Origin of the sequence: Paenarthrobacter sp. OM7, assembly GCF_029873575.1 — a bacterium.
Classification (GTDB): Bacteria; Actinomycetota; Actinomycetes; order Actinomycetales; family Micrococcaceae; genus Arthrobacter.
Window position 1 is genome coordinate 1,479,610 of sequence record NZ_CP123579.1, and the last position, 461,373, is coordinate 1,940,982.

Genomic DNA, 461,373 nt, shown 5'->3' on the forward strand with positions numbered 1-461,373 from the left:
TTTGTGCTCAAACTGCGGGAGAAGATCGGCAACGACCCCCTCTGGCTACCGGCCGTCCGCGGGGTGGTCTTCGATAACGATGGCCGTGTGCTGCTGTGCCAGCGGGCAGACAACGGTCACTGGACCCTGATCACGGGAATGTTGGAGCCGGGGGAGCACCCTGCTCCGGGCCTTGTACGGGAAATCTTCGAAGAAACAGCGGTGGTGGCTGAGACTGAACGGATCCTCGGCGTTGGGGTTGTAGGTCCGGTGACCTTCCCCAACGGGGACGTCTGCGACTTCCTGGACATTACATTCCGGTGCAAGTACATTTCCGGGGAAGCCCGGGTAAACGACGACGAATCCATCGACGTCGGCTGGTTTGAACTGGACGACCTCCCGGATATGAGCTCCGGCAACCTCGAGGCCATCAGGCTCGCCACGGAGCCCGAGGGCCCCGTGGCGTACCAAACGGAGGACTGACGCTACTTGCGTCCTGCTTCGGCCGCGGGTCGGTCCTTGTCGAGGTCATCCGACGCAGCAACGTCGGCTTCGAGCTGACCAATCAAGCGCTCAGCCGCCAGCTTCTCGGCCTCCTCGCCGCCCACAGCCTCACCGCGTGCCACCATTCCGGCCGTGTCGGAGAGAGGGATCTGCTTGAGCGTGATGGCCAGGATCAGTGCGATGGCAATGAAGGGTACCAAGTACCAGAACACGGGTGCGAGCGAGTTGGCGTAAGCGTTGACGATCGCGTCCCGCAATTGGTCAGGGAGCTGTGCCAGTGCCTGGGGATCCAACGTGCTGGTGGACTGCGAAGCTTGTTCGGCAGAAGCGCCGGCGCCGGTGAATGCCTCGGTCAACGATTCGGACAAGCGGTTGGTGAAGATCGCACCGAAGACGGCGACACCCAGCGATGCACCTACTTCACGGAAGTAGTTGTTGGTGCTGGTGGCCGTGCCGATCTGGTCAGCCGGAACAGAGTTCTGCACCACCAGGACGATGACCTGCATGATCAGGCCCAGGCCTGCGCCGAAGATCAGGAGCTGGACACAGATCACCCAGATTGGCGTGGACGCTGCCAGAGTGGTCAGCCACAACATCGCAGCGATGGTCAGGGCCGCACCGAGGATGGGGTACATCTTGTACTTGCCGGTTTTGGAAATCCGGATACCGGAGTAGATGGACGTACCCATCAGGCCAACCATCATGGGGAGCATCAGCAGGCCCGACTCTGCCGCCGAGGTGCCCGAGGACATTTGCAGGAACGTCGGGACAAAGGCGATGGCAGCGAACATGCCAAGGCCCAAGGTGAAGCCGATGGCCGTTGCGTTGATGAAGATGGGGTTCTTGAACAGGCTCAGGGGAATGATGGGATCCTCGGCCCGGCGTTCAACCATCACAAAGGCGAAGGCAGCCAGGACCATGCCCGCGCCAAACGCCCAGGTAAGCGGCGAGTCCCAGCCCTCGTCCTTCTTGCCACCGAAGTCGGTGAAGAAGATGAGGCACGTGGTGGCTGCGGAGAGGAAGACGACACCCAGGATGTCGATCTTCTTTTCGGCCTTCTTGTTGGGCAGGGTCAAGGTGAACCAGGCGGTGATGAACGCCGCGATACCAATGGGGATGTTGATGTAGAAGGCCCACTCCCACGTGAGGTGGTCCACGAAGAATCCGCCCAGCAGCGGTCCGGCCACAGCGGAGAGACCGAAGATGGCGCCCAAAGGGCCCATGTACTTGCCGCGTTCCTTGGCAGGAACGATGTCAGCGATGATGGCCTGCGACAGGATCATGAGGCCGCCACCGCCCAGGCCCTGGAGGGCGCGGAAGATGACGAAGCCCCAGAAATCGGTGGCGAAGGCGCAGCCCACGGACGCCAGTGTGAACAGGGCAATGGCAATGAGGAACAGGTTGCGGCGCCCCAGGATGTCACCAAACTTGCCGTAGATGGGCATCACGATGGTGGTGGCCAGAAGGTAGGCCGTGGTGATCCAGGCTTGGTGCTCCACCCCGCCGAGCTTGCCCACAATGGTGGGCATGGCGGTGGAGACGATGGTCTGGTCGAGGCTGGACAGGAGCATGCCTGCGATCAGAGCCGAGAAGATGATCCAGATGCGTTTCTGGGTCAGCAACAGCGGTTCTGCTGCCTTCGGGAGTGTACTCATGCGGGGTCCTTCGAGGTATCAAGGGGGTTGGGGCCCAGTTGCTGGTTCGTGGCCAGCGGCTGGGCAAAGAGTTTCCGCGCGGCGTTGAGGTTCTGTTCGAGGATGCCGCGGTACGGGCGGGTGTTCTCCTCCGAGAAGAACTGCTGGGCTGTCTTCTTGGAGACCGCCCCGAACAACGCCGTCGCTGTCATGACTTCGGGATGCTCAGGATCCAGCCCTTCGCGGGCGGCCACCAGGGCAGCGAATTGCCGTTCACGGGCCTCCCCTTCCAGGGTCAGGCGCGCCAGAAGTTGTGGTTCGGCCGTGATGGCAGCGATGAACTGTTGGACCTCGCTACGGCTGATGGACGAACGCTCCATCAGAGTCACGGTGAGCACATGCAGAGCTGCCAGAAGAGTTCCGGAGATGCTGTCCGGCGTGCGCGAAGGGTTCTGGTTGAACGCTTCCAAGGCGTCTGCGGGCAACTCATCCGAGAAAGAGCCGATCACGGCATCTTCTTTGGAATGGAAGTAGTTGAAGAAGGTTCGGCGCGAAATTCCCGCCCCTTCGCAGACTTCCTCAACAGTGAAACCGCTGAGGCCATGCTCCGCGGTCAGGGAACGCGCGACGGCGGTGATCGCCGTCCGCGTGGCAGCCCGCTTACGCTCGCGGAGGCCGCCGTCGATATTTGCACTATTGCTCACAAAGTAAAGTTTTGCACTCCAAGCCGGAAAGTGCAAAAAAGTAGGAGTTCTTGGACAGCAGTTGACCCTGAAGGGTGGGTGCTCAGGGCGCGCCGTACAAAAACTCCGGAGTACGACGACGACCGGCACCTTTCGTGCGAAAGGTACCGGCCGCCGTCGTGCTGTTGGGTTTTAGACCAAGAGTCAGGCCTTGTGGGCCGGCGCCGTCATGGTGGTGACGTCCAGGGCCTTGTCGAGCTCGGCCTCAGTGACCTTGCCTTCGCCCTCGCCAACGAAGCCGAGCTTTTCGGTCGCCTGGCGGATGGTCAGGCCCTCCTTGACGGCAATTTTGGCGATCTTGGCAGCGTTTTCGTACCCGATGAACTTATTCAGCGGGGTGACGATGGACGGGGAAGCCTCGGCCAGGAAGCGTGCACGCTCCACGTTGGCGGTGATGCCGTCGATCATCTTGTCAGCCATGACGCGGCTGGTGTTGGCCAGCAGGCGGATGGACTCCAGGAGGTTGGCGGCCATGACAGGGATGCCGACGTTGAGCTCGAAGGCGCCGTTGGTGCCGGACCAGGCGATGGCGGTGTCGTTGCCGATGACCTGGGCGCAGACCATGATGGACGCTTCGCAGATCACCGGGTTGACCTTGCCGGGCATGATGGAGGAGCCCGGCTGAAGGTCCGGAATGGCGATTTCGCCGAGACCCGTGTTGGGGCCCGAGCCCATCCAGCGAAGGTCGTTGTTGATCTTCATGAAGGAGATCGCGATGTTGCGGAGCTGGCTGGAGCCCTCGATGAGGCCGTCGCGGTTTGCCTGTGCTTCGAAGTGGTCGCGGGCCTCGGTCAGCGGCAGGCCGGTGTCGGCTGCGAGCAGTTCAATCACGCGCTCCGGGAAGCCGGCAGGGGTGTTGATGCCGGTGCCCACTGCGGTGCCGCCCAGGGGAACTTCGGCAACACGGGGGAGTGCAGCGTTGATGCGCTCGATGCCGTAGCGGACCTGAGCGGCGTAGCCACCGAACTCCTGGCCGAGCATGACGGGCGTTGCATCCATGAGGTGGGTACGGCCCGACTTGACGACGTCCTTGAACTCCACGGCCTTGCGGTCGAGGGAAGCGGCCAAGTACTCGAGGGCCGGGATCAGGTCGTTGATCAAGGCAGACGTGGCGGCGACGTGGACCGACGTCGGGAAGACGTCATTGGAGGACTGCGAAGCGTTCACGTGATCGTTCGGGTGGACAACTTTGTCACTCCCGGCGGCTGCGAGGGCGCGCGATGCGAGCTCGGCGATGACCTCGTTGGTGTTCATGTTGGAGGAAGTGCCCGAACCGGTCTGGAAGACGTCGATGGGGAAATCGCCGTCGTACTTGCCGGTGGCAACCTCATCGGCGGCAGCGGCGATGGCCTCGGCGAGCTCACCATCGAGCACCCCCAGTTCGGCGTTCGCCAGTGCAGCTGCCTTCTTGACGCGGGCCAGGGCTTCGATGTGTGTGCGCTCAAGCGTCTTGCCGGAGATCGGGAAGTTCTCCACAGCACGCTGCGTCTGGGCGCGGTACAGGGCGTTCACGGGGACGCGAACTTCGCCCATCGTGTCATGTTCAATACGGAACTCAGTGGTGGAAGTCATGGGGCTAGCTTAGGGCGATTGGACGCCGCACAGAAAACCCGGAGGGGAGTGCTACGTGCTCCGGCGCCAGGGCCGGAGCACGTGCTCCTAGAGCTTGCCGATCCCGGAAACGAGGGCCGCGCGGCCTTCATCGAGCTTGTAGGACAGGCCAATGACAGCCACCCGACCGTCGTCGATGGCGTCGGAAATCACACGCGAGCTGTCGGCCAGGCGGGCGGCGGTCTGCTTGACGTGCTCCACCACCATGTCGTTGACGTCTTCCTGGCTGTTGCGCTTGGCCGTCAGGACCGACGGCGTGATGCGTTCCACGAGGTCACGGATGAAGCCTGGAGGCATCTCACCGGTTTCCACGGCGGCCTTGGTGGCCTTCACTGCGCCACAGCTGTCATGGCCAAGAATCACAATCAACGGAACCCGGAGTTCGCTGATGCTGTACTCGAGGGAGCCAAGCACGGCGTCGTCAATGACCTGGCCGGCGGTGCGGACCACGAAGGCGTCACCGAGGCCCAGGTCAAAGATGATCTCGGCGGCGAGCCGTGAATCCGAGCAGCCGAAAATGACAGCAAAAGGATTCTGGTTCTCAATGAGTGAGGATCTACGCGAAGCATCCTGGTTGGGGTGCAGGGATTCGCCGGAAACAAAACGTTCGTTGCCCTCGCGGAGACGGCGCCACGCCAGGGCTGGAGTCAGGTAAGTAGGCACGAGCCTTACTTTACGACGCTGACAGGGCAGTCCGTGAAACTGTTGCGCGGGTTAAGCGGACGGTTGCGTCGATGCAGGGGCTGAGGGGGGCGCGCTTGCCGACGGCGCCTGCTCTGCGGACTTCACGACGGCGGCAGCGAGCGTTGCGAACTCATCCAGGCTCGCGGTGCCGCTCAAGATGATGGTGGTACCCCGGTACTCCAGGACCATGCTGCGCTTCTCCTTGCCGGAGTCCCGCAGTTCCCAATCCTGGCCACCGGCGTTGCGCGTGCCGGTGACGGGCAGGTTTTCCGTCTGCTGCAAGATCCAGGTGGGGTTGGCCTGGGTGGTCTGGGTGAGGCCGATGAAGGCCTCCTTGGGGGTCAGGAAACCAATCTCCCACGTCGGGACGCCGCTTCCCGTGCCTGATTCCCACCGGGCGTAGTTGGGTTTGAATGTGTCGCCCGTATCCGGGGTCACCGGTGTGAATCCCGCCACACCTGCGGCGTTGCGGGCAATGGCTGCCACGTCAACATCGGGCCGGAAGCCCTCGCCCTTCGGAGCCGGGTTCATCAAAACGATGGGGAGGAAAGCCAGCACGCAGACAAGCAGGGCAATGACCATGCCAATGACCGACGCGTTGGCCCGCTTGGCAGCTTTCGCCGCAATGACGGGTTTGTAGGGGGCATCCGGGATGGCCTGGGCATCGTTATGGCTGGCCGCTGCAGCGTCCGATTGGTTCTCGGCTGCGGGCTTGTCCTGCGTTTCACTCACCTGTCCATGATCCCTTATCCCGGCAGGGAACACACATCCGGGAACCTCACCACCGGCATCGGGGGCTGTGGTCATCCAACGACTCCTGGACCACGTGGCGACTATGATCGTTGATAGAGGAACCCCGGGTTGCCCCGCGCAACCATGTCCGGTCCCGTGAATCGTCACTCGAAGAAGAGGTTCAAGTGTCTCCTGCACCAATGACCCAGCAGTATTCCACGATTTCGCCGTCGCTCGCCGTCGGCCTCGACGAACCCGACCGCAACCTTGCGCTTGAACTCGTCCGAGTCACCGAGGCCGCGGCAATTGCCGGTGGCCACTGGGTGGGATTCGGTGACAAGAATAAGGCAGACGGCGCCGCCGTCGATGCCATGCGTTCGTTCCTTCACACTGTCCACTTCAACGGCGTTGTGGTCATCGGTGAAGGCGAAAAAGATGAAGCCCCCATGCTGTTCAACGGCGAGCAGGTTGGTGACGGCACCGGCCCCGAGTGCGACGTCGCCGTCGACCCCATCGACGGAACCCGTCTGACCGCCCTCGGCATCAATAACGCCCTCGCAGTGCTGGCAGTTGCTGAGCGCGGATCCATGTTCGACCCCTCCGCCGTGTTCTACATGGAGAAGCTCGTTACCGGCCCAGAAGCCGCCGACATGGTGGACCTTCGCCTGCCCGTCAAGCAGAACCTGCACCTCATCGCCAAGGCCAAGGGCGTCAAGGTCAACCAGCTCAACGTCATGATCCTGGACCGCGACCGCCACCGCCCCCTTGTGGAAGAAATCCGCGAAGCCGGTGCACGCACCAAGTTCATCATGGACGGCGACGTCGCCGGCGCCATCGCCGCAGCCCGCTCCGGCACCGGTGTTGACGCCCTCATGGGTATCGGCGGAACCCCGGAAGGCATCGTCGCAGCCTGTGCCATCAAGTCGCTTGGTGGCGTCATCCAGGGCCGCTTGTGGCCAACGTCGGATGAAGAGAAGCAGAAAGCCATCGACGCCGGACACGACCTCGACCGCGTCCTGTCCACCAACGACCTCGTTACTTCGGACAACTGCTACTTCGCAGCCACCGGCATCACCGACGGCGACCTCCTCCACGGTGTGCGCTACCAGAAGGACCGCGTGATGACGCAGTCCATCGTGATGCGCTCCAAGTCCGGGACGGTCCGCTTTGTTGAGGCCGAGCACCACGCATCCAAGTGGGAGACGTACGCGCGCAAGCCGTAACTCCGCTTCTAACAGAAGGACGGCGAGCATCGCTCGGCGGCTATCTCCTCGTACCTCGTCGATTTGATGCCGCTTTCGCGATACTCGCTGTCCTTCTCTGTGTCCGGTGGCGGTACGGGTGGGTCGCGGGAAAAGGCCTAGCGGAGTTTGTCGCGGAGCTTTCTGGCCAGTTGGTAGGCACCGTAGCGGACTTTGTTGACCGGGAGGTCCCAGGTGCCGGGGTAGGAGACTTCGCGGCCGCCGAAGGATTTCTTGAACGCAGTGAACCCGGCCCACTTGTGGTCCGGCTGGTCCTCGGGCGCCACGCCCCAGAGATCCACGTGCTTCAAGCCCTTTTCCTTGGCGTCAGCCATGAGCGTCACCAGGAGGGGGATGCCCGCGCTGAGCTTGCGGTGTGTGTCGTCCAAGGCCGCGTGGGCGTAGACGCGGGTGTCAGCGGAGTCGTAAGCGAAGGCAGCAGCGATGGGTTCGCCCTCCAGCTCCGCAATGAACAGTGTTCCGGCGCCGTGGGGCAGCAGGGAAGCGGCTACTTGGGTGAGGTACTCGTCGCTTTGTGGCTTGAAGCCGTTCCGGGCAGCTGTCAGGTGGAGGAAGTGCAGGAGAATCCTGATGTCTGCAGGATCTTGGGAAGCGCGGAAGGTCACGCCCTTTTTGTGGATGTTCCGGTACAGGTTCCGGTTGGTCGGCTTCATGCCGGCCAGCACGTCCTTGAAGTCGCCGTCGAGGTCCACGATCCAGCTCAGCTCGGGCTGCTGGTTGACCGGAGCGGGACGCAAGCCGCGCGCGCGGAGGAGGGGGCCGGCGTCGGACGCTGTAAAACCGGCTGCTGCAGGTTCCATCCGGACGAAGACCGCATGCTCCTTTTTGGCCAGGGTTACCAAGGCCTCCGTGGCGGCGTCGAACGCTTCAACGGACTCTGCCACAGGACCGTAGGGGGCATAGATGACTTTGCCGGCGGGATTCTTTTCCTCAATGGCGAGGAAACTCCAGCCCGGGCCGGACTGTTCGTGGACTCGGCGGCCCAGTGAACGCTGCACAGCAGCCCACGCGGGAGTTTGCAGGAAAAACTCCATGGATCAGTTCCCCAGCCCTGTGGTGACGGCAAAGGCGATGCTGGTTTCCGTGGCTCCCTGGACAGGATGGACGTTCACGGGTGCCTCAAGGTCCGGAATAAACGCCGCCGCGCCGCGCTCGAGGCGGAGGTCGCTCTTGGGCGAGTCAAGCAGCACCGAACCGGAAACCACCACGACGACGGCAGGTCCGGTTTGCGCCAAGGGAACCGGCTCGGCACCCGGGCCAAGTTCAATGCGCTGCAACTGGAATTCCTTGAAGGGCGGCCGGTACAGCTCCTGCCCGAATTCGGTGCCACTGACCTGGACGCGCGGCACTCCGAGGGCTTCAAACCGGACCGTCTTCAGCAATTCCGGAACGTCCACATGCTTGGGGGTGAGCCCGCCCCGAAGCACGTTGTCGGAGGAAGCCATGACTTCAACGCCCAGCCCATGAAGATACGCGTGAATGTTTCCCGCAGGCAGGTAAACCACCTCGCCGGGCTCCAGAGTGAGGTGGTTGAGGAGAAGTGAGATGAGGACGCCGGGATCGCCGGGGAAGGCCTCGTTGATATCCAGCATTGCCGTCAGGGCTTCCCGGTGCGGCTCCAGCGGAGCTCCGGCGGACAGGACCGCCACTACCTCGTTGATGGCGTCGGAGATATCTCCGCCACCCTCGATAAGGCGGCTGAAAGCTGCCTTGAGCGCAGCGCGCTCGTCGGCCTGGGCGAGATCGGAGATGACGTCCTGGATGACTGCCGGTACGTCCACCGCCGCTGCATCGAGGACCTGCGCCAGGTGCTCAAAGATGCTCCGCGAATCAGCGGGGGAACGGAAACCACACAAGGCCCTGAACGGAGTGAGGGGAAAAACCATCTCAGGCTTGTGGTTGTTGTCGCGGTAGTTGCGATCCGCTGCGTCTGCGGGGATTCCGGCGGCGTTCTCCCGGGCAAAGCCTTCCTGGGCCTGTTCCAGGCTGGGGTGCACCTGCAGGGACAACGGCTGTTCCGCTGCCAGCAACTTGGTGAGGAACGGCAGCCGCGGTCCAAATTCGGCCAGGCTCTCCGAACCCAGGAACCGCCGCGGATCGGACTCGATCAAGGCGTTCAGGGGTTGGGTCACGCCGCTGGGGTGAAGGGCTGTGGAGGGGGAGTCCGGGTGGGCGCCGATCCACAGTTCGGCTTCGGGGCCACCTGATGCCGGCCGCCCCAGCAAGTCTGCGATCGCCGTCGTCGAACCCCACGCGTAGGGTCGCAAAACATTCTCAATCTGGTACACGAAAGAAGGTCCTTATCGTTGCGCTGGACGTGGGGTGGAGGGGATCTGCACGCCTACAGCGGTGCGCACTGTCCGTTGGTGGCTACGAGATCCCGGATGCCTTGCTCATCGCCCTGGGCCTTAAGGCCGTTCAGCAGTTCGATGGTGATGGGGGTGCCGTCCGGAGTGGTGGTCACCGGGGTGAAATCGGCCGACGGCGAGGGAAGCTGGCTTGCGGGGAGGCGCCCTGCAACCGGCCCGGCAGCCACGATGGTGCCGGCAGCAGCGCCGTTGGGCGATACGACGGCGTCATCGGCTTTGGGGGCGTTGGACGACGCCAGGACTTCCTGGACCTTGGAGTGGATGAGGTCGAAGTCGGGCACGGTGGAGAAGGACGCGTCGAAGTCCGGTGGGCCGATGGTGAGCCGCTTGACGGGCTGGTTCTTGGACTTCAGGGCGAGGTCCACGAAGCTGCCCAGCTGGTTGGAAGAAATATTGGAGTCAACAACCTTGGTGCCGGCGTTGGCGATGTCCTCGAACTTGGTCAGGAGGGTGGCCGGATCCAACTGCTTGAGCATGGCCTGCTGTACGCATTGCTGGCGGGCAATGCGGGCGTAGTCATCCACGAATTCGCGGGAGCGGCCGTACCAGAGGGCATGGAAACCATCCAGGTGCTGGTCACCGGCCGGGATCCAGCCGTCCGGCATGCCATGGATCCCATTGGCCTCATCAGTGACGGGACCACTGATGGGAACCCAGCCGCCGGCCTTGATGCGGATGCCGCCCATGGCGTCGATGAGTTTGGCAAAGCCATCCATGTCCACCAGGACGTAGGCCTGGACAGTGATTCCGAGCGTGCCGGAGACCGCCTCCAAGGTGGCCTGGGCGCCGGGATCGGCAACTCCGGGGTAGAGGTTCTGGTAGTTGTTGGTGACCTCGGTATTGACGGCATTGATGAGGCATTCGTCACCGCAGTTGTAGCCCTCAGGGTAGATCTCACGCATGGGTGAGCCCTCGCTGAACTGGGCGTTCTGAAGGTTGCGGGGGACGGAGATGATGGCGCTCTCGCCGGTCTTGGCATCGACACTGATGACGGAGAGGCTGTCCGGGCGGCGGCCCGTCCTGTCATCCCCGGCGTCGCCACCCATCATGAGGAAGTTGTAACGCCCGTCCACGGGATCGATGGCCGGGCCGGCGTTGAAAATACTGCCGATGGCGTTCCGGCTGACGTTCAGGACGTAGGCGATGTAACCCAGCGAGCCGCTGGCAAGCACTGTAGAGACTGCCAGGACCACGGCAATGATGGGTCGCATCCCCGGAGCCAGCAGGGCAGGCCTGATGATCCGCAGGGTGTTGAGGAACAGATAGGCCCATCCCAGAGCCAAAGCAACAAGGACCACGATGATGAAGAGTGAACCGATCGGATGGGTAAAAATACTGAGCAACACGGTGCGGTTCACCAACGCGATGAACAGGGTAACCAGCGCCAGTGCCCACACGGTGAGCGTGACGCGCAACGCCATCCGGCCAAGTTTTCGGTCTCCGGCAACAATCTGGGCGCTGCCGGGGATAAAGAGCGTGAGGAGCACCAGCACGAAGGCGCGTTTGGTCCGCACCGGGGCGCTGGCCCCGGACGGATAGCGGACGGGATCAGTCAGGGCGGAACCGGGCTGATTCGAAGTCTTGTGCATGGTAGTCAACCGCTGCCTTCCTAGCGGGAGCCCCGGTCTGAAGCGTTGGCAGGGGAGAAGACTTCCTCTACTTTGCGGCGCAGGTTTTCGCCCTTCTTGCTGGCGACGTCATTGAGCTCCTGGGCAAAATCGAGCAGATCTGCGCGGAGCTTCGCTGCGAGTTCGTCCGTTCCCGAGGCCAGCATCCGGACAGCCAGGAGTCCGGCATTGCGGGCCCCGGCAATGGACACCGTGGCCACCGGGACACCGGCAGGCATCTGGACGATGGACAGCAGGGAGTCCATGCCATCCAGGGTCTTCAGGGGCACGGGGACGCCGATCACAGGAAGCGGTGTCACCGAGGCCAGCATGCCGGGAAGATGGGCGGCGCCGCCCGCACCGGCGATGATGACCCGCAGTCCACGCTCGTGGGCAGTCTGGCCGTAACGGATCATTTCGGTGGGCATGCGGTGCGCAGAAACGACGTCCGCCTCAAAGGGGATACCGAATTCTGCCAGGGCGTCCGCTGCGGCTTCCATGACGGGCCAGTCCGAATCCGAACCCATCACTAGCCCTACCAGCGGGGCTGTTGCTTCTGACGTCATGCGGTCTCCTCAAGGGTGGTCTGCTCGGGCTTGCGGCCGTCGCGGATGATGTTGGCCACGACCGTGGCGCGCTGGCGGACAGAGTCGACGTCGGAGACCGAACTGCCTACGAGGTTCACGTGGCCGATCTTGCGGCCGGGACGAACGGACTTGCCATAGGAGTGGACCTTGGCTGCGGGCTCGTAGGCCAACGCAAGGGGGAAGGCCTTGAACAGGTCCTGGTTCTCGCCGCCGAGGAAATTCTTCATGACCACCACGGGGGCCAGCGCGTCGGTTGCGCCGAGCGGCAGGTCCAGCACAGCCCGAAGGTGCTGTTCGAACTGGCTGGTAATGGAGCCGTCCTGGGTCCAGTGCCCCGTATTGTGCGGGCGCATGGCAAGTTCGTTGATGAGGAAGCCTGCACCGACACCCGGGGTTTCAAACAGTTCTGCAGCCATGACGCCGGTGACGCCAAGCTCGTTGGCGATCCGCAACGCAGCTTCCTCGGCGGCAGCGGCCACCTCAACGGGGATGTTCTGGGCCGGTGCGATGACTTCGTCGCAGACACCGTCCACCTGAATGGTGTGGACCACGGGCCAGGCCCGCGATTCGCCGCCGGGGGTGCGGGCGACCAGTGCCGAGAGTTCGCGGCTGAAGTCCACCTTTGCCTCCGCAAGCAAGGGGCTCATGGCCTGGAACCAATCGGCGGTCTCCGCGGCGTCCTCTGCTGAGTGGACAATCCTGACGCCTTTGCCGTCGTAACCGCCGCGTGGTGTCTTCAGGACAACGGGCCAGCCGATGCGGTCGCCAAAAGCCACCAGCTCTTCAACGCTGTTGACCGCGGACCACTCTGGATTGGGAAGACCGAGGCGGTCGATCGCAGCCCGCATCACCAGCTTGTCCTGGGCATTGACCAGTGCGTCGGGGCCGGGCTGGACGTTGACGCCGGCATCCAGAAGGGCCCGCAAGTGTTCAGTGGGGACATGTTCGTGGTCGAACGTCAGCACGTCCAGGCCCTTGGAGAACTCAAGGAGAGCGTTCAGGTCCTTGTAGTCGCCGATCGGGGCTGTGGCCACCGCGGCAACAGCCGAAACGTCCTCACCCTCAGCCAAAACACGGAGTTCGAAGCCCAAGGCGGTAGCGGGCGGAGCCATCATTCGTGCGAGCTGGCCGCCGCCAACAACGCCAATTACTGGAAAAGTCACAAGGTTCAGCCTACCGAACCGGTGGCGTGATCACTGATTCTGCCGCCCTCGCGGCTGCTTTTTCCACAGCTCCGGCGGCATGAGGGCGCCAGTATCGGCGTTCTCACAGTCACCTCAAAGGCAGTGCGGGGAAATCGGGGCTAAAATGGACTTGGCCCATCGGCCCACCTTTTCAACGGCCATGGAGGGTCATGATCACCACACTTGCAGATCGCATCCGCGGACTCGCCTCGCTTTTTTGGCGCGAAGTAGCGAAGTTCGGCGCCGTCGGCGGTGTTGCTTTTGTCATTGACTCGGCCGTTTTCATCTGGCTGTTCTCCGGACCGATGCACGGCAGCGAAGTGTGGGCCAAGGCCATAGCAACCATCGTTGCAAGTGTTTTCTCGTGGGTCGCAAACCGTTTTTGGACATTCCGCCACCGCAAGCAGGCGAATGTGGTCCGTGAGGCCGTGTTGTTCGCCATCATGAACCTGGTGGGGCTCCTGATCGCATCCGGTTGCGTGTGGTTCGCCAAGTACATCCTGGACCTGAACGACAAGCCCTCACTGTTCATCGCCGGCAGTGTGGTGGGCCTTGTCCTGGGCACCATCTTCCGCTTCTTTGCCTACCGTTTTTGGGTGTTCAACGAAGAACTGGATGCCGAGCCGGAGTTCTCGCATGACCACGAGATCATCGAACTCCACCACAAAGCCAAGAGCGAGGCCGGAGCTGCCAACCCCGGCACCGGCGAGTTGCCGTCCGTTAAGAACGGCTGACCCGCTCGTTCTCCAGCAGGTGCTCGGTCACCTCGAGGTCAGGGTGTACCAGCACTACAGAGCCGTCGCCGCGCCAGGCGCCCAGTGATGATGCCAGGCATTTCTCCAGGCCGTCTGTTGCGCGTACCAGCAGGCGGACGCCGGGTTCGTGGCCAGCGGCAAATTCCTTCATGAGGGCTTCGTGGGTGAGTTCCGAGGCACCCCGCACTGCGGGCAAATCCGGGGCGGGCTCGTTGTGCGCCATAAAGAAGTCGCCATGGGAGCGGACTTCCGCCGCGTAATCCACGACGCCGTATGGCAGCTCACCGGGCCAACGCATCGCAAGTGCTGCGAGCGGTACGGCCACCACTGCGTCGAAACCGGAACCGTCGCCGTCGTCGGGACTGTCGGTGACCAGGAGATCCGCCGAGGTGCGGTCAAAGACCACCTCCATGCCAAGCTGCCAAGCCGCCAACGCCCAGACGAAGGACTTCCAGTGCGCGGGAAGGTCCAGTCGGATGGTCATGCCGGGTTCCGCGTCCAGCTCGTCCTGCAGGAGGTTGCTGGTCTTGGCCACCCAGTTGTCCAGGACGCGGCCCGAAAGCTCCACCCGCTCGGAGTCAGGCCCGTACCACGTAAGCCGTGGTGAGGTTGAATGGCCGGATCGCAGGGCGGTCATCAGGTTCGCTGCCGGGATGCTCATGCGTCAATCTTGCCACGGTGGCCCCGCGCCGTCCCGGGGATTATCACCGGGATTGTGAATTGCGACACAGGACATTTTCTCCAGTCGGTGGGCGCCTCGCGTCGCAAGGCTTAATTTTCCGCGGAAATTCAATGAAAGTTCACGTAAATCGATCCGGGCCTCCCGTTTTCCGCAGCGACACGCAGCGGCACGGGCAAAATCTTGGGCGTGGCGCATCCCACGTTTCTGCGGATTCTTGATTATTATCCCGGCGCAGCTTGACTGACGGGTAGTTACACGCGTGTAATTAGTAATCAAACGCCGCTGCACAGATATCCGGAACGTCGCCGGGAATCGGAAACACATCCAAGCAGCAGCTGCAAAATCAGGAGGGACGCCATGGGGCAAGCGTTGCGTATCCAGGAAGATGCAGTCGTCGCAGAACATGCGTCGGTGAAATACCGTTCGCGGGAAGTACCGGGAGATTGGTACGTCGACCCAGCGGATCCGGAAGCGGCAGACCGCTACAACCAGAATGTGCAGGACTCTTTGGAGGATCAGGCAACTGCCCTCCTGGCTGCACATGAGGCGCTGATCGGCGATCTGCCTGCAGGGCCGGAAGAAGACTTGGACGACCCTCCCATGGAGGTGCGTCGTCCGCTGGAAACTCCGGGGCAGCCCGTATGGATCGGCCTGCCGGGCCAAGGCGACTTCGATGACGAAGGTGAACTTGGCTGGCAGACTGATGCACTGTGTGCTCAAACCGATCCGGAAGCTTTCTTCCCGGAAAAGGGTGGTTCCACCAGGGACGCCAAGAAAGTCTGCGGGGCGTGCAACGTCCGTTCGCAGTGCTTGGAATATGCCCTCGCCAATGATGAGCGGTTCGGTATTTGGGGCGGACTCTCCGAACGGGAGCGTCGTCGGCTAAGGAAGCGAGCGGTCTAATTCTCAAGGAAGTTCACGTTACCGCCGTTGTGGTCTCCCACAACGGCGGCAACTATCTCCCCAGGACACTGGCGGCATTGTCGGACCAAACGCGTCCGGCAGATGCCGCCATTGGCGTTGATACAGGTTCCACGGACAATTCGCTGGATATGCTTCGCGAAGCTTTCGGCCAAGGCAATGTCACCACCTTCCAGCAGGCGAAATCCGGTTTTGGCGCAGCCGTTCAGGCAGGCCTCCACGAGCTGGCGCATGACCAGGATGCCACTGGCGATGACCATGGAAACCGCGCCGGCTCTGTTGACTGGATCTGGCTCCTTCACGACGACGCCGCTCCGGCACCCGATGCCTTGGCGGAACTTCTGCACGCCGTGGAACGGGCCCCATCGGTGACAGTGGCCGGTTGCAAGCAGCTCGGTTGGGACAATGAGCGGCACCTGGTGGACGTAGGACTCTCCACGAGCCGCTGGGCCGAACGCCTGACCCTGATCGATGCGGACGAAGTAGACCAGGGGCAATACGATGCCCGCACGGACACCTTCGCCGTTAATTCTGCCGGGATGCTGATCCGCCGCGACGTCTGGGAGTTGCTGCAGGGCTTTGATCCCGCGCTGCCTGGCAGCGGCGACGACGTGGACTTCTGCTGGCGGAACTGGCTGGCCGGCAATCGCGTGGTGGTGGTTCCCAGCGCCAGGATGTTCCACGTGGAGCACCGTCCCCATGGGTTGGGCACCTCCTCAGCCGCGCGCAAAGCCCAAATTCATCTGCGGCTCAAGCACGCTCCCTGGTGGAAGGTTCCGTTCCAGGCCGCGGGAGCCCTGTTCGGTGCCATCGTTCGACTTATGCTGAGCATTCTGGTCAAGGAACCGGGATACGGCTTCTCGCAGTTCACGGCAACCGTTGCCGCCTTGGTCCGACCGGTCGCCATTGCGCGGGGCCGCCGGGTTGCCGCAAGCACACGCCGGGTGCACCGTTCGGTGGTCCGCGGCCTGCAAACATCAACCCGTGAAGTCCGATCCAACAGGCGGTCTTTGCTGGAGGCGATCCGCCCCAGTGACGACCCGTCCGCAGTTTCGGACCTTCTGGCTCCCGAACCCAGCGGAGATGCCGCTGACGACTTCGCATCCTTGGCAACGAACGAACGCGGTTGGGTGGGAACAGGCGCCGTCGCGGCGGCCCTGCTGGCCCTTGCCGCAGCGCTTGTTGGACTGCTTGGGCTGCTCCGCTCCGGCGTCGTGGCCGGTGGCGGCCTCATCCCGCTCTCTGCAACGCCTGGAGACATCTGGGCCAATGCCTCCACATGGTGGATCTCCCTCGGCGCAGGATTGCCGGGGCATGGGGATCCCTTTGGCTACGTGCTGTGGCTGCTGTCCCTCGTTGGCGGGGGAGACGGCAACTCGGCCATGGCTTGGCTGCTCATCCTGGCCATGCCGCTGTCCGCTGTCGGCGCATGGTTCGCAGCGGGCGCTTTGACCACCAAGCGTCGTTTCAGGACTGTTGCCGCCATGGCATGGTCTGCCGCCCCCGCCCTGCTTGTCGCGATCAATGAAGGCCGCGCAGGCGCCTTGGTTGCCCATGTGATGATGCCGCTGTTGCTGCTCGGGCTCCTTCGCGCCTCGGGATCTGCGATCGGCCACGTGAATTCACACCCCGTCTCTTCACTGAGCAGGCGGCCTGCTCCGATCCTCGGAAAGCCGGGCATCAACGGAACACCGTCCTGGACCGCTGCCGCGGCCGGCGGGCTGGTCATGGCCGTTGTGACTGCCTCGGCACCATCACTTTTGGGGCCGATCGTGGTTGCGGTGATCCTTGCGGCCGTCATCCTCGGGCAGCGCGGAAAGACGCTGTGGTGGTCACTCCTGCCCACAGTTGCTTTGTTCGTGCCTTACGGAATTTCCGTGTTGGACAGACCCCGTGCCCTGCTGGCTGATCCCGGACTGCCGTTGACCTTCGAAGCCGCGCCGTTTTGGCAGCAATTGCTCGGACAGCCGTTGGCATTCGACCTCGACGGCGGCCTGACCGGGCTGTCGTTCTTCGGTCCGGGCGCCGTGCCCTGGGCTTTGCTGCTGGCGCTGTTGGTCAGTGCGCCTGTCCTGGTTCTGGCAGTGACGGCGCTGTTCCTGCCCGGCAAGCGGACGGCCCTGGCGAGGGTGTTCTGGGTGGCCGCCCTGGCCACCTTGGCGAGTGGTTGGCTGGTGGGGCATGTAGCCACCGGCGTCAACAACAACGTCATCGTTGGACCTTTCACCGGCCCGGCGGTGTCAGCGGCCGGCATGTTGCTGCTCGGTGCTGCGGTCATTGGCGCAGACAAGCTCTTCTCCGCGCCCCGCCGGACGACCGATTCCAGTGGCCCCAGGCTGCCCATGCGGCGCGTGGCTTCCGGGCTGGTCCTCACGCTCCTCGTGGCCGGGCCCCTCGCGGGGATGGCCGCATGGGCAGGTCAGAACGTCCTTCAGCGTTCGCCCGCGCCCGGGTTGTCGACATCACCGAACGCGGCCGAACCGGCGTCGTCCCTGGGGGCTGAACGCCAGGTATGGCCGGTGGACTCCAGCACTTTGCCGGCCACCGCCGTCGATCGCGGACAGGGGCCGGAACGTACCCGCACGCTGGTCATTACCAGCGGTGAGCAGGGCGCGTTTACGTCCTCGTTGATGCGCGGCGCCGGCACCACCCTGGACAGCCTGTCCACCATCGCGTCGGCCCGTACCATCATCGGTGCACCGGGCCGCGAAGATATTGTGGACGACGACGCCGCCACTGCCTCGCTTCGGCGGGCAGTGGCCACCATTGTGGCCAGTAGTGGAGTGGACCCGCGCGCGGACCTGGAACAGTTGGGGGCCGGATTTGTGGTCCTGAAGGCTGCGGATAACGCAGCCCAGTTGACGGCGAGCAGGATCGACGCCGTCCCGGGCCTGGTTGCCGTTGGGCAGACCGACGCCGGATGGCTGTGGCGCGTCTCGCCCCGGAACCAGCCTGCCGCTACAGCTGCTGAAACCGCGCACCGCGTCAGGATCATTGATGCCGATGGCAAGACCATGGCCAATCTGCCCGCAGAGGAAGTGTCCGTGGACGCTGCCGTCCCTGCCGGTGGCGAGGGCCGCAAGCTTGTTCTTGCCGAACGATCCGATCCCGGCTGGACGGCCTCGATGGATGGAAAGCAGCTCAAGACTGCCACGTCCGGATGGTCGCAGGCCTTTGAGCTCCCGGCCAACGGCGGGGAGTTGGAAGTCCGTTATACCAACCCCTGGGCTTTGTGGTTCGGCATAATGCAGGCCGTGGTGATCGGGCTGACGCTCCTGTTGGCAATACCGATGCCCGCACGGCGCACCCGAACCGGCATGTCGAGGGATGAAGTCTCCCTCCGTAAGGAGTACAGCAGTGTCTGAGGACCAGAAGCAGCCTGTCGACGAAAAACCGTCGCGCAGTTCCAGCAAGGGCTCGCGAAGTTCCAACCGGGGCGTCGTCACGGGTGTCCTCTCCGCAGTGGCCATCCTGGCCGCCGGTGGTGGAGCTGTTGCGGCGACGTCGATGATGCCCGAACCATCCGGCGGGACCACCATGGACATCCGGCAAGCCGATGTTCCCGCAGGCCGCGCATTGGGTGTGTGCCCGGAACCCGCGAGGCTGGTCAATGGAACGGTGGTGGGAACTGATGCAGACTTCAGCCCTGTCTCCACTACCGCCGTCAGCGCCCTCAACGCAGTGGTGCTGAGTAATCCGGCCGGTACGGTCCCTGGAAGCAAGGTGACGTCGCTGGAAGGTGACGCAGTTGCTGAGATCGCCAAAGCGCCGGCCAGTACTCCCACGCCAACGGCCGGACCTCCAGTGTTGTCTGCCGGTGTGGCCTCGATTTCCCCGGTGACGGCTCCGGCCGTAGTGGGAGCGGATCCCTTGGGGAATGAGCAGGCCTCCCTTGCTGCCAATCTCAGCTACGCCGCCACTGATGGAGATCTTCGCGGCCTGGCGTCAGCCCAATGCCAATCACCGGGAAACGACGCCTGGCTGCTGGGGGCCAACACGGCAGTGGGCCGTACGGCAGTCCTTAACCTGAGCAACGCTTCGGAGACTCCGGCCACGGTGAACCTGGACCTGTTTGGGGAGAAGGGCCAGATCCAGGCGCCGGGGGCACGCGGACTCCTGGTAGCTCCCGGAACCACCCGCTCGGTGAACCTCGCAGGCTTGGCCCCCAGCGAAAGCGAACTCGCCGTCCACGTTCGCAGCACGGGCGGCCCGGTAGCTGCGACCGTTCAGCAAAGTGTTTTGCGCGGCCTCGCTCCCGGCGGCGTCGAGTACCTTTCGCCGGGCTCAGGGGCATCGAGCCTGCAGGTCATGTCCGGCGTCGATATCCAGGATCCGGCGGCCACAAAGGCACTCGCCACCAAGCCCGGCTTCGCCGACGCAGCACCCGCCCTGCAGATCGCCGTTCCCGGCTCCACCGATGCCGTAGTGCAGGTCAGCCTGTACGGGGCCAACGGCGAACGCAAGATTCCAAGCGGCGGAGTGGTGACGGTCAAAGGCGGAACCGTAGCCACCATGAACCTGGAAGGCATCCCTGCCGGCACCTACACCGTCAGGGCAAGCTCAGACGTTGCCTTCGTGGCCTCGGCCCGGGTTACGCGGGGAGCCAAAGCGGAGGAAGCCACTGACTTCGCGTGGTCTCCCTCGTCGGCCCGTCTCGGCAGCCAGCACCTCGTAGCTATTCCACGCAACGGGCAGCGGTACCTTAGTTTCGGTGTCCCCGAGGGGCGGGGCACGGTCACCTATGCCCCGGTCACCGCAGACGGCGCGGTGGGAAAATCCGTAGACGTTGACCTGTCCGGCGGCACCACCTCGTTGATCGAACTTCCCTCAAAGTCGGGCGATTCAGTGGTAGCGGGGTATGTAGTTTCTGCCTCCGGTGACCCCATCTATGGCGCACTGGTCCTTGGCACGCAGGGCCGGCCGGACATCTCGGTAGCAGCCATCCAGGACGCAGCCGCGGGACTCGAAAAGGTCCCAGTGTCCGTGGGTTACTAGCGGGGCGTTACTGATACCGGCGGCGGTATACGGGATCCAGCGTCTCCGGGGGCACGCCCAGCATTTCAGCGGTGTACTCCACCACGACGTCGTGCACCAGGTCCTGCAGTTCCTCGCGGGTGGTGCAACCTTGTTCAACTACCCTGCGGTACACCGTGATCATGGGGGCTTCGCCGCGACCACCGGGCGTATATGAGCCCAGGGGAGCGGGGCTACCCATGGCAACAAGCTGTTCGAGGTTGGGCGGGATCTCGTCCACGGCAAAAAGGACGCCGTCAAGCTGCTTGCCCCACATGTCCTGAAGTCGCTCTGCGGAGTCCAGCACCATGTCATCGAAGCGCTCTGCGCGGGTACGGAAGCCGGGAAGGCTGGGGAGCATCAGCTCCCCGCGCAGTCCCCGCCCATGCCGGTTGCGTCGACGCCGCCGGAAACCGCGCACACCCGAACCGGCGTGTTGCTTTGCCTGATCGCCATCGGCGTCAGTCCACCGGATGGTGAATCCGGGAACATGTGGCTGTGACTGCATATATCGACTTTAGTCCCGAGGAACCGCCAGCGCGACATCATTGCCTGCAGCGCGCCGGAGTTGCTGATGAGCCACCGGTTCCAGGGAGCCACGGGCAGACAATGCGCAACTCTGTTGCAAGTTGGCGCTAATCTGGGATGTTGTGGGTGCTATTCGTCAATGTTCAAGATCAGCCTGCCGCCAGTCGGCGGTGGCCACTTTGACGTACGTGTACGCCGAGTCGACCGCCGTCCTTGGTCCTTTGGCCACGTATGCCGAACCGCACGCCTATGATCTTTGCTCGCAGCACGCAGAGAGCCTGACGGTGCCGCGTGGCTGGGAAGTCCTGCGCCTGGCGATGCCTGCCACGCCGCCTGAGCCTGGGCCCGACGACCTCCTGGCCCTGGCCAACGCCGTCCGCGAGGCGGCGTCAGCGGCTCCCGAAACTCCTGCCCGGCACAGCCACGGGCAGATGGAGCCGCCGGCAGCGACCGAAGGAACCAGACGAGGCCACCTGCGCATCCTCCGCGAGCCGTCCTGACCCGGTTCGCTCTGGTGTCCTGTGTCTGCTTCGGACGCAATTCGTCGCCCTGCTCCAAACAGGCTGATCCCGCGCGGTAGTCTGGAATCTGCAGATAACATCCGCCACCTGCGCCATGACGGCGCCACCCAGGGAGCATCATTCATGCCAAAGGTCAGTCCTGAACTGTTGTCCATCCTGCGCTGCCCCGTGTCGGGTTCACCGCTGGTCCAGGAGGGTGAGGAACTGGTCTCCACCGCTGGAGACTCCACCGGGAAAAAGCTCCGCTACGCCATCGAGGACGGCATCCCGCTGCTCTTGCCGCCGGAGCTCCTCGCCGCGGCCCATGCAGCCACCTCCGGCCAGCACGATTCCAAGGCTTAACCCACACTTCTTCACCTATTCCGCACGGTACCCCTAAGGACTTCCATGACTTTCGACTTCAAAGTGGCTGACATCACCCTTGCGGAGGCTGGCCGCCACCAGATCCGCCTTGCCGAGCACGAGATGCCGGGCCTGATGTCCCTCCGCGCCGAATTCGGTGCTTCCCAGCCGCTCAAGGGGGCCCGGATTGCCGGCTCCCTGCACATGACCGTCCAGACGGCGGTCCTCATCGAGACCCTCACGGCCCTGGGTGCTGAGGTCCGTTGGGCTTCCTGCAACATCTTCTCCACCCAGGACGAAGCCGCTGCCGCCGTCGTGGTCGGTAAGGGAACCCCGGAAGATCCGCAGGGTGTTCCGGTCTTTGCCTGGAAGGGCGAAACGCTGGAGGAATACTGGTGGACTGCCGAGCAGATCCTCACTTGGCCCGGCGCCGACACCAACCCGGAGTTGGGCCCCAACATGATTCTCGACGACGGCGGCGACGCCACGCTGCTGCTGCACAAGGGCGTGGATTTCGAGGCCGCCGGCGCCGTTCCCACCGCCACCGAGGAGGACCCGGAAGAATACGTCCTCATCCTGGACCTCCTCCGCAGGACCCTGGCAGCTGATCCGCAGAAGTGGACCCGTCTTGCTGCACGCATCGAGGGTGTCACGGAAGAAACCACCACGGGCGTCCACCGCCTGTACCAGCTCGCCGAGCAGGGCAAGCTGCTGTTCCCGGCCATCAACGTCAACGACTCCGTTACCAAGAGCAAGTTCGACAACAAGTACGGCATCCGCCACTCCCTTCCTGACGGCATCAACCGTGCTACCGACGTCCTCATGGGCGGCAAAGTAGCTGTCGTCTGCGGCTATGGCGACGTCGGCAAGGGCGCTGCAGAGGCGCTGCGCGGCCAGGGTTCGCGCGTCATCGTGACCGAAATCGATCCCATTTGCGCCTTGCAGGCTGCCATGGATGGGTACCAGGTTGCGAAGCTGGAGACGGTCCTGGCCCAGGGTGACATCTTCATCACCACTACCGGCAACAAAGACGTCATCATGGCCGAGCACATGCTGGGCATGAAAAACAAGGCCATCGTTGGCAACATCGGCCACTTTGACAATGAGATCGACATCGCCGGGCTGGCGAAGATCCCGGGTGTCAGGAAAGTGGAGATCAAGCCCCAGGTCCACGAATGGGTGTTCGAAGAAGGTACGGATTCCGAGCGGTCCATCATCGTGCTGTCCGAGGGCCGCCTCCTCAACCTGGGCAACGCCACGGGACACCCGTCGTTCGTGATGAGCAACTCCTTCGCCAACCAGACCATCGCGCAGATTGAGCTCTGGACCAAGAAGGACCAGCCCGCCGGAGAACGCGAGTATGGGAAGCAGGTTTACGTGCTTCCGAAGATCCTGGACGAGAAGGTAGCGCGGCTCCACCTGGACGCCTTGGGTGTCGAGCTGACCGAACTCAGCAAGGACCAGGCCGAATACCTGGACCTGGACGTTGCTGGTCCTTACAAGCCGGAGCACTACCGCTACTAAAGCCGGCCAGCACTACCCAAATCGATGGCGAAAGGCCGGACACGCGAGCAGCGTGGCCGGCCTTTCGGCTAGGATTGGGTGTTCAGTATTGCTTGCCGGGGGACAGGAAGACGGAAAACATGACGGAAGTCGCCAAACGGAAGACGGGCAAGATCCTTGCCATCGCAGGGATCTGCGCCGCTATTGCCGTGGGCGGAATCGGTGTTGCTACCGTGCCCGGACTGCTGGCCGGCCCTCCGCAGGACGGCGGCCCTGCGGCGTCTCCCACGGCAACTGTGGAAGCAAAGCCCGTGGAGTTGGGAATCACCCCGCTGGACGGTGCCATCGAGTGGAACCCCGTGGTGGGCCCGCAGATCAAAGCAGTCAACGGCAAGGTCAAAGACGTCGTCCTGGCTCCGGTATCCGGCGGCGCGCCTGTCCAGGGCAAGACCAGCCCGGATGGAAGCACGTGGACTACCTCGGAAGTACTGAAGTTTAAAACCCAGTACAACTATTCCTTCACCGTGGTGGATACCGCCGGGAAGGAAACCAAGAAGACCCAAACCTTCACCACCGTTTCCGCAGCCTATGAGGCCGATGCTTCCATCTACCCCCGGAACGGAACCACGGCCGGGTCAGGCCAGCCCATCGAGATCAACTTCAGCGAGCCCGTGGTGGACAAGGCTGCCATGGAGAAGCGTGTGGCCATCACGGTGTCCTCCGGCCAGCCCGTGGCGTGGCATTGGTATTCGGACACGAAGGTGCGGATCCGTCCCGAAGCTTTCTGGGCTTCAGGGACCACCGTCACAGTGGACATGAAACTCCTGGGCGTCGACTTTGGCAACAAGATGATCGGCAACGCGGACGTGGTGTCCACGTTCACTACCGGTCCCCAGCGTGTGGCCGTAGTGGATGACAACACCAAGACCATGAACGTGTATTCGGACGGGCAGCTGGTGCACACTGCGCCCGTGTCGCTCGGCGGCGAAGACTGGCTGTCTCCTACCGGCTATGCCGTGATCATGGAGCAGGAACGCCACTCCAACTTCAACGCGGGGACCATTGGCTTAAAGCCGGGTGACAAGGGCTACTATCCACCGCTGGTAGTGGAGTACGCCAACCGGTTGACCTGGTCCGGCGTTTATGTCCATCAGGCCCTTGAAGCGGCCTGGAGCTCCATCGGGGTTGCCAACGTTTCGCATGGTTGCGTGGGACTGCTGCCCGCAGATGCTGCCTGGTTCTTCAACAACATGAAGACCGGCGACGTCGTGCAGATCCTCAACACCGGAGCCCCCGCAGTAGAGCCCCTGGAGGGCTTCGGCGACTGGAATATCCCTTGGGCGAGCTACGCCCAGCGCTAGCCCAGCGGTTACGATAGTGGCAGTGATTATTTCCTGCGCTCTTTGACCCACCTTTCCTGTGCTGACCACATGTTGGCCCTTCACTTTGTGCTGCCCTCCTCGGTGATTCCGGGTGTCCCTGAGGGGAACCCGCCAACGGGTTCCCCGGCCTTTCCCACCGGACCCTCTTTCATCACCTGGAGCACACATGACTCTTCAACCAACCCTTCGCCCGGACTGCGGCAACTGCTTTGCCCTCTGCTGTACCGCCCTGGGATTCGTCCGCTCGGCCGACTTTGCCATCGACAAACCCGCGGCGACACCCTGCCCGAACATGTCCGCCGATTTTTCCTGCACCATCCATGAACGCCTCCGGCCGCGCGGATTCCGTGGCTGCACCGTTTTCGATTGCTTCGGCGCGGGCCAAGTGGTTTCCCAGCACACCTTTGGCGGTACCAGCTGGAGGGACCAACCCTCGTCCACGTCCTCGATGTTCGCCGTGTTCAAGGTGGTGAGGCAGCTCCACGAAATGCTCTGGTACCTGGCCGAAGCCCAGCAACGGACCTTCGACCCCGACCTCGCTTCAGCGGCCGTCCACCTGTCCGGACGCATAACAACCACCGCCCAAGGCGACGCAACAGCGATCCTTGCCACCGACGTCGAAACGCTGCATGGTGAAGTGCGGGCCCTCCTGATGGAGGTCAGCGAGGAACTACGGGCCTCCTACGGAGCCGAGGACGCCCAAACGCCCGACGACGGCCCTCGCCGGGACGGTGATCACAGCGGCGCCGACCTGATGGGCGCGAACCTGGCGAACCGACGCCTCTGCGGATCCAACTTCCGCAGTGCCTACTTGATAGGAGCAAACCTCAGGAACAGCGACCTCACGGCGGCAGACCTGTTGGGAGCCGATCTCCGGGGAGCCCACCTCCACGGCACCGATCTCTCCAGTGCGCTCTACCTGACGCAACCGCAGATCACCGCCGCCGAAGGCGACCCCACCACCCTCCTGCCACGAAGACTCACAAAACCGGATCACTGGCGCTAAAGCCTGTAACCGGGACAAGCCGGGGGGCCGGCGTCCGGCAGCCTGCGTTCAAGCGAGGAACGAGCGAGCAGGCAGAGGACGGCGGCCCCCCGGCGCCAGTCGGTGGCAGGCACTAAACGTCAGTGAACGGCAGCTTTTGTAGTCGCTCACCGACGGTCGCGTTCCGCTGCTCCGCCTGGCGCAGCCGCACAAGTTCGCGGTTGCGTCGTTCCCCGAGGACGGCCCCGATGTAGTCCTCGGCGATGGTCCCGGAGGGCGGGAGAGGGGCCACGTATTTGGCCAGTTCGGAGGCGATGGCCGTGGCCATGGCGACCCGGGATTCCGGGGACATGAGGTAGGCCTGCTGCACGAAGGTACCGGCCCTTCGTGCAGTGGCGTCCGGGACCCTGCCGATGTCCGCCATGGCGGCCCAGGCCTGGAGGTAGTGCGGTGCCACCGGCATGATGCGCGGTTTTGAGGGAACCCGCTGGCGGAGTGAGTAAGTGCCGGCCACGATGTCGCCAAGGCGCTTGGATTTGTCGTTGAACAGTGCCACGCCGATCGCGAGGCCGCCGAAGGTCAGATAGATCTCAAGGACGCCAAGAAGCCCCCGGATGACGGCGTGCCGGAAGCGGATGGAACCGCCGTCGTCGCGCACTATGCGAAGTCCTGTTGCGAGCTTTCCCAGGGATCGTCCACGGGTGAGGGTTTCCACGGCGACGGGAACGATGACGATGGAGAACACAACACTGCTGAGGATCAGTGCGCGGATCGCGGCGTCGTCGAGGTCCTCTGACGCCATGCCGATGAGGATGATCAGGAGTATCGCGAGGGCTACCTGCGAGATGATGTCGAGGATGAGTCCCAGCGCGCGGGCAGCAAAGGATGCCGGTCGCAGTTCGAGGACTACTGCCTCGCCTGTGATGATTGAACTCATGCCCAGCCCCCATGCCTCGCAAACGCTGCGGACGCTTGGCGTGCCCGCATCACCGAGTCTAGCGGCGGGACCCACCCCGTGCGTGGACTGAGGCGCTAGGGTGGTGCCGTGGACATCGACGCCTTCTCGGCCGTACATGGGGACAAATGGTCCAGGCTTCATTTTCTTGCGCATAAGCGCCGTCTCACGGGAGCCGAAGCCGATGAGTTGTTGCGGCTCTATCAGACGGTATCGGGGCATTTGTCCCTGATCCGCTCGGTGGCTCCGGAGACAGCGTTGTCCGCCACGCTGTCCGCAGGGCTGGCACAGGCCCGGACCCGGTTCACGGGGGCGCGCTCGAATTTCATGGAGGACCTGGCCCGGTTCTTCGTCATCGCCTTACCCGCGGCTTTCTACCGGATCCGCTGGTTGACCCTGTGGTGCGGACTGGCTTTCGTGGTGGTGGCAGGGGCGTACGCCCTGTGGATTGGAACGTCGGCGGAGGCGCTGAGGGCGGTGGGCAGTGATGCCAGGATCCAGCAGTATGTGGACGAAGACTTCATCGACTACTACTCGGAGAACCCGGCTGCCTCGTTTGCCGGCGCCGTGTGGACCAACAACGCTTGGATTTCTGCCCAGGCCGTGGCATTCGGAGTCACCGGATTTTGGGTGCCGTACATCCTGTTCATGAATGCCCAAGGCCTGGGCATTGCCGCGGGACTCTTCCTGGCGACGGGGAAGATGGATGTCTTCTTCAGCTACATCCTTCCGCATGGACTGATGGAACTGACGGCAGTGTTCATCGCCTGCGCAGCGGGCCTTAAAATCTTCTGGGCCATGGTGCGGCCGGGGCCCCGCACACGGCTGCAGGCTGTGGCTGACGAGGGGCGTTCCCTGATCACGATTGCGCTGGGGTTGGTGTTGGTCCTGCTCGTTTCCGGAATGGTGGAGGGATTCGTGACGCCCAGTCCGCTGCCCGTGTGGGCGAAGATCAGCATCGGAGCCTTGGTTCTGGCCGGATATTGGGTCTACACGTTGGTGCTCGGTGGCAGGGCCGCCCGGACCGGTGTTACCGGGGACCTGGACGCGAACGACGCCGGATACCGCAGCATCGCTGCGTAGACCTTACAGTTACGTTTCGATCTGGGCGCACCCGGGGTGGCACAGCGTGTCGGCGTAAGGCCGGACGGTAGGCTCGAATGCAGACAAGAGAGCCGGCAGTACGCATTCGCCGGTGGATGCCTACGGAAGTGAAACCGCTGTGAGCGACAAGAGCCCAAAACCACAAGAACCGGACACGGACGTCCACGAGGACCCCAACGAACCGGCCTTCGACTGGATGAAGCCGAAGACCTCCGGTGGTGCCTCTGCAGTGGCTCCCGTGACGCCCGCAGGCGGGCAGCCTGAAAGCCGCGCCCACCGGAAAGCTGCAGAAGCGGCCGACGTCGAGCCGGAACCCCCGCTGTTCGCTGACACTCTTGCGGGCAACTCCGCTGAGAAGCAGGAGTCGCACTATTCGGAACCTTTGCCGACGTCGGCCCTTCAGGTCCGACCGCCGGAAGACGAAGTGGCCCGACGCAACGCGGAACGTGAGCAAGCCGCAAAGGTGAAGCCAATCGGACCGCGGGTTTTCCAAGTCCTGTTGGCCGTCTTCTACCCGGTGATCCTCCTGGTGCTCGCCGTTCGGGCGGTCACCAGCCCCTTGTTCCTGTGGGTGGAGTACAACCGGCCGGGTTTCCCGGGCGACGGCTATGGTTTCAGCACTGATGACCGTATGACCTACGGCTCGTACGCCGTGGACTACCTCAGCAACTGGGCAGGTCCCCGCTACCTGGGTGGCTTGGTCCACCAGGACGGTGCCAAGCTCTTCAAGGACAGCGAAGTGGCGCACATGGCTGACGTCAAGCTGGTCATCCTGTCGTCCTTCGGTGCAGGCTTGCTCCTCATCATCCTCAGCATCATCGCCGTCCTGTACCTGCGGAAGCGCAGCAACGGCGGAATCCGTCGAGGACTCTTTGCCGGATCCATCGTCACACTGGTCATCATCATTGGCCTCGCTGTCCTGGCGGCATTGAGCTGGCAGCAGTTCTTCACCGAGTTCCACCGGATCTTCTTCGCCAATGGAACCTGGACGTTCTCGCTGGAAGACACCCTCATCCGGCTCTTCCCGGGACAGTTCTGGATAGACGCGGGCATCGTCATCGGCGCGCTGGTCTTCCTCGTGGCGACGGTGACGTTCATCTTCACGTGGCCCACCAAGCGGCGTCGGGGTGCTGACACAACGGTTGACCAAGCCGAGGTCTCGGACGATGACGCTGTTAAAGATGAAGCGGACAACCTCAGCAGAGAATCAGCTGACGCCAAGCGCTAGCGGAGCCGGCTCCACGGCGTGCCCTGTGGGGGCGCCAGAACACGAATGAGCTGTTCAGGGCGGTCCGTGCTGGCGATGACGGTCTTACCGCTTTTCATCTCGATATTGATCTCGGGACCGCCGACGAGGTACCCGACCATGCCGGGCCCCATGTATCGGAATCCGTACCCACTGGGTCCGGCCGCGTTGTCCGTGGTCAACGTCGCGATTTCATCCTTGGGCAGTGTCCGTTTGAAGATGTCGCAGAAGGCGATCACGATGTTCTGCGAGTCGACCTTGACGGTGACAGTCATGAAGGCGATGAATGAACCAGCTGCGGTGGTGACCAGCGGTGCGAAGAGCACTTCCGGTGTGTTGTTCAGGACGATCAGCACGAACAGCACCGGGCCCAGCGCAACCATCGTGAAACCCGCAATTCGCGGTATCAAGGTAGCCCGGACACGCGAGTAGTAGAGCGCCGGTGTCGATATGCCTGATGGTGTTGCCATGGGTTCCCCTTTGAACGTTTGGTTCGTGAGGAAAACGCTACGTGGACAACGACGGCACCTAGGCAGGGACCGGCCTATCTAGGTGGTGATTACGGCCGAATTAGTTGCTGGATAGGTAGCACTAGGTGGTGAATAGAGGCGGCCTAGGTGGAGGGACTACTTCTCGAAAAGTTTTTCCACAACTGAAGAGAAATCGTCAACCACAGCTGCCCGCTTGAGCTTGAGCGACGGCGTCAGGTGTCCGGATTCGACGCTGAGCTCCGCCGTGATGAAGGCAAACTTCTTGATCGACTCGGCCGCGGAGACCAGTTTGTTGGCCTCATCCACGGCGGATTGAACAGCCGCCTTCACCCGGTCGTCGCTGGCCGCTTCCGCCGGTGACAAAGCACCTACCTTGTTCTCGGCGCACCAGTCGGCAAGTCCCTCGGGATCGAGGCTCACCAGTGCCGCGACGAAGGGGCGGCCATCGCCCACCACTAATGCCTGACTCACCAGAGGGTGCTCGCGGAGCTTCTCCTCCAAAGGTGCGGGGGCCACGTTCTTGCCACCGGCAGTGACCAGGAGGTCCTTCTTCCTGCCGGTGATGGTCAGGAAGCCGTCGGCGTCGAGTTCGCCGAGGTCGCCGGTACGGAAGAAGCCATCAACAAACGCAGCTTCGGTGGCCGCTTCATTGGCGTGGTAGCCCTTGAAGACGCCAATGCCCTTGACCAGCACCTCCCCGTCCTGGGCCACACGGATGGTGGTGCCGGGGAGGGGAATCCCGACAGTACCGATCCGGGACATGCTGGGCGTATTGACGGTGCACGGTGCGGTGGTCTCCGTCAGGCCGTAGCCCTCCAGTACGGGGACGCCGGAGCCATGGAAGAAATGGTTGTCCCGCAGGCTGAGGGGGCCCGCCCCGGAAACCGTGTAGCGCACATTACCGCCGAAAACCTCACGGACCTTGGGATAGAGAAGCTTGTTGAACGCGGTGTGCTTCATGCCCAAAAGCCATCCCGGACCGGGTCCCTGCCCACGCGCGGCGAGGTCCACCGCCGTCGAATACTCCACAGCGGTTGCCGAGGCAGCGGAGAAGAGCGCCGACTTTCCGCTCATGGCGGCTTTGTGCCCGGCGCCGGCGTAGACCTTTTCAAAGATGCGCGGCACAGCGAGCAGGAAAGTGGGCTTAAAAGTACTGAGGTCTGCCATCAGCCCATTGGCACCCGCGCTGTGGCCGAGCGTGATGCCCGCGGTGAGGCACACCACCTGGACTGCCCTGGCGAGTACGTGCGCCAACGGCAGGAACATCAGCGTCCGCGCTCCCTGCTGCATCAGCAGCTCGGGAAGGAACGGGATGACGTTCCGTGCCACCAGGACAAAGTTGCCGTGGGTGATTTCGCAGCCTTTGGGCTTGCCAGTGGTTCCGGAGGTGTAGACGATCGAGGCGATGTCGGCGAGATTCGCTGCGCTGCGCTGGCGCTCCAGCTCGGCGTCCATGACGCCAACCCCGACGGCGGAGACGCTGGTCAGGTTGGGGGCGTCGCCGTCGTGCTCCATCCGCATGATCGCCACGGGATCGTCCCCGAGTGCAGTGGACCGGTTCACCAGGGCGTGGACGAGATCTGCTTTGGCCGTGTCCTCCACGAAGATGCGCCGGGCGCCTGAATCGGCCAGGATCCACTCGATCTGGCTCGGGGACGACGTCTCGTAAATGGGCACCGTCACGCCGCCGGCCATCCAGATGGCGAAGTCCACCAACGTCCACTCGAAGCTGGACCGGGAGAGGACCGCTACGGGGTCGCCGGGATTGAGGCCTCCGGCGATCAGTCCTTTGGCGAGGGCGCTGACATCGGCGAGGAACCTGGCTGCGGATACATTCAGCCAACCGTTCGCCGTCTTGTGGGCGTACAGGATGCCGAACGGATCCTTGGCACAGCGTTCCAGGAGGAGGTCAGTCACATTGCTGTCAGGATGGGCCTCGACCAGAAGCTCCGTGCTGGCTTCCCTCACTGCTTGCCTCCTAAATCCACGATGGCATCCACATTCTCATCCGCCACTCCTGATAGCTGATGACCTCTGCGGTCAGGACCGGATAGAAGAACGCCGTTGCCAGGACCGCCAGTACCAGGACCAGGCCCACCACATAGAGCCCGGACCGTCGCCGCCAAGGGGGATCACTGCTTCGGCCGAGCACCAAGCCCAGGACGTAGGTCAGGCCAAGCACCAGGAACGGTTCGAAGGACACAGCGTAGAAGATGAACATGGTGCGTTCCGGATACATGAACCACGGAAGGTATCCGGCGGCAACTCCGGCGAGGATGGCACCTGCGCGCCAATCCCGCCTGCCGGCCCACCAGAACAGCAAGATGACCAGGGCGATGGTTCCGCCCCACCACACCACTGGATTACCCACCGGCAGGATGGCCGAGGAACAGGTCTCCACCACGCAGCCAGGAGTGCCCTGCTTGGGTGTTTGGTAATAGAACGAGGTAGGCCGGCCCATGAGGAGCCAGGTCCACGGGCTGGACTCATACGGGTGGTCCGAGCTGAGGCCCTGATGGAACTTGTACGCCTCAAGGTGGTAGTGCGCCAGGGACCGCACGGAATTGGGCAGCCAATCCCAACCCGCTGAGGGGTTCGTGGCGGCCCATTGACGGTAGTAGGCGTCCTTGGAGAGGAACCACCCCGTCCACGTTGCCGCATAGGTCAAGGCAGCCACTGGAATGATGGTGACGAAGGCCAACAGGCCGTCCTTGAGGATTCCTGCGCTGAACCAACTGCGGATGCCGGCAATGCGCCGGGCGCTCACGTCCCACAGGACCGTCATCAAGCCGAAGGCGGCCACGAAGAACAACGCTGACCATTTGGTTCCCACAGCCAAACCAAGGCAGATCCCGGCAACCAGGCGCCACCAACGCATTCCGAGCCAAGGGCCGGCCACCAGTTGAGTGGGGGATGGGCGGCCCAGCGGCGAAGCAGCCGCCTGTGCGGCGAGGCGGGAAGCCAGACGACGGCGGCCGTCGTCGCGGTCCAACAGGAGGGCGCCGAAGGCGGCGAGGATCCAGAACGCCAGGAAGACGTCAAGCAAAGCCGTCCGGGAGAGCACCAGGTGGTGGCCGTCAATGGCGAGCAGGAGCCCGGCAACGGCGCCAAGTGTGTGCGAACGGAAGAGCTTCAAGGCGATGAGGGAGACGAGGAAAACGGTCAGGGTCCCCGTCAGCGCTGCACCGAAACGCCAACCGAATGGATTGTCACCGCCGAACAGCCACATGCCAAAGGTGATCATCCACTTGCCCACCGGCGGATGGACAACATACTCCGGGGTGTTGAGCAGGACGTTCGGGTTGCCGGCGTTGAAGGAGTCATTGGCGTTCGCGGGCCAGCTGCGCTCATAGCCGCTCAGCAAATAGGAATAGGCGTCCTTGACGTAGTACGTCTCATCGAACACCAGGCTGTGCGGGGCATCCAGCCGGAAGAACCGGAGAATGCCGCCCAGCACGGCAGTGATGGTGGGGATCAGCCAGAACCAGAGACGCAACGACGCCGGGTAGTCACGCCAACTCTGGATCCCGCCGATCAGGCGCTCCCTGAGGGCCTGCGCTGTGTAAGCCTCGGTTGGCCGGGCGATCCACCGGTGGTGTTCCAGCCCGCGGCCTGGAAGGGGCGTTGCCAAGGTGTCGTCCAATGCCGCGGTGCGCCGCGAACGCGTCACGTCCCCGGTTGGCCTGGCAGATGCTTGCCCGTTGCTGTCTGCGGCAGCGGGGGCATCGGATCCACCGGTTGCAGGGGACGCCACAGGAGTTCCGGAAGTGGTGGCAGGAACGGGCGACTGGTTCACCCGCCCATGCTACCTTTCCATCCTTGTCACAGCGTTGAGGTGCGGTGTTGGAGGCACCGCGGCATTAGGCTTGGCAGGTGGACGAACAGCGCAGCACCCCGGACGAGGCTCCCTTCAGCGACGACCTGGACGAGGCAGTTCCTGCTGCCGGCGCCGGCGCAACTGCGGGGATTGGCAGGATTGTGCTTGCGGCTACCCCGATCGGAAACGTGGGCGACGCATCGTCCCGGCTGATTGAACTCCTTGCAACTGCGGACATTGTTGCCGCAGAAGACACCCGGCGTCTGCACCGGCTGGTGACGGCCTTGGGCGTGGAGGTCTCCGGACGGGTTATCAGCTACCACGAGCACAACGAGGTTGCCAAGACCGGCGAATTGCTTGACCACGTTCGCGCCGGAAAGACTATCCTCATGGTCAGTGACGCTGGAATGCCCGCCGTCTCGGACCCCGGGTTCCGTTTGGTGGAGGGCGCTGTTGCTGCGGGCCTGACCGTCACTGCCGTCCCGGGCCCGTCTGCCGTGCTGACAGCCTTGGCACTCTCCGGGCTTCCCACTGACCGTTTTTGCTTCGAAGGATTCCTGCCACGTAAAGCGGGGGAGCGGAACTCACGCCTCGCCGACCTGGCAGACGAGCGCCGCACCATGGTCTTCTTCGAGGCCCCGCACCGGCTCGAAGTGATGCTCCGGGCACTGCACGAACGGTTTGGAGCCGACCGCCGCGCAGCTGTATGCCGTGAGATGACCAAGACCTACGAGGAAGTCATCCGGGGAACGCTGCGCGAACTGCTGGAGTGGGCAGAGAACAACGAAGTCCGCGGCGAAATCGCGGTGGTGGTCGGTGGTGCGCCTGAACAGGAGCCCGGCAAACCCGAGGACCACGTGGCAGCCGTGAACCAACTCATGTCCCAAGGCATCCGCCTGAAGGAAGCCGTGGCAGCAGTGGCTGACGATGCCCGCGTCAGCAAGCGGGAGCTGTACTCGGCGGTACTCGCGGCCCGCTGATCCGTGCTGTGCAGCTGCACAAATTGGCGCCTGCATGGCAGTGCGTGAAGGCGTAGACACTCCTTCTCGCGGGGCAGTACCGTGGCAGTAATTCACGCCACTTCCGGCAACGAACCCCCGTGGTGCAATTCTCCAAAGCACCCAAGACGAAGGAGTCGCCATGACTGTCACGGTTGAACGCGAAAGCGAACTGCTGGCTTCCGTCCCTACCGGCCTGCTGATCAACGGTCAGTGGCGCCCGGCCGGTTCCGGAAAGACCTTTGATGTTGAGGACCCTGCCACCGGCAAGGTCCTGCTCAGCATCTCCGACGCCGGTGCTGAAGACGGCGCCGCGGCGCTCGACGCCGCTGCTGCCGCCCAGGCTGATTGGGCCCGCACCGCACCGCGCGAACGCGGCGAAATCCTGCGCCGGGCCTTTGAACTGGTCACCGAACGTGCCGAAGACTTCGCACTGCTGATGACACTGGAAATGGGCAAGCCCCTGGCCGAAGCCCGCGGCGAAGTGACATACGGTGCCGAATTCCTGCGCTGGTTCTCCGAAGAAGCGGTCCGCGTCTCGGGCCGCTACTCCGCAGCACCCGACGGCAAGAACCGCCTGCTCGTGCAGAAGAAGCCGGTAGGTCCCTGCCTGCTGATCACCCCGTGGAACTTCCCGCTGGCCATGGCCACCCGCAAGGTAGCCCCCGCCGTCGCCGCTGGCTGCACCATGGTGCTCAAGCCCGCCAACCTGACCCCGCTGACCAGCCTGCTGTTCGCCCAGGTCATGCAGGAAGCCGGCCTCCCCGCCGGTGTCCTGAACGTCATCCAGACCTCCACCGCAGGTGCTGTCACCGGCCCGCTGATCAAGGACGACCGCCTCCGCAAGATCTCCTTCACCGGCTCCACGCCGGTGGGCCAGGCCCTGATCCGCGAAGCCGCGGACAAGGTCCTGCGCACCTCCATGGAGCTCGGTGGCAACGCCCCGTTCGTCGTCTTCGAAGACGCCGACCTGGACAAGGCCGTTGAAGGTGCCATTGCCGCCAAGATGCGCAACATGGGCGAAGCCTGCACCGCAGCCAACCGCTTCATCGTCCACGAGTCCATCGCCGACTCCTTCGCCGAGAAGTTCGCCGCCAAGATCGGCTCCCTCACCACAGCACGCGGCACCGAACCTGAGTCCAAGGTTGGCCCGCTGATCGACGGCAAGGCCCGCGACGGCGTTCACGCCCTCGTCAGCGAAGCCGTAGCAGGAGGTGCCACCGCCGTCACCGGTGGTGCCGCCGTCGACGGTCCCGGCTACTTCTACCAGCCCACCGTGCTGAAGAACGTCGCCGCCGACGCCCGCATCCTCCAGGAAGAGATCTTCGGCCCGGTAGCGCCGATCATCACCTTCTCCACCGAAGACGACGCAGTCCGCTTGGCCAACAACACCGAATACGGCCTGGTTGCCTACGTCTTCACCAAGGACCTCAACCGTGGCCTGCGCATCAGCGAACGCATCGAGACCGGCATGCTCGGCCTCAACGCCGGTGTCATCTCCAACGCCGCCGCACCGTTCGGTGGCGTCAAGCAGTCCGGCCTGGGCCGCGAAGGCGGCTCCGAAGGCATCGAAGAGTACCTCTACACCCAGTACGTAGGTATCGCGGACCCGTACGCCGACTAGGCTGCTCTTTCCACCAAAGAGCCCCGTCCGCCGCTCTCGCAACAAGAACGGCTGTGACACGCAAGGGCCCGGCTCCTGGAACCACAAGTTCCAGGAGCCGGGCCCTTTGCTTTCAAGCTAGCGCCGTTGTGGAAGCACGCCGCGGAGCGTCCGCCACCACCGGGCGAACCCGCGTCCAACCACCGCAGCGAGCGACCCCACGGACCGGAACGGCGCCCCGAGCGCGTGGACCCACCGGCGCATCATCGACGGCGGCAGCCAGTCCGCGCGGAAGCGCACCAACCAGCGGGCATTGTTCCGCAACGTTTCACGCACGACGGCGATCCGCGTCGCCGCAGCTGGTGTCGCCGTTGGTCCCGTCTGGCGGCCATAACGCTGCCGTTCGAAGTCCGAGGTGAGCGAGGCAACCGCCACGTGCGCGGCGTCGTCCATTCCACCCGCGTCTCCGAGGGCGGCACTGGAGCGAAGCCTGGTGGAGAAGTGCCTCGGCGTTTCGCTGGGCGTGGAGGGTAAACCGTAGTCCGTCGCCAGGTCCTGCAGTTCCGCCCACGCCAGCTCCGGGGCCGGATCCTTGTAGCCGGGCTGCAAGGCGTCGGCCTCATCCGGGGGTTTTTGGTTCAGGCGCCGCCGCCGCAGGATGGTCCTGCTCAGCCGCGGAGACCACAGGAAGGCAAGCAACAACGCCACGGCTGCTGCGGCCCCGCCGATGACCGGCAGCGGGTTCGCACTGGGGGAACCGGTCGCCGGGGTTTCCACGCCAGGAAGCGGAACCGGGGCGGGCGTGGCCGGGGCCGGTGTTGTCAGGACTTCTTTCTCGTCCGCATTGGTGCTGAGGTTGCTGGGAACAGAGGTTTCCGTCGCGTAATCGGGAGGGACGCCACGGGACGGCGTCGGCTCAAACGGGACCCAACCGAGTCCTTCGAAGTACAACTCTGGCCACGCGTGCGCATCCCGGGCGTCTACCTCGTACTCAGGGAAGGATCCTTGGCCGACCAACGCCACGGACTCGCCCGTGAGCCGGCCTGGTGCGTAGCCCACGGCGATGCGGCTCGGAATACCTTCAGCCCGGGCCATGACGGCCATCGCCGAGGAGAAATGAACGCAGTAGCCGCTCTTGACGGCCAGGAAATCGGCCAGGACAGAAAGCCCGTTGCCGTCATAGCCGTTCTGCACCGGCGCCTGCAGGGAGTACGTAAATTCACCGGAGCGCAGGTACTTCTGGATAGCCAAGGCCTTGCCGTAGTTGCTCCCGGCGGACGCCGTAACGGAATCCGCCGTTTGCCTCACGATGTCAGGAAGGTTGCCCGGAATCCGGAGGAAATCCTCTGAGATGCCTTGGGGAGCCGCTGTGGCCTGGGACAGGGATTCTGCCGTGACCTTGGGTGCACCGGAAAATACCACGTACCGTTGCGCACGCGTGGTGGTCTCGGTGCTCATGATGCTTAGTGTGGCCGGGTCCCAGGTCCAGCGCCCGTTGAGGCCGTTCACTGAGGCAGGGGCAAACGGGGCAGGAAGGTAGGGGCTGGTGAAGAGGCCGGCATTCACGGACGTCACGGTGTTGACCACTTCTGCCTGGACGGAGTAGCCCGTTTCCAGTCTGTCGGCGCCCGCGCGCCGCTGGGCCGCACGGTCGTCCGGGGCCCAGGTTTCGCCGTCGAAGTGGTCAATGGTGACGGACCTCAGGTAGAGCGGCCCGCTGGCACTCGTGGCGTAGGTAATGCGGCCCGACCCCGTGGGGCTCCGGAGGCTGTTGCCCAGGGTGATCATGGGATTGAGCCCGTTGGAAGTTCCCCACGGACTCAGCCGGGATCCCTGGGGGAAGGTCCCCGTCTCGAACCCCGGGATGGCCAGCGGAACCACCATGGCCAGGGCCAGCGCCAGGCCGCCCGTCACCAGTGAACGCCTGAACTGGCCGGCGCCCCGCCCCGAACCGGACTGGAGCCTGGCGTCAGGGGCGAACCAGTGGCTGCACCCGAGAATCAGCAGATATCCCACAGCAGCGCCGAGGAAGCCTGCAACTCCCACGCTCTGGGGTTTGATGGTGGCTGGAACCACCATGACCGCGAGGAGCCCAATGCCGCTGGCCGCCGGCATCGCCAAGGGGACTGCCAACGCGTCGATCAAAATCACCAGGAGCCCCAGGCAGGCGCACATGACGAAGACGATCCCGGCGTTGGGCGCCACAGGAGCGCTTTCGGAGACCACCGTCTCGGCAGCACGTTTGATGAGGCGTCCGACGGCGGTGAACGTCCCGGCCGTGGGGATGAAACCCGCCAGGCTTTCCTGCCGGAAGAACGTAAAGCTGAGAATCCCCGCGAGCGAGGCAAAGGAACCAAGGGTGGCCAACAGTGGCTTGGCCCGGAGTGTCCGAAGAAGAGCCAAGGTCAGCGCGACAACCAGCACCGTGGTGATCAAGGGCATGAACCAGGCCCAGCCCCTGAGGACGCCGTTCAAGGACAAGGCAGCGCCCAGAACGGCAACAACGATCGACACCGCCATGACCCAGGGGTAAGGCCCTGGCCCCGGGGTTTGCGGCCGCGGGGACCCGGACGGCTTCGGACCGGACGTTCCGCCGGGTTGGACCGGTGCGGGAGTGCCGAGGTGGGACGTCGCTGTCATCGGGGAACCGCCGCTCCACGACGGACGTCCATGGCCGACCCTGCCGCGGCCACGATTCCCCCTTCATCAAAGGAGGACCAAGCGGCCGCCAGTTGGGTCCTGGAGGTCACCACAGCCACGCGCCAACCGGCCAGGCGCAGGATCTCCAATACGTCATCATTGTTCCGGGCGGCGTCAGTGACCATCAGCGCGAAAGCATTGGCTCCGTAGGCTGCCGCGGGTGCCAGGGACCTGGCCTCAGCGGGAGTCAGCGTGCCGAGGAGCGCTAGAAGAGGGCCGCGAAGACGGTGGGCGGCGAGCTTATCCATGAGCCGGTCATCGAAGGCAGCATCGGCGGAATCAGCGGTGGCTGGGCCCGTAGCAGCGTCTGCCCTGTGGTGCTCCGCCCGGACATGCCTGGGACCGCTGAGTTCGATGGCGGCCAATCCTTCAGCGATGGCCTGCAAGCCTCCGATGCCCGAGAACTCTTCGGTATCCGGTTCCGGTGCCGAGCGCGAACGGATGAATGCCGGGCTCCCGAAAACATCCAGCACCCGCAACGAGTAATTCCACTCCGCCAGATGGGCCGCAACGGACATCGCTGCCGTCACCACCCATTCAAAACCGGGGCTGGTGACCAGGTCCGAGTCCTCGTCATGGGCTCCAAACATGGAACCTGTTCCTGCGGCAAAAGCCGTGAAGCGCTGGTCCAGGATGAGGGTGGCTTCCGGGGTAGTGACCGATTCCTCCTGGCGGACCATCAGTTGCCCGTGGCGTGCCGTAGCCGCCCAATGCACGCGGCGCATGGGATCGCCGTGCCGGTACTCACGGGTCATGATGTCGTCGTCGCTGGGGTTGGCCCTGATGCGCGTGGCGGTCACGCCATCGTTGCCGCGCGCGCCGGCAAGTCCGGTGACGGGAAGTTCGACGGCGGCCGGCGTCACCGTGAGGATGTCGCCGTCGTCGATCGCATGCCGCCGCAGCGACAAACCGAAGGGGTCACTGAACTCTGCCGTAACCGGGCCGATGCGGAACTGTCCGCGTTTGCCGGAGCGGAGATGGTATTCGTGACGGCTGGTGCCTCCGGATGCTGAGCGGGCCGGAAAACGGAACGCCGGCGGCTCGCCGAAGCGGGGAGGCAGCTGCTCCTCCATGATCACGTGCCCTGTGGAATACGAGGACCGTGCTACCGCCAAACGAACGGTGGTGGTGCTGGCAGTTTCCACAGTGGAGGGGTTGAACTCCCGGTACACTTGGAATTTGGGCTTCAGAACCCGCACCCCAGCGAGGGCCACCAACGGCAGGAGAAGCAACAAGACCGCGAGCGTCAGGAGATCCCGCCTGCCCATGACCCAGGCACACCCCAGTGAGACGGCACCGGCCGCCAGCAATCCCCAGCCGCGGTTGGTAAATAAATGCTTGGGGAGCCGATCCACGAGCGCCATTCCTGCCTCCTAGGCGGTGTGCCTGTCCCTGCGCCACGCGTTGGGCGGTTCCTGGGCAACCGGCAGGGCGGCCAGGATGCCCCGAAGGATGCTTTGCGGCGTATCACCTGAGCTTGCCGCTTTGCGGTCCAGGATGATCCGGTGGGCGAGCACCGATTCGGTAACGTCCACTACGTCGTCCGGGAGAACAAAGTCCCGGCCGTCCAACGCGGCGGTTGCCTTGGCTGCACGCAACAGCTGCAACAAGGAGCGCGGGCTGGCACCAAGGCGCAGACGGGCACTGTCGCGGGTAGCCCGCCCGATAGCCACGGTGTACTCCTTGATGGCAGTGGACACATACACCTGCTGGACGGCAGCGATCATGGCCGCGACGTCGGCGGCAGTGACCACGGGGGTCACTTTGGCCAGGGGAGAGGAAGCCTGGTGCGTCTCCAGCATTTCGATCTCGGCTTCCTTGTCGGGATAGCCCATGGAAATCCTGGCCATGAAACGGTCCCGCTGGGCTTCGGGCAGCGGGTACGTGCCCTCCATCTCAATGGGGTTCTGGGTGGCGACCACCATGAAGGGCAGGCCCAGTTGATAGGAATGTCCGTCAACGGTGACTTGATGCTCTTCCATGCACTCAAGAAGCGCGGACTGGGTCTTGGCCGAAGCCCGGTTGATTTCGTCGCCGATCACAATGTTCGCGAACACTGCGCCGGGCCGGAACTCAAATTGCCGGGACGACTGGTTGTAAATGGAGACACCGGTGACATCTGACGGAAGGAGGTCCGGCGTGAACTGGATGCGGGAGACGGTACAGTCCACGGTCCGCGCCAGTGTCTTGGCCAGCAGGGTCTTGCCGACGCCGGGAACATCTTCCAGCAGGAGGTGGCCTTGGGCCAGCAGAACCGTCAACGCGAGTTTCGCGGCGTCGGCCTTGCCATCAATGACCTTGTTGATGGATCCCAGGATGCGTTCGCTGGCATCGTGGAAGCGTTCCGCATCCATGACCTGCGGCCTGTGTCCATTGAGTGCTGCACCTTCCCGCGGCAGGGTACTGTAAGCCTCGCCCTGGAACGGGGTAGGTTCAACGGATACTTGTCGCTTGGACTCCATGGATTGCCCTTCAGCCGTGGCCACTGCACCAGCAATCTTGATGACGTGTTGCTGTTCTTGACCGTCTGTCCGTTCCAGACTACCCAGACATTGGCCGCCGCTGACATAGTGCTCAGGAATTTATGTGCCGAGTGGAATTTACCTCTGCCCACCCGGCCGCTGCCTCAGGGGGACCATGGTCCGATTAAGGTGGGAGCATGTGTAATTCGCTCGCCCCTGTTGCGTACCGTGCGTCATCCGAGGATACAGATTCCCGCAAGGAATACCCGCCGGCACCTGAACCCCTCCCCGTTCCGGTCATGGACAACCACACGCACCTGGATTTCCGGCACGGACTGATCGAGGTCCCGGTCCGCGACGCGATGGACTCGGCTGAGGCCGTAGGTGTGCAAGGCGCTGTGCAGGTGGGTTGCGATTTGGAGTCGTCCCGCTTCACAGTGCAGGCAGTGGACGCGGATCCGCGCCTGCTCGGTGCCGTAGCAATCCACCCCAACGACGCCCCGGTGTACGCCGGGCGCGGTGAACTGGAGTCGGCGCTCGCAGAGATCGAAGAGCTGGCAGCCCACCCGCGGATCCGCGCCATCGGTGAAACGGGATTGGATTTCTTCCGGACCCACGGGGAAGGGCTGGTGGCCCAGCGGTACTCGTTCCGGCGCCACATCGACATCGCGAAACGGTTGGGGCTGACTTTGCAGATCCACGACCGCGACGCCCACGACGACGTGGTGGAGGTATTGATGGAGGAAGGTGCCCCGGAGCGGGTGGTGTTCCACTGTTTCTCCGGAGACGAAGAACTGGCCCGGATCTGCAACCAGAATGGGTGGTACATGTCGTTTGCGGGCACCATGACGTTCAAGAATGCCGGGAACCTGCGCGCAGCGCTGGCCATCGCCGAACCACAGCGGATCCTGGTGGAAACCGATTCGCCGTTCTTGACGCCCCACCCGTACCGTGGGCGGCCGAACGCGAGCTACATGGTTCCTTACACCGTCCGGTCCATGGCGGAAGTGACCGGCGATGACCTCTCCGAGCTCTGTTCGCGTTTGGCGGAAAACACGCTCCAGGCCTACGGCTCATGGGCCTGAGGCGCTCCTTCGAGGCGCCCTCCCCGTGCCCGAAATGAATACCCGGTATGCAGAAGTCTTGGTTGGTTTATAACAGATCGGTTACTGTGTTAAACAAGTAGCCGGGGTCGGGGAAGGCCTTCGGACAGCTGGGCCGGTTGAATCCGGCCTTCATCAGTTGAATGTAATTGGCGGCGCAGATGCCGGCAGCAAGTGTGGGACCAGGCTTTGTGCCTGGCCCCTCCGTTTTGCCGCTGGCATTATTTTTGTGCTTTTCCCCGTGCCCGGATGGTCTGAGAGTTATGGGCAATCGTGATCAAGTTCTTCACAACGGATGGCAAGTTCAGCTTCCTCAAAGTCGGTGCCCAGTTGCTGGTTGTTGCAGCGCTGGTGGTCGGAGTTGTCGCGTTTGTGGGCAACAACAAGACTGTCACCCTCAACGTGGACGGCAAGGTAAGTTCCATCCAGACCTTCGGCGGCACGGTTGACCAGGTGGTCAAGGCGGCCAAGGTTGAGCTGAAGGACGCTGACAGGGTCTCTCCCGCCCTCGACGCCCGTGTGGATAACGGCTCCGTGGTCAACATCAACCTCGCGAAAGCGGTGTCCATTGAATTGGACGGCGCGCGCAAGACCGTGAACACGAACGCCCCCGATGTCGCCGCACTGGTCAGCGAACTTGGAGTGGCAAGCTCCTCCGAAATCTCCCAGCCGAAGGAAGCATCGCTGGAAGTCACCGGTTCCTTCGTCTCCATCTCAACTCCCAAGACCATCAGTGTTGTTGCCGACGGCAAGGACACCACCACCACCACGACGGCGGCCGACGTCGCCACCGTGCTGAAGGACACCGGCGTCACCGTCGGCGCCAACGACCGCATCTCACAGCCTGGCAACGCGCCCATCGTTCAGGACATGGTGATCAAGGTCTCCCGCGTGGACACCAGCAAGACCGCAGAAGCCACGGAGGAAGTGCCCTTCGAAAGCGTGAAGACCGAAACTGCTGAGCTGTTCAAGGGCGAAGAGAAGGTCACCCAGGAAGGTGTGGCCGGTTCGCTGGTCAAGACGTTCAAGCTGGTCCTGGTTGACGGACGTGAAGCGTCACGAGCCCTCGTCTCAAGCAATGTCACCACCAAGCCGGTGACCGAAAAGGTCAGCGTGGGCACCAAAGCCCGCCCGGTAGCTGCTCCGGCCAAGGCAGCCGCAACCTCCAGCGGCCCCACGGGCGCACCGAACGAAGCTATGTGGGACAGGATTGCCCAGTGTGAGTCCGGTGGAAACTGGTCCATCAACACCGGCAACGGCTACTACGGCGGCCTCCAGTTCTCCAGCCCGACGTGGCTGGCCAATGGTGGCGGAGCCTACGCTCCCAACGCCAGCCTGGCCACCAAGGCACAGCAAATTGATATCGCCAACCGCCTCTACGCCAAGAACGGCCTCCGCGACTGGGGCTGCGCGCACGCAGCCTGACCCTCCACAGGCGATACGATACCTAGGTGACTGAACCGAATTCCGAACCCGCCGCCGTCGCGCCTTTGCTGGGCGCCACAGACATCCGACGGCTTGCCGAGGAAATCGGTGTACGCCCTACGAAGACCCTTGGGCAGAACTTTGTGATTGACGGCAACACCATCCGCAGGATTGTGGCGGCCGCCAACATCGACTCCGATGAAACCGTGCTGGAAGTCGGCCCTGGACTTGGCTCGCTGACCCTCGGCTTGCTGGACGCAGCCAAGACTGTTGTGGCGGTGGAGATCGACCCCGTGTTGGCGGAGAAACTGCCGGCGACTGTGCGTGCCTGGCGGCCCGGAGCAGAAGACAACTTCCACCTGGTGCTCTCCGACGCCATGAAGGTCACCGAACTGCCCGTGCCTCCCACGGCACTGGTGGCAAACCTGCCGTACAACGTTGCGGTCCCCGTGGTGCTTCACCTCCTGCAGCACTTCCCGAGCCTGCAGCACGGCCTGGTCATGGTGCAGGACGAGGTAGCTGACAGGCTTGCTGCGACTCCCGGGTCCAAGATCTACGGTGTTCCCTCCGTGAAGGCCGCGTGGTACGGGCACATGCGCAAAGCCGGTGTCATCGGCATGAACGTGTTCTGGCCAGCGCCCAAGATCCATTCGGGACTCGTGGCTTTCACACGCCACGATCCGCCCCGGACCCATGCCACCCGCGAACAGGTCTTCGCCGTTATCGATGCTGCATTTGCCCAACGCCGGAAAACCCTTCGGGCGGCGCTGGCCGGCTGGGCCGGGAGCGCCGCTGAGGCAGAACGATGCCTGGTTGCGGCCGGTGTGGACCCCACCGCGCGCGGCGAAGTCCTGGATATCTCCGCCTATGTCAAGATCGCCGAAGCCCGCCACCCCGTGGACGCATGAACCCGGGCACCCGCAAACCCAGCAGCCTCCCGTTCGCGGGGGACCGCTTCCATGCCCGGACAGTCCGCGTCAAAGCGCCCGGGAAGGTCAACGTCTCCCTGAGCGTCGGACCGCTGCGGCCTGATGGCTACCATTCGGTGGCCAGTGTCTACCTTGCCGTTTCCCTCTATGAGGAAGTGGCGGCAACGAGCACCGAGGCACAGGGAATCACTATCAGCATCAGCCCCGACAGCACGCTTGACCTCGACGGTGTGGACATTCCGCTGGATGAGCGGAACCTCGCCTACAAGGCCGCGGCCATCATGGCCGAAATGTCCGAGAAGCCCACCGGTGTGCACCTTGAAATCACCAAGCGCGTGCCGGTGGCCGGTGGCATGGGCGGCGGTTCAGCGGATGCCGCGGCGACCCTGCTGGCCTGCGATGCCCTGTGGAACAGCGGACTGTCCCGCGAGGAACTCGCGCATCTGGCGGCAGAGTTGGGTGCAGACGTGCCGTTCTCGCTCCTGGGGGGCACCGCCGTCGGGCTGGGCGTGGGCGACAAACTCTCCCCGGCCCTGGCCAAAGCCCAGATGGACTGGGTGCTGGTCTTTGCAGATTACGGGCTCTCGACACCTGACGTCTTCCGGACCCTTGACGGACTGCGGGATTCCGAGGGCGTGGACATTCCGGAACCAGTGGCCGTGGACCCCACCATCCTCCAAGCGCTCCGTCATGGAGACCCTGAGACCCTCAGCCGGGTGTTGATCAACGACCTTCAGAGGGCTTCCATCACGTTGGCGCCTCAACTTCGCGACACCATCGGACTGGGCGAAGCACGCGGTGCCCTGGCAGGAATGGTCTCTGGCTCCGGCCCCACTATCGCTCTGCTTGCCCGCGACTCCGTTTCAGCCAGTGTCCTCGCCGAAGAGTTGACCCACCGCGGCCACACTGCCTTGGCGGTCCACGGCCCGGTGCCCGGCGCCCGGATCATCTCCGATACCCTCCTTTAGTACCTCCGCATTCCAGCAGTAGAAAGTAGTACCCATTGGCCCATCTGCTTGGCGGCGAAAACCTCACCGTTTCGTTCGCGACCCGCACTGTCCTCGACGGCGTCACCCTCGGTTTGGAGGATGGCGACCGCATCGGCATGGTGGGCCGTAACGGCGACGGCAAATCGACCCTCATGCGCCTGCTCGCCCTGCGCTCGACGCCGGACTCCGGACGGGTCACCAAACGGGGCGATGTCAACGTGGGCTACCTGGACCAAGGCGACGTGCTCGACGGCGACCTGACAGTGGGCGCTGCGATCGTCGGCGACCGCGCGGACCATGAATGGGCCGCCAACGCCAAGATCCGGGAAGTCATGGGCGGACTGGTGGGCGACGTCGACTGGCACGCCAACGTCCACGCCCTTTCCGGTGGCCAAAAGCGCCGCGTTGCGCTGGCCAAGCTCCTCATCGAAGACCACGACGTCATCATGCTGGACGAACCCACCAACCACCTCGACGTCGAAGGCGTCGCCTGGCTGGCCCGGCACCTGAAGACTCGCTGGCGCGCCAACCAAGGCGCGTTCCTGGTGGTCACCCACGATCGCTGGTTCCTCGACGAGGTCTGCAATTACACCTGGGAAGTCCACGACGCCATGGTGGACATGTTCGACGGCGGATACGCCGCGTACGTTTTGGCCCGCGCCGAGCGTGACCGCATGGCGTCCGTCGTCGAAGGTAAACGCCAGCAGCTCGTCAAAAAGGAACTCGCGTGGTTGAGGCGCGGCGCCCCCGCCCGGACCGCCAAGCCGAAGTTCCGCATCGAAGCCGCCAACGACCTCATTGCCGACGTGCCCGATCCCCGCGACTCGGTGGCGCTCAGCAAGATGGCCACCGCACGTCTCGGCAAAGACGTGCTGGACCTCGAGAACATCACCCTGGACTTCTTGGGCGGCGAGAGCGGGCAGAAGCTCTTTGACAACATCACGCTGCGGCTCGCACCGGGCGAACGCCTTGGCCTGGTGGGTGTCAACGGTGCCGGAAAGTCCACCCTGCTGAAACTGCTCAACGGCGAAATCCAGCCGACCTCCGGCAAAGTCAAGCGCGGCAAGACCGTGGTCACCGCCGTGCTCACCCAGGACGTCAAAGAACTCGACGACGTCTCCGACCTGCGCGTCATTGAAGTCATCGAACGCGAAAAGCGGTCCTTCAGCGTGGGTGGCAAGGAATTCACCGCAGGCCAGCTCGTGGAACAGCTCGGGTTCACCAAGGAAAAGCAGTGGACACCCGTCAGCGATCTCTCAGGTGGTGAGCGCCGCAGGCTCCAACTCCTGCGCCTCCTGGTAGGGGAGCCCAACGTCCTCATGCTCGACGAACCCACCAACGACCTCGACACCGACACCCTGGCCGCCGTCGAAGACGTCCTGGACGGCTGGCCCGGGACCCTGGTGGTTGTCAGCCACGACCGTTACCTGCTGGAACGCGTTACCGACAACCAGATGGCGTTGCTCGGCGACGGAAAACTCCGTGGCCTGCCGGGCGGCGTCGACCAGTACCTCGAGCTGCGTGAAGCCGCCCTTGCATCCGGCGCTGTTGGTGGGGGCTCCGGCGCGCCGACCTCTGGCAGCGGGTCCTCTGCTTCCGCTGCTGCTCCGTCCGGTGCCAGCGAAGCCGAAAAGCGGGAGGCCCGCAAGGACCTCAACAGGATCGACCGCCAACTCGGCAAGATCTCGCAGCAGGAAGAGAAGCTCCACACCCAAATGGCAGCGAAGTCCGAATCCGGCGACTTCGACGCCTTGGGGGAACTCAACGCCAAGCTGCAGGAGTTGCTCGAGGAAAAGGAAGGGCTGGAGCTGGAGTGGTTGGAGGCCGCTGAAATCCTCGGCGAGTAGATGGTGAGCCGGCCTTCCGACGCTCTCTCGCATCCCTCGGGCTTGCGGCCGACCCTCCTGCACATCCCTCGGGCTTGGGGTCGAGGGATGTGCACATCCCTCGGGTTCGGGTGGATGCTATTGCGTCCCTTCGTAGCCTATGAGCCAGTGGAGGCCGTGGCGGTCCACTACTTGACCGTCTGATGCACCCCACGGCTTCGGTGCGAGTGGGTCCAAAATTCGGCCGCCGTCCGACAATTTGTCGAACCATTCATGAAGAACTTCGGGATCGGCAGCTCCCAACAGCGCGAGCATCGCGCCTTGGATTTTGACTGTCGTTTCACCGCCGGCAGCGTCGGATCCGAACAAAGAGACCGCACCGCTCAGGACCCCATGGGCGATGGCATCCGACGGGCCGTCCGTGCGGTTGAAGTCCCCAAAGCTGTGCAAGGAAAGCTCACCGCCGAAGATCTTCGCGTAAAAGCCAAGCGCCTCGCGGGCTGTTCCGGGAAAAGTGACATAGAGCTGGGGTGCCGTCATGAGCTCATCCTACAAACCAGTCACCATGGCACACACCCCTGACACGTCGCCAGCCCGCCATCCCCTTCCAGCCCAACGACGACCATGCCTCGACGGTCGAACCCGAGCCCACGTGGGAGGTGAAAGAGGGTTGGGTTTAAGGACGTGGGAGGTGAGAGAGGGTTGGGTTTAAGGGCGTGGGATGTGAGAGAGCGTGCCTTGAGGGCGACGGCGCTGTGGGGGGTGACCAAGGGAGGGACCCTAAGCCTCGGAACGCAGCCCGGGCTCCTTTTGCAATCCGGTGAGGCCGTTCCATGCCAGGTTCACCAGGTGGGCGGCGACGGCGCGCTTGTCCGGCGTGCGGCTGTCGAGCCACCACTGGCCGGTCATTGCCACCATCCCTACCAGCATCTGCGCATACATGGCACCGTCTGCGGCGCTGAACCCGCGGCGGGCGAATTCGTCGGACAGCAGGTGCTCCACCCGGGCAGTGACGTGGGAGAGCAGTGTGGAAAAGGCGCCTTCGGGCTGCGATGGCGGGGCGTCACGCATGAGGATCCGGAATCCGTCGGTGCGGTCTTCGATGTAGCCAAGGAGGGCCAGGGCTGCGCGTTCCACCAGTACCCGGGGTTTGGCTTCGGTACTGAGGGCTTCGGTAATGGAGTCCAGCAGGATCCGGAATTCGGTCTCCACAACCTGCCGGTACAGGCCTTCCTTGGAGCCGAAGTGCTCGTAGATGACGGGCTTGGAAACTCCCGCGCTGGCAGCGATTTCCTCAATGGTGGTGCCGTCCAGGCCGCGGGCAGCGAAGAGTGCGCGGCCAATGCCGATGAGCTGGGATTTGCGCTGCTGGCCGGTCATCCTGATGCGGACTGCAGGGCCGGTGGAAACCTGGTCCAAGGGTGCAACGGTGTCCTCGGGCCGGGGGAGTTCAGTGCGCTTGCTCACGTGACCATCATGCCTTACCGGCCGGTTACAGGCCCGGCATGGCGGGTCGGAAAGGGGCGCGGGAGGCGTCGCGGAGTGCGCCGGGGCAGGGGTGCCGGGCGGTCAAGTCGCGAAGCATGCAATGGTCATGGCAAACTAGATTCTTGTGTGTGCATCCCGGTAGCCCGGGAAACCGTCAAGCCCTGCTGCTTGATGGTGTGAATCATGCACGGTCCGCTCTGGTGTAATGGCAGCACCCCGGCCTTTGGAGCCGTGGAGTATAGGTTCGAATCCTATGGGCGGAACGGTCGGAAAATGCGCTCCTCTCTGTACCTGGAACGGCTCGAACGGTGCCTGGGTCCATTGGGATGGCAGCATTCCGAAGCCGGGTTACCCGGGACATACCGAGCAAGGAGAGCCAGTACGTGAGCCCCGAATCCACCGGTCCCGCAGCGGTCATAGTTTTGGCCGCAGGCGCTGGAACGCGCATGAAGTCCCGGACCCCCAAGATTCTCCACGAAATTGGCGGACGCTCCATGGTGGGCCACGCTCTCCTGGCAGCCCGTTCCATCACTCCGCTGAAGCTGGCGCTTGTTGTCCGGCACGAGCGCGACCGCGTGGCCGAGCACGTCACCGGGCTGGATCCCGAAGCATTGATTGTTGACCAGGACGATGTCCCCGGTACCGGTCGCGCAGTGGAGGTGGCCCTCAAGGCCCTCGACGCCGAAGCCGAACTTACCGGCACCGTCGTAGTGACGTACGGCGATGTTCCGCTCCTGACGGGCGAACTGCTTGGCGAACTCGTTACCACCCACGAGGCCGAGGGCAACGCTGTCACGGTACTCACCGCGGTCCTGGACGATGCCACGGGCTATGGCCGGATCCTCCGCGCCGAAGACGGAACTGTCACCGGCATCCGTGAACACAAAGATGCGAGCGAGTCCGAGCGCAGCATCCGCGAGGTCAACTCCGGTATCTACGCCTTCGATGCCGCCGTGCTGCGCACCGCGCTGGCGAAGGTGACCACGGACAACGCGCAAGGCGAGATGTACCTCACTGACGTCCTGGGATTGGCGCGCGACGCCGGTGGCCGGGTTGCCGCCGTCGTGACCGAAGACCGCTGGCAGGTTGAAGGCGCCAACGACCGCATCCAGCTTTCGGCGCTGGGCGCCGAGCACAACCGCCGCATCATCGAATCCTGGATGCGTGCCGGCGTGACCGTGGTTGACCCGGCCACCACCTGGATCGATTCGACGGTGACCCTCGACGAAGACGTCCGTCTGCTGCCCAACACCCAACTGCACGGTTCCACCACAGTGGCCCGCGACGCCGTCGTGGGTCCTGACACCACCTTGACCGATGTCAACGTGGGCAAGGGCGCGAAGGTTATCCGCACGCATGGTTCCGGTTCAACCATTGGCGCCAAGGCGAGCGTAGGACCGTTCACGTACCTCCGCCCGGGCACGGTGCTGGGGGAGACCGGCAAGATCGGCGCGTTCTACGAAACCAAGAACGTGACCATCGGCCGCGGTTCGAAGCTGTCCCACCTGGGCTACGCCGGCGACGCGGAAATCGGTGAGGACACCAACATCGGCTGCGGCAACATCACGGCCAACTACGACGGCGAGAAGAAGCACCGTACGGTCATCGGCTCGGGCGTCCGCACCGGTTCCAACACGGTCTTCGTTGCTCCCGTGACGGTAGGCGACGGTGCCTACAGTGGCGCCGGGGCCGTCATCCGCAAGGATGTTCCCGCAGGCGCCCTCGCCCTCAGCCTGGCCGCGCAGCGGAACGCCGAAGGTTGGGTCATTGCCAACCGTCCGGGGACCTCTTCCGCTGCTTTGGCTGAAGCCGCCCAGGAACCGGCGTCCGCCTCCACATCCTCACAATCCCCGGCAACCATAGAAGAAGGCAAATAGGCATGAGCGAAATTACCGCACACGGAGAGAAGAAATTAATTCTCGCCGCCGGAAGGGCACATCCGGAGCTGGCGCAGGAAATCGCGAAGGAGCTGGAGACTGAGCTCCTGCCCATCGACGCCTACGACTTCGCCAATGGGGAAATCTACGTCCGTTCGGCCGAGAGCGTGCGAGGCACCGATGCCTTCGTCATCCAGGCCCACCCGGCACCGCTGAACAACTGGCTGATGGAGCAGTTGATCATGATCGACTCCCTGAAGCGCGCCTCTGCCAAGAGGATCACGGTTGTTTCGCCGTTCTACCCCTACTCCCGCCAGGACAAGAAGGGCCGCGGCCGCGAGCCCATCTCGGCCCGCCTGGTTGCCGACCTGTACAAGACTGCCGGCGCGGACCGCATCATGTCCGTGGACCTGCACACCTCGCAGATCCAGGGCTTCTTCGACGGCCCCGTTGACCACCTCATGGCCATCCCGCTGTTGGCTGACTACATCCGCACCAAGGTTGAGGCTGACAACATCACCGTTGTTTCCCCCGACACTGGCCGCGTCCGCGTTGCCGAGCAGTGGGCCGAACGACTGGGCGGCGCCCCGCTGGCGTTCGTGCACAAGAGCCGCGACCTCACGGTTCCCAACCAGGCTGTTTCCAAGACCGTTGTTGGCCAGGTGGAAGGCCGCACCTGCGTCCTGATCGATGACATGATCGACACCGGTGGAACCATCTCCGGTGCTGTCCAGGTCCTGAAGAACGCCGGTGCCAAGGACGTCATCATCGCCTGCACCCACGCGGTCTTCTCCGACCCCGCGGCGCAGCGCCTGGCCGATTCCGGCGCCCGCGAAGTCGTGGTCACCAACACGTTGCCCATCCCTGCCGAGAAGCGCTTCCCGTCGTTGACGGTGTTGTCGATCGCACCGCTGATTGCACGCGCCATCCGTGAAGTGTTCGACGACGGTTCGGTCACCAGCCTGTTTGACGGCAAGGCATAAGACTGCCTGAATCAGAACGGGCCATCCGCTGCCTCCGGGCATGCGGGTGGCCCGTTTTGCTGCCCGTTTTCATGTTGGACGTGTTCCGCTGCTAAACTCTTGGGGATACCTTGGCGAGGGAGAGCACATCCGGTCCACGTTGCGTGGGCCTGGGTTGCGGGTCTCCGTTATCGACTGGGTCTGCATCTCCTTCGACACAGGCGGAACGGCTGCCCAGCGGCCGCCCTCAGCCGGGCGTAGAAGGTCTCCAGACCTCCGCCCTTGCTGATAGACCAGCCCGGCTTTTACCGGGCGCCACAGTAATCAAGGAGTACACATGTCTGAGCAGAAGCTCACCGCAGAACTGCGCACCGAATTCGGCAAGGGTTTCGCCCGCCGTGCACGCATGGCCGGCCAGATCCCGGCTGTCATCTACGGCCACGGCGCAGAGCCGATCCACATCAACCTGCCGGGCCGCGCCACCACGCTGGCAGTGCGCGTTTCCAACGCTCTTCTGGCGATCGACGTCGAGGGCGAGCAGCACCTGACGCTCGTCAAGGACATCCAGCGCGATCCCGTAAAGCAGATCATCGAGCACGTTGACCTGCAGACCGTGAAGGCCGGCGAGAAGGTTACCGTCGACATCGCGATCCACGTTTCCGGTGAAGTTGCTCCGGGTGCTGTTGCCAGCCTCGAAGCCACCACGGTTTCCCTCGAGGCTGAGGCAACCCACGTTCCCACCGCCGTCGAGGTCAGCATCGAAGGCCTCAAGGCCGGCGAGAGCATCCACGCTTCCGACCTCGTCCTGCCGAAGGGTTCCACCCTCCTCACCGAAGGCGACACCCTGGTGGTCCGCATCGCTGAGACCGCTTCCGAGGCTGAAGAAGAAGCACCGGCCGCTGAGTAGTCTTGTGACTGCTTGAGGCGCAAGCCGTTGAGTGGCCGGGTACCTTCGGGTCCCGGCCACTTTCCTTTGTCCTTGCCCTGTTCAAGACCAGTCCCGCCGCACATCAGTTCCCGCTGATACATCGAAACGTTCCCTAGGATGAGACCATGAGTGACACTTGGCTGATTGTCGGCCTCGGCAACCCCGGCAGTGAGTACAGCAACAACCGGCACAACGTGGGCCAGATGGTGCTGGATGAACTTGCTGCCCGCATGGGCGGAAAGTTCAAGGTCCATAAGGCCCGGGCCCAGGTAGTGGAGGGCCGGCTGGGTATCGGTGGCCCCCGCGTGGTGTTGGCCAAGCCCATGACGTACATGAACACGTCAGGGGGGCCGGTTGCGGGCTTGTGCAACTTTTTCGACATCGCCGCGGACCATGTCATAGCGGTCCACGACGAAATCGATATTCCTTTTAACACAGTCAAGCTAAAACTGGGCGGAGGCGAGGGCGGGCATAACGGCCTGCGGGACATCTCCAAAGCTCTCGCCACCAAGGACTATTTGCGCGTCCGCGTAGGAGTGGGGCGGCCTCCGGGCCGGATGGAGACCGCCGATTACGTCCTCCGGGATTTCGCCACCGCCGAAAAGAAGGAACTGCCGTTCCTGGTGGACGAGGCCGCCGACGCCGTGCAGTTGCTGATGGACCAGGGCTTGTTGTCTGCGCAGCAGAAACACCACCCCGCCAAAGCTTGAGCGAATCTTGAGGTAAGCCTGAGGAAAGCCTGACGGTCCCAAAGACCCTAAGGCCTACAAACTGTCGGCGCCCGGCGGTAGTGTGCATGGTACGCAGGTAAGCGGTGGGGGACTGTCGCGGATGTGTAGCGAAGGATGCGAATGTCGGCGGAGTTGCTAAACAAGGGCGGGGGAGGCGCAGCAAGGGCTGCGGCTCCCGATCTTGTGGGCGGACCAACGGACAGGCAAACGTGGTCGCTGCTGGCCCGCAGCCGCGATCTGTCCAAGGCGGGAAAATTCCTCGACTCACCCGATTCGTATGGGGTGGTCCTCACTGGTCAACGGGGGATCGGCAAATCCGGCCTCGCCCGCGCCGTAGTCTCCTCGCTGGGCCCCAAGGTCCACAGCCTTCAACTGCGGAACACTGTTGCCAATGGCCAAACTCCGTATGGATGCCTGGGTTTCCTGCTGGCCCGCCTGCCATCCGAAGCCGTCAGTTCTCCCACCGGCATCCTGCATGCGGTGACAAGCCTGATCAGGCAGGAAGCGGCGGGCCGGGACACCGTTCTCATTGTGGACAACGCCGGCGGCATGGACCCCATGAGCACAGGCGTGCTGCTGAACCTCATGGCCACCGGAACCGCCAAGGTAGTTGCCACAGTGCAGCGAGCCAGCGACCTGCCAGCCGACTTCCACCGCCTGGTCCTCGAAGGCGAGCTGGGGGAGGTCCATCTCAATACCCTGAGCGAAGAACAGACCAAGCAGGTGTTGGGATCGGTCCTGGGACACTACGTATCATCAACGCTGGTTGGTTCGCTGCACGCGGCAGTGGGCGGAAACCCGATGTTGCTGCATGCCCTCCTGGAAGAGCAGCGGCAAACCGGCAACTTGGTACTCAACGATTCCGTTTGGACGCTGCGCGACCGGATCAAACTGGAGGGCGCCACGGTGGTGGAGGACTTCGTCCGCTCCAAACTGGCGCGCGAAACACAGGCCAGCAGGACCGTCGTCGAAATCCTCGCCTGTGCGCAGCGCGCAACCCTGGTGGACCTGGCAGGCATCTTTGGCACCGAAGTTCTGGTAGAGATGGAAGACTCCGGGCTGCTCACCGTTGAACGGGGAGATGACCACTGGGTATCCCTGAGGGATCCCTATGTGGGCGAGGTGGTCCACAGCTGGCTGAGCACCCGCCGCAGACGCGAACTGCGGCTGATGCTTCATGGCCCCAAAGAGCCTGAACTGCAGGGCCTCGCCGCGCAGGATCTCCTGAGCTATGCCGCATGGATGCACTCCTGCGAAGACGAACCAATGCCCTCGCCTGCCCACGCCTTGGCAGCCGGACGCGCAGCACTGGACAACTACGATCCCAACTTTGCCATCCAGTGCACGCTGTCCTTGGATCCAAAAGACGAAGAGTGGGTCCCGGGGCAGCGGCTGAAAGCTGCGGCGTACCTCATGCTGGACCTGCCGTTGCACGCCGCCCAGGCTCTGGATGAGGTGTCCGAGTCCCACCTTGCCGCGCTGGACCCGGTGGAGTTCGCGGAAGTAACCGCCGCGAAATGCCAGGCAATGACGTGGATTGATGGTCGGGCGGGCATGGTGCCGGGGGTCATCTCCGACGGACTTGAGACTCTCGGGGCCATGGCCGGCAACTACCCGCCTGAGACAGTGGCCAAGGCCTATAACCGCCTTCACCTGTGCAGTTATGAGTACAACACCTACATGGGTGAGTACGCCTCCATCATCGATCAATTGGAGGAAGAACTGGCCAAGGATCCTCAAGTGGACCGGGAGCACTGGTTAAGGTCGGCGTTCTTCCTGGTTGAGGCCCGCTGCATTCTGGGCCGGGAGCTTGAGGCGCAGGAACTTGCGCGGACCGTTTCACGGCATCTGGGCGATACTGACCGGCCTGCCCAGCTTGAAGAAGCCTTTGCCAAGCACGCTTTCCTGGTCCTCTTGCTGTCCGGGCAGTGGAGGCAATGCATCGAACTCATGCGTCGCACACCGTCCCGGTCGTCGCGGCTTCAGTACAGGGGTGCCCTGACTGAACTGGGCATCGGCCTCGCCTACGCCTACGCCGGTAAACCTGCCAGTGCCATTGAGCCCCTCAGATCCGCGGTTGCCCAGCTGGAACTCCGCCCGGCCATGAACATGAACAAGGTAGCCTACGCTGCCACCGCTTTTGCCTATGCGCAGGTGGGCAATTCCGTGGAAGCGGGCCGTTATCTGGACCTGTACAGGACATGCCGTGGCGAGGGAACCTATTTCTCCGAATCCGTGGCCGATTTCTGTGCTGAGATGGCTGGGCGATGGATGGGGGATCCGGACGTCAAGCAGCGGCTCCTGGCCCGGGTCCGCGACGACGTCGAGAAACAGCGGGTGACCACTGCCGGCATCTGCCTCTTCGGCGCCACGGTTGAAGGCACCGACGAAGAGTACCGGCTGCTCGAGGATATTGCCGGGCGCCGCCAGGGGCCACTGGCCCGGATTTCCGGGAACCTCGCCCGCGGTGCACTGAACAGGAGTTCACGGTCCCTGCTGGAGGCAGCCGACGCCGCTGCGGCGCTGGACCTGTTGGTGGTCGAGGCCAGGTGCGTGGCCATGGCACTGGACTTTGCCCGGGACGCGGGTGAGACAACCGCTGCCCGCACGGCGCAGCTGAGGCTGGAACGGCTGGAGCATTCCGTGTCCGCGTTGCCGATACAACCGCGCAGCGACGCGCCGGTATTGACGGAGCGGGAACGCCAAATTGCTAAACTCGCCGGGAAGGGTGTCAGCAACCGTGAAATCGCGATGGATATTGGGGTGTCTGTGCGAACTGTCGAAGGCCATTTGTACCAGGTGTTCACAAAGTTGGGTGTTTCGTCTCGAGGCGAGCTCAATGGGCTCCTATGAGGCAGGCAACACTGTAGAAGTGCGGAGCGCCCATGCGGGCTGAGCACCTTGTAGGCCGGGACGCCGAGCTGGAACTGGCCATGAAGATCCTGCGCCAGGAAGGTGCGGGGGCTGTGCTTCTGCTAGCGGACCCCGGCATCGGAAAGACGGCCCTTGCCGCCGAAATTGCGAGCCGCCTGGCAGGAGAAATGGTGGTAATGCGGGTCCACGGAAGCCCCGCGTTGTCTGCTGTGCCCTACGGTGTCCTGGCGCCCTATTTGCTGGACTTGCCTGTGGAACAAGCTACCTCGCCGGTGGCGATCCTGCGGGAGTTCTGGGCACAGTTCGAGAAACGCCGTGGCGGCCAAGGTGCACGGCTCTTGCTTATTGTGGACGATGCCCACGACCTTGACGAAGGCAGCACCCAGATACTGGCCGAATTGGTGACGGCAGGGTGGGCCAGGCTCGTGGCCACGGGCAGGCCTCGCCCGGGTCTGCCCACCGCGCTGCTTCAGCTGTGGTACGACGGCCTCGCTGAGCGGCTGGAGCTTCATCCCCTGGACCATGAGGGCGTCACCGAGCTCGCGGAGAAGACACTGGACGGAACCGTCATGGCCAGTGCCGCGGACGTGCTGCACTCCGTGTCCGAGGGCAATCCATTACTCCTTCGCTGCCTCCTGGACGACTCAAGGGCGGACGGAAACCTGGTGCGGCGGAACGGTGTCTGGTTCCTGACACGAGCCCTTTCGGGCAGCGGCGAAGGCTTGGCCGAGGTAGTGCGGAACCGTGTACTGCGGAGCAGCGAGGCTGAGAGGGAAGCGATGTACGTCATCGCCCTCTCCGAACCCGTCCCTGCCGCCGTGCTGGACACACAAGTTGGCAGGGAAACCGTGCGGGCGCTGATGGACAGCCGGCTGGTGCTGTCCACCAACGGGCCCGGAAGCCCCCTCAAGATGTGGCACCCCATGTACAGCGAGGCGCTGCGCCAGCTTGTTTCGCCTGCCCGCAGCCTCCAGATCCGCCAGCGCATGGTCCAACACCTGATCGCGGAGCCGCCCACGGCCGAGGGACTGCTCCGGTTGGTGAGCTGGGCGCTGGACTGTGGTGCCGACGTCGATGATGAACAACTGCTGGAGGCAGCTTTCCTGGCTGCAAAACTGCTCCAGAACCCCCTGGCGCTGGCAGCAGCCGGCAAGGTCCGCTCCGAGGCGTTGCGCCCGCGCGCCCGCGCAGTCATGGCCATGGTCAGCTACAACGACGGCGACTTTGGCACTGCGGTGCGGCTGTTGGAAGAGGGCCTGGGGTACTTGGACGCCGATCCGTCGGGTCCCCTGGGGGCAGGGCTTTTGTGGGCCGCCGCGCGGGCGGCCATGGGTGACTCATCGCCGGACATTGTGGCCGATGCCCGGACCGCGGCGGCAGCCCTCGTCAACGGACTTCCGGAATCAGACCCCGTGGTGGGGCTTGTGGGGCGGCATGCCAAGGCACTGGAGTTGGCGGCGCTTGCCCACGAGGGCCACTACGCAGAAGTCCGTGAAGGCCTGGAGCGGTTTGGGGCAGCGCTCAGCCCGGAACAACCGGATTTTGTCATGAACCGGGTATTCCTCCTGGCCATCCAGTGCGAACTCCTGACGGTCGAGGGCCAGGCCGTGGAGGCCCTCGACGCCGGCCGTGAAGCGTTGGCGCTGCTGGACGAGCAGGCTGATGACCTCCTTTACTTCAGCGACTTTGTGCTGGCGCGCTACACCCTTGCCGCGCTGGGAGCGGGGGACTGGGGTGCCGCAGGGACTGCCCTTGAACGTTACTCAGCGAGATCGGCCATGGGCCTCATCGTCTTTGGTGGGGACATCCAAACCCTCAAAGGGTTGTCACTTCTGCGTCAAGGCAGGCTGGAGCAGGCCGCGGAGCTGGTGACTCCGGCCGTCGAGGCACTCAGGGTCAGGGACCCCCAACAGCTGAAGAATCTGGGCAATGCACTCGCGTTCTATGCCGCGGCGAGGTCTGGCGACACCGCGCTCGCTGACCGCCTGGCCGGCGAACAGGAAGGCCAGGCAGGCCAGCAGGCCGGTGCAGCGGCCGGAGGAGCCTACGTGGAGGCCCTTGCCGAACTTTTTACCCTGGCCGGCCAGGAGTTGGTGGCCAAAGGCTCAGGGCTGGACAAGCTCAGGAAGCTCCCGGAATCCATACGGCTGCATCAGGAGCCCGGTGTCCTGCTGCAAAACCTGGTGCTCCGTGCCGAGCTCGGCGACGTACAGGCCATGGAGTCCATCAAGGGGATCACACCATCCATGTCAGGTGCCTGGGCAGCCGGATGGCTTTCCCTGGCGGAAGCACATCTGGGCGCTGACGGCCAAGGATTCGTCAACGCCGGCAACCTTCTGGCCGCGGCCGGCATGCCCGGACCAGCCGCCGTGGCGTTCGATAAAGCGGCGTTGTCCTTCGACGCCGAAGGAAAGCGACCGGAGGCCCGGCAGGCAGCGGTGCTGCGCGATGTCAGCGAAGCCAGCCTTGGTGATGCCCTGGTCCATGACCCCAGCACCGAAGCGGACCGCTCGGTGCCGTTGACCCGCCGTGAGCAGGACATCGTGGCGTTGGCAGTCTCAGGGCTCACCGACCGCCAGATCGCGGAGAAACTCATGGTGTCCGTACGCACGGTAGAGGGCCACCTCTACCGCAGTTACGCCAAGTTGGGCATCCGCCGTCGCGAAGATCTCGGGGCTGCTGTCCGTCATTGACGGCAGTGTTCCTCGAGTACTCACTAACCACCCACCACGCCACTTGGCCCCGCCACCGCACGGGTTTTGGCCAATCACTGGAGTAACCCGTGGGAGTGTTGCGCCCAAACCAAGTAGTGCGCCTCTGAGGGACTGAGTACAACAAGGTAGAGGCCCGGAAAAAGCCCCGGACTAATCGAGTACCAACTACTGGTGTACCCCGTTCGCCACCCCGGCAGTATTGATCTTGGAAGAACGGTTCAGCCCCAAGCATCACCGGGATTCCGAAAGTCGCATCATCCGCATCGGTGGTCTCTTTGAGCCGATGCACCGGACACCGAAAGGTGTTCCGGCCCTGGACGAAGCCGGCGGCGACAGAGTCTTCTGAGACCGAGACTCTCCCCCCAGCCGCCGCCGGCTTCTAGGCCAGGTAGCCCGCACTTCGCGGAAATCACCCCTCCCGGACCATGGGACTGCTGCTATTGGAGTGCGCATGCTGCCGGATCCCTGGCTGGACGAAGACACCGTCACAGTCGGGCTGAGGCCATCACCCTTCCCGGACCGGACGAGGCTCCTGGACATCATCCTTTCCGCAGTACCGTCGCCCTCCACCAGTGGCATCGTGGTGGTAGGGGACCGAGGATCCGGAAAGACCCACCTGTTGCTCTCGGTCAAAGAGGGCCTCGCCGAAACCATGGATGTCAGAAGTTTCGCCGGGAAACCAGAGCTGAAGACCACCAGTTACGGCGCCTTGGGCGCGGCAGCTGAACCCGGCGGTGAAGACACACTGCCGCCGGGGCTTCACGTCCTCCGGGCCCTGACCAGCACCCTGGGTGCCGCTGAATATTTGTACACACCACAGATGGGCCGACGCCGGAACAAACGCCGGGCTCACACGGCAAGGCCGCCGCTGGTGCTGTTGGTGGACGACATCCACTACGTAGACCCAGCCTCCTTGGCCGTCCTGCTGCAACTGATACCCGGTTTCGGGGCAACCTTGGTTGCAACTGCCGACAGCCGCCGGCCCCTTCCTCCGGACCTCTACCAACTCTGGGAAGACGGCTTCCTGGAACAGTACGTTCTTCCGCCCTTTACCTTCAGCGAGGCTCATGCGCTGTCCGAATCCATCCTGAGTGGAAAGGTCCAACGCCGTGCCAGCAGCCTTTTAGCCGCCATGAGCGGCTTCAATGTGGGGCTGCTGGGGATCGCCATCAACGATGCACGGAATGCTGGTCTGCTGGTGCAGAAGGACGGCTTCTGGACCATTGATGTCCGGGCCCACTGCGACTGGCCAGGTGTGGTGGCACAAGTGCAGGCAGAAAACGCCGCCCGGCCTGCCGAGGAACGGCATGCACTCGAACTCATAGCGCTCGCTGAACCTGTGGCGCTGGACGTTGTGGAGCACCATTTTGGCCGGAGCGCCGTTGAACACCTTCTGGCCAACCGGCACATCCGGCTGCTGGCGGGGCGGCCGCCGCTGGTCAGGACAAGTTCCTGGCTGCGTGGCGAGGGTACCCGGCTGGCCGTGCCACGACCCAGGAGCCTGGCCCTCCGCCTTGGCGTTGAGGAGCCCGCGCTCACGCGCGAATCGGCCCCCACCCTGCTGCGGTGGATGACATGGACCCTTGACTGTGGCCTGACCCTTTCCGATGAGGTTCTTCTGGCTACCGCCCCGGCCGCTGACAGGCCGTCAACTGCCGAACTCGTCATGCGGGCCGCCGCAGCAGTGGCCGGGCCGGGCCGGAAGAACGAGGCCAGGCTCCTCAGGGCGCGGGCCTTGGTTGCAGAAGGCCTGGTGGGCGAAGCCGCCCCGGAACTGCGGGAGTTGGCAGCAGGTGGGGGATCGCCGGAGGTAAAGGCCGATGCCGGCAGCCGCCTGTTGGCATTGGAACTCCTGGGGGCTGTCCCGGGTGGAGCAATGTCCGGTCTTTCGGAGGACGCCGGTTCAGGGGAGTCTGCTTCCGGCGCCGGCCGGCCGCAGACCCTGCAGGAAATTTCCGGCCACGTGGTGTGGAACGTCCGGGAAGCCGAACGGCTCTTACTCGCTGGATCCGCCCCGGAAGCGTTGGAGCGGTCAACTGCGGCAATGGCGGCCGTTGACGCGGACCCTGCCCTGGAGATGTTCCGGCCTGGGGTGCTGCTCCGGCACGTAGTATGCCTTCGCAACAATCTGGCCTGGAGCCAAATGGATTCACTCCTGGAGTGTCCTGCGGCCTTTGTCCTCCCCCCATACCTGGCCGTGTGCTTGGACGTTGCCCGGGGGTACGCCGAACTCAGCCAGGGGCTTCCCCGCGCCGCGCGGGGAACTTTGGAGCCGGTCCTCGCGGAATTGTCCGACGCCGGCCTTCCGCCGGTACTGGCATTCGCTGCAGCACTGCTGGCCTACTCCGAGGCGCTGTGCGGAAACCCTGCGCAGGCGATGGAGCGTAGTGGGCAGAGCCTCGCTGCTTTGCGGGAAGTCGGGGATCCCGCTGGCCTCCTTCCCCAGCTCGGCTCCGTCTATTTGGCGGCGGTGCAGGACCAGATGGCCGGTAAGCCGGGCCATCTGTTGGCGCTGGCAGAACAACTCCACCACCAGGGCAGCACGTTGTTGGAAGCCGAGGCAGTGTCCCTCCTGACGCTGAACGCAAGCAGTGCCGCCGTCGACGACCTTGTGGTCCAGCGGCGGCTGTCAGGACTTGCTGCGGAAATTCACGGAGCCGGAGGAGCCGCCCTGGGAACGTTTGCAGAGGCACTGCTGGACAACGATCCCAAGACGTTGGAAGCTGCGGGAAGAAGTTTGTCTGCCGACAGGCTGTTTGCCCATGCTTCCGTGTGCTTCTCCCGTGCGGCCAGCGGGTATGAAGCCCGAACCCGGAGTGCAGCAAGCCGGCGCACATTGGTCTTGGTTGAACGGTTGCGTAACGCGTTCGACAGCGGGGCTGTTCCGCCGCTGGGGTGGGTACCCGGGAGGGCCGGGGGCTGAACGTGCTGTACGGCACACCTTCGTCACCGCACGGCAGAGGCCACCGTGGGATAATAGGGAGTCCCTGAAGGATTTCCAAGGAGCGCCCCTTGACTGCCGTATCAACCCCCGCCTCACTGCTGCGGTCCGTGCATGCCATGGACAATGCGGAGGTGCTGCGGATCCGGAATGACTTCCCGGTGCTGGACCAGATGGTCAACGGTAAACCCTTGATCTATCTGGACTCCGGCGCCACGTCGCAGAACCCGCTCAGCGTCATCGAGGCCGAGCAGGAGTACTACGAACAACGTAATGCGGCCGTCCACCGTGGAGCCCACCACCTTGCCGTGGAAGCCACGGAGGTCTTCGAGGACGCACGCCAGACCGTGGCGGACTTCATCGGCGCGCAGTACGAGGAAACCGTGTGGACCTCCAACGCCACCGAGGGACTTAACCTCATCAGCTACGCACTATCCAACGCCGGGTTGTGGGCGGCGCAGGGCCGTGGCGATTCGCGCTTGAAGGACCTGGCCGTGGGACCGGGCGACGAGATCGTGGTCACCGAAATGGAGCACCACGCCAACCTCATCCCCTGGCAGGAGCTGGCCTTCCGGACTGGGGCCACCCTGAAGTACATCCCCGTCACCGACGACGGAACGCTGATGCTCGACGCCGCAGCCGGGATCGTGGGGGAACGGACCAGGCTCCTGGCCTTCACCCACGCTTCCAACGTCCTGGGGACCATCAACCCGGTGGTGGAGCTCGTGGCACTCGCCCGCAAGGTCGGGGCCCTGGTGGTCCTGGATGCATGCCAGTCCGTGCCGCATCTGGCCGTGGACGTCAAGGAGTTGGACGTCGACTTCGCGGTGTTCTCCGGGCACAAAATGCTGGCGCCTACAGGTGTCGGCGTGCTTTACGGCAAGCAGGAACTCCTTGATGTCATGCCGCCCTTCCTCACCGGTGGTTCGATGATCACCACGGTCACCATGGAGCGGGCCGAGTACTTGCCGGCGCCCCAGCGGTTCGAGGCCGGTACCCAGCGGATCTCCCAGGCTGTGGCGCTTGCTGCCGCCGTGAACTACCTCACCGAGACTGGCATTGACCGCATCCATGCGTGGGAAACGACGCTTGGTCAGCGCCTCGTCAAAGGGCTCGAGAGCATCGACGGCATCCGCGTCGTAGGTCCCGCCTCCGGGTCCGAGCGAATCGGCCTGGCAGCGTTCGACGTCGCCGGTGTCCACGCGCACGACGTCGGGCAGTTCCTTGATGATCGCGGCATCGCCGTTCGTGTCGGTCACCACTGCGCCCAGCCGCTGCACCGCCGCCTGGGCCTGACGGCCACTACCCGGGCGAGCACCTACCTTTACAACACCACGGACGACGTCGATGCTTTCCTCGATGCTGTTTCCGGGGTCCGGGCATACTTCCAGGCCTGACCTTCGGCAGCCCTGGAAGCCAGGCAGCCTCCACCAACGATTTTTCGCAGAACAGGCAACAACCACCATGAGTCTTGACCAGCTGTACCAGCAGATCATCCTGGACCACTCCAAGCAGCGGCACGGCAGCGGCTTGGCTGAAACGCCAGCCCCCGAAGGTGCGTCCACCGGCCAATCACACCAGCTGAACCCGGTGTGCGGCGACGAAGTAACGCTGCGGTTGGCCGTTGCTGACGGAACGGTCCGGCAGATCAGCTGGGACGGCGCGGGTTGCTCGATTTCCATGGCCTCGGCCTCGGTGCTCAGTGAACTGGCCGAGGGCATGTCCGTGGAGGAATTGCACTCCGTGATCGAGAACTTCCGTGAGGTCCTGCGGTCCCGTGGCAAAGTCCAGGCGGACCCGGAGATCCTGGGCGACGCTGCCGCTTTCGAGGGCGTTGCCCGTTACGTGGCGCGCGTGAAGTGCGCCATGATCTCCTGGGTTGCTGCCGAGGACGCGCTCAACCAGGCCACCGCCTGACCTTCAGCAGCAGCCCAGCACCCGCGCGTCAGTGGCGGGCAAAGACATCCGGTACGCCGTCGCCGTCGTCGTCCCGTTCTTCATCCGCCTGCACCTGACGGTACCGCCGGTTACGGGCCCTGAGTACGACGGCGGCCAGCAGCGCCGAAATCAGGGACCCTGCCAGGATGGCCACCTTGGCGTGGTCATTGTGGGCTGAACCGGTGCCGAAGCTCAGTTCGCCAATGAGAAGCGAAACCGTGAAGCCGATGCCCGCCAGAAGAGCCAGCCCAAAAAGGTCGATCCAGGCAATGCTGGAATCGAGGCTTGCGCGGGTGGTTTTGGTGACCAGGTACGTGGTGCCGAAAACGCCCACTGCCTTGCCCACCACCAGTGCTGCCACAATGCCGACGGCCACGGGATCCGTGAGCGCTGCCCCCATGCCATCGAATCCGCCCAAGGCCACGCCTGCGGAGAAGAACGCGAAGACGGGCACGGCGAAGCCTGCCGAGAACGGGCGCAGCCGGTGCTCGAAGTGCTCAGCCAGGCCTTCGGCCGGTTCTCCCTTCTTGCCGCTGGCCAGGACCGGAACGGCGAAGCCCAACAGCACCCCCGCCACCGTGGCGTGGATCCCGGAAGCGTGGACGAAGCCCCACGTGGCCAAAGCAAGGGGTACGAGCAAGTACCAGCTGCGGATCCGCTTCTGGACCAGGAACGTGAAGAGGGCCAACGGCACCAAGGCGGCCAACAGCATGAGCGGCTGCAGTCCCGTGGAATAGAAGAAGGCGATGATGCCGATGGCGATGAGGTCGTCCACCACGGCGAGGGTCAGCAGGAACGTCCGGAGAGCGGCCGGCAGGTGGGTGTTGATGACGGCCAGTACGGCCAGGGCGAAAGCGATGTCCGTGGCGGTAGGAATGGCCCAGCCCTTGAGCGTCTCAGGGGACCCGAGGTTGAAGAGGACAAAGATGGCGGCCGGAACCACTACGCCGCCGATCGCCGCGGCGACGGGAACAACTGCTTTCGCGGGTTTGCGGAGTTCGCCGGCCACGAACTCGCGTTTGAGCTCAAGGCCTGCCAAGAAGAAGAACACCGCCAGGAGGCCGTCCGAGGCCCAATGGCCGAGGCTCAGCTCAAGATGCCAGGGCTCGAAGCCGATCTTGACGTCGCGGAATGCGAAGTAGCCGTCGGCCGCGGGAGAGTTGGCCCAAATCAGGGCGACGACGGTGGCTGCCAGGAGGAGCGCGCCGCCCACTGTTTCCGTGCGAAGGATCGAGAGGATCCTGCGGTACTCGGGGTAACTGGAGCGCGAGAAAACTGCGCTTGAGCTGCTGGGTTGCTGAGGGGCTGCAGGGGGCTTCTGGGCCACGGGGGCTCCTTACTTGCGCAAAATCAATCGGTCTCAGGGGAGCACAAAGGCTCCGCCGACCAGACTTCCCGGCACACCAATAACCATCTTACCCAACTGAGTAACAGCAGAGCGCGTTATCAGCTCCCATAACGCGCTCTGCTGCTACTTGGTTGGGTGAAACCTAGGCGACGAGGCCCGCAATCCCAATGGCTGCCGTCGCGAGTCCCAGCACCATGGAGATGGTGACCAGCACAACGTGGACCGTGAGGAACTTGGTGGCCTTGCCTGCGGCATCGCGGGCGCGGGGATCCTTCATGACGCGCTTGAGGAACTGCGGCCACACCACCAGGGACCAGGCCCCGGCAACGATCAGGACAACCGCAAGGACAGCGGGGATCTCCACGTTAGTGGCTTTCGAGCCAGGCCTGGGCCTGCTGGGACTGGATGTTCAGGGCTTTGCCCACCATCGGCTCAGCGGCGTCTGCGATCTTGCCACCGAGGAACGGCACCGAAGAAGACACGTTGCCTTCGAGCTCGATCCGGGTGTTGCTGCCATCAGCCACGAGGCGCTGGACGGCCGTGACGTCCAGGGGAGCACCCGAGATCTTGAGAGCGATGTTGCTGGCGCGCGAACCGTCGGCGGCGGGAGCTTCCCACTGCTCGGTCTGGGTGACCTTCAGGGTTTCGCCAACAAACTTGCGGGCAATATCCGGCAGGCGGGTGGTGGGCAGGGTGCGGACAGTGGTGGTGCTGAAGGCGCCGGCGGGGTCGCCGTCGATGGTGAACGATTCCAGGGAGCCGCCCACCAGTTCGCTCGTGTGACGCAGGAAATCTTCGTTGACGAATACGGCAGCAACGCGGTCAACGCTGTGCGGCAGGGTGGTGGATGCGCTCAGGGCCATGGGTCCTCCGTGAATGGTGGTGGTGAAGCTTTTTAGCTCCCAACATCCTACGGGGTCTCGCTGGCCACCCCTGAACCGGCGGTCTTGGGCGGGCTTTCCTGGAGGGCGATGGCCGCTGCCGAGATGTTGCGGGCCATGGACGGGAAGATCAAGCCGTGGAACGGGTAGACCCCCAGCCAGTAGAGCCGCCCGGCCAAGCCTCGCGGGAAGAAAATGGCGCGCTGTTTGTAAAGGCTGCCATTACCGTCGGGTTCCACCGCCAGCTCCAACCATGCCCCTCCCGGTGCCCGCATCTCGGCCCGCAGGCGCAGCAGGTGCCCCCGGTCAATGGCCTCCACCCGCCACCAATCCACTACCTCGCCGGTGTTCAGCGTCTTGGGATGCCGGCGTCCCCGCAACAATCCGGCGCCGCCTTGGAGCTTGTCAAGCCACCCGCGGATCCGCCAGGCCAAGGGCAGGGAGTACCATCCGTTCTTGCCGCCGATGCCCTCGATGATGGTCCAGACATGTTCCGGCGGCGCCTCGCTGTGGAAGGTCCGTTCGTCCAGGAACACTTTGTAACCGGCCCAGTCGGGGTCGCTGGGAAGCGGATCGGCGTCGATGCCGGCGTTGGCCCAGGTGGTCTCCACCTGCCCGTCCCGTTCCTTGCCGAGCGCCAAGGCGACGGCGCGGCGGTAGGGCGTCAGGCCGCCGTCGGGCTGCGGGAAGTAACGGTCGACGTCGTGCTCCCGCGACACCGCGTCATGCTGCAGCGACTGCACCAACGGCAGGGACATGGACAAAGGAATGGGGGTCACCAAGGCGACCCACAAACCGGCAAGCTTCGGTGCAGGCACAGGGAGCGCAATGACCAGCCGCCGGGGGAGCCCACGCTCCACGGCGTACTCGTTCATCATCTCCTTGTACTTCAGGACGTCCCGGGACCCAATGTCGAAGGAACGGTTCACCTTCTCCGGGAGCGCCGCGGCAGCTACGAGGTAATGCAGGACGTCACGGACCGCGATGGCCTCAACCCGGTTGCCAACCCAACTTGGCGCGGGCATCACGGGAAGGGTTTCGGCGAGGTTCCGGATCATCTCGAACGACGCCGACCCGGAACCAATCACCACACCGGCCTGGAACACGATCGCGTCCACCGGCGAATCGAGGAACACCTTTCCCACGGTCTCGCGGGACCGCATGTGGACGGAAAGTTCCTCGTTCTCCGGGTGCAGTCCGCCGAGGTAGACAACCCTGTCCACGCCGGCCTCGGCTGCGGCTTCTGCCACGAGCCGGGCCATTGCTTCTTCCTTGGCCTCGAATCCGCTGCCGGACGCCATGGAGTGGACCAGGTAATACAGGACGTCCACGCCAGCCAGGGCCTCGGTGAGGCCTTCGGCGTCGGACAAGCTGTTCTCGATGATCTCCACGCGGTCATGCCAGGGAACATCGGCGATCTTCTGTGGCGTGCGGACCAGGACTTTGACCCTATGGCCGGCCTCGAGGAGCCGGGGGACAAGGCGGCCGCCGATGTAGCCGGTGGCGCCGGTCACCAGAACGGTCTTGGTGTCCTGCGGTGTGTTGGAATGGGTGGCTTCCGAAGGCTGCAAAGGAACTCCTGGGGCTGGGGGTAGAGGTAGGCTGGAATGACCCGGCGTTCATCTGAATTTCCGGGCATTTGTGTTGCCTGCCCTTGGACCCACCCTAGGAGTTTCTGTCATGAGCCTCAACGGTCTGCGCCGCGCATTGGCGGAGGACAAGACTTTCGCGCGCGTCCGAACGGAAGCTCAGCGGCCCTTCAGCGACCGCAACACTGACTACCAGATCAGCGCGCCCACGGGCATGCGGGCTGTGCTGCTCGCGGAAATGGCCGACGCCCTGGCCGACGCAGCCGCCGACGGCGCTGGTACTCCCGTGGTCCTCGCCATCACAGCTACTGGCCGCGAAGCCGAAGACCTCACTGCCGCTCTGGCCTCCTATCTTCCGGCCGGGTCCGTGGCCGCCTTCCCCAGCTGGGAAACCCTCCCGCACGAGCGGCTGTCGCCCCGCTCGGACACCGTGGGCCGGCGCCTATCCGTCCTGCGCCGCCTGACCCACCCGGAGACGTCGACGGCGGCCCCCTTGCGCGTAGTGGTGGCTCCTGTCCGCGCCGTGGTCCAGCCTCTTGTGGCCGGCCTGGGAGACCTGGTTCCGGTGACGCTGCAGGTGGGACAGGAACGCTCGTTCACGGAGGTGGTCCGCGCGCTGTCCGATGCCGCGTATGCCCGTGTGGACATGGTGACCCACCGTGGCGAATTCGCCGTCCGTGGTGGCATCCTTGACGTTTTCCCGCCCACCGAGGACCATCCCATCCGCGTGGAATTCTTCGGTGATGAAGTGGACCAGATGCGCTGGTTCGCCGTAGCCGACCAGCGCTCGCTGTCCGCCCCCGGCATCCACCACCCCACGGCGCTCCATGCTCCGCCGTGCCGCGAAATCCTGATCACGCCCTCCGTGATGTCCCGCGCGTCCAAGCTGAAGGCGGACATGCCGGCAGCTGCGGACATGCTGGAAAAGATCGCCGGCGGCATCGCTGTTGAAGGCATGGAATCGCTGGCGCCCGTGCTGGTGGACGCCATGGTCCCGTTCGTGGACCAGCTCCCGGCCGGGTCCTTGTCCGTCGTCATCGAACCAGAGAAGGTACGCACCCGCGCGCACGATCTCGCGGCCACCAACGAGGAATTCCTGGAAGCCGCCTGGTCAACAGCGTCCGACGGCGGTGCGGCGCCCCTTGACCTGTCGTCCCAGGCCTCCACGGACCTGCATGCTGCCAGTTTCCGGTCCCTGACCGACACCCGCTCGGCTGCCCTTGCCCACAACGTCTCCTGGTGGTCCATCACCTCACTGGCCACTGATGAGGACCTGGTCCTGGACATCGACGTCCTGAACATGCGTGCCCGTGAACCTCGGGGCTACCAAGGTGAAGTGGCGGAGATGCTGGAATTCATCGGCTCCCGCGTCCGCGAGCAATGGCGGGTGGTGGTGGTGACCGATGGTCCCGGGCCTGCCCAACGCCTGGCGGAGCTGTTCCACGACGCCGATATTCCGTGTTCCCGCGTTGAGTCGCTGGAGAAGGATCCGCAGCCAGGCATCATCGAGGTGACCACCGCCGCCGTCGGACGTGGTTTTGTCCTGGACGGCCTCAAACTGGGCCTGTTGACCGAAGCCGACCTGCTGGGTCGCGCGACGGCCAGTTCCACCAAGGACATGCGCCGCATGCCGTCCAAGCGCCGCAACGCCGTGGATCCGTTGCAGCTGCACGCCGGCGATTTTGTGGTGCACGAGCAGCACGGCATCGGCAGGTTCGTGGAGCTCATCCAGCGCAAAGTGGCTGGCACGTCGTCGTCCGATGCCGGGCTGCGCGAGTACCTCGTGCTGGAGTATGCGCCGTCCAAACGCGGCGCCCCCGGGGACAGGCTCTTTGTGCCCACCGACCAGCTGGACCAGGTGACCCGCTACGTCGGCGGAGACACCCCCGCGTTGAGCAAAATGGGTGGTGCCGATTGGGCCAGCACCAAGTCCAAGGCCCGCAAGGCGGTCAAGGAAATCGCCGGAGAGTTGATCCGGCTGTACTCCGCCCGCATGGCATCCCGCGGACATGCCTTCGCCCCCGATACCCCGTGGCAGCGCGAACTGGAGGAAGCTTTCCCGTATGTGGAGACGCCCGACCAGTTGACCACCATCAACGAGGTCAAGGCGGACATGGAACGGGAGATTCCCATGGACCGGCTGGTGTCCGGTGACGTGGGCTACGGCAAGACGGAAATCGCCGTCCGTGCAGCGTTCAAGGCCGTTCAGGATGGCAAACAAGTAGCTGTGCTGGTGCCCACCACACTGTTGGCGCAGCAACACTATGAAACCTTCACGGAGCGCTTCTCCGGGTTCCCGTTGCGGGTGAAGCCGCTGTCCCGTTTCCAGAGCACCAAAGAAGCCAAGGAAACGGCCGAGGGCGTCAAGAGCGGGGCCGTGGACGTAGTGATCGGCACGCACCGGCTGCTGTCCAAGGACTTCGAGTTCAAGGACCTGGGCTTGGTAATCGTGGACGAAGAACAACGCTTCGGGGTGGAGCACAAGGAAGCGCTCAAGAAAATGCGCACCAACGTTGATGTACTGGCGATGAGTGCAACGCCGATTCCCCGAACCCTCGAAATGTCCCTCACTGGCATCCGGGAAACATCCACCCTGGCCACGCCGCCTGAGGAACGCCACCCCGTACTGACCTACGTGGGCCCGTACACGAACAAGCAGACCTCTGCAGCGATCCGTCGCGAACTCATGCGCGAGGGACAGGTGTTCTTTGTCCACAACCGGGTTTCCTCGATCGAGCGCATCGCCGCACAAATCCGCGAACTTGTTCCGGAAGCCCGCGTGGAAGTTGCCCACGGACAGATGTCCGAAAGCCGCCTCGAGAAGATCATCGTGGACTTCTGGGAGAAGCGGTTCGACGTCCTGGTCTGCACCACCATCATTGAGACGGGCCTGGACATCTCCAACGCCAACACCCTGATTGTGGATGGCGCGGACAAGTACGGCCTCTCGCAACTCCACCAGCTCCGTGGACGGGTTGGCCGTGGCCGTGAACGCGCCTACGCCTACTTCCTGTACCCCTCCGAGAAGCCATTGGGCGAGGTAGCGCTGGAACGCCTCAAAGCCGTGGCAGCGCACAACGAACTCGGGGCCGGGATGCAGCTGGCCATGAAGGACCTTGAAATCCGTGGCGCGGGAAACCTCCTGGGCGGTGAGCAGTCAGGTCACATCCAAGGCGTCGGCTTTGACCTTTACATCCGCCTGGTGGGCGAGGCTGTGGCCGAGTACCGCGGTGAGGCCGAGGAAAAGGCGGCGGAAATGAAGATCGAACTGCCCGTCAACGCCCACCTTCCGCACGACTACGTGCCGGGGGAAAGGTTGCGCCTGGAGGCCTACCGCAAACTGGCCGCTGCCATCACGTACGAAGCGATCGACGAAGTCCTGGCCGAACTGGTGGACCGTTACGGCGAGCCACCGCTGCCTGCGCAGAACCTCATTGCCGTGGCGCGCTTCAGGGTGGGGGCCCGCGAAGCCGCCCTGTCCGACGTCGCGCTCCAAGGCAACTTCATCCGATTCTCGCCGGCGCAACTGCCCGAATCCAAAACCATGCGCCTGAACCGCATGTACCCGGGCTCCCAAGTGAAGCCCGCACTGGATGCCGTCCTGATTCCCAAGCCCAAAACCGCCAGGATCGGCGGGCGCGACCTCCAGGATGCCGAAGTCCTGCAGTGGGCCAACACCGTCATTGAAGCGATTTTCACCGACGTACCTGTGAAGGCTGGCTAACTGAATGATGGGAGGACATCACGCCGCGTCGGGAGCCGCGGCGTGGATAGCTATTGCCTCAACCGGCCCGTACGCCCTGGGTTGGTACCCCTTGGATTCCACCGGGATCCTGATCGGTGCCATGGCGACGGCGGGAACTGCTTTGGTGGTGGACTGGGACCACCGCCACAGCACGATCGCCAACTCCCTGCCGCCGTTGTCCAACATGATTGCGGTGGGAATTGAGAAGGCCAGCGGCGGGCACCGCCAAGGGACGCATTCCCTGTTGGGGGCCTCGGCCTTTGTTGTGCTGGCAGCAATGGCCGCGCAGTTCCAGATGGTGACGCCCATGGGAAAGTTGTCTGTGGGCGCGGGGTTGCTGTGCATGTTCATGATCAACCTGGCGGCCAAGGCGTTGAACCTGTTCCCGAAGTCAGGCTGGATTACCAACTGGCTGTTCGCATTGGTCATGGCCGGCCTGGTGACGTGGTTCGCGCCGGATCAGTGGGGTTGGTTGCCGCTGTCCATGCTCACCGGCGTAGTGGTGCACATTGTGGGGGACATGATCACGGTGGGGGGAGTTCCGCTGTTATGGCCGATTGTCATCAAGCCACCTAAATTCCTGCGCAAATCGGTGACCAGCGGAATTTGGCGGTCCAACGGGGCCTTCTCCATTCCACTGCTGGGGCGGGCTGGTTCCCGACGCGAGTGGCTGGTCCTGATTCCCGTCAGTGGTTATGCCATGGTGGGCATGGGAGCCGCGGCATGGACACTGGCGCAACAGCACTGGCCCGGTGTCCTGGCGGCCTTGGGCGGCGTGGTGCAGTTACCGTGACGGCCTGGCGGGATTGCTCCTGGCGGGATTGCCCCTGACTGCATCGCGGGCGGGCGTCCAATTGGTTAAAAGAAAGCGGCCCAGGCATCAACCTGGGCCGCTTCGCTGTATCTAAAGGTTTAGCTTTCGCCGGCGGAATCAGAACGGCCAAGAATGGTCTGCGGGATCCAGAAAGCCAGCGCGAACAGGCCCAGGCAAACGGCCATCGGCCACGGGTTGTCCAAGCTCAGGAAGGACAGCGAGTAGATGGAGCCCAGGAAGAGCACGATCATGACCACGAACAGCACAATGCTTGTGCCCAGGTTGTTCTCGCGTTCAATGGGGGCGCTTGTTGCGTTCTTGGACATTCGTTCCTCCTCGGCCCCGCGGGGCTCAAAAATTCTTTGGCAGTTGCGGAAGCCTCAGTAGGCGGATGAACCTTGTTCACCCTTGACGATGGCAATTCCGGAACTTGCTCCGATACGTGTTGCACCAGCAGCAATCATAGCCTGTGCATCGGCGAGGGAGCGCACGCCACCGGAGGCTTTGACCCCGAGGTCCGGTCCAACGGTCTTGCGCATCAAGGCGACGTCCTCAACCGTTGCACCCCCGCCATTGAAGCCGGTGGAGGTCTTCACGAAGTCCGCACCTGCTTCCACGGCCGCTTCGCAGGCGATGACCTTCTGCTCGTCGGTCAACATGGACGTCTCGATGATGACCTTCAGGATGGCCTCACCGGCGTGGACCGTCTCGGCTACAGCCCTGATGTCGTCCACCAGCGCACCCTTGTCATTGGCCCGGGCAGAGGCCATGTTGATCACCATGTCGATCTCGTCCGCACCATCGAGCACGGCTCCGCGGGCCTCAAAAGACTTGACGTCACTGGGCGTAGCGCCCAGTGGGAATCCGATGACCGAACACGTCAGCACACCGGAGCCTTTGAGGGCCTTGGTGACGGTCTTGACCCAGACCGGGTTCACGCAGACGGACTTGAACCGGTATTCGATGGCCTCGGCGCAGACCTTGAGGACGTCTGCTTCACTGGCCTCCGGCTTCAGCAAGGTGTGGTCGATGTAGGAGGCGATGTTCGCCGGGGCGACGGCTTGGTTGCTCATGGGATCCTTCCGTGCAGGGCGTGGCCGGCCCGGTGGCCGCAGGGTTGTCACTGCCCGTCAAAGGACCATCTTGCCACATGGGTTGCCTGCCGCAGGGAGGGCCTGGGTGCCGTGGAAGGCGGGCCCCAGGACGGGCTAAGCCGCCATGGGGACCTGCTGGTCAGAGCTGCCCCGTGTCCCCAACAGCATGCCGGATGCGCACAACATCGCAGAAGACTCAGCGGAGAGAAGCAGGCCAAGGCGGAGGCCGTCGCACGAAGCGGCGTCGCCGATCGCCCAGATGCCCGGGACGGAGGTGGCGAGGTCGCGCCCCACGGAAATGCCGCCGTCGGACGCCACCGCCAAGCCGGCGCTCGCGGCCAGGTCGTTACGGGCCGTGCGTTCCTCGGCAATGACCACGAGGTCCCCCTTCATGCTGCTGCCGTCCTCGAACAGGATGCCAGTGGCCGGCAGGTTGGACTCCGGTGCGCCTGCGGCAGTGGACGCAACAGGAGTTGTGGAAGCAACGGGAATGGGATCGGCAATCACCGCGGCGGGGCGAAGGGTGGTGCGGACTGGCCGGACTCCACGGGAACGGAGCACGGCCTCTGCCTGGCCGGCGGCGGGCCCACTGCCCACCAGGATTCCGAGGGGACGGCGGCCCACCATCCTCGTGACCTCCTTGACGGCCTCACCGATGGTCGCGGCGTCGTCGATGGTGGAGTAGCTCAGGCCCGCTTCGGCTCCGGCTACGGGCGGGAGGGAAGGGGCAGAACCGGTGGCGATGACCAACTGGTCGTAGGAAAATTCCAGGCCGTCCACGGTGGTGACCATTTTGGCGTCGGAGTCGATGAAGCTGGCCGGCTGCCCGAAACGGATCGAAACCTGGGGGAGCTCGGCGAGTTCCAGTAGAGCGTCAGGGCACTCATCGCGGTTGCTGAGGACGGTGATGGTTCCGTCGAAAGCGCGTTGCCGGGAGTCTGACCTTCCTGCAAGCCGCCGCACCAATGCCTGGGCCGCTGGGCCTGCGCCTGCGATGACGATGTGGAGGGAGGGTGCGGACGGGGTGGCGGACATGTTTGGCCCTTTCGCTCAGATGACCTGCTGTTGATCATCAGCGTAGGCGGCCGGTTTTTCGCGGGTGTTTCCCCGCTGTTGCCATCTTTGGCGGATCTGAAGCGTGGTGTTTACCGGCCGGTAATAACGTGCGTCACATCGGGCCTGCCGCAGGCGTCAGTATCGGCGCAGGAGCTCACGGAAACCGTTCCCCGCGAAGCCTGCCACCGCGCCCGCACGGTCCACGAAACCGTGGGCGCCGACGGGTTCAACGGAAGCCAGAAAGCCGGCAGCGTCGGCCAGGCTCATGGTCAGATCGGCCACCAGTCCACCCACTTCCAGCCTGGCTCGCCGCGAATCCGCCCAGGCGTCCGGCCCCGGGTCATCGTGCAATGTGCGGGTTACCGCAAGACTCTGCCACCCGCCGTCGACCCTTATGCGGGCACGGTAGGTGACGTCGTCGCCGTGGGTCTCTACGCGCCCGCCCGCCAGGAAGACCCGCCCGAACCGGGAGTGCTCCAGATAGCCGCTGAGCTGCGGCGCTTCGTCCCCGGGATCGGAGGGAAGGACCACCGTGGCTTTGAACGTCACGGGCGATCCGTCCAAGTCGCCCCGGAGGGTGTCGTTGACGCGGACACCCGGCGCAGGCTCTGTCATCGCCGTGCAGTTGGCATCCTTGGCCAATCCGGTGTCAGTCCTCGAATCGAGGTAGGCGCGGGCGTCCCTGTAGCCCATGCCGATCAGCGTATCGGCATCGATCCTGCCCAGATAGAACTCTGGATCCAGAGGAAGGGGGTGCCGGGGACGGACTACGTGCAGCACAAATTCGCGTCCGGCAGCCTCGGCAGCATCGAAATCAGCCAGGAGGGCGCCCATGGCACTCATCTCGATCATGTGTACGTACTGTTCCAGCGGCCCGTCGCCCCAGTAAGGCGTATTTCCGATACACCAGACCAACCACACTTCGTCGGCCCCACGCCGCAGTGCTTCGGCCACATTGGCGTCCCTGATCCAGACGGCATCGGTCCAGACTTTTCCGTCCCGCCGCAGAGGCGGGAGAAAGATCGGAAGTGACATGCCGGCAGCCATGAGCCCGGCATCAATGTCCGTGGCGTCGATGGCGTGGCAGCGCTTTCCGGTGAACTCCACCACGTTGAAGGAACCCTCGACGGCGTCCGGTTCCGCTGCGTGGGCCCGGATGGTGGCGTCGTTGATGCCCAAGGCGGGGAAGACCTTGCTGAGGATACCGTCGGCGTCGCCAACGGCGGGCAACGACCACGGACCCTTGAGGTAGTCGCCCACGGGCAGTGCTGAGCCGAAGTCCTTGACGTCGACGCCCGACCACCGGGCACACATCTCATCCGGCGAGACGCCGGAGAGAATCATGCCGGCCGTGAGGATCCCGCCGGAGGTGCCGTCGACGTGCTGGAATTCCAAGCCTTCCTCGGTGAGCGCCTTTACCACTCCGGCTTGCCAAGCCACCCGCATGCCGCCGCCGGCGAGGACCAGTGAGCGTTTTGCCGGGTGCTTCATCCTGCCAACCCGGAGTTGGCAGGTGCGGCGCTGAGACGGCGCCAATACACGTAGAGGAGAATCCCGGTTGCGAGGTCAAAGAAGGCCACCATCAGGGCAATGGGCGCGAACACACCGTTGAGGACGCCGATGCCCACGGCCCCGAACGCGCCGGTTTTCTGGAGCCCGGACCACAACACCACCTCGGGGGAGGGAACAGCGTTGAGGAGGGTGTGGAGGAGCAGTCCGCCCACCACCACCATGAACATTCCCACGGTGCCGAAGAGTTGGCGGGTTTCGGGGGTGGAGTCAGCGCCGATCAGTTGCAGGACTGGCCCACCGAACGGGACCTGCACGGCTCCGGTCAGGACGGTGATGACGGCGATGACCGCGAGGACGGCGCGGAGGGGATCGGCCACGGCCCAGGCAACGGTGCCCGGCGGGTGTGTTTTCCGGGGGTGGCGCCCGGAGGGTGCCGGCTGGTGCGCGGTCACGCGTAGGACTCCAGCAGCCGGCCGCGGTCCACCAACAGCCACACCATGGCCGCCCAGGTCAGGGTGGAGACGTAGAAACGGATGTCGTTGAGCATCATCCAGCGTTTGAGCAGCGACCTGAGCTCGGCGTCGTCCGCGAAGTCGCCGCCACGGATCCGGACGTTAATGGGGATGATGATCCCTTGGCCCACCCAGGTCAGGACAATGATTCCCAGCAGGCAAATGATGGCGGGGATGACTCGGACGGTTCCCCATTCGGACCAGACGAGAATGCCGCCGGAGATGAACATGATGGGCACCACGATGGTGAAAAACTTGGTGGCCGCCCGGGTGGGGATGCCGAAGTGCATGTCCACGTTGTCCCGGGCCAACGATTCCCAGGTGGGGTAGAGGAAGAACTTGAGGACCCACATGGTGCCCACGTACATGGTGGCCCCGAAGAGGAAGTAGAGGGCGTTGAGCAGGAGGAGCCAGTTCACTGGACACCACCACGGGAGTCGGCACTTGGTGCGGCAGCGCCCGGGACCCGGCTCCGGTCCGGTGGCGCCAGCCATTCCTGCCCTTGGCCCAGGTCCACCACGCTGTCCATCATGTCCCCGCCGCGAAGGGCCACGGCCTCCAGTTGGGTGGGAGCCGTGAGGAACCACGCTTCGTAATGGTCATCCAGGACCCCGTGGGCTTGGGGCAGCCAGGCGGTGAACACCGGTTTGCTCTCTACCTGCAGGTCCCTTAAAGGCTCGACGCCGGGCGCGTCACCGAGGATGAGCCGCGCCTTGGCCTGGGCGCCGAGGGCGATGTCCCCGGTGGCTTCGAAGTAGATGTCCGATTTCCAGAGCATGTTCCGGAACACACAGTAGTTGGACGCGGCAAGTTTGAGGGGAAGCTGGGTTGCCCCTGGTCCGGCCGGCCGTTCAATTTCGATGTAGCAACCCAACTGGCCGTCCTTGTCGTATTGGGCTGACACGGTGGTGTCCGTAACTACGAAGTCCAGATTGGCCTGGTGCTTGGGCATGCCCCAGATTCCTTTGCCCCCTTTCACGGAAACTTCGGTACTGACGGGCAGGTCCACTACGAACTGGCCGAGCTTGAACGTCTTTTGGAAAAGCAGGGGAAGGATGGGCGGGGCAGGCCTGCTGCCGTGGGTGATGGCGATGGCCAGGGAGTACTCGATGTACTTGCCGATGTCCGTGGATTTGTAGTTGACCACTGTCACCACCAGGAGCCCTTTGCCGCCGAGGGTGAACGGCCGCATTTCCGAACCGGGGAGTGCAGCGGCGGCTGCCCGCTTGTTGATGGGGAAGGCCGCCATCAACACCGGTGAGTCGTCGGAATTGACTGGCATGACGTATTTGATCCCGTCCGCGAACGCATGCTGTCCGCGAAGCCGTTCTTGCCTCCGCGGAACCGGGGACGGGAGGAGCTTGAGCAAGGGTGCGGCCAGTTCGGTGAGGTTCTTCATGGCTTCGACTCCGGGTTTCGGTTCAGCTCGTCGACGATGATGGGGAAGGTGTCCTGCCAGGCGTGGTCGCCGAAAAAGACGTCCAGGTGGCCGTACCCGGGGATGAGGTGGAGTGAATCCTTCCCGGGGCGGTGCTTTTGGAAGAATTCGTAGGTGCGTTGCTGGCTTTCGGGCAGGAAACACAGGTTGTCCAGACCTGCGATGAAGGCGAACCTCGCATCGGTCTGAGGGGCTTCGGCCACCAGGTTGTCCGGCAATTCCGGATGGTCGCCGGCGGCCACCATGTGCCCGGCCTTGATGCTGCAGCCCATTTCCTCGAAGAACGTCACGGGCACCTCGGCGAACTCGCCGGTGAGCCATTGGTGGGTGGCGTCGTCGAGGTTCTCATGGGACCAGAGGGCGGGGCGGCCGCTGCCGTAGGTGAAGCTGACCATCTTGCAAACAGTGTTGTCGCACTCATGGTGGGTGGCTTTGATCAGGCCCCGGATGGCCCGGGTGAAGTAGCCCTGGGACCTGTACCCCCACGCCGGCGACAGGTACGGCGTGAAGGCTTTGACTACGGGCGTGAGGTAGTTGATTTTCAGCCGCGAGAACGCCGGCACTACGGGGTGCAGGGACACCGCGTTGGACACGATGGTGTCCACCTGCGGCAGCAGCCCCGCCACGGCCGACATCGTGAACGACGTAGAGCCCTGGCAATGGATGACGGCTTTCATGGTCTCCGCGCCGGTAGCGTTCAGGACGTGCTCGACGGCGGCAGGATGGTCGTACACGGCGGCATCGGCAAGCGTCCAGGACAGGGGATCAAGGTCGATCGATGCCCGCCAGTTCAGCATCCAAACATCCCACCCGTCTTCGAGGAGGACATCGACGATGGTGGTGCGGACCGGCGGCCTGAACAGCTCGGCCCGCACTCCGGAACCGTGAACCAGGATCACCGGCCCCTTGACCGCTTCAAGGGGTGAGGTGACGTGGACCAGGCTCAAGGGCGTGTTGTCCCGGGCACGGAGAGGAATGACCTCGGTCCTGTGCTCGGCACGGGTGATGATCATGGGGTGTTTCCCTTCCGTGCGATGGTGATGGGTTCTTCAAGCAGCCGCACGGCAGGCAGGCCGGTCACCGGAACCAGCCGCGCGCCGTCGTCGTTCGTTGCCAGTTGCCAGTCGCGGCAGACGGTGTCCACCATCAACGGGTAGACAGTGAGGTTGCCGTCGGGTGAGAGGTGGATGCGGAGGAAGCCTTTGTGGTCCTCGATCGCCTGGCCTGACATCTTCCACGAGGCCACCTCGCCACTGGGTGTCGCCAGGATGTACAGGGCGAAGGCCTCGCTGCCAAGCGCCCACCCGCCCAGATGTACCAGGCCAAGCACCAGGAGCAGGATCACGACGTCCGGCCAGATCTCCGGCCAAGGAACAAGGATCACGACGGCGGTACTCACCGCGAGCGCGGACAGCTGGTACAGGGCGCCGCGGGCGAAAACGACGATGCCCGCCTGGGCCACGCCCAGCGAACGCGCGGACAACGAGGCAATCGCCAGGAGGAGCGGCCCTGCAAGGATCAGGACAATGACAAGTACCGGGGTGTCTCCGCGGCTCAGGCTGCGCAGGCCGTCCACGAATCCTTCCCCGCGAAAGGCGCTGAAGACCGTCCACAGCGCCAGGGCGGCCACCACGTGCATGATGCCCAGCGATAGTCCGAAGCCGGGGTTGCGGATGGGGAGCCAGAACTGCGAGAAGGGGTTGGCCAGTTGCGGGCCGAGCAGGCGGGAGTTCCCTTGGCCGGGGAAGGTGGTGGTCGTGCGGGTGAAGGCGCGGCCTGGGCCCGTCTGTTGTGGGCCCGTCCGTTGTGTGTCCCGCACACTGGACGATTCACCGGGAGCAGCCGGCGCGGCAGGCAGGGTGAGATGTTCCGGCAGTCCGTGGGTATCCGAGAGGTAAGCGCCGCCCAGCCCGCAGGTGATCATCTGGGTCCTGCCCGGATCCGTGGTCTGGTGCTGGTTGGGGGAGTGATGGTGGGAAGGGGACTCCTCGTAGCGGGAGTAGTGGTGGAGGTCTCCGGTGAGCCAGAGCCTGACGCTGGCACCTGTGGCGTCGAAGAGGCCCGTTTCAGGGTTGAAGCGGCGGCGCAGATAGTCCTGCTCGAAGAAGTTCACCTGCCGGAATTCACCCCACCAGGGTTGAGTGGCGTCAACCCAGAACGGAGCAGCGACGCAGAGGATGATCGCATCGCCGGGCTGCAGTTGCAGAGTGACGTTCCGGTAGAAATAGTCCAGTTGTGGCTCGTCGATGTACTGCCCCAGTTGGCTGTCCAAGCCCAGCAACCACCAGCCGGGGGTGCCGTTCCGGCCCGGTCCGGGAGGGATTCCGGTCAGCCGGAGGGCAAAGTAGCTCCGGGTTTGGATGGTCCGCCAGTTTCCGATGCTCCGCTGCCTGGTGAACACCCGGATGAACGAGGTGAGGCCGTCGTACCAGTCGTGGTTGCCGGGAAGCGCCAGCATGACCGGAGGCGCGTTGTGGGGCCCGTTGTGCGCGGCGCCGGCGCTTCCTGGCCCGCTCACCGGGCCACTCGACACAGGTGGGAACGCCGTCCGGTACGGGCCCGCCATCCGGTTCTCGTACGCCGCAGGCGACGCCACCGGGTAGACCTCGTCCCCGCCAAGGACCAGCACCCTTCCACGGGGAAGTTCATGCCCGTCCACCGTCAGGGTGTCCTGGGCCAGCAAGGATGCCACCGTGTAGGTGGCATCGAAGCCATCGCCGAGGTCGGCCGTGAAATCGAGCCACATCTCCGTCGTTGCCGGAGCCGCGGCGGGCTCATCCTCGAGATCGGCAGGTGAGGGAAGCCCGCGGCTGCTGACAACGGGCTGCGCCGGTTGGCCCGGGACGGGAAGTTTGTCCAAACGCAAGGGGTCCGCTGGAAAGCTTCCCTCAAGCTCGCGCTTATCGCCAAAATCGGCAAAGACTGTGGCCGCCGCGACCTTCAACGCGGTTCTGGCCAAGGACAGGGGCGAGAGCCAACGAACCGCCGTCTGGGGTGTGAAGCCCAGTGCGGCGTGGTGTTTCGCGAGCTCCCGGCTTTTCATTGTTTTGACGTGAACGGGAACGGTACGCGTCTGAGACCCTGGCCGTAGACCTGCCAGAGTTCGCCGGCGAACAGTTTGCCGAAGGTCATCAAGCCTGCGGCCGGGGCCGGTCCTTCGGCCCGGAACGTGGTCAGTTGCCTGGCGAAGTCGAGAGGCCGGATGAAGAGGATCCCGGCGCCAACTACGCCTGCCTGGGCAGCGCCGCTTGCAACGGGCCGACCGGCGTCCGGCGGTGCAACGTTCGGCGTCCCTGGATCGGGTGGCACAGCATCCGGCGGCACATGGCCGCGGAGGATGGTGGCGTACAGGGTGGTGGTGTCCGCCCAGAGGTCGAAACCTGCCTCGTTATGGATCAGTTTGTGCCCGGTGAACGTGAACGGCGTGCCACCTGGGTCCCGAAGCCACAAGCGGTAGAGCATGCGCCTGGCTGGTGCGCCGTCGTCGGACGCATCCGGAATGAAGAGATTGAACCAGCCCCGCTCTACCGGCATCCGGCCACCAAAGTAGTCCGCCAGCACGTAGCCCTCGGCCTTGGCAGGGTGGTTCGGATCGGTCGCGAACGCCTCCATGTCCTCGGCGGTAATGGTCAGTTCGAACATGATCTTCCGGCTGCGGTCCCGGCCCAGGCTCCGTCCCTTTTCCGGATCGGTGGTGCCGGGACTGAACCAACCGTGCATCTGCTCGGTGAACCGCACGGAGGTGGTCTCTGGGGCGTCGGGAGCGCCAGGCCCGCCGAGTCCGCGGCTGCGCGCCTGAGGTACCTCAGGCGCTGCGCTCGCGGGCAGTTCCGCTGGTGCCGCCTTGCCTTTGGTAGCGTCCGGCGCCAACGCGCGCGGAGCGGATGCACCGACGTCGACGACGGCGCCTGCTGCCTCCCGTTCAACGGCCACCTTTTCGCGGGCCCCGCCGGAGCCTTCAGTGTCTTCCGGACGGATGCCCCGGTGTTGCGCCTTGTCTGCGTTCTCGATGATGTGGGCGCAGGTACGCTCTGCGAATGCGGCGATGGTCAGGGACGGGTTGGCGCCGACCGGACCGGGCATTGCGGCTCCGTCAACGACGAATAGTCCCGGGTATCCGAACACCTCCCCATACGAATCGCAGACGGCTTCCCCCGGATGCCGGCCGGACGGGGCGCCTCCAATGGGGTGAACCGTAATGACACGCTTGGCCCACCACAAGGGGTTGTCAATGAAGTCCCCGTCCAAGTCCTTGGAAATCGCCTCCATGGTCTCGCGGACGCGGCCGAAATACTCCTTGGACGTTGCCATGGTCCAGGCGATGGCCAGCCTCCCGTCGCGAAGGGTCATGACGCCGTCGGGAATGTCCCTTCCCATTCCCAGCAGAGGCACCGAACTGGACGACAATCGGCCGTCGCCCAGTGCTGCGGCGAGGTCTGCGGAGACGTTGGAGCGGCCGGCGTCGAACAACCTGTCCTTGAGCAGTTGCCCCGCCAGTTTCACCGTCCGTTTCATGGTGGTGCGCAGTTGGGCTGTTTCCATGAGCCAGTTCATGAAGGCCGGATACCCGGCATCCTCCACGTAGTAGCCGCGACCATCGCCGTCGTCGTCGTTCGAATCCGGGACCCTGATGGCTGTGGTGATCACCGGCCCGCGGCTTCCGGTCAATGTCCGGACACCCGGGCGTGAGCCATTGGCCGGGGGAGTCTTGGCGCCCATGATGAACGTCAAAAGGTCGCCGTTGCCGCTGAAGCGGGTGCCCAGGGCGTCGCTGAGCGCCGGAAGGGAGCCACGGTTGCGGAGCAGGAGGAAGTTGGTGCCGAACGTGCCGGCCCCCAGGATGAGCCGGCGGCAATGGATGATGCGTTCTGTGAGGAGTTCGCCGTGTAGATCCGGATGGTGCACCACATAGCGGACTTCATAGCCTCCGCCCTGCGTTCCAGAGTCCAACGGCCGAATACCGCGGACATCGTGGAACGTCCTGACATCGGCACCCCTGAAGGACGCCGCTGAAATGTAGTTGTGGTCCAGCGTATTCTTGGCGCCGGCGTTGCACCCGATGTCGCATTCACCGCTCAGCGTGCAGGTGGTCCGCACCGTGGTGGGACCATGGATGCTCCCGTAGCCGGGAAGGGGCAAGGCGTGATTGGTCCGGGGCTCCGTGCCAGGCGCCGTTGAGAACGTGACGGCAATGGGAGGCCGGGTGATGGACAGCCCCAGGTTCGCGGCGGACTTCTCCATGGCAAGGGTCTTCGCGGTGTCCTTGTAGGGATACGGGACAGGCTGCAGCATGGCTTCGGCGGCATCGTAATAGGGATCAAGGTCAGCCCGGGTGAAGGGCCAATTCTCGTAACCACCGCCGGGGATCGGGGACTCGTTGACGAACCACTTTTCGTCCTTTCGCAGGAGGACGTTGGCATAGATGAGTGAGCCGCCGCCCAACCCGCTGGACACCAGTCCCTCCGTGCCGCGGAACGTCCAGGCATCAAAGAGTCCATACAAGCCGCGGTCCGGATCCCAGAAGTTGCGGCCCATCTCCGACGGCGAGCGCGCGAAGCTGCCCGGCGGGTATGGTTTGCCGCGTTCCATGAGCACAACGGACTGTCCGGCTTCGGCCAGTCGAAGCGCCGCAACGGAACCTCCAAAGCCGGAGCCCACCACCACTGCGTCGACTTTTTCGATGCCGCTGCCGATGCCGCTGCCGCGGTGGCGTGGCGGATCAGACGCGGGCTCAGACCCCGCATCCCCACTGTTCCCGGTCCCCAGACGACCCATGGCCGTTCCTCTCAGAGGAGAGCTGACTACATAGCTGCAGCTGACGCCGCCGGGTGTGGCCGGGCGTTGCCTCCGCGGACTATGGGGCTTATGTTCCCACCGGGCAGGGGATCTGTAAATGAGGTGGCGTACTTGGGTTCAGGGTGCACTAGACGATCCGGGTGTAGATCATGTCGAAGTCGTGCTCCAGCGGCCCGCCCGGGTAGGTGCCGCGCTCCAGGCGGGCGGTGATGGTGTTGCCGTCCTCGGTGAGGCGGCCAACGAAGCGCTGGGGCCAGTCCGGGCCATCCCGGAAGAGAATCCAGACGTTGTCCTTGAGCGTCATGTCGTAGATCCGGGCGACCCCTCGGGAATCGAAATAGTGCTGCTGGAAGGCTCCGTCCGAGCCGGTGGCACCAATGACGCTGACCGCATTGGGGTACTCCGGCCGCTGGACCGTGGATCGTTGGATGAGGAAGCCGCCACCCTCCAGCCATTCGAAAGTCGTCCGGCCGGAGACCTCCTGGCCAGGTACTGACGTTTCCCACTCGCCGACGAGGATCGTCAGTTGCTCCAACGTGGGTTTTGGATCCCGTGCCATGGATGCCTCTTTTCGCGTCGTCGCGCTGGTGGACAGGTTCAGCGTAGGGCTCGTCCGTTCTGCCGTACAGATGCGCCGCCGGATGCTCCGCATGGAACGGCCGAACGCCATGCAGGTGGTGCTGTGATGGCCGGGCTGGCCCCTGGCCGCACCGGGCGTGCGGTGGCAGGATGGGCGCATGAGCCGTGTCACTTGTGATCTGACTGTTTCCCTTGACGGATTTGTTGCCGGGCCCAACCAGTCCCCGGACAAGCCGCTGGGGGAGGGCGGCGAGAGCCTGCACCGTTGGCAGTTCGAGGAGCGGGAGGCCAGCGCAGCTGAGATCGCGGGCATCCTCGAAGCTGGTGCTTACATCATGGGCCGGAACATGTTCGCCGGTCCCGGATCGGGCCCGTGGGATCAGGAATGGCGCGGCTGGTGGGGTGAGGAACCCCCGTATCATGCACCTGTTTTCGTCCTGACCCATCACCAGCGCGAGCCGCTGGCGATGGAAGGTGGCACCACTTTTCACTTCGTCACTGACGGCATCGAATCGGCCTTGGCCCAGGCCCGGGAAGCCGCCGGGGATAGGGATGTGGCGATTGCGGGGGGAGCGCAAACCGCTCGTCAGTATCTCTCCGCAGGCCTCATGGACGAGCTGCGGCTTCACATCTCGCCGGTGATCCTGGGTGGTGGCGAACGGCTGCTCGACGGCGTGGGGGACGTGACGCTTGAACCGATCGAAGCGCGCGGGACCGGACTCGTCACCCACGTGCGGTATCGGGTGCAGCGCTGATCCGGACCTGGCGCCATCGCGGTATCAGTGCTGGCGGGTGACCCTGCGTGTCTCACGGAACTCCGCGGGTACCGTGATAGCGCCCTTTGGGGCGGCGACGGTAATGCCCTTCTTCGTCACGCTGGTGACGTTCTGACCCCACTGCTTCGCGTACTCGACGATGGGTCGCGCCGCAGCCCTGTTGCGGACGATGGCGACGAGCACGATCGTGAGGAACCCGAGGGTCAGCAGCCCCGGCACCACGATGGCGACCACCGGGCTGATGAGGCCGTTCAGGAACAGAGCCGGACCGAGGAACCACAGCGCAACCGAGGAGACCATGAACGCGAGAACCAATTTCTCGGAGCGTGCGTGGACGGCCTGCGCGCGTGCCAGCTCATCCGGGTAGCGTTCCTTGACTATGCGTGTGACATCGGCGCTGAGCGCATCAGCGACGTCCTTGCTCCGGGCGGTCATGGCTCTCCAATGCGCGATATCCGGCCACCGCGGTATTGAACCCTGTAGCCGAAGACGGTGGTTTGTTCAGTTCCTGCCAAGTAGCAGTTCGCTTGACCTTCCCTAAAATACCTGTCTTTCGCCAAGACGCATGAACGGCGGCCCTCCATTCCGCCGGCTTCCTGGCGCCGCAGCAAACTTCGCGGAGTGACAACAATGTCCGTCATCCGCTGTACACTCGAGTATCGAACATATATTCGAATAAAGGTGTGTTGTGGGCGTGATAGTCGGCCCCCGCGTGATAGATGCGGGCTTTTCCCTGATGTCGGTTTTGCTGGCACCTCTCCCGGTGGCGGCCGGGTATCCGTCGCCGGCGCAGGACTATTTTGATGGCCGGATCGATCTCAACGAGCACCTTATCAAGGACGTCACCAGCACTTTTGTGGTCAGGGTGACGGGGCAGTCCATGGAAGGTGCCGGGATCAGTGATGGAGACGAGCTGATCGTCAACCGTGCGCTGGAGCCGAAGGATGGGTCCGTCGTCGTGGCTGTCCTTGATGGTGAACTGACCATCAAAAGGCTCCGCGTCACGCCTTCGGGAGTGATCCTTCAGGCCGACAATCCCAAGTATCCGGACATCCGGGTGCCGGCACTGTCCGAACTCACCATCTGGGGAGTTGCCACCACGTGCCTGCACCACATCTGAGTCCGGCCCATACGCAAGGTCCCATTCCCAGCGAGCTGTGGGAACGGATGGGCGCCGAGTTCGGCCTGCCAAGCCTGGAAAGGGTCCGGAGCCGGCTTGCGCAGATACATGAGGATCCGGAACCGGTGATGCAACAAGTGGTGCGGGTGTTTTCCGCGGATGGCACGTACTGCCCGGGCTTCCAGTTCCAGGAAGACCTGTCCTTTCACCCTGCGGTGATGGGGCTGTTTGCGCGGGCCATGGCCCTGAGGATTCCGCATAACTACTTTGCCGCGTGGATGGTCACCGGTTGCCCGGCGCTTCGCGGCGCCAGGCCGGTGGACCTGTTGGACCGGCTGTGGCCCGCAGTTCTCATCGCTGCCTTGGAGCGCTCTTTTGACCATGGCCCTGGAGTTGGTCGTGGTTCGGTGTGATGGGTGTCAGGGCACTGTGCCCTGTTCGACGGCGAGCCTTGTCGGGTTAGGTTGTCGTGAGGTCGCTGTAGAGGGTTTGGACGCGGGTTTTGATGTCGTCGCGGACCAGGCGCATGCGTTCCATGCCTTCGATGCCACGTTCTGAGGGTTCGTCGGTTTCCCAGATTTCGAAGCGCTTCCCGGTCGGTGGGTCGAGTTTGGCTTCGGTTCCCAGAACGATGACGGCGTCCACGGTGTTGAGGACTTCGTCGGTGACCGGTTTGGGATACTCGCCGGTGACGTCGATGCCCAGTTCGGCCAGGGATTCCACGGACTGGGCGTTCAACGCCGCGCCGGGTTTTGTTCCGGCTGAGTAGACGGTGACGTTGTCCCCAGCCAGTTCCCGCATGAGAGCTGCGGCGAGCTGGGATTTGCCGCCGTTCTTGCTGCAGACGAACAGGACGGCGGGATGTTCTGAGGTCATTAGAGTGCAGTCTCTTTCGTCAGGGAGGCGACCAGGTTCTTCACACGGCCGTGGATTTCATCACGGATGGTCCGGACGGTGTCGAGGGGCTGGTCGGCGGGATCGGTGAGTTCCCAGTCTTCGTAGCGTTTGCCGGGGTAGATCGGGCAGGAGTCGCCGCAGCCCATGGTGATGACCACGTCGGAGGCGCGGACGACGTCGTCGGTGAGCGGTTTGGGGTATTCCTTGCCCAGATCCAAGCCCATCTCGTTCATGACTGTCACGACGTTGGCGTCGAGTTCTGATGCGGGCAGGGACCCGGCGGAGCGGACCCGGATTTTGCCTTTGGCTTCGGCTGTGAGCAGGGCCGCGGCCATTTGGGAGCGGCCGGCGTTCTGTACGCAAACGAACAACACCTCCGGGATCTCCGAGGCGAGGGAGCTTTTTGACTTGGCCAGGGCGTGGAGCCTGTCGTTGGCGAAGTGCTCGGTGGTCGCGGGCAGATAGGCGCTGACCTTCGCGGTGCGGGCCAGCGCTGTGTAGGACTCGAAGACGTAGCGTTCGACGGTTTCTGCGGCGAAGATCCCTGCGTAACGTCCGGCGAGCCGGTCACTGATGCGGTGGAGTACTTCGGTGTTGTCCTGCAGGCCGAGCGTGGTTTCCTGGTGGTCGGTCATGACAGTGCTCCAATGGTTGTTTGGGTGACTGGCTTTCAGCTGGTGGTGCCGGATCGGCCGTGTGCGAGCCCGGTCGGGAAGCCGACAAATGCCGGTTCCGGTGTGGAGCAGCAGCCTGACCCTGGCTCCTGCGACACGGTGGCGGCAGGGGCGGGAACATCGCAGCTGGTACCGGCGTCCGCGGAGCAGACCCCCGTTTCGGGCAGTTCAAGGTGGACGGTGTCCGCCGATTCCTGGTCACCGGCGAGGGCTGCGGCGACGGAACGGACTTGCTCGTAGCCGGTAGCGAGCAGGAAGGTCGGTGCCCGGCCGTAGGATTTCATCCCGACGATATAGAAATCTTTTTCGGGGTGGGCCAGGACCTTCGCGCCGTGCGCCGGGACCGTGCCGCAGGAGTGGAATTCAGGGTCGATCAGCGGGCCGAGCCCGGTGGGAGCTTCAACGGCGGGGTCCAGGTCCAGACGCAGTTCCCGCAGGATCTCCAGGTCCGGGCGGAAGCCGGTGCAGGGGACGATGACGTCGGCGTCGATGGTGCGTCCATCGACGGCTTCGACGCTCACATGCGAGTCGAGGTTTTTCAGGGCAGCGATGCCGAACCCGGTGTGCAGTTCGATGGTGCCGGCCCCGACCAGGCGGCGGAGGCGGGAGCCGAGCTGGCCGCGTGCAGGGAGCCCGTCGGCGTCACCGCCGCCGTAGACCTTCTCGGCGGAGTTACCGCGGACGGCCCACAGGATGCGGGTATCGGGTTCGTCCTTGGCGAGGTCTGCGAGGTTGATCAGGGTGTTCGCTGCCGAGTGGCCCGCCCCGACAACGAGGGCGCGGCGGCCGGCGAAAGCGGCGCGGTCGCGGCCAACAACGTCGGGCAGCGGCGAGGAGATCCGGTCAGCTGCCAGGCCTTCGCCGATGGCGGGCAGGCCGGAGGTGCCAAGCGGGTTGCGGGTGGACCAAGTGCCGGAAGCGTCGATGACGGCAGCGACGGTGTGGTCCCGTGTTTCTCCGCCGTCGTGCTCAACCCGGACAACGAAGGGGGTGGTGTCGCGGTCCCGGACGTGGGTTTTGTCCATGCCCTGCCGGGTCACGGCGATGACGCGGGAGCCGGTCTGGAGCCGGGAAGCGATCTGGGGTGTACCCGCCAGTGGGGTGAGGTAGTTGTCGATGAGTTCGCCGCCGTAGGGCAGTGCGGTGGGACGGGGTGATTCCCAGCCGGTGGGTTCGAGCAGGCGGACGGCGGCGTCGTCGAGGTTGAAGCGCCAGGGTGAGAACAAACGGATGTGCCGCCACTGTTCGATAGCGGCGCCGGCGGAGGGGCCTGCTTCGAAGATGACCGGTTCGAGTCCGCGTTCGAGCAGGTGGGCCGCGGTGGCGAGTCCTACCGGGCCTGCGCCGATCACTGCGATGGGAAAGTTCGTCACTGAATCCATGCTGTCCTCTTGTTTCATCCGTTGGCGTGGCGTTTCGAGTGGTTAGGCGTGGGTTGGTTCTTCGACCAGGGCGGTGGCGATGCTGTGGGCGTCATCCAGGGCGGCAAGGAACCGTTCGGCATCCAGCGCGGCCGCGCAGCCGCTTCCGGCTGCGGTGATGGCTTGGCGGTAGCGGTGGTCCACAGCGTCCCCGCAGGCGAAAACGCCGGAGAGGTTGGTAACCGTGGTGGGTGAGTCGACCTTGATGTAGCCCTCGTCGTCCAAGTCGACTTGTCCGGCAACCAGCTCGGTGCGGGGCAGGTGGCCGATGGCCACGAAGATTCCGGTGGCATCCTGTTCACGGGTTTCACCGGTGCGGGTGTCCGTGAGGGTCACGCCGGTGACTTTGCTGTCGCCGTGGATGGTGGTGATGGCCGAGTTCCAGGCGAACTTGATCTTGGGGTTGTCCTTGGCGCGCTGGGCCATGATCCGGGAGGCGCGGAGTTCGTCCTTGCGCACTACCACCGTGACGGTCCTGGCGAAGCGGGTCAGGAAGGTCGCTTCCTCCATGGCGGAGTCGCCGCCACCAACCACGATGATGTCCTGTTCGCGGAAGAAGAACCCGTCGCAGGTGGCGCACCATGACACTCCGTGGCCGCTGAGTTTCTTCTCCTCCGGAAGGCCCAGTTCCTTATACGCGGAACCGGTGGCAAGGATGACGGCCGGGGCCTCGTGGGTCTCGCCGCCTCCAGTGACCACACGCTTGAGGTGACCCTTAAGATCAACTTCAGTGACGTCGTCGAACACTATCCGGGCGCCGAACTTTTCCGCCTGTTCCTGGAGCCCATCCATGAGCTCAGGGCCTTGGATCCCGCCTGGGAAGCCGGGGAAATTCTCCACTTCGGTGGTGTTCATCAGCGCACCGCCGGCGGTGACCGACCCGGCCAGGACCAGCGGGTTCAGGCCTGCGCGGGCGGCGTAGATCGCCGCGGTGTAGCCGGCTGGGCCGGAGCCGATGATGATCAGTTGCTCGGTCTGGACGTCGGTGCTCACGGGAGACTCTCCTGGTGCTCGAAAAAGTGGGTTATTTGGCAGCCGGGACGAGGGAGGCGATCAGGCCCTCGATGCGGGTCTTGATTTCATCGCGGATCGGGCGGACGGCGTCCACGCCTTGGCCGGCGGGGTCTTCCAGGACCCAGTCTTCGTAGCGCTTGCCGGGGAAGTATGGGCATTCGTCGCCGCAGCCCATGGTGATGACGACGTCGGATTCCTTGACGGCCTCGGTGGTGAGGACCTTGGGGATTTCGGCTGACATGTCGATACCCAGTTCGGCCATGGCTTCGACGGCGGCCGGGTTGACCTTGTCGGCGGGCTGGGAGCCTGCGGAGCGGACTTCGATCCCACCCTTGCCAAGAGTTGTCAGGAACGCTGCGGCCATTTGGGAACGTCCGGCGTTGTGGACGCAGACGAAGAGGACAGAGGGCTTCTTGATGGTTTCGTAGCTCACGGGTTTCTCTCCTGGAATCGTTGTGTGAACGGGTGGCTGGTTTGAAGCGGTGCGCCCGAGCACGAAGCTCTCCGTAGCGAACATTGATGATGGTCGATATAGCGAGTATCGGACGATAGATTGATGAATGTCAATATTTCAACGCTGCCAGATGGTCAGGCGGCGGTGATGCGTGGCGCGAGGTCGTTGATCCGGCGGGTGATGTCATCGAAGGCACGGTCAAAGGCGGCCGTAGTGTCCAGGCGGAGGGGATCCGGCACGGACCAATGGATTCCGCCCAGCCCGGTCAGTTCTTCGTGGGCGTTGTCGCAGACGGTCACTACCAGGTCGGCCTCCTCCGCAACCTCTTCCAGGGTGCGCGGTGCGATGTCGGGCAGGTCCAGCCCATGACGCCGGGCGGTCTCGATGGCTCCGCGGGCGATGCGGTTTGCGGGGCGCGTTCCGGCCGAGGCTGCTGGGATGTCGCTGACCTGCCGCCACAGGGCGGTGGCCAGCTGGGAGCGGGCACTGTTGCGCGTACAGACGAACAGGACACGGCTTGCTGTATGTGCCGCCCCGGGCACGAGCCCACTGAGGGCGCCGGTGGCGAGGCGGAGGTAGCTGCGGCGCTTGTCGGCTTCGGAGCGGTGGCGGGTTGCCAGGCCGGCTTCCTCCAGGGTGCGGAGGTGGTGGGAGAGCAGGTTGGCAGGCATGCCCAGTTCGGCCTGCAGTTCCGATGGCGAGAAGTCGCCCAGGGTCAGCAGGTCCATGATACGCAGGCGTGCCGGATCGGCAAGGGCTGCGTGCCTGGCTACGCGGGCCTGGAATGTGTCGACTGCTTCAATATTCATTGATTCAATTTTGACTGAGTTAATTCCATGCGTCAAGCTGTTGGCATGACTTCACTCCAGCCGCCCCTGTGGCGCCGTGCCATCGCTGAATTCCTCGGCACCGGCCTGCTCGTTGCCATCGTCGTTGGTTCCGGAATCGCCGCAGCCCAGCTCTCGCCCAATGACACAGGCCTGCAGTTGCTGCAAAACAGCACGGCCACGGTGCTTGGCCTGACGGTGTTGATCCTGGTGTTCGGGCCGGTCAGTGGCGCCCACTTCAACCCGGTTGTCTCCATGGTGGACTGGTTCCTCGGACGGCGCGGCGGATCCGGCTTGTCCTTGCCGGACCTCGGCCTCTACGTCCTGGCCCAGATTGCCGGTGCCATCGGTGGCAGTGTCTTGGCGAACGCGATGTTTGAGGTGGGTACGTCCATCTCGACCAAGGGGCGGGCAACGGCGGGTCATCTGCTGGCCGAGGTGGTCGCGACTGCCGGTCTGGTCCTGCTGATCTTCTCCCTTGCGGCCACCAAACGCGGCGCTTTGGCCGCCCCGGCTGTAGGTGCCTACATCGGCGCTGCGTACTGGTTTACGTCCTCCACGTCGTTCGCGAACCCGGCCGTGACCATCGGCCGTATCTTCAGCGACACTTTCGCTGGCATTGCGCCGGGTTCCGTCCCACCATTCCTCGCCGTCCAGGTCCTCGGTGCGGCTGTTGGCGTTGGAATCCTGCTCCTGCTTTTCCCGCATGCCGGCCGGGCCGCCGCCGACGTTGTCATCCCTCACTCCGTAGAAGCGGCCAAGCAGTAGTCCCGCCGGCCTGAACATTGATGAATGTCAATGTTGCGGCATAATAGGTAGATGACCTCGCTGCCCTTGCTCGAACCGGACACGCAGACCATCTGCTGCCCGCCAGCTACACCAGCCCTTGGCGCTGAAGAAGCGCAGCGCCGGGCCATCGTGTTCAAAGCGCTGGCGGATCCCAACCGGCTGCGCCTGCTCTCCATCGTCAAGGCCGCCGACGGCGGTGAGTCCTGCGTCTGCGACCTCACCGAACCGCTGGATCTGGGTCAACCCACAGTCTCCCACCATCTGAAGATCCTGGTCGAGGCCGGTCTGTTGCATCGCGAAAAGCGCGGCACCTGGGCATACTACTCGCTGGTCCCCGGAGCCCTGGATGACGTCGCCGGAGTCCTCACTGCCCTATGAGCCGTGATTTTGATGTCCGGCCCATGCAGGAAGCCGACTGGCCCGCTGTCCGGCGCATCTTCCAGCAAGGCATCGAGACGGGGCACGCCACCTTTGAGGAAAAGGCTCCCGATTGGGAAACCTTCGACACCTCCAGGTTGAAGGCGCACCGGATCGTCGCCGAAGCGCCCGGACGGGGCGTTCTGGGTTGGGCCGCCGTCTCCGCCGTCTCGTCCCGGCCTGCCTACGCGGGCGTGGTCGAACACTCCATTTATGTGGCGGCCGAAGCCCGCGGCCTCGGTCTGGGCAAAGCCATTTTGCAGGCACTCATCGACTCCACCGAGCGCGACGGGGTGTGGACTATCCAATCCAGCGTCTTCCCGGAGAACCAGTCCAGCCTCCGGATCCACGAATCCGCCGGTTTCCGGGTCATCGGACACAGGAGCCGCATCGCCCGCATGACCTACGGTCCCGCCGCCGGCCAGTGGCGCGACACACTCCTGCTCGAACGCCGCTCACCCGCAGTGTAACTATCTGATTGATGCCGCTCACTAAACCGGCGGCATTCTTGTCGGTGGTCCGGCCGAAGCCTTCTTGTCGGTGCGTGGCAGTACAGTAAAGGTATTCGAATATATGTTCGAATGCGCGGCGTGTCCTGCAGGGGAACAGCGGCGTGCGTGCTAAGGCCGAACGGAGGAGGAGGACGATGTCCAAGCCAGCACTCATGCATCAGATGCAGGAGATCGCCCACGTGGATATCAACTGCTTCTATGCGTCGGCCGAGCGTGCGTTCAATCCCTCGCTGGAGGGCAAGCCGCTGATCGTGCTGTCCAACAACGACGGTTGTGCAGTCACCAGGTCTCCGGAAGCCAAGAAGCTGGGGATCGGGCTGGGGGAGCCATGGTTCAAACTTGCTCCACGGGCCAAGGAATGGGGGCTCATTGCCCTCTCCAGCAACTACGAACTGTATGGGGACATCAGCTCCCGTGTCATGGAGCTCCTGGCCCGCTACTCGGCGTGGCAGGAGGTCTACTCCATTGATGAGGCGTTTCTCGGAGTGAAAGGGCAGCCCGAAGAGCTGCTGGAGTTGGGACGCACCATTAAAGCGGCGTGCCAACGGCACGTGGGGGTTCCGGTCTGCGTAGGTATTGCCAGAACCAAGACCCTCGCCAAGCTGGCCAACAAATGGGCCAAACACAATCCGGGCTTCAACGGAGTGTGCCGGTGGGACTCGATTCCAGAAGCCCACCGTGAAGCACTCATGGCACGGCTCTCCGTGATGGAGATCTGGGGTGTTGCCACCAGGCTGACCAAACGTCTGAATGCCATGGGGATCTTCTCCATCCTGGACCTGGTCCGGGCTGACCCCGTGGCTTTGCGGGACAAGTTCTCCATCGTCATGATGCGCACGGTGCTGGAATTGCAGGGTACCCCGTGCATCCCGATGGAGGAGGAAAGGATCGGGAGGGACCAGTTGATCTTCTCCCGCTCCTTTTCCACGCCGATCACGACGGCGGCGCAGCTGCGGCAGGTGCTCAGTATCTACGGACAGATGGCCAGTGCCAGGCTGGCCAAACATGACCTCCAAGCAAGGCTGTTGACGGCCTTTGCTGCCACATCGGTCTACAACCCCAACGACAAGTCGTTTCCCACCGTTAACGTCAAACTGCCCATGCCCACTTCGGATCCCGTGCTGCTGACCAAGGCAGCGCATGCGTTGGTTCCAAGGATCCAGGAAGGCGTGAGGTACGCCAAGGCCGGGATCATGGTTACTGACCTCCGTCCCAGCGGCAACCAGAAGCCCCTGGAGATCTTCGAGAACCGGCACGAAGAACGTGGCATCGGCCCCCTGCTGGAGCAAGTCAGCAAGCGGTACGGCCGCGGCTCCATAGGTCTGGGGCACGCTGGAATCAAGGGAGGACCGGACTGGTCCATGAAACGCGACATGCTCAGCCCCCGGTACACCACCAACTGGGATGAACTTCCCTTGGTAAAGGCGGCCTGACGTGGGAGCCGCCACCTCGTAGAGACCGGGAGGCTACGCGCGCAGCCGGTACCCTCGCTTCACGACGGTCTCCACGAGCTTGCCGTCCGGCAGCGAGGAACGCAGGCGGCTGACCGTCATGTCCAGGGCATGCACAGAACCGCGCAGGTCCAGCAGGTCCGAGAGCGCTTCCCGGGACAGTACCGCTCCGCCCGCGCCGAGCAGTGCCCGCAGGAGCAGCAGGGGAGCCGGTGCCAGGTCCACCACCTCACCGTTGATCCGCAGGCAGCGCCCGCGCAGTTCGATCGTGGCGCTCTTGGTCTCCAACCGGCGTACATGGTTAAGGGACAAGTGTTCGGTCACCAAACGGATCAGTGCGCCCATGCGGTAACGGTCCGGGATCAGTGGCGTCAGCCCGGCGTCGACCAGTGGTAGTGCGGTGACCGGCCCAACAGCGGCAACAGTGACGGGCCCTTTAAGGGCTTCGATGAGCTGGCGGTACAGGCCCATTTCGTGAGCTGTGCTCCACATGGCGTCTACGGCCGGAGCGCTGGTGAACGTCAGTACGTCCAGGTTGCCGCCCACCACTGCCTCGATCAGGCGCGGCAGCTTGTCTTCGCCGTCGGGCTTCACCCAACGGTACGGGGTCACGGTCAGGACCGTGGCGCCGGACATGCGCAGCCGTTCCAGCTGGCGGACATCGGTGTATCCATGCAGTTGCACGGCGACCGTTTTGCCGCGCACGCCCTCGACCAGCAGCATATCCACCAGCGTGGCGGTGGTTTCGTCACTGCTGATCCCGACGTCGGCAAGTCCTGCAGCGCGCACGGCACCGCGGGCCTTGGGGCCGCGGACGAACATGCGGCAGGCGGACAGGGTTTCCAGGAGTTGCTCGCCGATACCGAAGGAATCGGCGGCTTCGCACCAGCGGCGCATGCCGTAGGCGGTGGTGGCGATGCAGATGTCCGGCTTGGCCGCGATGATGGTGCGGGTGTCCTCGATGAGGACCATGTCTTCCTGCACAGGGGCGATCTTCAAAGCGGGGGCGTGCAACACGCTGGCACCGCGACGCTCCAGTGCCTCAATGAGGTCACGGGAGCGGCGGTGCGAGGTGACGCCGATTCGGAATCCGTCCAGCGGGGCGTCGACGGCTTCGGAAACCTCCGGAGCGGCAGTAGCGTCGTGGACTTCGATGGCGCGTGCAACAGTCATGTGTTTTTACCTTCAGGCTTCAAGGAGCGAAGCCGCCAGGCGGCTCAGTTCAGCGGATGCTTCTGCATGGTTGCGGTTGGCTTCAGCCACCCGGACCACCTCGCCGATGACCAGCACGGCCGGGTTGCTGCAGCCTGTGGCAGCTGTTTCGATCGTACCCAGATCAGCGATGGTGGTGCGCTGCCCCGGGCGGTAGCCACGTTCCACCACAGCCATGGGCATGTCCGCGTCCATGCCTGCCCGGCGCAGCCCTGCTGCAAGCTGGGGAAGGGTACCAATGCCCATGAGGACCACAATCGTGCCGCCAAGTCCGGCAAGGTGGGTGTGTTCCTTCTCGGTCAAGGGGGCATGGCCGGACACTACGGTGAACATGTGGCTGACTTCGCGGTGCGTGACCGGGATCCCGGCTGCGGCGGGAACGGAGATGGCGCTGGTGACACCGGATATCACCCGCACCGGGACGCCTGCCGCAACACAGGCGGCCACTTCCTCGCCGCCTCGGCCAAATACATACGGATCGCCGCCCTTGAGCCGGACCACGTTCTTGCCCAGCAGCGCAGCTTCCACCATGAGCTTCTCGATGTCACGCTGGGTCACCTTGTGCAGGCCCGGCTGCTTGCCAACATCCACGAGTTCGGCCGAGGTCAGGTCGGCCAGCTCCTGGTACGGGGCCAGACGGTCGTAGAACACCACATCGGCATCACGCAGGGCGTCCACGGCGCCAACCGTGAGCAGGTCCAAGGCTCCTGGACCTCCGCCCACCAAGGTCACGTGGCCGTCGGCGCCCGGTGCCGGCTCAAACGCGACAGGTATCCCCGCATCGCGGCAGCGTTCCACCAGCGGCAGCCACCCTGCGTCGCCGTCGTCCACTATCGCCACCAGGAACGGGCGCTCCGGAAGTTGACCGTCGCCCGGTTCACCTTCCGGGGTGCTCAGCCGGTACACGTTGGCACCGGCGCTCTGATAGCGGCGGATGGCCTGGCGGGCGGACTTTTCCGATCCCGTGACAAGGACGTCACGGCCGGTGAGATCAATGGTGAGCTGCATGGTGAACCCCTAGTTTCCTGCGCCGACGGTTTCGCTGCGGACCGGGATGGTGGAAGCGATGAGCACGCCGCCCTTTTCCTCGTTGGTGGCCGGGCGGATCTGGCCGCGCTCCGGAACGAAGGAGATGGACTCGTCCTTCTGGTCGGGGGCGTTGACGAACGAACGGAAACGGCGGAGGCGCTCCGGGTCCTTCAAGGTCTCGGCCCACTCGTCCTCGTAGGTGTCGATGTGCTTGGCCATGGCCGCTTCAAGCTCTTCGGCGATGCCCAGGGAGTCGTTGACCACTACCTCCTCGACGTGCTTGATGCCGCCGTCGAGTTCTTCCTGCCAGCGCGCGGTGCGCTGGAGGCGGTCAGCGGTGCGGATGTAGTACATGAGGTAGCGGTCGATGTACTTAAGCAGCGTTTCGTCGTCCAGGTCCTTGGCCAGCAGCTGGGCGTGGGCCGGAGTGGCACCACCGTTGCCACCGACGTACAGGTTCCAGCCATCGGCCGTGGCGATGACGCCCACGTCCTTGCCGCGGGCTTCGGCACATTCGCGGGCGCAACCGGACACGCCCATCTTCAGCTTGTGCGGGCTGCGGAGGCCGCGGTAACGAAGCTCCAAAGCGATGGCCATGGCTACCGAATCCTGGACACCGAAACGGCACCAGGTGGATCCAACACAGGACTTCACTGTACGGAGGCTCTTGCCGTAGGCCTGGCCGGACTCGAAACCGGCGTCCACCAGTTCCTTCCAGATGTCCGGGAGCTGCTCCAGGCGGGCACCGAACATATCAATGCGCTGGCCGCCGGTGATCTTGGTGTAGAGGTTGTACTTCTCGGCAACTGCGGCGATGACGCCGAGGCCCTTGGGCGTGATCTCACCACCGGCGATGCGGGGGACCACCGAATACGTGCCGTCCTTCTGCATGTTCGCCAAGGCGCGGTCGTTGGTGTCCTGAAGGGAGCCGCGGCCGGCATCCAGGACGTAGGCCGAGTGCTGGCTGGCCAGGATGGAGGCGATGGTCGGCTTGCAGATGTCGCAGCCGGCACCGGTGCCGTACTTGGCCATGATCTCTTCGAAGGAGGTGAGTTCCAGGACGCGGATGGCGTCGAACAGTTCCTGCCGGGAGAGACTGATGTGCTCGCACAGCGCCTTGGAGACCTCGATGCCGGACTTCGTCAGTTCGCCCTCGAGGAGCTTCTTCAGCATGGGGACACAAGAACCGCACTGCGTGCCGGCACGGGTGCAGCCCTTGAGTTCGCCGAGTTCCTGGACGGGAGCATTGCCTTCGCATGCTCCGCATCCGTTGATGGTGTCCCGGATGGTCCCGGCCGCAACGTTGTTGCAGGAGCACAGGATGGCGTCGTCCGGCAGTTCGGTCTCGGGAGCTTCGCCGCCACCGGCGGCGCTCAAGTATGCACCGGGCTCTGCCGAGAGCTCGCGTCCCAGCAGCGGGCGGAGGCTCATGTAGGGGGAAGCGTCGCCCACGAAGATGCCGCCCAGGAGGGTCTTGGCATCGTCTGTGGTGACAATCTTCTGGTAGACGCCACGTGCGGGGTCGGCGTAGACGATTTCCAGGGAGTGCTCGGTCCGGGCAAAGGCGTCGCCGAAGCTGGCAACGTCCACGCCGGACAACTTGAGCTTGGTGGCAGTGTCAAAGCCGGGGAACGTCGCTTCGCCACCATGCAGGCGGTCCGCAACGATCTCGGCCATGGTGTTGGCGGGTGCTACCAAACCAAGGCACATGCCTTCAAAGTTGGCCACTTCGCCGATGGCCCAGATGCCGTCCACTTCGGTGGCGCAGAAGTCGTTGATGACCACGCCGCCGCGTTGACCCAGGCTGAAGAGCTGTTCCTCGCCGTCTGCGGCGCGGAAGAGATCATCACGGGGCTTGACGCCAATGGCAACAATCACGAGGTCGGCATCGATAGTGCGGCCGTCAGCCATGAGGACACCGGTGACGTTGCCGTCGTCGTCCGTCACCACCTCCGAAGGGAAGACGCCACCGTGGACTTCGAAGCCCTTTGCCTCGATCAGGCGACCCAGAGACTGGCCGGCTCCCTCGTCCAACTGGGTATTCATGAGCCACGGAGCGCCGTTGATGACGATCGGAGTGGCGCCCAACTGCTCGGTACCGGCAGCGGACTCAAGTCCCAGCAGGCCACCACCAATGGTGACGGCGTTGACCTTGCGGCCCAGCTTTTCGCGAAGACCGGCAATGGCCCTGTTGATCGCCCACACGTCGTCGAGCGTGCGGTAAACGTGGGTGTGTTCAGCCCCGGGAATAGGGAGACGGGCAGCGTCCGAGCCCGAGGCCACTACCAGGTGGTCGTATTCGTACTTGTTCCCCGCGGCGGTGAGGACGCTCTTGGCCACCGGGTCAATCTTGACGGCGCGCTCGCCGGTCTTGAGGGTCAATGCCTCGTGGTCCCACATGGATGCTTCCCCCAAGGTGAGGTCAACATCTGTTTCCGTGAGGGCTTTGCTCAACGCTACGCGGTCGTAGGGGAGGTGTGCCTCTTCGGTCAGCACCGTAACCTGCCAACCTTCAAGACCGCGATTGACCATGGCATCAGCGAAACGGTGGGCAGCGGGCCCGCCGCCGACGACGACGACGCGGCGCGGGTTCTCTGTACTTGAAGTGTGTCCGGTCACTGGTGGGCCTTTCGCAGATGTTGCAGACGGATCTGTCGCAACTTGTGGTTCCAGCCTAGGGACGGGCAGTTTCGCTTCAGTTTCCCTTTTGTTTCGTGATCTTAACTTCTGCATCACAACCGCATTTCGCGGGGTGTGAGGTCTCTTTTACGCGTTGGACACAAACCCGGACACCTGACGAAACACCCGGGTCCTAGCGTGGAAGAGCGGCCGCAAGCGTGGCCCGGTCCGGGGGAGTGACGGTGGGAACAGCCACCACCCGGACACAGCGAGAGGGGCTGAAATGACCGTAATTCTGGACCGTGCCGAGGATCTGACCACCACCGGCGAGTGGCACGTCGTGTGCCCGGTGGATGAGCTCGAAGTCGCCTGGGGCGAAGCGGCACTGATCGCCGGCCGCCAGGTTGCCCTGTTCCGCACTACGCCCACCGAAGTATTCGCTGTGGCACAGCAGGACCCGGCAACACTGGCCAACGTCATGGCGCGCGGCATCATTGGATCCCGCGGAAGCCGGCCGACCATCGCATCGCCGCTCCACAAAGAGGTCTACGACCTCGAAACCGGGGAGTGCTTCACCAACCCCGAACTGAGGCTCGATGTCTTCGCCACCCGTTTGGTGGACGGCTTTATCGAGGTTGAACTCTAAGCCAAGCCGGCTAAAGGCCCATGCTTCCTAAAGGCCCAGTGCTTCGCGGACATCCCTGAGGACGTCGTCCAGCGATGTCCGCGCTGCCTGGCGGGCAGCGGGGAGTTCCGCTGCGGAGTCCACGGCCTGAATGACTTCCAGGTAGCACTTGAGTTTGGGCTCCGTGCCGCTAGGCCGGATGATGACCCGGCTTTGGTCCCGGGTGAGGTACAACAGACCGTCTGTGGGCGGTAAGGCTTCGCTTCCTTCGGCGAGGTCAGTGAACACCTCGACGGCGGAGCCACCGAACGCTTCCGGCGGGTTGACCCGCAGGCGGTTCATCATGGCATCCAGGAGTCCCAAGTCCGCTACCCGGATGCTTAACTGGTCGCTGGCGTGCAGGCCGTGCACCAGGTAGAGGTCATCGAGGGTGTCGAAGATCGTCTTGCCCTCGGCTTTGGCAGCGGCGGCCAATTCCGCGATCAGGACTGCAGCTGAAATGCCGTCCTTATCGCGCACCAGATCCGGTGCCACACAGTAGCCCAGTGCCTCCTCATATCCGTAGCTGAGGCCGGGAACCCGTGAAATCCATTTGAAGCCCGTCAGCGTTTCCTCATGCTTGTACCCTGCGGCCGCGGCGATCCGCGACAGCAGCCGCGAGGAAACGATCGAGTTCGCGAAGACGCCGTCACGGGGTTCTTCGCCATCACTGACTGCCATGCGGGCCACAATGTGGGCACCCAGCAGCGCACCCACTTCATCGCCCCGGAGCATGCGCCAGGACCCCGTCGAGGGATCCAACGCGGCGACCGCAGCCCGGTCGGCGTCGGGGTCGTTGGCCAAAACGATGTCCGCACCCGCGTCTGCGGCGGCCGCGAGGGCCAGGTCCAGTGCGCCGGGCTCCTCCGGGTTGGGGAACGCGACTGTGGGGAAGTCCGGGTCCGGCTCGGCTTGTTCGGCCACGAGGGTTACATCCGTGAAACCCGCTGTCTTCAGGACGGAGACAGCCGTTTCACCGCCCACACCGTGCATGGGCGTCAGGACGATCTTGAGGTCCCTGGCGGGGAAGTGTTCACGATCCACCAGGCCGGCCATGGCAGATTCATAGTCGGCGGCAATGGCCGTCGGCAGCACTGTCCACCCACTGTCTGCCAGTTCGATGGAGTCCAAGGCACCCACGGCTTCAATCCGGGCGGCTATCTCTGCGTCGTACGGCGCGACGATCTGCGATCCGCGCCCGCTTTCCGACACTGCATGTCGTCCCAGGTAGACCTTATAGCCGTTGTCCTGCGGCGGGTTGTGGCTGGCTGTCACCATCACGCCGCCGTCGCAATCCAGGTTCCTGACCGCGTAGGCGAGCAACGGCGTCGGAAGAGCTGCCGGCATCAGGAACGTCTCGATGCCTGCCGCAGTGAAGATCGCCGCAGTTTCTTCCGCGAAAATGTCCGAGTTGTAGCGGGCATCGAAGCCTACGACGGCGCGAGGCCGGGTTCCCGGCGCAGCGGCAGCTACCGTTTCAGTGAGGAAGGCCGCCAGTCCCGCCGCTGCCCGGCGGACGACCACGCGGTTCATGCGGTTTGGCCCCGGGCCGAGCGCTGCGCGGAGGCCGGCTGTGCCGAATTGCAGGGTGCCGTTAAAGCTGTCGCCCAGTTCCTGGGCTGCTCCCGCATCACCGCCGCTTGCGAGGTCGGCCAGCTCCTCCAGGGCAGCGGCCGTCGCCGGGTCTGGATCCTGGGAGGCCCACTCGCGGGCGTCGGTGAGCAGCTGTTCAAATGCGGCATCGCTGGATGTCATAGGGTCAAAACTATCCTCAATGAGCCGAGAACGAGCAACGAGGAGTGAGATCCCAACCTTAAATGCGGTTGTAAAGGGTGGGATCTCACTCCTCGGCGGGCCTTAGAGCGAGTGGGAAGTGATGGTGAAGTCCGTGTCGCCGCCCAGGCTGAACGCTGACGATCCGGTGTTGTCCCAGTCCGGGAAGAACGTGTCTGAAATGACCGCCGCTCCAGAGCCTGCGAAGACCTCCACCGAGGACGCATCCAGAAGAATCGTGAGCCGGACGGTGCGATCGTTCCCGGAGGGCTGCAGGCTCACCTCATGGAACGGGCTGAACTTCTCCGAGAAGTTACTGGTCCCGGCCTCTGACCGGTCCACCTTGAGGGTGCGCGATTCCTTGGCGTAGGAGATGCGGAGGCCGGCTTTGCCGTCCGAGGATTGGCGGAGGATCAGGCCGGACTCGCTCGCCGAGGCGAGGTTCATTTCCAGTTCAATCAGCTGGGTCCGGGCTGCGAAGTCCGCACCCAGGTCCTGGGGTGAGGACCCGACGGTGAGGTTTTTGCTCTTCACTTCACCGGAGCGTTCCAGCGTTTCCTTTGCGGCACCGGCGATGGCCGATCGCAACTCAAACCCCTTCGCGCCCCGAACCAGGGTGAGTTCACGGGGAATGGCCATTGAACCGCGCCATGGCGTGGTGGGCACATCCTGGGCGTAGTCCCAGTTGCCCATCCAGCCCAGGAGCACGGGCTTGTTCCCGGGCGCGCCGGAAATGGAGTTTGCTGCGTAGTAGTCCGCGCCGTGGTCCAGCCACTGCGAATCCTCGAGCGGCGCATCAGCGGCAGCCGCGTTTTCAGCGGTGAAGCGGGTCCCGTCGAACCCACCCACAAAGTACTGCATCCCTGAGCCGCCGGCGATGCCCCCGGGATTGATGCTGAGGAGCATGACCCACTTCCTGGCCGTGGAGTCCTCCACATCCATCTGCACAAGTTCAGGTACTTCCCAGAGCCCACCTTGGGCGCCGACTCCGGAGAAGTCACTGAGGAACTCCCAGCGGAGGAGGTCTGTGGACTTGAACATCTTCACTACTTGGGCGTCGGCCACTACGGTGGTCATCACCCAGTAGCGGCCGGGCTCGTACCAAGTGATTTTGGGATCGCGGAAATTGTTGTTGGTGGGGTCGAGGTTCAGCACGGGGTTGCCGTGATACTTCTGCCAGGTGGAGCCGCTGTCCAGGCTGAACGCGATCGATTGCGCCTGCGCGCCTTGGGGGAGGGCGCCGTTCTTGCCATAGGCGCTGGTGTACAGGGCCACCATGGGCGGGTTCTCTGCCGAGCCAAGGCCGGACGCATTGTTCGAATCCACCACGATGCAGCCCGAGAAGATTTCTTCGTCGGGGCTCGCCTCCATGGCTACGGGCTGCTCTTCCCAATGCACCAGGTCCTTGCTGGTGGAGTGGCCCCAGGACATGTTGCCCCACGAGTTGCCGTGCGGGTTGTACTGGTAGAAGGCATGGTAGGTGCCGTCGTGGTAGACGAGGCCGTTGGGGTCGTTGAGCCAGTTCTTCCCAGCCGTCAGGTGTGCGACGGGCCGCCATGGATCCGAAGGGGACGGACGGTGCCCGCCCGGGGTGGGGGCCGCCGTCTGGCCTTCCGTTTGCGTGCAGGAAGCGGCAGAGAAGGCGACCACGACGGCGGCACTTGCGGCCAGCAATTGGCGGCGGGACAGGTGGGGGCTGGGGTAAGTCATGGGGAGAAATCCTGAGGGTTGGGGTGGCAGGGGTGCCGGCTCTTCTGGAGCCGACACCCCTGCCGTGGCCAAGGGCCGGGGTGTTGCGGCCTACTTGTAGTGGCCTTCGCCGCCAACGCGGACGTTGGTGGGCAGGTAGCCGAATGGGCCAAGGCCGTTCTTGCCGAAGCTGCGGTCAACCTGCGTCACGCCGGCCTTGAAGTTCATCTTCACGGTGGGTGAGAGGGAACCGCCGCGGACGCCGTCCACGTTGTCGATGAAGGACTGGACGAGTCCGCCAGGCTGCACGTAGTGCGAGTACGCCTGGAACTGACGGCCGTTCTGGCGCGGGTCCGGACCTTCCGGAGCGTTGGCCTGCATGTTCAGGTCCGTGGGGGAGCCAAGGGCCAATCCGCTGTTGTTGACCGGCTGGTAGTCGGAGCGGACGCCGTTGCCGACGAATCCGTAGACGCCATCGGGGCCGCGCATGCCGTCTGCGTACGTGAACTGGTGGCTGATGGTGAACAGGTAGTACTTGTTCTTGCCGTTCTCGTTCTGGATGAAGATCTGCGGACGCTCAGTCTGGTCGTTGACACAGTTGGCGGACAGGATCGGCGGGAGGAAGCTCCACTTGGTCAGGTCCTTGTTGTCTGCGACAGCCAGGCCTACGTTCGCGGTCTGGTACCAAGCGCCGGTGCTGTTGACCTGGGCCAAAGTCTCGGCGTTGGGGTCGCCGGGGGCGTAGCCAAGGTCTTCCTGCTTGCACTTGTAGGAGCCACGGGTGCCGCCGGTGTTTCCTTCGAAGACCATGAAGGTCTTGCCGGGGTGTGCCGGGTCGGCGAACGTGTACGGGTCACGGAACGCGAAACCGGGGTTCTGCGTCTTGTTCTGGTAGAGCTTTCCGTCCGGTTCCAGGAGCTTGGTGTGCTGGAAACCGTCGAAGGTCACGCCGTTCTGGTTGGCGTGGATGTTACCCAAGGTCTTGGCGATCGCGGCATCGGGAGCGATCCCGCCACCGCCTGCGTTCCGCTCGGCCACATCGTAGAACGTGGTGGCCGTGTAGAAGACGTTGATCTTGTTGCCTTGCATGAGGCGGGTGGAACCGGACCACTCGGTGTTGCCGATGGAGGTGTTGTCGAGGAACAGGTGTCCGCCGTAGTTCCACTTGTCCTTGGCAGGATCGGCGTTGGTCTTACGGAAGAAGTAGCCGATTCTGGCATTCCAGTGGCGCTGGTCGAAGCCGTAGCCCTCATGCCGGTCAGCCACCAAGGAGAAGATGACGTCCCAGCCCTTGTAGCTGATCTGGTTGGCATTCTCGTCCGTGAGGGACCAGGTGTCCCACACCCAGACGTCGTCGTTCATGGCCGGGAAGTCCTTCGGGATTTCCGGCATCGTGACGTTCGGGCTCATCGAGTTCTGGCCGGGCGCAACATTGGGATTGCTCTGGGCCATGATCTGCTTGGCGTCCGCCCGTGTCCACTTGGACGTGAAGTCCGCCGCGGGATCGTACGCCTGTTGCGTGTGGTTGGTTGGCAACGGGAAGCCGGGTGTGGGTGCCGGCATGGTGCTCGACGGCGGATCGGCCGGCAGGTTCGCCTGCGCCGCCGGCGTCCCCAGCAGGATGCTGCCGGCCACGCTGGCTGCGGCTGCGAGGGCTGTTGCCTGTCGCAGCCGGCGGCGTGGCCGTTGAGGGGTTGAGTGCGTGTTCATGCTTGCTCTTCTCGCGGAGTGTTGGACTTCGTGGAGTGGGGCGCATGCCCTGACCCCCGGTTGGGGGTTCTCTACAACTGGGGCGTCCATCGATCCGCTGGAGGCGTCACCGAGGGACGCCATCGTTTCGAGGTGCGGGGAAGCCTCGTAGGCCTCCACCGCGGTAGTCCCGGCACGTCGACTTACCGGAACACGTTCCACGCTAGACACGTGTTAGGTCGGACATCAAACGGTGTTTAGCGGGCGGTTTGAGCTACCGGCGGGTATCTGCGCAAGCGTTTACATTGCCAACGGGCGCGCGTGCCACATCTGGGGGTGCAGGATCAAATGTTGCGCGATAAAACAGATTTATCCTGAGAATTTGCTGTGCGTTTACGTCCTCCCTGGAATTGTTAGCGCGCACCTCTTAAACAGCAAAGCGGGGCCACCGTGGATGGTGGCCCCGCTTCTCCGTGAAGTGGTTAGAGCTTGGCGATGATGTCCGCCAAGAGCTTCGAGATGCGCTTGCCGGCTGCCTGCCCGGCTTCCAGGACTTCAGCGTGGCTCAAGGGAACCGGGCTGATGCCGGCTGCGAGGTTGGTGACCAGGGAGATACCGAAAACTTCCATTCCTGCATGGCGGCCGGCGATCGCTTCCAGCGCCGTGGACATGCCCACCAGGTCTGCGCCGATCCGCTTGGCGTACTGGACCTCTGCCGGTGTTTCGTAGTGAGGTCCGGTGAATTGTGCGTACACGCCCTCCTGCAAGGAGGAATCCACTTCACGGGCGAGGTCGCGGATGCGCGAGGAGTAGAGATCGGTAAGGTCAACAAATGTGGCGCCCTCAAGCGGTGAGGTTGCGGTGAGGTTGATGTGGTCGCTGATGAGGACGGGGGTGCCCGGGGTCCAGTCCTCGTTGAGCCCGCCGCAACCGTTGGTCAGCACCAAGGTCTTGCATCCGGCGGCGGCTGCGGTGCGTACGCCGTGGACTACGGACCGCACGCCGCGGCCTTCGTAGTAATGGGTCCGCGCCCCCAGGACGAGCGCACGCTTGCCCTCCTTGGTGAGAACGGAGCGGATGGTACCTACATGGCCCACCACCGCTGGTTTGTGGAAACCGGGTACCTCCGAGGCATTCAGGGTGGCGGTAGTTTCGCCGATGAGGTCGGCGGCCTCCGCCCAGCCCGATCCGAGCACCAGGGCTACATCATGGGACTCGACGCCGGTCTCGGCGGCGATGAAGTCTGCGGCGGCCTTCGCGGCCTCAAAGGGGTCTGTGTTCATCAGCTCAGTGTTACTCACTGGTACAAGCTACCTTGCGGCCGCAGGACTTTGGTAGGGACCCGCGCGCTGGTGAGGGTGGGCTGAGTGGCAGCCCACGCGGCAATGAGCGAGAATTGAGGATTGTGACCACCCAAGTTGACTTCAGTGCCCCCCGTATCGCGATCCTGGGAGGTGGTCCCGGCGGATATGAAGCTGCCATGGTGGCCGCCTCACTCGGCGCCCACGTCACCATTGTTGAGCGGGCAGGCCTTGGCGGCTCTGCCGTGCTGACCGACGTCGTGCCTTCCAAGACCCTCATTGCCACCGCCGATCTCATGACCCGCGTCGGTGAGGCGGACGAGCTGGGAGTGAAGTTCGACGGCGACGGCACGGCCTCGAAGCCCCGCGCCGACCTCAAGCACATCAACGACCGCGTGCTCAACCTGGCCCGCGGACAGTCCGAGGACATCCGCGCCGGCCTGGAGCGCCTGGGCGTGGAGATCGTCATTGGGTCCGGCAAGCTCCTGGACAACAACACCATCGAGGTCCTGACCCTCGAAGGCACCCGCACCATTGATGCGGACGCCATCCTTCTGGCCGTCGGCGCCCACCCACGCGAACTCCCCACTGCCAAGCCCGACGGCGAACGCATCCTCAACTGGGCCCAGATCTACAACCTGGATGAGCTCCCGGAAGAACTGATCGTCGTGGGATCAGGTGTCACCGGCGCCGAATTCGCGTCCGCCTACAACGGCCTGGGCTCCAAGGTCACCCTGATTTCCAGCCGAGACCAAGTCCTCCCCGGCGAGGACACCGATGCCGCCAAGCTGCTGGAAGGCGTCTTCGAACGTCGCGGCGTCAACGTTTTGTCCAAGTCACGCGCAAATGCGGTGGAGCGAACGGACGACGGCGTCAAGGTCACCTTGGGTGACGGATCGATCGTCACGGGTACCCACTGCCTGGTGTGTGTTGGTTCCATCCCGAACACAGCCGGCGTCGGCCTTGAAGAAGCCGGTGTGACCCTCACGGAGTCCGGCCACATCAAGGTGGACGGTGTTTCCCGCACCACCGCCCCCAACATCTATGCTGCCGGTGACTGCACGGGCGTGTTCGCGCTCGCCTCCGTGGCAGCCATGCAGGGCCGCATCGCGATTGCCCACTTCATGGGCGACGGCGTGAAGCCGCTCAAGCTCAACCAGGTGGCGTCCAACATCTTCACCTCCCCGGAAATTGCTTCGGTGGGTGTGTCCGAGGCCGACCTCGCGTCCGGGAAGTACCAGGGCGATGTTGTGATGCTGTCCTTGCTCAGCAATGCCCGTGCCAAGATGCGCAACACGAAGGACGGCTTCGTCAAGATCATTGCCCGCAAGGGTTCAGGCACCGTGATCGGTGGGGTTGTGGTAGGCCCGAATGCTTCGGAATTGATCTTCCCGATCTCCGTGGCTGTGACCCAGAAGCTCCACGTGGACGACGTCGCAAGCGCGTTCACGGTGTACCCGTCCCTCACGGGATCCATCTCCGAAGCTGCTCGGCGCCTGCACGTGCACATGTAGCTCCGTAGTCAGAGCCCGAGCGCCCGTTTCGAGGCTTCGCTGCGCACCATGCCGTTCGCACGGCACCCTGCGCAGCGAGCCATCGAAACGGGCGTTTCTGCTCCTAGTGGCGGAGTGCCTGCACAGCCTGTGCCAGCGGCATGCGCAGCGCGGGGCCGTGTCCCGGCAGGATCACGTTGGCTTGTACGCTCTCCAGCTGCCGGGCAGAGGCCAACGCCCCAGACGGGTCGGAGTGGTACATCCTGTGCAGCATTTGGGGTCCGGATGCCGGGCTGATCGGGTGGCCCGTGACAAAGGTGTCACCCACGGCAATCGCCTGGGCACCCGGCAGCAGCAATGCGACGTTGCCAGGGGTGTGCCCGGGGAGCGGGATGGCCTGGGGGTGGCCCGGCAGGCTGTGTAGTCGGTCCGTGGTCCAAGCCTCCGCGCGCATGGCCGGCTCCGCTTGAAGGGCCTTGGCTTCGATGACGTGGAGCATCCACCGGAAAACGCGGGGACGCCATGCGCGGAGCAAAACCTGCCCGAACGTGACCTGATGCTTCTCCCTGCCCTGAACGTGGGGGAGCTCCTCGGGGGAGCAGAGGATGGGCGTGCCGAAGGTCCGTGAGAAGTACGCCGCAGATCCGGTGTGGTCCACGTGCCCGTGCGTGATGAGCATGGCTTTGGCGTCGGCGGGCTCCAGGCCCAGCTCCCGGATCGATTCCAGGACGAGGTCGCGGTCGGCAGGGTAGCCGCCGTCGATCATCATGAAGCCTGAGGAGTCACGGACGAGGAGCCAGTTGGACGCAGGTCCCTCAACAAAATGGACGCCGGGCGCGGGTTCGGATACCTTCACACCGGAATTCTAGGTTGTTCCTTGCTCTGGTGACGCGAGAACGCTGGAATGCTGCGGGATCGCCGATCCGGACCAGGCGATTTCGCAGCGTTCCAGCGGGATCGCAACCGGCTCCAGCTGCGGTGCTTCCGCGGTCTCAGGCGGCAGCCGCTTGGAAGTGTTTTTCGATGATCCCCTTGATGTCCCCATGGCAGCCCCCGCAGCCCGTTCCGGCGCGGGTGGCCTTGGAGACCTCGCCAACTGTGCTGCAGCCCTCCAGGACGGAGCCTGAGATGGTGGAGGCGCTCACTCCTGCGCAACGGCACACGGTCCGCTGGGGATCGTTGCTGGTGGCGCCGGTGTCCAGTTGGTCGGGACCATCGAGCCGGAGCAGGAGGGAGCGGTCGGCGGGCAGCTCCGAGGAGCGCTCGAAGAGCACCACCAGCTCAGCAGCCGTCCGGGGCATGCCCACCGCAACGAGGCCTTCCAGCACCCCGCCGCGGGTGGTCATCTTCACGTAGCGGCCGTGTTCGGGATCGGCCCACTGGGAGATCTGCCGGCGGGCACGCCCTGAAGCAGCACCGGCTTCCAGCAATTCTTCATCCCAGGGATCAGCCACGTTGTCTCCCGCCACGGCAAGGTTGATGCTCCGTGACTTCAAGACCACCACTCCGGGCTTTTCCTTGGGGAGCGGCTCGAGGGCATCCGCGGCGGCCTGGCCGTCCCGGGCAAGGACCACGAGGTATTCGGCCAACCACTCGGCCTGCCGCCACCCTGGGCCCACCAGGCCGGACGGGCCGGTGGCTGTGCGGCATTCAACGCAGGAACCGTCCGGGCAGCGCACTTCTGCACAGTCGCCGATCGCGAACATGTGGGGCTCGTGATAGGTCCGGAGGTGGTGGTCCACCAGGATGCCTGCGCCGGTAGGAAGTCCACAGCCCTCGGCAAGTTCGATCCGGGGGCGGACACCACACGACAAGACCAGCAGATCGCCGTCGATCGCTGAGCCGTCATCCAGCAGCAGCGCTGAGAAGCTGCCGTCAGTGCCGGACGTTTCGATGCCGGTGGAACGGGCATTGCCGGCCATCCGGACGCCACCCGCCCGCAGGCTGTTGGTAAGGACGGAGCCACTGCCGCGGTCAATACTACGGCCCAGGGGGAAGGGTCCGTTGTGGACCACCGTGGTTTGGGCGCCCTCTTCAGAGGCCGCCAGCGCGGTTTCCAAACCCAGAACCCCGCCGCCCAGGACCACCACGCGTTTGCCATCGGCAACCGCGGCGCGAAGCACGGCAGCATCCTGCAGATCGCGCAAAGCTGTGACTCCGGCCGGAAGGACGGGCTTGGCCGGATCGGGGTTGAGCCCGGTGAGGTTGGGAATGACCGGACGCGAGCCAGTGGCAAATACCAGGCGGTCGTAGTGTTCAGAGGTGCCATCGGAGAGGACTACCTGCTGGCGGGCGCGGTCGATCCTTTGAGCCTTGGTGCCCAGGCGGACGTCAACGCCGTCGGACTCCAACTCGGACGCACCGGCCATCGCCAACGCCTCGGCCGTGGTGCGCCCCACGCCGAGCTCAGCAACCATGACCCTGTTGTACGCAGCCTCTGTCTCTTGGCCCACCACCAGCAGTTGTACCAGCCCCGTGCGGACGGCGGGGAGCAGTTCGTCAATAAGCCGTGCTGCCACTGGTCCGAATCCAACTACAACAATGCGCTCGCTCATGATGCCTCCTTGACGTCCAGTGGCAGCCGCGTCCCGGCAGGAACTGCGTACGAGGCCAATTCCTGGGTGGAGACTGCCCGCCGGACCCATACCCGGCTGGTCTTGAATTCCGGCATGCCGGAGATGGGATCTGTGGCCGCTTCGGTGAGGCGGTTGGCGTTTTCCTGGCCGGGGAAGTGGAACGGCAGGAAGACAGTGTCGGGTCGGACGGTGGTGCTGAGTTCAGCGCGGCAAAGTACTTCGCCGCGCTCATTCGTGACGGTGGCGTAGTCGCCGTCGGCGATGCCGCGGGCAGCTGCTGTGCCTGGGTGGATGAGAAGCCGGGCCTGAGGCTGTGATGCCATCAGCTCGCTCACGCGACGGGTCTGGGCGCCGGACTGGTAATGCTCCAGGAGCCGGCCGGTAGCCAGGGCCAGCGAATCATCCGCAAACGAACGGACGGCCCGCTTGGAGGGGGTCACCGGAACCATGACGGCCCGGCCATCGGCGTGGGCAAATCCGTCGGCGAAAAGCCGCGGAGTCCCGGTGCTTCCCACAGGATAGGGCCAGTAGGCAGCTTCGCCCCGGTCCAGCATGGCGTAGTCGATGCCCGAGTAATCGGCCAAACCACCTGCGGATGCCAGTCGCAGCTCTTCAAAGACGGTCTCGGGATCGTCGCTGAACGTTGAAGGGGCCTCAAGAAGTTCAGCCAGTCGCGCCATGAGCCACAACTCGCTGCGAACACCCGGGGGAGGAGTCAGTGCCCGGCGACGTCGGATCACGCGGCCTTCGAGGTTGGTCAGCGTGCCCTCTTCCTCGGCCCACTGCGTCACAGGAAGAACCAAATCCGCTTCAGCAGCTGTCTCAGACATGAAGAAGTCGCAGACCACCAGGAAGTCCAGGCTTCGAAGTCCTCGGATCACTGCGTTCGTGTCCGGCGCCGAGACCACTACGTTGGCACCATGCACGAAAAGGCACCTGACGCCGTCGGGCTGTCCAAGAGACTTAAGAAGTTCGACGGCGGGCAAGCCGGGACCGGGGATGAGCGACTCGTCGACGCCCCACACGCCGGCCACGTGGGCGCGCGCAGCGGGATCGGTGATCTTGCGGTAGCCCGGGAGCTGGTCGGCCTTCTGTCCGTGTTCGCGGCCACCCTGGCCGTTGCCCTGGCCGGTGAGCGTGCCGTATCCGCTGCGCGCAGAGCCGGGCAGGCCAAGGAGCAGGCTGAGGTTAATGGCCGCCGTAGCGGTATCCGTGCCGTCCACGTGCTGTTCCACACCGCGTCCGCTGAGAATGTAGCTGCCGCCGTCACGGGCTCCTTGCGCCAAACGGCGGGCGGTTTCACGGATCAGGGTGGCTGGGACGCCGGTGATGGACTGGACGCGTTCCGGCCAGAACGCCGAAAGGCTCCGCACCACGGCCGCGTAGCCGCTGGTGTTGGCCTCGATGTACGCCGCGTCGGCCAGGCCTTCGTGAACCACCACGTGGCTGATGCCCAAGATGAGAGCCAAATCGGTACCTGGCGTCGGCTGCAAGTGGAGACCGCCGCCGTCGGACGTGAACGCAGCAGTAGCCGAGCGGCGGGGATCCACCACGATCAGGCCACCGGCGTGCCGTGCGCCCTGCAGGTGCTGGACGAACGGAGGCATGGTCTCGGCAACGTTGGAACCGAGCATGAGGATCACGGACGCGGTGTCGAGGTCCGTGACAGGGAAGGGCAGTCCGCGGTCCACACCGAAGGCGCGGTTGCCTGCCGCAGCAGCGGAGGACATGCAGAACCGGCCGTTGTAATCGATCCGTGAGGTACGCAGTGCCAGCCGGGCGAACTTGCCCAGCAGATAGGCCTTCTCGTTGGTGAGGCCGCCGCCGCCGAAGACTCCTACGGCGTCATTCCCGTACTGCTGCTGGGTGTCCTTCACAGCTGCGGTGATGAGCATGAGGGCCTGGTCCCAGGAGATCGGCTGGTGGATGCCGTCCGATCCTCTGAGCATGGGTTCGGTGACGCGCCCGTTGTGACGCAACAACGACGCCGATGTCCAGCCTTTGCGGCACAGCCCGCCCCGGTTGGTGGGGAAGTCGCGCCCGGATACTTCCAGGGGAGCGGCCGGGGCTGCCTCCGGTGTGGCCGCTGCCGCTGCTCCCGGCACTGCCGAAGCAGCCGGGGTCAGCGTCATGGCGCACTGGAGCGCGCAGTAGGGGCAGTGGGTATCGGCGCCGTTGGGCATCTAGATGTGTCCGATCGTGTTGCGCTTCTGGGCAGGGCGGATGTAGAAGACCCAGCAGACGGTGAGCATCAGGACGTAGGCTCCAACGAATCCGTAGAACGCCGGGGTGTAAGAGCCGCTGGCCGTGTTGGAAGCATTGAGAACCTGGGGGATCACGAAGCCACCGTAGGCGCCGATCGCGGAGATCAGGCCGAGCGAGGACGAGGCGAGCCGCGCAGTGGTGGTGCTCGGGGCTCCGGCGCGGGCGGCCCTGCTGGACGTTGCGAAGATGACAGGGATCATGCGGTACGTGGCACCGTTTCCGAACCCGCTGGCCAGGAAGAGCAGCAGGAACAAGGTGAGGAAGAGCCAGAAGTTCTTCAGCGGCAGCGTCCAGATCATGGTCAAGGTGATCACAGCCATGGAGGCGAACGAGGCAATGGTCATCCGGGCGCCACCCATGCGGTCAGCCATGCGGCCACCGTAGGGACGGGCCAGGGAGCCAACCAGCGGGCCCAGGAAGGCAAGTGAGAGTGCCACAGCACCGACATGGATGGAGGAGAAGTCCGGGAAGTAGTCTTTGATCAGCTTGGGGAAGACGCCCGCGAAGCCGATGAAGGAACCGAACGTTCCGATATACAGGAACGCCATGATCCACAGGTGCGGCTCCTTGAGGGCGGCAAGTGAACCGGCTACGTCACCCTTGGCGCTGGTGAGGTTGTTCATGTACTTGTAAGCGCCGAAGGCGGCGATGATGATCAGCGGAATCCAAATGATGCCTGCCATCGGTAGGTTGACGGTTCCGGCGGCCAGGAGAGTGATGGCGATCGGGACAACAAGCTGGGCGACGGCGGCACCCAGGTTTCCGCCGGCGGCGTTCAGTCCCAGGGCCCAACCCTTTTCACGGGCGGGGTAGAAGAAGGTGATGTTGGCCATCGAGCTGGCGAAGTTGCCGCCGCCAAAGCCGGCAAGCCCGGCCATGAGGAGCATGACGCCGAAGGGCGTTTCCGGGTTGGAGACGCAGATAGCGAGGCCTGTGGTGGGAATCAGCAGGAGCAGCGCCGAGACGATGGTCCAGTTCCGGCCACCAAACTTGGGAACCATGAAGGTGTAGGGAATACGAAGCGTGGCGCCTACCAGGCTGGGGATGGAGATGAGCCAGAAGATCTGGTTGGTGTCAAAGGCAAACCCGGCTGCGGGGAGCTGGACCACCACGATGGACCAGAGCTGCCAGACGACGAAACCGAGGAATTCGGCGAAGATGGACCAGTAGAGATTGCGCTTGGCGATGGACCGGCCTTCGGCTTCCCACTGGCCCTTGTCCTCGGCATCCCAGTTGGCAATCCAGCGGCCGGGGCGGTGTTCAAGAGCGGGGGCTGCGGTGGCAGTGGACTGGGCGGGAGCCAGTGCATCTGCGGTGCGGTCAACAGTCACGGAGTGCCTCCTTGGTGGGGGACGTTGTTATTCCAAGGTAGGTTTTGCGCATTTCGTGGACGGGCGCCGTTTGTAAACGTGCTGTGACATTTCCCTATCGGCGGGGTCACCGGCGCGTGAGGCGCTGGTGAGGTAGTGTGGCGCGGACCACAGAGTGGGATTTTCCTGTATGTCCGCATGTTGGACTTAGTTGTCCAGTCAATGGACGGCGGGAACTATTATTGAACTCTCGAATATTCCTTGCCGGGAGCCTCTCGGGGCTTCGGCCGGCGTGAAAGAAAGCTGCAAATACATGTCTTCCACCGCACCATCCAAGGAAGGCGAGTCCACTAAGCCAGTGAACTCGCGGGGCAAGGTGATCTTCGCGAGCCTGATCGGCACGACGATCGAGTTCTACGACTTCTACGCCTATGCCACCGCGTCGGTACTCGTCTTCCCGAAGCTCTTCTTCCCGGACGCCACTGACATCAACGCGTTGCTCAGTGCGTTCGCCATTTTTGGCGTTGCCTTCTTCGCGCGGCCTGTCGGTGCCGTGGTCTTCGGCCACTTTGGTGACAAGATCGGCCGCAAGGGCACCCTGGTGGCGTCGTTGCTGACCATGGGTATTGCCACGTTCCTCATTGGTCTTCTGCCCACGGCCTCCATGCCGGGTTGGGCCATCCTTGCCCCGATCATGCTGGTCATCCTGCGGTTCTTCCAAGGCCTGGCTCTGGGCGGCGAATGGTCCGGCGCGGCTTTGCTGGCCACGGAGAACGCTCCCGAGGGAAAGCGTGCCATCTACGGAACGTTCCCGCAGCTTGGTGCTCCCATCGGATTCATCATCGCCAACGTCATCTTCATCTGGATGAACGTATCCTTGAGCGCCGAAGAATTCCTGGCCTGGGGCTGGAGGGTTCCGTTCCTCCTCAGCGCCGTCCTGGTGATCGTGGGCCTCTATGTTCGTTTGAAGCTGGTGGAAAGCGCGTCCTTCACCAAGGTCATCGAACAGGACAAGGTGCAGAAGCTGCCCCTCGCAGCCACCCTCAAGAGCCACTGGCGTCCGGTGGTGGCCGGTACGTTCATCATGTTTGCCACCTACGTGCTCTTCTACATCATGACCACGTTCACGCTGTCCTACGGCACCAAGCCCACCCTGGCCGGTGCACAGGCAGCGGCTGAAAAAGCCGGCAAGCCCATGACGGCCGACCAGATTGCCGCTTTCGTTCCCGGCCTGGGAATCACCCGGTCCGACTTCCTCTGGATGCTGATCATCGGCGTCGTCTTCTTCGGCATCTTCACCGTGGTCTCCGGGCCGCTCGCTGAGAAGTGGGGCCGGCGAAAGTTCCTGCTGGGCGTCACCGCCGGTATCTTCGTGTTCGGTGCCCTCTGGTTCACCATGTTCGGTCCCGGCCAGGCAGCGGCCATGGTTGGCCTCATTGTGGGCTTCACACTCATGGGCCTGACCTTCGGGCCCATGGCGGCCATCCTTCCTGAGTTGTTCCCGGCCAACGTCCGGTACACCGGATCAGCCGTGGCCTACAACCTGTCCTCCATGATTGGTGCCGCTCCGGCCTCGTTCGTAGCCATTGCGCTCTGGTCTGCAGCGAACGGCAGCACCTGGCTGGTGGGCGTCTACATGGCCGCCGCCGCAGTGGTGACCTTCATCGCGCTCTGGCTGACGCGCGAGACCAAGGACATGGACTACGAGAACAACGTGTCCTAAGCAGCCCAATAACGACGGCGGCTCCGCACCATTGGTGCGGAGCCGCCGTCGTTAAGGGGTACTTGGCGTTAGTCCTCGATGGTGGCGATAACTGCGCCGGCGGCAACAGTCTCGCCGGCCGTGGCAGCGAGGCCACGTACGGTGCCGGCCTTGTGGGCGGTGAGGGGCTGTTCCATCTTCATGGCTTCGAGAACCACGATCAGGTCGCCTTCAGCCACCACGTCGCCTTCAGCAGCTGCCACCTTGACGATGGTGCCCTGCATCGGTGAGGTAAGGGCGTTGCCACCGGCTGCAGCAGCCGCAGCGCCAGCTGAACGGGAGCGCTTCTTGGACTTGCCGGACTTGGTGCCCGGGCCGCTGGAAACTGCTGCGACACCGCCACCCAGGCCGGAGGGAAGGACCACCTCAAGGCGCTTGCCGCCCACCTCGACGACGACGCGCTGGCGCTCACCGGCGTCGGCAGTGTCTGTGCCGGCAGTGCTGGCAGACCACGCCGGGATGCTGTTGACGAACTCGGTTTCGATCCAGCGTGTGTGGACCTTGAACGGGCCCTCCGCCGGGGCGAAAGCGGGATCGGTCACCACCGCGAGGTCGAAGGGGATGACGGTGGGAATGCCCTCAACCACCATCTCCTCCAACGCCCGGCGTGAACGCTGGAGCGCTTGTTCGCGGGTGGCGCCGGTGATGATCAACTTGGAGAGCATGGAGTCGAAGTTGCCGCTGATCACGTCGCCCTGCTCCACGCCGGAATCGATCCGGACGCCGGGGCCGGTGGGGTTCTTCAGGGTGGTGATGGTGCCGGGGGCAGGCATGAAGTTGCGGCCCGGGTCCTCGCCGGTGATGCGGAACTCGAAGGAGTGGCCGCGGACCTCAGGGTCCTCATAGCCGAGGGCTTCGCCGCGGGCAATGCGGAACTGCTCGCGGACCAGGTCGATTCCCGTGACTTCCTCGGACACGCAGTGCTCCACCTGGAGGCGGGTGTTGACTTCGAGGAAGGAAATGGTGCCGTCCTGGCCCACCAGGAATTCACACGTTCCGGCGCCAAGGTAGTTGGCTTCCTTGAGGATGGCCTTGGAGGATTCGTAGAGTCGCTTGTTCTGCTCTTCGGTCAAGTACGGAGCGGGGGCTTCCTCGACGAGCTTCTGGTTACGGCGCTGCAGTGAGCAGTCGCGGGTGGAGACCACCACGACGTTGCCGAAAGCATCGGCCAGGCATTGGGTCTCGACGTGCCGCGGAGCATCGAGGAAGCGCTCGATGAAGCACTCGCCGCGGCCGAAAGCTGCAATGGCCTCCCGGACGGCCGATTCGTAGAGCTCGGGAATCTCGTCCATGGTGCGGGCGACCTTGATGCCGCGTCCGCCGCCGCCGAAGGCAGCTTTGATGGCGACCGGGAGGCCGAACTCTTCGGCAAACTTCAGGATTTCGTCGGCCGATTCCACCGGGTCAGCCGTGCCCGGGACCAGCGGAGCGCCCACCTTTTCGGCGATGTGGCGGGCCTGGACTTTGTCGCCGAGGGCCGAAATGGCCTCGGGGGAGGGTCCGATCCAGGTGATGCCGGCGTCGATGACTTTGGCAGCGAAATCGGCGTTCTCCGCCAGGAACCCGTATCCGGGATGGATCGCGTCCGCGCCGGACTGCTTGGCGACGTCGATGATCTTGTCCATTACCAAGTACGACTCAGCAGCCGTGTTGCCGCCCAAAGCATAGGCTTCGTCGGCCAGTCGGACATGGAGTGCGTCACGGTCAGGGTCGGCGTAGACCGCTACGGAGGCAATGCCTTCGTCCCGGGCGGCTCGAATGATGCGGACCGCGATTTCGCCGCGGTTGGCAATCAAGACCTTGGTAAGAGGGCTGGAAATGGGCTGCGCCGGGTTAGCTGACAAGTTGTTGACTCCTTCTGTCCTTGAGGAGCCTAGCGCGATTGTGAGGGTTCCGCCCATATTGATGGGGGATTCCGTGTGTGAGGCGATGTTCCTTTGTAGGGTTACTACAAATGTGTTCTACTGCTCATCGTTGTCCCACAGCTCGGTGATTCCCACGTTCGCGTGGACCAGCAAGTCCCGCAGCGTGGAGATGGAAAGCCCGACGACGGCGTGCGGGTCGCCGTTGACCTTGCGGATGAAGGCCCCACCCAGGCCGTCTATGGTGAAGGACCCGGCGCAGTGAAGGGGCTCTCCGGTGGCGATGTAGGCGTCGATCTCCCGTGGGCTCATCTGGGCAAAGTGGACCTCGGCGCTGGATACTCCGCCGACGGTAGCGCCGGTGCCTTCCGGGGCCTCATCGTCCTCGGCGTCAGCGGCAGTGTCCCGGCAGTCCACCAGCCAGTGACCGGTGTGCAGCACACCTTGCGAGCCACTCATACGCAACATCCGTTCCCGCGCGACCTCCGCGGTGTACGGCTTGCCATGGGACTCGCCGTCGAATTCGAATACTGAATCGCAACCGATGACCAGCGCACCTTCGGCTTCGGGGAGGGCGGCAACTGCCTCGGCCTTGGCCCGTGCCAGCAGGAGCGCGGTGTCGTGCGCGTCAGTCACTCCGTACTTAGCCTGAACAGCGTCCTCGTCAACGTCCGACACCAGGACGTCGTGCTGGATCCCGGCTTCCGTGAGCAGCTTGGTGCGGGCGGGGGACTGGGAGGCGAGAATCAATCGGGTCACGCCACCCAGCCTAATACGAACCCTCTCTCACTTCCCGCGTGCTTCCTGCCGACCCTCTCGCACATCCCACGTGCTTAAACCGAACGCTCACTCACTTGCCTCCAGCAAGTGAGTGAGCGTTCGTGAATATCGACTGCTATGTGAGAGACCGTTTAGTGGACGAGTTCTCCGGCGTCGGCCTTCCTGCGGTCGCTGCGCTCCAGCTTGGCGCCTTCAACATCGACGTCCGGAAGAACACGTTCCAGCCACTTGGGCAGCCACCAGGCCTTCTCGCCCAGAAGATACATCACAGCGGGAACGATGGTCATGCGGACGACGAAGGCATCAATCAGCACACCGAAGGCCATGGCGAAGCCCAGCGGCCGGACCATCGTGAGGTGGCTGAAGATGAAGCCGGAGAACACACTGACCATGATGATCGCGGCGGCAGTGACCACGGCGGAGGCATGGCTGAAACCGGAGCGGACCGCGTGTTTGGCGGACTCGCCGTGCATAAACGACTCCCGCATACCCGACGTGATAAACACCTGGTAGTCCATGGCGAGTCCGAACAGCACCCCGATCAGGATGATGGGCAGGAAGCTCAGGACGGCGCCCGGGTTGGCGACGTCGAAGATCCCTCCGAGCCAGCCCCACTGGTAGACGGCAACTACGGCACCGAAGGCAGCGGCCAGCGAGAGCAGGAATCCGCCCGTGGCCAGCAACGGCACAACGATCGAGCGGAACACCAGGAGCAGCAAGAGCAAGGACAGCCCGACGACGATTGCCAAGTACGGCGGCAACGCGGCTCCGAGCTTGTTGGAAACGTCAATGTTGCCCGCGGTTTGTCCGGTCAGGCCGATTTTCACGTCAAGGTCGTCGCTGATCACTGCACCCTTGGCGCGGAGATCGGACACCACCTGCACGGTGCCCGCACTGGCCGGGCCTTCCTTGGGAATGACTTGGAAGACTGCGGTACGGCGGTCTTCGCTCAGCGCGATCGGTACAGCCGCGATGACGTTTCCTACACTGCGAAGTTCGTCCGCGACATCGAACTGCTTGTTCTTGGCGTCGTTTTCGCTGAGGCCTTCAGGGAATTCGCCGACGACGACGATCGGGCCGGTGACGCCTTCGCCGAAGCTGCTGCGGGTGAGGTCATAGGCCTTGAAGGCCTGCGAATCGACCGGCTCGGAGCCGCCGTCGGGAAGTGCCAACCGAAGCTGGGAAGCCGGCAACGCAACGGCTCCGAGAAGGACGACGCTGAGGACTAATGCAACCCACGGGTGACGCGTCACCATGCCGCCCCAGCCCCCGCTGCTTCGCTTCTCTTCGAGTTCGCGATCGGCAGCTTCGTGGCCGGGCTCGGCGTTGTGCTTGGCAGCCTTGGCCCAAGCACGCTTGGAGATGAGTCGGCGGCCGATCAGGGCCAGCACGGCGGGCGTCAGGGTCAAGGCGACGACGACGGCGACAGCAACGGTCGCTGCGGCCGCAACACCCATCACAGCGAGGAAGGGCAGCCCCGGGACCACGAGGGCTGCCAAGGCGATGATGACGGTGAGACCGGCGAACAACACAGCGTTACCTGAAGTACCCGTAGCCAAGGCAGCGGATTCCTCCGCGTCCATGCCGGCCAGAAGCTGGGTGCGGTGTCGGTTGACGATGAACAGGGAGTAGTCAATACCAACCGCGAGGCCGAGCATCAGGGCAAGCATCGGGGAGATGGAGCTCATGTCGATGACGCTGGTCAGTGCGAACGTTCCGCCGACACCTACAGCTACGCCGATCAGGGCCATCAGGAGAGGAAGCCCGGCCGCGATGAGTGTGCCGAGCATGAGGATCAGCACCAAGGCCGCGACTGCGACGCCCACGATTTCAGCAATACCGAAGATCTCCGAGACATCTTCGGTGATTTCCTTGCTGGCGTAGGCCGTGACGCCAGCGGAAGAAACTCCGTGGACGATCTCCTGAACCTCTTCGCGGACGGCGGGGTCAACGGCGTTGATGGAGGTCTTGAACTGGACCTGGGCTACCGCTGCTTTGTTGTCGCTGGACACAAAACGGAGGCCTTCGGAGGCTTCGAGCTGTCGCTTGCCCAGAGCCAATGTGGCGGCGCCGTCGGCAGCTTCCTTGGCTCCGGCGTCGAGCTTTTCCTTGTTGGCAGCAAGTTCTGCGCGCTGCGGCGCCAACTGGGCTTCAATCTGGGCGGGTGTGAGGCCAGAGGCAGCGAGTTGCTGCTCCACCCCGGCGAGTTGCGCCTCGCCGGCCTCCAGCTGCGCGCGGGAAGTATCAAGCTGTGCCTTGCCCTCGGCGGCCTTGGCTTCACCGGCCGCGATCTCGCCGGCGGACTTGTCCAACTGCTCCTGTGTGGTGAACGGGTTCACCGTTCCCTGCACGTCAGGCATGGCCTCGAGTTTGGTCAACGCAGCGGCTACTGCGTCCTTTTTGGCTTGGTCGAATCCGCCGTTCCCGGCGTCGAAGACCACGCTGGCGGAGCCTCCCGAAGAATCAGGGAGCGCTTCCTTGAGTTTGTCGGCCATCTGCTGGGTTTCGGTGCCCGGGATGGTGAAGTTGTTGGACATGGTGCCGTGGAAGGCTGCGGCCGAGCCGCCCACCGCCACCATGACGGCCAGCCAGATGGAGATGACCAGCCAGCGGCGCCGATACGAAAACTTGCCGAGACGGTAGAGGAACGAGGCCATGTCAGAACCGATCTGTGGTGGTTGGAACGGAGGGGGAGGCTGCTGAGACTTGGACGGACGCGTCCGACGGCGGCGCGAAGCCGGCGCCCAGGAGGCCCATCGCATCGATGAGGTGCTGGCGAAGTACCGCGAGGGATTCCGCCGAGAGATCAGGGCCGCGATCGGCGAACCAGACGGTCATTGCGGCCTTGCCGCAGGAGATCACTGAGCCCGCCAAGGCATGGAGGTAGAGCTCACTGATGCCGGCGCCGAGTCTGCTGCGGGCGGCTTCAATGATCTGCTCGGTGCAGTGCTCCCAGGCTTCAAGCTCGGAGCGGGCCAGTTGCCGGTTGTCGTGGGTCAGGCTGAAGAGTTCGGCCATGGGTGCCACGGACATGGGATCGGCCAGCGCCATGAGGGCTGCCTGGGCGGATTCGAGAATTGACTCGTCCGCCGGGCGTAGCCGGAACTGCTCCAAGGCGTGGTCCATGAAGCCGTCGGCAACGGATGCCAAGGCGGCTTCGAGGCTGGGGAAGTAGTTGAAGAAGGTTCGTCGTGAGACGCCGGCGCTGGCTGCGATGTCTTCCACGGTGAAATTGCCGGACCCTTTGCTACGCAAAAGGCCCAAGGCTGCGGAAGCGATGGAACTGCGGGTGGCCGCCTTGTTGAGTTCGCGCCTGGAGGGGGCGCTGGGCTCGGAAGGAGACGATTCCGCAGCGGCTTCCTGGCTACTGGTTTGAGTCACATACTTACACTAAGTGCAAGTTTGCACTCTGCGCAATGTGAGCGTGCCCGTGCCCCTGATACTCAAAGTCCCGCCCTCGTTCGCTCAGCTCGCCGCTGGGCGGCGAGGGGACGAAGGAGGGCGGGACCTTTGGGCTGATCCGACTAGAACTGGTGAGGCTGGGCCGGGGGAGTCGGCGGGGTAAATTGCTGCTGCTGGGCTGGCTGCTGCGGCTGGGTGAACTGCTGCTGGTGGGCTGGCTGCTGCGGCTGTGTCGGCTGAGCGGGCTGTTGCGTGGCCGTCTCGGTCAGATAGACCGACTGTCCCGTAGCTCCGGGTTCGCCTTCACCCAACGGCAGGACGTACACGGCGGTGCCGTACGCGCAGACTTCGGTCCAGTTGGTGCCCATTTCAGAGGTGTCGAACCGCATGGCGACGATGGCATTGGCGCCACGTTGCTGCGCTTCGTTGACCATGCGTGCCATAACTTCCTGGCGGCTTTCATAGAGTGCCTTGGTCATTTCGGGCAGTTCGCCGCCGCCGAGGGAGCGGAAGCCGGCCAGCATTTGCGAGCCGATGTCCCGTGAGCGGACGGTGAGACCCATGACTTCGCCGAAGACGGCGTCGATCCGGTGGCCTGGGATTTCATTGGAAGTGACGATCAACATGGTCCGAGCCTATCCAGAGTTGACCCCTTTAACGGGGAAATCCCCCGGGGAGAACTCCCCGGGGGATTTGCGCCGTTTCAAAGGGACTGAAATTAGGCCTTCGAGTCGGCCAATTCGCGATGGTCCGCTTCGGCTGCTGCCTTGTCGGCGGCGTACTCGTCGGCAAAGGCGGCACCGTTGCGGGGTGCGTTGTACAGCGATTCATCCAGGATGCCCTGGCGCTTGGCCACGATGGCCGGGACCAGTGCCTGGCCCGCCACGTTGACGGCGGTCCGGCCCATGTCCAGGATGGGGTCGATGGCCAGCAGGAGGCCGACGCCGGCCAGCGGCAGTCCCAGCGTGGACAGCGTCAGCGTGAGCATGACGACGGCGCCGGTGGTACCGGCGGTAGCGGCCGAACCAAGGACGGAGACCAGAACGATCAGCAGGTACTGGCTGAAGTCAAGGTTGATGCCGAAGAACTGTGCCACGAAGATGGCTGCGATCGCCGGGTAGATCGCTGCGCAACCGTCCATCTTGGTGGTGGCGCCCAGCGGCACGGCGAAGGAAGCGTAGCCGGAGGGGACGCCGAGGTTCCGTTCAGTGACGCGCTGCGTGAGCGGCAGCGTGCCAATGGACGAGCGGGAAACGAACGCCAGCTGCACGGCCGGCCACACTCCGGAGAAGTACTGCTTGATGGAGAGCCCGTGAATGCGCACCAGGATGGGGTAGAGGACGAAGAGCACCAAGGCCAGGCCGATGTAGATGGCCGCAGTGAACTTGCCCAAAGAACCGATAGTGTCCCAGCCGTAGATGGCCACAGCGTTACCGATCAGTCCTACTGTGCCCAGCGGAGCGAGGCGGATGATCCACCACAGGACCTTTTGGATGACGGCCAGCGCTGAAGCGTTGAACGTCAGGAAGGCCTCGGCCTGCTTGCCAACCTTGAGGGCAGCAACACCGATCGCGATCGCAATGACCAGGATCTGCAGCACGTTGAAGTTGACGGCAGTGCTGACGGTGGTGGCAGCGTTGGCGCTCTCGGTCACAGTGGAGCTGGCGCCGAGTCCCAGGAAGTTCTTCGGGAAGAGGCCGATCAGGAAGGCCCACCAGTCACCGGTCTTGCCAGCGTACTTGGCTTCTTCTGTAATGCCGGTAGCTGCGCCCGGCTGCAGGAGTACGCCCAGGCCGATGCCGATCAGAACCGATACCAGCGAGGTGATCGCGAACCAGAGCAGTGTGTTCCATGCCAATCGGGCGGCGTTGGACACCTGGCGCAGGTTGGCGATGGAGCTCACCACAGCGGTGAAAATCAAAGGTACGACGGCGGTCTGCAGCAAGGAGACGTAGCTGGAGCCGATCGTCTGGAGAGTAGCCCCCAGGGCATTGGGGGCGGTCTTGGTGCTGCCCGTGTACTTGGCGATGAGGCCAAGGATGAGGCCCACAATGAGGGCTGCAATGATCTGGACGCCGAAGGAACCGGCCCACTTGGGGAGCCGGAAGCCGCTCTTGCCAGCTGCTGGGGATGTGTTGGTTGAGGTGCTCACCGGAACACGTTAGGTGCAGTGCCAATAACATAGCGAACGGACGTTGAGAAATGTTACGTGCGCAAAAGTTATTCCCGCGGTTTTGTGACGTTGATCTCAGTCGAGGGCGTTCGGGCCGGATTGCAAGGCCGTGGATCCCGTCTTTGCGGTCATGGTCGCTAAAAAGGGACTCGCATGGTGACGACTGTTGCAGCGGAGCGCGGAACGTCCGCTGGCGTTACCCCGCGCGGTTTGTCTGTTTGTTGGATTTATTCGGTGGTGTTGGTAGTTTAGGCATCGTCTGGTCGCCTGGGCTGGTTTTGGTTTGGGTGTTGCGATTGTTCTTATTGGGAGGAAAGTTCTATGTCGCGTGTGTTGTCTACTGAGCAGGCCAAGGCTGCTATTGGTCAGGTGCAGTCGATTATTACTGGTGGGTTTACGGATCAGATTTCGGCGTTGGATGCGCAGGGTCGTGTGTTGTCGGATCCGAATGTGTGGGATGGGCCGTTGGCTGCTGAGTTCCGTGGTTCGACGTGGCCGGAGACGAAGGCTGCGTTGGATAAGGCCAAGGAAGAGCTGGAGCAGTTGCGCGGTCAGTTGCAGAAGATTTCGCAGGATATTTTCTCTGCTGGTGGCGGGGCCTGATTCCTTTTTAGGTGTGAGTGTGGGGGCCGGGTGATCGTGCCGCGCTGATGCGTGGTGTGGTTGCCCGGCCGTTGCGCTGTGGTGGTTGTGCGCTCTGTTGTGGTGCGGGTTTTGTGGGTTGTTGGGTTTTGTTCGCGTTCTTGTTCTGTGGGGGGCTGTGGTTGTGACCGAGTTCGTTGAGATGCCGTTGTTGCCGGATTCCGATGGTGCCCATGGTGGCCGGTTTGTGTATGGGGTTGCCGAGTCGGTGAAGGGTGCTTTTGAGTCCGCAGCGTCGCGGGTTTTGGAGCATTCGGGGTCGCGGACGCCGTTGGTGACCGGGGCGGGGGAGGATTTCCGGGGGCATTTTTCGGAGGTGTTCGCGGCGAACGCGGCTACGGCGTCCCGGGACGCGGAGTCCCTGGCCGCGGCGCTGCGGAAAGTCGCGGAGTATGTGGGCACCATGATCGAGCGTGCGCGGGAAGAGGATGACAGGCGTCGGGAGAACAACGAGTGGGTGCGGCGGCATAACAACCGCAATCTTTTCGAGCTGATCGGGGATGCGTGGGGTGGTGAGCCGGCGCGTCCGAATATGGAGCCCGGCAGTGCGCCGTCGTTCCCTTCGGAGTCTCCGGCGTCGGGGCGGCGGGAGACCCCGGGCCCGGGTGGCGGGTACGGGGGCGGGACGTCCTCGGCCCGTCCGGAGTCGTTGCGGAGTTTCGCTGCGGGTTCCCGTGGCCTGGATGACGGGATCGCGTCGGTGCCGGGGTCCTTGGAGTCGGAGTTGTCTTCGTTCGCGGACCGGTGCGGGTGGGGCCGGATCGACGCCGCTGGTGTGGTGACGGCGTTCCGGGAGTATTTGCGGTTGAACGAGGCGGACGCGGCGTGGGCGGTGGTGGTCGCGGACGCGTTCGCTGCCGCCGGCAGCGAGGGCGCGGTCTCGACCCTCTCGGACGCGGCGGTGAACGAGGCACTGGCCGCGGCCGGGGTCTCGGCGAACCGGACGGGCCTGGTCATTGACCCGCCCACCGCGGCCGGGGCGATGCCCTCGTCCGGGTATGCGAATGATCCGGTGAACACGGCCACGGGTAACTTCATTGAACCCGAAACAGATCTTGGGTTCGCCGGGGCCAGCTCGGACCTGGTTCTCACCCGGATGTATAACTCCCTCGGTTCCGGCCTGGACACTGTTGGGGTGTTTGGTCCTGGGTGGGCCTCGGTCCTGGACCAGCACCTGGTCCTGACCGATGAGGGCTGCCGCTGGGTGCTGGCTGACGGCCGGGCGGTGGACTTCCCCCGCGAGGGTGCAGGCTGGGCCCGTGCGGTCGGGGAGAATTACTGGCTCACCCGCGAAGATGCCGGCACACCGTGGTTGGCGGAGCTGTCCTCGGTCCCTACAGGTGTCTCCGAGGTGTTGGTCGTGACCGATAACCAGGGCGGTTGGTGGGCTTACACGATCGCCGGGGTGTGGCTCGGGACCGGGGCGGGGTCCGGCCGGACCATCTCCGCCCACCGCCACACACCGGCTGCGCCGGATGCGGAGAGTTCGGTCGATGGCGGCGTGCCGGGGGTGGTTGACCGGTTGGTGCATGTCCGGGGCCGGTTCGTGGAGATCGACTACGTCGGTGGTGTTGTCGCGGTGGTTCGTTCATCGGATGGGCGGCGGGTTGAGTATGGTTACGACGCCACGGGCCGGTTGGTCACGGTGGGCACGGAGGCCGGCACGAGGGTGTATCGGTGGAACGAGCAGGGTCTGATCGCCTCGGTGGTTTCTGCTGCGGGTGTGGTGGAGGCCGAGAACAGCTATGACGAGGCCGGCCGTGTGGTTTGGCAGGTCACACAGCATGGGCGGCGGACGAGGTTCGCGTATTTACCGGGCCGGGTCACGGTGGTCTCCGATGAGGACGGGTCCCGGTCCAATTCCTGGGTCGCTGATTCCAAGGGCCGGCTGGTGGGGGTGTTGGACGCGGAGGACCGGCGCCAGTCCATGTCCTATGACGGACACGGGAACTTGGTGTCTTTGACCGAGCGGGACGGCGCGGTCACGGTCCACGGTTACGACACCCGCGGCCGGAAGATCCGCACCGTCACCCCCGAAGGCGCGGACCTGACCTACGGGTGGGACGAACACGACCGTCTGAGGACCTTGGTCACCGCATCCGGTGCCGTCGTGGCCTATGAGTACGCCGATGACCTGTCCCGGGACCCGTCCGTGATCGTGGACCCGCTGGGCGGCCGGACCGAACTGGTATGGCGGGACGGGCTCCTGACCCAGGTCACAGACCCGGTCGGGGTCACTATTGGTTTTGAGTACGACGGGTTCGGGGACCTGATCGGAACCCGTAACGCAGCCGGCGACACCGCCCGGATCATCCGGGACCGGGCGGGTCGTCCGGTGACGGCGTTGAGCCCGTCGGGGGCTGAGACCCGGTTCAGTTACGACGCTGCCGGGGTGCTGACACGCCGGGTGGACCCGGACGGGGCGGTGTGGGCGTTCGAGCACGACGCCGCGGGCCGGACCACCGTAATGGTTGCCCCTGATGGGGGCCGGACGGTGTTCGAGTACGCCCCCAACGGGGAACTGTCCCGCACCACCGACCCGCTCGGGCGCAGTATCGAGCGGGTGGTTGATGAGCTCGGGAACCTCACCGCGGCGGTGTTGCCGGACGGGGGCAGGTGGGGGTTCACCCATGACAACCTCTCCCGGCTCATCGCGGTGACGGACCCGGGCGGGCATGACTGGGTGAGGGAGTACGACACGGTCGGTGCCCTCACCGCCGTCGTTGATCCGACCGGTGTCCGGACCGGAGCGGTCACGGACCGGTCCAACGGGACGGCGTCCCTGACCGATGCGTTCGCCACGAATACTTACAGTTTTGATGAGTACGGCCGCCCCACGAAAATCGAATCTGTCGACGGGTCCGCGGAGCTAGTGTCTTATGACGCGGCGGGGAACCCGGTTGAGTTGGTTGATGGTGAGGGCGGGTTGACGGTCCTGGGCCGCGACGCTGCCGGGAAGATCACCTCGATCACCTCCCCGACCGGGGCGGTGACCCGGTTCGAGTACGACCACTGCGGCCGACCCTTCCGCAGTGTTGACCCGGTCGGGGCGGTCACGGAACTGTCCTACAACCCGGACCAGCGCCTCATCGCGAGGAGACTGCCGAGCGGTGAGGTCGAAACCTTCGCCTACGACGCGTGTGGTCGGTTGACCGCGAGGCATACTCCGGGGGAGGGGACGGCCCGGTACGGGTACGACCGGTGCGGGCGGCTGAGCTTCGCCCAGGATTCCTGGTACGGGACCCGCCGCTTTGAATACAACCTTGCCGGGGAGTTGACCGGGACCATCAACGGGGTCGGGGGTAGGACCGGGTTCGAGTACGACACCCGCGGCCGCCTCACCAGGATCACCGACCCCGTGGGTGGGGTGACCACCCGGACGTATACGGCCACGGACCAGGTCGATTCGGTGACGGACCCGCTGGGGAGGGTCACCACGGCGACGTATGACCCGGCGGGGCGGCAGCTCTCCCAAACGGACCCGGACGGGCACACCACCACCTGGAGCTACGACCCCGCCGGGCGGGAAGCGTCGACCTCGGTGGACGGGGCACTGATCGCCGCCATCGAACGTGACCTGGCGGGCCGGCGGGTGGTCATCACGGACCACACCGGTGGGGCGGGGTATGCGGTGGAGCACGAACTGTGCTTTGACCGGCGCGGACTCCTCACCCGAAAGTCCAACGGGAACGGCAACGGGAACGGGACGCTGTCATGGGAGTACGACGGTGACGGGAACCGCACCGCCTTCACCGACCCCACCGGCACCACCACCCGCTACACCCGCGACCCCGCAGGCCGGGTCGTGAAGGTCTCGAACCCGTTGCTCGGGGACGCGGCCTTCACCCACGACGGCTCCGGGCGGATCACCACCGCGACCGCGGGCCAGTACACCCAGGAATGGGCGTACCGGGGAGGGAACCTCGTAGAGCACACCCGCACCCGCACCAACAACGACAGCAACACTCCGGGCGTGGCTGATGTGACCCTCATCGGTCGTGAGGACGGCGGCAGGATCACCGCCCTGTCCCGGAACGGGGTCGTGACCCGGTACGGGTACGACACCGCCGGTCAAATGGTCGCCGCCGCCACCACCACCACCACCACCGTGACTGACTCGGAGGCCTCGGCGTCGGTGGTGGGGTGGGAGTACGACGCCGGCGGGCGGCTTCTCCGCGAAACCACCCCCACCGGGGCACGCACCTTCGCCTATGACGCCGCAGGGCAGCTCCTAACTGTCACGGAACCTGATGGTTCGGTCACCGAGTACGTATATGACGGGTTGGGTAGGCGGGTCCGGGTGATCGGGGCGGACGGGTCCTGGACCGAATACGCCTGGGGACCCACCGGCTACCTCACCGGCACCATCGAAAAAGACCCGGACGGGGCCGAACGAAACCGGCGCCGGCTCCACGTTGACGCGCTCGGTGAACTCGCCACCGTGGACGGGACGCCGTTGTGGTGGGACACCGCCGCGCCCGTGCCGACCCTGGCCGGTGCCAACACCACGCAGGTGGTCTCCCTGCCCGGCGGGGTCACCGGCATCGGCGACGCGTGGACCGCGCCCGGGTGGCGTGCCGCCCGCCCGACCGACCAGTACGACCCCTGGGCCGTCCTCGGCATTCTCACCACCCCGCACCCCACCCCCGGAACCACCACAACAAACGGTGCCGGTGCCGGTGCTGGTGCGGGTTTGGGTGCCGGTGGTGTGTTGCCCGCCGGGATCGGCCTGACCGCTGGTGGCGGGATCGACATCGCCGGACTCGAATGGCTCGGCAAACGCGCCTACGACCCGGCTACCCGGGGCTTCCTTTCCACCGACCCTCTCGCCCCTGTCCTCGGCGCGGGCTGGGACGGGAACCCCTACGCCTACGCCGGGAACAACCCCCTCAACACTTCTGACCCCACCGGCCTGCGACCCCTGACCGACGCGGACCTGAAAGCCTACGACGGCTCCTCCCGCGGCGCCCTCGCCGCCACCGGAGACTGGCTCGGAGACAACTGGGAATACGTCGTCGGCGGTGCCGCTGTGGTCGGCGGGGCCGTGCTGATGTTCGTCCCCGGCGGCCAAGTCGCGGGCATGGGATTGATGAGCTTCGGCGCCGACGTAGTCATCCAAAAAGCAACCACCGGCCAAGTCAACTGGGGCCAAGCCGCGATCTCCGGCGGCCTCGGCATGATCGGCGGCGGGGTCGGGATGATGGCGGGCAAACTCGTCAACAATCCCGTGGCCCGGATGGCCGTGGAAAACGGAGTTGAAGGGGCGATCAGCGGAGCCGGGGGCTACCTCACCGGCCCAGGACCCCACACCCCAACGGGCCTCCTCGGCGCAACAGCCCTCGGCGGAGGAACAGGCGCACTCCCTATCGGAGGCACGGGTAGCAAGCTTGATATAACATCAGCACCATTTACCAAGCTTGGGGACCTCCCGACCACACCCGATGTGATTCCGCCTGCGTCCATTCGCTTCAGCCAATCCTCAGTTAACGGAACCCAAGAAATAATTGAGAATATGAGGGCCAACGGATGGAAGGGCGATCCCATCGACGTGGTGCGAATGACCGATGGAGGACTTACAACGATCGACAATACGAGGTTGTTAGCTGCTCATTACAGTAATATTGATGTACTGGCCAACATACATCCACACGATGCCGCCATCCCGGGGAGCCATGCGGTTCGATTCCCGGGGCGAAATGATGAGATGCCGGTGACATGGGGTGATGCTGTCGAGAACAGAATAAGTTCACAAAATAGTCGTTTCAGGAATACTTATCCAAATGGATCACCATTGACAGGATGGATTGGGAACTAATGAACGCTTTTCTTTCGAATCAGTATCTGCCGCCTAAGTTTGAATATCCTAGCTTCTATAGAAGGCTTGTTGAGCTAAATCTCACTAATCTTGAGCCTTGGCGAATACTTCATGATCAGTTGCTGGCACAACGAGCAGTGGGATTAAAAGGGCGGTATCCCTCACGTGTACTCGTTCCGTTCGCGCGGCGGGTGGACTCCGACGATGTTGCTTGCTGGGACATTGACGCGGGTTTTGGTGCGATCTCCGTCGTGCATGATTTTGCGGATCCTGGATGGGAGCAGAGGGAAAAATACGGCGATATCACTGATTGGTTTCGCAAAGCTATCGAAGATTTGATTGAGTTTGAGCAATAGCCGCCGAAGCCTTTGGGCTGATGTGGACATGCGAGACTCTAATTGCAGCCGTTATCCTGCGGTTCAGCCCGATCCGCGTGCCAGCTCGACAGGCAACTTGCCCCAATCTGGCACTCTTTCGTTGACCTGGAAGCCGGCTGGGGAATCGGAAGTTTAACGACTTCGGAGCGTAGATGAGCAGTCGACCAAGCCCGTCAGAAATCAGCCGCGTGTTGTCCCATGCCCTCCGGCATGCCCCGGGAGAGTATTCCTTGGTGCTGGATCCAGAGGGATGGGTGTCGGTAAAGGAGCTACTTGATGCTTTGCGTGGGCTAGGACATGGATGGGAGTCTCTCGACGAGAGGACACTCAGTGAGGTGCTGGAAGCGGCGGAGAAGAAGCGTCACCAGATGGAGGATGGTCGGATACGAGCACTGCATGGCCACTCTGTTCCCGTGGTTGCATTGAGGGAGCCGGGTCAGCCACCGCCCGTCCTTTTCCATGGGACGGCGCCCGCCAGTGTTGATCTGATCAAAGCGTCTGGAATCTTACCGATGCAACGGCAATATGTTCACCTGGCAGAAACAGTTGAACAGGCCACAGCAGTAGGCGCGAGGAAGGACAAGCATCCCGTAGTCCTCACGATTGCAACAGAGGTTGCCCAATCGTTGGGGGTCGACTTCTTTCGGACCGATTCAGCAGTTTGGCTGGCTGGCTCAATACCAGCTGCCGCGGTAGGAGTGCTAAAGGCCAATGAAAATGGCACGCACCTTGAGAAGGAAACGTGAGGACATCTTCCGGCGAGGAAGTTTCACTACACCCATCGGGAAGGTCGGGGAGACTCCGGAGGGATCGATGGGTTTTTTGGACGATCGTGTCCTCGGCCTTACTGGTGCCTGTCGCAATATTTATCGTGGCGCTGGTTTCCAGTGCGTATGACGAGACTCATAGAGTGTCGATTGAATGCACGGTTACGGGTGCGGAGGGCGGTCTCGCGTCAGGGGGAGGGACCTGGTCGCGGGTGCAGATAAGCACCTCCGATTGTGGAACCCTGACGTTGACATGGGGTATCACCAAGTCGAACCGGGATGCCGTGGCAAGCGAATAGGCGGGCGGTGGACGCTTCGCCTTCCAGATTGGCGCAACAACACAATCAACGTGGAAGTTGCACGAGATGTTACGCATCACGCCGATGGTCTATTCATTTCAACAAATCGACTGAGCTAGTGGAACAGCCCGGACATGGATGATAATGCGCTGGATTCTTGAAACACCTGGATACGAGGTAGACGACCCTCGTGAAGAGGTGCTTCAGGAGAGCCCCCCGGGCCATTCCTCAGCTGTCGATGACGGAGAAACTGATGTCCTGCGAATGGCCATATCGGTAGTGTTGCGGGACAATTGATAATGAGGAACTTGTCTCGCGCGTCGACGCTACGGAAACTCAGTTGAGAGAGCTCCTTCACCATATGAAATGAACTGTAGAGTCTGTTCGAGAATTCAGATGTGCTTGACGGCCGCTCGGAGGAAAACCATTGACGCAGAATCTTGCATTGCCAGTTCTCTATGACCGCATGATCGAGCGAGGCATGGTGGATCTGGAACCTTGGGAACTTCTACGAGGAGCACAGCAGGCGCAGCGAATGAAACACACAGACGAGGTTTTCCCTGGCTGGAACCTGATTCCTTTTGCCTGCAGGTCCGATAACGATGATGTGGCCTCCTGGACCGGAAAGAACGTCGTGGTCGTCGATGACTACGACGTGATGCGGGACGCAACTGGGGCGGTCGTACGCCACCAGGCAGCGGAATACCACTCGATGGATGAGTGGCTGATTGCGGCAGTACGGGATTTCATGGAGTTTGACTGAACCAGCGTCGCGGCACACCGAGTGCCCCCAGCCTCTGGCCGGAGGCACTCGAACCGAGTCAGCCCAGCAACGCCCGGCGCAGCACGTCCAAACCGACCGAGCCGACGTTGAGCGCCTTGCTGTGGAACGACTTCAGGTCGAAGTCTTCACGGGATTCAAGCTCGGCACGGATCTGCTCCCACAGGCGCTGCCCCACCTTGTAGGACGGAGCCTGTCCCGGCCAGCCCAGGTAGCGGGTGAATTCGAACTGGAGCTGGCCCTCACTGATGTCAAGATTGGCTTTGAGGAAGTCGAAGCCCTTCTCGGGCGTCCAGGTGCCGGCGCCCCAGCGTTCGGGGACGGGCAGCTCCAAGTGGACGCCGATGTCGAACACTACGCGGGCTGCCCGCATCCGTTGGCCATCCAGCATGCCCATGTGGTCGCCCGGGTCTTTGAGGTAGCCCAGTTCCAGCATGAGCTGCTCGGCGTAGAGTGCCCAGCCCTCGCCGTGGCCCGAGACCCAGCAGACGTTGCGCCGCCAGTTGTTCAAGAGTTCCCGGCGGTACGTTGCCGTGGCGACTTGGAGATGGTGGCCGGGCACGCCTTCGTGGAAAACGGTGGTGGTTTCGGACCACGTTGTGAAGGTGTCTTCGCCTGCCGGCACTGACCACCACATACGTCCGGGCCGGGAAAAGTCGTCAGAGGGCCCCGTGTAGTAGATGCCGCCCTCGTCGGTGGGCGCGATCATGCACTCAAGAGTTCTCATGACGTCCGGGATGTCGAAGTGCACGTCTGCAAGTTCAGACACGGCCCGGTCGGAGAGCTCCTGCATCCAGGCCTTGAGCGCGTCGGTGCCATTGATCTGGCGGGCGGGATCGTTGTTAAGGATGCTCTTGGCTTCCTCAATGGACGCTCCGGGCTTGATCTGGCCGGCAACTTTCTCCTGCTCGCTGATAAGCCGCTCGAGCTCCTGGACTCCCCAGTCGTACGTTTCTTCCAGATCGACTTCGGCACCAACAAATGAACGGGAGGCCAGCGCATAACGTTCGCGGCCCACGGCGTCCTTTTCGGGGGCAGCGGGCAACAATTCGTCCCGGAGGAAAGCACCCAAGGCGCCATACGCTGAACGCGCGGCCGCAGTCCCGGCGTCGAGCTTTGACTGAACCTCGGCGGGCAGGGGCGAGCCATCAAGCGCAGCGTTGGCGGCCATCTTGGCGAAGAAGCCGTCCTCGGCGGCGTACCTGCCGGTCTGCTCGATGACGATCCGGACTTGGCGGGCGGCGGCGACTTTTCCGTCGGCAGCAGCGGAGCGAAGCGACTCAATATAGCCCTCAACAGCCCCAGGAACATTGGCCGCGCGGCCGGCAATGTGCTCCCAGTGCTCCACCGTGTCGGTGGGCATGAGGTCGAAAATGGCGCGAATGTCCTGGGCAGGAGAGGCAATGTTGTTCAGGTCGGCGAGGTCCCAGCCCGACTCGTGGATCTCCAGTTCCAGGCCGAGCCGCTCGCGCATGGCGTCCAGGGTGACGGCATCCACATCATCGGACGGCTCAAGGCCTGCCAAGGCATCCAATGCCAACTTTGTGGCCTCCGCATGGGCCTCGGCACCGGCAGGGGAGTAGTCCTGGTATTCGGTTTCGTGTCCCGGCAAGCCCAGCGTGGTGGCGAAACTGGGATTGAGTTCGATCAACTTTTCTGTGTACGCGTCAGCGACGGCATCGATGGCGGACTTCGGGCGTACAGGCGTGTTTGCAGTAGTCACCCACAGAGCCTAGCCGCGACACCGCTTACGTGAAAGGGTTGTTGAACTTTTCTACGTGAGCGAAAACTAGCCGCGGCTGCGCTTCCACGCGCCAGGACCGGGGGTGGGGTCCAGCCGCAACTGCTGACGACGCACCCAATGCCGGACGTTCGGCTTCGATGCGGCAGCTTCCTGCGTTGTCCCGAGTGAAACCACGACGGCGGCAATCGCCGCGAGCTCTTCGGCCGTCGGTTCGCCCTTGACCACCGAAAACAGTGGCGCAGCGGCTGCTTCAGCGGGTACCTGATCAGGCGCGGAATCAGCCCGGTGCTTCGGCGTGCTCACAGCGGGATGTTTCCGTGCTTCTTGGTGGGCAGGCTCGCGCGCTTGTCGCGGAGGGCCCGGAGGCCGCGGATGATCTGGAGGCGCGTGTCGGACGGAGCGATGACTGCGTCCACGTAGCCCAGTTGGGCCGCCTGGTAGGGGTTGAGGAGTTCTTCCTCGTAGCCCTGGATGATCTCGGCCCGCTTGGCCTCGACATCACCGCCGGCTTCGGCAACAGCAGCAAGATCGCGACGGTACAGGATATTCACGGCACCCTGGGCGCCCATGACGCCGATCTGGGCGGTGGGCCAGGCGAGGTTCAGGTCTGCGCCGAGCTTCTTGGAGCCCATCACGATGTACGCGCCACCGTAGGCCTTGCGGGTGATCACGGTGAGCTTGGGGACCGTTGCTTCGGCGTAGGCGTACAGGAGCTTCGCGCCACGGCGGATGATGCCTTGGAACTCCTGGTCCTTGCCAGGCAGGAAGCCGGGGACGTCCACCAGAGTGATGATGGGGATGTTGAACGCATCGCAGTGGCGGACAAAGCGGGCAGCCTTTTCCGAGGCGGAGATGTCCAGGGTTCCGGCAAACTGCATGGGCTGGTTGGCCACGATGCCCACGGTGTGTCCCTCAACGCGGCCGTAGCCGATCATCACGTTGGGGGCGTACAAGGACTGCATTTCAAGGAAGTGCGCGTCGTCCACGATCTGCTCAATGACCTTGCGCATGTCGTACGGCTGGTTGGCGGAATCGGGAATCAGCGCGTCCAGTGCGAGGTCGTCGTCGTTGAGTTCCAGTTCCTGGTCGTGCTCCACGACGGGGGCTTCGGACAGGTTGTTGGAGGGGAGGAAGTCCAAGAGTTCGCGGACGAATTCGATCGCGTCTGCTTCGTCCGAGGCAAGGTAGGTGGAGGTTCCGGTGGTGGCATTGTGCTGGCGGGCGCCACCCAGGGTTTCCATGTCCACGTCTTCGCCGGTGACAGTTTTGATGACGTCCGGGCCGGTGATGAACATGTGCGAGGTCTTGTCCACCATGACCACATAGTCGGTCAGGGCGGGGGAGTAGGCTGCGCCGCCGGCGCACGGGCCCATGATGAGGGAGATCTGCGGGACCACGCCGGAAGCGTGGACGTTGTTGCGGAAGATGTCAGCGAACATGGCCAGGGAAGCTACGCCTTCCTGGATACGCGCGCCGCCGCCGTCGTTGATTCCGACAACCGGGCAACCATTGCGGAGGGCGAATTCCTGGACTTTGACGATCTTCTCGCCGTTGACCTGGCTCAGGGAGCCGCCGTAGACGCTGAAGTCCTGGCTGTAGATTGCGATGAGGCGGCCATCAACGGTGCCGTATCCGGAGACCACGCCGTCGCCGAGGGGCTTCTTCTTCTCCATGCCGAAGGCAGTGGAGCGGTGGACTGCCAGGGCGTCGAACTCGACGAACGAGCCCGGATCAACCAAGAGGTCAATGCGTTCGCGGGCCGTGTTCTTGCCCCGTGCGTGCTGCTTCTCAATCGCTTCCGGGCCGGAAGGTTGCTCTGCACGGGCCTGGCGGTCGCGGAAGTCGGCAATCTTTCCCGCTGTCGTTGTCAGATCGTGGCTCATCAAGTGTCTCCGGCTCTGTAGCTGATTTTCGCTGGCGCAGTTCGGTGTTGGTCCCGAAGCTTAAGTAGCTTCCGTACAAAGAACAGGCCCCGCAGGCCAGTCTAGTGACGCCTTTGCCGCGAACCGCTGTAGAAACCCTACAATTTTCCGCGTCCAAGCCAAAGCCATCGCTATGTTACCCGTCAGTAACATAGTTGCGTTAGAGTGTCCCCATGACTTCAAGCAACGACGCTTCCCGCGCACTTGCGCCGGCGCAGACTCCCTACGTGGCCACCGGTTCGCTCAAGGGCCGGACCATCCTCATGTCCGGCGGCAGCCGGGGCATCGGCTTGGCAATAGCCACCCGCGCAGCCCGCGATGGCGCCAACATTGTGCTCATGGCCAAGACCGGCGATCCCCATCCCAAGCTCGAGGGGACTGTCTTCACCGCCGCTGAACAACTGGTCGCGGCCGGTGGCCAAGCGCTGCCGCTGGTCGGGGACGTTCGCAATGACGACGACGTCGCCGCAGCGGTCGCCGCCGCCGTCGAGCGTTTCGGAGGGATCGACGTCGTGGTTAACAACGCCTCGGCGATCGACCTGTCCCGCACCGACGCCGTAGACATGAAGCGCTACGACCTCATGCAGGACATCAACGTCCGTGGAACGTTCCTGCTCTCCAAGCTGGCGCTTCCTGCGTTGAGGGAATCCAGCGACGCCCACATCCTCACACTGTCTCCGCCGCTGAACCTGGACCCCAAATGGGCCGGCATGCATCTGGCCTACACCATGGCCAAATACGGGATGAGCCTCACCACGCTGGGGCTGGCGGAAGAGTTGAAGGACGACGGCGTTTCGGTTAATTCGCTCTGGCCGTGCACCCTGATCGATACCGCCGCCATCCGGAACATGCCCGGCGGGCAGCAAATCGTCCAGGCCGCACGCGGCCCGGAAATCATGGCCGACGCCGCGCATGCCGTCCTGACGGGTGCGGGGGCAACGGGCAATTTCTTCACCGATGAAGAAGTCCTGCGCGCGGCTGGTGTGTCAGACTTTTCGCCGTACAGCCTGGGTGCGCCCGAAGACCGCCTGGTTCCGGACATTTTTCTCTAGGCGGATTCCCAGCCGCTTTCCTGCTCACGGGCCATCCCTGGACGCCGCAACTGGATAGGATTCAGCTATGGATGCCGAACAGCCAGAGAGCAGCGAACCCCACATCCCGACCAGCGGTCCGGAGCGGGCTGCCTTGGATCGTGAAGCATTGCTGCAGCCGGACTTCCTTTCAGCCACGGGCATTTCGCAACTGACCATCGTCGAATCCACAGGGTCCACCAACCAGGACTTGGTGCGGGCAGTCACTGTTGAGCCCAAAAAGTGGGCCGACCTCGCCGTTCTGACAGCTGAGCACCAGACGGCTGCGCGTGGTCGGTTGGACCGGCACTGGGAATCGCCCGAGCGATCGGCTGTCTCCGTGTCAATAGTGCTTCGTCCCGTCACGGCAGAAGGCATGCCGGTACCAACGCAGAGCTATTCCTGGCTGTCCCTGCTAGCTGCCGTTGCCCTGCGGGAGGCATTGCAGGAAACCGCCGGTGTGACAGCAGACATCAAGTGGCCCAATGACGTCTTGGTCAACGGGCGCAAAATCGCTGGGATCCTTGCCCAGATGACAGCCGTGGGCGATGGCTCGGTTCCCGCCGTCATCCTCGGCGTGGGCCTCAACGTCACGCTGGCCGAGGAAGAGCTGCCGGTTACGACAGCGACGTCACTGGCCTTGGAAGGGGCCACGACGACGGACCGCACCGCGCTGCTGAAGAGCTACCTTTCGCGCTTCGCCCGGCTCTACCGCAGCTTCTGCAATTCCGAGGGGGACCCGGCCGCAGGATTGGCGGGAGGACCTTCCCTGCACAAGCGGGTTGAGTCCGCCATGGTGACCTTGGGGCGCGAAGTGCGGGCGCACCTGCCTGGCGATCACGAACTGGTGGGACATGCCTCGCGGTTGGACGAGCACGGCTCGTTGCTGGTGGTGGACCATGGGGGCAGGGAACACGTGGTGACAGCTGGTGACGTGGTGCACTTGCGCGCCACGGAAAGTGGTTATGCGTAAAGAGTTGCTTCCGGGGGAGCAGGTCATCACCATCACACGTCAACAGGCCCGATCCCTCTTCTTCCCGGCGCTGGCATTCCTCATTGCTCCGGCCCTGACGGGATATGCCTGCGCTTGGATTGTCAAAGGCAATGCCCAGCGCCTTGCTCCGTTCATTACAGTGGAATGGACGCCGTGGCTGATGGGTGTCAGTGTGGGACTCGCAGCCTGGCTGTTGATTGGTTACAGCATTCGTCGTGTGATGCGCTGGCATTCCATCCGGTACATCCTGACCAGCAGGCGGATACTTGCCAAATACGGAATGTTTCGACGCCGCGACTGGCAGGTATCGCTCATGGCGGTCCGCAATGTGGGCGTTCATCAGAGCCTGCTCCAACGGACATTGCACTCCGGGAATATATCCTTGGATACCGGGCACTCCGGAACGGCCATCCTGGCGGATGTTCCGGACGTCGCGAAGTTCCGGGGATTCATTCTTGACGCGATGGACGAACTCCCGCAAGGTGAGGTTTTTGAGGGCCAAGTATTGACGGACTATGACCAGTTGCCATGGGAGCTGAGAGAAGGTGGAAGAGATGAGCGTTGAGGATCAGCAGTCCGGCGAGGACTTGGACCAGGAGTTCGACGCCGTCCCCGAACCTTCAGTCGACGAGGACACCGATTCGGGGCCTGCTCCGGTTGCTGTGCAGGCTGGACCACCCACCGGTGTAATGTCCGCCGAGCGCCTGGCCATCAAAGCATTGGAATCAAAGCTGCTGGGCGGCGAACGAAAGCTCCGTCGTCGTGAAGTAGCCGCAGGGGCGGGTGTTTCCATTTTGTCCGCCCGCAAAATTTGGCGTGCCCTGGGATTCCCGAACTTCGGCGACGAAGACGTTGCCTTTACGGAACGGGATCAAGCGGCACTGTCCACCATCCTGGACCTTGTCCGGGCCGGCGTCCTGACCGAGGAAGCGGCCATCTCTGTCACCCGGTCCATCGGGCAGATGACGGACCGCATGGTGGTCTGGCAGATCGAAGCCTTGGTGGAAGACATGGTGTCTGAGCAGGGGATTCCGGATGCTGTGGCCCGTAAGCAACTGGTAGGTCAGTTGCCCGGCTTGGTGGACTCGCTCGAAGAGATCCTGGTCTACTCCTATCGCCGTCAACTCAACGCAGGTGTGCAACGCCTGGCGGTTCGCGCGGAAGCCGGGCTGCAGGCCAGTGAAGAAGGCCGCGAGGGCGACGAAGACGATTCGCCGTTGCCCTTGGCACGGGCCGTGGGTTTCGCCGACCTCGTCTCCTACACCAGCCTTTCGCGTCGGATGAACGAAAAGACGCTCGCCCAGTTGGTGCAGCGCTTTGAGAACAAGTGCGCCGAAATTATTTCCGTGGGTGGCGGCCGGTTGGTCAAGACCGTGGGCGACGAAGTCCTCTACATCGCGGAGACACCCGCGGCCGGGGCCGAGATTTCCCTGGCGTTGGCGCAGGCCTTCACCGAAGACGAAATTCTGCCGCAATGCCGAGTCTCCATGGTCTGGGGCCGCATCCTGTCCAGACTGGGCGACATTTACGGACCAACCGTCAACCTGGCCGCCCGGCTGACAACCCTTGCCCAGCCCGGCACCGTCCTGGTGGATGCCATGACAGCCGCTGCTCTGGGGCAGGATGACAGGTTCGTCCTGGTTCCGCAGAAATCGGAGAACGTCCGTGGCTTCGGCGAAATCCATCCCGTGATGCTGGCCCGTGGCCGCGGCAAGGGACTGGTGCTGGACTAGGCCCCTGCTGGCAGTCCGCCTTCCAAAGCGCACGCTCTCTCACGTCCCTCGGGCTTGAGCCGAACGCTCGCTCACTTTCCTGAAGAAAGTGAGCGAGCGTTCGGCTTTAAGGGCTGTTATGTGAGAGAGCGTGCTGGATGCGATTCATGTCACGACTTAGCTAATCGATGGAGTAACCCGGTAGGCTGTGCGTTGATTGTGTCGTGTTTCGCCGTGGGGGTCGGCGACGGCTGCTTCGTGCTGCCTGAACTGTGGGGGAATGTGGGATGGCTCTGTCTGATGGGTCCGGAAAACGCCGTGCCAATAACAGCCGGCGTAAGGTCATCGCAGCCACTGCCTTCACTGCGGCAGCGGCCGTCCTAATCACAGGTGCCATCCTCTATCCAGGGTTCAAGACCACCGAGGTGGAACTGAACGACGGCGGCGTCTGGGTGGTCAGTAAGACCAAGAATGCGGCCGGTCGCCTGAACTACCCCTCCAAATCGCTGGATGGGGCAGTGACTCCGGCCAGCACCAACTTCGACATCCTTCAGCAGGCCGGCGACATCTTCATCGATGACGCAGATGGCGGGACCATCAACCCTGTCAGCGCCGCCAACATGCGCCTGGGCGGCGACCAAAAACTTCCGGGCTCCGCGGAAGTGAGCTTCGGCAACAAAGTACTGGCTGTCACCGACCCGTCCCAGGGCAAAGTCTGGGCTGTTTCGCCCACCTCCATCGGCGGTTTCAGCGACGAATCGGAACCCTTGTTCGAGCAGTCGCCCGGTGTGGTCTCAGTGGTGGGTGTGGATGACACCATCCACACACTGGACCCGAAAACCGGGACACTGACGGCAACAAAGGTGGACGCCGAGGGTAAGTCCGTAGACTCACAGGTCAGGAAGGACGAGGCCTTAAAGGCCGACGGCGAGGTCCAGTTGACAACCGTCGGCGACAAAGCAGTGGTGCTTAACGCAGCCACCGGCGACATCGTGCTGCCCGGGGGCAACAAAGTACACCTGGACGACGCCAGGGAAGCCAAATTGCAGCAGAGCGGCCCGGAGGCCGATTTTATTGCCATCGCCACCCCGAAGGCACTGCTCCTGCAACCCCTGGACGGCGGGACCGCCAAGACGGTTCAAGCGGACGGCCAGGGCATTCCGGCTGCCCCAGTCCATCTAGGGTCCTGCACGTACGCAGCGTGGTCCGGTGCCAACAAATACGTCCGTGAATGCACCAACGAGGCAGATAACAAGCGGTCCGACGTTCCCAAGGCGAGTTCGTCGCCGTCGTACGTTTTCCGTGTCAACCGCGATCTTGTGGTGCTGAACGACGTCAACTCCGGCAACGTCTGGATGGTCAACCAGAACATGCAGTTGGTCAACAACTGGGACGACGTCATCCCGCCCCAGCAGACCTCGGACGACGCCGACAAGGACTCTGCGGACGAAGTCCAGCAGACAGTCCTTCCGGACCGGAGCAAACCCAACACCGTGCCGGTGGCCAAACCCGATGCCTTCGGGATCAGGGCCGGAAAGACCACTGTCCTGCCCGTGCTGGACAACGACGCCGATGCCGACGGCGATGTCCTCACGGTCAGCACCAGTGCTCCGTTGAAGTCAGGGGCTTTGTCCGCCGTCTATGGTGGCACCGGCTTCCAGATCGCAGTCCCCGCAGGAACCACGGGCTCCGAAACCTTCAAGTATTCGGTGGACGACGGCCGTGGCGGTACAGGCGGCGCGGACGTCGACCTGCGGGTTGTGCCCGCGGCGGAAAACAACGCCCCCCAGCCCAAACCAAACCGGAACAACGCCTTGGTGGTCCAGTCCGGGAAGATCGCCAGCCAGTTTGTCCTCACCGATTGGCTCGACCCCGACGGCGACGACATCTTTGCCGTCGCCGTCTCCAGCAGCGATCCAGCGGACCAGGTCCGGATCAGGCCGGACGGCTTGCTCACCTTCCAGGACGCAGGGGCTGGCCCGGGCCGTAAAACCCTGACCGTCAGTGTCTCGGACGGGTCCCTGACCACCCAAGGACAGATCAGCGTTGACGTCCGTGCTCCCGGTGCGCTGCCGCCCATCGCGAATGCGGATCACGTGGTTGCGGTGGCGGGCCAGGATACGGTGATCGCGCCGCTCAAGAATGACACCGACCCGCAGGGCGGGACGCTAAGACTTGCGCAGGCACAGCCGGACGCGCAGTCGACCGCCGTGGTGGGTCCGGACCAGCAGACGTTTACTTTCAACTCGACCTCGGTGGGTCCCCACTATGTGACGTACATGGTGACCAACGGACCGGCGAGTGCGCAGCAACTGGTGCGGGTGGACGTCGTGTCCGGAAACAGCGACGGCGCACCGGTGGCGGTCCGCGATATTGCCCTCCTGCCCAGTGGCGGCAGCACCGTGGTTGACGTGTTGGGCAACGACTCAGACCCCAGTGGGGGCGTCCTGGTGGTCCAATCGGTCACGGCGGCCGACGGGCTCCCGGTATCGGTCGCGGTCCTTGACCACTCGGTCGTCAAAATCACCGACATCCGGGCCCAGGGACAGTTGTCGTTGAAATACACGATCTCCAACGGCAAGGCCTCGGCCACAGGGGATATTTCTGTCCAGGTTGTGCCGGCGCCCACCAAACTTCAGGCACCGCAGGCCAAGCCGGACGAGGTCTCCGTGCGTGCCGGCGACATAGTGACCATCCCGGTCCTGGAGAACGACACGGACCCCAACGGCGGAGAGCTCACACTGGACCCCGTCCTGGCACAGCAGCCCGACGAGGCCGCGGGCAGAATCTTTGTTGCGGGGAACACCCTCCGGTATATCGCTGGCGAGGAACCCACCACCGTTTATGCCATCTACAAGGTCAGCAATGCCTCGGGCCAAACTGACTCGCAGCAAGTCACCATCCGCATCCGCGCACGCGATGACGCCACCAACACCAGGCCGGAGCCCCGGAATCTGACAGCCCGCGTGGTTGCGGGGATGACGGTAAGAATCCCTGTTCCCCTGGATGGTATCGATGCCGATGGCGACTCGGTGCAGCTGATGGGCATCGATAAAGCTCCCCAACTGGGACAGCCATCCTGCGGGACGGATATTTGGAGTTCACGGCCGGGGGTACGTCCGCCGGTACTGACACTTTCAGCTACCGGGTGCGGGACCGTATTGGTGCGGAGAACACCGGCACGGTGATCGTGGGCATTGCGCCGGCCGAAGCCGACAACCAGAAGCCCATTGCGGTGGACGACGTCATTGATGTCCGGCCCGGACGACGGGTCGCGGTGAACGCACTGAAAAACGACTCAGACCCCGACGGCGACCCCATCGCTTTGGTGTCGGCGTTCGAGGCCAAACCGGAACTGCAGGTTGAAGCCGCCGCAGGAAAGGTGGTCCTCACGGCGCCGGGTGCGGCCGGTACGGACAGCATCAGCTACCGGATCCAGGACGACAAGAAGGCAGAAGCTGCCGCGGTCATCCGCGTCCAGACCAGCCCGACCGCGCCGCTCCATGCCCCCGTGGCAGTGGACGACCGGATCACGTTGGCCGAGACCCTGGGTAAAACTGCGGTTGACGTTCCGGTGGTGAAGAACGATTCCGATCCCGACGGCGTGGCGGAGGACCTCACCATTTCCCTGCCGGACGGGAACCCGAATGTGCGCGTAGGGACAGCCGGCAACGTAGTGGTGACACTCCTGCCCGAAGATCAGTTGATTCCCTATACCGTCACGGACATCGATGGGCAGTCAGCCACCGCGGTCATGTGGATTCCAGGCCAGGGCCTCCAGTACCCCACGCTTTCCACCACTGAGATCGTGGAGGTCACCGCGGGGGAGGAAGTTACTCTGGCCCTTCAGGATCACGTCAAGGTCAGGGACGGCCGTCAACCCCGCATAACGGTGGCGGACAAGATCCGTGTCCTTGGCGGTGACTCCACCAACGTTATTGCTGGTGATGGTACGGCGTTGAGGTATGCGGCCCAGCCTGAGTATGTGGGGCCCGGGTCCATCACCTTCGAAGTGACTGACGGCAGTGGTCCGGACGATGCCGAGGGCTTGAAGTCCACTCTGACCATCCAGACCAAGGTGCTCCCGAACCCCAACGCCAATCACGCCCCCACCTTCAGCGGAGCTGCGATTGAAGCGCCAAAGGGGGACACTACCGAACTGGACCTGGCCAACCTTGCCGCGGACGTTGATGAGCAGGACCAAGGCAAGCTCACGTTCAGCGTGGACGGTGACCTGCCCGGCGGTTTCGACGCGCGGGTGGAGGGTACGGTCCTAAAAATCACCCCCGGGGGTTCACTCAACCCCGGCGCCCGCGGGACCGTGCCGCTCAAGGTGACCGATGGCCGCTCGGAGCCTGCGAAGGCAGCCGTCACCGTTTCCGTAGTCTCATCGAACCGACCCAAACCGGCAGCGAACGATGATGTCCTCGACAAGGCCAACGCCGGCAAGTCCGAAACCATCAATGTGCTGGGCAACGATTTCAACCCCTTCAGCGAACCCTTGACGGTGCTTTCGGCCGTGGTGGAGACCGGATCCGCATCAGGCGAGCCTGCCATAGGAGGCGACTCCATCACGGTGACGCCCGCCGACGGCTTCAAGGGGGTCCTGGTAGTCAGGTACACCATCAAGGACAAGACCGATGATCCCAGCCGGCAAGCCGTGGGTCGTGTCCGCATCACGGTGCGGGACAAGCCCGATGCTCCTTCGGCCCCGGTTGCTACGGACGTCCGCAGTAAAACTGCCGTCCTCAAGTGGGCGCCGCCGTCGGACAATGGCGCAGCCATCACCAAGTACACGGTGAAAGCGGCCGGGTTCCAGCAGGAATGCCCCACGACGACGTGTACGTTGACTGGACTGACCAACAACGTCAAGTACGTCTTCACCGTGGTTGCCACCAATGAGGTAGGCGAATCCCAGCCCTCAGTGCCCTCCAACGAGATCACTCCGGATGAGAAGCCATCGCCCCCGGACGTCCCCACGGTCAAAGCCGGCGATAAGGACCTGGCCATCACCTGGACTCCCGCCAAGACCGAAGGTTCCCCGGTAAAGCACTACAACCTGGAGATCTCTCCGCCGCCCGCCAACGGCATTGCCGTCAAGAACGAGGTCACTGGCCTCAGCTACACCTGGCCAGGCCTGACCAACGGTGTGAAATACAAGGTCCGTGCCCAGGCTGTCAATGATCTAGGCCCGTCGGATTGGGGGCTGTACTCCGCAGAGGACCATCCTGCCGGTATCCCCGCAACACCGGCGCCGCCCAGCACCACAGTGGTGTCCGCCGTTGGTTCGCAGAACCAGCTCCGCGTCGACTGGGCCGAGCCTGGCATCAACGGCGACCCCATCAAGAATTACTACGTCACCATGAGCGGCGGCAGCGGAACCACCCAGACTCAGACCATTCCGGGGAATGTCCGAACAGCCACCTTCAAGGTTTCCACCAACGAGTCGGCGTACACGTTCACAGTTCAGGCTGAGAACAAGGCAGGAAAGAGCCTGGTCAGCGCGGCCTCACCTCCGCGCAGGGCCACGGGAAAGCTGGGCACTGTTCAAAACGTCAGTGCCACGCCGGCCAACACCGGTGCCGCCGGTGGTCAGCTCACCATCAATTTCTCTGCGCTCGGCGACACCCAGCGCAACGGCTCCAAGGCCAACGAAGTCAGCTATACCTACTCCGCAGGCGGACGCTCCGGTGCCATCCAGCCCGGGCAGACCGTAGGCGGCTTCGCCAACGGCCAAGCGACCACCGTGACAGTGACGGCACATTCGACGGTGGCGCCCAGTTCGGATGCCGCTGCCGCGCCATCCGCCACGCCATTTGGTGCGCCGGGTACGCCGTCGGCGTCGGGTTCCAACGGGGCCGTGAACCAGAAATCTGTGACCTTCAACTGGTCTTCCCCGTCAACCGCTACGAACGATGTGAAGACCACGAAGATCCGCATCGACAACGGCGGCTGGGAGACCGTGGGCGCCTCGGGCAGCCGGACCATCAACACTGCCGGGTGGGAAGAGTCCCACAGCATCACTGTGCAGACGTTCAACTCGCTCGGCACGGGCGGCGGCCTAGCGTCGGCCAGCGCCAAGTCGGGACGCCAAGGGGAGTGGACTACCACCATGAACCCGGGAGCGGTGGTGCGGTCGTGCAGCTTTACAGCAGGAGGGGCCAACTACGATCCGAACAGGAAAACGTGTGACGGGCAAAGCAACAACACCCCGCCATGGATGGCTTCCGCCGATCAAGGCCCCATTGTGGTGCGTTGTTACATCGACCAAACAGATAACTGGACCGGTATGCACCGCTGGTGGCGGATCGAATCAGGCTCCTACCGCAACGTGGGCCGGTACATCATCGCAGGTCACACCCACCTTCCAGACCCCGCAGGCATCGGAGCGCCCCCGTGCTGAACATGACAAAACCACGGGACGGGGCACTTCTCCCCATCGCGCGCCCAGTGCTTAAGGCCGTAGTCTGTCAAAGCCAATGGATAGCCCGGTCTCGGGTGTCCTCAATTGGCCGTGGGGTGCGTGGGATAGTCTTAGGGACTGAAAATTCCGCCGCCGTATGGGGGTACTGCGGAATGCACGGCTGCCGGCATGTGTCGGTTGGCCCGGAAGTCGCTGGGGGGCGGCTGAACATCAAAGGAATTTTGGGGCTGTGAGAAATTTCTTCGGCAAGCTGGGGCTGACAAGGCGTCAAAACAAGAAGTTCATAGCGGGAACTGCTGCCACCGCGGCGGGCGCGTTGTTGATCACCGGGGCTGTACTTTACCCGGGCTTCAAGACCACGGAGGTGGACTTGAACGACGGCGGCGTATGGGTTGTGAGCAAAACCAAGAACGCTGTGGGGCGGTTGAACTACCCGTCGCGCGTTCTTGATGGGGCCGTAACTCCCGCCACCACCACTTTCGATGTCCTGCAGCATGACGGCAACGTTTTTGTCGACGACGAATCCGGTTCCACCATCAACCAGGTCTCTGCCGCGAACCTGAAGCTCGGCGGCGACAAGCAACTGCCGTCGTCGTCGCAAGTCAGCTATGGTTCCACCGTCCTTTCGGTGACCGATCCCGCCCGTGGCAAGGTGTGGGCGCTGTCTCCCTCCACGGTCAACGGCTTCGATGAAGAAGGTACCGAGCCTGTCCTGACCGGGGACCAAGGCATGGTCTCCGCAGTAGGCGCCGATAACCGCATCTACACAGCGGATCCGGGCAAGGGCGAGATCACCGTTACCACGGTGGACGCCAATGGTGAACGGACAGACTCGCAGGTCACCAAAGTGGATGAGCTCAAGCGGGCCGGCGACCTTCAGATTGCAGTCGTCGGTGATAAGCCCGTAGTCCTCGACGCCGGCTCAGGAAACCTGTTCCTGCCCGGCGGACGCAAGCTCCAGCTGCAGGATGCACGGGAAGCCAAGCTGCAGCAGAGTGGCGAGGACAGCAGCTTTGTTGCCATTGCCACCCGCCAAGCCCTCTTGAAGCAGCCCTTGGACGGATCCACCGCTGCAACACTCAATGCCGACGGAGAAGGCGTCCCCGCAGCACCGGTGCAGGTGAGCAAGTGCGTTCACGCTGCCTGGTCCGGAGCCAACAAGTACGTCCGCGACTGCGAGAACGACGCCGACGACAAGAAGAACGACGTCCCCAAAGCCAGTGCCTCGCCCAGTTACGTTTTCCGCGTCAACCGCGACCTCGTAGTCCTCAATGATGTGAATTCCGGCAGCGTGTGGCTGGTCAACCAGAACATGCAGCTCGTCAACAACTGGGACGATGTTGTCCCGCCCAAGAACCAGTCCGACGACCAGGACCAGGAGTCCGCGGACAACAACACCATCAACGTCCTGCCGGACCGCACCAAGCCCAACCGTGCGCCTGAAACCAAACCGGACGAGTTCGGTGTCCGGCCGGGCCGGACCTCCATCCTCAGCATCCTGGACAATGATTCAGACCCCGACGGCGATGTCCTCACCGCTGCGGTAGGCGCCAACGGGCCAAAATCCGGGGCGCTGGAGAACATCTACGGTGGCTCAGCGTTCCAGATCAAGGTCCCCGCTGACGCCAAGCCGGGAACGGAAACCTTCGACTACAACGCCTCGGACGGACGCGGTTTGTCCGCCGGTGGACAGGTCACGCTGCGCGTCGTGGCTCCGGAGGAAAACAAGCCTCCCTTCTTCAAACGCGGCGAGCCCACCACCATGCTGGTGGAGCAGGGCAAGTCCGTCAGTCAGAACATCCTGACCGACTGGATGGATCCCGACGGCGACGACCTCGTCCTCCTGGACGCCAAGACGGACAACGACCAGGACCAGGTCAAGGTCCGTCGCGACGGCCTGCTCACGTACCAGGACTCTGGTGCAGCACCGGGCAAGAAGAACGTCACCATCACGGTGTGGGACGGCCGGGCCACCACGACGGGCCGGATCGTTGTCAACGTGCAGCCCCCGGGCGCCTTGGCGCCGGTGGTCAACGCCGACCACGTCACGGCCGTGGTTGGCCAGGACCTGGTCATTGCGCCCCTCAAGAACGACGTCGACCCCAATGGCGGTGCCCTCCGGGTAGCGCACGTCGAGGCTGCCGGACCGGCAGAGCTGGGTCCAGTGACCGACGGCGGTACGTTCACCTTCCGGAGCACCACACCGGGCCCGATCTACTTGACGTACATCGCCAGCAACGGGCCTCAAAGCAGCCAAGGCTTGATCCGTGTTGACGTCGAGTCCGGCAAGGACGCTGGAGCGCCCGTTGCGGTTCACGACGTCGCACTGCTCCCTGTGGGCGGCAGTGTGCTGGTGGATCCCTTGGCCAACGATTCCGATCCTTCCGGCGGCGTGCTGGTCCTCCAGTCCGTCACCGTCCCCGACGGCTCGTCCGCTTCGGTCAGCGTGATCGACCACAGCGTCCTGCGCGTTACCGATGTGCTAGGCGCGAAAGAGCCGTTCGTGTTCAGCTACACCATGTCCAACGGCCGCGGCTCGGCCACAGGCACCGTTGGCGTCGTCCCGGTGCCGGCCCCCGCCGTCGTCGAGGCCCCCCAGCCGAAACCCGACGAAGTCAACGTCCGCGTCAACGACGTCGTGACCATTCCGGTCCTGGACAACGACACGCACCCGCAAGGTGAAGAGCTCTCTGTCGATCCTGTCCTGGCACAGAGCGTCCCTGAAGAAGACGGTAAGGCCTTTATCTCCGAGAAGACCCTGCGCTTCATCGCCGGACCCACACCCAAGACCGTGCGTGCCATCTACAACGCGGTGGACCCCCAGGGCCAGAAGAGCGCAGCGGCCGTCACCATCCACATCCTGCCGCTGGAAGGCGCGCAGAACTCCCGTCCGCAGCCGCAGAACCTGACCGCGCGCGTGGTCGCCGGCGGCAGCGTCCGGATCCCGGTGCCGCTGGACGGCATCGACCCCGACGGCGACTCGGTCCAGCTCACCGGCATCGACAGCACGCCCACCATGGGAACCGCGACGGCGGGAAGCAGCTTCATCGATTTCGTCGCCGCCGGCGATGGCGCAGGAACCGACACGTTCCGCTACAAGGTGATTGACCGCCAAGGAGCGGTCAACACCGGAACGGTGACTGTCGGCGTCGCGCCTCGCGGTGAAGACAACCAGAAGCCTGCCCCGGTAGACGACGAAGTGCAGGTCCGTCCTGGGCGTCAGATCGCCGTGGATGCCACCGCCAACGACACCGATCCCGACGGCGACATCATCCGCATCCTGACGGACAGCATCGAAGCCGACGCTGGCCTCGAAGCCCAGGTCAGCAAGACCAGCGGCCGCGTCCTGGTCACCGCTCCGGCCGCCGAGGGTACGGTCAACGTCCGTTACTCCGTGGCTGACGACAGGGACGCCGTGGGCCAGGCCAGCATCAGGGTGAACGTCAAGAACGACATTCCGCTGCAAGCTCCCATCGCCCGCGATGACCGCGTTACATCAGCCCAGACGCTGGGCAAGACCGCCGTCGACGTTCCGGTCCTCAAGAACGACGAGGATCCGGACGGCGTGGGGGAGAACCTCAAGGTCACCACAGGCTTGGAAACGGCTCGTCCGGGTTCTGAAGGCAACGTGGTGGTGGACCTCACCGAGCAGCCGCAGCTGGTGCCTTACACCGTTGAGGATGTAGACGGCCAGAAGTCCACGGCCATCATCTGGGTGCCGGGTATCGGGCAGCAGGTTCCGACGCTCGCCAAGGATGAAGTGGTGGAGATGGTTTCTGGCCAGTCCGTCACCGTGAACCTGGCCGAATGGGTCAAGGTCCGCGAGGGTAAGTCGCCGCGGCTCACCCAGGCGGACCGCATCAAACTCATCGGTGCCGACGGCAGCGACCCCGTAGCGGGCAATGGAACGGCCCTGAAGTACACGGCCGGCGCTGAATACGTTGGTCCCGGCTCCATCAGCTTCGAAGTCACTGATGGAAGCGGACCCGACGACCCCAACGGCTTGAAGTCGACACTGAGCATCCGCACCAAGGTGCTGCCGGATCCGAACAAGAACAACCCGCCGGTGCTGCTGGGCAGCGACGTGGACGTTCCCAAGGGTGACTCGGCCAGCCTGGACCTGGAAAAGCTCGCATCCGATCCCGATTCCGACGACGTCCAGAACATGAAGTATGAGTTGGCCGGAGCAGCACCGGGTGGATTCAGGGTGAGCATCGATGGCAAGACCCTGAAGGTCTCCGCCGAAGACTCGGTGCAGATCGGCCAGGGCGGCACGGTCCAGGTGAAAGCGAAGGACCCGCGGGGTCTTGAAGCGGTCGCGACGTACAAACTGTCACTGACGGCATCCAACCGACCCAAACCGGTGGCCAACGACGACCTTGAACCGGATGCGAAATCCGGGAATTCCGTGACGGTCAATGCGTTGGCGAACGACTCCAACCCGTTCCCGGATACGCCGCTGAAGATCATCTCGGCGGTCACTGAGACGGGCGAAGGCACAGCAGAGGTCAACGGCGGTAACGTGACCGTCACGCCGTCGTCGGGTTTCACCGGGACCATGGTTGTTGCCTACGTAGTGGGCGACAAGACGGGTGAAACCTCACGTTATGCCACGGCCCGTATCCGACTCACCGTCAAGGACAAGCCGGCCGCGCCCACCACGCCTCTGGCTCAAAGCGTGGGCGACCAGACAGCGTTGCTGACATGGAACGCGCCGGCAGATCGTGGCTCACCGATCACCAAGTACACGGTGTACGGAGAGAACGGCTTTAAGCAGGACTGCCCCGCGAACACGTGCACATTGACCGGGTTGACCAACAACGTGAAGTACCACTTTGCTGTCACCGCCACCAATGCGATCAATGAATCCGAGCGTTCTCCGGTTTCCGCCGAGGTCCGTCCGGATGTCAAGCCTGATACCCCGGCTGCTCCCACACTGAAGTTTGGTGACAAGCAACTTTCGGTTGCCTGGGTTCCCCCGGCCAGCAAGGGCTCGCCCATCAAGTCCTACGACCTTGAGATCTCGCCGGCTCCGGCCGGGCAGAATCCCCAGATCCAGAACCTCACTGGCAACAGCCATGTCTGGTCCGGACTGACTAACGGCGTGGCCTACAAGGTCCGCGTCCTGGCCCGGAACGATGCCAAGGAGCCGTCCGAGTGGAGCCCCTACTCCGCTGCGGAAACTCCCGCTGGTGTGCCGGCGACGCCTGCTGCGCCTTCCGTAGCCGGCGCTGGGTCGGTGGGTGACCAGAGCCAGCTGCAGGTCAGCTGGGCCGCGCCAAACAACAACGGCGACGCCGTGTCCGCCTACACGTTGACCACGTACCGGGGCGGGGCCGTAGTGACCACGCAGTCGGTCGGGGCGACCTCGCAAAACGTCACGGTTGCCAACAGTGAAGCCGACTACACCTTTACTGTCTCGGCAACGAACAAGGCCGGCGTCAGCGGTGTCAGCCAGCAGTCAGCGGCTATCCGCGCTGCAGGAAAGCCAGGCATCGTAGCTGCGCCCACAGCAGCCCTGATGGAGACCAACGCGGCCGGTGGCAAGATCCGCGTGGCCTTCAACCCGCTGTCACAGAAGGAACGCAACGGGGCCAACGCCAACGAGATCAGCTACCGGTATGCCCTGACGTCCGGCGCCGGCAGCGGAGCGATCCCCGCCGGCGGTGGCGTTATCGCGGCACCGAACGGCCAGGACACGGCTGTGGTGGTGTGGGCAGTATCCTCACGAAACCCCACACCTGGCGACAGGAGTGCCGCATCAAACACCGTCAATCCCTACGGTGTGGCGGCTGCCCCTAGCGTTACCGGCAGCAAGAGCAGCGGCGTCGGCGACAAGACAGTGTCCTGGACGTGGAACCAGCCCAACGGCAACGGCAGGCCCGTCACCGGCTACCAGTACAGCCTCGATAACGGCGGGTGGACAGACACAACGCAGAGAAGTTTCTCTACGACCGTGGGCTTCAGCGAAACAAAAACGTTGAGAGTCCGTGCCATCAGTGGTGGCCAGGCCGGCAACATCGGCAGCGACACCTCCCGGAGCGGATCTGCGCCACCGCCGCCGGACCCGCCGGCATCAGAGATACAGGTGGACGCCAGCAGCGTGCGGACATGCCCCGGTAAGCCCGGTCAGACGGACAGCTACACACCTGGCAGTCCCGCGAAATGTGGTGTGGGCTGGGTAGAACGCTCCTGGGGCAGGATCACCATCAACTGCACCAAGGACATCTACAACAACGGCACGCCGTGGTACCGGCTCCAGGGTTCCCCGAAGGACGGCTGGTTCGTGAAGTCCACGACAGTGGACCTCTACGGGCCGCGCCCCGGCGGCTGCTAGTCCCATGGCAACAACAACGTCAAACCCCTACCGATACATAAGGAACAGGATCAACCGATGACCATGACAAACGAGCAGGCCGCGTGGTTTGCAGAAACGTTCGAGAAGCTCGTGGCCAATGTGGGCAAGGCGGTGCTCGGCAAGGAGCACGTCATCCGGCTGACCTTCACGGCGATGTTGGCCGAGGGACATATCCTGTTTGAAGATGCACCGGGCACGGGTAAGACCTCGTTGGCCCGCGCCCTGGCTGCAACAGTCCAGGGTTCGCACAACCGTATCCAGTTCACGCCTGACCTCCTGCCGTCGGACGTGACGGGTGTGACCATCTATGACCAGAAGACCCAGAAGTTTGAATTCCACAAGGGCCCGGTGTTCAACAACATCGTCCTGGCTGATGAAATCAACCGTGCGTCGCCGAAGACCCAGTCCGCGTTGCTGGAAGTCATGGAAGAATCCCGGGTGACCGTGGATGGAACCACCTATGAGGCAGGCCGGCCGTTCATGGTGTTGGCAACCCAGAACCCGATCGAGCAGGCGGGCACGTACCGCCTGCCGGAAGCACAACTGGACCGCTTCCTGATCAAGACGTCCATCGGCTACCCGGACCATGCCTCCACGGTGCGGTTGCTGGGCGGGGCCAACCTCAAGGACCGGTCCAAGGAGCTCACGGCGCTCATCACCACCCAGGCCGTGGCCGATATGGCAGACCTTGCGGCCACCACCCACGTGGATACGGCTGTGCTGGAGTACATCTCACGCTTGTGCGAGGAAACCCGCAACGCCTCCGAGACCCGCCTTGGTGTTTCCGTGCGTGGTGCACTTGCCATGGTTCGTGCCGCCAAGGTGTGGGCCGCGGGCCAAGGCCGCAACTTCGTCCTCCCGGACGACATTAAGGAACTGGCACCTGTGGTGTGGACCCACCGTCTGGTCATGGATCCTGAGGCGGAATTCTCCGGTGCAACACCGGACGTTGTCCTCACCCGCGTCCTGGCGGATGTCGCCGCCCCGCAGCAACGCGCCACCGCTTAGTCCGCGGCACCGCACGAGCCAGACCGGCTCATCGCACCCCACCTGCTCCCCAGCTCAAACAAAGGCCTCCACATGTCCTCCAGCACACCCCTGACCAGGGCTGCTGACTCGTTCAAACGCGCAACGGCCGCTGTGAGCGGCAAGATTCGCAACGCCCGTTCACCCCGCAACGAACCAGGGAACCGCCCCGGCCGCAACGGGAAACCGGGCAAGCCCAGTTCCTTGCACCCGGCCGCCGTGTGGGCCGAAGCCGCGGGAACAGCCGGCGAGTTCCTCTCACCTGCTTGGCGCAACGTCCGGGCAGTGTGGCTGAAGTTCGTGTGGCCGGTCCTCGCCGTGGTGAGCCTGCTGGGCTGGGTGGTCCTCGCTGCTGCCATCGGGCTCTGGTGGGCAGGGCAGGCCTGGGGCTGGCAGGAAGCGAAGTCCGCGGCGATGGTTGCTTTCCTGCTGTTTGTCCTGGCCATTGCGTTCATTGTGGGCCGCTCGGCGTACGGCGTGGTCCTGGACCTCGCCCGCACGCGGGTAGCTGTGGGCGACGACGCTGTAGGCAGCATTGCCGTGTCCAACGTCTCCACCAGGCCGTTGTTGCCCGCAGCACTGGAGCTTCCGGTGGGCTCCAACACCGCCGTTTTCCACCTGCCGCGCATGAAGCCGGCGCAGGTGCACGAGGACCTTTTCACCATTCCAACGGCCCGGCGCGCTGTGATCGTGGTTGGTCCGGTTCGCTCGGTCCGCGCCGACCCCCTCCACCTTCTCCGCCGCCGCGTGATGTGGACCGAACCTGTGGACCTCTTTGTCCATCCCCGCACGGTGTCCTTGGGCAGCTCGGCCGCGGGCTTCATCCGCGACCTTGAAGGCATGCCCACCACTGAGTTGTCCAGCGCCGACGTCTCTTTCCATGCCCTGCGTGACTATGTTCCGGGGGACGATCGCCGCCACATCCACTGGAAGACCACAGCCCGGACCAACAAGCTCATGGTCCGCCAGTTCGAGGAAACCCGCCGTGCACACCTGGCCATTGCGCTCTCCATCAACACTGACGAATACGACTCCGAACCGGAGTTCGAAATGGCCATCTCAGTAGCGGCATCCATTGGCCGCCAGGCCATCAGCGAACAGCGCGATTTGGACGTCCTGACTCAAAAGGGACCACTCCGCTGTGAAACCGGCCGCAACCTGCTGGACGACGCCACAAGGATTGTCGGGGCGCCGATGCGGAAGAACGCCGTCGACCTCGCCAGGAACCTGTCCGACGCTGTCCCGAACGCCTCCGTGGTGTTCTTCGTCGTGGGCAGTCACGTCACCGCAACCCAGCTCCGTACTTGTGCCGCATCCGTGCCCCCTGGCGTTCGCAGCCTGGCAGTGCGGGTCCAACCCGGCGCGGCGCCGACGAGGGCCAACATCGCTGACCTGACGGTCCTCACTGTCGGCGACCTTGATGATCTGGCCATTGTTCTTCGAAAGGCGGCAGCATGAGCACCGCACCGAATCTCCGTGTGCGTCCCCGTGCCGCGAAAGGATCCAGGTCAACAGGCCGCGCCAACCGCGCGGGCGGAGGGTCGATCTTTGCCGACGGCCGCCCGCTGTGGCACTTCGCCGTGGACTGCGGCGCCTTGGTGGTGTTGCTGTTCCTGGGAGTCCTCGGATTTAGCCTGAGTTTCGGGGGAGACCCCCACTATCTGATCGCCGGCCTGGGCGGTGTGCTCCTTGGACTGGGCATCGCGGTCCTGAACGCCCATCTTCGCCTGGGCCTGCTGATTACTGCCGCCGTGGCCTTCGGTGCCTACATGCTGTTTGGCTCCGCCCTCGCCGTACCTGATTCAGCGGTCTTCGGCGTCCTTCCCAGCCTCGATTCGTTGCGGACACTGCTGCTGGGCGTGGTGTTTGCCTGGAAGGACATGCTGACGGTCGGCGTTCCCGTGGGCACTGCCAACGGCATGCTCATCGTGCCGTTCCTCAGCTCGCTGCTGACCGCTTTGGCCGCTGGCCTGCTGACCTGGCGGCTGAAGAGCCCGTACTGGCCTTTGCTGCCTGTGTTGGTGTTGTTCGTAACGGGTATCGCCTTCAGCACCAGCGCCGGCTTCCTCAATGTGGAGCGCGGCGTCTCCCTCACCATTGTCTCGATCGTGTGGGCGACGTTCCGCCGCGATGTCCTTCGGCAGCGGAGCACCAAGACTGTCTCGGCCAACAGGCCGGATTCCGACGCCGGTGCAGCGCGCCGCGGCCAGCTCCGCCGGTTGGGGACTGCTGCAGCCGTGATCGCCGTCGCCGTCGGCGTCACCGCCATCGCGTCGCCGATTGTCACCGCCAGCGACGACCGGAAGGTGCTGCGCAACACGATCGTCCCGCCGTTCGATCCCCGCGACTACATCACTCCTTTGGCGAGCTTCCGGAACTTCGTCAAGGACGAAAAGGACAGCACGCTGTTCACGGTTAAGGGCTTGCCGAAGGACGCTCGTGTGCGCCTGGCCGCCCTGGATGCCTTCAACGGCCTGAACTACACCATGGATCCCAACAGCTCCGGGAACTTCAGCAAGGTGGGAGACGCCCGCTCCCTCAATACGCTGGCTGACACCGGGAGCCCGGTCAAGGGCACCAACTACACGCTGGACATCACCATCGAGGACTACCAGGGGTACTTCGTTCCGGGCGGCCGGCACACCACCGGCATGAGTTTCGCGGACACGTCCGGTGCGGCGTCGGGTCTATACTTCAACGCCGGCACGGACACCGCAGTCACCACCAAGGGCCTGTCCAAAGGCGAGAACTACACGGTCCAGGTCTCCGACCCCGGCACCTTGGAGCACGGCCAGCTGACGCAGTACGACTTCGCGAAGCTGACGCTGCCGGAGGCCCAGGAGGTGCCGCCGATCATTGCCTCGCAGGCCAATGAACTGTCCGCCGATGCGCCAACGGCCATTGACCGTGTGCGGCAGATCGAAGCGCATTTCCAGAAGAGCGGTGCTTTCAGCAACGGCCTGGTGACGGAAGGACAGCTTCCCAGCCTCCCCGGCCACAGCGCCGCACGTGTACGCAACATGCTCTCCGCCAAGCAGATGCTGGGCGACGACGAACAATACGCCGTCTCCATGTCCCTCATGCTCCGGCACCTCGGCATCCCGTCGCGCGTCGTGATGGGCTTCTACCCGGATCCCAAGAGCCCCGAAAACGGTGCGGGCGACATCAAGATCACGGGCAAGGACGTCCACGCCTGGGTTGAGGTGGCCTTCGACCGCGTCGGTTGGGTTGCGTTCGATCCCACCCCGCCCAAGGACAACGTCCCCATCCCGCCGGACCCGGAGAACAAGTCCAAGCCCAAGCCACAGGTGCTGCAGCCGCCGCCCCCGCCGCAGGAACCCGCGGACCTGCCGCCGGACTCCACGCCGGATGCCCTGGACGCTGACGAGAAGAAAAACAACCCCTGGCTCTTCTGGGGCCCGTTGTTGGCAGCTATCGGTGTCGCGCTGATCCCGTTGGGGATACTCGCCTTGCCGCTGCTGCTCATCCTTCTGTTGAAAGCGCGACGCCGGAAGGCACGTTTCCGTGACGGCCATCCTGCCCAGCGGGTCGGCGGTGGGTGGAACGAAGTGATCAGCCTTGCCACCGACATGGGCGCCTCGATCAACACCAAGTCAACGCGGCGTGAATCGGCCACCGTTATCGCGGAGGCGTTCCCGAACGCCGGCGGCACCACCACGATGCTTGCCCACCGCGCAGACGCCGCCGTCTTTGGCGCCGGCCAGCCAAGCGAGGACGAGGTCAAGCACTATTGGGAGATCGTCGATTCGTCCTTGACCGACATCACGGGAAGCGTCGGTTTCTGGAAGCGGCAGCAGGCCCGGTTCTCGCCGCGGTCCTTGCTGTCCGATGGGCGGGCTGCCCTCCGGCGCCGGGATCAGGCGACCACCGATCCCTCGACGCGCCGTCGCTTCACCTTGCCGTTCAAGAAGGACACCACGAATGAATAATGAGGCCGAACTTTGCCCGGCCTGCAGGCATGCGGTCCTTCCAGGGGCCACGTTCTGCACGCAATGCGGATCGCCGTTGAGCAACCGTGGAGCCCGCAAGGAAGGGAACATCAACCACGCCCAAAAGGCGGCTTTGGAGTTCGCGACCCGGCAGGGCCTGCCCGATCCCGGTAGTATCTCGGTAGTGTCGGCGCCGGCGTCGCCGACGCACCCGGCGCCTCCGGGAATCACCACGGCGCCGGACCGTATCACTGGGCCAGGGGGAGGGACCACCATGACCACCAAGCTCCACTTGGTGCCCGCGTCTGCAGGCAGGAGGCTTGGCGCGGCTGTGCTGGACTGGCTTGGCCCCATTGCAGTCCTGGCCACCACTTTCGCCATCGGCATCGCAGGCATCACGCAAACCCGCAAGAACGGCTTCATTGTCTATGACACGGGCCTGTTGGTCCTCCTGGGCAGCATCGGCCTGGGTGTGACGGTGGTCTACATTTTTGTGCTGCTTGCACTCGAAGCCAAGTCCGGCAACACCATCGGCAACCAGCTCATGGGAATCCGCAGCTCCGATGCCGAGGGCTACGCCCCCGGTGCCGGTGCCGTTTTTGTGCGGGGCATCATCACCGGCGGCGTACTGCTCCTCGGCGGAATCACCTCGGTGGTTCTTTCTGCCCTTGGCCTGATTACCCTGGTGCTGTGGATCGGGCTTCCTCTGATGCTCCTGGGTGTTGTGTGGGCCGTCCTCGTGGTGGTCTCCAATGCCTGGGACAAGGACGGCAAGCTCCGCGGCTGGCAGGACAAGGCCGCGAAGTCTTTGGTGTTCGACGTCAACGCAGGACGTAATCCCGTGGCCACGGGTGGCATCCAGGGCCCCTACAGTTTCGCGCCAATGGATCTCCCGCCCGTGCAACCGGTGGCTTCTCCAGTCCCCTCCGGCGCAACGACTGGTGCCAGGGGATCCGGTGTCGCTCAGGCTGCTGCCGCTTCCTCTGAGGCCACTCCGTCCGGTTTCGGGCAGTCCGCACCTGCGCCGGTGACTCCAGTGGTGCCGGCAGCCCAGCAGCCCTCACATGACCCCAACCAGTGGCGTCCGCCGTCGGCACCACGGCCAACGACGGCTGCACCACAGCTGGCTCCCGTGACGCCGCAGCCGCAGGTCATTCAGCAACCGTCCGCGCCGGTTACCGGCTTTGCCGGCCACCCCGACGACGACGTGGAGCGCACCCAGATGCGCCCCGGCACTGCGCGGGCACAAGCGGTCCTGCGGATCCGGATTGATGACGGCCAGGACGTCCAACTCGGCGGCTCAGTCCTGCTGGGGAGGAACCCGGCTGCGCAGCCCGGGGAAGCGGTAGAGCAACTTTTGCCGGTTGCCGATCCCGGCCGGTCCATCTCCAAAACCCACCTGCATCTGAGGGTGGATGGCGATGGCGTCTGGGTCACCGACCGAAACTCCACCAACGGCAGTGCCGTCACCACGCCCGACGGTCTCCAGACGCGGCTCCATCCGGGCCAGGCAGTCTTGGTCCGTCCCGGTTCCACCGTTCACTTCGGGGACCGTTCCTTCCACCTAGGACAAGCATGAATTCACAGCCGGCCACCCCTGCCAATGCCGAAGCCGGCGCTCCTGCAGGCGGGTCTTCCTTTGGCCTGAGTTACGGGTACGGGACGGACCGCGGACTGCGCCGTGAACTGAACGAGGATTCGTTCATCGCTGCAGACCCCGTCTTTGCGGTTGCAGACGGCATGGGCGGACATGAGGCCGGTGAAATTGCCAGCGGCATGTGTGTCCGGGCCCTGGGCAGTGCCCCCGAACTTGCAGCTGGCGTGCGGACCGCATCTGCAGCCGACTTGCAGGCCTGCCTGTTGAGGGCTGACGCAGCCATCCGCAACGCAACGGGAGCCCGCGCCGGAACCACGCTGTCCGGCGTGGTGGTGGTGGAACAGATGGGCCTGCCCTATTGGCTGGTGATGAACATCGGAGATTCCAGGACGTACCGCCTCAGCCAAGGGGAGTTCACGCAGGTCAGCGTGGACCACTCCGAGGTGCAGGAACTGGTGGATTCCGGGGACATCACCGCAGAGCAGGCAACGGTTCATCCCCGCCGCCACGTAGTGACCCGTGCCTTGGGCACCGGCGATGAGACCGAGGCCGATTTCTGGTTGCTTCCCATCCAGGAAGGTGACCGGATCATGGTCTGCTCCGACGGTCTCAATGGTGAGCTGGGCGACGACCACATGTTCCGCATCCTCAGCACCGTCGCACATCCGCAGGATGCCGTGGATGCTCTGATCCAGGCTGCCCTGCGAAGCGGCGGCCGGGACAACGTCACCGTCATCGTGGTGGACGCCAAGAACGTCATGAACGACGCCGGCATCGCCACCACTGCGCCCCGTCCCGAGGTTGATTCCGAGGTTGAAGAGGACACCCTTCCACGGGCCTGGGTTAATGGCGCGGACGAGGTATCCGCGGCTGACCAGGAGGAAGGCGTCGATGGCAAGCAGTAACCTTTCGCTGACCCGCTACCAGCAAGGCGACTGGTTTGGCGTTGTGCGGAACGGGACCGTGGTTCTCCTGGGTCCGGATACACCGCATGCGCTGATCGACGCTGTCTGGGAGTTGCTGGCATCGGCTCCCGAGGCCCACGAGGTCCTTCACGAGGTGACGGATGCCTTTGGTGTTTCGTTGAGCCGCATCCCTCCGTTCGGGATCATTGACGCCAAGGACGCGCTCCGCGTGTTCCTCCGTGGTGATCTCGAATTGCTGGTCCAGGTGGAATCGGGCGCCGAACAGCTCACAGGCCGTGACGTCACCACCTGGACAGAACGCAGGCTCGCGGGCGCATCGTCCTACAGCCTTCGGATCGGGGGCGGTTCCGCCTCCGGCATGCCGTTGAACAGCCTGCCCCTGACGGAGGGCGTGGTGCTGTTGTCAGTTCTCGAAGCTGAACCCGGCCAACCCGGCCGCGATGTGGGGCCGGCGATCCATGCAGCAGCCGTTCCTTTGGAGGAGCCGGCAAACGACGGAAAAAACCAGCACCCTGTCCCGGACAAGGTTTCCGACGAAACCATGATCGGCTACACCGAAGCGGACCTTGGCCTGACCATCGCACCCGGCCACTTGGGGCTGGGGCAGGAATCAAATCCTGGCGATGAACCTGCCAGTGAACCTGCGGCGGATGGGCGTGCCGGAGAACCTGCTTCCCGACAAGCCTCTGCCGACGGAACCTCCCATGGCGAAACCGCCACCGCCGAGCCCGTCGTCGCCGAAACCGCCACCGCCCCGCCCGCCGCCGGCCCGCCTTCGGAGGATGGAGCTGCTTCACCGGCACGTGCTTTGGCAGGGGAGACCGCTCAAGAACCAGTCGCGACGGACGGCCTCGAAGAGGCCGTTGAACCCGTCCACACCAGCACCACTGATCCTTTGGTCCCCACGCTGGAAAACACCACCAACTACGATCACCTGTGGGATAAGACGGTGATGCGCACCATCGAAGATGCCGCCGTACGGGTGGATGACGACTCCGACGACCACGATGCCCCGGTGTCCAAGACGCCGGGTGCTCCGGTGGCCCCTGCGCCCATGCCTGCAGCACCTGCTGCAGAACCGCAGGATCCGCTATCGTCAGTTCCGGCGCAAGTGACCCCAGCACCGGCAGAGCAGCCTTCGGCAGAGCAACCTTCGGCAGGGCAACCTGCGGCTGTGCAACTCCCTTCCGACCAGGGAACGGGTCTGATTGATTCCGTACCTTGGCTGCGGACCGGCCCTGCCGCGTCGGATGCAGGCAGTGCCGCCCCCGCGTCTTCAAGCCTGCCCGCTGCTCCGGCCATCGGGTCCGCGCCGTCGCCAGGCCCGGCCCAGTCACAGCCCACTGCGGGCCCTGCCCCGCAGCTTCCGGGCGGCTGGCCACCTGCACCGCCCGCAGGCGTCGTCGACGAAGATGCGGACCATGACGGCCAGACCATCATGAAAAGCAGCCTGGCTGCAGGGAATGACGACGCGGCCAAACCGGCACCGGCTGCCCTGGACGCTGCGGTTGCCAATGGGCCAAGCGTGTTGGCACGGGTGTGTTCGCAGGGGCACGCGAATCCACCTACGTATCCGCAGTGTTCTGTCTGTGGCACGGCACTGTCCGGGGATGCCGAGCAGGTCCAGCGGCCGCGACTTGGCCGCATGCGCCTTTCCACGGGCGAGTTGATCGATCTTGACCAGTCGCTGATCATTGGACGGCAACCTTCCGTTTCCCGTGTCCAAGGTGGCACCATGCCCAAGTTGGTGCAGGTGGAGAGTCCCGGAGGGGACATTTCCCGCTCCCACGTCGAGGTCAGGCTGGAGGGCTGGCACGTCATGTTGTGCGACCTGAAGGCAACCAACGGAACAGTGTTGATCAGGGAAGGCCAGGCCCCCCGCCGCCTTGCCCAAAACGAAATGGCCATTCTGCTGGACGGCGATATCGCCGAGCTGGGTGACGACATTTCATTGCGTTTCGAGGAGATTCTTTGAGTTCCAAGAGGCCCCCCGCGCCGCCTCCACCCATTCCGGGATTCCAGTATGTGAGCCTGCTGGGCTCCGGCGGATTCTCGGATGTTTACCTTTATGAGCAAGACCGGCCGCGCCGTAAAGTGGCCGTCAAAGTGCTGCTGTCAGACCTGAAGACCGAGGGCGCACGCCGACGCTTCGAGTCCGAAGCGAACCTGATGGCGCAATTGTCATCGCACCCGTACATCGTGACGATCTTCGAAGCCGAGATTACGGAGAGCGGCCACTCCTACCTCGCCATGGAGTACTGCTCCCGGCCAAGCCTTGATGTGCGGTACCGCCGTCAGCGCTTCAGCGTGGACGAGGTCCTGGCCGTCGGCATCCAGGTGGCGTCCGCCGTCGAGACCGCGCACCGGGCCGGCATCGTCCACCGGGACATCAAACCGGCCAACATCCTGGTCACCGACTACAACCGTCCCGCACTGACGGACTTTGGTATCTCCGGCACCATTGGCGCCGACACCGAGGACGACGCCGGCATGTCCATTCCGTGGTCGCCGCCCGAGCAGTTCCGGGGTGGCGCGGTGGACGGGGTTCCCGTTGACATCTGGGCGTTGGGAGCCACGCTCTACACCCTCCTGGCAGGCCGTTCGCCCTTCGTCTTGCCCGGGCAGGACAATTCCCAGCGCGAGCTGATTTCGCGCATCACCAACTCGCCCCTTCCCAGGCTTGGGCGGGCGGACGTACCGGAGTCCCTGGAACTCGTCCTGGCCACCGCCATGGCAAAGTCTCCAGGGTCCCGCTACTCGTCTGCGCATGCTTTTGCCCTGGCGCTCCAGCGGATCCAGACCGAGTTGAACCTGTCCCAGACACCGTTTGAAGTGCTTGAAGAACCCGGGCACGGCGACGACCAGCATCCGGACGACAACTTCGAGGAAACCCGGGTCCGGAGCATTGCTGCGATTGATCCCGACGCTTCCGGGACAGCCACCACGGGATCGGCGCCCACCTTCCCCGCCCGGACCTTCCCGTCCACGGTTCCCGGCGCCACGCAAGCTCCTGCACACGTTTCCCCGCCACAAACGCATAAGGGCGCCGCCCAGCAAACCCCACCGCAATTTCACGCGCCGGTCCGGGATCAAAGCGCGGTGGAGGCACCCGAGGTCGCGGAATCCACGGTTCTTCGAGGCTGGCAGGCTTCGCCGGCTGCGGTGGATGTTGATGCAACGGTCAGCCGCTCCGCTGCGTCCGCAGGGGCATCGGCAACGGAAGATAACGTCCAGGCAGCCGACCACACTAAGCGCAACCTGTGGCTCGCCGCCACCGGGGCGGCAGTGCTGGTGGTCGCCGTCGTGGTGGGCATGGTCCTGGGTTCGTCGGCACAACCCAAAGTTGCCCCGACGGAAACAGCCAGCAAGGCCCCGGCCGATGCCCTGGACAGTGGCAGCGTCCCGGACGTCGAGGCACTGGCCGCGGCGCGGGATACCAAGGATCCGAACATCATCGTTTTTTCCTGGAAGAACCCGCAGCCTAAAGAGGGCGATACCTACAAGTGGCGCACCAAATCGGCCAAGGCTGACGGCGCCTATGAGACAACGCAGACGGAGAAGGCCTTCGTTTCAGGCTTTGGCGAACCGCCCATTTGCGTGCAGGTCATCATTGTCCGGTCGGACGGCAGCGCGTCGCCTGAGGGGCCGGGCTCCATCGCTTGCCTGGACGGGTAGCCGGCATATGACACTTACTTACCGCCGACTGAGGAGGCACAGATCATGGGGGATCTAGCAATAGATTTCTGTGGGGAATGGTACGAACCATCCGACGAAGACGTCTTTGACATTGGTCGCGAAGGTGACCTGGAGGTCGACGACAACCCGTATCTGCACCGACGCTTCCTGCAGATCGCCCGTTACGACGGCATGTGGTGGCTCAGCAACGTGGGCAGCATGTTGTCTGCCACCATCGCCGATGGTTCCGGCGGCATGCAGGCCTGGCTTGCGCCGGGTGCAAGGATCCCGTTGGTCTTCAGCCACACCAACGTGATCTTCACTGCCGGGCCCACAACGTATGAATTCGCCGTCCATTTGAAGACGCCGTCGTTCCGGCATGAGGCCCGCGAAGAGGACCAGGCGGGGGACACCACCATTGGCCCCGTGGTCTTCACGGACTCACAGAAGGCCCTGATCGTGGCCTTGGCTGAGCCCATGCTGCGCCGCGAAGGCACTGGCTTCAGCGCCATTCCCTCCTCAGCAGAGGCTGCGAAGCGGCTGGGTTGGGCCCTGACACGGTTCAACCGCAAGCTGGACAACGTATGCGACAAACTGGACCGCGTTGGAGTCGTTGGTTTGCGCGGTGGCGCAGGGAAACTCGCCACCAACCGCCGCGCCCGCCTGGTGGAGCACGCGGTGACCTCGCATCTGGTGACCCCGGCTGATTTGCACCTCCTTGAAAAAATGACTGGAGTCGACGAAGGATGAAGTTTCGCCTGACCTTGCGGCGTGATCCTGCCGAAGCAAAGGACCTCGCCGTGACGGTGGATGGTCGCGCCACCGTGGCGGACATTGCCACCGAACTCTGGGTCGCCGACCCCGTACGCAAGGGGACCGAACCGCCGTCGAACCTGTCCATCAGCGTGGACGAAGCGTTCGTTGGCGGTGGCCTGTCCGGACACGTGCTCCGCCCCACCGACAACTTGCTGGAGTCCGGGTTGCGGCCCGGATCCAAGGTCTCGCTCGCGCAGGTCAGCGAACAGTTTGCCTCGAACGGCCACGCCAACGGCACCAACAGGGGACCGGCAGCGGCGACGTTGCGCGTCATGTCAGGGCCCGACGTCGGGCGCGAGTTTTCGCTGCCTTTCGGCACCAGCTACATCGGCCGGGACAGGGACGCCGACATCAGGCTTTCCGACCCGCTGACGTCCAAGCGCCATGCCCGCGTCACGGTGGGCGAGACGGTGGAGATCGTGGATACGAACTCTGCCAACGGGCTGCTCATGGACGGCTTGCCCGTCACACGGGCAACACTGCAATCCTCGGACACGGTTACGTTGGGCGATACCACTGTAGGAGTGGTGGCGTTGTCCCGGAACCACAGTGGTGGCCCGTCATCGCCCTTGGTGGACTTCAACCGGTCACCGCGGGTCCTGCCGAGGTTCGAGTCACCCAAGCGGGTGCCGCCGGCCGGTCCCAAGCGCCCCGAGCACCAGCCGTTCCCCTACATCATGCTGGTGGCGCCGCTGCTGATGGGCGGCGTGCTTTTTGCCGTCACCCAGAACCTGCTCTCTGTCCTCTTCATGGCCATGATGCCGCTGTTCATCGTGGGGCACTACGTAGACCACAAGATGCAGAGCAAGCGCCAGGCCAAGGAAGGCCACAAGCAGTTCAAGGCCGCCATGCTGGCTTTCCGCGAGGACATCGACCGGCAGCAGAACATCGAGCGCGCCGTCAGGCTCCAGGAAGCGCCTTCGGTCAGCGATACCGTGGACGCGATCTACAAACTTGGCCCCTTGTTGTGGACCAACCGTCCCGAGCACCAGCACTTCCTGGGCGTCCGTTTCGGGCTGGGCTCCGCGCCGTCGCGCATCCCCTTTGACGAGCCAAGCGCCAACGAAACCGAACCGCAGTACATGCGGGAAATCCAGGAATGCCTTCAGCAGGTCCGGGTGATCGAGGGCGTGCCCATTGTTTCCCAACTGCGGACCTCCGGATCGTTCGGCGTGGCGGGGGACCGCAGCGTGGTGGACGATGTTGCCCGCGGGATGGTGCTTCAACTGGTAGGCCTCCACTCGCCTGCAGAAGTGGTCCTGACCTCGCTGACCTCGGCGCGCTCCCGTGAACGTTGGGACTGGCTGCAATGGCTTCCGCATGTCGGTTCAGGCCACAGCCCGCTGTCCGGTGACCACCTCGCCGCAGGCCCTGGCGCCGGTGCTGCCTTGTTGTCCCGATTGGAAAGCCTCGTGGAAGAGCGCGAGTCCATGGCCAAGGAACCAGGGCCGCAGCATCGCCCCGGGCTCAAGAACGAGCACGAAGAAATCCCAGCCCCCGTTGTGCCCGCTGTCCTGGTGATCGTGGAAGACGATGCTCCCGTGGACCGTGGACGCCTCACGCGCCTGGTGGAGCGCGGCCCTGACCATGGCGTGCACGTCATGTGGGTAGCAGCCAACGTGCAGTCCCTCCCTGCAGCGTGCCGGGACTTCCTCTCCGTTGACGGCGATCACGGCACCACAACAGGCCAGGTCCGCCTGGGCAGGCACACCTATCCTGTGAGCTGCGAAAGCCTCGATGCGGACCTTGCCACGCAACTGGCCCGCATGATGTCGCCGTTGGTGGACGTCGGAAACCCGCTCGACGACGACTCCGACCTCCCGCGCGCCGTGTCCTACGCCACGTTGATCGGCAAGGAACTGATGGACAACCCGCAGGCCGTTGCTGAACGTTGGCAGGAGAACAATTCTGTCCACGCCACCGCCGTGCCCAACCGCAAGGACAACGGCAGCCTCCGCGCGCTGGTTGGTTCCAAAGGCGTGGAGCCGTTCTACCTCGATCTCAAGAACGAAGGTCCGCACGCACTGGTGGGCGGAACCACCGGCGCCGGCAAGTCAGAATTCCTCCAGTCCTGGGTGATGGGCATGGCCGCGGCCTACAGCCCGGACCGTGTCAGCTTCCTTTTCGTGGACTATAAGGGCGGCGCAGCATTCGCGGACTGCCTCCACCTGCCCCACACCGTGGGACTGGTGACGGACTTGTCCCCGCACCTCGTCCGCCGTGCACTGACCTCCCTGCGCGCTGAACTGCACTACCGGGAACGGCTCCTGAACCGCAAGAAGGCCAAGGACCTGCTGGCGTTGCAACGCGAAGCCGATCCCGAGGCACCGCCGTACCTGATCATCATCGTGGACGAATTCGCGGCACTGGCTACGGAAGTTCCGGAGTTCGTGGACGGCGTGGTGGACGTCGCTGCCCGTGGCCGTTCCCTGGGCCTGCACCTGATCCTGGCCACCCAGCGGCCTGCCGGCGTCATCAAGGACAACCTGCGTGCCAACACCAACCTCCGTGTCGCTTTGCGCATGGCTGATGAAGTGGATGCCGTGGACATTCTTGGTGTTCCCACTGCCGCCTATTTTGATCCCTCCATCCCGGGCCGTGGCGCCGCGAAGACCGGCCCCGGGCGGATCCAGGGCTTCCAGACCGGATATGCCGGTGGCTGGACCACCGAGAAACCGCAACGTCCGCGGATCGACATCGTGGAGATGGCCTTCGGCTCCGGGCCCACCTGGGAACCGCCGTTGGTGGCCCAAGTGGAGGAAGAACCCGCAGGGCCGAACGACATCGCCCGGATGACGGAAAACATCATCCGTGCCGCGGACGTCCTCTCGATCGAGCCTCCCCGGAAACCGTGGCTTAACGAACTGGCCACCACGTACGACTTCTCCAAGCTCCCGAACCCGCGCACGGATGAGCGGCTCCTGCTGGGCGTCGCAGACGATCCCGCCCACCAGGACCAGCCCACCGTGTTCTACGAACCGGACAAGGACGGCAACATGGCCGTCTACGGCACGGGCGGATCCGGAAAGTCGGCTGCGTTGCGCAGTATCGCCATCGCTGCAGCCGTCACACCCCGCGGTGGCCCGGTGCATATTTACGGCATCGACTGTGGTTCCTCCGGACTGAAGATGCTGGACGGACTCCCGCACGTTGGTGAAATCATCAATGGAGACGACGTTGAACGCGTTGGCCGCCTGCTGCGCTGGCTCAAGGAAGTAGCCGACGACCGTGCTGCCCGGTTCGCCGAGGTCAGGGCCTCCACGATCGTGGAATACCGGCAGTTGGCCAACAGGCCGGACGAGAAGCGCATCTTCATCCTGGTCGATGGCATGTCCTCTTTCCGGGAAGGATACGAGTACAGCAAGCTGTCCGCGCTCTGGGACATCTTCCTGACGCTGGCCACCGACGGACGTCCCTTGGGCATCCACCTGGTAGTCAGCGGTGACCGCACCAACTCTGTTCCGGCGTCGCTTCTTGCTTCCATCCAGAAGCGGTTGGTCCTGCGCCTCAGCTCCGAAGACGACTACATGACCTTGGACGTCCCCAAAGATGTCCTCAACGCCGCATCCCCTCCCGGGCGCGGATTGCTGGATGGTCTTGAAGTCCAGCTCGCCGTCCTGGATGGCAACTCGAACCTGGCACTGCAAGCACGCGAAGTTGCCAAGCTCAGCCAGGCCATGGTCCGTCAAGGACTGGAGCAGGCACCGCAAATCCAGCGCCTCCCGGAGTTGGTGGACCTGGACATCCTGCCCACCGGCGCTCCGGACAATCCCGTTATTGGTGTCGACGACGAGACACTGGGTTCGGCGGCCATCGCTGCCAAGGGCTCGCTCCTCCTCGCTGGCCCTCCGGGTGCCGGACGGACGGTCGCGCTGGTGACCCTGGCGTACGCCTTGCGTCGCTCCAATCCGCGGACAGACCTGATCTACATCGGCTCGCGCCGGTCCGCCGTGGCGTCGCTGAACATCTGGAGCCGCTCGTTGGTGGGTCCGGATGAAGTGTCCGACGTCGTGGATGACCTGATCGACAAGGCCTCGGACAACCCGGGCAGCATGGCCATTTTCATCGAGGGCCTGACCGAGTTCACGGACACCTTGGCTGAATCGGGGGTCGGCCGCCTGGTCACGGCGGCCATCAAGGCCGATCAATGGGTGGTGGGCGAATCTGAAACATCCACCTGGTCCCAGGCCTGGTCCTTGGCACAGCCGTTCAAGTCCGGGCGCCGTGGGCTGTTGCTCAACCCGGGAGACGTGGAAGGCGACAGCCTGCTCAACACCTCCCTCGGCAGGATCAGCACCGACTTCATTCCCGGCCGCGGATACATTGTTGGACGCGGCAAAGTACGCAAACTGCAGATCGCCATGCCGCCGGAGAACCGAAGCTAGGATTTGCCGCAGCGCGGGGGATATAGGAGGATTTCACAAAACACCCGAACTTCTTGAAAACCGGTGGCACCCCAACGCCCCGGCTGAGGTTACTTCATGCGACACTCCGTTGTCCCTGCCGTTCTTCTGACCGCTGGTCTGCTGTTGGCGCCAGCTGCCGCCGTCCACGCTGCTCCATGCGACGGGAAGTTATCCTGCGCACCCAGTGAGGGAGTCCAGGACCCCTTGCCGACGCAGCCTGCGCTGGCCCCGGAACCGGACAAGAGGCCCACGCCCAAACCGGAACCGACCCGTGTCCGCGAGACACAGAAGGCACCTGCACCTGCACCAGCCGCTCCCGAGCCGCCTGTCCAGGCACCACAGCCCGTAGTGACGCAGTTCGTTACCGTGGCACCCCGGGTGACCAGTCCGGCGTCGGGCCCGTCCGAACCCGCGCCCACGCCCGAGGCGACCGTGGCGTCTGCAACGCCGTCGGCCTCGCCTTCTGCGACACCCAGCTCAGCCAGCCCCAGCCCGTCCAAGTCGTCCAACTGGAACACCCCCGTGGACAAGGGCAAGGAGACGCAGGCCGCCGCCATGGCCAGCACGTCCATCTCCGGCCCCAACGTGCTGGGCCTCTTCGGTATCCTGGGTGCCGTTCTCCTGGTGGGCCTGGGCGGCCTGGCGTTCGCCCTGTGGAGCAAGAACCGGCTCTCTTCGCACTAGCCGCGCCGCATAAATGTCGTTGGCTTGCGGCAAGATAGACGTGTGAGCACACCAGAAATTGCGAATCCGGTAGAAACCACAGGTGAACAGGCGGCTGCAACCGTCGTGGAAGCAGAGGGGACCCCACCTTCGGAGTCCTTGCGCGATGAGTACGAGCAACTGGCCGATCTCGTCCGCAAATACCGGTATGCCTATTACCAGGAAGACTCACCTACGGTATCCGACGCCGAGTTTGATGAACTGTACCGGCGCCTGGAGGAGATGGAAGCCCTCCACCCGGAGCTTGTCTCGAACGATTCCCCCACGCAGGAAGTGGGCGGCGAGGTCTCCTCGGCATTCGCTGCCGTGGAGCACCTGCAACGCATGTACAGCCTGGATGACGTTTTCTCCCTGGACGAGCTTGAGGCCTGGGTGCGGAAGGCGGAAGCTTCGGTGGCCAAGCTCGGAGACTCCGTTCCGCCCATTGCCTGGCTGACAGAGTTGAAGATCGACGGCCTCGCTGTGAACCTCCTCTACCGCGACGGCAAGCTCGTCCGTGCGGCCACGCGCGGCGATGGCACAACTGGTGAAGACATCACCCACAACGTCCTGACCATCAAGGAAATCCCACGCGAACTCACCGGATCCGGGTATCCCTCTGAGGTCGAAATCAGGGGTGAGGTATTTATCCCCTCCAAGGCCTTCGTTGAGTTCAACGAAACCCTCGTCGCCGCCGGCAAAGCACCGCTCGCCAACCCGCGCAATGCTGCCGCTGGCTCGCTGCGACAAAAGGATCCTGCGGAAACCGCCAAGCGGCCCCTGAGCATGTACGTCCACGGCATCGGCGCCCGCGAAGGATTGGAAGCCAAGAGCCAGTCCGAAACGTACAAGCTTCTTGAAGCCTGGGGGCTGCCCACCAGTCCGTACCTCAAGGTCCTGGACTCGTTTGACGAGGTCCTTGAGTTCATTGGGCACTACGGCGAGCACCGGCACGACCTCGCACATGAGATCGACGGCATTGTGGTCAAGATCGACGACTTCGCCACCCAACGGGCCCTCGGTTACACCTCCCGGGTTCCGAGGTGGGCTGCTGCGTACAAATACCCTCCCGAGGAAGTCCACACCAAGCTCCTGGACATTGCCGTCAACGTAGGCCGTACCGGCCGGGTGACTCCGTTCGGATTGATGGAACCAGTAAAAGTGGCCGGCTCCACGGTGGGCATGGCGACGCTGCACAACCAGGACGTGGTCAAGGCCAAGGGCGTCATGATCGGTGACATCGTGATCCTTCGAAAAGCCGGCGATGTCATCCCCGAAATCGTGGGCCCTGTGCTGGCCCTGCGCGACAAGCAGGATCCACCGGTCCGGGAGTTCGTGATGCCCACCGAATGCCCGTCCTGCGGCACCCCTCTGGCTCCGGCCAAGGAAAGCGACGTTGACATTCGTTGCCCCAATGCGAAGTCGTGCCCGTCGCAGCTGCGTGAGCGCGTGTTCCACCTCGCGGGCCGTGGTGCGTTCGATATTGAGGCGTTGGGGTGGGAAGCGGCCATAGCGCTCACGCAGCCCGCGGAGCCGGAGATCCCGCCGCTGACCAGTGAGGCGGGCCTGTTCAGCCTGACCCGCGAGGACCTGGCCGATGTCCTGATCCGCAGGGAGAAGCGTTCCAAGGGTGTGGGCACGGGCGAGTATGAGCTGGTTCCGTACTTCTATACCAAGGGCACGGCCAAGTCCCCCTCCAAGCCAACGGCCACCACCGAGAAACTGTTTGTGGAGTTGGAGAAAGCCAAGAAGCAGCCGCTCTGGCGTGTTTTGGTAGCGCTCTCCATCAGGCATGTGGGCCCCACCGCTTCGCGGGCTCTGGCTACCGCCTTCGGCAGCATGGACGCCATCCGGAACGCCACGGAGGAGCAAATGGCCCATGTGGATGGTGTGGGCCCCACCATTGCAGTGGCACTCCAAGAGTGGTTCGCCGTGGACTGGCACAACGAGATCGTGGACAGCTGGGCAGCGGCCGGTGTGCGGATGGAAGACGAGCGGGACACGTCCGTGCCGCGCACCCTTGAAGGGCTCACCATCGTTGTTACCGGTACTTTGCCCAACTTCAGCCGGGACGAAGCCAAGGAAGCCATCATCATTCGTGGCGGGAAGGCATCCGGTTCCGTTTCCAAGAAGACCAGCTTCCTGGTGGCCGGCGAAAGCGCCGGCACCAAGCTGGACAAGGCAGAGCAGTTGGGAGTTCCCGTGCTGGACGAGGACGGGTTCCGGGAGTTGCTCGCCAATGGTCCCGCGACCACCGGAGCGGACACCGATGCCGTACCTGACGCTGACGCCGCCGCACCTGACGCCACGGAAGCAGTCTCCGAATGACGGAGGTGAACGGGCTCCTGGCAGTAGCCAAACGTGCCGCTGCGGCGGGTGCTGCTGTGCTCGCGCAGCGGTCCGTCAGCGGCACAGGCGGCGATGGCCTCGAAACCACCAACAAGGGTGAGGACGGCGACTGGGTCACGGCCTTTGATGTCGCGGCTGAGAATGCCGTCCGCGAAGCCATCCTTGCAGAGCGGCCCCACGACACCATCACTGGCGAGGAGCACGGCACCACCAGGCCGGACACGCCTTCCGGATACCGCTGGTCCATTGACCCCTTGGACGGGACCACCAACTTCATCCGAAACATCGCCTACTACGCCACCTCTGTGGCCGTAGCCGATTCCGACGGCGTATGGCTGGCCGGGGTGGTCCACGCACCTGCCCTGGGTCGCGTCTACTCGGCCGCCCGTGGACAAGGAGCCTGGTTGGAGGTCGGTGGAGAGACCACCCGCTTGGCAGGTCCTGTCCAGGGACGAATGGGACTCATCCTGGCTACGGGATTCAGCTACGATCCCGCTACCCGCGCAGACCAGTCGGCCGGCCTCGCTGAGCTTATGGACGGTTTTGCCGACGTCCGGCGCCTGGGTTCTGCGGCCTTGGATCTCTGTTTGGTGGCCGACGGTACTTTTGACGCTTACGGCGAGCGTGGCCTGAACGAGCACGATTTCTCTGCCGGTGCGCTGATCGCCGAAGAGGCGGGCTGCTGGGTGCGCAGACCACGGTTGGAGAGCCCTTTGAACGGTGGGCCAAGCACCGAAGACCGTTTGGCGGCCTGGATGTGCGCCGGCGCCTTGGAACTGTCCGGCAAGTTTCCTTTGTGACCACCAATCCGTGATCAAAACCCTCGCCATCGCCAACTACCGATCCATCCGGGACCTCGCCATGGAGTTGCATGGCCTGGACATCGTGACCGGTGCCAACGGCAGCGGAAAGTCCTCGCTGTACCGGGCGCTTCGGCTGTTGGCAGAGTGTGCCGGGGGCGACTCCGGCAACGTGGTGGGTTCGCTTGCCCGCGACGGCGGTTTGCCCTCCACACTGTGGGCAGGCCCGGAGTCCATCAGCAAGGCCATGCGCAGTGGTGACGTGCCTGTCCAGGGAACGGTACGGCGTGAGTCCGTAAGCCTGAAGCTGGGTTACTCCGGGGACGATTTTGGATACTTGGTGGACCTGGGGATGCCAACGCCCGGCGGTGCCGGATTCGACCAGGAAACCGGCAGGCCCCGGCCCTCCGCCTTCAGCTTGGATCCCGAAATAAAACGGGAGCAGATCTTCTCCGGCCCTGTAGCACGGCCAGGCTCACTGTTGGTCGACCGGAAGGGAAGCCTGGCCAAGCTGCGCGGACCCGGCAGCGAGTGGACAGAGTTATCCAGGCGGCTGGACACTTTCCAGAGCATGCTGACGGAGGTTTCGGACCAGGACAGGGCGCCGGAGGTTCTGCGGGTTCGTGACTCGGTCCGTTCATGGCGGTTCTACGATCACTTCCGCACGGATGCCGACGCTCCCGCCCGCCAGGCGCAGCTCGGAACCCGCACACCCGTGCTTCATCACAGCGGCAAGGATCTTGCGGCTGCTCTGCAAACACTGCGCGAGGTGGGCTTCGAGCGGCAGTTGGATGCCGCCGTCGGCCATGCCTTTCCCGGAAGCCGCCTGGAGATTGCCGTCAACGACGGCCGGTTCAGCGTGGAACTCAGTCAGCCCGGCATGTGGCGGCCCATGAAGGCCGCAGAGCTCTCGGACGGAACCCTGCGGTTCCTGTTGCTGACCGCGGCGTTGCTGACCCCGCGGCCCCCCGAGCTCATGGTCCTCAACGAACCCGAGACCAGCCTCCACGTTGACCTGATGCCGGCACTGGCCGGATTGATTGTCCAGGCCAGTGCCAACAGCCAGATGATCGTCGTGACCCACTCGGAAGCGTTGCTCAAGGCGCTGCGCGAGAGCGGTGCCGCCCATGAGCATGAGCTCTACAAGGACCTCGGCGAGACCCGGATCAAGGGTCTGGGATCGCTGGAAGGTCCCTCGTGGAGCTGGCCCAAGCGCTGAGGGCCGCCCCCGTGACGCGGTATGGGTCCTAGAACGCTGATCCGATGGACGTGAGCTGCTGAGCCGCGGAGCCTGCGAAGCGGTTCTCCGGCCGGGCCAGTCCGTAGTGTCCGCGGAGCGTGGACTCGGTGTACTCCGTACGGAACAGCCCGCGCTGCTGGAGGATCGGTACTACGTGGTCCACGAACACCTCCAGTCCTGAAGGGAGGACCGGCGGCATGATGTTGAAGCCATCCGCGGCGCCGGCAAAGAACCAGTCCTGGATGGCGTCAGCAACCTGTTCAGGTGTTCCGGAGAAAGTACGGTGCCCGCGTCCTCCACCCAGCCGGCCGATCAGCTGGCGAACGGTGAGCTGCTCCCGGCGGGCAAGCTCCACGATCAGCGTGTAGCGGCTCTTGGCACCCTCAATGTCGTCCTCGGACGGCAGGTCGGCAGGGAGTTGGCGGTCCAGGGGGAGGTCCTCAGGCTTCAGGCGCAACGTCTTGGCCAGTTGCTCCCGGGCGTATTCGGGCTTGATGAGCTCGTCCAGTTCACGCTCAAGCTTGAGGGCTTCGGCTTCAGTGGATCCGATGACCGGGACGATCCCCGGCAGGATCTTGATGCCTTCCGGGTCGCGGCCCACCGCTGCGGTGCGGGACTTCAGGTCAGAGTAGAAGGCTTGGGCGTCGGCCAGGGTCTGGTGGGCGGTGAAGACGGCTTCGGCATACTGCGCCGCCAGCTTCTTGCCGTCTTCGGAAGAGCCGGCCTGGACGATCAGCGGGTGGCCCTGGGGTGAACGGGGAACATTGAGGGGGCCACGAACGCGGAAGTGTTTCCCCTCGTGCTCGATGACCCGGATCTTGTTGTCATCGCCCCAGACGCCCTCGGCCTTGTCCGCGAGGATGGCGTCATCTTCCCAGCTGTCCCAGAGTTTCTGTGCCACCTCGATGAACTCAGCGGCCCGCTCGTACCGGACGGCATGGGCCGGCTGGTCATCCACACCGAAGTTGCGCGCGGCGTCCGGTCCCGCCGTCGTGACGACGTTCCAGCCTGCACGTCCACCACTGACCCAGTCCACCGAAGCGAAACGGCGCGCAAGGTTGAAGGGGTCGTTGTAGGTGGTGGAGGCGGTCGCGATCAGGCCGATCCTTTGTGTTGCGGCAGCGATGGCCGTCAGCAGCACGGTTGGTTCCAGTTTTCCGGCAGGACGGCGGCCCACCTCGCCAAAGAGGACGGGGGAGTCAGCGAAGAAGATGGAATCGAGCTTTCCGCGTTCGGCCGTGCGGGCCAGGTGCTGGTAGTGCTCCACTTTGGTAGAGGCAAGGGGGTCGCTTTCGGGCAGGCGCCATGATGCTTCGTGGTGCCCTGTGCTCATCAGGAACGCGTTGAGGTGCAATTTGCGGTCTGGCGGGGTCATGGTTTCTCCTCGGGTCAGGACAGTTGGGGCCGGTGTGTGGCAACTCAAGCACGGGTCCGAAGCCCTCCGCCAGCGTTTCGACATGTCCCCGAAACAGCACGAAACCGGGGTTCACGGCAGGCAACGCGGCTCCATCCGACGCCACGGGAGGCAACACAAAAGCAGCCCAGCAGTTGTCCACCCGATCAACAAAGCACGGGCCGCCGTCGTCGTGTGTTCCGTTCGTGACTGATAGTTCCATCACGGAAAGGCCCTTTTGGCGTCTTTGGTGCGACCGGCCCGACTACCATTGGTAGGTGCTTTCGCCGATTACCGTCCGTCCCGCCCTGCCCGAAGACTACGACGCCGTTGCCCGCATTACGCAGGACTCCTACGTCACTGCGGGGTACTACGGCGACGCCGACCACCCGTACCTGCAGAAGCTCCAGGATGTGGCAGGCCGTGCAGAGCACGCCGACATCCTTGTGGCAGAGCGCAACGGCGAGGTGATCGGTTCGGTCACCGCGGCTCCTGCGGGCGGCGGCTTCTCGGACATCGGCCTGGAGGATGAGCTGGAACTGCGGACCCTCGTGGTGGATCCGGCTGTGCAGCGCTCCGGCGCCGGCCGCGCCCTGGTGCAGGCCGTCGTCGATCAGGCCAAGGCCATGGACGGCATCAAGGCCGTTTCGCTGACCACCGGCGCGACGTGGGAAAGTGCCAACGCCCTGTATGCACGCACCGGCTTTGACCGCGCGCCGCACCGCGACTGGTTCGTTCCCGGCACCGACATAAAGCTGTTCGTTTACCGGCTGGACCTCCCGCAGTCATAAAGTTTCCTTCGTAAACGCCGGTCACCGGACCGTGCGAAACGACAGGAAGGCGCGGCATGCGCAAGACATTCGGCACGGGTTCGGTCTGGGAGCAGACCCTTGGATACTCCCGCGCAGTCCAGGTGGACAACACCCTCTTCATCTCTGCGACGGCAGCCAGTGGGCCCGATGGCATTGTTGGCGAAGACTTCTACTCGCAGACCAAGTACATTCTCGAAAAGCTCGGCACCGTTCTGGAAGAAGCCGGGTTCTCCTACGAGGACGTTGTGCAGTCCAAGCTGTACCTGACGGACATCAGCAAATGGGAAGATGCCGGCCGTGCGCACGGTGAGGTCTTCGGCGAGATCCGCCCCACGCTTGCCCTGGTCCACGTCCTGCCGTTCCTCGATCCCGCGATGCTGGTGGAGATCGAGCTCGTGGCGCAGAAGAGCGCGTAACGCACCCAACTGAGTCGCATTAGTGGTTCTTCTGAGCGCTCAGAACAACCACTAATGCCAGTTGGTTGGGCTAGCTCGGGATGCCGTAGCGGTGTTCCGGCCGACCCGTGGTCCCGTAGCGCAGTTGGATTTCGACGGCGCCATCGTCCGCGAGCGAGGACAGGTACCGTTGCGCCGTGGCCCGGGAAACGCCAACGCGTTCCGCCACCTCGGCAGCTGAATACTGCTCACCAGGGATCAACGATTCCAGGACCGCCGCTTCGGTCGCCGAGCGGGGTTTGGCGGCCGGCGTGACGTCACCGGGAATCAGGGAGCGCTTTGCGCGTTCAATGGTGGTCTGGTCCACGGCGCTCTGCTGGCCCAAAATCCTCCGGTACCTGGCGTAGGACCGGAGTTGCTGGGACAGGGACTCGGCCGTGAAGGGTTTGAGCATGTACCCCAGCGCGCCGCGACGCAGGGCAACCTTGATGGACTGCGCATCCGAGGCTGCGGTGAGCATCACGGCGTCGACGTCCAACTGGCCCAGCAGGTCCAAGCCGGAGCCATCCGGCAGGTACACGTCCAGCAGCACCAGGTCCGGGCGGAGGCTGTGGATCGCCTGCAGCGCTTGGGACACGGAGCCCGCCGGCGCCAAAGCCATGAAGCCGGCCACGGAATCCACATAGGCAGCGTGGAGCCTTGCCACGTGGAAGTCGTCATCCACGATCAGCACCCTCAAATCCTCAGCCACTGCTGTCCTCCCTCAAGGTAGAGTCGGCACCTGCATCCACAGTGCCGGAAAAGTCCATGACACCGGGGATGGTTGCCATGAACACCGCCCCCGGACCGCCATGGCTGCCGGGCTCCAGAACGCGGACGTCGCCGCCGCGCCTTCGCGCCAGCTGCCGCACCAACGCCAACCCCAAACCTTGTCCAGCCCCCGAGCGTACCGGTTGTTCCGACGTCGTAAATCCTTCTGCGAAGACCTCTTCGGGTTCAAGGCTCCCCAAACCATCGCCCGAGTCTCCCACCACGATATGCAAGGTGCCGCCCGTTGTGGTGGCGTCGTCCAGCAGTTCAACCTCCACCCAGCGGTCCGCGGCGGACCCGGCGACGGCGGCACTCACCGCGTTGTCGATCAGGTTGCCGAGCACCGTGGTCACGTCCTGGGGATCGGTCACGTGCCCGCGGACCAATGTTTCGGGCCCGACGCGGAGGGCCACGCCGCGCTCCGAAGCCTCCACGCCCTTGGCGCCAACGAACGCCTGCAAGTACGGGTCCTGCAGGAGTTCAGCCTGCTCCACCGGGAACTTCAACGGGCCCGTTGCGGAGATCCGGGCCAAGTATGCCTTGGCCGATTCGTACTGGCCGATGCTCATGAAACCCGCGATCGTGTGGAGCTGGTTGGCGAACTCGTGGCGCTGGGCGCGGAGGGCTGTGGACATGGTACCCACGGCGTCGAGTTGGCGGGTGAGTTGCTGCAATTCCGTACGATCACGCAGCATGACCACCCAGCCAAGGTCCTCCTTGCGATGCCAGGCCTTGCGTGCACTCACCACCAGAACGCGCCCACCTGCAACAATCTCCACGGCCTCCGCATCACGTGCCGCGGGCTGCGTGAGCTGTTTGAGTTGCTCGGGAACGGCGGCGGACGCCCAGTCCTGCCCGGTGGCATCGGGCATGTCCAGGAGCCTGGCGGCTGCTGCGTTGAACACGGAGATGCGCCCGTCCGCCGCGATACCGATCACGCCGTCATCCACGCCTTGGAGTACCGCTACCTGGTCGTGGACGAGGGTGCTGATTTCTTCGGGCTCAAGACCGAGGGTGAGCCGCCGCAGCCTGCGGCGGAGCAAGAACGATGCCAGGACGCCGGCAAGCAATGCTCCGCCAGCAGTGAGGGCAATGGGTACGATGTCGCGGGCCAGGCTGTTGCCAAGAGACTCCACGGAGTAGCCCACGCTGACTTCGCCCACGATTGCGCCGGGCGTTTCCGGCGAGTACACCGGCACCTTGGCCCCGGCCGATGGTCCCAACGTTCCGGTGTTGCGGGTAGTGATTTCCTCACCGCCCAATGCCACCGAGGGGTCCGTGCTGACGCGTTCACCCAGCCGCGCCGTCTCCGGGTGGGCCAGCCTGAGGCCGGTTTCGTCCGTGATGACCACGAACAAGGCGCCGGTGCGCGCCCGTACCGCCTCGGCAGCTTCTTGCAGGGGCCCGACGGCGAGTACTTCCGAGGGAGGCGTTCCCTCTTCCCTGCTGATGAGCTGCACGTTGGTCCTGATATCCGGATCCGCCGCGACCGTCCTGGCAAGGGTGAGGGCTTGGTTCTCGGCTTCGGTGCCGATCCGTTCGTACACCAGCCAGGCATGGACTGTTCCGCTGAGCAGGACCACCAGCAGGACAACCCCCAGTTGGAGGAGGAGGGTCTGGGTGGAAAACCGCATGATCCATTGAATCACTGAGCACAATGCGCAAAACGTTCGCAACGAGCAGTATTCCCAACAATTCCCGGAAACCCCCCGCCGTGATCGGCGCCACCATATCGTCTGTAGTGCGCATCACACCGACGTGGCGCCATTCACAGTAGTAAGGAGCCGGCCGTGCTGGTTTTGCTTGGATTCGCAATGATTGCGGTATTCATGGTCCTGATCATGACCAAAAAATTGACGCCAGTACTGGCGCTGATCATCGTCCCCACCGTCTTTGGCCTTTTCGCCGGAGCGGGCCTCGGCATTGGCGACATGGTGATGGACTCGATGAAGTCCATGACATCCACGGCCGCGCTCCTCATGTTCGCCATCATCTACTTCGGCCTGATGATCGACGTCGGACTGTTCGACCCCCTGGTGAAGTTCATCCTGCGCAAGCTGGGCAACGACCCCGCCAAGGTTGTCCTCGGCACCGCGATCCTCGCCGCAGCAGTCTCCCTGGACGGGGACGGCTCCACCACCTTCATTCTCACTACTGCCGCCATGCTCCCGGTGTACCTGCGGCTCAAGATGAGCCCCGTGGTCCTCACCTGCGTGGCGGGCCTGGCCAACGGCACCATGAACATCCTGCCGTGGGGCGGGCCCACCGCCCGCGCTGCGACCGCCCTGAACCTTGATGTCAACGACGTCTTCGTCCCCATGGTTCCGTCACTCATCGTTGGCCTCATCGTTGTCCTGGTCTTCGCCTGGCTGCTGGGCCTGCAGGAACGCAACCGCCTCCGCACCACTGCGCCCGAAATTTGGGGCGACGTCGCCGATCCTTCTGAAACGTTCGACGGCGGCGCCGGCCGCGGCGGTTCCGTCGCCGCAGGTTCGGGCCTGGGTGCAGGCTTCGGCGCCGACCGTTTCGGATTTGGCCGCAACGGTTCAACCGCAGGTAAGCCGGGAACCGGCGGAGGTTCCGGCGTCGCGGTCCTCGAAGACCCTGCCACGCTGGTGGACGATCACGACACCGCCATGGCGGACACCGCGCTGGACCCCAACCGCTCCACCCTGCGTCCCAAGCTGTTCTGGTTCAACCTGGGCTTGACCGTCGCCGTGATGGTGGTCCTGGTGGCCAACATCGTTCCGCTGCCGTTCGTGTTCATGGTGGGATCCGCGATCGCCCTGCTGGTCAACTTTCCCAAGGTCAAAGACCAAGGCGCCCAGCTGATCGCCCACGCACCGTCCATCGTCGCCGTCGTCAGCATGGTCATGGCCGCCGCCGTCCTCACAGGCGTCCTCAACGGCACCGGCATGGTCAAGGCTATGTCCGAGTGGCTGGTCCAGATCATCCCCGCGGACATGGGTCCGTTCATGGCGATCATCACCGGACTGCTCAGCATCCCCATGACCTTCTTCATGAGCAATGACGCCTTCTACTTCGGTGTCCTTCCGGTCCTCTCCGAAACGGCCGCGCACTATGGCGTCGATGCAGTGGACATGGCCCGTGCCTCCATCACCGGGCAGCCCTTCCACCTGCAGAGCCCCTTGGTACCGGCGATCCTCCTCCTGGTGTCCCTCGCCAAGGTAGACCTGGGCGACCACCACAAGAAGGTCCTCTGGCGCACGGCAGTGGTCTCAGTCGTCATGCTGGCAGTCGGAGTCCTGACCGGAGCCATCGGCATCGGCTGACCCGCTGCTCCCAGCGCAACCGTCTGCACCTGAGGTGCAAGACCGGGCCAGACATCCTCCGCGTGCTGCTCCTTCGTCGCTTTGACGCACGCATCCGGATGCCTGGCCCGGTCTGCGTAGGAGGCCCACCGGCCGAAGGCGACAACACCCACCGAGCGGGCCGCAGCCCGCGTACGGCGGCGCACCCAAGCCAAGTAGACTGGTTCCGAAAACCATTTGAACTTTGCAGGGGAGATCCATGGCTGCGATCAACCGTGACGACGTCGCGCATCTTGCGCGTCTGGCTCACATTGAAATGAGTGCCGAAGAACTGGACAGGATGGCTGTTGAGCTTGCTGTCATCGTGGATTCGGTGAAGAGCGTGAGCGAAGCTGCGGGGGAGGATGTCCCGGCGACGTCGCACCCGATTCCGTTGACCAATGTGTTCCGTGAGGACGTTGTGGGCCACACGTTCACGGCTGAGCAGGCATTGTCCGGCGCTCCGGATGCTTACGAGAACCGTTTCAAGGTCCCGGCAATCCTGGATGAGGACTAATCACTATGACTGAATCGAAGAACGAGCTCATCCGCCACTCCGCTGCCGATCTCGCTGCGAAGCTGGCTGCCCGTGAGGTGACCGCCGTCGAGGTGACGCAGGCGCACCTTGACCGCATCGCCCTTGTTGATGGCGGAGCCGACGGTATCCACGCATTTTTGCACGTTAACACCAATGAGGCTTTGGCCGTTGCAGCCGAGGTTGACGCAGCCCGTGCTGCCGGTGGTTCTGCTGCCGAGGAACTGCACGCCCTCGCTGGGGTGCCGATCGCGGTCAAGGACCTCATTGTCACGATTGGCCAGCCGACGACGGCTGGTTCGAAGATCCTCGAGGGCTGGCACAGCCCGTACGACGCCACCGTGGTGAAGAAGCTGCGCGCGGCGAAGATGCCCATCCTGGGCAAGACCAACCTGGATGAATTCGCCATGGGTTCCTCCACGGAGCACTCGGCGTACGGCCCCACCCGCAACCCGTGGGACCTGGACCGCATTCCCGGCGGTTCGGGCGGTGGCTCCGCGGCCGCCGTCGCCGCTTTCGAAGCGCCGCTGGCGCTCGGCACCGATACTGGTGGCTCGATCCGCCAGCCGGGTGCCGTCACCGGAACTGTGGGGGTGAAGCCGACGTACGGTGCTGTTTCCCGTTATGGTGCCATTGCCATGGCGTCATCCCTGGACCAGATTGGCCCGGTTTCCCGTACGGTCCTGGACTCGGCGTTGCTGCAGGAAGTCATCGGCGGCCACGACCCCTTTGACTCCACGTCGCTGACCGATCCGTTCAACGATCTTGTTGCTGCTGCCCGCGTGGGCAATGTTGCGGGCATGAAGATCGGCATCGTCAAGGAACTTCACGGCGAGGGCTACCAGGCAGGCGTCGAGAACCGGTTCAACGAGTCCCTTCAGCTGCTGAAGGATGCTGGTGCTGAAATCGTGGAGGTTTCCTGCCCCAACCTGAAGTACGCCCTGGGCGCTTACTACCTGATCATGCCGTCCGAGGTGTCCAGCAACCTGGCCAAGTTCGACGGTGTCCGCTTCGGCATGCGAGTGCTGCCCAAGGATGGTCCGATGACCATCGAGCGCGTCATGGGGGCTACCCGTGCCGCAGGCTTCGGTGACGAAGTGAAGCGCCGTATCATCCTCGGCACTTACGCTTTGAGCGCCGGTTACTACGACGCTTACTACGGCTCCGCACAGAAGGTCCGTACGCTGATCCAGCGTGACTTCGACGCAGCTTTTGCGAAGGCCGATGTCCTGATCTCGCCCACGGCGCCCACCACGGCGTTCAAGCTGGGGGAGAAGCTGGATGATCCCCTGGCGATGTACCTGAACGACGTCGCCACCATCCCCGCCAACCTCGCTGGCATCCCGGGGTTGTCCCTGCCGGGTGGCCTGGCTGACGAAGACGGCCTGCCTGTTGGCATCCAGCTGCTGGCTCCTGCCCGCCAGGATGCCCGCCTGTACCGCGTTGGTGCGGTCCTCGAATCCATGCTCGAAGAGAAGTGGGGCGGTCCGATGCTTGCCCAGGCGCCTGCTCTCGGTGCAGTATCCAACACCGCCGGAGGTTCCAACTGATGTCCGTCGACGCAACCCTGAGCTTCGAAGAGGCCATGGAGAAGTACGATCCCGTCCTGGGGTTTGAGGTCCACGTGGAACTCAACACCAAGACCAAGATGTTCTCCTCCGCACCGAATGTCTTCGGAGACGAGCCGAACACCAATGTCAACGAGGTTGACCTGGGCCTGCCCGGCGTCCTGCCGGTGGTGAACAAGACGGCTGTGGAGTCCTCCATCAAGATCGGCCTTGCTTTGAACTGCAAGATCGCCGAGTCCTGCCGCTTCGCCCGGAAGAACTACTTCTACCCGGACACCCCCAAGAACTTCCAGACTTCCCAGTACGACGAACCGATCGCCTACGACGGTTACCTCGACATCGAGCTTGAGGACGGCACGGTCTTCCGCGTGGAGATCGAACGCGCCCACATGGAAGAGGACGCCGGCAAGCTGACCCACATGGGTGGCGCTGCGGGCCGGATCCAGGGCGCCGACTACTCCTTGGTGGACTACAACCGTTCGGGCGTTCCGTTGGTTGAGATCGTCACCAAGCCGATCGAGGGTGCCGGCAGCCGTGCGCCTGAGCTGGCCAAGGCTTACGTCGCTGCTGTTCGCGAGATCGTGAAGAACCTCGGCGTGTCCGATGCCAAGATGGAGCGCGGCAACGTCCGCTGCGACGCCAACGTCTCCCTGCGCCCGCACGGCCGGGAGCGGTTCGGCATCCGTTCGGAAACCAAGAACGTGAACTCGCTGCGCGCCGTCGAGCACGCTGTCCGTTACGAGATCCAGCGGCACGCCGCCGTTCTGGATTCCGGCGAGCCGGTCATCCAGGAGACGCGCCACTGGCACGAGGACACGCGTTCGACGACGTCGGGCCGGCCCAAGTCCGACGCTGACGATTACCGCTACTTCCCGGAGCCTGACCTGGTTCCCGTCGTCGCTTCCCGCGAGTGGGTGGAGGAACTCCGTGCCACCCTTCCCGAGCCGCCGGCCGAGCGTCGCAAGCGCCTCAAGGAAGCCTGGGGCTACTCGGACCTGGAATTCCGCGATGTGGTGAACGCCGGTGTCATGGACTCCATCGAGGAAACCATCGCTGCTGGTGCATCCGCAGATGTTGCCCGTAAGTGGTGGATGGGTGAGATCGTTGGCCGCGCCAAGGTTGCCGACGTCGATCCTTCCGAGCTCGGTGTCACGCCGCAGGTCATCGTGGAGCTGAACAAGCTGGTAGAAGACGGCAAGATCAACAACAAGATGGCTACCCAGGTCCTGGACGGCGTCCTCGCCGGCGAAGGAACCCCGGCGGAGATCGTGGAGAACCGTGGCCTTGCGGTGGTGTCCGACGACGGTCCCCTTCTGGAAGCCATCGACGCAGCACTGGCAGCACAGCCGGACGTCGCGGAGAAGATCCGAGGCGGCAAGGTCCAAGCGATCGGTGCGATTGTTGGCGGCGTCATGAAGGCCACCCGCGGCCAGGCCGACGCTGGACGAGTCCGTGAACTCATCCTGGAGAAGCTCGGCGTCGAGGGCTGACACCCGTTTTTCCCATCAAAGTAGGCCGCAGTTTTTGCTGCGGCCTACTTTGCTTTTTGGGCGCACAATGGATGCATGGCCACACTCTCACCGGGCCTTCGGAAGGCCCTCCTTGCCGGCGGGATCGCCGTCACCCTGACAGGTGGCGGGGCCGCCGCTGTCTGGGCAGGCACGCAAGCCAGCCCCCCGCCGTCGAGCGCTTTTCCGTCCAACAGCCCTTCCGCGTCCGCGAACGCCGAGTCCACTGAAGGCCGCGGCCAGGCAATTCATGGCGAGCACGTGGTGAAGCAGCGGGACGGGACGTACCGCACGGTGGTCACGCAGACCGGAACCATCGAAGCGGCCAGTGATTCAGAGGTGACCGTGAAGAGCGACGACGGCTTCACACAGCGCTACGCGATCACCGCGGACACCCGGATCTCCATGGTTCCTGCCGTTCCCGGGCCCAGGAACGGCAGGGGTAAGCCATCCCTGCCCACAGCTGCAGCAGCGGACCTCAAGGCCGGCGATACGGTGCGCATCAGCGGTACTCGGGAGGGCGATACGGTGACCGCCACGAGGGTATTGGCAGGCCAACTGCCGGCCGGCCTCAAGGGTGGGCCCGGGCACAAGGGCCACGGCCCCAAATAGTTACGCGGCTACAGTCCTGAAGCCCAGATTGCCGCTGGCTGAGTCCGGGGTGTTCGAGCTCCGCGCTGCCAGGCGATACCGGTTGCAGTAGGACTCGTGGCAGAGGTATGAGCCACCGCGCATCACCCTGCCCCGGCCGATGGTGGGCCCCTGGGGGTCCTCTACCGTTCCTTGCGCCAGGCAGGTTTTGTAGTACTTGGGCAGGAACCAGTCGCTGCACCATTCCCACACATTCCCGCTGGTTTGGTAGAGCCCGTAACCGTTGGGGCTGAAGGACCTGGCGGGTGCGGTGGTGAGGTAGCCGTCGTCTTCGGTGTTGCGGGACGGGAAATCGCCTTGCCAGATGTTGCAATTGTGTGCGGCGGTGCCTGATGGGTTGTTGTGGAGCTCGTCGCCCCACGGGTATCGCCGTCCCGGCACCCCGCCGCGGGCCGCGTATTCCCATTCGGCTTCCGTCGGCAGTCGTCGGCCGGCCCATTCGCAGTACGCGAGGGCGTCGTTGTGCGACACATGGGTCACCGGGTGGTCCGGGATGTTTTCCCAGTTCGAGAAGGGCCCGGCCGGGTGCGCCCAGTCGGCGCCGCGGACGTTAAGCCACCACGGGACGTTCTTGACCCGGTTGAGAATGTCATGCGGACTGGCTTTCACGGCGAGGTGGAACACCGCTGATGTACCAAAGATCTCCGACTCGGTGCGGTGGCCGGTGGCGTCGATAAACTGTGCGAACTCCTGGTTGGTCACTGTTGTGGCGCTGATCCGGAATGGTGAGATGGCGACCTCGTGCAGCGGTGATTCGCCGTCGCCTTCATAGCCCTCGTTGAAACGATCGCCCATGGTGAACGTCCCGCCGGGGATGTCGACGTCGTTGGTCTGGTGCATATGGTTGGTCCCGGGTGTGCCGCTGGTCGGGTGTCCGCCCACCGCGCGCAGGGGGAGCGCCAGCCCCGGCGTCGAGTGTTCCCGGGCGCCGGCACCCGGGCTGCAGCAGTCTGCCATGTCCACCTTCTGTCTATAAACCAACTGCTTGTACTTTAGCGGGGTCCGGTGGCCTGCCACACGCTCCTTCCCAAACCCCACGGGTGGACCACTTTCCGCCGCGCACTCCGGCGTCACACTCCGACTCCAAGCAGACGCGCGGCCTTCCCGAAGTGACGAAATGTGATTTCTGCACTCAGTTTCGATCATGATCTTGCAAAAAGAGATGCGGGTCACTTATGGTTTGTTAAACGGTTAACGAGCGTGGCTTGGATCACATTGGTGGTTCCGGCTCGGCACTTGAGGAGACACCATGAACTCGACGACGGAACAGGCTCCGGCATTGCCCGAAGCCCGCCGGGTCGCGGCGCCGGCACGGGGGAGCGCCCCTGGGGTCGGATCAAAGAAGCGGAAACGGAGCAAGCCCCCGCAGCAGAGCTTCCGGTCCCGCCTGCGACGCGACAAGCAGATGCTGCTCATGATGGTCCCGGGTGTGGCCTTCCTGCTGCTCTTCTTCTACATCCCCATCCTGGGCAACGTCATCGCGTTCCAGGACTACCAGCCGTACTTGGGCATCGGCGACAGCTTGTGGGTTGGCTGGCAGAACTTCGTGGATCTCTTCGGGAATCCGGATTTCATCCATGCGTTCTGGAACACCCTGTATCTGGCCGCCTGGCAGTTGGTCTTCCTTTTCCCGGTGCCGCTGGTGCTGGCGCTGATTGTTGATTCACTCATCAGCACGCGGGTCCGTCGCATCTTCCAGAGCATCGCCTACCTGCCGCACTTCCTTTCCTGGGTGCTTGTCATCGCGTTCTTCCAGCAGATGTTGGGCGGCGCTGGTTTCGTCAACAACCTGCTGAGGGACTGGGGCATGGATCCCATTCCCTTCATGACCAACCCGGAAACCTTCCCCGTCATGGTGGTCGTCCAGATGATCTGGAAAGACGCCGGCTGGGCAATGATCATCTTCCTGGCCGCCCTGGCAAGCATCGACGCTTCGCTCTACGAAGCTGCGGCGGCTGATGGCGCCGGGCGCTGGCGCCGGATGTGGCACATCACCCTTCCCGGGTTGAGGCCCGTGATCGTGCTCCTGTTGATCCTGCGCATCGGCGACATCCTCTCTGTCGGATTTGAACAGTTCATCCTCCAGCGCGACGCTGTGGGCGCCGGGGCGGCAGAAGTGCTGGACACCTTCACCTACTACACAGGCGTAGTGGGAGGCGGCTGGAGCTCAGGTGCTGCAGCCGGCCTCGCCAAGGGCGTGGTCAGCGCGCTGCTGATCTATGGCGCCAACAAACTTGCCCACCGCTTCGGCGAAGACGGAATCTTCGCAAAACAAGTGCGCTGACAGCCACGCTGACCCGCGCGCCTGCCGCACAAGGAGAACCCCATGGCAACAACACTTTTCACCAGGAAACCCCGGGAGCTTAGCTACAACCCCAAGCGCCCGGTGTGGAAGGAGAAGCCTTCCGCCCTATACCAAACGATCAAAGCGATAGTCCTGGTCGTCTTCAGCTTGTCCATCCTCACGCCCATCCTGCTGGTGGTCTCAACGTCCCTGGCTGACACCGAACAACTGGTGAAGGCAGGCGGTTTCGTCCTCTGGCCCGAGCGTCCCACGCTGGAGGCCTACGCCACTATCTTCAGAGGGCCCATGGTGCTGCAATCGCTCGGCGTCAGCATGCTGGTCACCGCGGTGGGCACCATCCTGGCCCTGTTCGTGACCATCACCATGGCCTACGCCACCAGCCGCACCGTGCTCTTTGGCCGTCCCGTGATTCTCGCTGTGCTGTTTACGCTCCTGTTTGCGCCTGGCCTGATCCCGTCGTTCCTGATGATCCGTCAACTCGGGCTGCTCGATTCTTTGTGGTCGCTGATCCTCCCGGGCATCTTTGGAGCCTTCAACTTTGTGGTGATGCGATCGTTCTTCATGAACATCCCGGGCGAACTGATCGAAAGCGCCAGGATCGATGGCGCCAACGACTGGCAAATTCTGTGGCGCATCGTGATGCCTCTGTCGAAAGCAGTGATCGCCGTCGTCGGACTGTTCTACGCCGTCGGGTTCTGGAACTCCTTCTTCAACGCCCTGCTCTATATCAACGACCACAGCAAGTGGCCCATCCAATTGCTGCTCCGCAACTTCGTGGTCCAGGGCAGTGGCGCGGCGGACCAACTGGGAATCACCACCACTCCGCCGCCGCAGTCCATCCAAATGGCCGTCGTTGTCGTGGCATTGGTCCCGATCCTGATGGTCTACCCGTTCCTCCAGAAGCACTTTGCCAAGGGCGTCATCACCGGCGCAGTCAAGGGCTAGCTCCCTCCCAGGATCCAGAAAAACCCAACGCACTCAAACCTCAGAGAAAAGCAAGTAACCAGAAAGGGTTATGCCATGACAAGCACTACCTCCCAGGCTGGATTCAGCCGCCGCGGTTTCCTTGGCCTCGCTGGCTTGGCCGTGACCGCCGCAGGCTTGTCCGCATGCGGTGGTGGCGGAACCGCGAGCAACGGTGGCGCCGCTGCCTCCGCGTCGGTCAAGTTGCCCACGTACAAGGAATTCACCGGCGTCACCCCGGACATCGCGGGCAACGCCAAAGGCCTCCAAGCCGGCTACTTCAAGCTGCCCACCGCTGTGCAGTCCGTGAAGACGCCGCCGCTCAAGGGCAAGGTGACCGGCCTGACCGAAACCTTCGACACCATGAGCCCCGGCCTGAAGGACAACCCCTTCTGGCAGAGGCTCAATGCCAAGCTCGGCGGGGACCTGGAGCTCCAGATCGCCGAAGACATCGGAGACGGCTACCCGGCCAAATTCGCCACCGTTCTGGCCAGCAACGATCTCCCCGACATGATGTGGGTTCCACCGAACCAGGGCATCCCCAACGTCGGCCCCATGCTGGAGGCCAAGTTCCAGGACCTGACGCCGTACCTCTCCGGTGACGCCGTGCTGGAGTACCCCAACCTGGCTGCACTGAAGCCCGATTCCTGGAAGACCGCCGTCGTGAACGGCAAGATCTGGGGAGCTCCCATCCCCAGTACCCCGTTCGGCCAGGTGTACCTGGGCAACCACGACATGTGGTCCAAGGTTGGCGGGTTTGAAGCTTCCAGCGCCGAGGAATTCCTGGAGAAGGCCAAGGAGCTGACCCGTCCCGGCGACCAGCAATATGCGCTGGAGCCGGCCTACATCAACGCCCTTCATATGGTCACGGAGTGGTTTGGCGCCCCCAACAGCTGGGCCGTCAACAAGGACCGCACCCTGACCCACCTGTATGAAACCGATGAATACCTGGCCGGTGTGGAGTTCACTGCCAAGATGTTCGCAGCGGGCGTCTTCTACCCGGACTCCAAGGCCACGGACATCCGCTCCCGCGTGGCAAACGGCAGTGTGGCCGCGCAGGTTGTGGTGGGCCCGCACGATATCCGCAGCTACCGTGCCCTGAACAAGACTGCCCGGTTTGATGTCCTCATTCCCTTCAGTGCCGACGGCAAGGTCAAGCCGGTGTACGACATGGGCTACGGCACGGTGGGTTTCACGCCGTTCAAGAAGGCCGAAGAGGGCAAGATCCGTGAACTGCTGGCGCTCATCAACTACCTGTCGGCGCCCTTTGGAACGGTGGAGTACCTGCAGAAGAACTTTGGTGAACTCGGCGAGGACTACACCATCGACGCCTCCGGGAACCCGGCGCGCACCGAAACGGGAACCACCAACGCACCAGGCCTGGTTTCGGCGTTGAACATCATGTCCAGTCCGGAGAACGTCATCTTCAACCCGGGATTCGACGACGACACCAGGTACGTCAGCCAGCAGGAGGAGAAGCTCCTTGAATTCGCGTGGCGCAACCCCACCAACGGTTCCTATTCGGACACCAACGCCAAGGTGGGAGCGAAGATCACCAAGCAGCTTCGCGACAAGGTGGTGGACATCATCACCGGCCGCGCCAAAATCGATGAGCTCAAGGATGCCGTCAAGCGCTGGAAGAGCGAAGGCGGCGACAAGATGCGCGATGAGTACCAGGCCGCGTTGGACCCCAACGCTCCGGTGTTCAGAAGCTAGCCTCAAACCAACAACGAACCAACGCGCCAAGACAGAGAAGATCAGCAGGGGGAACCATGGCAAAAGCAAGCACCACCGGAGTCCGGCCCACCATCCGCATGGTGGCCGAGCTGGCGGGAGTGTCCACGGCCACGGTTTCCTACGTGCTGTCCGGCCGCCGCGGTGACGGCGGACCGGGAGTTTCGGATCCGACGGCGGAAAAGGTCAAGGCGGCTGCGGAGCGGTTGGGATACCGCCCCAACCAAGCGGCCCGGGCCATCCGGACGGGTCGCACCAACACCGTGATTCTGTCGCTGACCATGCTGTCCGATCCATGGTCCCTGTCCGTGATCGAGGCCGTGCAAAAGGCGGCCGGTCCTCTGGGAATCACACCGATGATCCTTGGAGACGCCGACTGGGTCAAAGTGCTCGGCACCCACAACGCCGATGCGGTGTTCGTTGACGCCGTCCGTCCTGACCAGCGGGACGCGCTGCGCAAGTTGGCCGAACATGGAACCACGCTGGTGGTCTTTGATGAAGAGGTGGAAGCGGAGGGCTTCGATGTCATCCGCTCCATCGCCGGGCCCGGCTGCCGCATGGCCGTGGAGCACCTGCTCCACGGCCACCGCCAGATCGCGTGCCTGACACCGGCAACCGCCGCAGGCACCTCCGGTGGGACCCGGTACCGGGCGTACTCCGACGCCCTGGCCAACGCCGGCATTCCGGAGCGGGACGATTACGTGGGACTGTTCGATGGCACCAGCGCTGGGGCCTACGCTGCGGCAACCCGGGTGCTCAGCATGGCGGACCGGCCCACTGCCATCTATGCCACCACGGATTACGCAGCCGTCGCCGCTATCAATGCTGCCCAGCGTTTGGGTCTTTCCGTGGGCACCGATGTGGACATCATCGGTGTGGGCAACACCGTGGAGGGTGAACGGATGTCCCCCTCTCTCAGCACCGTAGGTCCCGTGGATTTCTTCGACAAGCTGGCCCGGCTGCTCCTGCGGCGGGCAACTGGCCCTGCTGACACCACCACAGCAGAGGAACCCGACGTCCTGGACTTCCCGTGGCACTTGTTCGTGCGTGAATCGGCGCCGCACCGCAGCGCCGCAACCAGACTTTACTAAGAAACAGAAGAAGGAAATTGCACACCATGGAAAAGGATTTGAAGGTTGGCATCGTAGGTTTCGGCCTGCGTTCAGGGCTATGGAAACACGCCCACAAGCCAGGCCAGGGCTCTGAGGTCACCATTGTCTGCGACCTCAGCGAACGAGGCCGGACAGATGCTGCGGACCGGATCCCCACCGCCCGCGTCACCGGGGATCTGGAAGAACTCCTGAGCAGTGGGATTGACGCCGTCCTGGTCCTGACCCCCGATAACCAGCACGCCGCCGTCGCGGTCCGTACGCTCAAGGCGGGCATCCCCACTTTCTGTGAGAAGCCGCTGGACATCACCATTGACGCTGCGGACCGGATCCTGGCAACGGCCTACGAAACCGGCACGCGCTTGTACGTGGGCCACAACATGCGGCACATGCCGGTTGTAGTACAGATGCGCCAACTCATCGAGGACGGCAGGATCGGCGAGGTCAAGGCGGTGTGGTGCCGCCACTTCGTGGGTCACGGTGGTGACTACTACTTCAAGGATTGGCATGCACAACGGGCCAACGTCACCTCACTGCTGCTCCAAAAAGGTGCCCACGACATCGACGTGATCCACTGGCTTGCCGGGGGCTACACCAAGAGGGTTGCCGCCGTCGGCGACCTCGCGGTCTACGGCGACGTCGCGAACCGCAGCAACAACGCCGGAAAGCGCATGGGTGATTGGTTCTCCATGGACAACTGGCCGCCCACAGAGCAGAAGGACCTGGCTGAAGTGATCGACGTCGAGGACATCTCCATGATGAACATGGTGCTGGACAACGGCGTGCTCGCCTCCTACCAGCAGTGCCACTTCACCCCTGACTACTGGCGCAACTACACCGTCATCGGCACCAAAGGCCGCATCGAAAACCTTGGCGACGGACCCGGCGAGATCATCAACGTGTGGACCAGCCGGTCATCCGGCTACGCGGCACCGGACGAGGTCATAACCATCCAGGACGGCGAAGGCGGCCACGGTGGCGCGGATCCCCGCTTGATCGAGGAGTTCCTTCGGTTCGCTTCCCAAGGCGGCCAAACACAGACCAGTCCCATTGCGGCCCGGCAGGCGGTCGTGGCGGGCATCCTTGCGGCGGAATCACTCCGCGGTGATGGCTCTGCGCGCGAGGTCCCGGAGCTCCCCGCCGAACTGGTGGAGTACTTCGACGCCGGCCAGCCCGCCCTGGTCCGCGACTGACCGACCGCGGTCAGCCCGCTGGGTCAGCCCGCTTGGGTCAGCCCGGGCCGGAGAGCTCCACAAGCTCGGTCATGACGGTTTGAAGTGACTCGCAAACCGTCATGACCGATTTCCGTTTGAGTGTCTCCGGCCTGGCCAGGATGTCGATCTTGCGCACCGAATTCACGCCGGACAGCGGACGCAGCACCACTCCGGCATCCAACACGCGGCGTGCAGTGAACCTCGGCAACAGCCCGATCGCCCCGCCCGCGGAAACCAACGCCGCGACGGTCGAATAATCGTTGATCCGGTGCAGCACCTCGGCCGGTCTGCCGCTCACGGCAACGACGGCGGCCAACACGTCCGCGGGGGAGTAGCCATCGCGGCTGGTCACCCAGGATTCACCCACGACGTCGGATGGCTCCAGTTCCGGCCGGACCGCCAGGGGATGGTCCGCCGGGAGAGCGATGTCCAAGGGCTCGTCTGCGAGTGGAATCACCGCTACCTTGTCCTCCGGCCACTGCGGGCTATTGTCCATCCGGTGTGCCAACACGAGGTCGTACCGCGCGGCCAACCCCGGGAAATCCTCCTGTGCCACATCCTCATCGGACAGTCGCAGGCGCGGCGACTTCCCGCCGTCGGACGCTGTTCCGGACGCCAGCAGCGCCGCCAACGGCGCGAACAGAGCCTGCCCGGCGCTGTGGAACGCACTCACGCTGACCGGCGCGTCCGGAGCATCGTGGTAAGCGCCGATTGCTGCCCGCGCATCTGCCATGGCGTTCACGACGGCGGCACCGGCCTCGGCGAGGACGCGGCCGGCGTCCGTCAGCACCAAGGCCCTGCCTTCTTTGCGCGTCAACGGCACGTCCACCGATTTCTGCAGCAGGGCGAGCTGCTGGGAAACAGCCGATGGAGTGACCATGAGCGTCTCGGCCACCGCTTTGACACTGCCGAGGTCGCCGAGCTCACGAAGCATCTGCAACTGGTGTATTTCCATTAGCAAATCCTAAATCGTTGATTGAGAAGAATCTAGTTGTGCTAAATCGTTGACGGGGCTCTAATGGACTCAGCAGCAGCGAAGCAGCCCTGGCAGTGAGGAATCCCATGAAGGCTCTCTACAAATCAGGACCCCACGCAGGGTTCGAACTCGTCGAACGTCCTGAGCCCGAAGCGGGCCCCAGCGACGTCAAGATCCGTGTGATGACCACCGGTATCTGCGGCACCGACCTGCACATCCAGAGCTGGGACGCCTGGGCCCAGAGCATCATCGAGGCGCCGCTGATCGCCGGCCACGAGTTCTATGGCGAAGTAGTGGAAATCGGCGAAGACGTCCGCGACGTCAAAGTAGGGGACCGGGTCTCCGGCGAAGGCCATGTGGTCTGCGGAATCTGCCGCAACTGCCGCGCCGGCCGCCGCCAGATGTGCATCCACACCGTCTCCGTCGGCGTGCAGCGCGATGGTGCTTTTGCTGAATACGTCGTCATCCCTGAAACCAACGTCTGGGTTCACCATGATGAATCCGTCACCCCGGAACTCGGTGCCATCTTCGATCCCTTCGGCAACGCCGTCCACACTGCGCTGAGCTTCCCGCTGGTCGGCGAAGATGTGCTGATTACCGGTGCCGGTCCCATTGGGCTCATGGCCATCGCCGTCGCCCGCCATGCCGGCGCCCGCAAGATCGCCATCACGGACGTCTCTGCTCCGCGACTGGAACTGGCCCGCCGGATGGGCGTTGACCTGGCCGTCGACGTCTCCAAGATGCGCGTCCGCGATGCCCAGCAGGAACTGGGGATGCGCGAAGGGTTTGATATCGGCCTGGAAATGTCGGGACACCCCACCGCGCTGCCTGAGATGATCGACAACATGAACCACGGCGGCCGCATCGCCATGCTCGGTCTCCCCAGCCAATCCATCGACATCGACTGGGGCAAGGTCGTCACGCACATGCTTACGCTCAAGGGCATTTACGGCCGCGAGATGTTTGAGACCTGGTACGCCATGAGCGCCATGCTGTCCTCAAACCCCGTGCTGCACCGCAACATCTCCGCGGTAGTCACCGACAAGCTCTCTGCCAAGGACTGGGAGAAGGGCTTCGAAATCGCCCGCAACGGGACCGGCGGCAAAGTGGTCCTCGACTGGACTGAACTGTAGCTGGACCTGAACTGCACCCGGCCCCCTCACCTTTAGGAGCACCCCTTATGTACTCAGCCATCAAAGACCAGCTGCAAGGCGAATTGGACGAGATCCGCAGCGCTGGCCTCTTCAAGACCGAACGCCACATCGACTCCCCGCAGGCCAGCCACATCGCCGCAGGCCAGCTCGGCGAGCCCGCCAACAAAGTCCTGAACTTCTGCGCCAACAACTACCTGGGCCTGGCTGACCACCCGGACATCATCGCTGCAGCAAAGACCGCCATGGACGAGCGCGGCTTCGGCATGGCGTCCGTGCGGTTCATCTGCGGAACCCAGGACCTGCACCTGGAACTGGAGACCCGTGTCTCGAAGTTCCTGGGGACCGAAGACACCATCCTGTTCTCCAGCTGCTTCGACGCCAACGGCGGTGTGTTCGAGTCGCTCTTTGGCCCCGAAGACGCCATCATCTCGGACTCCCTGAACCACGCCTCCATCATTGACGGCATCCGCCTGAGCAAGGCCAAGCGCTTCCGCTATGCCAACCAGGACATGGCGGACCTCGAGGCAAAGCTGGTCGAAGCCGAAGGGTCCCGTCGGAAGATCATCGTTACCGACGGTGTGTTCTCCATGGACGGGTACCTCGCGCCGCTCGAGGCCATTTGCGACCTCGCCGACAAGCACGACGCCTTGGTCATGGTGGACGACTCCCACGCCGTCGGTTTCATGGGACCCACCGGTGCAGGCACCCCCGAGCACGCCGGCGTCTCCGAGCGTGTGGACATCTACACCGGCACCTTCGGTAAGGCCCTCGGCGGTGCTTCGGGCGGTTACGTTTCCGGCCGCGGCGAGATTGTGGCCATGCTCCGCCAGAAGGCGCGCCCGTACCTGTTCTCCAATTCGCTTGCCCCGGCCATCGTTGCGGCCACCATCAAGGCGATCGAACTGGTCCAGGAATCCGGCGAACTCCGTACCCGACTGTTCCAGAACGCTGCACTGTTCCGCCGCCGCATGAGCGAGGAAGGCTTCGATCTCCTGGACGGCGAGCACGCCATCATCCCCGTCATGTTCGGTGACGCCGTGGTTGCTGCCAAGGTAGCCGACGAGATGCTCAACAACGGCGTCTTCGTCACGGCCTTCAGTTTCCCCGTAGTGCCGAAGGGCGTGGCCCGGATCCGCGTGCAGCTGTCCGCTGCGCACAGCGCGGACGACGTCGAAGCGTGTGTTCAGGCGTTCGTCAAGAGTCGCGCCGCGGTCGCCTAAGGCGGATGCTCTCTCACGTCCCGCGGGTTTCGGGCCGACGCTCTCTCACGTCCCTCGGGTTTCGGGCCGACGCTCTCTCACGTCCCGCGGGTTTAAGACCGACGCTCTCTCACTTTCTTCACGAAAGTGCGAGAGCGTCGGCCTATAGGTGCCGAAGGTATCGTTCCGGGGCGTCCAAGAATGATCGCCAGTTGGTGACCAGGTCCAAGTCGGCCCATTGCCTGGGACGTAAGCCCCACTGCCCGACTTCAAGTATTTGGGCGCCCGGAAGGGCGGCAAGCAGGGGCGAGTGCGTAGACATGATGACTTGGGACTTGCCCCCAACCAACAACTCCTTGAGAACTGACAGCAGGCTTAGGCAACCATTGAAGGACAAAGCTGACTCCGGCTCATCCAGTACCCATAGTCCGGGCCCGCGGAACCGGTCAACAGCGAGCTCAAGGAACGATTCGCCATGTGACATGTCGTGGAAGGGCAAGTCGCCGAACGTGCTGGGGTTCTTCTCCAGATAGGTGAAAAAACCATGCATGGTCTCAGCACGGAGGAAGTAACCACGCCTGCTGCTGCCGGCGTTGCGGATGAGTTGCAGGTGGTTGCCCAGCTCGGATTCCGTAGACCTTGTGGTGTGACGGGCCCCCGTTGATCCGCCCTCCGGGGACAAACCGTAGGCCAAGGCGATGGCCTCCACACTGTTGACTTACCAGAACCGTTTTCGCCCACGAGGATGGTTGCAGGAGGCAGATCCAGACCTTGTTCCAGAAGCTGGGTTACCGGAGGCAGGCTGGCTGGCCACTTTTGGCGGTCCAGTGCGTTGGCGGGATCTTCCATCACCCGCCGAATGGGATGGTTGCGGTGCATGCCGTCATTGTTGCAGTCCTGGCAGACGTTAAGGCCACAAGTACCGGCGCGCATCACAAACGCGGGATGTGAGAGAGGGTTGCGTTGAAGGGTGCGGGATGTGAGAGAGGGTTGCGTTGAAGGGTGCGGGATGTGAGAGAGGGTTGCGTTGAAGGGCGCGGGATGTGAGAGAGGGTTGCGTTGAAGGGCGCGGGATGTGAGAGAGCATCGGTTCTGACAGGATGGAGCCATGGCTTCGAATTATGACGTGGTAATCGTAGGCGGCGGCATCGGGGGACTGTCCTTGGCTGCGGCCCTCGCGGGCAAGTGCACGGTTGCACTTGTTGAGGCCGAGCAGTCCTTGGCCTTCCACACGTCGTCACGTTCAGCCCGGCAACTTATCCCCAGTTACGGTCCGGCAGTCGTGCAGGAGCTGACCATTCGAACCCTGGAAATGTTGGCGGCGCGCGATGCCCAGGCGGACGAACCCATCCTGACGCCACGCGGTTTCATGCTGGTTGGCGACGAAGAAACAGTCCGCGCCGAGGCCAGCGGTAATATGCATGCCATCACCCACGACGAAGCGATGCGACTTTGCCCGGTGCTCGACCCCGACTCATTTACAGCCGCAGGACTGGATAACGGCTCCTTCGGCTGCAACGCTCCGCTCCTGCTTGAGGAACACCGCCGTACAGCGGAAGCTGCGGGAGTGGACATCATCACTGGAGCCAAGGTCCACTCCGCCCAACGATTGGGGAGCGGCTGGCAGGTGGGCGCGGGAACCGAAGGGTTCCAGTCCGGCGTCGTGGTTAACGCGGCAGGCGCGTGGGCGGACGAGCTGGCCGTCATCAGCGGGGTGGAGAAGCTGGGACTGCAGCCGTACCGACGGACGGCTGCCATCGTGAATGTTGACAGTCCCCTGACACCGGAAACACCCATGGTTTGTGCCGCTGACGACACGTTCTATTTCCGCGCCGAGGGCAACCAAGTGCTGATTTCGCCGTCCGAATCTGTGCCGAGCGGAGCCGAGGACGCCAAGCCCTACGCGGGTGATGTGGAGGACTTGATCAGCAAACTCAACACCGTGACCTCCTTGGGAATCCATTCAGTGGACCGGGCATGGACTGGCCTCCGGACAGAAGCTGCAGACGGGATACCAGTGGTGGGCTTCGACGCCGAAGCGCCGGGCTTCTTCTGGCTCGCAGGGCAAGGCGGCTACGGCTTCCAGACTTCGTCCGCCATCGCAGAGCTGGCAGCCGCGCTGATCCTGGGCACGGTAGTTGACGACAGTCCGGAATCCCGGACAGCGGAGCAGCTGGCGGCCGTGCGCTGGTCCATCCGGCGCTGAACAATAGGGACATGAGCGGAATCAGGAACGGGAACAGCGGCAGCACTGTCATCACCAACATCGGCGAACTGATGACCCAGGACCTTGAACACAGGGTCCTGAAGGACGCCGCGTTGGTCATTGAAGGAGAGCGGATTTCCTGGATCTGCGGTGCCAAAGACGCTCCCGCTGCTGACGAAATGATCGACGTCGAAGGCCGCGCCGTCCTGCCGGGCTGGGTGGATTCTCATTCCCATCTTGTTTTCGCAGGGGACCGCACTGCCGAGTTCGAAGCCCGCATGGCCGGGGAAAGCTACAGCGCAGGCGGGATCGCGGTCACCACGGGCGCTACGCGCAGCGTCAGCGATGACGAACTCACCCGGCTTGTCCGGGATCGCGTGGCCGAGGCAGTCTCACAAGGGACCACGTACCTGGAGAGCAAGACCGGCTACGGGTTGGACGTCGAGAACGAGGCCCGCAGTGCCCGCATCGCCGCAGCCGAAGTGGACGAGGTCACCTTCCTGGGCGCGCACTTGGTCCCGAAGGGCTCCGATCCCGAGGAGTACACGGACCTGGTGTGTGGGCCCATGCTCGACGCCGTCCTCCCGCACGTTCGCTGGGCCGACGTCTTCTGCGAGCGGGGCGCGTTCACGGAGGACCAGTCCCGTCGGGTCCTGACTGCAGCGCGCAAGGCCGGTCTGGGCTTGAGGGTCCACGGCAACCAGTTGGGCGAGGGGCCAGGTGTTGCCCTGGCCGTAGAGTTCGCCGCAGCGAGTGTTGACCATGTCAACTACTTGTCGGACAAAGACATCCGGGACCTCGCGGGAACCTGGGCGGGCTGGGACCCGGCAACCGGAACGGGCACCAGGGGCACTGTTGCAACCTGCCTTCCCGCCTGCGACCTCTCCACCCGTCAGCCCCTGGCACCAGGCCGTGAATTGATCGACGCCGGCGTGCAGATCGCGCTGGCTGCCAACTGCAATCCGGGGACCTCATACACCAGCTCCATGGCCTTCTGCGTCACCACTGCTGTGTTGCAGATGCACTTGAGCGTCCACGAAGCGGTCCGGGCTGCGACGTACGGCGGCGCGTTGGCGTTGGGCCGGGAGTCAGGGAACGACGTCGACGGCGAACGGGCGGTGGGTTCGCTCGCCGTCGGACATCGGGCAGACTTGCACCTGCTCAAGGCGCCGTCGGCCACGCACCTGGCTTACCGACCGGGGATCCCGCTGACTCATTCCGTGTGGCGGGCCGGCGTACGGGCCGTGTAAGCAACGCACAGAGGGGCGGTGTTCCGGTAGGAACACCGCCCCTCTTCGTGGGGGATGAAGGGACTACGCGCAGCTGAACTTCGCGTCGGCCCAGTCGCCCCAGTCATCGCCGGCGTCGTCGCCGTTCTTGTCAGCGATCAGCTCGACGTTGCGGACACCGGTGATGTCCACGGTGAGGGGGAGCGCGGCGGAGTCTGCGCTCAGGACAGGGGTCCGCAACAGTTCGCGCCCATCGCCCTTGACGATAAACACCACGGAACCGTGCAGGCCCTTGTTGAGCTTGGCGTCGTCCACTCCCACCACGGCGGTGAAGGCGTTGCACTTGGCCTCCGTGGCGATGCTGATCTTCGAGTCGGCATGGACGCCGATGCCCTTGGAGTACACGACGCCGTCCAGCCGCAGCGCGGGTCCATCGCCGGCGTTCTGCTCACCGTTGGCCCGGTCCCGTTCTGCAGGTCCCCAACCGTTGGTACTGCCGATCCAGGGCAGGTCGGAAGCGAAGACGGTGCCCGACAACACCGGCGCCGGGGGCTGCTGGGAGGTGGAGGAACAGGTGAACCTGGCATCTGCCCAGTCAGCGTGGTCGTTGCCGTTGGAGTCGCCGGCGTCGTTGGCCACCAGTTCCACGTACTGGGCGCCGGTGACGTCCACAGTGAGTGGCAGGGGAGCGCTCGCAGCGCCCAGAACCGGTGTGGTCACCTTGGTGGTCCCATCAGCCACCACGGAGAACTTCACGCTTCCCCGCGTCGGTTGGGCGTCGTCGATGCCCACGGTCGCGGTGAAGGCGGTGCAGTAGCCGCCCAGGTAGTAGCGGACGGTACCGTTGGCGTGGGCTCCCAAGCCTTTGGCATAGACCGTCCCGTTCAGGGTCAGCGGAGTGCCGTCACCGGCTCCGGTTCCACCATTGGACTGGTCCTTTTCCACGGGACCCCAGCCATTGGTGGCGCTGACCCAAGGGTGGTCGCTGGCGAACACGGTGGCCTGCGGAGGCTTGGGCAGCGTTCGGACGGCCGTGGTGGTGCTGATGGTGCGGCTGCCTGCGGGCTGCGAGGTCGTGCTGTAGTTGGCCGTCGCCGTGATGGGGTAGTCGCCGTCAGCCGAAGCCGGCGCGGTGACCTTCCACGTGGTGGTCAAGGTGCCCCCGGCGGGCAGCGTCGAGGCCGTTGCGGGCGTGGATGGTGTTGCCGTCCACCCCTCGGGCAGTTTCAGCGACACGGTCAGATCATTGATGGCTGCCGGTTCATCGGAAACAAACGTGGTGACGAAGTCCTGGGCCTTGCCCTGCTGGACCACATCGCCCTGGAGCGCCGCCGAGAGCTGCGCGCAGGCCGGGACGGATTCGGACGCGCCGAGATCCTCCACCAGGAAGTTGTCCTGGGTGAAGTCCGAACCATTGGCACTGCCCGTGCGCTGCAGTCCTACAAAGTAGTCTCCGCAGAATCCGGTATCCAGGGTCTGCTCGAACCGTGTGGTGGACGTCGCGGCCTCGATCGCCTGGCTGCCCGTCACTGCGGGTCCGGCTTGGGAGTCGTAGCCGGAAACCCAGGCGTATTGGCCGTCCTTGGAGTTTTGGTAGTCGAAGGAAATCTTGTACTTGTGGCCCGCCTGGAACGGAACTGTTGCCTCCGTGGTCCGGTACACTATGCCCGGTCCGCCGTCGGGTGCGCGGTTTTCGTCGTGCGCGATCAGCGACCAGGTTCCGTCCAGTACTTCGTCGATCACGTTGGTGTGCCAGCCCTTTTGGGTGAAGGGTTCGTTACGTTCGGTGATGTGCGTGCGCGGGTCAGTGGAGCCCCCGGCATCGCCCTTCACGAAGGGTCCCCAGCCTTGGTCCACGTTTTCGAAGTCCTCGCTGAGCACGCCGGTAGTGGCCACCCTGGCGGTTTTCACCGCCCGGAAGTCGTCGACGCGCACTGTTGCGTCGCCGTCGGCCGCTGTGACGGTGACCTTGGCCTTGGTGTTCTTGTGGGGAACGTCCACCACAACGCGGATGCGCTGGAAGGCTGTCCCGTGTTTCTCGTCGCCGGCCACGAAATTCTCTGCGTTGGAGGAATCAATGGTGACGCTTTCGGTCTTGCCGCTGATGTCCACGGAGAGTGTGGTGGGACGGGTCTTGCCGGGCTGGATTTCCACCCAAGCGCTCACTGATTGGGTTCCGGCGTCCAGCTTCACTTCCTGGCTGATGGACGACGGCGTTGCCCCCAATTCGGCGAAGCGGCGGCCCTTGTCATCGCGGACCTGCGTGACGGTACCGGCGGGGTTCCATGGGGAGAGGTCTGCGCTGTTGAAGCCGGGATCGTTGAAGGCCGTTCCTTCGCCGAAGTTGGCCTTCTTGGGCAGCTCAGCCTTGTTGTTCTTTGGAGCCAGGACATAGGGCTGTTTGGCATCGGCTATCAGGGCAACCTGTCCGTTGACCACGGGGACGTCGGCGACCTTCACGCGGCCGTTGTCCGTCAGTTTGAAGAGCTCCAAGGAGCCGGCCTTGGCGAACTCCTGGGTGAGCGTCCACGTGGTGGCGCCACCGGCAGGGTTGTAGTGGTAGAGCTTGTCTGCCGTGCCGTTTTCCTTGGAGGACCACGGGAGCAAGTAGGTTCCACCCTGCAGGACGGAAATGCCGCCTACGGTGATGTTGCGTACTGCAGCCGTGTTTCCGGTGACGGACACGCCATCGGCGAGTTCGATCCGGTCGGCCGTCCACTTGGTGATCTGGTGGTGCTGCAGGAATTTGGCAGGCACGTTGGCCGTCCACACGTTCTCGCTGAACGCATTGAAGTCGTTCTGCCCGGTCCAGCCTTCGAACTCCACGATATGGCTCACCCCGAGCTTGGGATCTGGGTTCCAGACGTCCGACTGGGTGTTGTTGATGAAACGCAGGATCTGCGAGTTGATGCCCTTGTTGGTGGAACCGCCGTACTTCTCATCGTTGGCCCAATGGGACCAGGTGTTGTTCCGGGAGAGGTGGTCTGCCCATTCGGAGCCCACCCGGAAGCCGTTCTTGACCAGTTCCTGCTGCAGGCGCTCGGCGAGCCAACCGAACTCGTAGTAGACGTCCACGTACACGAAGTCCAGGTTCTTGTCTGTGGCTTCGCGTAGTTCCTTGATGCGCTGGGCGAGCTTGCCGGAATTAATGTCCGCACGCTGGTTCATATAGTAGGACTGGTCCAGCCAGTTCCATCCCAGGCCCTTGTCTGCGCGCAACAGGTCCTCGCTGAAGGACTTGGCTTCCGGATAGATCTCCGTGGCATTGATGTGGACGCCGAAACTGGCGTTCCAGTCCTTGCCTTCCTTCACCAGCGTGTTGAGGTCCTCCAGTCCGCCAGCACGGGTGTTGAAGTTGTTGCCGTAGTCCGTGTTGGCGGAGTCGTGCCCCTCGCTGGTGTAGCCCTTGAGCATGGCCACCTGCCCCAGTCCGTCGGTGGCCAGGGCGATGCGCTTGACGTCATCCAGGGTCCTCAGGAACGGGTGGGTTGCCTGCGAAGCAAAGTTGAACGGGATGTGCGTGATCACGTTGTCCGGCGTTTGTTCGGCCTTATTGGGGCTGACCTGGATGGACCTCATGGCGATCGCCGCGTCCTGCCAGTCCACGCCGCCGTCGGCATTGGCATCGCTGGTGATGGCCACGCGGGTCCACGGAAGTTCCTCGGTGGTCGCGGAGCCTTCTGCGCGGTACAGCCACTGGCCGCTGGCGATACCCATGGATACGCCGCCGGCTCCGTCGCTGACGGCTTGGCGCCAGAAGCGCCCGCGGTCCTTCGCGCCCGGACCCGACGACGTGTCGTACAGGGCATTGGACTCCACAGCGGCGCCCAAGGTGGCGGTATTTGCCAGTGCGTAGGCGGAGCTCTTGGCGGTGGCGTCGAGGGGAGTCGCCGGGGTGATGGGCGTGAATTCGTCACCGGTGACGCTGCGGTCCACGGACAGGTTTGCAGTGGAGACCTGGGCCCCGGACTGGGTGGATCCGACGGTCACCAGGTTCAGCCGGGGGAGTTGCAAGGTCTTGACCTGATGATCAGCGGAGTCCTTGATCTCTGTGACATTGAAGGAGACCACGTTCTTCTTGACCGAGAGCCGGGCCTTGATGAGGGTATTGCCGAATTCCGGGACGGTCAGCACGTACTCGCGGGCGTCGTCTCCGGACCCGGTGGAGGAACCGGTCACCGTGTATTCCACGCCATTGAGCATGATGGTGCTGAGCCGGGTGACGGTGCCGTCCAAGCGTGCCCTGGTGGCGGCATCGATGTAGCCGAGGACCTGCGGGAAGGTGGTGGAGACCTCCACTCCCAGTTGGCCGGAGGTGATGACGGCAGCATCGGTAGCATCGGCGATGTCTGCTTGCGGGACGATTGGGGCGAAAGGGGAGTATGGGGCTGCGGTGGCAGGCTGAAGTGCCATGAGGCCGAGCGAGGATGAGGCGACGACGCAGGCCAAACTCAGCGATGCGAGGCGTCTGGTGGATGACAAGCGGGGCATTATGCTCCTTCTTGATTTTTCCGTGCGAATAACGATCATGTTCTTGCGGACTGTCTAAGACTGCTCCACAGGACAGAAGTTGACAAGAGTTAACAGCCAGTTAACTTAAAAGCACATCCCGGCACACGCTTTCCGCGGTCCGGCGTACATTCCGGCCGTGCGCACTTGACGAGCGGAGTTCCTCCGCGAATGATCCTTGTGAGATCGAAAATGATCGTTTAGTGTTTCTATAGATCAGAAAACGTCATTAAGCTGAGCGGGAGCGGAACACACGATGAGCGAGAACACACTGGGCGCCTTCATGGAGGAAGAGCTGGTTTCCCAGCCCGACGTATGGCAGCGGGCTGTTGAGCAAGCCCGTGCCGAGGACGTGCTTCCGGCTGACGGGAAGCGCATCGCCGTGATCGGGTGCGGGACCTCCTGGTTCATGGCGCAGAGCTACGCGGCCGCCCGCGAATCCGCCGGGAAGGGCGTCACCGATGCCTTCGCCGCGTCCGAAGCTTTCCTTAACAGCAACAGCGCCGATCGCCAGTACGACGCCGTTGTGGCCATTACGCGGTCAGGCACCACCACTGAGGTACTCGAGATCCTGGCCGAGCTTCAGGGGATCGTCCCCACCGTGGCAATCATCGGCGACACCACCTCCCCGATCATCGAACTGGCAGATGCCGTGATCGGACTGCAGTACGCCGACGAGCGTTCGGTAGTTCAGACCCGTTTTGCCACCACAGCGCTGGTGTACCTGCTGACCAGCCTTGACATCGATGTGCAGCAGGCCATCGATGATGCCCGCGACGCCGTGAGCGCGCCGGTCCCGCAGGAACTCCTGGACGCCGAGCAGTTCACCTTCCTCGGCACTGGATGGACGGTTGGACTGGCCCACGAGGCAGGCCTGAAAATGCGGGAGGCAGTACAGGGCTGGACAGAGTCCTACCCCGCCATGGAGTACCGGCACGGTCCCATCTCCATCGCAGCTCCGGGCCGCGTCACTTGGCTGTTCGGTGCCCAGCCTGAAGGGCTGGACGGCGACATGGCCGTTACCGGCGCCCTCTACATCCACACCGACAAGCACCCGTTGGCTGAGCTGGCCAGGGTTCACAAGGTCACCTTGGAGCGTGCGCGCGTCCGTGGCCTGAATCCGGATCTGCCCCGCAACCTGACGCGTTCCGTCATTCTCGACGCCTCCGCCTAGGCTTCGGTCATGGTTCTCGGAGCCGCAGAATCACCGGTCCTCTCCTTCGATGTTGGCGGGACTGACATCAAGGCCGGCTTGGTGGATGCCCGGGGGACAGTCCTGGGCATGCGCCGGGTTCCTACACCATTGGATCCTGCCCGTCCCGGCGAGGCGGTCCTGGACAGGCTGGCCCAACTCAAAACCGAGTTGGCTGCCGAGTTCCCGGACGTCCCCGCCAAAGCGGCCGGCATCATCGTCCCGGGCATCGTGGACTCCGTGGCCGGCATCGGTGTCTACTCTGCCAATCTCGGCTGGCGTAATTTCCCTTTCACGGCCGAAGCCGAAAAGCGCCTGGGGATTCCGGTGGCGTTTGATCATGATGTCCGGTCCGCTGCCGCTGTGGAACACACCTTTGGTGGTTCCAAAGAGTTCAAGGACGTTGTGGTGATGGTGGTGGGGACCGGCATCGCCGCAGCCGTTTTCTCCGGTGGCAAGGCGGTCACCGCTGGCGGCTTCGCCGGTGAGCTTGGCCATGCCCAGGTCCCGGACCCCGACGCCGGACCTGGCTCCCCGGGTTCCACCATCCTGGAAGCAGTCGGTTCGGCCGGTGCCATCGCCAAGCGCTACTACAAGGCGTCCGGGAAAAGGGTGAACGGTGCCCGCGGAGTCCTGCTCAGGGCCGGAGACGGCGATGAACTGGCCGCGCGCATCTGGGCCGATGCCGTGGATGCCCTCGCCTTCACCATCTGCCAGTGCGTCAACATCGTGGGAACCGAAGCGGTGGTAATCGGCGGTGGCCTGGCTGAAGCCGGTGACGACCTGCTGGAACCCCTCCGGGCCAAGGTGGACGGCATCCTTGACTTCCAACGACGCCCACAGCTGATCCGGGCCGAACTGGGGCAAGACGCCGGCCTGCTGGGTGCAGCCCTGAATGCGCGGGCACTCCTGGGAGCAGCACAATGAAGCGAGCCAACGTGAACCGCATCATCACCGTCACCGCCAATCCGGCCATCGACATGACCTATACCGTGCAGGGAATCACCGAGGGCGCCAGCCACCGTGTGCCCACCCCTCTGAGCCGGGCCGGCGGCAAGGGCATCAACGTTGCCCGTGTGACACACCAGCTGGGCTACCCTGTCCTGGCCATCGCACCCACCGGCGGCGCCGCCGGGCAGACACTTGCAGCTGAGCTCTGGACCAGCGGCGTTCCCCACACCCTGGTAGGAGTCGCTGCCGAGACCCGCCGCAGCATCGCCCTGGTGGACACGGTCGCCGGCGAAACGTCCATCTTCAACGAGGAAGGCCAGGCGCTCCTGCCGGACGACTGGCGCTCACTCAGGATTGCGGTGGTTGAGGCCGTCAGCGGAAACCGAAACCTGCCGGCCTCCGTCCTGGTCGGTTCGGGAAGCCTGCCGCCGGGTGCTCCAGGAGATTTCTACCCGGAACTGGTGCGCCTGGCCCACGATGCCGGCATTCCGGCCATCATCGATACCTCCGGCCCCGGAATCATCGCCGCAGCCAAAGCGGGTGCGGACATCCTCAAACCGAATCACCACGAGTTGGCCGAAGCGACCGGGGAGTCCAGCCTTGAAGCAGCCGCGCTCGCCCTGATCGACATGGGCGCCCGGACGGTACTCGTCAGTGCCGGCGCGGACGGCATGCTCGCCTTCGATCACGCCGCTCCCGGTGGCTACTGGAGCGCGCGTCTGCCTGAAGCGCTGAGCGGCAACCCCACAGGGGCGGGCGACGCCGGTGTGGCGGCTGCCGCCGTCGCACTCGCCGAAGGCATCACGGAACCGCGCGAAATACTCCGCCGGGCCACCGCGTGGTCCGCCGCTGCCGTGCTCATGCCGGCCGCCGGCGAAATTTCACCGCGGTACCAGGAACTTCAAGACCAACTGATCGTGACATGGAAGGAGACCCGGTGACCCTGGTCAACACACGGGAACTCATGGACAGGGCCGCGGCTTCCGGCACAGGCCAAGGCGCGTTCAACATCATCCACATCGAAACAGCCGAAGGCCTGGTGGCCGGCGCCGAAGCGGCAGGTGTTCCGTTGATCCTGCAGATCTCCGAAAACTGCGCCAAGTACCACGGCGGGCTCGAACCGATTGCGTCAGCCGCCCTGGCGATCGCCCGCTCCGCCGCCGTCCCGGTGGCCCTGCACCTGGACCATGCGGAGTCCGAGGACCTCGCTCTGGCTGCGGTCGACCTGGGATTCGGCTCCGTCATGTACGACGGCGCGCATTTGCCGTACGAGTGGAACGTCGAAGTCACCCAACGTGTCGCCGCCTACGCCCACCAGCGCGGTGTCTACGTGGAGGCCGAGCTCGGGAAAGTGGGAGGCAAAGACGGTGCCCATGCCCCGGGCGTCCGGACCGACCCCGCCGAGGCCCAGGATTTCGTTGAGGCCACCGGTGTGGACGCGCTCGCCGTGGCCGTTGGTTCCTCCCACGCCATGACCGAACGAAGCGCTTCACTGGACCTCCACCTGATCACCCGCCTGAAGTCCGCGGTCGGAAAACCGTTGGTCCTTCACGGCTCCTCAGGCGTCACAGATGAGATGCTCGTAGCCGCTATCGGCGCGGGTATGACTAAAATCAACGTATCCACACATTTGAACGGGTTCTTTACCCGCGCCGTCCGTGAGTACCTCGATGCCAACCCTGCCGTGGTGGATTCCCGGAAGTACCTCAAGGCCGGCCGGGATGCCCTTGTGCTGGAGTCCGCACGTATGCTGACGCTGTTCGCCAAAGCGAAATAGCTCCGAACCCGCGAAAGGCTCGTCATGACGCGCACCGATCGGCTGACTGCCATCCTCGATCTCCTGGCCGAGTCCGGCCATGTGGAAGTCGAGGACATCGTGACGCGTCTGGGCGTGTCACCGGCCACGGCCCGTCGAGACCTGGACAGCCTCGCCAAGCAGAGGTTGCTCAGCCGGACCCGGGGTGGGGCCACCACCGGATCGGTGGCTTATGACCTCCCGGGCCGCTACAACCGTGACGACCACGCCCAAGCCAAGCAGGATATTGCCCAGGCTGCGTCCGCGCTGATCCGCCCCGGTGCTGTGATAGGCCTCAGCGGTGGCACCACCAACACCGCTCTGGCCCAGTTGCTCTCCACCCGCGAGGACCTCAACGCCCCGTCCAACAGGCCCACGCTGACGGTGGTGACCAACGCCATCAACATTGCCTCGCAACTGGCGGTCCGGCCCAACATCAAGATCATGGTCACCGGTGGCATCCTGAATCCGCGCTCCTACGAGCTCGTGGGTCCCTACACGGATGTCATCATGCAGAAAGTTGCGTTGGACATTGCGTTCATCGGCGTCAATGGCGTGGACCCGGACCTCGGTCCTACCATCACCGACGAGGGCGAGGCCATGGTCAACACTGTGATGGCACGGCGCGCCACGGAGTCCTACGTGGTAGCTGACTCCTCCAAAGTGGGCCGCCGCTCCTTCGCAGCCATGGCGGGCTACGACTTCAGGCACCTCATCACCGATGCCGGAATCAGCGCAGAGGACAAGGCTGCCTTCGAAGCCAAGGGCACGGAAGTCATCGTCGCATCAGCCGGCTAGCCACCGGCAAGCCGGGTGCGTTGCCTAAAACCGCATTCTGGGTGCGTGCAGCACCGAATCGTCAACATCCCTGGGCACCCACTGGCTGAACGGTGAATCGAGGCTGTACTGGCCGTCGTCGTTCCTGACCAGTGTGCGCAACTCAGCGTTGTCCGGGTTGTTGAGGGATTCGAAGTATTCAACCGTCCAATGGAACCAGCGCATGCAGAACAGCCGCATGGTCAGTCCGTGCGTCACCAGGAGAGCGTTCGGCGCGTAGGTGGGCTTTTGCCAATGGCGGTAGAGCGTCTCCATGAAGGACGACACGCGGTCGTACACATCGGAACCCGATTCGCCCTCGCGGAACCGGTAGAAGAAGTGGCCGTAGAGATTGCGGAGCTCCTTTTGATCCTCGATCTCCCCGGCAATCTGGAAGTTGGCCCAGTCCTGCTCACGAAGCCTGGGTTCCTCAATGACGCGTTCTATCAACGAGCCCAGATTCAACGCCTCCAAGGTCTGGTAGGCCCTCAAATATGGTGAGACGTAGACGCAGACCTGTTGCCCGTCGAGCCTGCGGCGAAGGTCTTCGCCGGCAATGCGGGCTTGCTCCACACCGAGTTCCGTGAGGGGGATCCGGTAGTCCGGCACACGGTTGTAGATGGACGTGTCGGCGTTTGCGGCGGACTGGCCATGCCGGATCATGAAAATTCTTGCTGGGGCACCCATCCCACCAAGCATAGGGTGGGTACATGTTCCTTGCTTCCCGCCGACGGCTGCGCGCCGAAGTACTGATTGTGCTGGGCCTGTCCCTGGGCCAGTCGGCCGTCTATTCCGTGGTGCAACTTCTGGACAAGATGACGCGGGCTCCCTTGGCCGACGCCACCTCAACCCTGAACCGGTCCCAAAGCACCCGCGAGTACTTTGACCTTACCTACCAACTGTTGGACATCATCTTCGCCCTGGTGCCTGTGGCTCTGGTGTTCTACTTCCTCTCCGCGCATATCCAGGCAAACCGCGACGGCGACAACGGCTCGGCGTTCGCCCGGCTCGGCTTCAACTTCGCCCGGCCGGGCAAGGACCTGCTCCACGGTGTGGGCCTTGCTGCGGTGATCGGAATTCCGTCTCTAGGCCTCTACGCCGCCGGCCGGGCCCTCGGCATCACCACGGCGATTGTTCCCAGCGGTCTGGACGCCTACTGGTGGACCGTGCCAGTGCTCATCCTCTCTGCCATGCGGCATGCGGTCGTGGAAGAAGTGATCGTGGTGGGGTACCTCATGGACCGTTTCGGCAAATTCGGGTGGAGCATGCCCGTGGCCATTGTGGTCAGCGCGGTCCTGCGGGGGAGTTACCACCTGTACCAAGGTTTTGGGCCGTTCATCGGCAACGTGGTCATGGGTCTGGTGTTCGCGTGGATCTATACCAGGACCAAGCGGGTGATGCCCTTGGTGATTGCCCACGCGCTGCTGGACATTGTGGCGTTTGTGGGCTTCAGCCTGTTCGGCAAGGCGGTCGGTCTGGGGTAGGGCGCTTAAACATATCCGGCCGCCATCGGTGGGTGACGTCATTGGCACCCGCTGATGGCGGCCGAAGTTTTACCGGACAGGGATGACCGGTGCCGGGACGTGCCCGGATGGACGGGGCGGTCAGATGGTGACTGCTCCTGAGGCGGTTTCGAAAGTTACTGACATGATTCCCGGAGTGCCGTGCGGTGCCATCCACTGGACAGCAACGTCCTCAAGCGGCTTTTCCACCGGTTCTCCGAGCCATTCAGTGACGCGTTCCGCCGAGCCCGCAATGGTGAGGCTGGACATCTTGACGTCGCTTTCGTAGATCCTGGACGGGTGCAGTGACGGGTCGCCCTCCCACTTGAGCAGGTACGGGACCTGGGGATCTGCGATCAGCCCCAGGATGCCGATCTGCTGCCACACCAGTTCGCGGCCGTCAGGGAACTTGCGGTTGCCCGGAACAGCGGAGCGGCCAAGGCGGTCCTCAAACGGTGCCAGGTCATCAACAGCGACGCACCAGCCCATCCAGCCACCACCGGCGGCCGAGCGGGCACGAACTGCCTGGCCAAAGGGTGCTTTGTCGGAAGCGGGGTGGTCCAGGACCTCCACCACTTCCAGGTACTTGTTATCCGCAAGGGGAATGATCATGTTCCGGGTACCGAAGCGCGGGTGCACTCCGCCCCGGACAGCGTCCACTCCCAGTGCCGCGGAAATTCGTTCGGTAGTGGCCAGAAGGCCATCTCGTTCACAGGCGTAAGAGACGTGATCCATGCGCATGGCTTCATCTTGGCACTTTGTGATCGGGGTCTCAGCTAAGTCAACCCTAACTAAGGTGGGATGTGCATAACCGGTGCCGTACCGCGTCATGCGGCGACGCTGAAAGACCGAAAGATTCCACCGGCGTCACAAAGCTGTCCAAGGCTCCGGACACTTCCTAGACTGGCCCCAGCTCACATGCAGCACGTTTCCACAGAACCCATGCGCCACGAACAGGAGAACTCCATGTCCCAAGGATGGTCTTTCGAAACCCGCCAGATCCACGCAGGCCAGGAGCCTGACTCTGCCACGGGAGCACGGGCACTGCCGATCTACCAGACCACCTCCTTTGTGTTCCCCAGCGCCGAGAGCGCAGCCAACCGGTTTGCCCTGGCCGAGCTCGCGCCCATCTACACGCGGATCGGCAACCCGACGCAGGATGCCGTGGAGCAGCGGATCGCGAGCCTCGAAGGCGGCTTGGGCGCCCTCCTGCTGAGCTCCGGCCAGGCTGCGGAGACCTTCGCCATCCTCAACATCGCGGAGGCCGGCGACCACATCGTGGCCAGCCCCAGCCTGTATGGCGGTACGTACAACCTGCTGGCGCACACCCTGAAGAAGTTCGGCATCTCGGTGACCTTCGTGGAGGACCCGGACAACCTGGAGCAGTGGCGTGATGCCGTCCAGCCGAACACCAAACTGTTCTTCGGCGAGGTTGTTTCCAACCCGCGCCAGGACGTACTGGACATCGAGGGCGTCGCCCGCACCGCCCACGAGGCCGGTGTGCCACTCATCGTCGACAACACACTGTCCACTCCCTACCTCATCCGTCCCATCGAGTGGGGCGCCGATATCGTGGTCCACTCCGCCACCAAGTACCTCGGTGGCCACGGTTCCGCCATCGCCGGCGTGATCGTGGACTCAGGCAACTTCGACTTCGGCAAGGACCCGGAGCGCTTCCCGGGTTTCAACACCCCGGACCCCAGCTACAACGGTTTGGTCTACGCCCGGGATCTTGGCAAGGATGGGGCGCTCGGCGCCAACCTCTCCTACGTCCTGAAGGCACGCGTCCAGCTTCTCCGCGACCTCGGTTCCGCTGTGTCCCCGTTCAACGCTTTCCTGATTGCCCAGGGGCTGGAGACGCTGAGCCTGCGCGTCGAGCGTCACGTAGCCAACGCCACCAAAGTGGCCGAGTGGCTGGAAGCCCACGACGACGTCGAATCGGTTGCCTACGCGGGTCTGCCGTCCAGTCCGTGGTACGACCGTGGCCGGAAGTATGGTCCGCAAGGCACCGGCGCCATTGTTGCGTTCAACATCAAAGGTGGCGTTGAAGCGGGCAAGCGCTTCGTGGACGGACTGGAACTGCACTCGCATGTGGCCAACATCGGCGATGTCCGCTCGCTGGTCATTCACCCGGCGTCCACTACGCACAGCCAGCTGACAATTGAACAGCAGCTGGCGGCCGGTGTTAAACCCGGCCTGGTTCGCTTGTCCGTGGGAATTGAGCACGTGGATGACATCATCGCCGACCTCGAAGCCGGATTCCGGGCCGCCAAGGGAGCCTGATTCCCGACCTGGACGATACGGCGCGACCACGCCCGCCACCTTCCTGGGAGGCCGCCCGGACCGACGATTATTCGCCGGGCGGCGTTCCGGAGTGCTGCTTCGTGAACGAAAACGCCCTAAAGCGTCACACTGATGTCACATTCTTCGCCATACCCGCCCTGTATTTCCTAGACTCTTCGTATAGGTCATGAGTGCCAGCGCGTAGCCCCGGCTTGCTGGCCGGCAACCCTCCTCCGCGGTGGGGTGCCCCGGGTGAAGACCTGGCCTGTTCGCACCCAAGGCGACGGGCAAGCGCGAGTTTAAGGTGTCAAAGGAATGACCATCACTGCTACAGCCCTTCCAAAATCCGGAGAAGAAGACGGAACCGTCAAGTACGCCGCCATTGGGCCGCTGGACCTTGAAGCCGGTGGATTCCTTCCCGACGTCGTCCTCGCTTATGAGACCTGGGGGCAGCTGAACGCCGATGCCTCCAATGCCGTGCTCATCCAGCATGCCCTCACGGGCAGCACACACGTAGCCCGGGGAGCTACGGACGAAGAAGGATGGTGGGAGCAGTTGGTAGGCCCCGGTGCCACCATCGACACCACCAGGTTCTTTGTCATCTCCATCAACATCGTGGGTGGCTGCTACGGCAGCACTGGACCGTCCTCGGAGGCGCCGGACGGCCGTCCTTGGGGCTCCCGGTTCCCCTTGGTCACCCTGCGCGACAGCACCGAGGCGGAGGCGCGCCTGGCCGAAGCCCTGGGAATCGAGGCCTGGCATGCCGTGCTGGGCGGTTCCATGGGTGGCGCCCGTGCGTTGGAGTGGGCAGTGACCTTCCCGGAGCGGGTGAAACGCTGTGCCGTGATATCCGTGGGTGCCTACAGCACGGCCGAGCAGATCGCCTTTGCGCAGGCCCAAACCCTGGCCATCCGTCAGGACCCGAATTTCAACAACGGCGACTACTACGGTGGCACTGCCCCTGAACACGGGCTCGCCTTGGCCCGGCGCATCGCCCACATCACCTACCGCTCCGCACTGGAGTTGGACTTCCGCTTTGGCCGTGAAGCCCAGCACCTGGAGACACCTCTCGCCGCTGCGGTCCTGGGGGAGCGTGGCCGCTATCAGGTGGAGAGCTACCTGGACCACCAGGGAACAAAGCTCGTCCGACGATTTGACGCCAACAGCTACATCGCCCTCACCGAAGCCCTGATGTCCCACGACGTCGCACGCGGCCGTGGATCGCTGGAGGCAGCCTTGTCGCGTACCACTGCGGAGTTCTTCGTTGCGGCGGTGGACAGCGACAGGTTGTATTTCCCGGCGCAATCCCGGGAATTGGCGGCAGCCTTGCCGGGTGATGTTCCGGTTCATATCATTGAGGCGCCGATCGGCCACGACGGGTTCCTGACGGAAATCGGCCAGCTCTCAGCACAGCTCCGCGGAGCCTTCTTCGCCTAAGTTGAGTGGCCGTTGCAGGACAGTTGAGTAGCGGCTGCAGGACGCCGGGTTGGCCGCCAGGCTAGCCGTTCATGATGTCGCCGCGCTGCTTCATGTAGTCCTCCATGGCGATCTCCCCGTTGCTGAATTTTGCGTCCAGCTCTGCCAGCTTGCGAGCGCGGTAGCCTTGCGGCTCCGATCCGTTGGTGGCCGGGAAAGGCGTGGGGGAGAAAGTGTTCGACGGCGCCCCGGACTGCGGTTCGTCATCTACAGGGCGGATGACGGCCGGCCCGGACGGATAGCCCGGGTAGTCCTGGGGTGGGTAATTCTGTGCCGGGTAACCGGGGCCGGGCAGGTTCTGCTGCGGGGGATAACCGGGGCTGCGGAAGGTTCCGTTCTGGATCCGGCGCGCGCGGGATCGGTTGTACATGCGGATCCCGAGCGGAATCAGCCACGAGCAGACGATGATCCAGAAGATCAGATTGTTCACAGTGCAGGCCTCCTAGGTCGTATCCCAGCTTAGCCCGGTCGCACGGCGTGAACTCCGGCGCCTGCAGTGAGGACTTCAGAGGAGGCGGGCCTCCATGCCCAGGAACTGCCCATAGCGTTCCACTTCGGCGTCGAGGGCCATCTGTTCGGGAGGGCTTGTGGGCCGGTTCATGCGGACATCCAGGTGGCAGGCTCCGCCGGAGAATCCATGGCGCCACCATCCGGCCAACCTGCCATCCATCAGGACCACGTGCATGGGCCCGTTGTCTTCGGGGAAGTACGGTGCTGTCCCACCCAGATAGCGCCGGGACTGCGAATAGCCCATGACGTATTCGTCGTAGCACTGGATGAGGTCGATGCGGGGGAGTCTTGCGTCAGGCAGACGCGAAGGGCCCCCGGGGTTGGTGAGCTCGACGGCATCTTCCGGGGCCAGGTAAAACTCGAGGCCGTCCATGGCGAGTGATGCCAGGGCGCCCGGCGATAGCTTGCCAGCCACGTGGATGCCCAGCTTTACGTCCTTCATGGTCAGCCCGGACCACACGGCGCAGTCCTTGATGGTGGCGGGTCCGCGGCTGCCGAAGTATCGGAGAACCAACGTGCCCAGGGCCTCTTCACGGTCCTCCCCGGTCAACGGCGTGCGGACGAAACCCGGCACACGCTCCTCGAAGAGGGCATACGTCTGTTTCAGGGCGCCCCCGGACGAGCGCACGGGGGAACCGCTCACGAGGATGCGACTGACCTCGGCGTGCATGAGGTGGTAGATAAACCCCAGGCCCTTGCTGGGTAAGCCGGCCTGTCCCAGGACTTCAGCCAGCTCTTCGCGCGTCTTGTGGGCCCCGTCGGCGACTGCTGAGGCCAGGATCCGGCCACTGAGTGCGGACGTTTTTTCATCCACCCCTGTTTGGCGGTACATGCCTTTGTTTCCCTGATGCAGCCGGTCCGCGGAGAGTCCCATCAGCCAGCCGAGGTCGTCCCGGTGCACAAAATGCCACGTGGGCCGCAGGATGTGCGTCCGCAGGATGGTTCCATCGGCAACGGCTTGTTCCACATCGGAGGATGTGGAAGCGGATGTCCTTTGTGCAAGGGTCCACCGCGCATACGGAAATTCCTGGGACTGGACTGCCAACAGGTTGCGGACCACGTCTCCGGCGGTCCCGGACAAAGGAGGCCGCAGTTGCTGCCGTCGCAGTCGCAGGCGCCGGACCCTCTCCGCGAAGAGGTCCGCCTTATCCGCCACTGTGGCCACCCGAAAGTCCGGCCCCATGAAACCCTGCTGGCACCATCACCTGAATGTCGCCCTAGCTCCGCGGCAGCAAGGTGCCGCTGGGGCCGAAGACAGGACCCGGCGTCGGACGCTTTGGCGTGATGCCGTCACCGGAGGACTGGTGCCGGAGCCTTCGGATAACCCACGGGACAAAGTACTCGCGCGCCCAGACGAGATCCGAGGAGCGGGCCTCACGCCAGGTCCGCGGAGGCAGCGGCTTGGGCATCAGTGGTTCAAGGGTGTGCTGGACGTTGAGGGAGTCCAGGACCATCATGGCGATGGTGTGGTGTCCCAGGGGCGAGAAGTGCAGGCGGTCCGCATCCCACATTTGGTGATCTGCCAGCTGCCGCAAAGACCACATGTCCGCTATCACGGCGTCGTGGCGTGCAGCCACTGTCCTGAGGTTCTCGTTGTAGATGGCCACTTTTCCACGGATGCGCCCCAGCACCGATGCGGCGGTGTCCGGGCCGTTAAAGAGCACCACGGTGGCGCCGCCGGAACCCAGCTCGCCAACCGCGGCATCGAGTTTTTCGGCCAGCAGATCAGGGTCGCCGCCGGGCCGGATGAGGTCGTTGCCGCCGGCTGAAATGGACACGAGGTCGGGCTGCAGTTCGAGGCAGGGCCCCACTTGTTCATCGATGATCTGCTGGAGCAGCCGGCCCCGGATGGCGAGGTTGGCGTAGGCGAAGTCGTCCTGGCCACGGCCCAGTTCCTCGGCAACCCGGTCCGCCCAGCCGCGGTGGCCGCCGGGGTTCATCGGCTCCGGATCGCCGATCCCTTCGGTGAACGAGTCACCCAGTGCCACGTAACGGCTCCACGGGTGTCTCTGAACAGGATCGTCGGGTTTCAACAAATGGTTGTTCTCACTCACGTTCATATCCTGCCCCCTGACGGCAAACCTACGCCACCGTAGGTTGTTACTGGCGGGTAACTGCAAGAATGGATCCATGACTGAAGCCCCCGCCTTCCCCGCGCCCGTTGTCCTGTGGTCCCACGAAGAAGCTGAGCGTGCCGGCAAACCCCTCCTGGTCCTGCTGCATGGCTACGGCTCCAACGAGGACGATCTCTTCAGCCTGGCCGGACTGCTCCCTGACGGTTTTGTGGTGGCGGCCCTCCGCGCGCCGATGCCCATGGGACCTGGCTTCACGTGGTTCCCGCTCACGGCCTCCATCGACTACTCCTTGGATGCCGTGAAACTGGCGGCCGAGTACGCCCTTGAGTGGCTGGACACGGTCAAGGCCAATCACTCTTCGGTCACCCTGCTCGGCTTCTCCATGGGTATGGCCATGGCGACCACCATGGTCCGCTACCGTCCCGCGGACTTTGCCGCCGTCGTCGGGCTTTCAGGCTTTGTGATCGACGCCGATGGCGACGCCGCGTTCAAGGACGACGAGCTGGACGGATCGATGCCGATGTTCTGGGGCCGGGACCAGCAGGATCCTGTCATTACGCAGGACAAGATCGACTACACCATGGGCTGGGTCCGCAAGCACGTGGACCTGACCAAGGTCCTGTACACGGGCATGTGGCACGGCATCAACCAGCAGGAAATCGGGCACGTAGGGGAGTTCCTTACCCACAAGGTCCTCGCCCCCTAAGGGGCGTTGTTTCAGGCGGCGGCGATCCGCACGGTCTGGCCGTTGACCGTCACAGTGTCCCCAACGTGGAGTTGGCGGCCGCGGCGGTCGTCGATCTCGCCGTTGACCTTTACCAAGCCGTTCTTGATGAGCTCAGCGGCCTCAACTCCGTCCTCCACAAGGTTGGCAAGCTTCAGCAGCTGGCCCAGGCGGATCATGTCGTCGCGGATGGTGATGTCTTCGATTTCCGGAGTGCTCATACAGCAATGATGCCTGAAGTAGTGTGGTGACGGTGCCGCAGCCTTCTCCCCGTCCCGTCCTTCCGCTCGCCGTTGGCCTTCCTGTCGCAGTAGCAACAGGGCTGGTCATCCCGCTCCAGGGAAGGATCAACGGGGCCCTCGGCGCCACACTCGACGACGGCATCGCCGCAGCTGTGGTGAGCTTCACCACTGGCCTTCTGCTGATAACGGCCATTTCACTGGCAACGCCCAAGGGCAGGGCAGGCCTCCAACGCATCATCCCTGCAGTCCGGAACCGAAGTTTTCCGCGCTTCTACGTCATGGCCGGGGCCATCGGTGCGCTGTTCGTTTTTGCCCAGTCGTTCACGGTCGCGCTGTTGGGTGTAGCGCTGTTTACCGTCGCCGCCGTGACGGGACAGACCCTCAGCGGTCTGCTCGTGGACCGCATGGGCATTGGCCCGGGCGGTAAACGCTCCATCACAGGCGTCCGCGTCATCGGCAGTGTCCTGACCGTGGCCGCCGTCGCCTGGGCGGTTTCACCCCGCTTCGGCGGCGACGCCGACATTGCCTCGCTGGTGCTGCCGGTCCTCCTGCCGCTGGCGGCCGGATTCTTCATGAGCTTCCAGCAGGCCATGAACGGAACGGCCACCGTCCACTACGGAACACCCATCGCAGCCACCTTGGTCAACTTCATTGCGGGGTCGGCCATTCTCTGGATCGCCTGGCTTATCAAGCTGGCCGTTGCCGGACCCGGCAATCCGCTTCCCTCCGAGTGGTGGTACTACCTCGGCGGTCCCATGGGCTGCCTGTTCATCGGTTTGGCAGCGCTCTTGGTCCGCAGCCTGGGCGTGCTGATCACGGGCTTGGGCATGATCGCCGGCCAGTTGGTGGGGTCGTTGGTGCTCGACGTCGTGATCCCCAGTCCCGGTGCGGTAGTCGCCTTGCCCACGGTGCTGGGCACGATTCTCACGTTGGCCGCGATCATCGTGGCCACGCTGCCGTGGCCCAAAGGCTCCTTTGCACGGAGAGGCCCTGCCAAAGGCCGGTAGGGTAGAAGGCAGGTAGATTCAAGTATCTTTGAGTACTTGCCCATACCTTCCCCAGCACCCCGCCGGACAACCTCGTCCGGGATCCGGGGCCACCACCGCGGACCGCACCCAGCGGCCCTGTAGAACAAATGGAGTTACCCATGGCAGCAAAATCCGTCCTTGACCAGGTCATTTCCCTCTCCAAGCGGAGGGGCTTTGTCTTCCAGGCCGGTGAAATCTATGGTGGCTCGCGTTCCGCCTGGGATTACGGTCCCCTCGGTGCTGAACTGAAGGAAAACATCAAGCGCCAGTGGTGGCAGAGCATGGTCCGCGGCCGCGAGGACGTTGTCGGCCTGGATTCATCCGTCATCCTTCCCCGCCAGGTATGGGAAGCATCCGGCCACGTGGAGGTCTTCTCCGACCCCCTGGTGGAGTGCCTTTCCTGCCATAAGCGCTACCGCGCAGACCACCTCGAAGAAGAGTACGAGGAAAAGAAGGGCCGTCCGGCAGAAAACGGCCTGGCGGACATCGTCTGCGCCAACTGCGGTACCCGCGGCCAATGGACTGAACCCCAGGAATTCTCCGGCCTCCTGAAGACCTTCCTCGGCCCGGTGGCCAGCGAGGAAGGCATGCACTACCTGCGTCCGGAAACCGCCCAGGGCATCTTCGTGAACTTCAACAACGTGCTCACCACGTCCCGGAAGAAACCGCCGTTCGGCATTGGCCAGATCGGCAAGTCCTTCCGCAACGAAATCACGCCGGGCAACTTCATTTTCCGTACGCGCGAATTCGAACAGATGGAGATGGAATTCTTCGTCGAGCCCGGCACCGACGTTGAGTGGCACCAGTACTGGATGAAGGAACGCATGTCCTGGTACACGGACCTTGGCATCCGCGAGGACAACCTCCGCTTCTTCGAACACCCGCTGGAGAAGCTCAGCCACTACTCCAAGGGCACCACGGACATCGAATACCGTTTCGGTTTCCAGGGCTCCGAGTGGGGCGAGCTCGAAGGCATCGCCAACCGCACCGATTTTGACCTGTCAACGCACGCCAAGGCATCCGGCACGGACCTGAGCTACTTCAACCAGGCCACCAACGAGCGCTACACCCCGTACGTGATCGAGCCCGCAGCAGGCCTGACCCGCTCCTTCATGGCCTTCCTGATCGATGCCTACACCGAGGACGAGGCACCCAATGCCAAGGGCGGCGTAGACGTCCGTACCGTCCTGAAGCTGGATCCGCGCCTTGCGCCGGTCAAGGCTGCCGTGCTGCCGTTGAGCCGCAACGAGGACCTGTCCCCGAAGGCCAAGGCGCTGGGTGCCCAGCTGCGGAAGAACTGGAACATCGACTTCGACGACGCCGGTGCGATCGGCCGCCGCTACCGTCGCCAGGATGAAATCGGTACGCCGTTCTGCATCACCGTGGACTTCGACACGCTGGAAGACCAGGCCGTCACCATCCGTGAACGCGACACCATGAGCCAGGAACGTGTGTCCCTGGACAAGGTTGAGGGCTACCTTGCAGCACGCCTGATCGGCGCCTAGCCATGGCTCTGGAGTATCGCGAATGGAAGGAGGGCGACGACCTCGCCCTCCTGGAAATCTGGGGCGGCCCGGAGACCCTTCCCGCTGAGCAGTTCCGTGCGGCCCTGGCGCCGTCCAGCAACCACCCTTGGCGCCGCTGCATCGTGGCCGAAGACGTGGTGGACGGGGTACGGATCCCTGTGGCCGCCGGCGTGGTTCACGAGGCATCCCTGCACCCCGAACGACTGTGGGCGTATATCGAGGTTGCCAGGGACCACAGGCGTGAAGGCGTGGGCGCCACCCTGCTGACCATGCTTCGCCGCGAAGCCGGGAACTCGCCGTCGGGCGTTTCCAAGCTGCGCAGCAAGGTGGAGCCGGACACAGCCGGTGCGGCGTTCGCCGCGGCAGCGGGACTTGCGCCCATCCAACGGTCGCAACTGGTGGTGGTGGAGCCGGAGCCCCTGTCCTTGCCGCGGTTCGGTGACGGTTCCGAGGAAGCCGCGTCCGAGCGAGTGGAGGACCTGGCGACGGGTTCGGTTGAGTTGAGTGACGTTGTGGGCAAGTACTACTCGCACGTCCACCAATGGGACAGCCCCGGGGAGCTCAGCATCGCAACAGTGCAGCGGTTGTTCCTGCATGACCTGACCGGAGCCCATGGCGCGATCGTGCTGCGCGCGCCCAAAGCCAGTGCTTTTGGCCAAGGCGTTCCAGCAACCCGCAAGGGCAAAATCCAGGCCTTCGCCATCAGCTACGCCCAGGGCAACCCGGACGAACCGTCGGATGTCTTCCTGGGGCATGACCCCCAGCTGTCAGCCGACGACGCAGCCGCGGCGGTACGTGATCTCTTGGCGCTCATCGCTTACCAGCACCCGGTACTGCTGGAAGTGGACGAATCCATGACGGCCCTTCGGACGGTTCTGGAGCCACTGCTGGGATCGGGCAAGGCCCATGTGCGCGGCGCGGATACGTTGATCGTCAGCGACTGACCAGTGTTGATCGACTGGATCCCGTGCTGCCTGCATTCTGCGGGCGGCACGGGATCTTGTGCTTTATGGCTGAACTCTGCAGTGGGCCTGGTCCCGCGTAGGGTTAAGGGCATGAGGTTTTGCTGCTGATGGGCCACGGTCACTCCCACGGACATTCTGAAAGTTCCGAGCCAACACCGCAGGCCCTGGCCTCGCGAAAGAGGGCCAACTGGATTCTGGCGGCCATACTGGTTCCGCTGGGCGTCCTGACGCTCGTGGCCATGATGGTCATGTGGCCTTCCGGAAGCCGGGAGGGAATCACATTCTCGAGCCCCTACCAGGCTGCCCCGGGTGTTACCTTCGATACCGGGCGGATCCAGAGCGTCGTGGTGGAAAGCTGCACGCAAACCGGCCAAACTGACACGGGACAGCCCAACACCGGCCAGCCCAACACTGGCCAAACCGACCCCAACCAGGGTGGGCAGGCCGGCGGTTCCCAGTGCACCTTCGCCTTCACGGAGCCGGACAAGGGCGGGGACGTGGTCAAGGTGGTCATCAACCCTGATGTGGCAATGTCCCACGGTGTGGACGTGGGGGATTCCATCAGGTACCTGAACCTTTCAGCAGTCCAAGGCGCCAACGCGGGCAGCGGCGCTCCGGCCTTCGTCTTCGTCGACTTCGTCCGCAGCATTCCCATCGCCCTCCTGGCCGTCTTGTACGCAGCGGTGGTCATAGCTGTGGCACGCTGGCGTGGTTTCCGGGCGCTGCTTGGCCTGGTGGGCGCCTATTTCGTCCTGGTGAGCTTTATCCTGCCGGGTTTGGTGGAGGGCAAGCCGCCGCTGTTGCTGGCCTTGGTCGGGTCCACGGTGATCATGATCGGGGTCCTGTACTTCGCGCACGGATTCTCGGCGCGAACATCCACGGCATTGCTGGGCACCATTTTTGGGCTCAGCATTACCGCGCTGTTGGCGGCCTGGGCTACGGACGCCGCCAACCTGGCGGGTGTGGGAAACCACGATGCCTCCACTCTGGTGAACATGTCACCCCAGATCTCCATCTCCGGGATCATCCTCTGCGGCCTCATCATTTCCGGCCTTGGCGTGCTCAACGACGTCACCATCACCCAGTCATCTGCCGTGTGGGAATTGTATGAACTGGCGCCCAACACCACGGCCCGGAAACTGTTCACCTCGGCCATGAGGATCGGTCGGGACCATATCGCCTCCACGGTGTACACCATCGCTTTTGCCTATGCGGGCGCCGCCCTGCCGATCCTCATCATCGTGATGCTGTACGACCGCCCGCTGGCCGAAGCGCTGACCAGCGCCGAGCTGTCCGAGGAAGTCATCCGGACCCTGGTGGGATCCATCGGCCTGGTCCTCGCGATCCCCGTCACCACACTGATCGCTGTCCTGGTGGTCAAGGCCACCGGTATGAAGCGCCTCGCCACCGCTGGTGGGCCATCAGTGACTGCCGACGAGCTGAACGATACCGGTGCGCTGGCAGCAGCCGCCGCCGTCGTGGGTTCGGCCCCCCACGACAAGCAAAAGACGCAGGAAACGCACGACGCCGGTACGGGCCAAGGCGCTTCCGGGCGTCCGGCGCGTCCAGGGAGCCGCCGCGCCCAGCGGGAAGCGGAGCGGCATGGCAGGGACGAAACAAAGTAGCGCGTGATCGTGCCGGTCTTTGCTCCGCCCGCTGGACTGCGCGGAGACTGGCCAACACGGTGTATTGCCCAACTATGTGGCGGGATTCCGGCCGATTTGCCTCGCTTTGCAACAATGGATAGGTGACTGTAGTAGCAACGCCCCCCGCACCAAAGCTCGAGCTCCCGCCCTTGAAGCTCGGCGGGATCACCGTGGACACCCCGGTGATCCTTGCCCCCATGGCGGGCATCACCAACTCGGCCTTCCGCAGGCTCTGCCGTGAATACGGCGGCGGCATGTACGTGGCCGAGATGGTCACTTCCCGTGCCCTGGTGGAACGGACGCCGGAATCGTTGCGCATCATCTCCCACGATGAGGACGAGAAAGTCCGTTCCGTGCAGCTCTACGGTGTGGATCCGGTGACGGTGGGTGCCGCGGTTCGAATGCTCGTGGAAGAAGACCGTGCGGATCACATCGACCTGAACTTCGGCTGCCCCGTACCCAAGGTCACCCGGCGCGGTGGCGGCTCGGCGCTCCCGTGGAAGATCGATCTCTTTACATCCATCGTGCAGACGGCGGTCAAGGAAGCGTCCAAGGGCGGAATCCCGCTGACCATCAAGATGCGCAAGGGTATCGACGAAGACCACCTGACGTACCTCGACGCGGGCCGCATCGCCCGCGACGCAGGCGTGGCCGCCGTCGCCCTTCATGGACGCACGGCCGCCCAGTTCTACTCCGGGCAGGCCGACTGGTCCGCCATCGCACGTCTTCGCGAAGCGCTTCCGGATATCCCCGTGTTGGGCAACGGCGACATCTGGTCCGCTGAGGATGCGGTCCGCATGGTGCGGGAAACGGGTGTGGACGGCGTCGTGGTTGGCCGCGGTTGCCAGGGCCGTCCGTGGTTGTTCGGGGACCTGCAGGCAGCTTTCGAAGGCAGTGACCAGCGGCACCGCCCCGGACTCCGGGAAGTGGCTGAGGGGGTTTACCGGCACGCCGAGCTCATGGTGGAGACCTTCGGCAACGACGAATACAAGGCGCTTCGCGAAATCCGCAAGCACATGGCCTGGTACTTCAAGGGCTACGTGGTGGGCGGCGAGCTCCGCGCCAAACTGGCTACGGTCCCCACCCTCGAGGTGCTGCGCGAATACCTCGATGAACTGGACATGGACTCGCCCTACCCGGGTGTCGATTCAGAAGGTCCCCGGGGCCGCGCCGGCTCGCCCAAGAAGCCGGCCTTGCCGAAAGACTGGCTGATGAGCCGTCAGCTGAACGCTGAACAGAGCGCGGATATCTCGGCTGCGGAGCTGGACGTTTCGGGCGGCTAGCCTCACACGTGTAAGACTGACTCAAGAAGCTCCACACCCCGGCGCTTGAAGGAGGCAGATACCCATGGGAACCGAAGCGATACTTGGCCACGACGGGACGGCCCACGATTTTGTGCTGGCCATCCCCGGTTACGCCGAGGCAGATTCCGCGCGGTGGGTTGAAGAGCCGCGCAAGAGCAACTATCGCTCCGATTTTGAACGGGACCGCGCCAGGGTCCTGCACTCTTCGGCCCTGCGCAGGCTCGGTGCAAAAACACAGGTTGTTGCCCCGGACACTGATGACTTTGTCCGGACCAGGCTGACCCACAGCCTGGAAGTGGCCCAGGTGGGCCGTGAGCTGGGACGTTCCCTTGGCTGCGATCCGGACGTGGTGGACACCGCATGCCTGAGCCACGACCTCGGCCACCCGCCCTTCGGCCACAACGGCGAGTCCGCGCTGAATGAAGTGGCGCACACCATTGGTGGATTCGAAGGCAACGCCCAAACACTGCGCCTGCTGACCCGGCTCGAACCCAAAGTGCTCGCCGAGGACGGACGGCCGGCAGGGCTCAACCTGACCCGCGCCAGTCTCGATGCTGCGTCCAAATACCCGTGGTCCGCCGTCGACGCTCCCGTCATCCATGGCCACCGCACCAGCAAGTTCGGCGCCTACGAGGACGATCTTCCGGTCTTTGAATGGCTGCGCGAGGGTGCCCCCGGGAACCGCTCCTGCATCGAGGCCCAGGTGATGGACCTGGCGGACGACATTTCCTACTCGGTCCACGACGTCGAGGATGCGATCGTAGCGGGTCATTTCCAGCTCAAATGGATGGACAACCCGGACCATCGGGCGCGCGTGGTGGGTTACACCAAACAGTGGTACCTGCCGCACAACGACCCCGCCGAAATCGATGCCGCCCTGGCCCGGCTGGAAGCCACCAAGGTCTGGGTCCGCGAGGCGGATGGCAGCCGTAAATCGATGGCTGCCCTGAAGGATATGACCAGCCAGTTGATCGGCCGGTTCTGCCAAAGCGCCATGGAAACCACGCGGGCGCACTTTGGCCCGGCCAACCTGACCCGCTATGACGCAGAGCTCATGGTTCCTGAGGACACCGTTACCGAAATCGCGGTGCTCAAGGGTCTGGCCACCACGTTTGTCATCTCCACCGACCACCGCCAGCCCGTTTACGAACGCCAGCGCGAAGTGCTGCACGCGCTCGTGGGTGTTTTGAACGCCTCCGGCGACCGCCATCTGGAGCCAATGTTCGCCGCGGACTGGCGTGACGCCGCCGACGACGGTGCCCGGTTGCGCGTAGTGATCGACCAGGTCGCTTCGCTGACGGATGTCTCCGCGCTGGCCGTGTACGAACGCCTCGTGGGCAGTCTTCCGTCCCTCTGGTAACTCCGGAGCCGCTGACGTTAACGGCGGGGTCATTGGGGGCAAGCGACTAGGATGGTGACGTGGCTGGCCTGATCAAACGTGAAGATATCGACGAAGTACGCCAGCGCACGGATATCAAGGAAGTCGTTGACGGTTACGTCACCCTCAAGGGCGCCGGGCTGGGCAGCTTCAAGGGCTTGTGCCCCTTCCACGACGAACGCTCGCCCTCCTTCACTGTTCGCCCGCAAGTGGGCAGGTACCACTGCTTCGGCTGCGGGGAGGACGGGGATGCCATCTCCTTCGTCCAGAAGATGGACCACAGCTCCTTCCACGAAGCTGTTGAGAAGCTGGCCGCCAGGATCGGCTACGAGCTGCGTTACGAGGACGGCGGCACCGGGCCCAGCCGCGAGGAAGTGGGAAAGCGCCAGCGCCTGCTGGACGCCCACAAGATCGCCGACGAGTTCTTCCGCGCCCAGCTGCTGACCCCCGGCGCGGCCGAAGGGCGCAACTTCCTCGATGGACGCGGCTTCGACCGCGCCGCTGCCGAGCATTTTGGCGTGGGCTATGCCCCCCAAGGCTGGGACTCGTTGCTCAAGCACCTCCGCGGGCGCGGGTTCACGGATGCTGAATTGAAACTCACCGGGATGTTCTCCGAAGGAAACCGGGGCATCTATGACCGCTTCCGGGGGAGGCTCATCTGGCCCATCCGCGACATCGCCGGGGACACGATCGGATTCGGCGCCCGCAAGCTCTACGAGGACGATCAAGGCCCCAAGTACCTGAACACTCCGGAGACCACGCTCTACAAAAAGTCACAGGTCCTCTACGGGATCGACATCGCCAAGCGGAACATCGCCAAGGAACGGCAACTGGTGGTGGTGGAAGGGTACACGGACGTCATGGCCTGCCATCTGGCAGGAGTCACGACGGCGGTGGCCACCTGCGGTACTGCGTTCGGCACCGAACACATCAAGGTGGCCCGGCGGCTGCTTTCGGACGACGGCAGCGGCGGTGAGGTCATCTTCACCTTCGACGGCGACGCCGCAGGACAGAAAGCCGCCCTGAGGGCCTTCGAGGAGGACCAGCGCTTCACTGCCCAGACGTACGTCGCCGTGGAGCCCTCCGGCGCGGATCCTTGCGATCTTCGCCAGCTCAAGGGCGACGCCGCGGTGCGCGACCTCATCGGTACCCGAAAGCCCCTCTTTGAGTTCGCCATCCGGGCCACGCTTCGCCGGCACAACCTGGACACGGTGGAAGGCCGTGTGGCGGCACTGCGCGAGGCCGCCCCAGTGGTGGCGCAAATCAGGGACTCCGCCACGAGGCCCGGCTACACGCGCAACCTTGCCGGCTGGCTGGGTATGCCTATCGAGGAAGTCAGCAGCTACGTTGGGGCGGCCGCCAAGCGTGCCGCATCCGGTGGCAATGCGTCAGCTCCGGCCGGTCCGGGCGGGCAATCGGCCGCTGCAGCCCCGCCGTCGGGCAGTCCTGTCTTCCAACGGCCCGATCCCAGGGACCCCATTGCGGGTATGGAACGCCAGGCACTGGAAGTTGTCCTCCAGGAGCCGGGGGTGTTGGGCGGGGGAGCCTGGGAGCGTTTCGAGGCCTCGCACTTCGCCACCCCTGCGTATGCGGCGGTCCACACGGCCGTGCGGGCTGCCGGACTTGCCCACTCGGCTGATCCGGTGGCGTGGGTGGAGCAGGTCCGCCAGGAAGTTCCCGAGCCTTTGCGGCCCTTGGTGTCCGAGTTGGCAGTGACACCCTTGCCCGCCAGTACACCGGAGGCCATGCAGCGGTACTGCCGCGATATCCTGGCCCGCCTCTTCGAGCTGCAGATCACCCGTATCAAGGCAGACAAGATGGGCCAGCTGCAACGCCTGGATGCGGGAGCCAATCCGGAAGAATTCCAGCGGCTGAACCGTGAGTTGATGGTGTTGGAAATGGAGCGCCGATCCTTGCGATCGGACGGGTGAGAACCTCGATTTCGTTTTCCGGCGGGCCCCTGTTAAGCTAGTAACCGCTTCATTCCTCCGTAGCTCAATTGGCAGAGCATTCGACTGTTAATCGAAGGGTTACTGGTTCAAGTCCAGTCGGAGGAGCGCACAATACCCCCGTTCCGAGCTTTCGGAGCGGGGGTATTTTTATACCCCTCAGGGGTATCCGGAGTCGATTTCGCATTCCGGTAGAACCTTTGCTAAAGTCATAACCGCTTCATTCCTCCGTAGCTCAATTGGCAGAGCATTCGACTGTTAATCGAAGGGTTACTGGTTCAAGTCCAGTCGGAGGAGCATAAGAACCCCGCATCGGCGTCACGCCGATGCGGGGTTCGTCTTTTCCTAGACGAAATCCATCTCCACTTGCAGGAACCGGGCGGCCTCGGCAACAGCTGCAAGGAACGAATCCTGCTCAGTGGGCGGGGTCCTGGGTTCGCGCGGATGCCACTCGTGCGGGGCTGAATAAACGCGGGTGAATCCGCCACCGGGCGGGGCATAGAAGATTCCGAATCGCTGGACCGGCCACTCAGGGGAAGTCTCCGGCGCAACCAGCAGGGCGGCGTCGGCCTGGGGGTTGTACCACTGGGCGATGGGCCGGCGGCGGTCGTCCGTGAAGAGGCCTGCGGCGTAAAGGGCGGCCGACTGCGGGCTGGTCACCGAGCACAGACGGTCCCACCACAGCGGCAGGATGCGTTCATCCCGACGCTGCCACGGTGCCGGAAGCGGCTGCAGCTCTTGCCCATGTGGCACACCCCAACTTTATCGCCGGTTCGGGGCCTGCAACAGGGGGAGCCCTAGCGGGAGAGCCCCAGCCGGGGATACAGCACCTCGAAGCCTTTGGCCAGGCCCGCATTGAGGGCCAGTCCCACGTGGCCGCCGTTGGGGACCTCGTAATAGGTCACCGTCATGCCCGCCGCCTGTGCAGCGGCGGAGACAGCTTTCGCCCCGGCTACATACGTCACGTCGTCGGATCCGACAGTGAAGACGGCTGTCGTATCAGGGAACTGCTTGCCCTTCATGATGTTGATGGGCTTCTGGGCGTCGTAGTCGGCCTGGTTGCCGCCGAAGATGGTTGCGAGGTTGCCTGCGGGGTCCTCGGCTCCCGGGAACTCTTCGCCGGAGATGTCCACCACGTTGCCCCACATTTTCGGGTACTTAACGGCGAAGGAGATGGCGCACTGGCCGCCGTTGGAGTAACCGGCGATGGTCCAATGCTCCCGGTCCGGGAGGATGGTGAGGTTGGCTTTGGCCCAGTTCACTACGTCCTCATTGATGTACTTCTCTACGTTGCCGTACTTGGTGGTGTCCAAACAGAGGGTGTCGTTCTCATCCGGGCCGATCTGGTCAGCCACGATCGCAATCGGCGCCAGGCCGTTGTTCTTCGCCGCGAAGTCATCCAGTGCCGCCGAGACGTACTGGGGGTCGGGTAGGCCTGGTTGGCCCATCATGAGGACGAACAGGGGAAGCCGGGGAGGATTGTCCGTCAGGGCCGCGGGAGGCAGGTAGATGCCGGCGGGCCTGGCCTCAAATCCGGAGGCCGTCGGCGGTATCACCTGGGTGCCCACCTTGCCCTTGGATGGCATGGTGGCCGGGGGTTTCCAGCTTTGCCACAGTGGTCCTGCCGGTATGGACGCGTCCGGGTTGGGCTTGTTCAACTGGATGGCGCCTTCGGTGGAAATCCCCAGGGCCGAGCCCAAGGTCTTGTTCAGCCCGAACTCGGTGTTGATGCCCAGCCCCGCGACGAGGACAAAAACGGGGATGGAGACTGCAGCCACCACTTTCCGCCAAGCACGGCTGTGGCGGAAGCTGACCACCGACAGTCCCAGCGCGGCGAAGCAGGAGATGGCCCAGAACCATACGCGGGGAGTCAGGCCAACATGGAAGACGTCCATGACGTCCTCGATGATCCACACCGTCAGCCACCCCAGCAGGGCAGCGGAAACAATGGCAATGATCGCGGTCAGCGCCCACCGGGCTGACGGCCTGAGGAAAAGCACCAGAAAGAACACGACGCCGATCGCCCCGGCAATGGTCATGACTACAGGGCCGCTGATCTCAAGTTTCAGGAGGTCGTCCATGGCTGGGAACACCGCCTGCCCCTCATGCTGCGGGCTCCCTGGCGACCATTTGCCGCAGGAGGCCGGCGCTCTGCGCGGGGGAGAGACCCGGCAGGTAGGCGGAACCAACAGCGATACCAATGGATGGCAACGCCAAGGGGTCCTGGTAGTACATGTACAGGGTGCGGTGCTCGGGCTGGAACCGTGACTTGAAGGCTGCCAGGGACTTGAATCCGTACATCGGCTCCAGGGCATTGCCGAGCAGCGCCAGGACGCGGTCCAGGGAGCTTCGGTCCCCTTCGGCGCCGTCAGCCCCGGCGTTGGCCAAGGGCGAGCCGGACAGCGAGATTTGCGGGACTTCTTCCTTGAAATGGGTCACGGCCGAGGCGATCAGGAATTCCATGACGCCCTTGAACCCGGTGGTGCGTCTTCGCATGAAATCCAAAGTCCATCCCGAGATGACGCCGTTGCGGAACACGGGCAACCAACTCGTGACTCCATGGACCAAGCCCTCATCGTCCACGGCCACGCAGCAGAGGACTTCGGGATCTTTCAGCTCATTGAGGCCTCCCAGGGTGAATCCCATTTCCGGCAGGGCTTTGTCCGCGACCCACTCTTCGGAGATCTCTGCAAGTTGGGCCCTGACTCCCGGCGGCATACCCTGGTATGGATACCAGTGGTCCTTGATGGACAACTTCTCTGCTCGGTTCAGGGCGGTGCGCACGTTCTGCCATTCCTTGCCCTTGAAGGTCATGGCCTGGACGTTCAAAAGGGTTTCTTCCGCCACTTCCAGCTTGCGGAATCCCCGTGGTTCGAGAGGGGCGTCGAGCTCTGCGGTGGCCGAATAAAAGCATGGGATGAGTCCCAGGCCGGCGCAGTGCTTCAGGAACCCCGTGGCTGCATCCGCGTGGTGCTCTTCAGCCCCGAAGGGGCCCGCAACCGTCAACGCCACGCCGTTGTGCACCTGATAGGCGACGCCGGCCTTCCGGTCCGGCGTGAACCAGTACTGGTTGTTGTCCCACAACGCCATCCAGGACAGGGTGCCGCCACCATCATGGAGCAACTCGCGGGTGTGGCCGAGGTCTGCGGCCGGATCGGTGGCCAGCATCCTGAACCGTCGGAAGTTGTTCAGGACCAGTACCAGGATGCAAAGCCAGATGATGTCCCCGCCAAGCCCGTACACCACCGTGCTCAACAGGCCTTGGGGGAGGGCCACCACAAAGGGGACAGGGAAAGGAACCAGGATGTGGGTCAGCTGCCCCGCAAGGTCCCACAGCGTGGAACGTCCCGGGTTGCCTTCGACAAACCAGAACGCCACATAGAGAACAATCGCGGCGACGGCCAGGATCAGGGAGGTCCTGCCCAGGACCCGGTATCCGGCGTCGCTGGACTCCACCCGGAACTTGTGGCGGTTGGCCAACAGCAAGGCCACGATGATCACCGGTGCGAGGACCGCCGGGACTGCATAAAGCAGGAGGTAGCCGAAATCGTCATCGCCCAGGGCGACGTCCGGATCAGTGATGTACTGGATGATCGACAGGACCGTCACCGCTGCCAGGTACGCCTGGATCACGAGTGTCAGGCGGTAGGCGAGCCGGCGGCCACGGCGGAGACCCTCGGCGCAAACCAGCAGCAGGAGGACCGGAATCAGCGTCAGAATGGCTGCGCCGAAGCTCTGAACACCCACGATGCTTTGCAGCGTGACGCAGTTGGTGTCGTTGTTACAGGCTTCCTTGACTTCGTCGGCGTCGGGACTGGCCTGGAGCATCACCTCGGAAACGACGGAGAGTGGCCCGATTTCCCACGTGCCGGTGAGTTGTGTGAGCAAAGGTCCTACTGCGAAGACACCCACCACCGTGCCCACCAGGAAGCGCGTCTCGCGGAGAGATGAGGAATGCAATGATCCTGCCCGGCGCCGGAGGACCAGCGACTGGACGGCCCAGCCGGCCAGTATGCCGATTACCGCTCCAGCCAGTGCCTGGAGTGTTTGGGCGACGCCGACGAACAGGGCGAACATCAGCGTGGCGGCCAGCAACCACGTCCGCAGTCTCCGTCGCCACAGCGCGTCAAGTGCCGCCGTCGCGCATCCCAAAGCGGCGGCAGCGCCGCCGTAGGCTCCCACAACGTATTCGCCGCCCAGGAAACTCAGCCACTGGTCGCTGGCGTCGGTCCCGAAAGCAACCAGCGCCACCAGAACCAGGGCACTGAGGGCTGAGCCCGCAATGAAGGCAACGAGGGCGAGCCACGGGCCCATGACCCGCTCGGCGATTCCCACGCCCACCAGGATCGCGGCCGTGCAGGCAAGGTAGTCCAAGAGGGAAGAAGCAAAGAACGCCGACGTGAAAATCGACCACCATGGCCCTGGCTCCACGGCCAATCCCAGACCTACTTGGTCCAGCAACGCCTCGCTGGGCCCATTCAACAGGCTCCCTGTCGCAGCCCCCAGGATCCACAGCAGTACTGCCAGGCCCAGTGCCAGGGGCAGCCGGCGCACCGTGGCCAAGCCGCGGATACCGCCCCGCAATCCACCAGCCGCGCTCATGTGATGTCCCCTTCACCGGTCCGGCACCGGTTAGCCCGGCTGGCCACCATTCTGCCTTGCGGGACGCTGTAAGGGGAGAGGTTGGACAGTCCCGACGGCGGCGGGCCGCGTTTGGTTCGGTGGGCTTAGTCCCGTTTCCAGGGGCCGGGGTTCACCCGGTAAAGGATGGCGGCGCCAATCACGGCACCGAGAATCGCGCCGAACAGGGCACTTCCTGCGGCACGGCCGATGAGCGCGCCGGCAGTGGCGCCAAGCAGGGCGCCGAGAAAGAGGCCCCTGCCGTTGCGGTGCGGTTTCCTGGTCATGGTGTCAGCCTACGGGTGGTTTCCTAATGGATGGAGGGCACGGTGCGGGGCCGGACCACGATCCAGAGTGCGGCGATGGCCCCCGTGATGCACACCGCCATGACGGAGCCCATGGGAACAGCGGAACTGACGCCCAGCCAACCCACTACCGGCGGGACAATTCCGGCCATCATGAACTGTGATGCCCCGAGGAGGGACGCTGCGGTGCCTGCCTGGGCGCCGTGATTGGCGAGTGACAGGACCTGGACGCAGGGGAACATGAACCCGGTGGCACAGATATAGAACCACAACGGAATGAGGATGCCCCAGAGGCCGGCGTGCAAAAGGTCAAGCACCACGATGAGAAGGGCAGCGAAGAGCATGAACAATGTTGCCCCGGCAACAATCCACTGCGGGGCAACCCGCCTGATCAAGCGTGAACTGATCTGTACACCCGCAACAATGCCCAGCGAATTGATGCCGAACAGGAGCCCGTATTGCTGCGGCGAGAATCCGTAGATGTCCTGGAACAGGAAAGTGGACGCGGAAAGGTAAGCGAACAAACCACCGAAGTTCAGGCTTCCCACCAGCACCATGCCCACAAAGATCCGGTCCGTAAGGACCGATTTGTAGCGCTGTCCCACAGTGATGGTGGATTTGCCGCGCTGGGCTGCGGGCAGCGTCTCCCGGATGAAGAAGATGGAGGCAAGGATCACCAGCAGCCCGTAGGCGGCCAGGAAGTAGAAAATACCGGGCCACGGGAAGACCAGCAGCAACTGGGATCCGATAACGGGGGCAAGGATGGGAGCCAGGCCGTTGACCAGTGACATCCTCGAAAACATGCGGACCATGGAATAGCCGTGGAAGAGGTCCCTGACCATGGCCATGGCCACTACACCGCCGCCTGCGGCGCCGATGCCCATGAGGACGCGGAACAGGGACAGCATCCCGATGTCTGTTGCCAGCGCTGCACCGAACGAGGAGCCGATGTGGAGGGCGGTGGCCAGGATCAGCGGAAGCCGGCGCCCCACTTTGTCGCTGAAGGGACCCACCACCAGTTGGCCAAGCCCGAAGCCTACGGTGGTTCCCGTCAGGGTGAGCTGGATGGCCGCAGCCGAAACGTCGAAACTCTCCTCCAGCGCCGGGAACGCCGGGAGGTAAAGGTCGATCGTGAAGGGACCCAGCGCAGTCAGTGCACCCAGCAGGAGAATGTAGACAAGTTTTTCGCGTCGGCTCAGGGAGTCGCCCGGAGCAATGGGAGAGGTCACGATCATCTATCCTATGGCCCGGATCATATTTATTGGGCGTATGACGGGCGCGCCGCAGTGTGGTCCCGAAAGTTCAGCAGGAACCTGAATGATAGCTTTGAGAACAGGTGTCCGCGGTGAGAGATTTCAGTCCGCGTTCGCCTCAACACGATGCCCAGAGGAAAGCAGTTAGGCGGAACCCATGAGTGGACGTCACACCGGCCGGACCAGTCAAGGACCTGCCATTCGTACTTTGCCGAAGACCCTCAAGCTCGTTGCACGGTTGGCCCCACGGCAAATCAACGACGAAATTGCCTTGGCCAAGGTGGAACTCAAACGCAAGGCCACCCAGGTTGGAATAGCCGGCGCCTTCTTTGGCGTGGCCCTTGCCTTCCTTGCGCTGTTGGTGATCGCCCTCGTTGTTGCCGCCATTCTGGGGCTGGCAACCATCATGCCGGGATGGCTAGCGGCGCTGATCGTCGCAGCGTTCTTCTTGGTTATCGTGGCCATTGCATCCCTGATTGGAATCGCCAAGTTCAAGAAGGCCATGCCCCTGGTGCCCGAGGACACCATCCGGGGCATCAAGCACGATCTTGGAATTGCCAAAGAGGGCTCTGCCTTCGATGAGTCCATCCTCGATCCCAACTCGCCCGCTGCCAAGGCGGCCAAGGCCGAGAAGGAAGCTGCAGCGGAGAAGGCCAAGGCAGAGAAGGCTGCGAAGGAAGCCGCCAAGGAAGCGGACGCCGTCAAGGCACCCACGGAAGCGGAGCTTCGCTCGCGCCTGAAGAAGCGCCGCGAACACCTGACGGGGGTCCGCGACGAGCTCGGCGAGCAGTTGGACGTCAAGAAGCAGGGGCAGGCCCTGCTGAACAGTGCCGGCGGAAAGTTCCAGGAGGGTAGGGAGTTCGCTGCGGCGAAGTTTGCCGACCTCGGAGACGCCGTCCCCGAAAGCCTCACCGAACGGCTCGCCGCCCGGTGGAAGGACCTGGCCGCTTTTGCCACTGCTGCCGTGGTCTTCGTTGTTGCCCTGCGGAAGCTGCTGAAAAAGTAGGCAGAAATCCGCAGCGCCAAACATTGACAACGAGGAAGGGGGACACACGTGAAATTGATCGGTGCTGGTTCGAACCCTGACCGGCCGCAGGTTGACCACGACCTCATCTTCACTGTCCCCAACATCCTCACGGTCCTCCGCTTCATGGGGGTCCCGCTGTTCGTGTGGCTCGTTTTGTCGGAGCAGGAGTACGGCTTCGCGGTCCTGGTACTTGTGATCATGGGCAGCACCGACTGGGTTGATGGCTACATCGCCAGGCGGTTCGACCAGACCTCCAAGCTGGGCCGCATCCTGGATCCCATGGCCGATCGGGCCGCGCTGCTGGCCGTAGCCTTCACGTTGGCGATTGCCGGCGTCGTGCAGTGGTGGTACCTGGCCGCGCTGCTGGTTCCGGACGCCATCCTGGCCATTGCTTCATTGATCTACTTCCGCAGCCACCCGGACCTTCCAGTGAGCGTCATTGGGAAAATCCGCACGGCGCTGTTGCTGCTCGGCACTCCGTTGCTTGTCCTCTCCAAATTGCCCATCCCGTTCACTGAGGTCTACTTCGTTGCCGCCTGGACGTTTCTGGGCTTCGGGCTGCTGGGACACTGGATTGCGGCCTACAACTATTTCTGGGCCATCTTGCGTAAGGGAAAAGAACTGAAAAACGACGACGGCGGACACGGCTGATGGTCTGGTTGGCGGTCTTCCTTGCGGTCCTTGGTGCCTTCTTCCTCGCCATAGGCGCCCAACGGCAGGGCAGCGCAGTCAAAGCCGACACCGGTGGCCTGGCGCTGAGCTCCAACGGTTTCCTGAGGCTGCTGCGGAATCCCCGCTGGATGCTCGGGCTGCTGTTCCTTACCCTCGGAATGGGGATGAACGCCATCGCCCTGGTTTCTGCACCGCTCACCGTGGTGCAGCCCATTGGTGCCATTGCGCTGGTGATCACCACGGTGGTCAATGCCAAGGACCAGGGTCTGAGCATTAACCGTGCAACTGTGGTGGCCATCAGCGCATGTGTCACGGGCTCGGCATTGTTCGTGTTGCTGGCCGTCTTCGTCACGCAGGAGAACCATCACGTCACCAGCGAGGACGAGCTGACCATTGTTCTCCTTCTCGCTCTGGCCGTGGGGATCTTCGGAACTTTGGCCGTGCTGTTCAAACACCGCATGAGTGCCTTCGTCTACATCCTGGGTGCTGGTGTCCTGTTCGGCTTTGTTGCCGTCCTGACCCGCATCATCGGCAAGCACCTGCTGGATCCCAACGGGTTGTTCCTGCTAAACGTCCAGTGGTACACCCTCATAGCCATCGTGGCCGCCGGGGGATTGGGATCCTGGTTCGTGCAAAGTGCCTACTCCGGCGGCCCACCGGACCTCGTCATCGCCGGTCTGACCGTTATTGACCCGATGGTGGGCATCGCCATCGGCATCGTGATCCTCGGTGAGCTTCGTCCCGATGTCCACGCCGTGATGGCTATCGCCATGGCTGTGGCCGCAACGCTTGCTATCGTGGGAGTTATTGCCCTGAGCCGGCACCATCCGGAAGTCACCAAACGCAAGAAGGACGCAAAGGCGGCTGCCGCCAAGAAGGCCTAGGGCATAGCTGTACCTTGCGCCGCCGCTGCACGCGGACCGGCAACCCGGCGACACCGCAGTATTGCCACAAGCAGTGCTGTCCGCACCGTGAACATCAGGAGTTCTCCACGTGACCATTCCCGACACCAACAAGCCCCTCACTCTTCTGATTGCTGCGGACACTTACCCGCCGCATGTCAACGGTGCCGCGCAGTTTGGCTACCGCCTGGCCAAGGGAATGACGGCACGAGGACACAACGTCCACGTGTTGGCCTGCCGTCCGGACACGGGCAAGAGCTTTACGGAGTTCCGCGACGAAGCCACTGTTCACCGGCTCCGTTCCCATGGCGTTTTCACCCATGAGTACTTCCGCATTTGCTTCCCGTGGGAGATCAAGAAGGAAATCAGCCTGCTGTTCGACAAAGTCCAGCCGGACGTCGTCCACATCCAAAGCCATTACATGATTGGCGAGCACGTTCTGTACGAGGCCGTTAAGCGTGGCATCCGTGTTATTGCCACCAACCACTTCATGCCGGAAAACCTGAATCCCTTCCTGCCGTTCCCCCAGTGGTTCAAGGACATCGTTGGCCGCATCTCCTGGAAGGACATGGGCAAGGTGATGAGCCAGGCCGATGTGGTCACCACGCCTACGCCCCTCGCTGCCAAGGCCATGCACCAACACGCGTTCCTGCGTAAGGTCCTGCCGCTCTCCAACGGCATTGACTCCTCGGCTTACGAACTCCAGCCTGGTGAGACCATCGAGCCGCACGCCCACCCCACGGTGCTGTTTGCCGGACGTCTTGCCGAAGAAAAGCATGTGAACGTCCTGATCGATGCCGTGGCCAAGACGTCCCCGGCGTTGAATGTCCACCTGGAGATTGTGGGGGGCGGCGAAGTCCGTCCCGCCCTTGAGGCGCAGGTAGCAAAGCTGGGGCTGGGGGACAGGGTCAGGTTCCTGGGACTCGCCAGCGACGAAGATTTGCGCGAGGCCTACATCAAGGCCGACATTTTCTGCATGCCCGGAACAGCTGAGCTCCAGTCGCTGGTGACCCTGGAAGCCATGTCTGCTTCCACTCCGGTGCTGTTGGCCAATGCCATGGCCTTGCCGCATCTGGTCCGTGATGGTGAGAACGGCTATCTCTTCACGCCGAACAACAGCGATGAACTGGCAGCCAAAATCACCAAGCTGGTGGAGCTTCCCAAGCATGAGCTGGAAGCCATGGGCAAGTTGAGCCGCGAGATGGTGGAGCCCCACAGTATCAACGGCACGCTCCAGACGTTCGAGGACCTCTACCGTGGGGCTTCCTACGAGGACAAGGTGGTGTGACAAAAGCACTCCCCGGCACCTATTAGAATTGCTGGAGTGCTTTGCCCGGAACTGCCGCTTTGCGGGGGTTTTCCGGGCTTCACGGGGCTATAGCTCAGCTGGTTAGAGCGCGGGACTCATAATCCTAAGGTCCTCGGTTCAAGTCCGAGTAGCCCTACATTTGACGCAGGAGCTGTGGCCGACAATCCATGATTGTCGGCCACAGCTCTTTTGCGTTCCCCCTTGGTTGCGGTAAGTTACTCATCAGTAACTTAGTCTTGGTCGCAGGTGACCACCCTTGAAGGAGCGAACATGTCCAACGCTGCATTCGACGCCACCAACCTTCCTTATGCCGACGGCGACTTCTATGCCTTTGAGCAGATGCTGACAGGCAAAGAGCAGGACCGCCTGGCCGAGGTCCGCGAATTCCTGGCCCGTGAGGTCAAGCCTATTGCCGTGGATTGCTGGAACCGTGGGGAGTTCCCCATGGACCTCATTCCCAAGCTGGGCGAACTGGACCTTGTGAGCCCTGTCCGCCGTCAGGGGTACTCCAACCTGTTCGCCGGAATGCTCCATGCCGAGGTGACCCGGGCGGATGCTTCCATTGCTACCTTCATGGGTGTCCACGACGGCTTGTTCACCGGCTCCATCGAAGCCCTCGCTTCCCAGGAGCAGAAGGATGCCTGGCTTCCGGATATCTATTCGCTCAAGAAGATCGGAGCTTTCGGCCTCACTGAACCGTTGGGTGGCTCCGATGTTGCCGGCGGCACCAGGACCACGGCAAAGCGCGACGGCGACACCTGGATCCTCAACGGTGCCAAGCGGTGGATCGGCAACGCTACTTTCTCCGACTGGGTAGTGATCTATGCCAAGGACGTGGCCGACAACCAGGTAAAGGCGTTTTTGGTGGACACCGCGCTGCCAGGCTTCTCTGCGACCAAGATCGAGAACAAGATTTCCCTTCGTACGGTCCAGAACGCGGACATCGTTCTGGATAACGTTGTGGTGCCGGACTTCTTCAAACTTGCCAACGGCAACAGCTTCCGGGACACCAACAAGGTCCTCAAGGTCACGCGTTTGGCTGTCGCGTGGCAGGCGGTGGGGCTTCAGATGGCAGCTTTCGACGTCGCCCGGAGCTACGCCGTGGAGCGTCAGCAGTTCGGACGGCCGCTGGCCGCGTTCCAGTTGGTGCAGAACCAGTTGGTCCAGATCCTCGGGAACACCGTTGCTTCCATGGGCATGATGGTCCGTCTGGCCCAACTCGAAGACGCAGGAGTCGCCAAGGATGAGCAGTCAGCCTTGGCCAAGGCGTTCACCACCGCACGCATGCGCGAAAGTGTTGCCCTGGGCCGCAGCATCCTGGGTGGCAATGGGATCGTCACGGAGTATGGGATGGCCAAGATCTTCTCCGATGCCGAGGCCATTTACTCTTACGAGGGCACGCACGAGATCAACACGCTGGTCACCGGCCGGGCCATTACGGGCGTTTCGGCCATCGTCTAGGTGGTCCGCTGACCAGGGTGCTGTCCCGGCGGGGTGGGGGCTCAGGAAAGCGGGAGCAGGATGGACGGGCGCAGGTCCGCTACGAAGCTCAGCGGGTTGAGATAGTCCCCGCCCCGGCGAACACCCCAATGCAGGCACGGACTGAGGCCGCAATGTCCGGGTTCCACGATCCCTATGACCTGGCCCTTACGGACAACGTCGCCGGCTTTGAGTTCGCTGGTCACGGGTTCGAAGCTGCTTTTGAGGCCATCGCCGTGGTCGAGGGTCAGTACCGGTCGATCCACCACTACGCCGGCAAAGGTCACCATGCCGTCCGACGGCGCGGTGACCTTTCCGCCGTCGGACGCTGGTCCGACATCCACACCCCGATGGCCGCTCAGCCACGGTTTGTCCGGGGGATCGAAGATCCGAAGCACGTCAGGTTTGGGGGAGAGCGGCCAGCTCCACCGGGTGGAGGCAGGATCCGGTGCGGCCGGCCCGAATGCGCCAAGTCCGCCCGCGCTCATCGCCACGGCAGCCAGGAGGGTCGTCAAGGACTTCGTAAGGGTCATGGACCAAGCCTTCCGGGGAGCCCGCGGCGGGTCGATCCCCGGTCGTTCGTATGTGGACAACGGGCTGCGGCCGCGGTCAAACAGGTGGGGCCGCTGTAGTACACTTGGTGGAGCAGTTTGCTGTGCCCTCAAGCTTGTTCAGGAACATGTCTCATTCAGATATGTGGGGGCCCCAGGCTGACTACGCGTATCCAGCCCTCCACCAGCGAAGCCACGTGGCTTCAGGCTGCGGAAGATTGTGCCTCTTGCGGTCCGGACAAGCCTTTGGCTTCACTCCGGATGAGAAGTGCAATGGATGCCAGGAGCCGCGCCCATCCGGGCAAAGGCTAAACAACCGTCAACTATTGGCAGGGTAAGAGCAGTCCCATGGGCTCTCTCATGAATGACCTGCCGGAAGGAGCGTCGGCATGCCCGTCGTAACTATGCGCCAGCTGCTTGACAGCGGCGTCCACTTTGGACACCAGACCCGTCGTTGGAACCCGAAGATGAAGCGCTTCATCTTCACGGAGCGCAACGGCATCTACATCATTGACCTCCAGCAGTCGCTGTCCTACATCGACCGCGCCTACGAGTTCGTCAAGGCTACTGTCGCCCACGGCGGCACCGTCCTGTTCGTCGGCACCAAGAAGCAGGCTCAGGAAGCAATTGCCGAGCAGGCTACCCGTGTTGGCCAGCCGTACGTCAACCAGCGTTGGTTGGGTGGTATGCTCACCAACTTCCAGACCGTCGCCAAGCGCATCCAGCGCATGAAGGAACTCGAAGAGATCAACTTCGACGACGTCGCAGGCTCGGCTTACACCAAGAAGGAGCTCCTGCTCCTCAAGCGCGAACTCACCAAGCTGGAATCCAACCTCGGTGGTATCCGCAACCTGACCAAGGCTCCCTCGGTTCTGTGGGTTGTTGACACCAAGAAGGAACACCTTGCTGTTGACGAAGCCAAGAAGCTGAACATCCCGGTTGTTGCCATCCTGGACACCAACTGCGATCCCGACGAAGTTGACTTCCCGATCCCGGGTAACGACGACGCCATCCGCTCCGTCAACCTGCTGACCCGCGTTGTTGCCGACGCTGTCGCTGAGGGCCTCATCGCCCGCAACCAGCGCGCAACCGGCACCACCGAGGCTCCGGAAGAGCCGCTGGCTGAATGGGAGCGCGAGCTCCTCGAAGGCAGCAAGGCCGAAGAAGCAGCGGCAGCCGAGGCTCCGGCAGCAGAAGCTCCCGCAGCAGAAGCTCCCGAAGCAACTGAAGCTGCAGCCGGCGAAGCCGAAGCAGCCAAGTAAATCTGGACCTTCCCTGATGCCGCAAACAGCATCGGGGGCAACTGACAGGATGGCAGCTCACATGGTGGGCGGCCGTCCTGTCAGTCCGTAAACACACAAATTCTAGACAGAGGGGTTCACATGGCGAACTACACTGCTGCTGACATCAAGGCCCTGCGCGAGCGCACCGGCGCCGGCATGATGGACGTCAAGAAGGCTCTTGACGAAGCCAACGGTGACGCCGAGAAGGCCATCGAGATCATCCGCATCAAGGGCCTCAAGGGCGCTACCAAGCGTGAAGGCCGTTCGACCGCTGAGGGCCTGGTTGCTGCCAAGGTCAACGGCGGCGTTGGCGTAATGATCGAGGTCAACTGCGAGACTGACTTCGTTGCCAAGGCTGACAAGTTCATCCAGCTGGCTGACAAGGTCCTCAACGTTGCAGTCGAGTCCGGCGCAGCCGATCTCGAGACCCTGCTGGCTACCGAGGTTGACGGCAAGCCCTTGTCCGAGGTTGTTGTCGAAGAGGGCGCTGTCCTCGGCGAAAAGGTTGTCGTCCGTCGTATCTCCCGCGTTGAGGGAACCACGGTTGACGCTTACCTGCACAAGACCTCCAAGGACCTTCCGGCCCAGGTCGGCGTCCTGTTCGCTGTTGACGGTGAAGGCGAAGCCGCTGCCACCGCCGCACATGACATCGCTGTCCACGTTGCAGCCATGGCTCCGAACTACCTGACCCGCGACGACGTTCCGGCCGAACTGGTCGAGTCCGAGCGCCGTATCGCCGAAGAGACCGCCAAGGCTGAAGGTAAGCCCGAAGCTGCTCTTTCGAAGATCGTTGAAGGCCGCGTGACGGGCTTCTACAAGGGCGAAGTTCTGGTTGACCAGGCATTCGCCAAGGATTCCAAGAAGACCGTTGCACAGGTCCTCGAAGAAGCCGGCGTCAAGGCAACCGCAGTAACCCGTTTCCGCGTAGGAAACTAGTAATTCATGAAAAGGGGTGGTCACTTCGGTGGCCGCCCCTTTTTCATGCACCCGTCCGGGTAGTACCTGCGCGGACCCACAGCACGATAATCTAGCCAGAGTCCACCAACGGGAGGCACCATGGAAACCGTCAACACTGCAATCCAGCCCGAGAAGACCCGCCGACGTGTACTTCTGAAACTTTCCGGCGAGGTCATCGGCGGAGGCAAGCTCGGCGTCGATCCTGAGACCGTCCGGGCCATCGCCAAGCAGATCGCGGCAGCCGTGTCCGACGTCGAAGTTGCGATCGTCGTAGGCGGCGGCAACTTCTTCCGCGGCGCAGAGCTGTCCCAGAGCGGTATGGACCGTTCCCGCGCCGACTACATGGGCATGCTCGGCACGGTCATGAACTGTCTGGCCCTGCAGGACTTCCTGGAGCAGGCAGGCGTTGAAACCCGCGTCCAGAGCGCCATCACCATGGGCCAGGTTGCCGAGGCCTACATTCCCCGCCGTGCCATCCGCCACATGGAGAAGGGCCGCGTTGTCATCTTCGGTGCAGGCGCCGGACTGCCCTACTTCTCCACTGATACCGTAGCGGCCCAGCGTGCCCTCGAAGTCCATGCTGACGTGGTCCTCATGGCCAAGAGCGGTGTGGATGGCGTCTACACTGCCGATCCCAAGAAGGACCCCACAGCCGAGAAGCTGGATGTCCTCAGCTACGACGACGCCCTGCGCCGGGACATCCGCGTCATGGACCAGACGGCCATGACCATGTGCAAGGACAACAAACTGTCCATGGTGGTCTTCGGCATGGAAGGTGAGGGCAACGTTACCCGTGCCATCCTCGGCGAAACGCTGGGAACCCTGGTTACTCCCTAGCTGGGGCTAGGATATTTCTAGGACCTTCCGCCTCTCATGGCGGATCTTTACTGTGCACTGCGGCCTGCATGAGGGCAGCAACTTATTTCTGAGGAGAAACCCGTGATCGAAGAGACCTTGCTCGAAGCCGGCGAAAAGATGGACAAGGCGGTTGAGGTAGCCAAGGACGATTTCGCTACGATCCGTACGGGTCGGGCGAACCCCGGTCTCTACAACAAGGTAATTGTCGAGTACTACGGCACCCCCACGCCGCTCCAGCAGTTGGCTTCCTTCGGTGTTCCCGATGCCCGGACCATCCTCATCACGCCCTACGACAAAACCGCTCTGCGCGACATTGAGAAGGCGTTGAGCGATTCCGAGGTTGGTGCCAACCCATCGAACGACGGCAACGTCATCCGCGTCACCATTCCTGAGCTCACCAAGGAACGTCGCAAGGAGTACGTCAAGATTGTCAAGGGCAAGGGTGAAGACGCCAAGGTCTCCATCCGCAGCATCCGCCGCAAGGCAAAGGACACGCTGGACAAGCTCGTCAAGGACGGCGAAGCCGGTGAAGATGAGGGTGCCCGCGCTGAGAAGGAGCTCGACGCCCTGACCAAGCAGCACGTTGACAGCATCGACGAGCTGCTCAAGCGCAAGGAAGCCGAGCTGCTCGAGGTCTGATGAACCAGGCTGAGCCGGCACCCGCTGGACGGGTCCCGACACGCGATACCCCTCAGCGCGCCAGGCGCGTACGGACGAACCCCACGCCAAAGGCCGGCCGGAACCTTCCGGCGGCCATCGGCGTCGGCCTTTCCATGCTTCTGGCGGTTTTGGGCGGATTGCTTTTCCTCCCTTTGGGATTCGTCCTGCTCACCACGGCTTTTGCTGTGCTGGGTGTGTGGGAAGTTTTCCGGGCCCTCGAAGCCCAGGGCACCAGGATGCCGATCATCCCCGTGATGGTTGGCAGCCTGGTGATGCCGGTATCGGCCTATTTCGGCGGCCTGGAAGGTTTGCTGTTCACCATGACGGCGAGTTCCGTGGCCGTCTTGCTCTGGCGTTCCATCGAGAGCGCCGCTGGAGCGCCGCGGAGCGTCTTCGCCGGTGTGTTTACCCTGGCGTGGATTCCTTTCCTCATCAGCTTCGCGTCGCTGTCCTTGCACACCACCAGCGGCCCCACTCCTGTGGGCTTTTGGCCGGATGGGATCCCCGAAGGTGCATGGCAGATTGCGTCCATGCTGCTGTTGGTCGTTTCCAATGACACGTTTGGGTACATCGTTGGGGCGTCCTTCGGGAAGCATCCGATGGCTCCAAAAATCAGTCCCAAAAAGTCGTGGGAGGGTTTCGCCGGGTCGGTGGGTGGAGCCATGCTGATTGGCGTCCTGGCCTGCATCTTCCTCCTCGACAAGCCCTGGTGGGTGGGCTTGCTCCTGGCCGTTGGCATGGTGGCCGCAGCTACGGCAGGCGACCTTGCCGAGTCCATGGTCAAACGTGAATTGGGGGTCAAGGACATGAGCAGTATCCTGCCCGGCCACGGTGGCGTCATGGACCGCCTGGACTCCATTGTGTTCGCGGCCCCTGTAGCCTATGTTCTGTTCGCGCTGCTCAGCGGCGTCTGACAATCAACGAAGGAAAATTAGTGTCCGTGGATATTCGACGCCAGATTCCCGCAACGTTCGATCGCGTGGAGCGCAGCAAGTACGGCTATAACGCCAAACAAGTTGACGAGTTCCTCCAGCGAGCCAGGACGTCGTTCGAGAACCCCGTGGGTACCGCTGACCAGGTGGCCAGCGTGGACGTGCGGGACGTGGCCTTTGATCCCGTCAAAGGCGGGTACGACGCCCACAGCGTGGACGCCGCCCTGGACCGGCTCGAGGATGCGTTTGCACGCCGCGAGCGTGACGACCTGATCAGCCAGCAGGGCGAAGAAGCCTGGTTGCGCCAGATCGGCAAACTCTCCGGCATCCTGCGGGGCCGGCTTCACCGGCCCGATGGCGAGCGGTTCCGTCGACCTTCCAGCAGGCGGGCGCGCAGCTACAACATCCAGGACGTGGACGCACTGTGTGCTGAACTGGTGGGATACCTTGAGCACGACCAGGTCCTGAGCGTCGACACTGTCCGCCGGGCCGTGTTCCGGGCGGCCAAAGGCGATGAAGGCTACGAAGAAGCCCAGGTGGACGCGTTCCTGGCCCGCGCCGTGGAGCTCATGGCGGCTATCGACTAATCCACACCCTGCTCATCGGGCGGGCTAATGGGTGCTGGGGGAAACAGGCGGGTGGTTCTTCCACACTGCCAGGTAGCGTCTGTGGCCGCGGACCAGTGATGTGCCGAAGAAGGCCAGGGCGACCAGAACGGCTACGGGGACTGCCACCACTGGGGGAAGCCCGGCAGTCAGCAGTGCCGATCCCAGCAGGAGAGCGATCAAAGCCGAGTTGACGAAGCCCATGAAGACCATGCTGCTGCCAGCGACCTGGCTGAAGTCTGTCCGAACGCCCAGGAAGTAATATGTCCTTTTGGCGCCTTCTTCGTCATCGTGGGCGCCGGCCATGAGGTACGGCCCTATGCCGGGATCCATGTCGACGTAGGCCGCCCGCAAGCGGTTCATCGCCAGGACGTACATCAGGTCCTCCATGCCCACACTCATGACGCGGACGTGAGTGAGCAGGCCAACCACAAGGTCGATACTGAGGACGGTCAGCGCGAAGGCCCTGAAGGCATCTGAAAACTGTGTTGCGTTACCCACCAGCGCCACACTCAACAGGCTTGCCGAAGTGAAGGTCAGGAACATGCTGATGCGTGTGAGGACTTCGCCCTGGGTGGTACTGCGTGAGGCGAGCAGGCTCCAGTGCTCGGTGGCCAGCAATTGAGCGCGGACACTCGGTGACAACTCCGTCGGTCTTGCCGGCGGCTCTGGGCTTGAGGCGCCCGGTTCCTCGGACATGGCGTCATTGTCCACCCTGGCTGCTGCGCGGACAACAGGCCGGGCCTAGCGCTCGGTGACCACCGGCCGCTCCGGAACGTGCAGCCGCGACATGACGCGGTTCACAGACCCAGGCACACGGCTTTTCGTTGCAAGGGAAACGACCACCGTCACCGCGAACGCTGCCGGGACGCTCCACGCTGCCGGCTGGGCAAGCCACGCGGGCGCGTTGCCTGATCCCATGAGCGTACCCATCACCATGGCACCACCACAGAGCAGTGCACCGGTCAGCATTCCGGCAATCGCACCGGCGTCGGTCAGGCCGCGCCACCAGATTCCCAGGAGCAGGACCGGGCAGATGGTCGAGGCTGTGAACGCGAAGACAAGGCCAACGCTCCCGGCCAGGGCCAGGCTGTCGGTCATCAAGGCAAAGCCCAAAGGAACGACGGCGGCCAGCACCGCTGCGAGGCGGAAGCCCCTGACGCTTCCGCCGAAGAGGTCCTGGCTGATGACGCCGGACAGCGAAACCACCAACCCCGAGGTGGTGGACAGAAAAGCGGCGAAGGCCCCGGCTACGACGAGGGCGGAGAGAAGGTCTCCGGCGGTGCCCCCTATCAGCTTGCCGGGGAGTAGGAGGACCAAGGCGTCGGCCTGGCCGGACTGTGCGAGTTCGGGCGCGAACATTCGTCCCACCGCGCCGGATGCGGTGGGAAAAAGATAAAAGACGGAGAGCAGGCCCAGCACAATGAGTGTGGTTCTCCGGGCGGATTGCCCGTCCGGGTTGGTGTAGAACCGCACCAGGACATGGGGCAGGCCCAGCGTTCCGAAGAGCAACGCCACCAACAGGGAAATGTGCTGGTACGCGCCGGCGGAGGGCTGGCCGGTGGGGTTGATGGGAAGCGGCGCCTGGGGTCCGGTACCGTTACCAGCCAGCACCAGCAGCACGAAGACCACCGGAACTGCCAGGGCAGTCAGTTTCAGCCAATATTGGAAGGCCTGCACAAACGTGATGGAACGCATGCCACCTGCCACGACCGTGAGGCACACGACCACAACAACCGCCGTCGAGCCTACCCACGACGGCAGGCCTGTGGTGATGCGGATGGTGAGCGCCGCCCCGTGGAGTTGCGGGACGATGTACAGCCAGCCAACGGCTACCACCACCAGGCTGGTCACGCGGCGGACCAGAGCGGAATCCAGACGGGCTTCGGTGAAGTCGGGAATGGTGTAGGCACCTGAGCGACGCAGAGGAGCGGCGACAAAGAGCAGCAGCATCAAGTAACCGGCGGTGTAGCCCACGGGGAACCAGAGTGCGTCCGTTCCCGAGAGCAGGATCAGTCCGGCGACGCCAAGAAAGCTGGCGGCAGACAGGTACTCACCGCCGATTGCAGAGGCATTCCACCAGGGCGGGACGGTTCTCGAAGCCACGTAGAAGTCGCCGGTTGTCCGCGAGATGCGCAGACCGTAGAAGCCGATGACTGCCGTCGCCAGCGACACGGCAAGGAACGCAAACAGGCCCACAGCCGGGTTCATTTGTCCTCCACCAGATCCCTGTAGCGGGCCTCGTTGCGGGCCGCCGCGCGGTTGTATAGCCAGGCGCTCAAGCCAATCACCGGATAGATGCCGGCGCCCAGCACCATCCAGTCCAGCGGGATGCCGAATATCCTTGTTTCTGCCACGCCAGGCCCGTACACGAGGAACAGTGCGATCACCACGAGGATGATCAGGAAGCAACAGGCCACCACCAGCGCCAGTCGCAACTGCGAGCGGATCAGGGACCGGATGAAGAGTTTACCTGCGTCGGAGTCTTCGGCGACCTCGCGCGGGTATGGCGGCCGCCCGGGAACCGCTGTGGCCGGCTGGCGGGGTGCCGTCACACGGACGCGGGTCATCCCTGCGGCCGGATGCGCGTGGACTGCAGTTTGTCCCGGACGGAAGGCAGGTGGCGTCGGCTGATGGGCAATTCAGCTCCGGCCACGGCGACGCTGGGACCCGTTGCAGCCAACTTGAGGTGCTGGACGTGGTTCAGGGCGATCAGGTACGAGCGGTGGATCCGGATGAAGCCTGCCTCTGCCCACTTCTGTTCAAGGTCGCTGAGGGGAACCCTGATGAGATAGCTGGCTTCGGCTGTGTGCAACCTCGCGTAATCGCCCTGGGCCTGGACGTAGGTGACATCGTCCCGTCGGATCATGCGGGTGGTGCTGCCGAGGTCCACGGTAATCATTTCCGGCGCAGGGGTGCCTTCCTTGATCAGGTCGCTGATCCGGTCCACGGAACGAGACAACCGTTCTGCGCGCAGCGGCTTGAGCAGGTAGTCGATCGCGGCGAGGTCGAAAGCTTCCAGTGCGCACTCTTCATCAGCGGTAACAAAAACGACGGCGGGTGGATGGCTGCTGCGGGAAATGGCCCGTGCGATGTCCAGGCCGGACAATGCCGGCATGTGGATATCGAGGAACACGGCGTCGACAGACTCCGTTTCCAGGGTCCGCAGCGCCTCAGCACCGGAGGAGGCCCGGTGGATGGCGCCAATCCGTTCATCCCGTCCCAGCAGGAAGGCAAGCTCCTCCACGGCGGGAAGTTCGTCATCAGCGACGAGCACGTTGATCATGTTTAAAGACTAACCGTCGCCTCAGGCGTCATGGCCGGGCTGGGATTTCGGCACCCGCATGGTGATCAGGGTTCCTTCCCCGGGAGCAGTGTCGATGACCAGCCCGTGCTCGTCCCCGTACACCTGGCGCAAACGGGCATCCACGTTGCGCAGGCCCACATGGATTCCATCCGTGTGCCCGGCGAGCACTGACCGCAGGTGGTCGGGGTCCATGCCCACGCCGTCGTCTTCGATGGTTACTTCAGCGAAAGCACCGGAATCGTTGGCGCAGATGGTGATATGGCCCGGGCCCTCCTTGGCCTCCAGCCCGTGCCGGACTGCGTTCTCGACCAAAGGTTGCAGGCTGAGGAACGGGATGACCGTACTGAGGACCTCGGGGGCGATCCTCAGGCTCACCTGGACGCGTTCGCCGAAGCGTGCCCGTTCCAGCAGGAGATAACGGTCGATGCAGCGCAGTTCCTCGGCCAAAGTGGTGAAGTCGCCGTGGCGCCGGAAGGAGTACCGGGTGAAGTCGGCGAACTCCACCACCAACTCACGGGCCCGGGCGGGGTCGGTGTTGATGAACGAGGCAATGGCATTGAGGGAGTTGTAGATGAAATGCGGGCTGATTTGGGCACGCAGCGCCCTGACCTCAGCCTCCATCAGCAAGGTCCGGGAGGCTTCAAGTTCCGTCAGTTCCAGCTGGGCGGCTATCCAGTCGGCCACCTCGCTGGTGGCCCTCACCAGCCCGGCACCTGCCGCCGGCGCCAGGGCTGCCACGGAGCCGACCACCCTGGAACCGGAGCGGATAGGAGCGATCACGGCACTGAAATCATGGTTTCCATGCTCGGCCTTGGCAGTGGTCCGATGCCCGGCGTGCGGCACCACCGCGGTTCGGCCAGTGGCCAGGACCTCGGCCGCAAGACGCATCAGCGACGGCCTGAGTTCCTCGGCTGTACCGTCCCACGCGAGCACAGAACCGGTGTCCGTGATGGCCAAGGCATCGCAGCCCAGCAGTACGCGCAGTTGCTTGCTCGCTTTCGCTGCACCGGCCGGTTGGAGGCCGCCACGGAGATGCTGCCCGGCCCGGGAGGCCGCGTGCAAAGTGTTGTAAGTGGCGCGTTCAGCGTCGGTGCCCAGGTCCCGGAAGGAACGCATGACCTTGAGCCCAACACCCACGACGACGGCGATGGCCAGCACGATCACGGCGATGGCAGCGGCGGTGAACAGCGGTGAGTCGGGCATAAGGCCAGCGTAGCCGGATGCTCCTGAACCTCGCCCCGATTCCACGGAACGTGGTGCACATTCCACCGTTTGGCGCAGCACCGCAACCGTTGAGCGATGGCAGGGCGCGATGCTCTGGAACAGGCACCGCGCGGCGTTCGATAGTGATTGCAGTCACATTGGCAGGCGTGTGGAGCTGGTGTGGACACATCACAATCAGGAGGAACCATGGGTAATGAGGCCCAACCCCAGGACGAAAAAGCGTCCGTGGACTTCCAGGAAGTTCAACAGACGGAACGGTTCAAGACACTGCGCAAGCGGCACCGCAGCTTTGTCTTCCCGATGGCAGTCGTATTCCTGCTCTGGTATTTCGCATATGTTCTCTTGGCCGACTACGCGGTGGGCTTCATGTCCATCAAGGTATGGGGCAACATCAACGTCGGGCTGATCCTCGGCCTGCTGCAGTTCGTCACTACCTTCGGCATCACGGCATGGTACGTGAGCTACTCCAACAGGAAGCTGGACCCCATCGCTGCTGAAATCCGCCATGAGATCGAGGGACACGAATTTGATAAGGACGGCAAAGTGATCAGCGGGGGAGTCAAATGAACACCATGGTCCCGGCAGCAGTCAACGTCGAAGCGCTGAAAGACACCACCCTGCTCAACATGGGCATTTTCGCCCTCTTCGTCGCGGTCACCATGGTGATCGTCTTCCGGGCCAGCCGGAACAACAAGACCGCAGCAGATTACTACGCAGCAGGCCGATCCTTCACTGGTTCGCAGAACGGCACAGCCATCGCCGGAGACTACCTGTCGGCGGCATCCTTCCTCGGCATTACCGGCGCCATCGCCATCAACGGCTACGACGGGTTCCTGTACTCCATCGGCTTCCTCGTCGCATGGCTCGTGGCTTTGCTCCTGGTGGCTGAACTGCTCCGCAACACCGGCAAGTTCACCATGGCTGACGTTCTGTCCTTCCGCTTGCGTCAGCGCCCTGTCCGAATCGCGGCTGCCCTCTCCACCTTGGCCGTGTGCTTCTTCTACCTCCTCGCCCAGATGGCAGGAGCAGGCAGCCTCATTTCGCTCCTGCTGGGCATCAGCGACTGGGGCGGCCAGGCCTTGGTGATCATCGTCGTCGGCGCCTTGATGATCATGTACGTACTCATCGGTGGCATGAAGGGCACCACCTGGGTCCAGATCATCAAAGCCATCCTGCTCATTGCCGGTGCAGGGGTCATGACAGCAATGGTGCTTGCAATCTACGGTTTCAACCTGTCCAGCCTGCTGGGCTCTGCCGCTGAAGCGGCCAACAACCCGGCAATCCTGAACCCCGGGCTGCAGTATGGAAAGACCGAAACGTCCAAGCTCGACTTCATGTCTCTGGGCCTTGCCCTGGTCCTGGGCACAGCCGCATTGCCGCACGTGCTGATGCGCTTCTACACTGTCCCGACAGCCAAGGAAGCCCGCAAATCCGTGGTCTGGGCGATCTGGCTGATAGGCCTGTTCTACCTCTTCACCCTGGTGCTGGGCTACGGTGCCGCAGCCCTGGTGGGGGCGGAAACCATCAAGTCCGCACCCGGCGGCGTCAACTCCGCCGCACCTCTGCTGGCCTTCCACCTTGGCGGCCCTCTGCTCCTGGGCTTCATTTCGGCGGTTGCCTTCGCTACCATCCTGGCGGTGGTGGCTGGTCTGACCATCACGGCGGCTGCATCCTTCGCCCACGACATCTACGCAAACGTCATTGCCAAAGGCAAAGCGGATGCCATCACCGAGGTGAAGGTGGCCCGTCGGACGGTACTGGTGATCGGCGTGCTTGCCATCCTGGGCGGCATCTTTGCCAACGGACAGAACGTAGCCTTCCTGGTGGCGCTCGCCTTCGCAGTTGCAGCCTCGGCGAACCTGCCCACCATCGTCTACTCCCTGTTCTGGAAGAAGTTCACCACCCAGGGCGCAGTCTGGAGCATGTATGGCGGTTTGGCTGCAGCCATCCTGCTCATCACGTTCTCACCCGTGGTTTCGGGCGCCAAGACGTCCATGATCCCCGGAGCGAACTTCGCCCTGTTCCCGCTGAGCAACCCGGGCATTGTGTCCATCCCGTTGGCCTTCTTCCTGGGATGGCTCGGAACCGTTCTGGACAAGCGGCGCGAAGATCCGGCCAAGCAGGCGGAGATGGAAGTGCGCTCGCTGACCGGCGTCGGTGCCGAGAAGGCGGTAGACCACTAGCACCGGCTCAAACAAATCAGTAACCCAAAAGGAAGGCTCCTCCTGCGAACAACGCGCAGGAGGAGCCTTCTTCTTTAGGCTGAGCCTACTTCTTCAGGCTGAGCCACTCCGTCAGTTGTTCCAGCGGCCAGGTAGTGACAATCCGTTCTGTGGGGACCCCCAGGGCTTCGGCGCGTTCGGCACCGTACTGCAGGAAGTCGAGTTGGCCAGGAGCATGGGCATCACTGTCGATGCTGAACAGGCAGCCGGCGTCCAGAGCCATTGTGATGAGGTTGTCCGGTGGGTCCTGACGCTCGGGACGGGAGTTGATTTCGACGGCGACACCCCACTCCGCGCACTCCTTGAAGACTTTCGCGGCATCGAACTCGGACTCGGGCCGCGTACCCCGTGATCCCTGGACGAGGCGTCCGGTGCAATGCCCCAGCACGTTGGTGTGGGGATCGGTGATGCCGCCCAACATCCGCGTGGTCATGGTCTTCTTGTCTGACCGGAGTTTGGAGTGGACGCTGGCCACCACCACGTCCAGTTGGCCCAGCATGTGCGGAGTCTGGTCCAGGGTTCCGTCTTCGAGGATGTCCACTTCAATGCCCTTGAGCAGGCGGAAGCCATCCTGGGATGAGTTGATTCCCTCCACGACGCCGAGCTGCTTCTCAAGCCGCTCCACGCTCAGTCCATTGGCAATGGTGAGATTGGGGGAGTGGTCGGTAAGGGCAAGATATTCACGGCCGAGGGTCCGTGCCGCTGCCACCATGGATTCAATGGGGGAGCCGCCGTCGGACCAGTTGCTGTGGCTGTGGAGATCGCCGCGCAGTGCTGCCCGGAGCGTGTCCCCTCCGGATGCCAACGATTCGGTGCCCCGTTGGCGCAGGTCCGCAAGGTATTCGGGGATCCGTCCTTCGAGGGCCTGGGTGATGACTTCGGCGCTGCGGTTGCCGACCCCTTTGAGACTGGTGATCCGCCCGGTGCCCACAAGCTTGGCCAACTCTTCGGGCGAAAGCTGCCGCACGGCGTCGGCCGCTTTCCGGAAGGCCTGGACCTTGAAGGTCGGGGCCTGGCTGCGTTCAAGCCAGAAAGAGATTTCGTCGAGCGCCTCTATGGGATCCATGGCTCCATGATCCACGAACCAGGCGCACCATCAACAGTGGGCAGTGTCAATGGTGCGCCGGTCCGGTCGCCGTCAGCTAGTGGTGGCGACCCGGGTCCAGGGCGGGATTGGAGCCCTGGCCGTTTTCTCCGGGCGGGGCTTGGCCGTGCTCGCCATGAGGGACAGCGTGCTGTCCTGCCATTGAGGCGGCCAGTCCTGGTGTTGCAACTGAAGCAACAACGACGGCGGCTCCGAACGCGGCTGCCAGAAGCCGCCCGGTCCTTGGCTGGCCGTGGGCGCCGCCGTCGTTGGTCTTGTGCTGCCGCCTCAGCCAGCCGGCTCCGGCAAGAGCCATGAGCGTCAGGCCGAGGGCGGCAAAGTGGCTCACGTCCAGTGAGCGCAGGGAACTGATCCCGGCAACTGTGACTGCGAGGTGAGCAGCAGCCGTAACAGCGAGGACAGGAAGAGCGAACCGTGCCATGACCAGGGAGTTGCGGTGCAGCCCCCGCAGGGACCAGGCCAAAAAGGCAAGGCCCGCCGCGAGGGTCGCCACGCCGGCTGCCACCATCCCGGGTGTCGCTGACGCTGTTCCAGTGAGATATCCGGCGGCAAGGGAAAGCTCAACCATCCCGGCGGCCATCGCTGCGAAGTAAACAAACAGGAGGGTCGCTGCGTTCAGTGTGGGGTGGTGTCTGCGTTCCATGGCTCTTGCCGTCCTTTCGCTGCTTTACTCGGTGATCAGGCGGATCAGGCGCGGGCGGAAGCTACGGCTGCCTTGTCCTGGGACAGGGCAACACCCAGCAGGACCACGGCGCTGGCGAGGTGCAGAACATTGTCTGCGCCATTGAGGGCGATGATGTTCAGGGACGAACCCACCAGGAAGAGTCCGAGGATACCCACCAGGAGGTACACGCCGCCTACGGCCGTGTTGACGGATTTGGACAGCGTGACGCTGTTCATACCGGCGTAAAGAAGGGCAGCGCCGATGGCCAGGTGGATGATGTTGTGAAGCGGGTTCACGGCGAAGATGATGAGGTTGGCGCCCTCGGTGGCGAAGAAGCCGATTCCCGAGGTGACAAAGAATCCGAGCACGCCTACCAAGAGGTATACGGCTCCGAAGATGGTGGCGATCAGGCGATTGGGCGAAGTACGCATGGTCCGAACCTTCCGGTGATGGCCGGATATCCCGGCCGTCCTGCTGAGCCCCGGGTGGGGCTCTCAAGCAGTGATTCGGACCATAAGCGCAGGTGGATGGGTGGTGTAACGGAAATTCTTTCCGGCGGTTAGGGCCGGAGGCGTATGCTGCTCATCTTGAGGTCGTTGCTGCCCTCGAAGACGTAGTGGAGATCAATGGTCTTGCCGTCGCATTGCAAGGCACCGGAGAGATCGGCTTTGTTGTTGCCGTTGTTGTTGTTGACGTTCACCGAGTTGTAGTTCGGCTTGCACGAGCTATCCAGTTCCAGGCTGGCAATGCCGTCCATGAACGACTGCTTGTCCAGCTCATCCTTCAGGGGCTGGCTCAGGTAGTTGTCGTACGCCTGCTCGGTTTGGCCGGAGACCACCAAATTGGTGAATTCGTCCGCCAAGGACCTGGCTTTGGACGTTGCATTGCCCACCAGATTGACCAGCAGCAGCACGCCCACCACCGCCAGCACGATCACTCCGGCGACGATGCTGAGGACGATCCACAAAACCTTCCTGCTCTTCCGGGCCGGTGGCTGGCCGAATTGGCCCGGAGGGTACTGTCCGGACTGGGATTGGCCCTGCGGATAAGGGTTCCGGGCGTACGGCTCCTGGCCGGCGGCCGCGTACTGGGGGCCGCCGTATTGGGGCCCTCCGGCTTGGGGCCCGCCGGCTTGGGGAGCAGCGGACGACGGCGGCTGTTGCCACTGCGGCGCGCCGCCGGTCTGAGGGGGGTACCCGGGCCCGGGCGGCACCGGCGGCGGGTTCTGGCCCGGGTAGTTGGGTTCGGGTTGTTGCGGGTTGCTCACGGTAGTGCCCCTTTCGGCAGCCTTAGGCAGCGCCACCACATGGCCGGGGACCTCTGGCCGGTCCCCGGTACGTCCTCTTGCATCCAATCGCATGCGGGTTCGACGGGCAAGTACCGGGCTGCCAATAACCGCAGGTGGGGAGGGAGTTCAGTCCCCGGAGCGCCTTCCAAGGAGCGGCTGGACGCGGTACGGGATCATCTCACGCATTGCCAGTGCTGTGTCGGTCCGTTCCACCCCTTCGCAGCCGAGGATTTTTCCATTGATGCGGTAGAGGTCCTCCGCGTCCAAGGCAACAACACGCAACAGCAGGTCCGCTGATCCTGTGAGGCCGAAGCCTTCAAGGATTTCCGGAATGTCTGCCAGGTCCTGCGCCAAGGAGGCGAGCTTTTGCTGTTGGACGTGGACCGTGATGAATGCAGTCAACGGATAGCCGAGCGCAACCGGGTTGATCCTTCGTTCAAAGGAGAGGAAGGCCTGCTTCTTCTCCAGCTGGGCCATGCGGGCTTGCACCGTATTGCGGGACAGGCCCAGCCTTTGGGCCAGCGCCACCACTGTCCCGCGGGGGTCCTTTGCCATCGCGGAAAGGAGCCGGGTGTCAGTGCCATCCAGGGGTTGCATAATGCGCAAGATTAGCACGGTGTGTTCAAGCGAAACAGGGCAGAATGCTCAATTTTCAGAAGGGTAGTTGTACCTGATGCGCGTTGTGAGTAGGGTCACAATTAACTTCGGCGAAGGTGCCGGAGGGCCGGTCTGCGGCAGGATCACAAGTCCAGTCAGCGCCGACGAAAACGAGCCGGAAGGTTGCGATCACCTGTGTTGACGGATCAGGCGGGCAAGGGAGTGCATCACGACACTCCGGGCCCTGGACATAGTGCACAAATTCCCCTGAGGACTGGCGGCAATCTGCTCCAGTTGGTCTCGCCGGAAGGCGAACGGATCAGCCATCCCGAATTCGATGTCTGGGTGAAGGACGTCGGAGATGAGCAGTTGTGTTCCTTGTACGAGGACATGACAGTTATCCGCCGCATCGATGCCGAAGCGACGGCGCTCCAACGTCAGGGCGAACTGGCATTGTGGCCACCGCTCCTGGGCCAGGAGGCGTCGCAGATCGGCTCCAGCCGCTCCCTGCGTGATGACGACTTCGTCTTCCCCAGCTACCGCGAAAGCGGCGTAGCCTACGTTCGTGGAGCCCACCTCTCCGAGATTGCCAGGGTGTGGCGGGGCAATGCTTCCTATGGCTGGGACCCGCAGCGCATCAACCTGGCGACGCCCCAGATCATCATCGGATCCCAGAGCCTGCACGCCACCGGCTACGCCATGGGCGTGCAGTTGGATGGAGCCAACACTGCGGTCCTCGCCTACTTCGGCGATGGCGCCACAAGTGAAGGCGACGTGAACGAGGCCATGGTGTTCGCCGCCAGCTACCAGGCTCCCGTGGTCTTCTTCTGCCAGAACAACCATTGGGCCATTTCAGAACCTGTGCGGGTACAGTCGCACGTGCAATTGGCCGACAGGCCCACTGGATTCGGAATTCCCAGCATGCGGGTTGACGGAAACGATGTCCTCGCTGTCATGGCTGCCACGCGGGTCGCCCTGGACCGGGCACGCAATGGCGGCGGGCCCACCTTTATCGAGGCCGTCACTTACCGTATGGGTCCGCACACCACTGCCGACGACCCCACCCGGTACCGCGACCCGATCGAACTCGAAGACTGGGCCGCCAAGGATCCCATCCTGCGGCTGCGCAAGCTCTTGGAGGCCAAAGGCCTCCTCACCGAGGACGTCGAGGCCCGCGTCAAAAGGAAGGCTGACGCGGTAGCAGCCGAGCTCCGTTCCAGCTGTATCGAGATGCCGGACCCGCAGCCGTTGGACGTCTTCAACCACGTCTACAGCACGCCCCATTCCTGGATTGAACGCCAGAAGGACCATTACTCGCGCTACCTGAACAGCTTCAACCAGCCAGTCGAGGAAGGTGCACTCTGATGTCGAAGCTCACGTTTGCCCGCGCCATCAACGCCGGCCTCCGGAAGTCGCTCGAAAACGATCCCAAAGTGGTCCTGATGGGTGAGGATATTGGCGCGCTCGGTGGTGTTTTCCGCGTCACCGACGGACTTCAGAAAGACTTTGGAAAGCACCGGGTCATCGATTCCCCCCTGGCTGAGTCAGGCATTATCGGCACCGCGGTGGGCCTGGCCTACCGCGGCTACCGTCCCGTGTGCGAGATCCAGTTTGATGGCTTCATCTACCCTGCGTTTGACCAGATTGTCAGCCAGGTCGCCAAGATGCACTACCGCACCCAGGGGCGGGTCAAGATGCCCATCACCATCCGCGTTCCCTTCGGGGGTGGCATCGGCTCGCCGGAACACCATTCAGAGTCGCCCGAGGCCTACTTCACCCATACATCCGGTCTCCGGGTTGTGGCAGTGTCCAATCCGCAGGATGCCTACACCATGATCCAGCAGGCGATCGCCTCCGATGATCCCGTCCTCTACTTTGAACCCAAGCGTCGCTATCACGACAAGGGTGATGTGGACGAAACCATCGACCTCTCCACGGCACTTCCGTTGGACAGAGCCGCCGTGGTGAATGCCGGTTCTGACGTGACACTTGTCGCCTACGGTCCGCTGGTGAAGACAGCAAAGGACGCCGCGATGGCAGCGGCTGACGAAGGCCTGTCCGTGGAAGTCATCGACCTCCGTTCACTGGCCCCCGTGGACTACCCCGTGGTGGAAGCATCTGTCCGCAAGACGGGCCGCTTGGTTATCACCCACGAGGCCGGCCAGTCCGGCGGCTTGGGTGCGGAGATCGCCGCCAGCATCACTGAACGGTGCTTCCATTACCTGGAGTCCGCTCCCGTCCGCATCACCGGCTTCGATGTGCCCTACCCTTACTCGAAGCTGGAGATGCACCATCTGCCGGATCTGGACAGGATTCTCGACGGCGTTGACCGCGCCTTGGGCCGCCCCAACTCGCTGAGTGGACTGGAAGGATGACCGCCACCATGATCAAGGAATTCAGGCTGCCGGACCTTGGTGAAGGCCTCACGGAATCGGAAATCCTGAGCTGGAAGGTGGCTGTGGGGGACACTGTAACGCTGAACCAGGTGATCGCCGAGGTGGAAACCGCCAAGGCTGTTGTGGAGTTGCCCTCTCCCTTCGCAGGAGTGGTTGCAGAACTTCATGAGCAGCCTGGCACGGTGGTGGAGGTCGGTAAGCCGATCGTTTCGTTTGAGGTCGACGACGCCGGGTCTTCCACTGGGGGTGGCGCGTTGGCTGCTGGCAACGGGTCCGCCGGTGAGCGGACCGCCGTCGAAAGCGCTGCCAACGGCTCGCTGGCAAATGCCGGCGCTGAAGCGGTGGGGGCCCCGGCGAAACGTGAGCCGAACCTGGTGGGGTACGGCGCCGTCGTCGAACATTCCGGCCGTCCGACACGGCGCGCCCGGGGGCAGGTACGGGACATCAAGGTCCCAACGCCGGAAACCCCGGAGGAGCCGGTAACTCCGGCGGCGCCAGCGAACGTTGCGCCCACAGCGGCACGTCGTGCAGAAGAAGGAAGCCCTGAGCGACCCCGTTCCACTCCGCCCGTGCGAAAGCTGGCCCGTGACCTGGGGATCAACCTGGAATTGGTTCGCGGCACCGGGCCGGACGGACTTATTACCCGCGAGGATGTCCAGAACTTCACGGGTACCGAGGCGCCGGTCGAGGTGTCCGCTGCACCAGCGCAGGGCGAACGGGAAACTCGTACTCCCATCAAGGGTGTCCGCAAGTTCACTGCCGCCGCCATGGTGCAGAGTGCCTTCACCGCGCCGCATGTGACGGAGTTCCTGACCGTCGACGTCACGGCAACCATGGAGTTGTTGGCCCGGCTCAAAGGCAGCCGCACGTTCGAAGGCTACAAGCTGACACCGCTGACCATCGCGGCCAAGGCGGTCCTGGTAGCGCTGGGGAACAACCCGTCGCTGAATTCACGCTGGGATGAGGCGAGCCAAGAGATCGTCCAGTTCAATTACGTGAACCTGGGCATCGCTGCGGCAACGCCTCGTGGCCTGACGGTACCCAATATCAAGGACGCTGACCGGCTGACACTGCGTGAGCTGTCCACGGCGCTCACTGAACTGACCGATACTGCCCGGGCGGGCAAGACGTCCCCAGCGGACTTGTCCGGCGGGACCATCTCCATCACCAACATCGGTGTGTTTGGGATCGACGCCGGCACCCCCATCCTGAACCCTGGCGAGGCCGCTATCGTGGCACTTGGTGCTGTGCGGAAGGCGCCATGGGTGGTGAATGACAAACTCGCCGTCCGGCAGGTCATGTCCCTCAGCCTGTCGTTCGATCACCGCCTGGTCGATGGCGAACAAGGGTCCCGGTTCCTTGCCGACTTGGGCGCCATCCTTGAAGATCCCGCCATGGTCATGACCATGATCTAGCGTTAACTGAAGCTGCGCCGGCCCATCCCCTTACGAGTGCTTTCAGGAAACTGCGGTTAGGGGGTGGGCCGTCGCGCGTCAGCGGGCAGGTGGTGTCAATCCTCGGTGGGGGTTGTCCGGTTGGAGTGGACATTGCGCCAACTGTGTTCCGGCTCAAAACCCAGGAGCCTGCGCGCCTTGTCGATGGACAGCATGGTTTCGTGCTCGCCCAGTTCCTTGAGGACCTCGACGCCGGGGAAGACTTCCGCGGCCAAATCGGCGCTGCTTCGGCTCATCACGGTATCAGCGGCGGCAATGATGAACGTCTCAAAACCCGGCACGCCATGTTCCAGGGCCTTGACCACTGCCAGTGCACCGTCGCGGGCGTCGATGTAGCCCCAGAGGTTCCACTTCCGAAGGTTTGCGTCAGAGTCGAACGACGGGAAGGCGTCGTAGTCCTCGGGGTCCATGACGTTGGAGAAACGCAGCGCCGTGATGCTGAGTTCCGGATCCCATCGCGTGAGCTGGACGGCCATTTGCTCCTCGAGATGCTTGACCAGCGAGTAGGTGCTTTCCGGCCGGGCAGCGTACTCCTCGTCCACGGGAATGTAGGGAGGAGCGATGTCGAAGGGAAGTCCCAGTACCGTCTCGCTGGAGGCATAGACCACCTTCTTGATGCCGGCCCGCCGGGCAGCTTGGAACACGTTGTAGGTGGACACCATATTGTTCTCGAAAATTGTGGCGTCGGGGGCAAGGCCTGGTGCGGGAATGGCGGCCAGGTGGACAATTGCGTCCAAACCGTGGTGCTGGTCGTCCAGGCCCAGGATGACATCCAGGACCTGCCCGTAATGACGGAGATCCACGTTGACGTAGCCCTTGCCACGGGTCCCGGCGCGGTCAATGTTGAGTACCTGGTGGCCATCCTGCGTGAGTCGCCGGACTACGCTCCTACCCAGTTTTCCGCTTCCGCCCGTGACGGCAATCCTCATGGTGTGCTCCTCGATAGTGGCTGGTTCCTAACCCTGTCGCCTTGTTGATTCAGCTGCTTCGTTGAGTCAGCAAGGTCCGGGTTTCAGCCTAGGCGGCGAGGCGGCAGAAAACAGCCTCCCAGGCTGGCCCTGAGAGTCCTAGGAAGACACGAACGACCCAGGGCATACGAGTACAACGAAACGGGTTGCCGCTCGCTCAGGTTGCCGCTCGCTCGGGAGCTTTGCCGGGCAGCTTCTTTTGCCCTGGGATTCCTCTGAGCTTCGCAGCCGGAGCCGGACGCGCCCAGCATCAGGCGCCGTACAGCATCAGGCCCGCCCCGACCGCGCACCGTTTTATCGGACTGTCGCCCTGTTATTCGGACGGTGCTGGGCGTGACCCGGCTTCACCGGTTGGGCGTGTTGTTGTTCTGCGGACGCTTTCCTATGTTCTGTGGGGTGTGTGGTGGTGGTTGCGTCGGGGTGTTTGGTGTGGGTCGATGTGGGGTGGGGGGATGAACCAGGGGATGCCGGTTTTGATGTCGATGCGCCATTGTTCTTTGTGGATGAGGTGGTGGTGGTGGCTGCAGAGCAGGGTGCCGTTGTCTGTTGAGGTGGTGCCGCCGTTGGACCAGTAGGTGGTGTGGTGGGCTTCGCACCAGGGTGCGGGCATGGTGCAGTCGGGGAAGGCGCATCCTTGGTCGCGGGCGGTGATGGCTTTGCGGATGTGGGGTGGGAAGATCCGGGTGGTGCGGCCGATGTCCAGGATGCGGGAGTCGCTGCCGAGCAGGACGGGGAGGATGTCGGCGTCGCAGGCGATTTTGCGGATGGTGTTCGGGTGCATCGGGCCGGTGAAGGTCGCGGCGCCGGTCCCTACCCCGGCCCCTATCCCAGTTACTGGTGCTGTCCCGGCTCCGGTCCCTATCCCAGCCCCAGCCCCAGTCCCTATCCGAGTCCCTGTTCGGGTGCCGTGCTGGTTCGGGGCGGTGCCGGTGCCGGGGTTGTGGTGGTGGTTGTGGACTTGTTCGAGGAGTTCTTGGTATCCGATGGTGACGGTGAGTTGGGGTGGGAGGCCGCCGTTGGCGGGTAGTTTTTCGGTGCGCATGGCGAGGCTGCAGGCGCTGGTGAGGCCGTTGAGGAGTTTCTGTGGGCGGCTGCGCCGGTCCAGGTCCGGGCCGGTACCTGTGCCTGTGCCTGGGCCGTTGTCTGGGTTGTTGTGTGGGTTGTTGTGTGGGGTGTCCCCGGTTTCGGTGTTCTCCGTGGTGCCTGTGCCGGGGGTGGTGAGGCGGGGGTTGGTGGCGACGTTCATGGCGGTGGTGAGGATTTCGTATTGTTCGTCGGTGGCGAAGATTTCGAGGTGGTGGAGGCCGTGGCGGCGTCGGCGGCGGAGGAACACGCCTTGGAGTTGACGGAGGATTTCTTCGGTGGGTTCGGGGCCGTCGTGGTCGATGGCGTCGATCCAGCGTTTGGCCATTGTGGTGACGAAGTCCGGGTCGGTCTCGACCGCGGTGGTGGTGAGGGCGTGTTCCATCCGGGTGAGGGTGTCCTCGTCGGTGAGGTTCCGGACTTTGTCCAGGGCGGTGCTGATGATCGAGGCCGAACGGGAAGGCACCAGTGCGGAACCAACCGCTTGGGAGAGGATTTCGTGGCGGGCCGGGATGTTCTGCCCGGTCATCCCGGTTTGGGGGAGGACGTCGGGTGCGAGGGCGAGCCTGCGCTTGGCTTCTGCGATGCTGATCCGCAACCGTGCGCGCAGGAACTGGGCCGCGTTCCGGTACCCGTCATCCAGAACACTGGCCGCTCCCGGAACCGTTACGCCCGGAACAGTCGCCTCTGGAACCGTTGCGCCCGGAGCCGTTTCGCCCGTCGCCGGTTCGGTCCAGCCGGTCCGCCATTGCGGTGCTGCCGCCGAGGGTCCGGGCTTGGTTTGCTGGGCTTCGGTCCGGGTCCGTTCCACAGCCTGCGCCGCGACCACCTGCAAGTACTCCACCGACCGGGCGATCTCCTCGACCTTGCCGGCAAAATCCGCCGCCTCCTCGAACCCAAACAACCGGGTTTTAGGAAGGACGGATTGGCGAAGGGATGTCAGGATTGCACCGGCCTGCGCAAGTGGTACGTCTACGACGTCGGGAGAGGGTTGGCCCGCATCGACAAAGCCAGCCGCGCGCTTAATGTCCGCAACCGGAACTACACGCAAGCCCGGAGCAACGTTCGCGGAGCTCAGGCCGCCAGCGCAGCCCGACTCCGAGGACCGCGCCATCGGACTCAGACCGAGAAGCAGCCCAGTGCCGCTGGACGTATCCGCATCCTGGCCTACCGCCGTCGTGAGCTTGAATGCCGGGACCCGGGCAGGCCCGTTAAGAGATGTGAGGGCTCTTTGACGAAGCAGCGCATGGCCGCGGGGCGAGCCTGCCCGCCTTGCCAATACCTGCCCGATTGCTCCCATGAATCAAGCATGTCAGGGGGGTCCGACATTATTAGCCAGCAATGGGGGACGGTCCGAGCCGCCCAAGAAAACAAGACAGTTATGCCGAGGTGAGAGCAGCCAACGCCATCTGTTCCAGGATGGGCCTGGCTGACTTGGCGGCAATTTTCCTGCCGTGGTGGCGCACCGAGTGGGGTGTGGAGTTGATCAAGCCAAAGGCTGCGTGCGCCCGGACGCGGAGGCCGGGGATATCGGCGTCGGTATGGATGCGGGCAAGGACGTCCACCCACGTTTCAACGTAACTCCGCTGGAGGGACCTGACTTCCGCCTGGTCGGCGTCGCTGAGACTTCCAAAGTCGCGGTCCTGGACGCGGATAACGTCGGGATTGCTGAGTGCGAAATCAACCTGGAACTGGATCAGGCCGTTCAGGGCGGTCAGGGGATCGTCCGACTCTGACACCACCCGTGTTCCACCATCCAGCAAGTCCCGGCTGACGCTGAGGAGAAGTTCACCGAGGACCGCTTGTTTGCCGGGAAAGTGCCGGTAGACGGCGGGTCCACTGACGCCCGCTGCGGCGCCGAGATCTTCAAGCGATACGCGGGTAAATCCGTTCTCCGCAAAAAGTCCCGCGGCAGCGGACAACAACGCCAATCGTCGGACTTCCTTGGCCTGCCCACGTTGCGTGGCGGCGGCACGGGTGCCGTTGTTGCTTGCTTCCGGACCTCCGGTCACTTTTCCTCCTTGGCGCCAGAGCGGACCCGATACTCGTGGGATCGGCTGTGCTGGACATCACAGTTAATAAAGACTAACCTAAATTTCAGTTACGCGGCACTAACCGAAATGGCCTGCGGCCGGGAATGGAACAGGGGTCAATGGAGACAATTGCCAGCCTGATGGGAACCGCCGGCGGTACCTTTGAAGCCAACCAGGAGGCGCAACTGGCCTTGGTGGCAGAACTGAAGGACCGCTTGGCGACGGCGGCCCTCGGCGGTCCGGCCACGTCGCGTGAGCGGCACATCGCCCGGGGAAAACTTCTCCCGCGCGAACGCATCGACTACTTGCTGGATGACGGCAGCCCGTTCCTTGAGATTGCACCCTTGGCTGCCAATGGCATGTACAACGACGATTCCCCGGGCGCCGGGGTCATTGCCGGCATCGGACTGGTCCATGGACGCCATGTCCTGGTGATCTCCAACGACGCCACAGTCAAGGGCGGCACCTACTATCCCATGACGGTGAAAAAGCACCTGCGTGCCCAGGAAATCGCGTTGGAGAACAAGCTCCCGTGCATCTACCTCGTGGATTCCGGCGGAGCCTTCCTGCCCAAGCAGGACGAGGTCTTCCCCGACAAGGAGCACTTCGGCCGGATCTTCTATAACCAGGCCAAGATGTCCGCGGCCAAGATCCCGCAGATTGCATCGGTCATGGGGTCCTGCACGGCCGGCGGCGCCTATGTACCCGCCATGAGCGATGAGACCGTTATTGTCCGGAACCAGGGCACCATCTTCCTGGGTGGTCCGCCCCTGGTGAAGGCAGCGATTGGCGAGATCGTCACGGCCGAGGAACTAGGCGGCGGCGACGTCCATTCAAGGATTTCCGGGGTCACCGACCACCTGGCCGAGAACGACCAGCACGCTCTGGAGATTGTTCGGGACATCGTGGCCACGTTACCGAAGCCGGCACAGCCGGCATGGGACATGTCCGACGTCGTCCTGCCGCCCGTCGTCGATCCTTCCGGGATATACGGTGTGGTTCCCACGGACGTCAACGCCCAGTACGACGTCCGCGAAGTCATCGCGAGGCTCGTGGACGCTTCCGAATTCCACGAGTTCAAAAAGAACTACGGCACCACCCTGGTGACCGGATTTGCGCACCTCCACGGGCATCCCGTCGGCATCGTGGCCAACAACGGCGTCCTCTTCAGCGAATCCTCGCTCAAAGGCGCCCACTTCATCGAGCTCTGCGATCAGCGCGGCATCCCGCTGATCTTCCTGCAGAACCTCTCCGGCTTCATGGTGGGCAAGGACTACGAGCAAGGTGGCATCGCCAAGAACGGCGCCAAAATGGTCACCGCAGTGGCTACAGCCCGGGTACCCAAGCTGACGGTGGTCATCGGTGGTTCCTTCGGCGCGGGCAACTATTCCATGTGCGGCCGCGCGTATTCGCCGCGGTTCCTTTGGATGTGGCCGGCCGCGAGGATCTCCGTGATGGGCGGTAATCAAGCATCGAGCGTGCTGGCAACGGTCAAAAGGGATCAGTACGAGGCCTCCGGCCAGGAATGGTCTGCTGAGGATGAGGAAGCCTTCAAAGCCCCTATCAAGCAGCAATACGAAGAACAAGGAAGCCCCTATTACTCCACCGCAAGGCTGTGGGACGACGGCATCATCGACCCCGCTGACACTCGGCGCGTCCTGGGGATGGCCCTGGACGTTGTCTCCCGCCAACAACTGCCCGAAACCTCCTTCGGTCTCTTCAGGATGTGACCATGACCCTGCCCACAACAACCACAGCCCCACCCGCCCCGGCCGTCGCTGCCCGAACCTTCAGCGCCGTCCTCGTTGCCAACCGCGGAGAGATCGCCTGCCGCGTCATCCAGACACTGAGGGAGATGGGCATCCGCTCCGTCGCTGTGTACTCGGACGCTGACAAGGATGCCAGGCATGTGGCCCTCGCCGATACCGCCGTCGCCATCGGTGGCACGGCACCAGCCGAAAGCTACTTGAAGATCGACGCCATCATCGACGCGTGCCGCCGCACCGGAGCTGAAGCGGTCCACCCGGGCTACGGGTTCTTGTCGGAGAATGTAGAGTTCGCCAAGGCCCTGGATGCCGCAGGAATCACGTTCATTGGGCCGGGCATCAATGCCATTGACGTCATGGGCGACAAAATCCGTTCCAAGAACCACGTCATGACCTACGGCGTCCCCTGCGTTCCCGGCATCGCGCAACCAGGTCTTACCGACCAGGAACTGATCGACGCTGCAGCGGCGGTAGGTTTCCCCTTGCTGATCAAACCGTCCGCGGGTGGTGGCGGCAAGGGCATGCATGTGGTGGAACGGGCTGAGGACATGGCATCCACGCTCGTCACTGCGAGGCGTGTGGCAGCATCCGCTTTTGGCGACGACACCCTCTTCCTGGAACGGCTCATCAGCACGCCCCGCCACATCGAGGTCCAGGTGCTGGCAGACAACCACGGAAATGTGATCCACCTCGGCGAGCGCGAGTGCTCACTCCAGCGACGCCACCAGAAGGTCATCGAAGAAGCGCCGTCGGCCCTTTTTGAGTCACTGCCCGACGGTGTGGAGCAACGGGCCCGCATTGGCGAGGCGGCCTGCAACGCGGCACGTTCGGTCAACTACAGCGGTGCCGGTACTGTCGAATTCCTGGTGTCCGACGAGCACCCCGATGAGTTCTTTTTCATGGAGATGAACACCCGCCTGCAGGTGGAGCATCCCGTTACTGAGATGGTCACCGGCATCGACCTCGTGGAATGGCAGGTGAGGATCGCCGCCGGTGAGGTGCTCACTGTGGCGCAGTCCGACGTCGTTCTTCAAGGCCACGCCGTGGAGGCGCGTGTTTACGCCGAGGTGCCGGAGCGGAACTTCATGCCATCGATGGGGCGGATCGTGGCGCTCGCAGAGCACGGTCCCTCGGATGCAACCGTTTCGGGCCATCAAACGGCGCAGGCAAACGTTCGGATTGATTCCGCCATGCGCCACAACCTGGAGATCACGGGGGACTACGATCCCATGCTGGCCAAGGTCATCGCATGGGGTGGGGACAGGACGGCGGCGCTGGATACCCTTGACGCTGCGCTGGGCCGTTACACGCTGCTTGGGGTGGATACCAACGTGGAGTATCTGCGGTTGCTGATCAACGATTCCGAGGTCCGCGCCGGGCAGTTGGATACCGGATTGATCGAGCGCAAACTTCCGTCGATGTCCTTCCGGCACGCCGGTTCCGACGAACTGATTGCTGCTGCGCTCACGCTGTGGCTGGAGCGCACGGGATCGACGCCGGCGGGAGATGCCTGGGCAACGCCGGACTCCTGGCGTGTTGGTGCCCGGGGTGCCTGGACCGCTACGTTGGGGATTCCCGGAGGCGGCGTTGCCACGGTGTCGGTCACCGAAGTGGGCGGCAACGTGACGGCAGGCATCGACGGCGGGCAGCCGGTCAACGTCCGGGTAGCGGACCGCAGCGTGGACGGGATCGTTCTGGAGTTCGACGGCGGCCTTGTCACCTACGCGGTTGGCGTGGACCCCCGCGGGCAGGACAGCGTCAGCGGGCTGGGCCGTGTCCGCGAAATTTACCTCGGCAACGATGGCTGGTCCTGCAGGCTCGAGGTCCTGAACCGTGCCGAGCGCCTGCGGCGGATGCTTGCAGGGATCCAGCGCGACGAAGGGGCGGCGGACCCCGAAGTGCGCTCGCCGATGCCCGGAACGGTGGTGTCGGTGTCAGTAGCCGATGGCGAGACGGTGGAAGAGGGCCAGGTGCTCCTGGCCGTTGAGGCCATGAAGATGGAGCATCACCTGGTGGCGTCCGTTGCTGGCACCGTCCACCTCACCAGCAAACCCGGCGACCTGGTCAAGGCCGACCAGGTGCTCGCCACTATTCACGTGGACGCAGAGACCACAAGCACAGACAAGGAAATCCAGCCATGAGCACTTTTGAACTCAATGAGGAGTACCAGGACCTCAGCGACTCCGTCCGCGAGTTCGCCGACGAGGTTGTCGCGCCCGTGTCCGCCAAGCATGACGAAGAGCACAGCTTTCCCTACGAGGTTGTAAAGCAGATGGGGGAGATGGGCCTGTTCGGTCTGCCTTTCCCTGAGGAATTCGGCGGAATGGGCGGCGACTACTTCGCCCTGGCACTGGCACTGGAACAGCTGGGCCGCGTTGACCAGTCGGTAGCCATCACCCTGGAAGCCGGGGTTTCCTTGGGTGCGATGCCGGTTTACCGCTTCGGTACGGATGCACAGAAAGGAGAATGGCTGCCGCAGTTGGCGTCGGGACGATCCTTGGCCGGGTTCGGCTTGACCGAGCGCGAAGCAGGGTCGGATGCCGGCGGCACCAAAACCAACGCCCACCTGGAAAGCGGCGAATGGGTTATCAACGGCAACAAGGAGTTCATCACCAACTCCGGCACGGACATCACCACCTTGGTGACGGTCACGGCAGTCACGGGCCAGAAACAGAACTCGGATGGCAGCACCAAGAAGGAGATCTCCACCATCCTGGTGCCAACGGACACTCCCGGGTTCAGGGCGGAGAGGCCCTACAACAAGGTGGGCTGGAACGCTTCCGATACGCATCCGCTCACGCTGGACAATGTTCATGTTCCTGAAGCCAACCTTCTGGGCGAGCGCGGCCGGGGCTATGCCAACTTCCTTTCCATCCTTGACGAGGGCCGTATCGCCATCGCAGCACTGGCTACCGGCGCAGCCCAGGGGTGTGTGGACCTGTCCGTGAAGTACGCCAAGGAACGCAGTGCCTTCGGACAGAACATCGGCAAGTACCAGGCCATCCAGTTCAAGATCGCCCGGATGCAGGCCAGGGCCCACACCGCCCGCCTTGCCTACTACGATGCCGCCTCCCGGATGCTGGCAGGGAAGCCGTTCAAGACCGAAGCGGCCATCGCTAAGATGGTCGCAGGCGAGGCAGCCATGGACAACGCGCGGGACGCCACCCAGGTGTTCGGCGGCTATGGTTTCATCAACGAATTCACGGTGGCACGTCATTACCGCGATTCCAAGATCCTTGAAATCGGCGAAGGCACCACCGAGGTCCAGTTGATGCTGATCGCACGCGAGCTGGGTCTGTAACCGTACGGGAAGGATCAAGGATGATTGACAAGGTTGTTGCCAGCGCCGCGGAAGCGGTGAAGGACATCCCGGACGGGGCCTCCCTGGCTGTGGGAGGGTTCGGCCTTTGCGGTATTCCCGTCTCCCTGATCGAGGCCCTGCACAGCCAAGGCACCACTGATCTTGAGACTGTCAGCAACAACTGCGGCGTGGACGACTGGGGCCTGGGCATTCTCCTGAAGGACGGTCGCATCCGCCGCACCATCAGCTCGTACGTGGGGGAGAACAAGGAATTTGCCCGGCAGTACTTGGCGGGGGAGTTGGAAGTAGTCCTCACCCCGCAGGGGACTTTGGCGGAGAAGCTCCGCGCCGGTGGCGCCGGCATCCCGGCCTTTTACACCAAGGCCGGTGTGGGAACCCAGGTGTCGGAGGGTGGGCTTCCGCAAAAGTACGACGCCGAAGGGAACGTTGCGCTGGCGTCGTCCCCTAAGGAGGTCCGCACCTTCAATGACGCCGACTACGTCCTGGAGGAGTCCCTGACGCCGGATTTCGGCTTGGTCCATGCGTGGAAGGGTGACCGGCACGGCAACCTGGTGTTCCATGCAACGGCCATGAATTTCAACCCGCTCTGTGCCATGGCGGCAAAAACCACCATTGCCGAAGTGGAGGAACTGGTGGAACCCGGCGAGCTTGACCCTGAGCATATTCATACGCCGGGAATCTTCGTCCAGCGGGTGGTGCTGGCGACCTCCAGCGAGAAGCGGATAGAAAAGCGGACCGTGGCGCTGACTCCCGGAGCGGGCCCAAACCAAACGGGCCCAAACCAAACGGGCATTGGACAGGCGGGCATTGGACAGGCGGGCGCAAGCCAGACAGGAACGGACCGATGACCGACAACACGTTCCACGACATCCCACCCCGTCCGGAAGCCGTACGGCACGAGTACCGTCGCGCCGACGTCGAACATCACGAGGCCAAAGGCTGGAGCCGCAACGAACTGGCCGCCCGCGTAGCCAAGGAGCTCACCAACGGCCAATATGTGAACCTGGGAATCGGGATGCCCACCCTGATCCCCAATTACATCCCTGATGGTGTGGAGGTCATCCTTCACTCCGAGAATGGGATCCTGGGCGTCGGTCCTTACCCTGCCGAGGACAAAATTGATCCGGACCTCATCAACGCGGGCAAGGAAACGGTCACCACGAATGCGGGGGCCGCGTTCTTCGATTCGGCGGCGTCCTTCGGCATGATCCGCGGCGGGCACGTGGACGTCGCTGTGCTGGGTGCCATGGAGGTGGCTGCCAACGGGGACCTCGCCAACTGGATGGTTCCCGGCAAGATGGTCAAGGGCATGGGTGGCGCCATGGACCTGGTGTTCGGTGCCAAGAAGGTCATCGTCATGATGGAGCACGTGGACCGCAGCGGCCGACCGAAAATTGTTCAGGACTGCACGCTGCCCTTGACGGGTAAAGGGTGCGTAGACCGGATCATCACCGACCTGGCCGTCATCGACGTCGTCAAGGACCAAGGGGACCCGCGATTGGTCCTTCGCGAACTGGCCCCCAATGTCACTCTTGAGGACGTCCTCGCAGCAACCGGGGCCGACCTGTTCGAGGAAGACCAGGAGCTCACCGTATGACCCGGGTTGTTGAGCAGCGGGGGCTGTACTTCGACGAACTCGAAGAGGGCGTGGTCTACGCCCATAAGCCAGGGCGGACCGTTACTGAAGCGGACAATGTCCTGTTCACCACCATGACCATGAATACGCAGGCGCTGCACCTGGACGCGGCGTGGAGCTCAACCCAGCCCTTTGGGCAGCGGCTCATGAATTCCATGTTCACCTTATCCACCATGGTGGGGCAGTCGGTGGCCCAGCTGACCCAGGGCACCATCATCGCGCAGCTGGGGCTGACCGATGTCACTTTTCCGCACCCGCTGTATCACGGAGATACCCTGTACACGGAAACGGTGATCACGGGAAAAAGGTTGTCGACCTCCCGACCCGGCCAAGGCGTGGTGACCATGCAGCACACCGGCCGTAACCAGGATGGGGCGGTGGTGGCGCTGGCCACCCGGACATGCCTGATGTGGACGAAGGAAGCGCACACAACGCAATCTTGAAACACAGCGCAGCCTTGGAACCGGTCCAGTCCCTTGCCAGAACTACAAGCTAGGAATCCGCATGCCCTCTCCCGACTCCCCGTCTTCCTCAGCAGCGGTTCTGCCGTTCACCATGGGACCGGCACTCCTGTTCTGTCCAGCCGACCGGCCGGAGCGTTTCAGGAAGGCTGCCGAGCGGTCCGATGCCGTGATCCTGGACCTCGAAGATGCGGTGGCTCCGACGGACAAACCCCGGGCCCGCGAGGCGATTCTTGAGCAGTTGGGTGACGGCCAGCTGGATCCGGGCAGCACTATTGTCCGGGTTAACCCTGTGGGAACGCCTGAGTTCGAGCTCGATCTCCAGACCCTGGCGAAGACGCCCTACCGGACGGTCATGCTGGCCAAGGCGGAAAGCGCCGGGCAACTCAAAGCCCTGGCCGGCTACCAGGTCATTGCGCTCTGCGAGACAGCGGCGGGCATCGTCAATGCCTCCTCCATTGCGGCCGAGCCGAACGCCGTGGGACTGATGTGGGGTGCTGAGGATCTGTTGGCTTCCCTGGGCGGGCTCTCCAGCCGGAACGACGACGGCGGGTACCGGGCTGTCGCGTTGCACTCACGGTCCGCGGTCCTGCTTGCCGCAAAGGCTGCCGGCAAGGAAGCCATCGACTCCGTTTACGTGAACATCCCGGATCTTGAAGGGTTGTTGGCAGAATCCCACGACGCCGTAGCCAGCGGTTTCGGCGCCAAGGCCTGCATCCACCCCAACCAGGTGGCCGTAGTGCGTGAGGCCTATGCTCCCTCCGCGGAAGTGGTGGCCGAAGCCACCGAGCTCCTGGACGCAGCGGAAGCGGCAGGTACGGGGGTGTTCCAGTTCAAGGGCAAGATGATCGACGGGCCCATCCTCAAGCATGCCCAAGCGACACTCCGCAGGGCCGGGCGCCCCGCGGGATGACAGTTAATGCCCATGTCGAATGCCCACGTTCGGCATTCGACACGGGCATTAACTGTTGTCCCGGCGGGCGGTAAGTGCGCTAGACGCGTACCGCCGTCGACAGGGCTGTCAGTGCAACAGCGGCGGGCCGTGCTGCCTGGCTCTTGATGGATACCGCCTTCCCGTTTTTGGCGGATTCAAGCACCGATTCCATGACCTCCAGCGCGTGGAAGGCCAGTTGTCCGCCCGCGCGTGGTTCCTGGCCCGCAGGGGTCGCTGCGAGGTCGGCGATTCCGAAGCCACGGCCCGAGTCCACGTAGCCGGCCGAAACGGGGAGCGTTTCCCAGTCCTCGGCACCCAGCGCGAAAAGCTGTACATCGCCGTCGAAGTGGTTGGGGTCCGGGACGATCAGCGACCCCTTTTCCCCGTGGATCTCGATGTTGGGGCTCTTGGTCTTGACCGCGTCGAAGCTCATGAACAGGGTGGACAGAGCACCGGATGCATGGACCAGGACGCCGGTGACATGCGAGTCAATGTCCACCGGCACCGTCTGACCCTGCCGTGGGCCCGAACCGATGGTGCGTTCGTTCCGGGTATGGCTGGCAGCCCCCACCACCGACACCACGGGACCCAACAGTGTGACCAAGGCCGAGACGTAGTACGGTCCCATGTCCAGCAGGGGACCACCCCCGGGCTGGTAATAGAAGTCGGGGTTGGGATGCCAGCGCTCGTGCCCGGGGGTAGCCATGGTGGCCGTGGCGGAAACGGGCGCTCCGATCAGGCCGTCGTCGATTGCCTTGCGGGCGGTCTGGATCCCCGTGCCCAGCACAGTGTCAGGGGCGCAGCCCACAATAACTCCGGCCGCCGCAGCAGCGGCCAGGACGTCCCGGGCCTCCGCCGTGGTGGCAGCCAGTGGCTTTTCGCCGTAAACGGATTTGCCGGCGGCGATGGCTCTGAGTGCGATGTCTGCGTGGGCCGCAGGGATGGTCAGGTTCAGGACCAGATCCACGTCATCGGCGGCGAGGAGTCCGTCGACGGTCAGTGCCCGGACGCCCTCGTAGGAGTCGGCGACGGCCTCCGCCCTGGCCGGGTCCAGGTCTGCTACGGCCACGAGGTTGATGGAATCGAGCCGGCGGAAGTTGGTCAGGTACTGGGCGATGATGGCGCCACAGCCAATGACTCCAACGTTGAGCGGACCTTCGGTGCCCAACTCCTTGGCAAGGTCTACCGGGACGCCCACAGCATGCCCCTTTCAATGATGGTACGGACGTTGCTGTCCTGGAGGATTTCCACGCGGTGGCCGGGAGTGCAGACGAAGATCCTGCCCTCACCCCACTGACGGGTCCAGATGGCAGGCGAGGTGACCTCACGGTTCCACGGATCCCATTCCCGCACCTTTTGCGTGGTGGTGGCCAGAACGTCAATGTAGTCGTCGGACAGGACCCAGTACTGCTCCGTGACGAGGTCGAAGTCGCTGATACCCTGCGTGATGGGGTGATCGGCCGCAGCGGGCAACATGTTCACGGTGTAAGGGACGTAGTTATCCGACTGCTCGCCGATCCGCTGGTCCGCGTGCTTGCCGGGGTGGCAGGCAAACTGGCCGCCAATCAGGTGCAGGTAGTCCGAGTTGTTGCGGTAGGAATCGGCGACGCCCCCGTGCCAGCCGGCAAGGCCCGTGCCGTTTTCGACTGCCGCGCGAAGACCCTCGAATTCGTGCTTCTCGATGGTCGTCATGGTCATGCATTGCACTATGAGGTCCACGCCCGCCATGTACTCGGAGTCGGCATAGATCTTCGGGGATTCTTCCACCCGGACGTCGTAGCCATTGTCCTTGAGGAAGGGGATGAACAGTTCGGTGGCCTCCACCGGTTGGTGGCCGTCCCAACCGCCTCGAACCACCAACGCTGTCTTGTTTTCGCGTGTCATGTTTTCCTTTCAGACTTTCTGCCAGCGGCTTGAGTTGTCCGCGCTCGCCTCGACGGCGGCCAGAACCTTTTGGACCTGCAAAGCGTCAGCGAACGACGGCGACGGCTGCTCGCCTGCGCCGATGGCGGTCACGAGGTCCACCACCTGATGCGTGAAGCCGTGCTCGTACCCCAGTCCATGGCCGGTGGGCCACCAGTTGCCCACATAAGGGTGGGAAGGCTCGGTGACCATGATTTTTCGGAAGCCCGCGTCAGGTTCCAAGGCGGCATCGTAGAACTGGAGCGAGTTCATGTCCTCGAAATCGAAGGCCAGAGACCCCTTGGTGCCGTTCAGCTCCAGGCGCATGGCGTTCTTGCGGCCCAAGGCAAACCGGGTAGCTTCGAAGATGCCGATGGGGCCGGAATTGCCGTTGAAGCGTGAGCTGGCGTCAGCGCCGTCGTCGTGGGTGGCCTCGAAGCGGGCGGTGAACAGTGCCGCGTCGTCCACCGTTACCGGTCCTCGAGGACCATCTGCGCCGCTGTGGCCACCAAGCCCCACAAAGTCTCCGCCCACCGGGCGTTCCTTGACGAATGTCTCCAGCAAGGCCGAGACGCCGCTGATGTTCAGGCCGGTGATCCATTGCGCGGCGTCAATGCTGTGCGCCCCGATGTCGCCCAGTGATCCGGAGCCGGATTTGGACTTGTCCATCCGCCAGGTCAGCGGCGCGTCGGCGTCGCTGAGCCAGTCCTGCAGATACTGTGCGCGGACGTGGCGGATGCTGCCCAGCCGGCCATCGTCCACCATCCGCTTGGCCAGCGCCAGGGCAGGCGTGCGGCGGTAGCTGAAGCCGCACATGGAGAGAACCCCACGGCCGGCTGCCGCCTGGGCCACTGCCGTCATCTTCTCCGCTTCCTCCACTGAATTGGCCAACGGCTTCTCGCAGAGGACATGCTTTCCCGTTTCAAGAGCGGCGATGGCGATCTCCGCGTGGGTATTGCCAGGCGTGCAGATATCGATGAGGTCGATGTCTTCGCGCTCTATCAGGCGACGCCAGTCAGTTTCGGTTGAGTCCCAACCAAATTTGCTGGCTGCTGCCCGGACACCGGCTTCGTTGCGGCCGGCCACGGCAGCCAATTCAGGTCTCAGCGGCAAGTCGAAGAAGCGCGGCGCGGTCCGCCAGGCGTGGGAGTGGGCGGCTCCCATGAATGAGTAGCCCACCATGCCTACCCGCAAGGGCTGTGGCTGTGTCATGTGTGGTCCCTTTCTCCTGGCAGCAGCCAGTTATTTGCTGAAGCCGGCGGTCAGGCCACTGAGCAATTGGCGCCGTGCAACGACGTAAATCACCAGCAGTGGGAGCGTAGCCAGGACAACCGAGGCGAGCACCGCAGGAATGTTGACGCTGAACTCACCTTGGAAGGTCCAGAGCGATAACGGCAGAACGCGGGTGTCCGGGCTTTGGGTCAAGATCAGCGGGAACAGGAATCCGTTCCATACATGCAGTGCGTTGTAGATGCCAACCGTGATGACAGCGGGCTTGGTCATCGGCAATGCCAGGCGCCACATCATGGCCCAGTCGGAGCAGCCGTCCAGCCGCATCGACTCAAAAAGTTCGTTGGGCACGTCCCTCATGAAGTTGGAGAGAATCAGCACGGAAATGGGGATGGCAAAGGCAATCGAGGGCAGGATGAGTGCCAGCAAAGTGTCGTACATGTGGGCTTTGGTGATCATCCAGTAGATCGGGATGATCGTGGCATGCAGGGGAATGGCCAGGCCCAGGAGGAACACGTTGTTGGTCCAACTCAGGAACTTCCCCTTGCCGCGCACAATGGCGTACGCCGCCATGAAGGAGACAAAGAGGGCTGGAACCACGCTGCCCACCGTTACGATCAGGCTGTTGGTGAAGTACTTGGCGAACTCGTTCTCCACGACCAGCTTGTAGTTATCCAGCGTTGGTTCCGCCGGGGGCATCAGCGGATTGGAGGTGAAGAAGCCTGCTTGGTTCTTCAAGCTGGTGATCACCACGTAGTACACAGGCACAATAATGACCGCGAGCCAGAGCCAGCCCCCCAGTCCTCCGAGGAAGTTGGGCCGCGAGCGGCCCATTTTCTGCGGACGACGGCGGTCGGCCGCCGGTTCGGGCAGCGTTGCCGGTGCTGTGGGGAGTTGTGTGGTGGAAGCCATTACGCACCTTCCAATTGGCTGGCGTTGCGGTTCTTGCCGCCGAGTCGTTGAAGGAACAGTGCCAGGGCCAGTCCGATGACCACCAGGATCACTCCCAGCGCGCTCGCTGCGCCCATGTCGTTCGCTTTGAAGCCAGTGAGGTACATGTGCAGCGGCAACAGCCTGGTTGAATAGCCGGGGCCGCCCGCGGTCAGCACGAACACCAGGTCGAAGTACGCCAGGGATCCCACCACCATGAGGGTGGAGGAGGTGATGATGGTGTACTTCAGCTGGGGGAGCGTGATGTTGAGGAACTGCTGTACGCGGCCGGCGCCGTCGATCTGCGCGGCTTCATAGAGGGAGGCGGGGATCTGTCGGACGCCGCCTTGGTAGATCAGGGTGTGGAACGGAACGAACTGCCACGCGATGACGAAGACCACCACGAACAGGACCAGATCCGAGTTGCCCAGCCAGTCCTGCGCCAGGAACGGCAAACCCAAGCCGGGGCCGAGGCCGAAGTTCGGGTCCAGCAGGGCCTTGAAGGCAATGGCCACAGCGGCCGAGGAGAGCAACAGCGGAACGAAGTACAGGACGGCCAACGCGGCACGGTACTTCTGGTTTGCTGCGGTGAAGACGCCCAACAAGAGACTGATGGGTGCCTGGACAATGAAGGAGAAGAACATGATCTTGGCGGTGACGAGCAAGGCGTTGCCCGTCACGGGATCTGCCAGGACGGTGTTCCAGCTGGACAGGCCGTCGAGCTTGATCTCGCCCAGGCCATCCCAGCGGGTGAAGCTCAGGAACAGGACTCCCAGGAGCGGGAGGATGGCGAACAGCATGAAGAACGCGAGCGCCGGGGCGGCCAGCCACCCCGACGGACCCTTCTCGAGGGTCGGTCGGGACAGCTGTGCCCGGGCGGTCCGGCGGTGCGCAGTAGTGGACGACACCGGGCTACTTTCCGATCGTTGCGTTCATGGTGGAAGCGAACTGTTCCGGGGTGATCTTCTTCAGGAAGATCTGGTCCAGGTTGGCCAGCATGGCATCGCCTTGCGCGGGGCTGAGTGCCTGGTCCCAGGACAGGGTGAAGTCCGGTGCATCCTTGGCCATTCCATACACGTAGCTCAGGAAGTCCTTGTCAGGGGATGCCGCCAGCTTGTCTTCAATACCGGTGACCACGGGTACGGCTCCTGAGTCGATGAGGCTTTGGACGTTCTCATCGGTGAACATTCCGTCCTTGACGTACTCAAGGGCCGTTTTCTTCTGTTCTTCGGTGGCTTTGGAGGACACTGACCAGAAGTTGGTGGGGTTGCCCACGACGTTGGCCGGGTCGCCCTTGCCGCCCTCTACTGTGGGGAAGGGGGTGTATCCGAGCTTGCCGCTGGTGACGAAGTCCGCTGCGTCCTTTTTCATGCCTTGGTAGATCCAGCTGCCCTGCAGGATCATGGCGGCCTTGCCGGTGTAGAGCAGGGCCTGGTCGGCGTTGCTGTCCGCGGCAATGGAGGAGAAGCCGTTGATGAAGCCGCCGGCGTCCACCAGTTCCTGGATCTTGGTCAATGCCTCTATGACAGCTGGGTCGGACCAGGCATTCGGCGTGTTGGACGCGATCTTGGCGAAGACTTCGGGGCCGCCGATGCGGTCTACCAGGTATTCGAGCCACATGAGGTCCGGCCATTTGGACTGCCCACCCAAGGAGAAGGGTGCCACGCCTGCGGCCTTGAACTTGGGGACCAGGGCCATGAGTTCGTCCCAGGTCTTGGGTGCCTCCGCGCCGATCTTGTCGAAGACTTCCTTGTTGTAGTACAGAACTACGGGCTGCACTTTGTTGTTGGGGAGGGCGTAGGTCTTGCCGTCGACCACGCCGCTTTCCAGGATGGAGGGAAGGTAGCGGTTCTGGACTTCCGGGTTTTCCTTGAGGAATCCCGTGAGGTCGTCCACCTGTCCAGCGTCAACGTAGGACTTCAGGACACCGCCTCCCCAGCCATAGACCAACGTGGGACCCTGGCCGGCGCCGACGGCCGTGCGCACCTTGGTCTTGTAGGCATCGTTGGCGAAGAAGTCGAGCTTGATGGAGGAATCGGGGTGTGTTTTGTTCCAGGAGTCCACGGAGGCTTGGAACACCGGCTGGTCACCGCCGGTGAGCCCCCACATGGTGGCCGAATCCGCGGAGACTCCGGTTCCGGCAGGGCCCGAGGAGCCGCAGGCTGCGAGCGAGATCGACAAGACGGCTGCCGAGACCGCCATTCCGGCGGTGCGCAACTTCAGATTATTCATGTGCTGTTTCCATTCGTCCTACGGGCTCGACGCTGATGGCCCGGCTGCTCGTACAAAGCCGCACTCTGCGGGGGAGGGATCACCTGTGATCACCAGTACCCTGAAAGCTTTTTCGAAATGTTTCGAAGGTCCTTTCGGAAGTGCCCACCTAACTTAGCCGTGAGCCACGTCACCGTCAAGGGTCAATTTCCAAGAGATATCGGAGGCACGCGAGCCATATTGACGGGCGGGCCGACGACGATGCACACTGTCTGCAACCGAAACTTTTCGAAAGCGAAAACTGTGAGCCCCGACGATCGACCCTCCAAGCTGACCCTCTCTGCCGTCGCGCAGGAGGTGGGAGTCTCTGTGCCTACTGTCTCCAAGGTGGTCAACGGTCGCGGGGATGTGGCCCAGGCAACCCGGGCCCGCGTGCTGGCGGCACTGCAGCGCACAGGCTATAAATCTCCCCTCCAGCGCAAAAGCAATCCGGTGCAGCGGACTGTCGAAGCGGTTTTTGATTCCCTCAATTCGGCCTACAACATGGAAGTCCTCAAGGGGATCATGGAGCAGGCAAACGTCTCCGACATGGAAGTGATCCTGTCCGTGACCGGTCTCCAGGCGGCGCCTCCGCTGGGGCCGGAAGAACGGGCCCAACGCATGGTCGATGAAGGCCGCAGCGGGATGATCGTGGTGACCTCAGCCTTTGGCACAGCCCACTTGGAGGCCTTCCAAAGGCGTCAAATTCCCATTGTGGTGATCGACCCCCTCAACCCGCCGCCGGCCGACCTGTTCAGTGTGGGCGCCAGCAACTGGGCCGGTGGCAAAGCCGCCGCGACACACCTCCTGGAGCTGGGGCACCGGCGGATCGCGTACATCGGCGGCCCAGCCACCGCCGAATGCAGCCAGGCCAGGCTGCACGGTTACATGGCCGCGCTCATGGCCGCAGGCATAACGGTGGAACACGAATACGTATCGGCAGGCCCGTTCCGCCCCGAGACCGGGGCCGCAGCCTTCAAGTCCCTGTTGGCGCTGGAGGATCCGCCCACGGCAGTCTTCGCCGGCAGCGACAGCATCGCCATGGGGGTGCTGGCCGAGGCACGTAGGCAGGACGTGCGGATTCCCGAGGAAATCAGCCTGGTGGGGTTCGACGGTACCTACCAAGCTGAAGAATCCACGCCGCCCCTCACTTCCGTGAGCCAGCCGCTTCAGGAGATCGGGCGATCGGCGTTGAACTTCATCCTGCGCCAGATGCAGGGCGAAGACATCGACTCCCGGCGCGTGGAACTCGCAACCCACCTGGTGGTCCGGGAATCAACGGCACCCCCCGTGGACCTGGCCTCACGAAAGAAAGCGGCGTCGCGGGTTTAGCCCCACCGGTCCAATGGCGTCATACAGCCAGACCCGTACCCAGCGTTCGCCGGTCTCACGGAACTCCGCACGGCTGGCGAACCGGTACAGATAGCTGCGTGCGCGCACCCAACGGGGGCGTTCGCCGTCGAACGGGTCATGGCGAAGCAGCCCCAACGTGGGCTTGTCTGCCTCCAGCAGCTTGTCCAGGAAGGCATAGAACCAGTCTTCGTGGACAGTCCGCAGCGGCAGGAACCACATCAGCCAATCCAGGCGTAGATGGTACGGCGCCCACTGCCGCGGGAGCCGCCGCACCTCGCCGGGCTTGCCCTTGAAGCCGTACTCACGCCAGAGCTCATCGGCGGCGTCCGGCTCCTCGGCCAGTGTGCCTTCAACTACGATCTCGATCCGCTGCTTGGTGACGGTCCCGAACGCCCCATAGGCGTTGACCAGACGCCAACGGTTGAAGCTGGCATTCATCAGCTGCCGGCTGGAGAAGAGGTTCAGGAGCGGCTGGTAGCTCAACGCCAGCAACACCACAGTCACGAGCACGACGACGGCGAGCCACCACACCGGGGTATCGGCGCCAGGGTGCCAGTCCAGCGGGATGAACGGAAAGACCGCGTGGGCGAGGGGGTCGCTGACGGCCGCGAAGGCAAGGATGATCGCTGCCCAGTTCAACCAGGCAAAATTCCCGGTGCCTACCAGCCATAGCTGGGTCGCGATGATGATGCCTGCCGCAATGCCGGCCAGGGGCTGTGGCGCGAAGAGGAAAAACGGCACCACCAGCTGTGCGAAATGGTTGCCCGCCACTTCCACTTTATGCAGCGGACGCGGCAGGAGATGGGCTTGCCTGCTGAGCGGGCCCGGCATGGGCTGTGTCTCATGGTGGTAGAACATAGCCGTCATGTCGCGCCACTCGCGGCCGCCCCGGATCTTGATCATGCCCGCCCCGAACTCAAGCCGGAAAACCAGCCACACAATGAGGATCAGGATGGTGGTGGGCGGGGGAGTCTGGTCCGAGCCGAGGAAGGCCACGGTAAACCCGGCCTCGAGAAGCAGGATCTCCCAGCCGAAGCCGTAGAACGTCTGGCCGACATTGACGATCGACATGTAGAGGAACCACAGGATCAGAAATGCCAGCATGGGCAGCCATGGAGGGCCCGTTTGGGGGAGACCGATCACGAGCAAGGCAGCGACGCCGATCCCCGTCCAGCACACCCACCCCAGGAGCGCATCGGAGTAATACCAGCGGAAGAGGGTGGGCCTGGCCAGTCTGCGGGCCATGTCCAGGAACGCCGGTACCGGCAGCAGCCCGCGCTCGCCGAGGAGTGCAGGGAACTGGTTCATGGTGGAAAGAAAGGCAACCAGATACAGCGCAGCCGTGCCGCGCTGCAACACTTGCCGGGCGAACTCATAGTCCCGCGCATCAAACCAGGACAGCCACTCCACCTTTCCACCGTACGCGCGGGCTGTGGATGGTCAAGCGATGCAGGTTTTCCCAGTATCGTCCCTGCTCCGTTCGCCGCTCGCGTTACTGGCTGGGATACTTGGAGAATGCAGCCGCGCAAGATCGTCATCCTCGGGTCCACCGGTTCCATCGGCACACAAGCGATTGACGTCGTCGATGCTGCCCCGCACCGTTTTGAGGTGGTGGCGCTCAGCGCAGGTGGAGGGAACCTGGAACTCATCGCCCGGCAGGCGGTCCACACCCAAGCGCAGGCTGTGGGCATAGCCCAGGGAGATCCCGCGGTTTTGCGGCAACTGATTGACGCGGCGGCCTCGGCTGCGGGGGTGCCCCATTGTGCGCCGGAGATCTTCGTCGGCCCGGATGCCTCCACCCGGATCGCAGCCATCGAGTGTGACGTCGTCCTCAATGGCATCACCGGTTCCATTGGCTTGGCACCTACCTTGGCCGCGCTCAGCACCGGCGCAACGCTGGCACTGGCCAATAAGGAATCACTGATCGTGGGTGGTGCCCTGGTCAAGGCCGCGGCCCGGCCGGGGCAGATAGTGCCCGTTGACTCTGAGCACTCCGCCATTGCCCAGTGTTTGCGGTCCGGGACCGAGCAGGAAGTGGAGAAGTTGATCCTGACCGCATCCGGCGGTCCCTTCCGCGGGCGCACACGCGATCAGCTTCACGGGGTTACGCCGCAGGAAGCGCTGGCCCACCCCACCTGGGACATGGGCCTGATGGTCACCACCAACTCCGCCAGCCTGGTCAACAAGGGCCTGGAAGTCATTGAGGCACACTTGTTGTTCGATGTTCCCCTGGACAGGATCGAGGTGGTTGTCCACCCTCAGTCGGTGGTTCACTCCATGGTCCAGTTTGTGGACGGGTCCATCATTGCCCAGGCGTCACCCCCGGACATGCGCCTGCCTATCGCGCTGGGGCTGGGATGGCCGGACCGCGTCCCGCGTGCTGCCAAGCCCTGCGACTGGACCAAGGCCACCAGTTGGACGTTCGAGCCCTTGGACACCGTGGCATTCCCCGCCGTGGACCTGGCCAAGGACGCCGCCAAACAAGGCAGCACCTTCCCGGCGGTGTTCAACGCCGCCAATGAGGAAGCCGTCCAGGCCTTCCACGCCGGGCGCATCCGCTTCACGGACATCGTGGATACCGTGGAGTCCGTCCTCAGTGAACATTCAGGCTCCTCCGAGCTAACGGTGGAGTCCGTGCTGGATGCTGAGAAGTGGGCACGCGCCCGCACCCTTGATCGTTTAGCCAGCAGCGCCCTGTAGCTCAGAACCCTTATGGAAGCAGTCCCACCGGCATGAGTCCCGTCCTTCTCTTCATTCTCGGAGTCGTCTTCGTCGCCATCGGCGTCGCCGTTTCCATCGCGCTTCACGAGGTAGGCCACCTGGTGCCGGCGAAGCTCTTCAAAGTCCGCGTCACCAAGTACATGATCGGCTTTGGCCCCACCCTCTGGTCCAGGAAGAAGGGCGAGACGGAGTACGGATTCAAAGCCCTTCCACTGGGCGGATACGTCTCCATGATCGGCATGTACCCACCCAACAAGGTGGACGGCGCTGTCCGCCCTTCCAGCACCGGGATGTTTCAAACGCTGGCCACAGAAGCGCGCTCCATGGCGCACGAAGAAGTAGGGCCGGGGGACGAAAACCGCGTCTTCTACAAATTGCCCGTGTGGAAAAAGATCATTGTCATGCTCGGTGGCCCTGCCATGAACATGATCATCGGGTTGATCCTGTTGGCCGTCCTGGTCATGGGCTTCGGCACGGCGCAGGCGACCACCACCATCGCAGACGTTTCCAAATGCCAGGTCGCCGCGGGCGAAACCGTGGATCCGGATTCAGCGGACTGCAAGCCCACACCGGCAGCAGCTGCGGGGCTCCAGCCGAACGACACCATCACGTCCTTTGACGGAAAGACCGTCACGAGTTGGGACGAACTGACCGGCTGGATCCGTGCCTCGGCAGGCAAGGATGTGGCCATCACCGTGCAGCGCAACGGTTCTCCTGTGGAGACCACCGTGACCCCTGTGCTCTCGTCCCGTCCCGTGGTGGGCTCCGATGGGCGCCAGGCGCAGGACGCCAACGGTGTTCTGCAGTACCAGGAGGTCGGCTTCCTCGGGATCGGCGCCCAAAGCGCCTTGGTTCCCCAACCGGCGTCGGCCGTTCTCCCCATGGCGGGGGAGAACATCAAACAAATTTCCGGTGTGATCTTCAACCTGCCGGCCAGGGTAGCCGGGGTGGCGAAAGCAGCCTTCAGCGAGGAACCCCGGGATCCGAACGGTCCCATCAGCGTAGTGGGCGTTGGCCGCGTGGCCGGCGAAGTCGCGGCCATGGAACAGGTTCCGATGCAGGCCCGCATCGGAACCCTGGTGGGGCTGCTTGCAGGGCTGAACTTCGCGTTGGCCATCTTCAACCTCATCCCCTTGCTTCCCCTCGATGGTGGCCATGTGGCAGGGGCTTTGTACGAGGGCGCACGGCGCCAAGTGGCCAGGTTGAGGGGCAAACCGGATCCGGGTTCGTTCGACATTGCGAAACTGTTGCCGCTGACCTACGTGGTGGCTGCGCTGCTGATGGCCATGGGCGCCCTGCTGATCTATGCGGACATCGTGAAGCCCGTCAACATCTTCGGCTGAGCCATGAACATTTTCGGCAGAACATGAATATTTCCGGCGGAGCAGGCGGGATAGGCTAGCACCATGACTGTTTTCGCTGTTGAGTACGTATACGTCGCCGACTCCGGTGCCCTCCGCGACGAAGCCCGCCCCGCACACCGTGCCTGGCTGGGCGAACTGGCCGAGGAAGGCAAGCTCCTTGCCAGCGGCCCGTACGGTGACGGCGCCGGTGCCCTCCTGATCTTCAAGTCCGCAGATGAAACCGGGCTCAACGACCTCCTCAAGCAGGATCCCTTTGCCGAAGCAGGCGTGATTGCCGGCATCCGCACCACCGAATGGGCCCCCATCATCGGGGTCCTGGCGGCCCACGCGTCCTAGCCGGGCGTTCTCCACCACAACGATCCACCCCAATCCAAGGAGTCCACGTGACCTCGGTCAGCCTGGGAATGCCAGCAGCCCCACCCCCCGTCCTTGCCCCGCGCCGTAAGACACGGCAGATCAAGGTTGGGTCCGTTGGTGTTGGTTCTGATTCGCCCATCAGCGTTCAGTCCATGACCACGACGCCCACCACGGATATCAACGCCACTCTTCAGCAGATTGCCGAACTCACGGCATCCGGCTGCGACATCGTGCGTGTTGCGTGTCCTTCGGCGGACGACGCCGAAGCGCTTCCCATCATCGCCCGCAAGTCCCAGATCCCCGTGATCGCCGATATCCACTTCCAGCCCAAGTACGTTTTCGCGGCCATTGAGGCCGGATGCGCGGCTGTTCGTGTGAACCCGGGCAACATCCGTAAGTTCGATGACCAGGTCAAGGAAATCGCGGCAGCGGCCCGGGACCACGGCACGTCCATCCGGATCGGCGTCAATGCCGGTTCCCTGGAGCCGGGCATCATGAAGAAGTACGGCAAGGCGACACCCGAAGCCCTGGTGGAGTCCGCCGTGTGGGAGGCGTCCCTGTTCGAGGAACACGGCTTCCACGACTTCAAGATCTCCGTCAAGCACAACGACCCCGTAATCATGGTGGCCGCATACGAAATGCTGGCTGAGCAGGGCGACTGGCCCTTGCACCTCGGTGTGACCGAGGCCGGGCCGGCATTCCAGGGCACCATCAAGTCGGCAACGGCGTTCGGTGCGCTTCTGTCCCGCGGCATCGGTGACACCATTCGTGTTTCCCTTTCGGCTCCGCCGGTGGAGGAAATCAAGGTGGGCAACCAGATCCTGCAATCCCTGAACCTGCGCCCCCGCAAGCTGGAAATCGTCTCCTGCCCGTCCTGTGGCCGTGCGCAGGTTGATGTTTACACGCTGGCGGAGCAGGTAACGGCCGGGCTGGAAGGCATGGAGATTCCCCTGCGCGTCGCCGTCATGGGCTGCGTCGTCAACGGACCCGGTGAGGCCCGTGAAGCAGACCTCGGCGTGGCCTCCGGAAACGGCAAGGGCCAGATTTTCGTGAAGGGCGAAGTCATCAAGACTGTGCCTGAGAGCGAAATTGTTGAGACACTGATCGAAGAGGCCATGCGCATCGCCGAAGAGATGGGGGAGGCCGATGGCGAAGATGCTGTCAAGGGTAGCCCCGTGGTTAGCGTCTCGTAACGAGAACGGCTTGGGAGTCAGGGTGCTCGGCAAAGCCGACACCCTGGCTCTGCGCGCGCTGGCCAGCGAAGACGTGGTGGCCAATGTCTTCATCCTGTCCCACTTGGACAGCACGGGGACGGCTGCGCCCACCAGCGGTGGTGCCAGTATTTTTGGAGTGTTCCACGATCAAACGCTCCTGGGTGCCTGCTGGGCCGGGGCCAACCTCGTTCCTGTGCAACTTGATCCTGCGTTGGCAGGCTATGCAGCAACGGCGGCACACCAAACCGGACGCCGTTACGCTTCAATTTTTGGCCCCGCGGACACCGTGCTGGCCCTCTACTCGCGTTTTGAACAACTGGGCCACGCCGCCCACGAGATCCGGTCCCGCCAGCCCCTCCTGACCATCTCCGGTGGGCCTGCCATCGGCGCCAATCCTGCCCTGACCTTTGGCGCAATGGAGGATTTTGACCGCATCCTTCCGGCCTGCGCGGCCATGTTCGAGGAAGAAGTTGGCTATTCTCCCTTCCTTGGAGGCCAGGAGTTCTACAGCAGGCGGGTAGCCGGCCTGATCCGGCAGGGACATTCCCTGGTCCACATTGACGCCGGAGGCACGGTGGTCTTCAAAGCTGAACTCGGTGCCGTCACGGCGGATGTGACCCAGGTCCAGGGTGTATGGATGAATCCGGAACTCCGGGGACGCGGCCAGAGCGCCGGCTACATGGCCGCCGTCGTGAATCTCTCAAAGACCTTTGCCCCGGTGACCAGCCTGTACGTCAACGACTACAACGCCAAGGCCCGCGCCACCTACGAACGGGTAGGCTTCGAGCAAGTGGGCACGTTCGCCACGGTGCTTTTTTAGCCTCCGTCCGGGAACTTGTAGTCTTGTCCCGGTTGGCGCACGCCAGCCATCACTCGAACTTTCTTGGGGAACAAATGAAGAAGAATGCGCTGCGCGGTTTTGCCGCGTCAGGACTTTTGGTCATGGGACTCACCGCGTGTGGCGGCGCCGGTACCTCTACGGATGCTGCATCTGCTCCGGCCAGTGAGACCCCGGCCCCTGCGCCCGCCCAGGCAAAGCAGTACACCACCCAGGAACTCACGGACCTGGTGAAGCAGATCAAGGCAGCCGATGGAACGGAACTGATGGTTTCTTCCGTCGACGACCTCGCTGGCCAGCAGGATCCACTCAAGGATCTCCTGGGCTCCATGAACATTGAGCCGGCCGAGTGCAAGGACCTGGCCATGGCCGGCGCTTCGCAGCCGATCGATGGCGCCACCGGCGCCAGCGGTGCAAAAATTGACCCTGCTTCCGGCGTCATTTCCAGTGTGACCCTGGCATCAGGTGTCTCCAAGGACGTGCTGGAGAACAACGTCAAGAGCAACGAAGACCAGATCACCACGTGCGCGAACATGACAATGTCCATGTCCGGCACCACCATGACCATGAAGACGGAAAAGTTCGACGGCATCGGTTCAGTACCCGGAACCCTGGGCATCAAGACCACCATGACCCTCCCTGACGGCCAGACCCAGTCAACCTTGATGGCCGCTGCCATTAAGGACGGCGTCCTCATCTCCGCCACAGCCTCGGGAAAGAACGCCGAAAGCGGCGGCGCAGCAGCTGCCGGGGCACTCATGGACCAGGCCGCAGCACTTATTAAGTAGCGTCGGCGCTGCAGCCGCGCGGCATGCCACCCACGCTTGAAAATGTGTCCGCGATCACATAGGTTCTTCCCAAGCCGTGTCGTTGGGGTGCGGGTGGTATCGGGGGGACTCATGATCAAGACCTTGACCGGCGTCGCTGGCGTCCACACCATCCGTGAGCTCGGCAGTGACCCATGCTTCCCAGCCGCAGATGATCCCGTTCCGCTGGAGGGAACGGCGATCTAGTCCCAGGACAGAGTCTGCGGCCGGCCGGCCGCTGAGCCACGCCATCGCAGGATGACCAGCCCATTGGGGCCAGGGGCTTCCACACGCGACGGCGTGGCTCTTCTGTGTGTGGGCACCCGGTAGATTAGTAGACAGTTGTTTTTGCCACACCTGCCATAGAAACGGATACGTACCCGTGGTCCTTCGCCTTTCCCAGTTATTCCTGCGCACCCTGCGTGAAGATCCCGTTGACGCTGAGGTCGCCAGCCACAAGCTCCTGGTCCGTGCCGGCTACATCCGCCGCGCAGCACCCGGCATCTATACGTGGCTGCCGCTGGGACTGAGCGTCCTGCGCAAGGTAGAAGAGATCATCCGTCAGGAAATGTCGGCCATCGGCGCCCAGGAAGTCCATTTCCCGGCGCTGCTGCCCCGCGAGCCCTACGAGGCCACCAACCGCTGGACCGAATACGGCGAAGGCCTGTTCCGCCTCCAGGACCGTAAGGGCGCGGACTATCTTCTTGCCCCCACGCACGAGGAAATGTTCACGCTCCTGGTGAAGGACCTGTACTCCTCGTACAAGGACCTGCCGCTGAGCCTCTACCAGATCCAGAACAAGTACCGCGATGAAGCACGCCCCCGGGCCGGCCTCCTCCGTGGCCGTGAGTTCATCATGAAGGACTCGTACTCCTTCGACATTGACGACGCCGGTTTGGATGCCAGCTACGCCGCCCACCGCGCCGCCTACCTGAAAATCTTTGAGCGCCTCGGCCTGGAAGTCATCCCCGTTGCTGCCACCGCCGGTGCCATGGGTGGCTCCAAGAGCGAGGAATTCCTTTTCCCCACCGAGATCGGCGAGGACACATTCGTGCGCTCGGCGGGTGGCTACTACGCCAACGTCGAGGCTGTGACCACCGTTGTCCCGGAGGAGATCGATTTCACCAACGCACCGGCCGCCCAGGTCCTGGACACCCCGAACACTCCCACCATTGATACCTTGGTGGCCGCAGCCAACCAGTTGGCTCCGCGCAGCGAGGCCGACGGCGGCGCCTGGACTGCCGCTGACACGCTCAAGAACGTTGTCCTTGCCGTGACCCTGCCAACGGGTGAGCGCCAGATCGTGGTGATCGGTGTCCCCGGCGACCGCGGAGTGGACCTCAAGCGCGTGGAAGCCAACATCGGCTCACACCTGCCGATTGCCGGCGAGATCGGCCTCGAGGCTGCCAACGAAGAGGACCTCAAGAAGCTGCCGTGGCTGGTCAAGGGCTACATCGGCCCCGGCCTGTCCCTGGACCAGCCTCTGCTGGGCCTTGAGGGCTCGTCCAAGGTGCTGTTCCTGGTGGATCCCCGTGTCGTCTCCGGTACCAGCTGGGTTACAGGCGCCAACGCCGAGGGCAAGCATGTCTTTGGGCTGGTCGCCGGCCGCGACTTCACGTGGGATGGCGTCATTGAAAGCACCGAAGTGCGTGCAGGCGACCCCGCCCCGGATGGATCCGGTCCGCTGGAGACCGCCCGCGGCATCGAAATGGGCCACATCTTCCAGCTCGGCCGCAAGTATGCCGCGGCCTTGGACTTGAAGGTGCTGGACCAGAACGGCAAGCAGCAGGTTGTCACCATGGGCTCCTACGGCGTTGGTGTTACGCGCGCAGTGGCCGCCTTGGCTGAAGCAAACCATGACGACCGCGGCCTCGTCTGGCCGCGCTCAGTGGCTCCGGCAGATGTCCATGTGGTGGCCGTAGGCCGTGGCGATGAAATCTTCGAGGCTGCTGAAAAGCTCTCCGCTGAGCTTGAAGCTGCCGGCCTGGACGTCATTTTCGACGACCGTCCGAAGGTTTCTCCCGGTGTAAAGTTCGGCGATGCCGAGCTGGTTGGCGTGCCCACCATCCTGGCCGTTGGCCGGGGACTTGTGGACGGTGTGGTGGAAGTCAAGGATCGCCGCAGCGGCGAAGCCGAGAACGTTGCGGTGGACAAGGCCGTGGACTACGTGGTCAACTCCGTACGAAACCGGTGATTTCCGGCTTCGAATCAATCCAGCTCACCACTCTCATCCTGATTGTGGTGGCTGGATTCGCCGCCGGTTGGGTGGACGCTGTTGTAGGGGGCGGGGGACTGATCCAGCTTCCCGCCCTGCTGCTGGTTCCCGGCATCACGCCGGTGCAGGCCTTGGCCACCAACAAGATGGGGTCCATTTTCGGCACCACCACCAGCGCCGTGACGTATTACCGGCGCGTGGGACCCGATCTCAAAACAGCCGTGCCCATGGCGGTCATCGCGTTGGCGGGGAGCTTCGGTGGGGCCATCCTGGCCGCTTCGCTGCCTGCCAGTGTGTTCAAGCCGATCATCGTGGTGGCATTGATCGCCGTCGCCATTTTCACTGCCTTGCGCCCCCGCGCCGGAGAGTTGACTGCCCTCCGCCACGACGGCCACAAGCACTACGTGGTGGCATGCCTCATAGGCGCCGTCATTGGCTTCTATGACGGTCTGATCGGCCCTGGCACCGGCTCTTTCCTGGTGATCGCCCTGGTTTCGGCCATGGGTTACGCGTTCCTGGAAGCCAGCGCCAAGGCGAAGATCGTCAATATGGCCACCAACGCCGGCGCCCTGATCTTTTTCCTTCCCCACGGCTCCCTGCTGTGGGGCGTAGGGCTGGTCCTGGGCCTGGCCAATATGGCCGGCGGCTATCTTGGTGCACGCACCGCCGTAGCCAAGGGGAGCAGTTTTGTACGCGTTGTCTTCCTGATCGTAGTTGCGGCGTTGATCATCAAGCTCGGCGTCGACGTCTGGAATGAGAACTTCGCGGCCTGATTCCCACGCAGGCGTCAGATGAAACTGCCGCTGGCATTGGCCAGCGATTTCAGACCGCGGACGACGGCGTGAGGCACCAACGCGCTGGAGGCTGGGTTACCGGGGGATGCCTCATTGGTGACGCAGATATCGAACGTACCCAGGCTGGTCTCCGCCACCACGTGGTGGGCTGTCTGGCCGGCGCCTGGATCTGCGATGAGCACAGCCTCCACCACGTCCCAGTTGCCAGCGGCCAAGGCAAGCGCGGACACCACGTTGGTGGATTTAGGGAAGGCCTTGATCAAGTCCGCAGGGCCGCCCCGCAGAAGCTCCACGGGCCGGGTCGCGGCGAGCAGCCGTTCTTTGGTTTCCCCGTCCATCCACGGCTGGACCAGGGCGGCGGGCAGTTTTCGCGACTCCAGGGTGATGCGGTGAATGGTGCCGCCGGCGGAGGCGGCTGTGATCGCGTCCAGTCCGCCCAAGGCGCCTATCGAGGTGACCAGCAGGTCCGTGCCTGCCGCTACGGTACGGGGGCCGAATTCCGCGACGGCGGCGACGCCGGCGCACTCCACCACGACATCCGCCACTTCCAAGGCGTCGTCGAAGCTGAACCCTGCCCCGGCCTTGCCGTGCGGCACAACTCCGGCGAGCCTGGCGCCAGGGACTGTCCCGGCGTCGAGCAGTTCCACTATCCTCGAGCCGATGGCCCCGGACCCGATCAGGGCCACGGTGAGTGTCATCGCCTAGTGCGCCGTAGCGCCGGGATCGGGGATCTCATGGACCCGTGGAAGGCCATCAAGTGTCCGGCCCGCAAGAGTGCTGGCAACCCACAAAGAACGCGCTAAGTCTCCGCCGTGACCGGGAGTCCCCGCGTACCAAAGAGCATTGTCCACCTCGCGGGCAATGCTCCATTGCCGGGCAGCCTCGGGATCGAGCCCCGCGGCGACGCTGAAATCGTGGCAACGCTCCCGCAACGCAGCCTCCGGGGCCGTTCGGGAGAGGTCATGGATCCGGTTCCACAAAACCGGCGCCACAGCGAACTCGGCCTCACCAATCTGTGGTTGCGGATCGATGGCCAGGTAGTCGCCACGGAGCTGCCGGTTGCCACTGGGGACAGCGAGGATGTTCATGAAGTGGAGGTCCGTGTGAACCAGGACATCCGTCCCCGAGCGGCGTCCCACGGCGCCACGCGTCTGGCATACTTCCAGCGCCGCTTCCAGCAGCCACCTGGGAAATGGCCGGTCCAGGCGTTCCCACTCCGCCGGCAGCTCATCGCTCCATCGCTCGGCAGTTGCGGCAATGTGCTCCAAGGCCCGCCACTCCAGGCGCTCGTCAGGTTGGATGGAGAGCCGGCGCAGGACGGCGCCCCAGGCGTCCCTCGCGTGATCCATGGGGGCGTCCTGGAGCCAGCGGGAGGCCTCCAGCCGTTCAAGGAGCATGGTGCAACTGGGAGCATCCGCTGCCAGCAGGCGGACCGCGCCGTGACCATCCCACAGTGCCAGGGCGTGGCGCTCCACCTGGGCTTCGTCGTGCGGGTAGGCGATCTTCAGCGCGGACGGGGCGCCGTTCTGGAGGACCGGCACCACCAGTGCTCCATGGCCGTTCCATGGTTCGGTGCCGGGTGCCAGGTCAACTGAGAGCTGCCACCGGTCCAGGGCGTCGGAGATAAGTCCCGGAAGGCTGGCCAGCCAGTCGCGTCCCGCGGAGTCGCGGTTGTACCGGGCGTGGAGGTCGCCCGGAATGGGAATCATCGCGTGAAGGGTCACGCGATCAGCCTAACTCTGAGGGAAGCCGGAGCCCCTAGAAAACGCCGCTGGCACCCAAGAGCGTTCCCAGGGAGAACGTGGCAGCCAGGGCCAACGCGCCGCCCAGCACCACCCGGAAGGCCGCACGGAACCGGGAAGCGCCACCGATCCAGGCGCCAACAGCTCCGGTGATCGCCAAGGCAAGCAGGACCGCCACGAAGGTCAACGGTACCCGGAGCTCCGGGGGAGGCAGGAGGATGGCCAGCATGGGCAGTATGGCCCCCAAAGTGAACGCCACAGCGGAGGCGAACGCCGCATTCCACGGGCTCACAATGTCGTCCTCGTGGATGTTCAGCTCCGCAGAGAGATGGGCGGCCAGGGCATCGTGCTCCGTGAGCTCCTCGGCAACCGCCCGGGCAGTCCTGGCACTGAGTCCCTTGGACTCGTAGATGGCCGCCAGCTCGTTGAGTTCGTCCTCGGGTTGCTGGGCCAGTTCGAGGCGTTCCTTCTCGATCAGCGCCTTCTGGGTGTCGCTTTGGCTGCTGACGGAGACATATTCACCCAAGGCCATGGAAATGGCGCCACCCACCAGGCCCGCGGTACCGGCGGCAAGGATGCTGCCGGTGCTGGTGGTGGCACCTGCCACGCCCACCACGATCGCAGCAACGGACACAATCCCGTCATTGGCGCCCAGGACCCCGGCCCGCAACCAGTTCAACCGGTGGGCCAAGTCATCCCGGTGGGGTTCGTTCTCGTGCACGGTGGCAGTGTCTGGGGAAGCCATGATCCAAGCCAAGCACCGGGGGAGGGTCTTGACCAGCATGGCTAGGCTGGCCTATCCGGCGGGAGGAGGCGCGGACCCCTTCATGGTGGACCCGGTGGATGGTGTGGTGGAGGCGGAGCCGGACGCTGGAGCCGTCGCTGAACCGCCCGCTGAACCGGGCGTCGGCAGCGGCGGCAACTCCCCGGCGTCGAGCGTCAGACCTGGCAGGGCAGGCACGTCCGCACCCCACGCCAGGCTCCTGCGTGCAGCGGCAAGGAGGCCGTCCACCGCCCATGCCCGCGTCCCACCCGTGGACAGGGCAACCAAGTCCCCCATTACCGGAAGAGCCGACGATTCCATCGCAGCCAGGGCAGCGGCGGGGTCCTGCGCGAACTGTTCCGGAAGACGGTAGCCGGCTTCGCTGGCAGGTACGTCCCCGCAGTTGGCCCGGGTCAGCGCCTCCACCTGCTGGAGCAGCAGTTCGTGGGTTGCAAGGCCCTTGGCCGCGGTGCCGGCGGACGCAGTGTCCAGCCGTTTGAGCGCCACCTGGTACGCGTAGACCGCTTCCTGATGTGTGCGGACCGTAGCTGCCAAGGATGCGTCGGTGGTGGCGGACGTTGGCTCGGGCGTGGGGCTGACCGAAGGGCACGGTGCCGTCGACGGCGTGGCGGCAGCTATTGGGGTCTTGGATGCCGCGGCATCCTTCGGGATCGGCAACTGCCACGCACCAGCCAGCTTTTCGGCCCCCAGCACTTGGGCGGATCCCACGGCGGCGAGGAGCCGGGCGATGCCGCCGTCGGCCTCGTAGGCGTCTGCCAGGCGCTGGGTTCCGCTTGCGGACAAAGCGGCAACAAAGGCGGAACGCGTGGTGCCGTCTGCTCTGCCGGCAGTGGTCGCGGTGGCGGAGGGAGTTGCTTCGGATGGAACCAGGAGGGCGCGAGCCTGCGTTGTCAGCAAAGTCACAGCGTCCTTGAGTGCGGTCTGGTCAGCACCCTGGCCGGCGGACGAAGACAGGGTGGCGGCCGATTCGCGAAGTTGCAGAGTGTCTTCCAGCGCACCCGCACGGGCGGCTTCGGAGAAGGGGACGGGCGGGGGAGTGCCGGAATCACGCGGAATAAGCACTATTCCGGTCCCTGCGACGAGCAATGCCACCACGGTAACCAGCAGGGCGCGGCCCCAGGGTGGTGTTCGTTGTTTTTCGCTTGTCTGCCCGCTCACAACAGACCATGGTGTCACGTGCGTGGCAAAGTCCGTGCACCATGTTCCCGGGAAAATCGTTAGGCTAGTAGTCACAACAACATCTATCGGGAGGCGGCGGGCAACGTGAGTGACTCGGAAGCCACGACTTCAACACACCGTTCTGAATCCAACTCAACGGCCACCATCCACAACCCGGAAGAGAGCAGGCTTAAGGCGCTGCTTGAACCGGCTGTCCTTGCCAGCAGGCTCTACCTCGAGGATGTTTCCATCCACGTTGCCGGTTCACACCGCACGGTCCACGTCGTCGTGGACCTGCCGCAGGAGGAGACCGGCGGTGTCAGCCTTGACGCCATTGCGGATGTCTCACGCGGGCTGTCCGATATCCTGGACAACGATCCCCATGACGACGGTCGTCCGTATGACCTTGAGGTTTCTTCGCCGGGCGTCAGCCGCCCCTTGACCGAACCGCGCCACTGGCACCGGGCCCGGGGCCGCATGGTCCGGGTCAACGTGATCCAGGGGGACAATCTCCTGGGCCGCATCGCCTCGGTGGAGGATGACGGCGTGACGTTGATCCCCGAACACGAGGTCAAGAAGGGCATGAAGCCCAAGCAAGGCGACCCCATCACTATTCCTTTCGACAGGATCCGCCAAGGAAAAGTCGAGATTGAATTCAGCCACCTCCACGAGGCTGCGCTGGCAGACGAGCACAACGGACCTTCTGAGGAGGCCTAATGGATATTGACATGAGCGCACTGAGACTCCTGGAGCGTGAGCGTGAAATCCCGCTGGATCTCCTGATTCCCACCATCGAGCAAGCTCTGTTGGTGGCGTACCACAAGACGCCCGGCGCCTTCGAGAAGGCCCGCGCGGAATTGGACCGCAAGAGCGGCCACGTGACCATCTGGGCCACCGAGATTGACGACGACGGCGAGCCCATCGGCGAGTTTGAGGACACCCCGGCCGGCTTTGGCCGCATCGCAGCCAGCACGGCCCGCCAGATCATCCTCCAGCGTCTCCGCGACGTGGAGGATGACAACGTGCTGGGTGAGTTCAAGGGCCGTGAAGGCGAACTCGTTGCCGGCATGATCCAGCAGGGCAACAACCCGCACATGATCCAGGTCAACCTGGGAGCCGTTGAGGCACTGCTGCCGCCGCCCGAGCAGGTTCCCGGTGAGAAGTACCTCCACGGAAGCCGACTGCGCGCTTTCGTGGTCGATGTCCACCGTGGCGCCAAAGGTCCTTCCATCACGCTGTCCCGTTCGCACCCCGGACTGGTCCGCAAGCTGTTCGAAATGGAAGTTCCGGAAATCGCCGACCACTCCGTGGAGATCGTGGCGCTTGCCCGCGAAGCAGGCCACCGCACCAAGATCGCCGTCAAGGCCAACACTCCCGGCATCAACGCCAAGGGTGCCTGCATCGGTGAAATGGGTTCGCGTGTCCGGGCAGTCATGACTGAACTGAACGACGAAAAGATCGACATCGTCGACTTCAGTGATGACCCGGCAACCTTCATTGCCAACTCCTTGTCGCCCTCCAGGGTGAATTCCGTCACAATCACGGACGAGTCAACCCGCTCGGCCCGAGTGGTGGTTCCCGATTACCAGCTTTCGCTGGCCATCGGCAAGGAAGGCCAGAACGCCCGGCTCGCCGCAAAGCTGACTGGCTGGCGGATCGATATCGTCTCCGACGCCGCTCCGGCAAAGGTCGACTAGCGGTTCAACCGGCGGCTGATGCCGCCGGTTCCGCGCCGCGCTTGGGCGTCCCTGGTTTCGGTAGTGCGGGGCCGGGGGGCTAGACTAGATGGAACCGGGCTTACGTCCGGTATCCGCGCGCTTTGGCGTGCCTCAGCTGCGTGTGCAGGACCGGGGCCCGTCGGGCGCCAGTAACGTAAGGCAGGTTGGACACGTCGTGGCTGAACTGCTTGAACACGGCCAGGGGCCTGTTCGCACGTGCATCGGATGCCGGAAGCAAGGCTCCCGGTCCGAGCTTGTCCGGCTGGTCGCCCAAGGCAGCGGTTCGTCCGCCGTCCTGGTGGATGTCCGACGCCGGATGGCCGGCAGGGGTGCGTGGCTGCACCCCAGCGAAAAGTGCTTGGCATTGGCGATCAAGCGGCGCGCTTTCGGAAGGGCCCTTGCGGGCGCTGCCGAAACGGACGCCGTCGAACGTTACCTGTTGCAGGGCACGCCACTTGTGGAGGCCCAGGCCACCACAGGAAAACCGTCCAAACCTGAAAGCGGGTCAGAAAACTGATGGAAACCCGATGAGTTCCCAGCGATGAGTGCGTAACGATGACAACTTTGTTGCGCTCTGCAATGGGCCTTTCATTCGCGCAAGCGGCGAAGGCCCGCAGTAAGAAGTAGACGGTTCGTGCCTGGCTCGGTGCGGACCGAGACAGGAGAAATGTGGCCAAGGTCCGCGTACATGAGCTCGCCAAAGAGCTCGGTATTACTTCCAAAGATGCAGTAACCAAACTGCAGGAATTGGGCGAATTCGTTCGCTCCGCCTCGTCAACCATCGAGGCCCCCGTCGTGAAGAAACTTCGCGACGCCTACCCGGGTGCCGGCGCTGCCAAGGCCGCCGCTCCCGCTGCCGCTCCCGCGGCAACCCGTCCCGCAGCATCCCGTCCGGCAGCACCGGCTCCGGGCCCCGCAGCACCGAAGGCTCCGGCCCCGGCACCTGCAGCCCCCGCTCCGGCAGCTTCGGCTCCTGCAGCACCGGCGGCTCCCGCGGCTTCGGCTCCGGCAGCACCCGCGGCTCCTGCCGCGTCCACCCCGGTGTCGGCCAAGCCCGGCGCCCGTCCTGCTCCCAAGGCAGAGACGCCGGCTCCGGCACGTCAAGGTGGCCAGGCTCCCCGTCCCGGCGGTCCCCGTCCGGGCAACAACCCGTTTGCTACCTCCCAGGGCATGCCCCGGGGCCGTGGTGGCGACGGAGATCGTCCGCCCCGTCCGGGTAACAACCCGTTCGCACCGTCCCAGGGCATGCCCCGGGGCGAACGCCGCAACGATGGCGAACGCCCCGGTGGTCCCCGTCCCGCTGCCGGCGCAGGCGGTCCCCGTCCTGCAGCAGGCACCGGTGGTCCCCGTCCGGGCGCTCCGCGTCCGGGTGCACCCCGTCCGGGCGCTCCGCGTCCCGCTGGCGGTCCCGGTGCCGGAAACCGTCCTACTCCGGGCATGATGCCCAACCGCACTGAGCGTCCGGCTCCCGGTGGCGCAGGCCGTCCGGGTGGCGCAGGCCGTCCCGGTGGCGGCCCCGGTCGTCCCGGTGGCGCGCCCGGTGCAGGTACCGGTGGCGGCGCTCCCGCCGGCGGTGGCTTCGGCAAGGGTGGCCGCGGCCGCGGTGGCACCCAGGGTGCCTTCGGCAAGGGTGGCGCCGGTCGTGGCAAGCAGCGTAAGTCGAAGCGTGCAAAGCGCCAGGAACTGGAGCAGATGAGTGCTCCGTCGCTGGGCGGCGTATCGGTACCCCGCGGTGATGGCGAGACCATCATCCGGCTTCGTCGTGGCTCGTCCATCACGGACTTTGCCGAGAAGATTGATGCGAACCCCGCATCGCTGGTGACCGTGCTGTTCCACCTCGGTGAAATGGCAACGGCTACGCAGTCCCTCGACGAAGACACCTTTGGCCTGCTTGGCGCCGAACTTGGCTACAAGCTCCAGGTTGTTTCCCCCGAGGATGAAGAGCGCGAGCTGCTGGATCAGTTCGACATCAACATCCAGGATGAACTCGACGCCGAAGGCGACGACGTTCTCGAGGCCCGCGCCCCGGTTGTCACCGTCATGGGTCACGTTGACCACGGTAAGACCCGCCTGTTGGATGCCATCCGCAACTCGAACGTTGTGGCCGGCGAGCACGGTGGCATCACCCAGCACATCGGTGCCTACCAGATCAGCCACGTCCACGAGGGCACTGCCCGCGACATCACCTTCATTGACACCCCCGGTCACGAGGCCTTCACGGCCATGCGTGCACGTGGTGCCAAGGTCACCGATATCGCCATCCTGGTTGTCGCAGCCGACGACGGCGTGATGCCGCAGACGGTGGAAGCGCTCAACCACGCCCAGGCAGCCAATGTGCCGATCGTCGTCGCGGTGAACAAGATCGACAAGGAAGGCGCCAACCCTGACAAGGTCAAGGGCCAGCTGACCGAGTACGGCTTGGTTCCGGAAGAGTACGGTGGCGACACCATGTTCGTTGAGGTCTCTGCACGCCAGAACCTCAATATTGACGAACTGATCGACGCCGTCCTGCTCACGGCCGATGCGGCACTGGATCTGCGCGCCAACCCTGACAAGGACGCTCGAGGCATTGCCATCGAAGCGAACCTGGACAAGGGCCGCGGTGCTGTTGCTACCGTCCTGGTCCAGTCCGGAACCTTGGCCGTGGGCGACACGATCGTGGCCGGTACGGCTCACGGCCGCGTCCGTGCCATGTTCGACGAGAACGGCGAGGCACTCGATGTCGCACTGCCGTCCCGTCCGGTGCAGGTCCTCGGCCTGTCCAACGTGCCGCGTGCAGGTGACACCTTCCTGGTGACCCCTGACGAGCGTACGGCCCGCCAGATCGCTGAGAAGCGTGAAGCTGCCGACCGCAACGCCGCACTGGCCAAGCGTCGCAAGCGCATCAGCCTGGAGGACTTCGACCAGGCCGTTGCAGAAGGCAAGATCGACACCCTCAACCTCATCCTCAAGGGTGACGTTTCCGGTGCCGTGGAAGCCCTCGAAGACGCCTTGCTCAAGATCGACGTCGGAGATGACGACGTTCAGCTGCGTGTCATTCACCGCGGTGTGGGTGCCATCACGCAGAACGACGTCAACCTCGCTACGGTGGACAACGCCATCATCATCGGCTTCAACGTCAAGCCGGCCGAGCGCGTTGCTGAACTTGCTGACCGTGAAGGCGTGGACATGCGTTTCTACTCGGTCATCTACGCAGCAATCGATGACATTGAGATGGCTCTCAAGGGCATGCTCAAGCCGGAGTACGAAGAAGTCCAGCTCGGCACTGCCGAGGTCCGCGAAGTCTTCCGTTCCTCCAAGTTCGGCAACATCGCAGGCTCGATCGTCCGCACGGGCATCATCCGCCGTAACAGCAAGGCACGTGTCAGCCGCGACGGCAAGGTCATCGGTGACAACCTCACCGTTGAGACGCTCAAGCGCTTCAAGGATGACGCCACCGAAGTCCGCACCGACTTCGAGTGTGGTATCGGTCTTGGCTCCTTCAACGACATCACTGAAGGCGACATCATCGAGACCTTCGAAATGCGCGAAAAGCCGCGCGTCTAGGTTCCGTTTGGAACGGGTCCGTCGGGTAGCCCCGGCGGACCCGTTCCGTCCCCGTTTCTAACTTTCCAGGAGGAAGTCATGGCTGATCCCGCACGCGCTGCCAAGCTGGCACAGCGGATTAAGGTCGTCGTCGCTGAGGCCCTCGGTCGTCGGGTCAAAGATCCGCGTGTCGAGTCCATCACGGTCACCGACGCCCGCGTCACCAACGACCTTCAGCACGCCACCATCTACTACACCGTCTTCGGTGACGAGGTAGCCCACGCAGATGCTGCCCGCGCCTTGGAGAAGGCCAAGGGTGTGCTTCGGCAGGAAGTTGGCCGCAACATCACCGTCCGGCTTACCCCGACGCTCGAGTTTGTTGCGGACCAAATCCCCGTCAACGCCTCGAACCTTGAGGAGTTGCTGCGCGAAGCCAAGCGTCGCGATGCCGAGGTAGCCGCTTTGGCTGCCAGTGCCAAGCACGCCGGCGAGGCCGACCCCTACAAGGGCGATGCCCCTGAGGACATCGACGAGGACGACTTCGACGAAGAGGACACTGATCTCTCCGGAGATCAAGAACTCGACGAAGACGCCAACCGCTAAGAACCTCAGCGTTTTTGTACAGCCAATGCCCCTAAGACAGCGTTTTAGGGGCATTGGCTGTACTCAGACTCGTTAGGATCAGAGCATGTCGGCGCACACTGCTCAGCAACGTGATGAATATCTGAACCGTGCCATCCACCTGGCGGTGCAGAACGTTTCCGACGGCGGCGGTCCTTTCGGCGCCGTTGTGGTCACCCCGGACGGGACTGTCCATGAAGGTGTCAACAGGGTCACCCGCGACCATGACCCCACAGCCCATGCAGAAGTCGTGGCGATCCGCCGGGCCGCTTCCGCGGCGCAACGGTTCGACCTCACAGGATCGGTTCTCTACGCCAGTTGTGAGCCGTGCCCCTTGTGTTTATCGGCCGCGCTCTGGGCCAGGATCGGCCATGTCTACTTCGCGGCGGACAGGCATGGTGCCGCCCGGGCTGGGTTTGATGACGCCGTGTTCTACGAATATTTCGCCGGTGCCAGGCCTGGGCTGCTGCCGGTAGAGCACGCTGCATTGCCCGCGTCAGGTGACCCCTTCGAGGCCTGGCTCAACCACTCCCGCCGGACCGCCTACTGAGGCCGGACGGCCTGCGGAGGCGCCCGCATCTTGGAGTCCCCGGCAACTAGACCTTGGCTGGGAGCCGGCTGACGCCGTCGAGCAGGTCCTGCTGCCCACCACAGAGGGCAATCCTGATCCATCCTTCACCGATTGAGCCGAATGCCGTTCCCGGCGCGAAGGACACCCCGGCATCAGCGAGGAACTTTCGCACCCAGGTGCGGACATCCCCGTTGGTGACATGGGAGACGTCGGCCCACAAATAGAACGCCCCCTGTGCTCCCAAATACGGAATTCCTTTCCCCGACAACACCGCTGAGGCCGCATCCCGGTTGCTCCGGTAGTGGTCGCGGGCGTGGGAAACATAGTCCTGCGGCCCCGTGAGTGCGGCCAAAGCGGCGTACTGGGAAGGTGATGCGACGCAGGACACGATCGATTCCATGACGTTGTTCATCTTCTGCTCCAGTCCTGGAGGGCAGATCAAGGCACCGATGCGCAGGCCCGTGAGGCCGTAGGTCTTGGACAGCGTCAGGGAGGTGAAAACGCGGGCTTCACCGGGAACGTCGCTGTCGTAGCGGGCCGGGCTGACATGTGGCACATCGAACGTGAAGGCCTCATAGCACTCGTCCGAAATGATCCAGAGGTCATGCCGCACTGCCAGCTCCACGAGATGGCGCGTGGCGTCTTCACTGATGACCGCGCCCAAAGGGTTGGAGGGGGAGTTCAACATCAGCACCTTGGTCCGTGGTGTGATGAGTGCTTCGATGTCCTCGATGTGGGGCTGGAAGTCGTTCTTCGGGTACAGCGGGTACTGGACCGGCACTGCGTGCAGGAGGCGGCTGGTCATGGCGAACGTGGGGTACCCGGGGTTGGGAATAAGGATCTCGTCGCCCGGAGCGAGCAGGAGGCTCATGGCGAAGTGCAGGCCCTGCTGCGTGCCGTCCACCACATAGACCCGCTCCGCCCCGATCTGCACGTGCTGCTGTTCGCGGAAGCGCGCTGCGAAGGCTTCACGGAGCGCGGGAATCCCGGCGTTCGGTGTGTAATTGGTCTCATCCCGGTCCAGGCAGGCAATACCGGCGTCCAGGACGTGCCGCGGCAGTGCAAAGCCCGGCTCGCCGATGCTGAGGACGATCGCTCCGGGGGTTGCCCAGGCGGCTTCGGTGATTTCCCGGATCTGGTTCACGGGGACGTCGCGGACATGTGTGGCAAGCTCAGGCATGGGAGCCATCCTAGCCACCCATATACTGGTAAGCGTGCTTTCTGGACTGGTAATCGTTGACAAACCGCAGGGATGGACCAGCCATGATGTGGTTGGCCGGATGCGGCGGCTGGCTGGTACCCGGAAAGTGGGGCATGCGGGAACGCTGGATCCCATGGCCACCGGCGTGCTGGTACTCGGCATCAACAAGGCTACGCGCCTGTTGACCTACATCGTGGGCACTTCCAAGACCTACACCGCCACCATCAGGCTGGGCGAAACCACCATCACCGATGACGCTGAGGGCGAAGTCACCGAATCCCGCACGGCCGCGGAGGTCACCGATGACGCCATCGCCGCCGGGGTTGCCGCGCTGACAGGACCCATCCAGCAGGTTCCCAGCAGCGTCAGCGCCATCAAAGTCAACGGCGAACGTTCCTACGCCCGCGTCCGCTCCGGCGAGGAAGTCAAGCTCGCCGCCCGCCCGGTCACCATTCACCGCTTCGATGTCCACTCCATAACTAGGATCGACGGCGGCAGGGTAGTTGACGTTGATGTCACCGTGGAATGTTCTTCCGGCACGTACATCAGGGCGTTGGCCCGAGACCTCGGCAACGGGCTGGGCGTCGGGGGGCACCTCACTGCCCTGCGCAGGACCCAGGTAGGTCCGTACACCCTTGACCAGGCCCGCACCTTGGAGGAGCTGGCAGAAGAACTCAACGTGCTGGAGATGTCCTTGGCGGCCAGGGCCCTCATGCCCAACCGGGAGCTCAGCGAAGAAGAAACCACGGAGATCTCCTTTGGCCGCCGTATTGCTGCCGGCCCCGGGGCAGGTACGTCCACGGCCGCTACGGCAGAGAACCCCGCAGCCGCGTTCGCGCCGTCGGGTGAGCTGGTAGCACTGCTGGCGGACGCCGGCAGCTTTGCGAAGCCGGTGTTGGTCTTCGCTCCGGGAACTGGGTCCGGAACCGGGCAGGGGCAATAACCATGGACGGATATTTTTACGCCATCCTGATCGTCGGATTGGTGTCCACCATCATGTGCCTCGTGGCAGGCCTGATGAAGAAAGCCCCGAACGATCCCACCATCTTCTCCGTGCTCGCCGTTGAACTGGTCCTCCTGGTGTATCTGGTGGGTTCGATCGTTCGTGTGGCCATGGGTGAGCAGATTGCCGGTGAGGCCTGGGAATTCTGGGGGTACCTGGTCACGGCCCTGATGATCCCGTTGGGTGCTGTTTACTGGGCCATCCTTGAACGAACCCGCTGGAGCAACTTTGTCCTGGCCGCAGTGGGGGTCACCGTGCTCGTTATGGGTGCCCGCATGAACCAGATCTGGTACTGACCTTGAAGGAAGAACACGACGTGACTGGAACCGAGACCAACCCGGCAAACCCGCAGCAGAAGGACACCCGCAATACTGGTCCGGGCCGCCTGCTGATCGCGGTCTATGCGGTCTTCGCATTGTCGGCAACGGCGCGTGCGGGCTACCAGATCGCCACCAAGTTTGCCGAAGCTCCCTTGGCGCACATCCTTTCTGCCTTCGCCGCCGTTGTGTACATCGTGGCCACCATTTCGTTGGCCAAGCCCGGCCGCACCTGGTTCAAGGTTTCCCTTGCGGCGGTGCTGACGGAACTTGTGGGTGTGCTGGTGGTGGGGGCCATCAGCCTGTTCGATCCCGTCGCCTTCCCGCACGACACCGTCTGGTCGCTGTTCGGACGCGGTTATGGATTTGTCCCCTTGGTCCTGCCGGTCCTCGGGCTCCTGTGGCTCAACAAACGCAGACCGTCCTGAGCCAGCTGCCCTGGCGGGTAACCTTAGAATGTTCCGGCGCCGGAAGGTTGCCGGGCGGAACGAATATCTGCAGTAAAAGGCGAGGTTGATGGTCCACATCTGGAACGATCCCACTGAAGTCCCCAGGGACTTCGGAGCTACTGTCGTCACCATCGGAAACTTTGACGGTGTCCATCGCGGACACCAGCATGTCCTGGCGCAACTGACTGATACCGCCAAGCGGCACAACATCCCGTCGGTAGCAGTGACCTTTGATCCCCACCCCGCCCAGGTCCACAGGCCGGATTCTGCCCCGGAATTGATCATGGGGCTCCAAGACAAGCTGGAAGCCCTGGCGGACACCGGCGTCGATGCCGTACTGGTCATGAAGTACACCCTGGACCTGGCGGCCATGACGCCGCTGGAGTTTGTGCGCGAGGTCCTCTTGGACGGGCTGCACGCCGCTCACCTGGTGGTGGGCCATGACCTCCGTTTCGGCGCGGGCAATGCCGGCGATGTCCTCACCATGCAGGAGCTGGGGGACCAGCTCGGTTTCAGTGTTCAGGTAGTTAATGAGTACGGCGCGGGAGGCTTCCCTGTCCACGACGACGGCGATACCGACCGCCGTTGTTCCTCCACCTGGGTGCGGGAAGCTTTGTCTGAGGGAGACGTCGTGACTGCCGCCGCGGTATTGGGCCGGCCCCACCGCATGCGCGGGGAAGTCGTCCATGGCGCCGCCCGTGGCCGTGACCTCGGATTCCCCACCGCCAACCTTTCCCACGATTCCACGGGCTATGTTCCTGCGGACGGAATTTATGCCGGCTGGTTGATCGACCAGTCCGGAACCCGGTGGCCCGCTGCGATTTCCGTGGGTTCCAACCCCACGTTCGATGGCGTCAGCCGTCAGGTGGAAGCCCATGTGATCGATCGTCCCGAGGAAAATGTGGAGGACTTCGACCTCTACGGCCAAACCGTAGCCGTTGAATTCACCCAGCGCCTCCGCGGCATGGTGGCGTACCGGGGACCCGAGGCATTGGTTGAGCAAATGTGCCTGGATGTCGCCCAGGCGCACAAGCTCCTGGGCCAGAGCTAAGCGCATTTCGACAACACTGCCGGCCTGCCGGTAAACTGATGAGTGGATCCGGCTGCAGTCCGTGGCGGCTGGACCTGTTTTTGTGTGCGGTGACGCACCAAAGGCAACCCGTCAGCGAGGCGCTGGACCGGGAGGCACGGCACAACTCTAGGAGTTCACGTGGCACTTGAAGCCGCTGTAAAGCAGTCCATCATCAAGGAATACGCAACCTCTGAAGGCGACACCGGTTCGCCCGAGGTACAGGTTGCAGTCCTGACCCAGCGGATCAAGGATCTGACTGAGCACATGAAGGAGCACAAGCACGACTTCCACACCCAGCGCGGTCTGCTGGCCATGGTTGGTCGTCGCAAGCGCATGCTTTCCTACCTGAAGAACACCGACATCGCCCGCTACCGTGCGCTCATCGAGCGCCTCGGCCTGCGTCGCTAGTCTGACTTTAGGGACGGCCCGGTCCCTCGTGGAACGGGCCGTCTTCTTCACCAACAACTAAAAACAGGAATCAACCGCATCGCGCATTCGCGGTCCTCGGTAGTGATTCCCGGGAACAATCGGTGACGATTGCCCCGTGGATCTCGATCGATGACCGGGTGTCGTACAGGCCAGGAATAAAGAAGAGGCCTGGGTTGATGCGGCGGACTTCCGCTAACAGAAACGGAGGTGACTCTCTATGGAGGGTCCCGAAATCCAGTTCTCCGAAGCCATTATCGACAACGGTCGTTTCGGCAAGCGCGTCATTCGCTTCGAAACCGGCCGCCTTGCCAAGCAGGCAGCCGGCGCTTCGATGGTCTACATCGACGAAGACACCGCCTTGCTGTCCGCAACCACCGCAGGCAAGCAGCCGCGCGAAGGTTTCGACTTCTTCCCGCTGACGGTTGACGTTGAAGAGCGCATGTATGCTGCCGGCCGTATCCCGGGCTCGTTCTTCCGTCGCGAAGGCCGCCCGTCCACCGAAGCCATCCTGGCTTGCCGCCTCATGGACCGTCCGCTGCGCCCGGCCTTCGTCAAGGGCCTGCGCAACGAAGTCCAGATCGTGGTCACCGTCCTGGCGATCAACCCCGATGAGCTCTACGACGTCGTCGCCATCAACGCATCTTCGATGTCCACGCAGCTGTCCGGCCTCCCGTTCTCCGGCCCGATCGGTGGCGTCCGCGTCGCCCTCATCGCTGACGAACAGGGTTCGCAGTGGGTTGCTTTCCCCAAGCACTCCCAGCTTGAGAACGCCGTCTTCAACATGGTTGTAGCCGGCCGCATCACGGGTGACGACGTCGCCATCATGATGGTTGAAGCCGAAGCCACGGACAACTCCTGGAACCTCATCAAGGAACAGGGCGCCACAGCCCCCACCGAAGAGGTTGTCTCCGAGGGCCTCGAGGCTGCAAAGCCGTTCATCAAGGCACTCTGTGAAGCACAGGCGGACCTGGCTGCACGCGCGGCCAAGCCCACCGTCGAGTTCCCCGTGTTCCTGGACTACCAGGACGATGTTTACGCCGCTGTTGAGGCCGCTGCTGCCGACAAGCTGGCTGCCGTCTTCCAGATCGCTGACAAGCAGGACCGCGACACTGCCTCTGACGAACTCAAGGACGAAGTCCTGGGTGCGCTTGCCGGTAACTTCGAAGGCCGCGAGAAGGAACTGTCCGCAGCTTTCCGCTCGGTCACCAAGCAGGTTGTGCGCCAGCGCATCCTCAAGGACCAGATCCGCATCGACGGCCGTGGCCTGACGGACATCCGCCAGCTCACCGCCGAGGTAGAGGTTCTGCCCCGCGTCCACGGTTCGGCCATCTTCGAGCGCGGCGAGACCCAGATCATGGGTGTCACCACACTGAACATGCTCAAGATGGAGCAGCAGATCGACTCGTTGTCGCCGGTAACGCGCAAGCGCTACATGCACAACTACAACTTCCCGCCGTACTCCACCGGTGAGACCGGCCGCGTCGGTTCCCCGAAGCGCCGCGAAATCGGCCACGGTGCTCTTGCAGAGCGCGCCCTGGTTCCGGTTCTGCCGACGCGTGAAGAGTTCCCCTACGCCATCCGCCAGGTATCCGAGGCCCTCAGCTCCAACGGCTCGACGTCCATGGGCTCTGTCTGTGCTTCGACGCTTTCCATGCTCAACGCCGGTGTGCCGTTGAAGGCAGCAGTTGCCGGTATCGCCATGGGCCTGGTTTCCGACCAGGTTGACGGCCAGACCCGCTATGCAGCGCTGACCGACATCCTCGGCGCCGAAGACGCTTTCGGCGACATGGACTTCAAGGTTGCCGGTACGTCCGAGTTCGTCACGGCCATCCAGCTGGACACCAAGCTCGACGGCATCCCCGCTTCCGTGCTGGCTGCAGCACTGAAGCAGGCCCGCGAAGCCCGCCTCCACATCCTCGAGGTCATCAACGCAGCGATCGACACCCCGGATGAGCTCTCCGAGTTCGCTCCGCGCGTCATCGCCGTCAAGATCCCCGTGGACAAGATCGGCGAGGTCATTGGCCCCAAGGGCAAGATGATCAACCAGATCCAGGAAGACACGGGCGCGGACATCTCCATCGAGGATGACGGCACGGTCTACATCGGCGCTACCAACGGTCCGTCTGCCGATGCAGCACGTTCCGCCATCAACGCCATCGCCAACCCGCAGGTCCCGGAAATCGGTGAGCGCTACTTGGGCACGGTCGTCAAGACCACCACCTTCGGCGCCTTCGTTTCCTTGACCCCGGGCAAGGACGGCCTGCTGCACATCTCCGAGCTCCGCAAGCTGGCCAACGGCAAGCGCGTGGACAACGTTGATGACGTAGTCTCCGTGGGCCAGAAGGTCCAGGTCGAGATCACCAAGATCGATGACCGCGGCAAGCTTTCCCTCTCCCCGGTTGTTGCCGAGGAAGACGGCGCAGCTGCCGAGGACGCTCCGGCTGAGGCCGCTGAAGAGTCCGCAGAGTAGTCTGTAAGCAGTACACCCGGCGGGGCCGGTGGGCTTGTAAAAGCTCCACCGGCCCTTCCGGCCTTAACCCGAAAACCTGAAAGGCCTTGATGACTGTCGTACCCCTGCCGCTGGAGCAGACTCTTCCCGGCGGCGAACTGATCCATGGTGCCGAGGGCGGTTCCGTCGTACGGCGCTCGGTCCTTCCCGGCGGCGTGCGCGTCCTGACCGAGGCAATGCCCGGCCAGCGTTCGGCCACCATAGGGTTCTGGGTGGCAGTGGGTTCGCGCGATGAAGCGGACGGCCAGCACGGTTCCACGCACTTCCTTGAGCATTTGCTGTTCAAAGGCACCAAGCGCCGCACCGCTTTGGAGATCGCGTCGGCTTTTGACGAGGTGGGCGGCGAATCAAACGCTGCCACCGCGAAGGAAAGCACCTGTTACTTTGCCAGGGTCCTGGACACAGACCTGCCCATGGCCATCGATGTCATTGCCGACATGATCACCGGCGCCGTCCTGGATCCTGCTGAACTGGAGCAGGAGCGCGATGTCATCCTTGAGGAAATCGCCATGGACAGCGATGACCCGACGGATGTTGCCCACGAGAAATTCGTGGAGGCCGTCCTCGGCAACCACCCCCTGGCCCGTCCCATTGGTGGAACCCCTGACGCCATCAAGGCTGTGGCAAGGGACGCGGTCTGGGAACACTACCAGCGCTATTACCGCCCGGAGGAATTGGTCATCACCGCTGCCGGCGGCTTGGACCACGACGTCGTCTGTGACCTTGTCCTCGATGCCCTGACGGCCGCGGGCTGGAAGCTTGACACCCAGGCAGCCCCGGTCAACCGCCGCGGTACCGATCGCGCCGTCATCAGCGGAACGTCCGGCCTCCATGTGGTCAAGCGCCCCGTGGAGCAAGCCAACATCATCATGGGCTGCCCCACGATCGTGGCAACCGATGACCGACGATTCGTTATGAGCGTGCTCAACGCTGTCCTGGGTGGCGGCATGTCCTCCAGGCTGTTCCAGGAAATCCGCGAGAAGCGGGGCCTGGTCTACTCCACCTACTCCTTCACTGCGGCTTACGCTGACGCCGGCTATTTCGGAATGTACGCTGGCTGCACGCCGTCCAAGGTCCGCCAGGTACTGGACCTCCTGGGCGTCGAGCTGGAGAAGCTTGCCAAGGAGGGCATCACAGAAGAAGAACTCCGTAAAGCCGTAGGCCAACTCAGTGGGGGAATCGTCCTGGCCCTGGAAGATACGGGATCACGGATGTCCCGGCTGGGCCGGGCAGAGTTGGTTTCCGGAGAATTCCAGGACATCGACGAAACCCTTGCCCGGATCCAGGCCGTCACGGTGGAAGAAGTGCAGGACCTGGCCCGCGAACTCGCAGCTGCACCGCGAACCATTACCGTGGTGGGTCCTTTCGAGGAAACCGAGACTTTCGGACTCTAGGCCTCTGGACGCACGCACTGTCAACAGGGCAGCATGATCACACGGTGATGATGCTGCCCTGACGACTTTGGAGACATGATGGATCTGCCCTCGAGCGGCCTGGCCGCGGAGCTGTTGCAGGACTTCATCGGTCACTGGCGGGGCATCACGGAGATTGCCGCGTCGCCGTGGGGGAGTGCCCGGACGGCTGAAGCGGAAGTGGTTTTCACCAAGGCCGCCGGCGGGTATGCCGTCGTCCAGAGCTACCGGCACCGCGAGGCGGACGGCACGCACTTCGAAGGGCATGGCATGTTCACTGTGGACCGGGATCACGGGGACACTCTTTGGTACTACGTAGACAGCCTGGGGAGGTCGCCGGCCAGCCCGGTCAGGGGAGCGTGGAATGCAGGCACCCTGACATTGGACAGGAGGACTGCCGACGGCGTTGCCCGGCACACCTTCCGCGTCGAGGACGGGGTCCTGGTGCACACGGCCGATCTACGGCTGGAAGGAACACCGGACTACAGTCCGTTGCTGAGGAGCGTCTTCCGTAAGGCCTGAGCCTCAGCCTCCGGCGAACGGCGGCAGGACATCGATGACGTCCTGGGCTCCCAGCGGCGCTGAACGGTCCCGCACAGCTACCTCGTTGCGCAGGAAACTGCTCCGTGCCACGATCCGGTCCAGCGTCGGGGTGCCTTCGGGAGGCAGCGGACGTTCGACGGCGAGTGCGGCTTCCAGCAACGCTTCCAGGCTGGTGCCTTCCGGGAGGACGTGACGTTCTTCTTCGACACCGGCCGCCGCGCGTGCGGCAGCGAAGTAGCGGACAAGCAAGGTTTCAGCCTCCGATTGCGCTCATGCTGCGGTCCGGCTGGACAAAGTCCGCTGCGCCGAGACCTGTGTGGTCCATGCCGTGGGCTTTAGGTTTGACCCACATGGCGTCTTGCCACCGCGATGCCAGTTCGTGATCCGTGGCCCCGCCGCGAAGCAGGCCCAGGAGGTCGAATTCTTCGCGGGAGAAGAGGCAACTCATGATCTTGCCCTCGGCCGTGATGCGGGTTCGGCGGCAGTCGGCGCAGAACGGTTCGGTGACCGAGGCGATAATGCCGACTGTACCGAGGACTGGGCCCGCAGCTTCACCGGAAGCCGTGTCCCGGCGTCGTACTTCAAATCGTTCGGCCGGGGCGCCGTCCCGTTCGCGGGGGTCGTGCGCCAGCACAAAGTCGCGGGAGAGCAGATCCCGGATCTCGGCGGCAGTGATCATGTTGCGACGGGTCCACCCGTGATCGGCGTCCAGCGGCATTTGTTCGATGAAGCGAAGCTCGTAGCCGCGGCCCAAGGCCCAGGCGAGCAAGTCCGGCGATTCGGCGTCGTTGATCCCGCGCATCAGCACGGCATTCAACTTGACCGGCCCAAGGCCGGCCGCCCAAGCGGCATCAACGCCGGCCAGGACGCGATCCAGGAACGGCCGGCGCGTGAGTTTGGTAAAGGTTTCCTCGTGCAGGGAATCGAGCGAGACATTGATGCGGGTGAGGCCCGCAGCCTTCAGCGCCGCCGCCTTTTTGTCCAGGCCAACACCGTTGGTGGTCATGGAGATCGGGAGGTCCGGGTGGTCGCTGCGGATGTCGGAAATGATGTCCACCAGGTCGGCGCGGACCAAGGGTTCGCCGCCGGTGAGGCGCAGTTCCCGCACGCCCAAGGCGTTGACCCCGATCCGGACGATCCGGACAATTTCGTCCCTGGTCATCACGGCTTGTTTCGAGAGCCATTCCAACCCCTCGGCCGGCATGCAGTATGTACAGCGCAGGTTGCATTTGTCCGTCAGGGACAGCCGCATGTCCGTAGCCCGCCGGCCATAGCGGTCCCACAGGCCCGCAGGCGTTCCTGCCGGGCGCGGCGGCGGTACCGCGATGCCACTTTCCTTGCTGCCCGCGGGGCCACCCGGAGGGGGCACCGGCATTCCCAGCTGAACACTCATAAATTCAGGCTACGCCACCGTGGCAGGATCAGTGACACCGATTACAGTCATACAGTTCTTACGGATTGCATACGCTTGCGCCGCGGATGCCTGAATCACGTGCCGGGGACCGCCGGCAAACCTATGCTGAAAGCGTGACCACACCTACGGCATCATCAGCGGAACCAGGGAATCGCCGCATCCTCCTGGTGGAAGACGAACAGACCATCGCCGATGTGGTCCGCGACTACCTGCTGCAAGCGGGCTTTCAGGTAGACATGGCGGGTGACGGATTTACCGCCCTTCAGGTGGCAGCGGACCGCAAACCCGACCTGGTGATCCTGGACCGCATGCTGCCTGGTTTGGACGGCGTGGAGGTGTGCCGCCGGCTCCGCCAGACCATGAGCGTACCGGTGATCATGGTTACGGCTTTGGGCACCGAAGATGACCGGATCCTCGGCCTGGAGATGGGCGCTGACGATTACGTGACCAAGCCCTTCTCACCGCGCGAGCTGGTGCTCCGGGTGAAATCGGTGCTCAGGCGAAGCATTAAGGAGTTCACGCCGGAACCACCAGTGGAAGCCGCGGGTCTCGAACTCGATCCTGCGTCCCGGACAGTAACGCATCACGGAGTTCCGTTGGCCTTGACGGTGCGCGAATTCGATCTCCTGGCTTTCCTGATGCGGCGGCCACGCCAGGTTTTCAGCCGCGAGGAACTCATCAAGGCCGTCTGGGGCTGGGACTTCGGCGATCTCTCAACAGTCACAGTGCACGTGCGTCGCCTGCGGGAAAAGATTGAAGCCAACCCCACCAAGCCTGAGTTGCTCAAGACGGTCTGGGGTGTGGGGTACCGCTTCGATTCCGCCTCCGGCAACGCGCCGGAGCACTCCGGCGGCGGGGAGCGTGGCCATGGAGGGCAGTGAGCTGTGGACCATCCTGGCTTGGGTCTTGTTCTGGGCCGTCCTCATCGGCGCCGCAACCTTGTTCAGCCTGCGACTGCTGCGTCGGGCGTCGGTCCTGGCACAGATCTGCCTGGTGGTCGTCGCTACGGTTGCGGTCCTGGTGGCCGGCATGGTCAGTGCGTTCAATGCCATGTTCATCTCTGCCAGGGACCTGGAAGTCATGTGGTACATCCTCGCCGTGGCATCAGCAGTAGCTGTTGCCTTGTCACTCATGCTGGGCGCGGGCGTGTCACGTAACGCTGCCCGGTTGGTGGTTGCCGCGCGGCGCCTGGGCCGGGGGGAGACCTTGGACCACGCCGGGGAGGGGCGGGGCAGTGCTCCCGCCATGACGTCCGAACTTGCCGAACTGGCCAAGGAACTTGAGGCCAGCAGCCGCAGCCTCGCCGAGTCACGGGAACGTGAAGCCGCCATTGAGACGGCCCGGCGGGAATTGGTGTCGTGGATATCGCATGATCTCCGGACCCCCTTGGCCAGCATGCGCGCCATGACCGAGGCACTTGAAGACGGTATGGCGTCCGATGTGCCGGGCTATTACCGGAAGATCATCGGACAGACGGAGCAGATGACCGCCATGGTCAATGATCTCCTGGAGTTGTCCAAGATCCAGGCCGGCACTCTCCGTCTCCGTGCTGAACCACTGGACCTTTACGATCTTGTCAGCGATGCGTTGTCCGATCTCGCACCTTTGGCCGCTCAACGCGGCATCACGCTCGACGGCGGCGGCGACCGTGAGTGCATGGCCGTCGCCGATGGCCCCAGCCTCGCCCGGGCCGTGCGGAACATCCTCCTCAACGCCATTATCTACAGCCGGCCGGACACTGAGGTCCACGTCAGCGTCGGACGCGACGGGCTGGGGCACCACGGCGGAAATGCAGTGGTCGCAGTGCAGGACCAGTGTGGTGGCATCCGGAACGAGGACCTACCGCATCTGTTCGAGACGGGCTGGCAGAAAGACCCCGCCCGGGGCACCACTGATGGACTGCAGGGCAGATACAGTGGCGCGGGCATCGGACTGAGCATGGTGGCCGGCATCGTCAAGGCCCACGGCGGATCAGTCACTGTGGAAAACGTCGACGGCGGCTGTCGCTTTGCGTTGTCCCTTCCGGCGGGATCCGTCCCGGCCACGTCCGGGATTTCAGCCGACGAACGCGCGGGAGGCGCATCATGAGTACGCACAAAAGTGTGGACAGGCCGGAAACCCGCGCCTCCACCCGGTCACGCGGCCGGCTCAGCCTACGTCGGTGGCCTGCCGCGGCAGGTGTAGCGTCGGGCGGTGCTGGGATTGCTGCCGGCGAACTGACCGCAGGCATGCTGAGCCCGTTGGTTTCCCCTGTCACGGCCCTGGGCGGAGCTGTGATTGATGCAGTGCCCCCCGGAGTGAAGGACCTGGCCGTGCAGTTGTTCGGCACAGCGGACAAGATCGTGTTGATTGCATCCATCGGTCTCGTCGCGGGATTGTTGGCCGCGCTGGCCGGCGTTCTGGAGCATCGCCGCGCCGGCTGGGGACTGGCGCTGGCTGGGGTGGCCGGAGCAGCTGGACTGACCGCCGTCGTCACGCGTGCCCAAGCAAGCCCGCAGGCGGCCTTGGCCCCGATCGTCGCTGCGGTCGTCACGATGCTGCTGTTGCGCACCCTCATCCGGCGGCTCGTCACGTGGGCACCCGAGGCAGCAAATCAGGAACTTCAAGGGCATGATCCCGCACCCCTGGCACGGCGGAGTTTCCTCAACGCCCTCGCTGGCACCTCCCTCGCCGCCGTCGTGGCCGGAACCGTCACTGCGGTCCTCACCCGGGCCACGGCCGTGGCGTCAGGTTTCCGCAGTTCCATGACGCTCCCGGAACCCGTGATCCCACCGCAGGCAATACCCGCCGGCGCCTCGCTTCCCGTGGACGGCATCAGCCCCCTGGTGACCCCCAACTCCGATTTCTACAGAATCGATACGGCACTGACGGTACCGGCCATCGACCCGCCGGCGTGGAGGCTGAAGGTCACCGGATTGGTGGACCGGGAGATCGAGATCGACTTTGCCACGCTCCTCGCCAAACCCATGATCGAACGGCATGTCACCATCGCCTGCGTATCCAACAACGTCGGCGGCGACCTCATAGGCAATGCGCTCTGGCTGGGATGGCCCATCCGCGAACTCCTTGCCATGGCCGGTCCCAAAGCCGGCGCAGACATGGTGCTGTCCACCAGCAACGACGGGTGGACGGCCAGCACACCTTTGGAGGCCCTCACCGACGACCGCGACGCCCTGTTGGCCGTCGGCATGAACGGCGAACCGCTCCCGCTGGAACACGGCTTCCCGGTGCGGATGATCGTGCCAGGGCTGTACGGATTTGTCTCCGCCACCAAATGGCTCACCGAACTGAAAGTCACCCGCTTCGCGGACCACACCGCGTACTGGACCCCCAGGGGCTGGAGCGACCACGGACCCATCAAGACGCAGTCACGCATCGACGTTCCCCGCAGCGGCAGGACGGTCCAGCCGGGCACAGTGCAGTTCGGAGGTGTGGCTTGGGCCCAGCACCGGGGCATCAGCCGCGTTGAGCTCCGCGTCAACCGCGGACCCTGGAAGCAGGCCACTCTTGCGAGCGGGATTTCCACGGACACCTGGTATCAATGGCAACTGGGCCTCGATCTCACCCCCGGGGATTACGAAGTGCAGGTCCGGGCCACCGATACCACCGGCCAGCCGCAGACCGAGGAAAAGGCACCCGTGGCTCCGGATGGCGCCACGGGCTATCACACCATCAGCGTCAAGGTGGGCTAAGGCCCTAGTCTGGGTACGTCCGGAGAAATTCCGGAAGCCAGCGTGTCACAACAGGAGGTTGTCGTGCCCAGATCAGTTGCAACCCATCGCCAGGCAGTGGTGGAACTGCTGGCCGGCACTGCCACCACCAAGGGAAACCACCGCGTGCCGTTGCTCGACGCACTGGGAAAGCCGCTCGCCGTCGATGTCCATGCGCCGCTCTCGCTGCCGCCGTTCGCCAACTCCCAGATGGACGGCTTTGCCGTCCGGTCACATGACATTCCCGACGACGGCGGGCAGCTCCGGGTGGCAGCTCCCGTCCCGGCAGGTGCGACACCAACAGCGCTGAAGGCCGGCTACGCCGCCCCCATCATGACCGGAGCCATGATTCCAGAGGGCGCCGACGCCGTCGTACCCATCGAGAAAGCGAGCCCCAGTACCTTTCCAGACCCCACCACCATTGATGCCGTCGTCAACCTTCCCGCGGTGGCTCCCGGTGCTTATGTGCGGAACAGCGGCAGCGACATCCACAGGGGAGCCCTGGCCCTGGCAGCAGGCACCCTGCTGGGACCGGCCCAGCTTGGCCTGCTGGCAGCCATGGGCCTGTCAACAGTTGAGGTCCCTGAACCTCTGCGTGTCCTCCTGGTCACCACGGGAGACGAGGTAGTGGAACCAGGGGAAGAACTCACGCCCGGCAAGATCTTCGACTCCAACGGAACGCTGCTTGAAGCGTCCATGCGCCAGGCAAACCTGGACGTTGTTCGTACGGGCATCTCGGACGACGACCCTGCACACCTCCTGGCCGTCCTTCACCATCACACCCGGGAATCGGACCGTCCCGTGGATGTCATTGTCACCACTGGGGGAGTAAGCAAGGGCGCCTACGAGGTGGTGCGCCAGGCGATGGCCGGCCAGCCCGTTGATTTCCTCCCCGTTGCAATGCAGCCGGGCGGGCCGCAGGGCCTGGGAACCTTCAACGGCATTCCCTTCCTCGGATTTCCCGGCAACCCTGTCAGCTGCCTCGTCTCCTTTGAGATGTTCCTCCGGCCCGCCCTGTCGGAGGTTATGGGAACTCCGGCTCCACGACCCGTACGGACGGTACGCCTTGCCGAACCCCTGACCTCTCCCGAGGGCAAACACCAGGTCCGGCGTGGCTCGGTGGCCGGGGACGGCATGCTCCGTATGGAAGGCGGCGCCGGCTCACACCTGGTGCACGCCCTTGCCCGTGCCAACGCGTTGGTCCAGATCCCAGGCAACGTCACGGAACTCACCGCAGGAGCCGAAGTGGAAGTATGGATGCTGTGAATGAAACTCCCGGGACAACAGAACACGGCGGCGGCCTGACGCACCTACGGCACGACGGCACTGCGCAGATGGTGGATGTCTCCGCGAAGGCAGTGACCACACGCGAAGCCACCGCCACGGCAACCGTCCGGACAACCCCGGACGTGATGGCCCTCTTGGGTGCCGGTGAGCTGCCCAAAGGCGACGCGCTCGCCGTGGCACGGGTAGCAGGCATCATGGCGGCAAAGAAGACGCCGGAGCTGATCCCGTTGTGCCATCCGCTGCCTATTTCCAAGGTCACCGTGGATTTCCATTTGGGCGCCGGCTCGGTGGACATCCTGGCAACCGTCAAGACCAAGGGCGTGACCGGCGTTGAAATGGAAGCCCTGACGGCGGCATCGGTAGCGGCACTGAGTGTCTACGACATGATCAAGGCCGTGGACAAGCACGCCGTGCTGACCGACATCCGCGTGCTTGCCAAGACTGGCGGCAAGAGCGGCGACTGGGACGTCTCAGGGGAACCGGTCCAGGAGGCCGGCGAATGAGTGCTTGCGAGCCGAACAGCCTGCGGAAGGCCGGAGTCGTGATTGCCTCCACCCGGGCTGCTGCCGGAATCTACGCCGATGAGACGGGGCCCATCATCCTCGATTGGCTCAATGAGCACGGCTTTGAGACGTTCCCCACTATGGTGGTGCCGGACGGGGAGCCAGTGGGGGCTGCCCTCAGGGCGCTCCTGACCCAGGACCCCGCGGTCGTCATCACCAGCGGCGGAACGGGCCTGAGCCCGGATGACAAGACGCCGGAGATGACCTTGCCGCTCTTGGACCGCGAAATTCCCGGCATCATGGAAGCAATCCGGCGCGCAGGCGCCGCGAAGACGCCCATGGCCATGCTGAGCCGCGGCCACGCCGGAGCTGCGGGAACGACGTTCATCATCAATCTGCCGGGATCCCCGAAAGGCGTTATGGATGGATTGGCTGTCCTGGACCCAGTGATCGGGCACTTGTGCGAACAAATGGAAGGTAGCCATGGGCACTGAAACAGATTTCGAAGTAGTCAGCGCTGTCCTCAGCGCGGAACCCATCTCGGTGGACCAAGCCATCGCGGCGGTCGAATCGGACACCGCCGGGGCTGTGGTCAGCTTCAGCGGCGTGGTCCGGAACCACGATTCCGGCAAGGCTGTGGACCGGCTCAGTTACAGCGCCCATCCCACGGCGCACCAGGTCATGTCCGACGTCGTGGCCCAATTGGTGGCTGAGCATTCAGGCGAAGCCGACCAACCCGTCCGCATCTGGGCCGCGCACCGCATCGGGATGCTGGAGATCGGTGACCCGGCCCTTGTCTGTGCTGTCGCGGCGGCCCACCGGGGACAGGCGTTTGCCGTCTGTTCCGAGCTGGTGGACAGGGTCAAAGCGCAGGTTCCCATTTGGAAGGAACAGTTCTTCACCGACGGCACCGTCGAGTGGGTTGGCGCGGGGGAGTAGGCCTGAGTCACGGTTCCTGCCGGGCCCCGGCCCGGCGGTAGGGTTAACGGCATGACCGAACAACTTGCTGTTGCAGTGCTGGGCGCCCACGGGCGCATGGGAATTGAAGCCGTGAAAGCTGTGGAAGCAGCCGATGACATGAAGCTTGTAGCCGCCCTGGGTCGCGGCGATTCCCTGGAAACCCTGCTCGACGCCGGCGCACAGTACGTTGTTGACCTCACGGTCCCGGACACCACAGAGACCAACGTCCGGTTTGCCGTAGAGCATGGCATCCATGCTGTTGTCGGTACCACTGGTTGGAATGCCGACAGGCTGGAGTCCCTCCGTGCATTGCTGGAGCAGAAGCCGGACACCGGCGTCCTGATCGCCCCGAACTTTGCCCTGGGGTCCGTGCTGGCCTCCGCTTTCGCGGCCAAAGCCTCACAGTATTTTGAGTCCGTCGAGATCATCGAGCTGCACCACCCGAACAAGGTGGACGCACCATCCGGCACGGCGGTGCGTACGGCGCAGCTGATCGCTGATGCACGGCAGGCAGCCGGAGTTCCGGCAAGCCCGGACGCCACTGAAACGTCGTTGGACGGAGCCAGGGGCTGTGACGTGGAGGGTGTCCGCGTCCATAGTGTGCGGCTCCGCGGTTTGGTAGCCCACCAGGAGGTCCTTTTCGGCGGTCCGGGTGAGCAGTTGACGTTGCGCCATGACTCCTTCGACCGGGCTTCCTTTATGCCTGGTGTCCTGCTGGGATTGCGTAAAGTCTCAACGCACCCCGGCCTCACGGTTGGCCTGGACGGCTACCTGGACCTGGGGCTCTAGGTCCATGGGCAATTTCTGGACTTCCTTGAAGAAGAACCGCACCAAGATCTGGGTCGGCGCCATCACCCTGCTGTTGGTGCTCTACCTGGTGGTGTCCGTCCAACGCTCGTTCCTCCTCCTCGGTGACCCCAACCTGGTAGCGAAGGGCATTGGAGCGGCCTATCTGGTCCTGCCCATCGTCGGTGCGTGGGCGCTCATCCGCGAGCTCCTGTTTGGCGCCCGCACCGAGCAGATGGCCAAGGTCCTGGAAGCCGAAGGCGGTTTGCCCGAGGACACCCTGCCCCGAACGCCCGGCGGGCGGATTGTCCGGGCGGCCGCGGATGCGGAGTTCGAGAAGTACCGGGCCGAGGCCGAGGCGGCGCCGGAGGATTGGCGTTCCTGGTTCCGGCTGAGTTGCGCCTATGACGCCTCGGGGGACCGCAAGCGCGCCAGGGCATCAATGCGCGACGCCGTGAAGCTGTTCCGCTCTCAGCCCACCGCTGCGGGACGGTAGCTGCCCAGCTTCGACGCCGTATGGGCAACCCACTCCAGCGGTCCGCGGCGCCGGAGCAAGGCGAAACACACGCCGATTGCCACTGCACACAGTGCCTGGGTCCAGTACATGCCCTCTTCTGTCCACCCTGCGGGCAGTGGCTGGTTGGTGAACCCCGAAACCACCCATACATGGGCCGAATAGAGGCTGAGCGTCATGGCTCCGGGCCCGCTGAGCACTATCAGGATATTGACCTTGATACGGTCGGCCACGGTACCCAGCAGCAGGAAGAAACCCACCACTGCGGCAGCCGTTCCGCTGGTGTGCAGCAGGTCCAGCGTGGTCCCTGCATGGGGGGATGCTGTGGCCAACCACCACCACGAACCGGTCTGCTCCAGCCCGGTCAGATTAACCTGAAGCATGCTTTCCAGCGGGTACCCGCGGGTGCCGGGAAGTGCCTCCAGCGCGGCCCGGCCGCCCCATGCTTCCAGGGCAAGGAACCCTCCCAGCTTTGCCGCAGCAGCCACAGTGGTTCCGCCGATTAGGAGCAGGAACTGCACCTTCGCGGTCGTGAGCGCCAACCTGCCGAGCACCAGTCCGATCAGCAGATATGAGATCCACTGGAACACCGGGTAGTAACCAGTGAAGAAGAGGTCTGCGAGGAGGCGTGCCGGCGTCCCCAGGTCCTCGCCGTTGGGGTTGTGACCCAGTTGCAGGGGAGGTGCGGCGTCCAACAGCAAGGGCCGGACCAGGTAAGCCAGCAGCGGAGACAACAGCACCCAGCCCGCCGCCGAGAAACACAGTGCCTTGACCTGAAGGCCAAGGAATGGCAGGACGCACAGGAAAAGCACGGCGTAATGCACCAGGATGACGGCGACATTGACGTCCAGCCCTCCCAAAGTGAGGCCGACCACCGCAATGACCAAGGCTCGCATGGCGACCCCGCCTCTCGCGGCCCGGAGATCGTTGCCTGTGCGAGGTTCCTGCCGGCCCGTACTCAGCGCCAATCCAATGCCGGCAAGGACAGCGAAGAGTGCCGCAGACCGCCCCGAAAATACCAATCCCACGAAGGTCGGCTCCCACGCCGGGGAGGGCCCGAACGTCGGTAGGAGGTGCGTGGACATCATGCCAAGCAACGCTGCACCCCTGGCAGCGTCGATCCCAGTGAGCCGGGAGGAGACCTGGCCGCCGTCGCGCGCTTTCCGCGGGGGCGCAGTCTCTTGCGAAGTCATGCTGCGATCGTCTCACAGCCAACTGTGAGCCGGGCCGACGGCAGAGCCAGGTCTTGTGTTCGAATATATGTTCGAATAACATGGCAGGATGAACGATGTCCCCACGCCACCCGAAGGTCTCGCCGGACCCATGAAAGCAATGAGCCCCGGCGTCGTCGACTTCCTCTTCAGGCAACTCGTGGCGGGCGAACCCCCTGAGGACACCCAGTGGCGCCGAGAAGGAACAGTGCTGGCCGAGCAGCCGCCCGGAGCTGAACTTGCCCGGCGGCTATCCGAGGCGGACCTGGATTCCCTGACGCCGTTGGAACTGTTCGAGTACGTTCGCGCTTCCCAGCGCCTGGTCACCTGGGCTGAACACCTCAAGGAGCGGGCCGTGGCGCACTATTGCTCGGATCAACCTGCGCGGACGCCTGGGCCGGCCTAGCCAGTCGGGGTCTGACTGGAGTGAGAGGGCCCCGTGGCTCCACGCCCCGGCCTGTCCTGCAACATCCCGAGGTTACCTCCGGAATAGGATGGGCTGGTGATTCCGACGCCCCCGCAAGTCCCCACCCAAAGGCCGGCCCGTCCCCTGGATGTCACGTCCGTGGAGAGCCCGTTTGGCGTTACCGCGCCCGCAGGGGCCGGGTTCGTTGAAGCAAGGCCTCACCCAGGGGAAGAACCGCATGACCCGGCAGTGCTTCGCGCGGCCGTTGTTCAATATGAAGCGCTGCTGCCAGGCGTCGGGGGAGCGGCCGTGGAGGCAAACGTCGCGGCCCATGTGAGGCTGGTGGCGGAGGCTTGCAACCGTGGCGCACGTTTGGTGCTTTTTCCTGAACTCTCCTTGACCGGGTACGAACTCACTGCATTCAAAGTCCCCGCCGGAGCAGGACAGCCTTCGCCGGGCAGTCAGCCTTCGCCGTGGTTAACCGAAGGCGACCCGCGGCTCCACCCCCTCCAGGATGTCTGTGCCCGCACCAGGACGGTGGCCGTCGTCGGGGCAGGCTGGCGGGAGGCGGATCAGACACCCAGGTTGGCCTCGCTTATCGTCGGCTGTGACGGATCGGTGAAACCTGTCTTCAAAACTCATCTGCATGGGCCGGAGCGGGAGCTTTTTGTCCCTGGAAGCGGTCCGGCGGTGCTTGATGTCGACGGATGGCGGGTTGCCTTTGCGGTCTGTGCTGACGCCGCGCATCCTGCCCACGCCGGTGCCGCGGCGGCAGCGGAGGCTGATGTGTATGCAGTGTCTGCGCTGTACACGCGGGGCGAGGAACTTAGGCTCGGACTGCATTTGGGCGCCCGTTCCATGGACCACCGGATGTTCGGATTATTGGCGAACCTTGGAGGAGAAACGCCCTTGGGCCCCTCCTGCGGTCTCAGTGGAGCGTGGGGTCCCGACGGTGCTGCCCTGGTCCGGGTGGCGGGCACCGGGACGGAAGTCACCATGGTGTCGTTGGACTGGTCCCGTCTTGGCGCCTACAGATCCTCAACCGGGGCATGAGGACCATCACGCGGAACCCATTCTTGTAACAAGCCCGCGACAGGGTAACGTTTTTCTTATGTCTGACTTGCGCGCCCACACTCCCGCCCTTGGTACCCTCCTGACCGCGATGGTCACCCCGTTCACCGAGGACGGCAAGGTGGACTACGACCAAGCCGCTGTACTGGCAGAGAAGCTTGTCCAGGATGGTTGCGATGGGCTCGTTGTTACCGGCACCACCGGAGAGACCTCAACCCTCACGGACGACGAAAACCTTGGTATGTTCCGGGCGGTCAAAGAAGCCGTCGGCGGCAAGGCTGCCATCATTGCCGGAACCGGCACCAACGACACCGCACACTCGGTGCACCTTTCCCAGCGGGCTGCCGAGGTTGGCGTGGATGGTCTCCTGATCGTCACGCCCTACTACAACAAGCCCAGCCAGGCAGGCGTCCGGGCGCACTTCGAGACCATTGCCTCGTCAACGGATCTGCCCGTCATGCTCTACGACATCCCAGGCCGCTCCTCCATTGCGATTGCTCCTGAGACCATGATCGGCCTGGCCAAGCACCAGAACATCGTGGCGGTCAAGGACGCCAAGGCAGATTTTGCCGCCGCTACCCGGGTCATGGCTGAGACTGACCTGGTTTTCTATTCCGGTGATGACGGATTGACCCTCCAGTGGATGGCGCTCGGCGCCGTCGGCCTGGTGGGCGTCACCACCCACGTGGCCACGCGTCGCTTCCGCGAGCTGATCGACGCTGTTAACGCCAGCGACCTCGCCACTGCGAGGGCCATCAACTTTGAACTGGAACCCGTCATTCGCGCAACCATGACGCGGGTCCAAGGCGCAGTAGCCGCCAAGCAGATTCTCAAGTGGCAGGGAGTCCTGCCCAACTCGGTTGTCCGTTTGCCCCTCGTGGAGCCGGACGCAGCCGAGATCGACATCATCCGCGGGGATTTGGCGGAAGCCGGTATGGACTTCAACGTCTAGGCCGGTTCCGCCGGAAAGAAGCACAATATGACCCAAACCGCCCTTCCCGGACTGGTTACGCCGCCGAAACTGCCGAAAGGCACGCTGCGGATTGTTCCGCTCGGTGGCCTGGGAGAGATCGGCCGCAACATGGCCGTCTTCGAAATCGACGGCAAGCTGCTGGTCGTTGACTGTGGCGTGCTCTTCCCTGAAGAGACCCAGCCCGGCGTAGACCTCATCCTGCCCGATTTCTCCTACATCGAAGACAGGCTGCAGGACGTAGTTGGCGTCGTGCTGACGCACGGTCACGAGGACCACATCGGTGCGGTTCCCTACCTGTTGCGCCTTAAGGCCGATATTCCACTGATCGGGTCCCAGCTCACCCTGGCCCTGGTGGAAGCAAAGCTCCAGGAACACCGGATCAAGCCGTACACCCTCACCGTCACCGAGGGCCAAGTGGAGCAATTCGGCCCGTTCGAGTGCGAGTTCATTGCCGTGAACCACTCAATCCCTGATGCCCTGGCCGTTTTCATCCGGACCGAGGGTGGCACGGTCCTGCACACCGGCGACTTCAAGATGGACCAGTTGCCGCTGGATGGCCGCATCACCGACCTCCGTCACTTCGCCCGGTTGGGCGAAGAGGGCGTGGACCTGTTCATGGCCGACTCCACCAACGCGGACGTCCCTGGGTTCACCACGGCCGAAAAGGAAATTGGTCCCACTTTGGACCGCCTGTTCGGCCAAGCAAAGAAGCGCCTCATCGTCGCGTCGTTCTCGTCCCATGTTCACCGTGTCCAGCAGGTCCTTGATGCCGCAGAGAAGCATGGCCGCAAGGTCGCTTTCGTTGGACGCTCCATGGTGCGCAACATGGCCATCGCCGCCAAACTGGGGTATCTCGATGTGCCGGCCGGAATTTTGGTGGACATCAAGAACATCGACAACATGCCCGATGACCGCGTGGTCCTGATGTCCACTGGTTCCCAGGGCGAGCCGATGGCTGCCCTGTCCCGGATGGCCAACGGCGACCACCGCGTAGTGGTTGGACCCGGCGACACCGTCATTCTGGCCTCCAGCCTGATTCCCGGCAACGAGAATGCCGTGTTCCGCATCATCAACGGACTCCTCAAACTCGGCGCGGACGTAATCCATAAGGGCACTGCGAAGGTCCACGTCTCCGGGCACGCAGCGGCAGGGGAGCTCCTGTACTGCTACAACATCCTTGAGCCGCTCAACGCCATGCCTGTGCACGGCGAAACCCGTCACCTTATTGCCAATGGCAACATCGCGCGGGAATCCGGTGTTCCGTCCGAGGGCATCATCCTGAGCGACAACGGCACAGTGATCGACCTGAAGGACCACAAAGCAAACATCGTTGGCCAAGTAGAGGTCGGATTCGTCTACGTGGACGGTTCCAGCGTGGGTGAGATCACCGACGCCGACTTGAAGGACCGTCGCATCCTCGGGGACGAGGGCTTCATTTCCATCATCACGGTCATCAACCGCACTACCGGCAAGATCGTGTCGGGACCGGAAATCCATGCCCGTGGTGTTGCTGAGGATGATTCGGTCTTCGACGAGATCATCCCCAAGATCAACGCCGCGCTGGAAGACGCTGTGCTTAATCACGCAGACCATACCAACCATCAGCTGCAGCAGGTGGTGCGCAGGATCATCGGCACGTGGGTCAACCGCAAGCTCCGCCGCCGTCCCATGATCATTCCGGTGGTCCTTGAGGCATAGCCCCACGGCAACATGCACACCCAAGGGGGCCTGAAATCCGCGGATTTCAGGCCCCCTTGGGGTACCGTGGCAGTTATGGCGACCCGTACTACCTCCACGCCACGAGGCAGCTCCAGCAGTAAATCCGGCGGCACAGGCCGGAGCGCAGCCACATCCAAAACCAGCGCCGCCGCAGGCAAGAGCGGGCGTGGAAGCACTGCCCGCACCAAGCAGGCGGCCGCCGTCGAGCCCCAGGCTCCGCTGCCCCTGCGTATGCTTTCAGGTTTTTGGCAGGGGATCGGCCATGTGGTCGGTGCCGGCGTCCGCCGCATTGGGTACGATGTCAGCGATCTCGATCCCGCGGATCGCCGTGACGGCGCAGCCCTTTTCAACCTGGTGTTGGGCATCGCGATTGCCACTTTCGCATGGTGGGGCCTGACGGGGTGGCTCCCGGACGTCGTCTACAGCGTGGTCAACGGGACGTTTGGCTGGATGACCCTGATCCTGCCTTTCATGCTTTTTGTTTGTGCCTTCCGGTTGTTCCGGAAACCCCAGGACGGCCGCGGCAACAACCGTGTGGGCATTGGCTTTATGATCATGACCCTGGCCGGATCGGGTTTGGCCCACGTCATTGGCGGCCTGCCCACCGTGGCCGATGGGTTCGATGGCCTTCGCAGGGCAGGCGGCATGCTGGGATTCCTCGCCGCCGCCCCCCTGGCCGCAATCCATGGTGCAGTACCGGTGGTCCTCTACAGCTTGTTGGCCTTCGTCTCTTTCCTGATCGTCACTGCAACCCCGTTCGGCGCCATTCCCTCCCGCATCCGGGGTGCCTATGAGCACCTTATGGGTGTGGACCTCATGGACGGCTCCGGCAAGGACGCCCACGACCGCAGCTATCTCTACGAAAACGACGCACCGGCCAAGCCCAAGAAGAAGCGCATGCGCTTCTTCGGCAAGGACGAGGAGCCCGAGGCAGGCCTGGAGGGCTACGTCGGGGACGAAGCTTTCGAACATGCAATAGTCGACGACGACGCTCCCGCCTCGCCGGAACCGCGCGTTCCGCCGGGGGTGCGCCGCCCAACCCAGGCGGAGATCGCCGTCGGGAAGATCAAGGCAGCCCAGGGCTTGGGGGCTGCACCCGGCATTGACAACCCCACCGAAGCCATTCCGGTCATCAGTCCTGCCATGACCGTGCCAGCGCCCACCGTTGCCCAGGTCCCCGCGAAGCCTGCCGGTGCGCCGCTGCCGCAAACGCCGATTCCACAACGTACGGAGCAGTTGTCCCTCGCCGGGGACGTCACCTACACCCTGCCGGCCTCCGACTACCTGACGCCGGGCTCCATTCCGAAGGAGCGTACAGAGGCCAATGACGCCGTCGTCGCCGCCTTGACGGACACCTTGACACAATTCAACGTGGACGCAGCCGTGACTGGCTTCAGCCGTGGTCCCACCGTGACGCGCTACGAGATCGAGCTGTCTCCCGGTACCAAGGTGGAGCGCGTTACCGCGCTGTCGAAGAATATTTCCTACGCGGTCGCATCGAGCGATGTCCGCATCCTGAGCCCCATCCCCGGCAAATCGGCCATCGGTATCGAGATTCCCAACACGGACCGCGAAACGGTTTCGCTGGGCGACGTTCTGCGGAGCCAGAACGCCCGCCGGACAGACCACCCCATGGTCATGGGTGTTGGCAAGGACGTCGAGGGCGGCTACGTGGTGGCCAACCTGGCAAAGATGCCCCACCTGCTGGTGGCTGGGGCCACTGGTGCCGGTAAGTCGAGCTTCGTGAACTCCATGATCACCTCCATCCTCATGCGTGCCACCCCGGATGAAGTCCGCATGGTCATGGTGGACCCCAAGCGCGTGGAGCTCACTGCGTACGAAGGCGTCCCGCACCTCATCACGCCCATCATCACCAATCCCAAAAAGGCCGCGGAGGCCCTGCAATGGGTGGTCCGGGAGATGGACGCCCGCTACGACGACCTCGCCAACTACGGTTACAAACACATCGACGACTTCAACAAGGCTGTCCGTGCCGGCAAAGTGGTGCCGCCCGTGGACTCCAAACGGATCATCAAGCCCTACCCTTACCTTCTGGTGATCGTGGATGAACTCGCCGACCTCATGATGGTGGCCCCGCGCGACGTCGAAGACTCGATCGTCCGCATCACCCAGCTCGCCCGTGCTGCCGGTATCCACCTGGTCCTGGCCACCCAGCGCCCGTCCGTGGATGTGGTTACTGGCCTGATCAAGGCGAACGTGCCGTCCCGCATGGCCTTCGCAACCTCATCCGTGACGGACTCCCGTGTTGTGCTGGACCAGCCTGGGGCGGAGAAGCTTATTGGCCAGGGTGACGCGCTTTTCCTGCCGATGGGTGCGTCGAAGGCAATGCGTGTCCAGGGTGCTTGGGTGACGGAATCCGAGATCCACAAGGTGGTGGAGCACGTCAAGGGACAGCTCCAGGCTGTCTACCGCGACGACGTTGCTGCCGAGGCCCCCAAGAAGCAGATCGACGACGACATCGGAGACGACCTCGAGGTCTTGTTGCAGGCCACCGAGTTGGTGGTGACCACCCAATTCGGCTCCACGTCGATGTTGCAGCGCAAGCTCCGGGTGGGCTTCGCCAAGGCCGGGCGGCTTATGGACCTCCTCGAATCCCGCGGAGTGGTGGGTCCCTCGGAAGGCTCGAAGGCCCGCGATGTCCTGGTCAAGCCGGACGACCTCGCGGCCGTCCTGGCAGCGATGAAGGGCCAGGAATCACCCGCTGCACCCGACGCCCACACGGCGGCCCTGAGCGACAACGCGAACTCGAACATCGCCGTCGGCGGTTATGCGGAGGACCTCGTGCAGGCGGACCTGGACAACCGGACGCAGGCCATTGAGTACCACGATGGCGCTGACGGCCCAGATGACGACGACGAAGGCGGCGAGGACGCCTGGTCGTTGACGGGGCGCTAGCTTCAAAGGCGTCAGCCCAAAGACGGTAGCCTAGAGGGGTGACTACAGCCGAGGGTGATAACGCGACGTCCAGCAATTCCGATGTCTGGAACCTGCCCAACATCCTCACCATGCTTCGGATCGTCCTGGTTCCGTTTTTTGTGTGGTTCCTGCTCGCCGACAACGGAGAGTACGGCCTGTGGCGCTGGGCAGCGGTGGTGGCCTTCGCGGTCGCCATCTACACGGACAAGCTCGACGGCGACATCGCCAGGGCGCGCGGCCTCATCACCAATTTCGGCAAGATCGCCGATCCCATTGCCGACAAATTGCTGATCGGCTCCGCGCTGGTGCTCCTGTCCATCCTGGGGGAACTGCCGTGGTGGGTCACCATCCTCATCCTCGTCCGCGAGTGGGGGATTACGGCCCTTCGGTTCGTCGTGATCCGGTACGGCGTCATGCCGGCTTCCAGGGGCGGAAAGCTGAAGACGGTGGTACAAACCGTCGCCATCTTCCTTTACATCCTTCCCCTCAAAGCGATCGCTCCATGGCTGGGCGACGTTGCCTTCTGGGTCATGATGCTGGCACTTGCCATCACCCTGTGGACCGGCGTCGAATACGTCATCCAAGCCCTCAAGCTGCGGGCGGCGGGGCGTAGGGCATGACGTCCGGGAACGCCGGCACCGCCGCGGCAGAGACGTCGACGGCGGTGGTCGCCGCAGCGATCGCAAAGAACCAAACGGTCGCCACGGCCGAGTCGCTGACTGCTGGAATGGTAGCGGCCACCCTGGCAAATACTCCTGGCGCTTCGGGGATGCTTCAGGGGGGAGTTGTTGCGTACCAAAATTCCGTCAAGGCCGGCGTCCTGGGCGTCCCGGAAGAGCTGCTTGCCGACGTCGGGTCCGTTGACGGTGCTGTTGCGGAAGCCATGGCCGAGGGTGCCCGGCGCTCTTGCGGTGCCAGCATTGGAGTATCCACTACCGGAGTGGCCGGACCTGATCCCCACGATGGCAAAGCCGTAGGAACAGTGTTCGTTGGAATCGCTGCCGATGCCGGAACCAAAGCCTTCGAATTCAGCTTCACGGGGGACCGCCGTTCGATTCGCGAACAGGCCTGCGAGGCGGCCCTGGCGCGTCTGCTTGCCGCGCTGGAAGGGGATGGTTACCGTTCGTAAAGTAGCCGGGAACAAAAACTGATTGCCAATAGTTGTGTCATTGAGTCGCTTCGGAAGAGCCGGGGCGCCTAGGATGTAGAAACCAACCCGGTCCGCCCACCAGCGAACCGGATGACTGAGGGAGCAAGGCGATACAGATGGTAAAGCAGCCCGTATCCGTAAACGGCGTTGTCCGCTGGAAGGATGTGGGCTTGGCTGATCAGACACAGAGCGAACAGAAGGAGCGCAAAATGGTTGTACTACGCCACGAGATCGGTGATGTACTGCGCGATGTCCGCCAGCGTCAGGGCCGTACCCTCCGCGAGGTTTCGCACAGCGCCCGCGTCTCACTTGGTTACTTGAGTGAAGTTGAACGCGGCCAGAAGGAGGCTTCTTCCGAGCTCCTGTCCTCCATTTGCACAGCCCTGGATGTTCCGTTGTCCCACATGCTCCGCGAAGTCAGCGACCGTGTGGCCGTTGCTGAGGGTGTGGCCGTGCCGGACACCGTTCCGCAGGAATTCTCCCAGCGTTACGGTCGCGATCTGGACCTCACGGACGACTTCCCGCAGGGAATGCTCTCCGGAGCCCGGTAACCGTTCCACCAGAAGTGGGAGAAGGTCCCCAGCCATCGGCTGGGGACCTTCTTTTGGTCTTCGTTGGTATGGCCTGAGGAGCCTGGCGGATCAGGCGTCGGCTGGCTTGGTGGGGTCGGCAGCACTGTCCGGTTCCCGCAGGGTCACGTCCTTGAGGACGCCGTCGCCGTAGATCGCATTGAGCCGGCCCATGTAGTCGGCCAGGGTCTGGACGTCCTCAAGCGGCCATTCGCCCAGGCGTTCGCGGAATACCTGCCGCCGGGCATCCTGGACCTGGTGCATCTTGTCCTCGCCCTTGTCCGTCAGGCGTATGGATTGTGCCCTTCCGTCCTGCGGGTCCGCTTCCTTGTAGACCAGGCCAATGCTCTCCAGGAAGGCGATCTGCCGGCTCACGGAGGGCTTGCCAACGCCTATGCACGTGGCGAGGTCGGTCAGCCTGATCGGACCTTCCCTCCGGATGACGGTCAGCAGCCCGTAGGCGGCCGGTTCCATGTCCGGGTGGACCTGGCGCGACAACTGATGGGAGATTGACCGGGCACGGCGCCAGAGCAGGCTCAGCTGGTGTTCCACCTGCTGGAGGGCGTCGTCTACGGCGTCGCCTGGCACGGCCTGACCGGGCGTGCTCTGGAGAGGATTGCTCATGGCAACCATTCTAGAGTCCGGCTCCGTGAGAGACTCTATCCGTGAGGGCAAGTGACTTTTGGCGATTGATGGACGATGAGTTCGGGGCAGGCTATTCCCGTGTCCTCGCCGGCTCCTTGGTACTCGCAGGCGTGGGCGGGCGGACTGCCGTTGAGGCACTGGCCTCCGGATACCACCCCCGCGAGGTGTGGTTGGCTGTATGCGAAGTCCAGGATGTTCCGGCCGAACGCAGGCTGGGGCGGGACATTAAGCCGGCCTCCAGCTGAGGTCCGCGCCGCTGCCTCGACAGCAGACACGCCGGTCCATTGTTCGAATATCTGTTCGGATGGGGATATGCTCCTGTGAGAGGAAAATTGATCCCGAAGGCCGCATTTCCGAGCATCCGGATTACCCGGTTGTCCACATAGCCGGATTCGGCTCATAAAAATGTCAGCACGTCGTAATAGCGTCTGACATGACAGGAAAGCGGCTCTTAGGGCCACTCCACAGCGAGAAAGCATCAGAGGTGTGAACCATGGCGGCAACCCCGGATCGTGAAAAGGCGCTTGAAGCAGCGCTTGCCCAGATCGACAAGCAGTTCGGCAAAGGATCCATCATGCGCCTGGGTGATGACACCCGGGCTCCCATCGAGGTCATCCCTACCGGCTCCATTGCCCTGGACATCGCCCTTGGCATTGGCGGGCTGCCCCGTGGCCGTGTAGTGGAAATCTACGGACCGGAATCCTCGGGTAAGACAACCGTTGCGCTGCATGCGGTTGCCAGCGCCCAGCGCGCCGGCGGCATTGCGGCGTTCATCGACGCTGAGCACGCTCTCGACCCGGACTACGCGGCAAAGCTCGGAGTGGATACGGATGCACTCTTGGTCTCGCAGCCGGATACCGGGGAGCAGGCTTTGGAGATCATGGACATGTTGGTGGGTTCCGGCTCCCTGGACATCGTCGTCATCGACTCCGTGGCCGCGCTGGTACCCCGTGCTGAAATCGAAGGCGAAATGGGCGACTCCCACGTGGGTCTGCAGGCCCGCCTGATGAGCCAGGCCCTGCGTAAGATCACCGGCAGGCTCAGCCAGACCAAAACCACAGCCATCTTCATCAACCAGCTGCGTGAGAAGATCGGCGTCTTCTTCGGTTCCCCGGAAACCACCACCGGTGGTAAGGCCCTGAAGTTCTACGCTTCGGTGCGTATCGATGTCCGTCGTATCCAGACCTTGAAGGAAGGTGCGGACTCCGTAGGTAACCGCACCAAGGCCAAGATCGTCAAGAACAAGATGGCGCCGCCCTTCAAGATTGCTGAGTTCGACATTATTTACGGCCAGGGCATCTCCCGTGAGGGCGGCATCATTGATATGGGTGTCGAGCACGGCATCATCAAGAAATCGGGCTCGTGGTTCACCTATGATGGCGATCAGCTGGGCCAAGGCATGGAGAACTCGCGGCGTTTCCTCCGGGATAACCCTGAGCTCGCCCAGGAGCTGGAGCGCCTGATCAAGGAAAAGCTTGGCGTTGGCGTCAAGCCGGAGGAAGACTCCCCAAAGCTGAAGGCCGTTGACGGTTAGGAGAGGGCCGGATCCGGAGTCGTCCGTATCCGCCGATCCCGAGCCTGATCCCGAGTCCGTGGCGCGTGCCATCGTCCTGAGGCAGCTGACGATGGCGCCGCGGAGCCGGCTCCAGCTGTCCCGCAAGCTCGCGGAACGCAACGTTCCCGAGGATGTGGCCGAGGCCGTCCTGGACCGGTTTGAAGAGGTTCAGCTGATTGATGATGCTGAGTTCGCGAGAATGTGGGTCCGCAGCCGTTCGCAGAGCAAGAAGCTCGCCAAAGGCGCACTTCGTCGCGAACTGACGGAGAAGGGCATTGAGCTGGACGCAGCCGAAGATGCCCTGTCACAGCTCAGTGATCAGGATGAAGAGTTGGCTGCCCGTGAGCTTGTTCAACGTAAGCTGCGTCCCGGCGTCGATCTGGCTGATCGCGCGGAACGGGACAAGTACACCCGGCGTCTGGCGTCGATGCTGGCACGGAAGGGCTACGCCCCCTCCATGGCCTTCAGGATCGTCGGCGAGGTGCTGGCAGAAGCCGGTACCCTTGAGTAGTGAGTTTGACCATTCCTTCCCCAACAGTTCCCGCCACTCCTCCGGCTGAGCCCAGGACCTATCAGGTCCGCACGTTCGGCTGCCAGATGAACGTCCATGATTCAGAGCGCATGGCGGGACTCCTGGAGGACGCAGGTTACGTGCCTGCGGACGGTGAACTGGCTGACGTGGTGGTCTTCAACACCTGCGCTGTTCGGGAGAATGCGGACAACAAGCTCTACGGCAATCTCGGCCAACTCCGGCAGGTCAAGGCAGCGAACCCCGGCATGCAGATAGCTGTAGGTGGCTGCCTGGCCCAGAAGGACCGCGAAACCATCGTCAAGAAGGCGCCGTGGGTTGACGCCGTGTTTGGTACCCACAATGTTGGCGCCCTGCCGGCGCTGCTGGACCGTGCCCGGCACAACAATGAAGCACAACTTGAGATCCTCGAGTCTTTGGATGTCTTCCCGTCAACTCTTCCCACTAAACGGGATTCTGTTTATGCGGGGTGGGTTTCCATATCCGTGGGCTGCAACAACACCTGCACGTTCTGCATTGTGCCTTCGCTCCGCGGCAAGGAAAAGGACCGACGCCCCGGAGAAATCCTCGCCGAGATCCAAGCCCTCGTGGATGATGGCGCTGTTGAAGTGACTCTCCTCGGCCAGAACGTCAACTCGTACGGCGTGGAGTTCGGGGATCGCCAGGCTTTCTCCAAACTCCTTCGGGCGTGCGGTGAAATCGAGGGCTTGGAGCGCGTCCGCTTCACCAGCCCGCACCCCGCAGCCTTTACCGATGACGTCATCGAGGCCATGGCTGAGACGCCCAACATCATGCCGCAATTGCACATGCCCTTGCAGTCGGGCTCAGACAAAATCCTCAAAGACATGCGGCGTTCCTACCGATCCAGCCGGTTCCTCGGAATTTTGGACAAGGTTCGCGATCGGATTCCCAACGCAGCCATCACCACGGACATTATTGTCGGGTTCCCAGGCGAAACTGAAGAGGATTTCCAGGCGACCCTGGATGTCGTGGAGAAGTCCCGTTTCGCCTCAGCCTTCACCTTCCAATACTCCAAACGGCCCGGCACGCCGGCCGCCGAGTTGCCTGACCAGCTTCCGAAAGCGGTGGTGCAGGAGCGTTTCGAAAGGCTGACAGCCCTCCAGGACCGCATTGCCGCTGAGGAGAACGCCAAACAGCTGGGCAGGACGGTTGAAGTGCTGGTGACGGCCCAGTCAGGGCGTAAAGCCGAGGAAACCCACCGCTTATCCGGTCGGTCCAAGGATCAGCGCCTGGTGCACTTCTCCGTGCCGTCCGGCGCAGATACTCCCCGTCCCGGTGACTTTGTGACGGTCACCATCACGGAGGCTGCTGCTTTCCACCTTGTGGCGGATCCGGCCACCGCTGGCGACTATGTGCTGCGCCGGTCCCGTGCCGGCGATGCCTGGGATCGTTCCCAAGCTGAGTCCTGCGGCGTCCCTGCTCCGGGTTCGGGCTCGACCAAGGCCGGGGTGTCCCTGGGCATGCCGTCCTTGCCGGCTCGCCGCGCCTGACGTCGGACCAGGAACCCTGTGCCTACCTACACCAAGGACGCTTCCTTGCCCGTCATTGCAGTGGTTGGCCCCACTGGTTCCGGCAAGTCGGACTTGGGTGTCAACCTTGCCCTCGCCCTGAACGGTGAGGTCATCAACGCGGATGCCCTGCAGTTCTATCGCGGGATGGACATCGGAACAGCCAAGATCAGCGTGGAAGAGCGCAAGGGCGTTCCCCATCACTTGCTGGACACCATGGATGTCACCCAGGAGGCAAGTGTTGCGGACTTCCAGGCGGACTGCCGTAGAGCCATTGGGGAAATCCGTTCACGCGGAAAACGCCCTATCCTGGTGGGGGGATCCGGTCTGTACGTCCGCGCCGCGCTGGACGTCCTGGAGTTCCCCGGCACCGACCCAGTCATCCGTAAGGCCCTGGAAGAAGAGTATGACGCGCACGGCCTCGCGCCGCTGCGAACCCGCCTTGAGGACGCCGATCCCGTGTCGGCAGCCCGTGTAGGTGACGCGCGGCGGGTGATCCGGGCCCTTGAAGTGCACCAGCTCACCGGGCGGCCTTTCAGTTCGTTCATGCCGCAGCGCGAGTACTTTCACCCGGCAGTGCAGATCGGGCTGTCAGTGGACCGTGAGGTGCTGAGGGAACGGTTGGCCCTGAGGGTCCATCGGATGGTGGAGGCTGGTCTGCTTGAGGAGGTTGAACGGCTTGATGCTGCGGGGCTCAGGGAGGGCAAGACCGCGTCCCGTGCCCTGGGGTACGCGCAGTTCCTGAGGGTCCTGGACCGTCAAGCCGATGTTGCTGCCGCTTCAGAGGAAACCATCGTGGCTACCAGGCAGTTCGCCAGGCGTCAGCTCACCTGGTTCAGGGCTGACCCCCGGATCACCTGGCTTGACTGGCAGGATACCGACCTCGTGGCCAAGGCCGTCGCCACCGCTTCGAGCCGGCCGGCCTGATTTCTGGCCAAACCAGCGTGGAAGGTAGCCTAGTGGCATGGATGAAACCCCTGCAGTTCCCGCCCAGCAGTCCACAGCTGCCGGTGCTACCGTGACCTCAAGCCTTGCTGGGCTGACGTTTTCCAAGGGCCATGGAACGGGCAACGACTTCGTCCTGATTGCCGACCCCGGCGATGCCCACGAGATCACCCCGGAGCAGGTTGCCCAATTATGCGACCGCCACGTAGGCATTGGTGGAGACGGTCTTATCCGCGCTGTCCCGTCGCGGTTCCTTCCGGAGGGTCGGGACCTTCTGGAGCAGGACCCGGACGCCGAATGGTTCATGGATTACCGCAACGGCGATGGTTCCCTCTCGGAGATGTGCGGCAACGGCGTCCGCGTCTTCGTGCACTTCTTGATTGCGGAAAAACTGGTGGATCTTGGCCCGGGCGAAACCCTGACCATCGGCACCCGTGGCGGGGTCAAGAAAGTGGTCCGTACGGCCAACGGGTATGCCGTGGACATGGGCCCATGGGAGTTCATCTTCCCCAAGGAAGCCACCACCAAGGCAATGGACGCATTGGTCAGCGCTGACGGCCTGGAAGTAGCCCGTCCGGGCCTCTCAGTCAGCATGGGCAACCCCCACACTGTGGTTGCTTTGGCCGAACTCAAGGAGCTGTCGGCCACGCAATTGTTCAAGGCGCCGGTGGTCGATCCCAAGCCTGTCAACGGGACCAACGTTGAATTCGTTGTTCCGGCCGAACCGTTGGTTGAAGACGGCGTCGGCACCATCACCATGCGTGTCCATGAGCGCGGCGTGGGGGAGACCCAATCATGCGGCACAGGAGCCTGCGCGGCCGCTGTCGCCATTCGTCATTGGGCCGGAAACACCGCGCCGAACGATTGGCACGTTAAGGTGCCGGGCGGCGTCGTGGGTGTTAAATTCTTCCCCGGTGCAGGTGGCCGCGAACATGTAGAGCTCAGCGGCCCGGCCGTGATCGTGGCTACTGGGACGCTTTCCTGACCCTGATGATCCTGAAGGACTTGGACGTGCTCTCCCGGCCCACCGTGTAGCTCTTGTCCAGCTCGCCGGCGAGCCACCGCTGGAGGGAGTCCGAGCCAAGGTTCTTTTGAACCACCAACCAGGCGTTTCCTCCCGGGGCCAGGCGCGGCAGCCACGTCAGCAGCAGGGTGTGCAGCTCGTCCTTGCCGATGCGGATAGGCGGGTTGGACCAGATGGTGTCGAACTCGACGGCGGGGTCTACCTCGTGCGGCAGGCTCGCCGTCACGTTGTCCAGACCCAGGGCAGCCGCGTTCTCATTGGTCAACGTGACACACCGCTCATTGACGTCCACGGCGTGCACCTTGGCGTGGGGGGCCATCAGCCCCAGCGTCAAGGCAATAGGACCCCAGCCGCAGCCGATGTCCAACAAGTTTCCCTGGGGTGAAGGCGGCGGAACTTCGGAGAAGAGTATGGCAGTGCCCTTGTCCACTCCGTCGGGACTGAAGATGCCGGAGGAGGTCTGCAAGTGGCGTGTGGCTCCAGCGAGTTCCACCGTGAGTGGCTTTCGGGTGAATGGTCCGGCCGGTTGGGCGGTGAAATAGTGTGCAGACTCCATAATTTGCCAGATTAGTTGGCTATCGGCGCCATGGGAAACTGCCCGCCCGAAGAGCTGGCTTGACATTGGATGATAGTGTGAAACGCATGTTCTTGATCTTCGAGTAAAAAGCCGCCACCCGCCTGAGCACTCAGGCGTCACACGGCACCGCCCGCGATGCAGCCCGGTCCTTGGCAGTTCTGCCAAGCCCCGGTCTTTCCGCCAGGCAGGTCCCACCGGCACATCCGTTGACCCGCGTTCCCCGTCACGGATGTCTTGAAGATCACACCCTCCAGCCCAGCTCTCTGAACCGTCAGCATCCTGTGCGGTCCAGGTAAGCCGGCAGTGCAATCTCCAGACAGCCAGGAACCTCCACGCGGATCCCACCACGCCAGATCACAGCAACCGCCGCCCACTCCACGGGCGGCCGTTCAGCACAGGAGGCCCTCTTTGGCCCATGCCCGTCAGCCCAGCGCGAATAGCGCCCCATTGAACAGCAAACAGCACTATTCTGGAATAGCCGAACAGTCTAAGGAGACCATGACCACCCAGAAGCACTCCGGATCCGATTCCGACGCCCAGGACATGAGTCCTGAACAAATCCAGGCCGTCATCGACCGGATTCTTTCCAAGGACGTACCTGCGCAAGCATCCGATAACGACGATGCCGGTGGTGTGTTCGGCAAGGCACAGGCCATTTCCACACTTGACCAGGAACACAGCATCTACGACGGCGACCAGGAAGACCTGGCCGAGCGTCGTGCACTGCGCCGTACGGCTGGCTTGTCCACGGAACTCGAAGACGTCACCGAGGTCGAATACCGGCAGCTGCGCCTTGAGCGCGTCGTCCTGGCCGGCCTCTGGACCGAGGGGACACTGGCCGACGCTGAAAATTCACTCCGCGAGCTAGCTGCCCTGGCAGAGACTGCCGGTTCGGAAGTCCTTGACGGTTTGGTGCAGCGGCGAACGAAGCCGGACCCGGGGACCTTCCTGGGGTCGGGCAAGGCCCAGGAACTCAAGGACATCGTTGCCGCCACCGGTGCGGACACCGTAGTGGTGGATACCGAGTTGGCTCCTTCCCAACGCCGTGGCCTTGAGGACATTGTCAAGGTCAAGGTAGTAGACCGCACCACGCTGATCCTGGACATCTTCGCCCAGCACGCCAAGAGCCGTGAAGGCAAAGCCCAGGTTGAGCTTGCGCAGCTCGAGTACCTGCTCCCGCGCCTCCGTGGTTGGGGCGACTCCATGTCACGCCAGGCCGGTGGCCAGGTGGGTGGGGCTGGTGCCGGCATGGGTTCGCGTGGTCCTGGTGAAACCAAGATCGAACTGGACCGTCGTCGCATCCGCACCCGCATGGCCAAGCTTCGCCGTGAGATCGCCGCGATGAAGCCGGCGCGCGAGACCAAGCGCGCCAACCGCCGTCGTAATGCCGTTCCTTCCGTCGCAATCGCCGGATACACGAACGCCGGCAAGTCATCGCTCCTGAACCGCCTCACTGACGCTGGTGTGCTGGTGGAGAACGCCCTGTTCGCCACCTTGGATCCCACCGTCCGTAAAGCCCAAACGCCGGATGGCATCGGCTACACCTTGGCGGACACTGTGGGGTTTGTCCGTTCGTTGCCGACCCAGCTGATTGAAGCCTTCCGCTCCACCTTGGAAGAAGTGGCGGACGCAGACCTGATCCTGCACGTAGTGGACGCCTCGCATCCTGATCCCGAAGGCCAGATTGCTGCTGTCCGGGAGGTCTTCACAGAGGTGGATGCCCGCAAGGTGCCCGAGATCATCGTCCTGAACAAGGTTGATGTCGCGGATCCCTTCGTCGTTGAGCGCCTGAAGCAGAAGGAACCGCGTCATGCGGTTGTTTCTACACGCACTGGCCAAGGCATCGCCGAACTGCTGGAAGACATCAGCCGGTCCATTCCCCGCCCGGGGGTGCGCCTGGAGCTTCTCATTCCCTACGACCGCGGCGAAATGATCAGCAAGCTCCACAGCTCCGACTCGGAAATCCTCACCCTCGAGCACGAGGAAAACGGGACCCGTGTTGTTGTCATGGTCCGCGAAGGACTGGCAGCCGAACTGGAGCCGTTCGTCACCAATGGTTGAGAAGGTGGCGGCGGACGCCGTCGAGTCGTTGGGGGAGAAGACCACCCTCGAGTTGTTGGACCGGGCTGTTGCCGGCATGGGCGGTCAAAGCCGTACCGGGCAGCACGAGATGGCCAAGCATGTCACCAGGGCCATCGAGACCGGGGAGCACCTGCTGGTCCAGGCGGGAACGGGAACAGGTAAGTCCTTGGCGTACCTGATTCCATTGATCGCGCATTCGATGGACAGCGACAAACCGACTTTGGTGTCCACCGCCACCTTGGCACTCCAAACACAGATTGTTGGCCGCGACCTTCCCCGGCTGTTGGAGACCATCAACCCGGCCCTTGAACGCCCCGTCAACGTGGCGCTCGTCAAGGGCAGGGCCAACTACGTCTGCCGGCAAAAACTCGAAGGCGGGTTCCCCAGTGAGGAACCGTCCGAGGGTCAGCTGTTCTCCCTGGGCGAGGACACCAGTGTCCCGCACTTTGCGGCGTCCATGGGGGGACCGCAATCACAGCTGGGCAAGGAAGTGGTCCGGCTTCGCGAATGGGCCGAAAAGACCACTACCGGCGACCGTGACGAACTCATGCCCGGCGTCACGGACCGGGCTTGGCGGCAAGTCTCCGTGACGTCCATGGAGTGCCTCGGCGCGCAGAAGTGTCCCCTCGCCGAGGAGTGCTTCAGTGAGTTGGCCCGGTCCCGCGCAGGCGAAGCCGACGTCGTTGTCACCAACCATGCCATGCTGGCCGTCAGCGCCTTCGAAGGGCTGGCTGTGCTGCCCGAATACGACGTCGTGGTAGTGGATGAGGCCCATGAACTGCAGGACCGGGTGACGGGCGCGGTGTCAGGCCAGTTGTCCGTGGCCATGGTCCATGCGGCGGCGTCGAGCGCGCGCAAGCACACGGCCATCACGGTGGATGCCCTCAACGCGGCCGCCGATCGTTTGGATATGGCCATAGCGGGCGTGCCCAATGGTCTTCTGCCCAGTGGGCTCAATGACGAACAGCTCGACTGTTTGGACCAACTGAGGGAAGCCACACGCGCAGCATTGTCGGATTCGAAGACGGATTCTTCCAACGCGGTCGACGGCGGCAGGCAGCTGGCGCGTTCACGGCTCATGCTCATTCTGGAGCTGTGCGAGCGGATGCTCGCGGCCAAGGAGAACCGGGAAGTGGTGTGGTTTTCCCGCAACAGTACGTTCGATCCCCAGCAGGGATACTCGCAACCCGACGAGACCGCTCCGGCCCTGATCAACATTGCGCCCCTGAGTGTGGCGGGACGCCTGCGCGAAGGTCTCTTTGCCGGTCACACAGTGGTGCTGACTTCAGCTACCCTGGCCATCGGCTCGGCTTTCGAACCGGCTGCAGGTGGCCTTGGACTGATTGGCGATGGAGCGCCAAGCTGGACCGGGATCGATGTTGGCTCGCCCTTCGATTACCCCAAGCAGGGTGTGCTTTACGTGGCCAAGCACTTGCCCAAGCCTGGCCGTGGAACTTCGCCCGAGGCCCTGGATGAGTTGGAAGACCTCATCCGCGCTTCCGGTGGGGGAGCGCTGTGTCTTTTCTCGTCGCGGCGGGCGGCTGAGGAAGCCGCCGATGCCATGAGGCTTCGTCTCGACGTCAGTATTCTCTGTCAGGGTGAATCCACCATGGCCGCATTGGTGAAGCAGTTCGCCGACGAGCCCGATACCTGCCTCTTCGGCACGATGTCGCTGTGGCAGGGTGTGGATGTCCCCGGTGGTTCGTGCCGCCTTGTGGTCATAGACCGAATCCCGTTCCCGCGTCCGGATGACCCGTTGATGACTGCCCGCTCTCGTGCCGTGGCACAGTCGGGTGGAAACGGATTCATGGCCGTGTCAGCGACCCACGCCGCCATTCGTCTGGCCCAGGGGGCAGGCCGGCTCATCCGTTCCACCGGGGACAAAGGGGTTGTGGCGGTCCTGGACTCCCGGCTCTCAACAGAGCGCTATGGGGGCTTCCTCAGGGCAGCCCTGCCGCCGTTCTGGGCGACGACGGACAGAACCGTGGTTCGGGGCGTCCTGGAGCGTCTGGGCCCGGCCAAAGCCTCCTAGAGGGAACGCAGGACCGACACGACCTTGCCCATGATGGTGGCCTGGTCGCCGAGGATGGGTTCGTACTGGGTGTTCTGCGGAAGAAGCCAGGTGTGCCCATCGCGCTGGCGGAAGGTTTTCACGGTTGCTTCGTCGTCCAGCAGTGCTGCCACGATGTCTCCGTTGATGGCGTCGTTCTGCCGGCGGACAACTACCCAGTCGCCGTCGCAGATCGCGGCATCGATCATTGAGTCGCCGGCCACCTTCAGCATGAAGAGTTCGCCGTGCCCTACGAGTTGCCGGGGCAGGGCAAGCACGTCCTCCACGGTCTGGTCAGCAAGGATGGGGCCGCCGGCAGCGATCCGACCAACCAGCGGGACCATGGCAGTATCGCTGGCGCTGGCAAGCTCTGTGACGGCAAAGCCACCCGTGCTGCGGAGGGTAGTGGGTGCTTCCACTCCCGGAATGGGTCCGCCATCGAGGGTCAACGGCATGAGGACTTCCATGGCCCGGGGACGTTTGGGATCGCGGCGGAGATATCCAAGCTTCTCCAGCTGGGAGAGCTGGTGCGTCACGCTCGACAGGCTTGCCAGGCCCACGGTGTCTCCAATTTCGCGCATGCTGGGCGGATAACCGTTGTCATTGACGGACCGCTGGATGGTTTCCAGGATCTTCTTCTGACGGACAGTCAGGCTCTTGGGACTCTTTTGAGGCTGCTGGCTCCGCAGGGGTGCCCCGCCGCCGGTGGCTTTCGCTGCCATGTTCGCCAATGCCTTTCCATTCCGCCCGGAGTGAGCCCGGGGTCGTCGGGCCTGCAAAAAATGTCAGACCCTCCTGTTCCACTGAAACAGTGCTGTTTCTTCACTCAAACGTAGGGCAGCCACAGGCGTTTATCAAACATTTGTTCTAGCGAGTCTCGACACCGTTCGTTGATAAGTGCTAAAAATGTCATAGCAAGGTTCGAATATGTGTTCTATAAACCTGATGCTGACGCCGGCTGTTCGAACGAAGTGTTCGAACTGACGGAGTTGGGCAGGGGAACACACAGAATTGGCAGCCATGTACCGGGACCCGGCGCACGGCAATAGCTCAGAAGGGCTCAGCTCATGTCCGCAATCACTACGTTCGCTGATTTCCGCACCACCCAGGCGCCTGCGCGTCTGCGCCTGACCCGACGGGGACGGATGGTCTTCTTCGGCATCCCGGCAATGCTGCTGGTGGCTGCGCTGCTGAGCCTGGCTGGATTTATCACGTCACCGGCCAAGGCTTCGGATTCCCAGGCGCAACTCCAACCGCCCGTCGCTGTCACTGTTACGGTTCAGCCGGGACAATCGCTGTGGGGCATCGCCGGAGCCGCTGCTCCTGAGCGGGATCCCCGCGACGTGATTGCGGAGATCATCCAGCTCAATGACCTCCGGGGCGGCCGTATCCAGCCGGGTCAGCAACTGTTCGTGCCCGCAAATTAGTACGTTGCATGCCCGCATGAGCCGGCCACCCGGCGTCACAGTTAGTCGGCAGTCCCGGCGGCCCCTTAAACTGTGGTGGTGAGTGACCAGCTTGAGCGACTTAACCGACTACCCCTCCGGACCAACCTGCGTGGACTGAGCCCTTACGGTGCTCCGCAGCTTGACGTCCCCATTTTGCTCAACGTCAACGAAAACACCCATGGCGTCCCGGCTGATGTGCAGGCAGCCATCACAGAAGCTGTTGCTGCTGCGGCCACGGGGCTCAACCGCTACCCGGACCGGGAGTTCACGGAACTTCGCCAGTCGCTGGCCGACTACCTTGGTCACAATCTTTCCCCGGACAACATCTGGGCAGCCAATGGCTCCAATGAGGTTCTGCAGCAGGTCCTCCAAGCATTTGGCGGACCCGGCCGGAAAGCACTGGGATTCCCGCCCACGTATTCCATGTACCCGTTGCTGGCCAGCGGCACGGATACCGAATACGTCCGCGGAGTCAGGGCTGACGACTACGGCCTCGATGCTGCCTCCGCCGCTGCACAGGTCCGGGAGACAGGTGCCAACATCGTGTTCCTGTGTTCACCCAACAATCCCACGGGAACAGGTCTGGGGCTGGATGTCGTTGAGGCTGTTTATGAGGCAGGCGAAGCCAGCCAGGCAATAGTGATCGTGGACGAGGCCTACCACGAGTTCGCACACGACAATACCCCGAGCGCCCTGACCTTGTTGCCGGGACGCGAGCGTCTGATCGTTTCCCGCACCATGAGCAAGGCCTTTGCCCTTGCCGGTGCCCGACTGGGCTATATGGCTGCTGCTCCCGAGGTCACGGATGCCATCCGGCTGGTCCGGCTTCCGTACCACCTGTCGGCTGTTACCCAGGCAACCGCCCTGGCTGCGCTCAACCACCGGGAAGCCCTCATGGCCGACGTTGAGGACATTAAAGTCCAGCGCGACCGGATTGTGACCGAGCTCCTGCGCATGGGCTTGAAACCTGCGGAGTCGGACTCCAACTATGTCTTCTTCGGCGGACTCAAGGATCCTCACACGATCTGGCAGGGCCTGCTTGACGCCGGCGTGCTGATCCGCGATGTCGGGATTCCCGGCCACCTCAGGGTCACTGCTGGAACCGAACCGGAAACCACGGCCTTCCTCGAGGCGCTGGAAGCGCTGCTGGACGGCGGGGCGTCCCAGCCCGCCTAAACTTGTCCATAGACCCAACCCACTCTTCGTGTATAAGGACGTCCCAATGAGCGAAACCGGCGCCACGCCGTCCGCTGCCCGCACCGCGCGCATGGAGCGCACCACCAGCGAATCCTCCGTCCTGGTGGAGATCAACCTGGACGGATCAGGTGTCTCGGACATCAGCACCTCGGTTCCGTTCTACGACCACATGCTGACGGCGCTGTGCAAGCACTCGTTGATTGACATGACCGTGAAGGCCACCGGCGATACCCACATCGACGCCCACCACACCGTTGAAGATGTTGCCATCACCTTTGGCGAGGTGCTGCGCACCGCTTTGGGCAACAAGGCGGGCATCCGCCGCTTCGGCGAAGCCACTGTTCCTCTGGATGAGGCCCTTGCCCACGCTGTGGTGGATGTTTCCGGCCGCCCGTACCTCGTTCACGGCGGAGAGCCGGCCGGCCAGGAGTACCACTTGATTGGTGGTCACTTCACTGGTTCATTGACCCGCCACGTTTTTGAGGCCATTACCCTGCACGCCGGGATTTGCCTGCACATGAACGTTCTCGCCGGCCGCGATCCCCACCACATCGTGGAAGCCCAATTCAAAGCCTTCGCCCGGGCACTCCGTGCTGCAGTGGAATCCGATCCCAGGGTCGAGGGCATCCCCTCCACCAAGGGGGCATTGTGAGCGGTCAGGTCCTGAAGGACGGGGCAGTCGCCGACACCATCGCTTCGGTCAAGCCCGAGTCCCCGGAAGGCAAGCCCACTGTCACGGTGCTCGACTATGGTTCGGGCAACGTACGTTCGGCTGTGAGGGCACTGGAGCGTGCCGGCGCCCATGTAGTGCTGAGCTCCAAGCCTGAAGACGTGCTTAACGCCGATGGCCTGGTGGTTCCGGGTGTCGGTGCTTTCGAGACCGTCATGAAGGAACTGAAAGCCGTGGATGGCATCCGGATGATCGGACGCCGGGTCGCCGGCGGCCGGCCTGTGCTGGCCATCTGTGTTGGTCTGCAGGTTCTGTTTGAAGCCGGTGTGGAACACGGCACCGAGTCCGAGGGCATGGCCGAGTGGCCTGGCAAGGTGGAGCTCCTGCCTGCTCCCGTCGTCCCGCACATGGGGTGGAACACCGTGGATGTCCCGGAAGGATCCAAGCTTTTTGCCGGCGTCGAGCAGGAGCGTTTCTATTTTGTGCACTCGTACGGTGTGCAGGAATGGAACTTCGACGTTGTGCAGCCCCGCATGGCCCCGCCGCAGGTGACGTGGTCCGAGCATGGCGCACGGTTCATTGCCGCCGTGGAAAATGGGCCGCTCTGCGCTACCCAGTTCCACCCGGAAAAGTCGGGGGACGCCGGGGCGCGCCTGTTGCGGAACTGGGTGGACGGCCTGAAAAAGACCCGTGCTCCAGCAGCGGAAACCTCCGGAAGCGGTGCCGCCTAGATGTGGTCTGTTGTCCTCATGGGCCTTGCCGGCGTGCTGGTGGGCGGCGGTCTTTCCTTCCATCAGCAGAAGAAGCCCCGCTGGGTTTCCATCTCTTTTTACGTGCTGGCAGGGTTGTCCCTGCTGGCCGCCTACCTCCTGACGCTGCCCGGTAACTGAGCCGGTCACCAAGAACCCGCGTCAAACCTCGAACTCCAAGGACCCACATGACCACCTCTGCCCAGCCTGTTCTGGAACTCCTGCCCGCCGTCGACATCGTTGACGGCCAGGCAGTCCGCCTCCTCCAAGGAGAGGCCGGTTCGGAGACCAGCTACGGAACGCCTCTGGAAGCAGCCCTGAACTGGCAGAATGCCGGTGCCGAATGGGTTCATATGGTGGACCTCGACGCCGCCTTCGGTCGCGGCAACAACGCGGACCTCATCAGTGAGGTAGTGAAGCAGCTGGACGTCAAGGTAGAGCTGTCCGGTGGCTTGCGCGATGACGAATCGTTGGAGCGCGCCTTGGGGCTGGGTGTCGCGCGGGTGAATCTTGGCACGGCAGCGCTCGAGAACCCCGAGTGGACCCGCAGGGCCATTGACCGCTTCGGTGACAAGATCGCCGTCGGACTTGACGTCCGGGGTACCACCCTTGCCGGCCGGGGCTGGACCAAGGAGGGTGGCGACCTTTGGGAAGTCCTGGCCCGTCTTGAGGATGCCGGCTGCGCGCGCTACGTCGTCACGGACGTCACCAAGGACGGAACCTTGCAGGGGCCCAACGTGGAACTGCTGCGGCAGATGGTGGAGAAGACCGGAAAGCCTGTTGTCGCCTCGGGAGGCATTTCCAGCCTTGAGGACCTCCGCGTCCTGCGTGAACTCGTGCCTCTGGGCGTAGAGGGTGCCATTGTGGGCAAGGCCCTCTATGCCGGTGCCTTCACGCTGCCCGAAGCCCTGGACGTTGCCGGTCGTCGCTGATGCCCCACGACGCCCAACACCCGCATGGTCACCAAGGCCACCTTGGTGCAGGCAGCCGGCACCTGCCGGGCCACATTGCCGCCGCCCTGGCCGGGGCCGGGGGAGCGACTGACTCTGCCGGGCAACCGTGGGCAGGCAGGAGCCTTAGTGGGGACGACGCCAGGATCCATAACTTTGAGGACGACGACGGAACGGCCGACGCCGGCTACGTCACCGCAATTTCCGCGTTGATCAACGGCACCGGAACCGAGGCCGATGTTGTTGCCTCGCTGGCTACTGCACGGGTGTTTGTTCCCGTTGTTGCGCAGTTGGCAGAGGAAGCCGTTGGTGTTGATGGGCTGCATGCTGACAAGCAGGCGGATATGGCATTGGTCACACTTAAGGCGCCTGATGGTCGCAAAGCCATGCCTGTCTTTACTTCGGCGGCTGCGCTGGAGGCTTGGCATGGGGAAGCCCGTCCCGTGGCGGTTTACGCGGCCCGCGCGGCTCTTTCCGCGGTCTCCGAGGGTGCGCAGTTGCTGGTGTTGGATCCAGGGTCGGACTTCACGTTCGTGGTCCGACGCCCGGCCATGTGGGCCCTCGCCCAACAGCGGGACTGGACGCCGTCATACCTTGATGATCAACTGGAGTCTGCTCTCGCTTCAACCGTGTCAGGTTTCCGGACCGTGCGCCGGCTGGAGACGCAGCCCGGCGCGGGCGTTGCGTCGTTGACGGCTGACGGGCGGACGGTGTCCGGCGGTGGCTCGGGTCCGGAGTTGCGGGTGGTGCTCTTCCTTGAAGATGGCCTCGACGCGGTGGCCGTGCAAACTCTGGTGGCGCAACTCAATGAGGCGTGGGCACGGATGGATTCCTTCGCTGAAGGCGTTGACTCCATTGAAGTGAAATTGCAGCGTGCGGCGCAGGAGCCTGGGCTGCACTAACGGCAGCCGGTTCCCCGGTCTGCCCCGGGGGAACAAGAGGATTTAGCCAGTGAATTTCGCTCTCTACAAGGAGATGCTGTCCATCCGCCCTGTCCGGCGCTTGCTGGTGGTGGGCATGATCGCCCGTATTCCGCATTCTGCTGCCGGCGTTCTCCTCACCCTGCATATCGTCCTGACCTTGGGCCAGGGCTACGCAGCCGCGGGTGCAGCAGCGGCCGTGATGACCATTGGCATCGCCTTGGGCGCGCCGTGGCGGGGCCGCAGGGTGGATATGGTGGGCCTGAGGAAGGCCCTGATCCCCTCGGTGGTCTCCGAGACTGTGATCTGGTCGATCGTCCCGCACGTATCTTATGAGTGGCTTCTGCCGTTGGTCTTTGTCGGCGGGCTCTTCACCTTGCCGATCTTCAGTGTTGTACGTCAGTCACTGGGCGTCATGGTGGAGGGGGAACAGCGCCGGTCTGCGTTCGCCCTCGATTCCATCGCTACTGAACTCGTCTTCATGATAGGTCCGGCCGTTGGCGCCATTGTTGCCACAAGCGGCCACTCGGCGATAGGCCTGACTGCGGTAGGTATCTCGGTCTCCGTGGCTGGACTCTTCCTCATGTGGTTCAACCCGCCAACACGAAGCGAGGCGGCCTGCACGCCGGAGGAGTCCGCGGACCGGGCCGCAGCGGATCTTGCTGCCGCTGAAGCGGCCATGGTGGCCTCGGCGCCGGCCCATGTCCAGGAAGCGGCATCGGAAATGGCGTCCTCAACGTCGCGCAGTGCAGCCCTCCGAAGCCGTGTGGCCAGGAATTTCACGTGGTTCACCGCATCCGTGGCTGCCCTCTTCACGGTGGCGGCCGGTTCAGGTATGGTGCTCAGCGGCTCGGATGTGAGCATCGTCGGGTTGCTGGAACGTGGCGGGCACGAGAATGAAATTGGCATCGTGTTCTTCTTCTGGTGCGCCTCATCCGTGGTCGGCGGATTGATCTACGGCTCCATGAAGCGCTCCATTTCGCCCATGTTGCTGCTGCTGGGCATGGCCGCCCTGACCATCCCCATGGGATTTGCCCAGGACACCTGGACCTTGGCTTTCCTGTCACTCCTGCCGGGCCTGTTATGCGCACCCGTCCTGTCCGCGTCGTCGGAGAAGGTCGCCGACCTCGTGGACGAGGAACGCCGCGGCGAAGCAATGGGCTGGTACGGCTCTGCCCTGACGGCCGGCGTTGCGCTGGGCGCCCCTTTGGCCGGCGTTTTCATCGACGCCGTGGGTCCTTCAGCTGGATTCGCGGCCATCGGTTCGGCAGGCGTCGTGCTCTGTATTGCAGGCTTGGTCCTGACTTCCCTGCGTCGACGCGCTGCCCGCGTCTGACACGCCAAGCGGAAGAAAGCACGACGGCGGGTCGACCACATGTGGTCGACCCGCCGTCGTTGAATTCTGTTGCAGTTGTCGGCTAGTTCACCGGACCGGTGAACTTTTCGCCGGGGCCCTTGCCTGGAGCATCGGGAATCAGCGATGCCTCGCGGAAGGCCAATTGCAGAGAGCGAAGCCCATCGCGCAACGGTCCGGCGTGCTGTGAGCCGATCTCCGGGGCGGCTGCGGAAACGAGGCCGGCAAGGGCTGTTATCAGCTTGCGGGCTTCGTCGAGATCCTTGAGGTCCTCGGCGTTGGGGTCATCCGCCAGGCCAACTTTCACGGCAGCTGCGCTCATCAGGTGAACGGCGCCAGTGGTGATGACTTCTACGGCCGGGACTTCAGCGATGTCGCGGATCTGCTGGGAAACCCCGGCATCAGCGGCAGGCGAAGCCGCGTTTTCGCTGTAGGAGTTGCGGGAATTGCTGTCTTCAGTGCTCATACTGGTAAGCTTGTCACAGACCGACTGGAAGTCGTTATTCACGGCCAACATCAGCAGTAATGCTCCCGCCACGTGCAATGTGCGCTTGGCGGGTTGTTTCTGTAGAATTGTCTTTCAGTTTGCAAGCGGAGTTCTCTCCCACCCGCGTCAGCCGTTCCCATCAGGGACATGATCCCTTTCGGGACAAGAGGTTGCCGGGTACCTGGTCGGACACGTGGGCGGCACAGCCACCCATAGTGCGTACTTCCCGCAAGGGGAGTGCAGCCGATCTTCGAGGCCTTCGATTGCACCAGCAATTGGGGGCCTTCTCTATTTGCCGGTGATATCACCACAACCACAGGAGCTTTAACATTAGCGAGCCAAGAATCAATGAGCGTATCCGCGTCCCCGAGGTGCGGTTGGTCGGCCCTGCCGGCGAACAGGTAGGAATTGTCCGCATCGAGGACGCCCTGCGTCTTGCTGCCGAATCCGATCTCGATCTCGTTGAAGTTGCCCCGCAGGCTAAGCCTCCTGTTTGCAAGTTGATGGACTTCGGCAAGTACAAGTACGAGGCTGCAGTCAAGGCCCGCGAAGCCCGCAAGAACCAGACCAACACGGTTCTGAAGGAAATTCGCTTCCGCCTCAAGATCGACAAGCACGACTACGAAACCAAGCGCGGCCACGCACTTCGCTTCCTCGGTGCCGGTGACAAGGTCAAGGCCATGATCCAGTTCCGCGGTCGTGAGCAGCAGCGTCCGGAGATGGGCATCCGCCTGCTCCAGAAGTTTGCCGAGGATGTTGCCGAGGTTGGCATCGTTGAGTCCAGCCCGCGCATTGATGGCCGCAACATGGTCATGGTGATCGGTCCGTTGAAGAACAAGGCTGAAGCGAAGGCAGAAGCCCGCCGTGCAGCCCAGCGTGCAGAAGCCAAGGCCCAGAATGAGGCCAAGGCGTCGGGACACGTGGACACCACTGGTGACCAGGCTCCGCTGACGCAGACCTTGGGTGACCTTCTTCCGGCCGGCCTGCTGGCTGGCAAAGACGAGACCACGCAGGAAACTGTGGAGGCTCCCGAGGCTGAAGCAGCCGTTGCCGAAGAGGCACCGGTTGTTGAAGAGGCCCCGGCAGTTGAAGAGGCAGTGGCAGTCGAGGAAGCTCCTGTTGCAGAGGAAGCTCCGGCGCCTGTTGTCGAAGAAGCACCCGTAGTCAAGGAAGCCCCGGCTCCCAAGGCTGAACCGGCCAAGGCTGCACCGGTTGAAAAGGCTCCGGCAGCGAAGGCTGCCCCGGCCGAAACACCGAAGCCTGTGGTTCCGGCCGCTCCGAAGCCCGCGGTTCCTGCGGCTCCGAAGCCCATGGCCAAGCCGGCAGCTCCTAAGCCGGCAGCTCGGCCCGCGGCCCCCAAAGCCGCGCCGAAGCCTGCTTCACGCAAGACCAACTAACTAGTTCAACGCCGCGGAGGCTCCGCCTCCACCGGCAAGCAACCAGCATGCCGGCCCTCGCAGGCCGGCTGCGCGAAAGAATCGCGGATTCGTCCGTGGATACGTAAGGAGATCGGTTCCCATGCCGAAGATGAAGACCCACAGCGGTGCTAAGAAGCGCTTCAAGCTGACCGGTACCGGCAAGCTGAAGCGTCAGCAGGCCAACCGCCGTCACTACCTGGAGCACAAGTCCTCCAGGCTGACCCGTCGCCTCGCCGGCGACAAGCTCGTCTTCAAGGGCGATGCCAAGGTCATCAAGAAGATGCTCGGCGTCTAAGTTCCAAGTTCTTTGGTTGCTGCCATCCGGCAGTTGCCGACTACACCAAAAGCCTTCTCAGGCCGGCCGGGTTTTCCGGCAGTAGCAGCTTGGGATAAAGATTTCTGAAGGAGTACGCACGTGGCACGTGTGAAGCGGGCGGTAAACGCCCACAAGAAGCGCCGGGTTGTCCTCGAACGCGCCAAGGGTTACCGCGGTCAGCGTTCGCGCCTGTACCGCAAGGCCAAAGAGCAGCTGCTGCACTCGTTTGTGTACAGCTACGGTGACCGCCGTAAGAAGAAGGGTGACTTCCGTCGCCTCTGGATCCAGCGCATCAACGCTGCATCCCGCGCCAACGGCCTCACCTACAACCGTCTCATCCAGGGCCTGAAGGCCGCTGAGGTTGAGGTTGACCGCCGCATGCTGGCCGAACTGGCTGTCTCTGACGCCAACGCTTTCGCCGCTCTGGTGAACGTTGCCAAGGCTGCACTTCCGGCTGACACGTCGGCTCCGGCTGCCAAGGCCGTAGCTGCTCCGAAGGCTGCAAAGGTTGCTCCGGCTGCCGCCACGGCAACGGCTGTCAAGGCTGTCGTCTCCGAGAAGCCCGCCATCGATGGCGCAGTTGCCGCTGATGGCGACGAGGCTCCGGAAGGCTACGCCATCAAGGGCAACGCCGAGTCCAAGAAGTACCACGTTCCGGGTTCCACCTGGTACAACACCACCGCTGCTGAATACTGGTTCTCCACCGTTGAAGCTGCAAAGGCTGCCGGCTTTGAGCCTGCAGGTGGCGAAGCACGCCAGCAGATCAAGAACTAGTCGCAACAGCCACTAAAGTTCTTTATATGAACGAAACCGGGCGCCCGCAAGACTTTTCGATGACCAACCCCCGAGCTGATCGGGTGAGGGATGTCGCCAAGCTTGCCGGGCGCCCGGCGCGTTTAAAACGCGGACGCTTCCTCGCGGAGGGTCCGCAGGCGGTACGCGAGGCGTTGAGCCTGCACCGTGAGCGCACCGCGGCGGGAGGTCCCGCCGTCGTGCATGAAGTTTTTGCCAGCGAAGCGTGCCTGGACCGTCTTCCGGAACTGGCAGACCTCGCGCAGGGAACGCCCCTCCGGCTGGCAAGCGACGAAGTCCTGGCCGCGATGGCGGACACGGTGAATCCGCAAGGAATCGTGGCCGTGTGCAGTTTTGTTGACGTCAGCTTGGAATCAGTGCTCGACGCCGGCCCGCGCCTGATCGCTGTTATGTGCCAGGTGCGGGACCCCGGCAACGCCGGCACGGTCCTTCGTGCAGCTGATGCGGCCGGTGCTGATGCCGTGATCCTGACGGGCTCGAGCGTGGACATCTACAATCCCAAGGCTGTCCGATCCACGGCCGGTTCCCTGTTCCACCTCCCAGTGGTGCTTGGAGCCGAGGTTGAGGATCTGGTGGAGCGCTGCAGGGAGCGCGGTATCGGCGTCCTTGCCGCGGACGGCTACGGGACCGTGAACCTGGACAAGCTCCAGGACGAAAATGCTGCCCGGAGGTTGGGGAATGATTCTGTAGCCTCTGTGTACGCTCTTGAGGCGCCTACGGCGTGGCTGTTCGGCAATGAGGCGCAGGGTTTGTCAGACGCCGAGCTGTCGCTCGCTGACCACCGCGTGGCTGTGCCCGTCTACGGATCGGCTGAGAGTTTGAATCTGGGCACAGCAGCCACTGTGTGCCTTTACGCCAGTGCACGCTCCCAGCAGGGTGCCACAACGCAGGCGCTGTACGAGGCCTGGGAATAGTTCCAGCGCCCGCACAGCATCGAGGGATTAGCTGGCAAGCGGTCGTTTGCGTTCCAGCAGGCCGCTGAGCAGGGCTACGCCCAGGCCCAGGATGGCCAGTACCGCCCCCACAAGGGCGGGCGCCACGTAGCCCCAGCCCCACGCGATTACGGTGCCGCCCAGGAAGGCTCCGAGGGCGTTGGCGATATTCAGGGCCGAGTGGTTCAGCGAGGACGCCAGGGACGCGGCTCCCGGGGCAGCGTCCAGCAGGCGTGTCTGCAACGCCGGAGTCAGCATCGAACCGACGCCTCCCACAACGAATGCCATGATGAACGCTGCCCAGGCCCAGTGCGCTGCGATGGCGTAGACCACCAAGGCCACGGCGATTCCCGGCATTACCCAGTAGATGGTGCCCATGACGGATTTGTCGGCGATTCGCCCGCCCACGATGTTGCCCACCACCATGCCGAGGCCGTAGAGGGCCACGACAGCTGGAATGAGGCTCTCGGGGATTCCTGCCACAGATGTCATGGTGTGGGCGATGTAAGTGTAGACGGCGAAGAACCCGCCGAAGCCGATGATGCCGATGAGCAGGGCCAGCCACACCTGCAGGCGCTTGAGGGCGCCAAGTTCACGACGGATGCTGGCATCGGGGTGGGCTGCTTCGAAGGGGACGAACTTCCACACCATGGCAACGGTCACCAGTCCGATGGCACCAACAATGATGAAGAGCAGCCGCCAGCCAAAGGTTTGTCCCACCCAGGTGGCCAAGGGCACGCCGATGACGTTGGAAACTGTGAGGCCGGCCATCACCATGGAGATTGCCCACCCGCGCTTGGTTGGTGCAACGAGCCCGGCGGCGATGACGGCGGCCACGCCGAAGAAGGCTCCGTGCGGAAGGCCCGAGGCGAAGCGGGAGAGCAGCATGAAGCCGTAGTCCGGTGCGATGAAGGATGTCAGGTTAGCCAATGAAAGGAAGAGCATGAGTCCCAAGGCGAGGTGCTTCTTGGGGAGCTTGGCCCCGAATGCGGCGAAGATCGGTGCGCCGATGACCACGCCAAGGGCGTAGGCCGAAATCAGGTTTCCTGCCTCAGGTGTGCTGATGCCGAGTCCCTCCTCCACTTCCTTCAGGAGGCCCATCATGGCGAACTCGGTAGTACCTATGGCGAACCCGCCCATGGCCAACGCCAGGATGGCCAGGCCAAGGTGGCGCCTTGTTGCTTTAGCGTCGGTGGACGGGGACACAGTGGTAGTCATAAGCCTGTTTCTTGAGGGTGCCTTGTGGGCTGGGGAATGCGGAGAAAATCCGATAACAAGTTTAGTCCCGTGGCTTGTCGTTGACGCAGGAATGTGACGATGCCCATCAAGTGGCCGCCCCTAGACTGGGGGAGTGACTGCACTGATAAATGTTGTTGGCGCTGCGATCGTCGACTCCCTTGAAGTACCCACCCGCCTTCTTGCTGCGCGCCGCTCAGCACCACCGCAGTTTGCCGGTATGTGGGAATTTCCGGGGGGCAAGGTGGAGGCCGGCGAGACTGCAGAGGCCGCCCTGCATCGGGAACTGGCCGAGGAGCTTGGCATTGAGGTTCAGCTGGGACACGAGTTGGAGTCAGGTCAACCGGAAGGGTGGGTCCTCAACGATCGGGCCGCAATGCGGGTCTGGTTTGCGGAACTGACAGCTGGCGAGCCCGCTCCGCTGGAAGACCACGATGAACTGCGGTGGGTTTCGCTGAGGGGCGGTATTGAAGCTCTGAGCCTTCCTTGGATCCCGGCGGACTTCCCCATTGTCCGGGCTCTGCTTGACCGCGTAGTCGCACCGGCATAACAGGGCCAGCTCAGAAGAGCGGCTGCTGTCCAGGGAGTGTGCCTGCGCCCACTTCAGGGGCGGCGGACCCCTGCGCCGGGCGGGCGTTGCGGTGGCTGAATCCTGAAGTTCGGGTGTAGCCGTACTTCGCTTTGAAATGGGTGATCCGGCCGGTCAGCCAGGTGCTGTATTCCTTGGAAACGTAAGAGCCTTGGCCGTAGAGGCGGCGGTACTTGCCGACGAGTCCGGGGTGCTGGGCCGCCAGCCACTGCATATACCACTCCCGCGTTCCTGGCTTCAGGTAGAGGGCTCCGGCGGTGACGCCCGTGGCGCCGGCTTTGGCCAGTTCGCTGAACAAGGAATCGAGGGCTTCCTCCGAGTCGGTCAGCCACGGCAGGATGGGCATCGCCATGACGCCGCAACCCAGTCCAGCATCCCGCAGCCGGGAAATCAGTTTGAGCCGTGCCCTGGGGGAGGGGGTACCGGGTTCCACCAGCTCGGCGAGATCTTCATTGGTCATGGCGAGCGAGATTCCGAGGTCCACGGGCACCATGGTGGCAGCGTGCTTAAGCAGTGGGATGTCCCGGGCCAGCAGGGTGCCCTTGGTCAGGATGGAGAAGGGCGTGCCCGAGTCCGCCAGCGCACGGATGATTCCGGGCATCAGGGCGTAACGGCCTTCGGCGCGTTGGTAGGGGTCGGTGTTGGTCCCCAAGGCCACTTGATGCCTTTTCCAGGAGGGTTTTGTGAGTTCCCTCCGGAGGACTTCGGCGGCGTTGATCTTCACCACCACCTGGGAATCGAAGTCACGCCCGGCGTCGAACTCCAAATAGGTATGGCTCTTGCGGGCAAAGCAGTAGACACACGCGTGGCTGCAGCCGCGGTAAGGGTTCACCGTCCATTCGAACGGCATGGCAGAGCCCGAAGGCACCTTGTTGAGCACTGACTTTGCGGTGACCTCATGAAAGGTGACTCCGGAGAATTCGGGTGTTGAGATGGAACGCACCAGCCCGGCCAGCGGCAGCAACGCATCCATGGCCGGGGCAGGGCCTGGAACTGGAGAGCCGCCGTCGTCGGACGCCGGTCCACGCTTGGGTGACAGTGCTTGTGCGTCCCATCTCATGAACTCCATTCGAAGGTATGTTCGAATGAATGTCAAGGACCCCCGAGGTGAATTAAGGAAGCCGAGGGTCAAGCGTTGCTAAGGTTGGCCCATGATTCTGCTGACTGGCTTCGAACCGTTTGGCCGGGACGATGTCAATCCTTCCTGGCATGCGGTGCGCCGCGCACGGGACATTCTGCGGGCTGAAGGCCTGGATGTCGAAGCCCGGGAGCTGCCGTGCGTCTTTGGTGACTCGGCCGCAGCACTGAGCGAGGCAATGGCCACCACTAAGCCGGACCTTGTGATCTGTGTGGGATTGGCCGGCGGACGTGCACGGATATCCTTGGAACGGGTGGCCATCAACTGCGATGACGCACGGATCCCCGATAACAAGGGCCAGAAGCCTGTGGACGAGGAAGTAGTCCCCGGTGGCCCGGCAGCGTACTTCTCTACCCTGCCCATTAAGGCCGCGTTGCGGGACCTCCAGATTGCTGGAATCAAGGGCGAGGTTTCGCATTCGGCAGGAACCTACGTCTGCAACCACCTTTTCTACGCGTTGATGCATTTGCTCGCATCGACCCCAACCACCCGTGGCGGTTTCGTGCACATCCCTTATCTCCCGGAACAGGTGTCCCCGGAAAGCGGTACCCCGTCCATGCCCTTGGAATCCATGGCGGAGGGTCTTGCCGTCGTGGTACGGACGGCCCTACAGACGCAGGTGGACGCTGCCTTGGGTGCCGGCGCCATCCACTAGAGAAGCTCCCATTCCACAGTGACGCTGGCGGTGACGGAGGACTCTCCGGCTTCAACGGGCAGGGATTCAGCGGAAAAAGATGCCCTGACCATCCCGCCCAGGGGAATGGGTGCGCCATGGACGGGCTCTTGGGCAATGGATTTCACCTGCCCCAGCCGGGCAGAAGCCAGCGATGCGTACTGTTGGGCACGTGCCAGTGCGTCCAGCCAAGCCGCTTCCTGCGCCTGTGCGGTCACCGAGGTTGCATCGGCGAAGCCTTGCTCGATCCCATTGATCCTGATGTCGTCGCCACCGGCCGCCACTGCCGCGGCGATGGCTTCCGGTGCATCCGCGTGTGAGCGAATTCCCACCTGCAGCGTGGTGGACGCCACATACGCTGTGACCTTCTGACCTTGGCCTTCCACCCACACCAGCTCGGCCCGAAGGTTCAGGCCGCTGGTCCGCAGGTCGACGTCCGTGACGCCGGCCTCCCGCAAACTGGCCGCGACAGCGCCGGCCGCCTTCCCGGCGTCGTCGTAGGCCTTGGCGGCAGTGTCCCGGCGTGTTTCCACGCCAAGCGTCAACGTGACCAGGTCCGGGACTGCTGTGGCGCTCGCATTCCCCGTTACGGTGATGGTTCGCTTCATGCTTATGCCTCGATTCGATGGCCGGCAGGTCCGTCCGGCCGGTTGTGGTGGTCGATGTAGCCGCCCGCCGCGAGGCCAGCCTGGCGCTCGAAGAAGTTGCTCGAGCCCGGATTCCCGCTGCGCAGCATGGACCACGCGGCGGCGACGCCGTAGAGGGCAAGGAACGGAAGTCCCAGGCAGTAGGCGTACTGGGTGCTGTGCCGCTCCTCATGTCCCAAGAGCACGGGGTTCGTTCCGGCAACGCCATGGGGCGCCCGGTACAGGATCACGTTCCCCAGCGTGAATGCTCCGGCGTGGGGGAGTTTCCAGCCATACCCGGCTGCTATCAGGAGGCCGCGTGGCCCGCGGGTCAAGGTGCTTCGGGACGCAGCGGCTACCGCGAGTCCCAGTGGTGTAGACAGGTTTACGACGTTGGCGATCTGCCGCAGGCGTTGCGCGGGAGTCATGAAGCCATGCTAGACCCGTCGCGTATGGCACGGCATGAGCGGCAGGGATACGCTGTTCGAGCACTCATCGGTGCAGGGGAATGAATGGGGGAAGAAACGCGATGAACATTAAACGCGCCGTGGGCGTGGTGGGTGTCCTGCTTGCAGTCATGGTGGCTTTGACCGGCTGCGTCAAGCTGAACATGTCCGTCAAGGTGAACAACGAGAAAAGCGTGGACTACGAGGTTGTTTACGCGATCCAGAAGTCGGTACTGGGCGATAAGTCCTTTGAAGAATTCATGGAGTCAAACGGCAGCGGCAGTGGCAGCCAGGAGATGGACATCCCGGAGGGTGCCACCGTGGTGGACTACGAGGACGAAAAGTACAAGGGCAAGCGGATCACAGCCGCCAACCTTGACCCTGCGAAGCTCGCCGAGTCGTCCAGCTCCGAAAATCCTTTCGAACTCAAGAAGGAGGGTGACTTCTATGTCCTCTCCATGGGCGGCGTGACCGGGATGGACAGCAGCGATCCCCAAGCCTCCAGCATGGCCAAGTCAATGTTTGACGAAGCCACGGTCAAGTTCACGTTCCCCGGCAAGGTCGTCGAAGCAACAGGTGCGACCGTGGACGGCAACACTGCCACCTTCGACATGCTGACCATCAAAGAGACTGCGGTCCAGGCCAAGGCCGAAGCCAACGCCGGCGTTCCGATGTGGATCATCTGGATCCTGGTTGCCGTTCTGGTGATCGCCGCTGGGTTGGTTCTCCTGTTCCTGCTGCTGCGCCGGAAGTCCGCGCAGCAAACGCCAGCGCTCGCAGGGGCTGCGCCGTACGGCCAGCCGGGTTACGCTCCCCAGCAGGACGCCTACCCCCGGCAGCCAACGCAGTCACCTCAAGCGGACTGGGCAGGGCAGGGTTACACTCCTGGGGCGCCGCAGGATCAGACCATGCCGCCTGCCCAGGTCCCGCAGCCGCCTGCCCAGCAGTTCCCGACGCAGCAGCAGCCTGCGACGCCACCCGTCCAACGGAACGACGACGGCCAGTCGCCACCGCCGCCCATGGCACCGCCCGCTTAGGGCGGCGAGGAACTCCTGGCGATTTCCGCCGTCGTGCCGTTCATATGGCGGGACGCGTCTTGGTGGGTTAAATCCAGTCCATGACGTTCAACTAGACTGAAGGGTAGTGCCTGCCGTCCGCGGCGAGCACTGCCCTTTCGTTTTGCAGGCCTGCCTTGCCGGCCGCTCCCGACTCGTAGCTAAGAACAGTAGATGACTGACACTTTGCCAGGCGCTGCCATCCCGAATCCGCTGGATGAAGCCGCCATCACCGCCGCCGTCGAGGATGCCATCGCCGCAATTGCGGCTGCTTCCTCCCTTGATGAACTCAAGGCTGTCCGCCTCGCCCACACCGGCGAGAAGTCGCCTCTGAGCCTTGCAAACCGTGAAATCGGTGGGCTCGCCAATGAGCACAAGGCCGCCGCCGGCAAGCTCATGGGGTCCTCCCGCGGCCGCGTCAACCAGGCGCTCGCTGCCCGGACCGAGGTTCTCGAAGCCGAGAACGACGCCCGTATCCTGGTCGAAGAGACTGTTGACGTGACGGCCGCTCCGCGACGTCGTCGTGCAGGTGCACGCCACCCGCTGTCCACGTTGCAGGACCGCGTCTCAGACATCTTCGTCGGCATGGGCTGGGAGATTGCCGAAGGTCCCGAGGTGGAGTCGGAGTGGTTCAACTTCGATGCATTGAACTTCAAGCCGGACCACCCGGCCCGCGAAATGCAGGACACGTTCTTCGTGGAGCCCCCGGAAGCCCACCTGCTGATGCGCACCCACACGTCCCCGGTGCAGGTCCGTTCCATGCTGGAACGTGAAGTCCCCATCTACGTGCTGTGCCCCGGCAAGGTGTTCCGCACGGATGAGTTGGACGCCACGCACACGCCTGTCTTCCACCAGTTCGAGGGCCTGGCGATCGACAAGGACCTCAGCATGGCTGACCTGCGCGGCACGTTGGAGCACTTCGCCCGCCAGATGTTCGGTGACGAAGCCTCCATCCGCCTGCGCCCCAACTACTTCCCGTTCACGGAGCCTTCCGCGGAACTGGACATCTGGCACCCGGGTGCCAAGGGCGGTCCGCGCTGGATCGAGTGGGGTGGCTGCGGCATGGTCAACCCCAACGTCCTCCGTGCAGCGGGCATCGATCCGGACATCTATTCAGGTTTTGCCTTCGGCATGGGCATTGAGCGCACGCTCATGTTCCGCAACGAGGTCGGCGATATGCGCGACATGATCGAAGGCGACGTACGTTTCAGCGAGCACTTCGGGATGGAGATCTAACAGTGCGTATCCCACTTTCCTGGCTGCGTGAATTCGCGCAGGTTCCGGCCGATGCAACGGCCGAAGATGTCATGGCGGACCTGGTCAAGGTCGGCTTTGAAGAAGAAGAAGTCCACCGTCCCACGGACGAGCTCTCCGGGCCCATCGTCGTGGGCCAGGTCTTGAGCCTGGTCAAGGAGCCGCAGTCCAACGGCAAGACGATCAACTGGTGCCAGGTCCGCGTCGTTCCTGAAGGACAGGAACAGACGCTCAAAGGTGAGGGCATTGACCCTTCCGGAGTGCAGGGAATTATTTGCGGTGCCCACAACTTTGTTGAGGGCGACAAGGTCGTAGTTACCCTTCCCGGAGCTGTTCTGCCAGGAAACTTCAAGATCTCAGCCCGCAAGACCTACGGTCACCTGTCCGCGGGCATGATCGCTTCCGTCCGGGAACTGGGCATCGGCGACGACCACGACGGCATCCTGGTCCTCTCCCGCATCGGCCTCGATCCGGAAATCGGAACGGACGCCATGGAACTCCTTGGCCTCTATGACCAGGCTGCCGAAATCAACGTGACCCCTGACCGCGGCTACGCGTTCTCGATCCGGGGTGTCGCCCGCGAGTACGCGCACGCCACGGGAACCTCGTTCGTGGATCCTGCGTCCAAGGTGAGCGCGCCGGCAACCTTGCAGGGTGGCTACGGCGTCAAGCTCAACGACGACGCCCCGATTTACGGCAAGCCAGGCTGCGACCGCTTCGTGGCCCGCACCGTCCGTGGCGTTGACCCATCACGTCCCACACCGCCGTGGATGTCCGCGCGCCTTCGTCTGGCAGGCGTTCGTTCCATCTCGCTGCCGGTTGATATCTCCAACTACGTCATGCTTGAGCTGGGACAGCCCAACCACTGCTACGACCTCGACAAGCTCGCGGGCGACATCGTGGTGCGTCGTGCAGTGGCGGGGGAGAAGATCACCACCCTCGATGACAAGGAGCGCACGCTCGACGTCGAGGACCTGTTGATCACCGATGACTCGGGTGCCATTGGCATCGCCGGCGTGATGGGAGGAGCCCACACTGAGGTGTCGGATTCCACCACCAACATCCTGGTGGAAGCCGCGCACTTCGACGAAGTGTCGATTGCCCGCTCCCGCCGTCGCCACAAGCTGCCCTCCGAAGCCTCCAAGCGCTTCGAGCGCGGCGTTGACTGGCACGTTGCGAATATTGCTGCCCAGCGCGTGGTTGACCTCTTGGTTGAGCTTGCCGGTGGTACGGCAGATGAGGCGGGGACCGACGTTGGAACCGCCCCTGATGCGGTCACCATTGAACTGCCGGCAGGGTTCGCCTCTGCCCGAATCGGCATCGACTTCACCGAAGAGCAGATCGTCACGTCCCTTGAGGACCTTGGCGCTGTGGTTGAAAAAACTGCCGCCGGTTACAGGGTCACGGCTCCCAGCTGGCGCAATGACCTCGAAACCAAGGAAGACCTGTCCGAGGAAATCGCGCGCCTTGTCGGCTACGACAACATCCCCTCGACTCTTCCGGTGGCGCCTCCAGGCCGTGGCCTGAGCCGCAGCCAGCAGCAGAAGCGTCGGGTCGTCCAGGCCTTGGCTGATGCGGGGCTCACCGAGGTGTTGTCCTACCCGTTCGTCTCCAAGGCAGCCAACGACACCTTTGGCGTTGCTGCTGAAGGCGGTGCGCGTCCGGCGCTCAAGCTCGCCAACCCGATCAGTGAGGAACACGGCTACCTGCGAACGTCCATCCTTCCGGGCCTGATCGAGGTTGCCCGCCGGAACCACTCACGCGGCTTCCGTGACCTGGCTGTGTACGAGGCGGGTTCGGTCTTCCTGCCCGGTGACAAGCTCGGCACGGATTCCATCCCGCCGTTGGGCGTCAAGCCTTCCGATGAGGTTCTGGATGCGCTGTACGACGGCGTCCCGCCCCAGCCGCTGCACGTCGCAGCTGTCTTGACGGGCCATGATTCTCCGGCTGCCGCTACCCACACACCGCGCGTCTGGGACTGGGCGGACGCTGTTGACGTGGCACGCCTCATTGCAGATGTTTTGGGTGTCGAGCTGGTCGTCAGCCAGGGCAGCCACCAGGCATTCCACCCCGGCCGTGCAGCTCAACTGGCGCTGCGCAATGGCGACGTCGTGGGCTACGCAGGAGAGTTGCACCCCAAGCTCCTGGCGGCTCAGGACATGCCCGCACGCTCCGTGGCTCTGGAGGTCAACGTGGAAGCGTTGTTCGAAGCCGCTGCTGACGTGATTGTGGCCAAGCACATCTCCGGATTCCCCGTCGCCACGCAGGACGTCGCCTTGGTGGTTCCGCAGGATGTGGCGGCAGACCTGGTCCTCTCCGCGCTGCGTGAAGGTGCCGGCGAACTCCTCGAAGACGTGGCGCTGTTCGACGTCTACGCGGGTCCCGGCATCGAGGAGGGCAAGAAATCGCTGGCTTTCGGCTTGCGTTTCCGTGCGGACGACCGCACCCTGACGGCGGATGAGGCTTCGGAGGCCCGAGCGGCTGCCGTTGCCGTTGCGGCCGAGCGCTTCGGAGCAGTCCAGCGCTAGCACTCCCTGTATCGAGTGAATCCCCGGGACCTGATGGTTCCGGGGATTTTCTTTTATTGAGATTGAGCTCCCAGCATCTTGACAGACTATTCATGCATGTATGACAGTTTTGTCATGCACATGTGAAGCATGTGTATCACATCCCTCGCACGGCTCTTCTGTGAGCCGTCCCTTGAAAGGTACCCATGAAGAAGCAGAACGTTGCTTTGCTTGTCGGAGCTGCAGTGATGGCTCTGACGTCCTCGCTTGGTGGAGCCGCAACCGCGTCAGAGTCGACGCCGCAGGCAGCCGCCGCCGAGGTCCAACCTGTATCGCACGCGGTAGACCGTTCGCAGACGTCCGGTTCCGCTGCATCACCACTGGCTGACAAATACACGATTGCCGCACCGTCGAAGAACGGAGGGGCCTCCACCGACTCAGTGATCGGCGCTGACGGCCGTGTCCGCATCACCAACACCACAGCTGCGCCCAACCGCTCGATCGTTCAGATCGAGTTCAACGGCGGCTACATCTGCTCCGGTGCCTTGATTTCCGACGACACCGTTCTGACCGCAGGGCACTGCGTCCACGAAGGCGGCACTGGGTCAACGGCTGATTACTCCTGGGGCGTAAAAGTGGCTCCTGGTCGGAATGGATCAACCGATCCTTACGGTACGTGTGGCGCAACGCAGCTCTTGACGGACCAGCGCTGGATCGACTCTGCCAACACCAATGCTGATTGGGGCGTCATCAAGCTCGACTGCACCATCGGCAACACCACCGGCTGGCTCAATTACACCGGCACCACCGCAAGTCTGAATGGCACCAATGTGACCGTTCGGGGCTACCCCGGAGACAAGGCCTTCGGAACCATGTGGTCCATGACCGGTCCCATTGAGAGCACCACCACTGAGAAGGTCTACTACAAGATGGACACGTTCGGCGGCCAGAGCGGTGCGCCCGTGTACAACAGCTCCAACACCATCATGGCCATCCACACCAACGGCGGCAGCTCCAACTCGGGCACCCGCATCACGCCCACACTGGCGAACTACCTGACGTCGGTAAAGTAGCGCAGTTGAGTTAAGCCACCCACAGTGTTCCCCGCGGCGTAATTGTGGCTGCGGGGAACACTTGCTTTGGCGAAAAGGAGCCCGCCACACAAGCTGCAGTTTGCATGGGCCATAGCTACAAAGGGGGTGGGTAGATTTAGGTGCAAATCTCCTCGTTTATGAGCACTTGCGTCTGTGCACGGACCACATCGGAAGGGCTGGAGTGCGGACAACCTCCAGAACGAAAGGAACGTAGGGGTCTAAGCACGCCGCGGTCGGCTACATACAGGCTCGTGAGACGCTCCGTAGCTTATAGCTGAGGGACGAAACCTGTGGTGCACACGTACTGCTCTGCGACACGACGGGCGAGGCGCTGGTTTGGCCCGAGAAAAGCCTTCACAGGTAAGAGTCCACTTCTCCATTCAGCGCCTGTCAGGATGGTCTAACACCTGTCGTACGGAACCCGATTTGGGCATAGACACGGGGCGATGGCAGAGTCGTTTGAAGCCTCACAGAAGGGGGAAATCCACCCATAGCTGTTGCGACATTGGGCTGGGGACTTAGCCGTGAGAGGAGGGCATGATGCAGAATCCGGTGCTTGACCTGCGGAGGCTCGATGAGGCGCCCGGCGCAGGAGGCGCGCTTGAACTGCTCGGCCAGCTGGCCCTCGAGCGCGCCCTTCGCTACGCCAACCCCGCAGACCGTGAAGAGTTCATTGCAGGGCGGGTGGCCTTGCTGGACTTTGCCGCTGCGCTCCTCGAAGTGGATCCTGCTCGACTCGTTCCTGACTATCACTGTCCGCGGTGCGGCCCCGGCCAGGACCATGGTCGCCCAGGGTTCATGCTCGACGGCGGCGTCGCACCTCTGGCGCTCAGTGCATCCCGGGCGTCGGGCTGGGTGCTACTGGCCGGCGTCGTGCATGCTCCCGAAGAACTACGGCTGGGAGTGGATCTTGAATCGACTGGCAAAGCAACCTTCGAAGGCTTCGACGACGTCGCACTGACCGCAACCGAGAAACGCTTCCTGTCCACCATCCCGGATCAGGAGCGAGATAGTCAGCGCGCGCGCCTGTGGGCACGCAAAGAGGCGTGGCTGAAGATGACGGGGGAGGGCCTGAGGCGCAACCCCGCAGAGCTGGATGTGCTGGACCTGCCCGGCCTGCGGGATGTCACCGGCATCCAAGAAAACCGAAAACTGCCTGACGGTTTGGTTGCCGCCCTGGCACTGGGCTAGCGCGCTGGAGGCAGCGGCGGAAGCGCAGCCTCGTAGAGCCATGGCCGGAGAATCGACGCAGCATCAAAGCCCGGAATGAACGAATCCGCAGCCTCAATGAACGCCTCCGTCGACACTGAGCCATGCCGGTTGGTGGCAGTCCAGTGCTGCAGGAAACCAAAGAAGGCCTCGTCCCCAGCTGCCATCCGCACCGCGTGAACGGCAAGGGCGCCGCGCTTGTAGACGCGGTCGTCGAACATCAGCTCAGGGCCGGGGTCTCCGACCAGCAGATCCTGGGGCCCGGCGTCGAGCCTCTTCCATGCAGCCGTTGCCCGCGCAGCAACAGTCATGGTCCTGGATTCTTCGGACCACAACCACTCCGCGTAGCAGGCGAATCCTTCATGGAGCCAGATGTCTTTCCAGCTGCTCACGGTCAGCGAGTTGCCGAACCACTGGTGGGAAAGCTCGTGGGCGATCAGGCGCTGGGCGTCCCAGGACTCGCGCATGTGGTTTCGGCCGAAGATGGAGACGGTTTGGGCTTCCAACGGGATTTCCAGTTCGTCTTCAGTGACCACCGACGTGTAGTCCGTGAACGGATACGGTCCGAAGCAACCCTCGAAGGTGCGCATCATGTCCGGCTGGCGGCGCAGGCCTTGCAGAGCATCCACCGCCATCTCGGGCGTGACTGCTACGAACTGCGGCACCCGGTGATGGGTGTCGTCATTGTGCAGGGGAACCCTGACGTACCGGCCGATCTGAACGGTGGCGAGGTAGGTGGCCATGGGTTCAGCGTGTTCATAGACCCAGGTCTCCCTGCTCGACTTGCGGGAGTGGGAGATCAGCGTGCCGTTGCACACCGGCCGGTAGTTGTCGTCTGTGGTCACGGAGATAAGGAAGCTGGACTTGTAGCGTGGATGGTCATTGCAGGGGAACCAGGAGGCCGCACCGTTGGGCTGGCCGGCCACCAGTACGCCGTCGTTCAGTTCTTCCCACCCCACATCGCCCCAAAGCCCGCGGCGGGGCTGGGGGTTCCCGTCGTAGCGGATCTCCAAGGAGAACTGCTGGCCGGGCTTAAGCGGGGAGGCCGGGTTGAGCACCAGGTGTTCGGCCCTGTGGCTGAATTTCTGGAGCTTCTTGCCATCCAGCTGGACCTTGCTGGCCCGCAGGCCCACCAGGTCGAGGACAATCTGTGCCAGGGGTTTTAACGCCGTGCACCGCAGGACCGCCTTGCCGATCAGCTTGTTGCTGCCCAACCTGACGTCGAGATCCAACTCGTACCGGTCCACACGGTAGTTGCTGCTGCCGTGGTCCAGAGCATAGGGGTCCGCTTCGGTCGTGGGGGCGGTGATTGGTACGGTCATGATCCGTCCAATCTACTTGAGGCGCGGCGCTTGTGTTGACGGACCCACCCATGGGCTCACCGGGTTGCCCATCCAATACGTTCCGGCCGGCACTGTCTCACCCCGCATAACCAACGACGCCGGACCAACAGTTCCGCCGTCGCCGATGCTGGCCGCGGGGAGGATGACGCCGTGCGGACCCATGGTGGCTCCGTTACCGAGCAGCACGGTGTCCAGGCTCATCACGCGGTCGTGGAACAGGTGCGTCTGGACAACGCAGCCACGGTTGACGGTGGAATTCTCACCGAGCGTTACCAGGTCAGCTTCGGGCAGCCAGTAGCTTTCACACCAGGTCCCACGGCCGATCTTCGCTCCGAGGCCGCGAAGCCACCACACCAAGGCGGGAGTTCCGGCGGCGGAGCGGGCAAACCACGGGGCACTCACCATTTCGATGAAGGTGTCCACTACCTCGTTGCGCCAGATGAATGAGCTCCACAAGGGGTGCTCACCCGCGCGGATGGTCCCCACCAGGGCCCACTTGGCCACGATGGAGCTCAATGCGGCCACGGCACCTGCTGCCAGCATCACGACACCACCCAGGACGGCTGCCACCCAGTAGCCCCATCCACTCGCGATCCAATCCAGAACCAGCATGACGCTGACGGCGATGGCAACTGTGAGGATGACAGGCACCAGCCGGCACAGTTCCCACAACGCCCGGGCAACCTTGAGCCTGCGGGGCGGCTGGAAGGTCCGGGTTTGGTCAGCAGCGACGGCAGTGCGGCGCAGCCTGACCGGCGGGCTGCCCAACCAGGACGTGCCGGATTTGGCTTTCGCCGGCGTGGCAGACAGAACTGCAACGAGGGAGTTCTTGGGAACGTTTCGTCCCGCAGCAGTCATGCCCGAGTTGCCCAGGAAGGAGCGCTTTCCTATTTTGGCGGGAGCAATCTTCATCCAGCCCCCACCGAGTTCGTAGGAGGCCACCATGGTGTCGTCAGCCAGGAAGGCTCCATCCCCAATGGTCGTCATCTTAGGAACCAACAGAACGGTTGAGGCTTCCACGTTTTTGCCGACTTTGGCGCCCAGAAGGCGCAGCCAGATCGGTGTGAAAAGGCTTGCGTAGACCGGGAAAAGGAGGTCCCGGGCCATGTCCAGAAGGCGTTCCGTGGCCCAAACCTGCCACCCGACACGGCTGCGGACCCCGTAGTAACCCTCCTTCAAACCCACCCCGAGAAGCCGGGCAACCATCAGGATGAGCAGCAGGTTCCCGAAGAACCACACCAACGCCGCAAGAGGCAATGCCAGAGCTATTTGAGCAAGCGCAGTTTCCAGGGATTCGTGGCCCTGCATGAAAGCCAGGACAACCAAGGCGGCCGCGAACGCAGAAATGTAAGGAATAAGGGCCAGAAGCGCCGAAGCGCTGGCAAAGGCGGAGAACCAGAGCCTGTCAACCACTGGCCGCCGGGTGATCGTTTCAGGCCACTCTTGCTTCGCTTTTCCACGGCGCTCGGCGGGGGAGCCGGCCACAAGGTGCCCGGCCTTCACTTTGCCCAGTACTGCCGACCCGGCTTCGACGCGCGCACCCGCACCGATGGTGGCCCCTGGCATCAGGGTGCTTCGGGCGCCGACGACTGCGCCGGCTCCTACATGGATCTGCCCGATATGGACGGAGTCACCATCCACCCACCATCCGGAAAGGTCCACCTCGGGCTCGATGTTGGCTCCGCTTCCGAGGGACAGCAAACCGGTGACCGGGGGCAGCGAGTGCAGGTGGACATCCTTGCCGATCTTGGCTCCGAGGGCCCGTGCGTAGTAAGGGACGAACGGGGCGCTGGCCAGACCGATGGCGCCCGACAGGTCTTGTATTTGCTCGGCCAGCCACAAGCGCAGGTGGGTCTTTCCGGAACGTGGGTAAGTGCCGGGTTCGATCCTGCCAAGAAGCACCCTGGCTGCAACCACCGAGATCGTCATCCGGCCCAAGGGGCTGACGAAGACCAGCCAGGACGCTGCGATCCACCACCACGACACGACGGGTGCGGCGGTAAATCCAGCAAAGTCGGCCAGCAACCTGTTGGCGGCCATGAGGTAGGTGAGCCAACGCATCCCCACCAGGATGTGCAAGGGCACGCCCATTAACACCTGGAAGATCTGTGACTTCAGCGCCGTGGGACGCACGGTGCGCTCTGCAGCGGGACCCGGCGCGCCGCCGTCGGGAACAGATTGCCGTGCTGTGTCGATCAGTGCGCCGACACGTGGCGTGGCATAGATATCCGCCACGGTGATGGTGGGATACCGGACGCGAAGGGCAGAAACGAGCTGCGCCGCAGCCAAGGATCCGCCACCATAAGCGAAGAAATCGGCGTCCAGGGAGCCGACGGGACTTCCCAGCACGGATTCCCATTGCTCAACCACCCAACGGGCGTCATCGGGCAGGTTCAGCGGGGCGTTCCCGGCTTCGGTGGCACCGGCTCCTGCCAGCGGCCACGGCAAAGCGTGACGGTCAACTTTTCCGCTCGTCTTGGTCGGGAGCGAATCCACCACGGTCAGCAGGGGGATCAAAGCGGCCGGCAGGCTTTCGCCGAGCAGCCGGCGTGCCTCGTCCATGGACAGCTCGTAGCCGTCAACGGGGGCCAGGTAGCCCACCAGGATCTGGTTGCCGGCAGCCGTGGTCTGCACGGCCGCAGCAGCACCGGCGACGCCCGGCAAGGACTGGAGCGCAGCATCCACTTCGCCCAGTTCGATCCGGCGTCCACCCAGTTTCACCTGTTCGTCGGCGCGGCCCATGAAGATCAGACCCTCGGCTTCGAAGCGGACCAGGTCACCCGATCGATAGGCCCGGCCCCATCCCAGCGATGCCATGGGAGCGTACTTCTCGGCGTCCTTTGCGGGATCGAGGTAGCGGGCAAGCCCGACACCGCCGATGATCAATTCACCGATCTCACCTTCGGCCACCGGGACGCCCTGCGGATCGACGACGGCAAGGTCCCAGCCATCCAGTGGAAGCCCGATCCGCACGGGGCCGGGTCCGCCCAGGGGAGCGGCACAGGCAACGACCGTAGCCTCTGTGGGCCCGTAGGTGTTCCAGACTTCCCGGCCGTCCACCGCCAAGCGTTCGGCCAGTTCGGGCGGGCACGCTTCACCGCCGAAAATCAGGAGGCGGACGTTTTCGAGTGCTTCGGCAGGCCACAACGCAGCCAGGGTGGGCACGGTGGAAACCACCGTGATGCCGTGGTTGATGAGCCAAGGGCCGAGGTCCATGCCGGTGCGAACCAACGCTCGTGGTGCCGGTACCAGGCAAGCGCCGTGGCGCCAGGCAAGCCACATTTCCTCGCAGGAAGCGTCGAAGGCGACCGAAAGGCCGGCCAACACCCGGTCCTGGGGGCCAATAGGCTCAGCTTGAAGGAAGATCCTGGCCTCGGCGTCCACAAACGCGGCCGAGGACCGGTGCTGGACGGCAACGCCCTTGGGGGTTCCTGTGGATCCGGAGGTGAAGATGATCCAGGAATCGTCGTCCAGTCCGGGGATGGAGGGTGTGGAGACGGGTTCCCGGGCCTCGCCGGAAAGCTGGATGTCCAGGCCCGCAGCGATGATGGCACCCACCTTGGCTTCGCCGAACACCAGACGGGCGCGTTCGTCGGGGTCGTCCGCATCCACGGGAACGTAGGCGGCGCCACCCATGAGGATTCCCAAGATGGCGATGTAGAGCTCGTTGGTGCCGGATGGGATCCGAACGCCGATTTTGTCGCCCCGGCCAAGACCTGCCGCATTGAGCCGGGCAGCGAAGGCGCGTACCGCCTTGAGAAGCTCGGTGTAGCTCAGGGACTTCTGCCCGTCATCCAGTGCCGAGGCTTCGGGAAATGACGATGCGGTTTCTGTCAGGATATCAACGAGGGTGCGCTCGGCCGGGGCGGCGGCGCCTCCCGGTAGCTGGGGACGGTACGTGGTCATGGCAGGGATATGCCCGGCCCCCAATGGATGTTCTGTGCTCACGACGTCAGCTTTCCGCAGAAAGATGAACAAAAGGTGTCTGACGTTTCCTGCGCGTCACTTTCTGTTGCACAGCAGTTTGCCTGCGCGTCACTGGCCGTTGGGAACCGGACATGGCGGCTTAGGGAACCAGCAGGACTTTGCCGGTGGTGCGGCGGCCTTCGAGGTCCCTGTGCGCTTGGGCTGCTTCGGCCAACGGGTATGTGGCACCGACCCTGACAGTGAGGGTGCCGTTGGCGGCGGCGTCGAAAATCTCGGCTGAACGCCACCTGCGTTCCTGGGCGTTCTGCACAAAGTGCGCCATGGTGGGCCTGGTCAGCGTCAGCGAACCTGCGGCGTTCAAACGCTGGGGATCGAAGGGCGGCACCGGGCCGGAGGCCGCACCGAAGAGCACCATGGCACCCCGGATGCGCAGGCTCTTCAGGGAGTCATCGAAGGTGTCTTTGCCGACGCCGTCGTACACCACGTTGACGCCCTCGCCGTCGGTCAGTTCACGGACCCTGTCAGCGAAGCCCTCGTAACGGAGTACTTCATCAGCGCCTGCAAGCGTGGAGAGATCGGCCTTCTCATCAGAGGACACGGTGGTGATCACACGGGCTCCGCGGGCCTTCAGCAGTTGCGTCAACAGCAGACCAACGCCACCTGCGCCTGCGTGGAGCAGAACGGTGTGGCCCGGCTCTACGCGGAACGACGAGTTCATCAGGTAATGGGCAGTGATGCCCTGCAGCGGCAGGGCTGCTGCGGTGTGATCGTCGACGCCGTCAGGAACCGGAAGTGCCTTGGCCGCCTCCACCACGGCGTACTCTGCGTACGTCCTGGACCCCTCAGCCGTGGCAACCCGGTCGCCAACGGAAAATTCTGCGACACCTTCGCCTACGGACTCCACTGTGCCGGCGGCTTCGGCGCCTGGGGTGAAGGGGTACTCCACCTTGTAGGTGCCGCTGCGTTGGTAGGTCTCAATGAAATTGACCCCGGCAGCTGCGACCTTGATCAACAGCTGGCCGGGGCCAGGTTTCGGTATTTTCACAGATGCGTATTCGAGGACCTCAGGTCCTCCGGGCTGCTGTGCAACGATGGCGTGCGTCATGGTGGCTCCTCACTCCGGGGCGGTCCTTCCGGGGCCCGGTTTCAGATTCCATCCTAGGGAAGTTGGGGCTTCCCTTGTTGAACGCCTAGAAGCGTCCGTGCGTCGAAGCCACGGGGCAATCGAAGCCGCGGCCTGCTGCCAGGCCTACGTCATTGAGGTATCTGACCACGATGCCGTAGGACTGCATCAACGTGGTTTCCGTGTAGGAAATGGAGTGCTTGGCGCAGAACTCGCGGACGATCTTTGTGGCCTTGTACAAATGGGGGCGAGCCATGTCCGGGAACAAGTGGTGCTCCACCTGGCGGTTGAGTCCACCCAGGAGGAAGTCCATGAAGAGACCACCAGAGATATTGCGCGAGGTCAGGATCTGGCGGTTGAGGAAGTCCACGCGGCTGTCCTTGGGGAGGACGGGCATGCCCTTGTGGTTCGGGGCGAACGAGGCTCCCATGTAGAAGCCGTAAACCATGATCTGGACGCCAAGGAAGGCGAACGCCATGCCGATGGGCAGGAAGGTGAAAGCCAGGACCGGGAGGGCGGCAAGCCTGGTCACGAGTATGGGCGTCTCCACCCAGCGGTGACGTACTTTCTGCTTGCCGAAGACGAAGCGAAGGGAGTCGAACTGCAGGCTCAAGCCCAGGAGCGTCAGGAGCGGGAAGAAGAACCAGCCCTGCTTTTTGGTGAGGAAAGCCAGGCGGCCTTTGCGTTCGGCTGCAGCGTCCTCATAGAACACCAAGGCGTTGTTCCGGATGTCCGGGTCCTTGGAGATGACGTTGGGGTGGTTGTGGTGGGCTCCGTGCTTCTGTTCCCACCAGGAATAGCTGATGCCGGCAACTCCTGTGGCCAGGAGGCGGGCTGACCAATCGTTGGCACGCCGGGAAGCGAAGATCTGCTTGTGACCTGCCTCGTGGGCAAGGAAGCTCAGTTGCGTGCACAGGATGCCTACGGCTGCAGCGATCAAAAGCTGGTACCAGGAATCGCCGATCAGTGCGAAGCCGAGCCAGGTGCCGGCCATAAGGAGTGCCAGGGCCACGAAGACCCAGATGTAGAAGCCGCTACGGCGTTCCAGGAGTCCGGCTGCCTTGACGCTCTTGAGAAGCTCCGAGTAGCTCTGGACGACGGGATTTGGTTGAATTGCGCGAGCTTTGGGGCGCTCAGCGGTGGACGTGGGTGACATAAATGTGCCCCGTATCGCTAACGGGCAACGCTGCAGCCGACGTTCGGACTGCACGGTCTGGATCACCCTTCACTAAGCATACGTCCAATCCCCAAAATAATGAGACTGCTCACAACTGCATGCATAAATATCGGACAGCATGAATATTCTTGCTGTACAGTGGAGTCATGACTATTTCTGTTGCCGTCTCCGGTGCCAGCGGCTACGCCGGAGGAGAAGTGCTGCGCCTGCTGGCAGGCCATCCGAACGTCACCATCGGTGCCATCACCGCACACAGCAACGCCGGTTCCAGACTAGGGGAGTTGCAGCCGCATCTCCATGGTTTGGCCAGCAGGATTCTGGAAGACACCACGGTGGAGAACCTGTCCGGCCACGACGTAGTGTTCCTGGCGTTGCCGCACGGTGCTTCGGCCGAGATCGCTGCTCAGTTGCCGGAGGGGACCGTAGTGATCGACGCCGGCGCGGACCACCGCTTGCAGGACGCCGCGGCATGGGAAAAGTTCTACGGATCTGCGCACGCAGGAACATGGCCTTATGGACTGCCTGAACTGCCCGGTCAGCGTGAAGCCCTCAAGGGCGCCACCCGCATCGCAGTGCCTGGTTGCTACCCGACGTCGGCGTTGCTCGCCCTGACACCCGGGTTCGCCAACAATCTCCTCCTGACGGACGACGTCGTGATTGTTGCGGCATCCGGTACCTCCGGTGCCGGCAAGGCGGCCAAGGTGAATTTGATCGGTGCCGAAGTCATGGGTTCCATGAGCCCCTACGGCGTGGGTGGCGGACATCGCCACACGCCGGAGATCGAACAGGGACTCTCCAATGCGGCCGGTGAACCGGTATCGGTCTCCTTCACGCCCACGTTGGTTCCCATGAGCCGGGGCATCCTGACAACGGCCACCGCTAAGGCACAGCACGGCGTGACGGAAGCTGAACTGCGCCAGGCCTGGGCAGATGCCTACGACGACGAACCGTTCGTGCACCTCCTTCCCGAAGGCCAATGGCCCACCACCAAGTCAGTGCAGGGTTCCAACCACGCAGTGATGCAGTTGGCATTGGACCAGCACACTGGCCGCGTGATCGTCACGTGCGCCATCGACAACCTCACCAAGGGGACCGCCGGCGGAGCCGTGCAGTCCATGAACATTGCCCTCGGCCTGGATGAAACCGCCGGCCTGAACCTGCAGGGAGTTGCACCGTGACCATTACCGCACCCAAGGGATTCCGCGCCTCCGGCGTCAAAGCCGGCATCAAGGCATCCGGGAACCCGGATCTGGCCCTGGTAGTCAATGACGGGCCGCAAAAGTCCGCAGCTGCAGTATTTACCTCCAACCGTGTAGCTGCTGCGCCGGTCCATTGGTCACGCCAGGTAGTCAGCGATGGCCGTGTGGATGCCGTCGTTTTGAACTCGGGCGGCGCCAACGCCTGCACCGGCCCGCAGGGCTTCCAGAACACGCATGCTACTGCCGAGAAAGTGGCGGATGTGCTGGGCATCTCAGCCTCCGACGTCGTAGTGTGCTCCACGGGCCTGATCGGTGAGCAGCTGCCCATGGACAAGATTCTTACTGGTGTTGATGCGGCTTTCCGTGAATTGTCGGAAGACGGCGGTACCGCTGCCGCCACGGCCATCATGACCACTGACAGCGTGTCCAAGGAAGCCGTCTTCACCGGCACCGATGCCCAAGGCAAGCAGTTCACTGTGGGAGGCATTGCCAAGGGTGCCGGCATGTTGGCGCCCGGCCTGGCGACGATGCTGGTGGTCCTGACCACCGACGCCGAGGTTCCTGCGAATGAGCTCGACGTCGTCCTCCGCGACGCCACGCGCGTCACCTTTGACCGCGCGGACTCGGATGGCTGCATGTCTACCAACGACACCGTGGTGCTGCTGGCATCCGGCGCCTCCGAAGCTCTGCCGTCTGCCGAGCAGTTGAGCGAAGCGGTCACCATCGTCTGCGCCGAACTGGCACGCAAACTCATCGGTGATGCCGAAGGCGCCAGCCACGACATCGCGATCAGGACCTTCAACGCCGCCAGCGAACGCGACGCCGAAATCGTCAGCCGCAGTGTTGCCCGCTCCAACCTGTTCAAAGCTGCCATCTTTGGCAAGGATCCCAACTGGGGCCGCGTGCTCTCGGCTGTGGGGACCACAGATGCTGTTTTCGAGGCGGACCAGCTCAACGTCGCCATGAACGGTGTGCAGATTTGCCGCAACGGCGCTATCGGCGATGACCGCAACCTGGTGGACCTTGAGCCGCGCGAAGTCTTGGTCGAGATTGACCTGCAGGCCGGCGACGCTGAGGCGACCATCTGGACCAACGACCTCACGCACGACTACGTGCATGAGAACAGCGCCTACTCGAGCTGAGCTTATGACAATGACTGCCCATACCCGCGAAACCACGTCCACGAGCCACGTCTCGGCCGAGGCAGCCCAGGACAAGGCCGGCACGCTGATCGAAGCCCTGCCGTGGATCCAACGATTCGCCGGCACCACCATGGTGATCAAGTACGGCGGCAACGCCATGGTCAACGACGACCTCCGCCGCGCCTTCGCTGAGGACATCGTGTTCCTCCACCACGTGGGCATCCACCCCGTGGTGGTTCATGGCGGCGGCCCCCAGATCAACTCCATGCTCGGCCGCCTCGGCATCGAGTCGGAGTTCAAGGGTGGGCTGCGCGTCACCACGCCCGAGGCCATGGATGTGGTCCGCATGGTCCTGACAGGTCAGGTTGGCCGTGAACTCGTAGGGCTCATTAACTCCCACGGTCCTTATGCCGTCGGCATGTCCGGCGAGGATGGTGGCCTGCTGCGCGCCGTCCGCACGGGCACTGTGGTTGATGGCGAAGAAGTGGACCTCGGCCTGGTGGGCGAAGTCGTGGGCGTGGATCCCGCCGGCATCACGGATATCCTCGACGCCGGTCGCATCCCCGTGATTTCAACCGTGGCCCCGGAGATCGTGGACGACGGAAACGGCTTCCAGACCACCGGCCAGGTATTGAACGTTAACGCCGACACCGCAGCTGCCGCCGTTGCTTCGGCCCTGAGTGCCACCAAGCTCGTCATCCTGACCGACGTGGAAGGCCTGTACGCCAACTGGCCGGACAAATCCTCGCTGATCTCGTCGCTGACAGCCTCGGAACTCCGCGAAATGCTGCCCCGCCTCGAGTCGGGAATGATCCCCAAAATGGCCGCCTGCCTGAAGGCCATCGACGAAGGCGTGGAGCGCGCACACATCGTGGACGGCCGCCTCCCACACTCGATGTTGTTGGAAACGTTCACGACGGCGGGCATCGGCACCCAAGTAGTACCCGACGAGGAAGTGAACGCATGAGCACCGAACTGAGCCATACCGCTGAAAGCCGCAGCAATGGGGGGCCGGGTGTGGTCGGGCACCGCGAAGCGAGCGGGGCCCCCATCGCTGCGGAGGCTGCCGCAGCCACGCTCGTTTCCCAGAGCTCAGGCGCCGATTGGCTGGCGCGCTACTCGTCCTCGCTGATGGGTGTCTTCGGCACGCCCCAGCGGGTCCTGGTCCGTGGCGCCGGTTGCCTTGTGTGGGATGCAGACGGGAAGGAATACCTTGATCTCCTGGGCGGCATCGCTGTGAACGCCCTGGGCCACGCGCACCCTTTCGTCACCTCCGTGATTTCCAGCCAACTGGCCACGCTCGGCCATGTCTCGAACTTCTTCACGAGCCCCACGCAGATCGCTCTCGCCGAGAAGCTGTTGTCCCTCAGCAAGGCCCCGGCTGGTTCCAAGGTCTTCTTTGCCAATTCCGGTACCGAGGCCAGCGAAGCAGCGTTCAAGCTGGCACGCAGGAACAATCCCGACGGGAAGCGCACCAAAATCATCGCTTTGGAGGGTGCGTTCCACGGCCGCAGCATGGGTGCTTTGGCCCTCACGGCCAAAGAGGCCTACCGTGCGCCGTTTGAACCACTGCCAGGTGGTGTGGTCCACATTCCGTTTGGTGACATCGAGGCCCTGCGTGCCGCCGTCGACGATTCCACTGCTGCCGTGTTCCTGGAACCCATCCAAGGCGAAGCGGGGGTTCGGCCGCTCAGCGCCGAATACCTGCAGGCAGCCCGTGAAGCTACCACCGCAGCGGGTGCGTTGTTGATCCTGGACGAGGTCCAGACCGGCATCGGCCGCACCGGAAAGTGGCTTGCCAGCGAAGACGCAGGAATTGTGCCCGACGCCGTCACGCTCGCCAAGGGCCTTGGCGGCGGGTTCCCGGTGGGTGCCCTTGTCACCTTCGGAAGTACGACGTCGGCCCTGCTCACCGCAGGGCAGCACGGCACCACTTTCGGCGGAAACCCGGTGGCTACGGCCGCCGCGCTGGCCACGCTGCACGCCATCGAAAGCCAAGGTCTCCTGCGGAACGTGCTGAGCGTCGGCGCGCACCTGCGCGAAGGGCTGGCTGACGTCGATGCTGTCAGTGAAGTCCGCGGCGAGGGCCTGCTGATTGGCTTCGACGTGAACGCCGACATCGCACCTGCCATGGTGACCGCAGCTTTGGATGCAGGCTTCATCATCAACAGTCCGGGCCCGCGGACCATCCGTCTCGCCCCTCCGCTGATCCTGACCACCGAGCAGGCCGACCGGTTCCTGTCAGCCCTGCCCGCCTTGATCGCCACGGCTACCGCCCAAACCGCTAAGGATGCACAGTGAGCACGTCAACCACCCGTCACTTCCTCAAGGACACGGACCTGAGCCCCGCCGAGCAGGCTGAGGTCCTGGAACTCGCCGTCCGGATGAAGGCCGCGCCTTACAGCGTGCAGCCCTTCGCCGCAGAGGGCAACGGCCGCAAGACCGTTGCAGTGATCTTTGACAAGACCTCCACCCGCACCCGCGTCTCGTTCGCCACGGGCATCGCAGACATGGGTGGCAACGCATTGATTATCAACCCGGGGGAAGCGCAGATCGGCCATAAGGAATCCGTGGAGGACACTGCCAAAGTCCTGGAGCGCATGGTGTCCACCATTGTGTGGCGGACCGGTGCGCACGCCGGACTGGTGGCGATGGCTGAAAACTCCAAGGTCCCCGTCATCAATGCCCTGTGCGACGATTACCACCCCTGCCAGCTCCTGGCCGACCTTCTTGCCGTCAAGGAACACAAGGGCGAGCTGGCCGGACTAAGCATGGCGTACCTGGGCGATGCCGCCAACAACATGGCCAACTCGTACCTCCTTGCCGGCGTCACTGCCGGGATGCACGTTCGCATCTCCGGGCCGGAGGGGTATCTCCCTGCCGCGGAAATTGTTGCCGCTGCAGAGGAACGCGCTGCGGAGACCGGCGGTTCGGTCCTCATTACCAGCGATGCTGCCGAGGCCCTCAAGGGCGCCGACGTCGTTGCAACAGACACCTGGGTTTCCATGGGCCAGGAGTCCGAAAAGGAAGCGCGGATGCAACTCTTCCGTGAATATTCCGTGGACGAGGCCGCCATGGCGCAAGCTGCGCCGGACGCCGTCGTGCTTCACTGCCTTCCCGCTTACCGCGGTTACGAGATTTCGGCGGACGTCATCGACGGCCCGCAGTCGATCGTGTGGGATGAGGCGGAAAACCGCCTCCACGCCCAGAAGGCACTCATGGCATGGTTGATGCACCGCTCGGGACTTGCTTTCGTGGAGGGCCTTTCACCTGTTGAAGGTACCGGGGAGAGCACGTTCTAGTGTCCACCAACCCGTCCGTGCCGGGCGCCAGCCCAGCCACCAAGACTGCCCGCCAGGCGCGTATCACCGCGATCTTGACAGGTGAGTCAGTGCGCTCCCAGGCAGAGCTTGCAGCCCTGCTGGCGGACGACGGCGTCCAGGTCACCCAGGCCACGTTATCCAGGGACCTCGTGGAGCTGGGCGCAGTCCGGGTCCGTGGAAAGGAAGGCGCGTTGGTTTACGCCGTTCCGGGGGAGGGCGGCGACCGCAACGCCAAGAGCGGCGTGACCCAGGAGATTCTGGATGCACGTCTGACGCGGTTGTGCGGCGAACTCCTGGTCACTGCGGAGGCCTCGGGCAATATCGTGGTCCTTCGTACCCCGCCGGGTGCGGCGAACTTCCTGGCACTGGCCGTGGACCACTCGGTGATGCCCTCTGTATTGGGTACGATCGCAGGCGATGACACTTTGCTGTTGGTCGCCCGGGATCCCGATGGCGGGGCGGAACTGGCGGCGCGTTTCCTGCGCATGGCCGAAGAAGCCGGGCCGGCCAACCAATAGATTTTCCCAGCATTGATTCACACCAGTATTGATTCGAATGAACCAAGCAACAACAAAGGAGCACTCTCGTGACTGAGCGCATTGTTCTGGCCTACTCCGGTGGCCTTGATACTTCCGTAGCCATCGGCTGGATCGGTGAAGCCACCGGTGCCGAGGTCATCGCTGTGGCCGTCGACGTCGGACAGGGTGGCGAGTCCCTGGAGACCATCCGCCAGCGCGCCCTCGGTTGCGGCGCCGTCGAGGCCTATGTAGCCGACGCCCGCGACGAGTTCGCCAACGAGTACGCCATGCCCACCTTGAAGGCCAACGCCCTCTACCAGGGCCACTATCCCCTGGTTTCGGCCATCTCCCGTCCGGTCATCGTGAAGCACCTCGTCAAGGCTGCCCGCGAATTCGGCGCCACCACCGTTGCCCACGGCTGCACCGGCAAGGGCAACGACCAGGTCCGTTTCGAAGTCGGCATCCAGACCCTCGGCCCGGACCTGAAGTGCATCGCACCGGTTCGCGACCTCGCCCTGACCCGCGACAAGGCTATCGCCTTCGCCGAGGAGAAGGGACTGCCGATCGAGACCACCAAGAAGAACCCGTACTCGATCGACCAGAACGTCTGGGGACGCGCCGTCGAGACCGGTTACCTCGAGGACATCTGGAACGCTCCCACCAAGGACATCTACGACTACACGGCCACCCCGGAATTCCCCCCGGCACCGGACGAGGTCACCATCTCCTTCCAGGCCGGCGTGCCGGTAGCGATCGACGGCGTCAAGGTCACCCCGCTGCAGGCCATCCAGGAACTTAACCGCCGTGCGGGCGCCCAGGGCGTCGGCCGCATCGACGTCGTCGAGGACCGCCTTGTTGGCATCAAGTCCCGCGAAATTTACGAAGCCCCGGGTGCCATGGCGCTGATTACCGCGCACAAGCACCTCGAGGACATCACCATCGAGCGCGAGCAGGCCCGCTTCAAGGCCACCGTTGGCCAGCGCTGGTCCGAGCTGGTGTACGACGGACAGTGGTTCTCCCCGCTGAAGCGCTCCTTGGACGCTTTCATCGAGGACACGCAGCAGTACGTTTCCGGCGACATCCGTATGGTCCTCCACGGTGGCCAGGCAGTAGTCAACGGTCGTCGCTCCGAGACCTCGCTGTACGACTTCGACCTCGCCACCTACGACACCGGCGATACCTTCGACCAGTCCATGGCACGTGGCTTCATCGAGCTGTGGGGCATGTCCTCCAAGGTTGCCTCCGGCCGCGACCTGCGCGTCGCAGGCAAGTAATGGCCTCGGCAACAAACGAAGGTGCACTGTGGGGCGGCCGGTTCGCCGGTGGCCCCGCGGATGCGCTGGCCGCACTGAGCAAGTCCACCCACTTTGACTGGCGGCTTGCCCGCTATGACATCGCCGGCTCCAAGGCCCACGCCCGCGTGCTGGCCAAAGCAGGTTTGCTGGACGACGCCGAGCTCGAAGGCATGCTTTCCGCACTCACCCAGCTGGACGAGGACGTCGCGAGCGGCGCCTACCTGCCGGCCGAGAGCGACGAGGACGTTCACGGTTCCCTGGAACGTGGCCTGATTGAGCGCGCCGGGACCCAGCTGGGCGGCAAACTCCGCGCCGGCCGTTCACGCAACGACCAGGTGGCCACCCTGGGCCGTATGTTCCTTCGCGACCATGCACGCATCATCGCCGGCGGGGTCCTTGCCACCATCGACGCCCTGGTGGAGCAGGCCAGGGCCCACCAAGGCGTTGCCATGCCGGGCCGGACACACCTGCAGCACGCCCAGCCGGTGTTGCTGAGCCACCACCTCTTGGCCCATGCCTGGGCTTTGCTGCGCGACGTGCAGCGGCTCCAGGACTGGGACAAGCGCGCCGGTGTTTCGCCGTACGGTTCCGGTGCTTTGGCCGGTTCTTCGCTTGGTTTGGACCCCGAGGCTGTTGCTGCTGACCTCGGATTCTTCTCGGCCGTCCACAACTCGATCGATGGCACCGCTTCCCGCGATGTCTTCGCCGAGTTCGCCTGGGTGTGTTCCATGATTGGCGTGGACCTGTCCCGGATTTCCGAGGAAGTCATCTTCTGGGCCACCAAGGAGTTCTCCTTTGTCACGCTGCATGACTCGTACTCCACGGGTTCCTCGATCATGCCGCAAAAGAAGAACCCGGACGTCGCTGAGCTCGCCCGTGGCAAAGCAGGCAGGCTTATCGGCAACCTGACCGGTCTGCTGGCAACCCTGAAAGGACTGCCGCTCGCATACAACCGCGATCTGCAGGAGGACAAGGAACCGGTCTTCGACGCCGCCGACACCCTGGAGCTTTTGCTTCCGGCCGTGTCCGGCATGATCGCCACGCTGAAGTTCAACACCGAGCGCATGGAATCCCTGGCCCCCCAGGGTTTCGCGCTGGCAACGGACATCGCAGAATGGCTGGTCCGCCAGGGCGTCCCCTTCCGCGAGGCCCACGAGCTCTCCGGCGCTGCCGTCAAGCAGGCCGAAGGCCGTGGCGTTGAGCTGTGGGACCTGACGGACGAGGAATACGCAGCGATCTCGGAGCACCTGACTCCTGAGGTCCGCAGTGTCCTCAGCACCGAAGGTTCGCTCAACAGCCGCAACTCGCAGGGCGGAACGGCACCGGCCGCCGTCGAACGCCAACTGACGGCGCTCCAAGCAGAACTGGACGCAGCGCGTTCTTACGCCAGCTAGACCACGTGCGGGACGGCACGTCGCGGCCATGCCTTCGGGCAGGGCATCGCGAGGTGCCGTCCCGCCGTGCGTTAACATGGCGCTATGACTCAGATCACCCCCGAGACGTTGCCCGCCGAGCTTCACAAAGCCGCCGGCACCGTCACCCGCATCCTCGCCAAACTGGACGACTCATCCGTCGCTGAACCGTCGGAGCTGCCAGGCTGGACCCGGGGTCACGTCCTCGCCCACCTTGCCGGGATCTCCAATGCCATGGCCCGGCAACTTGAGTACGCGCGCCGCGGCGAAACCGGGGAACTGTACGACGGCGGCATGGACGGCCGTAACAAGGCCATCGCACTCGCGGCGGGGCACAGCCTCACGGAGCACACGGAGGCCGTCACCACCGCCATGGATGCGGCGATTGCCGCGTTCGATGCCTTGGGACCGGAGGACTGGCAGGCGCGTATTGCGTACCGGGACGGGACAGTGCTCGACGGCGGCCTGGCCCTATGGCGGGAGCTCACCATCCATGCGTCGGATTTGGGTGTGGGGTTCGGACCGGAGACATGGAACAGGCCTTTCTGCGAACACCTGATTGGCTTCCTCGCTGCACGCGTCCCTGACACGTACAAATTCGTCCTGCAGCCCACCGGCCTGCCACAGAGGACCATTGGCAGCGGCGGCACCTCCATCGCGATTACCGGCATGCTGACCGACATCGCCGCGTGGCTTGCGGGCCGAGAGCCCAGCCTGGGCAGCCTTCGCGCAACAGCGGCCGCCGATGGAGTGGACCTGCCGGACCTGCTGCCCTGGCCGGCACCCCAGCCCGCCGCCCGCTGAGCCGCGCACGCTCTCTCACGTCCCTCGTGTTTGGGCGGGTCGCTCTCTCACGTCCCTCGTGTTTGGGCGGGTCGCTCTCTCACGTCCCTCGTGTTTGGGCGGGTCGCTCTCTCACGTCCCTCGTGTTTGGGCGGGTCGCTCTCTCAGGCCCCGGGAGCTAATTGCTTCGGGTTTTTTCCGCTGCAGCCCGCCAGAGGTGCATGGTGGCATACGAACGCCACGGGCTGACCTCCCTGAAATCGGCGCTGAGCCCAGTGCCGGCGGGCAGGACCTTTATGCCGTTCCGGACCGCAGCATCATTGGCCAGGAGAACATCCGGAGCACCGAGGACACGCATTGCCACGTAGCCAACAGTCCATGGCCCCACTCCGGGCAAGGGGAGCAGCTTGCTTTCGAGGCTGGTGGGATCGTCGCCGTAGCCGAAATCAAGTGCTCCGCTGGCCATGGCTTCGGACGCGGCCATGATGGAGTCAATCCGCCGCTGGGGTCCACGGAGGAACGCTCGCCCGTGTTCGGCGATCTCGGCCGCCGTCGGAAACAAACGCTCCAAGCCGGGGGTGGCGCTATCCACGCTGGTTCCGGCAGCAGATAACTGAGTGAGGGCCGTTCGCGCGGCGGCTACGGTGATTTGCTGCCCGATCATGGCCCGGATGAGTAGTTCGTGGGGATCCACAGCCCCCGGCACGCGTATTCCTGGGATCGCGGTCACACTGGCAGTCAGCCTCGCATCTGTTGCCAGAGCGTCGTCGATTGCCTGGGGATCAGCGTCCACGTCGAACAGCCTCCGGACCCGGCTCAAGAGTGCCGGGAGATCGTGGAGGTCCAGCACCGCAGCTGTAAGTTGCAAGGGTTTGCCGCGAGCTGAGGGGTTATACGAGACAGAGAAGGAGGCACTGCCCCGCGGCAGGCGCAGGGTGCGGGCGTAAGTCCTGCTTCCATCGGTGCCGGTTCCGTCCTCCGAGGTCCGCACCGTCTCGATGCCCGGCACCGCTCGTACTGCCAGGAAATCGAAAATGCCCGGATCGAAGGGCTCCCTGTAAGGAAGGTTCAGCGTCAAGGCCGCGGGGGCGTGCACCGCAGCAACGGTACCCCGGTGTTGCCTGGACTTGGCCCCGGTGGCGCGCACCGCCGTCGGGGTCATGGCGAACACTTCGCCAATGGTGTCGTTGAATTGCCGCACGCTGTTGAAACCCGAAGCAAACGCAACGTCGGCAAGGAGCATATCGGTGGAGACCAACAGGGTCCTGGCGGTTTGTGCCCTGCTGGCCCGTGCCAGCGATAGTGGACCGGCGCCAAGTTCATTGCTGAGGATGCGGTTGAGTTGCCGTGCGGAGTAGCCCAACCGGTGGGCAAGGCCGTCGACGCCCTCGCGGGTGATCACGCCGTCGTTGATCAGCCGCATGGCCCGGCCGGCTATATCCGAGCGGATGTTCCAGGCCGGAGTTCCCGGGACAGCTTCGGGCAGGCACCGCTTGCAGGCGCGGTAGCCGGCTTCATGGGCAGCGGCCGAGGTTTCGTAGAACGTGACGTTCTCGGCTTTGGGGGTTCTGGCGGGGCACGATGGCCGGCAATAGATGCCTGTGGAACTGACGGCCGTGAAGAACTGCCCGTCGAACCGTGTGTCCCGGGCGTCGATTGCCCGGTAGCGCTGCCAGAAGTCCATGGCTTCATCCTGCCAGCCGGCCGGGACCACGGCTAGCGGAAATCGGACATGGGCGTTGGCAGTTTGCTAGGGTCTGGGGATGGGATCGTTCACGGAAAACGGAATCGGTCATCCCGACGACGTGCGCAGTTTTCTCCAGGGCGATGCCCGCGACATTGCCCCGTTGATCCTGGGAGCCGTCCTCACCCACCAGTCCGATGCCGGCCCTGTCTCCGTAAGGCTCACCGAAGTGGAGGCCTATATGGGGCCGCGCGGTTCGGAACACCCTGACCCTGGATCACACACTTTCGGTGGCCCCACGGCCCGTAATGCGCCCATGTTCGGGGCACCCGGATTCCTCTACGTCTACTTCACGTACGGGATGCACTATTGCGCGAACATCGTCTGTGGACCCGACGGATTCGCATCCGCGCTGCTCCTGCGGGCAGGAGAAGTTGTAGAGGGGGAGGAGCTCGCCGCCGTCCGCAGGCCAGCCTCCAAAGCGCACAAGGACCTCGCCAGCGGACCGGCCCGGCTCGCCTCCGCGTTGGGACTCACGACGGCGGACACCGGCCGTGACGCGCTCGCTTCACCGTTCAGCTTGTGGTTGCCGGCGACACCCGCAGCCGCCGTCGCCAGCGGACCGCGGGTGGGTGTATCGGGTCCTGGCGGAACCACGGAATATCCTTGGCGCTTTTGGATCGAAGACGATCCAACGGTGTCGCGGTACAAGGCAGCACGGCCCCGAAATAGGGTCGTTCCGCAATAACCGTCCCACCACATGACTTGTACCCCACGCGTTTACCAAAATCGCTGTAGAATGGACGGTCTGTCTTTTGCGATAGGGGTTACGGTTCGATGCACGACGCTGATTTGGTCCACGAGCAGGAATATGTGGCCGGGCTGTACGCCCGGCTCGATGAGCTGCGCGCCGAAAAGCGCGCCCAGCTGGCGCAGGTGCGGAAGGCCGGCGCGGTGGGAACCATGCAGAACGTTTCCGAGCGTGACGCGTTCGCGGCCCTGTACGAAGACCGCCTTGCCCAGCTCGACGCCGTCGACGACCGCTTGGTCTTCGGCCGCCTTGACCTTGACTCCGGTGAAGCACAATACATCGGGCGCATCGGTCTCTCTACTGCCGATCTCCAGCGACTGATGGTCGACTGGCGTGCGCCCGAAGCCGGGCATTTTTACCAAGCGACGGCGTTCGACCGTCAAGGCGTGCGTCGCCGTCGCCACCTGATCCTTCAGGGGCGCGACGTGAAAGCGATTGAAGACGATGTCCTGGACGCGGGGATGCTCGCAGACAACGACTCTCTCCAAGGTGAAGGCGCACTGCTGGCAGCACTGAACTCCAAGCGCACGGGCCGCATGTCGGACATCGTGGGCACCATCCAGTCTGAGCAGGACCGGATCATCCGATCCTCCATCTCCGGCGCGTTGGTGGTCCAAGGCGGTCCCGGAACGGGAAAGACCGCCGTTGCCCTGCACCGCGCTGCTTATCTGCTGTACACGCACCGCGAACGGCTCAAGAGCGCCGGCGTGTTGCTCGTTGGACCGTCGTCGTCCTTCATGCATTACATCGAACGCGTACTGCCATCCCTCGGCGAGACCGGAGTGGTCATGGCAAGCCTTGGCCGCCTGATGCCCGGCATCCATGCCATCCCCGAGGAAGACGCCGACGTTGCCGCACTCAAGGGCAAACTGGACATGGCCAAGGTGGTGGCCAACGCCGTCGCGAACCGCCAACGAACACCTGCTGAAGACCGCATCCTGGAAGTCGATTCACGGAAGCTCACTCTGACTGTCCGTCAGGTCCGCCGTGCCCGGGAAAAGGCCCGCGCCACGGGAAAACCCCACAACGAAGCGCGGCTCACGTTCGTGAAGATCCTCCTTCGCGAGCTCACGGAACAGCTGACGGACCTCGTCGAGGAAGGCAACATCGGCAACAACGCAGATCGCGCCTACCTGGCGGAAGACGTCCGGTCGGCGAGGGACGTGCGCATTGCGCTGAACCTCTGCTGGATGCCGATGACACCGGAGAAGCTCATCTCCGAGCTCTTCAGCAAGCCGGCCATCCTTGAAGCCTGCACACCGCACCTGACGCCTGAACAGCGTTCGCTGCTGCAGCGGCCCGTGGACGCGCCCTGGACGGAAGCTGACGTTCCGCTGTTGGATGAAGCTGCTGAACTGTTGGGCGAACTGGACCCGGCAGCCGGCAGGGGATTGGCCCAGCAGGAGGCCGACCGCGCACGCGACATCGCCAACGCCAAGCAGACTCTTGCCAACATGGAAGCCATGGGTGTCGACGTCCTGGTCTCGGCTGAAGAACTTGCCGACCAGAACCAGGAACGCGAAGGCCGCCTGACCGCGGCGGAACGTGCCACCAGCGACCGTTCATGGGCTTTCGGCCACATTGTGGTTGACGAAGCCCAGGAACTCTCACCCATGCAGTGGCGGCTCCTGGTACGCCGCTGCCCGCTGAAGTCGTTCACGATCGTCGGTGATATTGCCCAGACGAGTGCTGCGGCAGGTGCCAATTCGTGGCAGAGTGCCTTGGCGCCGTCGTTCGGTGACCGCTGGACCCTCGAAGAACTCACCGTCAACTACCGCACGCCCTCGCAGATCGCCGAAGCCGCAGTCCGCATGGCCAACCGCGCGGGACTGGTGGTCTCGGCTCCCAAGGCCGTGCGCGAAGGTAAATGGTCGCCCATTGTGGACCGCGTCGATGCCGACAGCATCGTGTCGCACCTGGTGGACGTCCTGCCCGAGGAAGTTGAAGCGATCGACGGCGGCCTGCTGGCTGTCATTGCCGACGGGCCTCTTCTTCCGCAGGCCACCGCTGCGCTGCGGGAGGTCTACGGCCGCCGTATTGGCGCCGGGGCGGGCAGCTACGAACAGGACATCGTGGTCATCAGCCCCAAGGAGGCCAAGGGCCTGGAGTTCGATGGGGTGGTGGTCCTGGAACCGGCCGCCATGCTGAACCATGAGCACGGCAAGGTGGGCGACCTCTACGTCGCCATGACGCGAGCCACGCAGCGCTTGCGTCTCATTGCCGCCGCCCCGGTACCTGCGGGTATCGAGCGCTAGGAAAACGGGCCTCCGCAATCCTGCTAACTTAGATCTCGTGTCACACGTAAACAACCTCGAGTCCCAGCACAACGATCCCGCTTTTGCCAATGTCTGGCAGGAGCTCAAATGGCGCGGCCTGATCCACGTTTCCACCGATGAAACGGAACTGGAAAAGCTGCTCGCCGGGGACCCGATCACGTATTACTGTGGCTTCGATCCCACCGCGCCCTCCCTGCACCTGGGCAACCTTGTGCAGTTGCTGGTGATGCGACGCCTGCAGTTGGCAGGCCACAAGCCGCTCGGCCTGGTGGGTGGGTCCACTGGCCTGATCGGTGACCCACGTCCGACGGCGGAACGCACCTTGAACACCAAGGACACCGTTGCTGAGTGGGTTGGGTACCTGCAGGGCCAGGTGCGCCGCTTTCTCAGTTTCGAGGGCGAAAACCCGGCCCGCATGGTGAACAACCTGGACTGGACGGCGCCGCTGACTGCTATCGACTTCCTGCGTGAAATCGGCAAGCACTTCCGTGTGGGCACCATGCTCCGGAAGGATGCTGTGGCGTCCCGCCTGAACTCCGACGAAGGCATCAGCTACACCGAATTCAGCTACCAGATCCTGCAGGGCATGGACTACCTCCAACTCTTCCGGGATTACGGCTGCGCGCTGCAGACCGGCGGCTCTGACCAGTGGGGCAATCTCACCAGCGGAACCGAACTGATCCGCAAGGTGGAAGGCAAGAGCGTCCACGCACTGGGGACGCCGCTGATCACCAACTCCGATGGCACCAAGTTCGGCAAGAGCGAAGGGAACGCCATCTGGCTGGACCCGGACATGTGCAGCCCGTACGCGTTCTACCAGTTCTGGCTGAACACGGCGGACGCGGATGTTGTGGACCGCCTCAAGGTATTCACCTTCCTTTCGCGTGCAGAGATTGAGGCACTTGGAGAAGCTGTGGCGGAGCGTCCATTTGCCCGCGAGGGCCAGAAAAAGCTCGCTTTCGAAGTGACCTCGCTCGTTCATGGCGTCGAGGCAACGGAGAAGGTCATTGCAGCTTCGGCTGCACTCTTCGGCAACGGCGATCTCACAGTTCTGGATGAGCGAACCCTTGAAGCCGCCACCGCCGAACTTCCATTGGCGACGATCGGCACCGACGGTTTGGGGATCATCGACCTCCTGGTTGCCTCGGGTCTGTCCGACAGCAAGTCGGCTGCCCGCCGGACCGTAGGGGAGGGCGGCGCGTACGTGAACAACACCAAGGTCTCCGATCCCGACGCCGTCATTGCCCAGGATCAACTGCTGCACGGACGGTACTTGCTCCTCCGGCGTGGCAAGAAAAACCTTGCGACCATTAAGGTTTCTGCTTAGTACTCTTTTCCACCGCGTTCCGAAAGGGCCGGCAACCGTTACGGTTGCCGGCCCTTTCTGCGATTCCGTGCATGTTGCGATTTACGTGCTTGTCCAGTGCCGGGTGCCGGATGAACCGTTGGTACCGCCGGGGGGTGGCGGTCGGTCGTGCAGCGTTCACCTTCCGACGCTCGCTCACATCCCGCGGGTTTGATGGCGTCGCTCTCTCATGTCCCTCGGGTTTGATGGCGTCGCGTTCTCACGTTCCTTGGGTTTGGTTGGGGTTCGACGGCGGTGGTGGGGTTGTGTGACGGGCTTCACTTGGGTTGGTTTGGGGTGTGGTGGGGTGGTTTTGGGGGTGTTTTCCTTGTGTTGGCGGGGTTTTTGGGTGGTGTTGGGGTGGATTTGGTGTGGGGGTGGGGCGCGTGTAAAGTTATTCGAGTCGCCGCCGCTGATGCGGAAAGATGGCGACCGACTCCCTTCAAATTGCCGGTTTCGGTGGTGCTTTTGTGTGCTGCTGGTTGGTGTGGGAGGCCTGGGTTCTGGTTTGCTTTGTGCGGCTGGTTCGGGTAAGTTTGAAAAGTTGCTCCGGAGCGATCCTGGACCCTTGTGGGTGTGGGTGGTGCCGGTAGTGTCTGTTGTTTGAGAACTCAATAGTGTGCCAAGTTTGTTGATACCGATTGTTTTATTGATTGGTTGAAATTATGGCTGGATCATTGCGCACCCCCGTGTGTGGTGGTCTGGTTTTCAGCTGGTTTCGAATTTTGTGCAGCCGTGCCGGCCGTTATTTCCGGTGGGTGTGGTTGTGTCTGTTTGATTTGTTTTTTTCAACGGAGAGTTTGATCCTGGCTCAGGATGAACGCTGGCGGCGTGCTTAACACATGCAAGTCGAACGATGATCCCAGCTTGCTGGGGGATTAGTGGCGAACGGGTGAGTAACACGTGAGTAACCTGCCCTTGACTCTGGGATAAGCCTGGGAAACTGGGTCTAATACCGGATATGACCGTCTGACGCATGTCAGGTGGTGGAAAGCTTTTGTGGTTTTGGATGGACTCGCGGCCTATCAGCTTGTTGGTGGGGTAATGGCCTACCAAGGCGACGACGGGTAGCCGGCCTGAGAGGGTGACCGGCCACACTGGGACTGAGACACGGCCCAGACTCCTACGGGAGGCAGCAGTGGGGAATATTGCACAATGGGCGCAAGCCTGATGCAGCGACGCCGCGTGAGGGATGACGGCCTTCGGGTTGTAAACCTCTTTCAGTAGGGAAGAAGCGAAAGTGACGGTACCTGCAGAAGAAGCGCCGGCTAACTACGTGCCAGCAGCCGCGGTAATACGTAGGGCGCAAGCGTTATCCGGAATTATTGGGCGTAAAGAGCTCGTAGGCGGTTTGTCGCGTCTGCTGTGAAAGACCGGGGCTCAACTCCGGTTCTGCAGTGGGTACGGGCAGACTAGAGTGCAGTAGGGGAGACTGGAATTCCTGGTGTAGCGGTGAAATGCGCAGATATCAGGAGGAACACCGATGGCGAAGGCAGGTCTCTGGGCTGTAACTGACGCTGAGGAGCGAAAGCATGGGGAGCGAACAGGATTAGATACCCTGGTAGTCCATGCCGTAAACGTTGGGCACTAGGTGTGGGGGACATTCCACGTTTTCCGCGCCGTAGCTAACGCATTAAGTGCCCCGCCTGGGGAGTACGGCCGCAAGGCTAAAACTCAAAGGAATTGACGGGGGCCCGCACAAGCGGCGGAGCATGCGGATTAATTCGATGCAACGCGAAGAACCTTACCAAGGCTTGACATGAACCGGTAATACCTGGAAACAGGTGCCCCGCTTGCGGTCGGTTTACAGGTGGTGCATGGTTGTCGTCAGCTCGTGTCGTGAGATGTTGGGTTAAGTCCCGCAACGAGCGCAACCCTCGTTCTATGTTGCCAGCGCGTTATGGCGGGGACTCATAGGAGACTGCCGGGGTCAACTCGGAGGAAGGTGGGGACGACGTCAAATCATCATGCCCCTTATGTCTTGGGCTTCACGCATGCTACAATGGCCGGTACAAAGGGTTGCGATACTGTGAGGTGGAGCTAATCCCAAAAAGCCGGTCTCAGTTCGGATTGGGGTCTGCAACTCGACCCCATGAAGTCGGAGTCGCTAGTAATCGCAGATCAGCAACGCTGCGGTGAATACGTTCCCGGGCCTTGTACACACCGCCCGTCAAGTCACGAAAGTTGGTAACACCCGAAGCCGGTGGCCTAACCCTTGTGGGGGGAGCCGTCGAAGGTGGGACCGGCGATTGGGACTAAGTCGTAACAAGGTAGCCGTACCGGAAGGTGCGGCTGGATCACCTCCTTTCTAAGGAGCTGCTAGCAGCTGTTCCGTGTTCTGTGTATGCAGTTCGTGGTGGTTGTCAGTGTTGCCCATTGCGCAGGCGTCTGTTCTGCGGTGGGTGCTCATGGGTGGAATATCAACGAATCAAACTTGTTTGGCATGGCCTTTACCGGTTGTGTCCTGGTGCCAGTACGGCAGCATGTGTCTCTGCTTTTTGTGGGGGTGGGTGTTGTTGGGAACGCTGCCGGGGTGCATGGTTTGTGGGGGTTGTGTTTGGCGCACTGTTGGGTCCTGAGGCAACAGGACCTTTTTGCAGCAATGCAGAGGGCATCGTTCTGGTGTTTCTTTTGTTCCTGCTTCCGGTTCTGCCGCGTGTCCCTGTGTGGGGTGGTGGTGGTCTGGTTGATGGGGTTGTTGTTTGAGAACTACATAGTGGACGCGAGCATCTGAGACATGCATGGCTGGCCTTTCGGGGTTGGTGTGTGTGTTTCTACAGCAATTTCTTATGAATGAACCTGGCCCTTGTGGTCGTGGTTCTCTCGAGTAAGTTTTTGATCTTTGTGTGGTCAAGTTTTTAAGGGCACACGGTGGATGCCTTGGCATTAGGAGCCGAAGAAGGACGTAGGAATCTGCGATAAGCCTGGGGGAGTTGATAACCGAGCGTTGATCCCAGGATGTCCGAATGGGGAAACCCCGCACAACGCTGCAAGGTGATTGTGTGACCCGCATCTGAACACATAGGGTGCGTGGGGGGAACGCGGGGAAGTGAAACATCTCAGTACCCGCAGGAAGAGAAAACAATAGTGATTCCGTTAGTAGTGGCGAGCGAACGCGGATCAGGCTAAACCGTTCCATGTGTGATAGCCGGCGGGCGTTGCATGGGCGGGGTTGTGGGACTTTCCGTGATGGTTCTGCCGGACCGTTGGGGTGATGTGCAGGCATAGGTGAACGGTCTTGAAAGGCCGGCCAGAGAGGGTGGGAGCCCCGTAACCGTAATGTTGTGTGCAGCCTGGAGAGTATCCCAAGTAGCACGGGGCCCGAGAAATCCCGTGCGAATCTGTCAGGACCACCTGATAAGCCTAAATACTTCCTAATGACCGATAGCGGACCAGTACCGTGAGGGAAAGGTGAAAAGTACCCCGGGAGGGGAGTGAAACAGTACCTGAAACCGTGTGCTTACAATCCGTCGGAGCAACCGCGAGTGATCGCATAGTAGTTGTGACGGCGTGCCTTTTGAAGAATGAGCCTGCGAGTTAGTGTTACGTCGCGAGGTTAACCCGTGTGGGGTAGCCGTAGCGAAAGCGAGTCTGAACAGGGCGAGTGTAGTGGCGTGATCTAGACCCGAAGCGGAGTGATCTACCCATGGCCAGGTTGAAGCGACGGTAAGACGTCGTGGAGGACCGAACCCACTTCAGTTGAAAATGGAGGGGATGAGCTGTGGGTAGGGGTGAAAGGCCAATCAAACTCCGTGATAGCTGGTTCTCCCCGAAATGCATTTAGGTGCAGCGTTGCGTGTTTCTTGCCGGAGGTAGAGCTACTGGATGGCCGATGGGCCCTACAAGGTTACTGACGTCAGCCAAACTCCGAATGCCGGTAAGTGAGAGCGCAGCAGTGAGACTGTGGGGGATAAGCTTCATAGTCGAGAGGGAAACAGCCCAGACCACCAACTAAGGCCCCTAAGCGTGTGCTAAGTGGGAAAGGATGTGGAGTTGCGAAGACAACCAGGAGGTTGGCTTAGAAGCAGCCATCCTTGAAAGAGTGCGTAATAGCTCACTGGTCAAGTGATTCCGCGCCGACAATGTAGCGGGGCTCAAGTACACCGCCGAAGTTGTGGATTTCACACATTGCCCTAGCCTTCGTGGTTCAGGGGTGTGGAGTGGTAGGGGAGCGTCGTGTGGGCAGTGAAGTCGCGGTGGAAACCAGCGGTGGAGCCTACACGAGTGAGAATGCAGGCATGAGTAGCGAAAGACGGGTGAGAAACCCGTCCGCCGAATGATCAAGGGTTCCAGGGTCAAGCTAATCTGCCCTGGGTAAGTCGGGACCTAAGGCGAGGCCGACAGGCGTAGTCGATGGACAACGGGTTGATATTCCCGTACCGGCGAAAAACCGCCCATGCCAAGCGGGGGATACTAACCGCCCGGAGCCTGCCCGCTCACCCTTGTGGTGTTGTGGGTTTTGGCCGAGCGCGGGACCTGATCCCGGGAGGTAAGCGTATTAACAGGTGTGACGCAGGAAGGTAGCCGGGCCGGGCGATGGTTGCCCCGGTCTAAGGATGTAGGGTCAGGGATAGGCAAATCCGTTCCTGTGTGCTTCGAGCACGTTCCTGAGATCTGATGGGACTCCCGTATGGGGGGATCCGGTGATCCTATGCTGCCTAGAAAAGCATCGACGCGAGGTTTTAGCCGCCCGTACCCCAAACCGACACAGGTGATCAGGTAGAGAATACCAAGGCGATCGAGAGAATTATGGTTAAGGAACTCGGCAAAATGCCCCCGTAACTTCGGGAGAAGGGGGGCCTGCCCCGTGATGGAGACTTGCTCTCCGTGAGCGGGTGTGGGCCGCAGAGACCAGGGGGAAGCGACTGTTTACTAAAAACACAGGTCCGTGCGAAGTCGCAAGACGATGTATACGGACTGACTCCTGCCCGGTGCTGGAAGGTTAAGAGGACCGGTTAGCCACCTTGTGTGGCGAAGCTGAGAATTTAAGCCCCAGTAAACGGCGGTGGTAACTATAACCATCCTAAGGTAGCGAAATTCCTTGTCGGGTAAGTTCCGACCTGCACGAATGGAGTAACGACTTCCCCGCTGTCTCAACCATAAACTCGGCGAAATTGCAGTACGAGTAAAGATGCTCGTTACGCGCAGCAGGACGGAAAGACCCCGAGACCTTTACTATAGTTTGGTATTGGTGTTCGGAGTGGCTTGTGTAGGATAGGTGGGAGACGTTGAAACCCGGACGCCAGTTCGGGTGGAGTCATCGTTGAAATACCACTCTGGTCACTTTGGACATCTAACTTCGGCCCGTGATCCGGGTCAGGGACAGTGCCTGATGGGTAGTTTAACTGGGGCGGTTGCCTCCTAAAAAGTAACGGAGGCGCCCAAAGGTTCCCTCAGCCTGGTTGGCAATCAGGTGTCGAGTGTAAGTGCACAAGGGAGCTTGACTGTGAGAGAGACATCTCAAGCAGGGACGAAAGTCGGGACTAGTGATCCGGCGGTACATTGTGGAATGGCCGTCGCTCAACGGATAAAAGGTACCTCGGGGATAACAGGCTGATCTTGCCCAAGAGTCCATATCGACGGCATGGTTTGGCACCTCGATGTCGGCTCGTCGCATCCTGGGGCTGGAGTAGGTCCCAAGGGTTGGGCTGTTCGCCCATTAAAGCGGTACGCGAGCTGGGTTTAGAACGTCGTGAGACAGTTCGGTCCCTATCCGCTGCGCGCGCAGGAAATTTGAGAAGGGCTGTCCTTAGTACGAGAGGACCGGGACGGACGAACCTCTGGTGTGTCAGTTGTACTGCCAAGTGCATCGCTGATTAGCTACGTTCGGATGGGATAACCGCTGAAAGCATCTAAGCGGGAAGCTCGCTTCAAGATGAGATTTCCATACACATTTATGTGTGAGAGGCCCCCAGCCAGACCACTGGGTTGATAGGCCGGATGTGGAAGCGAGGACTAAAGACTCGTGAAGCTGACCGGTACTAATAGGCCAACAACTTACACCACACAACACACTGCACGCGTCCACTATGTGGTTCCCGAACAACAACCCGTACCAAGGGTTGCCGGAACCAACAACTAAATAACAACACCACAGTTGTAACCACAAAGTCTTCCCACCCACCCCCACCAAAAAGGGGGCCGGGACGGGTAACGGAGTTACGGCGGTCATAGCGTGGGGGAAACGCCCGGTCCCATTCCGAACCCGGAAGCTAAGACCCACAGCGCCGATGGTACTGCACCCGGGAGGGTGTGGGAGAGTAGGACACCGCCGGACAACCATTAAGGCAAGAGCCCCGACCACAGGTCGGGGCTCTTCCCCTTTAACCACCACCCCTAAACGAGGCAAAGCATCCATCAACCGGGAACTTGCCAACAACCCAGGCCAGTCGCTGTCGCTGAAGGTTTCCTGCAGGCTGCTAAAGCGGCTGTGAGACTTGACACGGGAGACCGGGAATCAGGTCCAGGCGTTCGGCTGCCGTGGTGGCGTCGAATAGAATTGCATAAGACATACGAGTCGGTAGCTGAGCGCTGCCGGCGGCGTGACAACGAAATAAGGGTTATGAGCGACTACGCACGCGCCAGTGGTCGGCTCGCAACAGGAGGAATCCACCATGGCTGAGCACAACGGCGGCAATCGCGGCGGTAATCGCGGAAACTTCGGCGGTAATCGCGACGACCGCGGTTCGTACCGCCCCAACAACAACTCAGGCGGGGACCCTCGTGGGTTCCGTTCCCGGGAGAACCGAGACGGCAACGACCGTCCGGCCCGTGACGGCGACCGTCGTCCGTTCAACAACGACCGTAGCGACCGTAAGCCTTTCGGCGACCGCAACGACCGTCCGGCCCGTGACGGCGACCGTCGCCCCTTCAACAACGACCGTAGCGACCGCAAGCCTTTCGGCGACCGCAACGACCGTCCGGCCCGTGACGGCGAGCGTCGCCCCTTCGGTGGCGACCGCGACCGTAAGCCTTTCGGTGACCGCAACGACCGTCCGGCCCGTGACGGCGACCGTCGTCCCTTCAACAACGACCGTGGCGACCGTAAGCCTTTCGGCGATCGTCCCGAGCGCGGTCCGCGGAACTTCGACGGTCCCCGTCGCGACAACGATGACCGTCGCCCCTTCAACAACGACCGTGGCGATCGCAAGCCTTTCGGCGACCGCAACGACCGTCCGGCCCGTGACGGCGAGCGTCGCCCCTTCAACAACGACCGTAGCGACCGCAAGCCTTTCGGTGACCGCAACGACCGTCCGGCCCGTGACGGCGAGCGTCGCCCCTTCAACAACGACCGTAGCGACCGTAAGCCTTTCGGCGACCGCAACGACCGTCCAGCCCGTGACGGCGACCGTCGCTCCTTCGGCGGCGACCGCGACCGTAAGCCTTTCGGCGACCGCAACGACCGTCCGGCCCGTGACGGCGACCGTCGTCCCTTCAGCAACGACCGTGGCGACCGTAAGCCTTTCGGCGACCGTAACGACCGCGGTCCGCGAAACTTTGACGGCCCCCGCCGCGACAATGATGACCGTCGCCCCTTCAACAACGACCGTGGCGACCGTAAGCCTTTCGGCGACCGTAACGACCGCGGTAACTCCTGGGAAGAGCGTCCTGCCAGGGTGCCCAACGCCAAGGACATCCGCAGCTCCAACCGTCCTGACCGTGAGCGGTCTCCCGAGATCGATGAGGATGTCACGGGCAAGGAACTCGACCGCGCCACGGGTCACCAGATCAAGACACTTGAGGAGCAGAGTGCTGGTTGGGTCGCCAAGCACCTGGTCATGGCTGGCCGCCTGATTGACATTGAGCCTGAGCTGGCCTTCCAGCACGCATTGGCTGCAAGCCGTCGTGGCGGACGCCTTTCGGTTGTTCGTGAAGCGGTGGGCCTGACCGCCTACGCCGCGGGACACTATGGCGAAGCGCTTCGTGAATTCCGTACGTACCGCCGCATCAGCGGGTCCAACGTGCACTTGCCTGTGATGGCTGACTGCGAGCGAGGCCTCGGACGTCCGGACCGTGCGTTGGATATGGTTCGTTCTCCAGAAGCCCAGGACCTCGATGCCCCGGGCAAGGTGGAGCTGGCCATGGTGGCGGCCGGTGCCCGTGCGGATTTGAAGCAGTTTGATGCTGCAGTCACCGAACTGGAAATTCCCCAGTTGGACATCAACAGGGCCTTCTCTTACAGCCCGCGACTTTTCCGTGCTTACGCTGAAGCGCTCAGCGCGGTGGGTCGCACGGAAGAAGCGGATAAGTGGGCCCGGCAGGCTTTGGTGGCCGAGAATGCTCTGGGAGTCGGCGATTTCGCTGAACCGGAGATCCTTGACCTCGGGTGGGATGAGCAGGAAGAAGCAGCCGCGAGCAAGCCGCGGTTCGTCAAGTCGGCTCCGGAGCCCGACGTCGTTAAGCCTGAGACGGAATCGGTTATTGCCGAAGCCGCAGCGGCTGACGTTGAGCACGATGACGTTGAACTTGATGACGCAGAATCTGACTACTTCGAGTCGAACGACGCGGAGTCGGACATCGACTCCGCAGAAGACGACTCTGAGGAAGAAGAAGCCAAGGAAGAAGACGCCGAGAACCAGGGTTCTGACTCCCAGCATGGCTGATCCACTCATCTCATTGTTTGATGCCGTCCTCTCGGATCTGGACGGTGTGGTCTATGCAGGACCGCACGCCATCCCCGGGGCCGTGGAGTCGTTGCTGCGTCTGGAGACCTTTGGCGTTGGCCTTGGCTACGTGACTAACAACGCCTCCCGCACCCCGGCCCAGGTCGCTGCGCACTTGCGTGAGCTCGGTGCGCCGGCGGAGGACCATCAAGTGGTCAGTTCCTCCCAGGCAGCAGGAGAGCTTCTGGCTTCCCTGTTGCCTGCGGGGGCGCATGTGCTCATCACCGGCAGCGCAGCTCTGGCCCATGAGATTGAATTGGTGGGACTCAATCCGGTCCACAGTGCCGCTGAATCCCCGGTTGCCGTGGTCCAGGGATTCAACCCTGAGATCGGTTGGAAGGATCTCGCGGAGGCGTCGTATGTAGTGGCCGGTGGAGCCATGTGGTTTGCCACCAACACGGACATGTCCATACCGCAGGCTCGAGGCATGGCACCGGGCAATGGGACGCTGGTTGCTGCTGTGGCGGCTGCTACGGGGAAAACTCCTGTGGTGGCTGGTAAGCCCGAAGCGCCGCTTTTCCATGCGGCAGCGAAACGGTTGACCGCCGATCGTCCGCTGGTTGTGGGCGACCGTTTGGACACGGACATTCTGGGCGGCAACCGTGCGGGATTTGCGACGGCGGCCGTCCTCACTGGCGTGGACACCACCCACACCATCCTTGCGGCGCGGACCGACGAGCGCCCCACCTACCTTTTGGCCGACTTGGAGGGCCTTTACGCGCCCTACCCTGAGGTCATCAGCGACGACGGAACCTTCCGTTGCGGTGCAGCCTCGGCGGTCGCCGGGGACGGGACCGTCACGGTCACGGGCGCTGAGGATGACCTTGACGCTTGGCGCGCGGCCTGTGCCGCGTGGTGGGCCAGGTTACCCGACATGGCTGTGGCGCAGGCGCCACAGGTGGAATGGCGAACTCACTAGACTGGTGCGATGACCGAGCCCAATTATGTACCGGCGGAAAGCCATGCGGGCCACGACGACCCCGTGACTGAAAACTCTGAGCCCTCGCGCCCGGAGGTCCAGTGGCCCGATCCAGCCAGCTCCACGGGGGACCCGCTGGTGGACAGGGCCTTGGCCGTCCTGGACAACGTGCCGGCGACCCCCGTGGCTGAACACGGAGACCTGTACGCAGCCATTCACGACTCCTTGCTGGAAGCCTTGGATGCTGAACCCGGCCTCCCTGCCGCACCACAAAGTACTCCCCGCCCGGAAGGCGACAGCTAGCGTATGGCACGACTCGACCAGGAACTCGTCACCCGTGGGTTGGCGAGGTCACGTACCCATGCAGCAAAGCTCATCAGCGATGGAAAAGTCAGCTCCGCGGGGACTGTCCTCGCCAAAGCCGCACTCCAGGTGGACTCGGCTACGGACTTGGCCGTAGAGGCCCATCTTGAGGACATCTACGTCAGCCGCGCCGGTCATAAGTTGGCGGGCGCGCTGGAGGCGTTTCCCGCCGTCGTGGTTGCCGGGAAGCGGTGTCTCGACGCCGGTGCCTCCACAGGTGGCTTCACTGACGTCCTGCTGCGGCAAGGGGCGGCAAGCGTCGTGGCGGTGGATGTAGGACACGGCCAGTTGGTGCCGCACCTGCGCGATGACCCCCGTGTGGACGTCCATGAGGGTCTGAACGTCAGATATATGTCTCCGGAGCAGATCGGTGGGCTCGCAAACCTGACGGTCGCGGACCTGTCGTTCATTTCGTTGACCCTGGTGGTGGCGCCGCTGGCGTACTGCACCGAACCCGGCGGGGACATGGTCCTGATGGTCAAGCCGCAATTCGAGGTGGGCAAGGAACGGCTGAGCCGAACCGGCGTGGTGTCATCGGACCATGAACGACGCCGGGCCGTTGCCCAGGTGGCCCGGGCCGCGGTGGATGCCGGGCTTGTCCTCATGGACCTTGCCGCCAGTCCGCTGCCTGGCCAGGACGGAAATGTTGAATACTTCCTGTGGATGAAGCGCGGGATGTCAGCGGTGTTGCCTAAGATCGAAGAGCGGGACGGGGACGTTGCTGCATTGATCACGAAATTCTGGCCAAACCACTAGAAAGCAGAACCCGATGAGCAGGCGTGTACTTGTCCTTGCCCACACAGGGCGGGAAGAATCGCTCCGCGCAGCGTGGGATGCCTGTACGCAACTGCATTCCTCCGGCCTGGTTCCTGTACTGCAGAAGTCTGAACTGGCCGATATTGAACGTTTTTTCGGTGCGTTGGATACACCCATTGAGATCCTTAACGACCACGTCAACCTGGAGGATGTGGAGTTGGTGATGGTCCTGGGTGGGGACGGAACCATCCTGCGGGCCGCGGAACTGGTGCGTGAGGTGGACGTCCCGTTGTTGGGAGTGAACCTGGGGCACGTGGGCTTCCTGGCTGAAAGCGAGCGTGCCGACCTGGCCCAAACAGTCGAATGGATCGCGAGTCGCCAGTACACGGTGGAAGAACGCATGACCATCGATGTCCAGGTGTGGGTCAAGGGCCGGAAGATTTGGCACACGTGGGCGTTGAACGAGGCTGCCATTGAAAAGGCCAACCGTGAGCGCATGCTGGAAGTGGTCACTGAGGTGGACGAGCGTCCGTTGACGTCCTTCGGCTGTGACGGAGTGGTCCTCGCAACTCCCACCGGTTCCACCGCTTACGCGTTCTCCTCGGGAGGACCAGTGGTGTGGCCGGAGGTGGAAGCCCTGGTGATTGTTCCGATCAGTGCCCATGCCCTGTTCGCCAAGCCGTTGGTGGTATCGCCGAGGTCCAAGCTGGCCGTCGAAATCATGAACCGCACCGAAGCCATCGGTGTCCTGTGGTGCGATGGTCGGCGTTCCGTGGACCTGCCGCCCGGGGCGCGTGTTGAAGTGACCCGTTCAGCCACCCCTGTGCGGTTGGCGCGCACCCACAAAACACCCTTTTCCGCCCGGCTCGTCCGCAAGTTTGAACTCCCCATCCACGGCTGGCGTGGACCGGCTCCGCGGAGCGGGGAAGTCCACACCGGCCCTATCCCGGTCATCCGGACCCTTTCACCGGCTCCGTTGCCCAGTCCTCGGGATGTAGACGGTCCCCGGGATGGTGACCCTTCCGACCCCACGAATGCGAAGTGAACCATGCTTGAAGAACTCCGAATCCGTGACCTTGGCGTCATCACCGATGCTGCCCTGCCGCTGGGCCCTGGCCTGAGCGTCGTCACCGGTGAAACCGGTGCGGGCAAGACCATGGTGGTGACAGCCGTCGGGCTCCTTCTGGGTGCCCGATCAGATGCAGGCGCCGTTCGTAGCGGAGCCAAATCGGCGTCCGCTGAAGCGGTGTTGAAGCTCGATCCGGCGCACAGCGCTGTTGAGCGCGCCAAGGAGGCAGGCGGTGAGGCGGAAGAGTTCGACGGCGTTGCTGAGCTCCTGCTGGCCCGTACCGTGGGTGCCGATGGGCGCAGCCGTGCCTACGTTGGCGGGCGCGCGGCGCCCGTGGGGGTCCTGGCCGAGTTGGGAGAGAGCCTGGTAGTGGTCCACGGGCAGTCGGACCAGATCCGGCTCAAGAGCGCCACTGCGCAGCGGCATGCCCTGGACCGGTTCGCCGGTGCGCCCCTTGCCAAGACGCTGGGGGAGTACCAGGAGCTCTACAGCCACTGGAAGAACATTCAGTCCGAACTCGAAACGCTGCGCAGCGAGGCCCGGGAGCGGCTGCGGGAAGCTGAGTCCCTGGACGCGGCGCTCAAGGAAATCGACGAAGTGGATCCCCAGCCAGGGGAGGACGAGACACTGAAGGCCGAGGCTGTGAAGCTCGCCAACGTCGAAGAACTCCGGTTGGCCGCCGCTGCAGCCCATGAGTCCCTCATCGCCGAGGAATTTGGGGACGCCGGCGACGCAACCACCATGGTGGATGCTGCCAAGAGGACACTTGAGCATGTTGCCGACCATGACGAGGAACTGCGCTCCGCCGCTGCCCGGCTCGCGGAGGTCGGGTTCCTCCTCAACGACATTGCAACAGAGCTGTCCAGCTATCAGGCCGCCTTGGATACGGAAGGTCCGGAGCGGCTCTCCGAAATCGAGGAGCGCCGGGCCGCCCTTGCCAAGTTGATTCGGAAATACGCCCCCAGCATTGATGAAGTGCTGGAGTGGGCGGCGACTGCCAGGACCCGGCTGGACGAGCTTCAGGATGATTCCAGCCGCATCGAGTCCCTGGATGCTGAGGTGGCTTCGACGGAAGCCACTCTCCGGAAGCAAGCAGCGGCTATCTCCAAGGCCCGCCTCAAAGCTGCCAAGGATCTCTCAGCCCGGGTCAGTGCTGAGCTCAAGGCGCTGGCGATGGCTGACGCCACCCTGGTCATTGAGGTCGATGGCAGTGGATCGTTGGGCCCTTGGGGCACCGACGAGATCGCCTTCCTTCTTCAGCCGCACTCCGGGGCTCCGGCCCGGCCTCTGGGCAAGGGAGCCTCGGGCGGTGAACTCTCCCGGGTGATGTTGGCCATCGAGGTAGTTCTCGCTGCGGTAGATCCTGTACCGACGTTCGTGTTCGATGAGGTGGACGCGGGCGTGGGTGGCCGGGCCGCCGTCGAAATCGGCCGGAGGCTGGCAATGCTTGCCCGGCACGTCCAGGTGCTGGTGGTAACGCACTTGCCGCAGGTTGCTGCCTTCGCCGATCAACACATCCGAGTCACAAAAACCTCCGTGCGCGGTGCTGACGGCAAAACAACCACCGGGTTCACCTCCAGCGACGTACAGCTGCTGAGCGAGGACGAGCGGGTCAAGGAGCTGGCCCGCATGCTGGCCGGGCAAGAAGATTCTGAATCGGCGCAGGCCCACGCCCAAGAGTTGCTGGACGACGCGAAGCTCATGCCGCAGCGCGCTTAGTGCTCTTGGCCGGGAATGCGAGCACCATCACATCGGCACACTTAATCCCGCCCGGCTCTTGCTTGGAATGCGCTGGTGAGCAACTATTGACCATTTGGGGAATCCGAACAGACGCTTGGAAGGCGTAATTGATGATAAGCTCGAATTCCGTGGTGCAGCGATCAAATTCCCGTGTAAATTCCCGGTTCCCGGGCTCGTCCAAGACGACCAAACACATCTTCGTCACCGGTGGTGTGGCGTCCTCGCTCGGTAAGGGTCTGACGGCTTCCAGCCTCGGTCACCTGCTGCGGGCACGCGGTTTGTCTGTAACTATGCAGAAGCTCGATCCCTATTTGAATGTGGATCCGGGCACGATGAACCCCTTCCAGCACGGCGAAGTATTCGTGACCGACGACGGCGCCGAAACCGACCTCGACATCGGACATTACGAGCGCTTCCTCGACGAAAACCTCGAAGGTTCGGCCAACGTCACAACGGGCCAGATCTACTCCACCGTCATCGCCAAGGAACGTCGCGGCGAATACCTCGGAGACACCGTCCAGGTCATTCCCCACATCACCGACGAAATCAAGCGGCGCATGCGGCTGCCTGCCGAAGGCAAGAACGCCCCGGACGTCATCATCACCGAAATCGGTGGCACGGTAGGTGACATCGAATCGCAGCCGTTCCTGGAGTCGGCCCGTCAGGTCCGTCAGGATGTTGGCCGCAACAACGTCTTCTTCCTGCACGTGTCGCTGGTTCCCTACATCGGACCGTCCCAGGAACTGAAGACCAAGCCGACGCAGCACTCCGTAGCTGCCCTTCGCTCCATCGGCATCCAGCCTGAAGCGATCGTGATCCGCTCGGACCGCGAAGTGCCCGACGCCATGCGCGAGAAAATCGGCCGTATGTGCGACGTCGACATCGACGCCGTAGTCAACGCAGCTGACGCCCCCAGCATCTACGACATCCCCAAGACCCTGCACTCACAGGGTCTGGACTCCTACATCGTCCGCGCACTGGACCTGCCGTTCAAGGATGTTGACTGGAGCAAGTGGGACAAACTGCTCGAAGCAGTGCACAACCCGAAGCACGAGGTCGAGGTTGCCCTGGTGGGCAAGTACATCGACCTCCCGGATGCGTACCTCTCGGTCACCGAGGCCCTTCGTGCCGGCGGTTTTGCCAACGAAGCCAAGGTCAAGATCCGCTGGGTCCCCTCCGACGAGTGCGAGACCCATGCCGGGGCCACGAAGGCCTTGGCCGGTGTGGACGCCATCTGCGTGCCCGGCGGCTTTGGTATCCGCGGCCTCGAAGGCAAGCTCGGTGCCTTGAAGTTCGCTCGTGAGTCCAAGCTCCCGGTCCTTGGCCTGTGCCTCGGCCTGCAGTGCATGGTGATCGAGTACGCCCGCAACGTGGTTGGCCTCGAAGGCGCCTCCTCCAGCGAGTTCGAGCCCGACTCCAAGTACCCGGTCATCGCCACCATGGAAGAGCAGCTGGACATCGTGGAAGGCAAGGGAGACCTCGGCGGCACCATGCGTCTGGGCCTCTACGAAGCCAAGCTGGACGAGGGTTCGGTCATCGCCGAGACGTACGGCACCACCACGGTCAGCGAACGCCACCGCCACCGCTACGAGGTCAACAACAAGTACCGTGACCAGATCGCAGCAGAAGGTCTGGTGTTCTCCGGTACTTCTCCTGACGGCAAGTTGGTGGAGTATGTGGAACTTCCCCGCGAGGTCCACCCGTATTACGTGGCAACGCAGGCGCACCCCGAGCTCAGCTCGCGCCCCACTCGCCCCCACCCGCTGTTCGCAGGTTTGGTCAAAGCTGCCTTGGAGCGTCGCGAAGGTGCCCCCGTGGCCACCAAGACCGGTGCCCGCACGGTAGCTGCCAAGTAAACGCAAGTACTAACGAAGGACGGCGCGATGCCCGGAATTTCTGAAACCCCCCGCACATCAAGGCAGGTTTCGGACATGCCGAGCCCGCGCCGTCTTTTGTCTACCAGCAAGGTTTACGAAGGCAGAATTTGGGACGTTGTCAGCGACTCGTTCCAACTCAGCGATGGCACGGACACCCTTGTTCGTGACTACATTGACCACCCAGGCGCAGTAGCAGTGCTCCCCATGAACGTGGACGGCGAGATCCTGCTGCTGAAGCAGTACCGGCATCCGGTGGGCATGGACCTGTGGGAGATCCCGGCGGGCCTGCTGGACGTCGAAGGCGAAGACTTCGTGGTGGGGGCGGCCCGGGAATTGGCCGAGGAAGCTGACTTGGTCGCGGCTACGTGGAACGTCCTGGTGGACTTCTTCAACTCGCCCGGTTCGTCCAGCGAAGCAGTCCGGATCTATCTGGCGCGTGGCATCAGTGACGTTCCCATGGCGGACCGGCACGTCCGCACCGATGAAGAGGCCGAAATTGAACTCCACTGGGTGCCGCTCGATGACGCCGTGAAGGCAGTGCTGGAAGGCCGCCTGCACAATCCTTCCGCGGTGCTGGGCATCCTGGCTGCCGCAGCTGCAAAAGCCGATGGGTTCACTGGGCTTCGTCCCGCCAATGCGCCGTGGCCGGCTCACCCGAGCCAGCGCTGAGCATGGCCGAGGCTGCCACCAGAACCCCCACTGGCCTTGACCGCGCAGTAACGGACTACCTGCAGCATGTGGGTGTGGAGCGCGGCCTGGCAGCGAACACCCTTGCGGCGTACCGCAGGGATTTGACACGTTACTCCAACTTCCTCACGGGCCAGGGCGTGGAACGGCCTGGCGACATCACCCGGCATCATGTGACCGCCTTCGCCCAGGCCTTGTCGGATGGAAGCGATGGCGCCGCAGTGCTGGGTGTCCGCTCCGCTGCGCGAACGGTGGTGGCCGTCCGCGGACTTCACAAATTCTGGGCACTTGAAGGAACCACGACGGCGGACCCCGCCAGCGATGTCCACCCGCCCATGCCGGGCAAACGGCTTCCCAAGGCCATCAGCGTCGGCGAGGTCACGCGGATCCTGGAAGCTGCGGGAGCCGATTCGCCCACAGGGCTCAGAGACCGTGCTCTCCTTGAATTCCTGTACTCCACCGGTGCCCGCATCAGCGAAGCAGTCGGGTTGGACGTGGATGATATCTCCCTCGAAGACACCGGTGGCGATCCTGCGATCGTCAGGTTGTTCGGCAAGGGCTCCAAAGAGCGGTTGGTGCCCCTCGGCTCCTACGGAGCCCGCGCCGTCGGAGCTTATGTTGTCCGGGGCAGGCCGCTGCTGGCATCCAAAGGAAAAGGAACGCCGGCGCTGTTCCTCAACGCCCGCGGGGGCCGGATCAGCAGGCAGAGCGCCTGGACCATCCTCAAAGCGGCGGCTGAGAAAGCCAACATCACCAAGGACGTCTCGCCGCATACACTCCGCCACTCCTTCGCCACCCATCTGCTGGAAGGCGGAGCCGACGTCAGGGTGGTGCAGGAGCTGTTGGGGCATGCCTCGGTGACCACCACCCAGGTTTACACCTTGGTTACCGCAGAGACCTTGCGCGAGGTCTATGCGGCGGCGCACCCGAGGGCGCTGGGCTAAGAGGGCGCTGGGCCAAGAGCGCGTTCGGCGAACTACCCGAGCACGTTCAGCGTCAACTCCACGGCGTCCACGAACAACGCCAACAGCGACGTCCCCAGGCCTGCCACCAGCAGGAGCCCCGGATGTGCCAGGCCCACGACTACGCGCTTGAGCCGGGGCCGTCCCTTGAGGAACTTCTTGGGAACCCGGGTCTTCACTGGCACCTGCCGCCAGCCGCGCAACCGTCGAAGGAACCATGCACAGCGCACAATGAAGGCCATCCAGAGGACGGAGAGCACCAGCGGAACGGCAGCGAGCATGAGGTTGAAGCCCAACGCCGTAACTTCCTTTTCGGAATCGCCGATCACGGTTTGGACGGTGGTGGAGATGGAAGCGCTCATCACCACTGAGGCGGCCCACACCATGAACGCCGCCACAAGCGCCAGGAACCGTACAAAAAAGTGACCCAGCACTGTTGCATCCACTGCTCTGAGATGACTGCGGGGCGTGGCATGCAGGACCACCAGCGTGGAGATCAATGTGGGCAGTGCTGCAACGAGGACCAGGAGGTACCAGGTCCATCCGGCCAGGTCCACCACTTCGTCCAAAACAATAAGCCCGGCCCACAGCACAGTCCAGGCCCACCCTGCATAGAGGGGGCGGGCCACCAGCCAACGGGGTAGCCATAGGTCCCGTTCGGGCGTGGCTTTTGTGGCTGTTTCGGCAGCCGCACTTTCCTCGACGGACGGAGGATCTGCAGCGTCGTCAACGGCGGCCACATTGGCTGGCCGGTTACCCCCACCTTCAGTCATGGGCTCACTGTAGCAATGGCAGCACTGGCGGGGGAGATCAGGTTAAGGTAGGCAGCATGACTGCAGCCCATGTGACTTTGTGCTTCCTCCTCCGCGACGGTGCGGACGGCGAGCACGTCCTCCTCGGCACCAAGAAGACTGGCTTCGGCAGGGGCAAGGTAGTGGGAGTGGGCGGGCACGTGGAGCCGGGTGAGACCGCCTCCCAGGCAGCATGCCGGGAGGTCATGGAGGAAATCAATGTAGTGGTCGCCGCGCAGGACCTGGTTCCGGCGGGCACTGTTGACTTTGTGTTTCCGGCGAGGCCGGAGTGGAACATGGCCACCACTGTGTTCCTGACCCGCACGTGGGAGGGGGAACCTTCCGAAACCGACGAGATCGCCCCGGCATGGTTCCCGGTGATGCAACTCCCCGTGGACCGGATGTGGGCCGACGCCGAACACTGGCTGCCGGCCATGATTTCCGGCCAGCGCATTGCGGTGCGGGTGGCCTTGGCAGCAGATAACGAAAATGTAGCTGATGTCCACACCACTGATTGGGTGGACCAGCCGTAGCAAAAACGTGGAAAGAACGACGCCGGGCCGGTCGCCTTTCGGTGACCGGCCCGGCGTCGTACGTCTCTTCGACTAACCGGAAACGTTAGGGCACGTGCCGCTCTTCCGGCCCGTTGTATTCGCTCAGGGGACGGATGAGGGAGTTGGAGGCTACCTGTTCCATGATGTGGGCGGTCCAGCCGGTGATGCGGCTGGCGACGAACAGCGGGGTGAACGTCTGGGTGTCGAAGCCCATCAGGTGGTAGGTGGGGCCGGCCGGGTAGTCGAGGTTGGGCTTGATGGCCTTGGCCTCGTCCATGGCCTGTTCCAAGCCGTTGTACAGCCCAAGGAGTTCCGGGCGCCCGTAGTGGGCGATCATCTTGTCCAGGGCGGCCTTCATGGTGGGTACACGGGAGTCGCCGTGCTTGTAGACGCGGTGGCCGAAGCCCATGACTTTCTTCTTCTGTGCCAGGGCGTCTTCCATCCAGGCCCGGGCACGGGTGGCGGCTTCCTCGAGGGACTCTTCGCTGCGGATGCCGATTTCGTCGAAGGTGTGCATGACGGCCTCGTTGGCGCCACCGTGCAACGGACCCTTGAGGGCGCCGATCGCGGCGGTCACCGCTGAGTGCAGGTCAGCGAGCGTGGAGGTGACCACACGGGCGGTGAAGGTGGAGGCGTTGAAGGAGTGCTCTGCATACAGGATCATCGAGACGTTGAACGCCTCCACCACCTCGGGCACCTGTTCTTCGCCGAACGTCATCCACAGGAAGTTGGCCGAATAATCCAGGTCCTCCCGCGGTTCCACGGGTTCCTGGCCGCGGCGGCGGCGCTGGTCGTAGGCCACGACGGAAGGCATGGCAGCCCAGAGGTCTATTGCCTTCTTCATGTTTGCTTCGGGTGAAGAATCTTCGGCCAGTTCATGCCGGGCGCCGAGCACGGATGCTGCCGTGCGGCACACATCCATGGGGTGGGCGGTGGTGGGCAGGGTGTCGATGACCTGTTTGACCACGGGGTCCAAAGCGCGGCCGGCGCGTTCCCTGGCAGTAAATTCAGCCAGCTCTGCGTCGCCCGGCAGTTCGCCGTTCCACAGCAGGTAGGCGACCTCTTCGAAGCTGCATTTGGCGGCCAGTTCCTGGACCGGATACCCGCGGTAGAGCAGCGAGTTGGTGTCCGGGTTGACCTTCGAGACGGCGGTGTAGTCCACCACGACTCCGGCAAGGCCTTTTTTGATGTCAACAGCTGCCATGCTGCTCTCCTTCGTTCATAATGCAGGCGCACCGGTGAGTCCGGAGTGCCTGCTTTCCCCTTGATGAATCCGGTACCTAGCGGACGCCAGGAACCTGGAAGTTAAAAACGCCGGTATCGAATTGGTTGTATGCCTCGTAGTCGACGAGTTCGTAGAGGCGTGCACGCGTGAGCATGTTTTCCACTTCCGCCTCTTGGGTCCCCGCAGCCCTGATCGATTCCAGAGTACGCTCTGCAGCGCCCATGGCAATGCGGAGCAGAGTGACGGGGTAGATGACCATGTTCACCCCGACTCCTTGGAGTTGGTCGACGGTGAAGAGCTCGCTTTTGCCGAACTCGGTCATGTTGGCCAGGATCGGCACGTCCACGGCGTCGCGGATCGCCTGGAACTCGCTCAAATCACGCATGGCTTCGGGGAAGATCGCATCAGCGCCGGCGTCTACGAGGGCTTTGGCACGGTCCTGAGCGGCCTGGATTCCTTCGACTGCGCGGATGTCCGTGCGGGCCATGATGAGGAAGTTCGGGTCGCGTCGGGCGTCTGCTGCGGCGCGGATGCGTTTGGTGGCGGTGTCGATGTCGACGACGTTTTTGCCGTCCAGGTGTCCGCAGCGTTTCGGGTTGAACTGGTCCTCAATGTGGCAACCGGCCAGGCCCGCGTTCTCGAGTTCCTGGATGGTGCGGGCCACGTTCATGGGTTCACCGAAGCCGGTGTCCGCGTCCACCAACGACGGCAAATCGGTCATGCGGGCGATCTGCCCGGCCCGGGTGGCTACCTCGGTCAGGGTGGTCAGGCCGATGTCCGGCAGGCCGAGGTCGTTGGCCAGGACCGCGCCGGAGATGTAGACGCCGGCGAAGCCTTTCTCCTCGATGAGCCGGGCCGAGAGCGGGTTGAAGGCGCCCGGGAACTGCTGAACGGTCCCGGAGGCCAGCAATTCCCGCAGCTTCACCCGCTTTTGTTCGGGAGTGACTTTGGAGTACAGCATTTAGAACAGTCCCTTCGGAGCTGCTTCGAGGTTGATGACGCCGGGGGCTGCGGTGATGTTCAGCTGGTCCAGTTCGCCTTCGCCCAGTTCGGTGACGCGTTCGACGGCGGCGAGGAACCTTTCGATTTCGGCTTCCTCCACGAGTCCGGCAGCGAGGGTGCGGAACTTGTTGACGTACTGCTCGCGGGCGAACGGCCGGGCACCGAGCGGGTGGGCATCGGCCACGGCGATTTCATCGGTGATCACCGTGCCGTCGTTGAGGGTGATTTCCACGGAACCGCCGAAGGCCTTCTCTGCGATGTCCAGGGAGTGGTAGCGGCGGGTCCATTCCGGGTCCTCGACGGTGGTGACTTTGTGCCAGAGTTCCACGGTGTCCGGGCGTGCTGCGCGTTCGGGGGCGTAGGAGTCCACGTGGTGCCACGCGCCGTCCTGCAACGCGACCGTGAAGATGTACGGGATGGAGTGGTCAAGGGTTTCGCGGGATGCGGTGGGGGAGTACTTCTGGGGATCGTTCGCCCCGGAGCCGATCACGTAGTGCGTGTGGTGGCTGGTCTTGATCAGCACGGATTCCACGTTGGCCGGGTCCGTGGTTTCGGGGTGTTCACGGTTGAGCTTGCGGGCGAGGTCGATCCACGCCTGGGCCTGGTATTCGGCGGAGTGTTCCTTGGTGTAGGTGTCCAGGATCGCGCGCTTGGCTTCACCCGGGAGCGGCAACGGAACCTCGTAGGAGGCGTCCGGGCCATCCAGCATCCAGGCGATGACGCCGTCTTCGCCTTCGTAGATCGGCACGGGCGAGGTTTGTCCGCGCATGGAGCGGTCCACGGCTTCAACGGCCATTTTGCCTGCGAACGCGGGTGCATGGGCTTTCCAGGTGGAGATCTCGCCCTTGCGGGACTGCCGGGTGGCGGTGGTGGTGTGCAGGGCTTGGCCCACGGACTGGAAGATCGTCTCAACATCCAATCCCAGCAACGTGCCGATTCCCGCGGCGGCGGAGGGGCCGAGGTGGGCCACATGGTCGATCTTGTGCTTGTGCAGGCAGATGGCCTTGACCAGGTTCACCTGGATCTCGTACCCGGTGGCGATGGCACGGACAAGGTCTGCACCGTTGGAGCCCACGTGCTGGGCGACGGCCAGGATCGGCGGGATGTTGTCTCCGGGGTGGGAGTAGTCCGCTGCCAGGAACGTGTCGTGGTAATCAAGTTCGCGGACGGCCACACCGTTGGCCCATGCCGCCCACTCGGGGGAGACCTGCTCGCTGATGCCGAACACTGCGGCTCCCTTGCCGTTGGCCGACGGCGCGTGAGTCAAGGCTTGCGCGCGGGCTGCGACGATCGGTGCCCGGTTCAGCGAGGCGATTGCCACAGAGGCGTTGTCGATGATCCGGTTGATCACCATGTCGGTGACCTCGGGGGTGACCTCGACGGGGTCGGCGGCGACCACGGCGATCTTGTGCGCCAGCTGCTCCTCGCGGGGGAGGTTCTCTTCGCTCTTGTACACGCGGACGTGATGGTTCTTGACCATGGTGCTCCTTCTGGCAGTGGTGTTTCTAGGCAGGGTGTTTCAGGGCAGTGGTGTGGGTTGCCTTGACGTGGGTGAGGCTGCGGTGCAAGTGGACTGTGGTGGCGGCCTCGGCCAGCCGTGGTTTGCCGGCGGCGATGGCCTCGGCGATCGCGGCATGTTCCGCGGCTGCCGCGTGGAGCCTGGCAGTGTCATCGGCGGCCAGGCGGCGGACCCGGACCAAGTGGACGCGCAAGCTGCGCATCGCCTGGGCAAGGTAGGAATTGGAGACCGCAGCGTCGATGGCGTCATCCAGGCGACCCACCAAGGCGTAGTACTCATGGCGCGCGGGATCGTCGTCGCGGAGCAGTTCTGGGGCCAGCAGCAGCTGGGTATGCAACTCGGCGAAGATCCCTGGTTCCCCACGCTGGGCAGCCAACGCCGCGGCCCTCACTTCAAGGGTTTCGCGCAACTCGAACAACTCGTCGATGCTCTCAAGCGAAATATCGGTCACGACGACGCCGCGGCCTCCTGCCGCCGTCGTCAATCCCTCCGCGGTGAGCCGGCCCAGCGCCTCACGGACCGGCGTCCGGGACACCCCGAGACGTTCGGACTGCTCCACTTCCGCCAAGACAGTACCTGGCCGCAGGCGCCATTCAATGATGTCTTCTCGGAGGGCGTTGTAAGCCCGATCACTGGCGCGCATGCCCCCAGTGTATACACCAATGGCCTCTGAGGCGAGCAATACGGCCAAAAATGCTTTCTGTGTATACAGGCGCCTATCCGCGATTCCAGCCGTACTCGTTCTCAGGGCGCCCAGGGGTGCCGTACCGGGGCGCCCTGGTGACTGTCCCGGCGTCGGCCAAATATTCCAGATACCGGCGTGCGGTGACGCGGGACATGCCCAGGGCGTCCATGACTTCGCTCGCGGAGACCGCTTCCTGCCGCGCCCGCATCAGGTCTTTCACCGCTTCCAGGGTGGATCCCGAAAGGCCCTTCGGCAGCGGTAGTTCCGTCGGAGCGCGGAGGCTGGCAAAGGCCTGGTCCACATCGCTTTGGGAGGCTCCCGCCTTGGAGATTCCGGACAATGAACCGGCCAGCTGCTCACGGAACGTTCGGTAGCTGCCGAGCTTGTCCGCGAATGTTGCATACGTGAAGGGCTTAATGAGGTACTGCACGACGCCGATGGACACGGCGCTGCGCACGATGTTCAGTTCCCGGACAGCGGTGATGGCAATGATGTCGGCAAAAACTCCCGCGGACCTCATGCGCCGGGCCACGTCGAGCCCGTGAAGGTCAGGCAGATTCATGTCCAGCAGGACCAAGTCAACGGGGGCCCCCGATGCGGCGAACTCCCCAAGGATGCGCAGTGCCGACTGGCCGTCAGGGGCAGTGCCCACCAGCGAAAACCCGTCCAGACGGCCGACATAGACGGAGTGGGCGTCCGAAGCTATGGGCTCATCCTCCACTACCAGGACACGGATGTCTGTCATGCCTTCTCTTCCTCAGGAACCGACGCGGGCAGCACTACATGGAATTGTGCTCCGCCGGGATTGCTGATGGTCATCGTACCGTTGAGCCGATCCACGGCCTGGCGCACCAGTGCCAGGCCAACGCCGCGCCCGTGGGAGCCGCGCGGGTTTTTGTCCGGAGACTTCGTGCTGAAGCCGTACTGCAGTACGTCGTCAATGGACTCCGGATTGATGCCACTCCCGGAGTCCCGGACCGTGAATTCGACGGCGGCAGGTCCGGCTTCCACGTCCAGCTCCACCTTCCGTGGGAAGTCACCGGCAGCCGCGGCATCAATGGCATTGTCCAGCAGGTTTCCGAGGATCGTCACCAGGTCCTGGATCTCCAGGCCACGGACACCGGAACTCCCCGACGTCCGGACTTCCAACTCCACCCCGCGTTCGTGGGCTTCTGCCGCCTTGCCCATCACCAAGGCGCTCATGACGGGCTCATCCACCGACGCCACCATGTCGTCGGTGAGTTGCTGGCTGAGTTCAAGGTCCTTGGTGGCAAAGTCCAAAGCCTGGGGTGTGCGGCCAAGTTCCAGCAGGGAGACGATCATGTGGAGCCGGTTTGCGTGTTCATGTGTCTGCGCGCGCAGCGCATCCGAGAGGGTTTTCATGGTCTGGAGTTCCGAGCCCAGGGATTCGATCTCGGTACGGTCGCGGATGGTGGCCACTGTGCCGTAGACCGCGGGTTTCTGTCGGCTGCGCTCAGGCACCGGCCCTACTGCGGGGGCCTGGTTCACTACCAGGATCCGGGAACCGGTCAGGTGAATCTCGTCGTGTGCGGGCCTGCCGGATTCGAACAGCGCCCGCAGGCTGCCGTCGAAGGGGAGATCAGCGAGTTTCGGGGCATCGACAGGGGAACGGTCGGCGTCCGAAGGCTGCAGGCCCAGCAACTCGGCGGCTTGGTCGTTATACATGACTGCCTTGCCGTGGTTATCGATCAGGATCACACCCTCGCGTACGGAGTGCAGGACCGACTCGTAGTAGGCAAACAGCTGAGCGAGCTGTTCCGGTCCCCAGCCCCGCGTTACCGATCTCAGATACCGCCCAAGGAGCCACGAAGCGACGGAGCCAAAGCTCAACACCACCAGTGCTATGCCTCCGATCACCCCCAGGCGCTCGGCCACATCCGTATCTACCGTCCGGACGGTAACTCCCGCTGCCACCAGGGCTTTGACGGTTCCGTCGGCAGCTTTGACCGGTGCGATGGTTCGAACCGACGGACCCAAGGTGCCTGCCGTGACCTCCGTGAACGTCTCGCCCCGCAGCGCGGGCTCAATGGTTCCGATGTAGGGCTTGCCGAGTTCTTCGACCCTCGGGTGCGTCCAGCGCGTCCTGTCCGGAGCCATGATGGTGATGAAATCGGCATCCGCATCGTCCATGACGTCCAGCGCGTAGGGCTGCAGCGTAGCAGAGGGCTCCGCAGCTGAAGCCGCGTCCAGGACCAACGGATTGTCGGCAATGGATGTCGCCACGGCCAGCATTCGACCCCCGGCGTTGTCGTAGGCCCTGTCCCGGGCTTCCACCACGGAAAAGGCTCCAAACACCGCCGTCAGGACCAGGACGAACAGGAGGTTTGCCACAAACAACCTGCGGGCGATGCTCCAGCTGTGAAACACGTGGACCTCCATGACCAATATGACCGCAACGGTGATGTGTGTCACCAACGGCTCAATGATGGATATCACACAGGGGCAGCGGATTGGACATCAGTGCAGGACCGCAGCGCCTTACACAGTATCCAAAGGAGAATCCCATGACCTCTCAACGAGGAGAGTCGGCAGTAGCTGCCAAAGCTGGACGCAAGGGGCTCGACAAGTCGCATTACTTGTACATCGCGGTCATCCTTGCCGTAGTACTCGGTGCCGTGGTCGGCTTGATGTTCCCCGAAGTCGGCAAGTCACTCAAGCCACTCGGCGATGGCTTCATCAAGCTCATCAAGATGATGATCGCGCCGGTCATTTTCTGCACCATCGTCCTGGGCATCGGCTCCATCGCCAAGGCTGCCACCGTTGGCAAGGTGGGTGGCCTCGCCCTCGGCTACTTCGTGGCCATGTCAACCTTTGCCCTGGCCATCGGCCTCGTGGTGGGCAACCTCATCCACCCGGGTGAGGGACTAAAGCTGACCCCGTACGATCCCACCAAGAAGGCCGACACCAACAGCACTGTTGACTTCCTTCTGGGCATCATCCCCGGTGATATCCCGGTCCTGCCTACACTGCTTGCCGCGATCCTGGTCGGTTTCGCCTTGCAGAAGATGGGCAAGCAGGGAGCCCCTATCCTCGCCGCGATCGGCCACGGTCAGCGCCTCGTCTTCCGCATCCTCATCATGATCATGTGGCTGGCCCCGGTAGGCGCGTTCGGTGCCATTGCCGCCGTCGTTGGTGCCACAGGCGCCCAGGCAATCCTCAGCATGTTCACCCTGATGCTGGCCTTCTATGTCACCTGCGCACTGTTCATCGTGGTCATCCTCGGAACCCTGCTCCGTGCAGTGGCCGGCGTCAACATCTTCAAGCTCATGAAGTACCTGGCCCGTGAGTACCTCCTGATCTTCTCCACTTCCTCCTCCGAAGCAGCGCTGCCCCGCCTGATCGCCAAGATGGAGCACCTGGGTGTCTCCAAGCCGGTAGTTGGCGTCACCGTTCCCACGGGCTACTCCTTCAACCTTGACGGCACGGCGATCTACCTGACCATGGCTTCGCTCTTCGTCGCCAACGCCATGGGCACCCCGCTGGACCTCGGCGCCCAGGTCTCCTTGTTGGTCTTCATGATCATCGCTTCAAAGGGTGCCGCCGGTGTCACGGGAGCGGGACTTGCAACCCTTGCCGCAGGTCTTCAGGCACACAAGCCGGAGCTGCTCGGCGGCGTGGGCATGATCGTAGGAATCGACCGCTTCATGTCCGAGGCCCGCGCCTTGACCAACTTCACCGGCAACGCAGTAGCCACGGTCCTGATCGGAACCTGGGTGAAGGAAATCGACAATGGACAGGTGGAGCGTGTCCTCTCCGGCAGCGAACCCTTCGATGAGCAGACCATGATCGCCCATGGCGGCGAAGAAGAGGCCGCTCCTGAAGCTGAAACCCGCGAAAAGGCAACCGTCTAACCCTGGCAGGGATCAGCGCATCGCATCATTTACGAAGGCCGGCACCTCTCCAGGTGCCGGCCTTCCGCATGTGGCCGCCAAACTGCGGCAATGAAGGCAACCTTCTACCTCAGCTAGAGGGTCAAGGCTCACGAGCAGGACAAAGTCAAGTTCCCCAAATAACCGTGTCGGGCGCTGTAGCCTAGGTGGGTAGTAGCGCTGTAGCTGGGGGCCAGCGGCAGGGAAGATCGTCGTCGAAAGAGTGGTTAGATACGTGAGCATCGAACGAGGAACAGCTACGCTGGGAGGCACCGAGCTCGATCTGGAAGACGCCATCATGGGGCCAACAGGCCGCCCTTACCGCGAATTTCCGGAACCTGCTCCCCTTGCTTCCCACGGCCCGGCGAGAGTTATCGCCATGGTCAACCAGAAAGGTGGCGTGGGTAAAACCACCTCCACCATCAATCTCGCTGCTGCGCTCGCCGAATACGGCCGGCGTGTCCTGCTGGTGGACTTTGATCCCCAGGGCGCGCTCTCCGCGGGCCTGGGAGCCAATCCGCACGAGCTCGACCTCACTGTGTACAACGTCCTGATGGACCGCAAAGTGAGTATCCGGGATGCCATCCAGCAGACCGGCGTCGAGGGCGTTGACCTTCTTCCCGCCAACATCGACCTCTCCGCCGCAGAAGTCCAACTCGTCAACGAGGTGGCACGCGAGCAGGTATTGGACCGCGCGCTCAAGAGCGTCGAGGACGATTACGACGTCGTCCTGATCGACTGCCAGCCGTCCCTGGGGCTGCTGACCGTCAATGCACTGACGGCAGCGCACGGAGTCATTATTCCGCTGATCTGTGAGTTCTTCGCCTTGCGGGCAGTGGCCCTCCTGGTGGAAACCATCGAAAAGGTCCAGGACCGCCTCAACCCGAGGCTGCAGGTGGACGGTGTCCTGGCCACCATGTACGACGCCCGCACCCTGCACAGCCGCGAAGTGATTTCACGTCTCGTGGAAGCCTTCGGTGACAAGGTGTTCGAGACCGTCATCAAGCGCTCCATCAAGTTCGCGGATGCAACGGTCGCGGCCGAGCCCATCACCAGTTATGCGGGCAACCACATTGGCGCCGACGCCTACCGCCGGCTTGCCAAGGAATTGATCTCGCGCGGCGGCGCGCCCTAGCCGACCGTGGGACCGTCTCTCGCTCCGGCCATGGAAGCTGGCGCTTCCGCTGCTGCGGAAGCGCCCGACGCCGGTACCGCCGAAGCCCGCAAACCCGGTTTTGAGGTACGGCTGGCCAACTTCACGGGCCCGTTCGATCTCCTGCTTGGCCTGATCTCCAAGCACAAGATGGATATCACCGAAGTGGCCTTGGCCACCGTCACCGATGAGTTCATCAAGTACATCCGCCGGCTCCAGGAGCTGGGGGAGGACTGGGCGCTGGACGAAGCCAGCGAGTTCCTGGTCATCGCCGCCACTCTGCTGGATCTCAAGGCCGCGCGCCTCCTGCCGGCCGGTGAGGTGGAGGACGCAGAGGATATTGCGCTCCTTGAGGCGAGGGATCTCCTGTTCGCCCGCCTCCTGCAGTACAAGGCTTTCAAGCAGATAGCCGGGATCCTGGGTGAAACGCTGGAACAGGAAGCGCGTCGTTATCCGCGCCAGGTTGCTCTGGAAAGCCATCTCGCCGCCCTGCTGCCCGAACTCGTATGGCGCCATACCCCGGAACAGTTCGCGGAACTTGCTGCCAAGGCGCTGAAACCCAAGGATTCGGCTCCCGCCGAGGTGGGCTTGGACCATCTTCACGCTCCGCCGGTGAGCGTCAAGGAACAGGCCGGGATCATGGGCCACCGCCTGAAGCTGGGCGCGCCCTTGTCCTTCCAGGCGCTGATAGCCGACGCAGAAACCACCCTGGTGGTCGTGGCACGCTTCCTTGCGTTGTTGGAAATGTTCCGGGACCGCGTGGTGGCTTTCGAACAGCCCGCACCCTTGGCGGAGTTGACGGTTCGGTGGACGGGCGACGACGCCGGGTGGGACAGTTCCCGCCTGAGTGAAGAGTATGAGACTGGCGTGGGGCCGGAAAACGGGGAGAACAGCAGTGAATGAGCAGGAAACGGCCCAGGAGGGGCTGGCTGACCTGGAAGCGCTGCCAGGTGGTGCACGGGCAGCCTTGGAGGCAGTGCTCATGGTCATCGACGAGCCTGCTACGTCGGAAGAGTTGGCCGCCGGACTCAACGTGACGGTCTCCGTCGTCGAGGATTTGCTGCATGACCTGCAACGGGAGTATAGCGGCTATACTGTTAAAGCCCCGGACGTGGATGCTGTCGGCTATGCCGATGCCAGCACTGCACCCCGGGGTTTTGAATTGCGGAATGTCGCCGGCGGGTGGCGCATCTATTCACGGTCGGATTTTGCCGACATCGTGGGAAGGTTCGTTCTCGAAGGGCAGACCACCAGGCTCACTCAAGCAGCGCTTGAGACCCTGGCGGTCATAGCTTACCGGCAACCGGTCTCCAGGGCCCGGGTATCTGCCATTCGCGGCGTCAACGTCGATTCGGTAGTCCGGACACTCACCCAACGGGGTTTGATCGAGGATTCCGGAAACGATCCCGAATCCGGGGCTGTCCTTTACCGGACAACCTCGTATTTCCTGGAGCGGATGGGTATTGGCTCAGTGGCTGAACTGCCACAGCTTTCGCCACACCTTCCAGGATTGGAAGGAATTGACGAGTACTACGACGCCAGCCGGATGTAGCCACAGGCTACGCCCGGCATCGCAGGAAAACTTCAGATGGATTCACGGCACCTTCAGGGTGCACAGCGACAAGGGGCAGACGATGTCTGCCCGGCTGGCTAGTGTTGATTGCAGCACGGAAAGCCGGCCATTACTACACAAGGACGGGTCATGACACAGGCGGGACGCCAGAGTTCACCACGTAACAGTTCGGGACGCAACGGTTCTGGACGCAATGAGGCCAAGGGCGGCACGGGCCGCACCAACGCCGGCGGCTTCTCAGGCCGCGGCGGCAGCGCCGGCGCTGGAAAGCGCAACTTCACCCAGGGCGAAGGCCGACCCTTCAAGGCTCCGAAGCCGCGCGAAGCGGCACCTTTCGATCCTGACAACCCCACAACTGCGGGCGACTTTGACCGGGGCCAGGCCTCCAGGCCCGCGAAGCCCTTCCGCAAGCCCGGCTCCAACAAGCCCGGCTTTGGCAAGGCACCCGGTACGCCGGGCGCACTGAAGCCCAAGGCCAAGCCCGCCAGGCAGTACGGCTCCAAGGCATTCGGCAGCGAACGATTCGGCCAGAACCTGGGTCCCATCCGCAAGCCAGGCCGCAACCGCGGACCGCGCCAGGAAGTCCCGCAGTCGGACCTTCACGATGTTGACGGCGTACGCCTGCAGAAGGTCATGGCTCAAGCCGGCGTGGCTTCACGCCGCGTCTGTGAGGAAATGATCCTCGAGGGACGCGTCGAGGTTGATGGCGTAGTGACCACCGAGCTTGGTATGCGCGTGGACCCCACGGCTGCCGTGATCCACGTCGATGGCATCCGGATCCAGCTCGACGAAACCCTCGTCTACATGGTCTTCAACAAGCCCAAGGGCGTCGTCTCCACCATGGAGGACCCCGAAGGCCGTCCCTGCATCAGCGACTTCCTGAAGAACAACAAGAACAAGGGCGAACGCCTGTTCCACGTTGGCCGTCTCGATGTCGCCACTGAGGGGCTGCTGCTGCTGACGAACGACGGCGAACTCGCCAACCGCTTGACGCACCCTTCCTATGAGGTACCCAAGACGTACCTCGTCCAGGTGCGCGGCCCGTTCCCGCAGGGCGTGGGCGCGAAGCTGAAGAACGGCGTCGAGCTCGAAGACGGTGTTGCCGCAGTGGACTCGTTCCGGTTGGTGGACTCCACCCCGGGCCACGTCCTCATCGAGGTTGTGCTCCACTCAGGCAAGAACCGCATCGTGCGCCGTATGTTTGACGCCGTCGGGTTCCCGGTTGAACGTCTTGTCCGCGTGAAGGTCGGCCCCATCGGCTTGGGTGACCAGCGCCAGGGCAGCATCCGCAACCTCGGCAGGCAGGAAGTCGGACACCTCCTGGCATCTGTAGGGCTCTAGGGCATGTCGGCATTCGGTACGCACGGCCGGGGCCATCTCGATGGCCCGGTCGTCGTTCTCGGTACAGGCTTGCTGGGGGCCAGCATTGGCCTCGGCCTGCGCGGACGCGGAGTTCCGGTCTTCCTTTCCGATCCTTCGCCCACCAATCAGGCGGTCGCGGTGGATATTGGAGCGGGACGGCCGTTGGGCGAGTTGGGTGAAGAACCCCAGCTGGTGGTTGTCGCGGCTCCGCCGGACGTTACCGCCGACGTCGTGCAGAAGGCCTTGGCGGACTACCCGTCCGCCGTCGTGGTTGACATCGCGAGCGTGAAAGCGACCATTCAGGCGCAGCTGCGTGAGCGTGGCGTGGACCTGTCCCGCTATGTGGGGACGCATCCTATGGCCGGGCGTGAGAAGTCAGGCCCGGTGGCTGCCCGGGGAGAGCTTTTCACCTCCATGCCGTGGGTTGTTTGCCCGTCAGAGGAAACCTCGGATGCGGCGCTTCAGGCTGCCCGGTCGTTGGCCGGGGATCTTGGGGGAATCGTCTCCCAATTCACGGCAGACGAACACGATGAAGCTGTGGCACTGGTATCGCATTTGCCCCAGATTATGTCTTCCCTGTTGGCCAGCCGGCTGCAAGGTACGCCCCTGCATGCCCTTTCCTTGGCTGGCAACGGGCTTCGGGACACCACCCGCATCGCCGCCAGCGATCCCACCCTTTGGGTGCAGATCCTGGGAGGCAACGCGGAAAAGGTGGTTTCCATCCTGCACGGTGTCCGCGAGGACCTGAACCGCTTGATCGGAACGCTTGAAGAGCCGTTGGCGCCCGGCGCTCGGCTGGACCTTGCGCAACTGATCAGTGAGGGCAATGCAGGGCAGGCGAGGATTCCCGGTAAACACGGCGGACCTCCGCAGGCCTACTCGTGGCTCACCATCCTGGTGGACGACAAACCGGGCCAGATTGCCCACCTTCTCACGGAGATCGGCGAGATTGGCGTGAACCTCGAGGACCTCCGGCTCGACCATTCGTCGGGACAAAACGTGGGCATGGTGGAGCTTTCCGTGCTTCCCAGCAAGCATGACCTCCTTGTTGAAGCTTTGACTGACCGTGGATGGCGGGTACTCCAGTAATGACGCGTGAATTTTTTGGACCGGAAACGGTAGCCCGTCCGGGCAAGCCGTTGGTCATTGCCATCGACGGTCCTTCCGGATCGGGCAAATCCAGCGTCAGCAAGGAAGTTGCCCGGCGCTTGAAACTGGCTTACCTGGATACGGGCGCGATGTACCGGGCCCTCACCTGGTACTGCCTCAAGACAGGCGTTGACCTCCAGGACGGCGCAGCAGTGGAGCAGGCTTCCAAAGCCATGCCGTTGGAGATCAGCACATCCACTGCTGCGGAGTACGTGGCAGTGGATGGCACAGACGTCACGGACGAAATCCGGGATCCCTTGATCTCCTCGTCCGTCAGCGCTGTGGCCACTACGCTCGGTGCCCGCACGGAGCTCATCCGCCGCCAGCGTGAGCTGATCGACCAGCACCACCACCGCATGGTGGTGGAGGGACGCGACATCACCACCGTCGTCGTCCCCAATGCCGAGGTCCGCATGCTCCTGACCGCCAGCGAGGAAGCACGGCTCCGGCGCCGGGGCATCCAGTTGGGTGGCACCCAGAGCAAAGAGCAGCTGGCAGCCCAAGTCATCCAGCGTGACGCCAAGGACTCCACGGTGGTGAACTTCACCCAGGCAGCTGATGGCGTGGTGACGCTGGATTCCTCGGATCTGGACTTCGAGGAAACAGTGGAGACCGCCCTGGCGATCGTCAGCAAGGTGATCTATGGCGACTAAGGAACAAGGACACGGGCTTCCCGCTCCGTGGACCAAAGTGTGGAGCCGCCCCGTCGGGTGGTTCCTTGACCACGTCATGTACCGGACCGTCGTGGCGGGTAAAAGCAACGTTCCCGCCGGCGGACCGGTGATTTTCGCCGCGAACCACATCAGCTTCCTCGATGGGCCTGTGATGTTCGGCGCCTCTCCGCGGCCTATGCACATCCTCGTCAAGAAAGAGATGTTCAGGGGCTTCCTTGGTTCAGTCCTGCGGGGCTCCGGACAGATTCCGGTGGACCGTTCCGGGGACCGCGCCGCCCTGCATCTCGGCAAGCAACTGCTCGACGACGGCCGCTGCGTCGGGATTCTTCCGGAAGGCACGCGGGGGAGCGGTGCAGCCGAAAGCATCAGCAACGGGGTTGCCTGGCTTGCCATTAACTCCGGAGCAACAGTAATACCGGTGGCCATCCTCGGAACCCGCCAGGGCGACGAGCACCGCGACCATATCCCCAAACCGCGCCGCAAGCTCCACGTGAGCTTCGGTGAACCTCTTACGGTGAAGCGCCGGAAGGGTGAACCGGGCCGTGTTTCAATGGACAGGGCGGCTGCGGAAATCCGCGCAGCCCTGGCCGATCACGTCCAGGATGCCATCCGTGCCACAGGACAGGGCCTTCCCCGGGATCCTGCGCCCGGAGAATCCACTCCGCAGCACCGCCATACAGCAGTAGCCGGGACGCCGGCAGACCACCCCTAAGGAAAGTGCAATGAGCGATACGACTCAAAAATCCGGCCTCCACGGAGCCGGCGACGACGAATACACGCCCACCGGCACCGACCAGGTGGCTGAAAACCTGGCTGCCCTGGACGATGACGAGGCCGAGCTCCGCGCGGCCACCCTGCGTGCCGGCCTGGACGACTACGAGCTCGATGACGAAGATGCCGCACTTCTCAGCGGCGAATACGGCGACGAAGGCGACGAAGGTCCCCTCAAGCTGGACCCCGTCTTGGCCATCATCGGCCGCCCGAACGTGGGCAAATCCACATTGGTCAACCGCATCCTGGGCCGCCGCGAAGCCGTGGTTGAGGACACCCCGGGCGTTACCCGCGACCGCGTCATGTACTCGGCGCGCTGGAATGGCCGCAACTTCACCTTGGTTGATACCGGTGGATGGGAGCACGATGCCAAGGGCATCCACGCCCGCGTAGCCGAGCAGGCCGAGATGGCCGTTGAGCTTGCAGACGCCGTCCTCTTTGTGGTGGATTCCGCCGTTGGTGCCACGGCCACGGACGAGGGTGTCATGAAGATGCTCCGCAAGAGCAAGAAGCCGGTCATCATGGTGGCCAACAAAGTGGACGACTTCGCACAGGAAGCTGACTCGGCAACGCTGTGGGGCTTGGGCTTCGGCGAACCGTACCCGGTATCGGCACTGCACGGACGTGGCGTTGCCGACCTCCTGGACCACGTCATGGATACCCTTCCCGAGTTCTCCCAGGTGGAAGGCGTTGAGCGCTCCGGCGGTCCGCGCCGTATCGCCTTGATCGGACGCCCGAATGTTGGCAAGTCCTCGCTGCTGAACAAGCTTGCAGGCTCTGAGCGCGTCGTGGTTGATCCGCTGGCCGGGACCACACGTGACCCTGTCGACGAATTCATCGAACTTGGCGACCGTACCTGGCGTTTCGTGGACACCGCAGGTATCCGCCGCCGCCAGCACATGGCCCAGGGCGCCGATTTCTACGCTTCCCTGCGGACGCAGGCCGCGCTCGAAAAGGCGGAGGTCGCCGTCGTGCTTCTTGCCGTCGATGAAGTCCTCAGTGAGCAGGACGTGCGTATCCTCCAGCTGGCCATTGAATCCGGCCGTGCACTGGTCCTCGCCTTCAACAAGTGGGACCTGCTGGACGACGAACGCCGCCGCTACCTGGAACGCGAAATCGAGCAGGACCTGGCGCACGTTGAGTGGGCGCCCCGCGTCAACATCTCAGCCAAGACCGGCTGGCACAAGGACCGTTTGGTTCCTGCCCTGGATATCGCACTGGAGAGCTGGGACCGCCGCATTCCCACGGGACGCCTGAACGCGTTCCTGGGCGAGCTCGTCGCTGCGCACCCGCACCCGGTCCGTGGTGGAAAGCAGCCCCGCATCCTCTTCGGCACCCAGGCTTCCAGCCGCCCGCCGAAGTTTGTGCTCTTCACCACCGGGTTCCTGGATCCCGGATACCGTCGCTTCATCACGCGTCGCCTCCGCGAAACGTTCGGCTTCGAGGGTACGCCCATCGAGGTCAACATGCGCGTCCGCGAGAAGCGTGGCAAGAAGCGCTAAGTGAGACGGGCATCACAGCCGAGTTTGGCTGTGATGGCGTCTCCGACCTCCAACTTCGTGTAAGCTTTTGGAGGTGGTTCGGCCGGACTGCTTAGGTGGGACTCTTCGGAGGATAACCTAGGCGGAGAACGGTGGAACCAGCGGGCTGTAGCGCAGCTTGGTAGCGCACTTGACTGGGGGTCAAGGGGTCGCAGGTTCAAATCCTGTCAGCCCGACAATGAAGGACCGGAATCACGCGGAAACGCGGGATTCCGGTCCTTTCTTGTTTCCGGCCCTTCGCTTCACCTTGCGTCAGCGTCGGGTTGCGTCGGGTGAAGCAAAGGATGACGGGGGTAGGGCTAAACCCTCTGCAGCGCGCCGAGTGCCCGCACCAACGGTTCAAGCTCCGGCACGGAGGCGGCGGCCTCAAGGGCGGAGGCCAGCGTCTCGTCGTGGACCGGCTTGGCCGACTCCAAGAGTTCTTGTCCGCTGATGGTGAGCTCGGTGTAGATGCCGCGACGGTCGTCGGCGCACAGGATGCGCGTGAGCAGGCCGCGGTCCTCCAAGCGGTTGACCAGGCGGGTGGTAGCGCTGCTGGACAGGGCCGTGGCGCGGGCCAGTTGCTGCATCCGCATATGCCAGCCGTCCTGGCGGCTCAGGGCATCCAGCACCGTGTACTCCACTACCGACAGGTCACTTGAGGCCTGGAGCGCCTTCTCCAGTTCCCCTTCGATGCTTCCGTGCAGGGCGGCAAGGGTCCGCCAACCCTGCGCCCGAACTTCTACGGCGTCATCCTTGATGCCCATGTTTGCTGTGCTCCTGACTTGATGTCGTGTAGATCGGGACGCCGGAAACTAGTTGCTTGCGCAAGTACCTAGCGTGTGCAACTATATATAAAGCGTCTGCAACTATTATTCTACGGTTCCCGGAGGCGCAGTTCCACTTTCCCTGGGAGCCACCACATAAGGAGCTTCACATGCCCGCAGGGTTAATTGCCCTTGCCCTCGGCGGATTCGGCATCGGACTGACAGAATTCGTGATCATGGGTCTCTTGCCCGAGGTTGCCGCCGACTTCCAGGTCAGCGAGGCTGCAGCCGGCTGGTTCATCTCCGGCTATGCCCTGAGCGTTACGGTTGGCGCACTGCTGGTCACGGCGGCCGTGACCCGGCTTCCGCGGAAGCCTGTTCTGGTGGGCTTGCTCGTCCTGTTCATTGCGGGCAACTTCCTGTCCGCCATCGCGGACAGCTACACGGCAATGCTCGTAGGCCGCATTGTCGCCGCACTGTGCCACGGTGCTTTCTTCGGCATCGGCTCGGTAGTGGCGGCCAGCCTGGTTCCGGCGCACAAGAAGGCCGGTGCCATTGCCATCATGTTCACGGGCCTCACCGCCGCGAACGTCCTGGGCGTGCCTTTCGGAACCCTGCTGGGCCAGAACTTCGGCTGGCGCTCCACGTTCTGGGCGATCACCATCATTGGCGTGATCGCCTTGGTGGGCATCGCGCTCATGGTCCCCAAGGCCGGCACCGAACCGACCAAGGGCCTGCGCAGTGAGCTTGGAGCCTTCCGGTCCGGCCAGGTCTGGCTTTCCATCATTGTGACCATCCTCGGCTTCGGCGGGATGTTTGGCGCCTTTACCTACATCGCCTTCACGCTGACGGAGGTCTCCGGGTTTGAGTCCAGCGCCGTGCCGTGGCTCCTGGTGCTCTTCGGTGGTGGCCTCTTCGTTGGAAACTTCCTCGGTGGCAAGGCTGCCGACAGAGCATTGGACAAATCCCTCGTCGTCATCCTCGCCGGGCTCGTCGCAGTGTTGGTCTTCTTCGCCCTCACCGCGTCCAGCAGCATCGCAACGCTGGTTTCGCTGGCGCTCATGGGTGGTTTCGGCTTCGCGACGGTCCCCGGCCTCCAGATGCGCGTGATGCACTTTGCCTCCACGGCCCCAACGCTGGCGTCCGGCGCAAACATCGGTGCCTTCAACCTGGGTAACGCTCTCGGAGCCTGGCTGGGCGGCGTGACCATCACCGCTGGCCTCGGCTACACCTCGCCCATTTGGGCCGGTGCCGGCATTACCGTCGCTGCGCTGCTGGTCATGGTCTTTGCTGCCGCTGCCGCAAAGCGCGGGGGAGTCGCAACAATTGCTGCCACGCCCGACGGCGAACGCGAGCCACGCGGGGCTACCGTCGCCTGAGGTGTCCCATCGGCAAAAGAAGCCCGCCACGGATTGTTCCGTGGCGGGCTTCGTGTTCTGTGGGGTGGCCTAGGCGCTTGGCGTGGGTCCCTGCGTCTCCGCTGCTGCGCTTTTCGCCGCCTTGACGCGCTGGTTTTCCGCCTGCTTCAGCGCTTTCATTTGTTTGCCCCGCCGGCGCCAAAGAGCCCACAGGACTGTAACGGCGATGAAGACCACGACTGCCGCGATGGCAGACACGGCCGTCCAGGTTGTAAAGAAGCCGGCGTCCACGCTCAGCGTCCGCTGGCCTGCGTGGGCTGATTCCGAGGTTCCAAAGGCAATGCCGGCCGTCAGGAGGTTCGGGGTGGCGATGGCAACTGCCGCCAGGAGAATGACGATCTTCCACGGCCAGGCGACTGCCTTGCGGGTGGCTTGCCAGGCCACAAGGAGGGGAACGAAGGTGAAGACGAAACCGTAGAACATGCCCACCAGGACACTGGCTCCGAGATCCCGCTTGATCTGGCCGGCAATGACATCGGACCACCAGCGGGGGAGAATGGCCCCCAGAATAAAGTAGGCGGCCACAGCGACAAGCAATGCCACCAGTATCAGGATTATTTTGACGCCCCAATTGCGCTTTTTCCGAGCTGGTACTTGTGCTTGTTCAGTCATGGGTCAATCATGGCAGAGACCCCCTTGGGCGCAGGGAAATGTGCCTATACTTTCAGCGGTGGCCACCAGCACAGGCCGCCGTCGAGGTTCGTCATTGTCCCGATGAAAGGCCACCCGTGAGCAATATTCCAGAAGATCTTTCCTATACCGCGGAGCACGAATGGGTTACCGCTCCCGATGCCGAAGGCGTTGTGCGGATTGGTATTACCGACTTTGCGCAGGATGCCCTGGGCGACGTCGTTTACGCCCAGATGCCTGAGCCCGGGACAAAAGTCACCGGCAATGAGGTGGTGGGGGAAGTTGAGTCCACCAAGAGCGTCAGCGACATCTATGCTCCCGTGAGCGGCGAGGTCATTAATCGCAATGACGCGTTGGACACCGATCCTGCGCTGATTAACTCGGATCCTTACGGTGAAGGGTGGCTCATTGAGGTCAAGCTCGCAGAAGCAGATGCAGTGGATTCCCTGCTCAGTGCATCAGAGTACGAACAACAGGTAGGCTAAAGTTATCTGGCCCGCCAGGCTGAATTTCCTTAGCGGGAAAAGCGCGACGGCGGGCCAGCAACCGATTTGCCCGGCGGTACCGGGATGCGGAAGTGGCTGGCAGGTTTTTGAACTGCCGGCAGATGAGGAGGAAATTCCATGGTTGGCGGCGAACAGAATCAAGCCAATGTCGGGAACGGCGCGGAGGAACAGCCTACGTCGGAGACCACCTCCATCAGCATCACGCCAACGTGGGACGAGCCAAGCATCGCCCCCAAGCTGGCCCCTGAAGAGCGCGCATCCGTGGAAGCACTACCGCCCAACTCGGCCTTGCTTATTGCCCACAGCGGGCCCAACGCCGGAGCGCGGTTCCTTTTGGATGCGGACACCACCACTGCGGGCCGGCACCCGGACGCAGACATCTTCCTGGATGACGTCACGGTGTCCCGCAAGCACGTCCAGTTCCTTCGCACGGCATCGGGCTTCGAACTGGTGGACATGGGCAGCCTCAACGGAACATATGTCAACCACGACCGCGTTGACCGTGTGCACCTGAAGAGCGGCAACGAGGTGCAGATCGGCAAGTTCCGGTTGACCTACTACCTGAGCCCTGTCCGCGCAGCAGGCCAAGTCTGACGGGGTACCTGCCTGTGGCTATCGCCCAGCCGGACCGCCGAGGACCGCAGGTCCTGAACATTGGAGAAGTCCTCGCCCAGCTGAGTGACGACTTCCCTGGCATGACTGCGTCCAAAATCCGGTTCCTGGAGGAAAAGGGGCTCATCAACCCCAAGCGGACCGCTGCAGGCTACAGGCAGTATGCGGACGGTGACGTCGAGCGCCTCCGTTTCGTCCTCGCGCTGCAGCGCGATCAGTACCTTCCGCTGAAAGTCATTAAGGACTACCTGGACGCCATTGATCGCGGTGAGCGCCCGGAAAATCTGCCACCCGGCGTGACAGTGGCGCCCCAAGCTGTTTCGGCCGGAATGGCTGCCGAGAGGCAAGGACGGGCGAGGGCACTGACCGAGGAGCAGTTGCGCTCTGAGTCGGGAGCGAGCGTGCCGTTGCTTGAATCACTGCTGAGCTTCGGGCTTATCAGCCACGTCGGCGGGCGGTTCGACGAGCACGCCCTTCAAGTGGCGCGGGCCTGCGTGCAGTTGGAAGGGCACGGCCTCGAACCGAGGCACCTTCGTCCATTCCAGGCCGCGGCAGACCGTGAGTTCGGTTTGGTGGAACGGGCCGTAGCGCCTCTGACGTCCCGCCGCGACGCCGCGTCCCAAGCCCGCGCAGCAGAAGCTGCCCGCGAGATCAGTGAGCTCTGCCTCACCCTTCACAGGGCGCTCGTCCATGATCGCATCTCCCGGATGGACAGCTGATGATCGAAGTCGAAATCGTAGGCGTGCGCATAGAGTTGCCGTCCAACCAGCCCTTGGTGCTTCTTCGCGAACTCAATGGCGAACGGCATGTACCTATCTGGATCGGCACCCCGGAGGCCAGCGCCATTGCTTTGGCCCAGCAGGGAGTGGTTCCGCCCCGGCCCATGACGCACGACCTCTTGGTGGACGTTGTTGAATCGCTGGGGCACTCCATCATCAGCGTCAACATCGTTGCTGTTGAGGACAACATCTTTTACGGGCAACTGCAGTTCGACGACGGCACCGTGGTCAGTTCCCGGGCTTCGGACGCGCTGGCGCTGGCGCTCCGGGCCAAGTGCCGCATTTGGTGCGCTGATGCCGTGATGGAAGAAGCCGGTGTCCGGATCACGGAACACGACGAAGGTGAAGACTCCGAGCCGGATCCCAGCGTGGACGAAGAGCGCGAAATGCGCCGCTTCCGGGAGTTTCTGGACGACGTGGAACCCGAAGACTTCGAGGGCTGAGGGACCTTAAGCCTAAAGTTGAGGGTGAAAGTTTCGACACGACCGGAAATTGGGGCCAAGGTCTTTGACCTCGGCCCCCGACGGGCCTAACGTCGAAGATATCAAGTTCCCGTTGCATACACTGCCTGCGCAAGTCACACTGGAAGGTGCGGACTTGTGGGAATTACACTGCTGCATTTCAGTGTTGTGCCAGGGTATGCACCGTCCCCAAGGGAACTGAGAACAAGGAGGTCACGTGAGTCCGAAAGGCGAAGCAGGCGAGCTGAAGCAGGCCTCGACCGGCATTGCTGCGCCCGCATCCGGCGCCCAAGGTTTACTCTTCACAGAGGACCTTCCTGTGCTGGACGAGGACGCGGGCTACCGCGGTCCCACTGCATGCAAAGCCGCAGGCATCACGTACCGCCAACTCGATTACTGGGCCCGTACGGGCCTGGTGGAGCCGGCCGTACGCGGCGCGGCAGGATCCGGGTCCCAGCGGCTTTATGGATTCCGCGACATCCTGGTTCTCAAAGTGGTCAAGCGGCTCCTTGATACAGGTGTGTCCCTGCAGCAGATCCGAACCGCTGTGGAGCACCTCCGCGAGAGGGGTGTTGAGGACCTTGCGCAAATTACCCTGATGAGCGACGGCGCGAGCGTTTATGAATGTACCTCTGCGGACGAAGTCATTGACCTCGTCCAAGGCGGACAGGGCGTCTTCGGCATAGCCGTTGGACGCGTATGGCGGGAAGTAGAGGGAAGCCTGGCCGCTCTTCCGAGTGAACACGCCGTGGAGCAGTCCTTTCCCGACGACGAATTGAGCAAGCGGCGAGTGGCCCGCCGCATCGGCTGAACCCTGCCGCATCGACTGGACCGCACGACCCGGTCTTAAACCACAGAAAGCCTCTTCCCCTTGGGGAGGAGGCTTTCCTTGTCGATACCAGGTTTGCTGTGGTTCCCGCTCTGCTGTTTGCTCCAGCCCCTGTGCGAGGCTGCATCACCTAGCGCTGGCGGCGGTCCCGCAGGGATGGTTGTCCCGCCAGGAGGCTCTCTAGGAGCGCATCGAACAGCTTGGCGGAGTTCTTGGCCGAATCCCCGGGCCAGTGGTGCACAGAGTGGGCTGCACCCTGGATCTGCTGCCAATTTGCTTGTTCCGGAATGTGGGGAGTCAGCAGCAAGTCACCGAACATTGACTCCATTTCAGCCAGGCGGAAGGTGTGTTCTGCGGAGCCTGTACGAACCCGGTTGGCAACGATGCCGGCCGGAGCCAGGTTGGGAGCGAACTCCTGCCGGAAGAGTTGAATGGCCCTCATGGTGCGTTCAGTGCCGGCTACGGAGAACAGCCCGGGCTCAGCCACAAGGACCACCCGGTCACTGGCGCTCCACGCCATGCGCGTCAACCCGTTGAGGGACGGTGGGCAGTCCACCAGCACGAGTTCATAAGCTGTGGTGCCGGCCAGTACTGCTGACAGCCTTCGGAGGTCGCGCCGTCCCAGGTCCGGGCGATCGTAGATTCCAGTGAACGCCGAACCTACTGCGACATCCAGGGTGCCGTCGCTTGATCCGTTGGAGACCCAGCTGCTGCCCGCCACGTTTTCCTGGAGCCGGGCCTTCCGGGGGCTTTTCAGCATCCGGCCGATGTCCAGTTGCCCGCCCGGCTGGACACCCAGTGCCGTGGTGGCGTCGGCGTGGGGATCGAGATCGACCACCAGGGTAGGAATGCCGGCGGCGAGGGCCGCGGACGCCAGACCAGTGGTCACGGACGTCTTTCCCACTCCACCTTTGAGGCTGCTGATGCTGACTACTTGCACTTGAAAACCCAAAACCTAACGCCGGTTGCCGTATCGCGCTGATTCGGCTCCGGAAGCGCCGGAGCCGGGGCTTGCCGAAGCCCCCTCAACATCATATGGTGCATCGCGGCTGAATCCCGCTTTCTACGCGCCCGGCCGCGGGAGACGAAGCAGGCAATAGCATGCCGTCGGATCGCGCGCACGCATATACAGCCCAGATGACGATTCCATTGTGATGGTTGCCACAAAGATTTGTGTTTGATGCTGGCGGCACTACACACTGTGACCACCGACCGATCCACCCGCAATGATGCAGGAGAAGTATGTTTTCGAAAATTCTGGTGGCCAATCGCGGCGAAATCGCGATCAGGGCGTTTCGCGCTGGTTATGAACTGGGCGCCAAGACCGTAGCCGTCTTTCCGCACGAGGACCGTAACTCGATCCACCGGCAGAAGGCCGACGAAGCTTACCTGATCGGCGAGGTGGGCCATCCCGTCCGCGCCTACCTTGACGTGGAGGAGGTTGTCCGCGTCGCCAAGGAAGCCGGCGCAGACGCCATCTACCCCGGCTATGGCTTCCTCTCGGAGAACCCGGACCTCGCCCGTGCTGCCAAGGCAGCCGGAATCACCTTTGTGGGTCCGCCCGCGGAGGTGCTGGAACTCGCCGGCAACAAGGTTGCGGCACTGGAAGCAGCCCGCAAGGCCGGCGTGCCTGTTTTGAAGTCGAGCAAGCCGTCCAAGGATCTTGACGAGCTCATTGCGGCAGCGGACGAGATTGGGTTCCCCATCTTCGCAAAGGCTGTCGCCGGTGGCGGTGGCCGCGGTATGCGCCGTGTGGAGACGCGCGAAGCCCTCCCCGAGGCCTTGCAGTCCGCCATGCGTGAGGCTGACGCCGCCTTCGGCGATCCCACCATGTTCCTTGAGCAGGCTGTGTTGCGTCCCCGCCACATCGAAGTGCAGATCCTGGCTGACGCCGAGGGCAATGTCATGCACCTCTTCGAACGTGACTGTTCACTGCAGCGGCGCCACCAGAAGGTGGTGGAGATCGCTCCTGCGCCGAACCTGGATGAGAACATCCGCCAGGCGCTCTACCGCGATGCCGTCGCTTTCGCGAAGGCCCTCAACTATGTCAATGCGGGAACCGTGGAATTCCTGGTGGACACCGAGGGTGAGCGCGCCGGGCAGCATGTGTTCATCGAAATGAACCCCCGTATCCAGGTGGAGCACACCGTCACCGAGGAAATCACGGATGTGGACCTCGTACAGGCGCAGATGCGCATCGCGTCGGGTGAGACCCTGGCGGACCTTGGCCTGAGCCAGGAGACCGTTTCCATCAAGGGTGCCGCGCTGCAGTGCCGCATCACCACGGAAGACCCCGCCAACGGGTTCCGTCCGGACGTCGGGAAGATCACGGGCTACCGCTCTGCCGGCGGTGCCGGTGTCAGGCTCGACGGCGGTACCGTTTACTCGGGTGCCGAGATCAGCCCGCACTTTGACTCCATGCTGGTCAAGCTGACCTGCCGTGGCCGGGACTACCCGGCAGCAGTGGCCCGTGCCCGCCGTGGCCTCGCAGAGTTCCGTATTCGCGGCGTGTCCACCAACATCCCTTTCCTGCAGGCTGTCCTTGCGGATCCGGACTTCAACGCCGGCAACGTGGCCACTGACTTCATTGACAAGCGCCCGGAGCTGCTGAAGTCCCACATCTCCGCCGACCGTGGCACCAAGCTGCTCACGTGGTTGGCCGAGGTGACTGTAAACAAGCCGAACGGTGAGCTCACGGTCCACTCAGACCCGGCCAGTAAGCTGCCGGCGATCGAGGGGCCGGTTCCCACCTCAGGTTCGCGCCAGAAGCTGATGGAACTCGGGCCCGAGGGCTTCGCCAAGGCCCTTCGGGAGCAGCAGGCCCTGGCCGTCACGGACACCACATTCCGTGATGCCCACCAGTCGCTCCTGGCCACCCGCGTCCGCACCCGTGACCTCGTCGCGGCCGGTCCGGCGGTGACGGCCCTGATGCCGGAACTCCTTTCCGTGGAAGCCTGGGGCGGTGCGACGTACGACGTCGCCCTGCGTTTCCTCGGTGAGGACCCCTGGGACCGTCTGGCCGCACTGCGTCAGGCACTTCCCAACACCTGCCTCCAGATGCTGCTCCGCGGACGCAACACCGTGGGCTACACGCCCTACCCTGAGGAAGTGACTGAGGCTTTCGTTAACGAAGCAGCAGCCACCGGCATCGATATCTTCCGCATCTTTGATGCCCTCAACGACGTCAACCAGATGGCACCGGCCATCCGGGCCGTCCGGGCCACCGGCACCGCCGTCGCGGAAGTGGCGCTTTGCTACACGGGCAACCTCCTTGACCCCAATGAGGACCTGTACACCCTTGACTACTACCTGGACCTCGCCCAGAAGATCGTCGACGCCGGTGCCCACATCCTCGCCATCAAGGACATGGCAGGCCTGTTGCGTCCGGCTGCGGCCACAAAGCTGGTGACGGCGTTGCGTGAGCGCTTCGACCTGCCGGTGCATCTCCACACGCACGATACCGCCGGCGGGCAGCTGGCAACCCTCCTCGCTGCAGTCGAAGCCGGCGTGGACGCTGTTGACGTCGCTGCTGCCTCCCTTGCCGGGACCACCAGCCAGCCTGCCGCTTCGGCCTTGGTGGCAGCCTTGGCCAACACCCCGCGGGACACCGGCCTCAGCCTGAAAAACGTGGGCGCCATGGAGCCTTACTGGGAAGCTGTCCGCCGCGTCTACGCGCCCTTCGAATCAGGTCTGCCGGGCCCCACAGGCCGTGTCTACCAGCACGAGATCCCGGGCGGCCAGCTGTCCAACCTTCGCCAGCAGGCTATTGCCCTGGGGCTGGGGGAGCAGTTCGAAGCCATCGAGGACATGTACACCGCTGCCGACCGCATCCTGGGCCGGCTGGTCAAGGTGACGCCTTCCTCCAAGGTGGTGGGAGACCTCGCCCTGCACCTGGTTGGCTTGAACGCTGATCCGGCCGACTTCAACGAGAACCCGCAGAACTACGACATCCCTGACTCCGTGATCGGCTTCCTGTCCGGCGAACTCGGAGATCCTCCTGGAGGCTGGCCCGAGCCGTTCCGTACCAAGGCACTGCAGGGCCGCAGCGTCAAGGTCCGCGATGTGGATATCAGCGCCGAAGACAGCGCTGCGCTCAAGGGGGATTCCAAGACGCGCCAGCACACGCTGAACCGTTTGCTGTTCGCCGGTCCCACCAAGGACTACCTGAAGAGTGTGGAGACCTACGGCAACATCTCCGTGCTGGACACCCGTGACTACCTCTACGGTTTCCAGCAAGGCTCAGAGCATGTCATCGAGCTGGAAAAGGGCGTCCGCCTCATTGCCCAGCTTGAGGCTGTGTCCGAAGCCGATGAGAAGGGCATGCGGACTGTGATGTGCACGCTCAACGGCCAGTCCCGCCCGGTGGTTGTCCGTGACCGTTCGGTGGTCAGCAACGTCAAGGCAGCAGAGAAGGCCGATCCTGCCCAGCCCGGCCAGGTTGCAGCTCCGTTCGCCGGTGCCGTGACGGTCACTGTCAAGGCGGGCGACGTCGTCAACGCAGGCGATACCGTGGCCACCATTGAGGCGATGAAGATGGAAGCATCCATCACCACGCCGGTAGCCGGCACGGTCTCACGCCTGGCTATTTCCTCGGTGGAGCAGGTCCAGGGTGGCGACTTGCTGCTGGTGATCAGCTAGCAATCCGCCCATAAAAGTACCCCGTCCGGAAACGTCCGGACGGGGTACTTTTTTGTCGTTCTCTAGGAAGCGCGTGGAGACGAGTACATTTCCTCGATCACGGCGTTGAAGTCCTTCATGACCTGGGCCCGCTTGACCTTGAGGGACGGGGTGAGGTGCCCTGAGGCCTCCGTGAAGTCCGCCGGGACAATCCGGAAAGACTTGATGGCTTCAGCCTGGGACACTGACTGGTTGGCCTTGCTGATGAGTTCCTGCACCGCGGCTTTCACCACCGCATGGTCCGCGGCTTCGCCCAACGACGTGCTGGACGGCAGCCCGTGGCGTTCCAACCATCCTGGGAGGGCTTCCTCATCGAGGGTGACCAGAGCGCCGATGAACGGGCGGTTATCGCCCACTACCAAAACCTGGGAGACCAGCGCATCAGCGCGGATCTGGTCCTCGAGCAACGCGGGAACCACGTTCTTGCCGCCGGCCGTCACGATGATTTCCTTCTTGCGGCCAGTGATCTTGAGGAATCCGTTACTGTCCAACTCGCCAATATCGCCGGTGCGGAACCAGCCGTCGGTGAAGGTCTCTTCCGTGAGGTCTTCGCGCTTGTAGTAACCGCGCATGACGCAGACTCCCTTGGCGAGAATTTCGCCGTCGTCGGCAATCTTGACGGAGTTTCCGGGCAAGGGGGCGCCAACGGTGCCAATCCTGATCATGGAAGGAGTGTTGACGGAGATGGGCGCGGTTGTTTCGGTGAGTCCGTAACCTTCCAGGATCTGCAGGCCGATGCCTTGGAAGAAGTGGCCAAGGCGTTCACCCAGAGGGCCGCCGCCGGACACGGCGTGGGCTACCTGTCCACCCATGGCCGCGCGGAGCTTGCCGTAAACGAGTTTGTCGAACACTGCGTGCTTGATCTTCAGGCCGAGGCCCAGGGAACCTGACTCGCGGGCCTTGGAGTAGGCGATCGCGGTGTCCACGGCGCGGTGGAAGATGGCGCCCTTGCCGCCGTCTTCGGCCTTGGTCAGCGCCGAGTTGTACACCTTCTCGAAGACGCGGGGGACAGCCAGGATGAACGTCGGTTGGAAACTCTGGAGGTCGGCCAGCAGGTTTTTGATGTCCGGGGTATGGGCTACCTGGACGCCGCCGGCCACGGCAAGCACGGAGATGAACCGGGCAAAGACGTGGGCCAGCGGCAGGAACATGATGGTCTTGCCCGACTCATTGATGATTTCGGGAAGGGACGCGCGGGCATTCTCGGAGAGCTCCACGAAGTTGCCGTGGGTCAATTCGCAGCCCTTGGGCCTGCCGGTGGTGCCGGAGGTGTAAATGATGGTGGCGAGATCGGCCAGGCCCGCGGAGGAGCGGCGGGACTCGAGTTCGTCGTCGGGTACGCCTGCACCGGCTGCCCGCAGGGCATCCAGCCCCGCACCCTCAAGCTGCCAGACGTGGGCCACCGAGCTGATGTCCTCGGCTGCCACCGCCTGGCGTATGACGTCCTCGTGGTGTGCGGCTTCGCCGAAGGCTGCCACCGCACCAGAGTCACCCAGGTTCCACGCCACCTGGGAAGGAGATGACGTTTCATAGATCGGGACCGAGACTGCACCGGCGAACCAGATGGCGAAGTCCACCAACGACCATTCGTACCGGGTCCGGGACATAATGCCCACCCGGTCGCCGGTGGCGACGCCGCTGGCAATCAGGCCCTTTGCCAGGGCCCTGACATCAGCGAGGAAGTCCTTGGCCCGGATGTCCTGCCACTGCCCATTGCTGTCCAGCTTGGAGAACAACGCTGGGTTTGACGCCTTTTCGGCTTCCCGGATCACGAAGTCCGTGATGTTGGTTTCCGGGGCGATATTGACGAGGGGAGGAACACTGATTTCACGCACGGTAGCTCCTTTGATATCCACGGGCCACGAGGGGCTGCTTTCACTCTAGTATGCCTGCTCGCGGAGGTGTGTCCTATTTCACCTACTGGCGAGTAACTTTACGGATGAGCCGTCATTTCAAGCAACTCGGGGCCCTCCGACCCGCCGATGCGGGGGCCCGCAGTCCAGCGGAATAAGATGATGGGATGCCCGCACTACGGTCCTCTTTTCGTGCCAGACCCAAACCACCGGCCTCAGCATGGAAGGACGTGCCGTGGGCTGCCCGCCGCAGCCATTTAGGCCGTCGCGGCCTGGCGATTGGAATAGATATCGGCGGCACCAAAGTTGCAGCCGGCGTGGTGGATGCGGAAGGGCGGGTCCTCGCCGAGGCCCGCAGGTCCACTCCCGGTGCCGATCCCCGGGCCGTGGAACAGACCATCGTGGAGCTGGTGGACGAACTCAGCGCCGAGCACCGCGTGGCCTCCGTCGGAATCGGCGCAGCGGGATGGATGGATCTCGACGGCGGGACGGTGCTGTTCAGCCCGCACCTTGCCTGGCGCAATGAGCCGCTCCGGGCCAGCTTGCAGAAGCTGCTGCGGCGTCCTGTCCTCCTGACGAACGACGCCGATGCCGCCGCCTGGGCTGAATGGCGCTTCGGTGCAGGCCAGGGTGAGAGCCGGCTGGTGTGCGTGACGCTGGGTACTGGCATTGGCGGGGCCATGGTCATGGATGGCCGGGTGGAGCGAGGACGTTACGGGGTGGCCGGCGAATTCGGGCACCAGATTATCTTTCCCGGCGGACACCGCTGCGAATGCGGGAACCGCGGGTGCTGGGAGCAGTATGCCTCCGGCAACGCCTTGGGGCGCGAGGCCCGCCAACTTGTCCGGACCAACTCGCCGGAAGGCCGGGCTCTTTTGGAAAAGGCCGGCGGAACTGCAGACAACCTCACGGGGGCAGCTGTCACGGCGTTGGCACTGGAAGGTGATGCGACATCCCGCGAACTCCTTGCAGATCAAGGCGAATGGCTGGGATTGGGACTGGCCAACCTGGCCGCTGCCCTTGACCCCGGGATGTTCGTGATCGGCGGGGGACTCTGCGATGCCGGGGAACTACTGGCCGGACCGGCCCGGGAGTCGTTCGCGAAGAACCTTACCGGCAGGGGGTTCCGGCCCATGGCGGGGATTGAGCTCGCGGCACTCGGTCCCCGTGCCGGCATGATCGGCGCCGCGGACCTTTCACGTGTCAGCGGACGCGCCCACAGCTAAGCTGTTCGCCGCAGAGGGGGCGTCGGCAGCACCTAGATGCGGGCGCCGTCGTCGTCCTCATTCTTTTCCTGCGGAAGCCGCATGATGAGGAACACCACCGACGCCACAAAAGCGGCAACAATTCCCAGGATCGCAACAAGGGGAGCAGACCGCCAGAACATTGCGGTGAAGAGCAGCGCGATGGGTCCTCCCACTGCACCAACCCACGCCAGCATAATCAAGGGCTCCGTGCCGGCAAGGCTCGGAGGCTCCTCGGGAACGAAAGCGTCATCGTCGTCGTCTTCGACCTCGAAGTCACGTGGCCCCAAGGGACGGCCGGCGCCTTCGGAAGACGCGGGAACCGCGGTCGCTTCATCGGGCGGCGTGGACAATCCCAAGGGGTCGAAATCCCTGAAGGCCTTGCTGGATTCACGCCGGGGCAGCCCGCCGTCTCCGGGAGCCGGGTTCAGGGGACCGGCCGACGACGGGTTCCCGGCTTCGGAGGTTCCAGTCCCCTCCAACCGGGCCACCAGGTCCAGCCATACGGCGTCGTCGTCCTTGTTGGCGCTCTGATCGGCAGAGTTGGCATCAGGCCTGTTCATGGGCTGTGTCCTTTTCGGGGGAGGGCCCGTGTCCGGCCAGGGTTGCTACGGTTTGTTGAATGAAATCCACGGTACCCGCGAAGATCTCCGGGGCGTCGTTGTCGAGAGTAGCCACGTGGTAGCTGTTGTTGAGGTACTTGACGTCCACTGGTGCGTTGACCCGGGCGCGCAGGAAATCCAGGCTCGCCTCTGAGATCACGTTGTCCACACTGGATTTGTAGACCTGGACAGGGGAGTGGATGCGGGGCAGGATCGCTGCCGTGTCCTTGTACATCTTCTTCAACTGGTGCGCCGCGGCAACGGGAGTGCGGGCGTAGGCACCTTCATTCTGGTCCGGTTTGAGGATGTCGTTGGCAATGGCCGGCGTTGTCTTCACCACGTATTTGAGCGCAGCGACTATGACTGCCCGTGGATCATCGAGGACCAAGCCCGGGTTGACCACCACTGTTCCGGCCACGGGGCGCGTCGCCGCGATGCGCAGCGCCAAAGTGCCGCCCATGGACAGGCCGGTGCTGAAGACGTAATCGCACTCGGCGGCCAGTTCCAGGTAGGCGTCATCCACTGCGCGGTGCCACTCCTGCCAGGAACGCCTCGCCATGTCCTGCCACGTGGTGCCGTGACCGGGCAGCAAGGGCAGCCTGACAGCATAACCGGCTGCAGCCAGGTGCTCGGCCCAAGGCCTGACGCTGTGTGGACTGCCGGTAAAACCGTGGGACATAACGACACCCACGCGGGGGCCTGTCCCGTTCCAACTGCTGAGGAATGGCGAGAAATCCGGAAGCATGTTCATGATGACTCTGAGGCTACTCTGTCCCCGGCGTGCTGACGGAAAAACCTGGCTGATTGTTCGAATATGGTGGGCGCATCAACATCAAGTGTGGCCACATGACCGCTGTGCGGAAGCGTCACCACTTTTAACCGGGAGGACGCAATGTGGCGCTCAATGGCGGCTACGGAACTCGGCGGGACCACCTCGTCCACTGACGACTTGAAGACCAAAGCCGGAGCCTGCACCTTGGGCAATCCGAGAGTGGCCGCCCGGAAGAGCTTCTTCAGTTCATGGACTGACTTCAAGGGCGTCTTGGAATAGTCGCCATCCTGGGTGGTGACCGGAGCCGGTTTGTCTTCAACGATGGGTGTGGTGGTGGGCATGACGTATTTGAGGGCAGCTACGTACCTCACGCGACGGTCATAGAAACTCAGGCCCGGATTGACAAGGACCAGCCCGGGGACATCATGCTGTGAAGCTACACGCAGTGCCACGGCGCCACCCATTGACAATCCCGCCACGAAGCACTTTTCTGTCTGCCCGGCCAAGTCCAGGTAACTCTGTTCAAAAGTCCGGTACCAGTCCTGCCACCGCGTTGTTGCGAGGTCCTGCCAACTGGTCCCGTGGCCAGGCAGCAGTGGTACAGAAACGGCGAATCCTTGAGCGGCCAGATACTCCGCCCACGGGAGGATACTGAGTGGACTGCCGGTGAATCCGTGGCAGATGGCCACTCCGGTGCCGGCATTGGGTCCGTGCCCGGCATGGTGGAAGGCAAGCGGCGCTGCAGGTGTGAGGCGTTCCGTCATGTGTCCCATCGTGTCACTGTTCCGGAGATTTCTCACTGGAGTAGGGTTGCAGTTGAGTGCCGGCCGGGTTGCCGGAAGCATGCCATCCGTCGGCCGTGAGAGGACAACCGTGTTCTATTGGGTCATGAAAAGGATCTTCCTGGGTCCCATCCTCAAACTCCTGTTCAGGCCGTGGGTCAAGGGCCTGGATAACGTCCCTGAAAGCGGCGCCGCAATCCTGGCGTCCAACCACCTGTCCTTTTCGGACTCCATCTTCCTGCCTTTGATGGTGCACCGGCCGGTGATCTTCCTGGCCAAGTCCGAGTACTTCACCGGGAAAGGCTTCAAGGGCCGGCTTACGGCGCTTTTCTTCAGGCTGAGCAACCAACTTCCCATGGACCGTTCCGGAGGGGCAGCGTCCGAGATGTCGTTGCAAGCCGGCAAGGATGTCCTCGCCTCCGGGGGCTTGTTGGGAATTTACCCGGAAGGCACCCGCAGCCCGGACGCCCGGCTCTACCGCGGCAAGGTGGGTGTAGCGCGACTCGCCTTGCAAACCAGGGTCCCCGTGGTGCCGGTCGCCATGATCGGCACGGAGAAAGTCCAGCCCATCGGTAAGCGGCTCCCCAGCATCCGCCGGGTCGGCATCATCTTTGGACAACCCCTGGACTTCAGCCGCTACTACGGCATGGAGGACGACCGCCTGATCCAGCGCGCAGTGACGGACGAAATCATGTACGCCCTGATGCGTCTCTCCGGCCAGGAATACGTCGATGAGTATGCCGCCGTGGTCAAGGCCCAGTTGGCCGGCAAGGGCCCGGAGCCTGTCCACCAGCTTGAGGTGACAGAGGAGGTCACCGAAGACATCGCTGAGGACAGGGATGAACCTGGGAGCGGCGGGGACGGGACATCGCAGAAACTGTGACGCGGGCGGCAGCATCGGTTACGCCCACAGTCCCGGAACCATGCCGGAGGCTACTACTCTTGAAGGGTGACTGAGCTAACCGCGAACACCGCATCCTCCACAGCAGATCCCCTTGCCAGCACCGCCCAAAGCGGGGCAGCGAACTATCCCGGGCTCGACGCCTGGCGGGACCTGCCGATTTCACAGCAGCCCACTTGGTCGGACGCCGGCGTTTTCGAGGCTTCCGTCAAGGAACTTTCCGTGGTGCCGCCGCTGGTCTTCGCAGGCGAAGTGGACGTTCTTCGGGAGCGACTGGCCGCTGCGGCACAGGGCAAGGCTTTCCTCCTGCAGGGCGGCGATTGCGCTGAGACCTTTGAGGCCGCCACCGCGGACAAGATCAGCGCCCGCGTAAAGACCATCCTGCAGATGGCAGTGGTGCTCACGTACGGTGCTGCCATGCCCGTCATCAAGATGGGCCGCATGGCGGGCCAGTTTGCCAAGCCGCGCTCGTCCAACGACGAGACCCGCGACGGCGTGACACTTCCCGCCTACCGCGGCGACATCGTCAACGGCTACGACTTCACCCCGGAGTCCCGCGCCCACGACGCCGGCCGCATGCTGAAGGCCTACCACACCTCTGCTTCCACTCTGAACCTCATTCGTGCGTTCACCCAGGGTGGCTTCGCGGACCTTCGACTCGTCCACCAGTGGAACAAGGGCTTCACGGAAAACCCGGCGCACGCCCGTTACGAGTCGCTGGCACGCGATATCGACCGTGCCATCAGCTTCATGGACTCTTGTGGTGCCGACTTCGAGGCACTGAAGAGGGTGGAGTTCTTCGCCAGCCACGAAGCGTTGCTTCTCGACTATGAGCGTGCCCTCACCCGCATCGATTCCCGCACCGGCCTGCCCTACGACACCTCCTCACATTTCCTGTGGATCGGCGAGCGGACCCGTGAACTGGACCATGCACATGTCGACTTCCTCTCCCGTGTGCGGAACCCGATCGGCGTCAAGCTTGGGCCAACCACCAGCGGTGACGATGCTTTGCGCTTGATCGACAAGCTGGACCCCAACCGGGAACCGGGCCGCCTGACGTTCATCACGCGCATGGGTGCGACGAACATCCGGGAAAAGCTGCCTGCCGTCGTCGAGCGCGTCACGGCCTCAGGGGCACAGGTGCTGTGGGTCACCGATCCCATGCATGGCAACACTGTCACGTCACCGAACGGCTACAAGACCCGCAACTTCGACGACGTCATTGATGAAGTCCGTGGCTTCTTCGAGGTCCACCACTCGTTGGGTACCGTCCCCGGCGGCCTTCACGTCGAAATGACCGGCGACGACGTCGCTGAGTGCCTGGGCGGTGCCGATCCCATCGATCAGGACGCTTTCCTGGACCGTTACGAGTCAGTGTGCGATCCCCGCCTCAACCACATGCAGTCCCTTGAGATGGCCTTCCTGGTGGCAGGAGCCCTCTCCAAGCGGTAGGAAACCAGAAAGAAAGGCGCGGTCCGGATGTCTCCGGACCGCGCCTTTTTGATGTATTCAGGTAACTGGAGTGGGGCTGCTAGACGACTGTCAGCGTAATAACCGAATCTTCCGGTACTTCAGTATTGACGGGGCTCTGGTCACGGACGGTACCGAAGAAACCGCCGAGGATCTTGTTGACTTCCACCTTGAAGCCCAACTTCTTCAACTCCTTCTCAGCCTCATCGGCCTGTTTGCCAATGAAGCTGGGAACCTTCACCATTTTGGGCCCCTTGGACACGGTCAACGTCACGGACTCGCCTCGGATGAGGGTGCCGTTGGCCGGTGACTGGGAGACCACTGCGCCCTTGGGGACCGACTTGTCATTGACCGTTTCCGGAGCAATCACGGCTTTGAGCCCGGCGTCCTGGAGGGCCTTGACTGCGGCATCCTGTGTTTTGCCGCGAACGTCCGGCACGGGAATCGGCTGCGGACCCTTGGAAACTTCCAGGGCCACGGGCGTACCGTGCCGGACTTCAGTGCCCTTGGCCGGGTCCTGGGCAATCACGACGCCGGCAGGTACTTTCTCGTCGAAGGCTTCGGTGACGTTCCCCAAGGCCATTTCCGCGGCATTAAGTGCCGTCTTGGCCTCGTCCAGGGTGCCGCCGGTCAAGTCGGGCAAGGGGAAGAGCTGGGCCCCCTTGGAGACGAAAAGGGTAATGGGCTGGAACTTCCGTACTTCTGCGCCGGATTCGGGCTCGGTTCCGACCGCGAGTCCGGCCAGGATGTCGTCGTCGAAGACGTCGCGTGGCTCCGATTGGAAACCAGCGGTTCGGAGGAGTTGCTGTGCCTCGGCAACAGTCTTGTTCTTGACGTCGGGTACAGTCCCGGGTGAACCGGGCCCCATGCCGAAGAACCACCCGGCTGCAGCCGCGAGCATCGCCAGGATGACGATCACGATGGCCCAGATCACGCCACGACGGCGGGGATTGCCTTCCCTGAGGGGGCGGACAGGGGTCGCTGCAGCGCGGGCGCGGTCTTTGGTCTGTTGCCTCTCGAGCCTCTTCAGCTCACGCTGGCCGGGACGGCCAAGGTCCTGCCCAGCATCCCCGCCTGTCGCAGTCCTCGCGTGCTGGATCGCTGAACCACCGGCGGCCATGATGGTGGTCGGGTTGCTCTGGTGGCTGATGAACTCGGTAGGTGACGCCGTGGTTGCCAGCGTTTCCGTTGGACTACCGGCGCCGCCACCGAGCGCGGTGGAAGCCGATACCGCGGGGTGTGGGTTGGGTCCCGGGGCTTGCCGGTGGTCCAACTGTTGGTCGGTCAGCGTGGTTCTGATGTGGCGGAGTTCGGCCAGGAGGGCAGCGCCGTCCACAGGCCTGTTCTCGGCATCTGCCGCCGTGCACCACTGAACCAGTTCGTCAAGGTCTTCGGCCAATCCGGGAACAACGTCCGACGGTCGTCCCACCACCGCGTTGACGTGCTGGTAGGCCACCTGGATGGGGGAGTCGCCGGCGTAGGGCTGTTTGCCGGTCAGCATTTCGTAGAGCATGATGCCCGCCGAGTAGATATCGCTGCGGGCATCCGCGGGTTGCCCGAGAACCAGTTCGGGAGCCAGATAAGCCACAGTGCCGATCAGGGCGCCGGTGCTGGTATTGGCCGAGACCGCCCGGGCCAGGCCAAAATCACCCACCTTGATCCGGCCGTCGTCGGCGATCAGGACGTTCTCGGGTTTGATGTCCCGGTGGATCAAGCCGGAGCCATGGGCAGCGGCCAGTCCTTCGATGACGGGATCGATCAGTGCAAGGGCAAGCCTCGGTGCCAGGATGCCTTGCTCGATAAGGACGTCGCGGAGGGTGTGGCCCTTGACGAATTCCATCACCAAGTAGGCGATGTGGCCGTCTTCGCCTTGGTCCAGTACGCCCACAATATGGGGGTGGGAAAGGCTGGCGGCGGCTTTTGCCTCGCGGCTCAGCCGCTGCAGGAAGGTGGGATCGTTTGCCAGGTGTGGGTGCAGGACTTTGAGGGCCACGTCGCGCTCAAGGCGCTGGTCCGTGGCCAGGTAGACGGTGGACATTCCGCCCTTGGCGAGGCGGGAACGGACCAGGTATCGGCTGTCCACCATGGTCCCAATGAGCTGGTCCTGCGTTGGTTCTTGCACCATACGATCCTAAACGAGGCAGGGAAGGGGCCCGAATCCACATTGGGCTGGCCAATGGGATCCGGGCCCCTTCCGAGGTGCTGCTGAAGCCTAGCCGAACGTGCGCTGGCGGGCCTTGATCGATTCGACGTAACGCTTGGTGTCGTCGTACATGCCGTACTTGCTGACCGAGTACTGGCCCTGGTAGTAACCGGCAATCGCGGTGTCCAGGTCCTTGCTGGTGGCGATCAGTGCGCGGATGATCGCGACTCCTGCCGTGGCGTTGTCGTAGGGGTCCAAAAGGTTGAGCTTGCGGCCCACCAGGTCCGAGGCCCACTGGCCGGACGACGGGATGACCTGCATGGTGCCGATCGCGTTGGCAGGTGAAACAGCCCGCTGGTCGAAGCCGGACTCCTGTTCCGCGAAAGCAAGCGCCAGGGACGGGCTGACGCCCATGCGCCTGGCCGTATCTGCCACGATGCTCTTCATTTCGGCGCGGCTTGGTACCGGGGAAGCGTTGAGGAGGGCCTTGTTCTCGTTGGCCGAACTCACCACGGCCGCCGGGTAGGTGAAGCCCAGGAAGGTGCTGGGAACCAGCGGCTTGGTCTCGCCGGCGGGCTGAAGTCCGGGGCCGGGGATGCTGAGCTTCTGGCCCGGGTAGATGACCGTGGTTGCCGATACCTTGTTGGCGGTCATCAGCGCGCTCAGGGAGACCCCGTGGCGCGCGGCGATGGAGCTGAGGGTGTCGCCGGCTTTGATGGTGTAGGAACCTGTGCTGGCCAAGGGGGCAGGCGCGGGGGCCGGTGCGGGAGCCGCAGGCGTGGAGGGCGCAGAGCCGCCGCTGACCTTGATCTTCTGCCCCGGGTAGATGATGGAGCTTCCATTGAGGTTGTTCCAGCTGAAAATGCTGGACAGGGGTACGCCATGCTTGGCGGCTATCGCGCCCAGGGTGTCACCGGAGACCACTGTGTAGATGCTGGCGTTGCCTGGGGCGCTCGGGGCCGCCGGTGCGGAGGGTTGGGCGGGTGTGGTCGTAGCCGTTCCCGTGAGTTTGATGGTCTGGCCCGGGTAGATCAACGTGGTGGCCGAGAGCTTGTTCAGCTGGAGGACCGCATTGGTGTCCAGATTGAAGCGGCGGGCGATCGCGCTGATGGTGTCGCCACGAACGATCGTGTAAGTATCCGGAACCGAAGGGGCCATGGGGCGCAGGGCTGCGGGCAGCGTGGCTGCAACAGCCTGTGCGGGGATGACGGTGCCGGCATTGACGGCTTGCGCCTTCATTGCTGCAGCAAGCGTGGCAGGGACTTTGCGGGGCTGGGGTGCCGGGGAAGCCATGGACGGCTGGGCCAGGGCAAGCGAGGACAAAACCACGGCGGGAAGCGCAGCCGTGGTTGCCGCAATGACCGGCATGCTCATGGTTCGTTTCGGCGAGCGGGGCGTCGTCATGAAGTGTCCTCATCTCAACAGCGGGGTGTTGGGTAGCGCTGTTGTCAGTGTTGCCAATGTTACTGATGTTATCAATGGTGCAAGTGTGATCAGTGTGAATCTCTCACACTTATTCAATCGACACAACAATTCCTGTCGTACGGGATTATGGACACCAATTAATTGCCAATGAAATGGCGGCCTCAAGGCGGGAGCCGGGTGCCGCCGTCGAACCCCGGCTAGGCGCCGGGCAGTGCGGCGTGGCAACCTTGTTCCGTGAGTAATGTAGAAAGCCTTGTTTCCGACTGGCTCCCGCTGCCGGATGTCGCCGAGCTGCTGGAAGTTTCCATCACCAAAGTCCACGGACTTTTGGATGAGCGTGCGCTGGTAGCCATCAGGCGGGGAGAGCGGAATGTCCGCTCCGTTCCAGCCTTGTTTCTTCAGGATGGGCATGTTGTAGACAGCTTGAAGGGAACCATTGCGGTTCTCAGCGATGCCGGTTACAACGACGAAGAGTTGATCGTCTGGCTCTTTACCCCGGATGAATCACTGCGGGGCCGTCCTATCGACGCCCTGCGCGAGGGGCGGAAAACTGAAATCAGGCGTCGCGCCCAGTCTCTCGCCTGGTAGCGGTGTCTTCCCGGCTGGACAGCCTGGAACTGAATTAAAACGACGACGACGGCGGGTTCCACCGCCGTCGTCGAGTCATGTCCTTTCGAAGCCGGTCCCCACCGGCTGAACCGCCATGCTGAGGCTGAGGATGATGCTGAGGCTTAGGCTGCGCGGCTGACGGCGGCCTCGGCCAACTGCCTCAATGCCGTGAGCGGCGCGTCATCGAGTGGCAGGCGTTCCAACGCTTCAAAGGCCTGGTTGCTCAGTTCGGCAATCCGCGACTCCGTGGCATCCAAAGCGCCGCATTGCACCATGATGCGGCGGATACGAGCTACGTCGTCTTCGCCAAGGCCCGGATTACCCAGCATTCGATCAAGGTATTCTGCGTCGTCGGCTGTTGCCTGGTTCAAGGCAAATCCAACAAGGACAGTGCGCTTGCCTTCCAACAAATCATCGCCTGCCGGTTTGCCGGTGGTTTCGGGATCGCCAAAGACTCCAAGGACGTCGTCCCGCATTTGGAATGCCTCGCCGAGGGGCAATGAAAACTCTGAGTAGTTCTTCAGCAGCCCCGCGGGGGCGCCGGCAAGCGCTCCGCCCAATGCCAGCGGATGTTCCGTGGAATACTTTGCTGATTTGTACCGGATGATCGATTGCGCGCGATCCACTGAGCCGGCCCGGTCACGAACAGGGCCGGCCACCTCCTCAAGAATGTCGAGGTACTGGCCCGCCATGACCTCGGCCCTCATGACATTAAAAATGCGGCGCGCGGGGGTTCCCGCCGCGGCCCGGACGCCGATTTCGGTAAAGGACTCCTCGCTGAAGGATAAGCAGAGGTCCCCCGTCAGAATGGCAGCGGCATCCCCAAAGCGCGCGCTGTCCAAAGCCCAGCCGTTGATGCCATGGAGTTGGCTGAAGCGTTTGTGCACGCTGGGTCCACCGCGGCGTGTATCTGATCGGTCAATGATGTCGTCATGGATCAGCGCTGCTGCCTGGAACAGTTCCAGCGCGCACCCGGCAGTAACGATGTCAGGATCTCCGGATTGACCGCCTGCGCCCCTCCAACCCCAATAGCACATCAGTGCGCGGAGTCGTTTTCCACCAGTGACGAGGTGGGAAATTGAGCCGATCAGCGGTTCGACGTCCGGGGACACCGTAGCCATGAGGTCCTGTTGCTGTGACAGGAAGTTTCTCAGTTTGCCCGCAACCCCGCTGATGAACTCCGTCTGTTCGGACGCCACTTGGGAAAATGCCGTCACTTGATGGACCCGGACGCCACGTTGGCGCCAATGGTGAAGGTTGACACGCCTTCCTTTTGCCGTATTGAGACGTTCACGGTCTCGCCATCGCCCCTGATGAAGTCCAGCGAGGTGACGTTGCCCACGGCTTCTGGGCCTGGGACAAGCTTGAAGCCCTGTGCCTCCAAGGATGTTTTGTAGTAGTCCACCACGCCCTCAGGCGGGGCCTTGACGGTTCCGACCAAGGCAACGGTGGCCAGGGAGGTGCTCTTGTCAAAACTGCTGGAACGGACAGACGTCTTGGGCATGACGGGGATCAACTGTTCAGGGAAGCCGGGAACAAGTGCGTTCACCGTTGCCGTTGCGCCGGGCGCCGGGGTGGCCGACTCCGTGGCCGTCGCAGTCTCCGGTGCCGAGGTGGAACCGGAGCCCGAACCTGAAGCGGCCGGCGTGGATGGTGTCGACTGCGATGAAGTCTCTGTGGGGGAGGGCGCGGCTGAGCCTCCTGGCGACGGCGTACATGCCGAGGCCGCGACGGCGACACTTGCTGCGAGCAGGGCAAAACCTCGCGATCGAGGAGTTCCAAAGAGCTTCACAGGGTATCCTTCCGTGGGCTGAGCCTGACTGTGCCTCCAGTCTAGTCAGTGGCCGGGCATAGTATTGCCGATGTGAGGCAGGAAGCATTCGGAAACGGCCCGGGAGCCGGCCAGGAACCCTCCCGCAGCGCTGGAGATGCTCTGCGGGAACTGAGGCGAACCAGCATACTTCACGTTGATATGGATGCGTTCTTCGTTTCCGTTGAACTCCGCAGCCGCCCTGATCTTCGGGGAAAACCCGTCATTGTCGGATTTCCCGCTGAGCGGTCGGTGGTGCTCTCTGCTTCTTACGAGGCCCGGGCAACCGGAGTGAAGTCCGCGATGCCGATGTCCATGGCGATGAGACGCTGTCCGTCCGCAGTGATCATCAACCCGCGGCACACGGTGTACTACGAAGTGTCCGGCCAGATCATGGAGATCTTTGCCTCCATTACGGATCTCGTGGAACCGCTCAGCGTGGACGAAGCGTTCTTGGATGTTGGCGGCGCGATTCGCCGGCTCGGTCCGCCCTTGGACATCGGCCACCTCATCCGGCGACGGGTCCAGTCGGAACTGGGCATTACGGCCTCCGTGGGAATTGCAAGCACCAAGTTCGTGGCCAAGATCGCGTCCACGCGGTGCAAGCCCGACGGAATACTGCAGATCGACGCGGAGGACACCCTGGCGTACCTGCACAGCCTCCCTGTCAACGCATTGTGGGGTGTGGGTGGAAAGACCGGAGAAATGCTTGCCCGGCTTGGCATCCGGACCGTGGCAGATGTGGCAGCTACTCCCTTGGCATCTTTGAAGAAGGTCCTGGGTGCCAGCGGTGAACACGTCCACCGCCTGTCCATGGGGATCGATCCGCGACCCGTAACCCCCACCAGGCTGGAGAAGAGCATCGGAGCCGAGGAGACGTTCACCAACGACACCGGCGACGACGACCTGTTGCACAGGGAACTGCTGCGCCTCTCGCACCGGACGGCGGGTAGGTTGCGGAGTTCAGGCATGCTGGCCAGGACTGTCGCCTTGAAGCTGAGGTACTCGGACTTTTCGACCGTCACGCGGAGCCGGACAGTCCACGCCCCGGTGGACAGTGCCCAGATGATCTACCAAGTGGCTGTCCAACTGCTGGAATCCCTGGGCCCGCGGTCCATGACTGTCCGGCTCGTAGGGGTTCGGGCAGAGCAGCTTGAGCCAACCGGACAGACGTCCCTGCAGCTGAGCCTGGATCGCCGGGATGACAACTGGAGGGCAGCGGAGCAGGCATTGGACCGCGTTTCAGAACGCTTCGGTTCCAAGACCTTGCTCCCTGCAAGGCTCCTGGAACCGGGAAAACCTCCGACAGGAACCTGATCGGCTGTGAGCTTGGTCCCGCTGGGCTCCGGGCGTCTTTCAGAACGGCGTCGGACAAACTATCCTATTTATTACAGAGATTTAGATCGTCTGGACAAACTGTTTCCTGAACAGTCGGCCCTGAGATGCCCGCTGAACCACGAGGGAATTTTGGGAACGATTTTCTTGGTCCGATCGTTTTGGAAACAGACGCACAGAAAGCGTTATGTCCAGACGCTGGCTGACTAAAGGAGGTCGCGATGCCCCTCTCGGAGCACGAACAGAAGCTGCTTGAGCAACTGGAAAAGCAACTTCATGAGGACGATCCGAAGTTCGCCAGCACCATGGGTTCGGATCCCATTCGCAGTTGGTCAACCCGGCATGTGATTATCGGCGTGCTCGGCGCCATTGCCGGCATCCTCCTCCTGCTCGTGGGAGTGTCGATGCAGGCGATACCAGTGGGTGTCCTCGGCTTCGTCGTCATGGGTGCTGGCGTTTACTTCGCCACGCTGCGCGGAGGTGCCTTTGGCAAAGCCGGCAAGGGCAAGCCTGCAAAGGGCAAACCCAAGAGTTCCTTCATGAGCAGCTTGGAAGAGCGCTGGGACGAGCGGCGCCGCGACGATTCCTGAGCGTTCGTTTTTCTCTCCATCGCCGGCCGTGCCGGTTACCCTGCTTGACGCGCGCCCCTGACGATCCAAAGGGGATAACGAAAGACCCGCAAACTGCGGGTCTTTTTGCGTTTAAGGAGTGGTGGTGGCCTCCTCCACTTCCCGCCCCGTCTCCACTTTCCACCATCCGCCACCTCCACAGCTGCGTAGATGTCCGGATTCGATACCTGGGCTCCCTGTTGGGAGCAGACGCGCCGAACCCAGGGGATCGCATCCCTCCACTTTCCACCACGACCCTGAAAGCCGCGCCGTTTCGGTCATCTTAAAACTCAAGGTGGTGGAGAAACGCCCCGTACTGCGTTGACTGTGGGGCTTTGTGGAGTAAAGTGGAGCACATAAGAGGGTAGTGGCAGTGTTGGGAATGAACGGGCACCTTAACTGAGGGGCGGTGGGGCCAGATGTTTCTGGGTACTCACTCGCCGCGTCTCGATGAAAAGGGCAGGATCATCCTTCCCGCCAAGTTCCGTGAGGAGCTGGCGGAGGGGTTGGTCCTCACCAGGGGCCAGGAACGCTGCATCTACGTCTTCAGCCAGAAAGAATTCGAACGTATCCACGAATCGATGCGGGAAGCGCCACTGTCTTCCAAGCAGGCCCGTGACTACAGTCGTGTTTTCCTGTCCGGAGCCTCTGATGAAGTACCTGACAAGCAGGGGCGCGTGACGATTCCGCCGGCGCTCCGGGCGTATGCGGGCCTCGGTAGGGAACTGGCCGTGATCGGTGCCGGTACCCGGGCGGAGATCTGGGATGCCGAAGCTTGGAATGAGTACCTCAACGAGAAGGAAGCAGCCTTCTCGGAAACGGATGACGACAATCTGCCCGGGTTCATCTAACCGGTCGGAGGAAGCAGTATTACCGCTTCTTGAATGGGATCTCCAGCCGCCCATCGAACAGTCTTCCTGGCTCACCTTCCCCTGAGCCAGGCCGGCCGAACGATAGGCGCGGATGGGGATCCGATTCAAGAAACACCAGGCAAGCGATTGCGGAAAGAGGAGGCAGCGTGGAAGAGCAGGACGCGGCAAAGCCCACATCGGAGCGCCACGTACCCGTCCTCAAAGACCGCTGCATCAACTTGCTGGCCCCTGGTTTCGAGGCTGCCCGGAAGCGCGGCCAGACGCCTGTGGCCATCGATGCCACCCTGGGCATGGGCGGCCACTCCGAGGCGATGCTGCAACGCTTTCCGGACCTGCACCTGGTCGGCATTGATCGCGATGAGGAAGCGCTCGCTTTGGCGGGTGCACGGCTGGAGCCGTTTTCGAACAGGACTGACCTGGTTCACGCCGTCTACGACGAAATCGAAGACGTCTTGGCGGACCTTGGCATCCCCGAGGTTCATGGCATCCTCATGGACCTGGGCGTGTCTTCACTGCAGCTTGATGAGCGTGAGCGTGGCTTCGCCTACTCCTACGACGCCCCCCTGGACATGCGGATGGACACCAGCCGCGGCCAGACAGCTGCCGATGTAGTCAACAACTACAGCGAAGACGAGCTGGTCCGCATCATCCGTAAATGGGGCGAAGAAAAGTTTGCCGGGCGCATCGCCAACAGGATCGTGAATGCCCGCGCCGGGAAGCCCTTCGCGACCACCGGTGAACTGGTGGAACAGATCCGGAGTGTAGTCCCCGCTGCAGCCGCGAAGAGCGGTGGACACCCCGCCAAGCGCACCTTCCAGGCGCTTCGGATTGAGGTCAACGAGGAATTGGATGTGCTGGAACGGGCCGTTCCTGCAGCCGTGGCCGCTACGGCCATGGGCGGCCGGATTGTAGTGATGTCGTATCACTCGCTGGAAGACAAGATCGTGAAGTCCGTATTCCAGGCCGGATCCAAATCCTCAGCCCCACTTGGTTTTCCCGTGGAACTTGAAGAACACAAACCCGAACTAAAGACCATCACCAAGGGCACGGAAGTGCCCACGGCAGCAGAAATCGCTGAGAACCCCCGCGCGGCGTCCGCCCGGTTGAGGGCAGTGGAGCGCATCAAACCGAGGAGAGACGCATGAGCAACGCCGCAGCGAAGACACTGCCCTCCGTGGTGGGCAATACGGCCCGTGCGCTGCCCGCTCCTGCAGGCAAGCCCGACGCCGGACGCAAGGCCCGCACTCCGCTCTCCCTGGTGCGAAACGCTCCGGGCAAACGCCGGACACCTTTTGTTGTCCTCTGCTTCGTGGCCATGGCGGCTGCCCTCCTGACCGTACTTGTCTTGAACATTTCAGTGTCCACTGCCCAGTACCAGTTGGTGCAGCTCAAGGCGGAGGCAGCCACCCTGAACAAGGAAAACCAGGACCTGACACAGAAGAAGCAGAATTTCGAAGCTCCCCAGAATCTGGCAGCAAAGGCTGCAGAATTGGGAATGGTTCCTTCCACCGTCAAGGGACAGATCGACCTGAATACGATGACCGTCACCGGAAAGGCAACGCCGGCAGTTAAGGGAGATGCTCCCTTGGCCCAGCTTGCTCCTCCGGCCGTGGCGGGGATGCTGGACGTGGTTCCCTCGGTGACAACCAAGGATCCGCTGGAGAACCTCAAGCCGGTAACACCGGTGGCGCCGCCCACTCCGGCGGCTCCTGCCGAAAATCCGGCATCCCCGGCAGCCACGCCTCCGGTTGAACTCCATGGGGGATCAGTCCCGGCCCCCCAGCAGAAGGCACCCGGGCAGTAACCCATCAGTCCACTGAAGCTAGGCCAGCAGCAAGGAATCAACGTGGCTCAGAACCCCGGCACATCGAAAAAAACGAAGACGCCGGCGGCAAGAAAGCGGCTCCGCGTTGGTCTTGGCATCATGCTGACCCTGCTCTTGGTTGTGGGTGGGAAGCTCTTCATGGTCCAGGGCCTGGACATGGGAGGAATGGCCGAGGCCGCGCTGGCAAAACGCCTCACACCGCAGGTCCTGCCGGCAGAACGCGGACAGATTGTGGACGCGAACGGAACCGTGCTGGCCAGCAGCGTCATCCGCTACAACCTGGTGGTCGATCAGGTCTTGAACACGAACACAGCCTCTTTCAAGCGCTATAACGAGAAGACCGACGAGATCGAGACTGTTTCCAGGGACCAGGGCATCTCGGAGCTCGCTACGCTCCTGGGGTCCGACGTGGAGAAGATCCGTGAGGCGCTGACCGGGGACAAGAAGTACTTCGTGGTTGCCAAGGACATCAAGCCTGAACTTGAAGACCGCATCTCCAAACTGAACATCCCCGGAGTCGTCCCTGAAGGCGTCAGCAAGCGCGTCTACCCCAACGGCAGTGTTGCCGGTGGCGTGGTGGGCTTCCTCCAGGACGGGACCACCGGACAAGCAGGCATCGAACAAACCCAGGACGAGATCCTTCGCGGTGTTGAAGGCAAGCGGGTCTTTGAGATCGGCGCTGACGGCCTGAGGATTCCGGTTGCCACCGATGAACTGACGCCGGCCGTGGATGGCAGCGACGTCAAGCTGACCATCAACACCGATATCCAGTACTTCGCGCAGCAGGCCATCCAAAGCCAGGTGGACAAGATGAACGCGGAGTGGGGGTCCATCATTGTGATGGACACCAAGACCGGCAACCTGGTGGCCCTGGCTGATACCAACGCTCCGGATCCCAATGACCCGGGGAAAGTGGACGCCAAGGATCGGGGCGTACGCTCCGTGACGGCCGCCTATGAACCTGGGTCCGTGCAAAAGATGATCACCGCGGCGGCTGTCATCGAGGAGGGCAAGTCCTTCCCCTTGGATCACTTCACAATTCCAACGGCATACACCATCGACGGACAGACGTTTACGGACGCCTTTGAGCACGGCACGGAGGAACGCACCCTGGCGGGCATCCTGGGGTGGTCCATGAACACCGGAACCGTCATGGCCGGCAGCAGGTTGACCAAGGAACAGCGCTACGACTGGCTGAAGAAATTCGGCATTGGGGAGCAAACGGACATCGGCTTGCCGGCTGAGGCCACCGGCATCCTGGCCAAGCCTGAGCAGTGGGACGAACGGCAGCAATACACGGTGCTGTTCGGCCAGGGCGTTTCCCAATCCACACTCCAGACAGTACGGGCCTTCCAGAGCATCGCCAACGATGGTGTGATGCTGCAGCCCAGGCTCATAGACAGCTACGTCACCCCCGAGGGGGAGGAGCAGAAGGTTGCGGCCAAGGATTCGCGCCAAGTGGTGTCCAAGGAGACCGCGCAGCAGGTCCGGGACATTCTGGAGAGCGCCGTGACCGAGGGGCAGATCAAGGACGCGGCCATCGACGGCTACCGGGTTGGTGCTAAGACGGGAACGTCCCAGGCGCCCCGTGAAGACGGTCTGCCCGGCTTCGACGGTTACACCGCCTCGATGGTGGGCATGGCGCCGATGGATGACCCCCGTTTTATCGTCGAAGTGGTCCTGCAGCGTCCCAAGGGAAACATCTACGGCGTCACCAACGGGCCGGTGTTTCGGTCGGTGATGGCGCAGGTCCTGCGGACCTACAACGTGGCGCCGTCCACAGGAACTCCCGCGCGCCTGCCCCAGTTCGTCAAGTAAGCTTCTTGGGCGTCTGTTTCGGCCAAAATTCGATCCACCACTAACGGCCCGGGCGCCGCTGGCCCCAAGCCGGTCGTTCCACGAGCACCAACGGAGAACTACGTGTCAGAGCACAATGAGGCAGCCACCAACGTCACGACGCCGGATGCAGGCCGGTCCGGCTTCCGCCCCGGGTCCGTGGCAGCGGTGCCTTTGGCCACCATCGCGGAGGTCCTTGGCGTTGCCGCCCCTGAGGGAATCCATGACGGAGGAGTAACGGGTATCACGCTCAACTCCAGGGCCGTGGAACCCGGCGATCTCTATATGGCTTTGCCGGGAGCCTCGCGCCACGGTGCCGACTTCGTTCCCCAGGCAGTCGAAGCCGGTGCAGTCGCGGTGGTGACGGACGACGCCGGGGCACGCCAGCTTGCGCTGGCCGGCGAACAGCCCGTACCTGTCCTGATCATTGACGAGCCGCGTACGGCTGTGGGTCCTTTGGCCGCACTGATCTACCGAAGCCAGCCCTCCGAAGGTGGATATCCAACGCTCTACGGTGTCACCGGCACCAACGGCAAGACGACCACCACCTACTTCATCAACTCGCTGCTGAGGGCCCTTGGCAAGAAGCCGGGGCTCATTGGCACGATCGAGATCGTGGCGGGCGGTGAACCCATCCCCAGCTTGCTGACCACACCTGAGTCCACGGACGTCCATGCCCTCTTGGCGTTGATGCGGGAACGCGGCTTGGAGGCTGCGTCCATGGAAGTGTCATCCCATGCGATCTCCTTCCGGCGTGTGGATGGTGTGATGTTCGACGTCGCGGGCTTTACCAACCTCACACAGGACCACCTGGACCTGCACGGGAGCATGGAAGAGTATTTCCGCACCAAGGCAGACCTTTTCACTGCAGGCAGGGCCCGGCGCGCCGTTGTGACTGTGGACGACGAGTGGGGACGGAAGCTCGTGGAGCTGGCGGATATCCCTGTCACAACCCTCTCTGCCAAGGACTCCACCTCCGATGCTGATTGGCAGGTAACAGCAGTCGCCGCCCGCGGGCTGGGCTCGGAATTCGAACTACGTCATGTCGATGGACGTGTACTGCGCGTCCATACGGGGCTGCCCGGGGACTTCAACGTGGCCAATGCAGCCCTGGCCGCCATCATGGTCCTGGCGTCCGGTGTCGATGTACAGACCCTGCAGGCTGCGCTGGATGCCCATGACCCTTTTTCCGTTGGTGTTCCCGGACGAATGCAATTGGTGTCAACTGAACCGGCGGCCGTTGTTGATTTTGCCCACAATCCCGACGCCCTCGCGCGTGCCCTTGAGGCCGTGCGTTCCCCCCAGGAGGGTTCCCGCGTCATTGTGGTCTTCGGTGCCACCGGCCAGCGCGATCAAGGCAAGCGGCCCACCATGGGCGCCATTGCCGCGCGCCTGGCTGACGTGGTGATTGTCAGCGATGACGATCCCCATGACGAAGATGCCGCCTCAATCCGCGCCGAGGTCCTGCAAGGCGCCCACGCGGCACACGATACAGAGGGACTGTCCAGCGAGATCATCGAGTCCTTCCCCAGGGACGCGGCGATCCGCCTGGCCGTGGAGATGGCCACTGTCAACGACACCATCCTGATCGCCGGACGTGGCCACGAAGTGTGGCAAGAGGTCAAAGGCGTCAACCTGGCTCTGGACGACAGGGTGGAATTGCGTGCCGCCTTGACATCCAAGGGATTCAGCGTTTCAACGGACCAGCGGATAGAGTCCTAAACCGAGATGATTGCACTTACTGCGGCGGAGATCGCCGACATCACCCATGGCCGATTGACCGGAGCTACGGACGTCGTGCCCACCTCCGTCGTCACTGATTCACGGGAGGCGGTTCCCGGTTCCCTGTATGTGGCCAAACCGGGCGAGCACGCCGACGGACACGACTACGTTGATGCTGCGTTCGAGCGCGGCGCCGTCCTGGTCCTGGCGGAACGTGAAGTGACCGATGCCGCCGGAAGCCCTTTCCCCGCCGTCGTGGTTGATGACGCGGTCCTGGCCATGGGCGCGTTGGCAGCGGAATGCGTCCGACGCATCCGGGCTGAACGTGCGCAGCGCGGCGAAGACTTCACCGTCATCGGAATCACGGGCTCGGCAGGCAAAACCACCACCAAGGACCTCCTCGCCGGAGTGCTTTCGGGGGCCGGCAGGACGGTGGCCCCGCAGGGTTCCTACAACGGTGAGGTGGGCGTGCCGCTGACGGTCTTCGCCGCAGACGCCGATACCCGTTACTTGGTCATCGAAATGGGCGCCACAGGCCTGGGCCACATCAAGTATCTTGCCGACATGGTCAAACCGGACATAGGTGTTGTGTTGGTGGTTGGCACGGCCCACGCCGGTGAATTTGGCGGCGTCGAGAATATCGCTAAAACCAAGGGTGAACTCGTCGAAGCCCTCGGGGAGCGCGGCACAGCGGTGATCAACCTGGACGATGGCCGTGTTGCCGCCATGCGCAGCCGGACGAAGGCCAAGGTCCTGGGCTTCACGTCGTCACCGGCTACCACCGAGGAAGTCGAAGCCCGCAACGTGGTGGTCAACGGACACGGTTTCCCCGAGTTTGATCTTGTACTGCCCGACGGCGGGCCTGCCGTCGAGGTGCGAAGCCGCCTGATCGGCGGTCACCACGTGACCAATCTTTTGGCCGCTGCGGCAGCCGCCTTTGCCGCAGGCATCCCGGCAGCCGCTATTGCTGCCTCCCTGAGCTCACAGTCTGCGGCCAGCCGCTGGCGTATGGAGCGGACGGAACGCGCGGACGGTGTGACCATCATCAATGATGCCTACAACGCCAATCCCGAATCGATGCGGGCAGCGCTGCGGACCCTGGCAGACCTTGGGCAAGGCAGGAGGACCTGGGCGGTCCTTGGGGCCATGCTCGAGCTGGGGGAGGACTCCATCCGCGAGCACACCGCCGTCGGCACGCAGGTGGTGCGCTTGAACATTTCACGGCTGGTGGTGGTGGGACGCGAAGCACGTGCCCTCTACGTCTCAGCCATCCAGGAAGGATCCTGGGGTGACGAATGTTCGTTCACCGAGACAGTGGAAGAAGCCTACGAGCTCCTTCAGAATGAGCTCGAACCCGGTGACCTGGTGCTGTTCAAATCCTCCAACGGCGTGGGGCTGCGGCATTTGGGTGATCGGATAGCATTACCTCCACGGGCCGAGCCCACCGGAGACAACGCGGCTGAAGCGGCCGCAGGCGAAGGGAACGAGCTGCTGTGATTGCACTTTTGATCGGCGCCGGCGTCGCCCTTCTGGTGGCCCTTATTGGGACACCCCTGTTCATCAAGTTCCTGGTGGCCAAGAGCTACGGGCAATTCATCCGGGACGACGGTCCGACGTCGCACCACACCAAGCGCGGAACGCCCACCATGGGTGGAACCGTGGTGGTGGCGGCCGTCCTCATCAGCTACTTCGTGACCCACCTGATCATGTGGATGATGAACCCGCGCTCCCCGGGACCATCCGCGTCCGGGCTCCTGCTGCTGTTCCTCATGGTGGGCATGGGCTTTGTAGGGTTCCTGGATGACTACATCAAGATTTCCAACAAGCGAAGCCTGGGCCTTAACGCCCGCGCCAAGCTGATCCTCCAGGCTGCGGTGGGAATCATCTTCGCCGTCCTGGTCCTGCAGTTCCCCAATGAGGACGGATTGCGCCCGGCATCGACCCAGATCTCTCTGGTGCGGGACATCCCTTGGCTGGACCTCGCTTTTGGAGGAACCGTGCTCGGTGCGATCCTCTTCATCGTGTGGTCCAACCTGATCATTACCGCGGCCACGAACGGCGTGAACCTGACCGACGGGCTGGACGGTCTGGCTGCGGGGGCGTCCATCATGGTCTTCGGGGCGTACACCATCATGGGAATCTGGCAGAACAACCAAGCCTGTGGATCGCCGCGCGAAGCAGGCAGTGGCTGCTACCAGGTCCGGGACCCCATGGACCTCGCCCTGCTGGCAGCCATCCTCAGCGCAGCCCTGGTGGGATTCCTGTGGTGGAATACGTCGCCGGCCAAGATCTTCATGGGTGACACTGGGTCCCTGGCGATCGGCGGCGCCGTTGCAGCCTTCGCCATCCTGTCCCGCACTGAACTGCTGCTGGCCTTCATCGGTGGGCTCTTTGTCCTGATCACCCTCTCGGTGATCATCCAGGTGGGCTTCTTCAAGCTCAGCGGCGGCAAACGTGTCTTCAAGATGGCACCGCTCCAACACCATTTTGAACTCAAGGGCTGGGCCGAAGTTACCGTAGTGGTCCGTTTCTGGATCCTCGCCGGTCTCTTCGTGGCCGCCGGCCTCGGAATTTTCTACGCTGAATGGGTGGTACTGCTGTGAATGGAAGCCCGGAGACAACTCCGTCCGCCACGGACAGGCTCAACGGACTGACCAGCTGGGACGCTGACTGGAGCGGCCTGCGGGTGGTGGTTACGGGAATCGGCGTGTCCGGCTTTTCGGCAGCTGACACCCTGATTGAGCTCGGAGCAAAAGTAGTGGTGGTTGACGCTGCCACCACCCCCAAAGCCAAAGCCCAGGCAGACACCCTGAAAATTGTCGGCGCGGTCGACGTTCTCCTGGGGGAAGACGCCGTCAGCGCCCTGCCGTTGGTCGATGGCTCTTCGCCTGAACTGGTTGTTACCTCGCCGGGATGGCGGCCTGACCAAGCGCTGTTGGCTGCCGCCAAGCGCAAGCACATCCCCGTCTGGGGAGATGTTGAACTTGCATGGCGCCTCCGCGTCCGCGAGGGACGCAAGACGGCGGATTGGCTCACCATTACCGGCACCAATGGCAAGACCACCACCGTGGGCATGACCGAGTCCATGCTCCAGGCGGCGGGCCTCAAGGCCATCGCCGTAGGCAACGTGGGAACGCCCATCCTCGATGCGCTCCGGGATCCGGTGGACTACGACGCCTTTGCTGTTGAGCTTTCCAGCTTCCAACTCCATTGGAGCCACTCCCTGTCACCGGTAGCCAGCGTGTGCCTCAACGTCGCTGAAGACCACGTGGACTGGCACGGATCGTATGCCTCCTACCTTGCGGACAAGGCCAAGGTGTATGAAAACACCCAGAAGGCTGCCGTCTACAACGCCGAGCAAATCGAAACCGAGCGCATGGTGGAAAACGCCGATGTGGTGGAGGGGTGCCGCGCCATTGGCTTCACCACCAACACGCCTGCCATCAGCATGCTGGGTGTAGTGGACGGACTGCTGGTTGACCGCGCCTTCATTGCCGAACGCAAGGACTCGGCAGCGGAGTTGGCCGCGATGTCTGACCTCGGACCCGTGGCGCCGCGGCACATGGTAGCCAATGCCCTGGCTGCTGCAGCGTTGGTGCGTGCCTACGGGATTGAGCCGGCAGCGGTAAAGCAGGGCTTGGTCAACTACCTGCCCGGCGCCCACCGGATCCAGGTGGTGGCCAAGCTGAACGAGGTTCTATGGATCAACGACTCCAAAGCCACCAACCCCCATGCAGCGTCCGCCGCGTTGTCTTCCTTCCAGCAGGTTGTGTGGATCGCGGGAGGACTGTCCAAGGGCGTCAACTATGACGACCTTGTCAAAGAACATGCGTCCCGGCTGAAAGCTGTTGTGCTGATCGGTACCGATACGGAGGCGCTGGAAGGCTCCCTCCAACGACACGCACCGGATGTCCCCGTGATAGCGCAGGCGAAGGGCGACACTGAAAAGGTGCAGACCGTAGCCGGCAACGCCGCCTCGCCCATCTACGGCGAGGCCATCATGGCCCAGGCCGTGGCGTCGGCGGCCCAACTGGCCATGCCTGGGGACACCGTCCTGATGGCACCCGCGGCTGCATCCATGGATCAGTTCTCTTCCTACGCTCACCGCGGCGATGCATTCGTCCAGGCAGTTCGCGAGCTTGTGGAAGGGCAGGCACCGACCACCGAGGAGTAACAATGGTCAGCACGCCCACCCGCACCCGCGGCAAGGACCCACGGGACGGGAAACCCAAGGCTCCGGCCACGCCGGGAAAGAAGCCTTCCGGGCTCCGCGGACACCTGCGCAACTTTTGGGAAAGCCTTGAAGGCAAGGACAGGGCGCCCAACAGTTCCACGTACTACCTCATCCTGGGCTGTGCCCTGGCGCTCACCGCCATCGGAATCATGATGGTGTTGTCCGCTTCAAGTGTCGAGGCGATCTCCGAGGGCAAATCGCCCTATGCGGATGCCCTGAAGCAGGCAATGTTCGGGGTCCTCGGTGCGGCCGCCATGTACGTCATCTCGCGCACGAACGTGAACTGGATGAAGAGGTTGTCCTGGTGGGCCCTCGGCGGCGTTTTGGCGCTCCTGGTCCTGGTCCAGGTCATGGGCAACACAGTCAACGGCAACAAGAACTGGATCGACCTTGGCGGAGTGACCCTCCAGCCTTCGGAGATGGCCAAACTGGTCCTGTGCGTCTGGATTGCAGCTGTGCTGGCCCGCAAGCAAAAGCTCCTCCATCGCTGGTGGCACGTGATCATCCCGGTTGTTCCCGGAGCAGGCCTGGTGATTGCCTTGGTGATGGTCGGTAACGACCTCGGTACCGTGATTGTCATCGCGGCCATCACAGCCGCAGGACTCTACTTCGCTGGAGTGCCGGGGAAGATGCTGGCCATCGCTGGAGCCGTAGGTGCAGTCGGCGCCGTCCTGGGAACCATCAGCAGTGCGAACCGCATCTGCCGCATCACCTCATGGCTGGGCACGGCGTCAGCCTCCTGTACGGAAAACTTCGACTTCGACTTCCAGTCCACCAACGGAATGTACGGCCTGGCGCAGGGTAGCTGGACCGGGCTGGGCCTCGGCCAAAGCCGGCAGAAGTACAACTGGCTTCCCGAAGCCCACAATGACTTCATCTTCGCCATCATTGGTGAAGAGCTTGGACTTGTGGGAACCCTGGTGGTGTTGGTGCTGTTCGCGATCCTCGGCATCGCCATTTTCCGGGTGGTGGTCAGGCAAACAGATCCCTTCCAGCGAACGCTGGCAGGTGGGATCATGGTCTGGCTCCTTGGCCAGGCCAGCATGAACATGGCAGTCGTGACGCAGCTCCTCCCAGTGGTCGGCGTGCCGCTCCCATTCATCTCCTACGGCGGCTCGGCCCTGGTGATGTCCCTCTGTGGCGTGGGCGTAGTGTTGTCCTTGGCCCGAGGCCAATTGCCGCCGCAGCAGCGCCCCCGGTTCCTGCCGCGCCGTTCTCCGAAAACCGCACGAAAGCGTACATAGCCCTTTATGACTCCTGACTCCCGCAACGCGTCCAAGCCTTTGTCCGTCGTCCTTGCAGGCGGCGGTACTGCCGGGCATGTGAGCCCGCTGCTGGCCATCGCCGATGCCATCAAGGACAAGCGTCCGGATGCTTCCATCCTGGCTGTGGGCACGCCGTCGGGCATGGAAACGCGGCTCATCCCGGCGGCCGGCTACGAACTCGCCACCATTGACCGGGTTCCGTTTCCGCGCCGGCCCTCTGTTGACCTGATCAAGCTTCCGGCCCGGTTGCTGGCCGCGGTCTCCCAGGCCGGCCGGATCCTGAAGGATGCCGACGCCGACGTCCTGGTGGGTGTGGGCGGTTACGTCTGCACTCCGATGTACCTGGCCGCCCGTAAACTCGGCATCCCCGTGGTGATCCACGAGGCCAACATGAAGGCCGGTCTGGCCAACCGGGTGGGTGCCCGGTTCAGCAAACACGTCGCCGTGGCCTTCTCCGGCACCCGGTTGCGGGGCGCCCGTCATGTTGGCATGCCCATGCGGCGTGCCATTTCCGGACTGCACCGGGCAACGGCTGCGCCTGCCGCCAAGGAAGCCCTGGGCTTTGACCCGGACCGTCCCGCGTTGATCGTCACCGGCGGTTCCTCGGGTGCCATGAGCATCAACCGTTCCATCGCTGCGGCCTTGCCGGCGTTGGCGGCCAGCGGTATCCAGACCCTGCACATCACCGGCAACGGGAAAGCTGTCCTCAACGAACAGGGCGGCCTGCTGGCCGCTGAGGGATACCGCCAGGTTGAGTATGTGGACGGGATGGAGTACGTCTACGCAGCCGCCGATGTCCTTCTGGCCCGCGCCGGAGCGGGAACGGTCAGCGAAGTGGCCGCGGTGGGAGTTCCGGCCGTCTTTGTGCCGCTGCCCATCGGAAACGGGGAACAGGCCTTAAATGCTGCCCCGTTGGTGGATGCAGGCGGGGCGCTCCTGGTTGACGACAAAGACCTCAGCCCGGAATGGCTCGAGAGAGAACTCATTCCGCTGCTCTCGGACCACAGCCGGCTCGTCGACATGGCGCGCAAATCCGAAGCCCTTGGAATTAGAAACGCCGATCAGCGCATGGCTGATCTTGTCCTGGAAGCGGTATCCGCATGACCACCAGCATCGCCCCCCTCAAGTCCTTGGGCCGCGTCCACTTCATTGGCATCGGCGGCGTGGGAATGTCCGCTGTCGCACGCATCATGGTGGCCCGCGGGGTCCCCGTCAGTGGTACCGATGCCAAAGACCTTCCGGTCATGCATGACCTCTCCTCGGCAGGGGCCCGCATCGCGGTGGGGTACCACCAAGGCAACCTGGCAGACGCCCAGACGATCGTGGCCGGCTCGGCCATCCGCGCCGACAATCCGGAACTTGCCGCGGCGCGGGCCGCCGGGTTGCCGGTATTGCACCGTTCCGAAGCCTTGGCAGCCACCATGGCCGGCCACCGCGTGGTGACAGTGGCGGGTACGCACGGCAAGTCCACCACTACCTCCATGATCGCCGTCCTGCTGAAGGAGGCCGGCGTTGACCCTACCTTTGCCATTGGGGCCAACGTCCCGGCGTTGGGAGTGAACGCAGCCCATGGGAATTCGGACATCTTTGTTGCCGAGGCGGACGAGTCCGATGGATCCTTCCTTAACTACCGGCCGCTGATCGCCGTGGTGACCAACGTCGAGGCAGACCACCTGGACCACTATGGAACACCGGAAGCGGTCTTCGCCTCCTTTGACAACTTCGCGGCGCTCCTTCCGGCTGACGGCGTTCTCCTGGCCTGCGCCGACGACGCCGGCGCCCGTGCCCTGGCCGAGCGCACGGCATCCCAAGGGATCACGCGGGTACTGACGTACGGGACCTCGGACGACGCCGACATCCGGCTTTTCGACGGCGGCCCGGGCGACGTTTCGGTGGCCTTCGGGGACAAGGTCCACAGGGTCGAACTGCAGGTACCTGGCCGTCACAACGCCCTGAACGCGGCAGCCGCGTTCGCGGTCGCCGTCGAACTTGGTGTGGAACCGGAAGCTGCCGCCGCAGCGCTGGGCCATTTCACCGGGGCTTCACGGAGGTTTGAGTTCAAAGGCCAGGGGAGGGGAGTGCGGGTCTATGACGATTACGCCCACCACCCCACGGAGGTTCGCGCTGCCTTGTCGGCGGCCCGTTCGGTAGCAGGCGGCAACAAAGTCCACGTCCTGTTCCAGCCGCACCTGTTTTCCCGTACGCGTGAATTTGCCAAGGAATTCGCCGCAGCGTTGGACACAGCGGATACGGCCTTGATCCTGGATATCTACCCTGCCCGGGAGGATCCAATTCCTGGTGTCACCAGTGACTTGATCGTCGATCAGCTGGCCACGGGACGGCTGGTGGCGGCCGGCGAAGCTGTGGAGGCCCTGGCAGCCGTCGCCCACGAGGGCGACGTGGTCCTGACCGTGGGCGCTGGTGATGTCACCGCCTATGGGCCAGTGATCGTGGAGGCGTTGGGTGGCTAGCACCCGCAAGCCGACGTACAGGCCGGGAACGGAACCCCGGCCGGGATCCTCACGGCCGGGCAGCGGATCCGACCACGTCATCAGCGCACAACGCTCCCTTGAGACGGAGGGTAATTCCGTCACGGCCGCCGGCACATCCGCTACCGGCACATCGGCCGCCTCCACCGCGTCCTCGGACAACGTCATTGTCTTTCCGGAGCCGAAACGGCGGCGCCAGCGGAGGCTGGTGATGTGGACGCTCTCCATAGTGGCGGCTGTAGTGGCGGCCCTGATCGCCGGAGCGGTCTTCTCCCCGGCGCTGGCAGTCAGGACCATCACGGTGGACGGCACCACGCTGCTGACTCCGGAGGCGGTGCAGAAAGCTCTTTCGGGCCTCGAAGGCAAACCACTGCCCCAGGTGGGTGAACAGGAGATCAACGAGCTCCTCAAGCCACTGGTGCAGGTTCGCTCGGCCACGATCGAGGCGCGCCCGCCGTCAGAGTTGCTGGTTCACGTCAACGAGCGCGTTCCGGTGGCCTTGCTGAAGCAGGGGGACGCCTACGTGATGGTTGATGTGGACGGAGTGCAGCTCGGGGCTACCAAGGACCAGTCAGCGGTGGCGCTGCCCTTGATCGATGCCGGGGCCGGAGCCACCAATACGGAGCTGTTCAAGGCCATTGCGGCCGTCCTGGACACCCTGCCCGCCGATGTCCGAGCCAAAATGTCCACGGCTTCGGCCGCTTCCCCGGACGCCGTGGAGCTGAAATTGGTGGACGGAAAGACGGTAGTGTGGGGCAATGCCGAGGACAGGGAACTGAAGGCGAAGGCACTCGAAGCACTGCTGAAGATGCCTGCGGACCCGAAGATTCAAGTGAGTGTCTACGACGTCAGCGTTCCGCGGCATCCATTCACAAAATAAGCAGTTTCGAGGACGTAACCTACGGCCGGCGGTGGCCTTATTTCGCGGCAATCACACGACACGCGCAAGCGGAGATTGCATGTGCGAAGCATAGGAAATACCGTCGCAGTAGAGTTACTTGACATAACTATAACCTTCAACTAGAGGGTTAAGGTCCAAGGATTCACGTTGGACTCGATCAGTTTCGCTATAGGACACAAGCAAGGGGCACGAAACGTGGCAGCACCGCAGAATTACTTGGCCGTCATCAAGGTCGTCGGCATCGGCGGCGGTGGCGTGAACGCAGTCAACCGCATGATCGAGGTGGGCCTTCGGGGCGTCGAGTTCATCGCGATCAACACTGATGCG

General features: G+C 63.5%; 386 protein-coding genes, 5 tRNA genes, 3 rRNA genes, 1 pseudogene and 1 riboswitch (2 of these 396 cut by a window edge). Of the genes and pseudogenes, 253 read left to right on the forward strand and 142 right to left on the reverse strand.

What is annotated here, in order from left to right; all coding sequences use genetic code 11:
* Window positions 1-462, forward strand: partial view of an NUDIX domain-containing protein gene (locus QEH68_RS06955; protein WP_207596805.1) — the 3' portion only. It extends 15 nt beyond the left edge of the window; only the last 462 of its 477 coding nucleotides appear in the window; its start codon lies off the left edge, out of view; its stop codon occupies window positions 460-462.
* Between the two features lie 2 nt (window positions 463-464).
* Here the strand turns inward: QEH68_RS06955 and QEH68_RS06960 are convergent, their stop codons facing one another.
* The 5 genes from QEH68_RS06960 to QEH68_RS06980 all read right to left on the reverse strand — a co-directional run bounded on the left by QEH68_RS06960 (window position 465) and on the right by QEH68_RS06980 (window position 5,962).
* Complete coding sequence (locus tag QEH68_RS06960; RefSeq protein WP_280627512.1) at window positions 465-2,138, reverse strand: MDR family MFS transporter; 1,674 nt, start codon at window positions 2,136-2,138, stop codon at window positions 465-467.
* Window positions 2,135-2,821 carry a TetR/AcrR family transcriptional regulator gene (locus QEH68_RS06965; RefSeq protein ID WP_207596807.1) on the reverse strand — a complete coding sequence of 229 codons (687 nt, stop codon included), beginning with the start codon at window positions 2,819-2,821 and terminating at the stop codon, window positions 2,135-2,137. Before QEH68_RS06965 ends, QEH68_RS06960 begins: the two co-directional genes overlap by 4 nt.
* Before the next feature lie 183 nt (window positions 2,822-3,004).
* Window positions 3,005-4,432, reverse strand: a complete 1,428-nt coding sequence (locus tag QEH68_RS06970; protein WP_089594175.1) for a class II fumarate hydratase — start codon at window positions 4,430-4,432, stop codon at window positions 3,005-3,007.
* Window positions 4,433-4,519: 87 nt separating this feature from the next.
* Complete coding sequence (locus QEH68_RS06975) at window positions 4,520-5,134, reverse strand: carbonic anhydrase (protein WP_011774029.1); 615 nt, start codon at window positions 5,132-5,134, stop codon at window positions 4,520-4,522.
* Window positions 5,135-5,185: 51 nt separating this feature from the next.
* Window positions 5,186-5,962 carry a DUF4245 domain-containing protein gene (locus QEH68_RS06980; protein ID WP_242703557.1) on the reverse strand — a complete coding sequence of 259 codons (777 nt, stop codon included), beginning with the start codon at window positions 5,960-5,962 and terminating at the stop codon, window positions 5,186-5,188.
* Window positions 5,963-6,087: 125 nt separating this feature from the next.
* Here QEH68_RS06980 and glpX point away from each other — a divergent pair, with 125 nt between their 5' ends.
* Complete coding sequence (gene glpX / locus QEH68_RS06985) at window positions 6,088-7,110, forward strand: class II fructose-bisphosphatase (protein WP_017198677.1); 1,023 nt, start codon at window positions 6,088-6,090, stop codon at window positions 7,108-7,110.
* A gap of 137 nt (window positions 7,111-7,247) precedes the next feature.
* Here glpX and QEH68_RS06990 read toward each other — a convergent pair whose 3' ends face one another.
* Genes QEH68_RS06990 through QEH68_RS07010 form a run of 5 tightly spaced genes read right to left on the reverse strand, consistent with a single transcriptional unit; the run spans window position 7,248 to window position 12,827 of the window.
* Complete coding sequence (locus QEH68_RS06990) at window positions 7,248-8,183, reverse strand: peptidoglycan bridge formation glycyltransferase FemA/FemB family protein (RefSeq protein WP_207596809.1); 936 nt, start codon at window positions 8,181-8,183, stop codon at window positions 7,248-7,250.
* Window positions 8,184-8,186: 3 nt separating this feature from the next.
* Window positions 8,187-9,437 (reverse strand): mannose-6-phosphate isomerase, class I, encoded by a 1,251-nt coding sequence (manA, locus tag QEH68_RS06995; protein ID WP_280627513.1) that lies wholly within the window; start codon window positions 9,435-9,437, stop codon window positions 8,187-8,189.
* A gap of 53 nt (window positions 9,438-9,490) precedes the next feature.
* A complete protein-coding gene (locus tag QEH68_RS07000) occupies window positions 9,491-11,107 on the reverse strand; it encodes an LCP family protein (protein WP_280627985.1) in 1,617 nt (538 codons plus the stop codon).
* 20 nt (window positions 11,108-11,127) lie between these two features.
* The gene (gene purE, locus QEH68_RS07005) at window positions 11,128-11,691 is read right to left on the reverse strand and encodes a 5-(carboxyamino)imidazole ribonucleotide mutase (RefSeq protein ID WP_089594181.1); all 564 of its coding nucleotides are present in this window, start codon (window positions 11,689-11,691) and stop codon (window positions 11,128-11,130) included.
* Window positions 11,688-12,827, reverse strand: a complete 1,140-nt coding sequence (locus QEH68_RS07010; protein WP_242703618.1) for a 5-(carboxyamino)imidazole ribonucleotide synthase — start codon at window positions 12,825-12,827, stop codon at window positions 11,688-11,690. Before QEH68_RS07010 ends, purE begins: the two co-directional genes overlap by 4 nt.
* Window positions 12,828-13,066: 239 nt before the next feature.
* Between QEH68_RS07010 and QEH68_RS07015 the strand changes: the two genes are divergently transcribed.
* Entirely contained in the window at window positions 13,067-13,630 is a 564-nt protein-coding gene (locus QEH68_RS07015; RefSeq protein WP_207596812.1) for a GtrA family protein, read from the forward strand.
* On the opposite strand, the gene QEH68_RS07020 is transcribed toward QEH68_RS07015, so the two are convergent.
* On the reverse strand, window positions 13,617-14,312 hold the full coding sequence (locus tag QEH68_RS07020; protein ID WP_280627514.1) for a TIGR03089 family protein: 696 nt from the start codon (window positions 14,310-14,312) through the stop codon (window positions 13,617-13,619). The two genes, QEH68_RS07015 and QEH68_RS07020, sit on opposite strands and share 14 nt — an antisense overlap.
* A 378-nt stretch (window positions 14,313-14,690) precedes the next feature.
* Between QEH68_RS07020 and QEH68_RS07025 the strand changes: the two genes are divergently transcribed.
* The 3 genes from QEH68_RS07025 to QEH68_RS07035 are packed head-to-tail and all read left to right on the forward strand — an operon-like array spanning window position 14,691 to window position 20,249.
* Window positions 14,691-15,236 carry a WhiB family transcriptional regulator gene (locus QEH68_RS07025; protein WP_081733423.1) on the forward strand — a complete coding sequence of 182 codons (546 nt, stop codon included), beginning with the start codon at window positions 14,691-14,693 and terminating at the stop codon, window positions 15,234-15,236.
* A 29-nt stretch (window positions 15,237-15,265) separates the two neighbouring features.
* Window positions 15,266-18,619, forward strand: coding sequence for a glycosyltransferase family 2 protein (locus tag QEH68_RS07030; RefSeq protein WP_280627515.1), 3,354 nt, complete (start codon window positions 15,266-15,268; stop codon window positions 18,617-18,619).
* On the forward strand, window positions 18,612-20,249 hold the full coding sequence (locus QEH68_RS07035; protein WP_280627516.1) for a DUF5719 family protein: 1,638 nt from the start codon (window positions 18,612-18,614) through the stop codon (window positions 20,247-20,249). Before QEH68_RS07030 ends, QEH68_RS07035 begins: the two co-directional genes overlap by 8 nt.
* 7 nt (window positions 20,250-20,256) lie before the next feature.
* Here the strand turns inward: QEH68_RS07035 and QEH68_RS07040 are convergent, their stop codons facing one another.
* On the reverse strand, window positions 20,257-20,775 hold the full coding sequence (locus QEH68_RS07040) for a metallopeptidase family protein (protein ID WP_207596816.1): 519 nt from the start codon (window positions 20,773-20,775) through the stop codon (window positions 20,257-20,259).
* Window positions 20,776-20,917: 142 nt separating this feature from the next.
* On the opposite strand from QEH68_RS07040, the gene QEH68_RS07045 reads away from it, so the two are divergent.
* The 5 genes from QEH68_RS07045 (at window position 20,918) to QEH68_RS07065 (ending at window position 25,549) form a co-directional block, all read left to right on the forward strand.
* A complete protein-coding gene (locus QEH68_RS07045) occupies window positions 20,918-21,295 on the forward strand; it encodes a DUF3499 domain-containing protein (protein WP_280627517.1) in 378 nt (125 codons plus the stop codon).
* Window positions 21,296-21,439: 144 nt separating this feature from the next.
* A complete protein-coding gene (locus tag QEH68_RS07050) occupies window positions 21,440-21,658 on the forward strand; it encodes a Trm112 family protein (RefSeq protein ID WP_207596818.1) in 219 nt (72 codons plus the stop codon).
* Window positions 21,659-21,703: 45 nt separating this feature from the next.
* Window positions 21,704-23,182 carry an adenosylhomocysteinase gene (gene ahcY / locus QEH68_RS07055; RefSeq protein ID WP_207596819.1) on the forward strand — a complete coding sequence of 493 codons (1,479 nt, stop codon included), beginning with the start codon at window positions 21,704-21,706 and terminating at the stop codon, window positions 23,180-23,182.
* A gap of 119 nt (window positions 23,183-23,301) precedes the next feature.
* Window positions 23,302-24,522: an Ig-like domain-containing protein gene (locus QEH68_RS07060; RefSeq protein ID WP_280627518.1), complete on the forward strand. Its 1,221-nt coding sequence runs from the start codon at window positions 23,302-23,304 to the stop codon at window positions 24,520-24,522.
* Between the two features lie 187 nt (window positions 24,523-24,709).
* Window positions 24,710-25,549: a pentapeptide repeat-containing protein gene (locus QEH68_RS07065; RefSeq protein ID WP_280627519.1), complete on the forward strand. Its 840-nt coding sequence runs from the start codon at window positions 24,710-24,712 to the stop codon at window positions 25,547-25,549.
* A gap of 112 nt (window positions 25,550-25,661) precedes the next feature.
* On the opposite strand, the gene QEH68_RS07070 is transcribed toward QEH68_RS07065, so the two are convergent.
* Entirely contained in the window at window positions 25,662-26,465 is an 804-nt protein-coding gene (locus tag QEH68_RS07070; protein ID WP_280627520.1) for an RDD family protein, read from the reverse strand.
* A 108-nt stretch (window positions 26,466-26,573) separates the two neighbouring features.
* Between QEH68_RS07070 and QEH68_RS07075 the strand changes: the two genes are divergently transcribed.
* Window positions 26,574-27,566 carry a stage II sporulation protein M gene (locus QEH68_RS07075; RefSeq protein WP_280627521.1) on the forward strand — a complete coding sequence of 331 codons (993 nt, stop codon included), beginning with the start codon at window positions 26,574-26,576 and terminating at the stop codon, window positions 27,564-27,566.
* 139 nt (window positions 27,567-27,705) lie between these two features.
* Entirely contained in the window at window positions 27,706-28,815 is a 1,110-nt protein-coding gene (locus QEH68_RS07080; protein ID WP_280627522.1) for a TIGR01906 family membrane protein, read from the forward strand.
* Here QEH68_RS07080 and QEH68_RS07085 read toward each other — a convergent pair.
* The 3 genes from QEH68_RS07085 to QEH68_RS07095 all read right to left on the reverse strand — a co-directional run bounded on the left by QEH68_RS07085 (window position 28,812) and on the right by QEH68_RS07095 (window position 33,120).
* Window positions 28,812-29,303 carry a hypothetical protein gene (locus QEH68_RS07085; RefSeq protein ID WP_280627523.1) on the reverse strand — a complete coding sequence of 164 codons (492 nt, stop codon included), beginning with the start codon at window positions 29,301-29,303 and terminating at the stop codon, window positions 28,812-28,814. The genes QEH68_RS07080 and QEH68_RS07085 overlap by 4 nt on opposite strands.
* Window positions 29,304-29,459: 156 nt before the next feature.
* Complete coding sequence (locus QEH68_RS07090) at window positions 29,460-31,292, reverse strand: AMP-dependent synthetase/ligase (protein ID WP_280627524.1); 1,833 nt, start codon at window positions 31,290-31,292, stop codon at window positions 29,460-29,462.
* Window positions 31,293-31,302: 10 nt separating this feature from the next.
* Window positions 31,303-33,120, reverse strand: coding sequence for a phospholipid carrier-dependent glycosyltransferase (locus tag QEH68_RS07095; protein WP_280627525.1), 1,818 nt, complete (start codon window positions 33,118-33,120; stop codon window positions 31,303-31,305).
* Window positions 33,121-33,245: 125 nt separating this feature from the next.
* On the opposite strand from QEH68_RS07095, the gene rsmI reads away from it, so the two are divergent.
* Window positions 33,246-34,121, forward strand: a complete 876-nt coding sequence (gene rsmI, locus QEH68_RS07100; RefSeq protein WP_280627986.1) for a 16S rRNA (cytidine(1402)-2'-O)-methyltransferase — start codon at window positions 33,246-33,248, stop codon at window positions 34,119-34,121.
* 160 nt (window positions 34,122-34,281) lie between these two features.
* Window positions 34,282-35,763, forward strand: coding sequence for an NAD-dependent succinate-semialdehyde dehydrogenase (locus QEH68_RS07105; protein WP_026542786.1), 1,482 nt, complete (start codon window positions 34,282-34,284; stop codon window positions 35,761-35,763).
* Between the two features lie 117 nt (window positions 35,764-35,880).
* Here QEH68_RS07105 and QEH68_RS07110 read toward each other — a convergent pair whose 3' ends face one another.
* From QEH68_RS07110 to QEH68_RS07120, 3 genes are read right to left on the reverse strand one after another with little or no spacing between them, the layout of a single operon-like run.
* Window positions 35,881-38,382 (reverse strand): DUF3488 and transglutaminase-like domain-containing protein, encoded by a 2,502-nt coding sequence (locus QEH68_RS07110; protein WP_280627526.1) that lies wholly within the window; start codon window positions 38,380-38,382, stop codon window positions 35,881-35,883.
* Entirely contained in the window at window positions 38,379-39,806 is a 1,428-nt protein-coding gene (locus QEH68_RS07115; protein ID WP_280627527.1) for a DUF58 domain-containing protein, read from the reverse strand. The genes QEH68_RS07110 and QEH68_RS07115 overlap by 4 nt, the downstream gene beginning before the upstream one ends.
* A 9-nt stretch (window positions 39,807-39,815) precedes the next feature.
* Complete coding sequence (locus QEH68_RS07120; protein ID WP_207596828.1) at window positions 39,816-40,904, reverse strand: MoxR family ATPase; 1,089 nt, start codon at window positions 40,902-40,904, stop codon at window positions 39,816-39,818.
* A gap of 197 nt (window positions 40,905-41,101) precedes the next feature.
* Between QEH68_RS07120 and QEH68_RS07125 the strand changes: the two genes are divergently transcribed.
* The 5 genes from QEH68_RS07125 to QEH68_RS07145 all read left to right on the forward strand — a co-directional run bounded on the left by QEH68_RS07125 (window position 41,102) and on the right by QEH68_RS07145 (window position 47,197).
* Window positions 41,102-41,989 carry a TatD family hydrolase gene (locus QEH68_RS07125; RefSeq protein ID WP_280627528.1) on the forward strand — a complete coding sequence of 296 codons (888 nt, stop codon included), beginning with the start codon at window positions 41,102-41,104 and terminating at the stop codon, window positions 41,987-41,989.
* A gap of 291 nt (window positions 41,990-42,280) precedes the next feature.
* Complete coding sequence (locus tag QEH68_RS07130) at window positions 42,281-43,432, forward strand: resuscitation-promoting factor (protein ID WP_207596830.1); 1,152 nt, start codon at window positions 42,281-42,283, stop codon at window positions 43,430-43,432.
* Between the two features lie 26 nt (window positions 43,433-43,458).
* Complete coding sequence (gene rsmA, locus QEH68_RS07135) at window positions 43,459-44,340, forward strand: 16S rRNA (adenine(1518)-N(6)/adenine(1519)-N(6))-dimethyltransferase RsmA (protein WP_207596831.1); 882 nt, start codon at window positions 43,459-43,461, stop codon at window positions 44,338-44,340.
* Window positions 44,337-45,329, forward strand: a complete 993-nt coding sequence (locus QEH68_RS07140; RefSeq protein ID WP_280627529.1) for a 4-(cytidine 5'-diphospho)-2-C-methyl-D-erythritol kinase — start codon at window positions 44,337-44,339, stop codon at window positions 45,327-45,329. Before rsmA ends, QEH68_RS07140 begins: the two co-directional genes overlap by 4 nt.
* Before the next feature lie 35 nt (window positions 45,330-45,364).
* Window positions 45,365-47,197, forward strand: coding sequence for an ABC-F family ATP-binding cassette domain-containing protein (locus tag QEH68_RS07145; RefSeq protein WP_280627530.1), 1,833 nt, complete (start codon window positions 45,365-45,367; stop codon window positions 47,195-47,197).
* A 117-nt stretch (window positions 47,198-47,314) separates the two neighbouring features.
* On the opposite strand, the gene QEH68_RS07150 is transcribed toward QEH68_RS07145, so the two are convergent.
* Complete coding sequence (locus QEH68_RS07150) at window positions 47,315-47,716, reverse strand: VOC family protein (protein ID WP_280627531.1); 402 nt, start codon at window positions 47,714-47,716, stop codon at window positions 47,315-47,317.
* 240 nt (window positions 47,717-47,956) lie between these two features.
* Window positions 47,957-48,556, reverse strand: a complete 600-nt coding sequence (locus QEH68_RS07155) for a TetR/AcrR family transcriptional regulator (protein WP_026542776.1) — start codon at window positions 48,554-48,556, stop codon at window positions 47,957-47,959.
* A gap of 299 nt (window positions 48,557-48,855) precedes the next feature.
* On the opposite strand from QEH68_RS07155, the gene QEH68_RS07160 reads away from it, so the two are divergent.
* The 10 genes from QEH68_RS07160 (at window position 48,856) to sufU (ending at window position 63,608) form a co-directional block, all read left to right on the forward strand.
* A tRNA-Gln gene (locus tag QEH68_RS07160) sits at window positions 48,856-48,927 on the forward strand.
* A 120-nt stretch (window positions 48,928-49,047) separates the two neighbouring features.
* Window positions 49,048-50,541 carry a bifunctional UDP-N-acetylglucosamine diphosphorylase/glucosamine-1-phosphate N-acetyltransferase GlmU gene (glmU, locus tag QEH68_RS07165; RefSeq protein ID WP_280627532.1) on the forward strand — a complete coding sequence of 498 codons (1,494 nt, stop codon included), beginning with the start codon at window positions 49,048-49,050 and terminating at the stop codon, window positions 50,539-50,541.
* Window positions 50,542-50,543: 2 nt separating this feature from the next.
* On the forward strand, window positions 50,544-51,524 hold the full coding sequence (locus QEH68_RS07170) for a ribose-phosphate diphosphokinase (RefSeq protein ID WP_011774071.1): 981 nt from the start codon (window positions 50,544-50,546) through the stop codon (window positions 51,522-51,524).
* Window positions 51,525-51,840: 316 nt separating this feature from the next.
* Entirely contained in the window at window positions 51,841-52,410 is a 570-nt protein-coding gene (locus QEH68_RS07175; RefSeq protein ID WP_207596836.1) for a 50S ribosomal protein L25/general stress protein Ctc, read from the forward strand.
* A 146-nt stretch (window positions 52,411-52,556) separates the two neighbouring features.
* On the forward strand, window positions 52,557-53,141 hold the full coding sequence (gene pth, locus QEH68_RS07180; protein WP_280627533.1) for an aminoacyl-tRNA hydrolase: 585 nt from the start codon (window positions 52,557-52,559) through the stop codon (window positions 53,139-53,141).
* Between the two features lie 141 nt (window positions 53,142-53,282).
* Entirely contained in the window at window positions 53,283-56,015 is a 2,733-nt protein-coding gene (locus QEH68_RS07185; protein ID WP_280627534.1) for a LuxR C-terminal-related transcriptional regulator, read from the forward strand.
* A gap of 32 nt (window positions 56,016-56,047) precedes the next feature.
* Window positions 56,048-58,729 carry an AAA family ATPase gene (locus QEH68_RS07190; protein ID WP_280627535.1) on the forward strand — a complete coding sequence of 894 codons (2,682 nt, stop codon included), beginning with the start codon at window positions 56,048-56,050 and terminating at the stop codon, window positions 58,727-58,729.
* A 472-nt stretch (window positions 58,730-59,201) separates the two neighbouring features.
* Complete coding sequence (locus QEH68_RS07195; RefSeq protein ID WP_280627536.1) at window positions 59,202-61,673, forward strand: ATP-binding protein; 2,472 nt, start codon at window positions 59,202-59,204, stop codon at window positions 61,671-61,673.
* A gap of 89 nt (window positions 61,674-61,762) precedes the next feature.
* On the forward strand, window positions 61,763-63,088 hold the full coding sequence (locus QEH68_RS07200; protein ID WP_207596841.1) for a cysteine desulfurase: 1,326 nt from the start codon (window positions 61,763-61,765) through the stop codon (window positions 63,086-63,088).
* Window positions 63,089-63,155: 67 nt separating this feature from the next.
* On the forward strand, window positions 63,156-63,608 hold the full coding sequence (gene sufU / locus QEH68_RS07205; protein WP_207596842.1) for a Fe-S cluster assembly sulfur transfer protein SufU: 453 nt from the start codon (window positions 63,156-63,158) through the stop codon (window positions 63,606-63,608).
* 28 nt (window positions 63,609-63,636) lie between these two features.
* Here the strand turns inward: sufU and nhaA are convergent, their stop codons facing one another.
* The 4 genes from nhaA to QEH68_RS07225 all read right to left on the reverse strand — a co-directional run bounded on the left by nhaA (window position 63,637) and on the right by QEH68_RS07225 (window position 67,429).
* Window positions 63,637-64,956, reverse strand: coding sequence for a Na+/H+ antiporter NhaA (gene nhaA, locus QEH68_RS07210; RefSeq protein ID WP_280627537.1), 1,320 nt, complete (start codon window positions 64,954-64,956; stop codon window positions 63,637-63,639).
* Between the two features lie 163 nt (window positions 64,957-65,119).
* Window positions 65,120-65,341 (reverse strand): hypothetical protein, encoded by a 222-nt coding sequence (locus QEH68_RS07215; protein ID WP_207596844.1) that lies wholly within the window; start codon window positions 65,339-65,341, stop codon window positions 65,120-65,122.
* Between the two features lies 1 nt (window position 65,342).
* A complete protein-coding gene (locus QEH68_RS07220; protein WP_089594214.1) occupies window positions 65,343-65,840 on the reverse strand; it encodes a DUF2505 domain-containing protein in 498 nt (165 codons plus the stop codon).
* A 47-nt stretch (window positions 65,841-65,887) separates the two neighbouring features.
* Window positions 65,888-67,429 (reverse strand): SDR family oxidoreductase, encoded by a 1,542-nt coding sequence (locus QEH68_RS07225; RefSeq protein WP_280627538.1) that lies wholly within the window; start codon window positions 67,427-67,429, stop codon window positions 65,888-65,890.
* A gap of 109 nt (window positions 67,430-67,538) precedes the next feature.
* Here QEH68_RS07225 and mfd point away from each other — a divergent pair, with 109 nt between their 5' ends.
* Both mfd and QEH68_RS07235 read left to right on the forward strand, forming a co-directional pair.
* On the forward strand, window positions 67,539-71,171 hold the full coding sequence (gene mfd, locus QEH68_RS07230; RefSeq protein ID WP_280627539.1) for a transcription-repair coupling factor: 3,633 nt from the start codon (window positions 67,539-67,541) through the stop codon (window positions 71,169-71,171).
* A 4-nt stretch (window positions 71,172-71,175) separates the two neighbouring features.
* A complete protein-coding gene (locus QEH68_RS07235) occupies window positions 71,176-71,985 on the forward strand; it encodes a metal-dependent hydrolase (RefSeq protein WP_280627540.1) in 810 nt (269 codons plus the stop codon).
* 119 nt (window positions 71,986-72,104) lie between these two features.
* Here the strand turns inward: QEH68_RS07235 and QEH68_RS07240 are convergent, their stop codons facing one another.
* The 11 genes from QEH68_RS07240 to QEH68_RS07290 all read right to left on the reverse strand — a co-directional run bounded on the left by QEH68_RS07240 (window position 72,105) and on the right by QEH68_RS07290 (window position 83,973).
* Window positions 72,105-72,332: a hypothetical protein gene (locus tag QEH68_RS07240; protein ID WP_089594218.1), complete on the reverse strand. Its 228-nt coding sequence runs from the start codon at window positions 72,330-72,332 to the stop codon at window positions 72,105-72,107.
* 54 nt (window positions 72,333-72,386) lie between these two features.
* Window positions 72,387-73,079 carry a deoxyribose-phosphate aldolase gene (deoC, locus tag QEH68_RS07245; RefSeq protein WP_207596848.1) on the reverse strand — a complete coding sequence of 231 codons (693 nt, stop codon included), beginning with the start codon at window positions 73,077-73,079 and terminating at the stop codon, window positions 72,387-72,389.
* Window positions 73,080-73,214: 135 nt separating this feature from the next.
* Window positions 73,215-74,135, reverse strand: a complete 921-nt coding sequence (locus tag QEH68_RS07250; RefSeq protein ID WP_280627541.1) for an FAD-dependent oxidoreductase — start codon at window positions 74,133-74,135, stop codon at window positions 73,215-73,217.
* A gap of 156 nt (window positions 74,136-74,291) precedes the next feature.
* Complete coding sequence (locus QEH68_RS07255) at window positions 74,292-75,647, reverse strand: patatin-like phospholipase family protein (RefSeq protein WP_280627542.1); 1,356 nt, start codon at window positions 75,645-75,647, stop codon at window positions 74,292-74,294.
* Window positions 75,644-76,120 carry a hypothetical protein gene (locus tag QEH68_RS07260; protein ID WP_280627543.1) on the reverse strand — a complete coding sequence of 159 codons (477 nt, stop codon included), beginning with the start codon at window positions 76,118-76,120 and terminating at the stop codon, window positions 75,644-75,646. The genes QEH68_RS07255 and QEH68_RS07260 overlap by 4 nt, the downstream gene beginning before the upstream one ends.
* Complete coding sequence (locus tag QEH68_RS07265; RefSeq protein ID WP_207596851.1) at window positions 76,117-76,599, reverse strand: DUF1772 domain-containing protein; 483 nt, start codon at window positions 76,597-76,599, stop codon at window positions 76,117-76,119. Before QEH68_RS07265 ends, QEH68_RS07260 begins: the two co-directional genes overlap by 4 nt.
* Window positions 76,596-77,579, reverse strand: a complete 984-nt coding sequence (locus tag QEH68_RS07270) for an acetoacetate decarboxylase family protein (protein WP_280627544.1) — start codon at window positions 77,577-77,579, stop codon at window positions 76,596-76,598. The genes QEH68_RS07265 and QEH68_RS07270 overlap by 4 nt, the downstream gene beginning before the upstream one ends.
* Complete coding sequence (locus QEH68_RS07275; RefSeq protein ID WP_280627545.1) at window positions 77,576-78,631, reverse strand: alpha/beta fold hydrolase; 1,056 nt, start codon at window positions 78,629-78,631, stop codon at window positions 77,576-77,578. Before QEH68_RS07275 ends, QEH68_RS07270 begins: the two co-directional genes overlap by 4 nt.
* The gene (locus tag QEH68_RS07280) at window positions 78,628-80,661 is read right to left on the reverse strand and encodes a hypothetical protein (RefSeq protein ID WP_280627546.1); all 2,034 of its coding nucleotides are present in this window, start codon (window positions 80,659-80,661) and stop codon (window positions 78,628-78,630) included. The genes QEH68_RS07275 and QEH68_RS07280 overlap by 4 nt, the downstream gene beginning before the upstream one ends.
* Window positions 80,658-83,393, reverse strand: a complete 2,736-nt coding sequence (locus QEH68_RS07285; RefSeq protein WP_280627547.1) for a GMC oxidoreductase — start codon at window positions 83,391-83,393, stop codon at window positions 80,658-80,660. Before QEH68_RS07285 ends, QEH68_RS07280 begins: the two co-directional genes overlap by 4 nt.
* Before the next feature lie 148 nt (window positions 83,394-83,541).
* Window positions 83,542-83,973, reverse strand: a complete 432-nt coding sequence (locus QEH68_RS07290; protein ID WP_280627548.1) for a hypothetical protein — start codon at window positions 83,971-83,973, stop codon at window positions 83,542-83,544.
* Between QEH68_RS07290 and QEH68_RS07295 the strand changes: the two genes are divergently transcribed.
* Both QEH68_RS07295 and QEH68_RS07300 read left to right on the forward strand, forming a co-directional pair.
* The gene (locus QEH68_RS07295; RefSeq protein WP_280627549.1) at window positions 83,972-84,100 is read left to right on the forward strand and encodes a hypothetical protein; all 129 of its coding nucleotides are present in this window, start codon (window positions 83,972-83,974) and stop codon (window positions 84,098-84,100) included. The two genes, QEH68_RS07290 and QEH68_RS07295, sit on opposite strands and share 2 nt — an antisense overlap.
* Before the next feature lie 51 nt (window positions 84,101-84,151).
* On the forward strand, window positions 84,152-84,748 hold the full coding sequence (locus QEH68_RS07300) for a dihydrofolate reductase family protein (RefSeq protein WP_280627550.1): 597 nt from the start codon (window positions 84,152-84,154) through the stop codon (window positions 84,746-84,748).
* Window positions 84,749-84,772: 24 nt separating this feature from the next.
* Here the strand turns inward: QEH68_RS07300 and QEH68_RS07305 are convergent, their stop codons facing one another.
* Window positions 84,773-85,204: a hypothetical protein gene (locus QEH68_RS07305; RefSeq protein ID WP_280627551.1), complete on the reverse strand. Its 432-nt coding sequence runs from the start codon at window positions 85,202-85,204 to the stop codon at window positions 84,773-84,775.
* A 253-nt stretch (window positions 85,205-85,457) separates the two neighbouring features.
* Between QEH68_RS07305 and umuD the strand changes: the two genes are divergently transcribed.
* Both umuD and QEH68_RS07315 read left to right on the forward strand, forming a co-directional pair.
* Window positions 85,458-85,889, forward strand: coding sequence for a translesion error-prone DNA polymerase V autoproteolytic subunit (umuD, locus tag QEH68_RS07310; RefSeq protein ID WP_026542753.1), 432 nt, complete (start codon window positions 85,458-85,460; stop codon window positions 85,887-85,889).
* Window positions 85,871-86,302: a hypothetical protein gene (locus QEH68_RS07315; protein ID WP_280627552.1), complete on the forward strand. Its 432-nt coding sequence runs from the start codon at window positions 85,871-85,873 to the stop codon at window positions 86,300-86,302. The genes umuD and QEH68_RS07315 overlap by 19 nt, the downstream gene beginning before the upstream one ends.
* 46 nt (window positions 86,303-86,348) lie before the next feature.
* Here the strand turns inward: QEH68_RS07315 and QEH68_RS07320 are convergent, their stop codons facing one another.
* The 6 genes from QEH68_RS07320 to QEH68_RS07345 form a co-directional block, all read right to left on the reverse strand.
* Window positions 86,349-86,765 (reverse strand): low molecular weight phosphatase family protein, encoded by a 417-nt coding sequence (locus QEH68_RS07320; RefSeq protein ID WP_280627553.1) that lies wholly within the window; start codon window positions 86,763-86,765, stop codon window positions 86,349-86,351.
* On the reverse strand, window positions 86,765-87,421 hold the full coding sequence (locus tag QEH68_RS07325; protein ID WP_207596862.1) for an arsenate reductase ArsC: 657 nt from the start codon (window positions 87,419-87,421) through the stop codon (window positions 86,765-86,767). Before QEH68_RS07325 ends, QEH68_RS07320 begins: the two co-directional genes overlap by 1 nt.
* A gap of 35 nt (window positions 87,422-87,456) precedes the next feature.
* Window positions 87,457-88,842: an FAD-dependent oxidoreductase gene (locus QEH68_RS07330; RefSeq protein ID WP_280627554.1), complete on the reverse strand. Its 1,386-nt coding sequence runs from the start codon at window positions 88,840-88,842 to the stop codon at window positions 87,457-87,459.
* 42 nt (window positions 88,843-88,884) lie between these two features.
* The gene (trxB, locus tag QEH68_RS07335; protein ID WP_280627555.1) at window positions 88,885-89,874 is read right to left on the reverse strand and encodes a thioredoxin-disulfide reductase; all 990 of its coding nucleotides are present in this window, start codon (window positions 89,872-89,874) and stop codon (window positions 88,885-88,887) included.
* Window positions 89,875-89,905: 31 nt separating this feature from the next.
* A complete protein-coding gene (locus QEH68_RS07340; protein WP_207596865.1) occupies window positions 89,906-90,328 on the reverse strand; it encodes an arsenate reductase ArsC in 423 nt (140 codons plus the stop codon).
* A 155-nt stretch (window positions 90,329-90,483) separates the two neighbouring features.
* A complete protein-coding gene (locus QEH68_RS07345; protein WP_280627556.1) occupies window positions 90,484-91,158 on the reverse strand; it encodes a helix-turn-helix domain-containing protein in 675 nt (224 codons plus the stop codon).
* A gap of 45 nt (window positions 91,159-91,203) precedes the next feature.
* On the opposite strand from QEH68_RS07345, the gene QEH68_RS07350 reads away from it, so the two are divergent.
* From QEH68_RS07350 to QEH68_RS07365, 4 genes are all read left to right on the forward strand, one after another.
* On the forward strand, window positions 91,204-91,944 hold the full coding sequence (locus tag QEH68_RS07350) for an MIP/aquaporin family protein (protein ID WP_280627557.1): 741 nt from the start codon (window positions 91,204-91,206) through the stop codon (window positions 91,942-91,944).
* A 51-nt stretch (window positions 91,945-91,995) separates the two neighbouring features.
* A complete protein-coding gene (locus QEH68_RS07355) occupies window positions 91,996-92,343 on the forward strand; it encodes a metalloregulator ArsR/SmtB family transcription factor (RefSeq protein ID WP_207596868.1) in 348 nt (115 codons plus the stop codon).
* Window positions 92,340-92,852, forward strand: a complete 513-nt coding sequence (locus QEH68_RS07360) for an N-acetyltransferase family protein (RefSeq protein WP_280627558.1) — start codon at window positions 92,340-92,342, stop codon at window positions 92,850-92,852. The genes QEH68_RS07355 and QEH68_RS07360 overlap by 4 nt, the downstream gene beginning before the upstream one ends.
* Before the next feature lie 176 nt (window positions 92,853-93,028).
* Window positions 93,029-94,327 carry a Y-family DNA polymerase gene (locus tag QEH68_RS07365; RefSeq protein WP_280627559.1) on the forward strand — a complete coding sequence of 433 codons (1,299 nt, stop codon included), beginning with the start codon at window positions 93,029-93,031 and terminating at the stop codon, window positions 94,325-94,327.
* A gap of 33 nt (window positions 94,328-94,360) precedes the next feature.
* Here the strand turns inward: QEH68_RS07365 and QEH68_RS07370 are convergent, their stop codons facing one another.
* The 3 genes from QEH68_RS07370 to nirB are packed head-to-tail and all read right to left on the reverse strand — an operon-like array spanning window position 94,361 to window position 99,205.
* Window positions 94,361-95,518, reverse strand: a complete 1,158-nt coding sequence (locus QEH68_RS07370; protein ID WP_207596870.1) for a uroporphyrinogen-III synthase — start codon at window positions 95,516-95,518, stop codon at window positions 94,361-94,363.
* Window positions 95,519-95,530: 12 nt separating this feature from the next.
* Entirely contained in the window at window positions 95,531-96,565 is a 1,035-nt protein-coding gene (cobA, locus tag QEH68_RS07375; protein ID WP_280627560.1) for a uroporphyrinogen-III C-methyltransferase, read from the reverse strand.
* A 9-nt stretch (window positions 96,566-96,574) separates the two neighbouring features.
* Window positions 96,575-99,205, reverse strand: a complete 2,631-nt coding sequence (nirB, locus tag QEH68_RS07380) for a nitrite reductase large subunit NirB (protein ID WP_280627561.1) — start codon at window positions 99,203-99,205, stop codon at window positions 96,575-96,577.
* Between the two features lie 283 nt (window positions 99,206-99,488).
* Here nirB and nirD point away from each other — a divergent pair, with 283 nt between their 5' ends.
* Window positions 99,489-99,851, forward strand: a complete 363-nt coding sequence (gene nirD, locus QEH68_RS07385) for a nitrite reductase small subunit NirD (RefSeq protein ID WP_280627562.1) — start codon at window positions 99,489-99,491, stop codon at window positions 99,849-99,851.
* A 27-nt stretch (window positions 99,852-99,878) separates the two neighbouring features.
* Here the strand turns inward: nirD and QEH68_RS07390 are convergent, their stop codons facing one another.
* The 4 genes from QEH68_RS07390 to QEH68_RS07405 form a co-directional block, all read right to left on the reverse strand.
* Window positions 99,879-101,624, reverse strand: a complete 1,746-nt coding sequence (locus QEH68_RS07390) for a phospho-sugar mutase (RefSeq protein WP_207596874.1) — start codon at window positions 101,622-101,624, stop codon at window positions 99,879-99,881.
* A gap of 102 nt (window positions 101,625-101,726) precedes the next feature.
* Window positions 101,727-103,352 (reverse strand): glycoside hydrolase family 32 protein, encoded by a 1,626-nt coding sequence (locus QEH68_RS07395; RefSeq protein ID WP_280627563.1) that lies wholly within the window; start codon window positions 103,350-103,352, stop codon window positions 101,727-101,729.
* 90 nt (window positions 103,353-103,442) lie between these two features.
* A complete protein-coding gene (locus QEH68_RS07400) occupies window positions 103,443-105,041 on the reverse strand; it encodes a glycoside hydrolase family 68 protein (RefSeq protein WP_280627564.1) in 1,599 nt (532 codons plus the stop codon).
* A gap of 461 nt (window positions 105,042-105,502) precedes the next feature.
* Window positions 105,503-106,303: a purine-nucleoside phosphorylase gene (locus tag QEH68_RS07405; protein WP_207596877.1), complete on the reverse strand. Its 801-nt coding sequence runs from the start codon at window positions 106,301-106,303 to the stop codon at window positions 105,503-105,505.
* 122 nt (window positions 106,304-106,425) lie between these two features.
* Between QEH68_RS07405 and QEH68_RS07410 the strand changes: the two genes are divergently transcribed.
* Window positions 106,426-107,835, forward strand: a complete 1,410-nt coding sequence (locus QEH68_RS07410) for an NAD(P)H-quinone dehydrogenase (RefSeq protein ID WP_207596878.1) — start codon at window positions 106,426-106,428, stop codon at window positions 107,833-107,835.
* Between the two features lie 103 nt (window positions 107,836-107,938).
* Here the strand turns inward: QEH68_RS07410 and QEH68_RS07415 are convergent, their stop codons facing one another.
* The 4 genes from QEH68_RS07415 to QEH68_RS07430 form a co-directional block, all read right to left on the reverse strand.
* Window positions 107,939-108,670, reverse strand: coding sequence for an MBL fold metallo-hydrolase (locus QEH68_RS07415; RefSeq protein ID WP_207596879.1), 732 nt, complete (start codon window positions 108,668-108,670; stop codon window positions 107,939-107,941).
* A gap of 136 nt (window positions 108,671-108,806) precedes the next feature.
* Window positions 108,807-110,369, reverse strand: a complete 1,563-nt coding sequence (locus QEH68_RS07420; protein ID WP_280627565.1) for an FAD-dependent oxidoreductase — start codon at window positions 110,367-110,369, stop codon at window positions 108,807-108,809.
* Window positions 110,366-112,573 carry a molybdopterin oxidoreductase family protein gene (locus QEH68_RS07425; RefSeq protein WP_280627566.1) on the reverse strand — a complete coding sequence of 736 codons (2,208 nt, stop codon included), beginning with the start codon at window positions 112,571-112,573 and terminating at the stop codon, window positions 110,366-110,368. The genes QEH68_RS07420 and QEH68_RS07425 overlap by 4 nt, the downstream gene beginning before the upstream one ends.
* A complete protein-coding gene (locus QEH68_RS07430) occupies window positions 112,574-113,986 on the reverse strand; it encodes an MFS transporter (protein ID WP_280627567.1) in 1,413 nt (470 codons plus the stop codon).
* Window positions 113,987-114,278: 292 nt separating this feature from the next.
* On the opposite strand from QEH68_RS07430, the gene QEH68_RS07435 reads away from it, so the two are divergent.
* A complete protein-coding gene (locus QEH68_RS07435; protein WP_207596883.1) occupies window positions 114,279-115,688 on the forward strand; it encodes an MFS transporter in 1,410 nt (469 codons plus the stop codon).
* Window positions 115,689-115,756: 68 nt separating this feature from the next.
* Here the strand turns inward: QEH68_RS07435 and QEH68_RS07440 are convergent, their stop codons facing one another.
* The 6 genes from QEH68_RS07440 to QEH68_RS07465 all read right to left on the reverse strand — a co-directional run bounded on the left by QEH68_RS07440 (window position 115,757) and on the right by QEH68_RS07465 (window position 123,923).
* A complete protein-coding gene (locus QEH68_RS07440; RefSeq protein WP_242703562.1) occupies window positions 115,757-117,628 on the reverse strand; it encodes a biotin carboxylase N-terminal domain-containing protein in 1,872 nt (623 codons plus the stop codon).
* Between the two features lie 60 nt (window positions 117,629-117,688).
* Window positions 117,689-118,348, reverse strand: a complete 660-nt coding sequence (locus QEH68_RS07445; protein WP_207596885.1) for a Maf family protein — start codon at window positions 118,346-118,348, stop codon at window positions 117,689-117,691.
* A gap of 152 nt (window positions 118,349-118,500) precedes the next feature.
* A complete protein-coding gene (locus tag QEH68_RS07450; protein ID WP_280627568.1) occupies window positions 118,501-121,026 on the reverse strand; it encodes an MMPL family transporter in 2,526 nt (841 codons plus the stop codon).
* 1 nt (window position 121,027) lies between these two features.
* Window positions 121,028-121,750, reverse strand: a complete 723-nt coding sequence (locus tag QEH68_RS07455) for a TetR family transcriptional regulator (RefSeq protein ID WP_207596887.1) — start codon at window positions 121,748-121,750, stop codon at window positions 121,028-121,030.
* A 143-nt stretch (window positions 121,751-121,893) separates the two neighbouring features.
* On the reverse strand, window positions 121,894-122,397 hold the full coding sequence (locus QEH68_RS07460; RefSeq protein ID WP_280627569.1) for a YbjQ family protein: 504 nt from the start codon (window positions 122,395-122,397) through the stop codon (window positions 121,894-121,896).
* A gap of 92 nt (window positions 122,398-122,489) precedes the next feature.
* Window positions 122,490-123,923 (reverse strand): dicarboxylate/amino acid:cation symporter, encoded by a 1,434-nt coding sequence (locus tag QEH68_RS07465; RefSeq protein WP_089594257.1) that lies wholly within the window; start codon window positions 123,921-123,923, stop codon window positions 122,490-122,492.
* Between the two features lie 342 nt (window positions 123,924-124,265).
* On the opposite strand from QEH68_RS07465, the gene QEH68_RS07470 reads away from it, so the two are divergent.
* The 4 genes from QEH68_RS07470 (at window position 124,266) to QEH68_RS07485 (ending at window position 132,607) form a co-directional block, all read left to right on the forward strand.
* On the forward strand, window positions 124,266-124,547 hold the full coding sequence (locus QEH68_RS07470; protein ID WP_026547649.1) for a hypothetical protein: 282 nt from the start codon (window positions 124,266-124,268) through the stop codon (window positions 124,545-124,547).
* A gap of 163 nt (window positions 124,548-124,710) precedes the next feature.
* Window positions 124,711-130,401 carry a DUF6531 domain-containing protein gene (locus QEH68_RS07475; RefSeq protein WP_280627570.1) on the forward strand — a complete coding sequence of 1,897 codons (5,691 nt, stop codon included), beginning with the start codon at window positions 124,711-124,713 and terminating at the stop codon, window positions 130,399-130,401.
* A complete protein-coding gene (locus QEH68_RS07480) occupies window positions 130,401-130,757 on the forward strand; it encodes a hypothetical protein (protein ID WP_280627571.1) in 357 nt (118 codons plus the stop codon). The genes QEH68_RS07475 and QEH68_RS07480 overlap by 1 nt, the downstream gene beginning before the upstream one ends.
* A 1,514-nt stretch (window positions 130,758-132,271) precedes the next feature.
* Complete coding sequence (locus QEH68_RS07485) at window positions 132,272-132,607, forward strand: hypothetical protein (protein WP_280627572.1); 336 nt, start codon at window positions 132,272-132,274, stop codon at window positions 132,605-132,607.
* Window positions 132,608-132,665: 58 nt separating this feature from the next.
* Here QEH68_RS07485 and QEH68_RS07490 read toward each other — a convergent pair whose 3' ends face one another.
* The 3 genes from QEH68_RS07490 to QEH68_RS07500 all read right to left on the reverse strand — a co-directional run bounded on the left by QEH68_RS07490 (window position 132,666) and on the right by QEH68_RS07500 (window position 136,252).
* Window positions 132,666-134,348: a DUF885 domain-containing protein gene (locus QEH68_RS07490; RefSeq protein ID WP_280627573.1), complete on the reverse strand. Its 1,683-nt coding sequence runs from the start codon at window positions 134,346-134,348 to the stop codon at window positions 132,666-132,668.
* Window positions 134,349-134,414: 66 nt separating this feature from the next.
* A complete protein-coding gene (locus QEH68_RS07495) occupies window positions 134,415-134,672 on the reverse strand; it encodes an acyl-CoA carboxylase subunit epsilon (RefSeq protein ID WP_089594263.1) in 258 nt (85 codons plus the stop codon).
* On the reverse strand, window positions 134,669-136,252 hold the full coding sequence (locus tag QEH68_RS07500) for an acyl-CoA carboxylase subunit beta (RefSeq protein WP_207596893.1): 1,584 nt from the start codon (window positions 136,250-136,252) through the stop codon (window positions 134,669-134,671). Before QEH68_RS07500 ends, QEH68_RS07495 begins: the two co-directional genes overlap by 4 nt.
* A 212-nt stretch (window positions 136,253-136,464) precedes the next feature.
* On the opposite strand from QEH68_RS07500, the gene QEH68_RS07505 reads away from it, so the two are divergent.
* From QEH68_RS07505 to QEH68_RS07600, 20 genes are all read left to right on the forward strand, one after another.
* Entirely contained in the window at window positions 136,465-137,343 is an 879-nt protein-coding gene (locus tag QEH68_RS07505) for an NAD(P)-dependent oxidoreductase (RefSeq protein ID WP_280627574.1), read from the forward strand.
* Between the two features lie 67 nt (window positions 137,344-137,410).
* A complete protein-coding gene (locus tag QEH68_RS07510; RefSeq protein ID WP_207596895.1) occupies window positions 137,411-138,334 on the forward strand; it encodes a biotin--[acetyl-CoA-carboxylase] ligase in 924 nt (307 codons plus the stop codon).
* Window positions 138,327-138,920 carry a PH domain-containing protein gene (locus QEH68_RS07515; protein WP_280627575.1) on the forward strand — a complete coding sequence of 198 codons (594 nt, stop codon included), beginning with the start codon at window positions 138,327-138,329 and terminating at the stop codon, window positions 138,918-138,920. The genes QEH68_RS07510 and QEH68_RS07515 overlap by 8 nt, the downstream gene beginning before the upstream one ends.
* Window positions 138,910-140,088 carry an adenylate/guanylate cyclase domain-containing protein gene (locus QEH68_RS07520; protein ID WP_207596897.1) on the forward strand — a complete coding sequence of 393 codons (1,179 nt, stop codon included), beginning with the start codon at window positions 138,910-138,912 and terminating at the stop codon, window positions 140,086-140,088. The genes QEH68_RS07515 and QEH68_RS07520 overlap by 11 nt, the downstream gene beginning before the upstream one ends.
* A 266-nt stretch (window positions 140,089-140,354) precedes the next feature.
* Window positions 140,355-143,255, forward strand: a complete 2,901-nt coding sequence (locus tag QEH68_RS07525) for an Ig-like domain-containing protein (protein ID WP_280627576.1) — start codon at window positions 140,355-140,357, stop codon at window positions 143,253-143,255.
* The gene (locus tag QEH68_RS07530; RefSeq protein WP_280627577.1) at window positions 143,216-146,470 is read left to right on the forward strand and encodes a fibronectin type III domain-containing protein; all 3,255 of its coding nucleotides are present in this window, start codon (window positions 143,216-143,218) and stop codon (window positions 146,468-146,470) included. Before QEH68_RS07525 ends, QEH68_RS07530 begins: the two co-directional genes overlap by 40 nt.
* A gap of 157 nt (window positions 146,471-146,627) precedes the next feature.
* Window positions 146,628-152,828: an Ig-like domain-containing protein gene (locus QEH68_RS07535; protein ID WP_280627578.1), complete on the forward strand. Its 6,201-nt coding sequence runs from the start codon at window positions 146,628-146,630 to the stop codon at window positions 152,826-152,828.
* Window positions 152,829-152,885: 57 nt separating this feature from the next.
* On the forward strand, window positions 152,886-153,857 hold the full coding sequence (locus QEH68_RS07540) for a MoxR family ATPase (RefSeq protein ID WP_089594270.1): 972 nt from the start codon (window positions 152,886-152,888) through the stop codon (window positions 153,855-153,857).
* A 72-nt stretch (window positions 153,858-153,929) separates the two neighbouring features.
* Window positions 153,930-155,333: a DUF58 domain-containing protein gene (locus tag QEH68_RS07545; protein ID WP_280627579.1), complete on the forward strand. Its 1,404-nt coding sequence runs from the start codon at window positions 153,930-153,932 to the stop codon at window positions 155,331-155,333.
* Window positions 155,330-157,825: a transglutaminase domain-containing protein gene (locus tag QEH68_RS07550; protein ID WP_280627580.1), complete on the forward strand. Its 2,496-nt coding sequence runs from the start codon at window positions 155,330-155,332 to the stop codon at window positions 157,823-157,825. Before QEH68_RS07545 ends, QEH68_RS07550 begins: the two co-directional genes overlap by 4 nt.
* Complete coding sequence (locus tag QEH68_RS07555) at window positions 157,818-159,404, forward strand: RDD family protein (protein WP_280627581.1); 1,587 nt, start codon at window positions 157,818-157,820, stop codon at window positions 159,402-159,404. The genes QEH68_RS07550 and QEH68_RS07555 overlap by 8 nt, the downstream gene beginning before the upstream one ends.
* On the forward strand, window positions 159,401-160,327 hold the full coding sequence (locus QEH68_RS07560; RefSeq protein ID WP_207596904.1) for a protein phosphatase 2C domain-containing protein: 927 nt from the start codon (window positions 159,401-159,403) through the stop codon (window positions 160,325-160,327). Before QEH68_RS07555 ends, QEH68_RS07560 begins: the two co-directional genes overlap by 4 nt.
* Window positions 160,314-162,323, forward strand: coding sequence for an FHA domain-containing protein (locus QEH68_RS07565; protein ID WP_280627582.1), 2,010 nt, complete (start codon window positions 160,314-160,316; stop codon window positions 162,321-162,323). The genes QEH68_RS07560 and QEH68_RS07565 overlap by 14 nt, the downstream gene beginning before the upstream one ends.
* The gene (locus QEH68_RS07570; RefSeq protein ID WP_280627583.1) at window positions 162,320-164,023 is read left to right on the forward strand and encodes a serine/threonine-protein kinase; all 1,704 of its coding nucleotides are present in this window, start codon (window positions 162,320-162,322) and stop codon (window positions 164,021-164,023) included. Before QEH68_RS07565 ends, QEH68_RS07570 begins: the two co-directional genes overlap by 4 nt.
* A gap of 45 nt (window positions 164,024-164,068) precedes the next feature.
* Window positions 164,069-164,773 (forward strand): hypothetical protein, encoded by a 705-nt coding sequence (locus QEH68_RS07575; protein ID WP_026541428.1) that lies wholly within the window; start codon window positions 164,069-164,071, stop codon window positions 164,771-164,773.
* Entirely contained in the window at window positions 164,770-169,224 is a 4,455-nt protein-coding gene (locus QEH68_RS07580) for an FtsK/SpoIIIE domain-containing protein (protein WP_280627584.1), read from the forward strand. The genes QEH68_RS07575 and QEH68_RS07580 overlap by 4 nt, the downstream gene beginning before the upstream one ends.
* Before the next feature lie 96 nt (window positions 169,225-169,320).
* A complete protein-coding gene (locus tag QEH68_RS07585) occupies window positions 169,321-169,929 on the forward strand; it encodes a hypothetical protein (RefSeq protein ID WP_207596908.1) in 609 nt (202 codons plus the stop codon).
* 42 nt (window positions 169,930-169,971) lie between these two features.
* Window positions 169,972-172,275 (forward strand): NAD-dependent DNA ligase LigA, encoded by a 2,304-nt coding sequence (gene ligA / locus QEH68_RS07590; protein ID WP_280627585.1) that lies wholly within the window; start codon window positions 169,972-169,974, stop codon window positions 172,273-172,275.
* Complete coding sequence (locus QEH68_RS07595) at window positions 172,272-173,096, forward strand: inositol monophosphatase family protein (RefSeq protein WP_280627586.1); 825 nt, start codon at window positions 172,272-172,274, stop codon at window positions 173,094-173,096. Before ligA ends, QEH68_RS07595 begins: the two co-directional genes overlap by 4 nt.
* 10 nt (window positions 173,097-173,106) lie before the next feature.
* Window positions 173,107-174,315 carry an AAA family ATPase gene (locus QEH68_RS07600; RefSeq protein WP_280627587.1) on the forward strand — a complete coding sequence of 403 codons (1,209 nt, stop codon included), beginning with the start codon at window positions 173,107-173,109 and terminating at the stop codon, window positions 174,313-174,315.
* 28 nt (window positions 174,316-174,343) lie between these two features.
* On the opposite strand, the gene QEH68_RS07605 is transcribed toward QEH68_RS07600, so the two are convergent.
* Window positions 174,344-175,711, reverse strand: a complete 1,368-nt coding sequence (locus QEH68_RS07605; RefSeq protein WP_280627588.1) for an LLM class flavin-dependent oxidoreductase — start codon at window positions 175,709-175,711, stop codon at window positions 174,344-174,346.
* 296 nt (window positions 175,712-176,007) lie between these two features.
* Between QEH68_RS07605 and QEH68_RS07610 the strand changes: the two genes are divergently transcribed.
* Entirely contained in the window at window positions 176,008-176,520 is a 513-nt protein-coding gene (locus QEH68_RS07610; RefSeq protein WP_207596913.1) for a GNAT family N-acetyltransferase, read from the forward strand.
* A gap of 56 nt (window positions 176,521-176,576) precedes the next feature.
* Window positions 176,577-176,957, forward strand: a complete 381-nt coding sequence (locus QEH68_RS07615) for a RidA family protein (RefSeq protein ID WP_207596914.1) — start codon at window positions 176,577-176,579, stop codon at window positions 176,955-176,957.
* 70 nt (window positions 176,958-177,027) lie between these two features.
* Here the strand turns inward: QEH68_RS07615 and QEH68_RS07620 are convergent, their stop codons facing one another.
* Both QEH68_RS07620 and QEH68_RS07625 read right to left on the reverse strand, forming a co-directional pair.
* On the reverse strand, window positions 177,028-177,687 hold the full coding sequence (locus QEH68_RS07620) for a response regulator (protein ID WP_280627589.1): 660 nt from the start codon (window positions 177,685-177,687) through the stop codon (window positions 177,028-177,030).
* On the reverse strand, window positions 177,680-179,380 hold the full coding sequence (locus QEH68_RS07625; protein ID WP_280627590.1) for an ATP-binding protein: 1,701 nt from the start codon (window positions 179,378-179,380) through the stop codon (window positions 177,680-177,682). The genes QEH68_RS07620 and QEH68_RS07625 overlap by 8 nt, the downstream gene beginning before the upstream one ends.
* A 156-nt stretch (window positions 179,381-179,536) precedes the next feature.
* On the opposite strand from QEH68_RS07625, the gene QEH68_RS07630 reads away from it, so the two are divergent.
* The 5 genes from QEH68_RS07630 to QEH68_RS07650 all read left to right on the forward strand — a co-directional run bounded on the left by QEH68_RS07630 (window position 179,537) and on the right by QEH68_RS07650 (window position 185,280).
* On the forward strand, window positions 179,537-181,039 hold the full coding sequence (locus tag QEH68_RS07630; RefSeq protein WP_280627591.1) for a CitMHS family transporter: 1,503 nt from the start codon (window positions 179,537-179,539) through the stop codon (window positions 181,037-181,039).
* A gap of 238 nt (window positions 181,040-181,277) precedes the next feature.
* Window positions 181,278-181,574 carry an Asp-tRNA(Asn)/Glu-tRNA(Gln) amidotransferase subunit GatC gene (gene gatC, locus QEH68_RS07635; RefSeq protein ID WP_017199363.1) on the forward strand — a complete coding sequence of 99 codons (297 nt, stop codon included), beginning with the start codon at window positions 181,278-181,280 and terminating at the stop codon, window positions 181,572-181,574.
* Window positions 181,575-181,579: 5 nt separating this feature from the next.
* Entirely contained in the window at window positions 181,580-183,142 is a 1,563-nt protein-coding gene (gene gatA, locus QEH68_RS07640) for an Asp-tRNA(Asn)/Glu-tRNA(Gln) amidotransferase subunit GatA (protein ID WP_280627592.1), read from the forward strand.
* Window positions 183,142-184,650 (forward strand): Asp-tRNA(Asn)/Glu-tRNA(Gln) amidotransferase subunit GatB, encoded by a 1,509-nt coding sequence (gene gatB / locus QEH68_RS07645; protein WP_280627593.1) that lies wholly within the window; start codon window positions 183,142-183,144, stop codon window positions 184,648-184,650. Before gatA ends, gatB begins: the two co-directional genes overlap by 1 nt.
* A 75-nt stretch (window positions 184,651-184,725) precedes the next feature.
* Window positions 184,726-185,280, forward strand: coding sequence for a DUF5666 domain-containing protein (locus tag QEH68_RS07650; RefSeq protein WP_280627594.1), 555 nt, complete (start codon window positions 184,726-184,728; stop codon window positions 185,278-185,280).
* Here QEH68_RS07650 and QEH68_RS07655 read toward each other — a convergent pair whose 3' ends face one another.
* Window positions 185,281-186,276 carry a formylglycine-generating enzyme family protein gene (locus QEH68_RS07655; RefSeq protein ID WP_280627595.1) on the reverse strand — a complete coding sequence of 332 codons (996 nt, stop codon included), beginning with the start codon at window positions 186,274-186,276 and terminating at the stop codon, window positions 185,281-185,283. It abuts the gene before it with no gap.
* A 292-nt stretch (window positions 186,277-186,568) separates the two neighbouring features.
* On the opposite strand from QEH68_RS07655, the gene QEH68_RS07660 reads away from it, so the two are divergent.
* The 5 genes from QEH68_RS07660 (at window position 186,569) to QEH68_RS07680 (ending at window position 192,623) form a co-directional block, all read left to right on the forward strand.
* Window positions 186,569-187,603, forward strand: a complete 1,035-nt coding sequence (locus tag QEH68_RS07660) for an ABC transporter permease subunit (RefSeq protein WP_207596921.1) — start codon at window positions 186,569-186,571, stop codon at window positions 187,601-187,603.
* A gap of 42 nt (window positions 187,604-187,645) precedes the next feature.
* A complete protein-coding gene (locus tag QEH68_RS07665) occupies window positions 187,646-188,569 on the forward strand; it encodes a carbohydrate ABC transporter permease (protein WP_280627596.1) in 924 nt (307 codons plus the stop codon).
* 75 nt (window positions 188,570-188,644) lie between these two features.
* Window positions 188,645-190,303 carry a sugar ABC transporter substrate-binding protein gene (locus QEH68_RS07670; RefSeq protein ID WP_280627597.1) on the forward strand — a complete coding sequence of 553 codons (1,659 nt, stop codon included), beginning with the start codon at window positions 188,645-188,647 and terminating at the stop codon, window positions 190,301-190,303.
* Window positions 190,304-190,359: 56 nt separating this feature from the next.
* Window positions 190,360-191,412 (forward strand): LacI family DNA-binding transcriptional regulator, encoded by a 1,053-nt coding sequence (locus QEH68_RS07675; protein ID WP_207596924.1) that lies wholly within the window; start codon window positions 190,360-190,362, stop codon window positions 191,410-191,412.
* Between the two features lie 17 nt (window positions 191,413-191,429).
* Entirely contained in the window at window positions 191,430-192,623 is a 1,194-nt protein-coding gene (locus QEH68_RS07680; RefSeq protein WP_280627598.1) for a Gfo/Idh/MocA family oxidoreductase, read from the forward strand.
* Window positions 192,624-192,660: 37 nt separating this feature from the next.
* Here QEH68_RS07680 and QEH68_RS07685 read toward each other — a convergent pair whose 3' ends face one another.
* Window positions 192,661-193,599, reverse strand: a complete 939-nt coding sequence (locus QEH68_RS07685; RefSeq protein WP_207596926.1) for a LysR family transcriptional regulator — start codon at window positions 193,597-193,599, stop codon at window positions 192,661-192,663.
* A gap of 107 nt (window positions 193,600-193,706) precedes the next feature.
* Here QEH68_RS07685 and tdh point away from each other — a divergent pair, with 107 nt between their 5' ends.
* Window positions 193,707-194,753 carry an L-threonine 3-dehydrogenase gene (gene tdh, locus QEH68_RS07690; RefSeq protein ID WP_207596927.1) on the forward strand — a complete coding sequence of 349 codons (1,047 nt, stop codon included), beginning with the start codon at window positions 193,707-193,709 and terminating at the stop codon, window positions 194,751-194,753.
* Window positions 194,754-194,800: 47 nt separating this feature from the next.
* Window positions 194,801-195,994: a glycine C-acetyltransferase gene (locus QEH68_RS07695; RefSeq protein ID WP_280627599.1), complete on the forward strand. Its 1,194-nt coding sequence runs from the start codon at window positions 194,801-194,803 to the stop codon at window positions 195,992-195,994.
* 142 nt (window positions 195,995-196,136) lie between these two features.
* On the opposite strand, the pseudogene QEH68_RS07700 reads toward QEH68_RS07695, so the two are convergent.
* Window positions 196,137-196,822, reverse strand: a pseudogene (locus QEH68_RS07700) (AAA family ATPase).
* 259 nt (window positions 196,823-197,081) lie between these two features.
* On the opposite strand from QEH68_RS07700, the gene QEH68_RS07705 reads away from it, so the two are divergent.
* Both QEH68_RS07705 and hutI read left to right on the forward strand, forming a co-directional pair.
* A complete protein-coding gene (locus QEH68_RS07705; RefSeq protein ID WP_280627600.1) occupies window positions 197,082-198,179 on the forward strand; it encodes an FAD-dependent oxidoreductase in 1,098 nt (365 codons plus the stop codon).
* 20 nt (window positions 198,180-198,199) lie between these two features.
* Window positions 198,200-199,429, forward strand: a complete 1,230-nt coding sequence (hutI, locus tag QEH68_RS07710; RefSeq protein ID WP_280627987.1) for an imidazolonepropionase — start codon at window positions 198,200-198,202, stop codon at window positions 199,427-199,429.
* 63 nt (window positions 199,430-199,492) lie between these two features.
* Here the strand turns inward: hutI and QEH68_RS07715 are convergent, their stop codons facing one another.
* Window positions 199,493-203,899: an endo-alpha-N-acetylgalactosaminidase family protein gene (locus QEH68_RS07715; protein WP_280627601.1), complete on the reverse strand. Its 4,407-nt coding sequence runs from the start codon at window positions 203,897-203,899 to the stop codon at window positions 199,493-199,495.
* Window positions 203,900-204,173: 274 nt separating this feature from the next.
* On the opposite strand from QEH68_RS07715, the gene QEH68_RS07720 reads away from it, so the two are divergent.
* The 5 genes from QEH68_RS07720 to QEH68_RS07740 are packed head-to-tail and all read left to right on the forward strand — an operon-like array spanning window position 204,174 to window position 208,653.
* Window positions 204,174-205,091: an SIS domain-containing protein gene (locus QEH68_RS07720; RefSeq protein WP_280627602.1), complete on the forward strand. Its 918-nt coding sequence runs from the start codon at window positions 204,174-204,176 to the stop codon at window positions 205,089-205,091.
* A 9-nt stretch (window positions 205,092-205,100) separates the two neighbouring features.
* Complete coding sequence (locus QEH68_RS07725) at window positions 205,101-206,036, forward strand: ROK family protein (RefSeq protein ID WP_280627603.1); 936 nt, start codon at window positions 205,101-205,103, stop codon at window positions 206,034-206,036.
* On the forward strand, window positions 206,033-207,001 hold the full coding sequence (locus tag QEH68_RS07730) for a hexose kinase (RefSeq protein WP_280627604.1): 969 nt from the start codon (window positions 206,033-206,035) through the stop codon (window positions 206,999-207,001). The genes QEH68_RS07725 and QEH68_RS07730 overlap by 4 nt, the downstream gene beginning before the upstream one ends.
* Entirely contained in the window at window positions 206,983-207,837 is an 855-nt protein-coding gene (locus tag QEH68_RS07735) for a class II fructose-bisphosphate aldolase (RefSeq protein WP_280627605.1), read from the forward strand. Before QEH68_RS07730 ends, QEH68_RS07735 begins: the two co-directional genes overlap by 19 nt.
* 24 nt (window positions 207,838-207,861) lie before the next feature.
* Window positions 207,862-208,653, forward strand: coding sequence for a DeoR/GlpR family DNA-binding transcription regulator (locus QEH68_RS07740; protein WP_089594303.1), 792 nt, complete (start codon window positions 207,862-207,864; stop codon window positions 208,651-208,653).
* A 24-nt stretch (window positions 208,654-208,677) separates the two neighbouring features.
* Here QEH68_RS07740 and QEH68_RS07745 read toward each other — a convergent pair whose 3' ends face one another.
* Window positions 208,678-209,358 carry a histidine phosphatase family protein gene (locus QEH68_RS07745; protein ID WP_242703564.1) on the reverse strand — a complete coding sequence of 227 codons (681 nt, stop codon included), beginning with the start codon at window positions 209,356-209,358 and terminating at the stop codon, window positions 208,678-208,680.
* 23 nt (window positions 209,359-209,381) lie between these two features.
* Here QEH68_RS07745 and QEH68_RS07750 point away from each other — a divergent pair, with 23 nt between their 5' ends.
* Window positions 209,382-210,155 (forward strand): type II CAAX endopeptidase family protein, encoded by a 774-nt coding sequence (locus QEH68_RS07750; RefSeq protein ID WP_280627606.1) that lies wholly within the window; start codon window positions 209,382-209,384, stop codon window positions 210,153-210,155.
* A 120-nt stretch (window positions 210,156-210,275) separates the two neighbouring features.
* On the opposite strand, the gene QEH68_RS07755 is transcribed toward QEH68_RS07750, so the two are convergent.
* Window positions 210,276-210,914: a VOC family protein gene (locus QEH68_RS07755; protein ID WP_089594306.1), complete on the reverse strand. Its 639-nt coding sequence runs from the start codon at window positions 210,912-210,914 to the stop codon at window positions 210,276-210,278.
* Window positions 210,915-211,139: 225 nt separating this feature from the next.
* Between QEH68_RS07755 and QEH68_RS07760 the strand changes: the two genes are divergently transcribed.
* Together QEH68_RS07760 and QEH68_RS07765 are read left to right on the forward strand one after the other, a co-directional pair.
* Entirely contained in the window at window positions 211,140-212,456 is a 1,317-nt protein-coding gene (locus QEH68_RS07760; RefSeq protein ID WP_280627988.1) for a bifunctional o-acetylhomoserine/o-acetylserine sulfhydrylase, read from the forward strand.
* Window positions 212,457-212,639: 183 nt separating this feature from the next.
* Window positions 212,640-212,756, forward strand: a riboswitch (SAM riboswitch).
* 15 nt (window positions 212,757-212,771) lie between these two features.
* Entirely contained in the window at window positions 212,772-213,893 is a 1,122-nt protein-coding gene (locus QEH68_RS07765; protein ID WP_280627607.1) for a homoserine O-acetyltransferase, read from the forward strand.
* A 61-nt stretch (window positions 213,894-213,954) separates the two neighbouring features.
* Here QEH68_RS07765 and QEH68_RS07770 read toward each other — a convergent pair whose 3' ends face one another.
* From QEH68_RS07770 to QEH68_RS07780, 3 genes are all read right to left on the reverse strand, one after another.
* The gene (locus QEH68_RS07770; protein WP_280627608.1) at window positions 213,955-214,362 is read right to left on the reverse strand and encodes a hypothetical protein; all 408 of its coding nucleotides are present in this window, start codon (window positions 214,360-214,362) and stop codon (window positions 213,955-213,957) included.
* 75 nt (window positions 214,363-214,437) lie between these two features.
* Window positions 214,438-215,625 (reverse strand): winged helix DNA-binding domain-containing protein, encoded by a 1,188-nt coding sequence (locus QEH68_RS07775; protein WP_280627609.1) that lies wholly within the window; start codon window positions 215,623-215,625, stop codon window positions 214,438-214,440.
* Window positions 215,626-215,659: 34 nt separating this feature from the next.
* Window positions 215,660-216,502 carry an SGNH/GDSL hydrolase family protein gene (locus QEH68_RS07780; RefSeq protein ID WP_207596940.1) on the reverse strand — a complete coding sequence of 281 codons (843 nt, stop codon included), beginning with the start codon at window positions 216,500-216,502 and terminating at the stop codon, window positions 215,660-215,662.
* Window positions 216,503-216,572: 70 nt separating this feature from the next.
* Between QEH68_RS07780 and QEH68_RS07785 the strand changes: the two genes are divergently transcribed.
* Window positions 216,573-217,223: a dienelactone hydrolase family protein gene (locus QEH68_RS07785; protein ID WP_280627610.1), complete on the forward strand. Its 651-nt coding sequence runs from the start codon at window positions 216,573-216,575 to the stop codon at window positions 217,221-217,223.
* A gap of 11 nt (window positions 217,224-217,234) precedes the next feature.
* On the opposite strand, the gene QEH68_RS07790 is transcribed toward QEH68_RS07785, so the two are convergent.
* The gene (locus tag QEH68_RS07790; RefSeq protein WP_207596942.1) at window positions 217,235-217,462 is read right to left on the reverse strand and encodes an RNA-binding S4 domain-containing protein; all 228 of its coding nucleotides are present in this window, start codon (window positions 217,460-217,462) and stop codon (window positions 217,235-217,237) included.
* Window positions 217,463-217,485: 23 nt separating this feature from the next.
* Between QEH68_RS07790 and QEH68_RS07795 the strand changes: the two genes are divergently transcribed.
* The 9 genes from QEH68_RS07795 to QEH68_RS07835 all read left to right on the forward strand — a co-directional run bounded on the left by QEH68_RS07795 (window position 217,486) and on the right by QEH68_RS07835 (window position 227,576).
* Window positions 217,486-218,490 (forward strand): DMT family transporter, encoded by a 1,005-nt coding sequence (locus tag QEH68_RS07795; protein ID WP_207596943.1) that lies wholly within the window; start codon window positions 217,486-217,488, stop codon window positions 218,488-218,490.
* 140 nt (window positions 218,491-218,630) lie between these two features.
* Complete coding sequence (locus QEH68_RS07800; protein ID WP_207596944.1) at window positions 218,631-220,016, forward strand: glycine--tRNA ligase; 1,386 nt, start codon at window positions 218,631-218,633, stop codon at window positions 220,014-220,016.
* 2 nt (window positions 220,017-220,018) lie between these two features.
* Complete coding sequence (locus tag QEH68_RS07805; RefSeq protein WP_207596945.1) at window positions 220,019-220,981, forward strand: GNAT family N-acetyltransferase; 963 nt, start codon at window positions 220,019-220,021, stop codon at window positions 220,979-220,981.
* A 128-nt stretch (window positions 220,982-221,109) separates the two neighbouring features.
* Window positions 221,110-222,627, forward strand: a complete 1,518-nt coding sequence (locus QEH68_RS07810) for a YibE/F family protein (RefSeq protein WP_280627611.1) — start codon at window positions 221,110-221,112, stop codon at window positions 222,625-222,627.
* 122 nt (window positions 222,628-222,749) lie between these two features.
* The gene (gene dusB / locus QEH68_RS07815) at window positions 222,750-223,931 is read left to right on the forward strand and encodes a tRNA dihydrouridine synthase DusB (protein WP_280627612.1); all 1,182 of its coding nucleotides are present in this window, start codon (window positions 222,750-222,752) and stop codon (window positions 223,929-223,931) included.
* A gap of 64 nt (window positions 223,932-223,995) precedes the next feature.
* Window positions 223,996-225,312 (forward strand): deoxyguanosinetriphosphate triphosphohydrolase, encoded by a 1,317-nt coding sequence (locus QEH68_RS07820; protein WP_280627613.1) that lies wholly within the window; start codon window positions 223,996-223,998, stop codon window positions 225,310-225,312.
* A 59-nt stretch (window positions 225,313-225,371) separates the two neighbouring features.
* The gene (gene dnaG / locus QEH68_RS07825) at window positions 225,372-227,261 is read left to right on the forward strand and encodes a DNA primase (protein ID WP_207596948.1); all 1,890 of its coding nucleotides are present in this window, start codon (window positions 225,372-225,374) and stop codon (window positions 227,259-227,261) included.
* Between the two features lie 53 nt (window positions 227,262-227,314).
* Window positions 227,315-227,387: transfer RNA gene (locus QEH68_RS07830), tRNA-Asn, on the forward strand.
* Window positions 227,388-227,503: 116 nt separating this feature from the next.
* A tRNA-Asn gene (locus QEH68_RS07835) sits at window positions 227,504-227,576 on the forward strand.
* 48 nt (window positions 227,577-227,624) lie between these two features.
* On the opposite strand, the gene QEH68_RS07840 is transcribed toward QEH68_RS07835, so the two are convergent.
* The 5 genes from QEH68_RS07840 to QEH68_RS07860 all read right to left on the reverse strand — a co-directional run bounded on the left by QEH68_RS07840 (window position 227,625) and on the right by QEH68_RS07860 (window position 233,439).
* Window positions 227,625-228,032, reverse strand: a complete 408-nt coding sequence (locus QEH68_RS07840; RefSeq protein WP_207596949.1) for a hypothetical protein — start codon at window positions 228,030-228,032, stop codon at window positions 227,625-227,627.
* Window positions 228,033-228,076: 44 nt separating this feature from the next.
* Window positions 228,077-229,360, reverse strand: coding sequence for an alpha/beta hydrolase-fold protein (locus QEH68_RS07845; protein WP_280627614.1), 1,284 nt, complete (start codon window positions 229,358-229,360; stop codon window positions 228,077-228,079).
* A 22-nt stretch (window positions 229,361-229,382) separates the two neighbouring features.
* The gene (locus QEH68_RS07850; protein WP_280627615.1) at window positions 229,383-231,881 is read right to left on the reverse strand and encodes a DUF2156 domain-containing protein; all 2,499 of its coding nucleotides are present in this window, start codon (window positions 231,879-231,881) and stop codon (window positions 229,383-229,385) included.
* A gap of 125 nt (window positions 231,882-232,006) precedes the next feature.
* On the reverse strand, window positions 232,007-232,186 hold the full coding sequence (locus QEH68_RS07855; RefSeq protein WP_207596952.1) for a glycine zipper domain-containing protein: 180 nt from the start codon (window positions 232,184-232,186) through the stop codon (window positions 232,007-232,009).
* Between the two features lie 23 nt (window positions 232,187-232,209).
* Window positions 232,210-233,439 carry a multidrug effflux MFS transporter gene (locus QEH68_RS07860; RefSeq protein WP_280627616.1) on the reverse strand — a complete coding sequence of 410 codons (1,230 nt, stop codon included), beginning with the start codon at window positions 233,437-233,439 and terminating at the stop codon, window positions 232,210-232,212.
* A gap of 175 nt (window positions 233,440-233,614) precedes the next feature.
* Between QEH68_RS07860 and QEH68_RS07865 the strand changes: the two genes are divergently transcribed.
* The 6 genes from QEH68_RS07865 to QEH68_RS07890 all read left to right on the forward strand — a co-directional run bounded on the left by QEH68_RS07865 (window position 233,615) and on the right by QEH68_RS07890 (window position 238,828).
* On the forward strand, window positions 233,615-234,463 hold the full coding sequence (locus QEH68_RS07865) for a phage holin family protein (protein ID WP_207596954.1): 849 nt from the start codon (window positions 233,615-233,617) through the stop codon (window positions 234,461-234,463).
* A gap of 48 nt (window positions 234,464-234,511) precedes the next feature.
* On the forward strand, window positions 234,512-235,135 hold the full coding sequence (locus tag QEH68_RS07870; protein ID WP_207596955.1) for a CDP-alcohol phosphatidyltransferase family protein: 624 nt from the start codon (window positions 234,512-234,514) through the stop codon (window positions 235,133-235,135).
* Window positions 235,135-236,040: a DMT family transporter gene (locus QEH68_RS07875; RefSeq protein WP_207596956.1), complete on the forward strand. Its 906-nt coding sequence runs from the start codon at window positions 235,135-235,137 to the stop codon at window positions 236,038-236,040. Before QEH68_RS07870 ends, QEH68_RS07875 begins: the two co-directional genes overlap by 1 nt.
* A gap of 109 nt (window positions 236,041-236,149) precedes the next feature.
* Complete coding sequence (locus QEH68_RS07880) at window positions 236,150-237,346, forward strand: glycosyltransferase (protein ID WP_207596957.1); 1,197 nt, start codon at window positions 236,150-236,152, stop codon at window positions 237,344-237,346.
* An 83-nt stretch (window positions 237,347-237,429) separates the two neighbouring features.
* A tRNA-Ile gene (locus QEH68_RS07885) sits at window positions 237,430-237,503 on the forward strand.
* Between the two features lie 134 nt (window positions 237,504-237,637).
* Complete coding sequence (locus tag QEH68_RS07890; protein ID WP_280627617.1) at window positions 237,638-238,828, forward strand: acyl-CoA dehydrogenase family protein; 1,191 nt, start codon at window positions 237,638-237,640, stop codon at window positions 238,826-238,828.
* Between the two features lie 41 nt (window positions 238,829-238,869).
* On the opposite strand, the gene QEH68_RS07895 is transcribed toward QEH68_RS07890, so the two are convergent.
* The gene (locus QEH68_RS07895; protein WP_280627989.1) at window positions 238,870-239,334 is read right to left on the reverse strand and encodes a M23 family metallopeptidase; all 465 of its coding nucleotides are present in this window, start codon (window positions 239,332-239,334) and stop codon (window positions 238,870-238,872) included.
* A 452-nt stretch (window positions 239,335-239,786) separates the two neighbouring features.
* Here QEH68_RS07895 and rpsB point away from each other — a divergent pair, with 452 nt between their 5' ends.
* From rpsB to QEH68_RS07925, 6 genes are all read left to right on the forward strand, one after another.
* Window positions 239,787-240,659 (forward strand): 30S ribosomal protein S2, encoded by an 873-nt coding sequence (gene rpsB, locus QEH68_RS07900; RefSeq protein ID WP_207596960.1) that lies wholly within the window; start codon window positions 239,787-239,789, stop codon window positions 240,657-240,659.
* Between the two features lie 120 nt (window positions 240,660-240,779).
* Complete coding sequence (tsf, locus tag QEH68_RS07905) at window positions 240,780-241,616, forward strand: translation elongation factor Ts (RefSeq protein WP_026541489.1); 837 nt, start codon at window positions 240,780-240,782, stop codon at window positions 241,614-241,616.
* 120 nt (window positions 241,617-241,736) lie between these two features.
* Window positions 241,737-242,474, forward strand: a complete 738-nt coding sequence (gene pyrH, locus QEH68_RS07910) for a UMP kinase (RefSeq protein ID WP_207596961.1) — start codon at window positions 241,737-241,739, stop codon at window positions 242,472-242,474.
* Between the two features lie 102 nt (window positions 242,475-242,576).
* Window positions 242,577-243,134 carry a ribosome recycling factor gene (gene frr / locus QEH68_RS07915; protein ID WP_026541491.1) on the forward strand — a complete coding sequence of 186 codons (558 nt, stop codon included), beginning with the start codon at window positions 242,577-242,579 and terminating at the stop codon, window positions 243,132-243,134.
* Window positions 243,134-244,069: a phosphatidate cytidylyltransferase gene (locus tag QEH68_RS07920; RefSeq protein ID WP_089594331.1), complete on the forward strand. Its 936-nt coding sequence runs from the start codon at window positions 243,134-243,136 to the stop codon at window positions 244,067-244,069. Before frr ends, QEH68_RS07920 begins: the two co-directional genes overlap by 1 nt.
* A gap of 20 nt (window positions 244,070-244,089) precedes the next feature.
* A complete protein-coding gene (locus QEH68_RS07925; protein WP_089594332.1) occupies window positions 244,090-244,674 on the forward strand; it encodes a DivIVA domain-containing protein in 585 nt (194 codons plus the stop codon).
* A gap of 24 nt (window positions 244,675-244,698) precedes the next feature.
* Here the strand turns inward: QEH68_RS07925 and QEH68_RS07930 are convergent, their stop codons facing one another.
* From QEH68_RS07930 to QEH68_RS07950, 5 genes are read right to left on the reverse strand one after another with little or no spacing between them, the layout of a single operon-like run.
* The gene (locus QEH68_RS07930; protein WP_207596963.1) at window positions 244,699-245,391 is read right to left on the reverse strand and encodes a hypothetical protein; all 693 of its coding nucleotides are present in this window, start codon (window positions 245,389-245,391) and stop codon (window positions 244,699-244,701) included.
* A 45-nt stretch (window positions 245,392-245,436) separates the two neighbouring features.
* Window positions 245,437-246,903 carry a cation acetate symporter gene (locus tag QEH68_RS07935; protein ID WP_207596964.1) on the reverse strand — a complete coding sequence of 489 codons (1,467 nt, stop codon included), beginning with the start codon at window positions 246,901-246,903 and terminating at the stop codon, window positions 245,437-245,439.
* Entirely contained in the window at window positions 246,900-247,262 is a 363-nt protein-coding gene (locus tag QEH68_RS07940; RefSeq protein ID WP_280627618.1) for a hypothetical protein, read from the reverse strand. Before QEH68_RS07940 ends, QEH68_RS07935 begins: the two co-directional genes overlap by 4 nt.
* Window positions 247,259-247,978: a LytTR family DNA-binding domain-containing protein gene (locus tag QEH68_RS07945; protein WP_280627619.1), complete on the reverse strand. Its 720-nt coding sequence runs from the start codon at window positions 247,976-247,978 to the stop codon at window positions 247,259-247,261. Before QEH68_RS07945 ends, QEH68_RS07940 begins: the two co-directional genes overlap by 4 nt.
* Window positions 247,979-247,999: 21 nt before the next feature.
* Window positions 248,000-249,202, reverse strand: a complete 1,203-nt coding sequence (locus tag QEH68_RS07950; protein WP_207596967.1) for a histidine kinase — start codon at window positions 249,200-249,202, stop codon at window positions 248,000-248,002.
* Between the two features lie 207 nt (window positions 249,203-249,409).
* On the opposite strand from QEH68_RS07950, the gene QEH68_RS07955 reads away from it, so the two are divergent.
* Entirely contained in the window at window positions 249,410-249,790 is a 381-nt protein-coding gene (locus tag QEH68_RS07955) for a DUF485 domain-containing protein (RefSeq protein WP_207596968.1), read from the forward strand.
* A complete protein-coding gene (locus tag QEH68_RS07960) occupies window positions 249,787-251,406 on the forward strand; it encodes a sodium/solute symporter (protein WP_172322137.1) in 1,620 nt (539 codons plus the stop codon). The genes QEH68_RS07955 and QEH68_RS07960 overlap by 4 nt, the downstream gene beginning before the upstream one ends.
* Before the next feature lie 85 nt (window positions 251,407-251,491).
* On the opposite strand, the gene QEH68_RS07965 is transcribed toward QEH68_RS07960, so the two are convergent.
* The 5 genes from QEH68_RS07965 to QEH68_RS07985 form a co-directional block, all read right to left on the reverse strand.
* A complete protein-coding gene (locus tag QEH68_RS07965) occupies window positions 251,492-252,511 on the reverse strand; it encodes a PHP domain-containing protein (protein ID WP_207596969.1) in 1,020 nt (339 codons plus the stop codon).
* 76 nt (window positions 252,512-252,587) lie between these two features.
* Window positions 252,588-253,193 carry a hypothetical protein gene (locus tag QEH68_RS07970; RefSeq protein ID WP_280627620.1) on the reverse strand — a complete coding sequence of 202 codons (606 nt, stop codon included), beginning with the start codon at window positions 253,191-253,193 and terminating at the stop codon, window positions 252,588-252,590.
* Window positions 253,194-253,237: 44 nt separating this feature from the next.
* Window positions 253,238-253,645 (reverse strand): DUF4383 domain-containing protein, encoded by a 408-nt coding sequence (locus tag QEH68_RS07975; RefSeq protein ID WP_011774231.1) that lies wholly within the window; start codon window positions 253,643-253,645, stop codon window positions 253,238-253,240.
* Between the two features lie 128 nt (window positions 253,646-253,773).
* Entirely contained in the window at window positions 253,774-254,481 is a 708-nt protein-coding gene (locus QEH68_RS07980) for a hypothetical protein (protein WP_280627621.1), read from the reverse strand.
* 147 nt (window positions 254,482-254,628) lie between these two features.
* A complete protein-coding gene (locus QEH68_RS07985) occupies window positions 254,629-255,099 on the reverse strand; it encodes an Lrp/AsnC family transcriptional regulator (protein WP_280627990.1) in 471 nt (156 codons plus the stop codon).
* Between the two features lie 195 nt (window positions 255,100-255,294).
* On the opposite strand from QEH68_RS07985, the gene pdhA reads away from it, so the two are divergent.
* From pdhA to QEH68_RS08000, 3 genes are read left to right on the forward strand one after another with little or no spacing between them, the layout of a single operon-like run.
* Complete coding sequence (pdhA, locus tag QEH68_RS07990; RefSeq protein WP_280627622.1) at window positions 255,295-256,464, forward strand: pyruvate dehydrogenase (acetyl-transferring) E1 component subunit alpha; 1,170 nt, start codon at window positions 255,295-255,297, stop codon at window positions 256,462-256,464.
* Window positions 256,464-257,474 (forward strand): alpha-ketoacid dehydrogenase subunit beta, encoded by a 1,011-nt coding sequence (locus QEH68_RS07995; RefSeq protein WP_207596974.1) that lies wholly within the window; start codon window positions 256,464-256,466, stop codon window positions 257,472-257,474. The genes pdhA and QEH68_RS07995 overlap by 1 nt, the downstream gene beginning before the upstream one ends.
* Window positions 257,471-258,910, forward strand: coding sequence for a dihydrolipoamide acetyltransferase family protein (locus QEH68_RS08000; protein WP_280627623.1), 1,440 nt, complete (start codon window positions 257,471-257,473; stop codon window positions 258,908-258,910). The genes QEH68_RS07995 and QEH68_RS08000 overlap by 4 nt, the downstream gene beginning before the upstream one ends.
* Before the next feature lie 95 nt (window positions 258,911-259,005).
* Here the strand turns inward: QEH68_RS08000 and QEH68_RS08005 are convergent, their stop codons facing one another.
* From QEH68_RS08005 to QEH68_RS08015, 3 genes are all read right to left on the reverse strand, one after another.
* Window positions 259,006-259,878, reverse strand: a complete 873-nt coding sequence (locus QEH68_RS08005) for an NAD(P)-dependent oxidoreductase (RefSeq protein WP_280627624.1) — start codon at window positions 259,876-259,878, stop codon at window positions 259,006-259,008.
* Window positions 259,879-260,299: 421 nt separating this feature from the next.
* Window positions 260,300-262,300: an HNH endonuclease signature motif containing protein gene (locus QEH68_RS08010; protein WP_280627625.1), complete on the reverse strand. Its 2,001-nt coding sequence runs from the start codon at window positions 262,298-262,300 to the stop codon at window positions 260,300-260,302.
* A 79-nt stretch (window positions 262,301-262,379) separates the two neighbouring features.
* Complete coding sequence (locus QEH68_RS08015) at window positions 262,380-263,012, reverse strand: TetR/AcrR family transcriptional regulator (protein WP_207596978.1); 633 nt, start codon at window positions 263,010-263,012, stop codon at window positions 262,380-262,382.
* A 140-nt stretch (window positions 263,013-263,152) separates the two neighbouring features.
* On the opposite strand from QEH68_RS08015, the gene QEH68_RS08020 reads away from it, so the two are divergent.
* The 7 genes from QEH68_RS08020 to QEH68_RS08050 all read left to right on the forward strand — a co-directional run bounded on the left by QEH68_RS08020 (window position 263,153) and on the right by QEH68_RS08050 (window position 271,131).
* On the forward strand, window positions 263,153-264,763 hold the full coding sequence (locus tag QEH68_RS08020) for a carboxyl transferase domain-containing protein (protein WP_207596979.1): 1,611 nt from the start codon (window positions 263,153-263,155) through the stop codon (window positions 264,761-264,763).
* A gap of 2 nt (window positions 264,764-264,765) precedes the next feature.
* Entirely contained in the window at window positions 264,766-266,940 is a 2,175-nt protein-coding gene (locus QEH68_RS08025) for a biotin carboxylase N-terminal domain-containing protein (protein WP_280627626.1), read from the forward strand.
* On the forward strand, window positions 266,937-268,100 hold the full coding sequence (locus QEH68_RS08030) for an acyl-CoA dehydrogenase family protein (RefSeq protein ID WP_280627627.1): 1,164 nt from the start codon (window positions 266,937-266,939) through the stop codon (window positions 268,098-268,100). Before QEH68_RS08025 ends, QEH68_RS08030 begins: the two co-directional genes overlap by 4 nt.
* A gap of 20 nt (window positions 268,101-268,120) precedes the next feature.
* Window positions 268,121-268,969, forward strand: coding sequence for a CoA transferase subunit A (locus tag QEH68_RS08035; protein WP_280627628.1), 849 nt, complete (start codon window positions 268,121-268,123; stop codon window positions 268,967-268,969).
* On the forward strand, window positions 268,966-269,718 hold the full coding sequence (locus tag QEH68_RS08040) for a CoA transferase subunit B (protein WP_280627629.1): 753 nt from the start codon (window positions 268,966-268,968) through the stop codon (window positions 269,716-269,718). Before QEH68_RS08035 ends, QEH68_RS08040 begins: the two co-directional genes overlap by 4 nt.
* Complete coding sequence (locus QEH68_RS08045) at window positions 269,715-270,200, forward strand: MaoC family dehydratase (RefSeq protein ID WP_207596983.1); 486 nt, start codon at window positions 269,715-269,717, stop codon at window positions 270,198-270,200. The genes QEH68_RS08040 and QEH68_RS08045 overlap by 4 nt, the downstream gene beginning before the upstream one ends.
* Window positions 270,201-270,261: 61 nt before the next feature.
* Window positions 270,262-271,131, forward strand: coding sequence for a CoA ester lyase (locus QEH68_RS08050; protein WP_280627630.1), 870 nt, complete (start codon window positions 270,262-270,264; stop codon window positions 271,129-271,131).
* A gap of 79 nt (window positions 271,132-271,210) precedes the next feature.
* Here QEH68_RS08050 and QEH68_RS08055 read toward each other — a convergent pair whose 3' ends face one another.
* The 6 genes from QEH68_RS08055 to QEH68_RS08080 form a co-directional block, all read right to left on the reverse strand.
* On the reverse strand, window positions 271,211-272,350 hold the full coding sequence (locus QEH68_RS08055) for a Gfo/Idh/MocA family oxidoreductase (RefSeq protein ID WP_207596985.1): 1,140 nt from the start codon (window positions 272,348-272,350) through the stop codon (window positions 271,211-271,213).
* Window positions 272,335-273,036, reverse strand: a complete 702-nt coding sequence (locus QEH68_RS08060; RefSeq protein ID WP_280627631.1) for a ThuA domain-containing protein — start codon at window positions 273,034-273,036, stop codon at window positions 272,335-272,337. The genes QEH68_RS08055 and QEH68_RS08060 overlap by 16 nt, the downstream gene beginning before the upstream one ends.
* Window positions 273,037-273,045: 9 nt before the next feature.
* Window positions 273,046-274,266 carry a Gfo/Idh/MocA family oxidoreductase gene (locus QEH68_RS08065; protein ID WP_280627632.1) on the reverse strand — a complete coding sequence of 407 codons (1,221 nt, stop codon included), beginning with the start codon at window positions 274,264-274,266 and terminating at the stop codon, window positions 273,046-273,048.
* A 30-nt stretch (window positions 274,267-274,296) separates the two neighbouring features.
* Window positions 274,297-275,196, reverse strand: a complete 900-nt coding sequence (locus tag QEH68_RS08070; protein ID WP_207596988.1) for a carbohydrate ABC transporter permease — start codon at window positions 275,194-275,196, stop codon at window positions 274,297-274,299.
* The gene (locus QEH68_RS08075) at window positions 275,196-276,014 is read right to left on the reverse strand and encodes a sugar ABC transporter permease (RefSeq protein ID WP_242703621.1); all 819 of its coding nucleotides are present in this window, start codon (window positions 276,012-276,014) and stop codon (window positions 275,196-275,198) included. Before QEH68_RS08075 ends, QEH68_RS08070 begins: the two co-directional genes overlap by 1 nt.
* Before the next feature lie 112 nt (window positions 276,015-276,126).
* A complete protein-coding gene (locus tag QEH68_RS08080; protein WP_280627633.1) occupies window positions 276,127-277,446 on the reverse strand; it encodes an extracellular solute-binding protein in 1,320 nt (439 codons plus the stop codon).
* Between the two features lie 282 nt (window positions 277,447-277,728).
* On the opposite strand from QEH68_RS08080, the gene QEH68_RS08085 reads away from it, so the two are divergent.
* Window positions 277,729-278,796, forward strand: coding sequence for a LacI family DNA-binding transcriptional regulator (locus tag QEH68_RS08085; RefSeq protein WP_280627634.1), 1,068 nt, complete (start codon window positions 277,729-277,731; stop codon window positions 278,794-278,796).
* On the opposite strand, the gene QEH68_RS08090 is transcribed toward QEH68_RS08085, so the two are convergent.
* Window positions 278,767-280,227, reverse strand: a complete 1,461-nt coding sequence (locus tag QEH68_RS08090) for a lipase maturation factor family protein (RefSeq protein WP_280627635.1) — start codon at window positions 280,225-280,227, stop codon at window positions 278,767-278,769. The genes QEH68_RS08085 and QEH68_RS08090 overlap by 30 nt on opposite strands.
* Window positions 280,228-280,332: 105 nt before the next feature.
* On the opposite strand from QEH68_RS08090, the gene dxr reads away from it, so the two are divergent.
* From dxr to QEH68_RS08130, 8 genes are all read left to right on the forward strand, one after another.
* On the forward strand, window positions 280,333-281,517 hold the full coding sequence (dxr, locus tag QEH68_RS08095; protein ID WP_207596993.1) for a 1-deoxy-D-xylulose-5-phosphate reductoisomerase: 1,185 nt from the start codon (window positions 280,333-280,335) through the stop codon (window positions 281,515-281,517).
* A 32-nt stretch (window positions 281,518-281,549) separates the two neighbouring features.
* Complete coding sequence (locus QEH68_RS08100; protein WP_207596994.1) at window positions 281,550-282,881, forward strand: site-2 protease family protein; 1,332 nt, start codon at window positions 281,550-281,552, stop codon at window positions 282,879-282,881.
* Window positions 282,882-282,944: 63 nt separating this feature from the next.
* Window positions 282,945-283,238, forward strand: coding sequence for a YciI family protein (locus QEH68_RS08105; RefSeq protein ID WP_207596995.1), 294 nt, complete (start codon window positions 282,945-282,947; stop codon window positions 283,236-283,238).
* 47 nt (window positions 283,239-283,285) lie between these two features.
* Window positions 283,286-284,452 carry a flavodoxin-dependent (E)-4-hydroxy-3-methylbut-2-enyl-diphosphate synthase gene (gene ispG, locus QEH68_RS08110; protein ID WP_024820317.1) on the forward strand — a complete coding sequence of 389 codons (1,167 nt, stop codon included), beginning with the start codon at window positions 283,286-283,288 and terminating at the stop codon, window positions 284,450-284,452.
* Window positions 284,415-285,293, forward strand: coding sequence for a DUF4081 domain-containing GNAT family N-acetyltransferase (locus QEH68_RS08115; protein ID WP_207597519.1), 879 nt, complete (start codon window positions 284,415-284,417; stop codon window positions 285,291-285,293). The genes ispG and QEH68_RS08115 overlap by 38 nt, the downstream gene beginning before the upstream one ends.
* Window positions 285,294-285,367: 74 nt before the next feature.
* Entirely contained in the window at window positions 285,368-286,099 is a 732-nt protein-coding gene (locus QEH68_RS08120) for a hypothetical protein (RefSeq protein ID WP_280627636.1), read from the forward strand.
* Window positions 286,100-286,499: 400 nt separating this feature from the next.
* Entirely contained in the window at window positions 286,500-288,311 is a 1,812-nt protein-coding gene (locus QEH68_RS08125) for a proline--tRNA ligase (protein ID WP_207596997.1), read from the forward strand.
* Window positions 288,308-289,105, forward strand: coding sequence for a TSUP family transporter (locus QEH68_RS08130; RefSeq protein ID WP_207596998.1), 798 nt, complete (start codon window positions 288,308-288,310; stop codon window positions 289,103-289,105). The genes QEH68_RS08125 and QEH68_RS08130 overlap by 4 nt, the downstream gene beginning before the upstream one ends.
* 14 nt (window positions 289,106-289,119) lie before the next feature.
* On the opposite strand, the gene QEH68_RS08135 is transcribed toward QEH68_RS08130, so the two are convergent.
* From QEH68_RS08135 to QEH68_RS08150, 4 genes are read right to left on the reverse strand one after another with little or no spacing between them, the layout of a single operon-like run.
* A complete protein-coding gene (locus tag QEH68_RS08135; protein WP_280627637.1) occupies window positions 289,120-289,824 on the reverse strand; it encodes an aspartate dehydrogenase domain-containing protein in 705 nt (234 codons plus the stop codon).
* 3 nt (window positions 289,825-289,827) lie between these two features.
* A complete protein-coding gene (locus QEH68_RS08140; protein ID WP_280627638.1) occupies window positions 289,828-290,850 on the reverse strand; it encodes an aminoglycoside phosphotransferase family protein in 1,023 nt (340 codons plus the stop codon).
* Between the two features lie 34 nt (window positions 290,851-290,884).
* Window positions 290,885-291,613 (reverse strand): VIT family protein, encoded by a 729-nt coding sequence (locus QEH68_RS08145; protein ID WP_207597000.1) that lies wholly within the window; start codon window positions 291,611-291,613, stop codon window positions 290,885-290,887.
* Window positions 291,614-291,664: 51 nt separating this feature from the next.
* The gene (locus QEH68_RS08150; protein WP_280627639.1) at window positions 291,665-292,810 is read right to left on the reverse strand and encodes a ferritin-like domain-containing protein; all 1,146 of its coding nucleotides are present in this window, start codon (window positions 292,808-292,810) and stop codon (window positions 291,665-291,667) included.
* Window positions 292,811-292,915: 105 nt separating this feature from the next.
* Between QEH68_RS08150 and rimP the strand changes: the two genes are divergently transcribed.
* From rimP to QEH68_RS08180, 6 genes are all read left to right on the forward strand, one after another.
* Window positions 292,916-293,527 carry a ribosome maturation factor RimP gene (rimP, locus tag QEH68_RS08155; RefSeq protein WP_089594373.1) on the forward strand — a complete coding sequence of 204 codons (612 nt, stop codon included), beginning with the start codon at window positions 292,916-292,918 and terminating at the stop codon, window positions 293,525-293,527.
* On the forward strand, window positions 293,527-294,507 hold the full coding sequence (gene nusA / locus QEH68_RS08160; RefSeq protein ID WP_089594374.1) for a transcription termination factor NusA: 981 nt from the start codon (window positions 293,527-293,529) through the stop codon (window positions 294,505-294,507). Before rimP ends, nusA begins: the two co-directional genes overlap by 1 nt.
* Before the next feature lie 196 nt (window positions 294,508-294,703).
* Window positions 294,704-295,045 carry a YlxR family protein gene (locus QEH68_RS08165; protein WP_280627640.1) on the forward strand — a complete coding sequence of 114 codons (342 nt, stop codon included), beginning with the start codon at window positions 294,704-294,706 and terminating at the stop codon, window positions 295,043-295,045.
* Between the two features lie 152 nt (window positions 295,046-295,197).
* Window positions 295,198-298,074, forward strand: coding sequence for a translation initiation factor IF-2 (gene infB / locus QEH68_RS08170; RefSeq protein ID WP_280627641.1), 2,877 nt, complete (start codon window positions 295,198-295,200; stop codon window positions 298,072-298,074).
* 78 nt (window positions 298,075-298,152) lie between these two features.
* Entirely contained in the window at window positions 298,153-298,656 is a 504-nt protein-coding gene (gene rbfA / locus QEH68_RS08175) for a 30S ribosome-binding factor RbfA (protein ID WP_207597004.1), read from the forward strand.
* An 85-nt stretch (window positions 298,657-298,741) separates the two neighbouring features.
* Window positions 298,742-299,224 (forward strand): nucleoside deaminase, encoded by a 483-nt coding sequence (locus QEH68_RS08180; RefSeq protein ID WP_207597005.1) that lies wholly within the window; start codon window positions 298,742-298,744, stop codon window positions 299,222-299,224.
* Between the two features lie 46 nt (window positions 299,225-299,270).
* Here QEH68_RS08180 and QEH68_RS08185 read toward each other — a convergent pair whose 3' ends face one another.
* Window positions 299,271-300,425, reverse strand: coding sequence for a pyridoxal phosphate-dependent aminotransferase (locus tag QEH68_RS08185; RefSeq protein ID WP_280627642.1), 1,155 nt, complete (start codon window positions 300,423-300,425; stop codon window positions 299,271-299,273).
* A gap of 34 nt (window positions 300,426-300,459) precedes the next feature.
* Between QEH68_RS08185 and truB the strand changes: the two genes are divergently transcribed.
* The 8 genes from truB (at window position 300,460) to QEH68_RS08225 (ending at window position 308,159) form a co-directional block, all read left to right on the forward strand.
* Window positions 300,460-301,389 (forward strand): tRNA pseudouridine(55) synthase TruB, encoded by a 930-nt coding sequence (gene truB / locus QEH68_RS08190; RefSeq protein WP_280627643.1) that lies wholly within the window; start codon window positions 300,460-300,462, stop codon window positions 301,387-301,389.
* A 2-nt stretch (window positions 301,390-301,391) separates the two neighbouring features.
* Entirely contained in the window at window positions 301,392-301,745 is a 354-nt protein-coding gene (locus QEH68_RS08195) for a hypothetical protein (protein WP_089594379.1), read from the forward strand.
* A gap of 2 nt (window positions 301,746-301,747) precedes the next feature.
* Entirely contained in the window at window positions 301,748-302,194 is a 447-nt protein-coding gene (locus QEH68_RS08200) for a hypothetical protein (RefSeq protein WP_207597008.1), read from the forward strand.
* Window positions 302,195-302,282: 88 nt separating this feature from the next.
* Complete coding sequence (locus QEH68_RS08205) at window positions 302,283-303,266, forward strand: bifunctional riboflavin kinase/FAD synthetase (protein ID WP_280627644.1); 984 nt, start codon at window positions 302,283-302,285, stop codon at window positions 303,264-303,266.
* A 159-nt stretch (window positions 303,267-303,425) separates the two neighbouring features.
* On the forward strand, window positions 303,426-303,695 hold the full coding sequence (rpsO, locus tag QEH68_RS08210; protein WP_089594382.1) for a 30S ribosomal protein S15: 270 nt from the start codon (window positions 303,426-303,428) through the stop codon (window positions 303,693-303,695).
* Between the two features lie 238 nt (window positions 303,696-303,933).
* Entirely contained in the window at window positions 303,934-306,186 is a 2,253-nt protein-coding gene (locus tag QEH68_RS08215; RefSeq protein ID WP_207597010.1) for a polyribonucleotide nucleotidyltransferase, read from the forward strand.
* An 89-nt stretch (window positions 306,187-306,275) separates the two neighbouring features.
* Complete coding sequence (locus tag QEH68_RS08220; protein WP_207597011.1) at window positions 306,276-307,619, forward strand: pitrilysin family protein; 1,344 nt, start codon at window positions 306,276-306,278, stop codon at window positions 307,617-307,619.
* A gap of 78 nt (window positions 307,620-307,697) precedes the next feature.
* Window positions 307,698-308,159 (forward strand): DUF1579 family protein, encoded by a 462-nt coding sequence (locus tag QEH68_RS08225; protein WP_280627991.1) that lies wholly within the window; start codon window positions 307,698-307,700, stop codon window positions 308,157-308,159.
* Between the two features lie 3 nt (window positions 308,160-308,162).
* On the opposite strand, the gene QEH68_RS08230 is transcribed toward QEH68_RS08225, so the two are convergent.
* Entirely contained in the window at window positions 308,163-308,429 is a 267-nt protein-coding gene (locus tag QEH68_RS08230) for a MoaD/ThiS family protein (RefSeq protein ID WP_089594386.1), read from the reverse strand.
* Between the two features lie 4 nt (window positions 308,430-308,433).
* Window positions 308,434-309,573 carry a GTP 3',8-cyclase MoaA gene (moaA, locus tag QEH68_RS08235; protein WP_280627645.1) on the reverse strand — a complete coding sequence of 380 codons (1,140 nt, stop codon included), beginning with the start codon at window positions 309,571-309,573 and terminating at the stop codon, window positions 308,434-308,436.
* 134 nt (window positions 309,574-309,707) lie between these two features.
* Here moaA and QEH68_RS08240 point away from each other — a divergent pair, with 134 nt between their 5' ends.
* The 9 genes from QEH68_RS08240 (at window position 309,708) to QEH68_RS08280 (ending at window position 317,336) form a co-directional block, all read left to right on the forward strand.
* Window positions 309,708-310,475, forward strand: coding sequence for a response regulator transcription factor (locus QEH68_RS08240; protein WP_280627646.1), 768 nt, complete (start codon window positions 309,708-309,710; stop codon window positions 310,473-310,475).
* Entirely contained in the window at window positions 310,462-311,682 is a 1,221-nt protein-coding gene (locus QEH68_RS08245; RefSeq protein ID WP_280627647.1) for a HAMP domain-containing sensor histidine kinase, read from the forward strand. The genes QEH68_RS08240 and QEH68_RS08245 overlap by 14 nt, the downstream gene beginning before the upstream one ends.
* Complete coding sequence (locus QEH68_RS08250; protein ID WP_280627648.1) at window positions 311,679-313,286, forward strand: molybdopterin-dependent oxidoreductase; 1,608 nt, start codon at window positions 311,679-311,681, stop codon at window positions 313,284-313,286. The genes QEH68_RS08245 and QEH68_RS08250 overlap by 4 nt, the downstream gene beginning before the upstream one ends.
* Before the next feature lie 63 nt (window positions 313,287-313,349).
* The gene (gene glp / locus QEH68_RS08255) at window positions 313,350-314,570 is read left to right on the forward strand and encodes a gephyrin-like molybdotransferase Glp (protein WP_280627649.1); all 1,221 of its coding nucleotides are present in this window, start codon (window positions 313,350-313,352) and stop codon (window positions 314,568-314,570) included.
* Window positions 314,558-315,094, forward strand: coding sequence for a cyclic pyranopterin monophosphate synthase MoaC (gene moaC, locus QEH68_RS08260; protein ID WP_280627650.1), 537 nt, complete (start codon window positions 314,558-314,560; stop codon window positions 315,092-315,094). Before glp ends, moaC begins: the two co-directional genes overlap by 13 nt.
* Window positions 315,091-315,588 carry a MogA/MoaB family molybdenum cofactor biosynthesis protein gene (locus QEH68_RS08265; protein ID WP_280627651.1) on the forward strand — a complete coding sequence of 166 codons (498 nt, stop codon included), beginning with the start codon at window positions 315,091-315,093 and terminating at the stop codon, window positions 315,586-315,588. The genes moaC and QEH68_RS08265 overlap by 4 nt, the downstream gene beginning before the upstream one ends.
* Window positions 315,578-316,033, forward strand: coding sequence for a molybdenum cofactor biosynthesis protein MoaE (locus QEH68_RS08270; RefSeq protein WP_089594391.1), 456 nt, complete (start codon window positions 315,578-315,580; stop codon window positions 316,031-316,033). Before QEH68_RS08265 ends, QEH68_RS08270 begins: the two co-directional genes overlap by 11 nt.
* A 51-nt stretch (window positions 316,034-316,084) precedes the next feature.
* The gene (gene dapB / locus QEH68_RS08275) at window positions 316,085-316,843 is read left to right on the forward strand and encodes a 4-hydroxy-tetrahydrodipicolinate reductase (RefSeq protein ID WP_207597020.1); all 759 of its coding nucleotides are present in this window, start codon (window positions 316,085-316,087) and stop codon (window positions 316,841-316,843) included.
* 4 nt (window positions 316,844-316,847) lie between these two features.
* Window positions 316,848-317,336 carry a hypothetical protein gene (locus QEH68_RS08280; RefSeq protein ID WP_207597021.1) on the forward strand — a complete coding sequence of 163 codons (489 nt, stop codon included), beginning with the start codon at window positions 316,848-316,850 and terminating at the stop codon, window positions 317,334-317,336.
* On the opposite strand, the gene QEH68_RS08285 is transcribed toward QEH68_RS08280, so the two are convergent.
* Window positions 317,312-318,547: a heparan-alpha-glucosaminide N-acetyltransferase domain-containing protein gene (locus QEH68_RS08285; protein WP_280627652.1), complete on the reverse strand. Its 1,236-nt coding sequence runs from the start codon at window positions 318,545-318,547 to the stop codon at window positions 317,312-317,314. The two genes, QEH68_RS08280 and QEH68_RS08285, sit on opposite strands and share 25 nt — an antisense overlap.
* 88 nt (window positions 318,548-318,635) lie before the next feature.
* Between QEH68_RS08285 and QEH68_RS08290 the strand changes: the two genes are divergently transcribed.
* From QEH68_RS08290 to QEH68_RS08325, 8 genes are all read left to right on the forward strand, one after another.
* Window positions 318,636-318,971 (forward strand): hypothetical protein, encoded by a 336-nt coding sequence (locus QEH68_RS08290; protein ID WP_280627653.1) that lies wholly within the window; start codon window positions 318,636-318,638, stop codon window positions 318,969-318,971.
* Between the two features lie 96 nt (window positions 318,972-319,067).
* A complete protein-coding gene (locus QEH68_RS08295) occupies window positions 319,068-320,024 on the forward strand; it encodes a carbon-nitrogen hydrolase family protein (RefSeq protein ID WP_280627654.1) in 957 nt (318 codons plus the stop codon).
* A gap of 58 nt (window positions 320,025-320,082) precedes the next feature.
* Entirely contained in the window at window positions 320,083-320,994 is a 912-nt protein-coding gene (gene dapA, locus QEH68_RS08300) for a 4-hydroxy-tetrahydrodipicolinate synthase (protein WP_089594395.1), read from the forward strand.
* 27 nt (window positions 320,995-321,021) lie between these two features.
* Entirely contained in the window at window positions 321,022-322,713 is a 1,692-nt protein-coding gene (locus QEH68_RS08305; protein WP_207597024.1) for a ribonuclease J, read from the forward strand.
* Window positions 322,714-322,788: 75 nt separating this feature from the next.
* On the forward strand, window positions 322,789-325,650 hold the full coding sequence (locus tag QEH68_RS08310) for a DNA translocase FtsK (protein WP_207597025.1): 2,862 nt from the start codon (window positions 322,789-322,791) through the stop codon (window positions 325,648-325,650).
* A 38-nt stretch (window positions 325,651-325,688) separates the two neighbouring features.
* Window positions 325,689-326,291, forward strand: a complete 603-nt coding sequence (gene pgsA / locus QEH68_RS08315) for a CDP-diacylglycerol--glycerol-3-phosphate 3-phosphatidyltransferase (RefSeq protein WP_207597026.1) — start codon at window positions 325,689-325,691, stop codon at window positions 326,289-326,291.
* Complete coding sequence (locus QEH68_RS08320) at window positions 326,288-326,800, forward strand: nicotinamide-nucleotide amidohydrolase family protein (protein WP_280627655.1); 513 nt, start codon at window positions 326,288-326,290, stop codon at window positions 326,798-326,800. Before pgsA ends, QEH68_RS08320 begins: the two co-directional genes overlap by 4 nt.
* A 137-nt stretch (window positions 326,801-326,937) precedes the next feature.
* Complete coding sequence (locus QEH68_RS08325; RefSeq protein WP_024820363.1) at window positions 326,938-327,372, forward strand: helix-turn-helix transcriptional regulator; 435 nt, start codon at window positions 326,938-326,940, stop codon at window positions 327,370-327,372.
* 90 nt (window positions 327,373-327,462) lie between these two features.
* Here QEH68_RS08325 and QEH68_RS08330 read toward each other — a convergent pair whose 3' ends face one another.
* Window positions 327,463-328,014, reverse strand: coding sequence for a MarR family transcriptional regulator (locus QEH68_RS08330; RefSeq protein WP_207597028.1), 552 nt, complete (start codon window positions 328,012-328,014; stop codon window positions 327,463-327,465).
* A gap of 41 nt (window positions 328,015-328,055) precedes the next feature.
* Between QEH68_RS08330 and QEH68_RS08335 the strand changes: the two genes are divergently transcribed.
* The 6 genes from QEH68_RS08335 (at window position 328,056) to dapF (ending at window position 333,578) form a co-directional block, all read left to right on the forward strand.
* Window positions 328,056-328,280, forward strand: coding sequence for a DUF3046 domain-containing protein (locus QEH68_RS08335; protein WP_207597029.1), 225 nt, complete (start codon window positions 328,056-328,058; stop codon window positions 328,278-328,280).
* A 248-nt stretch (window positions 328,281-328,528) separates the two neighbouring features.
* A complete protein-coding gene (recA, locus tag QEH68_RS08340; RefSeq protein WP_089594401.1) occupies window positions 328,529-329,569 on the forward strand; it encodes a recombinase RecA in 1,041 nt (346 codons plus the stop codon).
* The gene (locus QEH68_RS08345) at window positions 329,559-330,101 is read left to right on the forward strand and encodes a regulatory protein RecX (protein WP_207597030.1); all 543 of its coding nucleotides are present in this window, start codon (window positions 329,559-329,561) and stop codon (window positions 330,099-330,101) included. The genes recA and QEH68_RS08345 overlap by 11 nt, the downstream gene beginning before the upstream one ends.
* Window positions 330,101-331,630 carry a tRNA (N6-isopentenyl adenosine(37)-C2)-methylthiotransferase MiaB gene (gene miaB / locus QEH68_RS08350; RefSeq protein WP_280627656.1) on the forward strand — a complete coding sequence of 510 codons (1,530 nt, stop codon included), beginning with the start codon at window positions 330,101-330,103 and terminating at the stop codon, window positions 331,628-331,630. Before QEH68_RS08345 ends, miaB begins: the two co-directional genes overlap by 1 nt.
* Before the next feature lie 18 nt (window positions 331,631-331,648).
* Window positions 331,649-332,575, forward strand: a complete 927-nt coding sequence (gene miaA / locus QEH68_RS08355) for a tRNA (adenosine(37)-N6)-dimethylallyltransferase MiaA (RefSeq protein ID WP_280627657.1) — start codon at window positions 331,649-331,651, stop codon at window positions 332,573-332,575.
* A gap of 37 nt (window positions 332,576-332,612) precedes the next feature.
* Window positions 332,613-333,578 carry a diaminopimelate epimerase gene (gene dapF / locus QEH68_RS08360; RefSeq protein WP_280627658.1) on the forward strand — a complete coding sequence of 322 codons (966 nt, stop codon included), beginning with the start codon at window positions 332,613-332,615 and terminating at the stop codon, window positions 333,576-333,578.
* Here the strand turns inward: dapF and QEH68_RS08365 are convergent.
* Complete coding sequence (locus QEH68_RS08365; RefSeq protein WP_280627659.1) at window positions 333,559-334,173, reverse strand: methyltransferase; 615 nt, start codon at window positions 334,171-334,173, stop codon at window positions 333,559-333,561. The two genes, dapF and QEH68_RS08365, sit on opposite strands and share 20 nt — an antisense overlap.
* Window positions 334,174-334,692: 519 nt before the next feature.
* Between QEH68_RS08365 and hflX the strand changes: the two genes are divergently transcribed.
* Window positions 334,693-336,255 (forward strand): GTPase HflX, encoded by a 1,563-nt coding sequence (gene hflX, locus QEH68_RS08370; protein ID WP_207597035.1) that lies wholly within the window; start codon window positions 334,693-334,695, stop codon window positions 336,253-336,255.
* Complete coding sequence (locus QEH68_RS08375) at window positions 336,248-338,308, forward strand: ATP-dependent DNA helicase (RefSeq protein WP_207597523.1); 2,061 nt, start codon at window positions 336,248-336,250, stop codon at window positions 338,306-338,308. Before hflX ends, QEH68_RS08375 begins: the two co-directional genes overlap by 8 nt.
* Here the strand turns inward: QEH68_RS08375 and lexA are convergent.
* Window positions 338,305-339,048: a transcriptional repressor LexA gene (gene lexA / locus QEH68_RS08380; RefSeq protein ID WP_089594409.1), complete on the reverse strand. Its 744-nt coding sequence runs from the start codon at window positions 339,046-339,048 to the stop codon at window positions 338,305-338,307. The genes QEH68_RS08375 and lexA overlap by 4 nt on opposite strands.
* A gap of 345 nt (window positions 339,049-339,393) precedes the next feature.
* Here lexA and QEH68_RS08385 point away from each other — a divergent pair, with 345 nt between their 5' ends.
* The 8 genes from QEH68_RS08385 (at window position 339,394) to QEH68_RS08420 (ending at window position 345,596) form a co-directional block, all read left to right on the forward strand.
* Window positions 339,394-339,753: a LysM peptidoglycan-binding domain-containing protein gene (locus QEH68_RS08385; RefSeq protein WP_207597037.1), complete on the forward strand. Its 360-nt coding sequence runs from the start codon at window positions 339,394-339,396 to the stop codon at window positions 339,751-339,753.
* Window positions 339,754-339,831: 78 nt separating this feature from the next.
* Complete coding sequence (locus QEH68_RS08390; protein ID WP_280627660.1) at window positions 339,832-340,950, forward strand: histidinol-phosphate transaminase; 1,119 nt, start codon at window positions 339,832-339,834, stop codon at window positions 340,948-340,950.
* Between the two features lie 46 nt (window positions 340,951-340,996).
* Window positions 340,997-341,623: an imidazoleglycerol-phosphate dehydratase HisB gene (gene hisB / locus QEH68_RS08395; protein WP_089594411.1), complete on the forward strand. Its 627-nt coding sequence runs from the start codon at window positions 340,997-340,999 to the stop codon at window positions 341,621-341,623.
* Window positions 341,620-342,372: an imidazole glycerol phosphate synthase subunit HisH gene (gene hisH / locus QEH68_RS08400; RefSeq protein WP_280627661.1), complete on the forward strand. Its 753-nt coding sequence runs from the start codon at window positions 341,620-341,622 to the stop codon at window positions 342,370-342,372. Before hisB ends, hisH begins: the two co-directional genes overlap by 4 nt.
* A complete protein-coding gene (locus QEH68_RS08405) occupies window positions 342,373-342,531 on the forward strand; it encodes a hypothetical protein (protein ID WP_280627662.1) in 159 nt (52 codons plus the stop codon).
* Window positions 342,532-342,578: 47 nt separating this feature from the next.
* Window positions 342,579-343,322, forward strand: a complete 744-nt coding sequence (gene priA / locus QEH68_RS08410; RefSeq protein ID WP_207597040.1) for a bifunctional 1-(5-phosphoribosyl)-5-((5-phosphoribosylamino)methylideneamino)imidazole-4-carboxamide isomerase/phosphoribosylanthranilate isomerase PriA — start codon at window positions 342,579-342,581, stop codon at window positions 343,320-343,322.
* The gene (locus tag QEH68_RS08415; RefSeq protein ID WP_280627663.1) at window positions 343,322-344,242 is read left to right on the forward strand and encodes an SseB family protein; all 921 of its coding nucleotides are present in this window, start codon (window positions 343,322-343,324) and stop codon (window positions 344,240-344,242) included. The genes priA and QEH68_RS08415 overlap by 1 nt, the downstream gene beginning before the upstream one ends.
* 49 nt (window positions 344,243-344,291) lie before the next feature.
* Complete coding sequence (locus tag QEH68_RS08420; protein WP_280627664.1) at window positions 344,292-345,596, forward strand: MFS transporter; 1,305 nt, start codon at window positions 344,292-344,294, stop codon at window positions 345,594-345,596.
* An 82-nt stretch (window positions 345,597-345,678) separates the two neighbouring features.
* Here the strand turns inward: QEH68_RS08420 and QEH68_RS08425 are convergent, their stop codons facing one another.
* The gene (locus QEH68_RS08425; protein ID WP_089597300.1) at window positions 345,679-346,080 is read right to left on the reverse strand and encodes a DUF1844 domain-containing protein; all 402 of its coding nucleotides are present in this window, start codon (window positions 346,078-346,080) and stop codon (window positions 345,679-345,681) included.
* Window positions 346,081-346,472: 392 nt separating this feature from the next.
* Here QEH68_RS08425 and infC point away from each other — a divergent pair, with 392 nt between their 5' ends.
* The 4 genes from infC to QEH68_RS08445 all read left to right on the forward strand — a co-directional run bounded on the left by infC (window position 346,473) and on the right by QEH68_RS08445 (window position 349,562).
* Complete coding sequence (gene infC / locus QEH68_RS08430; RefSeq protein WP_280627665.1) at window positions 346,473-347,498, forward strand: translation initiation factor IF-3; 1,026 nt, start codon at window positions 346,473-346,475, stop codon at window positions 347,496-347,498.
* A gap of 121 nt (window positions 347,499-347,619) precedes the next feature.
* Window positions 347,620-347,814, forward strand: coding sequence for a 50S ribosomal protein L35 (gene rpmI / locus QEH68_RS08435; RefSeq protein ID WP_011774324.1), 195 nt, complete (start codon window positions 347,620-347,622; stop codon window positions 347,812-347,814).
* A gap of 120 nt (window positions 347,815-347,934) precedes the next feature.
* A complete protein-coding gene (rplT, locus tag QEH68_RS08440; protein ID WP_089594417.1) occupies window positions 347,935-348,609 on the forward strand; it encodes a 50S ribosomal protein L20 in 675 nt (224 codons plus the stop codon).
* A gap of 26 nt (window positions 348,610-348,635) precedes the next feature.
* A complete protein-coding gene (locus QEH68_RS08445) occupies window positions 348,636-349,562 on the forward strand; it encodes an RNA methyltransferase (protein WP_207597044.1) in 927 nt (308 codons plus the stop codon).
* 27 nt (window positions 349,563-349,589) lie between these two features.
* Here the strand turns inward: QEH68_RS08445 and QEH68_RS08450 are convergent, their stop codons facing one another.
* Entirely contained in the window at window positions 349,590-350,798 is a 1,209-nt protein-coding gene (locus tag QEH68_RS08450; RefSeq protein ID WP_280627666.1) for an MFS transporter, read from the reverse strand.
* A 133-nt stretch (window positions 350,799-350,931) separates the two neighbouring features.
* Between QEH68_RS08450 and QEH68_RS08455 the strand changes: the two genes are divergently transcribed.
* Window positions 350,932-351,366 (forward strand): (deoxy)nucleoside triphosphate pyrophosphohydrolase, encoded by a 435-nt coding sequence (locus QEH68_RS08455; protein WP_207597046.1) that lies wholly within the window; start codon window positions 350,932-350,934, stop codon window positions 351,364-351,366.
* 10 nt (window positions 351,367-351,376) lie between these two features.
* Here QEH68_RS08455 and QEH68_RS08460 read toward each other — a convergent pair whose 3' ends face one another.
* Complete coding sequence (locus tag QEH68_RS08460; protein ID WP_280627667.1) at window positions 351,377-352,465, reverse strand: Rv2578c family radical SAM protein; 1,089 nt, start codon at window positions 352,463-352,465, stop codon at window positions 351,377-351,379.
* A gap of 91 nt (window positions 352,466-352,556) precedes the next feature.
* Here QEH68_RS08460 and pcp point away from each other — a divergent pair, with 91 nt between their 5' ends.
* Window positions 352,557-353,198 carry a pyroglutamyl-peptidase I gene (pcp, locus tag QEH68_RS08465; protein ID WP_280627668.1) on the forward strand — a complete coding sequence of 214 codons (642 nt, stop codon included), beginning with the start codon at window positions 352,557-352,559 and terminating at the stop codon, window positions 353,196-353,198.
* Here pcp and QEH68_RS08470 read toward each other — a convergent pair.
* On the reverse strand, window positions 353,195-353,824 hold the full coding sequence (locus QEH68_RS08470; RefSeq protein ID WP_280627669.1) for an SIMPL domain-containing protein: 630 nt from the start codon (window positions 353,822-353,824) through the stop codon (window positions 353,195-353,197). The two genes, pcp and QEH68_RS08470, sit on opposite strands and share 4 nt — an antisense overlap.
* Before the next feature lie 2 nt (window positions 353,825-353,826).
* Entirely contained in the window at window positions 353,827-354,270 is a 444-nt protein-coding gene (locus tag QEH68_RS08475; RefSeq protein WP_207597050.1) for a hypothetical protein, read from the reverse strand.
* Between the two features lie 101 nt (window positions 354,271-354,371).
* Here QEH68_RS08475 and QEH68_RS08480 point away from each other — a divergent pair, with 101 nt between their 5' ends.
* The 5 genes from QEH68_RS08480 (at window position 354,372) to QEH68_RS08500 (ending at window position 361,389) form a co-directional block, all read left to right on the forward strand.
* Window positions 354,372-355,325, forward strand: coding sequence for a hypothetical protein (locus tag QEH68_RS08480; protein WP_280627670.1), 954 nt, complete (start codon window positions 354,372-354,374; stop codon window positions 355,323-355,325).
* A gap of 192 nt (window positions 355,326-355,517) precedes the next feature.
* Window positions 355,518-356,579: a phenylalanine--tRNA ligase subunit alpha gene (gene pheS, locus QEH68_RS08485; RefSeq protein WP_280627671.1), complete on the forward strand. Its 1,062-nt coding sequence runs from the start codon at window positions 355,518-355,520 to the stop codon at window positions 356,577-356,579.
* 2 nt (window positions 356,580-356,581) lie between these two features.
* Complete coding sequence (gene pheT, locus QEH68_RS08490; protein WP_280627672.1) at window positions 356,582-359,125, forward strand: phenylalanine--tRNA ligase subunit beta; 2,544 nt, start codon at window positions 356,582-356,584, stop codon at window positions 359,123-359,125.
* A 185-nt stretch (window positions 359,126-359,310) separates the two neighbouring features.
* Window positions 359,311-360,177 carry a serine protease gene (locus QEH68_RS08495; protein ID WP_280627673.1) on the forward strand — a complete coding sequence of 289 codons (867 nt, stop codon included), beginning with the start codon at window positions 359,311-359,313 and terminating at the stop codon, window positions 360,175-360,177.
* A gap of 558 nt (window positions 360,178-360,735) precedes the next feature.
* Window positions 360,736-361,389 carry a 4'-phosphopantetheinyl transferase family protein gene (locus tag QEH68_RS08500; protein ID WP_280627674.1) on the forward strand — a complete coding sequence of 218 codons (654 nt, stop codon included), beginning with the start codon at window positions 360,736-360,738 and terminating at the stop codon, window positions 361,387-361,389.
* On the opposite strand, the gene QEH68_RS08505 is transcribed toward QEH68_RS08500, so the two are convergent.
* The 4 genes from QEH68_RS08505 to QEH68_RS08520 all read right to left on the reverse strand — a co-directional run bounded on the left by QEH68_RS08505 (window position 361,386) and on the right by QEH68_RS08520 (window position 368,956).
* A complete protein-coding gene (locus QEH68_RS08505) occupies window positions 361,386-362,729 on the reverse strand; it encodes a M1 family metallopeptidase (protein WP_280627675.1) in 1,344 nt (447 codons plus the stop codon). The genes QEH68_RS08500 and QEH68_RS08505 overlap by 4 nt on opposite strands.
* A gap of 12 nt (window positions 362,730-362,741) precedes the next feature.
* Window positions 362,742-366,656, reverse strand: a complete 3,915-nt coding sequence (locus tag QEH68_RS08510; RefSeq protein ID WP_280627992.1) for a Pls/PosA family non-ribosomal peptide synthetase — start codon at window positions 366,654-366,656, stop codon at window positions 362,742-362,744.
* Between the two features lie 160 nt (window positions 366,657-366,816).
* Complete coding sequence (locus QEH68_RS08515) at window positions 366,817-367,782, reverse strand: quinone oxidoreductase (protein ID WP_207597060.1); 966 nt, start codon at window positions 367,780-367,782, stop codon at window positions 366,817-366,819.
* An 85-nt stretch (window positions 367,783-367,867) separates the two neighbouring features.
* Complete coding sequence (locus QEH68_RS08520) at window positions 367,868-368,956, reverse strand: acyl-CoA desaturase (RefSeq protein WP_207597061.1); 1,089 nt, start codon at window positions 368,954-368,956, stop codon at window positions 367,868-367,870.
* A gap of 167 nt (window positions 368,957-369,123) precedes the next feature.
* Here QEH68_RS08520 and argC point away from each other — a divergent pair, with 167 nt between their 5' ends.
* The 9 genes from argC to QEH68_RS08565 all read left to right on the forward strand — a co-directional run bounded on the left by argC (window position 369,124) and on the right by QEH68_RS08565 (window position 378,670).
* Entirely contained in the window at window positions 369,124-370,155 is a 1,032-nt protein-coding gene (argC, locus tag QEH68_RS08525; protein WP_207597062.1) for an N-acetyl-gamma-glutamyl-phosphate reductase, read from the forward strand.
* Complete coding sequence (gene argJ / locus QEH68_RS08530) at window positions 370,152-371,318, forward strand: bifunctional glutamate N-acetyltransferase/amino-acid acetyltransferase ArgJ (protein WP_207597063.1); 1,167 nt, start codon at window positions 370,152-370,154, stop codon at window positions 371,316-371,318. The genes argC and argJ overlap by 4 nt, the downstream gene beginning before the upstream one ends.
* A gap of 10 nt (window positions 371,319-371,328) precedes the next feature.
* On the forward strand, window positions 371,329-372,285 hold the full coding sequence (gene argB / locus QEH68_RS08535; protein WP_280627676.1) for an acetylglutamate kinase: 957 nt from the start codon (window positions 371,329-371,331) through the stop codon (window positions 372,283-372,285).
* The gene (locus QEH68_RS08540) at window positions 372,282-373,619 is read left to right on the forward strand and encodes an acetylornithine transaminase (RefSeq protein ID WP_280627677.1); all 1,338 of its coding nucleotides are present in this window, start codon (window positions 372,282-372,284) and stop codon (window positions 373,617-373,619) included. The genes argB and QEH68_RS08540 overlap by 4 nt, the downstream gene beginning before the upstream one ends.
* On the forward strand, window positions 373,616-374,620 hold the full coding sequence (gene argF, locus QEH68_RS08545; protein ID WP_207597065.1) for an ornithine carbamoyltransferase: 1,005 nt from the start codon (window positions 373,616-373,618) through the stop codon (window positions 374,618-374,620). Before QEH68_RS08540 ends, argF begins: the two co-directional genes overlap by 4 nt.
* Complete coding sequence (locus QEH68_RS08550; RefSeq protein ID WP_089594443.1) at window positions 374,620-375,159, forward strand: arginine repressor; 540 nt, start codon at window positions 374,620-374,622, stop codon at window positions 375,157-375,159. The genes argF and QEH68_RS08550 overlap by 1 nt, the downstream gene beginning before the upstream one ends.
* 68 nt (window positions 375,160-375,227) lie before the next feature.
* Entirely contained in the window at window positions 375,228-376,433 is a 1,206-nt protein-coding gene (locus QEH68_RS08555; RefSeq protein ID WP_207597066.1) for an argininosuccinate synthase, read from the forward strand.
* A complete protein-coding gene (gene argH, locus QEH68_RS08560; RefSeq protein ID WP_280627678.1) occupies window positions 376,433-377,848 on the forward strand; it encodes an argininosuccinate lyase in 1,416 nt (471 codons plus the stop codon). The genes QEH68_RS08555 and argH overlap by 1 nt, the downstream gene beginning before the upstream one ends.
* A gap of 84 nt (window positions 377,849-377,932) precedes the next feature.
* Window positions 377,933-378,670, forward strand: a complete 738-nt coding sequence (locus QEH68_RS08565; RefSeq protein WP_280627679.1) for a maleylpyruvate isomerase family mycothiol-dependent enzyme — start codon at window positions 377,933-377,935, stop codon at window positions 378,668-378,670.
* Window positions 378,671-378,827: 157 nt separating this feature from the next.
* On the opposite strand, the gene QEH68_RS08570 is transcribed toward QEH68_RS08565, so the two are convergent.
* Complete coding sequence (locus QEH68_RS08570) at window positions 378,828-380,333, reverse strand: AlkA N-terminal domain-containing protein (RefSeq protein WP_280627680.1); 1,506 nt, start codon at window positions 380,331-380,333, stop codon at window positions 378,828-378,830.
* Between the two features lie 79 nt (window positions 380,334-380,412).
* On the opposite strand from QEH68_RS08570, the gene QEH68_RS08575 reads away from it, so the two are divergent.
* The 6 genes from QEH68_RS08575 to rrf all read left to right on the forward strand — a co-directional run bounded on the left by QEH68_RS08575 (window position 380,413) and on the right by rrf (window position 391,042).
* Complete coding sequence (locus QEH68_RS08575; protein WP_207597070.1) at window positions 380,413-381,081, forward strand: DNA-3-methyladenine glycosylase; 669 nt, start codon at window positions 380,413-380,415, stop codon at window positions 381,079-381,081.
* Window positions 381,082-381,170: 89 nt separating this feature from the next.
* Window positions 381,171-383,399 (forward strand): ATP-binding domain-containing protein, encoded by a 2,229-nt coding sequence (locus QEH68_RS08580; protein WP_207597071.1) that lies wholly within the window; start codon window positions 381,171-381,173, stop codon window positions 383,397-383,399.
* 37 nt (window positions 383,400-383,436) lie between these two features.
* Complete coding sequence (tyrS, locus tag QEH68_RS08585; RefSeq protein ID WP_280627681.1) at window positions 383,437-384,747, forward strand: tyrosine--tRNA ligase; 1,311 nt, start codon at window positions 383,437-383,439, stop codon at window positions 384,745-384,747.
* A gap of 806 nt (window positions 384,748-385,553) precedes the next feature.
* A 16S ribosomal RNA gene (locus tag QEH68_RS08590) occupies window positions 385,554-387,073 on the forward strand.
* A 540-nt stretch (window positions 387,074-387,613) separates the two neighbouring features.
* Window positions 387,614-390,771, forward strand: a 23S ribosomal RNA gene (locus QEH68_RS08595).
* 154 nt (window positions 390,772-390,925) lie between these two features.
* Window positions 390,926-391,042 (forward strand): 5S ribosomal RNA (gene rrf / locus QEH68_RS08600).
* Together the 16S, 23S and 5S rRNA genes form the textbook arrangement of a ribosomal RNA operon.
* 430 nt (window positions 391,043-391,472) lie before the next feature.
* On the opposite strand, the gene QEH68_RS08605 is transcribed toward rrf, so the two are convergent.
* The gene (locus QEH68_RS08605; protein ID WP_280627682.1) at window positions 391,473-392,537 is read right to left on the reverse strand and encodes a hypothetical protein; all 1,065 of its coding nucleotides are present in this window, start codon (window positions 392,535-392,537) and stop codon (window positions 391,473-391,475) included.
* A gap of 6 nt (window positions 392,538-392,543) precedes the next feature.
* Here QEH68_RS08605 and QEH68_RS08610 point away from each other — a divergent pair, with 6 nt between their 5' ends.
* The 9 genes from QEH68_RS08610 (at window position 392,544) to xerD (ending at window position 401,783) form a co-directional block, all read left to right on the forward strand.
* On the forward strand, window positions 392,544-393,368 hold the full coding sequence (locus tag QEH68_RS08610; protein ID WP_280627683.1) for a hypothetical protein: 825 nt from the start codon (window positions 392,544-392,546) through the stop codon (window positions 393,366-393,368).
* Entirely contained in the window at window positions 393,361-394,347 is a 987-nt protein-coding gene (locus QEH68_RS08615) for an HAD-IIA family hydrolase (protein WP_280627684.1), read from the forward strand. Before QEH68_RS08610 ends, QEH68_RS08615 begins: the two co-directional genes overlap by 8 nt.
* A gap of 9 nt (window positions 394,348-394,356) precedes the next feature.
* The gene (locus tag QEH68_RS08620) at window positions 394,357-394,650 is read left to right on the forward strand and encodes a hypothetical protein (protein WP_280627685.1); all 294 of its coding nucleotides are present in this window, start codon (window positions 394,357-394,359) and stop codon (window positions 394,648-394,650) included.
* Between the two features lie 3 nt (window positions 394,651-394,653).
* On the forward strand, window positions 394,654-395,466 hold the full coding sequence (locus QEH68_RS08625; protein ID WP_207597076.1) for a TlyA family RNA methyltransferase: 813 nt from the start codon (window positions 394,654-394,656) through the stop codon (window positions 395,464-395,466).
* A 13-nt stretch (window positions 395,467-395,479) separates the two neighbouring features.
* Window positions 395,480-396,511: an NAD kinase gene (locus QEH68_RS08630; RefSeq protein ID WP_207597077.1), complete on the forward strand. Its 1,032-nt coding sequence runs from the start codon at window positions 395,480-395,482 to the stop codon at window positions 396,509-396,511.
* 3 nt (window positions 396,512-396,514) lie between these two features.
* A complete protein-coding gene (gene recN / locus QEH68_RS08635; RefSeq protein ID WP_280627686.1) occupies window positions 396,515-398,254 on the forward strand; it encodes a DNA repair protein RecN in 1,740 nt (579 codons plus the stop codon).
* 131 nt (window positions 398,255-398,385) lie between these two features.
* The gene (locus tag QEH68_RS08640) at window positions 398,386-400,131 is read left to right on the forward strand and encodes a CTP synthase (protein ID WP_207597079.1); all 1,746 of its coding nucleotides are present in this window, start codon (window positions 398,386-398,388) and stop codon (window positions 400,129-400,131) included.
* A 27-nt stretch (window positions 400,132-400,158) separates the two neighbouring features.
* Complete coding sequence (locus tag QEH68_RS08645; protein ID WP_089594457.1) at window positions 400,159-400,821, forward strand: NUDIX hydrolase; 663 nt, start codon at window positions 400,159-400,161, stop codon at window positions 400,819-400,821.
* Window positions 400,822-400,823: 2 nt separating this feature from the next.
* The gene (gene xerD / locus QEH68_RS08650; RefSeq protein WP_207597528.1) at window positions 400,824-401,783 is read left to right on the forward strand and encodes a site-specific tyrosine recombinase XerD; all 960 of its coding nucleotides are present in this window, start codon (window positions 400,824-400,826) and stop codon (window positions 401,781-401,783) included.
* Window positions 401,784-401,815: 32 nt separating this feature from the next.
* Here the strand turns inward: xerD and QEH68_RS08655 are convergent, their stop codons facing one another.
* Window positions 401,816-402,574 (reverse strand): hypothetical protein, encoded by a 759-nt coding sequence (locus QEH68_RS08655; RefSeq protein ID WP_207597081.1) that lies wholly within the window; start codon window positions 402,572-402,574, stop codon window positions 401,816-401,818.
* Between the two features lie 56 nt (window positions 402,575-402,630).
* Between QEH68_RS08655 and QEH68_RS08660 the strand changes: the two genes are divergently transcribed.
* Window positions 402,631-403,125 (forward strand): NUDIX domain-containing protein, encoded by a 495-nt coding sequence (locus QEH68_RS08660; RefSeq protein ID WP_280627687.1) that lies wholly within the window; start codon window positions 402,631-402,633, stop codon window positions 403,123-403,125.
* Window positions 403,126-403,210: 85 nt separating this feature from the next.
* Here the strand turns inward: QEH68_RS08660 and QEH68_RS08665 are convergent, their stop codons facing one another.
* From QEH68_RS08665 to QEH68_RS08690, 6 genes are all read right to left on the reverse strand, one after another.
* Complete coding sequence (locus QEH68_RS08665; protein ID WP_280627688.1) at window positions 403,211-404,350, reverse strand: bifunctional 2-methylcitrate synthase/citrate synthase; 1,140 nt, start codon at window positions 404,348-404,350, stop codon at window positions 403,211-403,213.
* A 76-nt stretch (window positions 404,351-404,426) separates the two neighbouring features.
* Complete coding sequence (gene prpB / locus QEH68_RS08670) at window positions 404,427-405,332, reverse strand: methylisocitrate lyase (protein WP_207597084.1); 906 nt, start codon at window positions 405,330-405,332, stop codon at window positions 404,427-404,429.
* Window positions 405,333-406,853 (reverse strand): MmgE/PrpD family protein, encoded by a 1,521-nt coding sequence (locus QEH68_RS08675; protein WP_280627689.1) that lies wholly within the window; start codon window positions 406,851-406,853, stop codon window positions 405,333-405,335.
* 25 nt (window positions 406,854-406,878) lie between these two features.
* Window positions 406,879-407,535 carry a GntR family transcriptional regulator gene (locus QEH68_RS08680; protein WP_280627690.1) on the reverse strand — a complete coding sequence of 219 codons (657 nt, stop codon included), beginning with the start codon at window positions 407,533-407,535 and terminating at the stop codon, window positions 406,879-406,881.
* A gap of 73 nt (window positions 407,536-407,608) precedes the next feature.
* The gene (locus QEH68_RS08685; RefSeq protein ID WP_280627691.1) at window positions 407,609-408,322 is read right to left on the reverse strand and encodes a response regulator; all 714 of its coding nucleotides are present in this window, start codon (window positions 408,320-408,322) and stop codon (window positions 407,609-407,611) included.
* Window positions 408,319-409,965: a sensor histidine kinase gene (locus QEH68_RS08690; RefSeq protein ID WP_207597529.1), complete on the reverse strand. Its 1,647-nt coding sequence runs from the start codon at window positions 409,963-409,965 to the stop codon at window positions 408,319-408,321. Before QEH68_RS08690 ends, QEH68_RS08685 begins: the two co-directional genes overlap by 4 nt.
* A gap of 137 nt (window positions 409,966-410,102) precedes the next feature.
* Here QEH68_RS08690 and QEH68_RS08695 point away from each other — a divergent pair, with 137 nt between their 5' ends.
* The 10 genes from QEH68_RS08695 to QEH68_RS08740 all read left to right on the forward strand — a co-directional run bounded on the left by QEH68_RS08695 (window position 410,103) and on the right by QEH68_RS08740 (window position 419,866).
* Window positions 410,103-411,449, forward strand: coding sequence for a cation:dicarboxylase symporter family transporter (locus QEH68_RS08695; RefSeq protein WP_207597087.1), 1,347 nt, complete (start codon window positions 410,103-410,105; stop codon window positions 411,447-411,449).
* 253 nt (window positions 411,450-411,702) lie between these two features.
* Complete coding sequence (locus tag QEH68_RS08700) at window positions 411,703-412,602, forward strand: AAA family ATPase (RefSeq protein ID WP_089594468.1); 900 nt, start codon at window positions 411,703-411,705, stop codon at window positions 412,600-412,602.
* Window positions 412,603-412,608: 6 nt separating this feature from the next.
* Window positions 412,609-413,523, forward strand: coding sequence for a ScpA family protein (locus tag QEH68_RS08705; protein ID WP_280627692.1), 915 nt, complete (start codon window positions 412,609-412,611; stop codon window positions 413,521-413,523).
* Window positions 413,516-414,172 carry an SMC-Scp complex subunit ScpB gene (locus QEH68_RS08710; protein ID WP_280627693.1) on the forward strand — a complete coding sequence of 219 codons (657 nt, stop codon included), beginning with the start codon at window positions 413,516-413,518 and terminating at the stop codon, window positions 414,170-414,172. The genes QEH68_RS08705 and QEH68_RS08710 overlap by 8 nt, the downstream gene beginning before the upstream one ends.
* Before the next feature lie 150 nt (window positions 414,173-414,322).
* Window positions 414,323-415,534, forward strand: coding sequence for a pseudouridine synthase (locus QEH68_RS08715; RefSeq protein WP_280627694.1), 1,212 nt, complete (start codon window positions 414,323-414,325; stop codon window positions 415,532-415,534).
* Window positions 415,535-415,537: 3 nt separating this feature from the next.
* Window positions 415,538-416,644 carry a prephenate dehydrogenase gene (locus QEH68_RS08720; protein ID WP_280627695.1) on the forward strand — a complete coding sequence of 369 codons (1,107 nt, stop codon included), beginning with the start codon at window positions 415,538-415,540 and terminating at the stop codon, window positions 416,642-416,644.
* The gene (cmk, locus tag QEH68_RS08725; RefSeq protein ID WP_280627696.1) at window positions 416,644-417,357 is read left to right on the forward strand and encodes a (d)CMP kinase; all 714 of its coding nucleotides are present in this window, start codon (window positions 416,644-416,646) and stop codon (window positions 417,355-417,357) included. The genes QEH68_RS08720 and cmk overlap by 1 nt, the downstream gene beginning before the upstream one ends.
* Window positions 417,347-418,090 carry a lysophospholipid acyltransferase family protein gene (locus QEH68_RS08730; RefSeq protein WP_207597093.1) on the forward strand — a complete coding sequence of 248 codons (744 nt, stop codon included), beginning with the start codon at window positions 417,347-417,349 and terminating at the stop codon, window positions 418,088-418,090. The genes cmk and QEH68_RS08730 overlap by 11 nt, the downstream gene beginning before the upstream one ends.
* Window positions 418,091-418,100: 10 nt before the next feature.
* Complete coding sequence (gene der, locus QEH68_RS08735) at window positions 418,101-419,651, forward strand: ribosome biogenesis GTPase Der (RefSeq protein WP_280627697.1); 1,551 nt, start codon at window positions 418,101-418,103, stop codon at window positions 419,649-419,651.
* Window positions 419,652-419,792: 141 nt separating this feature from the next.
* Window positions 419,793-419,866, forward strand: a tRNA-Pro gene (locus tag QEH68_RS08740).
* A gap of 123 nt (window positions 419,867-419,989) precedes the next feature.
* On the opposite strand, the gene QEH68_RS08745 is transcribed toward QEH68_RS08740, so the two are convergent.
* Window positions 419,990-420,436: a MarR family transcriptional regulator gene (locus QEH68_RS08745; RefSeq protein ID WP_207597095.1), complete on the reverse strand. Its 447-nt coding sequence runs from the start codon at window positions 420,434-420,436 to the stop codon at window positions 419,990-419,992.
* Window positions 420,437-420,606: 170 nt separating this feature from the next.
* Here QEH68_RS08745 and QEH68_RS08750 point away from each other — a divergent pair, with 170 nt between their 5' ends.
* Window positions 420,607-421,815, forward strand: a complete 1,209-nt coding sequence (locus QEH68_RS08750; protein WP_280627698.1) for an MFS transporter — start codon at window positions 420,607-420,609, stop codon at window positions 421,813-421,815.
* 69 nt (window positions 421,816-421,884) lie between these two features.
* Here the strand turns inward: QEH68_RS08750 and QEH68_RS08755 are convergent, their stop codons facing one another.
* A complete protein-coding gene (locus tag QEH68_RS08755) occupies window positions 421,885-422,466 on the reverse strand; it encodes a hypothetical protein (protein WP_280627699.1) in 582 nt (193 codons plus the stop codon).
* A gap of 116 nt (window positions 422,467-422,582) precedes the next feature.
* On the opposite strand from QEH68_RS08755, the gene gcvH reads away from it, so the two are divergent.
* The 5 genes from gcvH (at window position 422,583) to QEH68_RS08780 (ending at window position 425,653) form a co-directional block, all read left to right on the forward strand.
* Complete coding sequence (gcvH, locus tag QEH68_RS08760) at window positions 422,583-422,969, forward strand: glycine cleavage system protein GcvH (protein WP_089594478.1); 387 nt, start codon at window positions 422,583-422,585, stop codon at window positions 422,967-422,969.
* A gap of 138 nt (window positions 422,970-423,107) precedes the next feature.
* On the forward strand, window positions 423,108-423,584 hold the full coding sequence (locus tag QEH68_RS08765; RefSeq protein WP_089594479.1) for an FHA domain-containing protein: 477 nt from the start codon (window positions 423,108-423,110) through the stop codon (window positions 423,582-423,584).
* Between the two features lie 20 nt (window positions 423,585-423,604).
* Window positions 423,605-424,321 (forward strand): MerR family transcriptional regulator, encoded by a 717-nt coding sequence (locus QEH68_RS08770; protein WP_207597530.1) that lies wholly within the window; start codon window positions 423,605-423,607, stop codon window positions 424,319-424,321.
* A complete protein-coding gene (locus QEH68_RS08775) occupies window positions 424,321-424,824 on the forward strand; it encodes a bifunctional nuclease family protein (protein ID WP_026548570.1) in 504 nt (167 codons plus the stop codon). Before QEH68_RS08770 ends, QEH68_RS08775 begins: the two co-directional genes overlap by 1 nt.
* A 235-nt stretch (window positions 424,825-425,059) precedes the next feature.
* Window positions 425,060-425,653: a MerR family transcriptional regulator gene (locus QEH68_RS08780; protein ID WP_026542483.1), complete on the forward strand. Its 594-nt coding sequence runs from the start codon at window positions 425,060-425,062 to the stop codon at window positions 425,651-425,653.
* Window positions 425,654-425,801: 148 nt separating this feature from the next.
* Here QEH68_RS08780 and QEH68_RS08785 read toward each other — a convergent pair whose 3' ends face one another.
* Window positions 425,802-426,611, reverse strand: coding sequence for a ParA family protein (locus tag QEH68_RS08785; protein ID WP_207597098.1), 810 nt, complete (start codon window positions 426,609-426,611; stop codon window positions 425,802-425,804).
* A gap of 302 nt (window positions 426,612-426,913) precedes the next feature.
* On the opposite strand from QEH68_RS08785, the gene QEH68_RS08790 reads away from it, so the two are divergent.
* Window positions 426,914-430,309 (forward strand): pyruvate carboxylase, encoded by a 3,396-nt coding sequence (locus tag QEH68_RS08790; protein WP_207597099.1) that lies wholly within the window; start codon window positions 426,914-426,916, stop codon window positions 430,307-430,309.
* Between the two features lie 62 nt (window positions 430,310-430,371).
* Here the strand turns inward: QEH68_RS08790 and QEH68_RS08795 are convergent, their stop codons facing one another.
* The gene (locus QEH68_RS08795) at window positions 430,372-432,183 is read right to left on the reverse strand and encodes a long-chain fatty acid--CoA ligase (RefSeq protein WP_280627700.1); all 1,812 of its coding nucleotides are present in this window, start codon (window positions 432,181-432,183) and stop codon (window positions 430,372-430,374) included.
* Window positions 432,184-432,368: 185 nt separating this feature from the next.
* On the opposite strand from QEH68_RS08795, the gene QEH68_RS08800 reads away from it, so the two are divergent.
* Window positions 432,369-433,427, forward strand: coding sequence for an ROK family protein (locus tag QEH68_RS08800; protein WP_207597101.1), 1,059 nt, complete (start codon window positions 432,369-432,371; stop codon window positions 433,425-433,427).
* 32 nt (window positions 433,428-433,459) lie between these two features.
* Here the strand turns inward: QEH68_RS08800 and QEH68_RS08805 are convergent, their stop codons facing one another.
* The 3 genes from QEH68_RS08805 to QEH68_RS08815 are packed head-to-tail and all read right to left on the reverse strand — an operon-like array spanning window position 433,460 to window position 435,583.
* Window positions 433,460-434,008 (reverse strand): hypothetical protein, encoded by a 549-nt coding sequence (locus tag QEH68_RS08805; RefSeq protein ID WP_280627701.1) that lies wholly within the window; start codon window positions 434,006-434,008, stop codon window positions 433,460-433,462.
* Window positions 433,995-434,798, reverse strand: coding sequence for an alpha/beta fold hydrolase (locus QEH68_RS08810; protein WP_280627702.1), 804 nt, complete (start codon window positions 434,796-434,798; stop codon window positions 433,995-433,997). The genes QEH68_RS08805 and QEH68_RS08810 overlap by 14 nt, the downstream gene beginning before the upstream one ends.
* Window positions 434,795-435,583, reverse strand: coding sequence for an alpha/beta fold hydrolase (locus QEH68_RS08815; protein ID WP_280627703.1), 789 nt, complete (start codon window positions 435,581-435,583; stop codon window positions 434,795-434,797). The genes QEH68_RS08810 and QEH68_RS08815 overlap by 4 nt, the downstream gene beginning before the upstream one ends.
* Before the next feature lie 109 nt (window positions 435,584-435,692).
* Here QEH68_RS08815 and QEH68_RS08820 point away from each other — a divergent pair, with 109 nt between their 5' ends.
* Both QEH68_RS08820 and QEH68_RS08825 read left to right on the forward strand, forming a co-directional pair.
* Window positions 435,693-436,484, forward strand: coding sequence for a lysophospholipid acyltransferase family protein (locus QEH68_RS08820; RefSeq protein WP_207597531.1), 792 nt, complete (start codon window positions 435,693-435,695; stop codon window positions 436,482-436,484).
* Window positions 436,485-436,550: 66 nt separating this feature from the next.
* Window positions 436,551-437,954 (forward strand): 3-deoxy-7-phosphoheptulonate synthase class II, encoded by a 1,404-nt coding sequence (locus QEH68_RS08825; RefSeq protein WP_207597105.1) that lies wholly within the window; start codon window positions 436,551-436,553, stop codon window positions 437,952-437,954.
* Window positions 437,955-438,033: 79 nt separating this feature from the next.
* Here the strand turns inward: QEH68_RS08825 and pknB are convergent, their stop codons facing one another.
* Together pknB and QEH68_RS08835 are read right to left on the reverse strand one after the other, a co-directional pair.
* Window positions 438,034-440,097, reverse strand: coding sequence for a Stk1 family PASTA domain-containing Ser/Thr kinase (gene pknB / locus QEH68_RS08830; RefSeq protein ID WP_280627704.1), 2,064 nt, complete (start codon window positions 440,095-440,097; stop codon window positions 438,034-438,036).
* 87 nt (window positions 440,098-440,184) lie between these two features.
* Window positions 440,185-441,519: a LysM peptidoglycan-binding domain-containing protein gene (locus tag QEH68_RS08835; RefSeq protein WP_280627705.1), complete on the reverse strand. Its 1,335-nt coding sequence runs from the start codon at window positions 441,517-441,519 to the stop codon at window positions 440,185-440,187.
* A 255-nt stretch (window positions 441,520-441,774) separates the two neighbouring features.
* Here QEH68_RS08835 and QEH68_RS08840 point away from each other — a divergent pair, with 255 nt between their 5' ends.
* The gene (locus QEH68_RS08840; RefSeq protein WP_207597108.1) at window positions 441,775-442,128 is read left to right on the forward strand and encodes an Rv2175c family DNA-binding protein; all 354 of its coding nucleotides are present in this window, start codon (window positions 441,775-441,777) and stop codon (window positions 442,126-442,128) included.
* Window positions 442,129-442,271: 143 nt separating this feature from the next.
* On the opposite strand, the gene QEH68_RS08845 is transcribed toward QEH68_RS08840, so the two are convergent.
* Window positions 442,272-443,366, reverse strand: coding sequence for a polyprenyl synthetase family protein (locus QEH68_RS08845; protein ID WP_280627706.1), 1,095 nt, complete (start codon window positions 443,364-443,366; stop codon window positions 442,272-442,274).
* Window positions 443,363-443,941, reverse strand: coding sequence for a hypothetical protein (locus tag QEH68_RS08850; RefSeq protein ID WP_207597110.1), 579 nt, complete (start codon window positions 443,939-443,941; stop codon window positions 443,363-443,365). The genes QEH68_RS08845 and QEH68_RS08850 overlap by 4 nt, the downstream gene beginning before the upstream one ends.
* Before the next feature lie 72 nt (window positions 443,942-444,013).
* On the opposite strand from QEH68_RS08850, the gene dinB reads away from it, so the two are divergent.
* The 15 genes from dinB to ftsZ form a co-directional block, all read left to right on the forward strand.
* Window positions 444,014-445,276 carry a DNA polymerase IV gene (dinB, locus tag QEH68_RS08855; protein WP_348537385.1) on the forward strand — a complete coding sequence of 421 codons (1,263 nt, stop codon included), beginning with the start codon at window positions 444,014-444,016 and terminating at the stop codon, window positions 445,274-445,276.
* Window positions 445,277-445,515: 239 nt separating this feature from the next.
* Window positions 445,516-445,884 carry a DUF3040 domain-containing protein gene (locus QEH68_RS08860; RefSeq protein ID WP_280627707.1) on the forward strand — a complete coding sequence of 123 codons (369 nt, stop codon included), beginning with the start codon at window positions 445,516-445,518 and terminating at the stop codon, window positions 445,882-445,884.
* A gap of 437 nt (window positions 445,885-446,321) precedes the next feature.
* Window positions 446,322-446,753, forward strand: a complete 432-nt coding sequence (mraZ, locus tag QEH68_RS08865) for a division/cell wall cluster transcriptional repressor MraZ (protein ID WP_280627708.1) — start codon at window positions 446,322-446,324, stop codon at window positions 446,751-446,753.
* 167 nt (window positions 446,754-446,920) lie between these two features.
* The gene (rsmH, locus tag QEH68_RS08870) at window positions 446,921-447,919 is read left to right on the forward strand and encodes a 16S rRNA (cytosine(1402)-N(4))-methyltransferase RsmH (RefSeq protein WP_207597112.1); all 999 of its coding nucleotides are present in this window, start codon (window positions 446,921-446,923) and stop codon (window positions 447,917-447,919) included.
* The gene (locus QEH68_RS08875) at window positions 447,916-448,578 is read left to right on the forward strand and encodes a hypothetical protein (RefSeq protein ID WP_207597113.1); all 663 of its coding nucleotides are present in this window, start codon (window positions 447,916-447,918) and stop codon (window positions 448,576-448,578) included. The genes rsmH and QEH68_RS08875 overlap by 4 nt, the downstream gene beginning before the upstream one ends.
* Window positions 448,579-448,620: 42 nt before the next feature.
* A complete protein-coding gene (locus tag QEH68_RS08880) occupies window positions 448,621-450,417 on the forward strand; it encodes a penicillin-binding protein 2 (protein WP_207597114.1) in 1,797 nt (598 codons plus the stop codon).
* Window positions 450,418-450,519: 102 nt separating this feature from the next.
* Window positions 450,520-452,157: a UDP-N-acetylmuramoyl-L-alanyl-D-glutamate--2,6-diaminopimelate ligase gene (locus QEH68_RS08885; RefSeq protein ID WP_280627709.1), complete on the forward strand. Its 1,638-nt coding sequence runs from the start codon at window positions 450,520-450,522 to the stop codon at window positions 452,155-452,157.
* Window positions 452,158-452,163: 6 nt separating this feature from the next.
* The gene (murF, locus tag QEH68_RS08890) at window positions 452,164-453,654 is read left to right on the forward strand and encodes a UDP-N-acetylmuramoyl-tripeptide--D-alanyl-D-alanine ligase (protein WP_280627710.1); all 1,491 of its coding nucleotides are present in this window, start codon (window positions 452,164-452,166) and stop codon (window positions 453,652-453,654) included.
* Complete coding sequence (gene mraY / locus QEH68_RS08895) at window positions 453,651-454,760, forward strand: phospho-N-acetylmuramoyl-pentapeptide-transferase (RefSeq protein WP_089594499.1); 1,110 nt, start codon at window positions 453,651-453,653, stop codon at window positions 454,758-454,760. The genes murF and mraY overlap by 4 nt, the downstream gene beginning before the upstream one ends.
* The gene (gene murD, locus QEH68_RS08900) at window positions 454,742-456,331 is read left to right on the forward strand and encodes a UDP-N-acetylmuramoyl-L-alanine--D-glutamate ligase (protein ID WP_280627711.1); all 1,590 of its coding nucleotides are present in this window, start codon (window positions 454,742-454,744) and stop codon (window positions 456,329-456,331) included. Before mraY ends, murD begins: the two co-directional genes overlap by 19 nt.
* A 2-nt stretch (window positions 456,332-456,333) precedes the next feature.
* Window positions 456,334-457,635, forward strand: a complete 1,302-nt coding sequence (gene ftsW / locus QEH68_RS08905; RefSeq protein ID WP_280627712.1) for a putative lipid II flippase FtsW — start codon at window positions 456,334-456,336, stop codon at window positions 457,633-457,635.
* A gap of 6 nt (window positions 457,636-457,641) precedes the next feature.
* A complete protein-coding gene (gene murG / locus QEH68_RS08910; protein WP_280627713.1) occupies window positions 457,642-458,760 on the forward strand; it encodes an undecaprenyldiphospho-muramoylpentapeptide beta-N-acetylglucosaminyltransferase in 1,119 nt (372 codons plus the stop codon).
* Complete coding sequence (murC, locus tag QEH68_RS08915) at window positions 458,757-460,127, forward strand: UDP-N-acetylmuramate--L-alanine ligase (RefSeq protein ID WP_207597120.1); 1,371 nt, start codon at window positions 458,757-458,759, stop codon at window positions 460,125-460,127. The genes murG and murC overlap by 4 nt, the downstream gene beginning before the upstream one ends.
* Entirely contained in the window at window positions 460,120-461,025 is a 906-nt protein-coding gene (locus QEH68_RS08920) for an FtsQ-type POTRA domain-containing protein (protein WP_280627714.1), read from the forward strand. The genes murC and QEH68_RS08920 overlap by 8 nt, the downstream gene beginning before the upstream one ends.
* Window positions 461,026-461,241: 216 nt before the next feature.
* Window positions 461,242-461,373 carry the beginning of a cell division protein FtsZ gene (ftsZ, locus tag QEH68_RS08925; protein WP_011774419.1) on the forward strand. Its footprint extends 1,089 nt past the window's final position, so only the first 132 of its 1,221 coding nucleotides appear in the window; it begins with the start codon at window positions 461,242-461,244; its stop codon lies beyond the right edge, outside the window.

Coding starts and splice junctions, on each gene's coding strand:
- QEH68_RS07765 (WP_280627607.1), top strand. CDS start 212,772: ATGACCATCACTGCTACAGCCCTTCCAAAATCCGGAGAAGAAGACGGA.
- QEH68_RS07350 (WP_280627557.1), top strand. CDS start 91,204: ATGACTTCACTCCAGCCGCCCCTGTGGCGCCGTGCCATCGCTGAATTC.
- QEH68_RS07565 (WP_280627582.1), top strand. CDS start 160,314: ATGGCAAGCAGTAACCTTTCGCTGACCCGCTACCAGCAAGGCGACTGG.
- QEH68_RS06990 (WP_207596809.1), bottom strand. CDS start 8,183: ATGGAGTTTTTCCTGCAAACTCCCGCGTGGGCTGCTGTGCAGCGTTCA.
- QEH68_RS07500 (WP_207596893.1), bottom strand. CDS start 136,252: ATGAGCCACGATCTGACAACGACAGCGGGAAAGATTGCCGACTTCCGC.
- der (WP_280627697.1), top strand. CDS start 418,101: ATGAGCGATACGACTCAAAAATCCGGCCTCCACGGAGCCGGCGACGAC.
- QEH68_RS07360 (WP_280627558.1), top strand. CDS start 92,340: ATGAGCCGTGATTTTGATGTCCGGCCCATGCAGGAAGCCGACTGGCCC.
- QEH68_RS07810 (WP_280627611.1), top strand. CDS start 221,110: ATGGGCCACGGTCACTCCCACGGACATTCTGAAAGTTCCGAGCCAACA.
- QEH68_RS08365 (WP_280627659.1), bottom strand. CDS start 334,173: ATGGAGTCTGCACACTATTTCACCGCCCAACCGGCCGGACCATTCACC.
- lexA (WP_089594409.1), bottom strand. CDS start 339,048: ATGGCAGCGAAAGCCACCGGCGGCGGGGCACCCCTGCGGAGCCAGCAG.
- QEH68_RS08080 (WP_280627633.1), bottom strand. CDS start 277,446: ATGAATAATCTGAAGTTGCGCACCGCCGGAATGGCGGTCTCGGCAGCC.
- sufU (WP_207596842.1), top strand. CDS start 63,156: ATGAGTCTTGACCAGCTGTACCAGCAGATCATCCTGGACCACTCCAAG.
- QEH68_RS07440 (WP_242703562.1), bottom strand. CDS start 117,628: ATGGGCGGAACCCTCACAATCGCGCTAGGCTCCTCAAGGACAGAAGGA.
- QEH68_RS08030 (WP_280627627.1), top strand. CDS start 266,937: ATGAGCACTTTTGAACTCAATGAGGAGTACCAGGACCTCAGCGACTCC.
- hisB (WP_089594411.1), top strand. CDS start 340,997: ATGAGCGAAACCGGCGCCACGCCGTCCGCTGCCCGCACCGCGCGCATG.
- QEH68_RS08145 (WP_207597000.1), bottom strand. CDS start 291,613: ATGGCTTCCCCAGACACTGCCACCGTGCACGAGAACGAACCCCACCGG.
- cobA (WP_280627560.1), bottom strand. CDS start 96,565: ATGCAGCTCACCATTGATCTCACCGGCCGTGACGTCCTTGTCACGGGA.
- gatC (WP_017199363.1), top strand. CDS start 181,278: ATGGCTGCGATCAACCGTGACGACGTCGCGCATCTTGCGCGTCTGGCT.
- QEH68_RS07785 (WP_280627610.1), top strand. CDS start 216,573: ATGACTGAAGCCCCCGCCTTCCCCGCGCCCGTTGTCCTGTGGTCCCAC.
- QEH68_RS07955 (WP_207596968.1), top strand. CDS start 249,410: ATGGGTAATGAGGCCCAACCCCAGGACGAAAAAGCGTCCGTGGACTTC.
- QEH68_RS08580 (WP_207597071.1), top strand. CDS start 381,171: ATGCACGACGCTGATTTGGTCCACGAGCAGGAATATGTGGCCGGGCTG.
- QEH68_RS08645 (WP_089594457.1), top strand. CDS start 400,159: ATGCCCGGAATTTCTGAAACCCCCCGCACATCAAGGCAGGTTTCGGAC.
- pheS (WP_280627671.1), top strand. CDS start 355,518: ATGACTGACACTTTGCCAGGCGCTGCCATCCCGAATCCGCTGGATGAA.
- nusA (WP_089594374.1), top strand. CDS start 293,527: ATGGATATTGACATGAGCGCACTGAGACTCCTGGAGCGTGAGCGTGAA.
- pcp (WP_280627668.1), top strand. CDS start 352,557: ATGATTCTGCTGACTGGCTTCGAACCGTTTGGCCGGGACGATGTCAAT.
- QEH68_RS07300 (WP_280627550.1), top strand. CDS start 84,152: ATGAGCCGTGTCACTTGTGATCTGACTGTTTCCCTTGACGGATTTGTT.
- QEH68_RS07125 (WP_280627528.1), top strand. CDS start 41,102: ATGTGTAATTCGCTCGCCCCTGTTGCGTACCGTGCGTCATCCGAGGAT.
- QEH68_RS08775 (WP_026548570.1), top strand. CDS start 424,321: ATGATCGAAGTCGAAATCGTAGGCGTGCGCATAGAGTTGCCGTCCAAC.
- QEH68_RS08745 (WP_207597095.1), bottom strand. CDS start 420,436: ATGGGCATCAAGGATGACGCCGTAGAAGTTCGGGCGCAGGGTTGGCGG.
- QEH68_RS07775 (WP_280627609.1), bottom strand. CDS start 215,625: ATGGGGCCGGACTTTCGGGTGGCCACAGTGGCGGATAAGGCGGACCTC.
- priA (WP_207597040.1), top strand. CDS start 342,579: ATGACCACCTCTGCCCAGCCTGTTCTGGAACTCCTGCCCGCCGTCGAC.
- QEH68_RS07070 (WP_280627520.1), bottom strand. CDS start 26,465: ATGAGTTCAATCATCACAGGCGAGGCAGTAGTCCTCGAACTGCGACCG.
- QEH68_RS07790 (WP_207596942.1), bottom strand. CDS start 217,462: ATGAGCACTCCGGAAATCGAAGACATCACCATCCGCGACGACATGATC.
- QEH68_RS07250 (WP_280627541.1), bottom strand. CDS start 74,135: ATGTCCGCCACCCCGTCCGCACCCTCCCTCCACATCGTCATCGCAGGC.
- QEH68_RS07290 (WP_280627548.1), bottom strand. CDS start 83,973: ATGGCACGGGATCCAAAACCCACGTTGGAGCAACTGACGATCCTCGTC.
- QEH68_RS08475 (WP_207597050.1), bottom strand. CDS start 354,270: ATGACTCCCGCGCAACGCCTGCGGCAGATCGCCAACGTCGTAAACCTG.
- QEH68_RS07065 (WP_280627519.1), top strand. CDS start 24,710: ATGACTCTTCAACCAACCCTTCGCCCGGACTGCGGCAACTGCTTTGCC.
- QEH68_RS08280 (WP_207597021.1), top strand. CDS start 316,848: ATGGGCAATTTCTGGACTTCCTTGAAGAAGAACCGCACCAAGATCTGG.
- QEH68_RS08185 (WP_280627642.1), bottom strand. CDS start 300,425: ATGCCTGAGCTTGCCACACATGTCCGCGACGTCCCCGTGAACCAGATC.
- QEH68_RS07525 (WP_280627576.1), top strand. CDS start 140,355: ATGGCTCTGTCTGATGGGTCCGGAAAACGCCGTGCCAATAACAGCCGG.
- QEH68_RS07220 (WP_089594214.1), bottom strand. CDS start 65,840: ATGGCCCTGAGCGCATCCACCACCCTGCCGCACAGCGTTGACCGCGTT.
- moaA (WP_280627645.1), bottom strand. CDS start 309,573: ATGAGTGTTCAGCTGGGAATGCCGGTGCCCCCTCCGGGTGGCCCCGCG.
- QEH68_RS07015 (WP_207596812.1), top strand. CDS start 13,067: ATGATCACCACACTTGCAGATCGCATCCGCGGACTCGCCTCGCTTTTT.
- QEH68_RS07580 (WP_280627584.1), top strand. CDS start 164,770: ATGAAGTTTCGCCTGACCTTGCGGCGTGATCCTGCCGAAGCAAAGGAC.
- QEH68_RS07805 (WP_207596945.1), top strand. CDS start 220,019: ATGGCTCTGGAGTATCGCGAATGGAAGGAGGGCGACGACCTCGCCCTC.
- QEH68_RS07890 (WP_280627617.1), top strand. CDS start 237,638: ATGTCCAACGCTGCATTCGACGCCACCAACCTTCCTTATGCCGACGGC.
- QEH68_RS07740 (WP_089594303.1), top strand. CDS start 207,862: ATGACGCGCACCGATCGGCTGACTGCCATCCTCGATCTCCTGGCCGAG.
- QEH68_RS07305 (WP_280627551.1), bottom strand. CDS start 85,204: ATGACCGCCCGGAGCAAGGACGTCGCTGATGCGCTCAGCGCCGATGTC.
- QEH68_RS07060 (WP_280627518.1), top strand. CDS start 23,302: ATGACGGAAGTCGCCAAACGGAAGACGGGCAAGATCCTTGCCATCGCA.
- QEH68_RS06960 (WP_280627512.1), bottom strand. CDS start 2,138: ATGAGTACACTCCCGAAGGCAGCAGAACCGCTGTTGCTGACCCAGAAA.
- QEH68_RS07325 (WP_207596862.1), bottom strand. CDS start 87,421: ATGACCGACCACCAGGAAACCACGCTCGGCCTGCAGGACAACACCGAA.
- QEH68_RS07860 (WP_280627616.1), bottom strand. CDS start 233,439: ATGATCGTGACCTCTCCCATTGCTCCGGGCGACTCCCTGAGCCGACGC.
- QEH68_RS07970 (WP_280627620.1), bottom strand. CDS start 253,193: ATGGAACGCAGACACCACCCCACACTGAACGCAGCGACCCTCCTGTTT.
- QEH68_RS08415 (WP_280627663.1), top strand. CDS start 343,322: ATGCCCCACGACGCCCAACACCCGCATGGTCACCAAGGCCACCTTGGT.
- QEH68_RS07575 (WP_026541428.1), top strand. CDS start 164,069: ATGGGGGATCTAGCAATAGATTTCTGTGGGGAATGGTACGAACCATCC.
- QEH68_RS08265 (WP_280627651.1), top strand. CDS start 315,091: ATGAGTGCTTGCGAGCCGAACAGCCTGCGGAAGGCCGGAGTCGTGATT.
- QEH68_RS08460 (WP_280627667.1), bottom strand. CDS start 352,465: ATGAGATGGGACGCACAAGCACTGTCACCCAAGCGTGGACCGGCGTCC.
- QEH68_RS07295 (WP_280627549.1), top strand. CDS start 83,972: ATGGATGCCTCTTTTCGCGTCGTCGCGCTGGTGGACAGGTTCAGCGTA.
- QEH68_RS07540 (WP_089594270.1), top strand. CDS start 152,886: ATGACCATGACAAACGAGCAGGCCGCGTGGTTTGCAGAAACGTTCGAG.
- QEH68_RS07720 (WP_280627602.1), top strand. CDS start 204,174: ATGAGCGAGAACACACTGGGCGCCTTCATGGAGGAAGAGCTGGTTTCC.
- QEH68_RS06980 (WP_242703557.1), bottom strand. CDS start 5,962: ATGACCACAGCCCCCGATGCCGGTGGTGAGGTTCCCGGATGTGTGTTC.
- QEH68_RS07855 (WP_207596952.1), bottom strand. CDS start 232,186: ATGACCAGGAAACCGCACCGCAACGGCAGGGGCCTCTTTCTCGGCGCC.
- QEH68_RS08570 (WP_280627680.1), bottom strand. CDS start 380,333: ATGGACTTCTGGCAGCGCTACCGGGCAATCGACGCCCGGGACACACGG.
- murF (WP_280627710.1), top strand. CDS start 452,164: ATGATTGCACTTACTGCGGCGGAGATCGCCGACATCACCCATGGCCGA.
- QEH68_RS07850 (WP_280627615.1), bottom strand. CDS start 231,881: ATGAGCGCGGCTGGTGGATTGCGGGGCGGTATCCGCGGCTTGGCCACG.
- QEH68_RS08695 (WP_207597087.1), top strand. CDS start 410,103: ATGACCTCTCAACGAGGAGAGTCGGCAGTAGCTGCCAAAGCTGGACGC.
- QEH68_RS07115 (WP_280627527.1), bottom strand. CDS start 39,806: ATGGCGCTCGTGGATCGGCTCCCCAAGCATTTATTTACCAACCGCGGC.
- tsf (WP_026541489.1), top strand. CDS start 240,780: ATGGCGAACTACACTGCTGCTGACATCAAGGCCCTGCGCGAGCGCACC.
- dapF (WP_280627658.1), top strand. CDS start 332,613: ATGGATGAAACCCCTGCAGTTCCCGCCCAGCAGTCCACAGCTGCCGGT.
- QEH68_RS08615 (WP_280627684.1), top strand. CDS start 393,361: ATGGCTGATCCACTCATCTCATTGTTTGATGCCGTCCTCTCGGATCTG.
- QEH68_RS08035 (WP_280627628.1), top strand. CDS start 268,121: ATGATTGACAAGGTTGTTGCCAGCGCCGCGGAAGCGGTGAAGGACATC.
- QEH68_RS08120 (WP_280627636.1), top strand. CDS start 285,368: ATGAAGAAGAATGCGCTGCGCGGTTTTGCCGCGTCAGGACTTTTGGTC.
- QEH68_RS07275 (WP_280627545.1), bottom strand. CDS start 78,631: ATGATCATCACCCGTGCCGAGCACAGGACCGAGGTCATTCCTCTCCGT.
- QEH68_RS07545 (WP_280627579.1), top strand. CDS start 153,930: ATGTCCTCCAGCACACCCCTGACCAGGGCTGCTGACTCGTTCAAACGC.
- QEH68_RS08575 (WP_207597070.1), top strand. CDS start 380,413: ATGGGATCGTTCACGGAAAACGGAATCGGTCATCCCGACGACGTGCGC.
- QEH68_RS08000 (WP_280627623.1), top strand. CDS start 257,471: ATGACCGCCACCATGATCAAGGAATTCAGGCTGCCGGACCTTGGTGAA.
- QEH68_RS07665 (WP_280627596.1), top strand. CDS start 187,646: ATGGCAACAACACTTTTCACCAGGAAACCCCGGGAGCTTAGCTACAAC.
- QEH68_RS07755 (WP_089594306.1), bottom strand. CDS start 210,914: ATGCGCATGGATCACGTCTCTTACGCCTGTGAACGAGATGGCCTTCTG.
- QEH68_RS07975 (WP_011774231.1), bottom strand. CDS start 253,645: ATGCGTACTTCGCCCAATCGCCTGATCGCCACCATCTTCGGAGCCGTA.
- QEH68_RS08115 (WP_207597519.1), top strand. CDS start 284,415: ATGCTGTCAAGGGTAGCCCCGTGGTTAGCGTCTCGTAACGAGAACGGC.
- QEH68_RS08045 (WP_207596983.1), top strand. CDS start 269,715: ATGACCCGGGTTGTTGAGCAGCGGGGGCTGTACTTCGACGAACTCGAA.
- QEH68_RS07370 (WP_207596870.1), bottom strand. CDS start 95,518: ATGACTGTTGCACGCGCCATCGAAGTCCACGACGCTACTGCCGCTCCG.
- QEH68_RS07190 (WP_280627535.1), top strand. CDS start 56,048: ATGCGGGCTGAGCACCTTGTAGGCCGGGACGCCGAGCTGGAACTGGCC.
- QEH68_RS07735 (WP_280627605.1), top strand. CDS start 206,983: ATGGAAGGAGACCCGGTGACCCTGGTCAACACACGGGAACTCATGGAC.
- QEH68_RS07355 (WP_207596868.1), top strand. CDS start 91,996: ATGACCTCGCTGCCCTTGCTCGAACCGGACACGCAGACCATCTGCTGC.
- QEH68_RS07705 (WP_280627600.1), top strand. CDS start 197,082: ATGGCTTCGAATTATGACGTGGTAATCGTAGGCGGCGGCATCGGGGGA.
- QEH68_RS07655 (WP_280627595.1), bottom strand. CDS start 186,276: ATGGCAGACTGCTGCAGCCCGGGTGCCGGCGCCCGGGAACACTCGACG.
- QEH68_RS07730 (WP_280627604.1), top strand. CDS start 206,033: ATGAAGCGAGCCAACGTGAACCGCATCATCACCGTCACCGCCAATCCG.
- QEH68_RS07185 (WP_280627534.1), top strand. CDS start 53,283: ATGTCGGCGGAGTTGCTAAACAAGGGCGGGGGAGGCGCAGCAAGGGCT.
- QEH68_RS06970 (WP_089594175.1), bottom strand. CDS start 4,432: ATGACTTCCACCACTGAGTTCCGTATTGAACATGACACGATGGGCGAA.
- QEH68_RS07460 (WP_280627569.1), bottom strand. CDS start 122,397: ATGTTGATCGTCACTTCCAATGAAATCCCAGGCCACCGGATCGACGCC.
- ftsW (WP_280627712.1), top strand. CDS start 456,334: ATGGTCAGCACGCCCACCCGCACCCGCGGCAAGGACCCACGGGACGGG.
- xerD (WP_207597528.1), top strand. CDS start 400,824: ATGGCCGAGGCTGCCACCAGAACCCCCACTGGCCTTGACCGCGCAGTA.
- QEH68_RS08835 (WP_280627705.1), bottom strand. CDS start 441,519: ATGACGACGCCCCGCTCGCCGAAACGAACCATGAGCATGCCGGTCATT.
- purE (WP_089594181.1), bottom strand. CDS start 11,691: ATGACGTCAGAAGCAACAGCCCCGCTGGTAGGGCTAGTGATGGGTTCG.
- QEH68_RS08195 (WP_089594379.1), top strand. CDS start 301,392: ATGGACGGATATTTTTACGCCATCCTGATCGTCGGATTGGTGTCCACC.
- murD (WP_280627711.1), top strand. CDS start 454,742: ATGGGTGGTACTGCTGTGAATGGAAGCCCGGAGACAACTCCGTCCGCC.
- QEH68_RS07285 (WP_280627547.1), bottom strand. CDS start 83,393: ATGGGTCGTCTGGGGACCGGGAACAGTGGGGATGCGGGGTCTGAGCCC.
- QEH68_RS07760 (WP_280627988.1), top strand. CDS start 211,140: ATGTCCCAAGGATGGTCTTTCGAAACCCGCCAGATCCACGCAGGCCAG.
- QEH68_RS08620 (WP_280627685.1), top strand. CDS start 394,357: ATGACCGAGCCCAATTATGTACCGGCGGAAAGCCATGCGGGCCACGAC.
- QEH68_RS07750 (WP_280627606.1), top strand. CDS start 209,382: ATGTTCCTTGCTTCCCGCCGACGGCTGCGCGCCGAAGTACTGATTGTG.
- gatA (WP_280627592.1), top strand. CDS start 181,580: ATGACTGAATCGAAGAACGAGCTCATCCGCCACTCCGCTGCCGATCTC.
- QEH68_RS08505 (WP_280627675.1), bottom strand. CDS start 362,729: ATGACCGTACCAATCACCGCCCCCACGACCGAAGCGGACCCCTATGCT.
- QEH68_RS08610 (WP_280627683.1), top strand. CDS start 392,544: ATGGCTGGCCGCCTGATTGACATTGAGCCTGAGCTGGCCTTCCAGCAC.
- recN (WP_280627686.1), top strand. CDS start 396,515: ATGCTTGAAGAACTCCGAATCCGTGACCTTGGCGTCATCACCGATGCT.
- QEH68_RS07515 (WP_280627575.1), top strand. CDS start 138,327: ATGCGTAAAGAGTTGCTTCCGGGGGAGCAGGTCATCACCATCACACGT.
- QEH68_RS07800 (WP_207596944.1), top strand. CDS start 218,631: ATGGCAGCAAAATCCGTCCTTGACCAGGTCATTTCCCTCTCCAAGCGG.
- QEH68_RS07150 (WP_280627531.1), bottom strand. CDS start 47,716: ATGACGGCACCCCAGCTCTATGTCACTTTTCCCGGAACAGCCCGCGAG.
- QEH68_RS07895 (WP_280627989.1), bottom strand. CDS start 239,334: ATGAGCGCGGGCGGACTTGGCGCATTCGGGCCGGCCGCACCGGATCCT.
- QEH68_RS07390 (WP_207596874.1), bottom strand. CDS start 101,624: ATGACATCCAGCGATGCCGCATTTGAACAGCTGCTCACCGACGCCCGC.
- QEH68_RS07255 (WP_280627542.1), bottom strand. CDS start 75,647: ATGAAGCACCCGGCAAAACGCTCACTGGTCCTCGCCGGCGGCGGCATG.
- QEH68_RS07650 (WP_280627594.1), top strand. CDS start 184,726: ATGGCCACACTCTCACCGGGCCTTCGGAAGGCCCTCCTTGCCGGCGGG.
- QEH68_RS07930 (WP_207596963.1), bottom strand. CDS start 245,391: ATGTCCGAGGAACCGGGCGCCTCAAGCCCAGAGCCGCCGGCAAGACCG.
- QEH68_RS08470 (WP_280627669.1), bottom strand. CDS start 353,824: ATGAAGCGAACCATCACCGTAACGGGGAATGCGAGCGCCACAGCAGTC.
- QEH68_RS08565 (WP_280627679.1), top strand. CDS start 377,933: ATGACTCAGATCACCCCCGAGACGTTGCCCGCCGAGCTTCACAAAGCC.
- ahcY (WP_207596819.1), top strand. CDS start 21,704: ATGACTTTCGACTTCAAAGTGGCTGACATCACCCTTGCGGAGGCTGGC.
- QEH68_RS08515 (WP_207597060.1), bottom strand. CDS start 367,782: ATGACGCACGCCATCGTTGCACAGCAGCCCGGAGGACCTGAGGTCCTC.
- QEH68_RS07510 (WP_207596895.1), top strand. CDS start 137,411: ATGGATGCCGAACAGCCAGAGAGCAGCGAACCCCACATCCCGACCAGC.
- QEH68_RS08640 (WP_207597079.1), top strand. CDS start 398,386: ATGATAAGCTCGAATTCCGTGGTGCAGCGATCAAATTCCCGTGTAAAT.
- QEH68_RS07400 (WP_280627564.1), bottom strand. CDS start 105,041: ATGAACACGCACTCAACCCCTCAACGGCCACGCCGCCGGCTGCGACAG.
- moaC (WP_280627650.1), top strand. CDS start 314,558: ATGGATGCTGTGAATGAAACTCCCGGGACAACAGAACACGGCGGCGGC.
- QEH68_RS08810 (WP_280627702.1), bottom strand. CDS start 434,798: ATGAACATGCTTCCGGATTTCTCGCCATTCCTCAGCAGTTGGAACGGG.
- dapA (WP_089594395.1), top strand. CDS start 320,083: ATGTCTGACTTGCGCGCCCACACTCCCGCCCTTGGTACCCTCCTGACC.
- nirD (WP_280627562.1), top strand. CDS start 99,489: ATGACCGTAATTCTGGACCGTGCCGAGGATCTGACCACCACCGGCGAG.
- QEH68_RS07280 (WP_280627546.1), bottom strand. CDS start 80,661: ATGAAAAGCCGGGAGCTCGCGAAACACCACGCCGCACTGGGCTTCACA.
- QEH68_RS07175 (WP_207596836.1), top strand. CDS start 51,841: ATGTCTGAGCAGAAGCTCACCGCAGAACTGCGCACCGAATTCGGCAAG.
- QEH68_RS07020 (WP_280627514.1), bottom strand. CDS start 14,312: ATGAGCATCCCGGCAGCGAACCTGATGACCGCCCTGCGATCCGGCCAT.
- QEH68_RS07675 (WP_207596924.1), top strand. CDS start 190,360: ATGGCAAAAGCAAGCACCACCGGAGTCCGGCCCACCATCCGCATGGTG.
- QEH68_RS08665 (WP_280627688.1), bottom strand. CDS start 404,350: ATGGCAGCTGTTGACATCAAAAAAGGCCTTGCCGGAGTCGTGGTGGAC.
- QEH68_RS08500 (WP_280627674.1), top strand. CDS start 360,736: ATGATGCAGAATCCGGTGCTTGACCTGCGGAGGCTCGATGAGGCGCCC.
- QEH68_RS07470 (WP_026547649.1), top strand. CDS start 124,266: ATGTCGCGTGTGTTGTCTACTGAGCAGGCCAAGGCTGCTATTGGTCAG.
- QEH68_RS07040 (WP_207596816.1), bottom strand. CDS start 20,775: ATGCAGTCACAGCCACATGTTCCCGGATTCACCATCCGGTGGACTGAC.
- murC (WP_207597120.1), top strand. CDS start 458,757: ATGACCACCAGCATCGCCCCCCTCAAGTCCTTGGGCCGCGTCCACTTC.
- QEH68_RS08685 (WP_280627691.1), bottom strand. CDS start 408,322: ATGACAGACATCCGTGTCCTGGTAGTGGAGGATGAGCCCATAGCTTCG.
- QEH68_RS08135 (WP_280627637.1), bottom strand. CDS start 289,824: ATGACACTCACCGTGGCCCTGATCGGGTCCGGGGCCATCGGCTCGAGG.
- QEH68_RS08540 (WP_280627677.1), top strand. CDS start 372,282: ATGAGCACCGAACTGAGCCATACCGCTGAAAGCCGCAGCAATGGGGGG.
- QEH68_RS07155 (WP_026542776.1), bottom strand. CDS start 48,556: ATGACCGGCCAGCAGCGCAAATCCCAGCTCATCGGCATTGGCCGCGCA.
- argH (WP_280627678.1), top strand. CDS start 376,433: ATGGCCTCGGCAACAAACGAAGGTGCACTGTGGGGCGGCCGGTTCGCC.
- QEH68_RS07050 (WP_207596818.1), top strand. CDS start 21,440: ATGCCAAAGGTCAGTCCTGAACTGTTGTCCATCCTGCGCTGCCCCGTG.
- argB (WP_280627676.1), top strand. CDS start 371,329: ATGACTGCCCATACCCGCGAAACCACGTCCACGAGCCACGTCTCGGCC.
- QEH68_RS07535 (WP_280627578.1), top strand. CDS start 146,628: ATGGGGGTACTGCGGAATGCACGGCTGCCGGCATGTGTCGGTTGGCCC.
- QEH68_RS07935 (WP_207596964.1), bottom strand. CDS start 246,903: ATGAACCCGGCTGTGGGCCTGTTTGCGTTCCTTGCCGTGTCGCTGGCG.
- QEH68_RS07505 (WP_280627574.1), top strand. CDS start 136,465: ATGACTTCAAGCAACGACGCTTCCCGCGCACTTGCGCCGGCGCAGACT.
- dapB (WP_207597020.1), top strand. CDS start 316,085: ATGACCGAACAACTTGCTGTTGCAGTGCTGGGCGCCCACGGGCGCATG.
- pknB (WP_280627704.1), bottom strand. CDS start 440,097: ATGGTGCAAGAACCAACGCAGGACCAGCTCATTGGGACCATGGTGGAC.
- QEH68_RS07550 (WP_280627580.1), top strand. CDS start 155,330: ATGAGCACCGCACCGAATCTCCGTGTGCGTCCCCGTGCCGCGAAAGGA.
- glpX (WP_017198677.1), top strand. CDS start 6,088: ATGACCCAGCAGTATTCCACGATTTCGCCGTCGCTCGCCGTCGGCCTC.
- QEH68_RS08520 (WP_207597061.1), bottom strand. CDS start 368,956: ATGTCACCCACGTCCACCGCTGAGCGCCCCAAAGCTCGCGCAATTCAA.
- QEH68_RS07085 (WP_280627523.1), bottom strand. CDS start 29,303: ATGGCAACACCATCAGGCATATCGACACCGGCGCTCTACTACTCGCGT.
- QEH68_RS08250 (WP_280627648.1), top strand. CDS start 311,679: ATGAGTACGCACAAAAGTGTGGACAGGCCGGAAACCCGCGCCTCCACC.
- QEH68_RS08425 (WP_089597300.1), bottom strand. CDS start 346,080: ATGAGCACTGAAGACAGCAATTCCCGCAACTCCTACAGCGAAAACGCG.
- QEH68_RS08070 (WP_207596988.1), bottom strand. CDS start 275,196: ATGGCTTCCACCACACAACTCCCCACAGCACCGGCAACGCTGCCCGAA.
- QEH68_RS07320 (WP_280627553.1), bottom strand. CDS start 86,765: ATGACCTCAGAACATCCCGCCGTCCTGTTCGTCTGCAGCAAGAACGGC.
- argC (WP_207597062.1), top strand. CDS start 369,124: ATGACTATTTCTGTTGCCGTCTCCGGTGCCAGCGGCTACGCCGGAGGA.
- QEH68_RS08220 (WP_207597011.1), top strand. CDS start 306,276: ATGACTGTCGTACCCCTGCCGCTGGAGCAGACTCTTCCCGGCGGCGAA.
- prpB (WP_207597084.1), bottom strand. CDS start 405,332: ATGCTGTACTCCAAAGTCACTCCCGAACAAAAGCGGGTGAAGCTGCGG.
- QEH68_RS07780 (WP_207596940.1), bottom strand. CDS start 216,502: ATGAACGTGAGTGAGAACAACCATTTGTTGAAACCCGACGATCCTGTT.
- QEH68_RS08445 (WP_207597044.1), top strand. CDS start 348,636: ATGAACGAAACCGGGCGCCCGCAAGACTTTTCGATGACCAACCCCCGA.
- QEH68_RS08010 (WP_280627625.1), bottom strand. CDS start 262,300: ATGGGAGCAATCGGGCAGGTATTGGCAAGGCGGGCAGGCTCGCCCCGC.
- QEH68_RS07480 (WP_280627571.1), top strand. CDS start 130,401: ATGAACGCTTTTCTTTCGAATCAGTATCTGCCGCCTAAGTTTGAATAT.
- QEH68_RS08800 (WP_207597101.1), top strand. CDS start 432,369: ATGCCCGCACTACGGTCCTCTTTTCGTGCCAGACCCAAACCACCGGCC.
- QEH68_RS07120 (WP_207596828.1), bottom strand. CDS start 40,904: ATGGAGTCCAAGCGACAAGTATCCGTTGAACCTACCCCGTTCCAGGGC.
- rpmI (WP_011774324.1), top strand. CDS start 347,620: ATGCCGAAGATGAAGACCCACAGCGGTGCTAAGAAGCGCTTCAAGCTG.
- QEH68_RS07605 (WP_280627588.1), bottom strand. CDS start 175,711: ATGACCCCGCCAGACCGCAAATTGCACCTCAACGCGTTCCTGATGAGC.
- QEH68_RS08655 (WP_207597081.1), bottom strand. CDS start 402,574: ATGACTGAAGGTGGGGGTAACCGGCCAGCCAATGTGGCCGCCGTTGAC.
- QEH68_RS08310 (WP_207597025.1), top strand. CDS start 322,789: ATGGCGACCCGTACTACCTCCACGCCACGAGGCAGCTCCAGCAGTAAA.
- gatB (WP_280627593.1), top strand. CDS start 183,142: ATGTCCGTCGACGCAACCCTGAGCTTCGAAGAGGCCATGGAGAAGTAC.
- rbfA (WP_207597004.1), top strand. CDS start 298,153: ATGGCTGATCCCGCACGCGCTGCCAAGCTGGCACAGCGGATTAAGGTC.
- QEH68_RS08720 (WP_280627695.1), top strand. CDS start 415,538: ATGTCGGCATTCGGTACGCACGGCCGGGGCCATCTCGATGGCCCGGTC.
- QEH68_RS07425 (WP_280627566.1), bottom strand. CDS start 112,573: ATGCCCAACGGCGCCGATACCCACTGCCCCTACTGCGCGCTCCAGTGC.
- QEH68_RS08385 (WP_207597037.1), top strand. CDS start 339,394: ATGTCCGCAATCACTACGTTCGCTGATTTCCGCACCACCCAGGCGCCT.
- QEH68_RS08675 (WP_280627689.1), bottom strand. CDS start 406,853: ATGGTCAAGAACCATCACGTCCGCGTGTACAAGAGCGAAGAGAACCTC.
- QEH68_RS07865 (WP_207596954.1), top strand. CDS start 233,615: ATGAGTGGACGTCACACCGGCCGGACCAGTCAAGGACCTGCCATTCGT.
- QEH68_RS07920 (WP_089594331.1), top strand. CDS start 243,134: ATGAACCAGGCTGAGCCGGCACCCGCTGGACGGGTCCCGACACGCGAT.
- QEH68_RS08815 (WP_280627703.1), bottom strand. CDS start 435,583: ATGACGGAACGCCTCACACCTGCAGCGCCGCTTGCCTTCCACCATGCC.
- QEH68_RS07960 (WP_172322137.1), top strand. CDS start 249,787: ATGAACACCATGGTCCCGGCAGCAGTCAACGTCGAAGCGCTGAAAGAC.
- QEH68_RS07995 (WP_207596974.1), top strand. CDS start 256,464: ATGTCGAAGCTCACGTTTGCCCGCGCCATCAACGCCGGCCTCCGGAAG.
- QEH68_RS08860 (WP_280627707.1), top strand. CDS start 445,516: ATGCCCCTCTCGGAGCACGAACAGAAGCTGCTTGAGCAACTGGAAAAG.
- QEH68_RS07560 (WP_207596904.1), top strand. CDS start 159,401: ATGAATTCACAGCCGGCCACCCCTGCCAATGCCGAAGCCGGCGCTCCT.
- QEH68_RS08005 (WP_280627624.1), bottom strand. CDS start 259,878: ATGAGGATTGCCGTCACGGGCGGAAGCGGAAAACTGGGTAGGAGCGTA.
- QEH68_RS07965 (WP_207596969.1), bottom strand. CDS start 252,511: ATGGATCCCATAGAGGCGCTCGACGAAATCTCTTTCTGGCTTGAACGC.
- QEH68_RS07945 (WP_280627619.1), bottom strand. CDS start 247,978: ATGATCAACGTGCTCGTCGCTGATGACGAACTTCCCGCCGTGGAGGAG.
- recA (WP_089594401.1), top strand. CDS start 328,529: ATGGCGGCAACCCCGGATCGTGAAAAGGCGCTTGAAGCAGCGCTTGCC.
- QEH68_RS08065 (WP_280627632.1), bottom strand. CDS start 274,266: ATGACACAGCCACAGCCCTTGCGGGTAGGCATGGTGGGCTACTCATTC.
- QEH68_RS07110 (WP_280627526.1), bottom strand. CDS start 38,382: ATGACAGCGACGTCCCACCTCGGCACTCCCGCACCGGTCCAACCCGGC.
- QEH68_RS07875 (WP_207596956.1), top strand. CDS start 235,135: ATGGTCTGGTTGGCGGTCTTCCTTGCGGTCCTTGGTGCCTTCTTCCTC.
- QEH68_RS08715 (WP_280627694.1), top strand. CDS start 414,323: ATGACACAGGCGGGACGCCAGAGTTCACCACGTAACAGTTCGGGACGC.
- QEH68_RS08625 (WP_207597076.1), top strand. CDS start 394,654: ATGGCACGACTCGACCAGGAACTCGTCACCCGTGGGTTGGCGAGGTCA.
- dxr (WP_207596993.1), top strand. CDS start 280,333: ATGCAGCCGCGCAAGATCGTCATCCTCGGGTCCACCGGTTCCATCGGC.
- QEH68_RS07270 (WP_280627544.1), bottom strand. CDS start 77,579: ATGAAGAACCTCACCGAACTGGCCGCACCCTTGCTCAAGCTCCTCCCG.
- cmk (WP_280627696.1), top strand. CDS start 416,644: ATGACGCGTGAATTTTTTGGACCGGAAACGGTAGCCCGTCCGGGCAAG.
- QEH68_RS08290 (WP_280627653.1), top strand. CDS start 318,636: ATGAACGATGTCCCCACGCCACCCGAAGGTCTCGCCGGACCCATGAAA.
- QEH68_RS07240 (WP_089594218.1), bottom strand. CDS start 72,332: ATGTCCAAGAACGCAACAAGCGCCCCCATTGAACGCGAGAACAACCTG.
- QEH68_RS08375 (WP_207597523.1), top strand. CDS start 336,248: ATGGTTGAGAAGGTGGCGGCGGACGCCGTCGAGTCGTTGGGGGAGAAG.
- QEH68_RS08680 (WP_280627690.1), bottom strand. CDS start 407,535: ATGCGCGCCAGTGATCGGGCTTACAACGCCCTCCGAGAAGACATCATT.
- QEH68_RS07450 (WP_280627568.1), bottom strand. CDS start 121,026: ATGGCCTCGTTCCTCTACCGTCTCGGCAAGTTTTCGTATCGGCGCCGC.
- QEH68_RS08495 (WP_280627673.1), top strand. CDS start 359,311: ATGAAGAAGCAGAACGTTGCTTTGCTTGTCGGAGCTGCAGTGATGGCT.
- QEH68_RS07670 (WP_280627597.1), top strand. CDS start 188,645: ATGACAAGCACTACCTCCCAGGCTGGATTCAGCCGCCGCGGTTTCCTT.
- QEH68_RS08270 (WP_089594391.1), top strand. CDS start 315,578: ATGGGCACTGAAACAGATTTCGAAGTAGTCAGCGCTGTCCTCAGCGCG.
- QEH68_RS07725 (WP_280627603.1), top strand. CDS start 205,101: ATGGTTCTCGGAGCCGCAGAATCACCGGTCCTCTCCTTCGATGTTGGC.
- QEH68_RS07010 (WP_242703618.1), bottom strand. CDS start 12,827: ATGATGGCTCCGCCCGCTACCGCCTTGGGCTTCGAACTCCGTGTTTTG.
- deoC (WP_207596848.1), bottom strand. CDS start 73,079: ATGAGCAACCAAGCCGTCGCCCCGGCGAACATCGCCTCCTACATCGAC.
- QEH68_RS08330 (WP_207597028.1), bottom strand. CDS start 328,014: ATGAGCAATCCTCTCCAGAGCACGCCCGGTCAGGCCGTGCCAGGCGAC.
- QEH68_RS08060 (WP_280627631.1), bottom strand. CDS start 273,036: ATGACACGCGAAAACAAGACAGCGTTGGTGGTTCGAGGCGGTTGGGAC.
- QEH68_RS08215 (WP_207597010.1), top strand. CDS start 303,934: ATGGAGGGTCCCGAAATCCAGTTCTCCGAAGCCATTATCGACAACGGT.
- QEH68_RS07820 (WP_280627613.1), top strand. CDS start 223,996: ATGGGAACCGAAGCGATACTTGGCCACGACGGGACGGCCCACGATTTT.
- QEH68_RS08180 (WP_207597005.1), top strand. CDS start 298,742: ATGTCGGCGCACACTGCTCAGCAACGTGATGAATATCTGAACCGTGCC.
- QEH68_RS07695 (WP_280627599.1), top strand. CDS start 194,801: ATGTACTCAGCCATCAAAGACCAGCTGCAAGGCGAATTGGACGAGATC.
- QEH68_RS08480 (WP_280627670.1), top strand. CDS start 354,372: ATGAACATTAAACGCGCCGTGGGCGTGGTGGGTGTCCTGCTTGCAGTC.
- QEH68_RS07940 (WP_280627618.1), bottom strand. CDS start 247,262: ATGACCCGCGTCCGTGTGACGGCACCCCGCCAGCCGGCCACAGCGGTT.
- QEH68_RS08875 (WP_207597113.1), top strand. CDS start 447,916: ATGAGCAACGCCGCAGCGAAGACACTGCCCTCCGTGGTGGGCAATACG.
- pyrH (WP_207596961.1), top strand. CDS start 241,737: ATGGAAACCGTCAACACTGCAATCCAGCCCGAGAAGACCCGCCGACGT.
- QEH68_RS08285 (WP_280627652.1), bottom strand. CDS start 318,547: ATGACTTCGCAAGAGACTGCGCCCCCGCGGAAAGCGCGCGACGGCGGC.
- QEH68_RS08020 (WP_207596979.1), top strand. CDS start 263,153: ATGGAGACAATTGCCAGCCTGATGGGAACCGCCGGCGGTACCTTTGAA.
- hflX (WP_207597035.1), top strand. CDS start 334,693: ATGACCACCCAGAAGCACTCCGGATCCGATTCCGACGCCCAGGACATG.
- QEH68_RS07420 (WP_280627565.1), bottom strand. CDS start 110,369: ATGAGCGAGCGCATTGTTGTAGTTGGATTCGGACCAGTGGCAGCACGG.
- QEH68_RS07140 (WP_280627529.1), top strand. CDS start 44,337: ATGAACCCGGGCACCCGCAAACCCAGCAGCCTCCCGTTCGCGGGGGAC.
- QEH68_RS07845 (WP_280627614.1), bottom strand. CDS start 229,360: ATGGACGACCTCCTGAAACTTGAGATCAGCGGCCCTGTAGTCATGACC.
- QEH68_RS07615 (WP_207596914.1), top strand. CDS start 176,577: ATGCGCAAGACATTCGGCACGGGTTCGGTCTGGGAGCAGACCCTTGGA.
- QEH68_RS08790 (WP_207597099.1), top strand. CDS start 426,914: ATGTTTTCGAAAATTCTGGTGGCCAATCGCGGCGAAATCGCGATCAGG.
- QEH68_RS07595 (WP_280627586.1), top strand. CDS start 172,272: ATGACGGAGGTGAACGGGCTCCTGGCAGTAGCCAAACGTGCCGCTGCG.
- QEH68_RS07395 (WP_280627563.1), bottom strand. CDS start 103,352: ATGACTTACCCCAGCCCCCACCTGTCCCGCCGCCAATTGCTGGCCGCA.
- QEH68_RS08660 (WP_280627687.1), top strand. CDS start 402,631: ATGACTGCAGCCCATGTGACTTTGTGCTTCCTCCTCCGCGACGGTGCG.
- mraZ (WP_280627708.1), top strand. CDS start 446,322: ATGTTTCTGGGTACTCACTCGCCGCGTCTCGATGAAAAGGGCAGGATC.
- QEH68_RS07660 (WP_207596921.1), top strand. CDS start 186,569: ATGAACTCGACGACGGAACAGGCTCCGGCATTGCCCGAAGCCCGCCGG.
- QEH68_RS08305 (WP_207597024.1), top strand. CDS start 321,022: ATGACCCAAACCGCCCTTCCCGGACTGGTTACGCCGCCGAAACTGCCG.
- QEH68_RS08630 (WP_207597077.1), top strand. CDS start 395,480: ATGAGCAGGCGTGTACTTGTCCTTGCCCACACAGGGCGGGAAGAATCG.
- QEH68_RS08050 (WP_280627630.1), top strand. CDS start 270,262: ATGCCCTCTCCCGACTCCCCGTCTTCCTCAGCAGCGGTTCTGCCGTTC.
- QEH68_RS07435 (WP_207596883.1), top strand. CDS start 114,279: ATGTCTTCCACCGCACCATCCAAGGAAGGCGAGTCCACTAAGCCAGTG.
- QEH68_RS08205 (WP_280627644.1), top strand. CDS start 302,283: ATGGTCCACATCTGGAACGATCCCACTGAAGTCCCCAGGGACTTCGGA.
- QEH68_RS07950 (WP_207596967.1), bottom strand. CDS start 249,202: ATGCCCGACTCACCGCTGTTCACCGCCGCTGCCATCGCCGTGATCGTG.
- QEH68_RS08405 (WP_280627662.1), top strand. CDS start 342,373: ATGTGGTCTGTTGTCCTCATGGGCCTTGCCGGCGTGCTGGTGGGCGGC.
- QEH68_RS08750 (WP_280627698.1), top strand. CDS start 420,607: ATGCCCGCAGGGTTAATTGCCCTTGCCCTCGGCGGATTCGGCATCGGA.
- murG (WP_280627713.1), top strand. CDS start 457,642: ATGACTCCTGACTCCCGCAACGCGTCCAAGCCTTTGTCCGTCGTCCTT.
- QEH68_RS08225 (WP_280627991.1), top strand. CDS start 307,698: ATGGATCTGCCCTCGAGCGGCCTGGCCGCGGAGCTGTTGCAGGACTTC.
- QEH68_RS07000 (WP_280627985.1), bottom strand. CDS start 11,107: ATGCACAAGACTTCGAATCAGCCCGGTTCCGCCCTGACTGATCCCGTC.
- QEH68_RS07625 (WP_280627590.1), bottom strand. CDS start 179,380: ATGCGGTTTTCCACCCAGACCCTCCTCCTCCAACTGGGGGTTGTCCTG.
- QEH68_RS07345 (WP_280627556.1), bottom strand. CDS start 91,158: ATGAATATTGAAGCAGTCGACACATTCCAGGCCCGCGTAGCCAGGCAC.
- QEH68_RS08320 (WP_280627655.1), top strand. CDS start 326,288: ATGACGTCCGGGAACGCCGGCACCGCCGCGGCAGAGACGTCGACGGCG.
- QEH68_RS08100 (WP_207596994.1), top strand. CDS start 281,550: ATGAGTCCCGTCCTTCTCTTCATTCTCGGAGTCGTCTTCGTCGCCATC.
- QEH68_RS07685 (WP_207596926.1), bottom strand. CDS start 193,599: ATGGAAATACACCAGTTGCAGATGCTTCGTGAGCTCGGCGACCTCGGC.
- QEH68_RS08450 (WP_280627666.1), bottom strand. CDS start 350,798: ATGACTACCACTGTGTCCCCGTCCACCGACGCTAAAGCAACAAGGCGC.
- QEH68_RS08075 (WP_242703621.1), bottom strand. CDS start 276,014: ATGCTGTTCGCCATCCTCCCGCTCCTGGGAGTCCTGTTCCTGAGCTTC.
- QEH68_RS08025 (WP_280627626.1), top strand. CDS start 264,766: ATGACCCTGCCCACAACAACCACAGCCCCACCCGCCCCGGCCGTCGCT.
- QEH68_RS08510 (WP_280627992.1), bottom strand. CDS start 366,656: ATGACCACGTACCGTCCCCAGCTACCGGGAGGCGCCGCCGCCCCGGCC.
- tdh (WP_207596927.1), top strand. CDS start 193,707: ATGAAGGCTCTCTACAAATCAGGACCCCACGCAGGGTTCGAACTCGTC.
- QEH68_RS08040 (WP_280627629.1), top strand. CDS start 268,966: ATGACCGACAACACGTTCCACGACATCCCACCCCGTCCGGAAGCCGTA.
- rpsB (WP_207596960.1), top strand. CDS start 239,787: ATGCCCGTCGTAACTATGCGCCAGCTGCTTGACAGCGGCGTCCACTTT.
- QEH68_RS07555 (WP_280627581.1), top strand. CDS start 157,818: ATGAATAATGAGGCCGAACTTTGCCCGGCCTGCAGGCATGCGGTCCTT.
- QEH68_RS07195 (WP_280627536.1), top strand. CDS start 59,202: ATGCTGCCGGATCCCTGGCTGGACGAAGACACCGTCACAGTCGGGCTG.
- QEH68_RS07520 (WP_207596897.1), top strand. CDS start 138,910: ATGAGCGTTGAGGATCAGCAGTCCGGCGAGGACTTGGACCAGGAGTTC.
- QEH68_RS07715 (WP_280627601.1), bottom strand. CDS start 203,899: ATGCCCCGCTTGTCATCCACCAGACGCCTCGCATCGCTGAGTTTGGCC.
- QEH68_RS07585 (WP_207596908.1), top strand. CDS start 169,321: ATGCGACACTCCGTTGTCCCTGCCGTTCTTCTGACCGCTGGTCTGCTG.
- QEH68_RS08765 (WP_089594479.1), top strand. CDS start 423,108: ATGGTTGGCGGCGAACAGAATCAAGCCAATGTCGGGAACGGCGCGGAG.
- QEH68_RS08755 (WP_280627699.1), bottom strand. CDS start 422,466: ATGACTGAACAAGCACAAGTACCAGCTCGGAAAAAGCGCAATTGGGGC.
- QEH68_RS07105 (WP_026542786.1), top strand. CDS start 34,282: ATGACTGTCACGGTTGAACGCGAAAGCGAACTGCTGGCTTCCGTCCCT.
- QEH68_RS08805 (WP_280627701.1), bottom strand. CDS start 434,008: ATGAACAGGCCTGATGCCAACTCTGCCGATCAGAGCGCCAACAAGGAC.
- QEH68_RS08245 (WP_280627647.1), top strand. CDS start 310,462: ATGGAGGGCAGTGAGCTGTGGACCATCCTGGCTTGGGTCTTGTTCTGG.
- QEH68_RS07745 (WP_242703564.1), bottom strand. CDS start 209,358: ATGGGTGCCCCAGCAAGAATTTTCATGATCCGGCATGGCCAGTCCGCC.
- pth (WP_280627533.1), top strand. CDS start 52,557: ATGAGTGACACTTGGCTGATTGTCGGCCTCGGCAACCCCGGCAGTGAG.
- QEH68_RS07025 (WP_081733423.1), top strand. CDS start 14,691: ATGGGGCAAGCGTTGCGTATCCAGGAAGATGCAGTCGTCGCAGAACAT.
- QEH68_RS07405 (WP_207596877.1), bottom strand. CDS start 106,303: ATGAACACAGACCCCTTTGAGGCCGCGAAGGCCGCCGCAGACTTCATC.
- QEH68_RS07170 (WP_011774071.1), top strand. CDS start 50,544: ATGAGCGAAATTACCGCACACGGAGAGAAGAAATTAATTCTCGCCGCC.
- QEH68_RS07365 (WP_280627559.1), top strand. CDS start 93,029: ATGTCCAAGCCAGCACTCATGCATCAGATGCAGGAGATCGCCCACGTG.
- QEH68_RS07330 (WP_280627554.1), bottom strand. CDS start 88,842: ATGGATTCAGTGACGAACTTTCCCATCGCAGTGATCGGCGCAGGCCCG.
- QEH68_RS07235 (WP_280627540.1), top strand. CDS start 71,176: ATGATGGGAGGACATCACGCCGCGTCGGGAGCCGCGGCGTGGATAGCT.
- mfd (WP_280627539.1), top strand. CDS start 67,539: ATGAGCCTCAACGGTCTGCGCCGCGCATTGGCGGAGGACAAGACTTTC.
- QEH68_RS08105 (WP_207596995.1), top strand. CDS start 282,945: ATGACTGTTTTCGCTGTTGAGTACGTATACGTCGCCGACTCCGGTGCC.
- QEH68_RS08730 (WP_207597093.1), top strand. CDS start 417,347: ATGGCGACTAAGGAACAAGGACACGGGCTTCCCGCTCCGTGGACCAAA.
- QEH68_RS07985 (WP_280627990.1), bottom strand. CDS start 255,099: ATGCAACCCCTGGATGGCACTGACACCCGGCTCCTTTCCGCGATGGCA.
- QEH68_RS08325 (WP_024820363.1), top strand. CDS start 326,938: ATGGTAAAGCAGCCCGTATCCGTAAACGGCGTTGTCCGCTGGAAGGAT.